Origin of the sequence: Cellulosimicrobium sp. ES-005, from assembly GCF_040448685.1 — a bacterium.
GTDB lineage: Bacteria > Actinomycetota > Actinomycetes > Actinomycetales > Cellulomonadaceae > Cellulosimicrobium > Cellulosimicrobium cellulans_G.
The window spans coordinates 400,857-862,229 of the sequence record NZ_CP159290.1 but is presented as its reverse complement, the minus strand read 5'-3'; the positions used below and the strand labels follow the sequence as shown (position 1 = coordinate 862,229).

Annotated in this window: 387 protein-coding genes, 6 tRNA genes, 3 rRNA genes, 4 pseudogenes and 2 riboswitches (2 of these 402 running past the window's edge); of the genes and pseudogenes, 163 read left to right on the top strand and 237 right to left on the bottom strand. The window is 74.3% G+C overall.

Translation table 11 applies throughout. The features are described 5' to 3' along the window. Window positions 1–851: the 5' portion of a DUF2252 domain-containing protein gene (locus ABRQ22_RS03745; RefSeq protein ID WP_253053023.1), read on the bottom strand. It extends 544 nt beyond the left edge of the window; only the first 851 of its 1,395 coding nucleotides appear in the window; its start codon is at window positions 849–851; the stop codon falls past the left edge of the window. Between the two features lie 156 nt (window positions 852–1,007). Here ABRQ22_RS03745 and ABRQ22_RS03740 point away from each other — a divergent pair, with 156 nt between their 5' ends. Next, window positions 1,008–2,222: a class I SAM-dependent methyltransferase gene (locus ABRQ22_RS03740; protein WP_353708633.1), complete on the top strand. Its 1,215-nt coding sequence runs from the start codon at window positions 1,008–1,010 to the stop codon at window positions 2,220–2,222. A 65-nt stretch (window positions 2,223–2,287) separates the two neighbouring features. Here the strand turns inward: ABRQ22_RS03740 and ABRQ22_RS03735 are convergent, their stop codons facing one another. Next, on the bottom strand, window positions 2,288–2,698 hold the full coding sequence (locus tag ABRQ22_RS03735; RefSeq protein ID WP_047232052.1) for an FKBP-type peptidyl-prolyl cis-trans isomerase: 411 nt from the start codon (window positions 2,696–2,698) through the stop codon (window positions 2,288–2,290). Between the two features lie 138 nt (window positions 2,699–2,836). On the opposite strand from ABRQ22_RS03735, the gene ABRQ22_RS03730 reads away from it, so the two are divergent. The 3 genes from ABRQ22_RS03730 (at window position 2,837) to ABRQ22_RS03720 (ending at window position 5,081) form a co-directional block, all read left to right on the top strand. Then, window positions 2,837–3,730: an alpha/beta hydrolase gene (locus tag ABRQ22_RS03730; RefSeq protein WP_353708632.1), complete on the top strand. Its 894-nt coding sequence runs from the start codon at window positions 2,837–2,839 to the stop codon at window positions 3,728–3,730. Further along, on the top strand, window positions 3,723–4,313 hold the full coding sequence (locus ABRQ22_RS03725) for a TetR-like C-terminal domain-containing protein (RefSeq protein WP_353708631.1): 591 nt from the start codon (window positions 3,723–3,725) through the stop codon (window positions 4,311–4,313). Before ABRQ22_RS03730 ends, ABRQ22_RS03725 begins: the two co-directional genes overlap by 8 nt. 69 nt (window positions 4,314–4,382) lie before the next feature. Beyond that, window positions 4,383–5,081, top strand: coding sequence for a hypothetical protein (locus ABRQ22_RS03720; RefSeq protein WP_353708630.1), 699 nt, complete (start codon window positions 4,383–4,385; stop codon window positions 5,079–5,081). Between the two features lie 101 nt (window positions 5,082–5,182). On the opposite strand, the gene ABRQ22_RS03715 is transcribed toward ABRQ22_RS03720, so the two are convergent. Beyond that, window positions 5,183–6,592 (bottom strand): cystathionine beta-synthase, encoded by a 1,410-nt coding sequence (locus ABRQ22_RS03715; protein ID WP_353708629.1) that lies wholly within the window; start codon window positions 6,590–6,592, stop codon window positions 5,183–5,185. 125 nt (window positions 6,593–6,717) lie between these two features. On the opposite strand from ABRQ22_RS03715, the gene ABRQ22_RS03710 reads away from it, so the two are divergent. Further along, window positions 6,718–7,419, top strand: a complete 702-nt coding sequence (locus ABRQ22_RS03710; RefSeq protein WP_353708628.1) for a DUF5701 family protein — start codon at window positions 6,718–6,720, stop codon at window positions 7,417–7,419. Between the two features lie 21 nt (window positions 7,420–7,440). Here the strand turns inward: ABRQ22_RS03710 and ABRQ22_RS03705 are convergent, their stop codons facing one another. Together ABRQ22_RS03705 and ABRQ22_RS03700 are read right to left on the bottom strand one after the other, a co-directional pair. Further along, the gene (locus tag ABRQ22_RS03705; protein ID WP_253053009.1) at window positions 7,441–7,959 is read right to left on the bottom strand and encodes a hypothetical protein; all 519 of its coding nucleotides are present in this window, start codon (window positions 7,957–7,959) and stop codon (window positions 7,441–7,443) included. Window positions 7,960–7,961: 2 nt separating this feature from the next. Beyond that, window positions 7,962–8,855, bottom strand: coding sequence for a Bax inhibitor-1/YccA family protein (locus ABRQ22_RS03700; protein WP_253053007.1), 894 nt, complete (start codon window positions 8,853–8,855; stop codon window positions 7,962–7,964). A 388-nt stretch (window positions 8,856–9,243) separates the two neighbouring features. On the opposite strand from ABRQ22_RS03700, the gene ABRQ22_RS03695 reads away from it, so the two are divergent. Genes ABRQ22_RS03695 through ABRQ22_RS03680 form a run of 4 tightly spaced genes read left to right on the top strand, consistent with a single transcriptional unit; the run spans window position 9,244 to window position 13,296 of the window. After that, on the top strand, window positions 9,244–10,233 hold the full coding sequence (locus ABRQ22_RS03695) for an ABC transporter ATP-binding protein (protein WP_253053005.1): 990 nt from the start codon (window positions 9,244–9,246) through the stop codon (window positions 10,231–10,233). Further along, window positions 10,230–11,102, top strand: coding sequence for an ABC transporter permease subunit (locus tag ABRQ22_RS03690; RefSeq protein WP_253053003.1), 873 nt, complete (start codon window positions 10,230–10,232; stop codon window positions 11,100–11,102). The genes ABRQ22_RS03695 and ABRQ22_RS03690 overlap by 4 nt, the downstream gene beginning before the upstream one ends. Continuing rightward, a complete protein-coding gene (locus tag ABRQ22_RS03685; protein WP_353708627.1) occupies window positions 11,099–12,598 on the top strand; it encodes a histidine kinase in 1,500 nt (499 codons plus the stop codon). The genes ABRQ22_RS03690 and ABRQ22_RS03685 overlap by 4 nt, the downstream gene beginning before the upstream one ends. Continuing rightward, window positions 12,595–13,296 (top strand): response regulator transcription factor, encoded by a 702-nt coding sequence (locus ABRQ22_RS03680; protein WP_353708626.1) that lies wholly within the window; start codon window positions 12,595–12,597, stop codon window positions 13,294–13,296. Before ABRQ22_RS03685 ends, ABRQ22_RS03680 begins: the two co-directional genes overlap by 4 nt. 697 nt (window positions 13,297–13,993) lie before the next feature. On the opposite strand, the gene ABRQ22_RS03675 is transcribed toward ABRQ22_RS03680, so the two are convergent. Continuing rightward, a complete protein-coding gene (locus ABRQ22_RS03675) occupies window positions 13,994–17,188 on the bottom strand; it encodes an efflux RND transporter permease subunit (RefSeq protein WP_353708625.1) in 3,195 nt (1,064 codons plus the stop codon). Between the two features lie 113 nt (window positions 17,189–17,301). Here ABRQ22_RS03675 and ABRQ22_RS03670 point away from each other — a divergent pair, with 113 nt between their 5' ends. After that, the gene (locus ABRQ22_RS03670) at window positions 17,302–17,796 is read left to right on the top strand and encodes a MarR family transcriptional regulator (RefSeq protein WP_353708624.1); all 495 of its coding nucleotides are present in this window, start codon (window positions 17,302–17,304) and stop codon (window positions 17,794–17,796) included. Between the two features lie 48 nt (window positions 17,797–17,844). On the opposite strand, the gene ABRQ22_RS03665 is transcribed toward ABRQ22_RS03670, so the two are convergent. After that, window positions 17,845–19,077: an MFS transporter gene (locus ABRQ22_RS03665; RefSeq protein WP_353708623.1), complete on the bottom strand. Its 1,233-nt coding sequence runs from the start codon at window positions 19,075–19,077 to the stop codon at window positions 17,845–17,847. Window positions 19,078–19,181: 104 nt separating this feature from the next. Here ABRQ22_RS03665 and ABRQ22_RS03660 point away from each other — a divergent pair, with 104 nt between their 5' ends. Further along, window positions 19,182–19,721, top strand: coding sequence for a MarR family transcriptional regulator (locus tag ABRQ22_RS03660; protein ID WP_253052991.1), 540 nt, complete (start codon window positions 19,182–19,184; stop codon window positions 19,719–19,721). Between the two features lie 49 nt (window positions 19,722–19,770). Here ABRQ22_RS03660 and ABRQ22_RS03655 read toward each other — a convergent pair whose 3' ends face one another. Then, on the bottom strand, window positions 19,771–20,616 hold the full coding sequence (locus ABRQ22_RS03655; protein ID WP_353708622.1) for an oxygenase MpaB family protein: 846 nt from the start codon (window positions 20,614–20,616) through the stop codon (window positions 19,771–19,773). A gap of 122 nt (window positions 20,617–20,738) precedes the next feature. On the opposite strand from ABRQ22_RS03655, the gene ABRQ22_RS03650 reads away from it, so the two are divergent. The 5 genes from ABRQ22_RS03650 (at window position 20,739) to ABRQ22_RS03630 (ending at window position 29,213) form a co-directional block, all read left to right on the top strand. Then, on the top strand, window positions 20,739–21,353 hold the full coding sequence (locus ABRQ22_RS03650) for a helix-turn-helix domain-containing protein (protein ID WP_353708621.1): 615 nt from the start codon (window positions 20,739–20,741) through the stop codon (window positions 21,351–21,353). After that, a complete protein-coding gene (locus ABRQ22_RS03645) occupies window positions 21,350–21,598 on the top strand; it encodes a hypothetical protein (protein WP_353708620.1) in 249 nt (82 codons plus the stop codon). Before ABRQ22_RS03650 ends, ABRQ22_RS03645 begins: the two co-directional genes overlap by 4 nt. Before the next feature lie 224 nt (window positions 21,599–21,822). Beyond that, window positions 21,823–27,843, top strand: a complete 6,021-nt coding sequence (locus ABRQ22_RS03640) for an Ig-like domain-containing protein (protein WP_353708619.1) — start codon at window positions 21,823–21,825, stop codon at window positions 27,841–27,843. 93 nt (window positions 27,844–27,936) lie between these two features. Then, the gene (locus ABRQ22_RS03635; RefSeq protein ID WP_353708618.1) at window positions 27,937–28,608 is read left to right on the top strand and encodes an ATP-dependent Clp protease proteolytic subunit; all 672 of its coding nucleotides are present in this window, start codon (window positions 27,937–27,939) and stop codon (window positions 28,606–28,608) included. Further along, the gene (locus ABRQ22_RS03630) at window positions 28,608–29,213 is read left to right on the top strand and encodes an ATP-dependent Clp protease proteolytic subunit (RefSeq protein ID WP_087469679.1); all 606 of its coding nucleotides are present in this window, start codon (window positions 28,608–28,610) and stop codon (window positions 29,211–29,213) included. The genes ABRQ22_RS03635 and ABRQ22_RS03630 overlap by 1 nt, the downstream gene beginning before the upstream one ends. A 97-nt stretch (window positions 29,214–29,310) precedes the next feature. Here the strand turns inward: ABRQ22_RS03630 and ABRQ22_RS03625 are convergent, their stop codons facing one another. The 3 genes from ABRQ22_RS03625 to ABRQ22_RS03615 all read right to left on the bottom strand — a co-directional run bounded on the left by ABRQ22_RS03625 (window position 29,311) and on the right by ABRQ22_RS03615 (window position 31,758). Then, window positions 29,311–30,288 carry a DUF6882 domain-containing protein gene (locus ABRQ22_RS03625; protein ID WP_353708617.1) on the bottom strand — a complete coding sequence of 326 codons (978 nt, stop codon included), beginning with the start codon at window positions 30,286–30,288 and terminating at the stop codon, window positions 29,311–29,313. Window positions 30,289–30,412: 124 nt separating this feature from the next. Further along, on the bottom strand, window positions 30,413–30,901 hold the full coding sequence (locus tag ABRQ22_RS03620; protein ID WP_353708616.1) for a helix-turn-helix domain-containing protein: 489 nt from the start codon (window positions 30,899–30,901) through the stop codon (window positions 30,413–30,415). Between the two features lie 104 nt (window positions 30,902–31,005). After that, complete coding sequence (locus ABRQ22_RS03615; protein WP_253052976.1) at window positions 31,006–31,758, bottom strand: TenA family protein; 753 nt, start codon at window positions 31,756–31,758, stop codon at window positions 31,006–31,008. Further along, a riboswitch (TPP riboswitch) is annotated at window positions 31,749–31,873 on the bottom strand. It overlaps the preceding gene by 10 nt. Window positions 31,874–31,961: 88 nt before the next feature. Here ABRQ22_RS03615 and ABRQ22_RS03610 point away from each other — a divergent pair. The 3 genes from ABRQ22_RS03610 (at window position 31,962) to ABRQ22_RS03600 (ending at window position 34,052) form a co-directional block, all read left to right on the top strand. Continuing rightward, a complete protein-coding gene (locus ABRQ22_RS03610) occupies window positions 31,962–32,888 on the top strand; it encodes a VOC family protein (RefSeq protein WP_353708615.1) in 927 nt (308 codons plus the stop codon). Then, entirely contained in the window at window positions 32,885–33,529 is a 645-nt protein-coding gene (locus ABRQ22_RS03605) for an esterase (RefSeq protein ID WP_353708614.1), read from the top strand. Before ABRQ22_RS03610 ends, ABRQ22_RS03605 begins: the two co-directional genes overlap by 4 nt. 121 nt (window positions 33,530–33,650) lie before the next feature. Continuing rightward, window positions 33,651–34,052: a glyoxalase superfamily protein gene (locus tag ABRQ22_RS03600; RefSeq protein ID WP_353708613.1), complete on the top strand. Its 402-nt coding sequence runs from the start codon at window positions 33,651–33,653 to the stop codon at window positions 34,050–34,052. 6 nt (window positions 34,053–34,058) lie between these two features. On the opposite strand, the gene ABRQ22_RS03595 is transcribed toward ABRQ22_RS03600, so the two are convergent. The 11 genes from ABRQ22_RS03595 to ABRQ22_RS03545 all read right to left on the bottom strand — a co-directional run bounded on the left by ABRQ22_RS03595 (window position 34,059) and on the right by ABRQ22_RS03545 (window position 49,414). Continuing rightward, window positions 34,059–34,132: transfer RNA gene (locus ABRQ22_RS03595), tRNA-Leu, on the bottom strand. Between the two features lie 154 nt (window positions 34,133–34,286). Then, complete coding sequence (locus tag ABRQ22_RS03590; protein ID WP_253052968.1) at window positions 34,287–35,771, bottom strand: NAD(P)/FAD-dependent oxidoreductase; 1,485 nt, start codon at window positions 35,769–35,771, stop codon at window positions 34,287–34,289. Window positions 35,772–35,959: 188 nt separating this feature from the next. Then, a complete protein-coding gene (locus ABRQ22_RS03585) occupies window positions 35,960–37,363 on the bottom strand; it encodes a hypothetical protein (protein ID WP_353708612.1) in 1,404 nt (467 codons plus the stop codon). Continuing rightward, on the bottom strand, window positions 37,363–37,695 hold the full coding sequence (locus ABRQ22_RS03580; protein WP_047234130.1) for a PadR family transcriptional regulator: 333 nt from the start codon (window positions 37,693–37,695) through the stop codon (window positions 37,363–37,365). Before ABRQ22_RS03580 ends, ABRQ22_RS03585 begins: the two co-directional genes overlap by 1 nt. Before the next feature lie 201 nt (window positions 37,696–37,896). Further along, entirely contained in the window at window positions 37,897–38,931 is a 1,035-nt protein-coding gene (locus ABRQ22_RS03575; protein WP_353708611.1) for a Ppx/GppA phosphatase family protein, read from the bottom strand. 21 nt (window positions 38,932–38,952) lie between these two features. After that, window positions 38,953–39,480 (bottom strand): DUF501 domain-containing protein, encoded by a 528-nt coding sequence (locus tag ABRQ22_RS03570; protein ID WP_353708610.1) that lies wholly within the window; start codon window positions 39,478–39,480, stop codon window positions 38,953–38,955. A 41-nt stretch (window positions 39,481–39,521) separates the two neighbouring features. After that, a complete protein-coding gene (locus tag ABRQ22_RS03565) occupies window positions 39,522–40,382 on the bottom strand; it encodes a septum formation initiator family protein (protein WP_353708609.1) in 861 nt (286 codons plus the stop codon). Window positions 40,383–40,601: 219 nt separating this feature from the next. Then, window positions 40,602–41,888: a phosphopyruvate hydratase gene (gene eno, locus ABRQ22_RS03560; RefSeq protein ID WP_353708608.1), complete on the bottom strand. Its 1,287-nt coding sequence runs from the start codon at window positions 41,886–41,888 to the stop codon at window positions 40,602–40,604. Between the two features lie 206 nt (window positions 41,889–42,094). Beyond that, window positions 42,095–42,817, bottom strand: a complete 723-nt coding sequence (locus tag ABRQ22_RS03555) for a MazG family protein (RefSeq protein WP_353708607.1) — start codon at window positions 42,815–42,817, stop codon at window positions 42,095–42,097. Window positions 42,818–42,948: 131 nt separating this feature from the next. After that, the gene (locus ABRQ22_RS03550; RefSeq protein ID WP_353709496.1) at window positions 42,949–46,941 is read right to left on the bottom strand and encodes an endo-1,4-beta-xylanase; all 3,993 of its coding nucleotides are present in this window, start codon (window positions 46,939–46,941) and stop codon (window positions 42,949–42,951) included. Between the two features lie 265 nt (window positions 46,942–47,206). Continuing rightward, window positions 47,207–49,414 (bottom strand): carbohydrate-binding module family 20 domain-containing protein, encoded by a 2,208-nt coding sequence (locus tag ABRQ22_RS03545; protein WP_353708606.1) that lies wholly within the window; start codon window positions 49,412–49,414, stop codon window positions 47,207–47,209. Window positions 49,415–49,778: 364 nt separating this feature from the next. Between ABRQ22_RS03545 and ABRQ22_RS03540 the strand changes: the two genes are divergently transcribed. Next, a complete protein-coding gene (locus ABRQ22_RS03540) occupies window positions 49,779–49,997 on the top strand; it encodes a PLD nuclease N-terminal domain-containing protein (RefSeq protein ID WP_141390373.1) in 219 nt (72 codons plus the stop codon). Between the two features lie 7 nt (window positions 49,998–50,004). Here ABRQ22_RS03540 and mfd read toward each other — a convergent pair whose 3' ends face one another. Next, on the bottom strand, window positions 50,005–53,751 hold the full coding sequence (mfd, locus tag ABRQ22_RS03535; protein WP_353708605.1) for a transcription-repair coupling factor: 3,747 nt from the start codon (window positions 53,749–53,751) through the stop codon (window positions 50,005–50,007). A gap of 334 nt (window positions 53,752–54,085) precedes the next feature. On the opposite strand from mfd, the gene ABRQ22_RS03530 reads away from it, so the two are divergent. Next, window positions 54,086–54,802: a phosphatase PAP2 family protein gene (locus ABRQ22_RS03530; RefSeq protein WP_353708604.1), complete on the top strand. Its 717-nt coding sequence runs from the start codon at window positions 54,086–54,088 to the stop codon at window positions 54,800–54,802. Here the strand turns inward: ABRQ22_RS03530 and ABRQ22_RS03525 are convergent. After that, window positions 54,783–55,976: a glycosyltransferase family 4 protein gene (locus tag ABRQ22_RS03525; protein WP_353708603.1), complete on the bottom strand. Its 1,194-nt coding sequence runs from the start codon at window positions 55,974–55,976 to the stop codon at window positions 54,783–54,785. The two genes, ABRQ22_RS03530 and ABRQ22_RS03525, sit on opposite strands and share 20 nt — an antisense overlap. A gap of 179 nt (window positions 55,977–56,155) precedes the next feature. Here ABRQ22_RS03525 and ABRQ22_RS03520 point away from each other — a divergent pair, with 179 nt between their 5' ends. Then, complete coding sequence (locus ABRQ22_RS03520; RefSeq protein ID WP_253052942.1) at window positions 56,156–57,229, top strand: glycosyltransferase family 1 protein; 1,074 nt, start codon at window positions 56,156–56,158, stop codon at window positions 57,227–57,229. A 26-nt stretch (window positions 57,230–57,255) separates the two neighbouring features. On the opposite strand, the gene ABRQ22_RS03515 is transcribed toward ABRQ22_RS03520, so the two are convergent. Then, complete coding sequence (locus ABRQ22_RS03515; protein ID WP_353708602.1) at window positions 57,256–60,633, bottom strand: hypothetical protein; 3,378 nt, start codon at window positions 60,631–60,633, stop codon at window positions 57,256–57,258. Between the two features lie 175 nt (window positions 60,634–60,808). Here ABRQ22_RS03515 and ABRQ22_RS03510 point away from each other — a divergent pair, with 175 nt between their 5' ends. Genes ABRQ22_RS03510 through ABRQ22_RS03480 form a run of 7 tightly spaced genes read left to right on the top strand, consistent with a single transcriptional unit; the run spans window position 60,809 to window position 67,962 of the window. Next, window positions 60,809–62,023 (top strand): ABC transporter ATP-binding protein, encoded by a 1,215-nt coding sequence (locus tag ABRQ22_RS03510; RefSeq protein ID WP_353708601.1) that lies wholly within the window; start codon window positions 60,809–60,811, stop codon window positions 62,021–62,023. A gap of 1 nt (window position 62,024) precedes the next feature. Further along, window positions 62,025–62,855 carry an ABC transporter permease gene (locus ABRQ22_RS03505; protein WP_353708600.1) on the top strand — a complete coding sequence of 277 codons (831 nt, stop codon included), beginning with the start codon at window positions 62,025–62,027 and terminating at the stop codon, window positions 62,853–62,855. Beyond that, window positions 62,855–63,697 carry a hypothetical protein gene (locus ABRQ22_RS03500; RefSeq protein ID WP_353708599.1) on the top strand — a complete coding sequence of 281 codons (843 nt, stop codon included), beginning with the start codon at window positions 62,855–62,857 and terminating at the stop codon, window positions 63,695–63,697. The genes ABRQ22_RS03505 and ABRQ22_RS03500 overlap by 1 nt, the downstream gene beginning before the upstream one ends. Next, window positions 63,694–64,680 carry a glycosyltransferase family 2 protein gene (locus ABRQ22_RS03495; RefSeq protein ID WP_353708598.1) on the top strand — a complete coding sequence of 329 codons (987 nt, stop codon included), beginning with the start codon at window positions 63,694–63,696 and terminating at the stop codon, window positions 64,678–64,680. The genes ABRQ22_RS03500 and ABRQ22_RS03495 overlap by 4 nt, the downstream gene beginning before the upstream one ends. Then, a complete protein-coding gene (locus tag ABRQ22_RS03490) occupies window positions 64,677–65,822 on the top strand; it encodes a glycosyltransferase family 4 protein (RefSeq protein WP_353708597.1) in 1,146 nt (381 codons plus the stop codon). Before ABRQ22_RS03495 ends, ABRQ22_RS03490 begins: the two co-directional genes overlap by 4 nt. Beyond that, window positions 65,819–66,976 (top strand): GNAT family N-acetyltransferase, encoded by a 1,158-nt coding sequence (locus ABRQ22_RS03485; protein WP_353708596.1) that lies wholly within the window; start codon window positions 65,819–65,821, stop codon window positions 66,974–66,976. The genes ABRQ22_RS03490 and ABRQ22_RS03485 overlap by 4 nt, the downstream gene beginning before the upstream one ends. Before the next feature lie 14 nt (window positions 66,977–66,990). After that, a complete protein-coding gene (locus ABRQ22_RS03480; protein ID WP_353708595.1) occupies window positions 66,991–67,962 on the top strand; it encodes a glycosyltransferase in 972 nt (323 codons plus the stop codon). 64 nt (window positions 67,963–68,026) lie between these two features. Here the strand turns inward: ABRQ22_RS03480 and ABRQ22_RS03475 are convergent, their stop codons facing one another. Together ABRQ22_RS03475 and ABRQ22_RS03470 are read right to left on the bottom strand one after the other, a co-directional pair. Then, the gene (locus tag ABRQ22_RS03475; protein WP_353708594.1) at window positions 68,027–68,974 is read right to left on the bottom strand and encodes a glycosyltransferase; all 948 of its coding nucleotides are present in this window, start codon (window positions 68,972–68,974) and stop codon (window positions 68,027–68,029) included. Between the two features lie 37 nt (window positions 68,975–69,011). Beyond that, entirely contained in the window at window positions 69,012–69,818 is an 807-nt protein-coding gene (locus ABRQ22_RS03470) for a polysaccharide deacetylase family protein (RefSeq protein WP_353708593.1), read from the bottom strand. A gap of 180 nt (window positions 69,819–69,998) precedes the next feature. On the opposite strand from ABRQ22_RS03470, the gene ABRQ22_RS03465 reads away from it, so the two are divergent. From ABRQ22_RS03465 to ABRQ22_RS03455, 3 genes are read left to right on the top strand one after another with little or no spacing between them, the layout of a single operon-like run. Further along, the gene (locus ABRQ22_RS03465) at window positions 69,999–72,293 is read left to right on the top strand and encodes a hypothetical protein (protein WP_353708592.1); all 2,295 of its coding nucleotides are present in this window, start codon (window positions 69,999–70,001) and stop codon (window positions 72,291–72,293) included. Then, entirely contained in the window at window positions 72,290–73,240 is a 951-nt protein-coding gene (locus tag ABRQ22_RS03460) for a glycosyltransferase family 2 protein (RefSeq protein WP_353708591.1), read from the top strand. The genes ABRQ22_RS03465 and ABRQ22_RS03460 overlap by 4 nt, the downstream gene beginning before the upstream one ends. Further along, window positions 73,237–74,916: a hypothetical protein gene (locus tag ABRQ22_RS03455; RefSeq protein ID WP_353708590.1), complete on the top strand. Its 1,680-nt coding sequence runs from the start codon at window positions 73,237–73,239 to the stop codon at window positions 74,914–74,916. Before ABRQ22_RS03460 ends, ABRQ22_RS03455 begins: the two co-directional genes overlap by 4 nt. A gap of 12 nt (window positions 74,917–74,928) precedes the next feature. On the opposite strand, the gene ABRQ22_RS03450 is transcribed toward ABRQ22_RS03455, so the two are convergent. After that, window positions 74,929–75,882 (bottom strand): glycosyltransferase family A protein, encoded by a 954-nt coding sequence (locus tag ABRQ22_RS03450; RefSeq protein WP_353708589.1) that lies wholly within the window; start codon window positions 75,880–75,882, stop codon window positions 74,929–74,931. A 135-nt stretch (window positions 75,883–76,017) separates the two neighbouring features. Between ABRQ22_RS03450 and ABRQ22_RS03445 the strand changes: the two genes are divergently transcribed. From ABRQ22_RS03445 to ABRQ22_RS03425, 5 genes are read left to right on the top strand one after another with little or no spacing between them, the layout of a single operon-like run. Then, on the top strand, window positions 76,018–78,021 hold the full coding sequence (locus tag ABRQ22_RS03445) for a glycosyltransferase (RefSeq protein ID WP_353708588.1): 2,004 nt from the start codon (window positions 76,018–76,020) through the stop codon (window positions 78,019–78,021). Then, a complete protein-coding gene (locus ABRQ22_RS03440; RefSeq protein ID WP_353708587.1) occupies window positions 78,018–79,427 on the top strand; it encodes an O-antigen ligase family protein in 1,410 nt (469 codons plus the stop codon). Before ABRQ22_RS03445 ends, ABRQ22_RS03440 begins: the two co-directional genes overlap by 4 nt. Continuing rightward, window positions 79,424–80,596, top strand: a complete 1,173-nt coding sequence (locus ABRQ22_RS03435) for a glycosyltransferase family 4 protein (protein WP_353708586.1) — start codon at window positions 79,424–79,426, stop codon at window positions 80,594–80,596. Before ABRQ22_RS03440 ends, ABRQ22_RS03435 begins: the two co-directional genes overlap by 4 nt. Then, on the top strand, window positions 80,593–81,624 hold the full coding sequence (locus ABRQ22_RS03430; protein WP_353708585.1) for a glycosyltransferase family 4 protein: 1,032 nt from the start codon (window positions 80,593–80,595) through the stop codon (window positions 81,622–81,624). Before ABRQ22_RS03435 ends, ABRQ22_RS03430 begins: the two co-directional genes overlap by 4 nt. After that, on the top strand, window positions 81,621–82,814 hold the full coding sequence (locus ABRQ22_RS03425) for a glycosyltransferase (RefSeq protein ID WP_353708584.1): 1,194 nt from the start codon (window positions 81,621–81,623) through the stop codon (window positions 82,812–82,814). The genes ABRQ22_RS03430 and ABRQ22_RS03425 overlap by 4 nt, the downstream gene beginning before the upstream one ends. Here ABRQ22_RS03425 and ABRQ22_RS03420 read toward each other — a convergent pair. The 6 genes from ABRQ22_RS03420 to ABRQ22_RS03395 all read right to left on the bottom strand — a co-directional run bounded on the left by ABRQ22_RS03420 (window position 82,768) and on the right by ABRQ22_RS03395 (window position 93,138). Further along, entirely contained in the window at window positions 82,768–83,970 is a 1,203-nt protein-coding gene (locus ABRQ22_RS03420; RefSeq protein ID WP_353708583.1) for a glycosyltransferase, read from the bottom strand. The genes ABRQ22_RS03425 and ABRQ22_RS03420 overlap by 47 nt on opposite strands. Beyond that, complete coding sequence (locus tag ABRQ22_RS03415; RefSeq protein WP_353708582.1) at window positions 83,967–85,868, bottom strand: hypothetical protein; 1,902 nt, start codon at window positions 85,866–85,868, stop codon at window positions 83,967–83,969. Before ABRQ22_RS03415 ends, ABRQ22_RS03420 begins: the two co-directional genes overlap by 4 nt. Beyond that, complete coding sequence (locus ABRQ22_RS03410) at window positions 85,865–87,031, bottom strand: glycosyltransferase (protein WP_253052895.1); 1,167 nt, start codon at window positions 87,029–87,031, stop codon at window positions 85,865–85,867. Before ABRQ22_RS03410 ends, ABRQ22_RS03415 begins: the two co-directional genes overlap by 4 nt. A 114-nt stretch (window positions 87,032–87,145) precedes the next feature. Beyond that, window positions 87,146–87,748, bottom strand: coding sequence for an aminoacyl-tRNA hydrolase (gene pth / locus ABRQ22_RS03405; RefSeq protein WP_253052893.1), 603 nt, complete (start codon window positions 87,746–87,748; stop codon window positions 87,146–87,148). A gap of 152 nt (window positions 87,749–87,900) precedes the next feature. Beyond that, on the bottom strand, window positions 87,901–88,497 hold the full coding sequence (locus ABRQ22_RS03400) for a 50S ribosomal protein L25/general stress protein Ctc (protein ID WP_253052891.1): 597 nt from the start codon (window positions 88,495–88,497) through the stop codon (window positions 87,901–87,903). A gap of 339 nt (window positions 88,498–88,836) precedes the next feature. Further along, window positions 88,837–93,138, bottom strand: coding sequence for a LamG-like jellyroll fold domain-containing protein (locus ABRQ22_RS03395; protein WP_353708581.1), 4,302 nt, complete (start codon window positions 93,136–93,138; stop codon window positions 88,837–88,839). Between the two features lie 265 nt (window positions 93,139–93,403). On the opposite strand from ABRQ22_RS03395, the gene ABRQ22_RS03390 reads away from it, so the two are divergent. Continuing rightward, window positions 93,404–94,714, top strand: a complete 1,311-nt coding sequence (locus ABRQ22_RS03390; protein ID WP_353708580.1) for a UDP-glucose/GDP-mannose dehydrogenase family protein — start codon at window positions 93,404–93,406, stop codon at window positions 94,712–94,714. Window positions 94,715–94,753: 39 nt separating this feature from the next. Here the strand turns inward: ABRQ22_RS03390 and ABRQ22_RS03385 are convergent, their stop codons facing one another. Together ABRQ22_RS03385 and ABRQ22_RS03380 are read right to left on the bottom strand one after the other, a co-directional pair. Continuing rightward, window positions 94,754–95,482, bottom strand: a complete 729-nt coding sequence (locus ABRQ22_RS03385) for a GPP34 family phosphoprotein (protein ID WP_353708579.1) — start codon at window positions 95,480–95,482, stop codon at window positions 94,754–94,756. Between the two features lie 91 nt (window positions 95,483–95,573). Beyond that, window positions 95,574–96,170 carry an SIMPL domain-containing protein gene (locus ABRQ22_RS03380; RefSeq protein ID WP_308202310.1) on the bottom strand — a complete coding sequence of 199 codons (597 nt, stop codon included), beginning with the start codon at window positions 96,168–96,170 and terminating at the stop codon, window positions 95,574–95,576. A 188-nt stretch (window positions 96,171–96,358) separates the two neighbouring features. On the opposite strand from ABRQ22_RS03380, the gene ABRQ22_RS03375 reads away from it, so the two are divergent. Beyond that, window positions 96,359–98,398: a hypothetical protein gene (locus ABRQ22_RS03375; protein ID WP_353708578.1), complete on the top strand. Its 2,040-nt coding sequence runs from the start codon at window positions 96,359–96,361 to the stop codon at window positions 98,396–98,398. A gap of 15 nt (window positions 98,399–98,413) precedes the next feature. On the opposite strand, the gene ABRQ22_RS03370 is transcribed toward ABRQ22_RS03375, so the two are convergent. From ABRQ22_RS03370 to ABRQ22_RS03360, 3 genes are all read right to left on the bottom strand, one after another. After that, a complete protein-coding gene (locus ABRQ22_RS03370) occupies window positions 98,414–99,397 on the bottom strand; it encodes a ribose-phosphate diphosphokinase (RefSeq protein WP_253052885.1) in 984 nt (327 codons plus the stop codon). Between the two features lie 68 nt (window positions 99,398–99,465). Further along, the gene (gene glmU / locus ABRQ22_RS03365; RefSeq protein ID WP_353708577.1) at window positions 99,466–101,142 is read right to left on the bottom strand and encodes a bifunctional UDP-N-acetylglucosamine diphosphorylase/glucosamine-1-phosphate N-acetyltransferase GlmU; all 1,677 of its coding nucleotides are present in this window, start codon (window positions 101,140–101,142) and stop codon (window positions 99,466–99,468) included. A 30-nt stretch (window positions 101,143–101,172) separates the two neighbouring features. Further along, window positions 101,173–101,244: transfer RNA gene (locus ABRQ22_RS03360), tRNA-Gln, on the bottom strand. Between the two features lie 240 nt (window positions 101,245–101,484). Here ABRQ22_RS03360 and ABRQ22_RS03355 point away from each other — a divergent pair. The 4 genes from ABRQ22_RS03355 (at window position 101,485) to ABRQ22_RS03340 (ending at window position 105,175) form a co-directional block, all read left to right on the top strand. Beyond that, window positions 101,485–102,087, top strand: a complete 603-nt coding sequence (locus ABRQ22_RS03355) for a TetR/AcrR family transcriptional regulator (protein ID WP_253052881.1) — start codon at window positions 101,485–101,487, stop codon at window positions 102,085–102,087. 110 nt (window positions 102,088–102,197) lie between these two features. Continuing rightward, window positions 102,198–102,884, top strand: a complete 687-nt coding sequence (locus ABRQ22_RS03350) for a hypothetical protein (RefSeq protein WP_253052879.1) — start codon at window positions 102,198–102,200, stop codon at window positions 102,882–102,884. 105 nt (window positions 102,885–102,989) lie between these two features. Next, complete coding sequence (locus ABRQ22_RS03345; RefSeq protein ID WP_353708576.1) at window positions 102,990–103,970, top strand: ATP-binding cassette domain-containing protein; 981 nt, start codon at window positions 102,990–102,992, stop codon at window positions 103,968–103,970. Beyond that, a complete protein-coding gene (locus tag ABRQ22_RS03340; protein ID WP_353708575.1) occupies window positions 103,967–105,175 on the top strand; it encodes an ABC transporter permease in 1,209 nt (402 codons plus the stop codon). Before ABRQ22_RS03345 ends, ABRQ22_RS03340 begins: the two co-directional genes overlap by 4 nt. A gap of 370 nt (window positions 105,176–105,545) precedes the next feature. Here the strand turns inward: ABRQ22_RS03340 and ABRQ22_RS03335 are convergent, their stop codons facing one another. Continuing rightward, window positions 105,546–106,613 carry an IS110 family transposase gene (locus tag ABRQ22_RS03335; protein ID WP_353708308.1) on the bottom strand — a complete coding sequence of 356 codons (1,068 nt, stop codon included), beginning with the start codon at window positions 106,611–106,613 and terminating at the stop codon, window positions 105,546–105,548. Window positions 106,614–107,027: 414 nt separating this feature from the next. On the opposite strand from ABRQ22_RS03335, the gene ABRQ22_RS03330 reads away from it, so the two are divergent. The 5 genes from ABRQ22_RS03330 to ABRQ22_RS03310 all read left to right on the top strand — a co-directional run bounded on the left by ABRQ22_RS03330 (window position 107,028) and on the right by ABRQ22_RS03310 (window position 112,119). Next, window positions 107,028–107,528: a MarR family transcriptional regulator gene (locus ABRQ22_RS03330; protein ID WP_353708574.1), complete on the top strand. Its 501-nt coding sequence runs from the start codon at window positions 107,028–107,030 to the stop codon at window positions 107,526–107,528. A 62-nt stretch (window positions 107,529–107,590) separates the two neighbouring features. Further along, window positions 107,591–108,973, top strand: coding sequence for an MFS transporter (locus tag ABRQ22_RS03325; RefSeq protein WP_353708573.1), 1,383 nt, complete (start codon window positions 107,591–107,593; stop codon window positions 108,971–108,973). Between the two features lie 218 nt (window positions 108,974–109,191). Then, window positions 109,192–110,139 carry an ATP-binding cassette domain-containing protein gene (locus tag ABRQ22_RS03320; protein ID WP_353708572.1) on the top strand — a complete coding sequence of 316 codons (948 nt, stop codon included), beginning with the start codon at window positions 109,192–109,194 and terminating at the stop codon, window positions 110,137–110,139. Continuing rightward, on the top strand, window positions 110,136–110,963 hold the full coding sequence (locus tag ABRQ22_RS03315; RefSeq protein WP_353708571.1) for an ABC transporter permease: 828 nt from the start codon (window positions 110,136–110,138) through the stop codon (window positions 110,961–110,963). Before ABRQ22_RS03320 ends, ABRQ22_RS03315 begins: the two co-directional genes overlap by 4 nt. Before the next feature lie 136 nt (window positions 110,964–111,099). Further along, window positions 111,100–112,119, top strand: a complete 1,020-nt coding sequence (locus ABRQ22_RS03310) for a TetR/AcrR family transcriptional regulator (protein WP_353708570.1) — start codon at window positions 111,100–111,102, stop codon at window positions 112,117–112,119. Between the two features lie 111 nt (window positions 112,120–112,230). Here the strand turns inward: ABRQ22_RS03310 and ABRQ22_RS03305 are convergent, their stop codons facing one another. Further along, a complete protein-coding gene (locus ABRQ22_RS03305) occupies window positions 112,231–112,833 on the bottom strand; it encodes an NAD(P)-binding domain-containing protein (protein ID WP_353708569.1) in 603 nt (200 codons plus the stop codon). A 118-nt stretch (window positions 112,834–112,951) separates the two neighbouring features. Here ABRQ22_RS03305 and ABRQ22_RS03300 point away from each other — a divergent pair, with 118 nt between their 5' ends. Then, entirely contained in the window at window positions 112,952–113,437 is a 486-nt protein-coding gene (locus ABRQ22_RS03300) for a MarR family transcriptional regulator (RefSeq protein ID WP_253052863.1), read from the top strand. 19 nt (window positions 113,438–113,456) lie between these two features. Here the strand turns inward: ABRQ22_RS03300 and ABRQ22_RS03295 are convergent, their stop codons facing one another. Then, the gene (locus tag ABRQ22_RS03295; RefSeq protein WP_353708568.1) at window positions 113,457–115,331 is read right to left on the bottom strand and encodes an ABC-F family ATP-binding cassette domain-containing protein; all 1,875 of its coding nucleotides are present in this window, start codon (window positions 115,329–115,331) and stop codon (window positions 113,457–113,459) included. A 130-nt stretch (window positions 115,332–115,461) separates the two neighbouring features. Between ABRQ22_RS03295 and ABRQ22_RS03290 the strand changes: the two genes are divergently transcribed. Beyond that, entirely contained in the window at window positions 115,462–116,634 is a 1,173-nt protein-coding gene (locus tag ABRQ22_RS03290; RefSeq protein WP_353708567.1) for a hypothetical protein, read from the top strand. Window positions 116,635–116,644: 10 nt separating this feature from the next. Here the strand turns inward: ABRQ22_RS03290 and ABRQ22_RS03285 are convergent, their stop codons facing one another. From ABRQ22_RS03285 to ABRQ22_RS03260, 6 genes are all read right to left on the bottom strand, one after another. Continuing rightward, window positions 116,645–117,616, bottom strand: a complete 972-nt coding sequence (locus tag ABRQ22_RS03285; protein WP_253052857.1) for a carbohydrate ABC transporter permease — start codon at window positions 117,614–117,616, stop codon at window positions 116,645–116,647. After that, window positions 117,606–118,493, bottom strand: a complete 888-nt coding sequence (locus ABRQ22_RS03280; protein WP_253052855.1) for a sugar ABC transporter permease — start codon at window positions 118,491–118,493, stop codon at window positions 117,606–117,608. The genes ABRQ22_RS03285 and ABRQ22_RS03280 overlap by 11 nt, the downstream gene beginning before the upstream one ends. A 2-nt stretch (window positions 118,494–118,495) precedes the next feature. Next, entirely contained in the window at window positions 118,496–119,842 is a 1,347-nt protein-coding gene (locus tag ABRQ22_RS03275; RefSeq protein ID WP_353708566.1) for a sugar ABC transporter substrate-binding protein, read from the bottom strand. Window positions 119,843–119,894: 52 nt separating this feature from the next. Next, a complete protein-coding gene (locus tag ABRQ22_RS03270; RefSeq protein ID WP_353708565.1) occupies window positions 119,895–121,526 on the bottom strand; it encodes an FAD-dependent oxidoreductase in 1,632 nt (543 codons plus the stop codon). After that, window positions 121,523–122,665 (bottom strand): LacI family DNA-binding transcriptional regulator, encoded by a 1,143-nt coding sequence (locus ABRQ22_RS03265; RefSeq protein ID WP_253052849.1) that lies wholly within the window; start codon window positions 122,663–122,665, stop codon window positions 121,523–121,525. Before ABRQ22_RS03265 ends, ABRQ22_RS03270 begins: the two co-directional genes overlap by 4 nt. A 259-nt stretch (window positions 122,666–122,924) precedes the next feature. After that, on the bottom strand, window positions 122,925–124,922 hold the full coding sequence (locus ABRQ22_RS03260; protein ID WP_353708564.1) for a DUF1349 domain-containing protein: 1,998 nt from the start codon (window positions 124,920–124,922) through the stop codon (window positions 122,925–122,927). Between the two features lie 258 nt (window positions 124,923–125,180). Here ABRQ22_RS03260 and ABRQ22_RS03255 point away from each other — a divergent pair, with 258 nt between their 5' ends. After that, entirely contained in the window at window positions 125,181–126,203 is a 1,023-nt protein-coding gene (locus ABRQ22_RS03255) for an acetylxylan esterase (protein WP_353708563.1), read from the top strand. Here the strand turns inward: ABRQ22_RS03255 and ABRQ22_RS03250 are convergent. The 5 genes from ABRQ22_RS03250 to ABRQ22_RS03230 all read right to left on the bottom strand — a co-directional run bounded on the left by ABRQ22_RS03250 (window position 126,200) and on the right by ABRQ22_RS03230 (window position 131,427). After that, window positions 126,200–126,613, bottom strand: a complete 414-nt coding sequence (locus ABRQ22_RS03250) for a hypothetical protein (protein ID WP_353708562.1) — start codon at window positions 126,611–126,613, stop codon at window positions 126,200–126,202. The two genes, ABRQ22_RS03255 and ABRQ22_RS03250, sit on opposite strands and share 4 nt — an antisense overlap. A 60-nt stretch (window positions 126,614–126,673) precedes the next feature. Continuing rightward, window positions 126,674–127,624 (bottom strand): 4-(cytidine 5'-diphospho)-2-C-methyl-D-erythritol kinase, encoded by a 951-nt coding sequence (locus ABRQ22_RS03245; protein WP_353708561.1) that lies wholly within the window; start codon window positions 127,622–127,624, stop codon window positions 126,674–126,676. Further along, a complete protein-coding gene (gene rsmA / locus ABRQ22_RS03240) occupies window positions 127,621–128,559 on the bottom strand; it encodes a 16S rRNA (adenine(1518)-N(6)/adenine(1519)-N(6))-dimethyltransferase RsmA (protein WP_253052839.1) in 939 nt (312 codons plus the stop codon). The genes ABRQ22_RS03245 and rsmA overlap by 4 nt, the downstream gene beginning before the upstream one ends. A 115-nt stretch (window positions 128,560–128,674) precedes the next feature. Continuing rightward, window positions 128,675–130,084 carry a transglycosylase family protein gene (locus ABRQ22_RS03235; RefSeq protein ID WP_353708560.1) on the bottom strand — a complete coding sequence of 470 codons (1,410 nt, stop codon included), beginning with the start codon at window positions 130,082–130,084 and terminating at the stop codon, window positions 128,675–128,677. 332 nt (window positions 130,085–130,416) lie between these two features. Further along, window positions 130,417–131,427 carry a WYL domain-containing protein gene (locus ABRQ22_RS03230; RefSeq protein ID WP_353708559.1) on the bottom strand — a complete coding sequence of 337 codons (1,011 nt, stop codon included), beginning with the start codon at window positions 131,425–131,427 and terminating at the stop codon, window positions 130,417–130,419. A 143-nt stretch (window positions 131,428–131,570) separates the two neighbouring features. Between ABRQ22_RS03230 and ABRQ22_RS03225 the strand changes: the two genes are divergently transcribed. Further along, complete coding sequence (locus ABRQ22_RS03225; protein ID WP_253052835.1) at window positions 131,571–131,957, top strand: VOC family protein; 387 nt, start codon at window positions 131,571–131,573, stop codon at window positions 131,955–131,957. 64 nt (window positions 131,958–132,021) lie between these two features. Here ABRQ22_RS03225 and ABRQ22_RS03220 read toward each other — a convergent pair whose 3' ends face one another. The 6 genes from ABRQ22_RS03220 to ABRQ22_RS03195 all read right to left on the bottom strand — a co-directional run bounded on the left by ABRQ22_RS03220 (window position 132,022) and on the right by ABRQ22_RS03195 (window position 139,839). After that, window positions 132,022–133,188 carry a ubiquitin-like domain-containing protein gene (locus ABRQ22_RS03220; RefSeq protein ID WP_353708558.1) on the bottom strand — a complete coding sequence of 389 codons (1,167 nt, stop codon included), beginning with the start codon at window positions 133,186–133,188 and terminating at the stop codon, window positions 132,022–132,024. A gap of 186 nt (window positions 133,189–133,374) precedes the next feature. Further along, window positions 133,375–134,379, bottom strand: a complete 1,005-nt coding sequence (locus tag ABRQ22_RS03215; RefSeq protein WP_353708557.1) for a TatD family hydrolase — start codon at window positions 134,377–134,379, stop codon at window positions 133,375–133,377. 2 nt (window positions 134,380–134,381) lie between these two features. Beyond that, on the bottom strand, window positions 134,382–136,175 hold the full coding sequence (metG, locus tag ABRQ22_RS03210; RefSeq protein WP_353708556.1) for a methionine--tRNA ligase: 1,794 nt from the start codon (window positions 136,173–136,175) through the stop codon (window positions 134,382–134,384). Window positions 136,176–136,270: 95 nt separating this feature from the next. Beyond that, entirely contained in the window at window positions 136,271–136,807 is a 537-nt protein-coding gene (locus ABRQ22_RS03205; RefSeq protein WP_353708555.1) for a hypothetical protein, read from the bottom strand. 136 nt (window positions 136,808–136,943) lie between these two features. After that, window positions 136,944–138,227, bottom strand: coding sequence for a G5 domain-containing protein (locus ABRQ22_RS03200; protein ID WP_353708554.1), 1,284 nt, complete (start codon window positions 138,225–138,227; stop codon window positions 136,944–136,946). Between the two features lie 373 nt (window positions 138,228–138,600). Then, window positions 138,601–139,839: a PQQ-dependent sugar dehydrogenase gene (locus ABRQ22_RS03195; RefSeq protein WP_353708553.1), complete on the bottom strand. Its 1,239-nt coding sequence runs from the start codon at window positions 139,837–139,839 to the stop codon at window positions 138,601–138,603. Window positions 139,840–140,115: 276 nt separating this feature from the next. Between ABRQ22_RS03195 and ABRQ22_RS03190 the strand changes: the two genes are divergently transcribed. Next, a complete protein-coding gene (locus tag ABRQ22_RS03190) occupies window positions 140,116–140,925 on the top strand; it encodes an SDR family oxidoreductase (RefSeq protein WP_253052821.1) in 810 nt (269 codons plus the stop codon). Here ABRQ22_RS03190 and ABRQ22_RS03185 read toward each other — a convergent pair. The 6 genes from ABRQ22_RS03185 to ABRQ22_RS03160 all read right to left on the bottom strand — a co-directional run bounded on the left by ABRQ22_RS03185 (window position 140,909) and on the right by ABRQ22_RS03160 (window position 146,683). Next, window positions 140,909–142,093, bottom strand: a complete 1,185-nt coding sequence (locus tag ABRQ22_RS03185) for an aminotransferase class I/II-fold pyridoxal phosphate-dependent enzyme (RefSeq protein WP_047232459.1) — start codon at window positions 142,091–142,093, stop codon at window positions 140,909–140,911. The genes ABRQ22_RS03190 and ABRQ22_RS03185 overlap by 17 nt on opposite strands. A gap of 138 nt (window positions 142,094–142,231) precedes the next feature. Then, on the bottom strand, window positions 142,232–142,696 hold the full coding sequence (locus ABRQ22_RS03180) for a MarR family winged helix-turn-helix transcriptional regulator (RefSeq protein WP_353708552.1): 465 nt from the start codon (window positions 142,694–142,696) through the stop codon (window positions 142,232–142,234). Window positions 142,697–142,774: 78 nt separating this feature from the next. Beyond that, window positions 142,775–143,401 (bottom strand): ScbR family autoregulator-binding transcription factor, encoded by a 627-nt coding sequence (locus ABRQ22_RS03175; protein WP_353708551.1) that lies wholly within the window; start codon window positions 143,399–143,401, stop codon window positions 142,775–142,777. Between the two features lie 68 nt (window positions 143,402–143,469). Beyond that, on the bottom strand, window positions 143,470–144,147 hold the full coding sequence (locus tag ABRQ22_RS03170) for an ATP-binding cassette domain-containing protein (RefSeq protein ID WP_353708550.1): 678 nt from the start codon (window positions 144,145–144,147) through the stop codon (window positions 143,470–143,472). A 2-nt stretch (window positions 144,148–144,149) separates the two neighbouring features. Next, a complete protein-coding gene (locus tag ABRQ22_RS03165; protein ID WP_353708549.1) occupies window positions 144,150–146,207 on the bottom strand; it encodes a hypothetical protein in 2,058 nt (685 codons plus the stop codon). Window positions 146,208–146,302: 95 nt separating this feature from the next. Then, window positions 146,303–146,683 carry a lactococcin 972 family bacteriocin gene (locus ABRQ22_RS03160; protein WP_253052811.1) on the bottom strand — a complete coding sequence of 127 codons (381 nt, stop codon included), beginning with the start codon at window positions 146,681–146,683 and terminating at the stop codon, window positions 146,303–146,305. A gap of 131 nt (window positions 146,684–146,814) precedes the next feature. Between ABRQ22_RS03160 and ABRQ22_RS03155 the strand changes: the two genes are divergently transcribed. Next, a complete protein-coding gene (locus ABRQ22_RS03155; RefSeq protein ID WP_253052809.1) occupies window positions 146,815–147,414 on the top strand; it encodes an isochorismatase family protein in 600 nt (199 codons plus the stop codon). Between the two features lie 19 nt (window positions 147,415–147,433). Here the strand turns inward: ABRQ22_RS03155 and rsmI are convergent, their stop codons facing one another. Next, window positions 147,434–148,324: a 16S rRNA (cytidine(1402)-2'-O)-methyltransferase gene (gene rsmI / locus ABRQ22_RS03150; protein WP_353708548.1), complete on the bottom strand. Its 891-nt coding sequence runs from the start codon at window positions 148,322–148,324 to the stop codon at window positions 147,434–147,436. Between the two features lie 34 nt (window positions 148,325–148,358). On the opposite strand from rsmI, the gene ABRQ22_RS03145 reads away from it, so the two are divergent. Then, a complete protein-coding gene (locus ABRQ22_RS03145; protein ID WP_353708547.1) occupies window positions 148,359–150,137 on the top strand; it encodes a phospholipid carrier-dependent glycosyltransferase in 1,779 nt (592 codons plus the stop codon). A 4-nt stretch (window positions 150,138–150,141) separates the two neighbouring features. Here ABRQ22_RS03145 and ABRQ22_RS03140 read toward each other — a convergent pair whose 3' ends face one another. Beyond that, complete coding sequence (locus ABRQ22_RS03140; protein WP_353708546.1) at window positions 150,142–151,662, bottom strand: family 20 glycosylhydrolase; 1,521 nt, start codon at window positions 151,660–151,662, stop codon at window positions 150,142–150,144. Between the two features lie 109 nt (window positions 151,663–151,771). After that, the gene (locus ABRQ22_RS03135) at window positions 151,772–153,400 is read right to left on the bottom strand and encodes a hypothetical protein (RefSeq protein WP_353708545.1); all 1,629 of its coding nucleotides are present in this window, start codon (window positions 153,398–153,400) and stop codon (window positions 151,772–151,774) included. A 189-nt stretch (window positions 153,401–153,589) separates the two neighbouring features. Here ABRQ22_RS03135 and ABRQ22_RS03130 point away from each other — a divergent pair, with 189 nt between their 5' ends. Continuing rightward, window positions 153,590–154,087 carry a DUF4190 domain-containing protein gene (locus ABRQ22_RS03130; RefSeq protein WP_353708544.1) on the top strand — a complete coding sequence of 166 codons (498 nt, stop codon included), beginning with the start codon at window positions 153,590–153,592 and terminating at the stop codon, window positions 154,085–154,087. Between the two features lie 82 nt (window positions 154,088–154,169). Here the strand turns inward: ABRQ22_RS03130 and ABRQ22_RS03125 are convergent, their stop codons facing one another. The 4 genes from ABRQ22_RS03125 to ABRQ22_RS03110 form a co-directional block, all read right to left on the bottom strand. Next, a complete protein-coding gene (locus ABRQ22_RS03125) occupies window positions 154,170–155,066 on the bottom strand; it encodes a formylglycine-generating enzyme family protein (RefSeq protein WP_353708543.1) in 897 nt (298 codons plus the stop codon). Window positions 155,067–155,273: 207 nt separating this feature from the next. Continuing rightward, a complete protein-coding gene (locus tag ABRQ22_RS03120) occupies window positions 155,274–155,621 on the bottom strand; it encodes a hypothetical protein (RefSeq protein WP_353708542.1) in 348 nt (115 codons plus the stop codon). A gap of 106 nt (window positions 155,622–155,727) precedes the next feature. Continuing rightward, window positions 155,728–156,117 (bottom strand): hypothetical protein, encoded by a 390-nt coding sequence (locus ABRQ22_RS03115; protein WP_353708541.1) that lies wholly within the window; start codon window positions 156,115–156,117, stop codon window positions 155,728–155,730. A gap of 418 nt (window positions 156,118–156,535) precedes the next feature. Beyond that, complete coding sequence (locus ABRQ22_RS03110) at window positions 156,536–157,369, bottom strand: helix-turn-helix domain-containing protein (protein WP_353708540.1); 834 nt, start codon at window positions 157,367–157,369, stop codon at window positions 156,536–156,538. A 188-nt stretch (window positions 157,370–157,557) separates the two neighbouring features. On the opposite strand from ABRQ22_RS03110, the gene ABRQ22_RS03105 reads away from it, so the two are divergent. Further along, window positions 157,558–158,049, top strand: coding sequence for a hypothetical protein (locus ABRQ22_RS03105; protein ID WP_353708539.1), 492 nt, complete (start codon window positions 157,558–157,560; stop codon window positions 158,047–158,049). On the opposite strand, the gene ABRQ22_RS03100 is transcribed toward ABRQ22_RS03105, so the two are convergent. The 5 genes from ABRQ22_RS03100 to ABRQ22_RS03080 form a co-directional block, all read right to left on the bottom strand. Continuing rightward, window positions 157,941–159,299: a hypothetical protein gene (locus ABRQ22_RS03100; protein ID WP_353708538.1), complete on the bottom strand. Its 1,359-nt coding sequence runs from the start codon at window positions 159,297–159,299 to the stop codon at window positions 157,941–157,943. The genes ABRQ22_RS03105 and ABRQ22_RS03100 overlap by 109 nt on opposite strands. A gap of 346 nt (window positions 159,300–159,645) precedes the next feature. Continuing rightward, window positions 159,646–160,905, bottom strand: a complete 1,260-nt coding sequence (locus ABRQ22_RS03095; RefSeq protein ID WP_353708537.1) for a VWA-like domain-containing protein — start codon at window positions 160,903–160,905, stop codon at window positions 159,646–159,648. Window position 160,906: 1 nt separating this feature from the next. Further along, window positions 160,907–162,028 (bottom strand): AAA family ATPase, encoded by a 1,122-nt coding sequence (locus ABRQ22_RS03090; RefSeq protein ID WP_353708536.1) that lies wholly within the window; start codon window positions 162,026–162,028, stop codon window positions 160,907–160,909. Continuing rightward, window positions 162,028–163,152 carry a hypothetical protein gene (locus ABRQ22_RS03085; RefSeq protein WP_353708535.1) on the bottom strand — a complete coding sequence of 375 codons (1,125 nt, stop codon included), beginning with the start codon at window positions 163,150–163,152 and terminating at the stop codon, window positions 162,028–162,030. The genes ABRQ22_RS03090 and ABRQ22_RS03085 overlap by 1 nt, the downstream gene beginning before the upstream one ends. Continuing rightward, window positions 163,149–164,339: an OmpA family protein gene (locus ABRQ22_RS03080; protein WP_353708534.1), complete on the bottom strand. Its 1,191-nt coding sequence runs from the start codon at window positions 164,337–164,339 to the stop codon at window positions 163,149–163,151. Before ABRQ22_RS03080 ends, ABRQ22_RS03085 begins: the two co-directional genes overlap by 4 nt. A gap of 211 nt (window positions 164,340–164,550) precedes the next feature. Between ABRQ22_RS03080 and ABRQ22_RS03075 the strand changes: the two genes are divergently transcribed. The 9 genes from ABRQ22_RS03075 (at window position 164,551) to ABRQ22_RS03035 (ending at window position 172,491) form a co-directional block, all read left to right on the top strand. Beyond that, window positions 164,551–165,324: a hypothetical protein gene (locus ABRQ22_RS03075; protein WP_353708533.1), complete on the top strand. Its 774-nt coding sequence runs from the start codon at window positions 164,551–164,553 to the stop codon at window positions 165,322–165,324. After that, window positions 165,314–165,991 carry a hypothetical protein gene (locus ABRQ22_RS03070; RefSeq protein ID WP_353708532.1) on the top strand — a complete coding sequence of 226 codons (678 nt, stop codon included), beginning with the start codon at window positions 165,314–165,316 and terminating at the stop codon, window positions 165,989–165,991. The genes ABRQ22_RS03075 and ABRQ22_RS03070 overlap by 11 nt, the downstream gene beginning before the upstream one ends. Next, window positions 165,988–166,824: a hypothetical protein gene (locus ABRQ22_RS03065; RefSeq protein ID WP_353708531.1), complete on the top strand. Its 837-nt coding sequence runs from the start codon at window positions 165,988–165,990 to the stop codon at window positions 166,822–166,824. The genes ABRQ22_RS03070 and ABRQ22_RS03065 overlap by 4 nt, the downstream gene beginning before the upstream one ends. Further along, window positions 166,821–168,275, top strand: coding sequence for a hypothetical protein (locus tag ABRQ22_RS03060; protein ID WP_253052779.1), 1,455 nt, complete (start codon window positions 166,821–166,823; stop codon window positions 168,273–168,275). The genes ABRQ22_RS03065 and ABRQ22_RS03060 overlap by 4 nt, the downstream gene beginning before the upstream one ends. Then, a complete protein-coding gene (locus ABRQ22_RS03055) occupies window positions 168,272–169,333 on the top strand; it encodes a hypothetical protein (RefSeq protein WP_353708530.1) in 1,062 nt (353 codons plus the stop codon). Before ABRQ22_RS03060 ends, ABRQ22_RS03055 begins: the two co-directional genes overlap by 4 nt. A 1-nt stretch (window position 169,334) precedes the next feature. Beyond that, window positions 169,335–170,222 (top strand): hypothetical protein, encoded by an 888-nt coding sequence (locus tag ABRQ22_RS03050; RefSeq protein WP_253052775.1) that lies wholly within the window; start codon window positions 169,335–169,337, stop codon window positions 170,220–170,222. 68 nt (window positions 170,223–170,290) lie between these two features. Next, entirely contained in the window at window positions 170,291–170,893 is a 603-nt protein-coding gene (locus ABRQ22_RS03045; RefSeq protein WP_353708529.1) for a Pr6Pr family membrane protein, read from the top strand. A 101-nt stretch (window positions 170,894–170,994) separates the two neighbouring features. Then, entirely contained in the window at window positions 170,995–171,123 is a 129-nt protein-coding gene (locus ABRQ22_RS03040) for a hypothetical protein (RefSeq protein ID WP_353708528.1), read from the top strand. Window positions 171,124–171,129: 6 nt separating this feature from the next. Further along, window positions 171,130–172,491: a hypothetical protein gene (locus ABRQ22_RS03035; RefSeq protein ID WP_353708527.1), complete on the top strand. Its 1,362-nt coding sequence runs from the start codon at window positions 171,130–171,132 to the stop codon at window positions 172,489–172,491. Window positions 172,492–173,010: 519 nt separating this feature from the next. Here ABRQ22_RS03035 and ABRQ22_RS03030 read toward each other — a convergent pair. The 3 genes from ABRQ22_RS03030 to ABRQ22_RS03020 are packed head-to-tail and all read right to left on the bottom strand — an operon-like array spanning window position 173,011 to window position 176,440. Next, on the bottom strand, window positions 173,011–174,882 hold the full coding sequence (locus ABRQ22_RS03030) for an AAA family ATPase (RefSeq protein ID WP_353708526.1): 1,872 nt from the start codon (window positions 174,880–174,882) through the stop codon (window positions 173,011–173,013). Further along, the gene (locus ABRQ22_RS03025; protein ID WP_353708525.1) at window positions 174,879–175,355 is read right to left on the bottom strand and encodes an ABC-three component system middle component 2; all 477 of its coding nucleotides are present in this window, start codon (window positions 175,353–175,355) and stop codon (window positions 174,879–174,881) included. Before ABRQ22_RS03025 ends, ABRQ22_RS03030 begins: the two co-directional genes overlap by 4 nt. After that, window positions 175,352–176,440 (bottom strand): ABC-three component system protein, encoded by a 1,089-nt coding sequence (locus ABRQ22_RS03020; RefSeq protein ID WP_353708524.1) that lies wholly within the window; start codon window positions 176,438–176,440, stop codon window positions 175,352–175,354. Before ABRQ22_RS03020 ends, ABRQ22_RS03025 begins: the two co-directional genes overlap by 4 nt. Window positions 176,441–176,658: 218 nt before the next feature. Between ABRQ22_RS03020 and ABRQ22_RS03015 the strand changes: the two are divergent. Beyond that, window positions 176,659–176,846: pseudogene (locus ABRQ22_RS03015) on the top strand (IS3 family transposase); the annotation flags it as partial. A gap of 107 nt (window positions 176,847–176,953) precedes the next feature. Beyond that, a complete protein-coding gene (locus ABRQ22_RS03010; protein ID WP_353708523.1) occupies window positions 176,954–178,582 on the top strand; it encodes a DUF6119 family protein in 1,629 nt (542 codons plus the stop codon). A 210-nt stretch (window positions 178,583–178,792) separates the two neighbouring features. Here the strand turns inward: ABRQ22_RS03010 and ABRQ22_RS03005 are convergent, their stop codons facing one another. The 9 genes from ABRQ22_RS03005 to ABRQ22_RS02965 form a co-directional block, all read right to left on the bottom strand. Next, window positions 178,793–179,083: a helix-turn-helix transcriptional regulator gene (locus ABRQ22_RS03005; protein ID WP_353709495.1), complete on the bottom strand. Its 291-nt coding sequence runs from the start codon at window positions 179,081–179,083 to the stop codon at window positions 178,793–178,795. A gap of 60 nt (window positions 179,084–179,143) precedes the next feature. Beyond that, on the bottom strand, window positions 179,144–179,467 hold the full coding sequence (locus ABRQ22_RS03000) for a hypothetical protein (RefSeq protein WP_353708522.1): 324 nt from the start codon (window positions 179,465–179,467) through the stop codon (window positions 179,144–179,146). Between the two features lie 220 nt (window positions 179,468–179,687). Next, window positions 179,688–180,323 carry a hypothetical protein gene (locus tag ABRQ22_RS02995; RefSeq protein WP_353708521.1) on the bottom strand — a complete coding sequence of 212 codons (636 nt, stop codon included), beginning with the start codon at window positions 180,321–180,323 and terminating at the stop codon, window positions 179,688–179,690. Continuing rightward, window positions 180,320–180,523, bottom strand: a complete 204-nt coding sequence (locus ABRQ22_RS02990; protein ID WP_353708520.1) for a helix-turn-helix domain-containing protein — start codon at window positions 180,521–180,523, stop codon at window positions 180,320–180,322. The genes ABRQ22_RS02995 and ABRQ22_RS02990 overlap by 4 nt, the downstream gene beginning before the upstream one ends. 223 nt (window positions 180,524–180,746) lie before the next feature. Beyond that, window positions 180,747–180,819: transfer RNA gene (locus ABRQ22_RS02985), tRNA-Ala, on the bottom strand. Between the two features lie 64 nt (window positions 180,820–180,883). Continuing rightward, window positions 180,884–182,134 carry a hypothetical protein gene (locus tag ABRQ22_RS02980; RefSeq protein WP_353708519.1) on the bottom strand — a complete coding sequence of 417 codons (1,251 nt, stop codon included), beginning with the start codon at window positions 182,132–182,134 and terminating at the stop codon, window positions 180,884–180,886. 61 nt (window positions 182,135–182,195) lie between these two features. Continuing rightward, the gene (locus ABRQ22_RS02975; protein WP_253052767.1) at window positions 182,196–182,846 is read right to left on the bottom strand and encodes a GNAT family protein; all 651 of its coding nucleotides are present in this window, start codon (window positions 182,844–182,846) and stop codon (window positions 182,196–182,198) included. A gap of 132 nt (window positions 182,847–182,978) precedes the next feature. Continuing rightward, entirely contained in the window at window positions 182,979–185,435 is a 2,457-nt protein-coding gene (locus ABRQ22_RS02970) for a N,N'-diacetylchitobiose phosphorylase (protein WP_353708518.1), read from the bottom strand. A gap of 73 nt (window positions 185,436–185,508) precedes the next feature. Beyond that, window positions 185,509–187,755 (bottom strand): NTP transferase domain-containing protein, encoded by a 2,247-nt coding sequence (locus tag ABRQ22_RS02965; protein ID WP_353708517.1) that lies wholly within the window; start codon window positions 187,753–187,755, stop codon window positions 185,509–185,511. Between the two features lie 179 nt (window positions 187,756–187,934). Here ABRQ22_RS02965 and ABRQ22_RS02960 point away from each other — a divergent pair, with 179 nt between their 5' ends. Next, on the top strand, window positions 187,935–188,567 hold the full coding sequence (locus ABRQ22_RS02960; RefSeq protein WP_253052761.1) for a 5-formyltetrahydrofolate cyclo-ligase: 633 nt from the start codon (window positions 187,935–187,937) through the stop codon (window positions 188,565–188,567). 494 nt (window positions 188,568–189,061) lie between these two features. Here ABRQ22_RS02960 and ABRQ22_RS02955 read toward each other — a convergent pair whose 3' ends face one another. After that, entirely contained in the window at window positions 189,062–191,596 is a 2,535-nt protein-coding gene (locus tag ABRQ22_RS02955; RefSeq protein ID WP_353709494.1) for a penicillin acylase family protein, read from the bottom strand. 295 nt (window positions 191,597–191,891) lie between these two features. Here ABRQ22_RS02955 and ABRQ22_RS02950 point away from each other — a divergent pair, with 295 nt between their 5' ends. From ABRQ22_RS02950 to mscL, 3 genes are all read left to right on the top strand, one after another. Further along, window positions 191,892–192,197, top strand: coding sequence for an FmdB family zinc ribbon protein (locus ABRQ22_RS02950; protein WP_353708516.1), 306 nt, complete (start codon window positions 191,892–191,894; stop codon window positions 192,195–192,197). A gap of 158 nt (window positions 192,198–192,355) precedes the next feature. Then, window positions 192,356–193,084 (top strand): SAF domain-containing protein, encoded by a 729-nt coding sequence (locus ABRQ22_RS02945; RefSeq protein ID WP_353708515.1) that lies wholly within the window; start codon window positions 192,356–192,358, stop codon window positions 193,082–193,084. A 157-nt stretch (window positions 193,085–193,241) separates the two neighbouring features. Beyond that, window positions 193,242–193,709: a large conductance mechanosensitive channel protein MscL gene (gene mscL, locus ABRQ22_RS02940; protein WP_353708514.1), complete on the top strand. Its 468-nt coding sequence runs from the start codon at window positions 193,242–193,244 to the stop codon at window positions 193,707–193,709. Between the two features lie 134 nt (window positions 193,710–193,843). Here the strand turns inward: mscL and ABRQ22_RS02935 are convergent, their stop codons facing one another. Then, on the bottom strand, window positions 193,844–194,083 hold the full coding sequence (locus ABRQ22_RS02935) for a hypothetical protein (RefSeq protein WP_353708513.1): 240 nt from the start codon (window positions 194,081–194,083) through the stop codon (window positions 193,844–193,846). A 434-nt stretch (window positions 194,084–194,517) separates the two neighbouring features. Continuing rightward, a complete protein-coding gene (locus tag ABRQ22_RS02930; protein ID WP_353709493.1) occupies window positions 194,518–198,531 on the bottom strand; it encodes a hypothetical protein in 4,014 nt (1,337 codons plus the stop codon). Window positions 198,532–199,402: 871 nt separating this feature from the next. Here ABRQ22_RS02930 and ABRQ22_RS02925 point away from each other — a divergent pair. Together ABRQ22_RS02925 and ABRQ22_RS02920 are read left to right on the top strand one after the other, a co-directional pair. Next, window positions 199,403–200,455, top strand: a complete 1,053-nt coding sequence (locus ABRQ22_RS02925) for a hypothetical protein (RefSeq protein WP_353708512.1) — start codon at window positions 199,403–199,405, stop codon at window positions 200,453–200,455. A gap of 40 nt (window positions 200,456–200,495) precedes the next feature. Beyond that, window positions 200,496–200,870 (top strand): hypothetical protein, encoded by a 375-nt coding sequence (locus tag ABRQ22_RS02920; RefSeq protein ID WP_353708511.1) that lies wholly within the window; start codon window positions 200,496–200,498, stop codon window positions 200,868–200,870. 33 nt (window positions 200,871–200,903) lie between these two features. Here ABRQ22_RS02920 and ABRQ22_RS02915 read toward each other — a convergent pair. Then, window positions 200,904–200,976: transfer RNA gene (locus ABRQ22_RS02915), tRNA-Arg, on the bottom strand. A gap of 119 nt (window positions 200,977–201,095) precedes the next feature. Here ABRQ22_RS02915 and ABRQ22_RS02910 point away from each other — a divergent pair. After that, complete coding sequence (locus ABRQ22_RS02910; protein ID WP_353708510.1) at window positions 201,096–202,046, top strand: nucleoside hydrolase; 951 nt, start codon at window positions 201,096–201,098, stop codon at window positions 202,044–202,046. 14 nt (window positions 202,047–202,060) lie between these two features. On the opposite strand, the gene ABRQ22_RS02905 is transcribed toward ABRQ22_RS02910, so the two are convergent. Beyond that, window positions 202,061–202,660, bottom strand: a complete 600-nt coding sequence (locus ABRQ22_RS02905) for a dihydrofolate reductase (protein WP_353708509.1) — start codon at window positions 202,658–202,660, stop codon at window positions 202,061–202,063. A 5-nt stretch (window positions 202,661–202,665) separates the two neighbouring features. After that, window positions 202,666–203,505, bottom strand: coding sequence for a thymidylate synthase (locus tag ABRQ22_RS02900; protein WP_353709492.1), 840 nt, complete (start codon window positions 203,503–203,505; stop codon window positions 202,666–202,668). 222 nt (window positions 203,506–203,727) lie between these two features. Between ABRQ22_RS02900 and ABRQ22_RS02895 the strand changes: the two genes are divergently transcribed. From ABRQ22_RS02895 to ABRQ22_RS02880, 4 genes are all read left to right on the top strand, one after another. Beyond that, window positions 203,728–205,134: an FAD-dependent oxidoreductase gene (locus tag ABRQ22_RS02895; protein WP_353708508.1), complete on the top strand. Its 1,407-nt coding sequence runs from the start codon at window positions 203,728–203,730 to the stop codon at window positions 205,132–205,134. A 107-nt stretch (window positions 205,135–205,241) separates the two neighbouring features. Continuing rightward, window positions 205,242–205,736, top strand: a complete 495-nt coding sequence (locus ABRQ22_RS02890; RefSeq protein ID WP_253052741.1) for an OsmC family protein — start codon at window positions 205,242–205,244, stop codon at window positions 205,734–205,736. A 39-nt stretch (window positions 205,737–205,775) separates the two neighbouring features. Next, the gene (locus ABRQ22_RS02885) at window positions 205,776–206,717 is read left to right on the top strand and encodes a hypothetical protein (RefSeq protein WP_353708507.1); all 942 of its coding nucleotides are present in this window, start codon (window positions 205,776–205,778) and stop codon (window positions 206,715–206,717) included. Continuing rightward, window positions 206,714–207,262, top strand: a complete 549-nt coding sequence (locus ABRQ22_RS02880) for an SRPBCC family protein (RefSeq protein WP_353708506.1) — start codon at window positions 206,714–206,716, stop codon at window positions 207,260–207,262. The genes ABRQ22_RS02885 and ABRQ22_RS02880 overlap by 4 nt, the downstream gene beginning before the upstream one ends. 142 nt (window positions 207,263–207,404) lie before the next feature. Here the strand turns inward: ABRQ22_RS02880 and ABRQ22_RS02875 are convergent, their stop codons facing one another. Further along, a complete protein-coding gene (locus ABRQ22_RS02875; protein ID WP_353708505.1) occupies window positions 207,405–208,307 on the bottom strand; it encodes a PadR family transcriptional regulator in 903 nt (300 codons plus the stop codon). 306 nt (window positions 208,308–208,613) lie between these two features. Between ABRQ22_RS02875 and ddaH the strand changes: the two genes are divergently transcribed. The 5 genes from ddaH (at window position 208,614) to ABRQ22_RS02850 (ending at window position 214,152) form a co-directional block, all read left to right on the top strand. Next, window positions 208,614–209,528, top strand: a complete 915-nt coding sequence (gene ddaH / locus ABRQ22_RS02870; protein ID WP_353708504.1) for a dimethylargininase — start codon at window positions 208,614–208,616, stop codon at window positions 209,526–209,528. Further along, entirely contained in the window at window positions 209,525–210,784 is a 1,260-nt protein-coding gene (gene rocD / locus ABRQ22_RS02865) for an ornithine--oxo-acid transaminase (protein ID WP_353708503.1), read from the top strand. The genes ddaH and rocD overlap by 4 nt, the downstream gene beginning before the upstream one ends. A gap of 10 nt (window positions 210,785–210,794) precedes the next feature. Continuing rightward, window positions 210,795–212,078 carry an aminotransferase class I/II-fold pyridoxal phosphate-dependent enzyme gene (locus tag ABRQ22_RS02860; RefSeq protein WP_353708502.1) on the top strand — a complete coding sequence of 428 codons (1,284 nt, stop codon included), beginning with the start codon at window positions 210,795–210,797 and terminating at the stop codon, window positions 212,076–212,078. A 221-nt stretch (window positions 212,079–212,299) separates the two neighbouring features. Further along, window positions 212,300–213,301, top strand: a complete 1,002-nt coding sequence (locus ABRQ22_RS02855; protein WP_353708501.1) for an ATP-binding cassette domain-containing protein — start codon at window positions 212,300–212,302, stop codon at window positions 213,299–213,301. Then, a complete protein-coding gene (locus ABRQ22_RS02850; RefSeq protein WP_353708500.1) occupies window positions 213,301–214,152 on the top strand; it encodes an ABC transporter permease in 852 nt (283 codons plus the stop codon). Before ABRQ22_RS02855 ends, ABRQ22_RS02850 begins: the two co-directional genes overlap by 1 nt. 84 nt (window positions 214,153–214,236) lie before the next feature. Here ABRQ22_RS02850 and ABRQ22_RS02845 read toward each other — a convergent pair whose 3' ends face one another. From ABRQ22_RS02845 to ABRQ22_RS02835, 3 genes are all read right to left on the bottom strand, one after another. Beyond that, complete coding sequence (locus ABRQ22_RS02845; RefSeq protein WP_353708499.1) at window positions 214,237–215,184, bottom strand: universal stress protein; 948 nt, start codon at window positions 215,182–215,184, stop codon at window positions 214,237–214,239. Between the two features lie 186 nt (window positions 215,185–215,370). Then, complete coding sequence (locus tag ABRQ22_RS02840) at window positions 215,371–216,168, bottom strand: C40 family peptidase (RefSeq protein WP_353708498.1); 798 nt, start codon at window positions 216,166–216,168, stop codon at window positions 215,371–215,373. 2 nt (window positions 216,169–216,170) lie between these two features. Continuing rightward, window positions 216,171–216,331: riboswitch (cyclic di-AMP (ydaO/yuaA leader) on the bottom strand. A gap of 167 nt (window positions 216,332–216,498) precedes the next feature. Continuing rightward, on the bottom strand, window positions 216,499–217,209 hold the full coding sequence (locus ABRQ22_RS02835) for a metal-dependent transcriptional regulator (RefSeq protein ID WP_253052721.1): 711 nt from the start codon (window positions 217,207–217,209) through the stop codon (window positions 216,499–216,501). Between the two features lie 252 nt (window positions 217,210–217,461). Here ABRQ22_RS02835 and serC point away from each other — a divergent pair, with 252 nt between their 5' ends. Then, a complete protein-coding gene (gene serC / locus ABRQ22_RS02830) occupies window positions 217,462–218,604 on the top strand; it encodes a phosphoserine transaminase (RefSeq protein ID WP_353708497.1) in 1,143 nt (380 codons plus the stop codon). 94 nt (window positions 218,605–218,698) lie between these two features. Here the strand turns inward: serC and ABRQ22_RS02825 are convergent, their stop codons facing one another. The 6 genes from ABRQ22_RS02825 to ABRQ22_RS02800 all read right to left on the bottom strand — a co-directional run bounded on the left by ABRQ22_RS02825 (window position 218,699) and on the right by ABRQ22_RS02800 (window position 225,815). Beyond that, window positions 218,699–220,045: an MFS transporter gene (locus tag ABRQ22_RS02825; protein ID WP_253052717.1), complete on the bottom strand. Its 1,347-nt coding sequence runs from the start codon at window positions 220,043–220,045 to the stop codon at window positions 218,699–218,701. Next, window positions 220,042–220,500: a MarR family transcriptional regulator gene (locus tag ABRQ22_RS02820; RefSeq protein ID WP_253052715.1), complete on the bottom strand. Its 459-nt coding sequence runs from the start codon at window positions 220,498–220,500 to the stop codon at window positions 220,042–220,044. Before ABRQ22_RS02820 ends, ABRQ22_RS02825 begins: the two co-directional genes overlap by 4 nt. A gap of 87 nt (window positions 220,501–220,587) precedes the next feature. Then, window positions 220,588–221,943, bottom strand: a complete 1,356-nt coding sequence (manA, locus tag ABRQ22_RS02815; protein WP_353708496.1) for a mannose-6-phosphate isomerase, class I — start codon at window positions 221,941–221,943, stop codon at window positions 220,588–220,590. A 9-nt stretch (window positions 221,944–221,952) separates the two neighbouring features. Beyond that, on the bottom strand, window positions 221,953–223,428 hold the full coding sequence (locus tag ABRQ22_RS02810) for an NCS2 family permease (RefSeq protein ID WP_253052708.1): 1,476 nt from the start codon (window positions 223,426–223,428) through the stop codon (window positions 221,953–221,955). 85 nt (window positions 223,429–223,513) lie between these two features. Continuing rightward, on the bottom strand, window positions 223,514–224,260 hold the full coding sequence (locus ABRQ22_RS02805) for a hypothetical protein (protein ID WP_353708495.1): 747 nt from the start codon (window positions 224,258–224,260) through the stop codon (window positions 223,514–223,516). A 40-nt stretch (window positions 224,261–224,300) separates the two neighbouring features. Continuing rightward, a complete protein-coding gene (locus tag ABRQ22_RS02800) occupies window positions 224,301–225,815 on the bottom strand; it encodes a sugar transferase (protein ID WP_253052704.1) in 1,515 nt (504 codons plus the stop codon). A gap of 447 nt (window positions 225,816–226,262) precedes the next feature. Between ABRQ22_RS02800 and ABRQ22_RS02795 the strand changes: the two genes are divergently transcribed. Then, window positions 226,263–226,526 carry a DUF2530 domain-containing protein gene (locus tag ABRQ22_RS02795; protein ID WP_253052702.1) on the top strand — a complete coding sequence of 88 codons (264 nt, stop codon included), beginning with the start codon at window positions 226,263–226,265 and terminating at the stop codon, window positions 226,524–226,526. On the opposite strand, the gene ABRQ22_RS02790 is transcribed toward ABRQ22_RS02795, so the two are convergent. The 4 genes from ABRQ22_RS02790 to ABRQ22_RS02775 form a co-directional block, all read right to left on the bottom strand. Beyond that, window positions 226,502–229,648 (bottom strand): ATP-binding protein, encoded by a 3,147-nt coding sequence (locus tag ABRQ22_RS02790; protein WP_353708494.1) that lies wholly within the window; start codon window positions 229,646–229,648, stop codon window positions 226,502–226,504. The two genes, ABRQ22_RS02795 and ABRQ22_RS02790, sit on opposite strands and share 25 nt — an antisense overlap. Further along, a complete protein-coding gene (locus ABRQ22_RS02785; RefSeq protein ID WP_253052696.1) occupies window positions 229,645–230,673 on the bottom strand; it encodes a DUF3027 domain-containing protein in 1,029 nt (342 codons plus the stop codon). Before ABRQ22_RS02785 ends, ABRQ22_RS02790 begins: the two co-directional genes overlap by 4 nt. A gap of 1 nt (window position 230,674) precedes the next feature. Continuing rightward, entirely contained in the window at window positions 230,675–231,058 is a 384-nt protein-coding gene (locus ABRQ22_RS02780; protein WP_253052694.1) for a cold shock domain-containing protein, read from the bottom strand. Window positions 231,059–231,178: 120 nt separating this feature from the next. Next, window positions 231,179–231,907, bottom strand: a complete 729-nt coding sequence (locus tag ABRQ22_RS02775) for a TetR/AcrR family transcriptional regulator (protein WP_253052692.1) — start codon at window positions 231,905–231,907, stop codon at window positions 231,179–231,181. Between the two features lie 120 nt (window positions 231,908–232,027). Here ABRQ22_RS02775 and ABRQ22_RS02770 point away from each other — a divergent pair, with 120 nt between their 5' ends. The 7 genes from ABRQ22_RS02770 (at window position 232,028) to ABRQ22_RS02740 (ending at window position 244,053) form a co-directional block, all read left to right on the top strand. Then, on the top strand, window positions 232,028–232,966 hold the full coding sequence (locus ABRQ22_RS02770; protein ID WP_353708493.1) for an NAD-dependent epimerase/dehydratase family protein: 939 nt from the start codon (window positions 232,028–232,030) through the stop codon (window positions 232,964–232,966). 229 nt (window positions 232,967–233,195) lie between these two features. Then, window positions 233,196–234,149, top strand: coding sequence for a hypothetical protein (locus tag ABRQ22_RS02765; RefSeq protein ID WP_253052688.1), 954 nt, complete (start codon window positions 233,196–233,198; stop codon window positions 234,147–234,149). Between the two features lie 116 nt (window positions 234,150–234,265). Beyond that, window positions 234,266–236,749 (top strand): helicase-associated domain-containing protein, encoded by a 2,484-nt coding sequence (locus ABRQ22_RS02760; RefSeq protein WP_353708492.1) that lies wholly within the window; start codon window positions 234,266–234,268, stop codon window positions 236,747–236,749. Window positions 236,750–236,854: 105 nt separating this feature from the next. Continuing rightward, window positions 236,855–238,534 (top strand): DNA repair helicase XPB, encoded by a 1,680-nt coding sequence (locus tag ABRQ22_RS02755; protein WP_353708491.1) that lies wholly within the window; start codon window positions 236,855–236,857, stop codon window positions 238,532–238,534. A gap of 215 nt (window positions 238,535–238,749) precedes the next feature. Next, window positions 238,750–240,948, top strand: a complete 2,199-nt coding sequence (locus tag ABRQ22_RS02750) for an adenylyl cyclase (protein WP_353708490.1) — start codon at window positions 238,750–238,752, stop codon at window positions 240,946–240,948. 142 nt (window positions 240,949–241,090) lie between these two features. Continuing rightward, entirely contained in the window at window positions 241,091–243,151 is a 2,061-nt protein-coding gene (locus ABRQ22_RS02745) for a TPM domain-containing protein (RefSeq protein ID WP_353708489.1), read from the top strand. A 98-nt stretch (window positions 243,152–243,249) separates the two neighbouring features. Further along, window positions 243,250–244,053, top strand: a complete 804-nt coding sequence (locus ABRQ22_RS02740) for a PspA/IM30 family protein (protein ID WP_353708488.1) — start codon at window positions 243,250–243,252, stop codon at window positions 244,051–244,053. A 79-nt stretch (window positions 244,054–244,132) separates the two neighbouring features. Here the strand turns inward: ABRQ22_RS02740 and ABRQ22_RS02735 are convergent, their stop codons facing one another. Continuing rightward, a complete protein-coding gene (locus ABRQ22_RS02735) occupies window positions 244,133–244,891 on the bottom strand; it encodes a type 1 glutamine amidotransferase (protein WP_353708487.1) in 759 nt (252 codons plus the stop codon). 92 nt (window positions 244,892–244,983) lie between these two features. On the opposite strand from ABRQ22_RS02735, the gene ABRQ22_RS02730 reads away from it, so the two are divergent. After that, complete coding sequence (locus ABRQ22_RS02730; protein ID WP_353708486.1) at window positions 244,984–245,583, top strand: NYN domain-containing protein; 600 nt, start codon at window positions 244,984–244,986, stop codon at window positions 245,581–245,583. 81 nt (window positions 245,584–245,664) lie between these two features. Here ABRQ22_RS02730 and ABRQ22_RS02725 read toward each other — a convergent pair whose 3' ends face one another. Next, complete coding sequence (locus tag ABRQ22_RS02725) at window positions 245,665–246,894, bottom strand: winged helix DNA-binding domain-containing protein (protein WP_353708485.1); 1,230 nt, start codon at window positions 246,892–246,894, stop codon at window positions 245,665–245,667. A gap of 117 nt (window positions 246,895–247,011) precedes the next feature. On the opposite strand from ABRQ22_RS02725, the gene ABRQ22_RS02720 reads away from it, so the two are divergent. The 4 genes from ABRQ22_RS02720 to ABRQ22_RS02705 all read left to right on the top strand — a co-directional run bounded on the left by ABRQ22_RS02720 (window position 247,012) and on the right by ABRQ22_RS02705 (window position 250,836). Beyond that, on the top strand, window positions 247,012–247,749 hold the full coding sequence (locus tag ABRQ22_RS02720; RefSeq protein ID WP_253052672.1) for a response regulator transcription factor: 738 nt from the start codon (window positions 247,012–247,014) through the stop codon (window positions 247,747–247,749). Further along, on the top strand, window positions 247,746–249,440 hold the full coding sequence (locus tag ABRQ22_RS02715) for a HAMP domain-containing sensor histidine kinase (RefSeq protein WP_353708484.1): 1,695 nt from the start codon (window positions 247,746–247,748) through the stop codon (window positions 249,438–249,440). Before ABRQ22_RS02720 ends, ABRQ22_RS02715 begins: the two co-directional genes overlap by 4 nt. Window positions 249,441–249,687: 247 nt before the next feature. Beyond that, a complete protein-coding gene (locus ABRQ22_RS02710) occupies window positions 249,688–250,419 on the top strand; it encodes a hypothetical protein (RefSeq protein ID WP_353708483.1) in 732 nt (243 codons plus the stop codon). A gap of 123 nt (window positions 250,420–250,542) precedes the next feature. Beyond that, window positions 250,543–250,836 (top strand): WXG100 family type VII secretion target, encoded by a 294-nt coding sequence (locus ABRQ22_RS02705; RefSeq protein WP_353708482.1) that lies wholly within the window; start codon window positions 250,543–250,545, stop codon window positions 250,834–250,836. A gap of 22 nt (window positions 250,837–250,858) precedes the next feature. Here ABRQ22_RS02705 and uca read toward each other — a convergent pair whose 3' ends face one another. The 7 genes from uca to urtA all read right to left on the bottom strand — a co-directional run bounded on the left by uca (window position 250,859) and on the right by urtA (window position 260,876). Further along, complete coding sequence (gene uca, locus ABRQ22_RS02700) at window positions 250,859–254,644, bottom strand: urea carboxylase (protein ID WP_353708481.1); 3,786 nt, start codon at window positions 254,642–254,644, stop codon at window positions 250,859–250,861. A 207-nt stretch (window positions 254,645–254,851) separates the two neighbouring features. Next, a complete protein-coding gene (locus ABRQ22_RS02695) occupies window positions 254,852–255,550 on the bottom strand; it encodes a GntR family transcriptional regulator (RefSeq protein ID WP_155097874.1) in 699 nt (232 codons plus the stop codon). 120 nt (window positions 255,551–255,670) lie between these two features. After that, window positions 255,671–256,363 carry an urea ABC transporter ATP-binding subunit UrtE gene (gene urtE, locus ABRQ22_RS02690; RefSeq protein ID WP_253052664.1) on the bottom strand — a complete coding sequence of 231 codons (693 nt, stop codon included), beginning with the start codon at window positions 256,361–256,363 and terminating at the stop codon, window positions 255,671–255,673. Then, window positions 256,363–257,307 (bottom strand): urea ABC transporter ATP-binding protein UrtD, encoded by a 945-nt coding sequence (urtD, locus tag ABRQ22_RS02685; RefSeq protein WP_353708480.1) that lies wholly within the window; start codon window positions 257,305–257,307, stop codon window positions 256,363–256,365. The genes urtE and urtD overlap by 1 nt, the downstream gene beginning before the upstream one ends. Further along, on the bottom strand, window positions 257,304–258,539 hold the full coding sequence (urtC, locus tag ABRQ22_RS02680; RefSeq protein ID WP_253052660.1) for an urea ABC transporter permease subunit UrtC: 1,236 nt from the start codon (window positions 258,537–258,539) through the stop codon (window positions 257,304–257,306). Before urtC ends, urtD begins: the two co-directional genes overlap by 4 nt. Continuing rightward, entirely contained in the window at window positions 258,536–259,420 is an 885-nt protein-coding gene (gene urtB, locus ABRQ22_RS02675; protein ID WP_353708479.1) for an urea ABC transporter permease subunit UrtB, read from the bottom strand. Before urtB ends, urtC begins: the two co-directional genes overlap by 4 nt. Window positions 259,421–259,610: 190 nt before the next feature. Continuing rightward, a complete protein-coding gene (gene urtA / locus ABRQ22_RS02670) occupies window positions 259,611–260,876 on the bottom strand; it encodes an urea ABC transporter substrate-binding protein (RefSeq protein WP_353708478.1) in 1,266 nt (421 codons plus the stop codon). A 396-nt stretch (window positions 260,877–261,272) separates the two neighbouring features. Between urtA and ABRQ22_RS02665 the strand changes: the two genes are divergently transcribed. Then, on the top strand, window positions 261,273–261,566 hold the full coding sequence (locus ABRQ22_RS02665) for a hypothetical protein (protein ID WP_353708477.1): 294 nt from the start codon (window positions 261,273–261,275) through the stop codon (window positions 261,564–261,566). Then, window positions 261,567–261,767: a GNAT family N-acetyltransferase gene (locus ABRQ22_RS02660; RefSeq protein WP_353708476.1), complete on the top strand. Its 201-nt coding sequence runs from the start codon at window positions 261,567–261,569 to the stop codon at window positions 261,765–261,767. It abuts the gene before it with no gap. 148 nt (window positions 261,768–261,915) lie between these two features. Here the strand turns inward: ABRQ22_RS02660 and ABRQ22_RS02655 are convergent, their stop codons facing one another. From ABRQ22_RS02655 to groL, 8 genes are all read right to left on the bottom strand, one after another. Then, window positions 261,916–262,962 (bottom strand): energy-coupling factor ABC transporter permease, encoded by a 1,047-nt coding sequence (locus ABRQ22_RS02655; protein ID WP_353708475.1) that lies wholly within the window; start codon window positions 262,960–262,962, stop codon window positions 261,916–261,918. A 1-nt stretch (window position 262,963) separates the two neighbouring features. After that, the gene (locus tag ABRQ22_RS02650) at window positions 262,964–263,965 is read right to left on the bottom strand and encodes an urease accessory protein UreD (RefSeq protein ID WP_353708474.1); all 1,002 of its coding nucleotides are present in this window, start codon (window positions 263,963–263,965) and stop codon (window positions 262,964–262,966) included. A 20-nt stretch (window positions 263,966–263,985) separates the two neighbouring features. Further along, the gene (ureG, locus tag ABRQ22_RS02645) at window positions 263,986–264,792 is read right to left on the bottom strand and encodes an urease accessory protein UreG (protein WP_253053650.1); all 807 of its coding nucleotides are present in this window, start codon (window positions 264,790–264,792) and stop codon (window positions 263,986–263,988) included. Window positions 264,793–264,796: 4 nt separating this feature from the next. Beyond that, window positions 264,797–265,705: an urease accessory UreF family protein gene (locus tag ABRQ22_RS02640; RefSeq protein WP_353708473.1), complete on the bottom strand. Its 909-nt coding sequence runs from the start codon at window positions 265,703–265,705 to the stop codon at window positions 264,797–264,799. Window positions 265,706–265,707: 2 nt separating this feature from the next. Then, the gene (locus tag ABRQ22_RS02635; RefSeq protein WP_353708472.1) at window positions 265,708–267,426 is read right to left on the bottom strand and encodes an urease subunit alpha; all 1,719 of its coding nucleotides are present in this window, start codon (window positions 267,424–267,426) and stop codon (window positions 265,708–265,710) included. A 3-nt stretch (window positions 267,427–267,429) separates the two neighbouring features. Then, a complete protein-coding gene (gene ureB / locus ABRQ22_RS02630) occupies window positions 267,430–267,882 on the bottom strand; it encodes an urease subunit beta (RefSeq protein WP_353708471.1) in 453 nt (150 codons plus the stop codon). A gap of 50 nt (window positions 267,883–267,932) precedes the next feature. Then, a complete protein-coding gene (locus ABRQ22_RS02625; protein ID WP_253052644.1) occupies window positions 267,933–268,235 on the bottom strand; it encodes an urease subunit gamma in 303 nt (100 codons plus the stop codon). Between the two features lie 200 nt (window positions 268,236–268,435). Then, window positions 268,436–270,061, bottom strand: a complete 1,626-nt coding sequence (gene groL, locus ABRQ22_RS02620) for a chaperonin GroEL (protein WP_253052642.1) — start codon at window positions 270,059–270,061, stop codon at window positions 268,436–268,438. Between the two features lie 299 nt (window positions 270,062–270,360). On the opposite strand from groL, the gene ABRQ22_RS02615 reads away from it, so the two are divergent. Next, a complete protein-coding gene (locus ABRQ22_RS02615; protein ID WP_353708470.1) occupies window positions 270,361–271,818 on the top strand; it encodes a glycoside hydrolase family 15 in 1,458 nt (485 codons plus the stop codon). Window positions 271,819–271,904: 86 nt separating this feature from the next. On the opposite strand, the gene ABRQ22_RS02610 is transcribed toward ABRQ22_RS02615, so the two are convergent. The 4 genes from ABRQ22_RS02610 to ABRQ22_RS02595 all read right to left on the bottom strand — a co-directional run bounded on the left by ABRQ22_RS02610 (window position 271,905) and on the right by ABRQ22_RS02595 (window position 274,859). Next, window positions 271,905–273,404 carry an NAD(P)/FAD-dependent oxidoreductase gene (locus tag ABRQ22_RS02610; RefSeq protein ID WP_353708469.1) on the bottom strand — a complete coding sequence of 500 codons (1,500 nt, stop codon included), beginning with the start codon at window positions 273,402–273,404 and terminating at the stop codon, window positions 271,905–271,907. 19 nt (window positions 273,405–273,423) lie between these two features. Beyond that, entirely contained in the window at window positions 273,424–273,627 is a 204-nt protein-coding gene (locus ABRQ22_RS02605) for a cold-shock protein (RefSeq protein ID WP_205206970.1), read from the bottom strand. A 181-nt stretch (window positions 273,628–273,808) separates the two neighbouring features. After that, window positions 273,809–274,459 carry a LytR C-terminal domain-containing protein gene (locus tag ABRQ22_RS02600; RefSeq protein WP_353708468.1) on the bottom strand — a complete coding sequence of 217 codons (651 nt, stop codon included), beginning with the start codon at window positions 274,457–274,459 and terminating at the stop codon, window positions 273,809–273,811. Window positions 274,460–274,538: 79 nt separating this feature from the next. Further along, entirely contained in the window at window positions 274,539–274,859 is a 321-nt protein-coding gene (locus ABRQ22_RS02595) for a DUF3263 domain-containing protein (RefSeq protein ID WP_353708467.1), read from the bottom strand. A 243-nt stretch (window positions 274,860–275,102) separates the two neighbouring features. Between ABRQ22_RS02595 and ABRQ22_RS02590 the strand changes: the two genes are divergently transcribed. Together ABRQ22_RS02590 and ABRQ22_RS02585 are read left to right on the top strand one after the other, a co-directional pair. Further along, a complete protein-coding gene (locus ABRQ22_RS02590; protein ID WP_353709491.1) occupies window positions 275,103–275,762 on the top strand; it encodes a uracil-DNA glycosylase in 660 nt (219 codons plus the stop codon). Window positions 275,763–275,914: 152 nt separating this feature from the next. Beyond that, the gene (locus ABRQ22_RS02585) at window positions 275,915–276,751 is read left to right on the top strand and encodes an SGNH/GDSL hydrolase family protein (RefSeq protein ID WP_253053647.1); all 837 of its coding nucleotides are present in this window, start codon (window positions 275,915–275,917) and stop codon (window positions 276,749–276,751) included. A 149-nt stretch (window positions 276,752–276,900) separates the two neighbouring features. Here ABRQ22_RS02585 and ABRQ22_RS02580 read toward each other — a convergent pair. From ABRQ22_RS02580 to ABRQ22_RS02565, 4 genes are all read right to left on the bottom strand, one after another. Further along, window positions 276,901–276,976: transfer RNA gene (locus ABRQ22_RS02580), tRNA-Thr, on the bottom strand. 93 nt (window positions 276,977–277,069) lie between these two features. Then, window positions 277,070–277,924: a thioredoxin domain-containing protein gene (locus ABRQ22_RS02575; RefSeq protein ID WP_353708466.1), complete on the bottom strand. Its 855-nt coding sequence runs from the start codon at window positions 277,922–277,924 to the stop codon at window positions 277,070–277,072. 103 nt (window positions 277,925–278,027) lie between these two features. Beyond that, window positions 278,028–278,600 (bottom strand): hypothetical protein, encoded by a 573-nt coding sequence (locus ABRQ22_RS02570; protein ID WP_353708465.1) that lies wholly within the window; start codon window positions 278,598–278,600, stop codon window positions 278,028–278,030. Window positions 278,601–278,675: 75 nt separating this feature from the next. Then, on the bottom strand, window positions 278,676–280,397 hold the full coding sequence (locus ABRQ22_RS02565) for a serine/threonine-protein kinase (protein ID WP_353708464.1): 1,722 nt from the start codon (window positions 280,395–280,397) through the stop codon (window positions 278,676–278,678). Window positions 280,398–280,588: 191 nt separating this feature from the next. On the opposite strand from ABRQ22_RS02565, the gene ABRQ22_RS02560 reads away from it, so the two are divergent. The 5 genes from ABRQ22_RS02560 (at window position 280,589) to ABRQ22_RS02540 (ending at window position 287,596) form a co-directional block, all read left to right on the top strand. Beyond that, entirely contained in the window at window positions 280,589–282,052 is a 1,464-nt protein-coding gene (locus tag ABRQ22_RS02560; protein WP_353708463.1) for a trehalose-6-phosphate synthase, read from the top strand. Next, on the top strand, window positions 282,049–282,915 hold the full coding sequence (gene otsB / locus ABRQ22_RS02555) for a trehalose-phosphatase (RefSeq protein WP_353708462.1): 867 nt from the start codon (window positions 282,049–282,051) through the stop codon (window positions 282,913–282,915). The genes ABRQ22_RS02560 and otsB overlap by 4 nt, the downstream gene beginning before the upstream one ends. Window positions 282,916–283,165: 250 nt before the next feature. Further along, window positions 283,166–284,290: a sn-glycerol-3-phosphate ABC transporter ATP-binding protein UgpC gene (gene ugpC / locus ABRQ22_RS02550; protein ID WP_253052622.1), complete on the top strand. Its 1,125-nt coding sequence runs from the start codon at window positions 283,166–283,168 to the stop codon at window positions 284,288–284,290. A gap of 220 nt (window positions 284,291–284,510) precedes the next feature. After that, window positions 284,511–286,181, top strand: a complete 1,671-nt coding sequence (locus tag ABRQ22_RS02545) for a discoidin domain-containing protein (protein ID WP_353708461.1) — start codon at window positions 284,511–284,513, stop codon at window positions 286,179–286,181. 170 nt (window positions 286,182–286,351) lie between these two features. Next, window positions 286,352–287,596 carry a DUF4032 domain-containing protein gene (locus ABRQ22_RS02540; RefSeq protein WP_253053645.1) on the top strand — a complete coding sequence of 415 codons (1,245 nt, stop codon included), beginning with the start codon at window positions 286,352–286,354 and terminating at the stop codon, window positions 287,594–287,596. A 58-nt stretch (window positions 287,597–287,654) separates the two neighbouring features. Here ABRQ22_RS02540 and rlmB read toward each other — a convergent pair whose 3' ends face one another. From rlmB to ABRQ22_RS02525, 3 genes are all read right to left on the bottom strand, one after another. Further along, entirely contained in the window at window positions 287,655–288,662 is a 1,008-nt protein-coding gene (rlmB, locus tag ABRQ22_RS02535) for a 23S rRNA (guanosine(2251)-2'-O)-methyltransferase RlmB (protein WP_353708460.1), read from the bottom strand. A gap of 229 nt (window positions 288,663–288,891) precedes the next feature. Further along, entirely contained in the window at window positions 288,892–290,322 is a 1,431-nt protein-coding gene (gene cysS, locus ABRQ22_RS02530; RefSeq protein WP_353708459.1) for a cysteine--tRNA ligase, read from the bottom strand. Between the two features lie 91 nt (window positions 290,323–290,413). Beyond that, window positions 290,414–291,694 carry an alanine racemase gene (locus ABRQ22_RS02525; RefSeq protein WP_353708458.1) on the bottom strand — a complete coding sequence of 427 codons (1,281 nt, stop codon included), beginning with the start codon at window positions 291,692–291,694 and terminating at the stop codon, window positions 290,414–290,416. A gap of 44 nt (window positions 291,695–291,738) precedes the next feature. Between ABRQ22_RS02525 and ABRQ22_RS02520 the strand changes: the two genes are divergently transcribed. Beyond that, window positions 291,739–293,160 (top strand): D-arabinono-1,4-lactone oxidase, encoded by a 1,422-nt coding sequence (locus ABRQ22_RS02520; protein ID WP_353708457.1) that lies wholly within the window; start codon window positions 291,739–291,741, stop codon window positions 293,158–293,160. 28 nt (window positions 293,161–293,188) lie between these two features. Here ABRQ22_RS02520 and ABRQ22_RS02515 read toward each other — a convergent pair whose 3' ends face one another. Continuing rightward, on the bottom strand, window positions 293,189–293,827 hold the full coding sequence (locus tag ABRQ22_RS02515; protein WP_253052610.1) for a TetR family transcriptional regulator: 639 nt from the start codon (window positions 293,825–293,827) through the stop codon (window positions 293,189–293,191). A gap of 164 nt (window positions 293,828–293,991) precedes the next feature. Between ABRQ22_RS02515 and ABRQ22_RS02510 the strand changes: the two genes are divergently transcribed. Continuing rightward, a complete protein-coding gene (locus tag ABRQ22_RS02510) occupies window positions 293,992–294,570 on the top strand; it encodes an LpqN/LpqT family lipoprotein (protein ID WP_353708456.1) in 579 nt (192 codons plus the stop codon). Window positions 294,571–294,572: 2 nt separating this feature from the next. Here ABRQ22_RS02510 and ispF read toward each other — a convergent pair whose 3' ends face one another. From ispF to ABRQ22_RS02495, 3 genes are all read right to left on the bottom strand, one after another. Next, a complete protein-coding gene (ispF, locus tag ABRQ22_RS02505; protein WP_353708455.1) occupies window positions 294,573–295,118 on the bottom strand; it encodes a 2-C-methyl-D-erythritol 2,4-cyclodiphosphate synthase in 546 nt (181 codons plus the stop codon). After that, a complete protein-coding gene (locus tag ABRQ22_RS02500; protein ID WP_353708454.1) occupies window positions 295,115–295,894 on the bottom strand; it encodes an IspD/TarI family cytidylyltransferase in 780 nt (259 codons plus the stop codon). Before ABRQ22_RS02500 ends, ispF begins: the two co-directional genes overlap by 4 nt. Window positions 295,895–295,990: 96 nt before the next feature. Further along, complete coding sequence (locus ABRQ22_RS02495; protein WP_024841917.1) at window positions 295,991–296,473, bottom strand: CarD family transcriptional regulator; 483 nt, start codon at window positions 296,471–296,473, stop codon at window positions 295,991–295,993. Between the two features lie 313 nt (window positions 296,474–296,786). Between ABRQ22_RS02495 and ABRQ22_RS02490 the strand changes: the two genes are divergently transcribed. Further along, the gene (locus tag ABRQ22_RS02490) at window positions 296,787–297,293 is read left to right on the top strand and encodes a hypothetical protein (protein WP_353708453.1); all 507 of its coding nucleotides are present in this window, start codon (window positions 296,787–296,789) and stop codon (window positions 297,291–297,293) included. Window positions 297,294–297,401: 108 nt separating this feature from the next. Next, window positions 297,402–297,929: a septum formation family protein gene (locus ABRQ22_RS02485; RefSeq protein WP_253052600.1), complete on the top strand. Its 528-nt coding sequence runs from the start codon at window positions 297,402–297,404 to the stop codon at window positions 297,927–297,929. Between the two features lie 111 nt (window positions 297,930–298,040). Here ABRQ22_RS02485 and pstB read toward each other — a convergent pair whose 3' ends face one another. The 6 genes from pstB to ABRQ22_RS02455 all read right to left on the bottom strand — a co-directional run bounded on the left by pstB (window position 298,041) and on the right by ABRQ22_RS02455 (window position 304,384). Beyond that, window positions 298,041–298,820: a phosphate ABC transporter ATP-binding protein PstB gene (gene pstB, locus ABRQ22_RS02480; RefSeq protein WP_047233890.1), complete on the bottom strand. Its 780-nt coding sequence runs from the start codon at window positions 298,818–298,820 to the stop codon at window positions 298,041–298,043. A gap of 15 nt (window positions 298,821–298,835) precedes the next feature. After that, window positions 298,836–299,819 carry a phosphate ABC transporter permease PstA gene (gene pstA, locus ABRQ22_RS02475; protein WP_353708452.1) on the bottom strand — a complete coding sequence of 328 codons (984 nt, stop codon included), beginning with the start codon at window positions 299,817–299,819 and terminating at the stop codon, window positions 298,836–298,838. Beyond that, window positions 299,819–300,832: a phosphate ABC transporter permease subunit PstC gene (gene pstC / locus ABRQ22_RS02470; protein WP_253052596.1), complete on the bottom strand. Its 1,014-nt coding sequence runs from the start codon at window positions 300,830–300,832 to the stop codon at window positions 299,819–299,821. Before pstC ends, pstA begins: the two co-directional genes overlap by 1 nt. Before the next feature lie 113 nt (window positions 300,833–300,945). Next, window positions 300,946–302,085 (bottom strand): phosphate ABC transporter substrate-binding protein PstS, encoded by a 1,140-nt coding sequence (gene pstS, locus ABRQ22_RS02465; protein WP_253052594.1) that lies wholly within the window; start codon window positions 302,083–302,085, stop codon window positions 300,946–300,948. A gap of 299 nt (window positions 302,086–302,384) precedes the next feature. Further along, a complete protein-coding gene (locus ABRQ22_RS02460) occupies window positions 302,385–303,089 on the bottom strand; it encodes a response regulator transcription factor (RefSeq protein ID WP_253052592.1) in 705 nt (234 codons plus the stop codon). After that, entirely contained in the window at window positions 303,086–304,384 is a 1,299-nt protein-coding gene (locus tag ABRQ22_RS02455; RefSeq protein WP_353708451.1) for an ATP-binding protein, read from the bottom strand. The genes ABRQ22_RS02460 and ABRQ22_RS02455 overlap by 4 nt, the downstream gene beginning before the upstream one ends. A 218-nt stretch (window positions 304,385–304,602) precedes the next feature. Here ABRQ22_RS02455 and phoU point away from each other — a divergent pair, with 218 nt between their 5' ends. Next, on the top strand, window positions 304,603–305,286 hold the full coding sequence (gene phoU, locus ABRQ22_RS02450) for a phosphate signaling complex protein PhoU (RefSeq protein WP_053370239.1): 684 nt from the start codon (window positions 304,603–304,605) through the stop codon (window positions 305,284–305,286). Between the two features lie 171 nt (window positions 305,287–305,457). On the opposite strand, the gene ABRQ22_RS02445 is transcribed toward phoU, so the two are convergent. Continuing rightward, window positions 305,458–306,195, bottom strand: a complete 738-nt coding sequence (locus ABRQ22_RS02445) for a phosphoglyceromutase (RefSeq protein ID WP_253052588.1) — start codon at window positions 306,193–306,195, stop codon at window positions 305,458–305,460. Window positions 306,196–306,319: 124 nt separating this feature from the next. Between ABRQ22_RS02445 and ABRQ22_RS02440 the strand changes: the two genes are divergently transcribed. After that, window positions 306,320–306,766: a nitroreductase family deazaflavin-dependent oxidoreductase gene (locus tag ABRQ22_RS02440; RefSeq protein ID WP_353708450.1), complete on the top strand. Its 447-nt coding sequence runs from the start codon at window positions 306,320–306,322 to the stop codon at window positions 306,764–306,766. 25 nt (window positions 306,767–306,791) lie between these two features. Here ABRQ22_RS02440 and mshA read toward each other — a convergent pair whose 3' ends face one another. The 20 genes from mshA to ABRQ22_RS02340 form a co-directional block, all read right to left on the bottom strand. Then, a complete protein-coding gene (mshA, locus tag ABRQ22_RS02435) occupies window positions 306,792–308,048 on the bottom strand; it encodes a D-inositol-3-phosphate glycosyltransferase (protein WP_353709490.1) in 1,257 nt (418 codons plus the stop codon). 69 nt (window positions 308,049–308,117) lie between these two features. After that, window positions 308,118–309,314 (bottom strand): beta-propeller fold lactonase family protein, encoded by a 1,197-nt coding sequence (locus tag ABRQ22_RS02430; RefSeq protein ID WP_353708449.1) that lies wholly within the window; start codon window positions 309,312–309,314, stop codon window positions 308,118–308,120. A gap of 137 nt (window positions 309,315–309,451) precedes the next feature. Then, window positions 309,452–309,787, bottom strand: a complete 336-nt coding sequence (locus ABRQ22_RS02425) for an Lsr2 family protein (protein ID WP_253052582.1) — start codon at window positions 309,785–309,787, stop codon at window positions 309,452–309,454. Between the two features lie 175 nt (window positions 309,788–309,962). Continuing rightward, complete coding sequence (locus tag ABRQ22_RS02420) at window positions 309,963–310,142, bottom strand: hypothetical protein (protein WP_253052580.1); 180 nt, start codon at window positions 310,140–310,142, stop codon at window positions 309,963–309,965. Window positions 310,143–310,168: 26 nt separating this feature from the next. Further along, window positions 310,169–311,629: a lysine--tRNA ligase gene (gene lysS / locus ABRQ22_RS02415; RefSeq protein WP_353709489.1), complete on the bottom strand. Its 1,461-nt coding sequence runs from the start codon at window positions 311,627–311,629 to the stop codon at window positions 310,169–310,171. A gap of 198 nt (window positions 311,630–311,827) precedes the next feature. Beyond that, on the bottom strand, window positions 311,828–312,784 hold the full coding sequence (gene nadC / locus ABRQ22_RS02410; RefSeq protein ID WP_353709488.1) for a carboxylating nicotinate-nucleotide diphosphorylase: 957 nt from the start codon (window positions 312,782–312,784) through the stop codon (window positions 311,828–311,830). Between the two features lie 140 nt (window positions 312,785–312,924). Next, the gene (locus ABRQ22_RS02405) at window positions 312,925–314,625 is read right to left on the bottom strand and encodes an L-aspartate oxidase (protein WP_353708448.1); all 1,701 of its coding nucleotides are present in this window, start codon (window positions 314,623–314,625) and stop codon (window positions 312,925–312,927) included. Continuing rightward, window positions 314,622–315,089: an aspartate 1-decarboxylase gene (gene panD / locus ABRQ22_RS02400; RefSeq protein WP_253053637.1), complete on the bottom strand. Its 468-nt coding sequence runs from the start codon at window positions 315,087–315,089 to the stop codon at window positions 314,622–314,624. Before panD ends, ABRQ22_RS02405 begins: the two co-directional genes overlap by 4 nt. A 53-nt stretch (window positions 315,090–315,142) precedes the next feature. Next, window positions 315,143–316,159 carry a pantoate--beta-alanine ligase gene (gene panC, locus ABRQ22_RS02395; protein ID WP_353708447.1) on the bottom strand — a complete coding sequence of 339 codons (1,017 nt, stop codon included), beginning with the start codon at window positions 316,157–316,159 and terminating at the stop codon, window positions 315,143–315,145. Next, a complete protein-coding gene (locus tag ABRQ22_RS02390; protein ID WP_353708446.1) occupies window positions 316,156–317,163 on the bottom strand; it encodes a DUF2520 domain-containing protein in 1,008 nt (335 codons plus the stop codon). The genes panC and ABRQ22_RS02390 overlap by 4 nt, the downstream gene beginning before the upstream one ends. Beyond that, entirely contained in the window at window positions 317,160–318,776 is a 1,617-nt protein-coding gene (locus tag ABRQ22_RS02385; RefSeq protein WP_353708445.1) for a PH domain-containing protein, read from the bottom strand. The genes ABRQ22_RS02390 and ABRQ22_RS02385 overlap by 4 nt, the downstream gene beginning before the upstream one ends. After that, entirely contained in the window at window positions 318,773–319,291 is a 519-nt protein-coding gene (locus ABRQ22_RS02380) for a PH domain-containing protein (protein WP_353708444.1), read from the bottom strand. The genes ABRQ22_RS02385 and ABRQ22_RS02380 overlap by 4 nt, the downstream gene beginning before the upstream one ends. 72 nt (window positions 319,292–319,363) lie before the next feature. Beyond that, entirely contained in the window at window positions 319,364–319,873 is a 510-nt protein-coding gene (locus ABRQ22_RS02375; RefSeq protein WP_253052568.1) for a DUF3180 domain-containing protein, read from the bottom strand. Continuing rightward, the gene (gene folK, locus ABRQ22_RS02370; RefSeq protein ID WP_353708443.1) at window positions 319,873–322,596 is read right to left on the bottom strand and encodes a 2-amino-4-hydroxy-6-hydroxymethyldihydropteridine diphosphokinase; all 2,724 of its coding nucleotides are present in this window, start codon (window positions 322,594–322,596) and stop codon (window positions 319,873–319,875) included. Before folK ends, ABRQ22_RS02375 begins: the two co-directional genes overlap by 1 nt. A gap of 128 nt (window positions 322,597–322,724) precedes the next feature. After that, a complete protein-coding gene (folP, locus tag ABRQ22_RS02365) occupies window positions 322,725–323,609 on the bottom strand; it encodes a dihydropteroate synthase (RefSeq protein ID WP_253053625.1) in 885 nt (294 codons plus the stop codon). A 64-nt stretch (window positions 323,610–323,673) separates the two neighbouring features. Beyond that, a complete protein-coding gene (gene folE, locus ABRQ22_RS02360) occupies window positions 323,674–324,333 on the bottom strand; it encodes a GTP cyclohydrolase I FolE (protein ID WP_253052564.1) in 660 nt (219 codons plus the stop codon). After that, window positions 324,333–326,435 (bottom strand): ATP-dependent zinc metalloprotease FtsH, encoded by a 2,103-nt coding sequence (gene ftsH, locus ABRQ22_RS02355; RefSeq protein WP_253052562.1) that lies wholly within the window; start codon window positions 326,433–326,435, stop codon window positions 324,333–324,335. The genes folE and ftsH overlap by 1 nt, the downstream gene beginning before the upstream one ends. A 201-nt stretch (window positions 326,436–326,636) precedes the next feature. Continuing rightward, the gene (gene hpt, locus ABRQ22_RS02350; RefSeq protein WP_047233909.1) at window positions 326,637–327,191 is read right to left on the bottom strand and encodes a hypoxanthine phosphoribosyltransferase; all 555 of its coding nucleotides are present in this window, start codon (window positions 327,189–327,191) and stop codon (window positions 326,637–326,639) included. Window positions 327,192–327,196: 5 nt separating this feature from the next. Continuing rightward, window positions 327,197–328,339, bottom strand: a complete 1,143-nt coding sequence (tilS, locus tag ABRQ22_RS02345) for a tRNA lysidine(34) synthetase TilS (protein ID WP_353708442.1) — start codon at window positions 328,337–328,339, stop codon at window positions 327,197–327,199. A gap of 4 nt (window positions 328,340–328,343) precedes the next feature. After that, the gene (locus ABRQ22_RS02340; RefSeq protein WP_353708441.1) at window positions 328,344–329,537 is read right to left on the bottom strand and encodes a zinc-dependent metalloprotease; all 1,194 of its coding nucleotides are present in this window, start codon (window positions 329,535–329,537) and stop codon (window positions 328,344–328,346) included. A gap of 81 nt (window positions 329,538–329,618) precedes the next feature. Here ABRQ22_RS02340 and vapB point away from each other — a divergent pair, with 81 nt between their 5' ends. Beyond that, window positions 329,619–329,852, top strand: a complete 234-nt coding sequence (gene vapB / locus ABRQ22_RS02335; protein ID WP_253052556.1) for a type II toxin-antitoxin system VapB family antitoxin — start codon at window positions 329,619–329,621, stop codon at window positions 329,850–329,852. Further along, a complete protein-coding gene (locus ABRQ22_RS02330; protein ID WP_353708440.1) occupies window positions 329,849–330,271 on the top strand; it encodes a type II toxin-antitoxin system VapC family toxin in 423 nt (140 codons plus the stop codon). The genes vapB and ABRQ22_RS02330 overlap by 4 nt, the downstream gene beginning before the upstream one ends. A gap of 10 nt (window positions 330,272–330,281) precedes the next feature. Here the strand turns inward: ABRQ22_RS02330 and dacB are convergent, their stop codons facing one another. After that, a complete protein-coding gene (gene dacB / locus ABRQ22_RS02325) occupies window positions 330,282–331,781 on the bottom strand; it encodes a D-alanyl-D-alanine carboxypeptidase/D-alanyl-D-alanine-endopeptidase (RefSeq protein WP_353708439.1) in 1,500 nt (499 codons plus the stop codon). 159 nt (window positions 331,782–331,940) lie between these two features. Between dacB and ABRQ22_RS02320 the strand changes: the two genes are divergently transcribed. Continuing rightward, window positions 331,941–332,444, top strand: coding sequence for an inorganic diphosphatase (locus ABRQ22_RS02320; RefSeq protein ID WP_034655165.1), 504 nt, complete (start codon window positions 331,941–331,943; stop codon window positions 332,442–332,444). 114 nt (window positions 332,445–332,558) lie between these two features. Here ABRQ22_RS02320 and ABRQ22_RS02315 read toward each other — a convergent pair whose 3' ends face one another. Further along, window positions 332,559–335,801, bottom strand: coding sequence for a cell wall-binding repeat-containing protein (locus ABRQ22_RS02315; RefSeq protein ID WP_253052552.1), 3,243 nt, complete (start codon window positions 335,799–335,801; stop codon window positions 332,559–332,561). Window positions 335,802–335,887: 86 nt separating this feature from the next. Continuing rightward, window positions 335,888–337,309 (bottom strand): C40 family peptidase, encoded by a 1,422-nt coding sequence (locus ABRQ22_RS02310; RefSeq protein ID WP_353708438.1) that lies wholly within the window; start codon window positions 337,307–337,309, stop codon window positions 335,888–335,890. 375 nt (window positions 337,310–337,684) lie between these two features. Here ABRQ22_RS02310 and ABRQ22_RS02305 point away from each other — a divergent pair, with 375 nt between their 5' ends. From ABRQ22_RS02305 to ABRQ22_RS02285, 5 genes are all read left to right on the top strand, one after another. Continuing rightward, a complete protein-coding gene (locus tag ABRQ22_RS02305; RefSeq protein WP_353708437.1) occupies window positions 337,685–339,022 on the top strand; it encodes a bifunctional o-acetylhomoserine/o-acetylserine sulfhydrylase in 1,338 nt (445 codons plus the stop codon). Window positions 339,023–339,228: 206 nt separating this feature from the next. After that, window positions 339,229–340,383, top strand: a complete 1,155-nt coding sequence (locus ABRQ22_RS02300) for a homoserine O-acetyltransferase (protein ID WP_353709487.1) — start codon at window positions 339,229–339,231, stop codon at window positions 340,381–340,383. A gap of 61 nt (window positions 340,384–340,444) precedes the next feature. After that, window positions 340,445–341,155 (top strand): maleylpyruvate isomerase N-terminal domain-containing protein, encoded by a 711-nt coding sequence (locus tag ABRQ22_RS02295; RefSeq protein WP_353708436.1) that lies wholly within the window; start codon window positions 340,445–340,447, stop codon window positions 341,153–341,155. Window positions 341,156–341,229: 74 nt separating this feature from the next. Beyond that, entirely contained in the window at window positions 341,230–342,189 is a 960-nt protein-coding gene (locus tag ABRQ22_RS02290) for a zinc-binding dehydrogenase (RefSeq protein WP_353708435.1), read from the top strand. Continuing rightward, on the top strand, window positions 342,186–343,157 hold the full coding sequence (locus ABRQ22_RS02285; protein ID WP_353708434.1) for an alpha/beta hydrolase: 972 nt from the start codon (window positions 342,186–342,188) through the stop codon (window positions 343,155–343,157). Before ABRQ22_RS02290 ends, ABRQ22_RS02285 begins: the two co-directional genes overlap by 4 nt. 224 nt (window positions 343,158–343,381) lie before the next feature. Here the strand turns inward: ABRQ22_RS02285 and rrf are convergent. The 4 genes from rrf to ABRQ22_RS02265 all read right to left on the bottom strand — a co-directional run bounded on the left by rrf (window position 343,382) and on the right by ABRQ22_RS02265 (window position 350,337). Next, window positions 343,382–343,498, bottom strand: a 5S ribosomal RNA gene (gene rrf, locus ABRQ22_RS02280). Between the two features lie 95 nt (window positions 343,499–343,593). Continuing rightward, window positions 343,594–346,701, bottom strand: a 23S ribosomal RNA gene (locus ABRQ22_RS02275). A 485-nt stretch (window positions 346,702–347,186) separates the two neighbouring features. Then, a 16S ribosomal RNA gene (locus ABRQ22_RS02270) occupies window positions 347,187–348,708 on the bottom strand. Together the 16S, 23S and 5S rRNA genes form the textbook arrangement of a ribosomal RNA operon. Before the next feature lie 600 nt (window positions 348,709–349,308). After that, window positions 349,309–350,337: a WYL domain-containing protein gene (locus tag ABRQ22_RS02265; protein ID WP_353708433.1), complete on the bottom strand. Its 1,029-nt coding sequence runs from the start codon at window positions 350,335–350,337 to the stop codon at window positions 349,309–349,311. 93 nt (window positions 350,338–350,430) lie between these two features. Between ABRQ22_RS02265 and ABRQ22_RS02260 the strand changes: the two genes are divergently transcribed. Together ABRQ22_RS02260 and ABRQ22_RS02255 are read left to right on the top strand one after the other, a co-directional pair. After that, window positions 350,431–351,519 carry an ATP-binding cassette domain-containing protein gene (locus tag ABRQ22_RS02260; protein ID WP_353708432.1) on the top strand — a complete coding sequence of 363 codons (1,089 nt, stop codon included), beginning with the start codon at window positions 350,431–350,433 and terminating at the stop codon, window positions 351,517–351,519. Continuing rightward, window positions 351,516–352,370 carry an ABC transporter permease gene (locus ABRQ22_RS02255; RefSeq protein WP_353708431.1) on the top strand — a complete coding sequence of 285 codons (855 nt, stop codon included), beginning with the start codon at window positions 351,516–351,518 and terminating at the stop codon, window positions 352,368–352,370. Before ABRQ22_RS02260 ends, ABRQ22_RS02255 begins: the two co-directional genes overlap by 4 nt. A gap of 83 nt (window positions 352,371–352,453) precedes the next feature. On the opposite strand, the gene ABRQ22_RS02250 is transcribed toward ABRQ22_RS02255, so the two are convergent. Together ABRQ22_RS02250 and ABRQ22_RS02245 are read right to left on the bottom strand one after the other, a co-directional pair. Further along, complete coding sequence (locus tag ABRQ22_RS02250) at window positions 352,454–353,908, bottom strand: hypothetical protein (RefSeq protein ID WP_353708430.1); 1,455 nt, start codon at window positions 353,906–353,908, stop codon at window positions 352,454–352,456. 115 nt (window positions 353,909–354,023) lie between these two features. After that, on the bottom strand, window positions 354,024–354,344 hold the full coding sequence (locus ABRQ22_RS02245) for an MTH1187 family thiamine-binding protein (RefSeq protein ID WP_353708429.1): 321 nt from the start codon (window positions 354,342–354,344) through the stop codon (window positions 354,024–354,026). Window positions 354,345–354,414: 70 nt separating this feature from the next. Between ABRQ22_RS02245 and cofD the strand changes: the two genes are divergently transcribed. Next, window positions 354,415–355,368 carry a 2-phospho-L-lactate transferase gene (gene cofD, locus ABRQ22_RS02240; RefSeq protein ID WP_353708428.1) on the top strand — a complete coding sequence of 318 codons (954 nt, stop codon included), beginning with the start codon at window positions 354,415–354,417 and terminating at the stop codon, window positions 355,366–355,368. Beyond that, the gene (locus ABRQ22_RS02235; RefSeq protein WP_353708427.1) at window positions 355,361–356,233 is read left to right on the top strand and encodes a 2-phospho-L-lactate guanylyltransferase; all 873 of its coding nucleotides are present in this window, start codon (window positions 355,361–355,363) and stop codon (window positions 356,231–356,233) included. The genes cofD and ABRQ22_RS02235 overlap by 8 nt, the downstream gene beginning before the upstream one ends. Window positions 356,234–356,293: 60 nt before the next feature. Here the strand turns inward: ABRQ22_RS02235 and ABRQ22_RS02230 are convergent, their stop codons facing one another. From ABRQ22_RS02230 to ABRQ22_RS02210, 5 genes are read right to left on the bottom strand one after another with little or no spacing between them, the layout of a single operon-like run. Beyond that, window positions 356,294–356,695: a hypothetical protein gene (locus ABRQ22_RS02230; RefSeq protein WP_353708426.1), complete on the bottom strand. Its 402-nt coding sequence runs from the start codon at window positions 356,693–356,695 to the stop codon at window positions 356,294–356,296. Next, window positions 356,664–357,044, bottom strand: coding sequence for a hypothetical protein (locus ABRQ22_RS02225; RefSeq protein ID WP_353708425.1), 381 nt, complete (start codon window positions 357,042–357,044; stop codon window positions 356,664–356,666). The genes ABRQ22_RS02230 and ABRQ22_RS02225 overlap by 32 nt, the downstream gene beginning before the upstream one ends. After that, the gene (locus tag ABRQ22_RS02220) at window positions 357,041–357,658 is read right to left on the bottom strand and encodes a nitroreductase family protein (protein WP_353708424.1); all 618 of its coding nucleotides are present in this window, start codon (window positions 357,656–357,658) and stop codon (window positions 357,041–357,043) included. The genes ABRQ22_RS02225 and ABRQ22_RS02220 overlap by 4 nt, the downstream gene beginning before the upstream one ends. A gap of 40 nt (window positions 357,659–357,698) precedes the next feature. Next, a complete protein-coding gene (locus ABRQ22_RS02215) occupies window positions 357,699–357,887 on the bottom strand; it encodes a hypothetical protein (RefSeq protein WP_353708423.1) in 189 nt (62 codons plus the stop codon). 59 nt (window positions 357,888–357,946) lie between these two features. Further along, window positions 357,947–358,930 carry an aldo/keto reductase gene (locus ABRQ22_RS02210; RefSeq protein ID WP_253053784.1) on the bottom strand — a complete coding sequence of 328 codons (984 nt, stop codon included), beginning with the start codon at window positions 358,928–358,930 and terminating at the stop codon, window positions 357,947–357,949. A gap of 110 nt (window positions 358,931–359,040) precedes the next feature. Here ABRQ22_RS02210 and ABRQ22_RS02205 point away from each other — a divergent pair, with 110 nt between their 5' ends. Then, entirely contained in the window at window positions 359,041–360,684 is a 1,644-nt protein-coding gene (locus ABRQ22_RS02205) for a PLP-dependent aminotransferase family protein (protein WP_353708422.1), read from the top strand. Here the strand turns inward: ABRQ22_RS02205 and ABRQ22_RS02200 are convergent. Beyond that, entirely contained in the window at window positions 360,659–362,458 is a 1,800-nt protein-coding gene (locus ABRQ22_RS02200; RefSeq protein ID WP_353708421.1) for an oleate hydratase, read from the bottom strand. The two genes, ABRQ22_RS02205 and ABRQ22_RS02200, sit on opposite strands and share 26 nt — an antisense overlap. A gap of 151 nt (window positions 362,459–362,609) precedes the next feature. Between ABRQ22_RS02200 and ABRQ22_RS02195 the strand changes: the two genes are divergently transcribed. Continuing rightward, a complete protein-coding gene (locus tag ABRQ22_RS02195) occupies window positions 362,610–363,104 on the top strand; it encodes a DUF6174 domain-containing protein (protein ID WP_353708420.1) in 495 nt (164 codons plus the stop codon). A gap of 58 nt (window positions 363,105–363,162) precedes the next feature. Here the strand turns inward: ABRQ22_RS02195 and ABRQ22_RS02190 are convergent, their stop codons facing one another. The 3 genes from ABRQ22_RS02190 to ABRQ22_RS02180 form a co-directional block, all read right to left on the bottom strand. Then, window positions 363,163–366,081, bottom strand: coding sequence for an FAD-linked oxidase C-terminal domain-containing protein (locus ABRQ22_RS02190; RefSeq protein WP_353709486.1), 2,919 nt, complete (start codon window positions 366,079–366,081; stop codon window positions 363,163–363,165). Between the two features lie 847 nt (window positions 366,082–366,928). Continuing rightward, window positions 366,929–369,031 carry a YhgE/Pip domain-containing protein gene (locus ABRQ22_RS02185; protein WP_353708419.1) on the bottom strand — a complete coding sequence of 701 codons (2,103 nt, stop codon included), beginning with the start codon at window positions 369,029–369,031 and terminating at the stop codon, window positions 366,929–366,931. Next, complete coding sequence (locus ABRQ22_RS02180; RefSeq protein ID WP_353708418.1) at window positions 369,028–369,867, bottom strand: hypothetical protein; 840 nt, start codon at window positions 369,865–369,867, stop codon at window positions 369,028–369,030. The genes ABRQ22_RS02185 and ABRQ22_RS02180 overlap by 4 nt, the downstream gene beginning before the upstream one ends. Before the next feature lie 115 nt (window positions 369,868–369,982). On the opposite strand from ABRQ22_RS02180, the gene ABRQ22_RS02175 reads away from it, so the two are divergent. Together ABRQ22_RS02175 and ABRQ22_RS02170 are read left to right on the top strand one after the other, a co-directional pair. Continuing rightward, window positions 369,983–370,684 carry a TetR/AcrR family transcriptional regulator gene (locus ABRQ22_RS02175; protein ID WP_253053804.1) on the top strand — a complete coding sequence of 234 codons (702 nt, stop codon included), beginning with the start codon at window positions 369,983–369,985 and terminating at the stop codon, window positions 370,682–370,684. A 60-nt stretch (window positions 370,685–370,744) separates the two neighbouring features. Further along, window positions 370,745–371,788: an NAD-dependent epimerase/dehydratase family protein gene (locus tag ABRQ22_RS02170; RefSeq protein ID WP_353708417.1), complete on the top strand. Its 1,044-nt coding sequence runs from the start codon at window positions 370,745–370,747 to the stop codon at window positions 371,786–371,788. Between the two features lie 103 nt (window positions 371,789–371,891). Here the strand turns inward: ABRQ22_RS02170 and ABRQ22_RS02165 are convergent, their stop codons facing one another. Further along, window positions 371,892–372,335, bottom strand: coding sequence for an OsmC family peroxiredoxin (locus tag ABRQ22_RS02165; RefSeq protein WP_253053816.1), 444 nt, complete (start codon window positions 372,333–372,335; stop codon window positions 371,892–371,894). A 255-nt stretch (window positions 372,336–372,590) separates the two neighbouring features. Between ABRQ22_RS02165 and pnuC the strand changes: the two genes are divergently transcribed. The 7 genes from pnuC (at window position 372,591) to ABRQ22_RS02130 (ending at window position 381,455) form a co-directional block, all read left to right on the top strand. Beyond that, entirely contained in the window at window positions 372,591–373,232 is a 642-nt protein-coding gene (gene pnuC / locus ABRQ22_RS02160) for a nicotinamide riboside transporter PnuC (RefSeq protein WP_353708416.1), read from the top strand. Next, complete coding sequence (locus ABRQ22_RS02155; protein ID WP_353708415.1) at window positions 373,229–374,356, top strand: AAA family ATPase; 1,128 nt, start codon at window positions 373,229–373,231, stop codon at window positions 374,354–374,356. Before pnuC ends, ABRQ22_RS02155 begins: the two co-directional genes overlap by 4 nt. 82 nt (window positions 374,357–374,438) lie before the next feature. Then, complete coding sequence (locus ABRQ22_RS02150; RefSeq protein ID WP_353708414.1) at window positions 374,439–376,046, top strand: ATPase; 1,608 nt, start codon at window positions 374,439–374,441, stop codon at window positions 376,044–376,046. Beyond that, the gene (locus tag ABRQ22_RS02145) at window positions 376,043–377,326 is read left to right on the top strand and encodes a hypothetical protein (RefSeq protein ID WP_353708413.1); all 1,284 of its coding nucleotides are present in this window, start codon (window positions 376,043–376,045) and stop codon (window positions 377,324–377,326) included. The genes ABRQ22_RS02150 and ABRQ22_RS02145 overlap by 4 nt, the downstream gene beginning before the upstream one ends. Beyond that, window positions 377,323–379,311 carry a hypothetical protein gene (locus ABRQ22_RS02140; protein WP_353708412.1) on the top strand — a complete coding sequence of 663 codons (1,989 nt, stop codon included), beginning with the start codon at window positions 377,323–377,325 and terminating at the stop codon, window positions 379,309–379,311. Before ABRQ22_RS02145 ends, ABRQ22_RS02140 begins: the two co-directional genes overlap by 4 nt. After that, the gene (locus ABRQ22_RS02135) at window positions 379,301–379,912 is read left to right on the top strand and encodes a hypothetical protein (RefSeq protein ID WP_353708411.1); all 612 of its coding nucleotides are present in this window, start codon (window positions 379,301–379,303) and stop codon (window positions 379,910–379,912) included. Before ABRQ22_RS02140 ends, ABRQ22_RS02135 begins: the two co-directional genes overlap by 11 nt. Window positions 379,913–379,934: 22 nt before the next feature. Continuing rightward, the gene (locus ABRQ22_RS02130) at window positions 379,935–381,455 is read left to right on the top strand and encodes an AMP-dependent synthetase (RefSeq protein WP_353708410.1); all 1,521 of its coding nucleotides are present in this window, start codon (window positions 379,935–379,937) and stop codon (window positions 381,453–381,455) included. A gap of 4 nt (window positions 381,456–381,459) precedes the next feature. Here ABRQ22_RS02130 and ABRQ22_RS02125 read toward each other — a convergent pair whose 3' ends face one another. Continuing rightward, window positions 381,460–382,194, bottom strand: a complete 735-nt coding sequence (locus tag ABRQ22_RS02125; RefSeq protein ID WP_253053831.1) for a hypothetical protein — start codon at window positions 382,192–382,194, stop codon at window positions 381,460–381,462. A 313-nt stretch (window positions 382,195–382,507) separates the two neighbouring features. Here ABRQ22_RS02125 and ABRQ22_RS02120 point away from each other — a divergent pair, with 313 nt between their 5' ends. Next, on the top strand, window positions 382,508–386,110 hold the full coding sequence (locus tag ABRQ22_RS02120) for a S8 family serine peptidase (protein ID WP_353708409.1): 3,603 nt from the start codon (window positions 382,508–382,510) through the stop codon (window positions 386,108–386,110). Window positions 386,111–386,212: 102 nt separating this feature from the next. After that, complete coding sequence (locus ABRQ22_RS02115; protein WP_353708408.1) at window positions 386,213–386,902, top strand: DUF4241 domain-containing protein; 690 nt, start codon at window positions 386,213–386,215, stop codon at window positions 386,900–386,902. A 104-nt stretch (window positions 386,903–387,006) separates the two neighbouring features. On the opposite strand, the gene ABRQ22_RS02110 is transcribed toward ABRQ22_RS02115, so the two are convergent. From ABRQ22_RS02110 to ABRQ22_RS02070, 9 genes are all read right to left on the bottom strand, one after another. After that, window positions 387,007–388,425, bottom strand: a complete 1,419-nt coding sequence (locus ABRQ22_RS02110) for a nucleotide pyrophosphatase/phosphodiesterase family protein (protein WP_353708407.1) — start codon at window positions 388,423–388,425, stop codon at window positions 387,007–387,009. Continuing rightward, window positions 388,422–389,729 carry a metabolite traffic protein EboE gene (gene eboE / locus ABRQ22_RS02105; RefSeq protein WP_353708406.1) on the bottom strand — a complete coding sequence of 436 codons (1,308 nt, stop codon included), beginning with the start codon at window positions 389,727–389,729 and terminating at the stop codon, window positions 388,422–388,424. The genes ABRQ22_RS02110 and eboE overlap by 4 nt, the downstream gene beginning before the upstream one ends. 28 nt (window positions 389,730–389,757) lie before the next feature. Beyond that, window positions 389,758–390,636: a TatD family hydrolase gene (locus tag ABRQ22_RS02100; RefSeq protein ID WP_353708405.1), complete on the bottom strand. Its 879-nt coding sequence runs from the start codon at window positions 390,634–390,636 to the stop codon at window positions 389,758–389,760. Then, complete coding sequence (locus ABRQ22_RS02095) at window positions 390,636–391,337, bottom strand: EboA domain-containing protein (RefSeq protein WP_253053843.1); 702 nt, start codon at window positions 391,335–391,337, stop codon at window positions 390,636–390,638. Before ABRQ22_RS02095 ends, ABRQ22_RS02100 begins: the two co-directional genes overlap by 1 nt. Beyond that, window positions 391,334–392,284 carry a sugar phosphate isomerase/epimerase family protein gene (locus tag ABRQ22_RS02090; RefSeq protein WP_353708404.1) on the bottom strand — a complete coding sequence of 317 codons (951 nt, stop codon included), beginning with the start codon at window positions 392,282–392,284 and terminating at the stop codon, window positions 391,334–391,336. The genes ABRQ22_RS02095 and ABRQ22_RS02090 overlap by 4 nt, the downstream gene beginning before the upstream one ends. Then, on the bottom strand, window positions 392,281–393,198 hold the full coding sequence (locus tag ABRQ22_RS02085; protein WP_353708403.1) for an SCO3242 family prenyltransferase: 918 nt from the start codon (window positions 393,196–393,198) through the stop codon (window positions 392,281–392,283). The genes ABRQ22_RS02090 and ABRQ22_RS02085 overlap by 4 nt, the downstream gene beginning before the upstream one ends. After that, window positions 393,195–394,433 (bottom strand): inositol-3-phosphate synthase, encoded by a 1,239-nt coding sequence (locus ABRQ22_RS02080; RefSeq protein ID WP_353708402.1) that lies wholly within the window; start codon window positions 394,431–394,433, stop codon window positions 393,195–393,197. The genes ABRQ22_RS02085 and ABRQ22_RS02080 overlap by 4 nt, the downstream gene beginning before the upstream one ends. 290 nt (window positions 394,434–394,723) lie before the next feature. Beyond that, a complete protein-coding gene (locus ABRQ22_RS02075; protein WP_353708401.1) occupies window positions 394,724–396,184 on the bottom strand; it encodes a hypothetical protein in 1,461 nt (486 codons plus the stop codon). 69 nt (window positions 396,185–396,253) lie between these two features. Continuing rightward, window positions 396,254–396,805 carry a sigma-70 family RNA polymerase sigma factor gene (locus ABRQ22_RS02070; RefSeq protein WP_205206527.1) on the bottom strand — a complete coding sequence of 184 codons (552 nt, stop codon included), beginning with the start codon at window positions 396,803–396,805 and terminating at the stop codon, window positions 396,254–396,256. A 140-nt stretch (window positions 396,806–396,945) separates the two neighbouring features. Here ABRQ22_RS02070 and ABRQ22_RS02065 point away from each other — a divergent pair, with 140 nt between their 5' ends. Then, entirely contained in the window at window positions 396,946–398,787 is a 1,842-nt protein-coding gene (locus ABRQ22_RS02065) for a DUF4012 domain-containing protein (protein WP_353708400.1), read from the top strand. Window positions 398,788–399,078: 291 nt separating this feature from the next. Beyond that, complete coding sequence (locus ABRQ22_RS02060) at window positions 399,079–400,119, top strand: hypothetical protein (RefSeq protein WP_353708399.1); 1,041 nt, start codon at window positions 399,079–399,081, stop codon at window positions 400,117–400,119. A gap of 98 nt (window positions 400,120–400,217) precedes the next feature. On the opposite strand, the gene ABRQ22_RS02055 is transcribed toward ABRQ22_RS02060, so the two are convergent. The 4 genes from ABRQ22_RS02055 to ABRQ22_RS02040 all read right to left on the bottom strand — a co-directional run bounded on the left by ABRQ22_RS02055 (window position 400,218) and on the right by ABRQ22_RS02040 (window position 409,228). Further along, window positions 400,218–400,838: a hypothetical protein gene (locus ABRQ22_RS02055; RefSeq protein ID WP_353708398.1), complete on the bottom strand. Its 621-nt coding sequence runs from the start codon at window positions 400,836–400,838 to the stop codon at window positions 400,218–400,220. 203 nt (window positions 400,839–401,041) lie between these two features. Next, entirely contained in the window at window positions 401,042–403,714 is a 2,673-nt protein-coding gene (locus ABRQ22_RS02050; RefSeq protein ID WP_353708397.1) for a glycosyl hydrolase family 18 protein, read from the bottom strand. Between the two features lie 287 nt (window positions 403,715–404,001). Continuing rightward, window positions 404,002–405,933, bottom strand: a complete 1,932-nt coding sequence (locus tag ABRQ22_RS02045) for a glycosyl hydrolase family 18 protein (protein WP_353708396.1) — start codon at window positions 405,931–405,933, stop codon at window positions 404,002–404,004. A 226-nt stretch (window positions 405,934–406,159) separates the two neighbouring features. Then, the gene (locus ABRQ22_RS02040; protein WP_353708395.1) at window positions 406,160–409,228 is read right to left on the bottom strand and encodes a LuxR family transcriptional regulator; all 3,069 of its coding nucleotides are present in this window, start codon (window positions 409,226–409,228) and stop codon (window positions 406,160–406,162) included. Window positions 409,229–409,737: 509 nt separating this feature from the next. Between ABRQ22_RS02040 and ABRQ22_RS02035 the strand changes: the two genes are divergently transcribed. Both ABRQ22_RS02035 and ABRQ22_RS02030 read left to right on the top strand, forming a co-directional pair. Next, the gene (locus ABRQ22_RS02035; protein ID WP_253053861.1) at window positions 409,738–409,929 is read left to right on the top strand and encodes a hypothetical protein; all 192 of its coding nucleotides are present in this window, start codon (window positions 409,738–409,740) and stop codon (window positions 409,927–409,929) included. Beyond that, the gene (locus ABRQ22_RS02030; protein WP_353708394.1) at window positions 409,929–410,960 is read left to right on the top strand and encodes a CorA family divalent cation transporter; all 1,032 of its coding nucleotides are present in this window, start codon (window positions 409,929–409,931) and stop codon (window positions 410,958–410,960) included. The genes ABRQ22_RS02035 and ABRQ22_RS02030 overlap by 1 nt, the downstream gene beginning before the upstream one ends. An 830-nt stretch (window positions 410,961–411,790) precedes the next feature. On the opposite strand, the gene dtd is transcribed toward ABRQ22_RS02030, so the two are convergent. The 8 genes from dtd to ABRQ22_RS01990 form a co-directional block, all read right to left on the bottom strand. Continuing rightward, window positions 411,791–412,231, bottom strand: a complete 441-nt coding sequence (gene dtd / locus ABRQ22_RS02025; protein ID WP_253053866.1) for a D-aminoacyl-tRNA deacylase — start codon at window positions 412,229–412,231, stop codon at window positions 411,791–411,793. Then, window positions 412,228–413,271, bottom strand: coding sequence for an asparaginase (locus ABRQ22_RS02020; RefSeq protein WP_353708393.1), 1,044 nt, complete (start codon window positions 413,269–413,271; stop codon window positions 412,228–412,230). Before ABRQ22_RS02020 ends, dtd begins: the two co-directional genes overlap by 4 nt. Window positions 413,272–413,278: 7 nt before the next feature. Then, a complete protein-coding gene (locus ABRQ22_RS02015; RefSeq protein WP_308202327.1) occupies window positions 413,279–413,617 on the bottom strand; it encodes a DUF2516 family protein in 339 nt (112 codons plus the stop codon). Window positions 413,618–413,627: 10 nt separating this feature from the next. Beyond that, the gene (locus ABRQ22_RS02010) at window positions 413,628–414,065 is read right to left on the bottom strand and encodes a type II toxin-antitoxin system VapC family toxin (RefSeq protein ID WP_353708392.1); all 438 of its coding nucleotides are present in this window, start codon (window positions 414,063–414,065) and stop codon (window positions 413,628–413,630) included. A 7-nt stretch (window positions 414,066–414,072) separates the two neighbouring features. Continuing rightward, entirely contained in the window at window positions 414,073–414,393 is a 321-nt protein-coding gene (locus ABRQ22_RS02005) for a type II toxin-antitoxin system prevent-host-death family antitoxin (RefSeq protein ID WP_353708391.1), read from the bottom strand. Between the two features lie 80 nt (window positions 414,394–414,473). Continuing rightward, window positions 414,474–415,634 carry an FUSC family protein gene (locus ABRQ22_RS02000; RefSeq protein ID WP_353708390.1) on the bottom strand — a complete coding sequence of 387 codons (1,161 nt, stop codon included), beginning with the start codon at window positions 415,632–415,634 and terminating at the stop codon, window positions 414,474–414,476. Continuing rightward, complete coding sequence (locus ABRQ22_RS01995) at window positions 415,631–416,773, bottom strand: glycine cleavage T C-terminal barrel domain-containing protein (protein WP_353708389.1); 1,143 nt, start codon at window positions 416,771–416,773, stop codon at window positions 415,631–415,633. The genes ABRQ22_RS02000 and ABRQ22_RS01995 overlap by 4 nt, the downstream gene beginning before the upstream one ends. A gap of 62 nt (window positions 416,774–416,835) precedes the next feature. After that, complete coding sequence (locus tag ABRQ22_RS01990) at window positions 416,836–417,432, bottom strand: FABP family protein (protein WP_353708388.1); 597 nt, start codon at window positions 417,430–417,432, stop codon at window positions 416,836–416,838. A gap of 261 nt (window positions 417,433–417,693) precedes the next feature. On the opposite strand from ABRQ22_RS01990, the gene ABRQ22_RS01985 reads away from it, so the two are divergent. Further along, complete coding sequence (locus ABRQ22_RS01985; protein WP_353708387.1) at window positions 417,694–418,089, top strand: DsrE family protein; 396 nt, start codon at window positions 417,694–417,696, stop codon at window positions 418,087–418,089. 62 nt (window positions 418,090–418,151) lie between these two features. On the opposite strand, the gene ABRQ22_RS01980 is transcribed toward ABRQ22_RS01985, so the two are convergent. From ABRQ22_RS01980 to ABRQ22_RS01970, 3 genes are read right to left on the bottom strand one after another with little or no spacing between them, the layout of a single operon-like run. Next, window positions 418,152–418,631 carry a DUF4395 domain-containing protein gene (locus ABRQ22_RS01980; RefSeq protein WP_253053882.1) on the bottom strand — a complete coding sequence of 160 codons (480 nt, stop codon included), beginning with the start codon at window positions 418,629–418,631 and terminating at the stop codon, window positions 418,152–418,154. Between the two features lie 38 nt (window positions 418,632–418,669). After that, window positions 418,670–419,152: a thioredoxin family protein gene (locus ABRQ22_RS01975; protein ID WP_353708386.1), complete on the bottom strand. Its 483-nt coding sequence runs from the start codon at window positions 419,150–419,152 to the stop codon at window positions 418,670–418,672. Continuing rightward, window positions 419,149–419,883 (bottom strand): hypothetical protein, encoded by a 735-nt coding sequence (locus ABRQ22_RS01970; RefSeq protein WP_353708385.1) that lies wholly within the window; start codon window positions 419,881–419,883, stop codon window positions 419,149–419,151. Before ABRQ22_RS01970 ends, ABRQ22_RS01975 begins: the two co-directional genes overlap by 4 nt. Before the next feature lie 280 nt (window positions 419,884–420,163). Here ABRQ22_RS01970 and ABRQ22_RS01965 point away from each other — a divergent pair, with 280 nt between their 5' ends. Both ABRQ22_RS01965 and ABRQ22_RS01960 read left to right on the top strand, forming a co-directional pair. Next, complete coding sequence (locus ABRQ22_RS01965) at window positions 420,164–420,934, top strand: response regulator transcription factor (protein WP_353708384.1); 771 nt, start codon at window positions 420,164–420,166, stop codon at window positions 420,932–420,934. Beyond that, entirely contained in the window at window positions 420,931–421,863 is a 933-nt protein-coding gene (locus tag ABRQ22_RS01960) for an alpha/beta hydrolase (RefSeq protein ID WP_353708383.1), read from the top strand. Before ABRQ22_RS01965 ends, ABRQ22_RS01960 begins: the two co-directional genes overlap by 4 nt. Window positions 421,864–421,872: 9 nt before the next feature. On the opposite strand, the gene nth is transcribed toward ABRQ22_RS01960, so the two are convergent. Beyond that, a complete protein-coding gene (gene nth / locus ABRQ22_RS01955; RefSeq protein WP_253053893.1) occupies window positions 421,873–422,598 on the bottom strand; it encodes an endonuclease III in 726 nt (241 codons plus the stop codon). Between the two features lie 97 nt (window positions 422,599–422,695). Between nth and ABRQ22_RS01950 the strand changes: the two genes are divergently transcribed. Then, window positions 422,696–423,373 (top strand): Crp/Fnr family transcriptional regulator, encoded by a 678-nt coding sequence (locus tag ABRQ22_RS01950; RefSeq protein WP_021481784.1) that lies wholly within the window; start codon window positions 422,696–422,698, stop codon window positions 423,371–423,373. 83 nt (window positions 423,374–423,456) lie between these two features. On the opposite strand, the gene ABRQ22_RS01945 is transcribed toward ABRQ22_RS01950, so the two are convergent. Together ABRQ22_RS01945 and ABRQ22_RS01940 are read right to left on the bottom strand one after the other, a co-directional pair. Then, window positions 423,457–423,945 carry a RidA family protein gene (locus ABRQ22_RS01945; protein WP_353708382.1) on the bottom strand — a complete coding sequence of 163 codons (489 nt, stop codon included), beginning with the start codon at window positions 423,943–423,945 and terminating at the stop codon, window positions 423,457–423,459. Continuing rightward, complete coding sequence (locus ABRQ22_RS01940; RefSeq protein WP_021481786.1) at window positions 423,945–424,109, bottom strand: hypothetical protein; 165 nt, start codon at window positions 424,107–424,109, stop codon at window positions 423,945–423,947. The genes ABRQ22_RS01945 and ABRQ22_RS01940 overlap by 1 nt, the downstream gene beginning before the upstream one ends. 129 nt (window positions 424,110–424,238) lie before the next feature. Between ABRQ22_RS01940 and ABRQ22_RS01935 the strand changes: the two genes are divergently transcribed. From ABRQ22_RS01935 to ABRQ22_RS01925, 3 genes are all read left to right on the top strand, one after another. After that, window positions 424,239–426,587 carry a transglycosylase domain-containing protein gene (locus tag ABRQ22_RS01935; protein ID WP_253053900.1) on the top strand — a complete coding sequence of 783 codons (2,349 nt, stop codon included), beginning with the start codon at window positions 424,239–424,241 and terminating at the stop codon, window positions 426,585–426,587. A 23-nt stretch (window positions 426,588–426,610) separates the two neighbouring features. Beyond that, window positions 426,611–427,549, top strand: a complete 939-nt coding sequence (locus tag ABRQ22_RS01930) for a metallophosphoesterase (protein WP_253054902.1) — start codon at window positions 426,611–426,613, stop codon at window positions 427,547–427,549. A 155-nt stretch (window positions 427,550–427,704) separates the two neighbouring features. Continuing rightward, a tRNA-Pro gene (locus ABRQ22_RS01925) sits at window positions 427,705–427,781 on the top strand. Window positions 427,782–427,819: 38 nt separating this feature from the next. Here ABRQ22_RS01925 and ABRQ22_RS01920 read toward each other — a convergent pair. Then, window positions 427,820–428,065, bottom strand: a pseudogene (locus ABRQ22_RS01920) (tyrosine-type recombinase/integrase); the annotation flags it as partial. Between the two features lie 148 nt (window positions 428,066–428,213). After that, window positions 428,214–428,375: pseudogene (locus tag ABRQ22_RS01915) on the bottom strand (helix-turn-helix domain-containing protein); the annotation flags it as partial. A gap of 148 nt (window positions 428,376–428,523) precedes the next feature. Between ABRQ22_RS01915 and ABRQ22_RS01910 the strand changes: the two are divergent. After that, the gene (locus tag ABRQ22_RS01910; protein ID WP_353708381.1) at window positions 428,524–428,733 is read left to right on the top strand and encodes a hypothetical protein; all 210 of its coding nucleotides are present in this window, start codon (window positions 428,524–428,526) and stop codon (window positions 428,731–428,733) included. 406 nt (window positions 428,734–429,139) lie between these two features. Then, complete coding sequence (locus tag ABRQ22_RS01905; protein WP_353708380.1) at window positions 429,140–430,159, top strand: ParA family protein; 1,020 nt, start codon at window positions 429,140–429,142, stop codon at window positions 430,157–430,159. Between the two features lie 189 nt (window positions 430,160–430,348). Here ABRQ22_RS01905 and ABRQ22_RS01900 read toward each other — a convergent pair whose 3' ends face one another. Next, window positions 430,349–431,194, bottom strand: coding sequence for a hypothetical protein (locus tag ABRQ22_RS01900; RefSeq protein ID WP_353708379.1), 846 nt, complete (start codon window positions 431,192–431,194; stop codon window positions 430,349–430,351). A 257-nt stretch (window positions 431,195–431,451) separates the two neighbouring features. On the opposite strand from ABRQ22_RS01900, the gene ABRQ22_RS01895 reads away from it, so the two are divergent. After that, complete coding sequence (locus tag ABRQ22_RS01895; protein ID WP_353708378.1) at window positions 431,452–432,687, top strand: FAD-dependent oxidoreductase; 1,236 nt, start codon at window positions 431,452–431,454, stop codon at window positions 432,685–432,687. 121 nt (window positions 432,688–432,808) lie between these two features. On the opposite strand, the gene ABRQ22_RS01890 is transcribed toward ABRQ22_RS01895, so the two are convergent. From ABRQ22_RS01890 to ABRQ22_RS01875, 4 genes and pseudogenes are all read right to left on the bottom strand, one after another. Beyond that, complete coding sequence (locus ABRQ22_RS01890; RefSeq protein ID WP_353708377.1) at window positions 432,809–433,942, bottom strand: bifunctional 2-methylcitrate synthase/citrate synthase; 1,134 nt, start codon at window positions 433,940–433,942, stop codon at window positions 432,809–432,811. Between the two features lie 79 nt (window positions 433,943–434,021). Then, window positions 434,022–434,939: a methylisocitrate lyase gene (gene prpB / locus ABRQ22_RS01885; protein ID WP_085387314.1), complete on the bottom strand. Its 918-nt coding sequence runs from the start codon at window positions 434,937–434,939 to the stop codon at window positions 434,022–434,024. 152 nt (window positions 434,940–435,091) lie between these two features. Next, window positions 435,092–436,606 (bottom strand): annotated as a pseudogene (locus tag ABRQ22_RS01880) (MmgE/PrpD family protein); the annotation flags it as partial. A gap of 29 nt (window positions 436,607–436,635) precedes the next feature. Next, window positions 436,636–437,367, bottom strand: coding sequence for a GntR family transcriptional regulator (locus ABRQ22_RS01875; protein ID WP_253053912.1), 732 nt, complete (start codon window positions 437,365–437,367; stop codon window positions 436,636–436,638). Window positions 437,368–437,483: 116 nt separating this feature from the next. Between ABRQ22_RS01875 and ABRQ22_RS01870 the strand changes: the two genes are divergently transcribed. Next, complete coding sequence (locus ABRQ22_RS01870) at window positions 437,484–438,239, top strand: NAD(P)H-binding protein (protein WP_353708376.1); 756 nt, start codon at window positions 437,484–437,486, stop codon at window positions 438,237–438,239. Beyond that, the gene (gene sigJ, locus ABRQ22_RS01865; protein WP_353708375.1) at window positions 438,236–439,180 is read left to right on the top strand and encodes an RNA polymerase sigma factor SigJ; all 945 of its coding nucleotides are present in this window, start codon (window positions 438,236–438,238) and stop codon (window positions 439,178–439,180) included. The genes ABRQ22_RS01870 and sigJ overlap by 4 nt, the downstream gene beginning before the upstream one ends. Window positions 439,181–439,184: 4 nt before the next feature. Here the strand turns inward: sigJ and ABRQ22_RS01860 are convergent, their stop codons facing one another. Beyond that, on the bottom strand, window positions 439,185–439,925 hold the full coding sequence (locus tag ABRQ22_RS01860) for a DUF2625 family protein (protein ID WP_353708374.1): 741 nt from the start codon (window positions 439,923–439,925) through the stop codon (window positions 439,185–439,187). 224 nt (window positions 439,926–440,149) lie between these two features. Between ABRQ22_RS01860 and ABRQ22_RS01855 the strand changes: the two genes are divergently transcribed. Continuing rightward, complete coding sequence (locus tag ABRQ22_RS01855) at window positions 440,150–441,628, top strand: DUF4232 domain-containing protein (protein ID WP_353708373.1); 1,479 nt, start codon at window positions 440,150–440,152, stop codon at window positions 441,626–441,628. Between the two features lie 43 nt (window positions 441,629–441,671). On the opposite strand, the gene ABRQ22_RS01850 is transcribed toward ABRQ22_RS01855, so the two are convergent. Further along, entirely contained in the window at window positions 441,672–442,754 is a 1,083-nt protein-coding gene (locus ABRQ22_RS01850; protein ID WP_353709485.1) for a 3-deoxy-7-phosphoheptulonate synthase, read from the bottom strand. A gap of 432 nt (window positions 442,755–443,186) precedes the next feature. Between ABRQ22_RS01850 and ABRQ22_RS01845 the strand changes: the two genes are divergently transcribed. Continuing rightward, entirely contained in the window at window positions 443,187–443,684 is a 498-nt protein-coding gene (locus tag ABRQ22_RS01845) for an NUDIX domain-containing protein (RefSeq protein WP_253053928.1), read from the top strand. Here ABRQ22_RS01845 and ABRQ22_RS01840 read toward each other — a convergent pair. Next, the gene (locus ABRQ22_RS01840) at window positions 443,658–445,226 is read right to left on the bottom strand and encodes a SpoIIE family protein phosphatase (RefSeq protein WP_353708372.1); all 1,569 of its coding nucleotides are present in this window, start codon (window positions 445,224–445,226) and stop codon (window positions 443,658–443,660) included. The two genes, ABRQ22_RS01845 and ABRQ22_RS01840, sit on opposite strands and share 27 nt — an antisense overlap. Continuing rightward, window positions 445,226–446,026: an alpha/beta hydrolase gene (locus tag ABRQ22_RS01835; protein WP_308202330.1), complete on the bottom strand. Its 801-nt coding sequence runs from the start codon at window positions 446,024–446,026 to the stop codon at window positions 445,226–445,228. Before ABRQ22_RS01835 ends, ABRQ22_RS01840 begins: the two co-directional genes overlap by 1 nt. Before the next feature lie 113 nt (window positions 446,027–446,139). Between ABRQ22_RS01835 and ABRQ22_RS01830 the strand changes: the two genes are divergently transcribed. Then, complete coding sequence (locus ABRQ22_RS01830) at window positions 446,140–446,598, top strand: Rrf2 family transcriptional regulator (protein WP_047232267.1); 459 nt, start codon at window positions 446,140–446,142, stop codon at window positions 446,596–446,598. Window positions 446,599–446,927: 329 nt separating this feature from the next. Then, window positions 446,928–447,887, top strand: a complete 960-nt coding sequence (locus ABRQ22_RS01825) for a sulfite exporter TauE/SafE family protein (RefSeq protein WP_353708371.1) — start codon at window positions 446,928–446,930, stop codon at window positions 447,885–447,887. Between the two features lie 11 nt (window positions 447,888–447,898). On the opposite strand, the gene ABRQ22_RS01820 is transcribed toward ABRQ22_RS01825, so the two are convergent. After that, the gene (locus tag ABRQ22_RS01820) at window positions 447,899–448,633 is read right to left on the bottom strand and encodes a glutamine amidotransferase (protein WP_253053936.1); all 735 of its coding nucleotides are present in this window, start codon (window positions 448,631–448,633) and stop codon (window positions 447,899–447,901) included. 245 nt (window positions 448,634–448,878) lie between these two features. Next, complete coding sequence (locus tag ABRQ22_RS01815) at window positions 448,879–449,454, bottom strand: dihydrofolate reductase family protein (RefSeq protein WP_253053938.1); 576 nt, start codon at window positions 449,452–449,454, stop codon at window positions 448,879–448,881. Window positions 449,455–449,563: 109 nt separating this feature from the next. Between ABRQ22_RS01815 and ABRQ22_RS01810 the strand changes: the two genes are divergently transcribed. Next, window positions 449,564–450,454 (top strand): LysR family transcriptional regulator, encoded by an 891-nt coding sequence (locus ABRQ22_RS01810; RefSeq protein WP_353708370.1) that lies wholly within the window; start codon window positions 449,564–449,566, stop codon window positions 450,452–450,454. Between the two features lie 3 nt (window positions 450,455–450,457). Here the strand turns inward: ABRQ22_RS01810 and ABRQ22_RS01805 are convergent, their stop codons facing one another. The 5 genes from ABRQ22_RS01805 to ABRQ22_RS01785 form a co-directional block, all read right to left on the bottom strand. Continuing rightward, complete coding sequence (locus tag ABRQ22_RS01805) at window positions 450,458–451,264, bottom strand: ABC transporter permease (RefSeq protein WP_353708369.1); 807 nt, start codon at window positions 451,262–451,264, stop codon at window positions 450,458–450,460. Further along, window positions 451,261–452,325: an ABC transporter ATP-binding protein gene (locus ABRQ22_RS01800; RefSeq protein WP_353708368.1), complete on the bottom strand. Its 1,065-nt coding sequence runs from the start codon at window positions 452,323–452,325 to the stop codon at window positions 451,261–451,263. The genes ABRQ22_RS01805 and ABRQ22_RS01800 overlap by 4 nt, the downstream gene beginning before the upstream one ends. 97 nt (window positions 452,326–452,422) lie before the next feature. Further along, on the bottom strand, window positions 452,423–453,214 hold the full coding sequence (locus ABRQ22_RS01795) for a hypothetical protein (protein WP_353708367.1): 792 nt from the start codon (window positions 453,212–453,214) through the stop codon (window positions 452,423–452,425). Then, entirely contained in the window at window positions 453,211–454,215 is a 1,005-nt protein-coding gene (locus ABRQ22_RS01790; RefSeq protein ID WP_353708366.1) for an ABC transporter ATP-binding protein, read from the bottom strand. Before ABRQ22_RS01790 ends, ABRQ22_RS01795 begins: the two co-directional genes overlap by 4 nt. Before the next feature lie 5 nt (window positions 454,216–454,220). Next, the gene (locus ABRQ22_RS01785) at window positions 454,221–454,640 is read right to left on the bottom strand and encodes a GntR family transcriptional regulator (RefSeq protein ID WP_253053950.1); all 420 of its coding nucleotides are present in this window, start codon (window positions 454,638–454,640) and stop codon (window positions 454,221–454,223) included. Between the two features lie 244 nt (window positions 454,641–454,884). On the opposite strand from ABRQ22_RS01785, the gene ABRQ22_RS01780 reads away from it, so the two are divergent. Further along, a complete protein-coding gene (locus ABRQ22_RS01780) occupies window positions 454,885–455,562 on the top strand; it encodes a hypothetical protein (RefSeq protein WP_353708365.1) in 678 nt (225 codons plus the stop codon). 124 nt (window positions 455,563–455,686) lie between these two features. After that, entirely contained in the window at window positions 455,687–456,094 is a 408-nt protein-coding gene (locus ABRQ22_RS01775) for a VOC family protein (protein WP_253053954.1), read from the top strand. Between the two features lie 92 nt (window positions 456,095–456,186). On the opposite strand, the gene ABRQ22_RS01770 is transcribed toward ABRQ22_RS01775, so the two are convergent. From ABRQ22_RS01770 to ABRQ22_RS01755, 4 genes are all read right to left on the bottom strand, one after another. Further along, window positions 456,187–457,305: an aspartate-semialdehyde dehydrogenase gene (locus tag ABRQ22_RS01770; protein ID WP_353708364.1), complete on the bottom strand. Its 1,119-nt coding sequence runs from the start codon at window positions 457,303–457,305 to the stop codon at window positions 456,187–456,189. A 14-nt stretch (window positions 457,306–457,319) separates the two neighbouring features. Continuing rightward, window positions 457,320–458,642 carry an aspartate kinase gene (locus ABRQ22_RS01765; protein ID WP_253053958.1) on the bottom strand — a complete coding sequence of 441 codons (1,323 nt, stop codon included), beginning with the start codon at window positions 458,640–458,642 and terminating at the stop codon, window positions 457,320–457,322. A gap of 133 nt (window positions 458,643–458,775) precedes the next feature. After that, on the bottom strand, window positions 458,776–459,663 hold the full coding sequence (locus tag ABRQ22_RS01760) for a formate/nitrite transporter family protein (RefSeq protein WP_353708363.1): 888 nt from the start codon (window positions 459,661–459,663) through the stop codon (window positions 458,776–458,778). Window positions 459,664–459,775: 112 nt separating this feature from the next. Continuing rightward, a complete protein-coding gene (locus tag ABRQ22_RS01755; protein WP_353708362.1) occupies window positions 459,776–460,486 on the bottom strand; it encodes a TetR/AcrR family transcriptional regulator in 711 nt (236 codons plus the stop codon). Window positions 460,487–460,743: 257 nt separating this feature from the next. Here ABRQ22_RS01755 and ABRQ22_RS01750 point away from each other — a divergent pair, with 257 nt between their 5' ends. Continuing rightward, on the top strand, window positions 460,744–461,373 hold the beginning of the coding sequence (locus ABRQ22_RS01750; RefSeq protein ID WP_353708361.1) for a glycoside hydrolase family 3 N-terminal domain-containing protein. Its footprint extends 1,896 nt past the window's final position; the window shows 630 of its 2,526 coding nt (coding positions 1–630); its start codon is at window positions 460,744–460,746; its stop codon lies off the right edge, out of view.

Genomic DNA, 461,373 nt, shown 5'->3' with positions numbered 1-461,373 from the left:
GTCCCCACGCTGCCCACGCCGACGACCCGCAGCACGTAGTCGACGACCGTGAACTGGCTCAGCAGCAGGCGGACGTCGGCGCGCAGCGGCTCGCGGTACGCCTCGAACAGCGCGGTCAGCTCGTCGAGGGTCGCCGTCGTGACGTGCTGGGTGACGGGCGGCTGGTCGACGATTCGCGTCCGCCCGTCCTCGGTCTGCCCGGTGATCTTCTGGACCACCTGCTCCGACGTGCGTCGACGCGCCTTCTTCAGGGTGCGCTGCAGCTCCTGCCGCCCCTCCTTGAGCAGCAGCGGCTCGATGAGGTCGGTGTCGATCTGGAACGAGAAGCGGTCGAGGGCGCTGCGCGCGAACGCCTCGGCGAGCGTCTCGCGGTAGCCCCGCACCGCGCTGCGCGCCGCGTCGGCGCAGTCCGCCTCGGACAGCCCCTTGTCGCGCCCGCCGACGTACATGCTCGCGGCGAGCCGCTTGACGTCCCACTCCCACGGCGCGTCCGACGCCTCGTCGAAGTCGTTGAGGTCGAACAGGACCCGGCGCTCGGGCGACGCGAACAGGCCGAAGTTGGAGACGTGCGCGTCGCCGCACGCCACGACGTGCACACCGGTACGCGGGCCGTCGCGCAGGTCATGGGCCATCGTGGCCGCCGTGCCGCGGTAGAACGCGAACGGCGACTCCAGCATCCGCCCGATCCGGAGCGGGACGAGGTCCTGCAGCCGGTCGCGGTTCTGCTCCTCGATGACGGCGACCGGGTCGCGCTCGGGGAGCAGGAGCGCCCCCTGCGTGCGGCGCGGCACCCGGTCGCGCAGGGCGCGGCCCGCGGCGCGGGACTCGGCCAGGGTTCGCGGGACGTCCACGGGTGCCTCCTCGCTGTCCGGGAACCGCACAGTAGCGCGCGCCGCACGGCACGGCGACAGGACGACGACCCCGAGCCGCAGCGCGACGGCGCGACCGCGGCGGCGCGGCGGCGCGGGCCGGGGCGGGATGCTCGCACCGTCGGGGAGACTGGTCCGGTGACGACCTCGCCGCCCGACCTCGCCGCGCTGCTCGCGCGCCTGCGCACCGACGACACCGGCCCGGCCCGCGAGGACGCGCCGGTCGCCGTCGACCCCGTGGACCGCCTGCTGCTCGACCTCCTGGTCGAGGACGCGCCGTGGCTGACGAGCGCCGGCCGGGAGTCGGTGGCGGTCGTCGACGACCGGTACGGGGCCCTCACGCTGGGGGCCGCGCTGCTCGCCGCGCCGTCGACCGCCACGGGGCCGACGCCGGGCCGCGGGCGGGTGCGCGTCCACCAGGACGCGTGCACCGCGGAGGCGGCCCTCGACGCGAACGCGACCGCGGTGGGCATGGAGGGGGCGGTCGTGCACCGCGCCCTGGGCCCCGACCTGCTGTCCGGGGCGCGCGTCGTGCTGCTGCGCCTCCCCCGCAGCCTCGCGGCGCTCCGCGACGTCGCGGAGCACGTCGCGCGCGAGGCCCGCCCGGACGTGGTGCTGCTGGCGGGCGGACGCGTCAAGCACATGACCCGCGCGATGAACGACGTCCTCGCCGAGTCGTTCGTCGACGTGCGGGCGAGCCTCGCGCGCGGGAAGTCGCGCGCGCTCGTCGCGTCGTCCCCGCGCCCCGCGCGCGGCGGGTTCACCTCTCCCGTGACGGCCGAGCTGCCCGACCTCGGGCTGCGGGTCGTCGCGTTCGGGGCGGCCTTCGCGGGGGCCGGCCTCGACCTCGGGACGCGGTTCCTGCTCGAGCAGCTCGACGCCGCGGGCCCGGACGGACGGGCGCCCGGCGGGACGGGTCCGCGCGACGTCGTCGACCTCGGCTGCGGGACGGGCGTGCTCGCCACGTGGGCGGCGCGGCGCTGGCCGGGGGCGCACGTCGTCGCGGCGGACCGCTCCGACGCGGCGGTGCGGTCGGCGGCGCTCACGGCGCGCGAGAACGGGGTCGGCGACCGCGTGCGCACGGTGCGCGACGACGCCGGCGCGACGCTCGCCGAGGCGAGCGCCGACGTCGTGCTGCTCAACCCGCCGTTCCACGACGGCGCCGCCCTGCGCACCGACGCGGCGCACCGCATGTTCGCGACGGCGGGGCGGGTCCTGCGGCCGGGCGGGGAGCTGTGGTGCGTGTGGAACTCGCACCTGCGCTACCGGCCGGCGCTGGAGCGCACGGTCGGGCCGACCACCCAGGTCGCGCGCGGCCCGCGCTTCACCGTGACCTGCTCGACGCGCCGCTGAGTGCGGGGTGTTCGTCGTCGGGACGGCTCCGCGGCGACGAACACCCCGCACTCAGCAGGGAGGTGTCACTGGACGTCGACGACGTCCACGACGAAGACGAGCGTGTCCGTGCCCGCGATGCCGGCCTGCGGCACGCCGCGCTGGCCGTAGCCGTGCTCCGGCGGGATCGAGAGCAGCACGCGCGAGCCGACGTTCTGGCCGACGAGGCCCTTGTCCCAGCCGCCGATCACGGCGCCGACGCCGATCGGGAACGCGATCGTGTCGCCGCGGTCGTAGGAGTTGTCGAACACGTGCCCGCCCCACGTCTGGCCGAGGTAGTGCACGACGATGTTGCGCCCCGACGTGACGGCCGGGCCGTCGCCCTCGCTGAGCACGACGACCTGCAGACCGCTGGGCGCGTCCGTCTCCGGGAAGGTCAGCGTCGGCTTGTCGCCGAACGATCCGGAGGCGGTGGGAAGGGTGGGCTGGTCGGTCACGAGGGTGCCTCTCGTCGGGTGCAGGAAGCCCGCGCGGACGCGGGTCTCCCCACCCTACGCGGGGTCGCCCCGGCGCGACGGGGACGACCACGGCCCGCGCCCTTGCCATCGCTGGCTAATGGCATTAGCCTCAGGGCTATGAATACGAGCCAGCGACCAGCCGTGCACCACCTCGCCCGGGCCGAGGGGCGTCTCGCCTACACCGACGAGGGCACCGGCCCCCTCGTCGTCGCGTCGCCCGGCATGGGCGACCTGCGCGCCACCTACGACGACGTCGCCCCGCACCTCGTGGCTGCGGGCTACCGCGTGGTCGTCGTGGACCTGCGCGGCCACGGCGACAGCGACACGACGTTCTCGACCCACGGCGACGAGGCGACCGCGTCCGACTACGTCGCGCTCGTCGAGCACCTGGACGCCGGGCCTGCGGTGCTGCTCGGGAGCTCGATGGCGGCATCCGCGGCGGTGATCGCCGCGGCCGAGCGCCCCGACCTCGTGCGCGGGCTCGTCCTGCTCGACGGGTTCCTGCACGAGCCGTCCTCGCCCGCGAAGCTCCGTGCGATGCGCGTCCTCTACCGCCTCGCGCTCGCCCGCCCGTGGGGGGCCGCGTTCTGGGCGTCGTTCTACGGGTCGCTGAACAAGGGCCGCACGCCCGCGCGCCTCGCGGCGCACCAGGCCGCGATCCGCGCCAACCTCGCCGAGCCCGGACGCCTGCGCTCCTTCCGCGACCTGGCCCTCCAGCTCGACCACCGTGTCGTCGAGCCGCGCGTCGCGCAGGTCTGGGCGTCCGCGCTCGCGATCTTCGGCGCGCTCGACCCCGACTACGCCGACCCGGCGGCCGAGGCCGCATGGGCGCAGGAGTCGCTCGGCGCGACCACCCTCGTCCTCCCCGAGGTGGGCCACTACCCCCAGCTCCAGGCGCCCGAGGAGGTCGTCGCCGCGACGCTCGCGTTCCTCGCGGACCTGCCGGACGACGCCGCGCGCCCGGGCGCGCGCCGCGGAGGGTCGCAGGGGCCGGAGGGCACCCGTGGCTAGGGCGGGGCTCTCCCACGCGGCGGTCGTGCGGATCGCCGTCGACCTCGTCGACGCGGGCGGCCCGACCGGGTTCGCCGACCTCACGCTCGCGAAGGTCGCCGCCCAGGCGGGCGTCGCGACGCCGAGCCTCTACAAGCACGTCGGGTCGCTCGCGGCCCTGCGGCGCGAGGTCGCCGTGGTGTCCGTCGAGGACTACACGCGCGCCCTCACCGACGCCACCGTCGGCCTCGCCGGGCCCGACGCCGTCGCGGCCCTCGCGCACGCGACCCGCCGCTACGCGCGCGCCCACCCGGGCCGGTACGCCGCGGTCCAGGTCGCGCCCGACCCGGACGACCCCGCCGACGCCACGCTCTCCGCGGCGGCCGGCCGCAGCGTCCAGGTCGTCGCCGCCGTGCTGCGCGGCTTCGACCTCCCCGAGGAGCGCACGGTCGACGCGATCCGGTCCGTGCGCGCGAGCCTGCACGGGTTCGTCGCGCTCGAGCTCGGCGGCGGCTACCGGCTGCCCGACGACCTCGACCGCAGCTTCGACCTCCACGTCCGCTCGGTGCTCGCCGGCCTCGAGTCGCTCTCCCGAGGCTCCTGACGCCCCGCGCCGCAGACCGGCCCCGGCGAAGACCCCCATCCGTCCCGCGCAACCACCCCGGAGGCTCCCGTGAGCTCGACCACCACCACCGCGCCCGGCACGACCACGCCGTCGGCCTCGACCCGCACCCGACGCCTGACCGCCGCCGCGCTCGTCGCGGCGGGCGCCGGGTTCGTCCTGTTCCCCGTGCTGCGGCCGTGGCCGGACGAGGCGCGCCCGACGGCCGGGCTCGCCGCTGCGTTCGCGTCCGACCGGTGGGTCGTCGCGCACCTGTGCGGCATCCTCGCGATCGGGCTGCTCGCGCCCGCTCTCCTGGGGCTGCGCTCGGCCCTCGCCCCGGGCGCTCCGCGCCGCACGACCGCCCTGCTCGCGTCCGCGACCGGGCTGGCGTGGGCGGGAGGATTCCTCGCCGCGCTCTTCTTCGGCGCGGAGATGTTCGGCATCCAGGCGGTCGCCCGCGCCGCGACCGCCACGAGCGACCCCGCCGCGTCCGGGTTCCTCGCCGTCGTGACGGACCTGCGCACGGGACCGCTCGCGGTCACGCTCTTCGGTGCGGGGCTGCTCCTCCTGGCGGCGGGCGGCGCGCTGACCGCCGTCGCGCTCCGGCGCGTCGCGCGCTGGTGGCTCACCCTGCCGTTCGCCCTCGGCCTCGTCCTGCTGCTGCCGCAGTTCTGGGGCGGGCCGGGGCTGCGGGTCGCGCACGGCGTCCTGCTCGGCGCCGGGTGCGCTCTCCTCGCCATCGTGGCGCTCCGCGAACCACGCCCCTGACCGCTCCCGAGAACGACCCCGATCGCTGCCGAGCACGACATGGGCGTCGTTCTCCCACGGATAACGACACCCATGTCGTGTTCGGCCGGCGCCGGGGAGCGTCAGCGGGCGGCGACGAAGCCCAGGAGGTCGTGCCGGGTGAGGACGCCTACCGGGTCGCCGTCCTCCACCACGAGGAGCGCGTCGGCGTCGTGCAGCGCGGCGCGCACCGCCTCGACGCCCTCCCCCGCGCCGATGAGCGGGAAGCGGGGCTCCATGTGCTGGTCGACGCGGTCGGCGAGCGACGCGCGGCCGGAGAACACGGCGTCGAGCAGCTCCCGCTCGCTCACCGACCCCGCGACCTCGCCGCTCTTCACCGGCGGCTCGGCGCCCACGACGGGCATCTGCGACACCCCGTACTCGCGCAGGATCTCGATGGCGTCGCGGACCGTCTCGCTCGGGTGCGTGTGCACGAGGTCGGGCAGGCGGCCGTCCTTGGCGCGCAGCACGTCGCCTGCGGTCACACCCTCCTCGTCGGGCAGGAACCCGTAGGACCGCATCCACGCGTCGTTGAAGATCTTCGAGAGGTAGCCGCGCCCGCTGTCCGGCAGCAGGACGACGATGACGGCCCGCGCCGCCGCCTCCGGGTCCTCCTCCTCGAGCCGGCGCGCGAGCCGCAGCGTCGCCTCGACCGCCATGCCGCACGACCCGCCCACGAGCAGGCCCTCCTCGCGCGCGAGGCGCCGCGTCATCGCGAACGAGTCGGCGTCCGACACGGCGATGACCTCGTCGGGGACCGACGGGTCGTACGCGGCCGGCCAGAAGTCCTCGCCCACGCCCTCGACGAGGTACGGCCGCCCGTCGCCCCCGGAGTACACCGAGCCCGCCGGGTCGGCGCCCACGACGCGCACGCGACCGCCGTCGGCCTCCGCGCGGTCCGCCGAGACGTCCTTGAGGTAGCGCCCGGTGCCCGTGATGGTGCCGCCCGTGCCGACGCCCGCGACGAAGTGGGTCACGCGGCCGTCGGTGTCCGCCCAGACCTCGGGGCCGGTGGACTCGTAGTGCGACGCCGGGCCGTTCGGGTTCGCGTACTGGTTCGGCTTCCACGCGCCCGGGATCTCGCGGACCAGCCGGTCGGAGACCGAGTAGTAGGAGTCCGGGTGGTCGGGCGCGACGGCGGTCGGCGTCACGACGACGCGCGCGCCGTACGCGCGCAGCACGTCGCGCTTGTCCTGGCTCACCTTGTCGGGGCACACGAACACGCAGTCGTACCCCTTGCGCTGCGCGACGAGCGCGAGGCCGACGCCCGTGTTGCCGGACGTGGGCTCGACGATCGTGCCGCCCGGGGCCAGCTCGCCCGACGCCTCCGCGGCCTCGACCATCTTCAGCGCGATGCGGTCCTTCACCGAGCCGCCGGGGTTCACGTACTCGACCTTGGCGAGGATCGTCGCGCTGAGGCCTTCGGTGACACGGGACAGCCGGACGAGCGGGGTACCGCCGACGAGCTCGGACACGTGCTCTGCGTATCTCATGCCCCGATCATCCCCGATCCGCGCGGTACGCGTACGTCGTGCGGCCCTCCGGCAGCACGACGGCGGGAATTTCCGTACGGTGTACAGCGTTGAGCCCTCCGACCGCCCCGACCGAGAGGTGACCTGTGCCCGAGACGACCACCGCCGCCCCGCAGCCGACCGCCCCCGCGACGACGCTCCCCGACCTGCCCGACATCGTCGCCCAGGCCGAGCGCCTCGTCGCGCTCGGCGTCCATGAGATCGCCGGCCTGACGCCCGACGCGTTCCGCACCGCCGCGGCCGGTCTCGCTGCCACCGCACCCGCCGGGGCGCTGCTCGTCGTCGACCGGAGGCTCGCGCCGCCGTCGGCCCTCGCACCCCTGCTGCGGCTCCCGGCGCGCGACGGCGAGAAGGAGGGCTTCGTCGTCGTCGACATGACGGACGTCGACCGGTTCGCGCCGATCGACGGCGTCGAGGTCCCCGACGGCCCGCTCTACCTCGTGGCCGGTCCGGACCGCGGCGACGACCTGGCGAACTGGTCGCCGGACGAGGCGCTGCCCGAGCTCACGGCCCGCGGGCGCACGCCCATGCTGCTGCACGAGGGCATCCACTGGGCGCTCCAGGCCCCGAGCGTCCTCACGCGCAACCTCTGCTACATGACCATCGGGTCGCGCCTGCGCAAGCCCGACGGCCGCCTCGACGCCCGCACCCCGGCGCTGTGGATCTCGAACGGCACGGGCCGCGACGGTCGCGAGCGCCGCGGCGCCCCGAAGGTCGGCTGGTGCTGGGCGGGCAACCGCCACACCTGGCTCGGCTTCGCCTCGACGACGGGCCGCCTCCCCGCCTGACGCAGCCTGCGCGTGTGGGGCTCAGCCGAAGAAGCCCAGGAGGGCGACGAGGACCACGACGACGCCGAGCACGACGACGAGGAGCGGCCGGTCGGACGCCTCGCGCGCGGTGAGGCGGCCCAGCCCGGCCCCGATCGCGGCCGTGACACCGACGACGGCCGCCGCGCCCGCGACCAGCGCTCCCCCGCCGCTCGCGCCGGCGTCGGCGAGCTGCCGCGCGAGGCCGCCGGCGAGCAGCGACCCCCACAGCGCGCCCGCGACGAGGCCGAGCGCGGCGAACACCAGCGCGGCCCGGCGCTCGGACGCGTCGCGCGTGATCCGGGTGCCGAGCCAGGCCACCGCGGCGCCCGCGGTCGGGACGCTGAGCAGGATGAGGAGCGCCGCGAACGCGAGCCACGCGGGCGGGGCGCCGGAGACGACCATGTAGAGGACCTGGACGCCGAGCATCGCCGCCGCGGCGACGACGAGGCCGGCGAGAAAGACCGGCACCCGCGGCGGGAGGTCCGCCGCGGGTGCCGGTTCACGGGTGCTGCGCGCCACCGTCAGTCGCTGCTCTGCAGGATCGCGAAGAGGCGCAGGAACTCGAGGTAGAGCCAGATCAGCGTGACGAGCAGGCCGAACGCCGCCGACCACGCGAACTTGGCGGGCACGCCGCCCTCGACGCCGCGCTTGATCGAGTCGAAGTCGACGATGAGCGACGCGGCGGCCAGGCCGACGCCAAGGAGGCTGGCGATGATGCCCCAGCCGCTGTACAGGCCCCAGCCGCCCAGGACGCCCGTCATGATGAGGACGACGTTCACCAGCGAGAAGACCAGGTAGCCGACCATCGCGATGAGCAGCCAGCGCATGAACTTCGGCGTGACGCGCACGCGGCCGGACTTGAACAGGAACAGGGCGGCGGCGAACGTCGCGACCGTGGCCACGACGGCCGACGGCACGACGCCGTTCCACGCCGTCTCGTAGAAGCGGCTGATGCCGCCGAGGAACAGGCCCTGCGCGACCGTGTACAGCACGATGAGCGCGGGGCTCGGGTTCCGCTTGAACGAGTTCACCAGGCCGAGCACGAGGCCGACGACCGCACCGACGATCCACAGCGCCGGCATCTGCGGCGTGACCATCCACGAGCCCGCACCGACCACGACGAGGAGGGCGAGCAGACCGCCCGTCTTCATGATGACGTCGTCGTAGGTCAGGCGCTTGGTGTCCGCGGTCGTCGCCGACGGCGCGTTGTACATCGCGTCGAGCGACGCGGCGTCGGCGGTCTGGGCGCCGTACGCGCCCCACTGCGCACCCTGCTGCGGCGGCGTGCCGTAGGCGGGGCCCTGGCCCTGCGGGGGCGGGCTCCCGTAGGCGGGTCCGGCCTGCGTGGCCGCCCCACCGCGCTGGTTCTTCGGATCCCCGAAGACCGCGCTGTTGTTGAAGACGGGGTTGCTCATGAGCTCCTCCTGGTCGCGGCGTCCACTACCTCTCAGCGGGCCTCGTCATCGGCGTCTCGCCTCGAGTCGGGTGTCGCTGGCCTGTGTTCATCCTAGGGAACGTGCGAGCCGTGGCCACTGTTCCCGCCGGTTTCTCACCGGCTTTCGCCCCTGCGAGCGCGAAGTCCCGACCAGCGGACCATCCCGCGCGGCGTGACGTACGCCGCGCGGCGTACGTCGCCCGGCCCACGCCCCGGGCAAGATACGTCGCACGGGGGCTGTCCGACGTCGTCCACGTCCCTAGGCTCGTGACGTACCTCGCGGTGAGGCCCCCGGTCGGACCCGGTGCGACCCCCGCCCGCGAGCACCAGAACCATCCCGGACGAACGACCCTCGGAGGGGCGAAGTCATGATCGAAGCACGCGGCCTGACCAAGCGGTACGGGCCCAAGACCGCGGTGGACGGCATCTCGTTCACCGTGCGTCCCGGGACCGTCACCGGCTTCCTCGGCCCCAACGGCGCCGGCAAGTCCACGACCATGCGCATGATCATGGGTCTGGACCGCCCGACCGCGGGGCACGTCACCGTCAACGGGCGCCCGTACGCGCAGCACCGCTCCCCCCTCACCGAGGTGGGCGCGCTGCTCGACGCCAAGGCCGTCCACACCGGGCGCACCGCCTACAACCACCTCCTCGCGATGGCCGCGACGCACGGCATCCCCACCAAGCGCGTGGACGAGGTCATCGACATGACCGGCCTGCAGTCGGTCGCGAAGAAGCGCGTCGGCGGCTTCTCGCTCGGCATGGGCCAGCGCCTGGGCATCGCGTCCGCGCTGCTCGGCGACCCCAAGACGCTCATCCTCGACGAGCCGGTCAACGGGCTCGACCCCGAGGGCGTCCTGTGGGTGCGCAACCTCGCCCGGTACCTCGCGTCGGAGGGCCGCACGGTCTTCCTGTCGAGCCACCTCATGAGCGAGGTCGCCCTCACGGCGGACCACATCATCGTCATCGGCAAGGGCCGCATCATCGCGGACGCCCCGGTGAGCGACATCGTCAACGGCACCCAGCAGCGCACGGTCCGCGTCCGCACGCCGCACGCCACGCAGCTCGCCGAGATCCTCACGAGCGACGGCGCGACCGTCACGAGCGACGAGCCGAGCCTGCTCGTGGTCACCGGCGCGGACGCGCCCGGGATCGGCGAGCTCGCCGCCGCGAAGGGCTTCGTCCTGCACGAGCTCACGCCCGTCACGTCGACGCTCGAGGACGCCTACATGGCCCTCACGGCCGACTCCGTCGAGTACCAGACCGAGTCCGCGCAGATCCACATCGGCCACGGCGCGGCGGGTGCGCCCGCGGACGCACCGGCCCCCACCGACTCCCTCGAAGGAGCGCAGCGATGAGCGCCACGACCCTCGCCCCGGGCGCCACCAGCCCGACGGCGTCCCGCACGTCCCCCTACCGCCTCACCTTCGGCCACGTGCTGCGCTCGGAGTGGATTAAGTTCCGCTCGCTGCGCTCCACGTGGTGGACGCTCGGCATCACCGTCGCGGTCATGGTGGGCTTCTCCCTCATGTTCGCGGCCGTCATGACCTCGATGGACTCCGCGGGCGTCTCGCCCGAGGAGGCGGGGATGGGCTCGACCGACGGCGTCGGCGTCATGGTGATCACGGTCGGCTACTCGTTCGCCCAGCTCGCCGTCGCGGTGCTCGGCGCGCTCACCGTCACGGGTGAGTACTCCACGGGCATGATCCGCTCCACGCTCTCCGCCGTCCCGCGCCGCACCCCCGCGCTCGCGGCGAAGATGATCGTCGTGGGCATCGTCACGGCCGTCTCGACCGTCGTCGCCGTCGGGCTGTCCTACCTCGTGACCTACCCGATCCTGTCGGGCAAGGACATGACGGTCGACTTCTCGTCCGCCGACGACCAGCGCGCCCTGATCGGCGTCGTGCTGTACCTCACGGCCGTCGCGCTGTTCTCCGTCGCGGTCGGCGTCCTGCTCCGCAGCTCCGCGGGCGCGATCTTCACGCTCGTCGCCGTGTTCTTCGTCCTCTCGATGGTGCTCAACATCGTCATGGGCGTCACGGGGGCCGACTGGGTCCAGACCCTCATGAACTCGCTGCCCGCGTCCGCGGGCGAGCAGGTCGTGCTCGGCGGCGGGATGTCGTCCCCCGACGCGATCGGCCCGTGGCCCGGCTTCGCGGTCCTCGCCGGCTGGACCGCGGCGCTCACCGTCGCCGCGGCGGTCGTGCTCAAGCGCCGGGACGCGTGACCTCCCGGCCCACCACCCCGCCGACGCCGGACGAGCAGCCCGCTCGTCCGGCGTCGGCCGTGGCGCGCCCGGACGCCGTCTCGGCGAGCGCGCCGGGGACGGCGCCCCTGCCGATGCGGCCCGCGCCCGAGCCCTTCACCGAGCTCGACGCGCGGCGCCTCGGCCCGGTGCGCCGCTACTTCGCCCGCCGCCCGGTCGTCATGGACTGGGTCATCGTCGCGGTGTTCGTCGTGCCGGGCGTGCTCTACGCGCTCTTCGCGGAGCAGCCCCGCGGCTCGACCCCGCTGTCGCTCGTCTTCTTCCTCCTCGGCGGGGCGCTCCTGTACTGGCGCCGCCGCCGACCCGTCACCGTCGCGCTCGGCCTCACCGTCCTCGGCGTCCTCGCCATCGCGGTCACCGGCGACACCGCCGGCTTCGAGGTCGCGGCCATGTTCGCGGTCTACGCCGTCGCCGCCTCGCGGCCGTCGCGCATCGCGTGGCCGGTCCTCGCCATCGTCGTCCTGGCCCTGTCCGGCGCGACGCTCCTCTGGTACGACATCGTCACGACCGCCGACGGGGAGATCCTGCGCCAGAGCGTCGAGCCCGGCCGCGCGACCGTCGACCGCGTCGTCGGCATCCTCGTCACGACCATCCTCTGCCTGGTCGCCCTCGCGATCGGCACCAACGTGCGCGCCCGTCGGCAGCACGTGTCCGACCTCGTCGAGCGCGCCAACTCCATCGCGCGCGACCGCGACCAGCAGGCCCAGCTCGCCGCGGCCGCCGAGCGCACGCGCATCGCGCGCGAGATGCACGACGTCGTCGCGCACTCCCTCACGGTGATGGTCGCCCTCGCGGACGGCGCCAAGGCGTCGGGCGCGAAGAACCCCGAGCTCGCGGGCCACGCGCTCGACGAGCTCACCGCGACCGGCCGCGCCGCGCTCGCCGACATGCGGCGCGTGCTCGGCGTCCTGCGCGAGCCCGGCGGCGAGCAGACCGTGCCCCTCGCCCCGGCGCACGAGACGCCCGAGCTCGAGGAGATCGTCGAGCGCTTCCGGACCGCCGGTCTGCCCGTCCGGCTCGTGCGCTCCGGCCCGCAGCCGACGCCCGGGCCGGCGCTGCGCCAGACCGCGCACCGCATCGTCCAGGAGTCCCTGACGAACGTGCTGCGCTACGCGCCGCTGTCCCCCATGGTCCTCGTCGAGGTCTCCCGCCGCGCCGAGCCCGGCGCGGACTGGCTCGAGCTGCGGGTCGTCAACCAGGCGGGGCGCCGGCCCGGCGAGGGCGCGAGCGTCGACGAGCGCGGCCTCCCGCCGTCCGTCGCGGAGCAGCACCCGCCCGGCGTCCCGGTCGGGACGGGCCGCGGCGTCATCGGGATGCGGGAGAGGGCGGCCGTGTACGGCGGTACGGTGTCGGCGGGGCCGAGCGGCACCGGCTGGGAGGTGCGGGCGAGCCTGCGCCTCGACCTCGACCCCGGCCGGGAGATCGGCGCACGCGACGACGGACGGGAACGCACATGACGGACAGCGGCGCACCGACCCGGGTGCTGCTCGTCGACGACCAGGCCCTGCTGCGCATGGGCTTCCGCATGATCCTCGCCGCCGAGGACGACATCGAGGTCGTCGGCGAGGCCGGCGACGGCGTGACCGGGATCGCGCAGGCCGCCGCCCTGCGCCCCGACGTCGTGCTCATGGACGTCCGCATGCCCGGCACCAACGGCATCGAGGCGACCGAGCGCATCGTCGCGGCCCAGCCGGAGTCGCGGGTCATCATCCTCACGACGTTCGACCTCGACGAGTACGCGTTCGCCGCCCTGCGCGCCGGCGCGAGCGGGTTCCTGCTCAAGGACGCCAAGCCGGGCGAGCTCGTCGGGGCGATCCGCGCCGTCGCGAGCGGCGACGCCGCGGTGTCACCGCGCATCACGCGCCGCATGCTCGAGATGTTCTCCGGGCAGCTCCCCCAGGACGGGACGGTCGCTCCCGCGCCGAGCCAGACCGGCCTGCACGACCCCCGCCTCGCCGAGCTCACGGCGCGCGAGCTCGAGGTCTTCGAGGCGCTCGGCGAGGGCCTGACGAACGCCGAGATCGCCGAGCGCTTCGTCCTGTCCGAGGCGACCGTCAAGACCCACGTCGGCCGCGTCCTCGGCAAGCTCGGCCTCCGCGACCGCGTCCAGGCCGTCGTCCTCGCCTACGAGACGGGCGTGGCCCGCCCCTCCTGAGGTCGTCCGCCCGCCGAGGTAGAGGCGTGGTCCGCCCAGGTAGAGCCCTGGTTTCGTGCCCGACGGCGGTCTGGTCACCTTGGGTGGCGGGGTGGGTGGTGGTGCCGCGTCTACCATCCGCCGCTCGTTCCTCGCGGCTCCCGCCAGGCCCGACCACGACGCGGCACCACCACCCACCCCGCCCGGCGTCGTCTCGCCCTGGTCTTGGGCCACCTCGGGCGACCGCCCGCGGTGTCGGTTCGACCGAGGGCCGCCAACCGGCGTCTCCCAGGCGATCTGGCCGTCGGCCGTCGGCCGACGGCCGACGGCGACGCTGCAACGCAGTGCGAGCGGACGTCGTCGAACCAGGCCTCTACCTCGGCGGACCACGGGCCCACCTCGGCGGACCACGGGCCCACCTCGGCGGACCACGGGCCCACCTCGGCGGACCACGGGCCTACCTCGGCGGACCACGGGTCTACGTCGGCGAGCTGGCTCGGGCGAGCTCGGGCCAGGGTGCGGCGACGGCCGAGCGGTGGGGGTGGGCTCGGATGCGAAGGGGCGTCAGAGCGGCGCTCCAAAGACCCACGCCCGACAGTCCAGGGTGACGGCGCCGCAGCCCTGAGCACCGAGCCCACCCCCACCGCGGACCCGACCCCGCGCGCCTGAAACCCGACCTAACCTCTACCTCGGTAGACCAGGGCTCTACCTCGGCGGGCTACGCCTCCGCAACGGGCTGGGCGGCGGCCTTCTCGGACTGCTCGGCCTTGTCGGCCTCGGCCTGGGCAGCGGCCTCCTGCTTGGCGGCCTTCTTCGCCGCGCGCTTCTCGCCGCGGCGCTCGGCGAGCGTGTAGAGCACCGGGACGACGACCAGGGTCAGCAGCGTCGAGCTCAGCAGGCCGCCGATGACGACGAGCGCGAGGGGCTGGGAGATGAACGCCCCGCCGCCGGTGATGCCGATCGCCATCGGGGTGAGCGCGAAGATCGTCGCCGCAGCCGTCATGACGATCGGACGCAGGCGCTTGCGCGCCCCCTCCATGACGGCGTCGTCGAGCGACCGGCCGCGCTCGCGGTACTGGTTGATGAGGTCGATGAGCACGATCGCGTTGGACACCACGATGCCGACGAGCATGAGCAGGCCGATGAGGGCCGGCACGCCGAGCGGCGTCGCGGTGGCGAGCAGCAGGAGCAGCGCGCCCGTCGCGGCGAACGGGATCGACACGAGCAGGATGAACGGCTGCAGGAGGCTGCGGAACGTCGCGACCATGACGAGGTAGACGATGAGGATCGCGACGAGCAGCGCGAGCCCGAGGTCGGCGAACGCGTCGGCCTGGTCGGACGCGACGCCACCGATCTCGACGGTCGCCCCGCCCTCCAGGTCGAGGCTGTCGATCGCGGTCGTGAGCTCGGCGGTGAGCGCGCCGAGGTCCTGGCCGGCGGGCGTGACGGAGATCGTCGCGCTGCGCTCGCCGTCGACCCGGGTGATCGAGGTGGGGACCTCGACCTCCGCGACCTCGGCGACCTGCGTGAGCGGGACGGGTCCTGCCGCGGTGGGCAGCACGACCTGCTCCAGCTCCGCGACCGTCGCCGGGGCCTCGCCCGCGAGGACGCGGACCTGGACCGGACCGTCGCCGAGGTTCACGGTGCCGATCGGCGCGGGAGACATCGTCCCCGCGACCGTCCCGGCGACCTGGGTCTCGGTGAGCCCGACGGCGGCCGCGGCGTCGCGGTCGACGGTCACCTGGACCGTGGACTGCGCGGAGGCGAGGTTGTTGGTCACCTGCGCGGCGCCGTCGGCGTCCTCGGCGAGCTGCTGAACGTCGGCTGCGGCAGCCGTGAGGGTCTCGGTGTCGGGGGCGCGCACGACGAGGTCGACCGTCGAGCTGCCGAACGCGGCGTCCGCACCGGCGACCTCGATGCCCTCGCTCGCGTCTCCGCCCAGACCGGCGACGGCGTCGCGCACGTCCTCCTGGGCGGCGACGGCGTCGGCGTCCGGGTCGAGCGTGACGGCGAACGTCGCCGTCGGGGAGCCCCCGCCGCCGAAGAACGCGGCCTCGGGGCCGCCCGCTGTGCCGACCGTCGTCTGCACGGTCGCGACGCCGTCGACGCCCATGAGCGCCTGCTCCACGTCGCGCGCGGCGGCGTCCTGCGCCTCGAGCGACGTGCCGGGCGCGAACGACTCGGTGACGGTGAGCGTGTCCTGGCCGGTGTCGCCGAGGAAGTTGGTCTCCAGGCGCGGCACGAGCGCGAGCGTCCCGGCGAGGATCGCGACGGACACGCCGAGCGTGATCGCCGGGTGGCGCAGCGCCGCCCGCAGCGTCGGGACGTACCCGCGCTGCCACAGACCGCGGCGCTCCTTGGCCTCCGCCGCGGCGCGCGCCCGCTCGCCCGCGAGGCGCGCGGCCTCCGGGTCCGCCGGGACGGGCGGGGACGTGATGAACCAGTACGCGAGGACCGGGACGATCGTCAGCGCCACGAAGAGCGACGCGAGCATCGCGATGGCGACGGTGAGCGCGAAGGGCCGGAAGAGCTCGCCGACCATGCCGCCCACGAGCGCGATGGGCAGGAAGACGGCGACGGTCGCCACGGTCGAGGCGGTGATCGCGCCCGCGACCTCCTTGACGGCGCCGATGATGGCGCCCACCTTCTCCTCGCCGTACGACAGGTGCCGCTTGATGTTCTCGATGACGACGATCGAGTCGTCGACCACGCGGCCGATCGCGACCGTCATGGCGCCGAGCGTGAGGATGTTCAGCGTGTAGCCCGTGGCGTTCATGACGATGAACGTCACGAACAGCGACAGCGGGATCGACACCGCCGAGACGAGCGTCGAGCGCAGCGAGGCGAGGAACAGCAGGATCACGACGACGGCGAACAGGAGGCCGAGCAGGCCCTCCGTCGCGAGGCCCTCGATGGACTCCTCGATGAACGGCGCCTGGTCGAACACGACGTCGACCCGCACGTCCTGCGCGTCGAGCACGCCGGAGAGGTCGTCGATCGCCTCCTGGACGGCGTGCGACACCTCGACCGTGTTGCCCGCGGGCGTCTTGGTGATCGCGACCGCGAGCGCGTTCTCGCCGTCGAGGCGCGAGTACGACGTCGCGGGCTCGGGGCCCGCGGTCACGGTCGCGACGTCGCCGAGCGCGACGGGCGCGGTGCCGGGCGCCGCGGTCGGGGACACGAGCGGCAGCGCGGCGAGCTCGTCGACGGTCGTGACGGCGGTGCCGACCTGCACGCTGAGGGTCCGGTCGCCCTCGGCGACGGTCCCGGCGGGGATCACGACCCCGTTGTCCTGGAGGATCGTGGAGACCTGCGCCGGGCTGAGCCCGGCGGCGGCGAGCGCGGCCGGGTCGAGGTCGACCGTCACCTGCTGGTCGGCGATGCCGCTCACCGCGACGCTGCGCACGCCCTCGACGTCCTCGAGCGCCGGGACGACGCTCGACGAGACGGTGTCGGCCAGCGCCGCGTCGTCGGCTCCGCCGGACACGGCGAGCTGGATCACGGGCAGGTCGTCCACCGACCCCGTGACGACCTGGGGCTCGACGTCCTCGGGGAGCTGGGACTGCAGGCGCGTGATCGCCGTCTGGAGCTGGGAGGCCGCGGCGTCCATGTCCGTGCCGTAGGCGAACTGCACCGTCGTCACGGACATGCCGGTCGACGACGTCGATGTGACGTCCTCCACGCCCTTGACGGCGCGCGCCGCCGTCTCGACGGGGACGGTCACCTGCTGCTCGACGATCGCCGGGGCCGAGCCCGGGTAGACGCCGACGACGGCGGCGGTCGGGATCTGCAGGCTCGGGATGAGCTCCTGCTTGAGCGACCCCATGCTGATGACGCCGAAGATCGCGATCGCGACCGTGGCGAGCGCGACGAGCGCGCGGTTGGCCAGCGCCAGCCGGGCGAGACGGGACACGGAGCCTCCAAGGGTTCCAGGTCGGGTGGGAGACGACGTCGGCGTCGCGATTTCGTTAGCGTAACGCGAAGCATCTCGGGATGGTTCCCGCTCCCACCGATAGAGTCTGCGCCGTGACCCACCCCGCCGACGACGAGCGCGCGGCGCTGGCGCGGCGCCTCGAGGACGCGCAGCGCCGCCTCGCCGAGCTGCTCCTCGCCCAACGGCTCGAGCCCTTGCTGCGCACGACCCTCACGGTCCCCCAGCTGCGCGCGCTCGCGGTCCTCCAGCTCGACGGCGAGACGAGCTCGCACCGGCTCGCGGAGGTGCTCGGCATCTCCCCGGCGACGCTCTCGGGGATCGTGGACCGGCTGGAGGCGGCGGGGATGGCCGCGCGCCGTCCCGACCCGCAGGACGGTCGGGTGCGGCTGGTCGCCGCGACGCCGCGCGGCGCCGCGGCCGTGCGGCGCATCGCCGCGCAGGAGGACGAGCCGCTCACGGACCTGCTCGCCCGGCTCGACGTCGCGGACCTGCGCGCGCTCACGGTCGGGATCGAGGCCCTCACCCAGGTCGCGGAGACGTCGGCCGCGGACACCCCGACCGACACCTCGACCGCCCCGGAGGACTGAGGGACCCGAGCCGCAGGCCCGGGACTCCCGCCTCGTCGTCGTCGGTGCTCAGACCTCGCCGAGCGCCTCCTCGGGCGTCCCCTCGACGGCACGCGCGCGGCGGTTCCAGCGCGACCACAGCACGCGCTCGCCGAGCTCCCCCGCCATCCGGTGGCCGAACGCCACGAACACGACGACGCCGAGCACCAGGATCCCCGCGCCCAGCCAGAACGGGGCCGTCGCGGAGACCGGGTGCAGCAGGCCCGCGATGACCGGCGCGGGCGCGGCGAAGCCCCAGCGCACGAGGTTGAACGCGCCCGTCGTCACGCGCCGGTCCGGGTCGCCGAGCGCGAGCGACAGGTCGGTCAGGTTCGCGTTCGCGATGCCCATGAAGACGCCCGCCCCCACGAGCACGACGACGGACCACGCCGTCCCGAGGTCGAGCGCCAGCAGGACCAGCGCGACCAGCACGCCCACGATCGCGACGCCGAGCGTCTGGACCGCGCCCACGCGGTGGGCGAGGCGGTGCCCGACGACGAGGATCCCGACCGCGAGCCCCACGCCCCACGCGGTGAAGACGAGGCCCAGCGGCACGACGTCGAGCCCGAGGAAGACGGGCGTGTACCCGAGCACGATGAAGAAGCAGAAGTTGTACGCGGCGGTGACCGCGGCGAGCGCGAGGAAGCCGGGCTTGCGGAAGAGGCGGAACACCTGGCCGAGCCGCAGGGGCGCGGGCTTCTCGGCCGGGTCCTGGAGGCGCGTCACGGACACGAGCAGCGCGACGAGCATGAAGACGCCGCAGACGAAGAACGGGACCCGCCACGAGATGCCGCCCAGCAGGCCGCCGAGCAGCGGGCCGACGGCGAAGCCGAGCCCGACGCACGTCTCGAAGAGCTCGACGACCCACTCGCGGTCGTTGGCGAGCGAGACGAGCAGGACCATCGCGGTCGCGAAGAACATCGCGTTGCCGAGGCCCCACAGCCCGCGCAGCGCGGCGAGCTGGCCGATGCTCGTGCTCAGGGCCGCGAGCACCGCGGCCACGGCGACGAGGCTCACGCCGGTCGCGAGGATCTTCTTGTAGCCGAACCGACCCGTGGCCATGACGGCAGGGATCATGCCGAGCGCCATCACGGCGATGTAGGCCGTGAAGAGGAGCTCGATCTGCCAGGTCGACGCCCCGATCTCCTCCCCGATGACGGGCAGGATCGGGTCGACGACCGCGATGCCGGCGATCGCGAAGAACGCCGTGAGAGCGGTCGCGTAGATGGCGGTGCGGTTCGGTTCGTTGCGCGTGGAGGCCACTGCGTTCGTACTTCCTGGTCGGCGGGAGAGTGCCGCTCGGCCCGAGGGGACTCGGCGGCAGCCTTTATCTGTATCTGACAGGTAAGTATCTGTAGAATACACCTATGACGGTTGCCGAGGGAAACGATCACGGAGCCGGTGCGTCGTCCGGCGGGGCGTCGGCGCGCGACGACGCGACCGCGCACGACGTGCTCGGCGCGATCGAGCTCGAGGTCGCGCAGCTCCTGCGGCGCGCCGAGCGCACCCGCGCGTCGGGGACGCCGGGCACCTCGCGCCGCGGCGGGACGCTCGACCGCTCCGGCTACCTCCTCCTCCACACGCTCGGGACGCACGGCCCCCTGCACGTGAACGCGCTCGCGGAGCGCCTCGGCCTCGACGCGTCGACAGTCACCCGCCAGGTCGTCGCGCTCGAACGGGCCGGTCACGTCCGCCGCGCGCGCGACCCCCGTGACGGCCGCGCGGTCGTCGTCGAGCCGACGAGCGAGGGCCTCGACGAGCTCGCCGCGCACCGGGTCGCGCGGACGGAGCTGTACGCCGACGTGCTGGGCGACTGGTCCCGCCTGGACCGCGCGCTGCTCGCCGAGCTGCTGGGCCGCCTCAACGGCGACCTCGACGCCTACCGCCGGCGGCGCGACACGCCGTGACCACCGCCGTGAGCCCGCACGGAGGGCGCGACCTCACGGCGCCGCGACCTCACGACGCAGGGAGCGCCCAGCGGATCAGCCGCGTGACCGTGGCGCCGGCGGGCCGCGCCCACCACGCCGGCAGGCCGCGCACCCGCGGCATCCCGGCGCGGGCCCACGCGGGCAGCGACTCGCGCGCGGCGACGGCCAGCCCGGCGTAGGCCGGTCGCACCGGCCACGGGAGCGGGGGCTCGACGAGCAGGAACCGCGCGGCGTCGAGCGCGGACGGCGTGAACGAGAGCGCCGGCCGGTACTCCTCGACCGCCGCGTCCAGCTCCCGACGGGTCAGGGGCGCGTCCACGACCCCCAGCGCGCGCCCGACGACGGCGGCCTGGGCGACGTACTCGTCGCACCCCTGCGCGTCGAGCGGGCGTCGACCGAACGACTGGTGCGCGACGAGGAAGCTCTGGGTCTCCGCGACGTGGACCCACCGCAGCAGGTCGGGGTCGCTCGCCCGGTAGCGGCGGCCGTCGGGCGCCCGGCCCCGGACGCGCTCGTGGACCGCGCGGACCGCTGCGACCGCGCGCTCGGCGTCGTCGGCGGTGCCGAACGTCGTCACGGCGATGAAGGTCGACGTGCGCTGGAGGCGCCCCCAGGGGTCGCCCCGGTAACCCGAGTGCGCGGCGACGCCCGCCATGGCCAGCGGGTGCAGGCTCTGGAGGAGCAGGGCGCGCAGCCCTCCGACGAACATCGACGCGTCGCCGTGCACGCGCTGGACCGGCGAGCCCCGGTCGAACCAGCGCGGACCCGGCGTCTCGTGGATGCGCGCCCTCGTGGCGGTCGCGTCCGGGCCCGCGACCCGGAGGAAGATCGCGCGCTCCGTCGCCCCGCGCACCCGCTCCACCACGTGGGCCATGCGACCGATGCTCGCACCTCGCGCCGCCCCTCGCCCCCTCGCGCCTCGCCTCGCAACGCGTCCCAAGAACTCGTTGCAAAGAACCTCTTGCAAAGGTGTCTTTGCGTGGCTACTCTCGTGCCATGAGCACCGACGGCGACACCACACCCCCGAGCGCCGAGCGCCACCCGGCGCTCGGTCCGGCGCAGCTCAAGGCGCTCGCGCATCCGCTGCGGGTGCAGATCCTCGACCTGCTCTCCACCCATGGCGCGCTCACCGCGAGCCGCCTCGCCGACCTCGTCGGCGAGTCCAGCGGCTCGACGAGCTACCACCTGCGCCAGCTCGCCCGGCACGGCTTCGTCCGCGAGGTGGCCGGCCGCGGCACGGCGCGGGAGCGGTGGTGGGAACGGCCGCCGGGCGGCTTCACCGTGAGCACGCCCGACGAGACCGAGGACACGGCGACCACGCTCGCCACCGCGATGGTGAGCCGGGAGTTCGAGAACGCGCGCGCCCGCAAGATCCAGGCGTTCCTGGAACGCTCCTCCGAGCTCCCGACCCGCTGGCTCGACGGGACGCGCCTCACGACCGCCAGCATGTGGCTCACCGCTGACCAGATGAACGAGGTCGCGGACGCCTGGGACGCGCTCGACGCGACACTCCACCGGTTCGAGGGCCAGGAGCAGGCGCCGGGCGCGCGCCCCGTGCAGATCCACTTCAACGTCTTCCCCACGATCGACGGCAAGGAGAACCCCTCATGAGCGCGTACTCCCCCACCCTGCCCCGCACCGCCGAGCCGCGCGGCGCCGACCGTCTGCTCGTCGTCGTCGGCTCGGCGCTGAGCGACCTCGGGCGCCGCCGCGCCGCGGCGCGCGCACAGGCGCGACGCGACCGGCTCGCCGTCGCCCCGGGGACCACGTCGACCCGCTCGTCCGACCCGCTCCACGCCGCCGCGGAGCACACGCTCGACCGTGCGGCGCTGTCGCGAGCGTCCCTTCTGCCCTGAACACCCGGAGATTCCACCCGCATGGGGAGTGGTCACCATGTCGGCGACCCCGACCGCTCGGTTACCCTCGACGGGGCGTTCTGTGGGCACAGACGCGCGTCTCCCCCTCTCTCGCCACCCGGCTCGACAGGACGACGCGGTCTCGTGCGCCCCGACCACGTACTTAGGGAGCATTGGTGGGCCTTCTCTCGAGCATCCGCGAGCATCGTCGGACCGTCGCGTCGGTGAGCACCGTGTCGGTGTTCTCGACGGCGCTGGTCGGGATGGCGCTGTTCTACGAGGGCGAGGCCACGGCGGACGTGGACCTGAACGACTCGGGCGTGTGGGTGACGAAGTCGTCGGCCGGGCTGCTGGGTCGGTTCAACTACGAGTCGCAGGCGATGGACGGGACGCTGAACGCGGGCAGCGCGTCGTTCGACGTGCAGCAGGACGCGGGCCGGGTGCTGCTGGACGACTCCGGGACGAGCTCCGCGTCCCCCGTGAACGTCGCGCACCTCAAGCTGGACGGACAGGTTCGTCTGCCGGCGGGGGCGCAGGTGGTCTCCGGTGGCGCGACGACGGCGATCCTCGACGGCGAGGAGGGTCTGCTGTGGGTGCTGCCGTTCGACGGGGCGACGTCGTTCGACGCGGAGAAGCTGGACCCCGTGGCCGAGGTCGGCGGTGACGGCGCGCTGACCGTGTCGCAGGACGGGACGGTGTTCGCGGCGATCCCGTCGACGGGGACGCTGTGGACGGTGGCGACGACGTCCAAGGGCACGGTGGACGGTGAGGCCTCCTCCGCGCCCCTGCCGGTGAGCAAGGGCGCGGAGGTCGAGGTGACCGCGGTCGGTGACAAGCCCGTGGTGCTCGACCGGTCCGCGTCCCACCTGATCCTGCCCGGCGGGAAGAGCGTGGCGATCGAGGGGGGCGGGGACGCGCGCCTGCAGCAGCCGTCGCAGTCCTCGGACGTGGTCGTGGTCGCCACGACGGACGCCCTCGTCTCCCAGCCGCTGAAGGGCGGGGACGCGCAGCGGCGTGCCGCGCAGGGCGTGCCGGCGGCACCCGTCCAGCTCGGTGCCTGCACGTACGGGGCGTGGGCCTCGACGGGTCAGGTCATCCGCGACTGCGACGGCACGGGTCGGGACGTCGACGAGCGCCTCGAGGGCCTGGACCCCCAGACCCGCCTCGAGTACCGGGTGAACCGGCGCGTGATCGTGCTGAACGACCTGTCGGCGGGGACGTTGTGGATGGCGGCGGACGAGTACCAGAAGGTCGACGACTGGGACGTGCAGATGCCGGAGGAGGCCGAGGGTGAGGAGTCCGACGCGGAGCTGACGAACCCGGAGCAGGTGGACCAGTTCATCGCGGACCGGTCGCAGCCGAACAAGCCGCCGCAGCCGCAGGACGACAGCTTCGGGGTGCGTCCGGGTCGCACGACGATCCTGCCGGTGCTGGGCAACGACGTGGACCCGGACGGGGACGTGATGACGGCGTCGCTGGCGGGGGACTCCCCGGCCAACGCGACGGTGCAGGCGATCATGGGCGGTGCGGCGCTGCAGGCGGTCGTGCCCGAGGACGCGCAGGGGACGGGCACGTTCCGGTACTCGGTCGCGGACGGTCGCGGGGGCGTGGCCGAGGCCGGCGTCACGCTCAAGGTCTCCCCGTGGGGGGAGAACGCGCCGCCGGAGCAGACGGGCGACCCGGTGCTGCGGGTGGCCCAGGGTGGTCGGGCCACGATCAAGGTCCTGCCGTACTTCAAGGACCCGGACGGGGACGACCTGTACCTGGCGTCGGCCGCGGCGACCGTGGCCGGGGACGACGTGCGCTCGCGCCCGGACGGCACGGTCGAGTTCCGCGACGGCGGCGGCTCGACGGGCCGCAAGATCGTGACCCTGCTCGTCTCCGACGGTGAGATGTCCTTCGAGGGCAAGCTGCTGGTGGACGTGGTGCCGGGCCCGCAGCCGCCGGTGGCGGTGAACGATCACGTGGTGGTGCCGGCGGGTCAGCCGGTGACGGTGGAGCCGTTGCGCAACGACACCGATCCGAACGGTGACGAGTTGCGCCTGGCGTCGGTGTCGGAGTCCGCGCCCGCGGAGATCACGCCGAACTATGACGCGGGCACGTTCACGTTCGTGTCGATGGAGCCGCGGTCGTACGACCTGACGTACCAGGTCACCGATGGTCCGAACGCGACGACGGGTCTGGTGCGGGTGGACGTGCTGCCGCCGTCGGAGGCCGAGGGCGCCCCGATCGTGGTGACCGACACCGCCCTGCTCCCGGCGGGCGGCAGCACCCTCGTGGACGTGCTGGCCAACGACACCGACCCCGCCGGCGGCGTCCTCGTCGTGCAGTCCGTGCGCGTCCCGGCCGACGCCGGGGTGTCGGTCGCGATCCTGGCGCACCAGATGCTCCGGGTGACCGAGATCCGGCGCCTGGACACGCCCGTGACCGTGGAGTACACGGCCTCCAACGGGACCGAGACGGCGACCGGCCAGGTACGCGTGATCCCCGTGCCGGCGCCGACGCGGTTGCAGCCGCCGCAGGCGGCGGCGGACGAGGTCACGGTGCACGCCGGGGACGTGGTGACGATCCCGGTGCTGAAGAACGACACCCACCCCGACGGGCTGGAGCTGTTCCTGCAGCCCGAGCTCGAGCAGGACGTGGACCCCGCCCTGGGCGAGGCGTTCGTCTCGGAGGACACGCTACGGTTCAAGGCCGGCCCCGAGGCCGGGACCGCGTACGCGATCTACCGGGTGCGCGACGTCAACGGGCAGGAGGACTCCGCCCAGGTCACGATCCGCATCCGCGACGGCGAGGACAACGCACCCCCGCAGCCCCGCGAGATCGACGCCCGCGTGCTGTCCGGGTCCAGCGTGCGCATCGCGGTCCCCCTGGACGGGATCGACCCCGACGGCGACTCCGTCCAGGTCACCGGCATCGCGACCCCCGCCGCCAAGGGCACCGCCCGGGTCGTGGACGGACTGATCGAGTACGCGGCGTCGAAGAACGCCACCGGGCACGACACGTTCACCTACTCCGTGCTCGACGCCCGCGGGGCCACCGCCGTCGGGACGGTCCAGGTCGGCATCGCCCGGCCCGCCGAGACCAACCAGCCTCCCGTGGCGGTGGACGACGAGATCACGGTGCGCCCGGGGCGCACGGTCTCGGTCGCGGCCCTGGCCAACGACACCGACCCCGACGGCGACCAGGTCGGCCTGGTCCCCGGCGCCATCGAGGACACCCACGACCTGGACGCCGAGGTCGTGACCGACCGCATCGTCCTGACCTCCCCCGACGCCGACGGCGCCTACACGTTCTACTACCAGGTCCAGGACACCTACGGCGCCCGCGCCACCGGCGCCGTCACCGTCAACGTCGCCGCCGACGCGCCCCTGCTGCCCCCCGTCGCCCGCGACGACACCGTGCCCGTCGAGGACATCCTCGGCAAGACCGAGGTCACCGTCCCCGTCCTGGACAACGACGCCGACCCCGACGGCGCCGCGACCGAGCTCACCGTCACCACCGACGCGACCACCGCCACCGTCACCGACACCGGCGAGCTCGTCGTCACCCTCACCGAGAACCGCCAGGTCATCACCTACACCGCCACCGACATCGACGGCCTCACCGCCAAGGCCTTCGTCAAGGTGCCGGGGATGACGGACCAGGCACCGACCCTGCGTCCGGGCATCACGCCTCTGGAGGTCGTCAGCGGCGAGCCGCTGCCGATCGACATCACGGACTACGTGCTCGTCGTCGAGGGCAAGACCCCGCGCCTGACGACCGAGGAGAAGGTCACCGCGCTCGAGGGGACCCGCGAGGTGCCCTCGACCACCGAGATCGTCTACACGTCGAATGCCGAGTACGTCGGGCCGGCCGCCGTCACCTTCGAGGTGACCGACGGCTCCGGCCCCGACGACCCCGAGGGCCACACCGCGCTGCTCACGCTGCCGATCAGCGTGGTCCCGCCGGAGAACCTGCCGCCCGAGCTCTCCACCCCGACGCTCGACGTCGCGGCGGGCGAGGAGGCCTCGATCGACCTCGCACGCTTCGCGACCGACCCCGACGGCGACTCCTTGACCTTCAAGGCCACCGGCCAGGCCCAGGGCGTCACCGTGACGGTCGAGGGCAGCACGCTGCACGCCCAGGCGTCCCCGGACGTGCCCAAGGGTTCGGTCGTGCAGGTCCCGATCACCGTCACCGACGGCGAGCACCCCCCGGTCGAGGGCACCGCGACCCTCACCGTCGTGGCCTCCACCCGACCCCTCGCCCGGGCCAACCAGGACACCGTCGACGACGCCCACCAGGGCAAGGCCACCACGGTGAACGTCCTCGCCAACGACGCCAACCCCTTCCCCGACACGCCCCTGGAGATCGTGGGTGCCGGTGTCGAGACGGGCCAGGGCGACGTCTCCTACGCCGGGAACGACGTCACGATCACCCCGGCCGAGAACTACGTCGGCATCATGGTCGTCACGTACCGCGTCCAGGACGCGACCAAGGACGCCGACCGCCTGGTCGAGGGCCGCGTCCAGGTCAAGGTGCTCGGCAAGCCCGAAGCTCCTGCGACCCCGCAGGTCGAGGAGGTGCGGTCCAAGACGGTCGTGCTGTCCTGGGACCCGCCGAACAACAACGGCGCCGAGATCACCGGCTACACCGTGCGCTCCCAGAACGGCTACGAGAAGGCCTGCGGCACCACGACCTGCACCCTCGACGGCCTCACCAACAACGTCAAGTACACCTTCACCGTGTACGCGACCAACGCCGTCGGCGACGGACCCGCGTCCCCGCCCTCGGCCGAGGCCCGCCCCGACGAGAAGCCCGACCCGCCCGCCGCGCCCACCCTCGAGTTCGGCGACCAGTCCCTGACCGTCACCTGGACCAACAAGACCTACACCGACCGCTCGCCCATCGAGACCGTCAACCTGGAGATCTCCCCGGCACCGCCGAGCGGCGCCATCCAGATGCAGTCCCTCACCGGGAACCAGACCGTCTGGACCGGGCTGAAGAACGGCGTCGCGTACCGGGTGCGCGTGCAGGCCGTGAACCTCGCCCCCGACCCCTCGGAGTGGGGCGACTACTCCGCCGAGGAGATCCCGGCGGGTCTGCCCGACGTCCCGAAGACGCCCAGCGCGACGCGCGCCTCCGACTCCCCGCTCAACGGCGGGTCCATCGACGTGTCGTGGGAGCCGCCGTTCGAGAACGGCGACGCGATCAAGGCGTACAGCCTGCAGCGCTACAAGAACGGCGCGCGCGACGGCGCGCCGACCTCTCTCACGGGGACGAGCCACAAGGCGACCGGGCTCGACAACGAGTCGTCCTACACGTTCACCGTGACGGCCGAGAACAAGGCGGGCGTGACGGCGGAGAGCCCGCAGTCCGCCGCGGTCGTGCCGTACGGCCGTCCCGAGGCGCCGCCGAAGCCCACCGTGCAGAACGTCGGGTCGTCCTCGCAGGACAGCGGCATCCCGCGCGTCTCGTGGGGAGCCGCCGACGCCAACGGCAGCCCGATCACGTCGTACACGGTCAAGGCCACTCCTGGTGGGACGACCAAGCAGGTCAGCGGGACCTCGGTCGACTTCACCGACCTCGCACCCGGGTCGTACACGTTCACGGTCGTCGCGACGAACAACGGCGGCACCTCGACGTCCAGCCCCGCGTCGGCATCCATCAACGCCTACCAGAAGCCTGGCGTGCCAGGCGTCACCGCGACGAAGTCGAGCGGCACCGCGGGAACGTTCACCATCACCGCCCCGTCCTCCAACGGCGGCAACACCATCTCGCGGTACGAGTGGCGGCTCACCGGGACCCAGAACAAGACCGGCACCACGACGAGCGTCGCGATCAGCGGATACTCGCAGGACGTCTACCTCGACGCGCGGGCGTGCAACGCCGCGGGGTGCGGCGACTGGAGCGCGAAGAAGCGGATCCAGACCGACGCCCCGCCGCCGCCCCCGGACCCGCGGGCGTGGGTGGTCCGCGGGCCACGTTCCGACGTGTCGGGCTGCGTCGGGTCCATGTGCACCCAGTTCCGCGTGCAGGCCAACGCGGACTTCCCGTCGGGCTCCTACACGTTCGAGTGCTTCTGGGACGGCAACAGCGTCTCCGGCAACAGCTACACGCGCCAGCTCAATGCCGGCAGCTACGTCGACCTGCCCTGTGTCCTCGGCAACCCGTACGGCACGCAGCGCACCGCGCAGGTCTGGGTGAGCATCTCGCCCGCCAACGGGATCACCGTCGAACGCCGGTCGTGGCCGATCTGGTGATTCACGGTCGAGGACGCGACGATCTGCCGTCGGCAGATGAGCCCACGGCAGATCGTCGCTCCTCCGATCCGCGCCGGGGCGCACGCTGGTCGCATGACCACGCACCCGACCCACCACCAGACCGGTAACCCGCTGGGCGAAGCCCGGAGACCGCACGCGGAGGCCGCCGCCCCGGCGTCGTCGTCCTTCGACGACCAGCTCACGACGCGCCTGCTGCACCAGCGCATCGTCGTCCTCGGCTCGGCCGTGGACGACGCCGTCGCGAACCGTCTGTGCGCGCAGCTCCTCCTGCTCTCGGCGGAGGACCCGCGCGCGGACGTCGCGCTGTACATCAACTCCCCCGGCGGCTCGGTGAGCGCCGGGCTGGCGATCTACGACACGATGCGGCTCATCCCCAACGACGTCTCGACCGTCGCGATGGGCTTCGCCGCGAGCATGGGGCAGTTCCTGCTGTGCGCGGGGACGCCGGGCAAGCGGTTCGCGCTGCCGCACGCGCGCATCATGATGCACCAGCCGTCGGCGGGCATCGGCGGCACCGCCGTCGACATCGCGATCCAGGCCGAGAACCTCGTGTACACCAAGGGGCTCATGCACCGGCTGACCGCGGAGAGCACCGGCCAGAGCGTCGAGACCATCGCGGACGACTCCGACCGCGACCGCTGGTTCACGGCGCAGCAGGCGCTCGACTACGGCATGGTCGACCGGATCGTCGAGTCCGTCGACGACGTCCGTCCCGCCCGCGCGGCCCGGAAGGTGGGACTGTGATGGCGAGCTACACGATCCCGACCGTCGTCGAGAAGACCCCGCTCGGGGAGCGCGCGTTCGACGTCTTCTCCCGCCTCCTGTCGGAGCGCATCGTCTTCCTCGGCACGGAGATCGACGACGGCGTCGCGAACGTCGTCATGGCGCAGCTCCTGCACCTGGAGTCGGACGCCCCGGACCAGGAGATCGGCCTGTACATCAACTCCCCCGGCGGCTCCGCGACCGCGCTCATGGCGATCTACGACACGATGCAGTTCGTCCGCTGCGACGTGTCGACCATCTGCATGGGCCAGGCGGCCTCGGCCGCGGCCGTGCTGCTGGCGGCGGGGACGCCGGGCAAGCGGTTCGTGCTCGAGCACTCGCGCGTGCTGCTGCACCAGCCCTCGGGCGGCGGCGAGGGCACGATCTCCGACCTGTCGATCCAGGCCGAGGAGATCCTGCGGATCCGGTCCGAGACGGAGGAGGTCCTGTCGCGTCACACGGGGCAGACCGTCGAGCGCCTGCGCGCGGACACCGACCGTGACCTCGTGCTCACGGCGCGCCAGGCCGTCGAGTACGGCGTCGCGGACGCCGTCGTCACGTCGCGCAAGCTCGCCGCGGCGGCCTGAACCCGGGTCGAGCGCTGCGTCCGCGGTCGACGGACGCGTCCCGGGACGCATCTCTCGGCCGCAGACGCAGCACTCGCGGTGCGCTGCCGCACGGGGCCTACCCGCGTCGCCGGAACCAGGAGCGTCGACGCGGCTCCTGCGCGGGCTCGGCCGCCAGGCCCGGTTCCTCCGTCGACGCGGGCTCTCCGGGTTCCGGCACCTCGGCAGCGTCCGGGTCGGGGACATCGGCGGTGTCCGCGTCGGGCACGTCGGCGGTGTCCGCGTCGGGCACGTCCGCGGAGTCCACGTCAGGGTCGACGGCGGTGTCCGCGCCGGGCGCGTGGGCGTCCGGATCCGCTGCTCCCGGCTCGGGATCGTGCGCCGGCGCGGACACCGCGCGCCCCGTCGCCGCGATGCCGGCGATGCGGCCGCGCTCGTCGAACCGGACGGTCACGCTCCCGTCGGGCAGGGCGAGCTCGACCGCGCCGTCGCCCTGCGCCGTCCGGAGCCCGCGAGCGACGGCGTAGGACGCGACGGCGCGCCGGTGGTCGACGACCGTCACGGACAGCAGGCCTTCGCTCAGCACCCGCACGACGCGCGGCACGCTCGGCGCGGGCAGCGCGAGATCGTCGGCGTCGAGGAGGAACCAGGCGCGCGTCCCGCCGCCGACGGGTGCGCTGTAGTGGGTCCAGGTCCCGGTGACGGCCTTCGCCGCGAGCGCGAGGCGGTACGGGAGGTCGTCGGTGAGCGGCAGCTCCGCCTCGGTCGCCTCGCGCAGGCCGGTCTCGCGGGTCTTCTCGGCGGCGCGCAGCACGTCGTCCGGGAAGTCGTTGACGTTGTTCCACGCCCACATCCAGCTCCCGGGGCCGGGCGCGGCCGTGCCGAGGAACTGGAGCCGGCACGTCGTCGTCCCGCCGTCCGGTGCGGTGAAGGTGAACGTCCCCGTGGCCATCTCGGCGCCCCACGCGTCGTCGCCGTGGCGGTCGACGAGGTGGAGCTGGTGCTCGTGCGAGAGGAACGCGGCGTCGTCGACGAGCTCCTGGAGGGCCGGGGCGGTCTGCTCTGCCGTGCCGTGCGCGGTCTGCGGCTCCGTCATCCCTCGACGGTAGCGGCGCCCGCCGCGCCGCGCCGGGGCGCGACACGCGGTGCCGACCAGGAGCCGGCCAGGTGCGGGCCCCGTGCCGGCCGCGCGTCAGCCGGTGCGGCCGGCCCCGCGGGAGTCAGGCCGCGAGGAGCAGCACGTCGGCGGTGCGCACGGTCGCCCGCGCCGCGAGCGTCGTGCGCGCGACCGGGAGGTCGCGCACGGGTTCGCCGGCGGGTGCGGGGTCCCGCGGCGCGGAGAGCGCACCGCGCTCCCGGACGGAGGAGAGCACGCGCACGGGGGCGAGCGGGCGCAGCTCCTCCCCCGTGCGAGCCACGAGGTCCACGAGGCGCAGGCCGAGGGCGCCGCAGACGGCGGCCAGGACCTCGGACGACGCCTCCTTGCGGCCGCGCTCCACCTCGGAAAGGTAAGCGGTCGAGACCCGTGCGGCAGCCGCGACGTCGACGAGCGTCCGACCCTGCGCGAGCCGGGCCCGTCGGAGGATGCCGCCGATCACGTGGCGCAGGAGCGGCTCCGGCCGACCGCCCTCCCGGGGCCGGGGGCTCGCCGGCACTCCGCTCGGCACTCCGCTCGGCCCTGCGTTCGGCACCGCGCTCGTCGCGTCCATGCGGTCACGCTACCCGCGCCCCGCCCGGGTGCCGAGGCACCCGGGCGAGGATCTGCTCCTGGCGTAAGGCCCGACGTCGGGCGCTCACCGGTCCGGGAGGGACGTCACCACCGCTCGAGCGACCGCGCCATCTGCCAGAACCGGATCTCGTGGCGGCAGCTCAGCTCGAACGCGCGCTCCATGCGGGCGCGCTCCGCCTCGCCCGCGTCGGCGGCGAGCGCGTCGAGCCGCTCGCGCAGGTCGGCCAGGACCCCCTCGGTGCGCTCGGCAGCGTAGAACTCCCACCAGCCCGCGAGCGGGTGGTCGTCCCCGATCGCGCCGGGCGTCGTCTCGCGCTCGGCGAGCCAGAACCGCCGCGCCGACCAGATGTAGGTCCACGGGCACGGCAGGAGGGCGGCGAGCAGCACGCCGAGCGAGTCGCGGCCCGCGGCGAGCATGTGGTCGACGTACGCCTGCGCGCTCGGGGCGAGGCGGTTCGTCTGCGCGTCCTCGTAGGCCACGCCGAGGAAGTCGCACATCGCGTGGTGGGCGTGCGACTCGTCGTCGAGCAGGAACCCGGCCTTCTCGTGGAAGTACGCGGCCCACTCGCGGTCCGGCGCGAGCGCCATGCCGAGCCCGTAGCAGCGCAGGTACGCCGTGAGGTACTGGTGGTCCTGGCCGACGTAGTGCCGCACCGCGTCCGGCTCGACCGACCCGTCGCGCAGCCCGGCGAGGAACGGGTGGTCGTAGAACTCGTCGAAGAGGTGCGCGTACCGGCGCGCGAGGTCGACCGTGAAGCCGGTCTCCCCCGGCCGGACGAGCGCGGTCGGGTCGTCCGCGAGGACAGGGTTCAGGGTGATGGCAGCAGGCGTCGTCATGCCCACGTTCCTCCGCTCGTGCTAGCGAGATCAGGTTCGACGGGTCCGGGCGGCCGTACCGCTCGTCTCAGTCCCTCGGCCCGGTCACCCGGGCGGGACGCCCCGCGTGGTTCGCGGCGACCCTAGCAAGGAAGCGCCCCGCGTGTCGGGATCGTCCGGCGGCGTGGTGGAATATAGTTGTAGCGACAACAGTTGGAGCAGACATGACCACGAGCACCCCGGGCGCGCCGACCGACCGCCTCCTGTCCCCGTCCACGAGCATGGACGCCGTCACGCTGCGCGTCGGCGACCTCGAGCAGATGACGTCCTACTACACGGGCGCGTTCGCGCTGGCCCCGCTCGAGGAGCGCTCGCGCGGCACCGAGGTGCACCGCGTCCTCGGCCGCGGCACGACGCCCATGCTGCGCCTCGTGCACACGCCCGGCCTGCCCGCCGTCGACCGGCGTCAGGCCGGCCTGTTCCACACCGCGTTCCTGTTCGACGACGCCGCGAGCCTCGCCGCGACCGTCTACCGGGCCGCGCAGGACCGTCGGGGGGCGTTCGTCGGGTCGAGCGACCACCTCGTCAGCGAGGCGTTCTACTTCACCGACCCCGAGGGGAACGGGGTCGAGCTGTACACCGACCGCCCCCGCGAGACGTGGGTGCGCGAGCGCGGCCAGATCGTCATGGCGACCGAGTACCTGGACCCGAACGCGTACCTGCGCACGCACCTCGACCAGGAGACGTTCGACGCCGGGCCCGCGCTCGCCGGGCGGGTGGGGCACGTCCATCTCCAGGTCGGCGACATCGCGACCGCGCGCGACTTCTACGTCGACGCCGTCGGGTTCGAGGCCACGGTCACCGAGTACAGCGGCGCCCTGTTCGCGTCCGCCGGCGGGTACCACCACCACGTCGCGATGAACGTCTGGAACAGCGCCGGCGCCGGCCCGCGCGCCGCGAGCCTGGGGCTCGGGGACGTCGCGGTCACCGTCCCCGGTCGCGACGACCTCGACGCGCTCGTCGCCCGCCTGCGGGCCCGCGGCCTGCAGCACGCCGACGACGGCCGCTCCGTCGTCGTGCACGACCCGTGGGGCACGCGGGTCACGCTGGCCGTGCCCGGCACGACGACCGACGAGCTCCTGGCGCGATGAGCGCGCCCACCGCGCTCGTCGCCGTCCGCCCCGACCCGGGCCTGGCAGGACAGCCCGCCGCGGGGCCCGTCGTCGTGCTGCTGCACGGGTACGGCTCGCACGAGCACGACCTTGCGGGCCTCGGCCCGCACCTGGGCGCGCCGTGGGTCTCGCTGCGCGCCCCGCTCCCTCTCCCCCACGGCGGCTTCGCGTGGTTCCCGATCGTCACGCCGGGCGACCCCGACCCGGCGCCCGTGGCGCGCGCGACCGAGGCCGTCTGGGCGTGGGTCGACGCCGAGCTCGGCCCTGACCGGCCGGTCGTCCCCGTCGGGTTCTCCCAGGGCGGGCTCATGGCGTCCCAGCTCCTGCGCACGCGCCCCGAGCGCGTGGCGGCGACCGTCGTCCTCGGCGGGTTCGTCCAGGCCGCGGAGCAGCCCGCGGACGCCGCGCTCGCCGCGTCCCGGCCGCCCGTGTTCTGGGGCCGCGGGGCCGAGGACCGCGTCATCGCGCCGCACGCGATCGAGCGGACGGCCGCGTGGCTGCCGGGCCGCTCGACGCTCGTCGAGCGCGTCTACCCCGGCCTCGCGCACGGCATCGACGCGCGCGAGCTCGCCGACGTCCGCGCGTTCCTCGACGACGCCCTGGGGCGGACCGCCGCCTGACCGCAGGCGCGGGCGGCCGACCCGACGGCGGCGGCCCGGCCCGGCCCGGCCCGGGGAGCGCACCCGACGCCGGGCGCGCACGATGGGAGCACCCACCCGTGCGCACCGAGGAGCCAGGCCGATGTTCCGCAGCCTCTTCCCGATCCTCTCCGTGGCCGACGTGGAGCGGTCGCTCGTCTTCTACCGCGACCTGCTGCGCGGGACCGTCGAGTACGCCTTCCCCGACGAGGGCGCGCCCGTGTACGTGAGCGTGCACGTCGGCGGCTCGCCGCTCGGGATCGGGCTCGACGACGGCACGATGCCCGCCGGCGTCGCGCGCACCGCGCTGTGGGTGTACGTCGACGACTGCGACCGGGCCGTCGAGCACCTCGCCGCGGCCGGAGTGCCGGTGCTCCAGCCGCCCACGGACCAGCCGTGGGGCGAGCGCGTCGCGCGCGTGCAGGACCCGGACGGCACCGTCGTGATCCTCGGCCAGGAGGCCGCGCCGCCGCCCGAGCCCGAGGGCCCGACCGGGCTCTCGTGACGTCGGTGCCCCCACCGGGACTCGAACCCGGAACACGCCGGGTTTAAGCCGGCCGCCTCTGCCAGTTGGGCCATGGGGGCGCGGCCCGAATCTACCGCGACCGCGGACCGAGCCGGGACGGTCGACGCCTGCCGAGGAGGCGCCGGACACGTCGGGACGCGACGAGGGGCGAGCCGCACCGGCGGCTCGCCCCTCGTCGTCGGGCACGGCTCCGGGGTCGCCCCCGGACGGCGGTCAGGACGCCTTGGCCGGGACCTTCTCGTCCGCGTCGGCGGAGACGCCCGCCTCGGCCGCGGCGGCCGAGCCCTGCGCGGTCTGCTTGACCGGCTCGCCGTCCTTCTTGGGCGGCACCGACGCGGCGCGGAACTCCGCGCGCGGGTCGTGCAGGGAGCCGAGCGACACGAGCTCGCGACCCAGGAGGAACTGCCCGATCCAGCCGATGAAGATGCGGATCTTGCGGTTGCCCGTCGGCATCGCCATGACGTGGTAGCTGCGGTGCATGAGCCACGCGAGCACGCCGCGCAGCTTGAACACGCCGAACAGCTCCGCGACGCCCTTGTACAGGCCGAGGGACGCGACCGTGCCGACGCTCTTGTGGCGGTACTCGACCGGCTTCTCGCTGTGCAGCTCGAGCGCGAGGTTGTCGGCCAGGCGCGTGGCCTCGCGGATCGCGTGCTGCGCGTTCGGGGGGCAGAACTTGCCCGGGTTGAGCACGTCCGGGACGGCGGCGCAGTCGCCCGCGGCCCACGCGTTCGGCACGACGTTGCCGTCGGCGTCGGCGACCTGGAGCGTCGGGAGCACCGTGACGCGGCCCATCTTGTCCACGGGGAGGTCGGACGCCTCCTTGATGACCGGGTTCGCCTTGACGCCCGCGGTCCACACGATCGTGTCGGAGTCGAACTCGACGCCCGTCGACGTGACGACGTGGCCGTCGACGCACGACGACAGGAACGTGTTGAGGTGGAACTCGATCCCGCGCTTCTTCAGCTCCTCGAGCGCATAGCCCGCCATGGGCTCGCTGAGCTCGGGCAGGATGCGCCCGGCGCCCTCGATCATGACGAAGCGGAGGTCCTTCTCCTCGATCGTCGCGTAGTTGCGGGTCGCGTAGCGCGCCATGTCCTCGATCTCGGCGATCGCCTCGACGCCCGCGAACCCGCCGCCCACGAACGTGAACGTCAGCATGCGGCGACGCAGCCCCTCGTCCCACGTGGACGACGCGACGTCCATGCGGTTGAGCACGTGGTTGCGGACCGCGATGGCCTCCTCCACGTTCTTGAAGCCGATCGCGTTCTCCGCGAGCCCGGGGATGGGGAGCGTGCGCGACACCGAGCCGAGGCCGACGATCAGGTGGTCGTACGTGACCGAGTAGTCGTCGCCCTCCTCCGGGTGGATCGTCACGCGGCGCGCGGCGTGGTCGATCGAGACGACCTTGCCCTGGAGCACGTCGACGCCCTTGAGGGCGCGGCGGTGCGGCGCGACGACGTCGCGGCCGTCGATCGAGCCCGCGGCCGCCTCGGGGAGGAAGGGCGCGTACGTCATGTACGGGCGCGGGTCGACGACGACGATCGCCGCCTCGCGGCGACCGAGCTTCTTGCGCAGTCGGCGCGCGGCGTACAGACCCACGGAGCCGCCGCCGAGGACGACGACGCGGGGCACCTTGCGGGGCCGCGGCGAAGCGGTCTGGGCACGGCTGACCGAGGTCAGGTCATTCTGAGGCATGGTTCCAGAGTATTACCGGTTGCGGCACAGGCGAGCCGGAGCGTCCGTCAGACGGGCGTGACGCGCCCCACGCCCGCCCTGCGCACCGGGCAGACCCGACATTCCGCGCGGCCCGACGGGCCGAACCCGGGGTCGCTCCCGACGGCGACCCCCGGCTGGGGAGCGATCCCGGGCTCGGCGCCTTTCCGTCAGCCGATCGCGCCGACGACGGGGGTCGGGCCCGTCGGTTGCGGCTGCGTGCCGCCCGCGGGCGGGGTCGGCGCGGGCTCGGGTGCCGTGCCCTCGGCCGGGTCCGTCGCGTCGCCCGACGGCGCGGGGTCGTCCGTGTCACCCGGCTCGCCCGTGCCCGACGTCGCGTCGTCCGAGCCGACGCTGGAGGGCACGGCGGTGGGCGCCTTGAGGAAGGGCCACGGCATCTCGCGCGTGCGCGTGCCCGTCGCCGGGACGGGGCGCCCGTCGCCGTCCGCGTACTCGACGTCCTCCTCCGCGACCGCGCGCAGCGGGTAGACGTTCCAGCGCTCGCGACCGTCCGTCGAGAGCGTCGGCTGGAAGTACCACGCGCCCTCGACGTCGGGCACCGACCACGGTCCGTAGGCGCCCTCCTCGGTCACGGTGCGCACCTGGCGGCCGCGGTCGTCGAAGATCTGGACGTCGCGCACGGGGTCTCCCGCGGCGTCGTAGACGAACAGGTTGGAGACCTGCATCCCGTCGACCCACACGCCGTCGCCGCCCGGCCCCGAGGGGCCGCCGTAGGAGACGGGCTGCGTCCCGCCGCTCGCGTCGGCCCACCCCTGCTGGTAGCCGCTGTCCCACCCGGACACGGAGACCGAGGCGCTCGCCGCGGTGACGTAGAGCACGGTCGGGACCGCCGCGACGGCCGCCGCGACGGACAGCGGGCGCACGACCTTGGGCAGCCAGGTCGTGGGCAGCCAACGACCCCGACCCCACTGGACGCTCACCACCACGGCGGCGAGCACCACGACCCGTGCGGAGAGGTCCCGCGGCAGGACCGCGACCTGGTAGCCGCCGAGCAGCGCGAGCAGGAGCGTCGCCACGACCCAGCCGCGCAGGATCCACCACGCGGGCGTCAGGGTCCGCAGGAACTCCATGACGGAGGCCCACTGGGACGTCGAGGTGACGGGCCGCCACAGGGAGCGCCACCCGGACGACAGGATCCCGCCGAGCACGAGCAGCCGCCCGCGCAGCCCGATGCGGGGGCGGCGCGCGCCGCCCGGCGCGGCGACGGACGGGAGCCCCGCGGCGCCCCGCAGCTCGGCGGCGTACTCCGCCGGCGGGCCGAAGAACGCGACGAGGTCGAGGCCCGTGTCGTCGGCGACGGCTCCGCCCGGGTCGGCGGGGCCGCCGTCGGGCAGCGGACGAGCGGGACCACTGCGGCGCGGCAGCGCGCCCGGCGCGTCGACGACCGCCTCGGCGAGGTCGGCCTCGAGCCCGTCGGTGAGCTCCTCGACCTGCTCCGGCCGCAGGTCGGCGAGGTGCGCGCGCACCTGCTGCGCGTACGCGTGGACGTGCTCGTAGAAGGCCAAGCCCACGGGCGCCCCGGCGGGCTGCTGCGCGGGCGTCGTCGTGCTCATCAGGCGGCCACCTCTCCGGTCCGCAGCAGCGCGGACACGGTGCCCGCGAACGTCTGCCACTCCTTGCGGTGCAGGTCGAGCATCGCCCGCCCCTGCGCGTTGATCCCGTAGTACTTGCGGTGCGGGCCGGCGTCGGACGGCACGACGTACGTCGTCAGCGCCCCGCTCGCGTACAGGCGCCGGAGCGTCCCGTACACCGACGCGTCGCCGACGTCGTCCAGCCCCGCCGCGCGCAGGCGTCGCACGACGTCGTACCCGTACCCGTCCTCGGCCTCGACCGCCGCGAGGACCGCGGCGTCGAGCACCCCCTTGAGCAGCTGCGTGGTGTCCATCCGACCCTCCGTCGGGCGTGGCCCTGGTCCGTCCCGGCACTCGGCCCGCCGACCACGACGGGCTCACGCGATGCACACTACCGCGCGATGCACAGTACCACGCACACCGACACTCCGATGCTGGTCGGGGAGACGGCGAACCCGGGGTCGCTCCCCGGGCCTCGGCGTGGGTAGGGAGCGACCCCGGGTTCGGCGGGCGGGTCAGGCGAGGGACCAGGCGATCCCGTCGAGGATGTCGTGCTCGCTCGTCACGACCTCGGTGAGCGAACCGCCCGCGGCGGCGACGTCGTCGCGCACGCGGCGCACGACCTCCGACCACACGAGCGCGCCCGCGCCGATGACGTCCACGCGGCCCGGGTGCATGAAGCCGAGCGCGGCGCGCTCGGCGCGCGAGCGGTGGAGCAGGTCGTCGCACGCCGCGAGGACCGCGTCGACCGGGAGCACGGCGCCGTCGATCCGCTCCCGCTCGTACCGTGCGAGGCCCAGCGCGTGGGCCGTCACCGTCGTGACGGACCCGGCAAGGCCCACGAGCGTCGCCGCCTCCCCCAGCGGGACGACGGCCGCCGCCTCGTCGAGCGCGGCCCGCACGTCGGCTCGGGCCGCGGCCTCCTCGTCCGCGGTCGGCGGGTCGGAGCGCAGGTGCCGCTCCGTCATGCGCACGCACCCGACGTCCATGGAGAACGCGGCGTCGGGCGTGGTCGTGCCGAGCACGAGCTCGGTCGAGCCGCCCCCGAGGTCGACGACCGCGTAGGGGCCCGGACGCAGCGCCGCGACCGTCGACGTCGCGCCGCGGAACGACAGCGCGGCCTCCTCCTCGCCCGAGACGACCTCGGGCTCCACGCCCAGCGCGGCCAGGACGCCCGCGACGAACTCGTCGCGGTTCTCGGCGTCCCGCGTCGCCGACGTCGCGACGAACCGCGTGCGCGTCGCGCCGAGCTCCGCGATCACGTCGGCGTAGCGGCGCGCGGCGTCGAGCGTGCGCGCGAGCGCCTCCGGCGCGAGGCGGCCCGTGCGGTCGACCCCCTGGCCGAGCCGGACGACCTCCATGCGTCGGTCGAGGTCGACGAGCGTGCCCGCCGCCGGGTCGACGTCCGCGACGAGCAGGCGGATCGAGTTGGTGCCGCAGTCGATCGCGGCCACGCGCGAGGCGCCGGCCCCTGCAGGGGCCGGCGAGGGTGCCGTCGCGGCGAGCGCGCCCGGGTCACGGGTGAGGGGAGAGGTGGAGCCAGAGGTCATGCGACCAAGCGTGCCACGGCGTCAGCAGGTGCAGCGGTCGGGGCGCCAGACGTCGCGCACGCGCTCGAGCGCCTCGTCGCCCAGCGGGTTCACCCCGGGGCCGGCGGCCAGGGCGTGCCCCACGAGCACGTGCAGGCACTTGACGCGCGTGGGCATGCCCCCGGCCGAGATCCCGTCGATCTCCTCGACGTGGCCGAGCGCCTCGCGCTGCGCGAGGTAGTGCTCGTGCGCACGCCGGTACGCGGCGGCGAGCTCCTCGTCCTCCGTGAGGCGCTGCGACATCTCCTTCATGACGCCGTTCGCCTCGAGCGTCGACGCGGCCGCCACGGCACCGGGGTGCGTGAGGTAGAAGGTCGTGGGGAACGGCGTGCCGTTCTCGAGCCGCGGCGCGGTGCGGACCACGAGCGGGCGCCCGCACGCGCACCGCGCGGCGATGCCGACGACCCCGCGCGGGGTGCGCCCGAGCTGCTCCGCGAGGGTCTCGAGGTCGCGCTCGGTGACGACGGCGTCCGGGTCGTCGGCGGGGATGGCCAGGCGGGCGTCGGGCACGGGTGTTCCTTCGGGTCGGTCGGGCGCGTCGGGTCGACGCGTCACCCATTCTCCCCGCTCGACGGCGCCGCGCCGTCGCCGGCCGGGTCCTCGTCCGCGGGCGGGGACTCCTCGCCAGCCCCGTCGTCGGCCGTCCCGGCCCCCTCGCCCGTTCCCGACGACACCGGCTGCTCGCCCGCGACCTGCACCGACGCCCAGATCGCCTCGTACCAGGGCGTGCCGTCCTCATAGCCCTGGACGGGGCCGTCGGTGATCGTCTGCCCGGTCTGCGGGTCGATGTCGTCGACGACGGTCTCCGGGTCGAGCACGCGCCACGGCCGCTCGCCCGGCATGACGAAGTTCAGGCGGTCCCGGGCCTCGCGCTCGACGTACGCCTGGTCGTCCCAGCGGTCCAGCTCGGACTGGAGGTCGTCGTGCTGGGCCTGCGCCTGGGCGAGGTCGTTGCGCAGCTCGCGCAGCTCCCCCGTCTGGTTGACGTACGCCCGCAGGGTGGGCAGCAGCAGCACCACGGCGAGCAGCACGACGACGGACAGCACGAGGGTCCGGACCGTCACGACCTCGGGAAGCAGGAAGCCGTACCGGCTGCGGCGCCGGTCCTCCGGCGCGGGACCCGCGGCGCGACGCGACGGTGCCGGTCGCTGCGTGCGCGCGGCAGGGCGGCGCGCGCCCGCCGACGAGGAGGGCTTCGCCCCGGTCGTGCGGCCCGTCGCAGAGCCCTTCCCGGTCGTCGGCCGCGTGCCCGACGCGCCCTTCGGCGCCGCGGGCTTGGACGCCGACGGGCGGGACGCACCGGCCGACGTCGACCCGGACCGGGGCGCCGGCTTCGACCCGGACCCGCGCGCGGGCCCGGTCCCCGGACGCGCGGGGGCACCGGGGCGCGGGGGGCGGCGCGAGGACGGCATGCCCCGATTGTGCTGCCGCGACGGCCCCGGCCCCGGGAGCACGCGCGGTGCGCCCGCGAACGTGAGCCGATCGACACGACATCTTCACCCGCGGCCGTGACCTGCGGCGGGGTGCGGGTGCCCGCCCGGGCCCCGGACGCGCCGGAGCCCGGCGGGCCGACGAGCGGCCCTCCGGGCTCCGGGTGCCGGGTCGCCCCGGCGGCGTGCGTGACCCGAGGGTCAGCCCTGCACCGTCCAGCGCGGGAACGCGCCGCGACCGGCGTAGCGCGCGGCGTCGTCCAGCGCCTCCTCGATGCGCAGGAGCTGGTTGTACTTGTTGATGCGCTCGCCACGGGCGGGGGCACCGGTCTTGATCTGGCCGGCGTTCGTCGCGACGGACAGGTCGGCGATCGTCGTGTCCTCGGTCTCGCCCGAGCGGTGCGACACCATCGCGGTGAAGCCGTTGCGCTGCGCGAGCTCGACGGCGTCGAGCGTCTCCGTGAGCGTGCCGATCTGGTTGAGCTTGACCAGGAGCGAGTTCGCCGCCTTGAGCTCGATGCCCTTGGCGAGGCGCTCCGGGTTGGTGACGAACAGGTCGTCGCCGACGATCTGGACCTTGTCGCCGACCTCGGCCACGAGCTGCGACCAGGCGCCCCACTCGTCCTCGGACAGCGGGTCCTCGATGGAGACCAGCGGGTAGTCGCGCACGAGCTGCTCGTAGTACGCGATGATGTCGTCCGAGCTCGTGGCCTTGCCCTCGAACTGGTAGGCGCCGTCCTGGAAGAACTCGGTCGCGGCGACGTCGAGCGCCAGGGCCACGTCCTTGCCGGGGACGAACCCGGCCTGCTCGATCGCGACGAGGATCAGGTCGAGCGCGTCGCGGTTGCTCGGCAGGTTCGGCGCGAAGCCGCCCTCGTCGCCGAGGCCCGTCGCGAGGCCCTTGCCCTTGAGCACGGACTTCAGCGAGTGGTAGACCTCCGCGCCCGTGCGCAGCGCCTCGCGGAACGAGGACGCGCCGATCGGGGCGACCATGAACTCCTGGATGTCGACGTTCGAGTCGGCGTGCGACCCGCCGTTGAGGATGTTCATCATCGGCACGGGCAGGACGTGCGCGTTCGGGCCGCCGACGTAGCGGTACAGGTCCAGGCCGGCGCTCTTCGCGGCGGCCTTCGCGACGGCGAGCGAGACGCCGAGGATCGCGTTCGCGCCGAGCTTGCCCTTGTTCGGGGTGCCGTCGAGGTCGATGAGGGCGGCGTCGATGAGGCGCTGGTCCTCGGCCTCGAAGCCGATGAGCTCCGGGGCGATGTCGTCGATCACGGCGTTCACCGCGCCCTCGACGCCCTTGCCCAGGTAGCGGGACTTGTCGCCGTCACGACGCTCGACGGCCTCGAACGCACCGGTCGACGCGCCCGACGGCACTCCGGCGCGGGCGAACGTCCCGTCGTCCAGGACGACCTCGACCTCGACGGTCGGGTTTCCGCGGGAGTCGAGGATCTCGCGCGCTCCAACGGCTTCGATGCTGGCCACAGGTGCTCCTTCGGGGCAGGGCTGCGGGCGCTTCGAACGGTGGTGGCGGACCCGGGCAGGGAAACCCGGGACGCCGCGTGCGCGCCCGCGACGATGGTGGGTTTACGACCACAGCCTAGTGCCCGGATGTGACCTGCGCCGCTGCGTCCGGTCCGTGGGCCCCGGGTCGGGGACCTGCGCGACGACGATCGGGACGAACGTCCCGGTCAGGCCGTCCCCTCCGCGCGCCGCGTCTCGGCCGCGACGATCTCGCCCTCGACGCGCCGCAGCTCCCCGCGCAGCGCCGCCTCGGCGTCGAGCCCGTCCTCCTCGGCGCGCGCGACGAGGGCGAGCAGCTCGCGCCCCAGCCGCTCGTCCGCCGTCGTGCCCTCGTCGCCGACCGCGGCGGGCGCACCGCCCGACGGCGCCGCGAGCGCCGTGCCGACCACGTCGCCGAGGCCGCCGCGACCGGCGCGGGAGAGGACCTTCTGCGCGCGGGCGAGCGCGCCCTGGGTGTGCGAGATCCCCTCGAGCACGGACGTGCGCTGCTTCTCGGCCTTCTTGATCGCGTCCCACTGCTCGTGCAGGTCGGTCGCGTCGGCGTCGGCGAACACGTGGGGATGGCGTCGCACGAGCTTCGCCGCGAGGTCGGCGGCGACGTCGTCGACCGTGAACGGGTCCGGCTCCTCGCTCGCGATGCGCGCGTGGAAGAGCACCTGGAGCAGCAGGTCGCCGAGCTCCTCGCGCATCCCCGCGCGGTCGCCGGTCTCGATGGCGTCGGCGAGCTCGTGCGCCTCCTCCAGCAGGTACCGCACGAGCGACTCGTGCGTCTGCTCGCGGTCCCAAGGACACCCGCCCGGCGAGTACAGCCGGTCCATGACGGCGACGACGTCGCGCAGCGGGTCGGTCGCGGACACGGGCTGAGGAGCCGGGGGCACGGGTGCGGTCACCACGTCATCGTAGGTTCGCCGACCAGGCGATCCGTGCCCGCCGAGCAGGCGGTCGTGGCTCGTCCGGATCTCCGGACGGGCCACGACCACCTGCTCGCCGTCCGCGGGCGACGGGTTGGCGGGTCAGCGGGTCAGCAGGTGCGTGCCTCCACCGCGATGTCGCGCGTCGACGCGGGGCCGCCGGGCTCGAGCGTTGCCGTGATCGTGGCCGTGGTGGCCGGGACCGACGTCGCGCGCACCGCGAAGGACTGGTACGCGTTCGCGCCCGGCGCCACCGCCGGGAACGTCCGCGTCCCGTACGGGGTCGTGAGCGTCACGTCGACCGGCACGTCCTCGCGGTTCGTGGCCCGGACCGCGACGTACGCCTTGCCCGCGAGGCAGCGCGCCGACGCCTCGACGTCGAGCGCGACCTCGGGCGCCGTGCCCGCGCCGACGAGCCGTGCGACGCCCCAGCGCGCCGTCGACTGGTAGCCCGCCCCGGACGGGTCCGCCCAGTTGCGGATCGCGGTGCGCGTGCCCTCGGACGCGTCGTTGACCTGGAGGTCGAGCCCGTGGAACGTGCCCTCACCGCCCTGGTCGGCGAGGTCGACCGCGAGCTCGACGACGTACCCGTCGGCCGTGCGCGTCGTCGCGCTCGTGACGCGCGCCCGCTGCGCCGCCTCGTCGCCCGTGCCGAACGACACCGCGTTCTCGGCGCTCACGCGGATCTGGGTGTCCAGGTCACGGTAGGCGCCGTTCTTGGCGTTGCCCGCGTCGACGTAGACCTCGACCGAGTCCTGCACCCACGGGTCGGAGCCGCTCACGTCCACCACCGGGTCGGCGACCTCGGCGAGCACGTAGAGCGTCCGGTCGCGCCACAGGGTGCGGACGGTCGCGACCGCGCCGCCGCTCCCCTGGACCTCCTTCGCGGTCGTCACGGGCGCGTTCGCCTCCGCCCACACGACGTCGATGTCGCCGTCGACCGCGGGCGCGGCCGACGCGTGCGCGACCTCGAGGTAGGACAGCTCCTCGAGCAGGCGCAGCGTGCCCGTCGCGCCGGGCGTGTTCCAGGCGGACGTCGCGCCGCCGTCGGTCGCGCGCACGTCGAGCGCGAGCGTGTCGCCCACGGCGGCGGCGTCGAGCGGGAGGTGCGCGACGACGTCGTACCCGCCCGCGCGCTCGGTCACCTCCGCGGCGGCCCCCGCGCTCGTCGTCCCGTCGCGCCCGACGACGTGCTCCGCGCCGGCGAGCGCGAACGTCACGGCGTCGGCCGCGTCGGCGGTCGCGTCGTCGACGCTCGCGAACGCGGTGAGGTGGTCCGGGGCCCAGCGGAGCTGGAACCCGACCTCTCCCCCGGCGGCCCCGCCCGGCGCGGCGAAGGTGTGCAGCGGGAGCCGCTGCCAGTCCGGGGCCGCGGCGGCGTCGCCGTCGAGCGGGACGTCCCCGGCGAACACGTCGGCCGTGCGCAGCAGGGCGGGCAGCTCGCCGTCGACCACGCCGTGGTACGCGGGCTTGGCCTTCAGGGCGTCGTCGAAGACGAGCGGCGCACCGCTGTCGACGCGCCAGCTCCGGCCGTCGGTGAGGCCCCACACGGTGACGGAGTAGAGGTCGTCCGCGTGCGCGCGGAACGCCCGGAACGCGTCGCGGTAGTAGTAGCCCTGCTCGACGAGGCTCGCCTGCGTGACCGGGGTCCCGGTCGTCACGTCGAGCTCGGTGACGGCCTGCGTCACGGGCAGGTCGGCGAACCGCTCGATCGCGCCCTCGAGCGCGGAGACCGGCATCGCGAGGCTCACGTGGAACTGGTGGCCCACGCCGTCGACGGGCACGCCGCGCGCCAGGAGGCGCTCGACGAGCGCGTGGTAGCGGTCCTGCTTGCCGCCCTGCTCGGTGTTGTAGTCGTTGATGAACAGCGCGACCGGACGCTCCCCGCGCTCCTTCGCCGCCGGGTCGGCGTAGACGTCGTTGAACGCCTCGTCGGCGTACGCGAACGCGAGGTCGAGGTACTCCTCGCCGAGGATCCGGAACCACTCCGAGCGGCGCAGGCCGTCGGGGTTCTCCGCGCCGTCCGACACGACCTCGTTCACCACGTCGAACGCCGTGAGCGGGTTGTCGCCGCCGAACGGGCCGTAGGCGTCGGCGAGCGCCCCCGCGACGGAGAAGACGTGGGTCCGCAGGCGGTCACGCAGGACCTGACGGTCCGCCTCGGACGTCGTCAGGGGCGCGCCGTCGGCGCCCTCGAAGAACCAGTCCGGCGTCTGCGAGTGCCACACGAGCACGTGCCCGTAGACGCGCAGGTCGTGGGCGGCCGCGTAGTCCATGAGCGCGGTCGCCTCGGGGTGCGTCCGGAAGGTCCGGTCCTCGTCGTACCAGGCCTCGGGCTTCATGTGGTTCTCGGCGGTGATCTGGTCGAAGTGCCGCAGGAGCAGCTCGGACGACGCGCCCGAGGTCTCCCGGCTGTCGATCGCGACCCCGACCGGCACGTCGACGGTCTCCTTGATGCCCGTGAGGTCCTCGACCGCGGGCGGCGGCGGCACGCGCAGCACGACGTCGTCGACGAGCAGGTCGCTCGTGTTGTCGCCGTTGTAGTCCGTCTCCAGGTAGAGCAGCGCCTCGTCCGCGGCGGCACCCGGGAACGTCGCGGTGATCTGCGTCCAGCCGGTGCTCGTGATCCCCGAGAACTGTGCGAGGGTCGAGTACGACGTCGTCCCGTCGACCGTGCGCGCGATGCTGAGCCACACGTCGTCCGCGGGCTGGCCCTCGGCGAAGCGGACCCACGCGCTGAGCTCGTACGTCGTGCCGGCGGCGAGCAGCCCGGTCACGTCGTGCCCGATGCCGTCGCCCTGGCCGTCGCGACCGGAGACGACCGCGGCCTGCGCGCCGCCGTGGGCCACGTCCGTGAGGTCGAGCGACGGCGTCGTCGCGTCGCCCGCGCGCGGCACCCAGCCGCCGAGGCCGTCCTCGAAGCCGGTCTCCAGCAGGACCTCGCCGCCGCGCGGCGGCGTGCCGACGGGGAACGTGAAGTCCCAGCCGGCCGCGAGCCGCTCCGCGACGACCGTCTCGACCGCCGCGAGCGTGCCCGCGCGGTCGCCGCCGCCGTCGTGCGCGAGCACGACCTCGCCGGGCCTCATCGCGGCGCGCAGGTTCGCGGTGAGGGTCTCGACGTCCTGGGTCTCCCAGTCGGAGATCGTGTTGACGACCGCGAGCGGCTGCATGCCGAGCGCGACCGCGACCTCGGGGGTCGCGCCCCACGAGCCGTTCGGCGCGCGGAAGAACGGGACCGGGTACGCCGGGTCGCCGAGCGCGTCGCGCAGGATGCCGAGGTTCTCGACGAGGTCGGCGCGCACCTGGTCGGGGGACCACGCGCCCATGTCGGCGTAGCCCGTCGAGTGGTTGCACAGCACGTGGCCCTCGTCGACGATGCGGCGCAGGAGCTCGGCGCCGCCCGGCGCCTGGACGTTCTGGCCGATGACGCAGAACACCGCGTGCAGGTCGTGCTCGGCGAGGAAGTCCAGGAGCGCGGGCGTCGTGCCGGGGTTCGGACCGTCGTCGAACGTCAGGGCCGCGACGTCGCCGGACCCCTCGGCGAGGCGCACCGGCGTCGGGACGGGGTTCACCGCTCCCCCGGGCACGACGTCGCCCGGGTCGGTCGCGACGGTCGTCACGCGGACGTCGTCCAGCAGGAACGACGGGTGCGCACCCGCGACCGGCGCGGCCTCGACGTAGAGCGTCGCCGCGGTGAGGCCCGCGGGCAGGGTGTACGTCCCCCCGATCTCCACCCACCCGTCGGCCGTCGTCGCGACGGCCCCGCCGACCCACGTGTACGCGTCTCCCGCCGCGCCGGTCTCCTGCACGGTGAAGTGGACGCCGGACGACCCGGTGGCGCCCGCCGGCAGCTTGACCCACGCCTCGACGTCGTACGCGACGCCCGGCTCGAGCAGCGCGAGCGCGTCCGTCGCGACGCCGTGCCAGTCCGCGGTCCGGCCCGTCACCGCGAGGCTCGACGACCCGCCGTGCGCCTCCGCGTCGGTCATGGCGACGGTGACCGGCCCGCGCGCGGTCCACGGCGCCGTCGTCGCCGACTCGAAATCGTTCTCTAGAACGATATCGATATCGTTATCGACCTGGGCAGACGTCGACACGCCCATCGCATCCATCCCCATCGCCGCGCTCGCTCCCCCGCTCGCCACGAGGGTGGCGAGCACCCCCGCCACGGCGGTCCTCCACGTGCGTCTCATCGTCGTCGCTCCCTTGCGATCGGCTGCACGGGGCACGTCGCCCCCGGGCGCACCGGCGCGCCCGGGCCACACCCTAGGGGCACACACCAGGTTCAGACAATGGTTGAACTATTTCCCGCCACGGTAGCGGCAGACCCCGCCCCGGTCTGGGTGAGACCGGGGCGGGGCCGCGAGGTCACGACCTCCAGGTGTCCGACAGCGTCACGGAGCCGTCCTGTCCGACCGTCGCGGTGCGGTTGCCGCCGCTCTCCCAGACGACGTTCCCGCCGCCGTCGCGCTTGACGTACTTGTACTCGAACGTCGTCCCGGCCGGGAGGTCGAGGGTCGCGGTCCAGACGGGGTAGCCCGCCGCCGAGAGCGCGACGCCGTTCGCGGGCGCCCATGACCCGAGCGCCGGGATGCTCCCGACGACGAGCACGTTCTGCCCCCAGGTCGTCGTCGCCGTGACGGAGAACGACGCGTCGCCCTGGCCCTCGACGGGGCCGGGCCCCTCGCCGTCGTCCTCGCACGGGTCGCCCGCCGTGACCGTCCCGCCCGAGACCGCGACGGCGGCGCCCGACAGGGAGTAGTCCTTGCCGCCGTTGTTGTCCCACGCGCCCGAGCCGTTCGTGAACGCCGCCGTGACGGTCGCGGCGGCACCGGTCGCGCCGTCCGGCAGGACGATCTCCTTCGCGACCCAGCCGGTGCAGGCCGCGGTCATCGCGACCCCGGGCACGGCGGTCCAGGCGCCCGTGCCGACGCGGTAGTGGACGTTGTACGCGTTCCAGCCCCTGTCGGTCGCGTAGTAGACGGTCGTCGTGCCGCTCGGGTCGACGGGACCCGGGCCGCCGGTGCCGCCGTCGTCCACGGCGCCGACGTGCAGCGCGAGCGCCCCGTACGCCGGGACCGTCGCGGTGAAGGTGCCGGAGCCGGAGACCGTGACCGTCTTGGCGCAGTCCTTCGACGCGACGACGTCGCAGTACGTACCCGCCGGGAGCGACGTCTGGTAGGTGCGCGTGACCGCGTTCGCGGAGTTGTTGATCGTCACGTACCCCTTGCTGCCGCGACCGTACGCGACGTGGTTGTTCCCGTCGTCCCACCAGTTCGTCACCGCGGTCCCGGCGACGGCGTTGTGGAAGCCGACCATGCCCGCGATCTCGGTCCAGCGCTGCGTGCAGACCCAGGCGCTGTTCGAGCAGCTCGCGTCCGGCACGGACGTCGCGGACGCGCCCGGGGCACCGGCGTCCTTGTCGTTCCACGTGTAGCCCGAGTAGACGCTCGGCGCGCCGTACGGCCACGAGAGCATGAACGTGTTCGCGAGCTTGTACTTGGCGCCCCACCTGTAGTTCATGGTCTCGCCGTTGCGCTCGGTGTCGTGGTTGTCGACGAACACGCCGGCGCGGTCCGAGGGCAGCTTGTTGTCGCCGATGGTGCGCAGGTCCTTGATCTGGCCGTCGAACCGGGACTTGAGCTCGCGCGCGTAGTCGAACTCGTGCGAGTCGCCGGAGTCGAGGTACTCCGAGGGCTGGATGGGCTCGCCGCCCGCGCCGATGACCTCGTGCACCCAGAAGACGTCCGGGTTCGTGAGCCGCGCCTTGATCGCCGCGAGGTCCGCGGCCGGGATGTGCTTCGCGGCGTCGATCCGGAACCCGGCGACCCCGAGGGAGAGCAGGTCGTTGAGGTAGCCCGCGATCCGGCCGCGCACGTAGTCGGAGCCCGTCCGCAGGTCCTGGAGCGAGACGAGGCGGCAGTTCTGCACCACGTACCGGTCTCCGTACCGGTTGCCGATGTTCTCCTTGCAGTCGTTGAAGTCGTTCGGCCCGTAGAGCCCGGGGTAGTTCTCGACGCCGTACGACGAGCCCGCGACACCCGTCCCGCCGCCCTGGTCCGCACCCGCCATGTGGTTGAGGACGGCGTCGGCGATGACGCCGACGCCCGCGGCACGGCAGGTGTCGACCATGTTCTCGAACTCCGCCCGGGTCCCGAGCTTCGAGTCGATCCGGTAGCTCACGGGCTGGTAGGAGGTCCACCACGCGGTGCCCTGGATCGTCTCCTGCGGCGGGGAGACCTGGACGTAGCCGAACCCGGCCGGGCCGATCGTGCTGGTGCACTCGGCGGCCACCGAGTCCCAGGTCCACTGGAAGAGGTTGAGGATCACGTCGCCCCGGCCGTTCGGGGAGTCGACGACGGGCGTGGGCACGGGCGGCGCGGCCGCGGCGGGCGCGGCGACCGGGACCGTGGCGGCGAGCGCCGTCCCGAGCGCGAGGGCCGCCGAGGCGACGGTGGCGACGAGGCGCCGCAGCCGACCGTCGCGTCGGTCGGCTCGCGCTCGGCCGCGGTCCGCGGCGGGGGGTGCGGCGGGAGTGGGTGCCGGCGGACCGGCGGGATCGGTGGTGCGCGTCATTGCTGCTCCTTCGAGGTGCTGCGACCGACGGCGCGCTCGGCCTCGAGCGCGGGAGGGCCACGCGGTGCTGACTGCGCCCCGGGGTGTCGGGCGCGTCCGGGACTCGGCGGCGTTGCAGAGAGTTTCCGGATGTTGCTGCAACCTTACAGAGCGCTCGGTGCTCTGTCACGACCTCGTACGCGGCGCCCGGTCGACACGCCCACGTCGAGCGAGGGCGCTCTCGGCCGGGTGACGCACCTCGGGGTGCATCCCTCGGCCGGGAGGGCAGCGCGCACCGGCGGGACCTCGGGCCGCCCACGAGCCATGCACCGTGCGTCCGGACGGCATAGCGTCGAGCCGTACGCACACGGGAGGAGACGACGCCATGGGGACCAAGCGCCGCTGGAAGGACCTGACCACGGGTCAGAAGATCGCCGTCGGAGTCGTGGGCGCGGCACAGGTCACGCTCACCGCCGCGGCGTACCGCGACCTGCTGCGCCGCCCGGCAGAGCAGGTCAACGGCACCAAGCTCGCGTGGGGGCTCGCGCTGCTCGTCAACTGGGTCGGCCCCATCGCCTACTTCCTCGACGGCCGGAAGAGCTGACCCCCGCTCAGCGGGCGGCCGACGACGTCCCGACCGTCGCCGCCGCGCTCACCTCGCCGACGATCACGGCGTCGATGAGCTGGCGCGCCCACTCGAGCACCTCGGCGCCGCGCAGCGGGCGGCCGCCGATGCGCGCCGTCGTCGGGTACGGGACGAGGAACGCGCGGATCGCGGGCTTGAGGAGCGTGCCCGGGTAGAGGCGCTTGAGCCGGAGCTGCGCGGACTCCGCGAGGTCCACGGGCGCGAACCGGATGAACTTGCCCTGCGCGGTGACGTCCGTGAGCCCCGCGCGGCGCGCGTGGTTGCGGAAGTCCGCGACGTCGAACAGCGCGGACGCGACGTCCGGCAGGGCGCCGTACCGGTCGACGAGCTCGGCCCGGACCTCGGCGAGCTCGGGCGCGTCGGTCGCCGCGGCGATCTTCTTGTACGCCTCGAGCCGCAGGCGCTCGGTCGCGATGTACGACTCGGGCAGGTGCGCGTCGACGGGGAGCTCGATGGAGATCTCGGGCTGCTCCTCCGGACCGTCGCCGCGGTAGTTCGCCACGGCCTCCCCCACCATCCGCACGTACAGGTCGAACCCGACGCCCGCGATGTGCCCGGACTGCTCGCCCCCGAGCAGGTTGCCCGCGCCGCGGATCTCGAGGTCCTTCATCGCGACCTGCATGCCCGCGCCGAGGTCGGTGTGGGCCGCGATCGTGGCGAGGCGGTCGTGCGCGGTCTCGGTGAGGGGCCGCTCGGGCGGGTACAGGAAGTACGCGTACGCGCGCTCGCGACCGCGGCCCACGCGTCCGCGGAGCTGGTGGAGCTGGGAGAGCCCGAGCATGTCCGCGCGCTCGAGGATGAGCGTGTTCGCGTTGGAGATGTCGAGGCCCGTCTCGATGATCGTCGTGCAGACGAGGACGTCGAGCTCCTTCTCCCAGAACGCGCGGATCACCTGGTCGAGCTGGTGCTCGTTCATCTTGCCGTGCGCGACGCCCACGCGGGCCTCGGGGACGAGCTCGCGCAGCCGCGCCGCGGTGCGCTCGATCGTCTCGACCTTGTTGTGCACGTAGAACACCTGGCCCTCGCGCAGGAGCTCGCGGCGCAGCGCCGCGGCGATCTGCTTCTCCTCGTACGCCCCGACGTACGTGAGGACGGGGTGGCGCTCCTCCGGCGGGGTCGCGAGCGTCGACATCTCGCGGATGCCGGTGACGGCCATCTCGAGCGTGCGCGGGATCGGGGTCGCGGACATGGCGAGCACGTCGACGTTGGTCCGCAGCTGCTTGAGCGTCTCCTTGTGCTCGACGCCGAACCGCTGCTCCTCGTCGATGATGACCAGACCCAGGTCCTTGAACCGCACGCTGCCCGTGATGAGGCGGTGGGTGCCGATGACGACGTCCACCGTCCCCTTGGCCAGCCCGTCCACGACCTCCTCGGACTCCTTGGGGGTCTGGAAGCGCGACAGCGCCTTGACCGTCACCGGGAAGCCCGCGTACCGCTCGGAGAACGTCTCGAGGTGCTGCTGCACGAGCAGCGTCGTGGGCACGAGCACCGCGACCTGCTTGCCGTCCTGGACCGCCTTGAACGCCGCGCGGATCGCGATCTCCGTCTTGCCGTAGCCGACGTCGCCGCACACGAGCCGGTCCATGGGGACCGTCTTCTCCATGTCCGCCTTGACCTCGTCGATCGTCGCGAGCTGGTCCGGCGTCTCGACGTACGCGAACGCGTCCTCCAGCTCGCGCTGCCACGGCGTGTCCGGGCCGAACGCGTGGCCCTGCGTCGCCATGCGCGCCGAGTACAGGCGGATGAGCTCGCCCGCGATCTCCTTGACGTGCTTGCGCGCGCGGGTCTTCGTCTTGGCCCAGTCGGCCCCGCCCATCTTGTTGAGGCTCGGCGACTCGCCGCCCGTGTACTTGGTGACCTGGTCGAGCTGGTCCATGGGCACGAACAGCCGGTCGCCCGGCTGGCCGCGCTTGCTGCTGGCGTACTCGATGACGAGGTACTCGCGCGTCGCCGCGTTGCCGCCCGTGCCGAGCGTGCGCTGGACGAGCTCGACGAACCGCCCCACGCCGTGCTGCTCGTGCACGACGAAGTCGCCCGCCTTGAGCTGGAGCGGGTCGACGACGTTGCGGCGCCGGCTCGGCATCTTGCGCATGTCGCGCGTGCTCGTGCCGGCCCGGCCCGTGAGGTCGGCCTCGGAGAAGACGGCGAGCCGCAGCTCGGGCGCGACGAAGCCCTTGCCGACCATCGCCGGGGTGACGAGGACGATGCCGCCCTCGGGCTCGTCGTCGAGCCGCGGCACGAGGCGCGCCGGGGTGTCCGCCGCGCCGAGCTGCTCGACCATGCGCTTGGCCGGCCCGTGACCCTCCGTCGTGAGCACGAGCCGCCAGCCGGCGTGCTGCAGACCGCGCACGTCGTCGAGCGCGCGCGCCACGTCGCCGCGGTAGGACTCGACGTCGCGCGCGCCCAGCGTGAAGGTGGGCACGCCGTCGGCGCTCTCGCCCACGTGCGCGGCGGTCGTGCCCGACGCCGCGCCCGCTCCGGCCGCGTCCGGCCGACCGGCGTCGGGCGCCACGTCCAGGTCCGGGTTGTCGAGCGCGAACGACGACAGCGTCCACCAGCCCAGGCCGCGACGCTGCGCGACCGCACGGACCTCGGCGAACGTCTCGAACGACGCCCCGGACAGGTCGACCGGCGCCTTGCCGCCCGCGACGGCGCCGGTCCAGGCGGCGGCGAGGAACTCCTCCGTCGTCGCGACGAGGTCGTGGGCGCGGCGGCGCACGCGCTCGGCGTCGTCGACGACGAGCAGCGCGTCGTCGGGCACGAGCTCCAGCACCGGGACCATGCGGTCCACGAGCACCGGCGCGAGCGACTCCATGCCCTCGACCGCGACGCCCGCGGCCAGCTTGTCGAGCATCTCCGTGGCGCCCGGCAGGTCCTCGACGAGCGCCGCGGCCCGCGACCGCACCGACTCGGTGAGCAGGATCTCGCGGCACGGCGGCGCCCACAGCCCGTGCTCGGCGATCTCGAGGCTGCGCTGGTCCGCGACGGCGAACCAGCGGATCTCCGAGACCTCGTCGCCCCAGAACTCGACGCGCAGCGGGTGGTCCTCGGTGGGCGGGAACACGTCGAGGATGCCGCCGCGCACCGCGAACTCGCCGCGGCGCTCGACCATGTCGACGCGCGTGTACGCGGCCGCGACGAGCCGCTCCGCGACGTCGGTCAGGTCGGCCGTCGACCCGGCGTGCAGCTCGACCGGCTCGAGCTCGCCCAGCCCGTCCACGACCGGCTGGAGGAGCGCGCGCACCGGCATGACGAGCACGCGGACCGGGCCCGACGGCCCGACCTCCGGGTCCGGGTGCGCGAGGCGGCGGAACACGGCGATGCGCTTGGCGACGGTGTCCGCGCGCGGGCTCAGGCGCTCGTGCGGCAGCGTCTCCCAGCTCGGCAGGACCGCGACCACGTCCGCCAGCTCGTCGGGCAGGTAGGCGCGCACGCTCGCCGCGAGCTCGTCCGCGTCGCGCCCGGTCGCCGTCACGACCACGAGGGGACGCGAGCCCGTCGCCCACGCGTCGCCCGAGGCCGCGCGCTCGTCGCCGCCGGGCACCCCGTCGGCCGGCCCGGTCGCCCGCGCCCCCGCCATCGCGGCGAGCAGCGGCGGGCGCGCGCCGGCCGGGCCGACCACGTCCGCCTCGCCACGGGCGCGCACGTGCTCGACCGCCGCCGTCGCGGCGGGGTCGGCGAGCAGCGCGGGCAGGATGCCGGTGAGGTTCATGCGGTGGGGTCCCTCCGAGGACGGTGGTCGGTGGCGTCGGCGGCCGCACGAGGCGGGCCCGGGTCGAGGACGGTGCCGGGGCTGGTTGAGGACACGACGGGGCAGCACGAACGGCCCGGACCGAGGCTCACCGGGTGGCGAGCGGGTCCGGGCTGGAGCCGTGCGAGACGACGGCTCCCAGCGTACGCCCCGGCGCCCACACGTCGACCGAGGGCAGCCGACCGGCAGCCGACCCTCGGACGTCCGGCAGGCGACCGGGGACGCGACGTTTTCACCCGGCGCGATCCGCCCACGACCGGTGACAGGGTCCCCGCCGCTCCGTCATGCTCGGGGCGTGTCCACCTCGGGGGCGCCGGACCCCGTGCCGCCCCGGCCTCGCTCGTCCGCGCTCCTCGTGCTGCTCGCGCTGGTCGTCGCGGTCTTCGTCGCGCTCTGGGCCGCCTCGCACCTCACCGTGGCCGGGCAGCAGGCCGACGCCGGGGCGTTCCGGACCCTCGCGCCCCTGCACGACGCCGGGCGCGACCTCGCCGGGGCGCTGCGCCGAGGCCTCCCGGTGGCGTGCGCGGCCGTCGTCGCCGTCCTGGGCGTGGTCGCGCTCGTGCGCCGCGCGTGGCGCGACCTCCTCGCCGCGGTCCTGGTCGTGCTGGGGACGGTCGGGATCGCGCTCGGGCTCCGCGAGGTCCTCGTGCGGCCCGACCTCGGGGAGCACGGCTACGCCTACCAGACCTTCCCGAGCGGTCACGTCGCCGTGGTCGGCGGCCTGTGCGTCGCGATCTGGCTCCTGTGGCCGTGGCCGACGTCCCGCGCCGTCGCGGGCTGGGCCGGGCTCGTGGTCACCGCGGTCGCCGCCCTCGCGTCCGTCGTGACGTACGCGCACCGGCCGAGCGACGTCGTCGGCTCGCTGCTCGTCGCCGCCGCCGTCACCGTCGCCGTCGTGTGGCTGCTCGACGTCCCGCGAGGAGCGGGCACGGCGAGCGCGCGCCCCGGAGGCCCTCCCGTCCTGCCCGACGGGACGACCGGCTCGCCCCGCGTCAGCGACCCCTCGGCGTGACGTCGGCGAGCCCCGCGTAGAGGTCCTCGTACCGGTCCACGACCCGCTCCCAGGTGAAGTCCTCGACCCGTCGGCGCCCGGCAGCCCCGATCCGCCCCGCGCGCTCCGGGTCGTCGAGCAGGCCGAGCACGGCCGCCGCGAGCGCCTGCGTGTCCTGGGGGTCCACGAGCACGCCGTCGACGCCGTCGGTGACGATCTCCGGGGGCCCGCCCCGCACGGTCGCCACGAGCGGCCGGCCCGAGCGCCACGCCTCCAGGACCACGAGCGGGGCGGCGTCCGCGCGGCTCGGCACGACGACCACGTCCGCCTCCGCGAGCCGGGCCGCCACCTCGGCGGGGTCGAGCCGCCCGGGGAGCTCGACGCGGTCCGCGAGCCCCGCCGTCGCGACCCGGCGGCGCAGCGCGCCCGCCTCGCTCCCGTCGCCCACGACGACGAGCCGCGCGCGGTCGCGCAGCGCGGAGGACGCGAAGGCGTCCACGAGCAGGTCGAACCCCTTGACGTGCTCGATCCGCCCCACCGCGACGACCACGGGCTCGCGCACCGCGTCCGACCGAGCGGGCTCCCCCGCGGCGACGTCCCGCGGACCGTGATCGACCAGGTCGTACCCGGCCAGGTCGACGCCGTTCGGGACGACCACGGCGTCGGGCGCCCCGAAGCGGACCAGGTCGTCCGCGACGACGCGCGAGCACCCCGTCACCGCGCCCGCGACGTCGATCGAGCGCTCCAACGCCGCCCGCAGCAGCCGCGAGTGCTCGAACACGGCGTGGTCGTCCGCGAACGTCTCCCCGTGGGAGCTGACGACGAGCGGGGTGCGCGTGAGCGTGCGCAGGCCGAGGGCGTACGCGCCGTTGGGGCCGAAGCACTGCACGTGCAGCACGTCGGGCCGGAACGCGCGGAAGGCCCGGCCCCACGCGAGCGCCGCCCGCGGCGCGGCGAGGGCGAACCGGGCGACGTCGCCCGGCCGGCTCGAGGGCTGCGGGGTCGGCAGGTAGCGCACGAGGACGCCGTCGACGCGGCGCGTGCCGAGGCGCTCGCCCCGGTCGACGGTCCAGACCTCCACCGCGGTCCCCCGCGCCGCGAGCACGCGGGCGACGTGACGCACGTGCGACTCGACGCCCCCGGTGTGCGGGTCGAACGAGCTCGCGACCAGCGCCACCCGACGACGCCCTGCCATGCGTCCCTCACCCTCTCGCGGGACGGCCCGCGCCCGGTCCACGATCACCCGCTCATCACCCGCTCCCGCAGGTCCGGCGGGGCGTCCGCGCCACTAGAGTGGGCCACTCTACCGACCGCTCCGGTCGTCCCGACCGTGCCGCACCCGCCGCTCACCACGCCCCGAGGGGGACCCGCCCGATGCCGCAGCTCGTCGTCGCGACCGTCGCGGTCGAGGTGCCCATGGGCGCCCAGGTGTACCAGGAGGAGGTCGCGGCGCGCGCGGCGGGGGCGCTCGCGGAGGGGGGCGCCGGAGCCAGCGCCTGGTCCGTCGACCGCGCCGTCTTCCGCTCGCTCCGCTCCCCGCTGCCCGGCACCCACCGGCTCCCCCTCGGTCGCCTCGGCTCCGCGGCTCCGGCCGTGCGCCGGGCCGTCGGCCGTGCGGTCTACCCGCGGGGCGCCGTCGTGCACCGCGTGGGGCTCGACCTGCCGCCGCACCCGACGCGGGACGTCGTCGCCGTGCAGGACGTCGTGTCGTGGCGCTACGACGACGAGTCCGCACCGGTCCGCGCCGCGGCCGAGGAGGTCCGCCGCGCGGCGGCCGTCGTGTGCGTGTCGGAGTTCAGCGCGGACGAGGCCGCGGAGGTCCTCGGGCTCGCCGAGCGCCCCGCGGTCGCGTACAACGGGGTCGACCCGGTGTACTTCTCGGCCGAGCCGCTGCCCCGCGCGCGCCTCGCGGAGCTGGGGGTGGACGGCCCGTACGTCCTGCACGCGGGCGGCGCGTCGCGCCGCAAGAACCTGGAGGAGCTCGCGGTCGCGTGGGGACGGGTCCGCTCCGCGCGACCGGACCTCACGCTCGTCATGAGCGGTCCGCCGCACCCGCGCCGCACCGGGCTGTTCGCGGAGCTGCCCGGCACCCGGCTCGTCGGGCGCCTGCCGGGCGGGCTCATGCCGGGCCTCGTCGCGGGGGCCGCGGCCGTCGTCGTGCCGTCGCGCTACGAGGGCTTCGGGCTCCCCGCCCTGGAGGCCATGGCCGCGGGCGTGCCGGTGGTCGCGGCGCGCACCAGCTCGCTGCCCGAGGTCGTGGGCGACGGCGGCGTGCTCGCCGAGCCGGACGGCGCGAGCCTCGCGGAGGCGCTGCTGTGGGTGACGACGCGTGACGCCGAGGTCGAGGCGCTCGTCGGGCGCGGGCGCGAGCGCGCCGCCACGTTCACGTGGGAGCGCAGCGCCGCGCAGCACGCCGCGATCTGGCGCGCGGTCGCCGCGCGCGGCTGACCGGGCCCGCCCCCCGGTGACGACGGTCACCCGGCCGGCTCCCACGCCTGGACCGCGCTGATCGCCGCGATCCACTCGCTCTCCGTCGCGAGCGGGACGAAGTCGGGGTGCAGCCCGCCGACGATCCCCGTGTAGTTCGCGGCCAGGACGGGCACGTCGCGCTCGGTCGTCATCGGGAGCGTCACGCGCACGGCCGTGACCTCGACGGGCTCGAACGAGAAGAGCGCGACGCGGTCGAGGAACTGGTCGGTCTGCCGCGCCACGTCCTGCCAGCCGCCGTCGGGCGTCCGCACGGAGACCGTGTAGTCGCGCAGCCCCGACGTGCAGCAGCGGATGCCGGCCGTCGCGACGGCGACGCGGTCGATCGTGCGGGGCCCGTCCGTCGTGACCTCGACGCCGGGCGCCTCGTCGACGGAGCCGTCGGCCAGTCGGCCCGACCGCCACGGCTCGCGCACGGCGAACGTGCCGGACGTGACGACGTCGGGGTCGCTCGCGTCCTCGTGCGTCGACGTCGCGGTCACCGGCCGGCCCTCGAGCACGTCGTCGCCGAACGCCTCGACGGGGGCCACCTCCAGCGCCGTCCCCGCGGGGGCGACGAGCAGGACGGGTGCGCCGTTCACGGGGACCTCGACGCCGCCCGGCGGGACCTCCAGGCCGCGCTGGGCGCCGTACCCGTCCCGCGCGGTCACGGTGACCGCACCGCCCGGCGCGGTGAGCCGCACGGTGGTCGACAGGTCCTCGCTCCACAGCGCGAGCAGCTCCGCACCCGCGACCTCCCCGGCCCCGGGCGCGCGCACGGCGTGGACGCCGGGCGTCCCCGTCTCGACCGCCTCGGGCGGCCCGAACCCGTCGAGGAACGCCGCGCTCGCCGCGAAGGCGGCGCCGGCCGGCTTCACGTACTGCCCGTACTGGAGGAGCGACCACGAGTTCCCGGCCTCGCCGAACCCGCCCTCGGAGAAGAAGTACGTCCACTCGTCGACGCCCTCCACCCCGTACCAGAGGAGCTTGCGCACGACGTCGGACCCGCCCGCCCAGAAGTTCGCGACGCCGTCCGACCACCAGCCGCTCTCGGTATCCCACACGGGGACGTCGCCGCACGGCCCGATCGCCTCGCGCAGCCGGTCCAGCTCGGCACCGTCCGCGGAGAACCCCTCCTCCTCCCACGACCGGTTGAACCCGGTGTAGGGGTGGATCCCCACGACGTCGAGCGAGTCGCAGCCGCCCGCCGCGACCAGGTCGGCCCACCACGCGGGCTCGATCCCGAGCGTGTTGCCGCCCACCACGACGACGTCGGCCGACGCGTCGCGAGCGCCCGCCGCGAACGGCGCGCCGACCTCCTCCTCGTACGCGGCCGCGTCCTCGTAGCCCGTGTTGTTCGGCTCGTTCCACGGCTGCCAGTAGCGGTTCTGCGGTGCGTGCTCGTGGACCGCGGCGACGATCTCGCGCGTCCATCCCTCCCACGTCCCGGCCTCGACCGCGGCCTGCTCCGCCTCGCCGCCCGAGCCGAGCTGGAGCGTGAGGATCACGCCCGTCTCCTCGGCGAGCTCGGCGGCGGCCGCGAGCTCGGTGAACGGGTCGACGTCGGCGGGCTCCTCGCCCTCCTCCTCGTCGGGCTCGAAGGCCGCGTTCGGCAGCGAGTCCCAGACGAGCGCGGCGGCGTCCGGCTCGGCGGTCGGGTCGGGCACGATCGCCCCGAAGTCGAGCTGCGTGCGGTGGCTGCCCACCCCGAGCTGGTCCGCGAGCTGCACGCCCCGCAGCGGTCCGGCGCCGCCCCAGTCCGCGCCGTCCGCGAGCGCCGCCGGGTCCAGGCCGCTGCCCGCCGCGGCCACGGTGTAGCGCAGGCACGTCCCCGAGACCGCCTCGCCCGTCGCGGCGTCGACGAGCGCGGCGTCGACCTCGTACACGCCCGGGCGGGTCGGCGGCAGGTCGAGCGGGAGCTCGCCGCCCTCCGCGGGGAGGTCCACCACGGTCTCCTCGCCGACCACCGGGTCCCACACGCGCGGGTCCCCGCGCACCTGGTAGCGCAGGCGGTACGTCCCGGCGGAGGCGGCCCAGGCGTCGTCGAACGCGGCGACCACGCGCGGCGCGGTCCCGTCGGGGAAGACGCCGTACGGCACGTCCACGAGCAGCCCGGCGCCGAGCCCGAGGCCGCCGAACAGCTCCTCGTTCGCCGCGTTGTACTTCACCGGGGCGCCGAGCTGGTACGCCATCCGGTCGGCCGAGATCTCGGTGAGCGCGAACCCGCCGTCGTCGCCGTGCGTGAGGACGTAGTACGGCGCGTCGCCCGCGGTGCCGTCGCGCAGCACCGGCGTGCTCTCCCACAGCGCGAACGGCTGCTCGAGGTCCTTGTGCGTGTCCGGCCACACGCCGCGGAACACGCCGTCGCTCCCCCACCACCGGAACCCGAGGTTCTCGTCGGCGACGACGAGGCCGTCGCCCTCGGGTCCGGACGAGGGGCCGGTGGTCGCGCCCGTCGTGTCGTCGAGCCAGGGCACGCGCGGGACGCCGAACGGCCGCCCGCGCTCCCACGAGGCACCGAGGTGGAGGGACCCCTCGTCGCCCTCCGGCCCCACGGCGCGCAGGTCGAGCGTGCGGCGCTCGTCGTCGCGCACGTCGGTCTGCACCAGGGCCGCGCCGTCCGGGAGCTGGGCGAGGACGGCGCCCTCGAACGGGATCTCCGCGAGGAGGTCGCCGTCGCCCGACACCTCGTGCAGGACCTCGCCCGCCTCCTGCACCCCGACGACGGTCCGGCCGCCGTCCGTCCAGCGCACGGTCCCGTACAGGTCGAGGAGGTCGCCTGCCGTGTGCTCGCCCTCGGGGATCGTCGTCGACCAGGTCGTGGTCCCGTCGGGCGCGACCTTGAGCAGGTCGCGGCGGTGCATGAGCGTGTCGAGGAGGTAGACGCTCCCGTCGGCGTCGACCTCGAAGGAGTCCGTGCGGAACGTCTCGCTCGCGCCGTCCCAGTCGAGCTCCACCGGCGTCGTCGCCTCCGCGTCCCCCGTCGCGAGGTCGTAGCGCGTCACCGTGTACGTCGCCTCGCGGTCCCACTCGAGCACGTACGCCGCGCCGTCGAGCACGCGGAACGTGACGAGCTCGCCGTCGTCGAGCGTGACGACGTCGTCGACGACCGTGCGGATCCCGTCCAGCTCGTCGGTGTCGACGCCGTCGTCGGTCACCTGCTCGAGGCGGGGGAACCCGCACAGGGGCAGCGCGCCCGTCTGCGTCACGGGTGCCGTCCCGGGGACCGGGGACGCGGTGAACGGCTGCGCGCCCGACGTGCTCCCCGTCCCGGTGCCGCCGATCAGGACGGCGGCGACCACGCCCAGGACCGCGGCGACGACCCCGCCGACGACCGTGGGGTCCGCGCCGCCCCGAGCCCCCGTGCCGTCCTCGTCCGAAGCCATCTCGCCGCCCTTGCCGTCGTCGGGCCCGGCACAGGTGCCGCTCCCGCGATCGTAGGTCGGCCCGGCCCCAGCACCGAGGGCCTGGCGGTACTTTCACCCGCGTTCGTCCGGTTCTGGGCTCGATTCACCCGATCGACCCGGCCTCGGGCCCCGGCGGGACGACTATCTTTCAGGTGTGCAGGCGACCACGGAACCCGCGATCCGCGTCGCCGGGCTGGGCAAGACCTACCGGCTCGGCGCGTTCGGCGAGCGACCGTCCACCGCCGCGGCCGCCGCCATCCAGTGGGTGCGGTCCACCGGCAAGCAGAAGTACACGTTGTTCGACGCGCTCGACGACGTCTCCTTCGAGGTCCCGCAGGGCGAGGCGCTCGGGATCGTCGGGCGCAACGGCGCCGGCAAGTCGACGCTGCTCAAGATCCTCACGCGCGTCACGGCGCCCACGCGCGGGCGCATCGAGCTCACCGGGCGCGTCGGGTCGCTCCTCGAGGTCGGCACGGGGTTCCACCCCGAGCTCACCGGCAAGGAGAACATCTTCCTCAACGGCGCGATCCTCGGCATGACGCGCAAGGAGATCACCCGGCGCTACGACGAGATCGTCGCGTTCTCCGGCATCGAGAAGTTCCTCGCGACCCCGGTCAAGCGCTACTCGTCCGGCATGTACGTGCGGCTCGCGTTCTCCGTCGCGGCCCACCTCGACACCGAGATCCTCGCGATCGACGAGGTGCTCGCCGTCGGCGACGCCGAGTTCCAGCGCCGCTCGATCCAGAAGATGCGCGAGGCCGCCCAGGGCGGTCGCACCGTGCTCTACGTGAGCCACCAGCTCCAGACGGTCCAGGCCCTGTGCACGTCCGCGGTCCTCCTCGACCGCGGGACCCTGACGTACTCCGGGACGGTCGAGGGCACGCTCCAGGCGTACCGCGACAGCTTCGAGAGCTTCGCGGCGGCGCAGTCCGACCCCAAGAAGCGCCCCGGGAACGGCAAGGTTCGGCTCTCCTCGGTCCGCATGGAGGACGAGTTCGTCAAGTCGTCCCAGGACATCGTCGTCGACTTCGAGGCGCCCGCGAGCAAGAAGCTCGTCGGCACCTACTTCGTCTCGATGCACATCAACAACGACCAGGGGACCGTCATCGCGCAGTGCGACTCGCGCCTCGTCGGGAAGTGGTTCGACCCGGAGCAGCCTCAGAAGGGCCGCCTCGTGGTCCGCGACCTGTGGCTCAAGCCGGGCCAGTACACGGTCGACGTCTACGCGTGCCAGGCCGGTGTGCTCGACGCCTGGGAGGGCGCGTGGCGCTTCGAGGTGCTGCCCGACCTTCCGTACCCGGAGTTCACGGAGGCGTCCAGCACCGAGAAGGGCATGGTCTTCGTGAACTTCGAGTACGAGGGGGCCTGACGTGGAGCAGACCGTGCAGCGCACCGTCATCACGCCGCCAGGGCGCCTCAACCTGCCGTCCTGGCGCGAGCTGTGGAACGCGCGCGAGGTCGCCGTCCGGCTCGCGCTGCGCGACGTCATCGTGCGGTACCGCCAGACGATCTTCGGCATCACGTGGGTCATCGCCCAACCCCTGGTCAGCGCCGGCATCTTCACCATCGTCTTCGGGGAGATCGCGGGGCTGTCGACCGGCAACGTCCCGACCTTCCTCTTCACGCTCGCGGGCATGCTCGCGTGGAACCTGTTCAACGGCGCCCTCGGTCGCGCGTCCGGCTCGATGGTCGGCAACCAGTCCCTCGTGCAGAAGGTCTTCTTCCCGCGGCTCCTGGTCCCGATCTCGAGCCTCGCCTCCGTCGTGCTCGACTTCCTCGTCGCGCTCGCGCTCGCGGTCGTCCTGCTCTTCGTCTACGGGATCAACCCCGGCTGGGCGGTCCTTCTCCTACCCGTGTGGGTGCTGCTCATCCTGCTGATCGGGACGGGGCTCGGCCTCGCTGCGGCGGCGTACATGGTCAAGTACCGCGACGTCGGGTACGTGCTGCCCTGGCTCGTCCAGATCCTCCTCTACGCGAGCCCGGTCGCCTACGCGCTGTCCTCCGTCCCGGAGAACCTGCGCTGGCTCTTCGACCTCAACCCGGTGACGTGGTTCCTCGAGGGCTTCCGCTGGTCCCTGCTGGGCACCGACTTCCCGCCCACGTGGCAGGTCGTGGCGCTGGTGGTCGCCGCCCCCCTGATCTTCCTCGCCGGGACGCTCGTGTTCCAGAAGAACGAGCGCGAGTTCGCGGACTTCATCTGATGCGCGTCTCCGCGTACGTCCTCCTCGCCGACCCGAGCTTCCTGCGCGCGAGCCTGCTCGCGTACTACCACCTCGTCGACCGGGTCGTGCTGTCCTACGACGAGACGAGCACGTCGTGGACGGGCACGCCGCTGCCGGTCGACGAGTGCCTCGCGATCGTCGAGGAGATCGACACGGACGGGAAGTGCGTGCACGCCCCCGGGAGCTTCGCCCGGCTCGACGAGCACCCCCTCGACAACGACACGTACCAGCGTCAGGCGGCCCTCGACGCGGCGTCGGAGGGTGCCGACTGGGTGCTCCAGCTCGACACGGACGAGGTCATGCTGGACCCGGCCACGTTCCGCGCGTCCCTCGACGCCGCCGAGCGGGCAGGGGCGGGCGGGCTCCACTACCCCGCACGCTGGCTCTACTCGCGCGTCGCGCCGGGTCGATACCTGGAGTCGAGCACGCGTCTCGGCCGGCCCGCGGCGTCGTACCCCGGGCCGCTGGCGGTGCGTGCCGGCACGACCCTCGCGCACGCCCGCCAGGCCGACGTGCCGCTCTACCGCGTCGACCTGCGACCCTGGAACACGGACCCGAGCCACCCGCACGACACTGTCGTCCACGAGGTCGTCCGCCCCGACCAAGCCGTGCTCCACTTCTCCTGGGTCCGCCGCCCGGAGGCCATGCGGCAGAAGTTCGGGTGGTCGGGCCACACGGCCCACTACTCGCGCCCGGGTGTCTACGAGTCGTGGGTCGCGCGGTCGCGGCGCCCACGCCGCACCGTGCTGACGTCGCCCCTGCGCCGCGAGGACTGGTTCCGCCTCGTGACCGTCCCCGAGCCGCCGGGAGGCGCGCCGTGAGCCCGACCGTGAGCGTCGTCGTCGTGACGTACGGCCGCCCCGAGAGCGTGCGCGAGTGCCTCGAGCACCTGAAGCGGCTCGACACCCCGCCGCTCGAGGTGGTGGTCGTCGACTCGACCCCCGCGGACACGACGCGACGGCTCGTCCGCGAGCAGTTCCCCGACGTGCGGCTCCTGCACAGCACGCTCGGGCGCGGCACGACGCCCGAGTCGCGGCAGATGGGCTTCGCCGTCGCCCGCGGCGACGTCGTGGCCTTCGTCGACGACGACGCCTACGCGGCGCCCGACTGGCTCGACGAGCTCGTCGCACCCTACGCAGACCCCGACGTCGTCGCCGTCGGAGGGCGCGCGGACAACGGCATCCCCGGCGAGGAGCACGAAGGGCTCGACCGTATCGGCCGGCTGCTCCCCGACGGCCGCCTCACCGGGAGCTTCGCCGCCGACCCCGGTCGCGTCGTCGAGGTCGACCACCTGCTCGGGGCGAACATGTCGTTCCGCCGCAGCGCCCTGGCGGCCATCGGCGGCATCCGCGGCAACTACCCGGGCACGTGCCTGTGCGAGGAGTCGGACATCTCGCTGCGGCTGCGTGCGACCGGCGGCCGGCTGCTCTACACGCCGCGGGCCGTCGTGCGGCACATGGCCGCGCCGTACGGGATCGGCGGCAAGCGCTTCGACCGGCGCTACCTGTACTACGCCCGCCGCAACCACCTCGTCATGCTCGTGCGGAACTTCGGGTGGCGGGACCCGATCGTGCGCCGGTACGCCCGCACGACCCTCCGCGACCAGCGCGACTACCTGCGCACGACGGCGCGGCGCCTCGGGCCGACCAAGTCGGACGGGACGCGCCGGTCCCTGCGCAAGCGGGTCACGGCACCGGTCGTCCTCACGCGGGCGGTGGCCGAGCTGGTCGGCCTGGTCGCCGGCGTCCCCGCGGCGGTGCGCGCGACGCGGCAGGACCGCGCGGACGGGCTCGCGACGCCATGACGCCGGGGGCGGGCAGGCCGCTCGTCCACGCGATCACGCCGGGCGACCACTTCTCCCCGCGGACGGGCAGCGCCGTCCCGACCGTGGTCGACGGGCTCTCCCGGCACCGCCCCGAGGGCAGCCCGCGGCCGACGGTCCTCGTCGCGCGCGGGACCTACCCGGACCGCTACACGAGCGCCCACGTCGTCGAGTACGCGCCGAGGCGATCCCGTCGGACCGACCGCTACCTCGACTCGGCGCTCGCGCGCGTCGGCGCACCCCGGGTCGCCGCACGCCGCGCGTTCGCCACCGTCGTCGGCGGCCAGGACGAGTGGCCGCCGTCGTTCGTGCTCGCCCACAACGCCCCGGCCCTGGTGCCGCTGGTCGACGCGCGGCACGTTCCCGTGCTCTACGCGCACAACCAGGTGCTGCGCACGTACACCGCCCGCGACGCGGGCCGGACGCTCGCGAACGCCCCGGTGGTGTGCGTGAGCGACTTCCTCGCGGAGCAGGTCCGGGCGCGGCTCCCCCGGGAGCTCGGCGACCGGGTCCGCACGGTCCGCAACGGGGTGGACCCGACGCTCCTCGACGTCGTGCGCGCGGACGCCGCCGAGGACGGCCTGCACGTCGTGTACGTCGGTCGGGTCATCCCGGACAAGGGCGTGCACGTGCTCCTGGAGGCGGTGGGCGCGCTCGACCGCGACGACGTCCGCGTGACCGTCGTCGGACGTCCGGGCTTCGACGCCCGGGACCCGTTGACGCCTTACGAGCAGGAGCTCCGCCGGACCGCGGCCGACCTGCGGTCCCCGGTCCGGTTCGCGTCGTTCCTCGCACGCGACGCGCTGCCCGCCGTCCTCGCGACCGCCTCGGTCGTCGTGGTCCCCTCCATCTGGCCCGAGCCGTTCGGGCTCACCGCGCTGGAGGGCATGGCGGCCGGCGCCGCCGTCATCGCGTCCGACGTCGGGGGGCTGCCGGAGGCCGTCGGGGACGGCGGCCTCCTGGTCCCACCGGGCGACGTCGACCGGCTCGCCGAGGCTCTGGACGGCCTGCGCGACGCGCGGACGCTCGAGCAGGCTCAGACGAGGGCGCGGGCGACTGCGCGGACACGAACCTGGGCGGCGGCAGCGGCCCGTCTCGACGAGGTGCTGGAGGCGTACCGATGACGGTCACCGTGCGGATCGTCGCGCTCGACGACCTCTCACCCACGGACGTCGAGGGCTGGTCCGACCTCGCGTCCCGCGCGGCCGAGCCCAACGCGTTCCTCGACCCGGGCTGGCTCCTGCCCGCGACGCGCTGGTTCCCTGCGGCGCGCGACCTGCGCGTGCTCCTCGCCGAGGACGCCGACCGGGTCCGCATGGTCCTGCCGCTCGGCCTGGAGCGGGGGTTCCACCGGCTCCCGGTGTCGTACGCCACGACGGCGACGCCGTACCTGGCCCGGAACGCCTCCGTCTGCGCCCCGCTCGTGGAGCGCGACGACACCCGCGGGACGTTCGAGGCGGTGCTCGACGCCGTCGGCCGCCGCCGCAGCGGTCTCCCCGGGCTGCTCGAGCTGACGCTGTTCCCGGACGGCCCCCTCCTGGCCGCGCTCCTCGACGTCGCTGCGGACCGTCGGCTCCCGGTCCTCGAGCGCTACCGGCTGGAGCGCGCGTGCCTCCGGGTCCCCGGCGAGGACCCCGTCGCGCACCTCAGCAAGCGCCGGCGTCGGCACGTCCGGCAGGACGCGGCCGCGCTGGCAGAGCGCCTCGGCGGTGAGCTCACGGTCGTGGACAACGGGGGTGACCCGGCCGCGACCGAACGCCTGCTGGACCTCGAGGCGTCCGGGTGGAAGGGCGACCGGTCGCGCAAGGGCGCCGCGCAGCGCAACAAGCCGGACCAGCTCGGCTGGTTCCAGGAGGCGACCGACGAGATGCGACGGCGCGGGCGGCTGCACGTCTTCGAGCTCGTGGGCGGCGGGACCACGGTCTACGCGAGCGCGGTGATCCGTTCCGGCACCGGGCTCTTCGGCTACCTCGACGCCTACGACGAGACCCACGCGGACCTGGGGCCGGGCGTGATCGGCCGGGTCATGACGCAGGAGCTCGTCGCCGCGCGCGGCGACGTCTCCCTCTTCGACCCGTGCATCCACCCCAAGTTCACCGTCCCGTCGACCCTGTATCCCGGACGCCGGGACCTCGTCGGGCTCATGGTCGCCGCCCGCGGACCCGTCGCACGCGCCTGCGTCGGGACGGCGCCCACGGTCTCGTCCGCACTGCGGCGCCTGCGGCGTCCTCGTCCCGCGGCGTACGACGTTGCGGGCTCGCCGCCGGGGGGTGGGTGATGGTCGGGGCGGGTGTGCCGGACCTGAGCGTGGTGATCGCGGCGTTCGACGCGCAGGACACGCTGGACGAGCAGCTGGACGCGCTCGCGGAGCAGGATGTGGGGTTCGCGTTCGAGGTCCTGGTGTGCGACAACGGGTCGCGCGACGCCACGCCCGCGCTGGTGCGCCGCCGTCAGGAGCGCGAGCCGTGGCTGCGGCTCGTGGACGCCTCGGCGCGGCGCGGTCCGTCCGCGGCGCGCAACATCGGTGCCGGGCACGCGCGGGGCAGGTTCCTCGCGTTCTGCGACGCGGACGACGTGGTGGGCCAGGGCTGGCTGACCGGGATGCACGACGCACTCCAGGACGACGAGTTCGTCACCGGCAGCTGGGAGGGAGACCGCCTCAACCGCGGCGACGGCACGGCGGTGTCGTGGATGGTGGAGAGCGTCTACCGCATGGACTTCCTGCCGTGGCTGCCCGCCACGGGTGCGGGGACCATGGGCATCCGTCGTGCCGTCTTCGAGGAGGCGGGCGGCTTCGACGAGCGGCTGGCCACGAACGAGGACACGGACCTGTCGTGGCGGGTCCAGCTCGCCGGGCACCGCCTGGTCCACCACCCCGAGATCGTGCTGCACGTGCGCAAGCGCGACGGGCTGCGCGCCATCTTCCGCCAGGCCTACGCCTACGGCGCGGGCGACCGGCTCCTGCGCCACCGGTACGCTGACGTCGCCGCCGCGTACCAGCGCCGGGAGGACCAGTCGTCCGGGGCGGCGGCACCGGTGCCGGAGCTGCGGCCCGCCGCCCGTGCGGAGGCCACGGCCGGGCGCGCCGCGCGGGCGATCGGCTCGGTGCGGCGCGTGCTCGGCAAGGTCGTGCGGGTCCGGAGCCGGAGGGACCTCGCCGACCGGGTGCAGCGCGTCGGGCACGACCTGGGCTTCCGGTTCGCGCGGACCGACCCGACCGTCGCGCGCGTCCCCGTGCCCCCGGTCCTGCCCGACCCGTCGTAGCCCGGGCCGAGGTGCGCTCGGGCCGGTACGGCGGGCTTCGCTCAGGACGGTTCGGTGGCGCCGCTCAGACCGGTGGTGGGAGCACGGCGGGGACCGGGACCCGCGGCGCGGCGGGGTCGACACGGCCCCACCGGTAACCGACCTGCTCGCCCACGCGCCAGACCGTCTCGGCGAGACCGACCCGGCCGCGCGACAGCTTGTTGCGGACCGTGCGCGCCATGCGACGGACGACCGAGAGAGCACCGGCCCGGGCGACCGGCGGTCCCGGGTCCGCGGGGCCAGGCCCCGGTGTCGCGGCACCGGTGGTGAAGGCGGCGGCGACGTCGGCGTAGCGGTGCTGCAGGAGCCGGTCGCCCGCGCCGTAGGCGTAGGCCTGGCGGAAGATGGCGCGCAGCCCGTCGCGCTTGCGCACGTGCAGCACGATCTCGGGGTGGTGGACCAGGCGGTGCCCGGCGAGCTGGACCCGCCACGACAGGTCGACGTCCTCACCGGTCACGAGCGACTCGTCGAACCCGCCGACCTCCTCGAAGACGGCACGGCGGACGCCCATGGTCCCCGCGCCGGTGCCGGGAAGCCACGGGAAGAAGGGCTTCGTAACGATCGGGTCGGTCGTCCAGGAGACGGAGGCGCGGTTGCCGCGGTTGAGGCGGTCTCCCTCCCAGCTGCCGGTGACGAACTCGTCGTCCTGGAGTGCGTCGTGCATCCCGGTCAGCCAGCCCTGGCCCACCACGTCGTCCGCGTCGCAGAACGCGAGGAACCTGCCCCGCGCGTGCCCGGCACCGATGTTGCGCGCCGCGGACGGACCGCGCCGCGCCGAGGCGTCCACGAGCCGCAGCCACGGCTCGCGCTCCTGACGGCGGCGCACCAGCGCGGGCGTGGCGTCGCGCGACCCGTTGTCGCACACCAGGACCTCGAACGCGAACCCCACATCCTGCTCCGCGAGCGCGTCCAGCTGCTCGTCCAGCGTGTCCTGCGCGTCGAACGCCGCGATCACCACGCTCAGGTCCGGCACACCCGCCCCGACCATCACCCACCCCCCGGCGTGACCGTCACGACGCCGGCCGCTCGGAGCGCGACCGGCTGCGCACCGGACGGTGCTCGTGGAGGAGGCCGCCGACCGTCGACGTGCGGTAGCCCTGTGCCGCCAACCCGTCGAGCAGGGTGACGAGCACCCGCGCGCGGTCGAAGCGGGGCAGCTCCTGGCCCGGCTCGAGCGTCTCGGGGTCGGCCCGGTCGTCGTGGAGCAGCACGATCCCGCCGGGGAACACGTCGTGGAGGGCGCGTCCGGCGATGCGGTCCTCGTCGTCGTGCAGCCAGTCGTGCGCGTCCCCCGACCAGATGACCAGCTCGAGCCCCAGCGCGCGGATCCCGCGCGCCTGCGCCACGGTGTGCCGCCCGTAGGGCGGGCGGTAGAGCCGCAGCGGCACGCCGGTCACGTCCTCGACGCGCCGCTTGGCGTCGCCGATCCGGCGGACCGCCTCCTCGTCGCCGAGCGTGAGGAGGGATCGATGGTCCTCACCGTGCAGCGCGACCTCGTGGCCCTCCGCGACGACCCGTCGCGCCACCTCCGGGTACCGGGCGACGTGCTGCCCGAGCACGAAGAAGGTGGCCGTGGCGCCCCTCCGCGCCAGGACGTCGAGGAGGCGAGGGGTGTGCTCGGGGTGCGGGCCGTCGTCGTACGTCAGGGCGACGACCCGCTCGGTGGTGTCGACGCAGAACACGCCGAACTCGCGCGCGAGCACGGGCGGCACGGGGAAGGGCGGGACGGCCTGGGACCGGAACGTCCCCCCGGCGGGCCGCGGGGCACGGTCGAGGGCTCCCCGGCGGACGAGCACGGGCCACCGGGCGCGGCTCACGGCGCACCCCCGGCGTCGCGGCGACCGTTCACGCCACCACCCCTCTCAGCCGGACACCGAGGCGAGCATATCGACGCCGACGGCGCCCGGGCCGTGGCAGCGGGACCGCGTGGTCGCCCGGCCCGGGTGAATTCCCCGCGAACCCGCGGTGACGGCTCGTCGCTGACCTAGGGTTTGGCTGTGGAGCCGACGCCTGCGCTGCCCCCCGGGACGCGCGTCCTCGATCTCGGCGCGCGCGACGGCGCCGTCGCCGCCGACCTTCGCGCCGTCGGCCTCGACCGCTACCTCGGCCTCGTCGAGCCCGGACGTCTCGCGGCGGCCCGCCGTGCGGCCGGCGACCTGGCCGACCGGCTCCACCCCGTGCCGACGCCCGACGTGGCGGCGCGGTGCTCGACGGACCTGCTGATCCTGCGCGCCGACCGCGCGCGGGTCCTGTGGACGGTGCGCGACCTCGGCCACCTGCGGTACCTCGCGGTCGAGCACGGGGCCGGGATCTCGGGGCTGGAGGCGCGCCTGGCCGTCCTCGTCGGCCGGGCGGGCGGTCGCCTCGCCCCGCTCGGCCGGTTCGTCTGGGGTGGGCGTGCCTTCGACCTGTACCGCCTGCCGCCGCCGCACGGCCCGGCCCCGCGCACCTACTTCTCGCCCGTCTGGGGTGCGACCGGCCTCGCGACCCGGCTCAAGGAGGCGGGCCTGCGGTACGCGGTCCTGCGCTGGTTCGAGTCGCTCCCGGTGATCGAGCCGGGCGAGGACCTCGACCTCCTCGTGGCGGACGACGACGTCGACGCGCTGCGCGGGATCCTCGAGTCGGAGCCGGGGACGATGCCCGTGGACCTCTACAGCGTGTCCGGGCTCGCGGCGTCGGACTACCAGGGGGCGGCCTACTATCCCCCGGCCCTCGCCGAGCAGGTCCTCGACCGGGCCGTGGTGCACGAGAGCGGGTTCCTCGTGCCCTCGCCGCAGGACCACCTGCACTCTCTCGCGTACCACGCGGTCTATCACAAGGGACGCCGCTCGGGGCTTCCCTCGCGCGGGCTGGGACCGGCCGAGCCGGCGCCCGAGCACGACTATCCCGCGGAGCTCCGGCGGCTCGCGCGAGGGCAGGGGGTGGCGCTCGACCCCTGGTACGAGGACGTGGACGCCTACCTCGGGTCCGTCGGGTGGCGACCGCCGACCGATGCGCTGCGACGGCTCTCGTCCGGGAACGCGTGGGCGCGGGGTCTGCTCGCCTCCGACCACGACGCCCGGCTCGGCGACGCGGAGCTCGCTGTGTTCCTCGTGCGCGAGGCGACCCTCGCCGTCGTCCCGGCGGAGCAGGTCGAGGCGGTGCTCGACCGCTTCGGCTTCGACGTGCTGCTGGCAACGGACCTCGGCCCCACGGCCCGGGAGCGCGCGGCCACGGCGCTGCGCGGCGGCAACTGGGGCCGCGGGCCCTTCCCCCGCAGCGGGGGCGATCCCGTGCGCATGGTCGTCGCGCTCCACTACGCGCCGGAGGAGCCCTACGACTGGCTGCGCGAGCGCTACCCGCACCTGACCAACGCCGAGACGTTCGAGGCGAAGTCGGAGGTCCGCCGGCTCGTCGAGCAGCGCGTGCCGGAGCCCGAGCGGTTCAACCCCCTGCACTCCTCGGACAGCACCGCCGAGGCGTGGGAGTACCTCGACGTGATCGCGCCCGACGCCGTCGGGGCCGTCCGGGCCGAGGCCGAGCGGCGCGCCGCGCAGCACGTGGCACCGCCCGGCACGGTCCGCACGCTCAGCGTCGGCCGGCGCGCGCGCGTCGACGTGGTCGCCGGCACGGACGGCCTCGTCGTCCGGAAGACGTTCGCCCCGCCGTTCACCCGGTTCCTCGACCGCGAGCTCACCGCGCTCCGTGAGCTCGGTGGCCGCGTCGCCGCGGTCCCCCCGCTCGTCGCCGCCGGCACCGACTGGTTCGCGTGCCCCTGCTACGAGGACACTCTCGGCGCGGCCCGGTCGAGGACGGGCCTGCTCCCTCTCGCGGTCGTGCGCAGCATGGTCGACGTCCTGCGCGAGCTCCACGGCCTCGGGTACGACCTGGTGGACGCGAAGCCCGGCAACTTCGTCCTCGACCCCACGCACGGGCTCAAGGTCGTCGACTTCGAGTTCCTCCACCGGTACGACGACGAGCCGCCTCCCTTCGCGCGGGCCGTCGGGCTGGTGGGCCCCGGCCCCGAGTTCCCCGGGGACGTCCCGGTGGGCGAGATGGGCTACGACGCGCGCTGGCTCGCCGCGACCGGTCTGCCGCTCGACGTGCTCGTCGACGGGTCGGTCGTCACCCAGCACCTGGCTCGGGCGCGGTACCGCCTACGGCTGCTGACCGTCCTGCCCGGTTCACCGCCGCGGCGCGTCGCACGCCGGGCGCGCGCGAGCGTCCGGCACGCCCGGTGGCTCGCCACCTCCCGGTACACCGAGTGGGCCCGACGTCGTGCCGCGTCCGGGCGTGAGACAGGAGCACGATGACCCTCCCCGACCCCGTGGCCCCGTCGCCCGGCGCGCCGCACCCCACCGTCACCGTGGTGGTGCCGGTCTACAACGACGTCGCGCGCCTGCGGACGTGCCTCGCGGCCCTCGCCGCCCAGGACTATCCGGCGGACCGGTTCGACGTCGTCGTGGCGGACAACGCCTCGACCGAGGACCTGCGGCCCGCGCTCCCCGCCGGGGACGGGCGCTTCACGGTCGTCCTCGAGCCCCGGCGCGGGTCGTACGTCGCGCGCAACACGGCCGCGCGACGCGCGACGGGCGAGGTGCTCGCGTTCACCGACGGGGACTGCATCCCGCGCCCGGACTGGCTCTCGCGCGCCGTCGCGGCGCTCACCGCCGAGGACCCGCCCGACGCCGTCGGCGGTGACATCAACATCCTCTTCCGCGACGGGTCGCGCCCGACGACCGGCCCCGAGCTGTACGAGACGGTCGAGGGCTTCGACCAGGAGCGCTTCGTGACCGTGACGCACTTCGCGGCGACCGCGAACCTCGTCGTGCCCCGGGCGACGTTCGAGCGCGTCGGCGACTTCAACGCGGCGCTGAAGTCGGGCGGCGACCTCGAGTGGGGCCGCCGGCTCCAGGAGATCGGGGGACGGCTCGACTTCGCTGCCGACGCGGTCGTCGACCATCCGTCGCGACCCTCGTGGCGCGACCTCACGCACAAGACGGTCCGGATCACGCACGGCCTCGTCGACCTGACCGAGAACCCGGAGACCGCGGGCTTCGCGCGCGACAGCTGGCACAACACGAAGCAGACCTTCACGGTGTGGATCCGCATCTGGCAGGCGCCCTGGCCGGAGGAGCGGGGCGCGAAGCTGCGGTTCGCCGCGGCGCGCAGCTATGCGGGCCTGCTGGAGCTGGGCGTCCGGGCACGGCGGCGCCTCACCGACCGGGGGCGGGCCCGGCGCTCCGGGGTGAGCGGGTGACGGACGACGTCGGCGTCACCCGACGCGCGGCGGCGGACCGCCCCTGGCACGAGGTGCCGGAGCACGTGCGACGCACGGTGCGCTCCGCGACGAGCGTCGACCTCGTGATCGACGCGATGACCGACGCGGAGTCGCCCTGGCCGGTCGAGCTCCAGCGCCGGCTCCTCCACCCCGCGTCGGGCGGCCCCGCCGTCCTCGTCCCGCGCGCGGGCGGGCGCGGCCTCGTCCTGGGCGGCGAGCGGCACGCCCTGGCACCCGCGCTGCACTTCCTGGGCCTCGACGTCGCACGGGCCGACTGGGTCGGCGACCGGCTGCGCTTCCAGCAGCTCGCGCACCCGGTGCCCGGCGCGTCCGCCGTGCACCTGGACCTCCCGGCCCGCCTCCCGTTCCCCGACGCGTCCGTCGACCTCGTCTGGGTCGACGTGGACGAGGTGCTCGCTCTCGTCGGGGTCCGCGGGGCCGTGGGCTTCCTGGTCGAGGTCGAGCGGGTCCTGGCGCCCGGCGGGACGGTCGTCGCCGACGTCCGGCACCGCGGACGGCGTACCGTCGACGCGGTCCGACGGCGCGCGGCCGCGGGCGCGGACGTCGTGCCGGTGCGGTATCTCCTCGCTCGCGCCGGGCTCGTCCCGGTCGGACGGCACGCCCTGCTGCCCCGTCGCGACGACTGGGCCCGCCTCGTCCCGGCTCCGCGGCTGCGGGAGGAGCTCGCCGCCACCGACCTCAGGACGGGGGCGCGGCGGGCGGCGGCGCGTACGCTCCGAGCCCTGGGCGCGTCCGGCGTCCTGGCGCCGGACGCCGTCGTGCTCGCCCGGCGCCGTCGCGACGCCTCACGGGACGTGACGACGCTGGCCGAGCGGGTGGCGAGGTCGCGCCACCCGGTCGTCGCCGCCCTGTCGGACGCCCGGGTCGCCGTGCGCGGCGAGCGGTTCGTCAAGGTCCCGCTGTCAGCCGACCAGCAGCAGGCTCTGGGGCGGGAGGTCGCGGCGACGCACGAGGCCGCCGCGTCGGGGTTCGGCGCCTTCGTGCTCGACGAGGTCATGGCGCCGTCGTACGACGGCGTCCGTGTCGCCGACGCGCCGCTGCTCCGCGCCCGGCCCGTCTCCCTCGACGAGGCCGAGGACGTCCTGGCACGGGCGCTGCCGGCGCCGACGTCGCCGGACGCGCACCGCCCGCTCCGGACGACGGCCGCCTGGCGGCGTCTCGAGTCCGCGCGGGGCGAGCGGGACTGCGCCGAGATCGGCGCCGCGAGCCTGCGGGACCGTGTTCTGCGGGCCCACGGCCACCTGCTCGTCCCCGTCGGCCCGACCCACGGCGACCTCCACCCGGACAACGTCCTCGTGACCGCCGAGGGCTCGGCGCACCTCGTCGACTGGAACCGCTTCGAGCCCGACAACCCGCTCGTGCTCGACGCGGCGTACGCGGCGTGCCAGGTCGACCTGGCACGGACGGGATCGGGGCTGGCCGAGGCGGTCCGCCGGCTCGCGGCCGACGAGCTCACCGGCCCGCTCGCCACGAGCGTGGCCTCCCGGCGCGGCGAGCTCACCGTCGCCCAGGTCGCCACGCTCGTCGTCCTGGACCGGGTCGTCTCGTACAGCCTGCCGCGGCGGCGGTACAAGCCGTGGACGTTGTCCACGATGCGCGCGTCGGTCGTCACGGTCGACGCTCTCCCGGGCTGAGTCCCGGAGGTCTCACGCGCGCGACGTGCGCCGCACCCCGGCCCAGGCCCGGCGGACCGGAGCGCCGGGCGCGAACCGGACCGCCCAGGCCACCTCACCGACCGCGGCAGCGGGCCGGCGCAGGCGGACCGCGGAGCGCGCGGCTCGACCGGCGCTCCACCACGCGAACCGCTCGTTGGCGGCGAGCCGGTCGTCGTAGGCGAGCACGAGGTCGCGGCGGCCCGCCGCGCGCGCGTCGTCCCGGTGCCGGCGCAGGATGACGCGCAGGCTCGTCGCGAGGTCGCGGTGGGAGCGCGTGGTGTTCGACGTGTGGTGGCGGTAGTCCACGAGGACGTCGTCCACGAAGGCGAACGGCCCCCGCGCGGCGGCCTTCAGGACGAGGTCCATGTCCTCGCCCTGCCGATACTCCGGGTCGAAGCCGCCGACGGCGTCGAACGTCTCCCGACGGATCACGAGGTTCGGGAGCATGACGCCCGGTCCGCGGATCACGGCGCGCTGGTCGTCGGCGGCCCGCTGGTCCGCGGCGACGAGCTCGGCACCGCCGGCGTCGATCGTCCGCATCCCGCAGTAGCTCACCACGACGTCCGGCCGCGCGGCCATGACCTCGGCGTGGCGCCGCAGCCGGTCCGGGTGCCAGCGGTCGTCGTCGTCGAGGAACGCGACCAGCTCGCCGGAGGTCTCGGCGACCCCGGCGTTGCGCGCCGCGGACACGCCCGCGGCTGCCCGTCGCACCACGCGCGGCCGAGGAGACGCGACGTCCCGCGCCGCGTCCTCGACGATCCGGAGCAAGTCCGCCGGCTCGGGCGAGCCGTCGTCGACGACGACGAGCTCGGCGGCGGGGTACGACTGCGCGAGGACGGACGCGAGCGCCTCCGCGAGGAACGGCCCGCCGCGGTTCGTCGCCACGACGACGCTCACGCTCGGGAGGGCGGTGCCGTCCTCGTCCGTCTGCCGGACCTCGCCCACGTGCTCCTCCGTGTCTTCGCCGCGTCCCTGCCGTGTCGCCGTCCTGCGCGGCCACCGCACCCGGGCCGCGGACGGATGGGGTGAAATCGGCGGATTCCCGCGGGATCCGTGGCCTGCTGGGGGACAATCTCCCACATGAGGGTCCTTCGCGTCTCGCACAGCGCCGTGGTCGACGCCTGGCGCGAGCGCGAGCGCGAGCTGCGTGCGCGGGGGGTCGACGTCCGGCTGCTGTCGGCGCGCGCGTGGGACGAGGGCGGCACGACCGTCCGCCTCGTGCCCCGTCCGGGCGAGCCGGTGCGGGGCGTGCGGACGATCGGGTCGCACCCCGCCCTCTTCGTGTACGACCCGCTCCCCCTGTGGCGCGCGCTCGGGCAGGAGTGGGACGTGCTCGACGTGCACGAGGAGCCCTTCGCGCTCGCGACGGCGGAGGTCCTCCTGCTGCGCCGGCTGCGCGCGGTCCTGTCGCGTCGCCCCGCGCCGCCGTACCTCCTCTACTCGGCGCAGAACCTCGACAAGCGCTACCCGTGGCCGTTCCGGTGGTTCGAGGCGCGCGCGCTGCGCGGCGCCGCGGGCGTGTCGGTCTGCAACGACGAGGCCGGCAGGATCGTGCGCGCCAAGGGCGCCCGAGGGCGCGTCGAGACGGTCCCGCTGGGCGTCGACCCTGCGGTCTTCGCGCCCGACGCCGGTCGGGACGACCGCGCCCCGGATCGCCTCCGCGTGGGGTACGCGGGACGGCTCGCGCACCACAAGGGCGTCGACGTGCTCCTCGCAGCGGTCGCGGGCGACGACCGGCTCGACCTCGTCGTCGCGGGTGACGGCCCGGACCGCGTGGCGCTCGAGGAGGCGGCGCGACCGCTCGGCGACCGGGTCCGGTTCGTCGGCGCGCTCGCGGACGCCGACCTCGTCGCGTTCTACCGCTCGCTCGACGCGCTCGCCGTCCCGTCGCGCGAGACGCCCGGCTGGGTCGAGCAGTTCGGGCGGGTCGCCGTCGAGGCGATGGCGTGCGGCGTGCCGGTCGTGGCGACCCGCACGGGAGCGCTGCCCGACGTCGTGGGCGGCGCGGGCCTGCTCGTCGCCCCCGAGGACCCGGCCGCCCTGCGCGCCACGCTCGTGCGCGTCCGGGACGAGGACGGCCTGGCCGACCGCCTGCGTGCGGCGGGGGCGGAGCGCGCGGCGGCGTGCTCGTGGGCCGAGGTCGCCCGCCGCTACGCCGGGCTCTACCGGACGGCGGTCGACGGCGGGCCCGGCTCCGCGCGTGCGCGGCCGACCGACGAGCGCGACCCGTCCGCGGCCGTGCCGCCCGAGGTCGTCGTCGTCGCCTACGGCTCCCCCGCGATGGTGCGCGACGCGCTCGCCCCGCTCGCCGGGAAGTACCGGATCACGGTCGTCGACAACTCGTCCCTGCCCGAGATCCGGGAGATCACCGAGCTCGCGGGCGGGCGCTACCTCGACCCCGGCCGCAACGGCGGGTTCGCCGCGGGGGTGAACCACGCGCTCGCCCACCGCCAGGCGCCCGGCGCCGACGTCCTCCTCCTCAACCCGGACGCCGTCGTGACCCCCGAGGACGTCCAGGCCCTCCACCGCGCGCTCCACGCCGACCCGGGGATCGCGAGCGTGGGGCCGGAGCAGGTGGACGACGACGGCACCCGGGCGCGCGTGGTCTGGCCGTTCCCGTCCCCGGCGGCCACGTGGACGGAGGCCGTCGGGCTCGCGCGGCTGCGCCGGACCCCGGCGGAGCGCTCGTTCGTCATCGGCTCGGTGCTGCTGCTCCGCGCGGCGGCGCTCGACGACGTGGGCGGCTTCGACGAGCGGTTCTTCCTCTACGCGGAGGAGACCGACTGGGCGTACCGCGCGGTGCGGGCCGGGTGGCGGCACGCCGTCGTGCCCGAGGCGCACGCGCTGCACCTCGGCGGCGCGACGAGCAGCGACCCGAGCCGCCGCGAGACGCACTTCCACGCGTCGCAGGAGCGCTACCTGCGCAAGCACCACGGTCGCGCGGGCTGGGCGCTCGCGCGTGCCGGGGCCGTCGTCGGGGCGGCGGCCCGCTCCGTCGCGCTGCGCGGGGACGGTCGCGAGTCCGCGCGGCGGCGGTTGCGGCTCTACCTCGCGGGGCCCGTCCGCGCGGAGTCGGCGCTGTGACGCAGCGCGCCCCGCTCCTCCGGCGTCGGCCCGTCCTCTACCGTGCGCCGCGCATCCCCGGCGCGCTCGCCGCGCGCAGCCGGACCGTCGCCGGCTGGCTCCTCGGCGGAGCCGTCGTCGTCGCGCTCCTCGCGCTCCTCGGCTTCGTCGTCCCCGAGCTCCAGACGGCCGCGGTCGGGGGTGCGGTGATCGTCCTGATCGTGGGGCTCACCGCGTACGAGCCCGTGGCCCTGCCGATCCTCGCCATGCCCGCGCTCGTGGTCGTCCAGCGCGTCGGCGGCGGCGGGGTCGACCTCTCGCTCAGCGACTTCGCGCTGTTCGGCGCGTTCTGGTTCGCGCTCTTCTTCTCGCCCCGGCCGTTCTCGCGGCCCATGCGGGCGATGCTCTGGCTGTCGTTCGTCTACCAGGTCGCGACGCTCTTCACGGTGATCGTCAACCCCTTCAGCGCGAACGTCGTCGAGTGGTTCCACGCCTGGGTCTCGGTCGCGGGCGCCCTCGTCCTGGGCTGGGCCGTCGGCCGCTCGGGGCGTGCCCGGCTCGGCCTGACCCTCTTCCTCCTGCCCTGTCTCGCGATCGCGGCCCAGACGTGCCTCGTCGCGCTCCAGCAGCTCGCCGTGGGGAACACCGGCCCGGTGTACGTCGACTGGCCGATCGCGATGCACAAGAACTTCATCGGGTGCGTGCTCGCGTTCGCCGCCCTCACGGCCTACGCACGACCGTGGTGGGTCGGCTGGCCGCGCTGGTTCTCGCTCGGGGCGTTCTGGCTCTGCTCCCTCGGCGTGCTCGCCGCCCAGGCGCGGCAGGCGCTCATCGGGCTCGCGATCGGCATCATGCTCATCACGCTGCGGGGCGACCCCGACCGCAAGCGCTCGAAGCTCATCCTGCTCGCCGCGGTCCCGGCCATCTACTTCGTCGTGCTCGCCGTGCAGGAGCAGCTCGAGTCGGGGAACGAGTTCAACTCCGCGAACCAGCGGCTCACCTGGTACGCCGACTCGATCGACGTGTGGCAGCGCAGTCCCTGGGTCGGCATGGGGCTGCGGTGGTGGACCGCGGGCGTCACCGAGTTCGTCTTCCAGCCGCCCAACGTCGAGCTCGAGGTGCTGACGTCCGCCGGGATCGTCGGGCTCGTCGGGTTCCTCGTGCTGTTCCTCGGCGGGATGGTCGTGCTGTGGCGCATCAACCCGCGCTTCGGGACCCTCGCGTTCTCGATGCTCATGATGCGCTTCGTCCAGGGCCAGTTCGACCTCTTCTGGGTGTCCGTCCAGGTGACGGTGCCCTTCGTCATCGTGGGTGTGTGCCTGGGCGCCGAGGCGTACGCCGAGTCGCGGCAGCGCGCCCGCGACGTGACCGGTCGAGAGCTCCCTCTCGACGAGCTGCGATCCGTGCGGGAGATGGCCGAACGATGACCGACCTGCGGATCCTGCAGATCGCCCCGGAGATCGCCCCGGGCAGCGGCGTCGGCGGCGTCGCGCACCACCTGGAGGAGGCGTTCGAGCGCGCCGGGGTACCGACCGCGCGCTTCACGCTCGCCGACGCGCGCGGCACGTGGCTCCCCGAGCCCGGACCGGGCGTCCGGGGCCGGCTCGTGCTCCTCGCGCGGGTCGTGTGGTTCTCCACGGTCGGGACGGCCCTCGCCCGTCGCCGGGTCGCCCGCGAGCGCCGCGCGAGCCGGGGCGCCGGGGACGCGGTGGTCTCGATCTGCCACAACGACGTCCTCGCCGGCGACGTCTACGTCAACCACGGCATCCTCCGGGTCGCCATGCGGGCGCGCGGCGGGTACGCGTGGCGCATGGCGCGCAACCCGCTGCACCTCTTCACGGCCGCCCGTGACGCGGTCCGGTACCGGGGCCGCGCCCACCGCGTCGTCGTCAACCTCACGCGGTCCGAGCGCGACGCGCTGCGCAGCACGTACCCGCGGCTGCGCGCCCGGGCGGTCGTCATCGGCAACGGGGTGGACGTCGCGCGCTTCGCGCCGCCCACGCCAACCGAGCGTGCCGCCGCCCGGACCGCGGCGGGCGTGCCCGCAGGCGCCGTCCACGTGGTGTTCGTCGGGCACGAGTTCGACCGCAAGGGCCTCGACCTCGTGCTCGCCGCGGCCGCGGACCTGCCGGACGTCCACGTGAGCGTCGTCGGGGGGACGCCGGACATGCTCGCCGACGTCCGGGCGCGGGTCGCCCGCCTCGGGACGGCCGGCCGCGTGCACCTCGCGGGCCGCGTGCCCGACCCCCGGCCCTGGCTGCACGCCGCCGACGCCCTCGCCCTGCCCAGCGCGTACGAGGCGAACGCGCTCGTCGTCCTCGAGGCGCTCGCGTGCGGGGTCCCGGTCGTCGCGACCCCCGTGGGCTATGCGCCCGACGTGGTCGAGGACGGGGTCACCGGGTGGCTGGTGGACCGGACGGTCGAGGGCGTCCGGACCGGTCTCGCGGCCGTCGCCACCCTGGACGACGACGAGCGTGCCGAGGTCGCGGCGCGCGCGCGTGCCGCCGCCGTGCGGCACGACTGGGACGCCGTCGCACGTCGCTACCTCGAGCTCGCGGCGGCGCTCGCCGCCGCACGATCGGAGCCCCGCCCGTGAGGATCCTCCACGCCGTCCGGTCCGACGGCTTCGCCGGCGTCGAGCGGCACGTGGCGCGGCTCGCGCGCGCGCAGTCGGCCGCTGGCCACGACGTCGCGGTCGTCGGCGGAGCGCCCGACGGCATGCGCGCGACGGTGGACGACCCCACCGTCCCCCTCCTCCCGGCGGCCTCGACCGGCGACGTCGTGCGGGCGCTGCGCCGGCACGCGGCGACGGCGGACGTCGTCCACGTGCACATGACGGCGGCCGAGGTCGCCGCGGCCGTCGCGGCCCGCACGACGCGCGGGTTCCCGCCGGTCGTGTCGACGCGCCACTTCGCCCGGCGGCGCGGCACCGGGGCGCGGGGACGGCTCGTCGCGGTCGTCGCCGCGTCGTCGGTACGGGCCCAGATCGCCATCAGCCGGTACGTCGCGGACCACGTGGAGGGGGACAGCGTGGTGGTGCACCCCGGCGTGGCGGACCGTCCCGACGGGCGCGACGCCGCCGCGCGCGACGACGTCGTGCTGGTCGTGCAGCGGCTCGAGGCCGAGAAGCGCACCGACCTCGCGCTCGAGGCGTTCGCGGCCTCCGGGCTCGCGGGCCGCGGCTGGCGGCTCGAGGTCGCGGGCGACGGCGCGCAGCGGACGGCGCTCGAAGGCCTCTCCCGGTCGCTCGGCATCGAGGGCGCCACGTCGTTCCTCGGGGCGCGCGACGACGTCGACGCCCTCCTGGGCCGCGCGGGCCTGCTCGTCGCGCCGTGCCCCGTGGAGGGACTGGGGCTGAGCGTGCTCGAGGCGATGGCGAGCGGCCTGCCGGTCGTCGCGTCCGCGGCGGGCGGGCACCGCGAGACGCTCGGCGGGATCGACCCGCTCACGCTCTACCCCGCGCTCGACCCGGTCGCCGCGGGCCGCTCCCTGGCCGCGCTCGCAGCCGACCCCGAACGCCGCGACGCGTGCGCCGCCGCCGGCCGCGCCGCGCAGCGCGCGCGCTTCACGCCCGCGGCGCAGGTCGCCGGGACGGACGCGGTCTACCGCGCGGTGCTCGCGTGACGGCCGCCGCGGGCGCTGCGGGCGATGTGGGCGATGTGGGCGCGGGCGACGTCGTCGTCCTGTCGCTCGAGCGCTGGGACGACGTGTGGCGCCGCAACCAGTACCTCGTCGCGGAGCTGTGCCGCGCCGACCCGACGGCCCGCGTGCTGTTCGTCGAGCCGGCGGCCGATCCGCTCCACCGGCTCAGCCGGCGCGGCGTCCCCCGCCCCGGCCGCGGTCTGCGCGCCGCGCCCGCCGTGGACGGGATCGCCCCGGGGCGCGTGCTCCTCCACGAGCCGACCAAGTGGCTCCCTCGCAGGGTCGACCCGCGCGCGGACGCACGGCTCGCACGGTCGGTCGAGCGCGCCGTGGCCCGCGTCGGCCTGCGCCGCCCGGTGCTCTGGGTCAACGACCCCTCCGGCGCCGCGGTCGTGCGGCGCACGGGCTGGCCCGCGCTCTACGACGTCACCGACGACTGGCTCGCCGCCGACCGCTCCCCCGCCGAGCATGCTCGGCTGGTCGAGGACGAGGCGACGCTGCTGGAGCGGTGCGCCGAGGTCACGGTGTGCTCCTCGGGCCTGGTCGCGCGCAAGGGGGCGATCCGCGACGTGAAGCTCCTGACGAACGGCGTCGACCTCGACCGCTACCGCGGCGCGTACGACCGTCCGTCCGACCTCCCCGCCGGCCCGGTCGCGCTCTACGTCGGGACCGTGCACCCCGACCGGTTCGACGTCCCGCTGCTGCTCGCCACGGCCCGCGCGCTCGACGGGCGCGCCCGCGTGGTGCTCGTCGGCCCGGTGGTGGACCTCTCCGCCGCCGAGCACGCCGACCTCGCGCGCGCCGAGGTCGTGCTCCTCGGTCCCCGTCCCTGGACCGACGTTCCCGCCTACCTGCGCCACGCCGACGTCCTGCTCGTCCCACACGTCGTCGACGCGTTCACGGACAGCCTGGACCCCATCAAGCTCTACGAGTACCGGGCCGTCGAGCGGCCCGTGGTGTCGACGCCCGTGGCCGGGTTCCGGGACGATCCCGGGGTGCGGGTCGCCGTCGGCGAGGACTTCCCGACGGCGGTGCTCGCCGCGCTCGGCGACGCGGCGCCCCCGCGCGCCGACCGGCTCGCCACCGACCCGCCCGACGTCCCGACCTGGCGCGGCCAGGCCGCGCTCATGCGCGCGGCGCTGGCCCGGACACGGACGTCCAGACGTCCGTGAGCACCCGCGCCGTGCGCCCCACGGGGAACCTGCGGAGCGCCGACGCGCGCGCCCGGAGCGCGCGATCGCGGGCCGCGGCCGGGTCGTGCAGCACGTCGAGCAGCGCCGCCGCGATCGCCTCGGCGTCGCCGGGCGGGACGAGGAGCCCGAGCGGGTCACGTCCTTCCTCGGGGTCGTCGAGGATCTCCTCGACGCCGCCCGCCCGCGTCGCGACGAGCGGGACGCCCCGGACCATCGCCTCGACGACGACCTGGCCGAACGGCTCGGGCACGGGCGACGCGTGCACGCACACCGCCGCCCGGTCGAGCTCCGCCCGCGGGTCCGGCACGAAGCCGACGAGGTCGACGTGGTCGTCGAGCCCGAGCCGGGTCACCTCGGCCCGGACCAGCGCCGCGTAGTCCTCGGCCCCGAACGCCGGCTCTCCGACGACCCGCAGCCGCGCCGTCGGCACCGCGTCCACGACCGTGCGCAGCGCGCGCACGACCTCGAGCTGGCCCTTGGTCGGGCTGAGCCGTCCGACCATGACGACCACGGGCTCCGGGGCCCCGGAGCGGGCCGCGAGCGCGCGCTCGGCGCCCACCACCTGCTCCGGCGCGAACCCCGGGTACGCGACGGCCGTCACCACGGGCAGCGTCTCTGCCGTCGCGCGCGAGTTCGCGACCACCGCCGCGGGGATCCGGCGCGCCAGCCCGCGCACGACCCGGACGAGCGGTCCGGGCAGGTAGTCGGGGGCGATGCGGTCGTGGACGTGCCACACCAGCGGCCGCCGCGCGAGCGCCGCGGGCACGATCCCCAGGAGGTCGGCCTTGAGCGACGTCGTGTGCACGACGTCGGGCCGCAGGGCGCGCACCCGACGCACGAGCCGCCAGAGGAACGGGAGCGTCCGCAGGGCGCCCGTGAGCGTCGACGGCGACAACCGCCCGGCGCGCTCCCGGTCGGCGGTCACCACCGACGGCGCGAGCGCGACGACGTCGACCCGCACGCCGATCTCCTCGAGGCGCGCGCGCAGGGGGCCGTCGGCGAAGAGCAGGACCCGCACGTCCACCTCGGGCCCGAGCGCCGCGCACGTGCGCACGAGCGCGAGCTCCGCCCCGCCGAGCTCCGCGGTGTGGTCGAGGACGAGGACCCGGAGCGGCGGACCGCCCGGGGCGGTCACCACCGGAACGGGCGCTTGCGCTCGTCGGGCGCGGGCTCGTCACCGGTGTCGTCCGGTGTGGCCGGCTCGACCTTGCTCCACGCCGGCGAGAGCACGGCGTTCCGCTTGCCCGGACCCTGCGAGGCGCCGGGCGCGACAGGACCGTCGGGCGCCGTGGATGCGCTGCCGACGGCCCCGGCGGGCGGCGCGGCGCGCCCCGCGGCCTCGTCGACCGCGACCGCCGCCGCGGCGACCGACGCGCGTCGCGTGCCGACCGTGCGCGCGGCCTCGTCCCGAGCGGGCTCCTCCTCCGGCCGGCCGGACCGCGCCGGCCCGGAGGGCTCGGCGGGGGCGGGCGCCTGCGCCGCGGGGCGCCCGGTCGCCCGGGACGGGTCGGACGGCGCCGGCGCTGCGGCCCGTGCCTCGCCGGCGCCTGTCTCCTGCTCCGTGTCGTCGCCGTACGTGGACGCGTAGAGCATCCGCCGGTCGCCCGTGACCCCGGTGAGCGCGATGCCGAGCAGCGGGACGTTGCTGACGCGCAGCCGCTCCGTCGCCTCGGCGAGCACCGCACGGTCGGTACGTCCGGCCGACGCGATGAGCACGACCCCGTTCGCGTAGCCGCCGAGGATCGTCGCGTCGGCCGCGGCCAGGACCGGGGGCGCGTCCACCACGACGACCTCCGCGTGGTCGCGCAGGCTCCGGACGAGCGCCCGCGCGCGCTCCGTGGCGAGGAAGTCCGCCGGGTCCATCTCCTCCTCCGGCACCGGCATGACCCGCAGGTTCGGCACCGCCGTCGGGCGCAGCTCCTGATCCTGACCCTTCCCGTCCCAGTCGTCGGGGGCCGGGAGCATGCGGTCGAGCTGCGGGCGCCGCAGATCGCCGGACAGCGCCACCGTGCGGCGCCCGCTCAGCGCGAACGAGGCCGCGAGGTTCGCCGTGATGAACGAGCGCGGTGCCGACGGGTCGGCCGCCGTGACGACGACGACCGTGTGCTTCATCCCGGCCGTGGACACCTGCACCGCGGTGCGGAGCTCGCGGATCGACTCCGTGAACGGCGTCGCGACCTTGCTCGCGACGGGCAGGGCCTGGGTGTGCGTGAACTCCTTCTCCGCAGGCCGCGTGCCGTAGAGCTCCGCGAGGACCGGCGTGTCCGTGAGCCGTGTGGACTCGGCCGCGCTCCGGACCCGGACGTCGAGCCCCCGCCGGGCGAACGCCAGCCCGATGCCCGCCACGAGGCCCACGAGCAGGGCCAGCGCCAGCACCGTGAGCCGCGAGAGCCCGAGGGGCTCGGCCCCCGTCGCCGGTGCCGCGACCTCGCCCGGCACGGCGATGCCGCGCAGCGAGTTGATCTGCACGGTGAGCGCGGAGTAGTCGCCGACGATGATGTCCTGCTCGGCGAGCGCCAGCGGGTCCTCCGGGTCTGCCCCCAGCCGCTGGCGGACGCCCGCGAGCTGGTCGGCGAGCGCCTGGCGACGGGCCTCGAGCTCGGCGACCTGGTCGGCCTGGATCGTGACGAGCTGCGCCGCGTAGGCGTCCGCGAACGCGTTCGCCACCTCGACGGACCGCGCCTCCTCGGTCGTCGTGGCGTGGATCGCCACCGTCTTGGTCTCGCCGTCGACGTCGGCCGACACCTGGTCCGCCAGCTCGTCCGCCGCCTCGGGCTCGCCGAGCGCGGCAGCCGCGGCGGCCGCGACCTCGGGCGACGTCACGTCCTCGGCGTCGGTCACGACCGTGACCTCGACGAGCGACTCCCCGCCCTGCGCGCTCTGCACGCCGTAGAGCTGGACCGTCGCGGTCGCGCGGTACATCGTCTCCTGCCGGTCGACGTAGAACAGCGCGGCGCCGACCACGACGAGGATCGCGGCGAGCACGTAGTACTTGCCCGCCCAGACGGTGCGGAGGAACTCCCTGATGGTCATCGCTGCGCTCTCCCCCCACCGGGCCGACCCGTACCGACGGTGTGGCCCTGCTGCTGGGCCACCACGCCACGCAGCCGCGCGACGAACCGTTCACGGCCGAACGTCGCGACGTGCGCCGTGACCGCGTCATCATCCCACGTGCGCCCCGCCGCCACCTCGACGGCCTCGGCGACGAGGTCGGGCCGCGGCGCGTCGAAGAAGACCCCGTTGACGCCGTCCACGACCGTGTCGAGGTAGCCCCCGTCGCGCAGCACCACGCTCGGCCGACCGAACGCCCCGGCCTCCAGCGGCGAGAGCCCGTAGTCCTCGTACGACGCCGCGACGAGCGCCGACGCGTTCCGGTAGACCCAGCGCAGCGTCGCGTCGTCGACACGGCCGAGCAGGTGCACCCGGCCGCCCCCGCGCGCGGCCTGCGCCTCCAGCCGGGCGCGGTCGGGGCCGTCCCCGACGACGACGAGCTCACGCCCCGTCGAGAGCGCCGCCTCGACGACGACGTCGACGTTCTTGTACGGCAGCAGGCGTGCCACGCACAGGAGGAAGCCGGGCTCCACGCCGGGGACGGCACGCTCCTCGCCGTCGGGCAGCATCGCCGGCGGCGGCGCGAGCACCTCCGCCTCGATCCCGTAGGCGTCACGGATCGCGCGCTGCGTGACGGTCGAGTTGGCGAGGTAGACGTCCGCGCGCCGCGCGGCGGCACCGTCCCACCGGCGCAGCCCCGGGGAGAGGAGACCGAGCGCGGTCGCCGCGGCGCGCCGTCGGGCCCGGTGCGTCGCGGAGCCCTCGGACGGTCCGAGGTACCGGTCGCGCTGGTACAGCCACCGCGCCGGGGCGTGGCAGTAGACGACCGTGCGCCGCGCCCCGCGATAGCCGTGCGCCCACCCGGTGGAGGACGCGAGCAGGACGTCGGCCTCGACGCGCTGGCGGTCGACCGCGGGCGCGAGGAACGGGAGCGCGACCCGGTGGTGCCGCCGCAGCAGCGCGGCCCGGTCGAGGGCGGACGTGCGCAGGTCGAGCGAGCCGAACTCGGGGAACGTCCCGGCCGGGTCGTACAGCGTCGTGTACATCGGCGCGCCGGGGAACGCGTCGGCGAGCAGCAGCGCGACCCGCTCCGCGCCGCCACGCTGGGTCGCGTAGTCGTGCGCGAGCGCGACACCGTGGGTCATCGGTCCTCCCTCGCGAACGCAGGCAACCAGCCTAGGTCGGAGAGGCGGGCCGGAGAGGGGGACGAAGGGACCTCACCCGGGTGAAAAGGGGCGTCACGACGCGCTCGACGCGGCCTACGCCCTGGTGTGGAACTTCCCCTGGGCGGCGAGCAGGCCCTCGGTGAGCAGCATCTCGACGGCGTCCGCGGCGTCGTCGAGCAGGAACGGGAGCTCCTTGGCCTCGGGTCCCTTGAAGTCCTTGAGCACGAAGTCCGCGGTGTCCTGACGGCCCGGGGGGCGCCCGACGCCCCCGCGCACGCGCACGTAGTCCTTGGTGCCCAGGGCCTTGCTGATGTCGCGCAGGCCGTTGTGCCCACCCTCGCCGCCGCCGATCTTCAGCTTCACGGCGCCGAACGGGATGTCGACCTCGTCGTGGACCACGACGACGTGGTCCGGGTCGATCCCGTAGTACTTCGCGAGCCCGGACACGGGGCCCCCGGAGACGTTCATGTACGTCGTGGGCTTCGCGAGGACGACGCGCGGCCCGGGCCGTCCGCCCGGCAGCATGCCGATGCGGGCCTCGGCGACGGCGGCCTGCGCCCGCGGGTGGCGCGCGAACCGCGCGGCGGCGCGCCCCGCGAGGACGTCGAGGACCATGTGGCCCAGGTTGTGGCGGTTGCCCGCGTACGTCGGCCCGGGGTTGCCGAGCCCGACGACGAGCCACGGCTGGTCGGTCATGTCGTCCCTCGTCCTTCGTCCGGGTCCCGCCCCGGGCGGCACGCCGGCGGGAGGTGGTGCAGGTGGCGGTGCGGGCGCACGGACGCCCGGCACCGTCACGGTACCGGGCGTCCGACGCGGGTCGTCGTGGCGTCAGCCGACGACGGGGAGGGTCACTCCGCGGCGGCCTCGGCCGGGGCGGCGTCCTCGGCGGCCTCGTCCTCGGCAGCCTCGACCTTGGGCTCGCTGACGATGAGGACGTCGGCCGAGGCGTCCGTCACGAGCGTGACGCCCTCCGGCAGCGTGACGTCGCCCGCGTACACGACCGAGCCGGCTTCGAGGCCGTCGACGGAGACCTCGATCGCGTCGGGCAGGCGCGTCGCGTCCGCCTCGACCACGAGGGTGAGCTGCTCGAGCAGGTGGATCGTGCCGGGGACGGGCTCGCCGACGACGTGCACCGGCACCTCGACCTCGACCTTCTCGCCCTTCTTCACGATGAGGAGGTCGACGTGCTCGATGACGTTGCGGACCGGCTCGCGCTGGACGTCCTTGGCGATCGCGAGCTGGGCCTTGCCGTCGAGCTCGATCGAGAACAGCGCGTTCGAGTGCTTGAGCGCCATCATCGTCTCGTGACCCGGCAGGGTCACGTGCAGCGGGTCGGTGCCGTGGCCGTAGAGGACCGCGGGGATCTTGCCGGCGCGGCGGACGCGGCGGGCGGCACCCTTGCCGAACTCGGTGCGGGCCTCGGCGGCGAGCTTGATCTCAGACACGTGGATCACTCCTGGAAGAACGTTGCGGGCCGGCCGCCAGTGGGGAGCGGTCGGCTGTCCGGACGGTTGAGAGGGCCACCCGGACGGGCGGCTGCGTCGGCGCGGGACGAATGACGGGCGCGCAGGAGGACGACCGCCCAGTCGATAACGGAGATCCAACAGGTCTGGCTGACACTCGCGGTCCCGCGCCGCCGGTGTGCTCACCGGTCCAGCGCTGCCGGCCGTCAGACGTCCCTCGCCGAGGCAACCTGACTACTGTACCCGGGCTCGGCTCCCCGGCGAAACCCGCGAGGGAGCCTCGGAGAGGCCGATGTAGGAGCCGAAGACCCAGGGCCTCCGCTACTTCCCGGGCGCGGCGTAGAGCTGCGCCACCTCCGCGCCGCTCAGAGCACGGTCGTAGAGCCGCACGCCGTCGATGCGGCCCTTCATGGGACGAGTCCCGTCGGACTCGGCGCCGATGCCCAGTCGGAGTGCGTTGGTGCCGACGGCGGTCGGCCCGGCCTTCGACGCCTGCTCGACGCCGTTCACGTAGATCCGCATCCACGTGCCGTCGTAGGTGCCCACGAGGTGCACCCAGGTGCCGTCGGTCGGGTACGGCGTCGTGGTGTCGACGCGGTAGGTGTCCCCGGACGACGCGTGGTTGAACCGCAGGAACGCCGTCCCACCGTTCGCCAGACCCAGCTCGTACCCGTCCGTCACCCCCTGGGCGGCCTTCTTGAGCACGTACTGGGTCGCCTTCTGCTCGGGGCGCACCCAGGCCGAGACCGTCATCGGGCCGGCGAGGTCGAGGGCGTCCCGGTCGTCGACGCGCGCGAAGTCGTCGACGCCGTCCAGCCCCAGCGCCGTGCCGCTGAGGCCCGCCGCCCACGTCGCTCCGGAGCGCAGCGACGCCGTCGCGCCGGTGGTCGAACCGTCCGCCGCCGTGCTGCCCTGCCCTTCGTCGAAGCCCCACGCCCCGACCGCCCCCGCCGGGATCGCAGCTCCCGGGTCGGGCGTCGGGTCCGGCGCGGGCGTCGGGTCCGGCGTCGGAGTGGGGTCCGGGGTCGGCGTCGGGTCCGGGGTCGGCGTCGGGTCCGGGGTCGGCGTCGGGTCCGGGGTCGGCGTCGGGTCCGGGGTCGGCGTCGGGTCCGGGGTCGGAGTCGGAGTGGGGTCCGGGGTCGGCGTCGGGTCCGGGGCGGGCACGGAGCCGCTCGCCCCGGAGTAGAGCGTCGCGACCTCGGCGCCGGTGAGTGCGCGGTCGTACAGCCGCACGGAGTCCACGGCGCCCTTGGTGGCCCGCGTGCCGTTGGACTCGGCCCCGATGCCCAGCGGGAGCGAGCTCGTCCCGATGCTCGCCGGTCCGGCCTTCGAGGCCTGCTCGACCCCGTTCACGTAGATCCGCATGCGGGTGCCGTCGTACGTCCCGACCAGGTGCACCCACGTGCCGTCCGTCGGGTACGTCGAGGTGGCGTCGACCCGGTACGTGTCCCCCGACGACGCGTGGTTGAGCCGCAGGAACGGCTTGCCCCCGCTCGCGAGCCCGAGCTCGTAGCCGTCGGTCGTCCCCTGCGCGGCCTTCTTCACCACGTACTGCGTCGCGAGCTGCTCCGGCCGCACCCACGCGGCCACCGTCATCCGCGTCGTGAGGTCGAGGGTCGACGCGTCGGGCACGCGGACGTAGCCGGTCACGCCGTCGGACCGTACCGCGGTCCCGCTCCGGCCCGGGACCCAGGTGGCCGCACCGACCAGGGAACCGGTGTTCGCCCAGCCCGAGGCGTCCGCCGTCGAGAGCCCCTGGCCCTCGTCGAGGTCCCACGCTCCCACGAGCCCGTCCGGGGAGGTCACCGCCACCCGGACCGTCGCCGGGGCCGACCACTGCCCGCCGGCACCGACCCGGAACGTGAAGGAGTCCGCGCCCGCCGAGGCCCCCGGCGTGTAGGTGAACGCGCCGGTGGACGTGCTCGTCAGCGCGACCGTCCCGCGCGTGGGCGGCGTGACGACCTGGAACTGCGGGGTCGCGCCCTGGGGCACCGTGGCCGCGAGCGTGCCGGAGACCGGCTGGCCCAGCGCCGTCGTGACCGCGACGTCCTGCGCGACGGGGGCCGGCGTGGGCTGTGTCGTCCCGCCCTGGAACAGGGTCGTCACCTCGGCCGCCGACAGCGCCCGGTCGTACAGGCGGACCCCGTCGACCGCACCCTTGACGGGTCGGTAGCCGTTGCCCTCGGCGCCGATGCCCAGGGGCGACGTGTTCGTGCCGATGCTCGCGGGCCCCGGCTTCGACGCCTGCTCGACGCCGTTCACGTAGATCCGCATGCGCGTCCCGTCGTACGTCCCGACGAGGTGCACCCAGGTGCCGTTCGTGGGGTAGGACGACGTCGCGTTCACCCGGTAGGTGTCGCCCGAGCTGTCCTCGTTGAGGCGCAGGAAGGGCTTTCCGTTGCTCGCGAGCGCCAGCTCGAACCCGTCCGCGGCGTCGTTCGTGGCCTTCTTCACCACGTACTGGGTCGCGGCCTGCTCCGGGCGCACCCATGCAGCGACCGTGAGCCCCGTGCTGACGTCGAGAGCCGCCGAGTCCGGGACTCGGACGAGACCTGTCGCGCCGTCCGAACGCACGGCGGACCCGGAGACCCCGGGGACCCACGACGACCCGCCGACGAGCGTCCCGCCGTTGCCCCACCCGGAGGAGTCGGTGGTCACGAGCCCCTGACCCTCGTCGAGGTTCCAGGCGCCGACCAGACCGTCCGCGGACGACACGCGCACACCCACGGTGGCAGGAGCCGACCACAGTCCTCCGTTGCCCACACGGAACGTGAACGAGTCGAGCCCGCTCGCGGCCCCGGCGCGGTAGGTGAACGCGCCCGTGGTGGTGTCGAACGCCGTCAGGGTGCCCGCCGTCGGCTGCGTGACGACCTGGAACGTGAGGGGGTCGTCGGTCGTCGCCTGCGCGCCGAGCTTCCCGCTGACCGTGCCGCCGACCGTCGTCGCGACCGTCGAGTCCTGCGCCGTCGGTGCACCAGCCGGCGTCCAGGCGAGGCGCGCCGCACGCGCCGTCGTGGCCGAGGCCGCCATCACCAGCACCTCGCCGGGGACGTTCGACTTCGTCGCGGTGGCGTTGTTCCACGAGCCCTCGAGCACCGTCTCGGCCGCTCCGGAGAAGTCGGGAGAGAGCCGGGAGGTCTCCTTCACGAGGATGTCGTCGAGGTTGGTGCTGCGCGTGTACACGACGCGGAGACGGTCGGTGACGTCGTCGACGACGACGATGCCGCGCGTGCCGATCCGGTCGACCTCGTACAACGGGTCCCATGCGCCGTCGGGATGACGGACCAGGAGGCCGATGACAGTCTTGTCGGCCGAGTTGTACGACGTCTTCACGGCCGCGTAGAACGTCCCGTCGTCGGCCACGGCGACGTTGAGGTGGTCGTCCGCCATGCCACCGCCGACCGGGAGCGCGGACCCCGCCGCGGGGACCTCGTCGGCCGTCCACGTCGAGGGGGACGCGCCGTCGACGTGCGTCCGGAACCCGAACCGCTGGGTGTTCTGGTTGGACCACAGCACCCCGACCTTCTTGCCCGGCATCGCGGTGACGACGGCGATGTCGTCGTCCGTGATCCCCGACGCGACCGTGACCGGTGCCGAGAACGAGGCGTAGGGCGCGTCGCTCCAGCGCACCTGCACCTGGCTCGCCGTGTCCCAGGCGACCCACATGCGGCCGGTCGAGTCGATGTCGATGGTCGCGGTCTCACTGCCGGGTAGCGAGACGGCCGTCGCGCCGGCGCGCGCGGCCCACGGGACGTAGGTGTTCGACTGCGGGTCCCGCTGGATCGAGACGAGGGTCGTGGTCGGCCCGTGGAGCAGCACGTGCGCGACGTCGCCGACGGCCTTGACGTCCGCGCGCACGTCGGTGCGCTCGGAGATGCGCGTGACGTTCGTCCAGGTCTTGGCCACCGCGTCGTACCGCCAGACCCACGTGCCCGCGGGCGACGTGCTGGCCGACGCGAGCACGGCCCACCACGTGCCGCCCGCGGACCAGAGCTTGGACTGGGGCTTCTCGCCCGTGTTCCCCGTGAGGGGGATGCCGGTGGAGGTGACCGCCGCCGCGGCGGGCTCCTCCGGGAGCGCCGTCGCGGCCGGCGCGGGCGGCTGCCAGGACAGCGTCAGCAGCCCCGGGTCGGGCGACTTGGCGGTGACCTCGACGAGGTACTCCTCGCCCGCGGTCGCGTCGAAGGTCACCGACGAGGTGCGGACGTCGCCCTCGTCGTCGTTGGTCGCGACGGGGGTGCTCTTCGCCGAGCGCGGGTAGACCGTGAGCACGGTGTCGAGCTCGCTGCCGTGCGTCGAGAAGGTGATGGGACCGCTCGTCGGGGCCGTCCACCGCCACCACATCGACGAGGCGGACGCGTCCGGACCCTCGGGACCGGACTGGTCGGGGGCGAAGTTCGCCGCGACCTCCTGGCCGACGGCGCCGCCGATCGCGACGCTCTCGTCCGCCGCGTCGCCGACGACGTCGGTGAGCTGCGAGGTGCCGGCACCGCCGGGGACCCCCGGGAGCGCCGCCCCGATGCCCACGAGCGCGAGCGCGCCCGCGACCGCACCGGCGGTCGCGACGAACCATCGCCGACGCGTGACCCCGGACGGTCGAGGATCCTGTGTGGTGTGCGGCATGTGGTGCGTCCTGCTTCTCGCGTGTGTCCGTCGAGACTGCGGCGACACCGCGTGACCGCCGCCCCCTGCACGCACCCTCAGGCGAATCGAACCACTCGCGGAGCCCGCAGGGCGACCTCCTGACCGGAAGTTCACCCGCCACGGGCGTCTCGCACGACCGGTTGGTGCCCCCTGTCCGTCATTTCACCCCCACGGCCCGGCCGTCCGGCACGCCCGGCGGAGTAGCGTGGGCCGACACCCAGACCGTCTCCTACGGAGGACCTCGATGCGCATCTCGGTGGTCGGTTGCGGGTACCTCGGCGCCGTGCACGCGGCCAGCATGGCGTCCCTCGGGCACGACGTCGTGGGCGTGGACGTCGACGCCGACAAGGTCACGGCGCTCACCGCGGGCCAGGCCCCGTTCTTCGAGCCCGGGCTGCCCCGCCTCCTCGAGCAGGAGGTCGGGGGCGGCCGGCTGTCCTTCACGACGGACGTGTCCCGGGCGGCCGGGGCGCGGGTCCACTTCGTCTGCGTCGGCACGCCGCAGCGACAGGGCGAGTACGCGGCGGACCTGCGCTACGTGGACGCCGCGGTCGAGTCCCTCCTGCCGCACCTGTCCCCCGGCGACGTCGTGGTCGGCAAGTCCACCGTGCCCGTGGGGACCGCCGCGCGCCTCGCCGCGCGCGTCCGTGAGGCGCAGCCCGCCGCGCGCCTCGTGTGGAACCCGGAGTTCCTCCGCGAGGGTCACGCCGTCCAGGACACGCTCCACCCGGACCGCCTCGTGTACGGCGTCGAGCCGGGCGACGACGGCACCTCGGAGCGCGTCCTCGACGAGGTGTACGCGAGCGTGCTCGCTGACGGCACGCCGAAGGTCGTCACCGACTTCGCGACGGCCGAGCTCGTCAAGGTCGCGGCGAACTCGTTCCTCGCGACGAAGATCTCCTTCATCAACGCCATGGCCGAGCTGTGCGAGGCGACCGGGGGCGACGTCACGGTCCTCGCGGACGCGATCGGGCACGACGCCCGCATCGGGCGCAGCTTCCTCAACGCCGGCCTCGGGTTCGGCGGCGGGTGCCTGCCCAAGGACATCCGCGCGTTCATGGCCCGGGCGGGCGAGCTGGGCGTCGACCAGGCGCTGTCGTTCCTGCGGGAGGTCGACTCCATCAACATGCGCCGACGCGTGCGCATGGTGGACCTCGCGCGCGAGGTGTGCGGCGGGTCGATCGTCGGTCGCAACGTCGCCGTCCTCGGCGCCGCGTTCAAGCCCGACAGCGACGACACGCGGGACTCCCCCGCGCTCAACGTCGCGATGCAGATGCACCTGCAGGGCGCGCACGTCGTCGTCACGGACCCCCGCGCGGTGGAGAACGCGCGGCGTACCGCGCCGGAGCTCAAGTTCGCGGCGACCGTCGAGGAGGCGGCGCAGGAGGCCGACGTCGTCGTCCTGCTCACGGAGTGGCGCGAGTACCGCGACCTCGATCCTCGCGCGCTGGGCGAGCACGTCGCGCACCGGCGCGTCCTGGACGGCCGCAACGCGCTCGACCCCGCCGTCTGGCGCGACGCGGGCTGGACGTACCGCGCGCTCGGGCGCCCCTGACTGCGCGGCCACGACGGCGACGTCTGCCGGCCACGCGCCTCAGCTCGTTGCCGCCGCCGTCGCCGCGACCGTGGCGCCCACGAGGATCGCCGCGGTGACCTCCTCGACGTAGGCGCGCACCGCCTCGCTCGCCCAGCTCTGCCGCGCGATCTCCCGCGCACGGGCGTCGACGGCGCGGCGCCGCGGCCCCGTCGCCTCGTGCCCGGCGTCGGCCACGGCCGGTGCGCCGGGCGCCCCGCCCGCCGCGAGCACCCGGCCCGCCTGCCCGGTCGCCGCGAGGATCGCGACCAGGGCGGCCGTCCGCAGGTCCGGCGCACCACCGTCGACCAGGACGCGCCACAGGTCGGCCCGCACGCCCTCCTCGTGGCGCGTGTCCGCCGCGGGCCAGCGCGTGGTCGGGAAGATCCCGAGCACGCGGCCCTCCTCACGTCGCAGGACGCCGCGCTCGGCGAGCGAGGCGATCGCGCGGGACGCCGGCCTGAGCTTCGCGAGGGGCGCCACGAGCGCCTTGGGCTTCGACCCCTCGCGCGACCGCACGACGGTCAGCGCCTCGTCGAGCAGCGCGTTGCCGGTCGGGGACGCGTCCCGCACGACGATGCGGCCGATCCGCCCGCCGTCGCCGTTGCCCGCGAGGTCCGCGCGCCCCAGGAGCGCCAGCTCGACGAGGAGCGCCCCCGCGGCGACCTGCTCGCGGTACGAGGCGTCGACGACGGCCTTCCCGGTCACGTCGTCGAGCGTGAGCAGCAGGTAGTCCTCGAGGATGAGCATGGTCCTCACGCTACGGCGCGCACCGGCCGGGGACACCTGCCTTTTGTCATGGCCGAGGCGTGCGAGGCGCACGGTCGCCCGCCGCGCGACGTCAGTCCGCGAGCTCCCAGCGGACGGTGACGCTCGCACGGACCTCCTGCGTGCCCGGCTCGACGACGAGCGCGTCGCTCGCGGCCTTGGCAGCCATCAGGCGCGGCACCGGGCCGGGCCCGCCGACGTCCTCGCGGACCTCCACGACCGGGCCGAGCGAGCGGCCCGCGAGCCGGGCGTACTGCTCGGCGCGCGCACGGGCGTCGGCGAACGCGGCGTCGCGCGCCGCGACGGCGAGCGGGCCGGGGTCGCCGACGGCGAGGCTCGTCGAGTCGAGTCGCGCGACGGGCCCCGCCGCGTCGAGGGCGGCGCGGACGATCTCGCCGCACGCCGCGACGTCGCGCACGGTCGCGCGCAGGGTGAGCCGTGCCGTCGTGCGCGGGCCGTCGTCGCGCTGCTCCGTCCACGTCGACGTCTGGGACGTGCGCACGTCCGCGGCGTCGACGCCCGCCGCGACGAGCGCGTCACGCGCCGCGGCGAGCCCCGCGTTCGCCCGGTCGAGGGCCTCCTGGACGCCGGGCGCGCTCGACTCCGCGCCCAGCTCGACGACCGCGACGTCCGGCGCCGCGGTCACCGCCCCCTGACCGGTGGTCGTCACTCCTGAGCCACCCACACCGACCACCTCTCCTGACCTTCCCCCGTCGCGTTCTCGACCGGCGCCCACCGTACGGTCTCCCGTCCCCACGCGCGCGGGGACGTCACAGGCTCGAGTCCTCGGCGCTCCCTCCTCGACAAGGGGCACCGCGCCCTCGCCGGTGCCCAGGCCCGGTATGGAGGAGTGCCGTCATGATCACGACACCTGCGTCCCTGACGACCGGCGCGGGCACGCCGTCGCCCGGCGAGCTCGAGGACGGGTGGGACGCGTTCTTCGCGGACGTCGTGCGCCCGTTCGCGGAGCTGGTGCTCCCGTTCCTCGCGGTCCTGGCAGCACTCCTGATCAGCGCACGCTTGCTGACCCTGCTTCCTCTGCCCTGGCGCACGGCGAGCGCTCCCGACCGGCAAGGGCACGGCCGCCTGGGAGTCGCCCTGTGCGTCGTGGCTGCCGCGCTCATGACCGTCGTCCCCGCGTGGGGCCGAGCGGTCCTCGGGGCCACCGACGAGGCGGCGGAGGCGGCCGCGCGACCGCGCACGACCGCGATCGTTCTCACGACCGCGGCCGTCCTCGCCGTCGCGGGGGTCCTGATCCTCGCCAACTGGGTCGCGACACGCCTCCGCCTCACCGTGGTCGCGACCGGGAGCGACGGTTCGGCGGCACCCGCCCGAGCAGCGCACATCGCCGCGCTCGTCGGAGACCTGGGCGCGCGCCCGTCACGAGGCGTCGAGATCCCGAGAGGTTCCGACGTCTCTGGCCTCGGGGACGCCGTCGCGGCGGTGCCGGGCGGCTCGTGGGCCGCAGCGGTCGTCACCCTGGTCGAGTCGCTCCTGGGCTCGGCCCCGTGGCGCGTGCTCGTCGACGAGAAGTCGGACGGCGTGGTCGCGGTGGTCGTGACCCGGAACGGTGTCCAGGTCGCGTCGGCCCCGGTCGACCGGAGCACGTTCGGCCTCGGCGAAGGCGTGGACGCGCACCGCTTCTCGGCCGCGGTGGTCCTCACCTCGCTCGCTCGCGCGTACCCGACCGAGTTCGACGGGCTCGCCGGCGCGACCGACTGGCGCAGCCTCGGGCTGCACTACGTCGCCACGACGGACCTCCGGCGCGACGAGGCCGCACAGCGCGAGGCGCTGGCCCAGGCCGTCGACCTGGACCCGGGGAACTGGCTGGCGCAGCTCGCCTACCGCAACGTCCTGCACCGCCACGAGACGAGACCGGACGTGATCCGCGCCTACCGCACCTGGCTCACGCACCACCTGTCCGGTCCGGCCGCGAGCGGGTACGCGACGACACCGGGCGAGACGACCCCTGCACTCGGTCCGGACACCCGCTACACGTCCCTGCGGCTCCGCGCGCTCTACACCCGCGCGGCGCTCGCGGTGAACGAGCACTTCGCCCGGACCCTCGTGACGCGGCCCGCAGGCTCGCCGCAACCCTGCTTCGCGACGAGCGTCCAGGCCGACCTCGACGAGCTGGCCGGGGAGCTGAACACGTTCGCGGTACCCGCGGAGCGTCAGGTGGACGACGACCTGGCACGCCTCGTCGCGTCGCTGCGGTCGCTCGCGACCCCGCTGTTCGAGCTCGGTCGCGCGCACGGGGTCGCGGTGAGGCAGCTGGTCGTCCCGCCGGCGGACGCACGCGTCACCGTCGCGCTGAGCCCGCGGGTGCACTACAACCGCGCGTGCACCCGCGCCACCCTGCCCGCGCCGGACTTCGACGACGCGACGGCGGCGCTGCGGCTCGCCGTCCCCGAGCCGGACCTCCGGTCGTGGCTCTACGACGACCCCCAGCTCGCCGACTACCGAAAGAGCGAGCAGTTCCGCCAGGAGTTCGGACGCCGACCCGCGACCGACCTGCTGTGCCTCGACCTGTTCGAGCGGTATGGGGCGGCGCTCCGCACCGCCGGCCTGGGCACGCCGCAGGCGCTCGCCGCGGCCAGGCCGCGGGTGCTCGAGGTCATCACCGGGTCGCCACGGCACGAGGCCACGGCGATGCACGCGCTCGCCGTCATGCACAACACCTTGGCGGCGTCGTGCGACGGGATCGCCGTCGAGGTGCTGCGCTACCTCCTGGAGCGCGGCGCGGCGAACCCCGCCGCGCTCCAGGAGCTCGACGACCCGTCGCGCGCCGCGCTGGCCGCCACGATCCTCCAGGTGGTCGGCAGCACGGTCGACGTCGACCTCGACGCGTCCACCACCGCCGCGGTGACCGCCTGGCTCGCTGCGCCCTTCGGCTGAGCCGACAGTCGCCCGTCAGCTGTTGCCGTCGAAGAGCGAGGTGACCGACCCGTCGTCGAACACCTCGCGGATGGCGCGCGCGACGAGCGGCGCGATGGAGAGCACGGTGAGCTGCGGGAACTGCTTGTCCGCGGCGATGGGCAGCGTGTCCGTGATGACGACCTCGCTCGCCCCGCACTCGGAGAGGCGCTGCGCCGCCGGGTCGGACAGCACGCCGTGCGTCGCCGCCACGATGACCGACCGCGCCCCCGCGGCGAGGATGACGCGCACCGCCTCGGCGATGGTGCCGCCGGTGTCGATGAGGTCGTCGACCAGCACGCAGTCGCGGCCCTCGACGTCGCCGACGACGCGGTTGGCGACCGCCTGGTTCGGGCGCGTCACGTCGCGTGTCTTGTGCACGAACGCGAGCGGCCCGCCGCCGAGCTTCGCGGCCCACTGCTCGGCGACGCGGATGCGGCCGGCGTCGGGCGAGACGACCGTGACGTTCGACGTGTCGACGCGCGTGCGCACGTAGTCGGTGAGGATCGGCATCGCCCACAGGTGGTCGACCGGGCCGTCGAAGAAGCCCTGGGTCTGCGCGGCGTGCAGGTCGACGCTCATGAGGCGGTCCGCGCCCGCGGCGGTGAACAGGTCGGACATGAGGCGGGCCGAGATCGGCTCGCGGCCGCGGTGCTTCTTGTCCTGGCGGGCGTAGCCGTAGAACGGCTGGACGACCGTGATGGTCCGGGCCGAGGCGCGCTTGGCCGCGTCGACCATGAGCAGCTGCTCCATGATCCACTGGTTGATCGGCGCGGTGTGGCTCTGGAGGATGAAGACGTCGGCGCCGCGCACCGACTCGCCGAACCGGACGTAGATCTCGCCGTTCGCGAAGTCGTACGCGGTCGTGGGCAGCAGGTCGATGCCCAGCTCCCGCGCGACGTCGTTGGCCAGCTCGGGGTGCGCGCGCCCCGAGGCGAGGACGAGGGACTTCTCCCCGTTGCCGGCGATCGTGCTGCTCATACCAGTGGGTTCCTTCGGTGGTGTTTCCGGGTGCGGGGTAGGTCTGAGGAGGTCTCGGCCGGTCGCGGTCAGTCTGCCGTGGTCGCGGGGCGACCGCCACGCAGCGCCTCGAGCGTGTGCTCCAGCTCGGGCCCGGGCGGCGGCGGGGTCGGGCGCTCGGCGGTCGCGGCGGCGCTCTGGTCCGCGAGCTGCGCCTGGGCCTGCGCACCGAGCGGCGGCGCCTCGGGGTCGCTCGCGCGCGCGGCGGCCGCGGCGTCGGCCGCCGGGGTGCCGGGGCGGCGGCGCTCGACCCAGCCCTCGATGTTGCGCTGCTGCCCGCCGCTCACCCCGAGCGCACCCGCGGGCACGTCGCGGCGGATGACCGAGCCGGCGGCGGTGTAGGCGCCGTCGCCCACGGACACCGGGGCGACGAACATGTTGTCCGCGCCCGTGCGCGCGTGCGAGCCGATCACCGTGCGGTGCTTGTGGACGCCGTCGTAGTTGACGGTGACCGACGCGGCGCCGATGTTCGTGTGCTCGCCGATCGTCGCGTCCCCCACGTAGGACAGGTGCGGGATCTTGGAACCCTCGCCGATCTCCGCGTTCTTCGTCTCGACGAACGTGCCGATCTTGCCCTGGGCGCCGAGCACGGTGCCGGGCCGCAGGTAGGCGAACGGGCCGACGGACGTGCCCGCCCCCAGGACCGCGAGGCTGCCGTGCGTCCGGGTCACCGTCGCGCCCGCGCCGACCTCGGTGTCGGTGAGCGTCGTGTCCGGGCCGATCGTCGCGCCCTCGGCGACGACCGTCGCCCCGTGGAGCTGCGTGCCGGGGAGCAGGGTCACGTCGCGCGCGAGCTCGACGTCGACGTCGACCCACGTCGTCGCCGGGTCGACGACGGTCACGCCCTCGCGCATCCAGTCCTCGAGGATCCGGCGGTTGAGCTCCGCGCGCAGCGTCGCGAGCTGCACGCGGTCGTTGACGCCCTCGACGATCGTCGGGTCCGCCGAGACGAGCGCCCGGACCGTGCCGCCCTCGGCGCGCGCCGCCGCGACGACGTCCGTCAGGTAGACCTCGCCCTGCGCGTTGTCGCGGCCGAGCGTGCCCAGGCCGCGCCGCAGGACCGCGGCGTCGAACACGTAGATCGACGCGTTGACCTCGCGGATCGCGCGCTCGTCGGCCGACGCGTCCTTGTGCTCGACGATCCGCTGCACGTCGCCCGACCCGTCGCGCACGACGCGCCCGTAGCCGGTCGCGTCCTCGAGCTCGGTCGTCAGCATCGTCACCGCGTTGCCGTCCACGACGTGCGCGGCGAGGAGCTGGGCGAGCGTGCCGCCGTCGAGCAGGGGGGTGTCGCCCGCGGTCACGACCACGGGGCCCTCGAGCCCGTCGCCGAGGCCGCGCCCCTCCTCGCCGTCGGGCACGCCGTGCAGCAGCGCCTGCGCGTGGGCCTTGGCGTCGAGCGCGGCGAGCGCGCACTGCACCGCGCGCCCGGTGCCGGGGATCTCGTCCTGGTCCACGACCACCGCGTCCGGGTCGACCGAGACGGCGTGCTCGGCGACGCGGTCGCGCTCGTGCCGCACGACGACGGCGAGCAGCGCCGGGTCGAGCGAGCGCGCCGCGACGAGCACGTGCCCGAGCAGGCTGCGACCCGCGAGCGTGTGGAGCATCTTCGGGGTGGACGACTTCATCCGCGTGCCCTCGCCGGCGGCGAGGACGATCACGGCAGCGGGGGCGACGGCGGGGTCGGTTCCCTGCTGAGCTTCCATGGGTGTTCCCCTCGGGATCGGTGGCACGAGCTCCGCCCCCAGGACTCGAACCTGGACCAAGGGCACCAAAAACCCTTGTGCTGCCGATTACACCAAGGCGGATCGGACCCGGCGACGCTCGCGCCCGGTGCGTTCCCGGGCCACGACGGGCGGGGTGGGTCCGGGAACAGTCTGCCAGGTCGCTCCCCGTGCCCGACGCCGGTCGTGCCCGTCTCGTCCGGTCCGCACCCTGGCCCTCGCTCACCGCGACAGTTGCCTGCGCCACACCGGTGCGGGGCACGCGAGCGGGTGCACGGCATGATGGACCCCGTGGCCGAGTCCAGACGCACCCCCCGATCCCGCATGACCGCGAGCCAGCGGCGCGAGCAGCTGCTCGCCGTGAGCCGCGGGCTCTTCGCCGAGAAGGGGTTCGAGGGGACGAGCGTCGAGGAGATCGCTGCGCGCGCCGAGGTGTCCAAGCCGGTCGTGTACGAGCACTTCGGCGGCAAGGAGGGCATCTACGCCGTCGTCGTGGACCGCGAGGTCCAGGCGCTCACGGCGGCGCTCTCCGGCGCGCTCGACGAGGGCGGCCACCCCAAGGTCCTGCTCGAGCGCACCGCGCTCGCGCTCCTGTCCTACATCGAGGCGTCCGAGGACGGGTTCCGCATCCTCGTGCGAGACTCCCCCGTCGCCCAGGCCACGGGGACGTTCTCCAGCCTCATCGGCGACGTCGCGACCCAGGTCGAGCACCTGCTCGCCCACCAGTTCCGCACGCGCGGGCTCGACCCGAAGGTCGCGCCCATCTACGCGCAGATGCTCGTCGGCATGGTCGCGCTCACCGGGCAGTACTGGCTCGACGTGCGCTCGCCCAAGAAGACCGAGGTCGCGGCGCACCTCGTCAACCTCGCGTGGAACGGCCTCGCGGACATGGAGAAGCGCCCGCACCTCATCACGACCAAGTCCTGACGCGTCCGTCCACGGGGCGCCCGGGGAAACTTCCCCGAACCCGCGTCATGGCGCCCGGGCGCACCCGTCTCTCCTTGCGGAAGCACGAGACCGACGAAGCGGGGCACTTCATGCACGGGCACGACCGGTCCACCGACCGCACGCACGAGGACCGTCGGGACGAGATCCGTCCCACGGTCTGGGGGTACTCGACCTGGACGACGGCGCGCTGCCTCCACGGGGCCGTCGCCGGGGCGCCGGACCGCATCGTCCAGCGCACCGACGTGCTGGTCCCCGGCCTGACCCCCCGCGAGCTCGACCGGGTGCGGCGGCACGCCGAGTGGCACGCGTCGGTCGACGGCGTGCGCCTGGGGCTCGTCGCGGGCGCGGCGACCGCGATCGCCGCCGTCCTCGTCGGGCACGCCCTGGAGCCCGTCGCCCTCGTCCTCGTCGCCGCGGTCCTCGGCGTCTCGGCCGCGCTCCTCACGCGCGTCCTCCTGCACGTCGCCGGCCCTCGGCTCTCGCGCGTCGAGCGCCGGGCCCTGCGCGACGCCGTCGAGATCCGACGCGTGCGCATCGCGCCCCCGACGTCCGCGGGCATGCGCGTCCTCGTCGCGATGAGCGCCGTCGAGTCGGTCTCCGCGCGTCTCGACGAGCGGGAGGCCGCGATCGCGCGCGAGCTCCTCTGGGCCGCGCTCGACGCCGTCCGGCGCGACGACGTCGCCGACGTCGACCACGCGACCGGCGCGATGCTCCGCCTCACCGTGCGGGCCGCGCGCTCCCCCCTGCCGCCCGTGCGCGACGAGCACCGGGGCTGAGCGCCCGCCCCGGTCCCGGGGACGGCCCGCCCGGGCCGTCGGGTGGGTGCAGGACGTGACATCTGTCCCGTGCCGGACGCGCGACCCCGTGGTTGTCTGGGGCGCATGGCGACACTCGAGATCGACTCGCTGACCAAGACCTACGGCGACGTGCGCGCCCTGCGCGGGACGTCGTTCGACGTGCGCGCCGGGGAGATCTTCGGCTTCGTCGGCTCCAACGGCGCCGGCAAGACCACGACCATGCGCATCGTCCTCGGCGTGCTCGCCGCCGACGGCGGCGAGGTGCGCTGGGACGGGCGGCCGATCGACCTCGCCGCGCGGCGGCGCATCGGCTACATGCCCGAGGAACGCGGGCTCTACCCGCGCATGAAGGTCGGCGAGCAGCTCGTCTACCTCGCGCGGCTGCACGGGCTGTCCGCCGCCGAGGCGAAGGACGCGATGGAACGCTGGACCACGACCCTCGGCGTCGAGGCCCGCCGCGGCGACGAGGTGCAGAAGCTCTCGCTCGGCAACCAGCAGCGCGTCCAGCTCGCCGCCGCGCTCACCCACGATCCCGAGCTGCTCGTGCTCGACGAGCCGTTCAGCGGGCTCGACCCCGTCGCCGTCGACGTCATGAGCAACGTGCTCCGCGACCGCGCCGAGGCGGGCGTCCCCGTCGTCTTCTCCTCGCACCAGCTCGACCTCGTGGAGCGCCTGTGCGACCGGGTCGGGATCATCAAGGACGGCGCGATGGTCGAGGTCGGCACGATCGACGAGCTCCGCCGGACCGAGACCGAGAGGTGGGTCGTGGATGGGCCGCCCGGGGCGACGTGGATCGGCGCCGTGCCCGACGCACGGGCCGTCAGCCTGGAGGGGTCCCGCACCGTCGTCGAGCTCGCGCAGGGCGACCGGACCGCGGGCGACGGCGCCGCCGTCGACGGGGCGAGCGGGCGCGAGCAGGCCGTGCTGCGCGCGGCGCTCGCCGCCGGACCGGTGCACGAGTTCTCGCTCGTCCGGCCGTCGCTCACCGAGCTGTACCGCGACGTCGTGAGCGCCGAGGAGAAGCCGGCCGCCGCGGCCGCCGAGACCGTGGAGGTGGGGGCATGAGCACGGGGACCTCGTTGACGTCCTGGGGCGCGATCCGCCTCGTCGCGAGCCGCGAGATCATGACGCGGCTCCGCTCGAAGTCGTTCGTCTGGCTCACCGTGATCCTCGTCGGCGCGGTCGTGCTCGGCGGGCTCGTGCTCAACGCCGCGAGCTCGTCCGGCCCGACCGCCGAGCGCGTCGGCGTCACGCCGCAGACCGCCGCGCTCGCGGAGTCGATCGAGGCCACGGGCGGCACGCTCGGCACCGAGGTCGAGACCGTCGACGTCGCCGACGACGCCGCGGGCGAGACCCAGGTGCGCGACGGCGACCTCGACGCCCTCGTCACCGGCTCCGCCGACGCGCCCACCGTCGTCGTGGACACCGAGCTCTCCCCCGGCCTCACGGCCGTCTTCACGACCCTCGCCCAGCAGACCGCGCTGTCCGACGCCGTCGCGAGCCTCGGCGGCGACCCCGCCCAGGTCGCGGGCGACATCGCGACCGCCGAGCCGACCGTCCGCACGATCGGCGAACCCAGCGAGTTCGACCCGACCCGCTACGTCACCGGCCTCGTCACCGGGATCCTGCTCTTCATGGCCATCATGATCAGCGGCCAGCTCATCGCGCAGGGCGTCGTCGAGGAGAAGACGAGCCGCGTCGTCGAGCTCCTGCTCTCGACCGTCCGGCCCTGGCAGCTCATGGCGGGCAAGGTGCTCGGGATCGGCCTGGTGGGGCTGGGGCAGGTCGCGCTCGTCGTGCTCGCGGGCGTCGGGACCGCGCTCGGCCTCGGCCTCGTCGACACGTCGACGATCGACCTCGGCACCGCGGCCGTCTGGGCGCTCGTGTGGTTCGTCGTCGGGTTCGTGAGCTACGCGCTCCTCATGGCCGGCCTCGGCGCGCTCGTCTCGCGCCAGGAGGACGTCGGCGCCGTCACGACCCCCGTCACGTTCCTCATGATCGTGCCGTACGTCGTGGGCATCTCCGTCGCGCCCTGGGCCCCGGACAACCCGCTCGTCGTGTGGCTGTCGTTCGTCCCGCTGTGCTCGCCGCTCCTCATGCCCGTGCGCATCGCGCTCGGCAGCGCCGAGACCTGGGAGGCGCTCCTCGCGCTCGGCCTCTCGCTCGCCGTCATCCCGGTGCTCGTGTGGCTCGCCGCGAAGATCTACTCCAACGCGGTCCTGCGCACCGGCGCGCGCGTCAGGCTCAAGGACGCCCTCCGCACCGCCTGACCCGGGGCCACGCGAGGTAGAACCGTGGTCGGCCGAGGTAGAGCCCTGGTCGGCCGAGGTAGAGCCGTGGTCGCGCGGGGTAGAGCCGTGGTCGTGCCCGACGGCGTGTGGTCGCGTTGGGCGGTCGGGGTGGGTGGTGGTGCCGCGTCTACCATCCGCCGCTCGTTCCTCGCGGCTCCCGCCAGGCCCGCCACGACGCGGCACCACCACCCACCCCGCCCGACGTCGTCTCACCCTGGTCGTCGCTCACCCGGGCAGCTGCCCGCGGTGACAGGTTCGCGACGACGGTCCGCGACGTGGCCGGCAACCGCGGTTCTACCCCGGTCGACCAGGGCTCTACCTCGTGCGACCACGGATCCTTCTATGTTCGTCAAGCTGGGGTGGTGGCGGGTTCGGTGGTGTTGAGGGTCCTGTAGATCTGGCGGGCGAGATAGCGCTTGAGGCAGCGTCGGATCTCTCGGGTGGTGCGTCCTTGGGCTCGTCGTCGTTCGATGTAGGCGCGGGTTTCGGGGTCGTGGGTCATGCGGGTCAGGACGGCGATGTGCAGGGCTTTGTTCAGGCGGCGGTCGCCGCCGCGGTTGAGTCGGTGACGGATGGTGTTGCCCGAGGACGCGGGGATGGGGTTCACCCCGGCCAGGGCGGCGAAGGCTGCTTCGGAGCGGACCCGGCCGGGGTGGGACCAGGCGGTCAGGGCGATCGCGGCGGTGACGGGGCCGATGCCGATCTTGGTCAGCAGCGGTGCGGCCTGGCTGGCTTGGACGAGCTCGGTCAAGCGGGCCTGGTTGGCGGCGATCTGTTCGTCGAGCTCGTTCACGCGCTTGGCCAGGCGGACGGCTTCGGTGCGTGCGGTCGCGGTGGCGAGGTCTTCCTCGCGCGGGCGCCAGCGCGCGACTGCGGCGATCTGGGTGCGGGTCAGTGGCTTGCGGGCGTCGGGGCCGAGGTCGACCACGCGGGCCAGGGCGGTCAGTGCGTTGATGGTGGCGGTGCGTTCGCCTGTCATGTGGTCGCGGGCGGTGACCAGGACGCGTAGGGCGGCTCGGATGCCGTCGCCCCGGCGAGGACGGCGCAGCTGGTCGGTATCCAGCGCCAGGACGGCGGCACCGATGCGGGCAGCGTCCAACGGGTCGGACTTGCCGATCCCGTGGTGGGCGCGCGCGTCCATCCGCGCGGCCTCGACGACCTCGTAGCCCGCCCGTTCGACGGCGCCGGTCAGGCCCGCACCATAGGACGCGACGCCCTCGATCACCCACAACACGGCGAGATCACCACCGGTGCGGCGCGCGACCCACGCGATCGCCCGGGCCAGGCCCGCGCTCGTGGTCGGGAACTCTCGGGTATCGATGACCTCACCAGTGCCGGTCAGGATCGCTAGGACGTGGTTGCGGGCATGGGTGTCCACACCCACGACGAACGGGTGCGCATGCGCGACGATGGTCATGGTGGCTCGGGTCCTTCCTACTCCAGGGACGACGGTCCGGCCGCTGGCGGCCGGCGCCGGCCTGGGTAGGAGTCACTTCGGGACAACACTGTGACGAGTCACGCCCCACCGGGGCGGACACCCTTCTGATCAGGACACCGAGGTGGGCCAGAACAGCGCCGGCCGCCCACCCCAGCCGGACAGATCCGTAGCAGGGCACCCCCAACAGGGCCGGCTCTACCTCGAGTCACGACCACGGCGAGCAGCCGACGCCATCCTCACCAGCCGATCCCAGACCAGCCACCGCAAGACTCACAGCTCTACCTCGCGCGACCAGGGCTCTACCTCGCGACGCCGGTTCTCCGACGGCGTGCGGTAACGACAGGCGAGCCGTCAAGAGTCTTGATGTCGAGACACGTCGAGTACCCTCGCGTCATGGAGCAGCAGCACGAGGACGAGGTCGACCGCATCGTCGCGGCGTGGCAGCGCGAGCGCCCCGACCTCGACGTCGAGCCGCTCACGGTGTTCTCGCGCGTCGACCGGCTCGCCCGGCACCTCGACCGCGCGCGGCGCACGGCGTTCGCGCGCGGGCACCTCGAGACGTGGGAGTTCGACGTGCTGTCGGCGCTGCGGCGGGCCGGCGAGCCGTACCGCCTGTCGCCCGGGGCGCTGGTCACGCAGACCCTCGTGACCAGCGGGACCATGACGAACCGCATCGACCGGCTCGAGGAGCGCGGGCTCGTGCTGCGCCGTCGGTCCCCCGACGACCGGCGCGGCGTGCTCGTGGAGCTCACGCCCGAGGGCCTGGAGCGCGTCGACACGGCGATGACCGACCTGCTCGCGGTGGAGGCCCGCATCCTCGACGCGCTGGAGCCCGGCGGCCGCCCTGCGCTCGCGGCGCTCCTGCGTACAGTCGTAGGACAGTTCGACGACTGACCGACGGCCCGGCTGATCGGGCGGGCGGCGTCGACGCGCCCGCACCCGGAGGTCACCGCCCGATGCCGCCGTCCCGGCCGCCCCGCCCGATCACGTTCCGCGGCGGGATCGACGGCGTGCTGCTCGTCGCGGTGCTGCTGGTCGCGGTCAACCTGCGCGCGCCGCTCACGGCGCTGCCGCCGGTCGTCGCGGACGTCGCGGCGGACCTGCACCTCACGGCGGCGGCCGCGGGCCTGCTCACGGGCATCCCCGTGCTCTGCTTCGCCGTGGCGACGCCGGCGGTCGCGGGGCTGCTGGGGCGGTCGTCGCTGCGCACCGCGATCGCGGTCGCGCTCGGGCTGATCCTCGTCGGGACGCTCCTGCGCTCGGCGGACCTCTCCGTCCTCGGCACGGCTGGCCTCGGCACCGCCGGGACGTTCGCGGGGACGGTGCTCCTGGGGCTCGGCATCACGACGGCGAACCTCGCCGTCCCGATGATCGCGCAGCGCGACTTCCCCGGGCACGTCGCGACGGTGACGGGCCTGTACACGGCGGCGATCAACGTGGGGACCGTCGCGACGACCGCGCTCACCGCGCCCCTGGCCGACGCCGTCGGGTGGCGCTGGGCGCTCGCGTCCTGGTCCGTCCTCGCGGTCGTCGCGCTCGTGTGGTGGCTGCGCGCGGTCCCGCGCGAACCGAGCAGGCCCGGGCGGGCGACGACCACCCCGGCGAGCCGGCCGGGGTCGGGCACGACGGCACCCGACCCCGGAGAGCGGCCCGCACCGCACGACGCGGGTGGTGGGGACGACGGCGCCTCCCCCGACCCGGGCAGGCTCGCCTCCGCGGCCGCGGAGGGCGTCACGGGCACCGACCCCGCCGCCGCCCGCGAGCGCCACGTCCTCGCGACGCCGTTCACGTGGTGGCTGTGCGCGATGTTCGCGCTCCAGTCGTCGAGCTTCTACGCGCTCACGGCGTGGCTGCCGCTCATCCTGGAGGACCTGGCGGGGATCCCCCGCGCGGCGTCGGGCGGGGCGGCGTCGCTGTTCCAGGGGTTCGCGATCGTCGGCGGGCTCGCCGTGCCGCTCGCGGTGCGGCGATGGTCGCTGCGTCAGAGCTTCGCCGCGATCGCGGTGCTGTGGCTGACGCTGCCGGTCGGTCTGCTCGTCGCGCCGGACCTGTGGGCGGTGTGGGCGTCGATGGCCGGGATCGCACAGGCGGCGAACTTCGTGGTCATCTTCACGCTCGTCGCGCAACGCTTCCCGACCGTCCGCCGGGGACGTCAGGCCTCGGCGACGGTGCAGTCGGTGGGCTACTGCCTCGCGGCGGTCGCCCCGACCCTGGCCGGGGCCCTGCACACGGCGACCGGGACGTGGACGACGCCGGTCGCCGTCGTGCTTGGCGCGCTCGTGCTCATGACGGGGATCGGACTCGCCCTCACGGGATCCCCCCGCTCTCACGCGAGGTAGCCACCACCGCTCTACCTCGGGAGACCAGGGCTCTACCTCGGGAGACCACGGCTCTACCTCGCGCGACCACGGGTCTACCTCGTGCCTCGCCCCCTCGGCGGGCACCCCGCCCTTGACCCGCGCGTCGAGGCGTGTTTATGGTGTACACATCGTTTATGGCATACACGCCTGTGTGCGCCGCACACCGGCCAGCACGTCCGACCGAGAAGGAGAAGGCGATGACCGAACCGATGATCGCCGTGCAGGGGCTCGAGAAGTCCTACGGCGACCACGCCGTGCTGCGCGGCGTCGACCTGACCGTGCGCCGCGGCGAGATCTTCGCGCTGCTCGGGCCCAACGGCGCCGGCAAGACCACGACCGTCAACATCCTCACGACCCTCGTCCGCCCCGACGGCGGCACGGCCCGCGTCGCGGGGGCCGACGTCGTGCACGACGCGGCGCGCGTGCGCGAGACCATCGCGCTCACGGGCCAGTACGCGTCGGTGGACGAGTTCCAGACGGGCCGCGAGAACCTCGTCATGATGGGCGAGCTCGCCCACCTGCCCCGGCGCTCGGTGCGTCGACGCGCGGACGAGCTCCTCGCCCGCTTCGACCTCGCCGACGCCGCCGACCGCCGCGTCGGGACGTACTCGGGCGGCATGCGCCGCCGCCTCGACCTCGCGATCAGCCTCGTCGCCGACCCGGCCGTCCTCGTCCTGGACGAGCCGACGACGGGGCTCGACCCCGCCTCGCGCGCCCAGCTCTGGGACGTGGTGCGCGGCCTGGCGGCCGACGGCACGACGGTCCTGCTCACGACCCAGTACCTGGAGGAGGCCGACCGCCTCGCCGACACGATCGCCGTCCTGCACGACGGCCGCGTCGCCGCGCGCGGCACGGCCGCCGAGCTCAAGGCCCTCGTCGCCGGCGACCACGTCCGGGTCGCGTTCGACGACCCCGCGAGCCTCGCGGCCGCCGTCGGGCTCGCGCCGGCGCTGGGGCTCGCCCGCACGACCACGGACGACAAGGACCTGTCGCTCACCGCGCCGAGCGACGACCCCGTCCGCACGATCCGCGACGTCCTCGCCGCGGCCGACTCCCACGACCTCGCCGTCGTCGGGGTCAGCGTCGTCAAGCCCACGCTCGACGACGTCTTCCTCGCTCTGACCCGGAAGGAGGGCGCCCGATGAGCGCCACCACGCCCACGCTCGCGACGTCGCCCGCGCGCCCGCCGCGCACCGCCGCACGCGCCCGGCAGACACCCGCGACCGCCGCGCGCGACGTGCGGACGATGGTCGCGCGCGAGACGCGCCGCCAGCTCCGCAGCGTCGACGGCCTCATCACCGCGTTCGTGCTGCCCGTGATGATCATGCTGGTCTTCGTCGTCATCTTCGGTGGCGCGATCGGTGGGGACGACTACATCGACTACGTCGTCCCGGGCGTGCTCGTCATGTGCCTCGGGTTCGGCTCGGCGACGGCCGCCGTGGGGGTCGCGCAGGACATGACCTCGGGCACGATCGACCGGTTCAAGACGCTGCCGATCTTCGGGCCGTCCGCGCTGTGGGGGCACGTCGTGGCGAGCGTGGCGCGCAACCTCGCGTCCGCGGTCGTCGTCGTGGCCGTCGCGCTCGCGCTGGGCTTCCGGCCCGACGCCGGGCTCGGCGACTGGCTGGGCCTCGTCGCGTTCGCCGTGCTCGCGGTGCTCACGTTCACGTGGCTGAGCGTCGCGCTCGGTCTGGTGCTGAGCGTCGAGGCGTCGCAGTCGGTGAACTTCCTGTTCCTGTTCGTGCCCTACCTCAGCTCGGGCTTCGTCGAGATCGACACGATGCCCTCGTGGCTGCACGGCTTCGCCGAGAACCAGCCGTTCACGCCGGTCATCGAGACCTTCCGCGGCCTCCTCGCGGGGTCGCCCGACGCGACGACGGTCCTCACGGCCGTAGCGTGGCTCGTGGGCTTCCTGGTCGTGAGCTGCGCCGCCGGCTCCGTCCTCTACCGCCGCCGAACGGCCCGCTGACCCCCTCCGCCGAGCAGGTGGTCCTGGCACGTCCAGCCGACCCGGACGAGCCAGGACCACCTGCTCGCGGCACCGGGACGGCCTGGTCGGCCACCGGTACGCACTGGTTCGGCACCGGTCGGGGGAGGATGAACCCATGACGGACGCACCCGACCTCCCGCCCCGGCTCGCGCTCGCGTGGGGCGTCGCCGAACGGCCCGAGCGCACGCCCAAGCGCGAGCTGAGCATCGAGCGGATCGTCGACACCGCCATCGAGATCGCGGACGCCGACGGGCTCGGCGCGGTCTCCATGGCGAAGGTCGCGCAGAGCCTCGGCTTCACGACGATGTCGCTCTACCGGTACGTGACGAGCAAGGACGACCTGCTGCTGCTCATGCAGGAGGCGGCACTCGACGTCGAGTACCCGCCCGCGCACGAGCCCGCGGACTGGCGCGCGGAGCTGCGCGAGTGGGCGCAGTTCACCATGGCGGTGTTCGCGTCCCACCCGTGGTTCCTCGACATCCCGGTGACCGGCGCGCCGCTCACGCCGAACAACCTGCGCGGGGCCGACAGCGCCCTGCGCGCCCTGCGCTCCACGCCGCTCGACGACGAGGAGAAGATGTCGGTCATCCTGCTCGTGAGCGGCTACGCGCGGAACGCCGCCCGACTGCAGTCGGACCTGGCCCGCGCGGTCACCGAGGCCGGGGCCGACGAGACCGTCCTGGGCGGCGGCTGGGGCGGCGCGTTGCGCGACCTCGTCGACGAGGTGCGCTTCCCCTACCTGCGCCCGCTCGTGGAGGCGGGGACGTACGCCGAGGAGGGCGCGATCGACGACACCGCGTGGGGCCTCGAGCGCGTGCTCGACGGGATCGCGGTCTACGTGGACGCCCGCGCGGCCGGAGCCCCGGGCGCGGGGCGCCGCGCCCCGGCGTCCGTCGACCCGCCGGCCCCGGCGGAGGCCGCGGGGACCGACCCGCGCGACGCCGTCGCCCCGGTCGAGATGGCCGTGCACGTCAAGGACCCGAAGGTGAAGAAGGCGACGCTCAAGCGGCGCGACGCCGAGCGCCGCGTCCGCGAGGCGCAGAAGAAGGTGCGCGAGCTCGAGAAGGCGCTGCGCGAGGCGGAGAAGGCCGAGCGCGAGACGGCGCGGGCTGCGGTGGAGAAGGCACGCGGCTGACCCAGGGGCGACACCGCCGCCTCCGCGAGAGAGCGACGCACCGCCGCGATCGCGCCCCCTGGGAACCAGAGGGCGTTCTCGCGGCGGTGCGTCGCTCTCTCGGCGACGAGCTCACTCGGCGAGCGCGAAGCCCGTCGTCCAGGACGTCTTCTCCGCCGCGGCGAGCGTGAGCTGCAGGAAGCCGAGGGCCTCGAGCTCGTGAGCGCGCTTCAGCGACCCCGCGTCGACCACCCGGACGCCGGAGACGGCGCCGGCGAGCGCCGCCTTGGCCTCCGCGTCGTCGCCCGCGACGAGGACCGTCGTCGGGAGCGGGCCGACCTGCCCGGAGGCGAGGGTCGCGGCGAAGTTCATGTTGAACGCCTTGAGCACGCGCGCGCCGGGAACGCGCTGCTGGAGCTGCGCCGCGGCCGACGAGCCGTCGGGCACGACGAGGGAGTCGAAGGTGGCGAAGTCGAGCGGGTTGGTGATGTCGACGACGACCTTGCCGTCGAGGCGGTCGGCGTAGAGGTCGACGACCTCCGCCACGGCCCCGTACGGGAGGGCGAGGACGACGACGTCGCCGGTGAGCTCGTCGCCGATCGTGCCGGCCGCGACCCGGGGGTCGAGGTCGGTCGCCTCGCGCGTGAGGACCTGCACCGCGCTGCCCGCGGCGAGCGCGAGACCGGCGATCGCCGAGCCCATGGTGCCGACTCCGATGATGGTGATGCTGCTCATGGTGGCTTCCTTCCTCTGCCGGCCGCCCGGTCGGCTCTTAGTTGTTGCTACAACCATCACCGTACGGGGCTAAACTTGTAGCGTCAACTATTACGATGGTCACACCGGAGGAGGCACCATGACGACAGAACCCCGCTGGCTCGACGACCGGCAGCTCGACGCGTGGAAGCGGCTCGTGGCCGTGGTCGAGCTGCTCCCGGGCGTCCTGGACTCCCAGCTCCGGCGCGACGCCGACCTGAGCCACTTCGAGTACTACGTGCTCGCCATGCTCTCCGAGGCACGCGACCGCACCCTGCGCATGACCGACCTCGCGGGGGCCACCAACGCGACCCTCCCCCGGCTCTCCCACGTCGTGGCCCGGCTCGAGAAGCGCGGGCTCGTCGAGCGCGTCCCGTGCCCCGAGGACCGGCGCGCCACCAACGCGCACCTCACCGACGCCGGGTGGACCAAGCTCGTCGCGACGGCGCCGGGCCACGTCGCGACCGTCCGCGACCACGTGATCGACGCGCTCACGCCCGACCAGGTCGAGCAGCTCGACGCCATCGCGGGCGCGATCCTCCAGCGCGTGGACCCCGACGACCGCATGGGCTTCCTGCGCCGCTGACCGCGGGCGCCCGGACTCGTCAGCCCGCGACCTCCGCCGCCTCGAGCCAGGCCGCCTCCAGCTCGTCCTTCTCGGCCGCGAGCGCGCGCAGCTCGGCGTCGAGCTCCGCGACCGCGGTGAAGTCCGTCGCGTTCGCGGCGATCTTCTCGTGCAGGCGGCCCTCGGCCTCGGCGATCTTCGACAGCCTCCGCTCGATGCGGTTGATCTCCTTCTTCGCGGCCCGGACCTCGGCGGCGCTCGGACCGGCCAGGTCGGGCGCGTCCTGCGCGCCGTCCGCGCCGCCGTCGGCCCCGGCGGCCGCCGCGGACGCGAAGCCGCTCGACGACGCTCCCGCCCCCGCGAGCGCCGCGCGCCGCAGCTCGAGGTACTGCTCGACGCCGCCCGGCAGGTCCCGCACCTTGCCGTCCCCGAGCAGCGCGACCTGGCGGTCCGCGACGCGCTCCAGCAGGTAGCGGTCGTGCGAGACGACGATCAGCGTGCCGGGCCAGCCGTCGAGCAGGTCCTCGAGCGCGGCGAGCGTGTCGGTGTCGAGGTCGTTCGTCGGCTCGTCGAGCAGGAGCACGTTGGGCTCGGCGACGAGCAGTCGCAGGAGCTGGAGGCGGCGGCGCTCGCCGCCCGAGAGGTCGCGCACGAGGGTCTGCGACCGCTCGCGCGTGAACCCGAGCCGCTCGACGAGCTGGGACGCCGTGAGCTCCTTGCCGTCCACGACGACCGACCGCTTCTCGTCCTCGATCACCTGGATCACGCGGGACCCGGCGATGTCGTCGAGCTCGCCGACGTCCTGGGACAGCTCGGCGACGTGGACCGTCTTGCCGCGCTTGACGCGTCCCGCGTCGGGCTGGCGCCGTCCGGCGAGCAGGGCGAGGAGCGTCGTCTTGCCCGCGCCGTTGACGCCGACGACGCCGTACCGGTCTCCGGGCCCGAGGCGCCACGTGACGTCGTCGAGCAGCACGCGCTCGCCCGCGTCCTCTCCGGGCGCACCGCGCCGCGGGACCGCGACGGTGACGTCCTCCAGGTCGAGCACGTCCTTGCCGAGCCGCTTGGTCGCGGTGCGCGTGAGCTCGAGCGTGTCGCGCGGGGGCGGCACGTCGGCGATGAGCGCCGCGGCCGCGTCGAGGCGGAACTTGGGCTTCGACGTGCGCGCGGGCGCCCCGCGGCGCAGCCACGCGAGCTCCTTGCGCAGCAGGTTGTCGCGCTTCTCCGCCGCGACGGCGGCGGTCCGCTGGCGCTCGGCGCGCGCGAGCACGTAGGCGGCGTACCCGCCCTCGTAGCCCTCCACCGCGCCGGAGCCGTCGCCACGCACCTCCCACATGCGCGAGCAGACGGCGTCGAGGAACCAGCGGTCGTGGGTCACCACGACGAGCGCGCCCTTCGCGCCCGGGCGCGCGAACCGGTCGCCCAGGTGCGCGGCGAGCCACGCGACGCCCTCGACGTCGAGGTGGTTCGTGGGCTCGTCGAGGAACAGCACGTCGTGGTCGGCGACGAGGAGGGCCGCGAGCGCGACGCGGCGCCGCTGCCCGCCCGACAGCGTGTCCGCGGGAGCGTCGAGGTCGAGGTCGGCCAGCAGCCCCGCGTGGACGGTGCGGACGCTCGCGTCCGACGCCCAGGCGTGCGTCGCGGCGTCGCCGTGCACGAGGTCGCGGATCGTCGCGCCGGTGCCGACGTCGTCGCGCTGGTCGAGCAGGCCCACCCGCAGCCCGCCCACCCGGGTGACCCGGCCGCCGTCGGGCTGCTGCGTGCCCGCGAGCAGGCGCAGGAGCGTGGACTTGCCGGCGCCGTTGGGGCCGACGATGCCGACGCGGTCGCCGTCGTCGAGGCCGAGCGAGACGTCGTCGAGCAGGGTGCGGGTGCCGACGGTCAGCGAGATGCCGTCGGCGCCGAGAAGGTGAGCCACGCCGTCGAGGGTAGTCGGACGGGCGACCGCGTCGTGCCCGCGCCGGCGATGGGGACCCCTCCCCCTTGCCGCGGCGGTCGAGGTGTCCGAGGGTGGCTGGAGCATCCGTCTCGTCCGACCAAGGGATCCCATGTCGTTCTACGGCGCCGACGTCGCCGCGCTCCGCGGTCTCGCGAACACCTTCCAGGACCGCGCGGCGGCGCTGGACGCCCTGACGGCGTCGCTGCGTGCCGCCGTGACCGCGACCCCGTGGGCCGGTCCGGACGCGGACGCCCTGCGCGCACGCTGGCACGGCGAGATGGAGGCGGCCCTGCGCTCGGCGTCCGGCCTGCTCGACGACGGCGCGCAGCGGCTGCGCACCCAGGCCGAGCAGCAGGAGGGCGCGAGCGCCGCGGACAGCGGGTTCTCCGGCGGTGGCGGCTCCGGGGGCGCCGGCGGCGGCCGCACCGACCCGCCGTGGATCCCCAGCCTTCCCGGCATCCCTCGACCGCCGACGCTGCAGGAGCCGCCGCCCACGATCGTGGCGACGGAGCACGTCGTGTACGAGCAGGGCGGGGGCGTCGGTCCGTTCGAGGGGACCGCGGGCGTCGAGTACCGCATCGACGAGCTCTCCGACGGGACGTTCCGGGTCACGCAGCTCGCCGGCATGACCGGCGGCATCGGCGCGGGCACACCGACCCCGTACGTCGAGGCCCACGCGAACGAGCACGACGTGAACCTGGGCGGCCAGGCGAGCGCGTCCGGGGGCGCCGTGCTCAACGTGGGGACCGAGTACACCTTCCAGTCCCAGGACGAGGTCGACGAGTTCCTCGCCTACCAGCGGCGTCAGACGATGCACTACATGGGCCCGCAGCTCGGGTCGTACGAGCCCCCCGCCCCCGACGCCACGATCGTCGAGGGCGGCGCCTACGCGACCGGCTCGGGCGGGGCGGCGATCGTGCCCATGGCCGGTGGCAGCGCCGAGGTACCCGTCGAGGGCCTCGTCGGGACGCGCGTCGAGCACGGCACGGGTCTCACGACCGTCTACGTCCGCGGCGAGGCGGGCGCGAGCATCGAGGGGACCGGGATGATCCCGGGCAGCCAGGACGTCGGAGGGCCCGGGGTCTACGCGGTCACGTACGACGCGCAGGGGAACGTCGTGCCCAACCCGCCGAGCTCCCTCGTCACGACGCCCCCCGGCGGGACGGTCGTGAAGGAGGAGCGCCTCGGGTTCTCCGCCGGCACGCCCCTGCCCGTCGTCGGCGGCGGGAGCGTCACGGCGGGCGGGACGCGCACCCGCACCGAGTACCCCGGCCAGGGCTGATCGGCGGCCCCTACTTCAGTCCCGTGTGTGCCAGGCCCTGGACGAACTGCTTCTGGGCGACGAGGAACACCGCGAGGACCGGCAGGACCGTGAGCGTCGTCGCGGCGAGCTGGACGTTCCACATCGGGCCGCCGTAGGCGTCGACGTACTGCGTGAGCGCCTGCGGGAGCGTGAACCGGTCCTTGCTGGACAGGTACACGATCGGCTCGAGGTACAGGTTCCACGACTTGAGGAACGTGAAGATCGCGACGGCCGAGATCGCCGAGCGCGACAGCGGGAACGCGATGCGCCAGAAGATCCCCCACCGCCCGAGGCCGTCCATGCGCCCCGCCTCCTCGAGCTCGCCGGGGAGCCCGAGGAAGAACTGGCGCATGATGAACGTCGCGAGGACGCTGGGTGCCCCGAGGATCGGGATGACCACGAGCGGCCAGTGCGTGTCGATGAGCCCGAGCGAGTTGACCATCCTGAACAGCGGGACGATCGTCACCTCGGAGGGCACGAGCAGCCCGACGAGCACGAGCAGGAACAGCGCGTTCGCCCCGGGGAACCGGATCCGCGCGAACGCGTACCCGGCCATCGAGGACACGAGGATGGTCCCGACCGTGACGAGCGCCGCGATGTAGAGGCTGTTCCAGTACTGCTGCGCGAACGGCTGCAGGCGGAACACGTCCCCGTACGCCGCGAACGACGGGTCCTGCGGCCACAGCGTCGGCACGGCCCGCAGGATCTCGCTCATCGGCTTGAGGCTCGACGTCGCCATCCACCACGTGGGGAACACGAAGGGGATGCTCAGCACGACGAGCAGCGCCACGAGCGCCCAGCGTCCCCACCGGCGCCGCGAGCGCGCGGCGCGGTCGCGGCGCGCGGGGGCGTGCCGCCCCCCGTCCGGGCCCTCGCCGCCCCGGCCCGACGCCGCGGGCCGTGCAGCGTCGGCGTCCGCGCCCGGGAGCGTGGCCGGGCCGGGCATCACGTCAGACTTCATGGAAGACCCACCTCTTGCGCGTCTGCCACTGCACGAGTGTCAGGACGAGGACGATGACGAACAGCAGGACCGAGATCGCGCTCGCGTAGCCGAAGTCGTTGAAGCGGAACGCCTGCTGGTACAGGTAGTAGACGAGCACCGTGGTCGAGTTGCCTGGCCCCCCGCCCGTGAGCACGGCGATCTGGGCGAACACCTCGAGCGAGCCGACGATCGTGAGGATCGAGACGAGCAGCACGGTCGGGCTGATGAGCGGGAGCGTGATCGACCGGAAGCGCCGCCACGCGCCCGCGCCGTCGAGGCGCGCGGCCTCCTGGACCTCCTCCGGCACCCCCTGCAGCGCCGCGAGGAACAGGATCATGTTGAGGCCGACGTTCTTGAACACCTGGACGACGATCACCGAGATCATGGCCGTCGTCTCGCCGCGCAGCCAGTTCGGTCCCTCGATGCCGAGCAGCGACAGGAACCCGTTGATCCCGCCGTCCGCCTGGAGCAGGAAGCTCCACACGATCGTCCACGCGACGAGCGACACGACCACGGGCGAGAAGAAGAAGGTGCGGAACGTCGTCGTGCCCGGGAGCTTCTGGTTGAGCAGCACCGCGAGGAGCAGCGCGAGCGAGATGTTGAGGACCACGAGCCCGACCGAGAACCACAGGCTCGCGAGGAGCGAGTCGCGCAGGCCGGGGTCGGAGAGCATGCGCTCGTAGTTGTCGGCGCCCGCGAACGTGAAGGTGTTCGCGAGGACGTTCCACTCGTGCAGCGAGTACCAGACGACGGCGACCAGCGGCGCGACGACGAACGCGAGCGCGCCGAGCACGGCGGGCGCGACCATGGTGTACCCCACGGCCGCGTCCCGTCGTGCGAGTGCGGAGGACGCCACGCTCAGTCCTCGAGCAGGGGCTGGATCGCCGCGCACGTGTCGGCGAGCACGCCCTCGACGTCGGCGTCCGCGGTCCACAGCGCGTCGAGCTGGGCCCGCACCGTGTCCTGCAGCTTGGCGAAGTTCTGGTGCGACGGCTTGGTCACGGCGCCCTGGATGCCGTCGACGACGACCGCCTGGAGCTGGGTCTCGCTGAGCTTCGGGTTCGCCGCGCCGAGCGTCTCCGCGTTCAGGAGCGACTCACGCGGGGGCGGGAAGTACGCGGCGAGCGTCTCGGCGTTCTCGGGGTTGGTGAACCACGCCAGGAAGTCGGCGGCGACGTCCGGGTGCTCGCCCGCCGCGAAGACGCCGATGCCCGCCTGGCCGATGACGTTCTGCTGACCCGCGGGACCGGCCGGGAGCGGCACGACGTCCCACGCGAACGAGTCGTCGAGCGCGGACGCGCGGCTGATCTGCGTGATCGTCATCGCGGAGTCGCCCGCGAAGAAGTCGGCCGTCGTGCCCGGACCGGGCATCGCCTTGTCGACGAACGTCGCGTCGTGGATCCACGTGAGCGCGTCGACCATCTCGGGGTCGGTGAATGTGCACTGCGTGCCGTCCTCGCTCCACGGCGCCGCGTCCCAGCCGTCCCAGATCGTCGACAGGTTCTCCCACACCTTGAAGTCGAAGTCGCGCACGACGAGCCCCTGCTTGCCCGACGTCGCGGCGGCGGCCGCGGAGATGTCGCGGGCCTGGTCGTAGGTCCACTCGCCCGACGCGACGAGGTCGGCCGGGTTCGGCTGGCCTGCGGCGGCGACCCGGTCGGTGTTGACGAACATCGCGAACGGCGAGTTGGAGAACGGATAGGCGTAGAGGCCGCCGTCCTTCTCCCACAGCGCGAGCGAGGAGTCCAGGAGGTCGTCGAACTCGTACCCCTCGGTCTCCTGGAGCTTCGGGGCGACGTCCACGAGGGCGCCGCTCGCGACGAACTCGGGCGCGTAGCTCTCGAGGATCCATGCGAGGTCGGGGGCGTTGCCGCCCGCGAGCTGCGTCGTGAGGGACGTCGTGTAGTCCTCGAACGGGATCGTCTCGAACGTCACGCCCGAGACGAGGTCGGGGTTCTCGGCGACGTACGCGTCGGCGATCTCCTGGAACTGCGCGAGCTGTGTCTCGTCGGCCGTCCAGACCGTCATGCGCAGCTCGACGGGCTCGCTCGGCGTGCTCGGCTCGCCCGCGACGTCGTCGCCGCCGCCGGAGCACGCGGTGAGGACGAGGGCGAGCGCGACGCCGCCTGCGGCCAGGGGTGCGCTCACGAGGCGGTGTCGGGGGCGGGCCGGGCGGGGTGCACGGCGCGGGGTCAGGGGGGTCATCAGTTCTCCTTCGGACTGAGGGTGGGCGTGTCGGTGCGGGCGGGGGTCCGCGTCAGTAGGGGTGCGCCTCGGCGGGCCAGCGCAGCTCGACGCCGGCCCGGACGAGCTCGTCCTGGTAGTCGGCGAGCAGGTCGGCCTTGGACTGGACGGCGTGCGGCGTGCGCCCGGTCGCGAGGCAGTGGGCCGCGAGGTGGCCGGCGGCCTCGCCGATGTTCCACTCGACCGGGTGCAGGCGGTAGCAGCCGTTGGTGATGTGCGTCGTGCCGATGTTCTTGTTGGCCGCGAGCAGGTTGGTCACGCGCTGCGGGAGCAGCGCGCCGAGCGGGATCTCGAACGGCGTCGACGCGACGTCGATGTACGTGTCGCCGCCCGTGGAGGGGTGCAGGTCGATCCGGTACATGCCGACGCCGACCGAGTCGTCGTAGCGCGTCGCGCCCCGGTCGCCGCGCACGGCGTACGAGACGTCGTTCTCCGTCACCGTCGTCACCGCGCGCAGGCGGCGCGACTCGCGGTGGTAGGCCGCCTGGGCCAGGCCGTCGGCCGAGCCCATGACGTCGGGCCGCAGGCGCAGCCCCGGGAAGCCGGTCCCGCCGTCGGGGCGGGGAGCCTCGGTCTGCATCCAGTAGAGCATCGACAGGCTGAGCTGCCGGGCGTCCGCGAGCCGCGCCTCCTCGACGTCGCGCGGCACGTCGAGCACCGGCGCGAGGAAGTAGTCGATGCTCGGCCAGTTCACGAGGCACAGGTCGCTCGCGTAGTGGCCGGGCGCGAACAGGTCGCGCGCCGCGATGCGCCGGAAGGTCCACAGGTTGCCGTCGCCCGGGTTCTTCGACTGGTCGGCGTCGACGGCCCGTGCGTCGTCGCCCGGGTTCGGCGTGAAGGACCGCACGTCCATCGCGAGCGTGCGCGGGTTCGGCGCCTCCCACGACAGCATGCGCCGCCCGTTCCACGGGCCCGGGGTGTACGTGCTCCAGAAGTCGTAGCGCTCGGGGCGGTCGATCGTGTGGTCGCCGTCCACGTGCTCGACGGCGAAGCACACGCTCAGCGCCTGCACGTTGTCGGGCTGCGCCTCGTCCGGCGCGCTCGGCTCCCCGGTCTCGCGGTTCGACTCGAACCCCGTGACGTACTCCGTGCCCGTGAGCGGCAGGAGCTCGCCCGTCTCAGTCGCGTCGACGACGAACGCCGCGTGCACCGTCACGGCTGCGCCCGCGGCGTCGGCGGTGACCGGGGCGAGCGTCACGGAGGTGACGCGGTCGCCGTCGGTGGTCGCCGCCGTCGGGCGCACGCGCTCCAGGAGACGGATACGGCCCGCGGACCGCCACGGGGCGAGCATCTCCTCGAGCACCCCGACCGCGACGCGCGGCTCGTGGCACAGCTTGGAGACCCAGCCCGCGCCGGGGTTGAGGGCGTCCCACGAGCGCGCGGCGTCCGTGAGCGGGTACGAGCGGCGGTACACGTCGCGGATGCCGTCGCGCAGCGCGCGGTAGCGCGCGGTCACGCCGAAGCGCTCGACCCACGCGCTCTCGTCCGGCGGCACCGCCTGGGACGTGAGCTGCCCGCCGATCCACGGGTGCTCCTCGGTGAGGACGACGCGGGCGCCCCGCTCCGCGGCCGCGAGCGCGGCGGCGACGCCGCCGAGCCCGCCGCCGACGACGAGGACGTCTGCCTGGAGGTCTGGATGGGTCACGCTGGTTCCGTTTCTCTGGTGCTCGGGTGCTCTGAGGTCGGCAAGGACGATCTGGCCCCGGGGGGCGGCGCGGGCGGTGGCGCGGCGACGGTCTCGCCGTCGACGTCGACGCACTCGAGGAGCTGGTGCAGCTCGTCCTCGGGGACCCGGGCGGCGCGCGCGGACCTGCGGTCGGAACGGCCCGAGCCGGACTCGGCGACGAGACGCGAGAGCAGGACGAGGGCGCGTGCCCCCATCTCCTCGCGCGGGATCGAGAACCCGGACCACCGGCGACCGCCCGGACGCCCGTGGTGGGGCTGGCCCAGGAGGAGGAAGGAGACGTCGTCGGGCACGCGGACCCCGCGCCCCTCGAGCTCGTCGACGAGCTCCTCGGGGTAGTTCTCGGGGGCGACGACGACGGCCGTGAGGCGCTGGTCGACGATCTCCGCGGCCGTGGCCGGGACGTCGTCGAGCTCGACGAAGCGCACGGTGAGCCCGTGCGCCTTCATCGTGGCGCGGTAGGCGTCGACGCGGTCGAGCGTCGGCTGGTCGGTGCCGCGCGGCCCGACGTAGCCGATGCGCTCGTGGCCGAGCGTGACGAGGCGCTCGACCTGGCGCGCCGTCGCCGCGACGTAGTCGGCGCCGACGTAGGGCAGGCGCCCGCCGTCGCTCCCGCGCTTGCCGATGAAGACGAACGGGTAGTTCGTGTCGAGCAGGTGCTGGAGCTCGCCCCGGTCCTCGTGCTGGCCGAGCAGCAGACAGCCGTCGGCGATCCCGAGGCGCTGCCAGCCGTCGCGCGTGAGCCGGCGCCGGCCGTCGACGACGCGCGCGCTCGTGAACAGCAGGATGTCGATGCCCAGCTTCTCGGCCGCGTGCTCGATGCCGACCAGGAACGGGCCGTAGAAGTCACGGCCGGCGCGCGGGAACGTCGCCTCGTAGGTGAAGACGCCCAGGATCTGGTTGTGCCCGCCCGCGAGGCGCTGGGCCACGGGGTTCGCCGAGTAGCCGGTGATGCGGATCGCGTCGAGCACGCGCTGACGGGTCTCCTCGCTGATCCGCACCCCGGCGGGCGTGCTGTCGTTCAGCACGAACGAGACCGTCGCCTGGCTGACGCCGGCCATGGCGGCGACGTCGGCCTGGGTGATGCGGTGCCTCGGCATGGATCCTCCTCGATCACGTCGTCGATGACGTGCGAGGAGTCTCGCCAGAGCGGCGCGTGCGGGTCAACGCGGTAATACGCATTATTACGTCGCGAACGCTGGCACTCCGGGCCTCGGTCCGTCGCCGGTGATTCGCATAATCGGCGGCGCGACGGTCGCCGCCGCCCCGGTGGGCGTCCGCCGGAGGATGCACGACGGGCCCAGGGACGCACCTCCGAGGTGCATCCCTGGGCCCGCTGTGCGGTGCTCGTCGGCCGCGCTACCCGCAGGTCAGCGCGTCGTAGGTCGCCGAGGTCGAGCCACGCCCGACGCCGTCCGGCCCGGCGACGTCGACCCTCGCCTCCCCGGCCGCGACCGACGTCGAGCGCGTCGCGAAGGACTGGTAGGCGCTGCGCCCGGGCGCGACGTCGGCCACGGTGCGCTCGCCGAACGGCGTCACGAGCCGGACCGTCGCCGCGGCGTCCCCCTCGTTGCGCGCGGTCACCGCGACGTACGCGCGGCCCGCGAGGCAGCGCGTCACGGCCTGCACTTCGACGGCGGGCGCGTCGTCGTCGCACGCGGCCGCCTCCTCGGCGGTCGGGGTCCACCGGAACCAGTCGAACGACGCGACGATCTCCGGCGGCGTCGCGGAGCCGCGCATCGCGAACGGCCCGACGCCCGTCGCGCCGAGCGCCGCGACGTCCACGGTGCGGCCCCAGGGCGCGAACTCGACGCCGTCGACCGACACCGACGCCTGCACGGCGCTCCCGTCGCTCGTGAGGCGCAACCAGAACGTCTCGCCGAGCCCTGCCGGCGGGACGACCGAGTCGAACCCCGTGTTGCGGTCGGTGCCGTTCTGGCGCCAGATGAACTCGAGGCGCGGGCCGAGCGAGCCGTGCACGAGGTCGAGCTTCGCGTAGTTCGCGTCGTCGCGGTACAGGAGCAGCCCGCCCTGCTGGAAGCGCTCGGTCGGGGAGACGGAGACGGCCGCCGTGACCTCCCACGGCCCGTCCGGGACCGCCTGGAGCGGCAGCGCGGCGCCAGCCACGCCGGTCGGGTAGGTCGGGACGCGCAGCGCGCCGTCCACGAGCTCGTGCCGGGCGCTGCCCGCGCGGACGACCGACCAGAGCGCCGGGTCGAGGGACTCGCCGTCGAACTCGTCGGACGCGGCGCCGCTGCACTGCTCGCGCAGCGGGTCGGGGTCCTGGCCTGGCTCGGGCGGGCGGACGGCGTCGGGGTCGCGCTGCGCCCACGCGATCGTCGCGCCCAGCCGGTCGCCGGACTCGTAGAAGAGGTAGGTCTCGTCGCCGTCGGTCACGATCTCGGGCGCAGCCACCCGCCCGGTGTCGTCACCGACGCCGCTGGCCCGGTGCAGCTCCCAGCGCGGCCCGACCTCGGTCATCGTCGGGTCGAGCGTGCGGGCGAACGTGATGCCCGTGGACCCGTGGTAGACCACGTAGAGCTGGCCCTCCCACTCCCACAGGTTGCCGCCGGACACGTTCGTGCCGGTCGCGGCGTCGGGCACGACGAGCGGGTCGGGCCGCACGTCCCAGGTCTTGCCGTCGACCGACTCGGCCACCTTGATGCGCCGGATGTTGTCGGTCCGGTTCTGCATGTACGTCATGGCGAACCGGTAGCCGGACGACGGGTCCGGGTGCTCGACGACGCGCGCGTACGACGTCTCGGTGGTCCCGGCACCGCCGTCGGCGTTGGTGACCGCGACCCCGGAGTCGTGGAACGTCACGCCGTCGGGCGACGTCGCCCAGCGCGTCGTGGAGTTCTCGCCGTGGAAGTACAGGAGCACCTGGTCCGTCGCGTCGTCCCACAGGACGTCGGGCGACGAGACGTGCGAGACGCGCTCGTAGAACGGCAGCCACTCGTTCGCGACGATCGGGTTGTGCGCGTACTCCGTCCACGGGCCCTCGAGCGAGTCGGCGTACATGAGCGAGATCCCGCCCGGGGAGTCGTGCGGGGCGTAGTAGAGGTACCACTCCCCCAGCGGGTCGTCGAGGTACGCGCCCGCGTGGAAGACGCTCGGGAAGATGAACTCGTCCGTCGGGTTGTAGATCATCGACTCCTTGTCGGTGACCACGCCGCGGTACTCGAACACGGGCAGGTCGGACGCGGACGGGCCGTCGGCCGTCACCGTCACCCCGGTCGTCGCCCCGGTCGTGGTGACGGCCGTGACCGCGGGCGGCGGTCCCGCGGCGAGGGCCGCCGCGGGGACGACCGCCCCGGCGGCGAGGACCGCCGTCAGGGTGGCGACCGCCGTCGCCACGGCGCGCGGTCTGCGGCGTGGTGCTGCTGCTCGGGTTCTCACAGGGGACCTCCGTCGGTTCCTCGCCGGCGGCGTCGTCGCCGCCGGGCGCCACGTGGAGACGTGGGCTGCTGGCAGTGTCGCCGGACGGGCACGGCGCAGGTCAAAGGGATGATGCGCATTATTAGCGTCCTCACGGTGCGCCGGGCCGCGACGCTAGAGTCGTCCCGACCGCACCTGAATGTCGGACATCAGACGTATTGACCGGAGGATCGCCCCGTGCCGCTCTTCGACCTGCCCCTCGCCGAGCTCGAGACCTACGCCCCCGTGCTCGACGAGCCCGCCGACCTCGACGCCTTCTGGGCGCGGACCCTCGCGGAGTCCCGCGAGGCGGGCGGGGACCTGGCTCGGTCGGTGCGGCTGGAGCGCGTGGAGACCGGCCTCGACCTCGTCGTCGTCGACGACGTGACGTTCCCCGGGTTCGCCGGCCAGCCCGTCAAGGCGTGGCTCGTGCGGCCCGCCGAGGCCGCCCGCGCCGCCGCGGCCGGCGACGGCGCCCCGCTGCCCGCGGTCGTCGAGTTCCTCGGGTACGGCGGCGGTCGCGGGCTGCCCCACGAGCACCTCGCGTGGGCGAACGCCGGGTACGCGCACCTCGTCGTCGACACGCGCGGGCAGGGCAGCCAGTGGGGCAGCGGCGGCGGCACGCCCGACCCGGCCGGGTCGGGGCCCGCCGTCCCGGGCGTCCTCACGCGCGGCATCGAGGACCCGCACGACCACTACTACCGCCGCGTCTTCACCGACGGCGTGCGGGCGGTCGACGCCGTGCGCTCGGTGCCCGGCGTCGACCCCGAGCGCGTCGCCGTGCACGGCGTGAGCCAGGGCGGCGGCATCGCCATCGCCGTCGCGGGCCTCGCCGACGGGCTCGTCGCGGCCCTCCCGGACGTCCCGTTCCTGTGCCACTACCGCCGCGCCGTCGAGATCACCGACCGCGACCCGTACCGCGAGCTGACGCGCTACCTCGCCGTCCACCGCGACGCGGAGGAGACCGTGTTCCGCACGCTGTCCTACCTCGACGGGGCGGTGCTCGGCCGCCGCGCCACCGCACCGGCGCTGTTCTCCGTCGCGCTCATGGACCAGGTCTGCCCGCCGTCCACCGTCTACGCGGCGTACAACGGCTGGGGCGCGGCCGCCGGGGCGGCGCCCGAGGCCGAGCGCGCGATCGACGTCTACCGCTACAACGAGCACGAGGGCGGCCAGGGCTACCGCTTCGCCCGTCAGCTCGCCTGGCTGCGCGACCGCTAGACCGCCGGGCCGGGCGACTGCGCGGACGCGCCGCCCGGGGCGGCGCCCAACCGGCGCAGCGCGACGGCCTGGGAGCCCGCGAACAGCCCGACGTCCGCCGCGACCGCGAGGACCGCGAGCAGCACGAGGACGCCCGCCGTCGTCGCCGAGAACGCGGCGACGGCAGCGGCGGCGACGACGTTCGCGACCATGACCGTGCGGAGGGCGACGCGCAGCCGCAGCCGCGCAGCCATCCAGGCGACGGCGGCCGCCCAGACCACCACCGCGACCCCGATCCCCGCGACGACCGGCACCGGCACTCCCAGCGCCGGCGCCCACGACGGAGCGAGTGCGGCGACCGCGCCACCGAGCACGAGGCAGTACGCGGCGTCGAGCCGCAGGCTGAGCAGTCCGAGCCTGTCCCCTGACATGACGGCGACACTACGCGAGCGCCCCGTCCGGCGCGTGGCGGGCCTCGCGTCGGCGGGCGGTCAGTGGGCGACGACGCGGGCGCCGGCGGCGGGCGCGGTGGTGCACCAGACGGTGTCGCACGCGTCGTTCGCGGTCCACGACGCGGCGATCGCGAGCGCGTGCTGGCGGCTGCGCGCGAGGGCGGCGACCGTCGGGCCGGAGCCGGAGACGATCGCGCCGAGCGCGCCGGCCTCGGTCGCGACGTCGAGGGTCCGCTGCAGCTCGGGGCGCAGGGCGAGCGCGGGGCCCTGGAGGTCGTTGCGCAGCACCTGCCCGAGCCCGACCGCGTCCCCGGCACGCAGGGCCTGCATGAGCGCGGTGTCCTCGGCGAGGTCGAGCTCGGCCGGGCCGCCGACGGTCTCGTCGAACGTGCGGTACACCTCCGGCGTGGAGAGTCCGTCGGCCTGGACGGCGAAGACCCAGTGGAACTCGCCGCGCGTCATCGCGGGCGTGAGCACGTCGCCGCGCCCCGTCCCGACGGCGGTGTGCCCGACCAGACCGAACGCGACGTCCGCACCGAGCCCCGCGGCGAGGCGGACGAGGTCGGCGCGGGGCACGCCCGTCTCCCAGAGCGCGTCGCACGCGACGAGCGCGGCCGCCGCGTCGGCGGAGCCGCCCGCCATGCCGCCCGCGACGGGGACCTCCTTGTGGATCTCGAGCCGAACGTCGGGGTCGACGCCCACGTGCTCGGCGAGCGCGACGGCGGCCCGCCACGCGAGGTTCGTCTCGTCGGTCGGCACCACGTCGGCCTGGAGCCCGGTCACGCCGAGCGAGACGCCCGAGCCCGGCGGCACGTGGTGGGCGACGACGTCCTCGCTCAGCCCGACGGCCTGGAAGATCGTCACGAGCGGGTGGTAGCCGTCGTCCTGCAGCGCCCCGACCCGGAGCGAGAGGTTGACCTTGCCGGGTGCGCGCACGCGGACGGACGGGGGTGGCGCGAGGGCGATGCGCGGCGGTCGCGGGGGTGTCACGCGTCCACTGTGCCAGGTCGTCCGGTGCGACGCTCCGCGGGTGCGGCGCCACGGGCGGGGCGCTCGCCGAGGCCGCCGCGCAGGACGAGCTGCTCGGCGACGCGCGCGAAGGCCGCGACGTCCAGCACCTCGCCGCGCGCCTGCGGGTCGACGTCGGCGGCCTCGAGCACCTCGGCGGCCACGCTCGCCGAGCCCGCGAGGCCGGACAGCGCGGAGCGCAGCATCTTGCGCCGCTGCGCGAAGGCCGCGTCGACGACGGCGAACACCTGCTCCCGGGTCGCGGTCGTGGTCGGCGGCTCGCGGCGGTCGAGGGCGACGAGCGCGGAGTCGACGTTCGGCACCGGCCAGAACACGCTGCGGCCGATCGTCCCGGCGCGGCGGGCGTCGGCGTACCAGGCGGCCTTGACCGAGGGGACGCCGTACGTGCGCGACCCGGGCGGGGCGGCGAGCCGGTCCGCGACCTCGGCCTGCACCATGACGAGCACGCGCTCGAGCGAGTCGAACCGTTCGAGGAACGTGAGCAGCACGGGCACCGCCACGTTGTACGGCAGGTTGGCGACCAGCGCCGTCGGGGGCTCCCCGGGCAGCGTCGTCACCTCCAGGGCGTCCGCGCCGACCACCTCGAGGCGGTCGCCGAGGTCGGGCACGTGCGCGGCGACCGTCGTCGGGAGCTGCTGCGCGAGGACCGGGTCGATCTCGACCGCGACGACGCTCGCGCCCGCCTCGAGCAGCCCCAGGGTCAGCGAGCCCAGCCCGGGCCCGACCTCGACGACGCGCTCCCCCGGGCGCACGTCCGCGGCCCGCACGATCTTGCGGACGGTGCCGCCGTCGTGCACGAAGTTCTGGCCGAGGGTCTTGGTGGGGCGGACGCCGAGGCGACCCGCCAGGTCACGGATCTCGGCCGGACCCAGCAGGGCACCGCGGGTGTCGCTCATGACAGGCAAGCCTACCGACCGGGGCGGGGACGGTCCGGACGTCGCGGGGACGACGAGAGGGCGGGGCGCCGTGCGCCCCGCCCTCCCTGGTGCGGCCGTGTGTCGTGCTACCGGGTCAGAGAAGACCCAGCTTGCGGGCGCACGCGGGCCACTGGCCCCAGCCCGAGCGGGCCTGGAGCGCCTGGGCGCGCTGCGTCTGCTCGGCGGCCGAGGCCTCCGACGGGAGGCCGGAGCCGCCCATCGCCTGCCACGTCGAGAGCGAGAACTGGTAGAGGCCGTAGTAGCCGTTGCCCGTGTTCGTGGCGGGGTTGCCGCCGGACTCGCACTGCGCGAGCGCACCCCAGACGCCGCCGGGGGCGGAGCCGAGGTCGGCGGCCGGCGCGGACGAGCCGCCCGACGACGGGGTCGACGAGCGCTGCTGCGTCGTGGCCTTCGGCTCGGGCTTGGGGCGCTCCTTGGTGCCCTGCACGAGGATCTTGTTCACCGGCGGCGTAGTGACGCCCTCGGAGACGAGCTCGCGCGACTCCTCGACGCCGTCGACCGTGGTGACACGGTGCACGGTCGTGTGGACGCCCTCGACGCCCTCCTGCTTGACGACCGGGTCGAGGTCCTTGAAGCGGTTCGCGTCCTCCTCGGTGACCGTCTCGAACGGGACGGCCGCCGTGGTGGGCACCTCCTCGACCTTCACGCGCTGCACGACGAGCGAGACCGGCGCGGCGTCGGCCGCCGCCTCGGCGTCCTCGGTCGCGGCGGCGGTGGCCTCGGCGGGTGCCGCCTCGGCAGCGGCGTCGGCCTGAGCCGCGGCGATCTGCTCGGACTTCTCCACGTGGACGCGGTCGAGCTCGCCGAGCTGGATGCCCTGCTGGTCGAGGATCGCGTCGATGCCGATGCTGCCGTCGGGCGCGACCTTGGTCTCGCCGTCCGCGACGACGTTCACGGGGCCGTCCGCGTCGAGGCGGATCGGGAGCGACACGCGCTCGCCGGAGCGGGAGGCCACGAGGCGCACGTCGCTGCCGCGCGAGGCGAGGGTCGTCAGGGCCTCGTCCGCGTCGAGCGCGGTCAGCCAGACGGAGGACTGGGAGCCGTCGACCTGGACGGGCACCTCGCGCCCGTAGCGCACGACGACGTCGCCGCCGCCGCGCAGGGCGGAGTCGACGTCGGGCACGACGAGGTCGCGGTCGCCCACGGCGACGTCCTGCTCGGCGAGCAGGCCCTCGACGGACCCGGCGAAGGTCGTGACGGTGGTGATCTGGCCGTCGACGTCGAGCTGGACGGTCTTGCGCGCGTTGCCGTAGGCGACGGCGCCGGTCGCGAGCAGGACGACGGCGGTGGCGCCGGCCACGAGGGGCCAGCGGCGGCGACGGCGGGCGGTGGTCGCGGGGCTCTGGGGGCTCTCCGCGGGGCCGTCGGTGAGGGTCGGGGGGTTCTGGAGGGTCGTGTCGGCGCTCTCGGGGGCGCCGGCCGCGTCAGCGGTCCGGTGGAAGGGGTTCTTCACTCGGGTCCAGTCGTCGGGGGTCCCGGGCACGGCGGCTCGACGGCGCGTGCGCGCCACCCGCGGCCCGCGGCGGACGTACGTCCTCCGCGGCGGGCGCACACGTGCGTCCGCGGGTCTCGAGCGGCCGATCCGGCTGCCGGCGCCAACCCCGGCGCCCCTTCCCCAGGGCCCGACGACGGCGCACCGCCCGCGAGGTCCGGGCACGTCTCCCGCGGTCCGGACGGACCGTGGGGCATGCCGTTCGCACGCGAGCGACGTTCGACCGTAACCGATCCGTTATCCAAGTCCAACCCCTGCGCCGCTAGACTGGGAGGTTCTGTCCGGTTTTCATCATGTATGTCATGGCCACCTCCACGCGCTTCTCACCCGGCGTCACCGACGCCGCCACGCGCGAGGACGGCGTCCACCGCGCCCGACGTCGCACGCCCTGATCGCGCGGCCCGCTCCCCGACCCGAGCCAGCGTCGCCGCCAGCTCGGGCGGGTCGAGCACCGTCAGGTCGACGTCGAGGCCCAGCAGGAACCCGGCGAGCCGGGCGAGCGACGTGCCCCCGGTCTCGAGCACGCACGCGTCCGGCCCGTCGTCGACGAGCACGCCGGCGCCCGGCTCCATCCGGTCGGCCACCGTGCTCGCCGGCGCGTGCAGGCGCACGCGCGCGGGGTGCGCCCACGCCACCGAGCCGACGCCGCGGACGACGTGGGCGACCGCGTCGCCGCCCGGCACGGGGCGGGACGTGAAGCGAGGCCCGCCGGGCGAGCGCAGGCGCAGCCGGTCGACGCGGAAGGTGCGCCAGTCGTCGCGGCCCTGGTCGAACGCCAGGAGGTACCACCGTCGCCCGACGTGCACGAGCCGGTACGGCTCGACCGCCCGGGACGTCGTCGTCCCGTCGTGGGCCCGGTACTCGATCCGGAGGCCCGTGCGGGCGGCGACGGCCGCCGCGATGTCGGCGAGCACGCGGGCGTCGACCGCCGGCCCGCCCACCGGCGCGCTCGCGACCGCGGCGCGCAGCGCGTCGGCCCGGGCGCGCAGCCGCGCGGGCAGCACCGTGTCGAGCTTGACGAGCGCGCGCCGCGCGGCGTCCTCGACCCCCGTGATCGACCCCGTGGCAGCGGCTCGCAGCGACACCGCCACGACCGCGGCCTCCTCGTCGTCGAGCAGGAGCGGGGGCAGCGCGGTCCCGGACCCGAGCCGGTAGCCGCCCGCCGTCCCCGGCGCCGACCGCACCTCGTACCCGAGGAGCCGCAGCCGCTCCACGTCGTTGCGGACCGTGCGGGTCGTGACGCCGAGCCGCTCCGCCAGCTCGGGCCCCGACCACGTCGGGCGCGTCGGGAGGAGCGCGAGCAGGCGCAGGAGTCGTACCGAGGTGTCGAGCACGGATCCATCCTCTCGCACCATGCGGAACCGCACGTTCCGCATGGGGTCCTACTGTCGTGGTGTCGGTCCCGCCGGGTCGACGACCGCGGTCCCCGGGACGGATCCCGGGGACGACGACGAGGGAGACGAGCATGCTGCGTGGGATGGCGACGCTGAACCTGTGGGCCGACGACCTGGAGGCCGCGTCCGCGTGGTACTCGGAGGTCCTGGGGACGGACCCGTACTACGTCGTGCCCGGCGGGTACGTGGAGTTCCGCATCGGCGACCGCCAGGACGAGCTCGGCATCATCGCCCGGTCCTGGTCCCCGCGGCCCCAGCCGGAGACCCCCGGGGGCGCGATCGTGAACTGGCACGTCGACGACGTGCGCGACGCGTTCGCCCGGCTCCTCGCGCTCGGCGCGACCGAGTACGAGGGGGTCGTCGAGCGCGGCGAGGGCACCGGCTTCGTGACGGCGTCGGTGGTCGACCCGTTCGGCAACGTGCTGGGGATCATGCAGAACCCGCACTACCTCGAGATGCTCGAGCGCTAGCCCGGGCGCCGCGGACCGCGGGCGCCTTACCGGCGCCGACACCGCACCGGCGCCGCGACGGGCCTCAGTACCAGCCCTTGGCCACCGAGTGCGACCAGGCCGCGCACGGCGTGCCGTAGCGGCCCTCGATGTAGCCGAGGCCCCACGTGATCTGCGTCGCCGGGTTGGTCCGCCAGTCGGCGCCCGCGCTCGACATCTTGGACCCGGGCAGCGCCTGCGGGATCCCGTACGCGCTCGAGCTCGGGTTGTCGGCGTCGACCCGCCAGTTGCTCTCCTTGGTCCACAGCTTGTCGAGGCACGTGAACTCGTCGTCGCCCCACCCGCGCTGGGCCGCGAGCGAGCGGCCGATCGCCCGCGCCGAGCCGGGGTCCACCGAGACCGAGACGTCCATCGTCCCGACCTTGATGATCTCGTTGCGCGGCTCCGTCGTGACCGTGCGCGTGAGGACCGTGCGCGACACCTCGGCACCGCCGAGGGTCTGGACGGCGTACGTCGTGGTCGCCTCGCCCACGCGGCCGGACTGGACGACGACCCGGTGCCCCTTCGGCAGGTTCGGGTCCTCGACCTCCTCCGTGGTGAAGGGCAGCACCTCGGTGACGGTCGTGGCCGACGCTGCGGCGCGGCTCACGAGGACGAGCATGCCGTCGACCGCGGCCGCGTCGAGCGGCGCGGACGTGCTGTCGCCCTCGGCCAGCACGATGCCCGCCGTCGCGAGGACGCCGCGCACCGTGGGCTCCGCCGTCGTGATGGGCATGACCGCGCCGTCGACGGCGACGTGGACGGTCTTGAGCGTGGAGACCCGGATCGGGTCGCGACCGAGCGCCTGGGTGCGCGAGACCTCGGTGACGGCGCCCTCGGCGCGCGGCCCGAGGTAGGTGAGGAGCTCCCCGACGGTGCGCGCCGTCGTGGAGATCGTCTGGACCTGGCCGTCGATCTCGATCGTCACGTCGTGGCTCGTCCGGACGACGATCGTGCCGCCGTCGTGCGCGGAGTCCGTCAGGCCCGGCTCGACGAGGTCCTCGGCGCCGACCGTGACGTCCTGGTAGTCGAGCACCTCGGCGACCGTCCGCCCGTACGCGGAGACGTCGTACAGCTCGCCGTCCACGTCGAGCGTGACGCTCTTCTGGAGCGAGGCGAACGCACCGGTGACGACCACGAGGCTCGCGACGACGACGCCCTGGGCCGCCAGCCGTTGCAGGCGTCGGCGACCGGTTCCGTCAGGTGCGAGCACGCGCACGGTCCCTTCTGGGGAGCGGCCCTCGGCGAGCGCCGAGAGCGAGGTGGGGCACGTCGTCGGCGCACGGCGCGCGACGCACGGACCTGACCGTAGCCGAAACGTGACCCTGGACGAAACCTCCGGTTCGCCCCGGAACGGGCGGTGCCGCGAGGTGCCGGCTCCCCCTCCGTCGTGCCCGCCTCACCAGGGCCCGTAGACCGCGACCGACGTCGCGGCGAGCCGCGCGCAGACGTCCGCGAGCGGCAGGCCCGCCACCTCGGCGACGGTACGGACCGTCGTCGGCAGCACGTACGGGGCGTTGGGACGGCCCCGGTACGGGTGCGGCGTGAGGTACGGCGCGTCCGTCTCGACGAGGACCTGCTCGAGCGGCACCTCCCGCAGGGCGGCCCGCAGCTCGTCGTTCGCGCGGAACGTCACCGGGCCCGCGAAGGACAGGTACCAGCCCTGCTCCGCGCAGAACCGGGCCATCGCGGCGTCACCCGAGTAGCAGTGGAAGACCGTCCGCTCCGGGGCGCCGTCGCGCGCGAGGACGTCGAGCACCTGCGCGTGGGCGTCGCGGTCGTGGATCTGGAGCGCGAGGCCGAGCTCCTTCGCGAGTGCGACGTGCGCCCGGAACGCCTCCCGCTGTACAGCCTCGCCCTGCGGTCCGGTACGGAACAGGTCCATCCCCGTCTCGCCGATCGCCCGCACGCGGTCGTTCGCGCGCGCGATCGCCGCGATCTCGGCGACGGCGTCGTCGAGCGGGACGTCGTGGTGCGGCCGCGGGTCGGGCGCGAGCCCGTCCGGCCCGACCTCCCGCACCCCACCGTGCAGCACGGCCTCGTTCGGATGGATGGCCACGGCCCCGAGCACCCGCCCCACCCCCGTCCCCCCACGGCCGACCAGGTGATCGTGGCTCGTCCCGGCGCCGGGACGCGCCGGATCCGCCTGCTCGACCCCCCAGACCGCCTGGTCGCCGCGCAGCAGGGCGTCGGTCCAGCGGGCCGACGGCAGGTCGCAGCCGACCTGCACCACGCGGTCCACCCCCGCGGCCGCCGCCCGGGCCAGGTGGTCCGTGACGGTCGGGGCGGGGACGTCGTCGGGGAGGACGTGAGGGATCGAGTCGAGGTGGGTGTGGTTGTCCACCACCGGGACCGGAAGCGGCTCCGGTGGTGGCGGCCACCCGCGCTCGCGCTGCTTGGCCACCGTCAGGCGGTCTCGCGCAGGCGGTCGAGCTCCTCCTCGACGATCGAGTCGTCGAGCTTGGTGAACACCGGCGTCGGCTTGCCGACCGGCGTGCCCGGCACGACGGCCTTCGGCTCCCACGTCGCCAGGCCCTCGGCGCGGTAGTCGCCCGTGATGACCGGGTAGTGGCGCGAGTCGTCGTCGAGGTCGGTCACCTCGTCGATGCGCGGCTGGGCGGCGAACGTGCCCGTGCCGCCGAACGCCTCGTGCACCTGCTGCGCCGAGTGGGGCAGGAACGGCGACAGGATCGTGTTGAGGTCGCTCACGGCCTGGGTCACGGTGTGCAGCACGGTCGCGAGCCGGTCCGGGTCGGTCTTGAGCTTCCACGGCTCGGTGTCCGACACGTACTTGTTCACCTCGCCGACCGTCTTCATGGCCTCGGCGACGGCGGCGCGCTGGCGGTGCGTCGCGATGAGCTCGCCCACGCGGCCGAACGCGGTCGTCGTCGTCGCGAGGACGCCCTCGTCGATCGGCTGGCGCTGCCCCGGCTCCGGGATCGCGCCGAAGTTCTTGTGCACGAGGTTCGCCGTGCGGTTGACGAGGTTGCCCCAGCCGGCCACGAGCTCGTCGTTCGTGCGGCGCTGGAAGTCCGCCCACGTGAAGTCGACGTCCTGCGTCTCCGGACCGGCCGACGCCACGTAGTACCGGAACGCGTCCGGCTGGTAGCGGGCCAGCATGTCGCGTACGTAGATGACGACGCCGCGCGAGGAGGAGAACTTCTGGCCCTCGACGTTGAGGAACTCGCTCGACACGACCTCCGTCGGGAGCTGGAGGTTCCCGTACGGGCCCGGCGCCCCGCCCTTGCTCCCGCGGCCGTCGTAGCCGAGCAGCTCGGCCGGCCAGATCTGGGAGTGGAACGTGATGTTGTCCTTGCCCATGAAGTAGTACGACCGCGCCTCGGGGTCGTTCCAGAACGCGCGCCACGCGTCCGGGTCGCCGCTGCGCCGCGCCCACTCGATCGATGCCGAGAGGTACCCGATCACCGCGTCGAACCACACGTACAGGCGCTTGCTCGAGTTCTCCTCCCACCCGGGCAGCGGGACCGGGATGCCCCAGTCGATGTCGCGCGTCATGGCGCGCGGGCGCACGTCGTCGAGCAGGTTGAGCGAGAACTTCAGGACGTTCGGGCGCCACGCGGTGCGCGTGCGCAGCCAGTCCCCCAGCGCGTCGACGAACGCGGGCAGGTCCAGGAAGAAGTGGTTCGACTCGACGAACTTCGGCGTCTCGCCGTTGATGCGGCTGTGCGGGTTGATGAGGTCGATCGCGTCGAGCTGGTTGCCGCAGTTGTCGCACTGGTCGCCGCGCGCGCCGTCGTAGCCGCAGATGGGGCACGTGCCCTCGATGTAGCGGTCGGGCAGCGTACGGCCCGTGGACGGCGAGATCGCGCCCATGGTCGTCTGCTCGACCATGTACCCGTTCTTGTGGACCGTGCGGAACATCTCCTGCACGACGGCGTAGTGGTTGCGCGTCGTGGTGCGCGTGAAGAGGTCGTACGACAGCCCGAGCTGGTGCAGGTCCTCGACGATGACGCGGTTGTACCGGTCCGCGAGCTCCTGCGGGCTCACGCCCTCCTTGTCCGCCTGCACGAGGATCGGCGTGCCGTGCTCGTCGGTGCCCGAGACCATGAGGACGTCGTGACCCGCCATGCGCATGTGCCGGCTGAAGACGTCCGACGGGACACCGAAACCTGCGACGTGGCCGATGTGGCGCGGCCCGTTGGCATACGGCCACGCCACGGCCGAGAGGATGTGGGTCATGGTGCCCGATCTTAGTCGGGCCGCAGCGCGCTCTGCGGGGGCGTCTCGGGACCCTGGACTCCCGCCGTGCTGCCACCGGGCCGGGCCGTCCGTCGTCAGCCGTCGCTGGCACCACCACGGGGGTCGACGAAGGTCTCCTTCAGCGCTGCCGTCGTCTCGGCAGCCTGGGCGACCTCTCGACAGCCGACGCCCACCGCGACGTCGGCGCGCTCCAGACGGAACGAGACGTCGAAGCCGTGGACGCTCGCGGCGTTCGTCGCGCCGCAGATCCGCTCGCCCAGAGAGTCGGCGTCCGGGTCGGTCAGCGTCTCCGCGACGGTGACCACCACGGGGACACGTACGACCCGGTCGAGGAGCCCACGGCGGATCGGTGGGGGCTCCGCCACGTCGTCCACACCAGGCCAGGACTCGACGTCGGCGACCAGGTCGGCGACGTACCGCTCGTCGTCCTCGTCCACCCCGCGCCACGCGCGCCACCCGTCCTCGACAGCCGGCACGGAGCGGTCGAGCACGCGTCCCAGCAGCACGCCGCCGATCGCCGCCACCGACACGACGAGAAGGAGGAGCGCCGTCGCGGGCACGAGCACCGCGCGCGCCCGCCGGTCGCTCGCGCGCCGTCCTCGTCGCCCCACGCCCGGACGGTATCGGGCCAGGCGCTCGCCCCGGTGGCGGCGACGTGCAGAACCTGCCGAGGAACCGGGGACGACGACGGGCCCGCGACCTGGGGGTCGCGGGCCCGTGCGGAGCCGGGTCGGCTCGGTACGTCCGTCAGTACCAGTTGACCGCCTGCGAGTGGGACCACGCGCCGCACGGCGAGCCGTAGGAGCCCGCGATGTAGTCCAGGCCCCACGCGATCTGCGTCGCGGGGTTGGTCGCCCAGTCGGCGCCCTTGCTCGCCATCTTCGAGCCGGGCAGGGACTGCGGGATGCCGTAGGCGCTCGACGTCGGGTTGTCCGCCGTCGGGTTCCAGTTGGACTCCTTGGTCCAGAGCTTCTCCAGGCACGTCCACTGCGCACCGGTCCAGCCGCGCGCGGCGGCCATCGCCTGCCCGATCGCGCGCGGGTCCTTCGGGCGCTCCTGCGTGCCGGTGACGACGACCTCGTCCACGGGCGCGGTCGTGACCTCCTGCGAGAGCTGCTCGCGCGACTCCTCGACGCCGTCCACGAGCGTGACCTCGAACGTCGTCGTGGTCACGCCGTCGGCCCCGGCCTGGGCGACGGCGGACTCGTCGGTGTACTTCGAGTCGTCGGGCTGCTGGACGGTCCCGTGCGGGACGGGCGTCGTCGTCTGCTGCTGCTCGACGACGACGCGCTGGATGACGAGCGAGACCGTGGGCGCGCCGGGCTCGGGCGCGTCGACGCGCTGCACGCTCACGCGGTCGAGCTCACCGAGCTCGATGCCCTGCTGGTCGAGGATGGCGGGGATGCCGATGCTGCCGTCCGGGGCGACCGTCGTCGTGCCGTCGGCGACGACGTTCACCGGGCCGTCGGTGTCGAGGCGCAGGTCGAGCGACGCGCGCTCGCCGGACCGGGACGCGACGAGGCGCACGTCGCCGCCGCGCTCGGCGAGGGTCTGCAGCGCCTCGTCCGCGTCGAGCGCGGTGAGCCAGACGTCGGACTGCTCGCCGTCGGTCTGGACGGTGACCTTCTTGCCGAGGCGCACCACGACCTCGTCGCCGTCGTCGAGGGCCGACCCGGGGTCGGGCGCGACCTGGTCGCGCGCGCCGACCTCGACGCCGGCGGCGTCGAGCGCGCCCGAGACCGAGCCGGCGAGCGTGCTCACTGTCGTCAGCTCGCCGTCGACGTCGATCGTCACGGTCTTGCTGGCCTCGCCGTAGGCGACGGCGCCCGAGCCGACGAGCACGACGGCGGTCGCCGCGCCGACGACGGACCAGCGGCGCCGACGTGTCGCGCGCAGGGTCCGCGCGGAGCGGGCGGCGCGACGGCTGGGCGTCTCGGAGGTCTCGTGGGCGGTCTCGGTGGGGGCGACGTCCGGTGCGTCGGTCTCGACGTCACGGTGGCGGGGCGCGCGGAAGCGGAAGGGGTTGTGCACTCTGGTCCAAGTCGTCGGGGGTCCCGGGCACGGGGGTCGACGGCGCACGCGCGCCCCGGGGCCGCTCCGCACCGCGGTACGGGCAACACCCGGTTCGACCAGCCGATCCGGCCGTCCTGCGGACCCCCGGCACCCTGGGTGCTCGACGGAGGCCGCGTCCCACGGCCGGCCCGTACACCTGTCCCCGGTGAGCGGCAACGCGAGACACTCGACCGTAACCGATTCGTTATCACGCTCCAAACCACCTGCTCAGCCCGCACGTCCGCCGAGATCGACCCCGCCGTCGCGAGGTCGGCCTCCCGAGGGTCGATCTCGGACGCTCGGGCCGATCTCGCGACGGCGGTCCCCGACAACCCGCGGACGCGCGGCCGCCTCACCCGGCGGGCGCCACCGTGACCCGCAGCAGCCGGTCGTCGCCGTCGCGCGGGTCCCCTCGTCCGTCGGTGTTGTTGGTCAGCACGTACAGCACGGCGCTCCCGTCGTCGCCGAGCGGCGTCGCGGGGTCCACCAGGACGGCGCGCAGCCGACCCCGGTCCGTGAGCACGGCCTGGGGCGGGCCGAACGCGTCGGCCGACCCTCCGCCGTCGGGCGTCGCGAACGGCACGCGCCACAACGTCTGCCCCCGCAGCCCCGCCAGGTACGCGCCCTCACGGGTCACGGCCAGCCCGCTCGGCGAGGCCTCCGCCGTCGACCACGTCGCCACCGGGTCCACGAACCCCGACGCCGCGCCGCCCACTCCCTCGACCTCCGGCCAGCCGTAGTTCCCGCCCGGCACGACGACGTTGAGCTCGTCGAACGTGTCCTGGCCGAACTCCGACGCGAGCATGCGGCCCGTCACGTCCCACGCGATCCCCTGGACGTTGCGGTGCCCCAGGCTCCACACCGGCGAGGCCGGGTCCGGGTTCCCCGGCGCGGGCGCGCCGTCCACCGTCAGGCGCAGGATCTTGCCGTTGAGCGCACCCGCGACCTGCGCCGCGCCGCGCTGCTGCGCGTCCCCCGTCGTCACGTACAGGAAGCCGTCCGGCCCGAACGCGAGCCGGCCGCCGTCGTGCGTCGACGCCGCCGGGACACCCTGCAGGACCGGGGTGAGGCTCGACAGCTCGCGGCCGGCGAGCGTCCCCCGCAGCACCTCGTTGCCGCCGTCGGCGGTCCGGTAGACGAACACCTCCCCCGGGGCCGCACCGCCCTCGGGCCCGACCGCGACCCCGAGCACGCCCGCCTCGCCCGTCGCGACCGTGCCGTCGCGCAGGTCGTCCGCCCCCGGGCCCGTGACGGGCTCGACGGCGCCCGTCGCCGGGTCGACGACGACCAGGCCGCGCTCGTCGCGCAGGGAGACGAGCAGCGTCCCGTCCGCGAGCGCCGCGAGCCCCCACGGCGCGGAGAGCCCGGCCGCCACCTCGGTCACGTCCACGCGCACCTCGGGCACGACGACGAGGGCGGGCGCGGGCACCGGCGCGGTCGTCTCGACGCCGCCGGCCTCGGGGGCGGTCGTGACCGACGGACCCGGTGCGGGTTCCGGACCGTCGGGCGTGCACGCCGCCAGCAGCACGACGGCGGCCCCCACCACGACCGCGGGCCACGCCCGGGGCGCGGACGACCGGTCGGCAGGCATGCGCCCATCGTCGCGCGCCGCGGGCGCCGCCGCACGAGCCGGGCACGGCGCGGTCGCGCTCCGCACCGTGCCGACCACCCTCCTGCGCCCGCTCGTGGCGCGGCTGCTCGGCACGCACCTCCGCGCCTGGACGGGCCTCGTCACCGTGCTCGGCTGCTCGGGACCTCCGGCCCGCCTGCGCGGCCCTTCGGCGGCCGCACGCCCACCCGCGGCGAGGCACGCTGGTACCAGGAGCTCCCCCGAGGCCCGGAGGAGCCGGCGAGGAGGTCGGTACGCATGTCGCGGACGTACGTGGTCACGGGTTCGGCGTCGGGGGTCGGGGCGTCCACCGCCGCGCTGCTGCGCGACCGGGGAGACCGGGTGATCGGTGTCGACCTGCGCGACGCCGAGGTCGAGGCCGACCTGAGCGTCCCCGACGGCCGGGCGCAGGCCGCCGACCGCGTCATGACGCTCGCCGACGGGCGCGTCGACGCCGTGATCGCGTGCGCGGGCATCGCCGCCCCGGTGCCGAAGACCGTCGCGGTGAACTTCTTCGGCGTCGCACGGCTCCTCACCGCGCTGCTCCCGGCGCTCGAACGGTCGGACGCGCCGCGCGCCGCCGTCGTGTCGTCGATGGCGACCCTGCAGCCGGTGTCCGACGAGCTCGTCGCGGCGTGCCTCGCGGACGACGAGGACACGGCGCTGCGCGTCGCCGCGGCGCTCGCGGACGAGGGGCCCGAGGTCGGCTACCTCAGCTATCCGTCGTCCAAGCGGGCGCTCTCGCGGTGGGTGCGGCGCGAGAGCGTCACCCCCGCGTGGGCGGGCCGCGGGATCCCGCTCAACGCCGTCGCCCCGGGGACGGTGCTCACGCCCATGACGACCGCGCTGCTCGCGACCCCGGAGTCCGCCGCGATGGTCGACGCCGCCGTCCCGATGCCCCTGCACGGGCACCAGTCCCCCGAGTCGGTCGCGAGCCTGCTGCTGTGGCTCACCGACCCGGTGAACACCCACGTCACCGGGCAGACGATCTACGACGACGGCGGCGCCGACGCCGTGCTGCGCGGGGACGACGTGTGGACGGGGACGACGCCTACGCCAGCCGGGTGAGCCCGCGCTTGAGTCCCCGGATCGCCTGACCGATGCGGTGCTCGTTCTCGATGAGCGCGAACCGCACGAACTCGTCGCCGCCGGGGCCGAACCCGACGCCCGGGGACACCGCGACGTCGCACTCCTCGACGAGGTGCGTCGCGAACTCGATCGAGCCCATGTCGCGGTACGGCTCGGGGATGCGGGCCCACGCGAACATCGTCCCGCCGGGCTTGTGGATGTCCCAGCCGATGCGCTGCAGGCCGTCGTAGAGGGCGTCGCGGCGCGACGCGTAGACGGACGAGATCTCCTGCGGGAACTCCGTCGCCTCGTTGAGCGTGACGGTCGCGGCGATCTGGATGGGCTGGAACGTGCCGTAGTCGAGGTAGCTCTTGAGCTTCGCGAGCGCCCCGACGACGTCGCGGCGGCCCACGAGGAACGCGACGCGCCAGCCCGCCATGGAGAACGACTTCGTCATGGAGTACAGCTCGACCGCGACCTCGCGCGCGCCCTCGCACTCCATGATCGACGGCGGCTCGAACCCGTCGAACGTCATGTCGGCGTACGCGAGGTCGTGCACGAGCACGACGTCCTTGTCCCGCGCCCAGTCGACGAGGCGCTGGAGGTCCTCCTTGGTCGCCACCGTCGTCGTCGGGTTGTGCGGGAACGACAGCACGACGACGCGCGGCTTGGGCCAGCCGAGCTCCCACGCCTCGATGATGCGGTCGATGTAGCCCGCGGCGTCGGTCCCGTCGCCGATGGGGACCTGGCGCGCGTCGGCGCCCGCGAAGTAGGGGCCCCAGATGTGGATGGGATAGCTCGGGGTGGGGACGAGCGCGACGTCGCCCGGCTGCAGCAGCACCCACATGAGGTGGCTGAAGCCCTCCTTGGCACCGATGGTCGAGATGATCTCGGTGTCCGGGTCGAGGCTCACGCCGAACCGGCGCTGGTACAGGCCCGCGACGGCCTCGCGGAGCTTGGGGATGCCGCGCGACGCGGAGTAGCGGTGGTTGCGCGAGTTCTGCGCGGCCTCGGCGAGCTTGTCGACGGCGACCTGCGGGCTGGGCAGGTCCGGGTTGCCGAAGCCGAGGTCGACGACGTCGCGGCCCGCTCGGCGTGCCTCGATCTTGAGCCCGTCGATGATGGTGAAGACGTAGGGCGGCAGACCGGGGATCCGGCGGAACTCCATCGCAGTGCTCCAGCTCTGTGCGGCGCTCCCGGGCGCGGGGTGCGCGCGGGTCGCGGGTCTCGCAGGGTACGCCTGCTGCCGGACGCCGCGCGTCCCGTCTCGTCGCGACGGCGCGCGCCGGCTCCTCGGGGGAGCGGCTCAGCCGTCCCAGCCGAGGTTGCGCGCCATGCGCTCGAGCGTCGCGACCGTCTGCGCGTACTCCGCGCGGCTGATGCCGTCAGCGACCCGCTCGCGCGAGACCGACACCGCGTCGAGCAGGTCGTGGTAGGCGTGGTTGCCCGCGACGGTCACGGACAGGCTGCCCGAGCCGTCGCGCGCGACCCAGCCGCGGCGGACGAGGTCGTCGATCTCCGCCGTCACGGCGCTCGCCCCGTGCCCCGGCCCGGGCGCCGCCCCCGTGAAGGGCGAGAGGACGCCGTCGACGCTCGTCTCCTCGCTCACGCCGTCCCGGATGGTGTTGAGCACCTGCCAGTGCCGGCGCGTGAGCCCGGAGTGCTGGAACACGCCGTCGAAGCTCTCGTCGATGAGCCGGTCGACGAGCTTGAGCCAGTACCCGATCGGGCGCTCCGGCGGACCGGACGGTGTCGACTCCTGGTCGCTCACGGGAGACCTCCGTGCTCGTCGTCGGCGGGTCCGTCCACTGTCGCACCGCGACCTCCCACCCGCCACGTCACGCGACGCTCAGTCCTCCCGCGCGCCGAGCACACCCTCCGGGTCGCGTGCGACGGCGCGCAGGAGGATCCGCCACATGCCGTCGACCCGGTCCGTGAGGTCGTCCAGGTGCGTGAGGTGGGTCGACACCGTCTGCACCCCGTCGAACCAGGCGACGACGTGCCACGCCGTCTCGTCGACGTCGACACCCTCGGCGAGCTCGCCGTCGGCGGCCGCCTGGGCGAGGTACGTCCGCGCCAGGTCGATCCAGCCGACGAACGGGACGGGGAGGTCCGCGTCGATGTTCTCGGCCTCGAGCCGCAGCCGGGAGGCCGCGCGGAACACGGCGCTCTCCCGGTAGACGGTCGCCACCTGGCGCGACGCGTCGACGAGCGCGGCCAGGCCCCGGGTCCCTCGCTCCTCGTGCGCCGCGCGCAGCGGGACCCACTGCTCGGCGACGTCCTCGGAGATCGCGCGGGCGAGCTCCGCCTTGGAGCTGAAGTGGAAGAAGATCGTGCCCTTGGTGAGGCCGAGCGCCGCGGAGAGGTCGTTCAACGACGTCGCGGCGTAGCCCTTCGCGGCGAAGTGCGCCGCGGCGACCTCGAGGATCCTCCGGCGGGTCGCCGCCTTCTGCTCGCTGCGGGTCGTCGGGGGCACGGCACCTCTTCACGTCGTCCTGGATCGCTCCCCCTGCGCCAGGGTACGAGATGACGTGGCCGCGCGCGTCACGCGCCGATCGAGGTCGTCAAGCCGCCCGCGCGGATCCCGTCGAGGTCGACGCGACGGTCGCACGCCGAGGCCACCTGCTCGGAGTGGGTCGCGATGACGACGGTCGCGCCGCCCTCGGCGAACGACCGGAGCGACGACACGACCATCTCGGCGTTGTCGTGGTCGAGGGCGCCGGTGGGCTCGTCGGCGAGCACGACGGACGGGTCCTTGACGACCAGCCGTGCGAGCGCGACCCGCTGCTGCTCCCCGCCGCTGAGCTGGTACACCGGCTCCCCGCCGCGACCGGCGAGCCCGACCTGCTCGAGCGCAGCCTCGAACGTCGTCCGCCGGCTCGCCCTGCGCCCGCGGGCGGCGATGGCGAGGTTCGCGTCGACGGACGCGTTGTCGACCAGGGCGTAGTTCTGGAAGAGGTACCCCAGCGCGTCCCGGCGGAACTGCCGGGTACGACGGCGCCCGAGCCTGGTCAGGTCGGTGCCGTCCACGACGATCCGTCCCGCGGTCACGGGCTCGAGCAGACCGATGCAGTTGAGGAGCGTCGACTTGCCCGACCCGCTGCGGCCCGTGAGCGCCACCATGCTCCCGGGCTCCACGGTGAACGACAGGCCCTCCCACAGCGTGCGGCGGCCGAACGCCTTGCTGAGCTCGTCGACCACGAGGGTCGTCGGTCCGGTCATGGTCAGGCCTCCGAGGATCGGGTACGGACGAGACGGCGGCCGAGGACCGCGAGCGCGCCGACGAGCGCGGCCAGGCTCACCGCGACGACGGCGGCGAGGAGCACCGGCTGCCAGTGGCCGAGGACGACGAGCGCCTGCGAGGTCGTCGGGTCCGCCCCGGGGCGGACGGTCGCGGTGAGCCCCGACACCGTGGTCCACACCGACCACGCCACGACGGCCAGCGCCAGCGCGAGCTCGGCCCCCAGCAGGCCGCGGTGCGTGCGGACGAAGCCCCACCCGCTGATGTGCCGGGCGAAGATCGACTGGGCGTTCTTGCGCGTCGAGACCTGCGCGACCGCGACGGAGGTGCCGAGCAGCACCGCGAGCGCGGCGACGGCGTTGAACACCTGGAGGCGGGTGTCGTTCACGAGCGCCGCGTGCTCCTGCGCCGCGGCGAGCGCGACCGGCTGGTACGCCATCGCGATCTCCTGCGCACCCACCGAGGCCAGCCCGTCACGCGCCGTCGCGGCGTCGGTGAGGACGAGCCCCTTTCTCGTCCCCAGCGAGGTGAGGTCGTCGGGCACGAAGACCCCGGACCCCCCGTTCACGACGACCCCGAGGGCGTCGCGCAGCAGGGCCGGCTCGTTCGGACGGGTGGCGGCCCCGTACGTGAACAGCTCCTGCCCCGGCGCGAGCACGCGGGTGCGGACCTCCACGTCCTGGGCGCCCCGCGAGAAGCCGTCGAGCCAGATCTGCACGTCGTCGACGATCGAGGCGGTCGCGTCCTCGTAGCGGCTCGGGACCAGGACCGTCACCACGTCCTCGGGAAGCTCGACGACCCGTTCGCCGTCGGCGTCACGCACGTCCTGCTGCGCGAGGTAGGCGTTGTTGACCAGGAGGGAGTCGTGCCGCCCCGGCAGCCCCCGCCCCCAGGAGACCTCGCCCTGACCCGCGAGGACGACGTCCCCGTCGCCCTCCGCCGCCAGCAACCACTCGCCCGCGGGGACGGCGAGCGCGTCGAACTCCTCCTGGGAGAGGTTCGGCGAGAAGAGGACGTGGACCCCTTCCCCCGCGGTCGCCCAGCGTTCGCTCGCCTCGACCTGCCCGGCGAGCTGGACCGCGGCGACGCTCGACGCGACGACGGCCGCGATCGTGACGACGAGGGCGGGGACGCGCACGAGGTATACCGCGACGCCTGTCGCGAGCGCCGGCAGCCTGCCCTTGAGCGCCTCGAGGACCGGCCGCTCGCCCGCGAGCGCGAGCGCGAGCACGTGCGTGACGAGCGCGAGGAGCACGAACGCGGCGGTGAGGACTCCCGCCGCGGCGGCAAACGTACGCCACTGCGCCCCGCCGTTGTACAGGGTGAGCAGCCCGGCGTCCACGAGCGCGACGGTGCCGAGCGTGACGGCCAGCGCCGGGAGCGACCGGCTCAGGTCGCGGCCGAGGATCAGGGCCGGCGGCACGCCGTGCAGCCGCTGGACGGCGTATCCGCGGACGTTCGTCAGCACGCTCGTGGCGACGACCACGACCACGAGCAGCGCGGCGACGAGCGCGCTGAGCGCGAGCGGCTGCGTCACGAGCCACCCGAGGATCTGCGGGGGCGCGTAGTAGGTCCGGGTCTCGACGACGTACCCCTGCTCGCGCAGAGCCTCCGCGAGGAACGGCGTCGCGGCGTGGTCGCCGAACGTGAAGTAGTGCCCGCGCGGGTCCACGTCCGCGCGCTCCGCCAGCGGGTGCACGGCCGTGCGCACGTCCTGGCTGAACGCCGGGTACCCGTCCTCGAGCCACGAGCCCGAGGCGAGCCCGGGGTTGCCGACCGTGAGATACAGGTGCCGGGACCGGGCCGGGTCGTGCAGGTCCTCGACGAAGCGCACGACGTTCACGCGGTGCTGCGCGGCGACCTGCTCGATCGTCTCGACCACGTGGGCGCTCGACGACGTCGGCGCCTCCCCGCTCACGACGAGGATGTCGGTGGCACCGAGCGGCCCCAGGTCGTCGATCGCGCGCAGGAACAGGAACGCCGCGAGCGACGCGTACACCGCCAGGATCGCGTACGCGAGCCGGATCCCTCGACTCCTCACCCCATGCGCTCCTCAGCTCGTACCGTGCTCGGTCAGCCGTCCGGCCCCGGCCCCGACGCGTGCGCGACCGGGACCGGGGCCGTTCGCCGCAGCGCTCAGCAGTGGCGCCAGTACGCCTTGTCGATGCGGAACGGGTTGCTGTCCCACGCGCTGGCGGTCGACCAGCTCCCGCCGCCACGGCACAGCGAGCGCACGAGGCCCGAGTCACCCGTCACGCTCGATCCGTGCACGCGCGACGAGTGGTAGTAGTCCGACCAGTTGTAGCTCGCGGCGAGGCTCGTGACGCCGTAGTCCCAGGTCCCGCCGCCGGCCGAGACCCGCGTCGCGTACGCGGCGGTCGCACCGGCCGCGACGAGCCCGAGGCTCAGCGTCGCGCCGATGAGCGCCCTGCGGACGCGGCCCTGCCTCGGGCGACGCGCCCTCGTGTGCTCGATCTCGTGCGCGCCGCGCCGGACGTCGCTCGTCATGACTGACATGTCTCTCCTCTCGTCATCGTGAGGTGAGGCTGCTGCCCCCCGCGGAGACCTTATTGATCGGTCGGTCGGTCAGTCAACTCTCCCGGCCGCCACCCCGCCGTCTCTCGTCTCCGCCGTGGCAGAGTGGGCGTATGAGCGAGAGCACCTCCGCGCCGCGCCGCGCGCTGATCGTCGTCGACGTCCAGCCCACGTTCTGCGAGGGCGGCGAGCTGGGGGTCGAGGGCGGGAACGCCGTCGCGCAGCGCATCGCCGACCACGCGCGCGACCACCGCGACGCCTACGACCTCGTCGTCACGACCCAGGACTGGCACGTGGACCCGGGCGAGCACTGGAGCCCCGAGCCGGACTTCGTCGACACGTGGCCCCCGCACGGGATCGCGGGCACGCCGAACGCCGAGCTCCACCCCGCGCTGGCCGACCTCGCGCCCGACGCCGGGGTCAAGAAGGGCGAGTACCAGGCCGCCTACTCCGGGTTCGAGGGGGTCGACGTCGGCGGCCGGCCGCTCGCGGACGTCCTGCGCGACGCGGGGATCGAGGCCGTCGACGTCGTCGGCATCGCCGAGTCGCACTGCGTGCGCGCGACGGCGCTCGACGCCCACGCGCTCGGCCTCGCCACCCGGGTCCTCACCGACCTCACCGTGCCGGTCACGCCCGAGCTGGGCGCCGCGGCGCGCGAGGAGCTCGCGGCGGCAGGGGTCGCGCTCGAGCCGAGCACCGCCGTCGGGCGCTGACGACCCGGCCCGCGCGGTCTCAGCGGCGGCGCGCCTCCAGCGCGGCCGCGTAGAGGTCGCGCTTCGCGACCCCCGCGTCCTGGGCGACGTCCGCGACGACCTCCTTGAGCCGCTCGCCGCCGTCCACGCGCGCCAGCACGCCCGGGACGAGCTCGGCGAGCGGGACCGGCCCGCGCGGCGGCGCGCCCCCCACCACGACGCAGATCTCCCCCCGGAGCTGCTCCTCGGCGGCGCGCTCCGCGAGCTCGGCGAGGGGCCCGCGCAGCACCTCCTCGTAGGTCTTGGTGAGCTCGCGCGCGACGGCGGCCGGCCGGTCCGCGCCGAACGCCTCGGCCATCGCGGCGAGCGTCTCCGCCACGCGGTGCGGCGCCTCGAAGAACACGAGCGTGCGCGGCTCGTCGACGAGCGCCGCGAGCGTGCGCGACCGGTCGCCCGCCTTGCGCGGCAGGAACCCCTCGAAGCAGAAGCGGTCCGTCGGGAGCCCGGAGAGCGCGAGCGCCGTGAGCACCGCGCTCGGCCCGGGCGCCGTGGTCACGGGGACCCCGCGCTCGACCGCGCGCGCGACGACGCGGAAGCCGGGGTCGGACACGCTCGGCATCCCCGCGTCCGAGACGACGAGGACCGTCCCGCCGCCGTCGACGACGTCGAGCAGGTCGTCCGCGCGGTCGGTCTCGTTGTGCTCGTGGAAGCTGAGGACACGACCGCCGACCTGCACGCCCAGCCGGCCCGCGAGCGCGTGCAGGCGGCGTGTGTCCTCGGCCGCGACGACGTCGGCCTCCGCGAGCAGGCGCCGCAGGCGCGGGCTCGCGTCCTCCGCGTTGCCGATGGGGGTGCCGCCGAGCACCAGGTGCCCGGCCTCCCGCGGGGTCGTGGGCCGGTCGGCGTCGGGCACGTCGGTCGAGGAGGACATGGCTCCCAGGGTTCCACACCCGTGTGCCCCTACGATGGCCAGCGTGTCCCAGCCGCCCGCCGACGCGCACCCCGGGCCCCGTCCCGCGTCCGACGCTCCCGACGACCGCTCGGACGACACCGGGACCCGGCCGCCGCCCGACGCCGAGGCGTCCGACCCGTCGGACGACCCGGCCGCCGAGTCGCCGGGTGAGCGTGCCGACGAGGCCGCGGGTATCGAGCACGACGCCGCGTCCGACCTGACGCACCGCGAGCGGCTCCTGCTCGCGCTGCTCGGGCCGCGCCGTCTGGCCCTCGGAGCGACCGCGCACGACCGGCTGTGGGGGTGGCTCGGGGTCGCGATCGTCGCCGCCGTCGCCGCGGTGCTGCGGCTGTGGAACCTCGGCCGCCCCGGCACGCTCGTGTTCGACGAGACGTACTACGTCAAGCAGGCGTGGACGCTGCTCCAGGTCGGGTACGAGGCCGACTGGCCCGAGGAGCCCAACCCGGCGTTCGAGGCCGGGGACGTGAACTCGTTCCTCCCGACCGCCGACTACGTGGTCCACCCCCCGCTCGGCAAGTGGATGATCGCGCTCGGGATGAGGTTCTTCGGCGGGGCGGAGAACCCGTGGTCGTGGCGGATCGCGTCGGCGGTCGTCGGGGTGGTCGCCGTCGTGCTCGTGGCGCGGATCGCGCGGCGGCTGTTCGCCTCGACGGCGATGGGGATCGTCGCAGGCGCGCTCATGGCGGTGGACGGCGAGGCGATCGTGCACTCCCGCACGGGTCTGCTCGACAACATGCTCATGATCTGGGTGCTCGTCGCCTTCGGGTGCCTGCTGCTCGACCGCGAGCAGGCGCGCCGGCGGCTCGCCGACCGCTGCGGCGCGATCCTCGACGCCGGCGGACGGATCGGACGCTACGGGCCCGGCCTCGGGTGGCGGTGGTGGCGCTTCGCGGCGGCCGTCGCGCTGGGTCTCGCGTGCGGGGTCAAGTGGTCGGGGCTGTACTTCCTCGCGGTCTTCGCCGTCGTGTCGGTGCTGTGGGACGCGATGGCGCGGCGCGCGGCGGGCATCGGGCGCTGGTGGGAGGACGCGCTCGTGCGCGACGCGATCCCCGCCGCGCTGGTCATGCTCCCGACCGCGGCGCTCGCCTACCTCGGCGCGTGGACGTCGTGGTTCCGCACCCCCGGGGCGTACATGCGCCAGTGGGCGCTCGAGCACCCCGGCGAGGGTGTCCCGTGGCTCCCGCCCGCGCTGCGGTCGCTGTGGGAGTACCACCTCAAGATGTGGGACTTCCACAACGGGCTCACGTCCGAGCACACGTACGAGGCCCACCCGCTCGGGTGGATCGTCCAGTGGCGCCCCACGTCGTTCTACTGGCGCTCCTACGACCCCGGCGAGGCGGGGTGCGAGGTCGAGCGGTGCGCCCGGGCGATCACGTCGCTCGGCAACCCCGTGCTGTGGTGGACGGCGGCGCTCGCGATCCTCGTCGCGCTCTGGGCGCTCGTCCGCCTCAAGGACTGGCGGGCGCTCGCCGTCCTCAGCGGGATCGTCGCCGGGTGGGCTCCGTGGTTCCTCTACGCCGAGCGGACCATCTTCACGTTCTACTCGATCGTGTTCACCCCGTGGGTCGTGCTCACGCTCGTGTACGCGATGACGCTCGCGCTCGAACGCACCGAGCACCGCCCGGTCGCGCGGGCGCGCGTGCGGGTGGGGCTCACGGTCCTGCTCACGACGATCGGCGCCGTCAGCGTGTTCTTCTACCCGATCTGGACGGCGTGGCAGGTGCCGTACTGGTTCTGGCGCCTGCACATGTGGCTGCCCACCTGGATCTGATGCGTCACCAGTCGACCTGCGCCGACTCGTGGAAGGCGATCCCCGCGCGGCGCCAGGCGTGCGCCTCGCGGGCGACGCGGCGACGGAAGCCGTCCCAGTCCTTGCGTTCCGGCGCGGTCCAGCCCACCTCCGCGACGGCGCTCAGGCGCGGCAGGAGCATGGTGAACAGCGCGTCGAGCGTCGGGATGCGCTCGGTCCACACCGCCGCCTCGACGCCCTCGATCGTGTCGGCCGGCAGACCGGGCACGACCTCCTCGGGCTCCCAGTCGTAGGAGTCGCGCACCTCGACGAGGCCGGCCCAGTCCTGACCCAGCGCGGGATCGAAGTCCGCCGTGTACCGCATGTCGAGATAGACGCGGTTCGCCGGCGACAGGAGGATGCGCGCCCCGGCCTTCGCGGCGTCGACCAGGTACGTGAGATCCATGGGGTGCGTGTCCCAGTACTGCACGAGCGTGCCCGGGCGCAGCGGCGCCTTGGCCGCCTCCTGCCACGCGACCGGCTTCTTGCCGGCGTCGAGGATCAGGCGCTCGCACAGCTCGACGAACCGCGCGTACTCCGCGGGCTCCATCTTCAGCACCTCGTCGCCGCCGAGGTGCACGTGCTCGCCGTCGGTCGCGTGCGCCAGGTCGGTGAACACGTCGCGCAGGAACGGCTCGGTCGCGGGCAGGTCGAACGTGAGGCGCGAGAAGCCGACCTCGATGCCGGCGTACGCCTCCGTCGCGACGCCGTCGGGCATGAGGTCGCCGTACACGTGCGTCGCCGCGTTGATGTGGCCGGGGACGTCGATCTCCGGCACGACGCGCACGAAGCGCTCCGCCGCGTGGTCCTGCAGCGCCCGGAAGTCTGCGAGGGACAGGTGCCCGCCCTTCCCGCCGGACGTGTCGCTCCCCGAGGAGAGCTTGGCGAGCTCGGGCCGGGACGGCGACTCGATGCGCCAGCCCTGGTCGTCCGTGAGGTGCAGGTGGAGCACGTTGAGCTTGTACGCCGCGGCGACGTCGATCACGGCGCGCAGCGCGTCGAGGCCGAAGAACGTCCGCGCGACGTCGACGGACAGGCCGCGCCAGGGGTAGCGCGGCGCGTCGTGCACGACGACGTGCGGCACCCGCGCAGGCACGTCGCCCGGGCCGGGAGTCTCGACGAGCTGCCGGAGCGTCTGCACCGCGTGGAACAGGCCGGCCGGCTCGGCCGCGGTCGCGGTCACGCCGCCGTCGTCGACGACGAGGCTGTACCGCTCCGGGCTCGTCGAGCCCGCGGGACCCGCCTCCGCGTCGATCCGGAGCACGACGGCGGTGGGGGCCGCGGGGCCCGTCACCGCACCCGCCGCGGCCGACGGGCCGGTGCCGCCGGACGCCGGGTCCTCGTGCGTCGCGACGACGCCGTCGAGTCCGCTCAGGAGCGTGGCGGTCAGGTCCCCGAGCCAGGGCGCGGTCCGCTCGACACCGAGCGTGTGGACCTCCAGCGCGGAGACGGGGACGTGGCCCGCGCCGGGCTCGACCTGCAGGGGCTGGGGGATGATCGAGACCATCGGGTACCTCGTCGTCTGGGGCTGGGATCGAATCGATTCGGCTTTTGCGAGCACCACACCCTAACCCGGGCCTCCTGCCCCGACCAACCGCCTCGGGGCGCACCTCGGGTCAGCGCGAGGGAGCGACGTAGCGCGGGCTCGGGTCGAGCGAGAGCACGCCCTCGACGTCGCGCGCCGGGTCGGAGGACCCGGTGGTCCACCCGCCGACCAGCCCCTGCGGCAGGCCGTCGAGCAGCACGCCCCAGTCGCGGACGCGCGCGCCGTAGCCGTCGCCGGAGGTGGACTGCAGCACGACCGCCGTCTCGCCGGACCCGAGGTCGAGGCCGGCCGCGTCGCGGATGGCGTCCGCGTCCGAGCGCTGCAGCACGACGAGCTTCTGCGGGAGCCCCGCCGTGCGCACGACCTCCCCCACCGCGTCGATCGCCGCGCCCAGCTCGGTCGCGTCGACCGTGCCGGTCGGCACGCCCCCGCCGGCGCGACGGGCGTCGACGTCGAGGGCGACCCCCACGGTCGGGCGTGCGAGGACGTCCGCGTACTCGGCCACCTGCTCGTCGAAGGTCGCGCGCCCCGGCTCGAACCGCAGGACGACGAGCACCCCCGCCGTCGCGGCGGCGTCCACGAGCGGCAGCAGCTCGTCCGCCGGGAGCTCCGTCGAGTAGTCCCGGTCCGTCCCCGCGCTCGACGACGCCCGGGTCGCGGGGACCTCGAGCACCGGGACCACGACGTCGCCCGGGGCCGCCTCGGCGTACGAGGCCGCCGCGTCCTGTGCGCGCGAGACGGCGTCGGACACCGCCCGGTCCCCCACCGCCACGAGCCCCGAGGTCACCGCGTCCGCCTCGACCGCCACGTACCGCACCCCGTCGGCGAGCACGAGCTGCGACCCGCTCGGGAGCAGGATGCCCGCCTCGGCCGTGCGAAGCCGCCACGCCAGGTCGTCCGCGGACCCGAAGCTCGCCCCGATGCCCACGACGGCGAGCGCCTTCGCCGCCGCGAGCGCATCGACGACCTCCGCCGAGGACCGCGGGTCACCCTGCGGCACCTCGAGCGGCACCGCCCCGGCCGCGCGCGCCGTCGCGATCGCCGCGGACTGCGGGCCGCCCGCGGCGTCGAGGCTCCCCGGCTCGGTGAGCGCGAGGACCTCCGTGAGCGTCTCCGGCTCGCCGCGCTCGGGGAGCGCGTCGCGGACGTCGTCGAGGTCGTGCTGGTCGAGCGACCCGTCCGCACCGAGCGCGCCCACGTCGAGCAGGACGCGCTCGACGCCCTCGACGTCGCCCAGCGTCGCGCGCTCGGGGACCTCGCCCGCGTCGTCCTGCCCCGGGGGCGCGTCCGCCTCGCCGACCTCGACGACGGCGACCGTGCCGAGCCGGGCGAGCTCCGTGCGCAGCCCGCCGTCGGAGATGGCACCACCGACCAGGAGCACGGGCGCCGCGAGCTCGACCGCGGCGGCGGCCGCCGTGGCCCGCGCGGCCTCGTCGTCGGCGACGGCGAGGACGACCACGGGGGCGGACGTGAAGAAAGCCTGGCTGCTCGTCAGCGCGAGCTCCGCCGGGTCGACCGAGTCGAGCACGAGCACGCCGTCGCTCGGCTCCGCCGCGCGTGCAACGAGCCCGGTCTCGGCCGCGGACGGCCCGTCGGCCTTCGCGCTCTCCGCGGCACAGCCGCCGAGCGCCGTGACGGCACCGAGGCTGAGGACGACGGGGAGGGCGACAGGGACGAATCGGACCTTCCGAGAGTTCACGCCCCCATCATCGCGCATGCCCCACGCCCCGCCGACACACGGATGTGTGGGACTCGTGACGGTCGGCCCGTCGGGTGGACGGCGGACGAACCGGCGACCCGTGTTCGGGACGCGCCGCGGGTGCGCGGGACGCCGAGCGGCCTCGACCGGCATACTGGCCGGGCCCGAACCCATCGCCGAGGAGATCGCATGTCGACCCCCGACCAGCCCGACCAGAACCCGCAGCCCGGCGGGACGCCGTCCGGACCGCCCGCGTACGGCGCGCCGCAGCCCGGCCAGCCCCAGCAGCCGCCGCAGGCCCCGCAGTACGGCGCCCCGCAGGCACCCCAGTACGGCGCGCCGCAGGCGCCGCAGTACAACGCTCCGCAGGGCGGCACCCCCGGGTACTCCGCCCCGGCCCAGGACCCCGGCAAGACGATGGGCATCGTCGGCCTCGTGCTGTCGTTCCTCGGCTGCCTCTCGATCGTGGGCCTGATCCTCAGCATCGTCGCCTTCAACAAGTCGAAGAAGGCCGGCTACAAGAACGGCGTCGCCCTCGCGGGCATCATCGTCGGCGCCATCATGCTGGTGATCTCGATCGTCGTCGGCATCATCATCGGCGTCACCACCTCCGCGGTCCTCGAGAAGTGCGCCGAGCTCGGTCCGGGCACGCACTTCGAGGACGGCGTCACGTACACCTGCGGCTGACGTTCATGCTGTTCGGAGGGCTCTGTCTGCTCTCCATGCACGACGAAGGCCCCCGCCGTCCGGCGGGGGCCTTCGTCGTCCGTCAGGCGACGTCGGCGGCGCAGCGGAACCCGAGGTGCGTCGTCGCGCTGTCGTCCGACTGCGGCGACCGGGCCGCCGGCCGGTACCGGCGGCAGTACTCGGGCGCGCACAGGTGGGATCCGCCCTTGGTGACGCGCATGACCTGCGGCGACGTCGTCGGCGCCAGGAGGTTCGGCCGTGCCCCGGCGTCCGGCCCGCGCGTGCCGGGGACGACGTGGCGCGGCGCGAACGTGTCGACCGTCCACTCCCACGTGTTGCCGATCAGGTCGAGCAGCCCGTACGCGTTCGGCTCGTACGACCCGACCGGTGACGTCCCGCCCCAGCCCTCGTTGAGATAGGGGAAACGGCCGAGCCACGTGTTCGCCATCGGCCGCCCTCCCGGCGCGAGCTCGTCGCCCCACGCGTACTCGGCCCCCTCCATCCCGCCGCGAGCGGCCCGCTCCCACTCGGCCTCCGTCGGCAGACGGCGCCCCGCCCACGCCGCGTAGGCCGACGCGTCCTCGAACGCGACGAGCACGACCGGGTGGTCCGGACGGTCGGCGACGTCGGACCCCGGCCCCTGCGGCGAGCGCCACGACGCCCCGGGCTGCCACCGCCACCACTGCCGCCAGTCGCGCAGGTCCACCGGGCCCGCCGTCGGGGTGAACACGAGACCCCCGGGCACGAGGTCCGCCGGGTCCGCTCCCGGGAAGTCGGCCGGGTCGAGCGGGCGCTCCGCGACCGTGACGTACCCCGTGTCCGCGACGAACGCCGCGTACTGCGCGTTCGTCACCGCGTGCCGCTCCAGCAGGAACGGCTCGACCGCGCGGTCGTGCGCCGGCCCCTCCTCGGGGTAGTGCCGGTCGGAACCCATGCGGAACGTCCCACCAGGGACGGGGACGAGCTCGGTAAGGGTCACGCGGCCAGCATAGGGTCGCGCCGAGGGCGGCGGGCGGTCCCGCTCCCCCCCTCGGCGGACGTGTCCGGCAGACGCACGCTGCCCGGGCGACAGCCGCGCGTCGGCCACGACGCCGTCCCGGCAAGGTGCCGCGAACCGAACCTCCCTTGAGCAAGCAGTGCGGTACACGGGCGGCCCGCGCGACGTGCACGGGCTGCCCCGCTCGCGTCAGCCGACCTGCTGGAACGACGGGTCGGCGGAGCGGATCGCTTCCGCGACGGTCGCCGCGAACTTCTTGGATCCCCCGAAGCTGAGAGAGTTCCTGGCTCCCTGCATCGCACGTGCGAACCCGGAGTCCCCGAGGGCGACGAGCAGGACCAGCCGGTGATCACCGTTGTCGTTGATGTGCACCTGGATCGCCGAGTCTCCCCTAATCAGGCCTCGCTTCTCGGCCAGGATCGAGAAGTCGGGCGGGTCGTCGAGCGCGTCGAACTGGACCGGGCTGATCTCCGCCTTCCCGCACGCGCCACGCAGGACCTGCCGGAGCGACCCCACGTCGAGGCGCGAGCGGTACACGCTCTCTTCTTGCTTCATTCCCACGGGACTGCTCTCCCTCTCTTCTGTCGGGCACCCACGTCGTCGTGGGCACCTCTCGGCCGTCCCCGCCCGGGGACACGTCCGATCAGACCGTGTCCTTGCCGAGAAGCTCGGCCTCGATGCTGTCGGCGATGGTCGTCACCCTGACCAGGGGCTCGGTGATCTCGTTCGCGTCGAGGTTCCGCAGGGGCATCGCGTTGGTCACGTAGACGTACTCGCCGTCGCTCATGATCCCGCCGACGAGCATCCCGCCGACGATCTCGATGGCACGACGGACGTCGACCTCGACGATCGTGCCGATGGGCGAGTTGACCTTCACCCAGTCCGCCCCCGTGTCGTTCCAGGTGTGCTCGACGAAGACGAGCTGCGAGCGCAGGTTCCCGGTGTCGAAGACCAGCTTGATGGTGGCGTCGTTGATGCTCTCCGCCGTGTAGTTGGTGTGCACGAACCGTGTGACGTCGGACCAGGTGGTCACGTGGGGTCCTCTCTCGGAGCTGTCGCGGGGGTCCAGGGGCGAGGGGACGACGTCACTTCCAGTGACCGCCGTGCTCCCGGCACAGCGCGCCGGTATCGCGGCAGGTCGAGCACGTGAGCCTGCCGAGCAGACCGCTGGCACGCCCGCCGTTGCAGTCCGGGCAGTCGTAGAGAGGCCTGCCGCACTTGGTACACGTCATCGTCTTGCTCCCGTCTCGTGGGACCTACCGACCGCCTGGAGGGCGAGCCGGCGGGTCCTAGATCTCGACCTGGACCTCGGGTCGCTCACATCTTCACGAATCGGCTCGAGACCCAGAAGACCTCAATCGTCCGAGCGTTCCGTCCGGCACCCGGAAACGTCCGGAAGTCCGAGATCTCAACGGTCTCGAGGGCGCCGCCAGCCGCGTTCTCACCCTTCCCTAGAGGCAGATCGGCTCGCCCAAGGAGATGTGCTCACCGGCGAGAGTGATCTCTCCGACGGCGCACACGCGGGTGTCGGGAGTGGGGCGGACGAGCAGCGTCGTGTACGCCCCCTGGACGCCGGGCTCGGTGGTGTCCTGCCGGTCGGCGCCCGCCGGGGCGACCTCTCGGAAGATGCTCGCAGAGACGACGTTGCCGGCCGCCTTGCCGTCGTACCGCGTGATCCGTGCCCAGCCGGCCTGGCACGCGTCCGACCAGACGATCTCCAGCAACGTGTCGTTCGTGCGGTCCTCGGCGGCCACCACCGCTGCGTCCTCGACGCACTCGGTCGCCGCCGGGTCCTCGCCGGTCGCCACGGTGATCCGTGCTGAGCTGCTCTCGGCGACGGCGGGTGGCGACGCCGTCTCGGCAACTCCCGCCGGCTCCGTCACCAGGCCGACCACTGCGGCACCGACCGCACCGACCACGACGCCCACGAGGCCTGCCGCCACCGCGAGCCAGGTCGACGTGGTCCGCCGCACCATGCGCACCGGCACCGACGGTGACGCCGTCGGGTGGTTCGTCGGGGCACCCGCGCTCGAACGGCTCGTCGTATCCAGGTCGGAGCGTCGGGCCACGAACACCCCGACGTCCCCTCCGAGCTCTCGAACCAGTGCCTCGACCGTACGGGCGGTCGGCAGGCGCTTGCCGGCGAGCGCGTCGGAAAGGACGCTCTTGGAGACGCCGGTGCGGCGGGCCAAGGCTTCCAGGGTGGGGTCTCCCGCCCGGGCGCGCAGCGCGCGGAGGTCCCTGACGAACTCGTCGAGCGTGTCGAACTCTGGCGCAGCGGACATGCGACCTCCTCGGGTTCCGGCGCACCGCCTGGGGCGAACCGATCGTTCGTTCCGGCCGCGACGGTCGCGACCTCACGGAGCGGGGGGAACGTACCGTCGTCCTCGTTCGGCGGGCACCGCTTCGTCGGGTGAATTCCACGGGTGGAGCTCGGCCACGACGACGGAGGTCGTGCGTCCCGGCACACTGGGTGTGTGCCGCCGACCCGCCGCTGAGCCTCGCGGACCTCGAGATCCCCCGGACACCGCGCCAGGCCAGGGCGCTGAGCGAGAAGATCGTCGCCTGGCTCCCCGACCCGCTCGTGGTCGAGACCTCGCAGGGGCCGGTGACGTTCGTCGTCGAGCACGGGCCTCGGCCCGCCTACTCTGCGCTGGACCCGCTCGGCTGCACCGGCACGATGCTCTTCCCCGGCGACTTCCGGCCGTACCCGCGCGGTCTCGAGTACCCCGACGGGTGGAGTCTCGACGACCAGAGGCGTGCGATGGCGGCTCTGAGCGATGCCTGGCGGGACCACCCGGCACAGGCCGGGCTGCTCGCCGCCGGCCGGCTCCTCGCGTCCTACGAGCGCTGCGTCTACGGCGGGTTCGACGAGGACACGCCCTTCGCCGAGATCGGAGCACCTGTCGAGGACGCGGTGCGGCGCCCGTTGCTCGTCGTCGCTGCCGAGCTCGGACGCGAGTAGAGGACGACGCCCTCGACCAGGCGCGGGAACCCGTCGTCCGGCGTCGGCGGACACGCGTCGACGGCGACGCGCGTCGCGAAGAGCTCGTCCGGGGTGACCGCGACGCGGTCGACGAGACGCACGTCGAACTCGAGGTCGGCGGCTTGGAGGTGCAGGTCGTACTCGCGGTAGCCGTGGTAGCGCAAGACGGCGACGCCGGACAGCCTCGCCTGCTCCACGTCACCGACCTCCGCGCACGCGTCCCGGCGCATGAGGGCGAGCCTGCCGACCAGCGCCCCGACGCTCGCTATCCCGGTCCGGTACTCCTGTGCACCACGGGTCGACGCGACGACCTGGGGCGGTACGACCCCTGAGCTCATCCGGAGGTAGTCGGCGAGGCTGTGCCGTGCGACGCACGCCCACCCCCCGCTGCACGCGTGCGCGTCGAACTCCTCGAGCACCCGGCCTGCGGCGTCGCGCCTGCCACCCACCCACAGGACGAAGGCGAGCACGGACGCGTCCTCGCGCCACGCCGCGGGGTCGGTGCGCGTGACGCGGTGGACGACCTCGACGGCGGCCGCGTCGTCGAGGTCGATCGACAGCCGGGTGGCCAGCGGCACGGCACCGGGTTCGTCCCCCTCGACGGACGCCAGGAGGTAGGCCCGCAGCGCCCGGCGCGCCCGCGGGGCCCGGTGCGCCTTCAGTCCTAGGTGCTCGTGCGCGCTCAGCGCTAGGTCGACGCCATGACGCGTCGCCGTGTCGAGGAACGGCTCGACCAGGTGCCGGAACGCGTACTCGGTACCGCGGTGGTCGACCACGGTCCTGAGCAGCGCCGCGTTGGCGGTCGCTCGTGCCTCCGGCCCGAGATCGGACTCCATCGCACGGTCGATCCAGACGGGCGGGCACCAGACGGACGGGAACCCGCCGACGAGTGTCGCCGCGGTCACGGGGTCGGCGTCGGCGACGTCGTCCTCGACCCGCGCGAGGAGCGCGCGTCTCGCAGCGTCGAGCACCTCCTCGCCGATCTCGGCACGCCCCCAGTCGAGCCGGGTCCACAGGAAGGTGGACCGTGCGAGCGGGACGACGTGCTCCGCCGGGAGATCGGGACTGAGCGCGAGGCGTGCGACGGCCTCGCCGAGCCGGCTGTCCCGCACGTCTGCGGCCCGGGCGAGGGCGTCCCCGGCCTCCTGGAAGAGCTCGTCTGGCGCGAGCATGCCGCGGTCGGTCTTGACCATCAGCGCCTCGACGTGCCCGACGACGTCCGTTCTCATGTCCCACCTCGTGATCGCCGTCCACCGTGGCGGCCGCGCGCACCCGCCACCGCCACGGACCCGGCCGCGCGCGACCGGGTCCGGACGGGTCGGCCGGTGACTCTAGTCGCACGTGCCGTAGTACGAGCACGTGTGGGTCGAGAACCCGTTCTTCTCGGCCTCCTTGCACCACGCGCACCTCTGCGCGCCCGACTTCTCGCAAGCGTGTGCCATCCTCACCACCTCCTCCCGGGTGACTGGTCTCATCCTGTCGTGCCGTGCCCGGCGACGGGCGGTCCCTCGTTCAGCGGCGCTGAAGCACCGGGCACGCGCGACCGGCGACAGCGGCCCGGGGTCGCCGACGCCGTCACCCGGGGAGCAGGCACTCGACCCGCAGCGCCCAGCCGGGCGACGGCGGGGTCGGCCGGCCGGGGCGACCGAGCATCGCCGCGACGACCGCGACCCCGGGCGGAGGTGCGCCCGGCCAGGGGGTCAGGCCGTCGGTGAAGACGCAGACCACGTCGGGGCGCGGCCGCGCCTCCGCGGCCGCCCGGATCCCGACGCGCAGGTCCGTCCCGCCGCCGCCGACCAGGGTGGCGTCGGCAGCCCTGCGGACCCGCGCGACCGCGTTCACCGCGCTGTCGCACGCGTAGACGGTCACGGCGGCCCCAGGCACGCCGATCCCGGCCAGGGCAGCGTCAACCTCGCCCATCGCCCGGCCGAGCAGGCGGTCGTCGACGCTCGCGGACGTGTCGACGACGATCGCGACGCGGGGCACGGGCCGGCGCCAGCCCGGTCGGAGGATGCCGGGCGTGCTCGACGCACGCCGGGAGGGTCGCGACCAGGTGGGTTCACGACGGCCGGCCGTCCATCCCACGGCACGGCGCACGGCACGCGCGAGGAGCGGTTCCCACGCGACCGTGGGTTCGAGGATCTCCCGGGCCCAGCGACCCGCCGCCCCGGGCCGGCGCCCCTGCTCGGCCGCCCATGCCTGGTGGTCGATCGCGACCAGTCGGCGGACGAGGCCGGCGCTCGCGGCGTCGACCCTGCCGACGTCGGCGTCCGCAGGCAGGTCCCCGGGCCGGGCGACTCCGTCGCAGCAGGACCCGCACCCGCAGGGCGGGTCGACGCCGCCCCCGTCGTGGGCGAGGCGCACCGCCGGCAGGCGGGACACGACCGCGTAGTACTCCTCGACCGAGCGACCGGCCCGCACGCCACGCAGCCGCCCGGCACGTGCCGACGCCGCCTCCCGGGCGGTGGTGCCGGGCGTCAGGTCCGGACCGAGCGTCTCCGTGACGACCACCTCGGCCGACGTGTGCCAGTGCCGCGCGTGGTCGGCACCCACCCCCGTCCCGGACGCACGGGACGCGTGGTCCATGAGCAGGTGCCACGTCAGGTGGACCAGCTCGCGGCCGATCTCGCCGACCTCGACCGTCGCCACCCACATCGGGTCGACGTAGAGACGCCACGACGCGTCGGCACTGATCCGTCCCGTGGCGTCCGACTCGACGAGCACCAGGGCGTACAGGGCGTGCGCGAGGTAGGGCAGCCCTGCCGTCCCCGTCCCGTTGCTGATCACCCACAGCTTGGCGGCGGCGACCCGGTCGGCGGTCGACAGCACCGCCATCTCAGGCGCCCGGCAGCAGGCCGGCCAGGGCCAGCACGGGAGCGAAGACCCGGAGCCCCGGGGGGAGCGCCGCGGTCGCGGGTCGGGCGCCCGGCCTCAGGAGCGCGCGTACCACGGGCACCGCGGGGTCGACGCCGACCTCGGCCGCAGCCCGACCGCACGCCTCCACGGCCGCCGTCCAGCGCGCGGCGCTCGGCCGCTGCCGCACGGCCGCGAGCACCGACTGCAGGACGACGTACGTCCGGTCGGGGCGCGACCCGGTGAACGAGAAGGCGCCGGCGAGGACGTCCTCGGGGTCGGGCAGGTCCTGCTTCCTGACGAACTCGAGGAACTCGTGGGCCACGACCGCACCCACGCACCCGGCGACGAGCAGCCGTACGACCCGCTCGGACGACCCGCGCGCCCCGGCGAACGCGGCGAGCCGTGCGGCGTAGTCCCACGTGCGCGGGGTCGGGAACGCGCGACCACGCCCCGCGGCGTCCGCAGGGACCACGGAGAGCTGCGACCCCCGCGCCCGCAGGTAGCCGGCGACCAGCACGCGCTGCCGGTCGACCTCCGCGTCGTAACCCACGGGCAGTGCGCCGACGGGTAGGGTCGGCCACCGACCGGAGACCAGGCACTCGGTGAAGACCTCCAGCGGCAGCCCCCACTCCAGGTGGACGAACCGGGACGCCGTCGGAGCCGCCAGCTCCCAGCCCGCCACGGCGACGTCGGCCGGGTTCGCCGCCGCGACGAACGACACGGTCTCGGGGAGCAAGAGGTCCCCCACCTGGTAGTGGGTGAGCGGGCGCAGCGCCGCCGCCTGGAGCGCGGGCGTCGCCGTCGAGAACTCGTCGAAGAATGCGATCGCCGGGCCGTCGTGCTCCGCGAGACGCACGGCCCAGGCCGGCGGGGCCAGGACGACGCGATCGCCCGTCAGCAGCGGCAGGCCGGCGAGGTCGGACGGTTCGTAGTGGCTGATGATCATCGTCTCCACGTGCCAGCCGAGGTCGGCCACGGACTCGACGACCGCCGTCTTCCCCGATCCGGGCTCGCCCCAGAGCAGCACCGGGACCCGCGTGCTGACGCACGCGCCGAGCGCCTCGAGCACGTCCTCGTAGTCCTCCCGCGTCCGTAGCCCCATTAGTCTCCTCCTCGGTCCGTCGTCAGGGTGAGGTACTCGTCCAGCGTGCTGACACCACGACGGACCACGGCGAGCGTCGCCGGGCGCGACTGGAGCGCGACCAGCAGCAGGCCGACCTGCGTGCGGTCCGGACGGGCCGCGGACGCAGCCGTGAGGACCGAGTCGATCGCCGCGGAGGGCGGCACCGGACGAGCCGCTCCCCCGGCCCGCGCGGCCCGGGCGATCGCCGCAGGGGACGGCGCGCACCCGGCGTCGACCCAGCCCGCCAGCGTCGTCGCGGCGTGGGTGATCGAGACGTCGAGGAGCGCTGCGAGCACCCGCGCGTGGGGGACGCCGTACGGGCCGCCGAGCAGGGCCAGGACCGCCTCCCGGCTCGCGCCTGCGTCCAGCCATGCGCGACGGGACCCGTCGTCCTCGTCCGGCGCAGAGGTCGTCGCGGCCCAGGCGAGCGTCTCCGGCCCCAGGTCCGCGAACTGGTGGAGCCAGGCCGACGTGACCTGCCCCGTGGCCACGGCCAGGTATACCGACTCCGGCAGACGCCCGTCGATGCCGAGCTCGGCGTGGATCGCGGCCACCCGGGCCGGGTGGACGCCCGCGTCCCACAGCCGCTCCAGGCCCGGTCGCCCGACCGCGCCCACCGCCTCGGCCGACCGTCCGACCGGCCGGGCCGCCGCGTCGAACGCCGTCAGCAGCGCCGCGAGCCGTCTCTCGGGGAGGTCGTCCCGGCGCGCCCAGTGGCCGGCCTCCCGCAGGTGCTGCGCCGCGAGGCCCGCGGTGGCGTACGTGCGACCGGCGCAGGCACAGCCGCGGACGGCGTCACGCACGGCCCACGTGCCCCGACCCGCGGGCCGGACCTCCGGCGCGACGACCCGGCGGCGGCGCAACCATGCCTCGCGCAGTGCAGGGACGAGGTGGTCCGCCAGCTCGACGCACGACACGTAGCCGCCCATCGCCACGGCGATCCGCTCCAGGTCCAGGTCGTGCGGTGTGCGGACGGACCAGTCCGGGAGGATCAGCACCGGGTGCCGGCGACCCCCGCCGCGGCGCGTCGTGCGGCACGTGACCGTGAGACGCACCGGCGTACCGCCAGGGAAGGCGTCGGCGACGTCGCGGCCCTCGGTCATGCACCCACCCGGATGACGACCTTGCGGTTCTGGGCGGCCAGGACCGGGTCGAGCACGCCGTCAGGGCGGTCCTCGACGCACTCGTCGCGGTCGAACCCGAGCCCGCGCGCGACGACGTCGGACTCGGGCACCCCGAGCCGGTCCGCGAGGATCGCGCGGACCGCCTCGGCCCGCTGCATCGACAGGCGCTCGCGCCCGTCCGCCGTGCCCGCCGAGCTCGTGGTCCCGACGACCTCGATCGTGCCCGGGCACGCCGCTACCCGATCCGCGGCGTCCGCGATCACCTCGGCCGAGCGCGCCGGGTCGAGGAAGGTCGCCTCGTCCGCGACGAACCCGACGAGGGCGTCGGGCAGCACCGCCTCGCACGCCGCCGCTCCGGCGGCAGGCGTCGGCATCGCGGGATCCTCCTCGGGCGTGACCGCCCGCGCCGTGCGCGCCGTCGTCGGCCCGTCACCGGTCCGCGGCAGCGCGACCACGGCGACCTCGGCGCCGCACGCCTCCAGCGTGGCCCGCCAGACCTGCTCGAGCCGGTCGTGCTGGCGCGGCGACAGCGGCTCGGCCGGGGCAACCTGGTACCCGAGCCCGTACAGCTCGACGCGCGCCCCCTCGACCGACGGGCACGAGGAGGAGTCGACGACCAGCGCGGCGACGTCGGCCGGGTCGACGACCGTGGTCATCCCGTCCTCGACGGTCCGGACGACCCCGGAGTCCGTCGCGCCGTTGTCCAGCGACATGACCTGGCCACCGGGCGCCAGGTCAGCCGCCAGCGCGAGCGCGGCGAGCAGGTCGACGCCGTCAGAGGTCGCGGTCGCGCCCGAGACGGCGCCGACGACCACGTTCTTCGCGGCCGTGACGTCGTCGGCCGCGACGAGCTCGTTGGACGTGTTCACGTCGGCCCGGAAGCCCGAGACGACCACCTGAGGGTTCCCCTCCACGGTCACCACGCTGATCGGCGCCGATCGCCGGATCGCCGCGTCGAGCGCGCAGTCCCACTCGGGCGGGACGCCCGGCGCCTGGGCACCGGCGTGGACCGGGACGACCAGGGCGAGCGAGCCGCCGTGGAGGCAGTCGACGTCGGGGGCGCCGGACGAGGCCGCACCGGTGGCGCACCCCGTGAGGGCCACGGCGGTGACCACGCTCAGACCGAGCACGGTCGCCGCGATACGAGGGCGAGAGACGAGTGACATGAGGTCGCCTTTCGAGCGGTGGGACCAGGCGGCGGCGCCGCCCCGACCCGGTGCGGGCCGGGGCACCGAGGCAACCACGGGACGCGGGACCGGATCGACGCCCGAGGTTCAGCACCGCTGAAGCAGGGGTGTGGTCGGGGGCCGTGCGCTCCCGGCACAGTTCATCTCGTCACGAGTCCCGAGCACGACGTCCGAGCACGAGGAGCCCACCATGACGAGCAGGACGCCTCCCCCGGCACCCCGGGCCCGTCGGTCGGTCGAGCACGCGCGGTCCTACGGGCCCCTGCTGCGGCTGGCCGACCGGATGGCCGGCCGCACCGACCGCCGCCGTGCGGCACCGCTCGGCATCGAGGCACGGCGCCTCCCGTGGCCCGCGCGCCTGGACGCGACCTGGCGGGAGAACGACCTCCGGCAGCTGTCGGCCACCACCGACCGGTTGGCCCCGGCGATCGACGGGCTCCACCGCGCCTTCGGCCAGGTCGAGCGTCTGGACCGGGAGCTGGCCGAGCTGGAGGCGCGTGCCGCCGTCCTCCCGGCGCCACGCTCCGGGTCCGGCGGCGGCGAGGTGCACCTGTCCGCCGAGCAGGTCGCCTCTCGTCGGGCACGCGAGCACGCCGCGGCTCGTGCCGCCGCGAGCGCCCGCGCGGACCAGGTCCGGGCCCGCCGCGCGGACGCGCTCGACGAGTGCGTGCGGCTGCGGTCGCTGCTGCTCGAGGAGATCGAGCTCGCCCGCGAGGTGTCCGACCGGCTGCGCTGGTACTACACCCGCAGGCTGCAGACGTACGCCCGCGCGCTGCGCGTCGCCCCCGCCGACGGGACGACGCCGCGGCCTTCCCCCTGGGAGGCGTCGGAAGCCACGTGGACCGGACGGCCCTGCCCCTGGTTGCCGGACGGCCTGGGCGCACGCCTGCGCGACGCAGACGCCCCACCGAGCCTGACGGCCACCCCCGGTCCGGAGCAGAAGGAGCACACCGATGTTCGGTAGGAAGCGACGACCGCAGCACTCCCCGACCGCGCAGACCCTCACCCGTCGGGTCGACCTCGGCGCGCTCGCCGACCGGCGCCGCGGCACGACGACCTACGTCGAGCGCCCGGACCAGTTCTCCGCCCTGGACCACGCCGCGGCGACCGCGCCCGTGGACCGGCTCGCGGTCGTCGAGCAGGTCCGGGGGTGGGTCCACGAGGCGCTCGCGACCCGCGCGCTCGACGAGCTGACCGCCGACTTCCTCGACGCCCGCATCGACACGCTGCGGCAGGGGTGGGACCAGGCGGTGCGCCGAGAGCACGCGTCCCGGGTCGTGACGTCGGCCCTGCTGCGCGCGATGGAGCTCGAGGATCTGACGCGCGCCCAGGCCTCGGTCGCGCGGCTGCGCACCCGCGACGCCGAGCTCACCGCCTCCGTCACGGCATGGCGCGCGGTGCTGACCGGCAGCGACGCCTACGACCCGGCACGCCACGCTCGGCCCCACCGCGCGCCCACGGCACCCGCCGCCGTCGACCTGCGCGAGGCGATCGACGCGGCGACGGCTCCGTCCGTGGCGCCCCGCGCCGTGCCCGAGCCCGGCTTCGCGCCTGATCCGTTCGCCGGTCCGGAGCCGTTCCTGAGCCCCGACGACCTGTTCCACGAGCTGGAGAAGGAGAACCGCCCATGAGCACGACACCGACGGAGTCCGGGCGCGTCCACCGCCTGCGCTGGTCCGACCCGGCCCTCGCCGGGCTGGGATCCCGGTCACGGCTCGCCCCGGTCGGGCTCGTCGTCCTCGCGGTCGCGATCACGCTCGTCGACGTCCTGGTCATGTACCCGGCCGTCGCCCGGTCGATGGGCCACGACCCGGTCATGACCTGGCTCACGGCGCTGGGCCTGGGGCTGGTCGCGCTGCTCACGGCCGGCGTCTCGGGCTGGACCTGGCGCGGCGCGACCGGCAACCATCCCGGGTCCTGGGCGCCGCTCCTGCTCCCGGTCCTGCTGCTCGCCGCGTGGGCGGCGCTCGCCCTCCTGCTCATGCGTCTGCGCCTGCAGGTGTCGGACGTCGCGACGACCGTCGCCTACGAGGGCGCCGTCCCGCAACCGGCGGAGAGCGGCTTCGACGCCCTGGCGGCCGGGGTCTTCCTGGCCGTGTACGTGCTGTGCGGCCTGCTCACGTTCGGCGACCTCTACCACTGGCGCAACGACGCCTACACCGCCGGCCGGCGCGCGGTCGCCGAGCTGACGGCGTGCCAGGACGAGCTCACCGAGCACGAGGCGTCCTACCAGCACCTGCTCGCCAACCACCACAAGCGCACCGCGGAGATCGACCGCCTCGCCGCGGATGCCATCATTGCCACCACGAGCAACGCCGCCTTCGCGGCGGAGCTCGAGCAGCTCGTCCGACAGGAGATCGCCGTGGGTCTCGGGGACCCGGCGACGACCGGTATCACCAGTCCCCGGCACCCCAGCAATCCCTTCGGGCAGCGCGCCCGCGGGCGCCGTGAGGAGCAGGCGTGATCACTCTCGACGTCGTCGGACCCCGGCGCAGCCGCTGGGTCCAGCCGTTCGCGGACCTCGTCGCGCCCGCGCCGTCGTCGGACTGGTTCCGGCAGGTCGCGCACCGCCGCGTGTTCGTCTACGACCGGATCCGCCCCTACCTGACCCGGCTGACGCTGACGGCGGTCGTGGCGACGGGATACCTCGCGCTGCCGTCGGTCGCGTGGTGGGCGTGGGCGCTGCTCGCCCTCCCGGTCGTACAGGGGGTGCTCGAGGTCAGGCTCGAGCCGCTCGTGCGCGCGTCGAGCGCGCGGGACGCCGCGCGGGCGCCGGTCGCCGGGCTGGACGCCGCGCTGAGCGGCGTCGCGCGCGGCGCCTACGAACGGCGCTGGCTCAACGTGACCGGGATCCTCGGCGGGGTCGCTGCCGCGGCCACCGTGCTCGGCGTCGCGTTCGGCACCACGGCGGGTGCCCCAACGGGATGGCTGAAGGTCGCCACCTTCCTGGTCGGGATCCTGTACGCGACGTCCGCCTGCGCGGGCCCGCTGCTCGAGTCGACGACGTACTCCGCGCTCTCCCGCGGGGGCACGGTGATGCGCAGTCTTCGGTGGGCAGCCTGGCCGGCGCTCGTCGTCCTCGCCGCGGTCGTCGTGGCGCTCTCCACCGCGATCGGCGCCTGGCCGGCCTCGGCCGTGCCCTACGCCTACCTCTCCTGCGGCGCCGCGGCCTACTTGGGCCTGCGCACCCGCGAGCACGACCGCGCGGTCGGCGCGGGCGGGCTCGTGGCGAAGCACGCGCAGGACGAGGCCGCGTCCCGGCTCGCCCGCGGGCTGCACGACGTGGTCAGCCCACGGGTGCGGCTCCTCGAACGGCTGATGGCCGTCGAGGAGGTCGACCCGGCCGACGCCGTCCGGCTCGCCGCCTTCGTCGAGGACTTCAAGTACCTGCACGCCAAGGCCCGCGACGGTCTGAGCATCGACGAGTCCCTGCTCCCGGACCTGCGCACGACCGTCCGCCAGGCATGCGGACCCCGCGGCGTGCAGGTGGACCTCGACCTGGACCTGCTGGTCGACGGTCCGGAAGGAGACGCGGGCACCGGCCCGCGGCGCACCACCGGCGGCGTGCCGCACAAGGTCAACAAGGACTTCGCCCGGGACGTCGTGTCCACCCTGACCCTCAACGCGGTCGACGCGTACGACGACGCCGGCACGCCACGGAGGTCGCGAACGCTCCGGATCGCGGTCCGCATGGTCGACGGCGCCGTGGTCGTCGCCGTCACGGACGCGCTCGACCTCGTGCCCGACGCCGTGTGGGAGAACCCCCGAGGGAACCTCCGGAACGTGCGCTCGACCGTGACGGACCGTGGCGGCACGCTGCGCCAGGTCCCTCGCCCGGCCGGAGGCAAGACCATCGAGGCCCGCTGGCCTGACACGTACCGCTCGCTGCTCGACATGGAGGAGGACGACCGATGACCCGGACCCGACGTGTGCTGCTCGTCGACGACCTGGAGGCCAAGGCCGACATCGTGGCGGCGGTCGTCAAGGACACCGAGGACCGGGACGCGAGCACCCGGTACGACGTCGTCCACCACAGCAGCGCGCAGCGGCTGGTACGGGCGCTCGAGGAGGGAGGGGTGGCGAGCCTGGCCGAGCTCGACGTGATCCTCGTCGACTTCAGCCTGAACACCCACCGGTACGGCGGGCTGGGTCCCGTCGTGGCGGTCGAGCACCCCGCGCCAGCCGACGGTGCGGCCGTACGGGTCGAGGAGGTCGAGCTCTCCACAGGGATCGGGGTGCTGCTCCACCTCACCCGGCTCCTCGCCACAGAGGAGTACGTCGCGGCGCGCGGCGCCCGACCCGTCACCGCGCTCTACACCTTCGTCGACCTCGACGAACCGACGTCCCGCTATTTCGCCGCCGCGGCGTGGTCGTGGTTCGGCGTCCCGGTCTTCTCCATCCGCCCCAAGGGGATGCCGGAGCAGCTGCGCAGGCTCGGGCACGCCGGCGTCGACCAGGAGAGGGTGACAGACGGTGCGCACGCTCTCGACGAGCTTCTCGAGTACTTCCGGCACGCCCGGCGCCAACTGGGCTGGGTGACCGAGGGGCGCGGGAGCGACGCCTACCAGTGGTTGCGGGTCCTCCAGGAGAACAAGCTCTCCGAGGACGTGGAGGCCTACCGACGCGTCGGGCTCATCTCGCGGGCGCTGCGGCCGAACCGACGGACCCGCGCGGTCGAGCCCGTCACCGTCGACAAGGTCCGCCAGCTCCATGACCGGCTCGTCGGTCGGCTCTACCAGCGCGTCAAGAACTTCGTGGCCTGCTACGACCAGTACCTCGTCGACGACTGGCCCCTGGGCCTCGACGGCGACCGCGCCGGGAACGAGGCCGGGTACGACCGCGACGCGGTGCGAGGGGCCCTGCGCGACGAGCTCGACCAGACCCAGGAGTTCTGGCGCGCCGAGGACGTCTCGGTGGCGCTCGACCTCTTCCGGGCCGGTCCCGGTGCTCCCGCCGGAACAGCGAGGCGATGAGGTGCTGACCGTGCTCCCCGAGGACGTCACGTTCTCCCTCCGCACCGTCCCGACCTGCGGCGGCCCGCTCCCCGTCGCCGTGGTCAGCCCCGTGAACGCGGATCGCACGTTCGTCGTCGCCTTGGGGTACGCCGCCCGGCTCGACGAGTTCGAGCTCCAGCGGTTTCGCCTGCTCGCCCCGCTGCTGCGCGCCCGCCTCGTCGTCGTCCAGACGCCCGGGCACGGAGCGGACGCCTCCCGGCTGACCCCGCGCGAGCGCTGGGCGCTCCTCGCGCGGTCGGACTTCCGTCCGGTCGCGCGGCGCATGCTCCAGGCCGCCACGACGGCGGAGCCGTCGGTCTGCTCCGCGCGCGCCGCGGTCCTGGGCTACTCCCTCGGTGCCTCGATCGGCACCGCGATCGCTTCCGTGCTGCGGGAGGGCACGGGCACGCCGGTCCCTCTGCTGGTCCTGGTCGAGCCCGTCGCCGGACGTCCGTGGCGACCGCTGGACCTCGCCGGGGCCACCCGCGCGGAGGACGGCCTGGTCGACGACGCGCTCGCCCAGAACGACGACGTCGCGGGCGCCGTCGGTCCGCCCGACCGACGACCCGAACCGAGCACGCCGGACCACCACCGGGTCGACCTGCTGCTGCTCGCCAACGCGCTGCGAGCGGGCCGGCTCGGGGCGCAGGTCGTCGCGAGCGGCGCCACCCACGTCGTCGTCGTGCGCGGCAAGGACAGCCGTCTGTCGTTGCCCGGCGCGGTCGCGGACGTCGTGGACGCGGCACGGTCCGCCGGGCGGCGCGTCGACGAGCTCACGATGCACGGGACGCACGCGCTGTGGCACTCCCTGCCGAGCGTGCGGCGTCTGGGCCGGTTCGTCGCCGACGTCGCGGAGGACCACGGGTGACCGCGTCCGACGTCGGCACAACGGCGCGCGCCCGGACGCCCGACCGGGGTCGGGCGTGGTTGCGCGGCGTGACGGTCGCCGTGCTCGTCGTCGGCGTCGTGTGCCAGCTGGTCCAGGGCACCGACCCCGCCCCCGCTCTGACCTACTACACCGTCGACTCCGCGATCCTGCTCGCCGCGACGCTGATCGTGGCGTCCGCCCGTCCGGGCTGGGCGTGGGTCGACGGCGCCCGTGGGGCCGCGACCTCGGGCGTCGTGCTCTCCGGCCTGGTGTTCGCGACCGTCATCGCGCCGGCGACGCCGACGGGGACGTGGATCCAGCCCCATGACGACGCCTGGGTCCGGGTCGCGAACGTGCTGCTGCACGGCGTCGGGCCCGTCCTCGCGACCGCCGACTACCTCGTGCGCCCACAGCGAGGGCGTCGCGGGACGTTCGGCACAGCCCTGCGCTGGTGTCTGTGGCCGCTCGTGTACTTCGCGGTCGTGCTCCCCCTCGACCTCGCGGGCCAGGCGCACGTCCCCTATCCCTTCCTCGACGTGCACGAGGCCGGGTGGACTGCCGTGCTGGGCGCCGTGGCCGGGCTCTTCGTCGTCGTGCTCGGGCTCGGCGCCGCGCTCGTCGCGCTGCACCGTCGGCTGGGACGCGGAAGCCCTGGCCACCCCGCGCGATAGCCGGCTTTCAGCACCGCTGAACACGCCGCCTCGACCGGTAACCGCGCATGGACGAGCATGTTCCCGACAGCGAGCCGAAAAGCCACGAGAGGACCGACGACATGATCATGTTCGAGCACTTTGCCCTGGTGAGTTCCCCCGCCGCCTACGTGTGCCGCGGCTGCGGCACGGAGATCGCGAACAAAGGGGCGTTCGTCCGGTGCCCCGTGTGCGGGATCGTGTGGGGCTAGCCACCCGTGTACCTCGTCGACTTCACCCTCCCGCCGCGATCGCGCGACGCGGCGCTGGCCGAGCTGAGGAGCGAGTTCGGCGTCGACCCGTCGGGGACGCCACGCTTCACGAGGGAGAAGAGAGCGTCCGCGTTCGTGCGCGCCGTCGAGCGCCACGGGGGGACAGCGTCGATCCGCACGGAGATGTCGGTCGAGCCCGCCGGAACCTCGGCCGGGGCAGCGGCGCGTCGTGACGCCGCGTCCCGCTTCACCGCCCCGTGCGGTGCGTGCGGCGGGAGCGGCACGCAGACGATCCCGACGAGCACGACGTCGTTCCGGCCCGACGACCCGGCCCCCGCCCCGCGGGCCTCGCGCTGCACCGCGTGCGGCGGGACCGGCACCCGGCGCGGCGTCGCGGCCACCCCGCAGGACGTCGAGCAGTACTGGTCCGAACCGCGGGACGACCAGCCCGGCGAGATCCAGGCACTCATCGACCGACTGGTGGAGACCGTCCCCGAGCGTGCGCGGGCCACCGCGTTCTGGGAGCTCACGACGGCCCTCAGCAGGTTCGACACCAAGGACTCGTCCGTCCGCGAGGAGACCGTCACCACGTACCGCTGGGTGCTCCGGGCGACCGGGGACCTCGTGCTGGAGGAGCGCAAGGAGGAGCTCGTCTTCGCCGAGCAGGGGAACGGGGTGTTTCCGGCCGGGAAGCTGATCCACCGCGACGACGGACGCTGGGAGCCCGTCCCCCTGACGAGCTTCGACCAGTTCCTCGTCCGGCTGGACTTCGGCGCCTACGCCGAGCACTCGACGGCGACGACCGTGACGGTGATCACCGAGCCGCGCCGTGCAGCCGACTTCAGCGCGTACGGCCGCGTCTCGCTCACGAGGTACTACCCCAAGGGGCGCGGGCTGGCCGAGAAGCTGAGAAGCCTCGTCGAGAAGGGCACCGAGGCCACCGTCGAGCGCTCGCCTGACGAGAAGGACGCTGCTGTCCCCCGTACCCGACCGGAGCGGGCACGACGATGGAACACAGGTGGTGTCCTCCTCGGTCTCGTCGGCGGATACTGGGTCAGCGCCCTCCTCACCATCCCCTTCCTCAGCGGATGGCTCTCCGAACGAGGCATCGCACTGGACGGCCCGCACGCGCTGCTTCTTCCCCTACCTGGCGCCCTGCTCGGCGTTCTGGTGACCGGGCGCCGACGGTGGCGCCTTCGTGGCGTGGTCGTCGGGGCCGTGCTCGGCGCGCTCGTCGGCTATGTCGGCTGTCGGCTGCTCCTGCCCCAGCTGCCACTCACCTCGACAAGCGATGGAGCGATGGAAGCGCTGGGCGCGACCCTCGTTTCGATCCTCGGCGTCGCTCTGGTCGGCCGCGCGCGCACGTGATTCCCGCACGGACACCGGCGGGTGTCCGTGGCTCTCACCCCCTGAGAACCGTTGCGAACGCTGAAGGCCGTTGACCAGGGTCCTGGTCAACGGCCTTCGAAGGGTGGAGCTAGGGGGATTCGAACCTCCGACCTTCTCCTGCCGGGTCACAAGCCCGGCGCTCCCGAAGTCCGTGGCTACATCCGCGCACCAATGCCATTTCGACCACCAGAAACGCGGAACCGCAACGATCGTTGGATGCGTGAACCAGGTTCGCACCGACCGACGACCAGGGTCAAGTACCGGCATCTGTCGTGCGCCCACACGTGAAACTTCCGTGGAGCCAAGCGCCTCGCGTGGAACTCGCGTGGAACGACGATCCCGATCCGCGAGCACCTTTGTTCACTTTGAGCGTGACGGAGCTGAAGCCAACACTTGCGAGGAACTCGAGATGGAGGGGCTTGCCCGGGAAGATGTGCCGTGTTCGTTCGAGGGTAGGCGCCACGACCGGCCTGCGCCTGGTCAGCGCCACCGACGGAGCTACTTCTCGATCTGAACTGCCCCCGCTGAGCCCTTGGGAGGAAGGAAGCCGTAGCGGCCGGCTCCGATCTCCTTGGTGAAGACAACGTCGACTGCATCTGGGCCGAGCGGCTCGGTCGGGTCCAGGTTCTCCATCACGATCACCTGCCCATCGAAGCGCGCCTGGATGTCGCGATAGAAGTCAGCGACGATCCCTGCAGGAAGCGACTGATCGAGCTGCACCGGCGAGTTGCGTCCAGGCGGGCGGTAGGTGACTAGCGGCGAGTCCAGCACGATGAAACCGGGGTGGGCGATGTCGCGATCCAAGCAGTATTGCGCGAGCCCCACGGTGAACGCAGCGTGGAGGACTGCTCGGACCCCCTTGCCATGTGCGGACCGGTACTGATCGTCCGCCAGGATGTCCTGCTCGGCGCGGTCGTACTGCACGGAGGCTGCATCCGGGTACCCCCATGCCCCTAGCCGCTTCGCCAGCTCAGCGGAGAACTCTCGGAGCGCTGTGAGGTTCAGGCCTGCGGAGACGACGGTCGCATCCGTCTGCGTACTATCGATGAGGCCAGCCTTCAGTTGGGTCAGTTCGGCAACCTGCGAATATAGAGCGAGCGACCTCTCGAGATCGCTCTTGACCCCGATCAGTTCGCGCAACTGGGAGTTTCCAGGGCTCAGCTCATCGTCGAGCACCCGGAGTCTGACGCTCAGTGCTTCGACTTGGGCAGCCGCCTCGCGTCCGGACGACCGGGCGTCTTCGCCGCGTCGAACCAGTTCCTCCATGGTGAGCGCAAGGTCTGCGCGAAGCGCCCTGGTCTTGGCGATCTCTGCATCGACTGACTCCTCGAAAGCGGTGCCGTCGACACCGTGAGCATGGTTGTAGTGCTGATCAGCGAGCTCCGCACCGCAGAACTGACACTTCCCGGGTGTGAAGAAGCCAAGGAGTACACCGGCTTCCCGGATCGTCGCCAAGCGGTCAAGATCCGAGTCGTACTGCTCGTTGAGAAGACTGAACCTGCTCTTGAGCGCTCCGACTTCTGACAGCTCGGTCCTCGCCTCTTGGACAGCCCCCTGTAAGCGACGGAGTTGCTCTGCGAGTCCAGATCGTTCCGTGAGGAGCCCCTCCACCGTCGACGTGTGATCGGCGATGGATGCATTGAGCCGCGCCAGCTGATCGCGCAGCTCACCCTCGTCGGGAGTGTCGATGAGCTTCGCCTCGACGTCGCTCAGCAACTGATCGATCACCTCGATCTTCGCGCCAGTCGTCCGCACACCCTCCCGCGCTCCTTGGGTAGCGACCACCGAGGAGTCGTCCTCCGCCTCCAGAAGCAGCTTGAACGCCGAGATCTCCTTCGTTTTCGTCGTGTATTGCCCTGTAATCGCCGGCGGAACTTCGGATTGCATCTTTGTCTCACCGATGATGCAGAGATGCACGAGATCCCGGAAGCTGAGCGAAACGGTTGCTCCCTGCGCATTCTTCCGAATCAGTGAGTTCTCGAGATCAAGTTGCTTCAACAAGAACATCGAGAGGTTCGCGTCGCTATTCGAGTTGTGCTTCGCCGAAAGATTCTCATCCGCGACTGAGAGTGGTCCGCTGCGGACGTCCGAGCGGTAGAGCGAGAAAGCGCCCCCTGCAACGCTGCGCGTAAGCGTCACGGTCTCACCAGCGGGTAGCTCAACGCCGAGCAGCACGGTGGAGTAGCCGTTTCGCTCGGGGATCTCCTTAAGCGACTTTCCGCCGAGCATGAAGTCGAGCGCTTCCACCATGAAGGACTTGCCGGTGTCTGACGGGCCGCGCACGAGCGTGAGCCCGGGGCCGAACTCGACCGTCGACAGCGGTACGTTCGGTCCCCAAAGAGTGATGTGCAACAACCTCAATCGGCTCACGTTGCCTGCTCCCCACCGTGGAAGTTCTCGAACTCTTCTGCCCATCGTCCAGACACTTCACGGATCGCATCTCGGAGGCCAGCGTCCGAAAGGTCTCCGTAGCGGTCGACCACCCAGCTCGCTCGCTCCGCCAAGGCGCGAGCATGGGCCGTCTCCAGCAAGCTGAGGAAGGGATGCGCACCTTCAGCGGCCGTGAAGTGGATACCGCCGACGGAGGCACTCATGTCAGCGAGCCCAACTCTTGTGAGCACCTCAAGCCCGAGCGTGAGCTGGTGACGCTTCACTCCAAGCTCGCTGGAGCGGATCGGAACAGGTGGGTGCAGGCTCGGGGGGCCTCCGAGATCCTCGCTGTGCAGCAGACCGTGGTCAAGGAGAACAAGTTGGTTCAGATCCAGGCTTCTCGGGTACGCCTCGGCGAGGAGCGTCAAGGCACGGATGGCCGTCTCCAAGGGGCCGTTGAGGGGGCTGCTCATGAGCCTGCCCTCATCCAAGTGAGGCGGTCCTCGTTAGCGAGCTGGTGACAGATGCCCTTACGGTCATCGGTCTGCGAGATCGTTGTAAGCGCGTGCGCGCTCAAGTCGATTTGGGTAGACGCCTGCAGCACCTGTGTCAGCCGTGCCATCGAAGTGGCGTGATCCGCCTCCGCGATCTCGATCACGCCGGAGTGCACGTCGTTTTGCAGCGCCTCGAAGGTGCCCGGAGGAACGGCGTCCCGGGCGTGAAGACGTAGAGACTCGGCGGAGTAGAACGACTCACGCTGCCGCTGAAAATGCGCGGCAAGACGAGGTTCCGTATGCAGCGTGTTGGGCGCCAGATCGCCAGTGGGCCATGCCTCGCGGTACACGTCCATCAGCTGAGCGACATAGCGCGCCTCGGCTTCGCCGATCTCAGTAGGTGCACCGGTAGCCGGCGGCCGAGGCGGCAACGGGCCTCCGAATCGAGCCACGTGGTAAGCCGTCGTCCGGTGAGCGGCGATCGCATCCACCAGTTCCACCGATCTGAACATCGCGAAGTCCGTTGTTTCGGCAAGTGTTCGCACGTGGTCGCGCAGCGACGCATCGAGGCTCGCGGCGATCCCCTTGTTGCTACTGAGTTCCTCCAGGAACTTCTGCCGCAGATCTGTCGGCTTGCTCAAGAGGCGGTTGAGGCCGGTGCCGCAGCCGTTCGGGGCGAGGAAGGCGTAAACACTCGGCAGGACGTAGTGGCCGTTCACAGTCCCGGCAAAGATCTTCAGCATCTCTGGGAAGGCGTCTGACCACCCAAGCGGCTTCGCGTAGTGTTTCCCCTGGAAGCAATCCCAGTCACCCTCGAAGCCTCGGTCCGTCTTGAACGCCGCCACGTCGGCGCCCTTGTCGTTCGAACCGCCCAGTCGCTTGATCTGGCTGTATGCCTCGCCGATGGCGATCGCCCACTCGCGGATGAAGTCCTCCCACTCGTCCGGCGAGTAGAAGGCGATGCGTTGCGCCGGAGTCACTGGCGGCCCAGCGAGAGAGACTGGGGCGCTCGGTATGGGAGGCGCTTCGAGTTCGCTGACCACAGGAGCCTGGCCGTGCTGCACCGTTGGCCTTGTGTCCACTACGTCAACCGCCTCCTCCCTACACACGCGGGACCAGGCGCCCGACAATATTGTTCGGCAGCAACGCCGCCGCCGAAGTCGCCCCAGCCTACTAGGACACACACACACGCCCTCGGCGGCTCGCGGACACCGAGTGTGTCGTAGCCGCCGGAGACTCCCCCCACCCGCGGCGGCTCTCCACTGCCGGTGTGACGAAGCAGGAGTCGGCCGAGCTGCGTAAGCTCAAGCGGCGCAACCGTCAGCTCGAGCAGGGGGTCGAGATCCTGCGCCGGGCGGCGGCGTACCTCGCCAAGGAGATCTCCCCAAAATGACCTTCCCGCTGGTCAGTGACCTGGCCGCGGACGGTATCCCCGTCGCGGTGAGTCAACCGATTCTGGGGCAGTCCCGACCAGCCAGGGGGTGAACTGACCGGCACCGCCTCATCGCCTCACGGCCTACTCGAAGGAGGCCCGATAGCCTCATGGAGAGGAAGTTGCGACTAGAAGGGGGAATCTAATGCGTGTGACGCTATATCTACTGCGGGACGAGACACCGCTCGCACGTTCAGTTCTGCGCCGCTCCGACGAGTACGAGGAAGTGCCGCTCAGCGAGCCGACGGATCCTGACACGCATTGGGAGCTCTACACGCGCCAAGCGTCAAGCGATCCAGTCTCATGGCTTGCCCCACTTCACGGGATTCTCGCCCGTGGAGCCACGATCGATCTCCGCGGCACAAGCGCCGGAGCGGTGCTCCTGGTCGGAACCGTAGGGCGGGTCTTTGCCGTGACCTTCGGGACCGGGTTTCACGCCATCGACCCTCGACTCGTTGAGCCGGACTTCGGTCTTCGCGTGGCAGCCAACAGCGTTAACCCCAAGAAGGTGACACAGGCTGAGGCGCGGGGGCTCGGCAGGGATTCTCGAAACGCGGTGAGTTCCGTACCTGTTCCCAATGAGATGTTTGCTCTCCGCCTTGTGACCGACGAGGAGTGGATTCGTAGGTTTGCAGGCCAGTGTTTCGATCCGAGCTTTGCACTTTCTCTCAACGGCGCCGACTCGCTTCGCATGACCATCGAGAGCGAGAACCTCCAGACACTGCCTTCCACTCTTGTTCGAGCACTCGAGCGCTTCGAATCGACAGACTATCGGGACCACTATCCGTACTTCGACAATTTTCGCCGTCTCGCCCCAACAGACCCCAGAATATCTACACTCGAAACAAGACTTGCCGACGAATTGCGAACACGACCCACCGATCTGGGATTCGCCGCGCCCGACGAGTTGAACTTCTACACCATCGACGGCTTCCAAATTGCACGTGGACGAAGGAGCGTAACGCTCGATGATCTCGCTCCAGAATCCGTATTCGACGCCCTGGATACTATTGAGGGCTGGGATGACCCGCTGTCGAAGGTATGGGTGAGCGCACTCCTGGAGACGGGTGAGTGGAGCGCGAGACGACCGCTCAAGTCCTACGTGGTGGGCGATGTCCTGCTGGACAACGATGGCTCGCGCGAGCGATTCGTCACGACTGCAGGCAACTGGTTCCACGTAGCCGAAGATTTTGCCCAGCAAATTGACTCGCTGATCGCGGCAATCCCGGATTGCACCGCGAGCCTCGGACTACCGGAATGGAACGCAACCTGGCTCAAGGCAAACATCGAAGGTAATTACGGGGAAGAACGCTACAACCGTCACGCGGCGGCAACGTGTGGCTACGTACTACTCGACCGCCAGCTCTACCACGGGAGCGCAGGCGAACGTGTCGAGATTTCCGACCTCCTTACAGCCCGCAGAGAACTGGTATGTGTCAAGCGGCTAGACGGTTCGGCAACGATGGTTCATCTCTTCGAGCAAGGCGCCGTTTCGGCCGCCTTGCTCCAGCGGACCGAACTGTATCGCGCGCGCGTTCTAGACGAGCTCGCAAAGGTCAGCCCCACAAGTGATTTTGGAAGCACAACCGACTGGACCGTTATATTTGCCGTTGCCACCAAGAAGGCGGGGCCCCTGTCAGAGACACTACCGTTCTTCGCACGTGCGTCACTCATCGCCAACGCACAGGACATTCGAGACCGCGGCTACAAGGTTTCTCTTGCGAGGATAGACATGGTCGAAGAGGAAGAAGACACTGGAGACACCTCCGAATAGGTAGAGGAGATTGCGGATTCGGCCGAGAAGGTGAGGGTGAACCGCCCTGGGTCTAGAGCGCCAATCGCCGACCTTCTCACCGCCGGATCGCAAAGACCTGGAACTCCCCGAAGTTTGCTCGAAACGCGCTGCCGGAATCGACGCACGCAAGACGTAGACAGCGAGCCTGGTAGCCCGCGTGACACGATCGGCGTCAAGCAACGCCGCGGATCAGCCGCAGCGTGGGGCGACGATCGGCCTTGCCAGCGCCTTCTGCCGGTCGCTGACGCGAGCCGAGCTCAGACTGCGGAAGTGCGCGTTGACGGTGTCGATGCGAGCCAGCGGGCGTCCGATGCTGAAGAACCCGGGGCGGACCTTCAGGGTGCGGGCCAGCTCCTCGAGCACCTCCGGTCGCGGAGAATCGACGCCGGCCTCGTACTGACCGATCGCGGCCGCCGATACGCCGACTTTGCCGGCGAGCTCGGTCTTGCTCGTGCCGACACGGACGCGAGTTTGGGTCAGGCGGGCGGGCTCAAACCTGCCGCTGGTCGTACTAGGCAGATCGAACAGGCTGAGGTGTCGTCATGCATCCGACGGCCTGTCCTGTGTCTGCAGTGCGACGACAGGCACAACGGGCACGCCGCTGTCGAACGACTCCACGTCCGAGGTCGCATCGTCTGCAACGATCTCCGGCTCCCAAAGGGCCTCCTGCCCATTAGGCTGGACCCTGCCATACCCATCGAGCTCCGCGACCGCCCATTCGATCGACTGCAGCTGCCGCGGCGTCGACCAGACCATCACGAGGACCAGCGGCATCTTCTCGCGAACTGCCTCCAGCACGATCGTGGTCTCGGGAGAGTCGGAACCAATCGCGACCTTCTCAGGGAAGTCACCCTCCCAGAGCATCGCCCGGGGGGCGGCGCCGCGACGAAGCCGCTCAAGCGGGTCGGGCTCGAGGCAAAGTTCCTCACGGCCCCCGGGGCCTCAGGGACACGCCACACGTATACGAGACAGTCGTTGACTACGGCGAGCTTATAGCCGCCAGGGCCAGAGTGTGCGACCGGCCAGCAGGTTCTGGGTCTGAGGAGGGTGGGGGTCAAAGGGTCGGCACAGGCAAGGTGCACCTTCAGCGGACGGCTGCTCGGAGGCGGAAGACGTCGGTCACCGTCAGCGCGGCGGGGTTCGGCTGCTTGCGGCGCGGCGTGGTGGTCTTGTCCATCGGGTTGGAACGCAGCGCATCATGAACGATCGCGCGGTCCAGCACCGCCTTGAACGCCATCCGCACCTGTGCGGCCGTGACAACCATGTCGTGCGGCCCCTTCCTGCCGGCCTCGATGATCCCGTCGATCCATGCCTGGCACCTCGCTGTGGTCAGCTCGTGAAGCCGGAGCCTGCCCAGCTTCGGCACCATCAGCGTCCCGAGGAGCCGCTCGTACTCGTCGACGGTCTGCGGTCGACGCCGCGCATTCGGCCACGCCGACTGCACGCGCAGCTCGTCGATCCACTGCCGGGCAGCCAGTCCGACCGTGCTGTCGTGCTTGAGATCGGCCGATCCCTTCGGCCGCTTGAGCCGATCGTCGATCTCGACCTGCACGGCGAGTCGTGCGGCGGCTCGAGTCTTGCGGCTCCGCGAGATCTGCGTCTCCGTGCCGTCGAGCAGTCGCACGCGAACGCGCGCTTGGAACGACCCGCTCGAGGTCTGCTTGATGAAGATCTCGCCGTGCTCGCCAGCCTTCAGCCTCTCGTGAGCCATCCCGCTCACCAGCCCGATCCGGAGCTGGCGCCAGGCTCGTCGTCGACGGGGACGGTCCGGGCGTCGAGCCACGCACGGACGTCCGACTCCTCGAACATCAGGTGCCTGCCGATGACGTACGCCTTGGGCGCCGTCCCTCTCTTGCGCCAGCTGTGCACCGTCTCGCGGCTCACGTGGACCTTCTCGCAGAGCTCGTCGAGCGTCCACATCGGGGTGTGTGACAGGGGTTCGCTTCTCGTGACCATGGACCTCAGGTGCGTCACCGACGCCGGCGTCCAAGGTCGATCGGGGTCGTTCGCACGCATGCTCGGTGAGCACTCGCGTGGAATCTCGCGTGGAATCACGGTCGTTCTGGTCCTCTCTTCGAGGACTTCGGGGAACGACGAAGGCCGTTGACCAGGACCTTCATCCTGACCAACGGCCTTCAAGGAGTGGAGCTAGGGGGATTCGAACCCCCGACCTTCTCATTGCGAACGAGACGCGCTACCAACTGCGCCATAGCCCCTCAAGCGAGGAACAGACTAGCACCCCGGGGGCGGGGTCTACCAAACCGGCCGTCCCCGGGGGAGCTACTGCCCCGCCGCCCGACGCCGCGCGAGGATCTCGTTGAGGTCGAGACCCAGCGTCTCGGTCGACGGCTTGCGCTCGTCGCCCGCGGCGGGCTCGGGCGCGCCGGACGGCACGTCGACGACCACGTCCGCCGCGGCGACCGGAGCGGGAGCGGCGCCTGCCCGGGCCGGCGAGACGACGTCGTCGTCCGTGAGCGGCGCGGGCTCGCGACGCGGGGCCGTGGGCTTCATCGTGTACGTCGGCGGGGGCACGGGAACCGGGTCCCACGCACGGCCCGAGGGCACGCGGTCCTCGTCGACGTGCTCGACCTCGTCCGCGACGTCGGTCGCGACGGCCGGAGCCTCGGACGACCCGACGCGCGCAGACGCAGGCTCCTCGGAGCCGGAGTCCTCGGCCGCGGTCGTGCTCGGAGCCGTCACGCGCTCGCGCGGCGACGCCCCGAAGGGGCCCTCTGCGGAGAGCGCGGCGGCCGTGGCGTTCGCCCGCGCGAGGTCCTGGGGCGTGACGCGCGGGATCATCTGCGTGCTCACCTGGGAGCCGTGCACGGCGCGGCCGGTGACGCGGGGACGCGCGCCCCGGGGCGCGGGCGGCGCCCCCAGGACGGTCCCGCGCGCGGCACGGGCGGCGGCGCGACGCTCAGCCAGCCACGCGGCGTCGGACCGCTGCGCGGCGAGCACCGCCCGACGGCCCAGCACGAGCACGAGCCCGAGGAACGCCGTCGGGACCACGCCGGCCCACCACGGGAGGTACCCGAGCGCGACGACGGCCCACACCGCGACGCTCGCGAGCAGCAGCACGACCGTGAGCGCGAGACGGCGGCGCGCCGCGGCGGCGCGCCGCTCGAGGAGGGCGAGGCGGGACTGCTCGGACGCCGGCTGACGGCGCGGCGGTGCCCCGCGCGAGGGTGACGCGCTGTCGGTGCTCCCCATGGCGTGCGATCCCTCCTCCTCGTGCGTCCGGCCGGCCGGCCGGTCCTGCGCCCCCGCACCCCCGAGGAGGGTACGACCACCGTCCGCGGACGGCCCCGGGCCGATCGACGCGACGGCCGCGACGCCGTCGAGCCGTGCGTCCCACCCGCCCGAGCCCCCGCCGCCCGGGCCGGCGACGGCCAGGACGCGCAGGGAACCGGAGAAGCGATCGTCCGTGCGCGCCTCCAGCAGCTGCTGCCGGTGACGCACCCGGTGCGGGACGTAGAACCCGACCCACAGCAGGAACACCGCGAGCGCGACGATCCCCGAGGCCGATTCCACATCACGACCGTAGGCGAGGCGTGCGGCCACGGTCCGCACGCGCTCCGGCGTGTCGGTCGGCTCAGATGCTCTCGCGGCGCGTCGCCTGCCACCGCGCGAGGAGCCCGTCCGGGACCTCCTCGCTGGTGATCGCGAACGTGCGGTGGTCGCGCCAGGCCCCCTGGATGTGCAGGTACCGCTCGCGCACGCCCTCGTCGCGCAGGCCCAGCTTCTCCACGACGCGCAGGCTCGGGCCGTTCTCCGGCCGGATGTTGATCTCGATGCGGTGCAGGCCGAGGACCGCGAAGCAGTAGTCCGTCGCCATGGCCACGGACGTCGGGATGACGCCCCGGCCCGCGACGTGCTCGCTCACCCAGTAGCCGATGCTCGCGCCGCACAGCGACCCGTACGTGATCGAGGAGACCGTGAGCTGCCCGACGAGCTCGCCGTCCAGCTCCACGGCGAACGGCAGCGACGAGCCGGCCCGCGCCTGGGCGGACAGCACGCGGACGTACTCGGCGAACGTCGGCGGCCCTCCCCCGGTGCCCGGGCGCGGCGACGTGCCCTCCCAGCGCTCGAGCCAGTCCGCGTTGTGCGCGCGCAGGCGCATCCACGCGTTCGCGTCCCGACGGCGCAGCGGCCGCAGGACGATCGACCCACCCAGCGTGTCGTCCCGCAGGGTCACGGGCCACGGCTTGGTGACGGTCCAGCCGCGCGTGATCTTGTGCGTCATGCGGCGGTGACCGTCCTCGGAGCTGTCGGCGGGCCCGGGCGGGTGCCCGGTCCTCGGTGCACAGGGTGACACCACCGGGCGCCCGCGCGCCACCGACCGGTGACGGGGGCACCCGGTGGTGCGACCAGGGGATCAGCCGAGCGTGACGACGACCTTCGCCTCGGCGCCCTCCGGCAGCGCGGGGATCGGGCTCGCCGGGTCGTGCTCGACGCCGTCGACCGTCACCGAGCGCACGCCCTTCGACACGTGGTCGGGGTTGCGGACCTCGATGTCGTAGACGGCACCACGCCACTCGCGACGCACCTCGAACCCGTCCCAGTCCTTCGGGATCGACGGGTCGACCACCAGGCCCTCGAGCGCGAGGCGGACGCCGAGGACGTACTTGGTCACGGCGGTGTACATCCAGCCGGCCGTGCCCGTGAGCCACGGGTTCTGCGCCTTGCCGAACCACTCGTGGTCGCGGCCGTAGAGGAACTGGACGTACGCGTACGGCTCGGCACCGCGCACCTCGATGTTGTCGTTCTGGTGGTACGGCAGGATCGCGTCGTAGAACTGCACCGCCTCGTCCCCGCGGCCCAGCATCGCCTCCGCGATGATCGGCCACGCGTTGGGGTGGGAGAAGATCGCGGCGTTCTCCTTGATGCCCGGGTACACGCGCGTCACGAAGCCGACCGTGTCGTCGACCTTCGTGAACGCCGGCCAGTTGAGGTGGTTGCCGTACTCGGAGCCGAGCAGCTCGCGCACCGCGTCCATCGACGCCTCGCCGCGCTCCTGGCTCGTGATCCCGGCGATGACGGGCCACGCCTGGTGCTCGAGGAAGATCTTGCCCTCCTCGTTCTCGGCCGAGCCGATCTTCACGCCGTCGCGCGTGTACCCGCGGATCCACCACCGGCCGTCCCAGAGCTGGGCGTCCGCGACCTTGGCGATGCGCTCGCGCTCCGCCGTGAAGCGCGCGACGTCGGCCTCGGCCCGCTCGTCGCCCGCCGCGGCGAGCGGCTCCGCGATCTCGAGGAACGCGCCGATCGCCCACGCGTGCAGGAACGTCACGAGCGACGTCTCGCCGCCGCCGAGGTTGAGGCAGTCGTTCCAGTCCGCGCGCAGACCGAGCGCCACGCCGTTCTGGCCCACCTGCCGCGCGGAGAACTCGAGCGCCCGGACCAGGTGGTCGTACACCGTGGCGGGCGTGCCCTCGGCGAACGGGATCTCCAGGTCGAGGAACGAGCGGTCGCCCGTCTCCTTGACGTACTCGACGACCGACGGCACGAGCCACAGGTGGTCGTCCGAGCACGTGTCCTCGAGCCCGTGGATGAGGTCCTTCGGGTCGACCGTGGGCACGATCGTCGGGGACGGGACGTCGGGCAGCTTCTCGGCGTCGGGGTCGAACGCCTTCGGGTCGAACAGGTGCAGGCCGTAGCCGGCCTCCGTCTGGGCCCGCAGGAGCTCGACGATGCGCTGGCGCGTCTTCGTCGGGTTCGAGTGGATGACGCTCATGACGTCCTGCGCGGTGTCGCGGTACCCGAGACCCGCGCGACCGCCGACCTCGACGAACGACGCGAAGCGCGACCACACGACGCACGTCTCGGCCTGGAGCAGCGTCCAGGCGTTGATCATCGTGTTCATGCCCTCGTGGGGGGTGCGGATGCGGAGCTTGTCCTGCTTGGCGCGCCAGTAGTCGCGCAGCCGCTCGCGCTCACGGTCCACGGCGGCGACGTCGGAGTACTTCGCCTGGATCGCGCGGCCGGCCTCGTCGCGCGAGCCGTACCCGAGCATGAAGACGAGGCGCTTGGTCTCGCCCGGCGCGAGCGTCACCTTGTGCAGCAGCGCGCCGCAGTGGTTCTGCGTCGTCGCGCTCTGGTTCGAGCCCTCGCCGCGCTCGATCGCGACCGGGTTGGTCTCGGTCCGGTACGGCCCGATGAAGCTGTCGCGCAGCGAGTCGTACGACGACGGCGTCTCGCTCGACGCGAAGTAGTGGTACGTCCAGGGCTCGTAGTAGAAGTCGTACTCGATGATCCCGTCCTCGTACGAGGAGCCGGACGCGTAGAGCGACATCTGCAGGTTCTGGTTGTCGATCGTGATCGTGTGGAAGCTGAACTCCACGTACGACCCCACGGTGAGCTCACGCACCTCGTCGGTGGTGTTGGTGACCCGCACGTCCCACAGCTCCACGTCGTCGTCGAGCGGGATGAAGACCGTCTGCTCGGCGTCGATGCCCTTGTACTCGGAGCGGAACGTCGTGTAGCTCAGACCGTGCCGCGTGGTCCAGCGGCCCGCGCCCCCCGCGGGGTCGAGCTCCTCGTCGGGACCGACGAACGGCTTGCCGACCGGCTGCCACGACACCGACCAGTAGTCGCCGTCCGCGTCGTCGCGCAGGTACACGTAGTGCCCGGGGCGGTCGAGGGGGACGCCGTTCTGGCGGAAGCGCGAGATGCGCCCGTACTGCGAGCTCTTGAAGTACGAGTACCCGCCGCCGTTGTGCGACAGGACCGTGCACATGTCCCGGGTGCCGAGGTAGTTCGTCCACGAGACGGGGACGTCGGGGCGCTCGACGACGTACTCGTCGTGCGCGGTGTCGAAGTGGCCGTAGCGCATCGTTGCTCTGGTTCCTGTCGTGGGGGTGGGGCTGGGGGCGGGGGGTCGGGCAGGGTGGGGAGGTCCGGCGCCGTCACACGCCGGCGGTGACGAACCCCTGGAGCCACTCGAGGAGCTCGGCGGCCTTCTCGGGAGAGTCCGCCTCGACGAACATGCGCAGGACGGGCTCGGTGCCGGAGAACCGCAGGAGCGCCCAGTTGTCGTTCTCGAGGAGGATCTTGGTGCCGTCGAGGTGGGAGACCGAGACGACCGGGTACGGGCCGACGTGCGTGAGCGGCTCCGCCTCGAGGCGCCGCGGCACCTCGACGCGCATCTCCGGCGTCGCCGGCACGCCCGCCTCGAGCGTGTAGAGGCGACCCGTGATCTCGTAGATCATCGCGCGCAGCTCGGAGATCCGCTTGCCCGTGCGGGCCAGCATCTCGGCCACCAGGGCGCACGCGAAGATGCCGTCCTTGCCGAGGATCCAGCCGCGGATCGTCAGACCGCCCGACGACTCGCCGCCGAGCACGGCGCCGATCTCCTCCATGCCCGCCGTGACGTGCTTGAAGCCGACCTTGACCTCGCGCGACTCCTCGCCGAAGTGGGCCGCGAGGCGGTCGAGCAGGTGCGTCGTCGCGAGGTTGCGCACGACGCCGCCCTTCTCGCCGCGGACCTCGTGCAGGTACCAGTAGAGGAGGAGGAGGAGGTCGTTCGTCGAGATGTACTCGCCGGTCTCGTCGACGATCCCGATGCGGTCGGAGTCGCCGTCCGTGGCCATGCCGAGGTCGTAGCGACCCCCGCCCTGCTGGATCATCGTCACGAGCGTGCTCAGGCGCTGCAGGTCCGGCGCCGGCGCGACGCCGCCGAACAGCGGGTTGTGCGCCGCGTGGATGAACTCCGAGCGCACGCGCATGTCGGACAAGATCGTGCCGAGCGTGAGCTGGCTCGTGCCGTACATCGGGTCGACGACGACCTGCAGGTCGGAGCCGCGCACCGCCTCCACGTCGATGATCTTCTCGATCGCGTCGACGTAGGGGTCGGTGAGCGACCGGTCGACCACGACGCCCGTGCGGCGCGCCACGTCGATGTCGAGCGTGATGACGTCGTCGACGGACAGCGCGTTGGCCTCGTCCTGGTAGCGGTCCGTCTCGTCGTCGAGCGGCAGCGAACCGTCCTGGCGGAACACCTTCATGCCGTTCCACTCGGGCGGGTTGTGGCTCGACGTGACGATGATCCCGTACGCCGCCCCGAGGTAGGGCGCGGCGAACGTCACGAGCGGCGTCGGGACGTCGTCGGGCAGGAGCGTGACCGCGATGTTGTTGCCCGCGAAGACCTCGGCCGCGGCGATGGCCGACTCGCGCGAGAGGAAGCGCCGGTCGCCGCCGATCACGACGCCCTTGCCGTCGAGGCCGCGGCGGATCGTCTCGTTCGCGATCGCCTGGCACAGCCGGCGCACGTTCGCGAGCGTGTACCCCTCGCCGATGACCGCGCGCCAGCCGCCCGTGCCGAACACGATCTTGGTGTCCGTGTTCTTCTTCGGGACGAACAGGCGCTTGAGGACGATGTCCGCCGCCTGCGCGAGCTCGTCCGGCGTGTTGATGCCGCGGACCTCGTCGACGTCGACGATCCGGTACGACGAGATCCGCTTCCCCGCGCCGATGACGCGGCGAGCGAGCTCCGTGAGCCGGTGCTCGCCGTCGGACGCCATGCGCTCGAGCTCGCCGAACAGCAGCCTCGGCGCCGCCACGTAGGCGCCCACGTTGATCTCCGTGCGCGGCTCCGCCACGTCGCCCGCCTCGGACGACTCGAGGATCGCGGTGATCTCGCCCTCGGCGCGCACCACGCGCCCGTAGCCGTCCGGGTCGTCCACGACGGCCGAGAGGAGCGTCAGGTCGGCGCCCGTGAGCGTGTGGCGGGTGAGCAGGCCCAGGAGCGACTCCGAGCGCAGCAGGGGCGTGTCCGCGTACGCGACGAGCACCGGCTCGTCGACGCCGAGCCCCAGCACCGACGCGACCGCCCCGCGCGCCGCGAGGACCGCGTCACCCGTGCCGAGCGGCGCCTCCTGCTCCACGTAGACGACGTCCTCGCCGAGCAGCTCGCGCACGGTCGGGTCGTCCGGCGCCACGACGACGACGATGCGGCTCGCGTCCACCACCCGACGGACGTTCGCCACGGCCAGCTCGACGACGGTCGCGCTGCCCAGCGGCTGGGACAGGAGGTCGCGCGACGCGGCGTCGTGCCCCGCGGCGAGCACGACGGCGGCCCTCGCGGTCCGGCTGTGCGCGCCCCCTCGCGGTCGCGGGGTCGTGGCGCTGGGCTTCGCGGGCGTCGTCGCGGTCATGGCGTCCTCACTGGTCGACCTCTGTCGGACAACGACTCATTTGTCAGGAGTCCGAACTACTGGCTCTCCCCGATCATAGGCACCCGAGACCCGTCGAAGGAACCCGATCCGGACCACCAGGGCCGAAGGTCACCCGCGCTGCGTCCGCGAGGAACCCCGAGCCGGGTGACAATAGGGACATGAGTGGCCCGGTCCAGCCGTACCCCCTGCACGGAAGCATCGAAGCCGAGGACGCGAAGGAGATCCTCCGCAAGGCCATCCGCACCAACCGCCAGGCGCGGTCCGAGCGGCTCCGCAAGGAAGCGGCCGCCGCGATCGCCGACGTCGTGGAGACCATCCCCGAGGTCGCCGCCGCCACGTGCGTCGCGACCTACGCCGCCCGGCCCGCCGAGCCCGGCACCACGGAGATGCTCGAACGCCTCTCCGCGCGCGGCGTGCGCGTCCTGCTGCCTGTGCTCGGCGCCGGCCTGCAGCGCGACTGGGCCCTGTACGACGGCCCGGCCGACCTCCAGGTCCGCGCCCCCGGCCGACCCCCCGAACCCGGCACCCCGTCGCTCGGCGCCGAGGCCATCGCCCAGGCCGACGTCGTCGTCGCCCCCGCGCTCGCCGTCGACTCGCGCGGCGTCCGGCTCGGCCAGGGCGGCGGCTGGTACGACCGCGCGCTCGAGCACCTGCGCCCCGGGACCAAGGTCGTCGCCGTCGTCTTCCCCGAGGAGGTCTACGACGCCTCCGACCGCCCGCTCCCGGTCGAGCCCCACGACAAGACCGTCGACGCCGTCGCGACCCCCCTCGGCTGGCGCTGGCTCCCGTAGCCCCGCCGCCCGGGCCGGCTCCACGACCCCGCGGTCGGGCTGGTTCGGTCGGTACAGACCCGCCGCCCGCGCGGTCGGGCTGACGTGGGTGACCGCTCGGGCTGCCGCTCCGTCGCCACGGGGCGCGCGTGGTGACGAGATGCGAGAAGTGGCCCCTGGTACGGGGCCCGGAGGGGCAACTTCTCGCATCTCGGCCGGGGCCGTCCCGCCATCGGTGGCACGGCAGCGCGCCCGGGCCGAGCGTGACCGCCGGACCCGGGCCGCGGGTCGTGCGGTGACGGACAGGACGAGCGGTGGGGTCGGACCGTGTGCGCAGGACGTCAGAGGCGCACTCCTAGAACCCCCCGCCCGAATGACCAGGGTGACGGTGCGCCAGTCCCAGCACACGGTCCGACCCCACCGCGGACCCGACCCAGCGGGGAGTAGACCCCACCCCGCGGGGACCAGACCCGACCAGCGGACCCGACCCCGCGGGCCGTGAACCGAACCCGGGACTAGGGAACGAGGGTCAGCTCGTCCTTGCTCGCGTCGGCGACGGCCTGGGTGGAGAACGGCCAGTCGTAGGTCTCGCCCCGGGCCCAGGTCTTGAGCTGGTCCGCGTAGTGCTGGGACGCGGGGTGGCCGGACGTGCCCGTGACGGTGACCCAGGTGGAGCGGTCGAGGTCGTCGAGGTCGACGACCATCCGCATCGACGGGCCGGCCGTCACGTCGAACGACCCGGAGGCCGCGTCCCACGCGGTGGCGTTGACGATCGAGGAGCCGCCGGGCATGCCGACGGGGTCGGGGTTGACCCAGTTGCGGACGGGGCCGGGGATGGACTCGCCGCCGAGGATCGGGTGCTCCAGCGCGAGCACGTGGAGCTTGCCCCAGGCCCAGTCGGAGGGCTGCTTGCTCTGCTCGACGGTCAGGTCGAGGCGCGCGGACACGAGCGCCTGCGTGAGGACCTCGTCGCGCGTCTCCACGACGCTCACGGTCTGACGGTCGTCCCAGAACGGGTCTGTCGGGTTCTCGAGGAGGTTCTGCACGACCGCGAGCCAGCGGCTCCCGCCGTTCGGGCGCGCCGACTCGGGCAGGTCGTCCCAGAAGGTGAGCTGGAGCAGGTTGCGCCAGACGGCGGCGAAGTAGGCGGCCGCGGCGGAGTCGGTGTCGGTCCGGTAGTCCCAGTCCGCGAGGAGCGCCTGGCCCTCGGCGGCGAAGCCGTCGTCGATCTCCTGGTCGAGCAGGAGCGGCACGAGCACCTCGGCGTAGGGGCTGCGGTCGTCGGTCTGGATCTCGTTCATCGTGTCGACGTCGACGGGTCGTCCGGCGGAGATCTCGGCCTCGAGGAGTTGGCGGATGCGCTGCGAGCGGTAGCCGTAGTCCCAGTCGGTGGTGAGGAACGGCGCGACGCCGGCGGGCAGCACCGCCTGGTTGGCGGCGACGACGAACCCCTCGGTCGGGTCGACGACGCGCGGCATCTGCTCGCTCGGGACGTAGCCCTGCCAGTCGTAGCGCTCGTCGGAGCCGTCGCGCGGCCACGTGCCGTCGGAGGGCACCTCGGCGTCGGGCACCGCCTGGCGGACGGGGATCTTCCCGGGTGCCTGGTAGCCGATGTGGCCGTCCGCCGTCGCGAAGACGATGTTCTGCGCGGGCACCTCGAAGAGCGCCGCGGCGGCCTGCATGTCGTCGGCGTCCTGGGCGAGGTTGAACGCGAAGACGGCGTCGGCGGTGCGGCCCGGCTCGAGCGCGGTCCACTGGAGCGAGACGGCGTACTCGCCCAGGCGGGTGTCCAGGGCGGGGGTGTCGACGGCGGACTCGGTCGCGGGGATCGCCTCGGAGACGATCGGCCCGTGGAGCGTCGAGCGGATCTCGAGCTCGACGTCCTCGCCGCCGGCGACGTGCAGCGTCTCGGTCCGGGTCTCGAGCGGCACCCAGTCGTCACCGCGCAGGTAGGTGTCGTCCCGCACGCGCTCGACGAAGAAGTCGGTGACGTCGGCGCCCATGTTCGTCAGGCCCCACGCGAGCTGCGCGTTGTGCCCGATGATGACGCCGGGGAAGCCGGCGAACGAGAAGCCCGCGACGTCGAACCCGCACTGCGGCCCGACCTCGTTGCAGTGCAGCCCGACCTGGGCCCAGATCCCGGGGGCGCCGAGGGCGAGGTGCGGGTCGTTCGCGAGGATCGGCTTTCCGCTGACGGTGTGCTCGCCGGAGACGACCCACGAGTTGGAGCCCGTGCCCTCGCCGCGCCCGACGAGCACGGGGACGGCGTCGAGCGCGCGGTCGGCGGCCTCGAGCGCGCCCCGGAGGTGGTCCGAGCCGTACGCGGCGCGCGCCTCGGGGCCGAGCTCGAGCGCGACCTGCTGGGGGTTGTCGAGCTCGCCGGGGTCGAGGATCGGCGCGTTGACCTCGGACGGGTAGGCGGGGAAGAGCGCGGCGACGCGGGCCGTGTCCTGGAGGGTGCTGAACGAGAGCGCGCGCTCCAGCTCGTCGTCGTAGTTGCCGCGCAGGTCCCACGCCATCGCCTTGAGCCAGGCGAGCGAGTCGACGGGGTCCCAGGGCTCGGGCTGGGCGACGTCGACCTGGAGGCCGAGCACGGTGTACTCGATCGCGATCTCGGACGGGCTGCGGTTCTCGAGGTACGCGTTGACGCCCTCGGCGTAGGCCTGGAGGTACGCCTTCGTCTCGGGCGAGACGACGTCCCACTCCTCCTCGGCGACCTGCCGCCAGCCGAAGGTCCGCGTCACGGTGTCGGCGGCGATCGCGTCGGGGTTGTCGCCCACGAGCTCCGCGAGCCGGCCCGCGGTGACGTGCCGGCGGTAGTCCATCTCGAAGAAGCGGTCCTGCGCCTGGACGTAGCCCTGGGCGCGGAAGAGGTCCTCGGGGGTGTCGGCGTAGATCTGCGGCACGCCCTGGGCGTCGCGCAGCACCGTGACCTGGGCGTCGAGCCCGGGGAGCTCGACCTGGCCGGAGGTCTGCGGCAGCGGCCGGCGCACGGTGACGACGACGAGCGCGGCCCCCGCGACGAGCGCGAGGACGAGCAGCACGGCCACGCCGATCAGGACGCGCCGACGGCCGGACCGACGACGCCGGGGCGGGGCCGCGGTCTCGACGGGGTTCGCGGGGTCGGTACCGGGGACGGCGTCACCGGCGGGGGCCTCGGCGGGTTCGTGCGCAGACACGGATGCGAGACTACCCCGGCCCTGGGCGAGCGCCGCTCCGCGTATGATTAGCACTCGGAAGTTTCGAGTGCCAGGCGGTGTTGACACCGACGACCCGGCCGAGACCGACCCGATCCCGACCTGCCGGTGGCCGCCCCGACGGCCGTCTCGTGAACGAGGAGAACCCGTGCCCACCTACGCGTACACGTGCACCGCCTGCGGTCACGCCTTCGACATCCACCAGTCGTTCAGCGACGACGCCCTGACGGTGTGCCCCGAGTGCTCGGGGCGCCTGCGCAAGGTGTTCTCCTCCGTCGGTGTGACGTTCAAGGGCTCGGGCTTCTACCGCACGGACTCGCGCTCGGGCGGGAAGTCGTCGACGGCACCGGCCGCCGCGAAGCCCGCCGCTTCCTCCGCGGCGTCCGGCACGAGCAGCGCGTCCGGCGGCACGAGCAGCACCTCGTCGTCGAGCGGCTCGACCGCGTCCTCCTGACCTGACGTCCGGGGCGTCAGACCGAGGCGCCCCGGACGACGGCGGTCGACCACAACCCCGCACCGGGCGGCGTCGGCGGGCTTCGACCACGCGCCCCGTCCACAGGGCCGGACCGGCCCGCGTCTGCCCCGGGCGCGCGCGCCGCTACGGTCGCGCCCATGCTGCGCTCCCCCCGCCCGCCGGATCCCCGCCCGCGACCCGACCGCTCGCCCGCGCGGCGTCGGCTGCTGCGCGGGGTGTGGTGGCGCTCCCGCTTCGTCGTGGCCGCGCTGTGCTGCGGGGTCGCGGCGTCCGTGGCCGTCGGGGCGCTCCGCCCTCCCCCACCACCGACCGCGCCGGCGGTCGTCACGACGCGCGAGGTGCCCGCGGGCGCCGTGCTGACGGACGCGGACCTCCGCGTGGACCCCGTGGCGGCGGAGCTCGTCCCGGCGGGCTCCGCGGCCCGACCCGACGACGTGGTCGGACGCCGCGCGACCGTCGCCCTGCCCGCGGGCACCCTGCTGCAGGACGCGCTCGTGGCCGGCGGCGAGCTCGCCGCCGCGGCCCCCGCGGGCACGGTCGTCGCACCCGTCCGGCTCGACCCCGGTGTCGCCGCCCTCCTCGGCCCGGGAGACCGCGTCGACCTCCTCGCCGCCGGCGACCAGGCGCTGACGACGGCGCTCGCCGAAGCGCCGACCGACGGACAGCAGCCGCCGGCCGCGGATCCCTACCTCGCCCGCGCGGCCGTCGTCGTGCCCGCACCGGAGCCCGACGACGGGGGCGGGCTGCTCGGCACGGGCGGGTCGGGCACGGACGTCGTGACGCTCGTCGCCGTGCGTCCCGAGGAGGCCGTCCGCCTCGCCGCCGTGAGCGGACAGGCGAGCGTCACGGCCGTCCTCGTCCCCTGACCGACGGCCCCGGTCGCACCGACGGGTGAACCGACGACCGGTGCCCGACCCGCCGGGCGAGGCCGTTGCCGGGCGGCGCCCGCGTTGGGAGGATCGCGCGTGCACCTGCCGTGGCGCCGCCGCCACGCGGACCACCGACCGGAGAGGGAAGCAGCACATGAAGGGCGTGTTCCAGGGATTCAAGGAGTTCGTGCTCCGAGGCAACGCGATCGACCTGGCGGTCGGCGTCGTCATCGGCGCGGCGTTCTCCTCGGTCGTCGACGCGATCGTCACCTACCTGATCAACCCGATCATCGGCGCCATCTTCGGCAAGCCGGACATCTCCAACCTGTGGGACATCACGCTGCGGCCAGCCCACGGCGACGTCGAGGCCTCCGTCCTCTCCGTCGGCGGCATCCTCAACGCGATCCTGCAGTTCCTCATCATCGCGATCGCGCTCTACTTCGTCATCGTCCTCCCGATGAACAAGCTCGCCGAGCGTCGCAAGCAGGACGTCGAGCCCGAGCCCGAGGCACCGGCGGAGGACGTGCGCGTCCTCCAGGAGATCCGCGACCTCCTCGCCGCCCAGGCCGGCAGCGGCCCGGGCCGAGCACCCGGCGGCCCGACGCCGCCGCGCGACCTCTGAGCACGCCCCCACCGCCACCTGACCCCACGCGCCGCGGCGCCCCTCGGACCACCCCGGGGTCGCTCCTCACCTCACGCCGAGAGTGGGGAACGACCCCGGGTTCGGCGCATCAGCGCGCGGTCGGTAGCGCGCGGTCAGTGCCGCCCGTAGTGCGGCGGGACGTCCCCGAGCAGCCGGTCGTCGTTCTCGCCCCGGCCCCCACGTCCGGGCGCCGCCTCGTCGCCCCAGCCCTCGGACCGCTCGTCGGCGCTCACCCCGGACACGACCTCGCTCTCCGTCCCCCGTCGCACGGCCCGCCGCGGCCGCCGACGCCGCACCGCGCCGTCGGGCACGTCGTGCGGGCGGTCAGGACTCGGGTCGGACGTGGTGCTCACGCCTCCATCGTCGCACCGCCGGAGCGCCCGACGTCAGCCACCACCTGCTCAGGCCACTGAGACACGCGAGGACAGCCCACGCGGGAGCCGCGACAGGGTGACCTGCACGACGCCAGGACGTGACCCAGGCGACGCGGCCGTGGTCGCACGCGTGCTCGACAGCGCGGACTACGCCGGGCCCGCGCACCAGGGCCACGGTGCGACGGACGGCGGCGGCTCAGCGACGAGATCGCAAGCAACCGGCCCACGGTGAGACGACGTGGCGGGGTGGGAGGCGGCGCCGGGTCGTGGCGGGCCTGGCGGGAGCCGCGAGGAACGAGCGGCGGATGGTAGACCCGGCGCCGCCTCCCACCCCGCACCCAACCCGACCAGGCGGGCAGTCGCTCCCCCGTCCCCGCGCCCACGGTGACGACCCCGAACGGGTCGGCCGAAAGTCAGAGGTCGTCGTCGCCGTGCTGCTCGTCGTCGTCGATCACCGGCACGACCACGATCCGGTCGCCGCCGCCGGTCTGCGCGACACCACCCGTCTCGGGCAGCCGCGCGTCGCGCACCGCCTGCACGACCCGCCGGATGCGCTCGGCCTCCTTGGCGGGGTCGAGGAACGCGGCGGCGGACCACACCTGGGCGACGGTCCACCCGATGCGCTCGAGGCGTTCGGCCACCTGCCGGTCCCGCACGCGCACGCTGCGCTCGGCGACGTAGGCGGCGTCGTCGGTGAGGACGGCGACGAGGAGCTCGCCGGGCAGGTCGGGGTGGCCGACGACGAGCGGGATGCGGTCGCCGTCGCCGATGCCGTAGTCGGTCTCGACGACGAGGCCGGCTCGCCAGAGGCGCTCGGCAAGGTCGAGCACGAGCCGGTCGGGGCTGCCGCCGAGGTCGACGCCGTTGCCGAGGGTCACCTGGTCGGCCGCGCCGCTGCGCTGCTCGGCGAGGTCGAGGACCTCGGCGAGCAGCCGGGCACCGGCGCCGCGCAGCCGCTCGGGGTCGAGGTCGCCCGCGGTGAAGCACGACACGACGTGGAGCCGGCGGCGGGTCGCGCCGACCGAGTCGAGCAGCATGGCCTCGGCGCCGGGGGTGTTGAGGATGCCGAACCGGTGGAGCACGCGCCCGTGCGGGGTGCGGCCGAACCCGACGGACAGGACGATCGTGTCGCGCACGAGCCCGGCGACGCTGGAGACGTCGGCGACGACCACCGGTTCTTCCCGCGCCCCGGAGAAGAAGCCGGCGAGCGCGGGGTTCTGGCGCACCTCGACGAGGAGGGCGTCGCGGATGCGGTCGGCGTGCAAGGGCGTGACGGTGACGATCGCGAGGGACTCGTCGGGCCGCGTGAGCGCATGCTCGATGGCGACCTCCACGACCCGGTCGACCTCGGCCTGGGTGCTCTCGACCGCGCCGGACGCCGGGTCGGGCATGCCGGCGCCGTCGACGACGTCGAGCTGGACGAGGACCTCGGCGCGCGGCAGGGGCGCGGGGCGCAGGACGCCGTCGTAGCCGTGCTCGGCGAGGAAGGTCGTGACGAAGGGGTCGCGCCGCGAGCCGTCGGCGAGCAGCTCGACCGTCGGGAGCAGCTCGGCGAGCTCGCGCACGGTGTCGGTCGAGGCGGCGCGCGGGTCCCCCACCGCGACGACCTGTCGGCCACGGGCGAGCGCGGAGAGCACGAGCTCGACGGGTGCGTGCTCGATCGCGTCGAGGACGACGAGGTCGACGGTGCGCGTCGCGGGGACGAGGTGCGGCACGAGGGTCGGCGTGGCGACGAGCACGGGTCGCAGGCGCCGCAGCACGGCGGGGTGCTTCTCGGCCGTCTCCCGCAGGCTCACGAGGCGACCCTCGAGCAGCTCGGTGAACAGGTCCTCGGCCTCGTCGCGGTGCTCGCGCATCGCGGTCCCGAGGTGCTCGCGGACCGCCGCACGGACGGGTGCCGCGAGCGACGCGACGTGCGTGCGGTCGAGGTCGCGGAACCGGCGCGCGAGCGCGTCGAGGCCGGCGCCGTCCTGCCCGGCCAGGGCCTGGTCCTGGGCGAGCACCTGCTCGAAGACCGAGCTCCACCACGCGAGCTCGAGCTCGGGGCCCACGAAGTCGGGCTCGACGCGGCGGGCCGCGAGGTCGGCGAGGAGCTCGCCGAGGCCGAGGTCGGTGAGCCGGCGCAGGATCGCGGTGCGCGCCGGGAGGGAGTCGAGTGACTCGGCGTCCTCGGCGAGCGCGTCGAGGCGCGCCGCGAGGGCGTCGAGCGGCGTGTCGAGGAGGTCCCGGCCACCGGGGGTCCCGTCGAGCGCGGGCTCGAGCTCCTCCACGTCGATGCGCACGGCCTCGTGCGTGTCCTCGATCGCGGACAGCCCCTCGGGCAGCACGGGCCAGCCGCCGCGCGGGCACTGCTCCTGCCAGACCGCGCGCTGCGCCTGCACCTCGACGAGCGCGGCGTGCAGGTCGGGCACGCGGACGCCGGGACGGACCATGTCGCGCGCCTGGCGGTGCAGCCGCCTGCGGGCGAACCAGCCCATCTCGATGCCGCGCTCCGCACGCCACTGCTTCGTCGCCGTCGCCTCGACCATGTCCTGCGCGGTGCGCTCGAAGATGAGGGGCTGGAACACGTCGAGCGTGCCCCGCATGCCGCCGAGCATGGTGAGCTGGTCGCCCCACTGCCGCAGCGTCGTCGCGGGCGTCAGCCCGGTGCGCTGGGCGACCTGCTCGACCTGCGCGCGCAGCTGCGGGAGCGTGTGCGTGCGGAGGCGCTCGACGCGCACGAGCGCGTCGTGGGCCTCCTGGGGCGTCGTGAGGGCGGCGCCGTACCACGGGGTCGAGGTCGCGCGCGTGGTGAAGGCACCGAGCAGGGCGGCCTCGCGCAGCTCCGCCGCGACACGCTCGCGCTGCGGCCCGACGCCGAGCACGACCTCCGTCGTCAGGCGTACCCGGGTGTCGGGCGCCGGTCGCTCGGCGGTGAGGCGGGCGAGCGCCTGGAGCGCGTCGTAGGCGGACACTCCCCACGGGTCGCGCACGAGGTGCAGCGCCTCGATGTACCCGGCGAGCCGGGCGCGCGCGCCGAGCAGCGCGTCGCGCGTGCGCGCGAGGTCCTCGTCCTCGCCCGGCTCGGGCTCGGTCGCCATCGCGGACAGGAGGCGGTGGGACGCGGTCTCGCGCCAGGTCGGCTCGGGGACGATGTCGAGCACGAGGCCGCCCAGGCCGAGCTCGTCGAGCCGCGCGAGGAGCGCGTCCGCGGCCCGGCGGTGGCCCGGGACGTACAGCACGTGGCGCCCCGACGCCGCGGCCTCGGCGACGACGGCCGCGAGCGTGCCCGCGACGTCGGACCCGGCGGGCGCGTCGACGAAGAGGTGCGACCCGCTCGCGAGCACGTCGACGACGTGGCGCTGGGACGGGTCGAGGTCGCCGGCGCCGCGCTCGTGCACGGGGTCCGCGTCGCCGACGCGCGGCGCGGGCAGCTCGGTGCGCAGCGCGGTCGCGGAGCGCTCGTCCCCGGCGAGGGCGGCGACGACCTCGTGCCGCTCGAGGGCGGGCGCGAGCTCGTCGAGGTCGTCGACGAGGACCTGCCCCGGGTGCACGAACGTGCCGACGAGGACGCGGTGGGTCAGGTCGAAGTCGTCGAGGACGGCCTCGCCGAGCGCGGCGATGCGGCGGGTCGCGTCGCCGGGGTCGAAGCCCGCGCCGGTGAACGTGGAGCGCGCGAGCGTCACGGGGTCGAGGAGCGCGCCGTGCGCGCGCAGCGTGCGCGCGAGGAGCGGGTTGATCTCTGCCGTCGGCTCGAGAGTCAGCTCGTAGTCGGTCTCGCCGTCCCCGCGCGGGGTGACGGTCAGGGGACGCAGGAGCACCGGGGCGCGCACGGTGCGGGACGTCGGCTCCTGCTCGGTCTCCTCGACCGCGCCCGGGGGCCGGTGACCCGCGTCGGGGACGTGCGCGCCGTCGGGCCCGTCCCGCTCGTCGGAGACCGCACGACCGTCCTCGCCCGTGGCGTCGCCGGGGCCGGGTCCTGCCGCTGCGGGGCCGACGACGTCGTCGTCCCCGCTCGGGACGACCGTCGCGGGGGCGCGGCCGGCGACCCGGGCCAGCGCCGCGACGTCGTCCTCGGCCAGCGGCGCCGAGAGGCTCTGGGTCCAGGTCGCCACGCCGATCGCCAGGTACGTGGGCGCGACGCCGTAGCGCTGGGCGTGCTCGGCGGCGCGGACCACGACGGCCCGTGCACGGCGCCGCGCGGCGGGCAGCGACCCGCCCTCGCGGAACAGGTTCGAGAGCCGGGTCGGCCGCCCGGCGAAGAGCTGGGCGACGCCGGAGGGGTGGGCCGCCGTCAGGTCGACGACGGCGTCGCCGAGCAGCGAGACGTCGGCGAGCGACGACCCGCCGGCGAGCTCGACGAGCCCGGCGCGCCACCGCGCCACGGCCTCGTCGACGAGGTCGGCCGTCGTGGGCTCCGGGACGAGCACGGGGCGGGGCGGCGTCACGTCGGCCGCCTCGGCGGAGGGCTGGTCGGTCTCGCCAGGAGCGGTCGCGGGCAGCCGAGCAGGATCGGCCACGCTCCGGGCGGCTGAGCTGGTGCGGGCTGCGGCATTCACCCTCCGACGCTAACCGGCCGCCTCGCGAGGCCCGGCGCGGCGCGCCGGAGGGTCGACGACCCGGACCGTCGGGCGGCGGCGTGCCGGGGCCGCCCGACCGCCGGTCGTGCGCGAGGCCACGAGGAAGCAGGACGACGAACGGCCCCGGATCACGAGAATTCGTGTTCCGAGGCCGTCGTTCCGAACTATTCCGGGGCGTTCTCCCGGAGAAGTGTGAAACAGCGCGCACCGCGCAGGGGGCAGGCGATGCGCGCTGTCGAGGACAATCTTGCACGGCGAGATGCCAGGCGTCAACACGGCCCACGGCACTGGACGGGTGAATCACCCGCGCGACCCAGAAGCGCCTGAGAACCACCTGGACGAGCGTCCACAACATGCGCGGGATTCCGCGAATTCGACGGCCGCGACGGCCGCGGCGACCTGTGGCGCACACCACACCCCGAGGTCCTCGCGCACCCCCGTGACGCGCCGACGCGACCCTCGGCAGGATACGTCGCCGCCCGCGGCACCGGGCCTCGTCCCGCCCGGGGACGCGACGAGCGACGCCGGCGCGCACCGCCGCGGCGCTCCGACCGGCGGCGTCACAGGATCTCTCCCGTTCCTCTGAGCCCCCGGCACGACGCCCCTGAGCGAGGTCCACACGGGCGGCCTACCGTGGGAGGACGCCCGTGGCCCGACGCCGGTCCCTGGCGCGCGGCCGTCGTCCACGGCCGGTGGCGGCGGGCGGTCCTGCCCGCCGACGACCGGAGACCCGCACCACGTGACGACACCCCCCGCACCCCGCCCCGACAGCGACGACTCCGCCCCGCGCCCCGCGACCCACGACGCCGGCCGCGAGGCAGGACGTGCCGCCGCGGAGACCGCGCCCGCGAAGGAGCGCGAGGCCCCGGCCCGGCTCTCCCTCACGCAGGTCGTCGCGAGCGCGCTCGCCGCCGTGAGCACCACGGTGCTGCTGTCGTACTTCGGGACCGCAGGGACGATCATCGGCGCCGGCATCGCGAGCGCCCTCACCGTCGTCGCGAACTACGTCTACACGCGCTCGATCCAGAAGACGCGCGAGCAGCTCGTGCCCGTCGTCGGCAAGGTCGTGCAGGTGACCACCGGCGGGAGCACCCCCCGCGACCGCGCCACGACCACCACCGTCACGACCGCCGTCGCGAGCGTGCCGCGCGGGACGGTCGTCGTGGACGGCTCGGCGCCGGACGCGGGGTCGGGCACGGGGGCGACGGGCGCCCTCGCTCCGGGCGGCGACGCCACCGAAGAGGCCGACGGCGACCCCGTGGCCCCGGAGCAGCCGCAGAACGCCTGGCTGCGGCTCGTCGACCGCTACGGCCGCGGGCGGGTCCTGACCGTGTCGGCGCTCGCGTTGTTCGTCGTGGTGATGGGTGTCGTCCTCGTGGTCGAGCTCGCGATCGGCAAGCCGATCTCGGACGCCGTGCGAGGCGTGGAGGGCTCAGGGACGACGATCAGCCGCGAGCGCTCGACCGGGACCGACGCTCCCGCGACGCCCCCGCCGTCGGGCCCGGCCGTGGACCCGTCGACCGTGCCGACCCAGGACCCTGCCCCGACCCCGTCGACGACGCCGACGGACGAGCCGTCGACGACCCCGACCCCGGACCCCACCGAGAGCCCCACCCAGGAGCCCTCGCCGGACCCGACGACGCCGGACCCCGGTCCCTCGTCCACGCCCGACCCCGGCACGGGCGAGGGGACCGGCGCGGGAACGGGTGAGGGCGCCGAGGCAGAGACGGGCGGGAGCACCGGCACGGCGCCGACCCCCGCGCCGTCCACGCCCGCGTCCGCGTCCGCGTAGGACCGTTCCGGCCGCACGACGGCGGTGGGAGGATCCGAGGATGCGCCGGTCTCCCCACGCCACCACCCGTCGCGCGACCGCCCTCGCGCTCCCCCTCGTGACCGCGCTCGCCCTGGCGCTGGCCGGGTGCACGGCCGACCGCCCCGACGGGCCCGCCGTGCCGCCGGACCGGTCCGCGGACGTCGCCGGGGCCGTCGACCGCGACGACGGCGGTCCGCGGCTCGTCGACGCCTCCGACCCCTACTACGAGGGCATGGCACTCCTGTCCGCGAGCACCGTCGTCCTGGACGCGGACGGCGGGCGGGTCGACGGCGACGCCCTGGACGACGGTGACGTCGTCGAGGTGTGGGCCGACGTCTGCGCGGAGTCGTCCCCGGTGCAGTGCCAGGTGCTCGCCGTCCGCGTCGTCGGCTGAGCAGGCTCGCCCGGCGAGCACGGTGTCGTTCGGTGCGCCTGGCCAGATTCGAACTGGCGACACCCGCTTTAGGAGAGCGGTGCTCTATCCCCTGAGCTACAGGCGCGCGGCCCCGGGGAACGGGCCGGAGGACAGCCTAGCCGTCGGCGACCGTCGGAGGCGAAGCGCGCCCGCGCCGGCGGTGGCCACCGGGCCGGAGCGGGGCCGGCGGGCGAGGATGGGCCCATGCCCACCGGACGTGCCGACGCGCCACGCCGCGTCCTCCTCGACTGCGACCCTGGCCACGACGACGCGATCGCGATGCTGCTCGCGCACGGCAGCCCCGCCGTCGACCTCGTGGCCGTGACGACGGTCGCCGGGAACCAGACGCTGGAGAAGGTCGCGCGCAACGCGCTCGCCGTCGCCGAGCTCGCGGGGATCGACGTCCCGGTCGCGGCCGGGTGCGACCGGCCGCTCGTCCGGCCGCGGATCGTCGCACCGGACATCCACGGCGAGTCCGGGATGGACGGGCCGGTCCTGCCCGCCCCGCGCCGCGCCGTCGACCGCCGCCACGCGGTCGACCTCATCGTGGAGACGGTCATGGGCGCCGAGCCCGGCGAGATCACCCTCGTGCCGACGGGGCCGCTGACGAACGTCGCGATGGCGGCGCGCCGGGAGCCGCGCATCGTGCCGCGCGTGCGGGAGGTCGTGATGATGGGCGGGGGCTACCACGGGGGCAACCGCACGCCGGTCGCGGAGTTCAACGTGCTCGCCGACCCGGAGGCGGCTCACGTCGTGCTGCACGAGCCGTGGCCGGTGACGATGGTCGGCCTGGACCTCACCCACCAGGCCGTCGCGACGCCGGACGTGCGCGACCGGCTCTCCGCGCTCGACACCACGGCCGCCCGGTTCGTCGGCGAGCTGCTCGACTTCTACGGCGCGACGTACCGCTCGGCGCAGGGCTTCCTCTACCCGCCCGTCCACGACCCGTGCGCCGTCGCGTGCGTGATCGACCCGGAGGTCATGACGACGCGCCGTGCCCCGCTGGACGTCGAGCTCCATGGCGCGCTGACCACCGGCATGACGGTCGCGGACCTGCGCGGCGACGAGCCCGGGCCCGACGAGTGCCGTACGCAGGTCGCGGTCACCCTCGACCACACCCGCTTCTGGGACCTCGTCCTCGACGCCCTCGCCTGACGGGTTGTGGGCGGTCAGGGGCGCATCGCCGTGACGAAGCGGTAGCGCAGGCCGGTCGACGACGTCGCCCAGTCGCCCTCGTGCGCAGCCCAGCCGTCGGGGATCTCGGGCGCGTAGGTGTCGCCCTCGACGACGGTGTCGATCTCCGTGACGACGCAGCGGTCCGCGAGCGCGATCGTCGCGGCGTAGAGCTGCGCGCCGCCCATGACCCACACCTCGCCCGACCCGGTCTCGCTCGCCGCCGCGCGGGCCACCGCGAGCGCCGCCGCGACCGACCCGGCCACGCGCACGGGCGCGCCGGCCTGCTCGGCCGGGCGACCGCCGTCGGGCACCGCACCGCCGGACGCACCGACGCGCGGCGACGGGTCGCCCGGTGACCACCCGGGCTGCCGCGTCACGACGACGTTCACGCGCCCGGGCAGGGGCCGGAACCGGGGCGGGAGCGAGTCCCACGTGCGGCGGCCCATGACGACGGGGTGGCCGGACGTCACGCGCCGGAAGTGCGCGAGGTCCTCGGGCAGGTGCCAGGGCATGGTGCCGCCCGCACCGATGACGGGCCGCCCCGCGGCGTCGCGCGCCTGCGCCCAGACCAGCCCGAGCGTCTCCTCCCCCACCGCCGTCAGACCGCGATCGGGGCCTTGATCGTCGGGTGGTGCTGGTACCCGACGACCTCGATGTCCTCGTACTCGTACGCGTCGATCGAGTCGCGCGGCGCGAGGCGCAGGGTCGGGTACGGGTACGGGTCGCGCGTGAGCTGCTCGCGCACCTGCTCGACGTGGTTGTCGTAGATGTGCACGTCGCCGCCGGTCCACACGAAGTCGCCGACCTCGAGCCCGGTCTGCGCGGCGACCATGTGGACGAGCAGCGCGTACGACGCGATGTTGAACGGCACGCCGAGGAAGAGGTCGGCCGAGCGCTGGTAGAGCTGGCAGGACAACCTGCCGTCGGCCACGTAGAACTGGAAGAACGCGTGGCAGGGCGGCAGAGCCATGTTCTCGATCTCCGCGACGTTCCACGCCGAGACGATGTGCCGGCGCGAGTCGGGGTTCGCCTTGATCTGCTCGATCACCTGCGCGACCTGGTCCACGTGCCGCCCGTCCGGCGTCGGCCACGAGCGCCACTGGACGCCGTAGACCGGGCCGAGCTCGCCGTCGGCGTCCGCCCACTCGTCCCAGATGCTCACGCCGCGCTCCTGGAGCCAGCGCACGTTCGAGTCGCCGCGCAGGAACCACAGCAGCTCGTACGCGATCGACTTGAGGTGGACGCGCTTGGTCGTGACGAGCGGGAAGCCCTGCGACAGGTCGAAGCGGAGCTGGCGCCCGAACACGCTGCGCGTGCCCGTCCCGGTGCGGTCGCCCTTGGGGGTGCCGTGGGCGAGGACGTCGCGCAGCAGGTCCTCGTACGGGGTCGGGACCGGCCGGGCGGGGCTGCCCGACGGCGCACGCTCGCCCTCGGTCACGACGGCGAGGGTCGGGGAGGTCGAGTCGGGGGCCACGGTCGTCAGTGTGGGTCGTCGCCGCGGGGCGGGTCAACCACTGCCGTCGGCCTGTCCCGACCTCGACCGCGCACGACTGCGGGCGCTCGTCGACGAGGGTGACGCACGTCATGTCACGCCGCGCGCTCCCAGACGGTCAGAGGGGTAGAGCGCCGGACCGGACGCTCGTGGGCACAGGAGGCAGTGATGGAACGCATCGTGGTCGTCGGTGGGGGCTACGCCGGGTTCACGGCGGCCCGGGAGCTCGAGAAGCGCCTGCGGCGCGAGCTGCGCCGCGGCGAGGTCGAGGTGGTCCTGGTCGACCCGCGCCCGTACATGACCTACCAGCCGTTCCTGCCGGAGGTCGTCGCGGGCTCGGTCGAGGCGCGCCACGCCGCCGTCGCGCACCGGGGCCACCTGCGCCGCACGCGCCTGGTCGACGGGACGGTCGAGCGCGTGGACCACGCGCGCCGCACGGTCGTCGTGCGGCCGCGCTCGGGCGAGCAGTACGACCTGACGTACGACACGGTCGTCGTGACCGCGGGCGCGGTGACGCGCGTCTTCGCCGTGCCGGGCGTCGCCGAGCACGCGATCGGCATGAAGCACGTCGAGGAGGCCGTCGCGATCCGCGACCGGATGCTCACGTCGTTCGACCGCGCGGCGAGCCTGCCCCCGGGCCCGGAGCGCGAGCGGCTGCTCACGGTGACGTTCGTCGGCGGCGGGTTCTCCGGCGTGGAGGGGTTCGCCGAGCTCCTGTCGCTCGCGCACGACCTCACGCGCGTCTACCCCGAGATCGACCCGGCGGAGCTGCTGTTCCACCTCGTCGAGCGCACCCCGCGCCTCCTGCCGGAGGTGACGGAGCGTCCGGGGCGGTGGGTCGTGCGCGAGCTCGAGCGCCGGGGTGCGCACGTGCACCTCGAGACGGGCATCGTGTCCGCCGAGGGTGGGGTCGTGACGCTCTCGACGGGCGAGTCGTTCGCCACGGGGCTGCTCGTGTGGACGGCGGGCAACGCGGCGAACCCCGTCGTCGCGACGCACACCGACCTGCCGGTGGACGCGCGCGGCTACCTCGTCACCCGACCGGACCTGCGCGTCGGGACGGTGGACGACACCGTCCCCGACGCCTGGGCCGCGGGCGACGGCGCCGCCGTGCCCGACCTCGCGGTCCCCCGGCCGGGCGCGCTCACCGTCCCCAACGCGCAGCACGCCGTGCGGCAGGGTCGGCGCCTGGCGCGCAACCTCGTCGCGGCCCGGCGCGGTCGGGCCACGCGACCGTACGTGCACGGCAGCCTCGGCGTCGTCGCGACGCTCGGTCTCGGCTCGGGGGTGTTCGAGTACCGCCGGCTCGTCGTGCGCGGGCGCCTCGCGTGGCTCATGCACCGCGGCTACCACGTGCTCGCCATCCCGACCGGGGAGCGCACGGCCCGCGTGCTCGCCGTGTGGGCGACGGGCGCGCTGTTCGGGCGCGACGTCGTCTCGCTCGCCGCGGTGCAGCGCCCTCGCGCGGCGTTCGTCGCCGGGGCGACGGCGAGCGCCGCCCCCACGAGCGCCACGACGGCGCCGGCGCGGCCGGCACCGGAACCCACGGTGCCCGGACCTCTCCGCGCGGCCTGAGACCGCCGTCCGGGACGGGGAATCACGCGACCGCCGTCCGCGTTCTCCGGGCGACCGACCGGTGGGCGACGAGCGCACCGGCACCGCACGAGTGCGAGGATCGACGCATGACGACCGAGCCAGCCACCACGACCCCGCAGACGGGCACCGACGAGATCGCCCCGTCGTCGCCGTCTCCCACGGACGCCCTGTGGGTCGAGCGCACGGGCGTGCGCACGTACACCGGCTACTCCGCGCGCGGTGCCCAGGTGCTCATCGGCCCCGCGAGCGCGGGTGCGGTGTTCACGCCGGGCGAGCTGCTGAAGATCGCGCTGGCCGCGTGCGCCGGCATGAGCTCGGACCGCACGTTCGCGCGCCGCCTGGGCGACGACTACGCGGTGACGATCCACGCCGAGGGCGTCAAGGACCTGCCCGAGGACCGCTACCCCGAGATCACGGAGCGGTTCGAGATCGACCTCTCCTCGCTCGACGACGAGGCGCGCGAGCGCCTGCTCACGGTCGCCGAGCGGGCGATCGAGAAGACCTGCACAGTGGGACGGACGATCAAGGCCGGCGCGACCGTGCACACGGTGTTCCAGCAGCCGGGCGGCAGCGTCGAGTGACGACCGGGCCGTGAGGCCCGACCGACGACGGGAGGCGTGATGGCGCACGAGCAGCCGTCCGGTACGCCGGACTACGGGACGTGGGACCCCCGGGGGACCCCCACGTCGGACGCCGTCGCGCGGCGGGGTCGTCGCGCCGTCCGGGCGCCCCAGGACGCGGCCGTCGACGCGACGGACTGGGCCGCCTACCGGCCCACGCCGCTGCTCGACGCGGCGCTCGACAAGGCCGTGACCATCCCCTCCCACGTCATCCGGTCGCACGTGGACGGCGTACGACGCCGGAACCCGGAGGCGAGCCCCGCCCAGATCGTGCGGATCCTCGAGCGCGAGTACCTGCTCGTCATCCAGGCCGCGGGCGGCGCCGTCGGTGCGGCGGCGGCCTTCCCGGCGGTCGGGACGGGTGTCGGGATCGCGTTGACGTCGAGCGACATCGCGACGTTCTTCGCGTCGTCGGCGGCGTTCGCGCTCGCCGTCGCGGACGTGCACGGGATCGCCGTGGACGACGTCGCACGCCGCCGCGCCCTGCTCCTCGCCACGGTGCTCGGCGAGAAGGGCGCGCGCGACGTCGAGCGCGCGACCCAGGGCTCGGGCCTCGCGTGGGGCAAGGTCCTGCTCACGAGCATGCCCGCCGGGACGCTCGTCAAGGTGAACAAGGCGCTCGGCAACCGCTTCCTGCGCACCCAGCTCGCCAAGCAGTCCGGCCTCGCGATCGGGCGCCTCGTCCCGTTCGGGGTCGGGGCGGTCGTCGGCGTCGCCGGGGCGCGCGCGCTCGGGCACGGCGTGATCGGCCAGTCCCGGCGCGCGTTCGGGCCGCCGCCGTCGGTGTTCGGGCGGCTCCTGGAGGTCGTCGAGTCTCCGGTCGAGGACGCGCCGCCGCGGCTCGTCCCGGTGCCCGACGACGCCGCGAGCCCTCGGCGCCGTCATCGCCTCCTGCCGGGGCGCGGCCGGCGGGACCACTCCCCCGCGCGCGACGCCGAGTGACGCCCGCAGCGCCTGACGACCCGACGGACGACCATGCCGGCATCGCCCGGCGGGCGGGAGACGGCGCGGCTCGGCGCGTCTCCGTCGCGCGCGACCTGGCCGTCGACGCGACCGTCGCGTTCGCGTGGGTCGCGGACCCGCGCACGCACCCGCGCTGGATCCCTCTGACGGCCATGGCGACCCCGGCCGTCCGCGGTCCCGAGGTCGGCGACCGCTTCACGATGGTGAGCGGACCGTCCGCCCGTCGTACGGGGCGGGCGTTCACCGACCGCATGGTCGTCGAGTCGCTCGACCGCCCGTCCGTCGCGGCGGGCCGGACCGGGAGCACGCGGGTGCACAAGCTCGGACCCGTCCTGCTCGGCGACGCCGGGTTCGACGTCGTGCCGCTCGGCCGCGGACGCTGCCGCGTCGTCTGGTGGGAGGAGGCGTACCTCGCCGGCCCGCTCCCCCGCGCCGCCACGGCGCCGTTCGTCGGGCTCGCGCTGCGCTGGATGATGCGGACGTCACTGCGCCGCCTCGAGGCCCGCCTGCTCACCCACCGCTGACGCGGGTCGACCGGTGCCAGGGGCCCGGGTCGACGCCTCGCGGCCGCGCGCCCCAGACGCGCCGAACCCGGGGTCGCTCCCGACCCACGGCTGCGGGTGAGGAGCGACCCCGGGTTCGGCAGGGTCGGCGAGATCGGCGAGGTCAGGCCGTCGGCGCATCCTCGACCGGGGCGTCCTCCACCGGCGTGCCCGACGACGCGGGGGCGCCCGCGTCCGGCGCGGGAGTCGTGGCTGCCGGGCCGGCGAGGATCAGGTAGAGCTCGCGGCGCGTGCGCTCGAGGAGCTCTGCTGCGGCCTGCGCCTGCTCGTCGGTGCCCGTGCGGGCGACCTGGTGGACCGCCGCGGCGACGGCCTCGACGCCCGCGCGCAGCTCGCGCCTCGAGCGGCCGCCGCGACCGGCGGCCTCGGCGAACGGGTCGCCCAGCTCGGCGGCGTGCTCCGCGACGTACGCGGTGCCCGCCTCGGTGAGCGTCGCGAGGCGACGCCCGCCGTCGGCCGAGAGCTCGACGAGCCCCTCGTCCTGGAGCAGGTTCAGCGCGGGGTAGACCGCGCCGGGGCTCGGGCGCCACTGGCCCTCGCTCCGCTCGGCGATCTCCTGGATGACCTGGTAGCCGTGCATGGGCTGCTCGGCGAGGAGCAGCAGGACGGCGGCGCGGACGTCGCCGCGGCCGGCGCGCCCCGGGCCGCGACCGCGGCCCCCGTGACGACGCCCGCCGTGTCCCGGGCCGAACCCGGGACCGCCGGGGCCGAAGCCCGGCCCGCCCGGCCCGAAGCCGGGGCCGAACCCACGCTCGCCGGAGCCGGAGCCGGGGTCGAAGCCGCGTCCGCCGTCGGCCGGGCCGCCGAACCCGCGGCCACCGCCGCGGCGCGCGCCGCCCCGACCACGGGGACCGTCGCCGCGGAACCAGGCCGCGTCGTCGGGCACGGGCGGGAAGCCGTCGCGACGACGGCGGTCCGGGCGCGGCCCGGGTCGCTCGCCGAACGGCTGGGACATGTTCTGGACGTTCTCCGGGGTCCTGCCCCGGTGCTGGTGTGCGTAGCTCATGGGATGTGTCTCCTGTGTTCGTGGGCTCCGGGTGTTCCGCGGAGCGGTGGCGGGCCGTGGCGGCCTCGCGAGGGTCGCGAGTCGTCGGTTCGACTCTCAGCGATACGCTAACGATATATCGATAGAGTATCGCTGTCAACGCCCTGCCATGGAGCGCCTCGTCCCAGGACGCGGGCAGGCCGCGGACGTACGCTGGCATCCAGCAGCCAACCGGCAGCCCACCAGCACCATCGGACGCCACCCCCCGTCCGACCACCACCCGGGCCGCACCACCCCGGCAGGCCCGGCTCCCGCGAGGAGGCGGCGATGCGCCCAGGCCAGCCCCGGCACTACCTCATGTGCCGGCCCACGTACTTCACCGTGAGCTACGAGATCAACCCGTGGATGGACCGGCGCACCCCGGTCGACACCCCGCTCGCGGTCGCCCAGTGGGAGCGCCTGCGCGACACCTTCCGCGACCTGGGCCACACCGTGGAGACGATCGACCCCGTCCCGGGCCTGCCGGACATGGTCTACGCCGCGAACGGCGCGACCGTCGTCGACGGCCTCGTCTACTCCGCGCGCTTCGCCCACCCCGAGCGCGGCCCCGAGGGCCCCGCCTACCTCAAGTGGTTCGCCGACAAGGGGTACGTCACCCACCTCGCCGAGCACGTCAACGAAGGCGAGGGCGACCTCCTCGTGGCCGGCGACGCCGTGCTCGCCGGCACGGGCTTCCGCACCGAGCGCGCCGCGCACGCCGAGGCCGCCGCGCTGTGGGGACGCGAGGTCGTGACGCTCGAGCTCGTCGACCCGCGCTTCTACCACCTCGACACCGCGCTCACCGTGCTGCGCGGAGGCTCCGGCACGGCCCCGGGGGGCACGCAGCCCGACGGCGGCGCGCACCCCGGCCTCACCGGCCCGCCGCCCGTCGACCTCGCCTACTACCCGCCCGCGTTCTCGCCCGCGGCGCAGGAGGTCCTGCGCGAGCGCTACCCCGACGCGCTCCTCGCGACCGAGGAGGACGCCGTCGTGCTCGGCCTCAACGCGGTGAGCGACGGCGCGCACGTCGTGCACGCCCCGCGCGCCGAGCGGCTCGCCGCGGCGCTGCGCGAGCGCGGCTACGAGACGCTCGCCGTCGACACGTCCGAGCTGCTGCGCGGGGGCGGTGGCGCCAAGTGCTGCACCCTCGAGATCCGCGAGATGGCCGCCGGGCCGGTCGCGACGTCGGGGAGCGCGTCGTGACCGCGCAGGACGTCCGCCCGGTCGCCGGGCCGGCGGTCGAGACGCCGCGCGACGCCCTCGCGCACAACTACCACCCGCTGCCCGTGACGGTCGCGACGGCCGAGGGGGCGTGGGTCACCGACGTGGACGGGCGTCGCTACCTCGACTTCCTCGCGGGCTACTCGGCCCTCAACTTCGGGCATCGCCACCCCGCGCTCGTCGCGGCCGCGACCGCGCAGCTCGGGCGTGTCACGCTCACGTCGCGCGCGTTCGACCACGACCTCCTGCACCCGTTCGCCGCCGCGCTCGCCGGGCTCGTCGGGCCGCTCACCACGGGAGGACCCGACTCGCTCGTGCTGCCGATGAACACCGGCGCCGAGGCCGTCGAGACCGCGATCAAGACCGCGCGCAAGTGGGGGTACGACGTCAAGGGCGTCCGCCCCGGGGAGGCGACGATCGTCGTCGGCTCCGGGAACTTCCACGGCCGCACGACGACGATCGTGTCGTTCTCCGACGACGAGGACGCGCGCCGCGGGTTCGACCCCTACACGCCCGGCTTCCGGGTCGTGCCCTACGGCGACGCCGACGCCGTCGCCGCCGCGATCGACGACACCACCGTCGCGGTGCTGCTCGAACCCGTCCAGGGCGAGTCCGGCGTCGTCGTGCCGCCCGCCGACTACTGGCCGCGGCTGCGCGCCCTCACCGCCGAGCGCGACGTGCTGCTGGTCGCGGACGAGATCCAGTCCGGCCTCGGCCGCGCGGGCACGACGCTCGCGGTCGAGACCTGGAGCGTGCGGCCCGACCTCGTGACGCTCGGCAAGGCGCTCGGCGGTGGGATCCTGCCCGTGTCCGCCGTCGTGGGACGCCGTGACGTGCTGGAGGCCCTCACGCCCGGGACGCACGGCAGCACGTTCGGCGGCAACCCGCTCGCGTGCGCGGTCGGCCTCGCCGTCGTCGACCTCCTGGCCACCGGCGAGCCGCAACGCCGGGCGCGCGAGCTCGGCGCGCGGTTCCAGGACCGGCTCGCCGGGTTCGTGGGCGCCGGGCTGCTCGACGGCGTCCGCGGCCTCGGGCTGTGGGCGGGACTCGACCTCGATCCCGCGCGCGGGACCGGTCGCGACCTGTGCGAGGCGCTGCTCGCGCGCGGCGTCCTCGCCAAGGACACGCACGGCTCGACCATCCGCCTCGCTCCCCCGCTGACCATCTCGGCCACCGACCTCGAGACCGGGCTGTCCGCCCTGGAGGACGCGCTCACGGACCTTGCGCGGGGTCGGTAGAGTCCGGAGGGTGACCACGCCCGAGCACACCGCACCCGGTACCACCACCCTCGCGTCGTCCCTGGACGACCTGCGTCGCGCGTACGCCGACCTGCAGGCCCTGGGGCTGAAGCTGGACCTCACGCGCGGCAAGCCCTCGGCCGAGCAGCTCGACCTCTCCGAGGCCCTGCTCGCGCTCCCGGGCGAGGGCGTCCACACCGACGCCGACGGCACCGACGTCCGGAACTACGGCGGCCTCGACGGCCTCCGGCAGCTCCGGGAGATCTTCGCCGAGCTGCTCGGCGTGCCCGTGGAGCAGCTCCTCGCGGGTGGCAACGCGAGCCTCACGCTCATGTACGACACGCTCGCCTACGCGACGCTCTTCGGCCTCCCCGGCTCCGAGCGCCCGTGGGGCCGTGAGGAGAAGGTCCGCTGGATCTGCCCCGTGCCCGGCTACGACCGGCACTTCTCCGTGTGCGAGGCCCTCGGCATCGAGATGATCACCGTGCCCATGACCGCGGACGGGCCCGACGCCGCGGCCGTCGCCGCGCTCGTCGCCGACGACCCCACGATCAAGGGCATGTGGGTCGTGCCGACGTACGCCAACCCCGACGGCTCGGTCGTCACGGAGGAGGTCGCGCGGGCGCTCGTGTCCGTGCCCGCCGCCGCCCCCGACTTCCGCATCCTCTGGGACAACGCGTACGCCCTGCACCACCTCACCGACGACGAGGTCCGCAGCGCCGACGCGCTCTCGCTCGCCGCCGAGGCCGGCCACCCGGACCGCGTGATCCTCTACGCCTCGACGTCGAAGATCACGTTCGCCGGCGCGGGCGTCGCGTTCCTCGCGTCGTCCCCCGCGAACGTCGCCTGGTACAAGAAGCACCTGTCCGCCCAGTCCATCGGCCCGGACAAGGTCAACCAGCTCCGGCACGCGCTGTTCTTCGGCGACGCCGACGGCGTGCGCGCCCACATGCGCAAGCACCGCGACATCATCGCGCCCAAGTTCGAGGCGGTCACGGGCATCCTCGCCGAGCGCCTCGGCGGAACGGGCGTCGCGTCGTGGACCGAGCCGAAGGGCGGCTACTTCGTCAGCCTCGAGGTCGTCCCCGGCACCGCGTCGCGCGTCGTCGAGCTCGCCAAGGCCGCCGGCATCGCCCTCACGCCCGCCGGCGCGCCGTTCCCGTACGGCAAGGACCCCGAGGACAAGGTCCTGCGCCTCGCCCCGACCCTCCCCCCGATCGAGGAGGTCCGCGTCGCGATGGACGGCGTCGCGACGTGCGTCCTCCTCGCCGCCGCAGAGGCCGCAGCGCAGTAGAAGGTTCCGACCCCGCGAGATAGAGCCTCCGGTCGCGAGGTAGAGCCCCACGGGTTCTACCTCGCGACCGGAGGCTCTACTTCGCGCGGCCACACTCCGCTCGGCGCAGGATGGAAGACGCGCGACCGATGAGTTCTGCCGGCCCCGACGGTCGGTGGGTGGGTGGCCCGGGGAGCCGGGCGGCTCGTCGGTTCCGGCGAACGACCACCCGCGGAGGGGACATGACCGACACTGCACGTGGCGACCTCGCCGTCGAGGCGCGCGGCCTCGTCAAGCACTTCACGACCGGGAAGTCCGTGACCAAGGCGGTCGACGGCATCGACCTGCTCATCCCCGAGGGCACCGTGTTCGGCGTGCTCGGGCCGAACGGCGCGGGCAAGACGACCGCGGTCCGCATGCTCGCGACGCTCCTGCGCCCCGACGCGGGCACGGCGCGCGTGCTGGGCCACGACGTGGTGCACGACGCCGACAAGGTGCGCTCCGTCGTCGGGCTCACGGGGCAGTACGCGTCGGTGGACGAGGACCTCACGGGGACGGAGAACCTCGTGATGCTCGCACGGCTCTACGGGTTCCTCGGGGGCACGGCACGCGGGCGCTCGGCCGAGCTCCTGGAGGCGTTCGGCCTGGGCGACGCGGGCGACCGCCAGGTGAAGACGTACTCGGGCGGCATGCGGCGACGCATCGACCTCGCGGCGAGTCTCGTGATGAGCCCGCGCGTCATCTTCCTCGACGAGCCGACGACGGGCCTCGACCCGCGCAGCCGCAACCAGGTGTGGGACATCGTCCGCGTGCTGGTGGCGGACGGCGCGACGGTCCTGCTGACGACGCAGTACCTGGAGGAGGCGGACCAGCTCGCCGACCGGATCGCCGTGATCGACCACGGCAAGGTCATCGCAGAGGGCACCGCGACGGAGCTCAAGCGCTCGGTGGGCGAGGGCGCGGTCCACGTGCGGCTCGCGGACGCGACCCAGCGGGGTCGCGCGGCGGAGGTCGTGGGCGCACTGCTCGGCACGGAGATCACGCTCGCGAACGACCCGTACGCGTTCACGGCGCGCGTTCCCGACGACGGCGCCGCGGACGTCGCGCGCATCCTGCCCGCGCTCGGGGACGAGGGCATCGTGGTCCCCGAGTTCACGCTCGGCCAGCCGAGCCTCGACGAGGTGTTCCTCGCCCTGACGGGCCAGCCCCTGGACGACGACGAGACGACCGAGGAGGTGGCCTGATGGCCGCGGACCCCACCATCACCGCCGCGGAGCTGCGCGCGCCGGAGGCGAACGCGCTACGGGCCGCGGTCGCGCTCGAACGGCGACCCTCGCGCCCGTCCGCGGTGTCGGCGACCTTCACCTACACGTGGCGTGCGCTGCTCAAGATCAAGCACGTGCCAGAACAGCTCTTCGACGTCACGGTCTCGCCGATCATCTTCACGCTCATGTTCACGTACCTCTTCGGCGGCGCGCTCGCCGGGGACGTGCAGAGCTACCTCCAGTTCCTCCTGCCGGGCATCCTCGTGCAGGCGGTGCTCTTCACGACGATCTACACCGGCTACACGATGAACACGGACATCAGCAAGGGCGTGTTCGACCGGTTCCGGTCGCTGCCCGTGTGGCGGCCCGCGCCGATCGTCGGTGCGCTGCTCGGCGACACGGTGCGCTACACGATCGCGTCGGCCGTGACCCTCGCGCTCGGCCTCGTCCTGGGTTTCCGCCCGCCGGGCGGGGTGGTCGGCGTGGTCCTCGGGGTCGTGCTGCTGCTCGTCTTCGCGTTCGCGCTGAGCTGGGTGTTCACGGCCCTCGGGCTCGTGCTGCGCTCCCCCAACGCCGTCATGGGCACGTCGATGCTCGTGCTCATGCCGTTGACGTTCGCGTCCAACATCTTCGTCGACCCGTCGACGATGCCGGTCGTGCTGCAGCGCTTCGTCGACGTCAACCCGGTGACCCACCTCGTGACCGCGGTCCGCGGCCTCATGGCGGGAGAGCCCGCGGCGGAGGGGATCGTGTGGGTCCTCGTCGCGTCGGTCGTCCTGACCGCGTTCCTCGCCCCGATCACGATGCGCCTCTACCGCAACCGCAGCTGACCGGCCGCTGGGCACCCGCCGCGGGGCCGGACCCGCGATGCGCACCGCCTCACGCGTCCGGCCCTCCTGGTGGTTCTCGGGCGCTCAGCCGTCCTCGGCCGCCGGCGCGTCGTCGTCGCACTTCTTGGTCACGACCATGACCGGGCACGCCGAGTGGTGCAGGACGGCCTGGCTCGTGGAGCCGAGCAGCAGCCCGCGGAAGCCGCCGCGCCCGCGGGAACCGACCACGACCAGGTCGGAGGCCGTCGAGAACTCCGTGAGGAGCTCGGCGCCCGTGCCGTCGAGGACGATCCGCTTGATCGTGAGCCCGGGGTGCTCCGCCTCGTGGCGGTCGATGATGACGTTGAGGCCTTCGGTGATGTCCGCGAGCACCTGCTCGTGGTCGATCGACGCGGGCAGCCACGCCAGGAGGCCGGCGCCGGCACCGACCGGGACACCGGCGACCGCGACGAGCTCCGCGTCCCAGGCCTGGGCCTGACGGATCGCGTGGCGCAGGGCGATCTCCGCCGACGGCGACCCGTCGACGCCGACGACGATGCGTCGCAGGGGCTTCACGGTGAGGGGCTCCTGCGGCGCACCCTCCTCGCTCTTCGCCTCGGAGCGGTAGGGCACCACGACGGTCGGGCAGTGGGCGTGCGCGGGCAGCGCCGAGGAGACGGTGCCGAGCAGCCGCTCGGTGAAGCCGCCCCGCCCCCTCGTGCCGACGACGACGAGCGAGTGCTCGCGCGACATCTCGACGAGCACGCCCGCGGCGTCGCCCGTCGTCACCGTCGCGGTCGTGCGGACCCCGGCCGCCTCGGACCGAGCACGCGCCTCCTCGAGGACCGCCCGGGCGCCCTCCTGGATGGCCGAGTCGTCGAGCGCCGCGTAGCCGCCGTCCAGCGACGCAGCGGTGAACGACGGCAACGAGTAGGTACAGACGATGTGGAGCGGCCAGCCCACCCGCAGCGCGTACGCGGCGGCCCAGTCCAGGGCGTGCAGGCTCGGTGCCGAGCCGTCGACGCCGACGAGGACGGATTCCGTGCGGGTCATGAGCGACTCTCCTCTCGACGGCCCGGTGCCATCGGACGACCAACCTAGCCGAGACCAGCGCGCCCGTCCGTCTGCCACGAGTCACGAACACGTCAAGAATGCCACGAACCCCGCCTCCTCGCGACGATGCGCGAGGTGACGGGGTTCGTCAGGCCAGTGACCGCCAGGGCCCTGGGGCGTGGACGATCAGGCCACGCGGATGAACGTGGGGTTCGACTGCCAGATCTGACGGAACTGGACGGTCTTCCCGGGACGCGGGGCGTCGATCATCATGTTGTCGCCCGCGTAGATCGCGATGTGGCCCGGCGTCCAGATGAGGTCGCCCGGCTGCGCCTGGTCGCGCGACACCTTGGTGCCGACGGAGCCCTGGGCGCTCGACGTGCGCGGCAGGCTGATGCCGACCTGCGCGTAGACGTAGCTGGTGAAGCCCGAGCAGTCGAAGCCGTCGGGGGTGGTGCCGCCGTAGACGTAGGGGACGCCCACGTAGCGTGCGGCGATCGAGACGATGGTCGAGCCGTAGGCCGAGGCGGGAACCTCGACGGCCGCCTCCTGCTGGGCAGGAGCCTCGGACTGGGACTGACGCTCCTGCGTCCGGCTCGTCTGCGTGGTGCGGACGGGCTCGGGCTCGGGCTCCGGCTCGGGGGCCGGGGTCACGGTGACGGGGGCCGCCGCCTGCTCGATCGTGAACGCCGCGTCGGCCGCGACGGTCACCGCGGGAGCGGCCTCGAGCGCCTGGCGCGCCTGCGCGGTGAGAGCGCTGAGGTCGACGGCGTTGAGCTTGCCGGACTCGTTGTCGACGGGGGCCGCGGTCGCGGGGGCGGCGGCACCGATCATCGAGACGATGAGGCCCGAGGACGCGGCGACGACGGCGGTGCGGCGACCGACGGTCGACATCTGGTCCGATGCGGCCTGGGCGATGGAGCTGAGTGGCGTCACGGGACGCCGCGCCGCGCGGTGGCGGGCGCGAGTCGTGCTCACGGTCACTTTGTGCCTCTCCAAGACGCCTGCGAGGTCAGCTGTCGGGTTCGGGTGGAAGAGTCACCCGGCCGTCAGGACCGAGGTCCGTCGGGCTTCACCCCAAGGGCGCTGTCTCCAGCACCCGGAAGTGGGTCCCCCGTCCCTGTCATCGGGTCGTCGTTGGCCTCTTGCGGTGACAGGGTTAGGCGTTCCGCGCGAGGACTCCGTCGAATGGGTATTCCGATGGAGCAGCACCGACCGTACAGGACGCCCCGGCAAAAGTCACGTTCCCATTACGAATCGATGCGGACGATCATATCGTCCCAGGTCAGCGCCCATTTGCCGGTGAACGGACGGCTAGCCCCGGGCGACGAAGAGGTGACGCGCGACGTCGTCGGGCAGGTCCAGCACGACCGCCGCACCCTCCCCCTGGACGGTCGCGCCGCCGTCGCCCGTCGACCGCACGACGAGGGTGCGACGGGGCAGCACCTCGGCCTCCGCGAGCCGCGCGAGCAGCTCGACGTCGACCTGGATCGGCTCGGCGATCCGCTGCAGCACGACGCGCGTCTCCGCGCCGTCACGGCCGTGCTCCGCGAGGAACACCGGGAGCGAGACGACGCCGTCGAGGAAGTCGACCTCCTCGAACTGCTCCCCCAGCTCCGGCAGGCCCGGGATCGGGTTCCCGTACGGGTCGAAGTGGGGGTGGTCGAGCAGCCCGATGAGGCGCTCCTCGACGAGCTCGCTCATCACGTGCTCCCACCGGCACGCCTCGGTGTGCACGTACTCCCAGTCGAGCTTGATCACGTCGGTGAGCAGGCGCTCGGCGAGCCGGTGCTTGCGCATGACGCGCGTCGCCTTGTCGTGGCCGACGGACGTGAGCTCCAGGTGGCGGTCGCCCGTGACGACGACGAGGCCGTCGCGCTCCATGCGCGCGACCGTCTGCGACACCGTGGGTCCCGAGTGGCCGAGGCGCTCCGCGATGCGCGCGCGCAGCGGGACGATGCCCTCTTCCACGAGCTCGTAGATCGTCTTCAGATACATCTCGGTGGTATCGATCAGATCGGTCACGTCACGCTCCCAGTCGCTCGTCGGCTCGGGGCGCCCGGTCGTCGTCGCCGCGGGGCGCCTGCCCGCACCGGCGGGCCGCTGTGGGACAGTCTATGGCGAGCCCGTGACCCGGCCTGGGGACGGGGCGGGAGAACCCGTGGCGCCGGTCCCGGCCCACGGCTCCGGCGCCCCCTCCGCGACCCGGCGACCGCCGTCGTCGCCCGTCCGCGGACACCGCTCCCGACCCGGGCGCCACGCGCGTAGGGTGACGGCGTGCCCGATCCCGCGAACGCCACCATCACGATCCCCTCGGACCTGCTGCCGGCCGACGGCCGGTTCGGCTCCGGGCCCAGCAAGGTCCGCGCCGCCCAGGTCCGCGCCCTGTCCGACGCCGGTGCGTCCCTGCTCGGGACGTCCCACCGTCAGGCGCCGGTCCGCTCGGTCGTGCGCCGGACGCGCGACGGGCTCGCCGAGCTCTTCGCGCTGCCCGAGGGGTACGAGGTCGTGCTTGGGAACGGCGGCTCCACGACGTTCTGGGACGTGGCCACGGCGAGCCTCGTGCGCACCAAGGCGCAGCACGCCGCGTTCGGCGAGTTCGGCGCCAAGTTCGCCGCCGCGACGACGTCGGCGCCGTTCCTCGAGCCGTCGCAGGTGATCTCGGCCCCCGCCGGGTCCGTCGCGCTGCCCGAGCCGGCCGACGACGTCGACGTGCACGCGTGGCCGCACAACGAGACCTCGACGGGCGCCATGGCTCCGGTCCGACGCGTGGAGGGGTCGCGCGAGCGCGGCGCGCTCACGCTCGTCGACGCCACCTCGGGCGCGGGGGCGCTCCCCGTGGACGTCGCCGAGACCGACGTCTACTACTTCGCGCCGCAGAAGGTCTTCGGGTCCGACGGCGGTCTGTGGCTCGCGCTGTGCTCGCCCGACGCGCTCGCGCGCGCGGAGGAGGTCGAGTCGAGCGGCACGCGCTGGGTGCCGGAGTCCCTCTCGCTGCGCACGGCGGCGGCCAACTCCCGGCTGGACCAGACGCTGAACACTCCCGCGATCGCCACGCTCGTCATGCTCGCGGAGCAGGTCGAGTGGATCCTCGGCAACGGCGGGCTGCCGTGGGCCGCGGCCCGGTCGGCCGAGTCGGCAGCCCACCTCTACGGCTGGGCCGAGGCGCGCGAGTGGGCGACGCCGTTCGTCGCCGACCCGGCGCAGCGCTCCACCGTCGTCGGCACGATCGACCTCGACGACGCGGTCGACGCGACCGCCGTCGTGGCCGCGCTCCGCGCGAACGGGATCCTCGACGTCTTCCCCTACCGCAAGCTCGGGCGCAACCAGCTCCGCGTGGCGATGTTCCCGGCGATCGAGCCCGACGACGTCCGCGCCCTCACGGCGTGCGTCGACCACGTCGTCGCGCACCTCGCCTGACGACCACGACCCTCCCCCGCGTCGAACACGACCTTGGTGTCGCTATGGAGGCCATTGCGACACCAAGGTCGTGTTCGGCGGAGGGACCGGGGGGTCAGGCGGCGCGGGCCGCTTCCTCCGCGTCCTCGATCCCGAGGCGACGGCTCGTCTCGGCGCGGGCCGAGCGGTCCGCCGGGGTGCCCGCGTCGAGGTAGCGGACCACGAGGTGCGGGCGCTGGAGGACGCGGTAGCGGACCTCGAGGTGCCAGTTGCGCACGGCCCAGACGGCGGCGCCCACGGCGACGAGGCCGGCGGTGATCGAGCCGACGCCGATGGCCCAGCGCGGGCCCCAGGCCTCGGCGATCCAGCCGACGAGCGGCGACCCGACCGGCGTCGCGCCGAGGAACACGATCATGTAGAGCGACATGACGCGCCCGCGCATGACGGGGTCGACGGACATCTGGATCGTGGAGTTGGCCGCGGTCATCATCGTCAGCGACGCGAGGCCGACGGGGATGCAGGCGATCGCGTAGCTCGGGTAGGTCGGCATGAGCGCCATGACGCCCGTCGCGACGGCGAACCCGAACGCGGACCCGATGACGAGCCGGACGCGCGGGCGCTCGCGCCGCGCGGCGAGCAGAGCACCGGTCAGCGACCCGATGGCGAGGATCGACCCGAGGATCCCGTACTCCCCCGGGCCCTTGCCGAACTCGACCTTGGCCATCATCGCGGACGTGAGCTGGAAGTTGAGCCCGAACGTCGACACGACGCCGACGACGACCATGATGACGATGATGTCGGTGCGCTTGCGGACGTACCTGATGCCCTCGCGGATCTGCCCCTTCTCGCGCGGGGCGCTGGGCAGGACGTGGAGCTCGCGCGTGCGCATGTACACGAGCGCGAGGATCGTCGCCCCGAACGTCACGCCGTTGAGGATGAAGAGCCAGCCCGAGCCGACGGCCGCGATGAGCAGACCCGCGACGCCCGGTCCTACGAGGCGCGCGGCGTTGAACGACGCGCTGTTGAGCCCGACGGCGTTGGACAGCTTGTCCGCCGGGACCATCTCGGCGACGAAGGTCTGGCGCACCGGGTTGTCGAACGCGGTGACGACGCCGAGCAGCCCCGCGAACACGTAGACGTGCCAGAGCTCGACGCGCCCGGACAGGACGAGGGCACCGAGACCGAGCGCGAGCAGGCCCATCGCACCCTGCGTGGCCATGAGGAGCCGACGGCGCGGGAGCCGGTCGGCGAGCAGGCCCGCCCACGCGGACAGGGCGAGCACGGGCGCGAACTGCAGCGCTGTCACGACGCCGACGGCGATGCCGGAGTTGTCGGTGAGGTCGGTGAGGACGAGCCAGTCCTGCGCGACGCGCTGCATCCAGGTGCCGACGTTCGCGACGAGCGCGGCGCCGAACCAGACGCGGTAGTTGTAGTACTTCAGGGAGGAGAACGTCGCGCTCATCGGGCGGCGATCCGGGTCAACAGCTCACTGGCGCGGGCCAAGGTCTCTCTTTCGTCGGGGGTGAGGGAGGACAGCTGCTGCGTGAGCCACGCGTCCCGGCGGCGGCGGGTCTCCTTGACCTCGCGCACGCCGGCGTCCGTGAGCCGCACGACGACCTGACGCCGGTCACTCGGGTGCTCGGTCTTCTCCACGAGCCCCATCTCGACGAGGGCGTTGACGGCCCGGGTCATCGACGGCGGCCTGACGCGCTCGTGCTCGGCGAGCTCGCTCGGCGACATGGCGCCGTGCTTGTGCAGGACCGTGAGCACGCCGAACCGCCCCTCGGGGAGGTCGGCCTCGCCGCGCTGGGCACGCAGGCGGCGCGAGATGCGGGTGAGCGCGACGCGGAGCTCGCCGCCGAGCGTCGCGGGCCGGCACTGGCTCCGGGAGGGGGCAGTGGGGTCCGCAGCAGGCATGATAGTTACCTTAACTCATTACCTTGAGTAAAGAAAGGGGCGCACGTCACCCCCGCGGGGCAGAACGGTGAGCGGTGCGGCCCCGGGTCAGGGCACGTAGGCGACGACGGTGCGGCCGTCACCGCGCGCGACCACCGGCCCCGTCCCGTGCGGGACGAAGACCGACTCGCCGCGCGCCAGGCGCACCTCGACGGAGCGCGCACCCGAGCCTCCGGCGAGCGTCACCGCACCGTCCAGGCACAGCACGACGCGCGGACCGGCGTCGGGCAGGGCCACCGGGCCCGTGACCCGGCCCGCCCGGAGCGCGAACTCCGCCACGGGCGGGCGGTAGGTGACGAGGCCGGAACCGTCCTCGACCAGCCGCGGCCGTGCGGCGGGTCCGGGCGTGCACGTGGCGCACTCGAGCAGCGCGTCGACGTCGACGAGCTTGGTCGTGAGCCCGGCACGCAGGACGTTGTCCGAGCTCGCCATGATCTCGACCGCGCACCCGGACAGGTAGGCGTGCACGTGCCCCGAGGGCACGAACATCGACTCCCCGGGGGCGAGCGTGACCCGGTTGAGCATGAGGGAGACGACGGCGCCCGGGTCGCCCGGGTGCTGGTCCGCCAGCGAGAGCACCGTGGCGTCGGCACGCTGCGACGTCCGACGAGGAACCCCGGACGCCGGAGCGGCACCGGTACCGGACGCTGCCTCGGCCCGGGCCCGCACCGACGCGACGGTCCGCGCGAGGTCCGCCGCGACGTCGGGCTCGGAACGCGCGTGCAGGGCGAGCGTGAACGCCGCGCGGACGCCCGCCTCCGTGGGGCTGGCGAGGAGCGCCGCCCGCATGCGCCCGACGAGGTCTCCGTCGAGGCCGTCGAGGAGCTCGAGGATGCGCGTCGGACGGCGGAAGCCCGACAGCCCCTCGAAGCGCGTCACCGCCACGACCATCTCGGGCTTGTGCTGGTCGTCGTGGAAGCTGCGCAGCGGCGAGTCGCGCGCCACGCCCTCCCGGTTCTCGCGGTTGAACCCGGCGCGCGCGAGGTGCGGCCGCGGGTGGACCTGCAGCGAGAGCGCGCGCTCGGCGGCGAGCACCTTGAGCAGGAACGGCAGGCGGGGCCCGTGCTGGTCGAGCACGCGCTGGCCCAGGGCCCCCACCGGGTCCGCGCGCACCAGGTCCGCGAGCGTCGTGCCCGATGCCGCCGGCACGCCCGGTCGCGCCTCGGCCGGGCGCCGTTCGCCGTCGGGCACGACGCGCGACGGCGCGAGCGGGTGCGCGCCCATCCACAGCTCGGCCGCCGGACGACCGTCCGGTGCCACCCCCAGGAGGTCCTGGATCGCCGACGTCGAGCCCCAGTCATACGGCTGGACGGTGTTCTCCAGCCGGTAGAACGCGGGCGGACGAGCGGCGGGGAGGGCGTCGACCGACGCCTTCCCCGACCGCTCGTCCGCCGCGCTCGTCATGGGCCGAGCCTAGAGGCCCAGCGCCTCCCGGATCGGGCCGAGGAGGAAGTACACGAGGAACATCGCCGACGCGACCCACATGAGCGGGTGGATCGCGCGGACCTTGCCGAGCGCGAGCTTGATGACGACGAACGCGAGGAAGCCCGCGCCGATGCCGTCCGCGATCGAGTAGGTGAACGGCATGACGATGATCGTGAGGAACGCCGGGATCGCGATCTCGACGTTCTTCCACGAGATGCCGGCGATCTGGGTCATCATGAGGAACCCGACGAAGACCAGCGCCGGTGCGGCGGCCTCGTAGGGCACGAGCGCGACGAGCGGCGACAGGAACGTCGCGAGCAGGAACGCGACGCCCGTGACGACCGAGGCGAGACCGGTGCGCGCACCCTCGCCCGCGCCGGTCGTGGACTCGACGAAGCTCGTGTTCGACGACACCGAGCCCGCGCCGCCCGCGGCCGCGGCGAGCGAGTCGACGACGAGGATCGCGCGCGAGCGCGGCGGGACGCCGTCGGCGTCGTTGAGGCGCGCCTCGGCGCCGACGGCGACCATGGTGCCCATCGTGTCGAAGAAGTCCGCGAGCAGGAGCGAGAACACCAGCAGGATCACGGTGACGGTCGCGATGTTCTGGAACGAGCCCAGGAGCGAGAACTGGCCGAGGAGGCCGAAGTCCGGGACCTGCACGACGCCGTCGAACGTGGGCGCGTTGAGGTTGAAGCCGTTCGGGTTGGAGCCGTCGGGCGCCTTGGCGCCGATGTGCAGCGTGTTCTCCAGCACGACGGCGAGCGCGGTCGCGGTGAGGATCGCGACGAGCAGCGCGCCCTTGACCTTGCGGACCCACAGCACGATCGTCAGCACGAGGCCCACGACGAACACGAGGATCGGCCACGTGCCGAGGTTGCCGAGCGCGAGGAGCGTGCCGCTGCCCGCGGTGACGAAGCCCGCGTTGACGAGGCCGATGAGCGCGATGAAGAGGCCGATGCCCACGCTGATGGCCGTCTTCAGCTCGACCGGGACCGCGCGGAAGACCGCCTCGCGGAACCCGGTGAGCACGAGGAGCAGGATGATGAGGCCCTCGATGACGACGAGGCCCATCGCGTCCGCCCAGGTCACCCCCGGCAGCGAGGCGATGGAGTACGCCACGACCGCGTTGAGGCCCAGCCCGGCCGCGAGGCCGAGGGGGAAGTTCGCGAAGACGCCCATGGCGATCGTCATGACGCCCGCGACGAGCGCGGTCGCCGCGGCGATCTTGCCGAAGTCGGGCGCGTCGCCGCCGCCGAGGAACTGGCCCGTGCCGTCCTGGACCGTCCCGATGATCAGCGGGTTCAGCACGATGATGTAGGCCATCGCGAAGAACGTGACGAGACCACCACGGATCTCGGTGCCGACCGTCGAGCCGCGCTCGGTGATCTTGAAGAAGCGGTCGATCGCGCCGGACGCGGGGGCAGGCGCGTGCTCGTCCTCGTGGACGGGGGTGGGTGTGGACATGGTGAGAATGCTGCCAGAACCCTGTGACCGCGCGGTAACACGCGGGACACGGTCCGGCATCGTCCCCGGTGGGCGTCCGCCCACGTCAGGCGGCCCCGACGGCGGCCAGCGTCGCCCCGGGTGTGCTCGACGCCACGTCCGCGCCGTCGTGGCCGGTCCTGCCGCGACCGCCGAGCGCCGTGGGGCGCGGCGTGCCGGCCCCGTGCCCGAGCCGCTCCGCGGTCGCGAGGTCGGTGACGGTCCGGGGAGCGCCGGTCGCGAGCTGCACGGCGTGGAGCGCGTCGAGGATCGCGGCCGCCCGCTCGCCGGCCGGGCCGGCAGGGACCCCGTGGACGAGCCGGGCCGGGTGGAGGACGTCGACGACCGCGTGCCCGGTCCGGTGCTCGTCGGGGACCCACGCGACGGTCGCGCGGACGCCGTCGGCGACGAGGCCCGCCGCGAGCCACTCCGCCGTCCCGGCGGGGACGCGGGCGCGCCCGACGACCAGGTCCCCGGGGCCGAGGTGCGGGGCGAGGTCGTCGAGCGCGTCGCGGAGCGTCACCACGCGCGAGACGCCGTCCGGGTCGGGGTCGGGTCCCGCGCCGACGCACAGGACGTGCACCCGCGCACCGGCGACCGCCGTGCGGTCCGTCGTCGGGCGCAGCCGCCCGCTCACGAGGCCGAGCGCGAGGAGCCGGTGCAGCCGCGGCTCAGCCGCGTGGCCCAGGCCCGTGCGGAGCGCGTCGAGGGCAGCGGGGTCCGTGTCGTGGAGCACGACCTCGTGGCCGGCGGCCGCGAGGGAGGCCGCGTGCAGGACGCCGCGGCGACCGCATCCCGAGACCGAGACCCGCACGACGCACCTCCCCGCGCCCGACCCTGCATCCCGGCGGGCCTCAGTAGGCCCCGGAGCCGGAGAACACCGCGCGCGCCGTGCGCGCGAGGATGAGGAAGTCGCCGAACATCGTCCAGTTCTCGACGTAGTAGACGTCGAGCCGGACGCTCTCCTCCCACGACAGGTCCGACCGGCCCCCGACCTGCCACAGCCCCGTGAGACCCGGCTTGACCAGGAGGCGACGACGCACCTTCTTCTCGTACTGCTGCACCTCGCGCGGCAGCGGCGGCCGCGGCCCGACGAGGCTCATGTCGCCGCGCAGCACGTTGAAGAGCTGCGGGAGCTCGTCGAGCGAGTAGCGGCGCAGCACGCGGCCGACGGGCGTGACGCGCGGGTCGTCGCGCATCTTGAACAGCGGGCCGGCCCCGTCGTTCTGCTCCTCGAGGTGCTGGACCTCGCGGTCGGCCCCGGCGCGCATCGACCGGAACTTGAACATGGGGAACGTCCGTCCGTTGCGGCCGACGCGCTCCTGACGGAAGAGCACCGGGCCGCGGCTGGTGAGGCGGACGGCGAGCGCGACGATCACGAGCACCGGGAGCGCGGCGAGCGTGATGAGCGCCGCTCCCGTCCAGTCGATGACGGACTTCACGGCGAACTTGGGGCCGGTGAAGCGCGGCGCGTCCACGTGCAGGAGCGAGACGCTCTCCGCCGGCGTGATGGTGATGCGGGGGCCGGCGACGTCCGCGAGCTCGGCCGTGAGCATGAGGTCGACGCCGTACGGCTCGAGCTCCCAGCCGAGCCGGCGGACGACCTCGGCCGTGATGGCGTCCGAGCCCGAGACGGCGACGACGTCCGCGCCGACCCGCGTGGCGACCTCGCCCGCGTGCCGCAGCTCCCCGAGGACGGGGACGCCGCGGATCTCCTCGCCCGCCCCGAACCCGCCCGACGGGACGCACACGCCCACGACGCGGTACCCCGACTCGTCGCGGCCGTTGAGGTCGCGGATGAGCCGCTCGGCCTGGTCGCGGTGACCGATCGCGAGCACAGCCGACCGCATGCGACCGTGGGCCCGCTGACCGTGCAGCCACTGCCGCCACGCGTACCGGCCGAGGAGCAGGCCGCCGAGGCCGATCGGGAACGCGAACGCGAGGTACCCCCGCGCCTCCGGGAAGCGGAGCAGGAACGCGAGGACCGCGAGGACGGCGAAGAGGCGCCACGACGCGTCGAAGATCCGGTGGTACTCGGTGGGGCCGCTCCCCATCACCCGCGGGTCGCGCGTCCGGCTCGCGACGAGCGAGACGGACCAGGCGACCCCGACCAGCAGGCTGAGCACGACGTACGGAACGCGTGCCTCACGGACGGGCTCGTCGATGAACTGGTCCCAGCGCAGGAAGTAGGCGACGAGGACGGCGACGACGATCACGGCGGTGTCGGTGAGCAGGAGCCGGCGCCGGTAGGCGACCTCCCAGCCCTGGGCCGCGAACGCGGCGCGCGCGGCGCGGATCCGCGCCGCGGGAGTCGTGGCGAGAAGGGTGCGCAGGCTCCGCCTGGCGTCCTCGGTGACGCTGTGGGACATGCGTCCACCTCCGGTCGGTTCCACACCCTGCATGGCGACTCATCCTAGGGTTCAGAAACTGCGGGAACGAGGGTTGCCAGGGGGTTTCACCCGGGTGAGAAGACGTTCCGCACCGTCACGGTCGGAGTCGTCCTGAGGGGCAGGATCCTGCGGATCTCGTGCCGCGCTAGCCGCTCGGAGAAATAGATTGGACGGGTGTCCAGGTTCCACGTTCTGCCGAAGGTCCGGATACATCGGACGAAGGTCCCGAAGCGATGTGCGGCCCGGCGCCGACCAGATCCACCTGGACGAGTGACCATGTGTGGAGGCCGTAGCGCGGCGCCTGCATCCTAGCGTGCCGTTGCGAGCGGTCCCGACGTGTGTTCACACCAGAAGGAGATGTGGTGCAGGTCACGGGTGTGACAGCCAGGAGCGGGTGAAAAACCGCGCGGTGGCTACGATGCCCCTGTGCCCTCGTTCGTCACGCTGCTGCTCCACCCCGACCGCCGCCGCCCCGACCCCGGGCCCTGGCGGGTCGACCTGCGCGTCGTGATCCTCGTCGGCATGGGCCTCTGGACCGTCGCGCTCGTCGTGTGCACGGCCCTCCTCGCGACCGGCGCGATCACGCCGCGCGCCGTCGCGACGTGCGGCGTCGGCCTCGTCCTCGGCCTGCTCGGCCTCGTGTGGGAGCGCCGGAACCGCACCCGCTACCGCGCGTCCTCGGACGACTGAGGGTCGTCCCAGGCGGTCCGCGCGAGCGCGTCCTGCGCCGCGTCGGGGTCGCGGAGCGCCTGCTCGAGCACGAACCGCGCGCCGTGGCGTCCCGTCGCGACCGCGAGCCCCGCCGCGAGCCCGGCCGGGCCGGTCGCGTGGACCACGGCGTCCGCTCCCCCGCCGTGCTCCACCCACCACGGCACCGCGACCCCGCCCACGCGCAGGTCGTCGTGACGTTCCCAGGTGCGGGGCGCCGCGCCGTCGAGGACCGCGCGCACCGCCTCGGGGACGTCGCCACGACGGCCCGGGTCGTCGGGGGCGGGAGCGGTGCGCGGGACGGTCCGGACGTCCAGGAGGTCGGCGACCTCGGCCAGCAGACCCGGCGGCGCCGGGAGGACCGCGCGGACGGGTGACCACATCGGGTCGGGGGCGACGGCGACGTCGTCCGCGCCGACCACCAGCACCGCCCCGGCACGCAGCGCGGGCAGGCGCTCGGGCGGCGGATCCAGCCGCTCGCCACGGGCCGCGAGGGCGCCGAGCGCGCGCCAGAGCGTCAGCGCGGCCCGTGCGTCGACCGCCTCTCCGACGTCGGGCAGGTCGTCCAGCAGCTCGACCCACTCGTCCGGCGCGAGCTCCGCGAGGTCCCGCACGCCGCCCAGCGCGGCCAGCACCTCGTCGTCGAGCCCCGCCACGTCCGGCGGGGCCGGGCGCAGGAACGGGACGTGCCGGAGGCCCGACCCGAGCGCGAACGCGCCGCCGAGCTCCTCGCGCAGCCACCACGCGGTGTAGGAGCGCGCCGTGGTGGTCCGACCTCCCTCGGCCCGCACCGGGGCGAGCAGCGCCTCCCGGGTCCCGGGCTCCGTGGCGAGGCGCGCGAGCGCGTCCGGCCACGCCGCGTCGGCGACCGCGTCGAGGTCCGCGACCGCGAGGACGTCGCCCGCGTACGCCTCGGGACCGAGCGTCGCCGCGAGGTACGCGAGGTACCCGCCCCAGTCGGACAGCCAGCCCTCCGGGGCGTGCGGGTCCAGGTCCGGCTCGTCGTCCGACGCCGGCGTGAGCACGTCGCGCACGCGCAGCACCCCGAGCCCGTCGGCCGCGCCCACCGCGCGCAGCACCGGCTCGCCCCAGCGGTCGACGACCGCGGGATCGACCAGGTCGAGCGTGTCGAGCGCGTCCGCGGCCCACGTCCCGGGCAGCGCGCAGCCGCGCACGGGCGACCAGCCACCGTCCGCCGTCGGCACGGGCAGCTCGCCCCACCAGAAGGGCAGGCCCGCCCGCGCCGGGTCCGGTGCCGCGCGCACCGCGGCAGCGACCAGCGCGAGCAGCCGGCCCACGTCCGCCGTCGGGTCGTCGCCCGCGTCCGCCGCGTCCGAGGCCGCCAGGACGCGCTCGCGCACCGCCCCCTCGGAGAGCACCGCCCGGAGGTGGGTCGCCCGTGCCCCGAGCCGTTCGAGCAGCGGGTGCGCGGCCCGCGGGTCGACCACGCGCAGCCCGAGCTCGGCCGCGTCGCGCGCGTCGAGCGCACCGCCGTCCGACGGCTCGCCCGGCCCGGCGTCCAGGAGCAGGAGCCCGCGCGCGCCGCGCACGACCTGCCCGCCGAGCAGCGGCACGGGGAGCGCCCCCAGGGCCTCGAGCACCGACCTGTCGCCGGCGTGCGGTGCCAGCGCGTCGTACAGCGACCGCCAGCGCGCCGGGTCGGCGACGAGCGGGAGGTCGTCCACGACGTCCGCGAGGTCCACGACCCGTGTGCCGAGCGACCGCGCGACCGCACGGAGCGGCCCCGGGACGTCCACCAGGTGGGCGACCCCCAGCTCGGACCGCACGCGCGCGTCGCCCACGTCCCCCGCGAGGACGCACGCCTCGGCGGGCGTGACCAGGGCCTGCCGCACGGTCGCCGCCGCGCCCCCGTCCTCGAGCACGTCGTCGTCGGCACGGAGAACCCCCGCGGCGGGGCGCGCGACCGGCGCGTCGAGCGGCAGGAGCGGGGTCCGGGCGAGCGCCGCCTCGGCCGACGCGCGGACCTCCGCGTCGACGGCGCTCGCCGGCAGCCCGGTCGGGACGAGGGCGAGCACGTCGGCACCGCGCTCGGGCGCGAGCTCGCCGAGCAGCTCCGCGTACGCACGCCCCGCCGCACGCGCCACGTGCGCGGTGACCGGCCCGGGCGGGACGTGCCGGCGCGCCGGGTCCAGCGGGAAGGTCGCCAGGAGCAGCGCGGGGAAGGTGAGGCGCTCGTCGGTGGGGGTCGGGGCGTGCAGCACGTCGGTGCGCGCCCCGTCGTCCGGGAGCGCCCACGTGACCGACCACCGCGTCGACGCACGCTCCTCGACCGGGCGGTCCGCGAGCAGCGCCGCGTCGATCGTCCCCTCGCGCCGCAGGACGGTCCACCGGTCGGCGACGTCCGCGACCCGTCGCTCCTCGACGCCGTCCCCGGCCACGACGACCTCGGCGAGCGCCGGGAGCGCGAGCAGGAGCGGGTCCCCCACGTCGGCGAGCTCCGCGCGGACGGCGGCGAGGGCGTCCGCGTCGCGCAGCTCGATCTCGACGACCGTGTCGTACCCCGGCGGCACCTCGACACGGGCCGGGAACGGGAGTCGCAGCGCCGGGAGCCGGTCGCCGCGGCGCGCCACCTCGGCGGCGAGGTCCGGACGGTCGGCGACCACGTCGTCGAGCGCGGCGCGCGTGCGCGCGACCGAGAGCTCGACGGCGCGCTCGCCCGTCCCGACCCGGACCCGGTCGGAGACCGCGCGGACCGCGGCGAAGCCGACCCCGAACCGTCCCACCGTGGGCGTCCGACCGTCGGCGTCGCGCGGGCTGCGTCCGGTCGCGGAGGCACGGAGCGCGACGAGCGACGCGACGCCCGAGGCGTCCAGCGGCTCGCCCGTGTTCGCCGCGCGCAGCACCCAGGGCTCGTCCGGTCCCGACGGCGCGTGCAGGCTCAGGCGCAGCCGCCCCGGGACCCCGGCGCGGGCCGCGGCGTCCGCGGCGTTCTGCGCGAGCTCGACGACGACGCGCCCCCGGTACGACCCGTGGGCGTGGTCCTCCTCGGTGTTCGCGTCCTCGCGCAGCCGCGTCGGCGACGACCGCCACGCCTCCAGGACCGCACGGCGCAGCGCGGCCGTCCCGAAGACGTCGTCCGTCACTCCTGCGGCTCGTCTGCCGCCCGCTCGGGGGCCGGCTGCGCGTCGGCCGCCGGGGCCTCCGGGGTGGTCCCCGGGTCGGGGGCGTCGGCCGGTGGGGCCTCCGGAGCGGTCTCCGGGTCGGCAACCTCCGCCGGCGCCCCGGAGGCTGCGACCGCGGCCTCCGGCTCGGCCGTCGCCGCCTCGTCGGCCGTCGCCCCGTCCTCGGCGGGCACCGCCGGCGGGGCGACGGACTCGAGCAGGGAGACGATCTCGACGTGCAGCTCGTCGACCAGGGGGTCGGCGTCGGGCCAGTCGCTCCGCTGCGGCTCGACGTCGGTCTCCGAGTGCGCACCGCACCCGTGGTCGAGGCTCACGACCTTGCCGTCGTCGGGCGACCACTCGTTCGCGCACACGCCGAACACCTGGCCGAGGCTGCCCTGGAGGGTGACGAGGAAGCCGCACGACCCGCACTCCGCGGCCGAGGCGACCGCACCGCGGGCCGTCGGGCCGCGCGAGCCGCGGTACCAGCGCTCGGCGGCCTCGTCCCGACCCTGCGGGGACAGCACGCGGGCGCGCGCGAGGGCGAGCTCGTCGATCGCGACGGCGTCCTGCTCCTCGTCGCCCGTCGGGACGTAGCCGGGCTCGAGGCGCGGGTCGTCGGCGCGGAACGGGAGCACGTCGCCCGGCCCCACGTCGCCGGGCTGCAGGCGCTCGGACCACGGGAGCCACGACGGCGCGAGCAGCGCGCCGTCGCCCGGCAGCAGCTCGACCTCGCACACCGTGGCCGTCCGCCCGCGCGGCACGCGCGCGAGGGTGACGGTCCAGTGCCAGCCGCGGTAGCCGCGCATCGTGCACGCGAACCGGTGGGAGATGAGGCGGTCCGCCTCGGCGAAGGTGCCGAGGTGCTCCCCGACGTCCTCGGGTCGCTCGGCGACCTCCTGGGCCGCGGCGCGCGCGAGCTCGACCGCGCCCGTGAGCACGGCGTCGCGCGCGGCACGCGCGGACACTCCCCGGGAACGCTCCTCGGCAGCGGCCACGGCGACCATGTCAGCCCTCGATCTCGTCGGCGACCACGCGCAGGACCTTGGCGACCATCGTGGCCTTGCCCTTCTCCGGGTAGCGGCCCTTGCCGAGCCCGTCGCGGATCCGGTCGAGCTCCTTGATGAGGTCCTCCACGATGACCGCCATCTCGTCCGCCGAGCGGCGCTTCGCCTTGACCACGGACGGCGCCGGGTCGAGGAACGTGACCGCGAGCGCCTGCGGGCCCCGCCGTCCGTCGGCGACGCCGAAGTCCACCCGGGCGCCCGGCTTGGGCGCGGGGGCGTCGGCGGGCAGCGCGGAGGCGTGCAGGAAGACCTCGCCGCCGTCGTCGTTGGCGATGAAGCCGAACCCGCGTTCGGTGTCGAACCACTTGACCTTGCCGGTGGGCACGTGAACCTCGTTCGTGCTCGTAGGAACCAGAACCCCCAGGCTACCGGCCACGCGGCGGCAAAGCCGCATCCATACCGCGGGCGCGCTCCCGGAGCCCGCCGTGCCGCGCCGTCGGTCCGGTCAGCGCGCCGCCGACCGGGCGACCACGCCCGCGTCCGCTCCCGCCCGCAGGGCGACGGCGTCGAACCAGTCGGCGTAGTCGGCCACCGTGCGGTGGAGGTGGCCGAACAGCTCGAAGGACACGGTGCCGAACAGGGTGGTCCAGGCCATGAGCGTGCGCACGACGGCCTCCGCCGGGGCGTCGGCCGCGACGAGCCCGCGGGACGCGACGTACGCGACGGCGGGGGCGACGAGCGCGTCCGCGTCCCCGGCCGACGGCGGGGCGGGCGCGGGGCCCTCGCCGCCCGCCCAGGAGTCGGCGACGACGCGGACGAGGGTCCGCACGACGCGCGTCGCGGGCTCGACGGTGTCCTGCGGCGCCGCGTACCCGGGGACGGGCGTGCCGTAGAGCAGGGCGAAGTCGCCGGGACGCTCGACGCACCAGGCCCGCAGCGCGCGGCACGCGGCGAGCCACCGGCCGGTCAGGTCGTCGCGCGCGACCGCGGCCTCCGCCGCCTCGACCGCGGCGCCGAGCTCGTCGTAGCACTCGACGAGGAGCGCCGTGAGGAGCGCGTCGCGGCTCGGGAAGTAGCGGTAGACGGCCGACGACACCATGCCGACGTCGCGCGCGACGGCCCGGAGCGAGAGCCCGGCGGGGCCGTCGGCGACGAGGCGCGCGCGGGCGGCGTCGAGGATGTCGCGCGTCAGGGTCTCGCGCGCCAGGGCGCGTGCCGTGCGAGGAGCCGTCATTCCGACAGGGTGACAGACGAGAGCGGCGCCCACAAACGAGAGCGGTGCTCTTGCAATGGATGCCGACCCGTGCCATGCTCCTCGACGAAGCGAGAGCACTGCTCTCGGAAAGGAGACCTCATGACCAACGCACCGTCCTCGTCCGACCGGCACGTCGTCGTCGGCGCCGGGCCCGTCGGCCGGCACGTCGCCGCCGAGCTCGCGGCCCGCGGGTCGCACGTCACCGTCGTCACCCGCAGCGGCCGGGACACCGGCGTCGCGGGCGCCACCCACCGCGCCCTCGACGCCTCCGACGCCGACGCCCTGACCCGCGTCGCCGACGGCGCCGACGTGCTCTACAACTGCGCCAACCCCGGCGACTACACGCAGTGGGAGCGCGTCTGGCCGCCCCTCGCGACCGCGCTGCTCACCGCCGCCGAGCGCACCGGCGCCGTCTACGCGATCACCGGCAACCTCTACCCCTACGGCCCCGTCGACGGGCCGATGACCGAGGACCTGCCCGACGTCGCGACCGACCACAAGGGGGTCCTGCGCGCCCGGCTGTGGGCCGACGCGCTGGCCGCGCACCGTGCCGGTCGCGCGCGCGTCGTCGAGGTGCGCAGCTCCGACTTCGTCGGGCCCGGCGTCGGGGGCAACGGGCACGTCTCGCGCGTCGTGCCGGCAGCCCTGCGCGGGCGCGCCGTGACGATGATCGGGCGCACCGACCTGCCGCACTCGTTCACCGACGTCCAGGACGCCGCCCGCACCCTGGTCGCCGCGGCGGCCGACCCCGACGCGCACGGCCGCACGTGGCACACCCCGAGCAACCCGCCCCGCACCCAGCGCGAGGCGCTGACCGACGTCCTCGCGAGCGTCGGGCACCCGCCCGTCCGGGTCCGCTCCCTGCGCGGCGCCGGCCTCGCCGCCGCCGGCCTGTTCTCGCCGCTGCTGCGCGAGCTGCGCGACCTCGCCTACCAGTGGGAGCGGCCCTACGTCCTCGACGACACCGCGGCACGCGCCCGCTTCGGGATCGAGCCGACGCCCTGGGACGAGGTCTGCCGCCGCACCGCCCGCGGCTGATCACCGGACCCGTCGACATCGGCGAACACAGTCGAGCTCGGCGGTCCGAGTCGAGGTCGGCGGTCGTACGTGCCGACGTCGGCAGAACCTGCCGAACGCGTGCTGCGGCCCTGAACGGCACAGGGACGCTCCGGGGCGCCGTCCACAACCTCCGCACCGCGCGGTCGTCGTCCACAGCTCCGGTACCGCCCGGCCCGCGGTGGTCTCAGGAACGGCACGATCTCTCCCCATGCCGAGTCGAGAGCCCCCGACCCCCCTCCACCTCGCGCACGAGCACCTCCCGGAAGAGGTCCGGCGCCGGCTCGCCACCGGCGAGTGGGAACGGGTGCGGCGCGGTGCGTACCGCGACACACCCGCGCCCGACGTCCCGCCCCTCGCGGCGGCGCGGACCCTCGCGGTCGCCCGAGCCCGTGCCGTCGCCCGAGCCCTGCGCGCCGACCCCGTCGTGAGCCACGCGTCCGCAGCGCTCCTGCACGGCCTGCCCGTGTGGGAACTCCCCACGACGACCCACGTGGTCCAGCCGTACCGCAGGTCGGGATCCGCGGCGCGCGACGTGACGCGGCACGTCGGCGAGGTGGGCGCCGAGGACCGGGCGACGATCCGCGGCGTCACCGCGACCTCGCTCGCGCGCACCGTCGCCGACTGCCTGCGCACGATGCCCGCGCTCGACGGACTCGTCGTGGCGGACGCGGCGCTCGCGCGGGGCGTCCGGCGGTCCGACGTCGCGACCGTCCTCGACCGGTCACCGCGAGGTCGCGGATCCCGTCGGGCCCGGCACGTGCTCGAGCTCGCGGACCCGGGCGCGGAGTCGGCCCGCGAGACCTGGCTGCGGTACGTCCTCCTGCGGACCGGGTTGCCGCGCCCGGAGACCCAGGTGCCGCTCCGCACCGAGGTCGGTCCGGTGCGGGTCGACCTGGGCTGGACGCGGTGGCGGCTGCTGCTGGAGTTCGACGGCCTGGTGAAGTACCGCACCGGCCCGTCCGGGCTGGCGCCGCGCGAGGACCCGGGCCGCGTGCTCGTCCAGGAGAAGCTGCGGCAGGAGGCGATCGAGCGCACGGGGAACCGCCTGCTGCGCGTCACCTCCCGGGACCGGCCGTCCCACGTCGTCGCGCGGGTGCTGCGGCACGTCCCGCCCGACGTCGTCCGCGGCCTCCGCCCCGACCCGTTCCTCCCGCCTCTGTGAGCTCGGCGGTCCGGCACGAGGTCGGCACGTTCCGTCGAGATCGGCGGTCCTGACTGCCGATCTCGACCGCGATCACCGATCTCGTGGGACCGGGCCCGGCGCGTAACATCGAACGGATGGCCACCTCCCGGCCCGAGCGGGCTCCGACGTACAGCGAGTCGCTGCGCCAGCGCGACGACGCCGCCCTGGTCGCGCTGCTCCGGCGGCGGCCCGACCTCGCGACGCCGTCGCCCTCGACCCTGCTCTCGCTCGCCGCGCGCGCGATGAACCGGACGAGCCTGGAGCGTGCGCTCGCCGGGCTGGACGAGCTGACGCTCCACGTCCTGGAGGCGGTGCTGGTGCTCGACTCCGTGGGGTCGCCCGCGACGGCGGCGGCGGTCGCGCGGGCGACGGGCGTCGACCGCGCGCGTGTCACCTCCGCGCTCGCCCTCCTCGACGAGCTCGCGCTCGTCTGGACCCCCGGCGCACGGTCGGCCGGGTTCCGCCCGGCGCCGGGCGTCGCGGAGGTCCTCGGCTCTCACCCCGCCGGCCTCGGCCCCGTCGCGGCCCTCGCCGCGGGCGACGCGGGCGCGGCGGGGAGGGGCGACCTGCCCGACGACGCCCCGCCCGGCACCCGGGCGATCCTCGACGCGCTGACGTGGGGACCGCCCGTCGGCGTCGCCCCCCGCGCGGACGCGTCCGCGCGGCGCGCGACGGACTGGCTCGTCGAGCACGGCTACCTGCGTGCGACGGACGAGCGGCACGTCGTGCTGCCGCGCGAGGTCGGGCTCGCCCTGCGCGGTGGCCGCACCCATCGCGACGTCCGGACGGCTCCTCCGGTCCCGGACGTCCGCGACCTCCCGCCCGCGACGGTCGACGCGGAGTCCGCGAGCGCCGGGCTCGAGGCCGTGCGGCTCGTCGCGCGGCTCGTGACGCACTGGACCGAGCACCCGCCGGGCGTCCTGCGCGCCGGCGGGCTCGGGGTGCGCGACCTGCGGCGGGCCGCCGTCGCGCTCGAGGTCGACGACCCGACGGCGGCCGCGGTCGTCGAGCTGGCCGCGGCGGCGGGGCTCGTGGCCGACGACGGCGACGACCCGCCCACGTTCGCCCCGACGCTCGCCGCGGAGGACTGGCTCGACGACGACCTGGGCGACCGCTGGGCGACGCTCGCCCGCGGCTGGTGGCGCTCGCGCCGCACCCCCTGGCTCGTGGGCAGCCGCGACGAGAAGGGCGCCCTGCGCGCCGCGCTCGACCCGGAGCTGTGGCGCCCCTGGGTGCCCCGGCTGCGGCGGTCCGTCCTGGACGTCCTCGACCTCGCCCCCGGGCGCCCGCTCGCCGCGGCCGACGTCGTCGCGGTGCTGCGGTGGCGCACGCCGCGGGCGGTGCCACCGGAGCAGGCCGTCGCGGGGCTGCTGCGCGAGGCCGCGTTGCTCGGGGTCACCGGTGCGGGCGCGCTCGCTCCCCCGGGACGTGTCCTCCTCGGTGCCGACGACGTGCAGGCGTCGTCCGGGACCGGCCCGACGGACCTCGGCGCCGCCTTCGAGGCGGTGCTCCCGGCCGAGGTCGACGACCTGCTGCTCCAGGGCGACCTCACGGGCATCGTACCGGGGCGGCCGTCGCGCACGCTCGAGCGGCTCGTCGAGGTCGCGGCGGACGTCGAGTCGCGCGGCGCCGCGACGACGGTCCGGTTCACACCCGACTCCGTCCTGCGCGCGCTCGACCGCGGCGCGACGGCCGACGAGCTCCTCGCCGAGCTCGCCGCGCACTCGCGCACCCCCGTGCCGCAGCCGCTCGAGTACCTGGTGCGCGACACGGCGCGCCGCCACGGCCGGGTCCGCGTGGGGACGGCGTCGTCGTACGTGCGCGCGGAGGACCCGGTGCTGCTCGCGGGGATCGCGGAGGACCCGGCGCTGCGCGGGCTGGGCCTCGTGCTCCTCGCGCCGACCGTGCTCGCGTCGGCCGCGCCCGCCGGGGAGCTCCAGGAGGCGCTGCGCGCCCGCGGCGTGCCGGCGGTCGTCGAGGGCCCGGACGGGCGTGTGCTCGTCGCGGACCGGGCCGGCCGGCGGGGCGCTCCCGACGGCGTCGCACCGTCCCGACGCGGCCGGGTCGCCACCGCGGGGCGGCGCGCGGGCGGGCGCGTGCGGACCGGCGTCGTCCCCGGTTCCGGGGCGCGCGTCGACGAGCCGGGCGGCGCCGCCGAGCGCACGCAGCGGTTCGCGGACCTCGTCGCCCGCCTGCGCGCGGAGGACGCGCGCTCCGCCGAGCGCGCGGGGGACGGCGCGGGCGGGCGGCCCGGACGGACGGCCCTCGCGGAGGGCGACGGGACGCGCGCGGGCGAGCGGACGCCGTCGGGCACGAACGGACGCGCCGACGGGTACGGCCCTGCGGAGGGAACATCCGACCCGGTGGCCGCGTTGGGTCTGCTGCGCGAGGCGATCGCCGACGGGGCGCTGGTCTGGCTCGAGGTCGTCGGACCGACGGGCTCGCAGGACCGCCGCCGCGTCCGACCGCTCACCCTCGACGCGGGACGGCTGCGCGCGCAGGATCCCGCGCGCGACGCGGAGCTGACGGTCGCGGTCCACCGCATCGCGTCCGTCACCCCCGACACCCCGCCGAGGTAGAGCCCTGGTAGCGCGAGGGAGAACCGTGGTCACGACCACGCCTCGACCTCGCGGCACCACGGCTCCACCTCGCGCGACCACGGCTCTACCTCGGCAAGGAGACACATGACCGACGGACCTCTCATCGTCCAGAGCGACAAGTCGCTCCTGCTCGAGGTCGACCACCCGCGCGCCGACGACGCGCGCCGGGCGATCGCGCCGTTCGCCGAGCTGGAGCGCGCCCCCGAGCACGTCCACACCTACCGGCTCACGCCGCTCGGGCTGTGGAACGCGCGCGCGGCCGGGCACGACGTCGAGCAGGTCGTCAACACGCTCATCGAGTACTCGCGCTACCCCGTGCCCCACGCGCTGCTCATCGACGTCGCGGAGACGATGTCGCGGTACGGGCGGCTCACGCTCGCGCAGCACCCGACGCACGGGCTCGTGCTCGAGGCGACGGACCGCGCCGTCCTCGCCGAGGTGCTCAAGTCCAAGCGCACCGCCGGCCTGGTGGGCGAGCGGATCGACGACACGACCGTCGTCGTGCACCCGTCCGAGCGCGGCCACCTCAAGCAGGTCCTCGTGAAGCTCGGCTGGCCCGCCGAGGACCTCGCGGGGTACGTCGACGGCGAGAAGCACGCCATCGCGCTCAGCCCGACGACGCCGCCCCGCGCCGAGGGCGAGGAGCCGAAGCCCTGGGAGATGCGCCCGTACCAGGCGCAGGCGGTGGACGGGTTCTGGCACGGCGGGAGCGGCGTCGTCGTGCTGCCGTGCGGCGCGGGCAAGACGATCGTCGGCGCGGGCGCGATGGCGAAGTCCGGGACGACGACGCTCATCCTGGTGACGAACACGGTGAGCGCGCGCCAGTGGCGCGACGAGCTCGTGCGGCGCACGACGCTCACCGAGGACGAGATCGGCGAGTACTCCGGCGCGCGCAAGGAGATCAAGCCCGTCACGATCGCGACCTACCAGGTGCTGACGACCAAGCGGAAGGGCGTGTACACGCACCTCGAGCTGCTCGACGCGCGCGACTGGGGGCTCGTCGTGTACGACGAGGTGCACCTGCTGCCCGCGCCGATCTTCCGCATGACGGCGGACCTGCAGGCGCGCCGCCGCCTCGGGCTCACCGCGACGCTCGTGCGCGAGGACGGCCGGGAGGACGAGGTGTTCTCGCTCATCGGGCCCAAGCGGTACGACGCCCCGTGGAAGGACATCGAGGCGCAGGGCTACATCGCGCCCGCCGACTGCGTCGAGGTGCGCCTCACGCTGCCCGAGTCCGACCGCATGACGTACGCCGTCGCCGAGCCCGAGGACAAGTACCGGCTCGCCGCGACCGCCGCGGGCAAGAACCGGGTCGTGGAGCAGATCGTCGCGCAGCACCCGGACGACCAGGTGCTCGTGATCGGCCAGTACCTCGACCAGCTCGAGGAGCTGTCGCAGCACCTCGACGCGCCGCTCATCACGGGCGCGACGACGGTCCGCGAGCGCCAGCGCCTGTTCGACGCGTTCCGCTCGGGCGAGATCTCGCGGCTCGTCGTGTCGAAGGTCGCGAACTTCTCCATCGACCTGCCGGAGGCCTCGGTCGCGATCCAGGTGTCCGGGTCGTTCGGGTCGCGCCAGGAGGAGGCCCAGCGCCTCGGCCGCGTCATGCGGCCCAAGTCCGACGGCCGCACCGCGCACTTCTACGCCGTCGTCGCGCGCGACACGGTCGACCAGGACTTCGCGGCCCACCGCCAGCGGTTCCTGGCGGAGCAGGGGTACGCCTATCGCATCGTCGACGCGGAGGACCTGGGCGTCGTGCAGTGACGAGGCCCCCGCTCCGTTGAGTGCTGGGGATGTGTCGTCCGGGGCGGTTCTGCCGACAGATCCCCAGCACTCGGCGCACGTCCCACGATGTGAGAGCGCTCCCAGGAAGTTACTGACAAGACAGTCAGTTGTGCCCTAGGCTCCCCGCATCGGCGCGACGTCGCGCCGGCGTCGGCGCGCTGTGCCGGCCCCCTGTTCGAAGGAGAACACCCACCGTGACCCTCTCGACGACCATCCCCGGCGCGGGCAGGACAGCCCGTCGAGCCCGCGCCGCCGGTGCGGGCGTGGCGGCGCTCGCCGTGGCCGCGACGGGCGTGGCGCTTGGCGCCCCCGCGACGGCCGCCCCGGCCACCGACCCCGACCTCGGACCGAACGTCGTCTTCATCGACGACTCGTGGTCGGTGGACCAGATCAACACCTACCTCGCGTCGATCAACGACGAGGCGGAGTTCAGCCAGGACCGGCACGCCGTGTTCTTCGAGCCCGGCGTCTACGGCGACGCGTCCGGCCAAGACGACCCCGCGACGGCGACGGGGATCGTCAACGCGGAGGTCGGCTACTACACCGCGATCGCCGGCCTCGGCGCGCAGCCGGACGACGTGCTCATCAACGGCGCGCTGAGCGTGCAGCCGGTCGTGAGCTGCCCGAACAACCCGTGGAGCTGCCAGGACCCGGGCTCGCTGACGCGCTTCTGGCGCTCGCTGAGCAACGTGGCGATCAACCCGATCCAGCGCCCGGTCGACGAGGACGTGAACCGCCCGTTCCCGGCGGGGATCACCGACCCGCACCAGCTCCGGTTCGCGGTGTCGCAGGCCGCGCCGCTGCGCCGGGTCGACATCCAGGGCGACCTCACGGTCTTCGGCCGCTTCGGCGAGTACGCGAGCGGCGGCTACCTCGCCAACTCGCGCGTCTCGGGCCGCCTCGTGACTGGCTCGCAGCAGCAGTGGTACACGCGCAACTCCGAGGTCGGCACCTGGGACGGCGGCGTGTGGAACATGGTGTTCTCCGGCGTCGAGGGCGCCCCGGCCACGGACTTCGGCCCCCGGCCCGACGGCACCACCGGCAACAAGACGACGCTCGACACGACCCCGCTGAGCCGGGAGGCGCCGTTCCTGTTCCGTGACGGCGAGGACCTCGCCGTGTTCGTGCCGCACGCGCGGACCGAGACGCGCGGCGTCGACTGGTCGACCGACGCCGACGCGGGCCAGAAGCTCTCCCTCGACGCCTTCTTCGTCGCCCACGAGGGCGACTCGGCGGCGGAGATCAACGCGGCCCTCGCGACCGGCAAGAACCTCCTGCTCACGCCCGGCGTCTACCACCTCGACGAGGCGATCCGCGTCGAGAACCCCGACACGGTCGTGCTCGGCCTCGGCTACGCGTCCCTCGCCCCGACGTCGGGCACCGCGGCGCTGGAGATCGGCGACGTCGCGGGCGTGAAGGTGGCGGGCATCACGGTCGACGCCGGACCCGTCGAGTCGGACGTCCTCGTGCGCGTCGGTCCGGCGGACGCGCACGTGGCGGACGCCGCCGACCCGACGACGCTCACCGACGTGTTCGTCCGCGTCGGCGGGCCGTGGGTCGGCAAGGCGACGACGAGCATCGAGGTCAACAGCGACCACGTGCTGCTCGACCACATCTGGGCCTGGCGCGGGGACCACGGCAGCGGCATCGGGTGGGACCAGAACACGGGCGACCACGGCGTCGTCGTGAACGGCGACGACGTGACCGCCACGGGCCTGTTCGTCGAGCACTACCAGAAGAACCAGACGATCTGGAACGGCGAGCGCGGCCGCACGGTCTTCTACCAGAGCGAGATCCCCTACGACGTGCCGAGCCAGGCCGCGTTCATGGACGGCGACCGCACGGGGTACGCGTCGTACCGGGTGGGCGACCACGTCCGGCGGCACGACGCCGTCGGGCTGGGCGTGTACTCGTTCTTCAACCAGGGCGTCGACGTGCGCGTCGCGAGCGGCATCCAGGCGCCCGTCCGCGCAGGCGTGACGTTCCGGTCGATGACGAGCGTCTTCCTCAACGGGTCGGGCGGCATCGAGCACGTCGTCAACGACACGGGCGCTCCCGCCGTCGGCTCGTTCGCGTCCCCGCAGGTCGTGGCGTACCCGACCGACCTCCCCGCGGAGGCCGACGTCACGGTCGAGGCCACGACGCGCTGCCTCGCGGGCACGGCGTACGTCGCGGTCCGGGCGACCAACGGCGGCGACGCGCCGCTCGCGGTGACGCTCTCGACGCCGTTCGGGTCGCGCACCGTCGCGAGCGTCGCCCCGGGCGCGAACGCGTACCAGTCGTTCGCGGTGCGCGCCGCCTCGGTGGCGGCGGGCGACGCTGTCGTCAGCGCGGTCGCCGGAGGCGTCACGAGCGAGGTCAGCGCGCCCTACGCGGCGCTGACCTGCGGGTGACCGACCGCACCGGTCGAGCGTCACGAGGCCCGTCTCCCCGAGAGGGAGGCGGGCCTCCGCCGTCGTGCCGGCCGACGGCGGTGCGCCCCACGGCGCCCCGGCCCCGATTGCGGGACCCCAGGGGCTGGGAAAGGATCGGCGCGTGAGCACGGCCCACCGTCCCTCGCTCCCCCGCGCCGCCGCGGACCGTGGCGCGCGCGCGTCGCTCGCCCTCGTCGCGGCGGCGCTCGTCGCCCTCGTGACCGGCCTCGCCCTGCTCCTCCCCGCCGCGACCGCCCACGCTGTGGCCCCGATGGACGTCGCCGACGAGATCACCGACCCCGACGGCGTGCTCGGCGACCGGACCGACGCGGTCCAGGACGCGCTCGACCGCCTCGCGCAGGACACCGACCTCCAGCTCTTCGTCGTGTACGTCGCGAGCTTCGACGGCATGGACGGCGTCGACTGGGCGAACGCCACGGCGAACGCGTCCGGGCTCGGCGTGGACGACCTGCTGCTCGCCGTCGCGACCGAGGACCGCCGCTACGGGCTCTCCTACGACAACAACGTGTCCCTCACCGACGCCGAGCTGGACCGGATCTCCGCCGCGGTGGAGGACGAGCTGCGGGACGACGACTGGGCGGGCGCCGCGATCGCCGCGACCGAGGTCGCGCGCGGCGCGAGCCAGGGCTCCGGGGGCGTGTCCTGGTTCTGGGTCCTGCTCGGCCTCGGCGTGCTCGTCCTCGTGGTCGTGCTGGTCGTCCGGTCGGTCGCGAAGCGCCGCCGCACCACCCCGGGCGGGGTCCCTGCGGAGGGTGGTCTCGCGGCCCTGCCCACCGACGAGCTCAACCGGCGCGCGAGCGCCGCGCTCGTCGCGATCGACGACGCCGTGAAGACCTCGGAGCAGGAGCTCGGCTTCGCGCAGGCCCAGTTCGGCCTCGAGGCGACGCGACAGTTCTCCGCCGCGCTCGCCGAGGGCAAGCAGAAGGTCTCCGAGGCGTTCATGCTGCGCCAGCAGCTCGACGACGACCGCCCCGAGACCGAGCCGCAGGCCCGGGACGCGATGGCCCGCATCGTCGCGCTGTGCGACGAGGTCGCGGCGTCCCTCGACGCCCAGTCGCGCACCTTCGACGAGCTGCGCGACCTCCAGGCGCGCGCCCCGCAGGTGCTCGACGAGACCGACCAGCGCGCGAGCGAGGTCCTCGCCCGCGTCGAGCCGGCGCGCGCGACGCTCGACGCGCTCGCTCGCACGTACCCGCCGACGTCGCTCGCGTCCGTCGCGCAGAACCCCGACCAGGCACAGGCGCTCGTCGCGAACGCCCGCGAGTCCGTCGCCCGGGGCCGCGAGGCGCTGGCCGGCAAGGACCGGGCCGCGGCCGTGGCCCTCGCCCGGGCGGCGCAGAACGCCGTGGGGCAGGCGGTCACGCTGCTCGACGCCGTCGACCGGGCCGGCGCGGACCTCGCCGAGTCGGGCCCGCGCCTCGACCGTGGCCTCGCCTCGATCACGTCCGACATCGCCGACGCCGGCCGGCTCGCCCCCGCGGACCCCGCCGTCGCCCCGGCCCTCGCGGAGGCGCAGGCCGCCGCGGCCGCGGCGGGGACCGCGCGCGACGGCGGAGACCCCCTCACGGCGCTGCGGCGCCTCACCGAGGCCGAGGCCGCGCTCGACGCCGCGCTCGCCCCGTTCCGTGAGCGTGCCGAGCAGGCAGCGCGCGCGAACGCGCTCCTGCGCGACACGCTGGCACGCGTCGACTCGCAGGTCCGCGCGACGAACGACTTCATCGAGACCCGGCGCGGCGCCGTCGGGCCCGAGGCACGCACCCGGCTCTCGGAGGCGATCCGGCTGCTCGGCGAGGCCCGCGCACTCCAGCCGACCGACCCCGTCGCCGCGCTCGAGCGCGCGCAGCAGGCCGACGCGCAGGCGCAGTCCGCCGCGCAGCGCGCCCAGCAGGACGCGTCGAGCTGGCAGTCGTCGCAGGGCGGCGGGATGTTCGGCGGTGGCGGCGGGAGCAACGTCGGGGGGATGGTGCTCGGCGGGATCCTGCTCGACTCGATCCTGCGCGGCGGGGGCGGCGGCCGGTCCGGCGGGTTCGGGGGCGGGAGCTTCGGGGGCGGGAGCTTCGGGGGCGGCTCCGGCGGCGGCGGCTTCGGCGGCGGCCGGTCGGGCGGGCGCTCGGGCGGACGCTCGTCGGGCGGGCGTTCAGGCCGCGGCGGGCGCTTCTGACCAGACTGCGAGCCCCCCGGACCAGACCGGACCACGGACGAGACGGACCAGCACACAGCACCGACCAGCACGAGACGGCTCATCAGAGAGGGACGACCATGGCGGAGAAGCAGAGCATCTTCGGACGGATCGCGCAGCTCGCCCGCGCGAACATCAACGCGCTCCTGGACAACGCGGAGGACCCGCAGAAGATGCTGGACCAGCTCGTGCGCGACTACACGAACAACATCGCCGACGCCGAGCAGGCCGTCGCGCAGACCATCGGCAACCTGCGCCTCGCCGAGCAGGACTACAACGAGGACGTCGCCGCCGTGCAGGAGTGGGGCCAGAAGGCCGCCGCCGCGTCCACGCAGGCCGACCGCTACCGGCAGCAGGGCGACACCGCCAACGCCGACAAGTTCGACAACCTCGCCAAGATCGCGCTCGGCAAGCAGATCTCCGCCGAGGGCGAGGTCCGCCAGGCCGAGCCGCTCATCGCCTCTCAGCGCGAGTCCGTCGAGAAGCTCAAGTCCGGCCTCGCGATGATGAAGGACAAGCTGGGCGAGCTGAAGTCCAAGCGCGACTCCCTCGTCGCGCGCCAGAAGAGCGCGCAGGCCCAGCAGACCGTCCAGGGCGCCATCAGCTCGATCAACGTGCTGGACCCCACGAGCGAGATCTCGCGCTACGAGGAGATCGTCCGCCGCGAGGAGGCGCAGGCGATCGGCCAGGCCGAGGTCGCGGCGTCGAGCATCGACTCCCAGTTCGCCGAGCTCGAGACGTCCGGCGAGGCCGTCGAGATCGAGGCTCGCCTCGCCGCGCTCAAGCAGGGGTCGTCCCCCGCGCCGCAGGTGTCGCCCACCCAGGTCACGCCCGCGATCGAATCCGGCACCACGACCCAGGACGCCCCGACCTCCGACTGGTGACGGCCCGCGAGACCCCCGGTCCGCCGAAGGAGAAACCCAGGTCGCGCGGGCTCCCCCGCGGAAGGGCCGCGGCGTGAGGTCAGGCCGGGACGCTCCGTCCGACGGTCGTGCGGACCTCGGCGACGAAGGCCTCGGCGAGGCGTCGGCCGCCGTCGAGGATCTCCGGCGCGTGCTCGTCGAACCCGGACAGTGCGGCGGCGGTGTCGACGTCGTCGTACGCGTCGCACCACGCCTCGAAGCCCGCGCGCGCCGTCTCGGGGTGGAACTGCACGCCGAGCGCGGAGCCGAGGCGGAACGCCTGGTAGGGGTACATGTTGGACGACCCGAGCCAGACGGCGCCGCGCGGGAGGTCGACGATCGCGTCGGCGTGCATGCTCGTCACGTACCGCACCGGTGCGTCGCCCGCGGCGAGCGCGGAGAGCACGGGGTCGGCCTCGGCGTCGGCCCGCCAGAACACGCGGGTCGCGCCGGCCTCGCGCCCCGGGGGCGCGGCGACCTGGACCTGGCCGCCGCCGGCGACGGCGAGGAGCTGGGCGCCGAGGCAGATGCCGAGCGTCGGGACGCCGGTCGTCGCGGTCGCGAGCAGGGTCTCGCGCAGCGCGGGGAGCCAGGGCGCGCGCTCGTCGTCGTGCGCGGACATGTGCCCGCCGAGGACGACCAGGCCGTCCCCGACCTCGTCCGCCGACGGGATCGCGTCGCCGTCGTCCGCGCGCACGACCCGCAGGTCGGCGGCGAGCAGCTCGGCGAAGCCGTCGAGCGTGACGTCCGGGGAGTTCTGGACGACCGTGATCCGGACGGTTCCGGTTGCGGCCGTGGCGTCGGTGTCGTACGTGGTCACGAGGTCCGACGGTACCCACTCCGGGGTACCCCGACGCAAACACCCACGTCGTGGACATGGCAGGCGACCGCCGCGCGGATAGGCTGACCAGCATGTCCGACCTCCAGACCCCCGACGGCCGAACGCTGACGACGCCGCGCCGCACCTATCTCGTCGTCGACGGCGAGAACATCGACGCGACGCTCGGCATGAACGTCCTGGGGCACCGGCCCGCGCCGGAGGAGCGGCCACGGTGGGACCGCATCGTGGAGTTCGCCCGTCAGGCCTGGGGCCAGGACGTCACGCCGCTGTTCTTCCTCAACGCGTCGTCGGGCCAGATGCCGATGTCGTTCGTGCAGGCGCTGCTCGCGATGGGCTACCGGCCGATCCCGCTCGCCGGGTCGAGCAGCGAGAAGGTCGTCGACATCGGTATCCAGCGCATGCTGGACGCGATCGTCGACCAGCCGGGCGACGTGCTCCTCGCGAGCCACGACGGCGACTTCCTGCCGCAGGTCGAGACGCTGCTCGAGGACCCCGACCGCCGCGTGGGCGTCCTCGCCTTCCGCGAGTTCGTCAACGTGCGGCTCACCGAGCTCACGGGGCGCGGGCTGCAGGTGTTCGACCTCGAGGACCACGCCGGGGCGTTCACGACCGTCCTGCCGCGCGTGCGCATCATCCCGCTCGAGGAGTTCGACCCGCTGCGCTACCTCTGACCGCCCTGCCGAGTGCCGGGTAGTCGTCGTCGCAGCACGTCCGGGACGACGACTACCCCGCACTCACGGTGGCCGTGGCGCTCAAGCGTGGAGCTCGCGGTACAGGGGCGTCGGGAACGACGCCGTCACGCCGTCGCCGCCGAGGAGCGCCGCGATGCGCTCGGCCTCCGCGGCGACGGCGCGCTCGGCGTCCGACCCCACGTCCTCGAGCAGCCGGAACGCGGGCTCCCCGCCGGGGCGCACGACCCACGCCCCGACGATCCGGCCCTCCCACCAGACCGTCGCGCCGGCGTTGCCGATGGTGTCGAAGACCGCGGCCTTGTGCGGGCCGAGGTACCAGTCGCGCGCGGCCCAGCCCATCGTCGTCGGGTCGAGGGCGGGCAGGAGCGCGACGCTCCCCTCCAGCGGGGCCTCCTCGGGGCCGGGCAGGTCGGTCCCGCGCAGCATCACGCCGGCCTGCGGGGCCGGGTCGTCGGGCGTGCCCGTCTCGACCTCGACGGCGACGACGTCGAGCCCCGCGAGCGCGGCGCGCGTGTCCCGCAGGTTCCAGCCGGTCCACCATGACAGGTCCTTGACCGTCGCGGGGCCGAACACCTCGAGCCAGGACCGGGCCAGCGCCGTGCGCGCGACCGCCTCGTCCATCGCGGGGATGCCGCCCGGGAACCAGTCCTCGACCGGCGACCAGACGTGCCGGTTGGACGACCACGACCCGCGCGGCTCGCCCCGCACGACCGCGCCCTCGGCCGAGAGCAGCGCCGTGAGCGGGGACGTCATGGTGCGGCGCACGTCCCAGGTCTTGGCGGTGGTGGGCAGGAACGCGGTGCGCAGGAGCGGCGCGGCCTTCGACAGGCTCGCGCCGTCCATCGGACCGTGCTCCGCGAGCGCGCCGTGCACCTGGGCCTCGACGGCGGCGAGGAAGGTCGCCGCGTCGTCGACGGGCGGGTCCGTGGGCAGCGTCGCGAGCTGCTTGAGCAGGTGGGCGCGCAGCCATCGGGCCACCGCGAGCGCCGCGGCCGCGTGCACGACGGGCACCGTCTCGCGCCGCACGACGAACATCGTGCGCCGCATGGCGAGCACCTTGACCAGGGTGCGCCGTCGGAACACGGCGTCGCGGACGTCGTCGAGCACGAGGTCGGGGACGCGCGCGAGGACGGAGAGGTACACGCTCGGGGCGTCGGTGGCGTGCAGGGCGAGCAGCCGGTCGACGACGTCCTCGGGGGTGCGCGCCGCCGGCCGTCCGGGCAGGTCCGTCGCGAGCGCGAGCTGTTGCGCGACGAGTCGCCGCCGCCTCTGGTCCACCGTGATCCGCACGTCCGCCATCCTGCCCGACGCCGCCCACGCGCACCGCGCGGACGGCGTCTCCGGAACGCACCACGGGTGGAGCCCTTTCCCAGGCGACTCCCAGACCGCGGGAGGACACTGGAGGACATGAGCACCACGCCTGAGGCACGCCTCGTCGTCGTCGACGACGAGCCGAACATCCGCGAGCTGCTGGCCACGTCCCTGCGCTTCGCCGGGTTCGAGGTGCACGCCGCCGCGGACGGGCAGAGCGCCCTGCGGCTCGTGCGGGACGTCGACCCCGACCTCGTCGTGCTCGACGTCATGCTCCCGGACATGGACGGGTTCACCGTCACGCGGCGCCTGCGCGAGAAGGGGCAGCACACGCCCGTCGTCTTCCTCACCGCGAAGGACGACACGCGGGACAAGATCACCGGCCTCACCGTCGGCGGCGACGACTACGTGACGAAGCCCTTCAGCCTGGAGGAGGTCGTGGCGCGCATCCGCGCGGTGCTGCGCCGCACGCACGCCGAGCCCGTCGAGGACGCGGTGCTGCGGTTCGCCGACCTGGAGATGGACGAGGACTCGCACGAGGTCCGCCGCGCGGGCATCGACGTCGACCTGTCCCCCACGGAGTTCAAGCTCCTGCGCTACCTCATGCTCAACGCGGGCCGCGTGCTCTCGAAGGCGCAGATCCTCGACCACGTGTGGCAGTACGACTGGGGCGGCGACGCGAACATCGTCGAGTCGTACATCTCGTACCTGCGCCGCAAGATCGACAACCTCACCGTCCCCGGTCCGGACGGCGAGCCCGTCGCCCTCCCGCCGCTCATCCACACCAAGCGCGGCGTGGGCTACCTGCTGCGCCAGCCGCCGACGACGTCATGACGTCCGGCCCCGACCGCACGACGACGGGGTCCCGACCGGTCCCACCGCCCCCTCCCCCGCCCCCCGGGTCGCGCACGGCCCCAGCCGGCCCCGCGCCGTCGGGCACGGGCGACACCTCCGCGGCGGAGGCTCCCTCCTCTCCGGGCGACGGCGGCCCGACGGCGGAGCGCCCCTTCGGCCGACCCGTCCCCACCGAGGGGTGGGGCTGGTTCGCGCGCGTGCCGCTGCGCGCCCGGCTCGTCGCGATCACGGTGCTCCTGCTGGCCGCCGGGCTCGGGCTGGCGTCGGTGGTGACGACGACGGTCGTGTCGAGCTATCTGGTCGAGCAGGTCGACGACCAGCTCAACCGGACGGCGCAGGACCTCGCGAACGAGCCGTTCCAGAGCCTGCCCGGGACAGCCTCGACCATGCCCTCCGACTACTACGTGCTGTATCGGTTCGCGGACGGCTCCGAGGTCGAGCGCAAGACCGACGTCACCCTGCTCCGGTACGGGGTCCCCGACATCCCCGCGCTGTCGGAACCGGAGCTGCGAGCCCTCGACGGCGAACCGTTCACCGTGGATGCCACGACCTCGACTCTCGGGGTGGCCGTCCAGCCGACGCAGTGGCGGGTCATCGCCCTCACACGGCCAACCGAGGACGGCGCGGTGGAGAGCGCGTTCGTGGCGCTGCCGCTGACAGGCATCCACGAGACGGTGAAGATCCTGGGGCGCACGCTCGCCCTGTCCGCCCTGGGCATCGCGCTCGTCGGCGGCGCGATCGCCTTCCTGGCGGTGCACCGCTCGCTGCGCCCGCTGCGCGAGATCGAGGAGACGGCGGCGGACATCGCGGCGGGCGACCTGTCGCGGCGCGTGCGCCCCGCCCCGCCGACGACCGAGGTGGGCTCGCTGGCCGCGTCGCTCAACGCGATGCTCTCGCAGATCGAGGAGGCGTTCGCGGTCCAGGAGGCGTCCGAGGAGCGGATGCGGCGGTTCGTGTCCGACGCGAGCCACGAGCTGCGCACGCCGCTCGCGACGATCCGCGGCTACGGCGAGCTGTACCGGATGGGGGCGCTCGACACGCCCGACAAGGTCGACGACACGATGGGGCGCATCGAGGACTCGGCGACCCGCATGGGCACGCTCGTCAACGACCTGCTCGCGCTCGCGCGGCTCGACGAGGGTCGACCGCTGCGGCACGAGCCGGTGGACCTCGTGTCGCTCGCACGCGACTCCGCGCAGGACCTGCACGCGCTCGACCCGACCCGGGACGTCCGCCTGGTCGGCCTGTCGGCCGGTGCGCAGGCTCCGGACGCGCTGCGCGTGGTCGGCGACGAGGACCGCCTGCGCCAGGTGCTCGCGAACCTCGTCGGGAACGTCGCGCGCCACACGCCCGCGGGGACGCCGGTCGAGATCGCGCTGGGCACCGTCCGCCCCGCGACGCCCCCCGACGACGTGCCGGACGGCGCCCGCGACACGGTCGCCGTGCTCGAGGTGCGCGACCACGGCCCGGGCGTCCCCGACGAGCAGCGCGGCCGGGTGTTCGAGCGGTTCTACCGCGCGGACTCCTCGCGCAACCGCGCCTCGGGCGGCTCGGGCCTGGGCCTGGCCATCGTCGCCGCGATCGTGGGCGCGCACCGGGGGCGCGTGTCGGTGCGTGAGACGACGGGCGGCGGCCTCACCGTCCGCGTGGACCTCCCGCTCGCCTCCTGACGGACGCGCACCCCGTCCCACCTGCGGGTCTGCCCCGGTCCGCACGACGTGACGCGCGGAGGTCGTCGCCGCGGTCCCGAGCCGGCGCCGAGTGCGGCTACGATGGCGGGTCGTCCCGCGAGACCTAGGCTGGTCGTGAGGCCGCGCGGCGACGCGGGGGCCTCCGCGCCAGGTGCCCACCTGGTGACGACGACCTCCGTCATCTCCTCGTGTCCGTCGAAGTGTCCGTCGAAGAAGGCGAAAGTTCATGGGCGTCTACAGCGCCGACGCACCGCAGTGGTTCCTCTCCTCGTTCGTCCGCAGCGCCCGCGGCGCAGGGGCGACCGCCCCGGACGACGAGGTCCGCGCCGTCGGGCAGGGGCTGCTCGACCGCTGGGACCAGCCGGACCGCCACTTCCACAACCGGCGGCACCTCGCCGACGTGCTCGGCCGGGTCGACGAGCTCTCCGAGGAGACCCACGACCCCGACCTGGTGCGGCTCGCCGCCTGGTACCACGGCGCGATCTTCGACGCGAAGGGCCGTGCGACGTACGCGAACAAGGGCGGCGAGGACGAGTCCGCGAGCGCCACGCTCGCGACCGCCGAGCTCACGAGCCTGGGGGTCCCCGAGCCGGCGGTCCGCCGCGTCGCGTACCTCGTGAACGCCCTTGTGCGGCACGCGCCGGACGCGTCGGACTTCGACTGCGCGGTGCTGTGCGACGCCGACCTCGCGATGCTCGCCGCCGAGCCGCAGCGCTACAAGGAGTACCTCAAGGACGTGCGCGACGAGTACGCGCACATCCCGAAGCCCGACTACGTGCGGGCCCGGATCGCGATCCTCACGAAGCTGCTCGACCGCCGCTCGCTCTTCTCGAGCCCGCTCGGCGCGGCGTGGGAGGAGCCCGCGCGGCAGAACCTCGACGCGGAGCTGCAGCGGCTGCGCAAGGAGCAGCGCAAGCTGGCAGAGGCGTCGACGCCGTCCACAGGCCCCGCCTCCTGACCCGTCGTCCACAGGGACGCCGTCGCTGCCCGCAGCGCCCGGCGTCTCCTGGTTAGCGTCGTCGTCGCCCGGCGCGTGTCGGGCACAGGACGGTCCGCGGGCCGACGAGACGACGGAGACGACATGAGCAGGTACGAGGTCGACAGCGCACGGGTGGCCCAGGCGAGCGCGGCGGTGAACGGGTCGGTGACCGCGATCCGGGCCGAGGTCGGCGCCATGATGCGCCACCTCACCGACCTGCAGGCGTCGTGGCGCGGCGGGGCGGCGACGTCGTTCACGGGCGTGATGACGCAGTGGCAGACCACGCAGAACCACGTCGAGCTCGCGCTCGACGACATCACGGCGGCGCTCGGCGCGGCCGCCCAGACGTACGCGGACGCCGAGTCGCGGGCCGCGCGGCTCTTCACGACGCGTTAGGCGCCGGCGCGCCGGCGGCGTGTCAGGTGTCGAGGTCGACGACGGCGAGAGGGTCGCCGGCGCGCACGTGGTCGCCGGGGCGCACCACGACGTCGAGGACGTGGCCGTCGGACGGGGACAGCACGGGCAGCTCGAGCTTCATCGCCTCGAGGACGACCACGGGCGTGCCCTCGGTGACGCGTCGCCCCGGCGGCGTCTCCACGCGCCACACCACCCCGCCCAGCGGTGCGCGCAGGACGGTGCGCGACGGGTCGTCGAGGTCGGCGGAGGCACCAGCGGCGTCGCGCGCGCCGGCGGACGCGCGTCCGCCGCGCGCGGTCGCGCGGGCGGCCGACCCGACGAGCTCCCCCGCCTCGGCCCAGGCCGCGGCCTCGCGCCCGAACGCGGCGCGCCGCGCCGCCACGACCGCCGCGATGTCGTCCGCCTCCCGGGCGAGGAGCGCGGCGTGCTCGCGACCGGAGAAGACGCCGTCCTCCACCGGGACCTCGAGGACCCCCGCGCGGGCCGCCGCGCGTCGTTCGGCGAGCTCGGCCGGGTCGACCGGCTCCCACACGATCCGGTCGAAGTACCGGAAGAGCCACGGGACGCCCGGGCGGAACGGCGGCCGCTGGGTGTGCGCCGACCAGACGGGGATCGTCCGGCCGACGAGCTGGTAGCCCCCGGGACTCGCCATGCCGTACACGCACAGGAACGCGCCCCCGAGCCCGACGGCGTCGGACGGGGTCCACGTGCGAGCGGGGGTGTACTTGGACGTGAGCAGGCGGTGCCGGGGGTCGACCGGCACGGCGAGCGGGGCGCCGAGGTACACGTCGCCGAGGCCGAGCACGAGGTACTCGGCGTCGAGGACGGTGCGCCGCACGTCGTCGACGGTCGCGAGCCCGTTGGCCCGCCGGACGAAGTCGACGTTGGACGGCAGCCACGGCGCGTCGGACCGGACCCCGGCCGCGTACCGCTCGACGGCGTCGCGGATCGCGGGGTCCTCCCAGCTCAGCGGAAGCCGGAGCACGCGGCTCGGGACCTCGATCGCGTCGCTGCGGGGCAGGCCCTGCTCCAGCTCGCGCAGCAGCCCCACCAGGGTCGGTACGGGCAGGGTGTCCGGGTCGACGTGCACGTGGAGCGTGCGGACCCCCGGCGTCACGTCGAGCAGCCCCCGGGGGGCCTCTGCCTCGAGCCCCTGCGCGAGCGCGTGGACGCGCAGCCGGTCGTGCAGGTCGAGCCCGGAGCCGCCGTCGTACTCGACGAGCACCGCGTCGTCGGCGCCACGCAGGTAGCGGACGGCCGGCCGGCCGCCGACGCGTGGCGCCGGGTCCGGTGCCGCCGGGACGTCGTCCCCGCGGAACGCGTCGGCGTCACGCCCCCGCACGGCACGCACGTCGGTCGGGACGCGCGCCGCCGCGCGGGCGGCGTCGTCTCGACGCAGCCGGTCGGCGCCGTCGTCGTGGACGGTCACGAACCGCACGACGTCTCCCGGGCGCATCTGCCCGAGCTTCCACCGGGAGCCCGCGACGACGGTGAGCGCGCACACGAAGCCGCCGAGGCTCGGCCCGTCCGGTCCGAGCAGGATCGGCGTGTCCCCGCTGATGTTCAGCGCACCCACCGAGTACGGGTTGTCGAGCACGGTGGACGGGTGGAGCCCCGCGTCCCCGCCGTCGGGCCGCACCCACGTCAGCGGCGGACCCGCGAGCCGGACGCCGGTCCGGTCCGCGTGCGGCAGGACGCGCCACCACGACGTCCGCAGCCGGCCCAGCGCCGCCGCCGTGAGCGCCGCGGACTGCGGTCCCGTCGTCACGGCGAGCTCCCACGAGTGGCCCATCCGAGGGCGGTCGCCGGTCGGCACGGGGCCCGGCCCGTGCGTCGTCCCCGGACGACGGCCACCGGTCGCCGCGGGCAGCGCACCGGTGGCCCCGGCGTGGCGCCCCGCAGCGGGTCCTGTATGCCTCGCGAGCGCGGCGCCGTCCGCCGGGGTCAGCACGTCCCCCGCCCCGAGCGCGCGCCCGGCCTGGCCGCCGACGGCGCCGAGGACGAACGTCGCCGCCGACCCGAGATACGCCGGGACGTCCAGCCCGCCCCTGACGAGCACGTAGGTCCGCAGCCCGACGCCGTGCGGCGCGCCGACGGCGAGCACGCCGCTCGCCGGGATCACGACCGGCTCCCACTGCCGGACGCGCGCACCGTCGACCGTGACGGGCGCCGGCGCGCCGGTGACGCACACCGTGGCCTCGTGGGAGAACCGGAGGGTCGGGCCGGCCAGGGTGCACTCGAGCCCGGCCGCGCCCTCGGGGTTGCCGAGCGCGCGGTTCCCGGCGCGGAAGGACAGGTCGTCCATCGGTCCCGACGGCGGGATCCCCACGCCCCAGTAGCCCGTGCGTCCCGGCCAGTCCTGGACCGTCGTGAGGACTCCCGGGTCGAGCACGTCGATCCAGGGTGCGGGGTCCCGCACCGTGGCGAGGGTCGCCGTGGTCGCCGTGCCCGCGACCACGGCAGGGTCCGCGAGCGCCGCGCGCAGCAGCGACACGTTCGTCGGGACGCCGTCGACGCGCACGTCGCCCAGCGCGTCGCTCAGCCCCGCGACCGCGGCCTCGTGCGACACGGCGCGCACGACCACCTTCGCGACCAACGGGTCGGCGTGCGGACCGAGCTCGTCGCCCACGCTCGCGCCGGTCTCGACCCGGACCGCGCGCCGCCGGTCCGCGGTGGTGCCGCCGTCGTCCGTCGCCGCGCGCCCGGCCGGGAGGTCGAGCCGCGCGAGCGTGCCCGCGACGGGTCGGCCGTGCCGCACGTCCTCGGCGTAGACGCGCGCCTGCGCCGCCGCCCCCCGGACCGCGGGTCCCGACGGCGGCACGTCGTCGAGCACGGTCGTGTCGCCGAGGGCGAGGCGCAGCATCCAGCCCATCAGGTCGACACCGGTGACCTCCTCGGTCACGGTGTGCTCGACCTGGATCCGCGGGTTCACCTCGAGGAACGTGACCTCGCCGGAACCGACGTCGAGCAGCGCCTCCAGCGTCGCGGCGGAGCGCAGCCCGACGCGCGCCGCGAGGCGACGTGCGCCGTCGTGCAGGGCCCTGCGGACGCCGGGGTCGAGTCCGGGCGCGGGCGCGACCTCGACGACCTTCTGGTGGCGGCGCTGGAGCGAGCAGTCCCGGTCTCCGAGCGAGACCACACGACCCGCGCCGTCGCCGAAGAGCTGCACCTCGAGATGCCGCGCCCGGTCGACGTGGCGCTCGACGAACAACCGCCCGGACGACCCCGGGCGCGACGACTCCCGCCGCCACGCCGCGGCGAGCGCCTCCGCGTCGCGGCACACGTGCACGCCCGTCCCGCCCCCGCCGCCCGCGTCCTTGAGCACGAGCGGGAAGCCGATCTCCTGCGCCCAGCCGAGCGCGTCCTCCAGCCCGCCCAGCACCGGCGACCCGGGCAGCACCCGGAGGCCGCACTCCTGCGCGAGCACCCGGGCGCGCGCCTTGTCGCCGAGGACGCGGAGCTGCTCGGGCGTCGGCCCCGCGAACGCCACGCCCGCCGCCTCGACCGCTGCGGCGAAGTCGGCGTCCTCCGCGCGGAACCCGTAGCCCGGGTGCAGGAGGTCCGCGCCCGCGGCGAGCGCCGCGTCGAGCAGCCGGCGACCGTCGTCGTAGGACTCGGCGACCGGAGCGGGACCGATCCGCACCGCCTGGTCCGCGAGCCGGACGTGGCGGGCGCCGCGGTCCGCGTCGGAGTGCACGGCGACGGTGCGCAGCCCGAGCCCCCGCGCGCTGCGCAGCACGCGGCAGGCGATCTCGCCGCGGTTCGCGACGAGCAGCGTGGCGGCCATCGCCCTCCCCGGGCCGGTGCGCGGACGAGGCCGCGCCTCGCCGTCGGACAGAACGGCCCCAGCCTAGAACCCGTCCGTGCCGCCCGGGCGTCGTCCGCACGACGTCAGGTCACCACGCCCGAACAGGCGACCCGGCAGGCCGAACAGGCGATCCCGGCGCGTCGGCCGCGCAGGAGGAGCCCGGACCACCTGTTCGGCGCAGGGCCCTCAGACCGCGAGGGCCATGCGGGAGAGGGCTCGGGCCGCTCGTTCCATGACGACGGCGAGCGACTCGCCCACGTGCAGGTGGAGCGCGGTGCGGGCCTCGGGGAGGCGGTCGGCGAGCGCGAGCTCGAGGATCTCGATGTGCTCGTCGATGGTGATCCGGATGCGCTCGGACTCGACGAAGTCGTACATGCGCACCGCGCGCACCTTCTCGTTGACCTCGACGAGCGCCTCGGTCAGCCGCTCGTTCCCCGCGGCCCGGGACAGCACGGTGTGGAAGCGCTCGTCGAGGAGCACGAAGCTCGGGTCGGGCTCGGGCGGCGCGGCGCGCAGCTCGACCCACCGGGCGAGCTCGTCGCGCAGCGCGTCGGCGTCGTAGCGCAGCTCGGTGTTCTCGATGATGCGCTCGACCCCGCGCAGCTCGAGCGTCACGCGCAGCTCGTAGAGGTCGCGCAGCTCGGCGAGGCTGGGCACGACGACGGCGTACCCGAAGTCGGTGCGCTGGATGAGCCCGTCGGACAGGAGCCGGGACAACGCCTCGCGCACCGGGGTGCGCGACACCTCGAACCGCCGGCTCAGCTTGGGCTCGGTGAGCCGCTCGCGCGGGTCGACCCGGCCGTTGAGGATCTCCGCGCGGAGCCGTGTGTAGACGGCGTCGCGCAGCGAGGTCGCTGCCGGTTCCGGCGCGGTCACGATGTCCATGCGGCGTCTCCTGGTCGTCCGGCCCGTGCGTCGTGCTCCTGCCCTGCCTCCATCCTCTCGCACCGCGCCGCCCCGTCCGGCCGTCGCGCGGCACGCGACCGGTCGACGCCGCCCGGACCGTCACACCGCCATCGCGGCACGGACGCTCTCCTCGGCGGCCTCGCCGCCGGACCCCCGGCTCGTCACGCGCCCGGACTGCAGGACGACGTAGTCGCGCGCGGCGCCGAGCGCGAACCCGACGTGCTGCTCGACCAGCAGCACCGACAGGCCGCCCGCGTCGGTGAGCGTGAGGATCGCGTCCTCGATCTCGGTGACGACGGACGGCTGGATGCCCTCGGTCGGCTCGTCGAGCACGAGCACGCGCGGGCCGGTGACGAGGGCGCGCGCTATCGCGAGCTGCTGCCGCTGCCCGCCGGACAGGAGCCCGGCCCGTCGGCCGAGGAGCCCGCGCAGCGCCGGGAACAGGTCGAGCGCCTCGTCGAGGCGTCGCGGCCCCTCGCGCGACGTGTCGGCGACGAGCTGGAGGTTCTCGCGCGCCGTGAGGTCGCCGAACGACTGCTGCCCCTGCGGCACGTACGCGAGACCGCGCCGCACCCGCTGGTAGGTGGGCAGCCGGGTGACGTCCTCGCCGTCGAGCACGACGCGCCCCGACCGGGCCTTGAGCAGCCCGAGCGCGGTCCGCAGCAGCGTCGTCTTGCCGGCGCCGTTGTGCCCCAGCACGGCGGCGACACCGCCCGTCGGCACCGCGAGGTCGACGCCGTGCAGCACCATCGTCCGGCCGTAGCCCGCGTGCAGGCCCGTGAGCTCGAGCATCACGCCTCCTTCTCGTCGGTCGTCGGGGCCGCCGACGTGGGCGCCGCGCCCCGCCGTCGGGCACCGCGGGTCGCGCCCGCGCTGCCGAGGTAGACCTCCTGCACGCGTGGGTCGGCCTGCACCTCGGCGTACGTGCCCTCGGCGAGCACCTGCCCGAGGTGCAGCACCGTCACCGAGGACGCGAACGCCCGGAGGAACTCCATGTCGTGCTCGACGACGACGACCGTCCGCTGGGCGCCGATCCGTTGCAGCAGCTCCCCGGTCTGCTCGCGCTCGGCCTGGCTCATGCCCGCGACGGGCTCGTCGAGCAGCAGCAGGCGAGCGTCCTGGACGAGCAGCATCCCGATCTCGAGCCACTGCTTCTGCCCGTGCGCGAGGATCCCGGCCTGGACGTCGCGCAGATGCGCGAGGCCCACGGTCTCGAGCGCCTGCTCGACGGCCTCGGGCGTCGACGTCCGACGCCGCAGGAGCGCGAGCGGCCCGCGGCCCGCCCCCGCGGCGATGTCGAGGTTCTGGAGCACGCTGAGCTCCTCGAACACGCTCGCCGTCTGGAACGTCCGCCCGACGCCGGCCCGCGCGATGCGGTGCGTCTTCTTGCCGAGCAGGTCGACCCCGCCGAACTGCACCGACCCCGACGCCGCGGCGAGGCCCGTGATCGCGTCGACGATCGTCGTCTTGCCCGCGCCGTTGGGCCCGATGAGGAACCGGAGGTCCCCCGCGGTGACGGTGAGGTCGACGCCCTGGACGGCGACGAACCCGTCGAACTCGACGCGCAGGTCGCGCACCTCGAGGTAGTCGTGCCGGAAGCGCGAGTCGTCGACGCCGAGGACGGACTGCGCCGCCTCGAGGTCGAGCCCGTCGCCCGCGACGCCGGTCTCGAGGACGGCGCCCGCCTCGGGCGCCGGCGCCGTGCCCGACGCCGGTCCGGTGGGTTGCGTGGTCATGCGGTCCTCCCGGAGGTGGCGGGGTCATGGTCGACGGCGGTCGGCGCCTCGGCCGTCGGGTCACCAGGGTCCGGCTCGCCCGGGCGGCCCCCGGCCGGGGTGCCGCCGTCTGCCGGGGCGGGTGCGCCGCCGTCGGGCACGGTGCCGCGGCGCGAGCGGCGCCACCGCGTGACCAGCTCGGCGAGCCCGCCGGGCAGGAACGCGACGACGACGATGAAGAGCGCGCCCTGCGCGTAGATCCAGCCGGACGGGAACGCCTCGGAGAGGCTCGTCTGCGCCCAGCTCACGGCGATCGACCCGAGCACCGGGCCGAGCAGGGTGGCCCGGCCGCCGATCGCGACGCCGACGAGGAACCCGATCGACGGGACGACGCCCACGTCGGCGGGCGAGATGATGCCGACGATCGGGACGAACAGGGCGCCGCCCACGGCGGCCATGAACGCGGCGACGGCGTACGCGACGACCTTGACCTTCGCGGGGTCGTAGCCGAGGAACCGGACGCGGTTCTCCTGGTCGCGCACGGCGACGAGCAGCTCGCCGTACCGCGACACCATGAGCTGGCGCGCGATCGCGACCATGACGAGCAGGGCGCCCGCGGCGAGGAAGAAGAGCATGCGCTTGTTCACCGGGTCCGCGAGGTCGTACCCGAAGAACGACCGGAACCCGTTGAGGCCGTTGGTGCCACCCGTCGTCGCCTGCTGGCCGATGAGCAGGATCGCGAACGCCGCCGCGAGCGCCTGGGAGAGGATCGCGAAGTACGCGCCGCGCACGCGCCGCGTGAAGACGGCGAACCCGAGCAGCGCCGCGAGACCGGCAGGCACGATCGCGATGGCGAGGATCGTCACGACCGGCGACCGGAACGGCTCCCACCAGCCCGGCACCTCGCCCGAGCCGTACAGCATCATGAAGTCCGGCACGCCACCGGATCCCTCGACCGGCCCGGCGTCGGCGAGCTTGAGGTGCATCGCCATGAGGTAGGCGCCGAGGCCGAAGAACACGCCCTGCCCGAGCGTGAGCATTCCCCCGCGGCCCCACGCGAGGCCGATGCCGACGGCAACCATCGCGAGGCACAGGAACTTGCCGAGCAGGCCGAGCCGGAACGTGGAGAGCGTCGCGGGCGCGACGGCGAACAGCAGGACCGCGGCGACGGCGAACCCGACGATCACGCGGGCGCGTGACGAGCGGTACAGGGCGGAGAGCCGCGACGGGCTCTCGGTGGTGACGGCGCTCATGCGAGGCTCCTCGTCCGGACCGACACGAGGCCCTGGGGTCGCACCTGGAGGAAGACGACGATGACGACGAACACGAGCACCTTGGCGATGCTCGCCGTCGTCGAGTACTCGAAGGTCGCCTGGAGCAGCCCGAGCGCGAACGCCGCGATGACCGTGCCCTTGATCTGCCCGATGCCGCCCGCGACGACGACGAGGAACGCGTCGACGATGTAGCTCGTGCCGAGCGTGGGGCCGATGGACCCGAGGAGCGTGAGCGCGACCCCCGCGATGCCGGCGAGACCGGACCCGATGAAGAACGTCAGGCGGTCCGTCGTCCGTGTGGAGACGCCGCTCGCCTCGGCGAGGTCGCGGTTCTGCACGACGGCGCGGATCCGCCGCCCGAGCGGCGTCACCTTGAGCACGACGGCGAGAGCGACGACCGCGACGACCGCGAGCGCGAGGATGAAGAGGCGCGTCTTGGGCACGGCCAGGCCGAACAGGTCGACGGCGCCGCTCAGCCAGGCCGGGGCGCGCACGTCGACGTTCGGAGCGCCGAACACGTCGCGCGCGACCTGCTGCAGCACGAGCGCGACGCCCCACGTGACGAGGAGCGTGTCGAGCGGCCGCTTGTACATGCGGTGGATGAGCGTCGCCTCGAGCAGGAGGCCGAGCAGACCGCCGACGAGGAACCCGAGCGGCAGCGACACGAGCAGCGAGACGCCGGCGTTGCCGACGACCCCCTGCACGACGAACGCCGTGTAGGCGCCCGCCATCATGAACTCGCCGTGCGCCATGTTGATCACGCCCATCTGGCCGAACGTGAGCGCCAGCCCGAGGGCGGCGAGGAGCAGGACCGAGCCGAGGCTCAGCCCCGCGAAGAGCTGCGAGAACAGCACATCCATGGGCGTCGTGCCTTCCGGTGGGTGCGTAGCAGGACGGGTGACGTGACCGCCGAGGTGGGGGCCGGGGGTGTGCGTGCCGGGTCGTGGCGGGACTGGCGGGAGCCCGCGAGGAACGAGCGGGCGGATGGTAGACCCGGCACGCACACCCCCGGTCCCCGCCGGACTCAGCGGGTCGGGAGCGACGAAGTCGTCAGGAGAGGCCCTCGGCCCAGTCGTAGCCCTCGAGGTACGGGTCGGGCTCGATCGGCTCGCCCGAGCTCCACTCGGTGTAGATGAGGCCGTCGGGGCCGATCTTGCCGATGAGGGCGGTCTTGGCGATGTGGTGGTTGTCGCCGTTCACGGTGACGGAGCCCTCCGGCGCGTCGAACGTGACGCCGTCCGCGGCCTCCTGGACGTCGGCGACGTCGAACGACTCCGCCTTCTCGACCATGCCCTTCCACAGGTAGAGCGACGTGTACGCCGCCTCCATCGGGTCGGACGTCACGCGGTCGGCGCCGTACTCGGCCTGGAACGCCTCGACGAACGTCGCGTTCTCCGGGCTGTCGATGGTCTGGTAGTAGTTCCAGGCCGTGAGCTGGCCCTCGACGTTCTCGACGCCGACGCCGCCCACCTCCTCCTCCGCGATCGACACCGACACGACGGGCATGGTGTCCGGGCCCAGGCCCGCGTTCTTGTACTCCTTGAAGAACGCGACGTTGGAGTCGCCGTTGAGCGTGTTGAACACGGCGTCCGCCCTGGCGGACTTCACCTTGTTGACGATCGTGGAGAAGTCGGTGTGGCCGAGCGGCGCGTACTCCTCGCCGAGGACCTCGATGCCGTTCGCCTCCGCGTAGGCGTTGATGATCTTGTTCGCCGTGCGCGGGAAGACGTAGTCGGAGCCGACGAGGAAGATCGAGGTGACCCCCTGCTCCTTGAGGTAGTCGAGCGCGGGGACGATCTGCTGGTTGGTCGTGGCGCCGGTGTAGAAGATGTTCGGCGACGACTCGAGGCCCTCGTACTGGACCGGGTAGAAGAGCAGCGAGTCCTGCGCCTCGAAGACGGGGAGCATCGCCTTGCGCGACGCGGACGTCCAGCCGCCGAACACCGCGGCGACGCAGTCGCTCGTGATGAGCTTCTCCGCCTTCTCGGCGAAGACCGTGGGCTCGGACTGGCCGTCCTCCTGGACGATCTCGAGCTGCTTGCCGAGCACGCCGCCGTCGGCGTTGATCTCCTCCGCCGCGAGGGCGAGGGAGTCGGCGACGGTCTGCTCGGAGATCGCCATGGTGCCGGACAGCGAGTTGAGGAAGCCGATCTTGACGGTGTCGCCGGAGGTGTCGACGCAGCTCTCGGCGGCGCTGGTCGCGGCGCCCGCTCCGTCGCCGGTCTCCGTCCTCGCGCCGCACGCGGTGAGCGTGAGCGCGAGGGCGACGAGAGCGGCAGCCGGGGCGAGACGGGTCGTGGCGCGTGAAGGTGTCACGAGAGTCCTTTCAGCGAGGGTCGCACAGCGGAGTTCTCCGCAGGTTTCTCAGCAGGGGGCCGGCGGCCGCCGGGCAGGCGGTCGCTCGCCGCGAGCACCGGGTACAGGCATGTATACGCTGCTGTGCCCGTAGCGGTGCCCACTGATGTCGACGCTAGTGACGCCGTGTTTCGGCCGATCTGCCCGTCCTGTTAACGGCACGTGTCACACGGTCACGATCCGGTCACGCGCCCGGGAACGTCTCTCGAGGCAGACTCCCCGGTCGGCCGAGGTAGAGCCCCGGTCAGCCGAGGTAGAACCTGGGTCTGCCGAGGTAGAGCCGTGGTCGTGGAGCGTTCTCGAACCTCGTCTCTACCTCGCGGGACCGGAGCTCTACCTCGCGACTACGCTCGCCCCGTGCTGCTCCGATCCGCCGAGCCCGACGACGCCACGCGTCTCGCGTTCGTGCACCACACCGTGTGGCGCGCGACCTACGCCGACCTCGTGCCCGACTCGTTCTGGCAGACCGCCACCCTCGAGGAACGCACCTCGTCGTGGAAGCGCCGGCTCGGGCCGGAGGCTCCGCCTGGCCGAAGCCGGATCATCGTCGCGGAGGTGGACGACGCGGTGGTCGGGTTCGGCATCGGCGGCCCGTCGCGGGAAGTCGGCGGCCACGCGCCTGTGCGGGACGTCGAGCTGTACGCGCTGTAGGTGCTGCCCGAGCACCACGGGACGGGGACGGGACAGGCCCTGCTCGACGTCGTCGTGCCGCCCGGGCCGGCACAGGTCTGGGTGGCCGAGGAGAACCCGCGCGCGCGGCGCTTCTACGCGCGCAACGGGTTCGAGCCCGACGGGCCTCGGCACGCCGACACCCGCTTCGGCGGGATCGTCGAGATCCGGTTGGTCCGGTAGGGCGAGGCCGAGGAGCGGCAGCGCGGGGGCGTCAGGTGCAGCCTGCTCATCAACCGACGCCGACCAGGGCTCTCCCTCGGCCGACCAGGGCTCTACCTCGGCCGACCAGGGCTCTCCCTCGGTGGTCTTCCGCGGGTGCGCACGCTCGTCAGGCGGCCGGTCCGGTCGCCGCGCGGCGGGTGGTCGCGTGCAGGGCGGTGGCGAGGAGCCCGGCCGTGAGCGCGACGACGAGGGCCACGCCGACGAGGCCCGCGACGCCGACGAAGATCCCGCCGGCCTCGCCGTAGTCGGCGAGCGGCATCCCCGCGAACGCGTGGTCGCGCGCCGCGTCGGCGAAGCCGACCGACGCGGCCGTCGCCTCGAGGCCGTCCGGCGTGGCCGCCGCGAACGACGACACGACGACCGCGGCGAGCAGCGCGCCCGAGCCGAGCGCGAGGACGGCGCGGCGCAGCGCGCCGGCGGGTGCCGCCGCGAGCGACCCGACAGGACGAGGCGAGACCGCTGCACCCGGCGAGGCCGCGGCGTCGGGCACGACGGCGCGGCTCGCCGCGGAGCGCGCCACGCCCTCGACCGCCGCGGCTCCCGGGGCGACGGCGAGCACGAGCCCGACGACGCCCGCCGTGATGAGCGCCTCGCCGAGCCCGATCACCGCGTGCACGGAGAGCATCTGGCCGACGAGCTCGCCCACCGGGACCGGCACCGTCCCGCCGACGGCGAACAGCCCGGCGAACACCGCCGCGGACACGGGGACGCTCACGAGCGCCCCGACGCCCGCGGCACCGGCCGCGCCCCGGCCGCGCGTCAGCCGCAGCACCCCGCGGGTCATCGCCCAGCCGACGAGGGTCCCGACCACCGCCATGAGCAGCACGTTCGTCCCCAGCGCGGTGAGACCGCCGTCCGCGAAGACGAGGGACTGGACGAGCAGCACGAGCGTCACGGACAGCACGCCGAGCCACGGCCCGACGAGCGCGGCGGCGAGCGCCCCGCCCATGAGGTGCCCGCTCGTGCCCGCCGCGACGGGGTAGTTGAGCATCTGGACGGCGAAGACGAACCCGGTCGTCGCCGCCGTGAGGGCGATGCGGCGCGGGGTGAGGTCCTCGCGCGCCCGGTACGCGGCGTAGCCGACGGCGGCGAGGGAGACGACGGCGGTCGTCGCCGACGTGGGGTCGTTCAGGAAGTGGTCGGGGACGTGCATGTCAGGCTCCTGTCGTCAGCAGTGTCGTGCGGGGGTCGGTGTGGTCGGTGTCCACGGGTGCGGCGACGCTCGGGGACGGCGTCGCGTCGCGTGGCGGGCCGGCGAGGTCGGCCCGGGCCGCCCGGGCCGCCGTCGTCCAGGCCGCCACGACGACGTCGATGCCGGCGTCGTGGGTGCTCGCGCCGAGGTGGCGGGCGACCGCGCCGGGTCCGTCGAGGTCGAGCCGCAGAGGCCCGAAGGGTGCGGACGTCCGCGGCGGTGGACGGCGAGGCGTGGTCTCCTCGGGGACCGAGGCGGGCGCGGGCGGCCGGGTGCCGAGGCACAGCACCGAGTCGACGACGCGAGCGTCGCCGAGGATCCCGGGCAGTGCGCGGTCGTCGCCGAGGTCGAGGTCCTCGACGAAGAGCTCGCGCACGTGCTCCGGCCCTGCCGGGTCGTTCTGCCATGGGGGTCCCGACCCCTCCGGCGCCGCCGACTCACCGGTCCCGCCGACACCACCGGATGTCCGGGTGGCACCCGGCGCCGACACGTCGACGCGCGTGCGCGAGCGCAGCCGCCCTCCTGCTTCTCCGGAGCGGCCCAGGACGAGCGTCTCGCGCAGCAGCGCGGCGCCCCCTGCACCGTGCGCGTCGCCCGCGGCGAGCGTCACGCGCGTGGAGCGCGCGACGTCGGCCCCGTCCGCGACGACGAACGGCAGCGCGTCCCACACGAGGAGGCCGCGGGCGTCGACCCGCACGTCGACCTCCCACGACGCCGACCGGCCGCGCCCGGCGTACGCGACGGTGCCCGACACCTCGACGAGCTCGAGCTCGACGCCCTCCCCCACGTGCACCTCGACCCGCACGTGGTCGCCCCCGAGGAGCAGCGCGCGCGTCGCGACGAGCGCGACCCGGGCCACGCCGCGCCCCGCGGACAGGACGCGCGGGCTCAGCGCGCCGGGACGCAGGTCGCACCGCACGCGACCCGCCTCCCGGTACGCGCCGACGCGCGTCACGTCGTCCATCGGCGCCTCGCCGCCGCGCCTCAGTCGCGCCCGGCGGCGGCCACCGGCTCGGCCGCGGCGCCGTCGTGCTCGTCGGCGTGGGAGTGGTCGTGCGCGTGCGCCGCGTCGCCCTCCTCGTGCGTGTGGAGGAACCCGTTGCCGTCCTCGTCCGCGTGGAAGTGGGGCGCCATCGGCCCCGGGTCCTGCGGCACGTGCGCGCCCGCGCGGTGCGCGGCGAGCAGCGTCTGCACCCACGTGGTGAGCGCGTCGATCGACTCGCGGTCGAGGCGCGAGAGGGCGAGCACCGGGGCGCCGTCGCGCGCGGCCGTCGCGTCGAGGACCATCCGCGGCACGTCGACGCCCACGTAGGGCGCGAGGTCCGTCTTGTTGACGACGAGCAGGTCGGCCCGCGCGATGCCGGGGCCGCCCTTGCGGGCGACGTCCCCGCCGCCCGCCACGTCGAGCACGAAGATCTGCGCGTCGACGAGCGCGGGCGAGAACGTGGCGGTGAGGTTGTCGCCGCCCGACTCGACGAGCACGACGTCGAGCGGCGCGAAGTCCTCCTCGAGGTCCTCGACCGCGAGCAGGTTGGCGGTCACGTCGTCGCGGATCGCGGTGTGCGGGCACGCTCCGGTCTCGACGGCGCGGATGCGCTCCGGGTCGAGCACGCCCGCCGAGCGCAGGAAGCGCGCGTCCTCGTCGGTGTAGATGTCGTTGGTGATGACGCCGAGCTGCAGCACGCCGGACAGCTCGCGGCACAGGAGCGCGATGAGCGAGCTCTTTCCCGTGCCGACGGGTCCGGCGACGCCGAGGCGCAGCGAGCGGGTGTCGGGAGTGGTCTCAGGCAGGATGTCAGGCACTGAACAGCCTCTCGGTGGTGCGGGAGTGGAGCTCGGCCCACTGCTCGACGAGCGGTGCGCCGTGCGCGGGGATCGCGCGGGGGTCGGTCAGGTCGGCCACGGCGCGGGCGAGCGCGTCGATCACGGGCTGGGCGGCGACGACCCAGCCGGTCGCGACGACCGGGTCGACGGGCTCGAGCTTGAGCGTCGCCGCGGCGACGGTCTGCACGTCCTCGTACCCGACGAGGCGCGCGACCTGCCGCGCGGACAGCCCCGCGCACGCGGCCGTCACGCCGAGCACCACGGGTCGTGGGGGTTGCGGCGCCCTGCGGCCCGTCGTCGCCCGGCCGCCCGGGTCTGCTCCGCCGCCCGGCACCGCTCGCGTGGCCGACGTGGCGCCCGCGCCCGGGTCCGACACCCCGTCGGCACGTCGCGCGTCGGCGACCAGCACCGCCGCCTCGTCCAGCGCGACGACGGCCGGATGCCCCTCCCACAGCCGGCGCAGGAGCCGGAGGTAGCCGCGGCCGAGCCGTCGCGACGTCTCACGGAGCGCGGACGACGGCGTCCGGGCCGTCCAGGCGAGCCACGTGTCGGCGAGACCGCGCGACGCCGACGCGACGCCGTCGGGCACCCCGGCGGACGACGCGCCGCCCGCGGGGGGCGACCCCGCGCCGTCGGGCACAGGACCGGCCGCGAGCGCGACGTGCCGCGCGACGACCGCCGTGGCCGCCTCGACGCGCGTGACCGTGGCGAGGCGCGCGCGCACGTAGTCGGGAACCTGCGCCGCGGGCATGCCCGCCCGCAGCGCGGGCTCGAGGCCCGCGGACTGCGTGTGCCCGCCGGTCGGCAGGCGCGCGTCCGCGAGCAGCGCGAGCATGAGCTCCGCGCGCCCCTCCCCGTCGACCTCCGGCATCGCGCTCATGGCTAGAACAGCGAGTAGAGCTGCGCGAGGGGCAGCCGGTCGGCGGGGGCGGGGACGACGAGCTCGCCGTCGACCTCGATCGCGAAGGACTCGGGGTCGATCTCGATCTGCGGCAGGTAGTCGTTGTTCTTCATCTGCGCCTTGCCGACGTCGCGCGTGTCCGCGACCGGGAGGAGCTGCCGGGCGAGCCCGAGCCGCTCCTCCAGGCCGTCGTCGAGCGCGGCGGGCGAGACGAACGACATCGACACGTCGGCGCCGATCGCGTCGGCGAGCGCCGGACGCATGAGCACGGGCTGCGGCGACGGGATGGACGCGTTGGGGTCGCCGAGCGCGCCCCACACGAGCGCGCCGCCCTTCATGACGACGCTCGGGCGGACACCGAAGAGCTTGGGCTCCCACAGCACGAGGTCCGCGACCTTGCCCGGCTCGACCGATCCCACGTACGCGTCGATCCCGTGCGCGACCGCGGGGTTGATCGTGTACTTCGCGACGTAGCGCCGGGCGCGCAGGTTGTCGGCCGGGAGCTCGGGCCCGCGCGCGCCGCCGGGGTGCGCGCCGCGCCGGGCCTTCATGACGTGCGCGACCTGCCACGTGCGCGTGACCACCTCGCCGATGCGGCCCATGGCCTGCGCGTCGGACGACGTGATGGACATGGCGCCGAGGTCGTGGAGCACGTCCTCGGCCGCGATGGTGGTGCCGCGGATGCGCGACTCGGCGAACGCGAGGTCCTCCGCGACGTGCGGGTTGAGGTGGTGGCAGACCATGAGCATGTCGAGGTGCTCGGCGACCGTGTTGACCGTGTGCGGGAGGGTCGGGTTCGTCGAGCCGGGGATGACGTTCGGGTGGCTCGCGACGGTGAGGATGTCGGGCGCGTGGCCACCGCCCGCGCCCTCGGCGTGGAACGCGTGGATCGAGCGTCCGCCGATCGCGCGCAGCGTCGACTCGACGAACCCGGCCTCGTTGAGCGAGTCGGAGTGCAGCGCGACCTGGAGCCCCCAGTCCTCGGCGGCGCGCAGAGCGGCGTCGATCGCGGCCGGGGTCGAGCCCCAGTCCTCGTGCACCTTGTAGCCGCCCGCGCCGGCCATGGCCTGCTCGCGCAGGCTCTCGGCGCTCACCGTGTTGCCCTTGCCGAGCAGCAGGACGTTCACGGGGAGCCGGTCCAGCGCGCGGTGGATCGCCTCGAGGTGCCAGGCGCCGGGCGTGACCGTCGTGGCCTTCGTGCCCTCGCTCGGCCCGGTCCCGCCGCCCGCGACGGTCGTGATGCCCGTCGCGAGCGCCTCGACCACCTGGGACGGCGAGATGAGGTGCACGTGCGAGTCGATGCCGCCCGCGGTGAGGATCTTGCCCTCGCCGCTCACGACGTCGGTCGACGGGCCGATGTGCAGGTCCGGGTGGACGCCGTCCGCGACGTCGGGGTTGCCCGCGCGGCCGAGCGCGACGATCCGCCCGTCCCGGATCCCGACGTCGGCCTTGACGATCCCCCACCAGTCCAGCACGACGGCGTTCGTCACCACCGTGTCGAGCGCGCCCTCGGCGCGGGTCGTGGTTCCCTGCGCCATCGACTCGCGGATCGACTTGCCACCGCCGAAGACGGCCTCCTCGCCCCCGAACGTGCGGTCCTCCTCGACCTCGATCCACAGGTCGGTGTCGCCGAGGCGCACCTGGTCCCCCGTCGTCGGCCCGTACAGCGCGACATAACGCTCGCGCGAGATCGCGACCATGAATCAGTCCTCCTCGGAAGTGCCCCGCCCGCCGAACCCTGGATCTCTCCCCACGTCTGCGGGGTCCTGGGGAGCGACCCCGGGTTCGGCAGGTTTGGTCGGGTGGTCCAGGGCGCCGCCGTCGGGCTTGCCGCGCTGGAGGCCGGGCACGCGTCGTCGGCCCCGGAGGGCGACGGCCTCGACCTCCGCGGACGCGCCGGGCTCGAAGCGGCGTGACGTGCCGGACGGGACGTCGAGCCGGAACCCGTGCGCGGCGGCACGGTCGAAGGAGAGCGCGGCGTTGGCGTCGGGGAGGTGCAGGTGGGAGCCGATCTGGACCGGGCGGTCTCCGGTGTTCGTCACGACCAGCGTCACCCGCTCGTCGTCGGTGCGGTCGGCGTTGAGCACCACCGGCACGCCCTCGGTGCCGCGCTTGAGCCGGACCGCGCCCGGGCCGCTCGTACGGATGCCTGCCATGTGTCGCCTCGCTCTCGCTGAGCCTCGTGCGTGCGCCGGACCGGTCCGGCTCAGGCGATCGGCTGGTGGATGGTGACGAGCTTGCGCCCGTCGGGGAAGGTCGCCTCGACCTGGACGTCGGGCAGCATCTCCGCGACGCCCTCCATCACCTCGTCGCGCCCGAGCACCTCGCGCCCGGCGACCATGAGCTCCTCGACGCCCGCCCCCTCGCGTGCGCGCTCGATCACCCACGTGGTGAGCAGGGCGACGGTCTCGGGGTAGTTGAGCAGCACGCCGCGGTCGCGGCGGTCGCGCGCGACCATGCCCGCGACGGCGAGCAGCAGCTTCTCGGTGTCCGCGGGCGTCAGGTGCATGGCGGCGATCCTGCCGGGCGTTCGTTTCCGGCGTGTATACACGGCGTTATACGTGCGTGTACCGCGACTCCCCCGGGCCTGGCGGCGACGGGAGGAGGACTCCCGCGGGCACGACGAAGGCCGCCAACCGGGCGAACCCGGCCGACGGCCTTCGATGTCCTGCGGCCTCCCGGACCAGCCGGGAGAGGGTCAGGCGTGGATCAGAAGTCCATGCCGCCCATGCCACCGTCGCCACCGGGGGCGGCCGGAGCCTTCTCCGGCTTGTCGGCGACGACGGCCTCGGTCGTGAGGAAGAGCGCCGCGATGGAGGCGGCGTTCTGCAGCGCGGAGCGCGTGACCTTGACCGGGTCGTTCACGCCGGCGGCGAGGAGGTCCTCGTACTCACCGGTCGCGGCGTTGAGGCCCTGGCCGGCGGGGAGGTTGCGCACCTTCTCCGCGACGACGCCGCCCTCGAGGCCCGCGTTGACGGCGATCTGCTTGAGCGGGGCGTCGATCGCGGCGCGCACGATCTGCGCACCGGTCGCCTCGTCGCCCTCGAGCTCGAGCTTCTCGAACGCCACGGCACCGGCCTGGATGAGCGCGACACCACCACCGGCGACGATGCCCTCCTCGACGGCCGCCTTCGCGTTGCGCACGGCGTCCTCGATGCGGTGCTTGCGCTCCTTGAGCTCGACCTCCGTCGCGGCACCCGCCTTGATGACGGCCACGCCGCCGGCGAGCTTCGCGAGGCGCTCCTGGAGCTTCTCGCGGTCGTAGTCGGAGTCCGACTTCTCGATCTCGCCACGGATCTGGTTGACGCGACCCTGGATCAGGTCGGCGTCGCCCGCACCCTCGACGATCGTGGTCTCGTCCTTGGTGACGACGACCTTGCGCGCCTGGCCGAGCAGGTCCAGCGTCGCGTTCTCGAGCTTGAGGCCCACCGTCTCGGTGATGACCTGGCCGCCGGTGAGGATCGCGATGTCCTGGAGCATGGCCTTGCGGCGGTCGCCGAAGCCCGGGGCCTTGACGGCGACGGACTTGAACGTGCCACGGATCTTGTTGAGCACCAGCGTCGCGAGCGCCTCGCCCTCGACGTCCTCGGCGATGATGAGGAGCGAGCGGCCGGCCTTCATGACCTGGTCGAGGACCGGGAGCAGGTCCTTCACGTTCGAGATCTTGGACTCGACGATGAGGACGTACGGGTCCTCGAGCACGGCCTCCTGGCGCTCGGGGTCCGTCTCGAAGTAGCGCGCGAGGAAGCCCTTGTCGAAGCGCATGCCCTCGGTGAGCTCGAGCTCGAGGCCGAACGTGTTCGACTCCTCGACCGTGATGACGCCCTCCTTGCCCACCTTGTCGAGGGCCTCGGCGATGAGCTCGCCGATCGCGGGGTCGCCGGCGGAGATGGCGGCCGTGGCGGCGATCTCCTCCTTGGTCTCGATGTCCTTCGCGGCGTTGAGCAGCTGCTCCGTCACCGCGTCGACGGCCTTCTCGATGCCGCGCTTGACGGCGATCGGGTTGGCGCCGGCCGCGACGACGCGCAGGCCCTCGCGCACGAGCGCCTGGGCGAGCACGGTCGCGGTGGTGGTGCCGTCACCCGCGACGTCGTCGGTCTTCTTGGCGACCTCCTTGACGAGCTCCGCACCGATCTTCTCGTACGGGTCCTCGAGCTCGATCTCCTTGGCGATGGAGACGCCGTCGTTCGTGATGGTCGGCGCGCCCCACTTCTTGTCGAGCACGACGTTGCGGCCCTTGGGGCCGAGGGTGACCTTGACGGTGTCGGCGAGGGCGTTGAGCCCGCGCTCCATGCTCCGACGAGCCTCCTCGTCGAAGGCGATGATCTTGGCCATGGGGAATGATCCTCCGCTGGTGGCGTATGGCGGTCGGCCGGCGCCCGCGACGGACGGCCCGCGACGGGCGGCGTTCATGTCACGCCGCCGGGGCGGGCCTCACCTGTCGACCTGGTGGGTTGCGCCGCAGCCGCGTGAGCGGCTGCCTGCGCTGGTCACTTCTGTCACTCTCATGACGAGAGTGCTAACGCCATTATTGGCACTCGCACCGTGCGAGTGCAAGACAGCCCGTCCGCGCCCGCCCCCGTATCGCGACGGGCGAAACCCACCGTGCCGCGCCGCCCCTTAGGATGCGCGGTGTGATCCGCGCAACACCGTCGTGGCGCCTCGCAGCAGCCCTGGCCGGCTTCGTGCTGGTCCCTGCCCTCGGCCTCACCGCCGCGACCGCCGTCGCGGCTCCGACGGGCGAGCACATCGACCTGTACCAGGACGGCGTCGCCGTCGCGGCCACCCCCGACGGCGGCACCGCGCTCCTGCGCCTCGCCCCCGGGGCCGCGGTGACGTACCTCCCCGGCAGCCGTGTGCTCGATCCCGCGGCGCTCGACCCTGTCGCGCTCGCCGACGGCATCGACCCCGCGGACGGCGAGGCGGACCGGCTCGCGCAGGTCGCCGGACCGCGGCTCGACGCGTCGGCGCTCCTGGACCCCGACCGGGCGCAGGACGCCGCCGCCGCGTCACGCGCCTGGCTCGCGTCCGGCGTCGTCCCCGGCGGGGACGGGCCGTTCGCCGCGCTCGGCGAGGCCGCGCTCCTGGACCTGCGCGCCCTCACCCTCGACGACGGCGCCGCGCTCGCCGCCGCCTCGCCCAAGTGGCGCTACGTGTGGCCGCGCGACGCGTCGTTCACGGCGGCGGCGTTCGCGCGCACCGGGCACGTCGACGACGCGCGGCGCGTCCTCGGCTTCCTCGCCCGCGTCCAGGAGGACGACGGGTCGTTCCACGCGCGCTACCTGCCCGACGGCTCGGGCGTGCCCGACGACCGCGGCCTCCAGTCCGACGGCGTCGGCTGGGTCCTGTGGGCGGCCGACGTCGTGCTCGAGGAGACGCCCGCCGCCGAGCGGCGCGAGGTCGCCGCGGAGCTGCGGCCCCTCGTCGACGCCGCGACCGACCACGCGCTCTCGCTCGTCGACGGCGAGGACCCGCTGCCCCCGCCGTCGAGCGACTACTGGGAGGTCGAGCCGACGGCGCTCACCCTCGGCACCGCCGGCCCCCTGCTCGCCGGGCTCGAGGCCGCGGCCGACGTCTACGCCGCGGCGGGCGAGACGGGCCGGGCGACCGACGCGACGCTGGCCGCCGCGCGCCTGCGCATGGCCGTCGAGCGGTCGTTCGGGTCGCAGGGCTACCCGCGCCACGTGACGGGCGGCGCGCGGGACGCGTCGACCGCGTTCGTGCTGCCGCCGTTCCAGCCCGAGCCGCTCGCGGGCGCGGACGTCGCGTGGCGCGCGTCGGTCACCGAGATGCTGCGACCCGCGGGCGGCCTCGCGCCCGGGGCGGGCTGGCGCGAGGACGGCATCTCCTGGACGCCGCAGACGACGCTCTACGCGCTCGCCGCCGCGTCGTCGTCGGACCCGGAGGACCGGGCCGACGCCCGGGAGTGGCTCCGCTGGGTGGACGACCACCGCACCGCGTCCGGCGCGATCCCGGAGAAGGTCCTGGCGGACGGCTCCCCGGCCGCCGTCGCGCCGCTCTCCTGGAGCTCCGCGCTCGTCGTGCTCGCGCTCGTGGAGCTCGACACGACCACCGCCGACCCGGCGAGGTAGAGCCGAGGCCACCTGAGGTAGAGGCGTGGTCACCTGAGGTAGAGGCGTGGTCACCTGAGGGAGCGACGTGGCGTCGACCGCGAGCGCTACCTGGCGCCCACGTCCGCCGTCGGAGCCAGATCGGGCTCCGCGCGGACGTCGAACTCCCGGCGCAGCACGCGCCGCGCGGCGTACCAGCCGCCGAGCCCGTGCACGCCCGGCCCGGGGGGCGTCGACGCCGAGCACAGGTAGACGCCCTCCAGCCCGACGGCGTACGGGTCGAGCCGGGGGGTGGGGCGCGCGACCATCTGCCACATGCTCACCGCGCCACCCGCGATGTCGCCACCCACGTAGCTCTCGTCGTGCGCGGCCATCTCCGCCGCCGGCACGCACCGCGACGTGACGACGAGGTCCCGGACCCCCGGGGCGAACCGTTCGAGCTGACCGAGGACGTCCTCCGTCACGTCACGCGTCGATCCGGCGGGCACGTGCGCGTACGTCCACAACGGCCGCGCCCCGTCGACCTCGCGCGCGGGGTCGACGACGGTCGGGTCGCTCACGAGCACGACCGGCCGGGCCGCGTGCCGACCGGCCGCGACGTCCGCCTCGGCACGCGCCATCTCGGCAGGCGTCCCGCCGACGTGCACGGTCCCGGCACGCCCCACCTCGGGATCGGCCCACGGGACCGGACCGGAGAGCACGAGGTCGACCTTCGCGGCCGCGTCGCCGTGCCGGAACCGCCGCAGGGCCCACTCCGCCCGGGGAGACAGACGGTCGCCGAACACCTCCGCGACGACGCCGGGCGTGGTGTCGAACACGTACGCCCGGGCCCGCGGCAGGTCCTGGATCGCACCGACGCGGTGGCCGGTCACGACCTCGCCGCCGTGCGCGCGCAGGTCGTCCAGGAGTGCCGCGACGATCGCGCCCGACCCGCCCCGCGGCAGCGGCCAGCCGCCCGGCGCGTGGCCGAGCGAGGCGAGCAGCAGCGCCGTGCCCGCGGCGGCCAGGGAGGGCAGCCGCGAGATGGCGTGCGCCGCGACCCCCGTGAGCAGCGCTCCCGCTTCCTCGGTGCGGAAGCGGCGCCCCCAGGCCGCGCTCCCCTGCTCGAGGACGGCGGCGCCGAACCGCGCGGCGACCGCGGCCCCGCCCGGCGTCAGCGCCCGCCCGGGGACGGAGCGCTTGTCGCCCAGGGCGAGCGCGACGACGTCGCGCCAGCCCTCCGCCAGCGGGCCGAGCAGCGCGCGCCAGGCGGCGCCGTCGACGCCGAGACGATCCACCGTGCGGTCGAGGTCGTGGTAGGCGATGCCCGCGCGGCCACCGTCGAGCGGCTGCGCGTACGACACCTCCGGCACGAGCAGCTCCACGCCGCGCGCGCCCAGGTCGAACGCCTCGAAGAACGGCGACGCCCACGCCATCGGGTGCACGGCCGAGCACACGTCGTGCACGACTCCGCCCGCGAGGCCGAGGTCGAGCGTGCGCGCGCCGCCACCGATCGTCGGCTGCGCCTCGAGGACGCGCACGGCGAGACCGGCGCGTGCGAGGGTCACGGCGGCGGCCAGCCCGTTGGGGCCCGAACCGACGACGACGGCGTCGAGGTTCTCCGTCACGCGACCCTCGTGAGCGGCGTCAGAGCGGCCGCACCTGCTCGGCCTGCGGGCCCTTGGTGCCCTGGCCGAGCTCGAACTCGACCTCCTGGCCCTCGTCGAGCGTGCGGTAGCCGTCGGTCTGGATCGCGCTGAAGTGCACGAAGAGGTCCTGTCCGCCGGCCGCAGGCGTGATGAACCCGTAGCCCTTCTCGGCGTTGAACCACTTCACGGTGCCCTGAGCCATTGACGTTCTCCTCGTGCATCGTCGCCCGCGAGGCGACCCCCGCCTCGTGGTAGCCCGAGCCTAGCCCGACCGTGGCGCGCGCGGTAGGTCGAACGCGTGGCCGCGACAGGCAGACGGCGAGGTGAACGAGCAGGTCACACCGGTGCCACCACGACAGCAGGGAGAGCAGACCGCGCCGTCGTCAGCCGACGGGCGTGAGCTCCGACTTGACGATGACCACCACGTCACCGGCCCGGAGAGTCTGCTGGCTCACCTGCTCGGCCGGGATCCCGAGGATCGCCGCCACGGCGGCGGCGCTGTCGCTGCGGTCCTCGCCGTACCAGACCGTGGTTGCTGCGATCTCGTCCGGGTCGCCCTCGTAGTCCGCAGCCTCGACGTTCGTGAACCCCTGGCTCGTGAGCGCGTCGCGGCCCTTCCCTGCCTCACCGCCGATGCCGCTGGCGTTGAGCACCCGGACGCTGGCCGACGGGTCGGCGGCCGCCATGAGCGTCGCGAGGTCGGGAGCCGCGGGAGTCTCGTCGGCGGGGGGCTCCTCCGCCGCGGGGGGCTCCTCCGTCGCGGGAGGCTCCTCGGTCTCGTCGGCGGGGGGCGCCTCGGTCTCCTCCGCGGCAGGGTCGGTCGACTGCGCCTGCGGCGGGTTCTCGGTCGCCCCGTTGTCCGACAGCAGCGCGACGCCCCCGTAGGCGAGACCGGCGAAGACGACGGCGACCAGCAGGAACGGCCACGTCTTGCTCCACCCGCTGCGCGGCGTGCGGTGCACCCCCACGGGCGCACCCTGCTGCGCGGGCGCGTCGAACTCGTCGGGCGCGTAGGGGTAGCGGCTCTTCGTCACGGCGACAGGGTAGCCCGGTCAGGCCCGTTGGCTAAACGCCCAGTTCGCCCGGACTTCACGGGCGACGGCGGTCCGCACGTCAGAGGCCTTCGAGCCGACGGGCCGTGCGAGCCCGCTGCCTGGTGGAACGCATCCGGCGCAGGCGCTTGACGAGCATCGGGTCGTGCGCGAGCGCCGCCGGGGAGTCGATGAGCGCGTTGAGCACCTGGTAGTAGCGCGTCGCCGTCATGTCGAACAGCTCGCGCACCGCCTGCTCCTTGGCGCCCGAGTACTTCCACCACTGCCGCTCGAACGCCAGGATCTCCTGGTCGCGCTCGCTCAGGCCCGACGACGGGGCCTCCTGGACGTTCGGGTCGCCGACCGCGTCGGGTCCGTCGAGCACGTACGCCGCCTCGCTCATCGTTCCCTCCCTGCACTCTCTCGTCACGGGACCTGCGCACCTCGGTGCGCGCGGCCGCCTCTCAGCGTACGCACGAACCACACGAGTGTCATTCGCCCTCGCCGGAGGCGTGACGGGGCGCTCCGGGCGGCCGATAGGCTCGGTGCCGTGGAGAGCGCACCCGCCCAGCCCGTCGACGTCGCCCCGGGCAGCACCCCGGCCGGCACCGGTCCGACGCCGAGCCCCCGCCCCCCGCTCGCGAGCATCATGGCGCCCGACTGGGCCGAGGCCCTCGCGCCCGTCGAGCCGCAGCTCCACGCGCTCGGGGACTTCCTGCGCGCGGAGGTCGCGGCCGGGCGCGAGTACCTGCCCGCGCCGTCGGCGATCCTCAACGCGTTCTCGCGGCCCCTCGCGGACGTGCGCGTCCTCGTCGTCGGGCAGGACCCCTACCCCACCCCGGGGCACCCCATGGGACTGTCGTTCTCCGTGCAGCCGCACGTGCGCCCGGTGCCGCGATCGCTCCAGAACATCTTCGCCGAGCTCGCCGACGACGTCGGGGCCCCCACGCCCGCGAACGGCGACCTCACCGCGTGGAGCGACCAGGGCGTCATGCTCCTCAACAGGGTGCTCACCGTCCGTCCGGGCGAGCCCGGATCGCATCGCGGCCAGGGCTGGGAGACCGTGACGGAGGCCGCGATCCGTGCGCTCGTCGCCCGCGACGCCCCGCTCGTCGCGATCCTGTGGGGTCGCGACGCCGCCACGCTGCGCCCGATGCTCGGCGACACCCCCGTCGTCGCGAGCGCCCACCCCAGCCCGCTCTCGGCCCGCCGGGGCTTCTTCGGCTCCCGCCCGTTCTCCCGCGTCAACGAGCTCCTCGTCGCCCAGGGCGCCGCCCCGGTCGTCTGGACCCTCCCCACAGCCTGACCCCACCCCGCCGAGCAGGTGGTCCTGGCCCGTCCTGGTCGCGTGACGCGCCGACATCGCCTGCTCGACCCGCCGGGGTGCCTGGTCGACGGGGCATGGTGCGGCGGGAGCAGAATGGGCGGGTGACGACGCAGAACCCGACGACCACTCCCCTGGCCGGTGACGCCTCCGACGTCCCTCGACCCGACGCACCGCCCCGCTGGTCGAGCTACCTCGCGATCGGCGACTCGTTCACCGAAGGGCTGTGGGACCCGTACCCCGGCGAGGAGGACCACCAGCGCGGCTGGGCCGACCTCCTCGCGCAGCACCTCGCCTCGCGGCGCGTCGCGGCAGGCGAGGAGCCGCTGCGGTACGCCAACCTCGCGATCCGCGGGCGCAAGCTGCGCTCGATCCTCACCGAGCAGGTCCCCGCGGCGCTCGAGCTCAAGCCGGACCTCGTGAGCCTCGTGGGCGGCGGGAACGACATCCTGCGGCCGAACGCCGACGTGGACCGCCTCGCGCGCAACCTCGAGCACGCGGTGGCACGCCTGCGCGGGGCGGGGATCGAGGTGCTCATGGCGACCGGTTTCGACGCGTCGCAGTCGCCGCTCGTGAGCCTCACGCGCCCGCGCGTCGGGGTGTACAACGCGCACGTCTGGTCGATCGCGCGCCGGCAGGGCGCGTACGTGCTCGACCTCTGGGGCATGCGCGCGCTCCAGGACTGGCGGGTGTGGTCGGAGGACCGCATCCACCTGACGCCCGAGGGGCACCGGCGGGTCGCGCAGGCGGCGCTCGTCGGGCTGGGCCAGGCGCCCGACGACGCGGCGTGGGACGACCCGCTCGCACCCCTGCCGCCGGTCCCGGCGCTGGACCGGGCCCGCCAGAACGCGCAGTGGGTGCGCACCCACGTCGTGCCGTGGGCCCAGCGCCGCCTCCGCGGGACGTCGTCGGGCGACGGGCGGCTCCCCAAGGCGCCCGAGCTCCTCCCGGTCCCGCTCGCCGACCGCTGAGCGGTGCCGACCGCCGAGCGCGCACGAGATCGGCGGTGTCTGCCGAGATCGGCGGTCGCGACTGCCGATCCGGGCAGAAGCTGCCGATCTCACGGAGCGCGCCGACACGACGACGCCCCCGGTTCCGCACGGAACCGGGGGCGTCGTGGTGGAGCCGCCTGTCGGGTTCGAACCGACGACCTTTCGCTTACAAGGCGAGTGCTCTACCAGCTGAGCTAAGGCGGCGTGCCCGGGCTGCCGGGCGAGCGAACAGACTACCTGCTCGCCCGACGGCCAGGGACCGGGGGCCGACGCCGCTCGCGGCGCCGGCCCGCGAGGTCAGCCCTGCGCGGCCGTGACGGCGTCGGAGAGCGCGCTCGGGTCGCTCCAGTTGCCGTCCCAGCGCTTGCCGTCGATCGTGATCGTCGGCGTGCCGAAGCCGCCCGACTGCGGGTTCGCGAGCGCCTCGTCCTGGGTGACGAGGCTCGTCGCGGTGGCGGCCCAGTCGCCGAACGTCTCGACCGCGGTCCCGTCGGCGATGCCCGCGGCGACGTCGGCCGGGACGCCGGCCTGCTCGGCGAGGTCCGCGATCTGCTCGTCGGTGAGCGTCTCCTTGTTCTCCTCCGGCTGGTTCTGGAACATGATCGCGTTGAACGCGTTCATCTGCTCCGGCGCGCGGTCCGCGATCCACGCGGCGGCCGCCGCGGAGCGGGTCGAGAACTGCTGCGCGTTCGCCATGCGGTCGAGGATCGCGACGGGGTGCAGCACGACGGTCACGTCGCCCGACTCGCGGAGCTGGTCGAGCGTCGGGCCGTTCGTCTCCTCGAACTGGCCGCAGATGGGGCACATGTAGTCGAGGTACACGCCGACCTCGACCGCTCCGTCGTTCTCCGTCCCGGCGGCGCCGTCGGCGCCGAGGGGGATGCCGCCGTCGTCGCGCGCGGTGGACGGGCTGGTCACGTCGGCGAGGTTGCCGGCCGCGACGGCGTCGATCGTCTTGTTCTGGTCCTTCATGGCCGGGATCCACACGGCGAGGAACACGCCGACGAGGACGAGGACGCCCGCGACGAGCGCTCCGATCGTGATGAGGCGGTTCCGCTTGTCGCGCTTGGCCTGCGCCTCGCGCAGCGCGAGGGCCTCCGCGCGCGCGGCCTCGCGGCGCTGGGCCTTGGTCTGGGCTTCGTTGCTGGGCATGGTCGTCCTCCGAGGGAGTTCCGAGAGCTGGGGATGTGTCGGGGTGCGCGCCGACGGGGGTCGCGCTGGGCCGTGCGTCCGACGGCGTCGTCAGACGGCGGCGTCAGACCAGGGCGAGCCGCGGCGGCCCGCGCCGCGTGCGCACCACCGCGTCCGCGAGGTGGTGGAGCGCGGCGGGGACGGCGTCGGGCACCGGGCGGACGACCCGCCGGGCACCCACCAGCGCGCCCACCGGGCGCGCCGCACCGCGCACGACCGTCCGCAGCGCGCGGGCCGCGCCGCTCACGACGGCCCGCGAGCGCTCGTGGGCGCGCCGCGCCCACGCCGAGACGCCCCACGCGACGGCCGCGGCCACCGCGTGGGCGGCCACGACGGGGAGCGCGAGCACGCCCACCACGGTGACCATGGCGGCGGGGTCGCCGCCGAGCGCGGTACCGGACGGGCAGTCGGGGGTCTCGTGGACGAGCGCGAGGTGCATCCCGGCGACGCCCCACGCCCCCGGCACCGTGACGCACTGGTGCACGACGGCGTACCCGCGGTCGGCGAGCTGCGTCACCAGGGCGGCGAGGAGCGTGAGGAGCAGGAGGGCGGGGCCGAGGAACCGGCCGGTCACGGGCACGACGGACGTGCGCGTCACGCCGCGCGACCACGCGCGCGGCACCGTCGTCCGGAGCACGGCGCCCATCCTACGCATGCGTGCTGGTAGCGGGCTGGGAACGTCCAGGACGGGTCGGTCGACCTGGCCGGGCGCTCAGCGCAGCGACGGGGGCCCGGGGAACGGCCACCACGTCACCTCGGGGTCGCCGGCGAGGAGGACGACGCACAGGATCGTGAGGGCGAGCCCGAGTCCCGCGAGGACCAGGGTCCCGGTGCGGCCCGGGGCGAGCCGCGCGAGTGCGGTCCGCGTCCCGTAGCGCGTGAGGTGGGTCAGCGGCCCGGACCACGCGAGCACGACGGCCGCGAACGACGCGAGTCCCAGGACCACGGTCGTGACGACCGGCGAGTTGCCGCCGTCCGCGCCCTCGACGACGACCCAGCGGTCGGACTCCAGCAGCCACCACCCGGCCACGACGACGAGCACCCCCGCGCAGGCCGCGACGAGCAGCGACGGGAGCGCCCCGACCGTGGCGCGCACGACGTACCAGGGCGAGGCCGCGACGGCCCGCACCGTGTCCCGGGGCGAGACGCCGCGCCGCTCGCGCCGTGCGTGCAGCGACTCCGTCGTCACCCCGACGACGCGCGCGAGGACGACCAGCACGGAGAGCACGACGAACGCGACGCCCGGGTGCAGCATCCCGAGCAGGACGAGCGGGGCCGCGAGGAGGAGCAGCGCGGTGCGGCGCGCGGCGGGCACGGGCCGCACGTAGAGCGGCTCGCCGTCGTCCCCGACGGGCGGGGCCCCGAGGTCGTCCAGGAGGTCGTGGCCCGTCGGCACGGCCATGGTGCGGCCGTCGTTGACCTGGGACTGCGACGTGGGCAGGGGCGGTGGCACGACCTGCGCCCGGCCGGTCCACGCCTGGGCGCCGGTGCCGCCCGGGACGACGGCGACCGGCGGCACGACCTGCGTGGGACCGGTGGGCGGCCCGACGACCTGGGTCGCGGGGGCCGCGTCGCCCGTGTCGGCGGCGTGCCGCAGGGCGGCGACGACCTCCGTCGGGCCGAGCCGCTGCGCGGGGTCCGCGTGCAGGGCCCCGGCGAGCACGCGGGCCGTGACCGGCCCGAGGCCGGCGAGGTCGGGCCGCCCGCTGCGGGCACGGGCCAGGACGACGTCGGTCGGTCGCACTCCGAACGGGGCCCGGCCCGTCGCGGCGTAGGCGAGGAGCGCGGCCCAGCCCCACCAGTCGCTCCCGACGCTCGGGGCGGCGCCCTCGAGCAGCTCGGGCGCGAGGTAGCCCGGCGTCCCCATGACGAGGCCGGTCGACGTGACGCGCGCGTCCTCCAGGCCCTGCGCGATGCCGAAGTCGATGAGCACCGGGCCGCGCGAGGAGACCATGACGTTGCTCGGCTTGAGGTCGCGGTGCACGACGCCGGCCGCGTGCACCGACTCGAGCGCGGCGGCGAGCTGGTCGGCGAGCTCGTAGAGGTCCCACGGGTCGAGCGGGCCGCCCTCGGCGACCTCGTCCTCGAGGGTCGGGCCGTCGACGAGCTCGGTGACGATGAACGCGTCGGGTCCGTCGAGCTCGACGTCGAGGATCTGCGCGACGGCGGGGTGGCGCAGGCGCTGCAGGGCGAGCGCCTCGCGCCGCAGCCGCTCGCGTCCCTGGGCCGCGGCGTCGAGGTCGACGTGCGCGTGCAGGAGCTTGATCGCGACGAGGTTCCCGCCGCCGTCGTGCGCGCTGTGGACGGTGCCCATGGCGCCCGACCCGAGCCGCGAGCCGATGAGGTAGCCCCCGACCTCGCTCCCCGGTGCGGGCCCGCGCGCCGGGCCGCCCGGGGCGGTCCGCGCGTCGACGCGCTGCGTGGGCTCCTCCATGGTGACAAGGTAGCGGCAGCGGGCCGGTCGTCGCCTTCCGGACGGGCCCGGCCGACCTGGTGGGCGGGTCGGCCCGGGACGGACGTCCCGTCCGCGCGCCGGGCGGCACGACTACCCTGGGTCGCCCAGGCGCGATCCATCGAAGCTCAAGGAGAAGTCCATTGACAGGCAAAGACGGATTCGATCTCGTCGTGGTGGCCAACCGGCTGCCCGTGGACTTCACGGTCGGACCCGGCGGCCACGTCGAGTGGAACCGCTCGCCCGGCGGTCTCGTCACGGCGCTCGAGCCGGTCATGCAGGCGTCCGACGGCGCCTGGGTCGGCTGGTCCGGCGCGCCCGACCTCGCGAGCGACCCGTTCGACGCCGACGACATGCGGCTCGTGCCCGTCACCCTCTCCGCGGACGAGATCGAGCGCTACTACGAGGGCTTCTCCAACGACACGCTCTGGCCGCTGTACCACGACGTCATCTCGCCGCCCACGTACCACCGCACGTGGTGGGAGGCGTACCGCCGCGTCAACCAGCGCTTCGCCGACGCCGCGGTCGCGCAGGTCTCCCCGGGCGGCGTCGTGTGGGTGCACGACTACCAGCTCCAGCTCGTGCCGCAGATGATCCGCGCCCAGCGCCCCGACGTGCGGATCGGGTTCTTCAACCACATCCCCTTCCCGCCGCTCGAGCTGTTCCAGCAGCTCCCGTGGCGCCGGCAGGTGCTCGACGGCCTCCTCGGCGCGGACCTCGTGGGCTTCCAGCGCGCGGGCGACGCCGCGAACTTCATCCGTGCGGTGCGGCGGCTGCGCGCCCACACGACGCGCGGGCCGATCATCACGGTCCCGGGCGAGGACGGGCGCGACCGCCACGTCCGCGCTGCCGCGTTCCCCATCTCGATCGACTCGCGCCGGTTCGACGAGCTCGCCCGCACGCCCGAGGTCCAGCAGCGCTCGCGCGAGATCCGCGCGGACCTCGGCGACCCGGACGTCATGATGCTCGGCGTCGACCGCCTCGACTACACCAAGGGCATCCGGCACCGCATCAAGGCGTACGGCGAGCTGCTGCAGGACGGCCGCCTCGACGTCGAGCACGCCACGCTCGTCCAGGTCGCGAGCCCGAGCCGCGAGAACGTCGACGCCTACCAGGAGCTGCGCGAGCACGTCGAGGGCGCGGTCGGGCGGATCAACGGCGAGTACGCGGAGATCGGGCACGCCGCGATCCACTACCTGCACCACTCCTACCCGCCCGAGGAGATGGCCGCGCTGTACCTCGCGGCGGACGTCATGCTCGTCACCTCGCTGCGCGACGGCATGAACCTCGTCGCCAAGGAGTACGTCGCCGCCCGCTCGGACGACCGCGGCGTGCTGGTCCTCTCGGAGTTCACGGGCGCCGCGGACGAGCTCTCCTCCGGCGCGCTCCTCGTCAACCCCCACGACATCGACGGGATGAAGGACATCATCGTGGCGGCCGCGCACATGGACCACCGCGAGCAGCGCAAGCGCATGCGCCGCCTGCGGCGCAAGGTCCTCAACGACGACGTCGCGAAGTGGTCGGAGTCGTTCCTGGGGGTCCTCACGGCCATGCCCTCGCGCGTGCCGCACCGGCGGCCCGACGACGCGGGCCAGGACGGCGCGCAGGCCGACCTCGCCGCGGGGGCCGGCGCGTGACCCGGCCCGACGACGTCGCCTCGCAGCCGGTGACGCCGCCCCGTCCCGTCGCCGAGGCCGCGCGCGCGTTCGCGGCGGACGGCGGCGACGCCCCGCACCCCCGGCTCGTCGCGCTCGACTTCGACGGGACCCTCGCGCCGCTCGTCGACGACCCGCACGCGGCACGCATGGCGCCCGCCGCACGGGCCGCCGTCGACCGCCTCGGGGCGGTCCTCGCCGGGACGACGACGCGCCTCGCCCTGGTCTCCGGGCGCCACCTCGCGGACCTCGCCGAGCGCAGCCGGCCACCCGTCGGGACCTTCCTCGTGGGCAGCCACGGCGCCGAGACGGGCGTCGTCACGCCCGCGGGGGTCGAGGCCGTCCCCGTGGAGCTCACCCGGGACCAGGCGGACCTCCTCGACGCGCTGCGCGCGGGGTTCGCCGACGCGGTCGCGGGGCGCGAGGGGGCCTGGGTGCAGGACAAGCCGAGCGCCGCCGTCCTGCACACGCGGCTCGCGTCCGCGGCGGACACGCGCGCCGCCGAGGACGCCGCGGACGCGGTGGCCGAGCGCCTCGGGCTGCACGCGATGCACGGCAAGGACGTGGTCGAGGTCGCCGTCGTCGAGACGTCGAAGGGCGAGGCGGTGGACCGGCTGCGGGACGTCGTCGGGCACGACGCCGGGCTCCCTGACGCGCGGACGCGCGTGCTGTACGCCGGGGACGACACGACGGACGAGACCGCGTTCGCCGTGCTCGGCCCGGGCGACCTCGGGGTCAAGGTGGGCGACGGCACGACGCTCGCGGCGCAGCGGGTGCCGGACGCGGACGCGCTGGCCGCGGTGCTCGACCTGCTCGCCGACCTGCTGGGGCGCCCGGGGACCTGAGCGCCCCGGCCCGGGGCACCACGAAACCGCTGCCCGATCGTGACCGGCCCTGTGACGAAGCACTCAGAACCGGGAGTAGTATCGGGTCCACGATGACGTCGGGTCCCCTGCTCGGGTAAGAGGGGGTCCGACTTCTTCTGTGTCGTCGAAGACACGCTCGTCCGCCATCGCGAACAGCTACGTCGACGTGGCACGTCACTGCACAACGGATCGTCCGGCACGTACCTGCCGGTGGAGGGATGTACCAGTCATGGCTACGGTCACCTACGACCACGCAACCCGGCTCTACCCCGGGACCGAGCGTCCCGCCGTGGACCAGCTCAACCTGCACATCGAGGATGGCGAGTTCCTCGTCCTCGTCGGCCCCTCGGGCTGCGGCAAGTCGACCTCGCTCCGCATGCTCGCGGGCCTCGAGGACGTCAACGGCGGTCACATCTACATCGGCGACCGCGACGTCACGGACGTCCAGCCGAAGGACCGCGACATCGCGATGGTGTTCCAGAACTACGCGCTGTACCCGCACATGTCCGTCGCGGACAACATGGGCTTCGCGCTGAAGATCGCCGGCACGCCGAAGGCGGAGATCCGCCAGCGCGTCGAGGAGGCCGCGAAGATCCTCGACCTCACCGAGTACCTCGACCGCAAGCCGAAGGCGCTCTCCGGTGGTCAGCGCCAGCGCGTCGCCATGGGCCGTGCGATCGTCCGCCAGCCGCAGGTGTTCCTCATGGACGAGCCGCTGTCGAACCTCGACGCCAAGCTCCGCGTCCAGACCCGTACGCAGATCGCGTCGCTCCAGCGTCGTCTCGGCGTCACGACCGTCTACGTCACGCACGACCAGACCGAGGCCCTCACCATGGGCGACCGCATCGCGGTCCTCAAGGACGGTCTGCTCCAGCAGGTCGGCACGCCGCGCGAGATGTACGACACGCCGGCCAACGTCTTCGTCGCGGGCTTCATCGGCTCGCCGGCGATGAACATCGGCACGTTCGTGGTCAAGAACGGCGTCGCCGAGGTCGGCCCGGCCCGCATCGCGCTCGAGCGCGAGACGGCCGCGAAGATCACCGAGGCGGACAACGGCAAGGTCACCATCGGCTTCCGCCCCGAGTCGCTCGACGTCGTGTCGCAGGCGAACGAGGCCGCGTTCCCGGTCGAGGTGAACATCGTCGAGGAGCTCGGCTCCGACGCGTTCGTCTACGGCACGCTCAAGGGCGACCTGGCCGCGCAGGCCGACGTCCACTCGGGCGCCGGCGACAACCAGGTCATCGTCCGCGTCGACCCGCGCAACGTCCCGGCCAAGGGCGAGCGCATCTACGTGACGATCCGCCCGGGTCACTCGCACGTCTTCGGCGCGGCGTCGGGCCAGCGCATCAGCTGACACCCGTCACGCCGCACCGCCACAGGGCGGGTCCTCCCCGACGGGAGGACCCGCCCTGTGTCGTCTCGCGGCGGTGCGCTGCGCGAGGCACGGCGCCGCCCGTGGCGGCGCGGCTCGCCCTTGACACGGTCATGGCCGACCACAAGACTACTTTTGCACACGTGACATCAGAAGTCGCATGTTCGTCAGCCAAATCGACAACGCTGTCAATTGGAGCCTCATGCAGATCTCCCACCCTTCGTCCCGCGCCCGGCGCCTCGGCGCCGCGCTCACGGGCGGCGCGCTCGTCGCGGGCACGTTCGCCGCGGCCCCCGCCGTCGCGACCCCGTCAGCCGAGACCAGCCCACCGACCACCCTCGCCGCGGCCGAGACGTGCGGCCCGGACGACGGGCTTCCCGACTCCAAGATCTCCATCCAGCTCTACACCCACGTCGGTGAGCTCGGGGGCTCGGGGACGCCGTCCGCCGAGACGATCGACCGCGTGCTCGGGGAGGTGGCCGACGCGGGCTTCACCAACGTCGAGCCGTACAACCAGCCCTACTCGATGCCCGTCGAGGAGTACCGGGCGATCCTCGACAAGTACGGTCTCGAGGTGTCGTCCAGCCACGGCAGCACGGACTGGGGCTCGTGGCCCCAGACCGTCGCGTACGCCGTCGCGCTCGGTCAGGACTACATCGGGACCGGCGGGATGGCCGGCGGCTACGGCACCTACGACGAGGCGGTCGCGACCGCGGCCTACGTCAACCAGCTCGGCCAGTACGCACACGAGAACGGCGCGAACAAGATCGTGCTGCACAACCACCAGAGCGAGTTCACCACGCGGTACCCCGACCCGGTCACCGGCGAGATGGTCAGCGCGTGGGAGGTCATCGAGGAGAACACCGACCCGCGCTACGTCACGTTCGAGCTCGACGTCGGCTGGGCGGCCGACGCCGGCCTCGACGTCCCCGCGTGGATCGAGGAGCACGGGGACCGCATCGAGCTGCTGCACATCAAGGACGCCGTGAACGTGAACGCGCCGGGCGACATGCGGCAGGTCGCCCTCGGGCGGGGCGACCTGGACCTCCCGGCCATCATCGCCGCGGCCGAGCCGTACGTGCAGTACTACACCTACGAGTGGGACTGGGCGCCGTCGTTCGAGACGTCCGCGGAGTCCTACCGCTACCTCCGCTGCTTCGAGTCCGAGGGCGGGGGCGGGAACGAGGGCGACGAGTCGCTCGCCCTGGGCCGCCCCGTGACGGCCTCCAGCATCGACGAGGCCGGCCACGAGGCCGAGAAGGCGGTCGACGGCAACGCCGGCACCCGCTGGAGCAGCGCGTGGAGCGACCCGGAGTGGATCGCGGTGGACCTCGGCGCGAGCTACGACCTCAGCCAGGTCGTCATCGACTGGGAGACCGCGTACGGGTCGGGGTACGAGGTCCAGACCTCGCCGGACGGCGAGACCTGGACCACGGTGCACACCGTCGCCGACGGTGACGGCGGGTACGACGAGCTGGACGTCTCCGGCACCGGCCGGTACGTGCGCCTCTACCTCACCGAGCGCGCGACGCAGTGGGGCTTCTCGCTCTACGAGCTCGAGGTCTACGGCACCCCGAGCGGGCAGCTCGACCTCGACGTCACGGTGCAGCCCCGGTGCCTCGCCGGCCAGGCGTACCTCGCGGTCCGCGCGGCGAACGGCGAGGACTCGCCGGTCGACGTGACCCTCGCGACCGCCTACGGCACCCGCGAGTTCGCCGACGTCGCCCCGGGCAAGAACGCGTACCAGTCGTTCGCGGTGCGCTCGGCCTCGGTCGAGAGCGGCTCGGTGACCGTCACGGGCACCGCGACGATCGACGGCGAGGACATCACCTCGACGGTCGACGTCGAGCACGACGCGCTCGACTGCTCCTGACGGCTCCCCGGGTGCGTGGCCCTCGCGCCCGCACCCGGGGCCGCCCGAGCCCCGACCCGGCGCCCGTCGGCCTTGACCCGAGGCCGGCGGGCGCCGCCGTCATGCGGAGGGCCGACGACGCACCCCCGTCGGGCGCGGGACGCAGACCGTGGACAATGGACCCCGTGACGGTGCACAACCTGCAGATCACCGCGTCGGCCCCCGACCCGGCTCTCCTCGACCTGCCCTGGGACATCCCGCTCGAGGAGTGGCCGGCCGAGACCCTCGCGGCGCTGCCGCGCGGTATCTCCCGGCACATCGTGCGGTTCGTCCGCCTCTCGGGGCGCGTCATCGCCATCAAGGAGATCGGCGAGACGGTCGCGTACCGCGAGTACGAGCTGCTGCGCCAGCTCCGGCGGCTCGAGGTGCCGAGCGTCGTGCCGGTGGGTGTCATCACGGGGCGCCAGGACGCGAACGGCGAGCGGCTCGAGGCCGTCCTCATCACGGAGCACCTGCAGTTCTCGCTCCCGTACCGCGCGCTGTTCAGCCAGTCGCTGCGCCCCGACACGGCGACGCGCCTCATCGATGCGCTCGCCGTGCTGCTCGTGCGCCTGCACCTCGTGGGCTTCTACTGGGGCGACGTGTCGCTCTCCAACACGCTCTTCCGGCGCGACGCCGAGACGTTCGCGGCGTTCCTCGTCGACGCGGAGACGGGCGACCTGCACCGCGAGCTCTCCCCCGGCCAGCGCTCGTACGACGTCGACCTCGCCCGCACGAACATCATCGGCGAGCTCATGGACCTCTCGGCCGGCGAGCTGCTCGACGAGGACGTGGACGAGGTCGCGATCGGCGACGCGCTCGTCGCGCGCTACGAGGAGCTGTGGGCGGCCCTGACGACGTCCGAGTCGTTCGACGCGAACGAGCGGTGGCGCGTCGCGGCCCGCATCGAGCACCTCAACAACCTCGGCTTCGACGTCGACGAGCTCGCGATCACGACCGACATCGACGGCACGACCGTCCAGATCCAGCCCAAGGTCGTCGACGCGGGGCACCACTCGCGGCGCCTGCTGCGCCTCACGGGCCTCGACGTGCAGGAGAACCAGGCGCGCCGCCTGCTCAACGACCTCGACTCGTTCCGCGCGGCGGCGGAGCGGCAGAACGACGACGAGGAGTTCGTCGCCCACGACTGGCTCAGCGGGGTGTTCGAGCCCACGATCCAGGCCGTGCCCCGCAACCTGCGCCGCAAGCTCGAGCCGGCGCAGCTCTTCCACGAGATCCTCGACCACCGCTGGTTCATCTCCGAGCGCGCGGGCCGCGACGTCCCGATGGCGGAGGCGACGCAGTCGTACGTCGAGAACGTGCTGCGCCACCGCCCGGACGAGAAGGCGATCCTCGGCCTCGCGCCGGGCGAGAAGGACCCCGAGTACTACGGCTGAGACCAGTCAGCGCCCCACGGGTCCTGGACCGGTGGGGCGCTGACAGGTCGAGCGGCCGTCAGGCCTCGCGGCGCAGGCGCGCGACCTCGTAGAGCGAGATGCCCGTCGCGACGGCGGCGTTGAGCGACTCGGTGTCCGACCCGATGGGGATGGACGCGACGACGTCGCACGCCTCGCGCACGAGGCGCGAGAGCCCCTTGCCCTCGGACCCGGCGACGACGACGAGCGGCTCGGTCGCGAGCTGGAGGTCGCCGATCGCCGTCTCCCCGCCGGCGTCGAGACCGACGACGAAGCAGCCCGCCTTCTTGAGCTCACCGAGGGCGCGGACCAGATTGGTCGCGCGCGCGACGGGCACCCGGGCGGCCGCGCCGGCCGAGACCTTCCACGCGGACGCCGTGACGCCCGCGGCGCGACGCTCGGGGACGAGCACGCCGTGCGCCCCGAACGCCCCCGCGGAGCGCAGCACGGCGCCGAGGTTGCGGGGGTCCGTCACGCCGTCGAGCGCGACGACCAGCGGCGGACGACCCGTCGCCTCGGCCGCGTCGAGCAGGTCGTCGACGTCGGCGTACTCGTACGGCGGCACCTTGATCGCGACGCCCTGGTGGACGGCGCCGTCGGTGAGGCGGTCGAGCTCCGGCTTGCCGACCTCGAGGAGGTCGTAGCCGCGGCCCGCGACGATGTCGACGATCTCGCGGGTCCGGTCGTCGGCGTCGAGGCGCGACGCGAGGTAGACGACCTCGACGGGGATGCGCGCGCGCAGCGCCTCGAGCACGGAGTTGCGCCCCGCGACGACCTCCTGCACCGAGCCGCGCCCCTTCGGCCCGCCGCCCCGGGAGGCTCCGCCCTTGGCGCCGCCACCCCGCGAGGCGCCCCCGCGCCCGGTCGCCGCGCGCTTCTCCTCGGCGACCTTGCGCTTGTGCGCCGCGTGGTAGACGCGGTCCTCGGCCTTCGGCGTCGGCCCGCGGCCCTCGAGGCCCTTGCGCCGCTGCCCGCCGGAGCCGACGGTCGCGCCCTTCTTGCTGCCGGGCTTGCGGGTCGCGCCGCGTCGTTGTGAGTTGCCAGCCATGGGAGTACCCGTCGTGTCGTGGTCAGGTCGGTCGGTGTCGGTCAGGTGGATCGACACCGGTCCGGTCGGTCAGGTCGGTCGGTTCGTGCGAGCGGGCGCCGGTGCGCCACCGGGTCCAGTGTCCCTCAGACACCCGCCGAGGGAGAGCCGTGGTCCGCCGAGGGAGAGGCCTGGTCACGACCACGCCTCTCCCTCGTGGTACCCAGCCTCCACCTCGCGGGGACGGTCGTCAGGTGAGGGTCCAGCGCGCGCCGTCGGCCGAGTCCTCGACCGCGACGCCCGCCGCGGCGAGGCGGTCGCGGATCGCGTCGGCGGTCGCGAAGTCGCGCGCCGCGCGGGCCTCGGCGCGGGCCGCGAGCTCCGCGCCGACGACGGCGTCGAGCACCGCCGCGTAGCGCGAGTCCCCGCGGTCGGCCCACTGGGCGTCGGCCGGGTCGAGGCCCAGGACGTCGAGCATCGCCCGCACCGCGACGAGGTGGTGCCGCGCGACGGCGTCCGCGGCCGTCGTGCGGTCGGCGAGCGCCGCGTTCCCCGCCCGCAGGTGCTCGTGCACGACGGCGAGCGCCGCCGGGACGTTGAGGTCGTCGTCCATGGCCGCGGTGAACGCGGTCGGCAGCTCGGCCTCGGTCACGTCGCCGACGTCGCCCACGCGCTCGGTCGCGCGCTCGACGAACCCGGCGAGCCGCTCCCACGTGGCCTCGGCCTCGACGACCGTCGCGGGCGTCCACTCGAGCATCGAGCGGTACTGCACGGAGGCGAGGGCGTAGCGCAGCACGGCCGGGCTCGTGGTCGCGAGGACCTCGCGCACGAGCAGCCCGTTGCCGAGCGACTTGCTCATCTTGGCGCCGCCCTGCGTGACCCACGCGCTGTGCAGCCAGTGCCGCGCGAACCCGTAGCCCGCGGCGCGCGACTGCGCCTGCTCGTTCTCGTGGTGCGGGAAGCGCAGGTCGAGCCCGCCGCCGTGGATGTCGAACGTGTCGCCGAGGTACCGGCGCGCCATCGCGGAGCACTCGAGGTGCCAGCCGGGGCGCCCGCGACCGAACGGCGTCGGCCACGACGCCGTCTCGGGCTCGCCCTCCTTGGGCGCCTTCCACAGCGCGAAGTCGCGCGGGTCGCGCTTGGCGGCGGCCTCCTCCGCGTCCGCGGGGACGTCGTCGGGCACGGGGTTGAGGTCCTCGAGGCGCTGGTTGGTGAGCGAGCCGTACTCGGACCACGACCGCACGTCGAACCACACGTCGCCGGCGCCGGTGGTGTACGCGTGCCCGCGCTCCACGAGGCGCTCCATGAGCTCGACCATGTCCGGCACGTGCCCGGTCGCGCGCGGCTCGTACGTGGGCGGCAGGACGCCCAGCGCGTCGTACGCGGCGGTGAACGCGCGCTCGTACGTCGCGGCCCAGGCCCACCACGGCTCGCCCGCGTCGGCGGACTTCACGAGGATCTTGTCGTCGATGTCGGTGACGTTGCGGATGAGCGTCACGCGCGACCCGCCGCGCCGCAGCCAGCGCACGAGCACGTCGAACGCGACGGCCGAGCGCATGTGGCCGATGTGAGGGGCCGCCTGGACGGTCGCGCCACACAGGTAGATGCCGACCTCGCCCGGAGTCAGGGGCACGAAGTCGCGCACGTCCCGCGTGGCGGTGTCGAACAGGCGAAGAGTCACGTCCGCAAGGGTACCGGGGACGCACCACCACGGCCGAAGCGGCACGGGCAGGTCTCGCGGCCGAACCCGGTGCAGCCCCGACCGGCGCCGGTCAGCCGAAGTTCTTGCCCTCGCCGCGGTACGTGGGCACGACGTCGACCACCTCGTCCCCGCGCACGAGGTGCACGCGGTCGAACCGCTCCATCGCCTCCCCCGCCTTGCCGTGCCGGAACCAGACGCGGTCGCCCACGCCCAGCTCCGGGGCACCCGCGACGCCCCGGGTCCGGTGCAGCGGCGTCTGGACCTCGCCCGCGCCCTCGCGCCCCGTGAGCGACCAGCCGGGCGTCGCGACGCGCGGCAGGCGGCTGCGCGACGCGGGGCCGGACGCGACGTACCCGCCGCCGAACGCGGTCGCCCACCCGGGCGCGGGGACGCGCACCACGTCGAGGCCGAAGAACGCCGAGGGGCGCGGACGGAAGGAGCGGTACTCGTCGAACAGCCCGGGCACGTAGAGCCCCGACCCCGCGGTGACCTCCGTGACGACGCCGTCCGCGGACGATGTCTCGAGCGACCCGGTGCCGCCGGAGTTCACGAGCTCGAGGTCGTGCCCGACGACGTCGCGCACCGCGGCGACGACCTCGCCCCGGCGCTCGCCCAGCTCGAGCACCGAGAGCCGCTTGACCGCACGGACGGCGAGGCTCGAGTCGGGCATGCCCGCGACCTGCGCCTCGTAGAACATCAGGCCGCGCAGCGAGAGCCCGGGCGTCGAGACGACCCGGGCGGCGAGCGACGCGACGTCCGGGGGGTCGTGCAGCGGCGAGCGCCGCGTGCCGAGGTGGACCGTGACGAGCCCGAGCCCGACCCGCAGCGAGGCGTCCACGTCGAGGCACACGCGCACGGGCGGCGCGTCGCCCGTGCCCGCCTCCGCGAGCGCGTGCCGCACGAGCTCGAGGTGCGCCGCGTCGTCGACCATGAGCGTGATCTCGCGCCGCCCGGCCTCGTGCCGCGCCAGCGCCGCGAGCGCGCCGCGGTCCACGGACGGGTATCCCACGAGGACGTCGCGGACGCCCGCGTCGACGAGCCACAGCGCCTCGCGGACCGAGAACGCCATGACGCCCCGGAAGCCGCGCTCGCCGGCGCGCGTCACGAGCGAGCGGACGCGGACCGACTTCGACGCGACGCGCACGGGCACGCCTCCGGCGCGGGCCAGGAGCTCGTCGGCGTTGGCGTCGAACCGGTCGAGGTCGACGACGGCGAGCGGACCGTCGAGGTCCGCGGTGGCGCGCGTCAACCGGGCGAGCAGCGACGGCGTCGCCCCGCGCTCGCCCCCGGCAGGGCCGGCCGTCCCCGTCCTCGTCCCCGAGCCCGGTCCGGGCGCCGCGTCGGTCGTCATGGGGAGAACGTACGCCACGCGGGGAGCGTGAGACAGTACGACCTGTGAGCAGCGACGACGCCCTCTCCTGGACCAACTGGGCCCGCACGGCCTCCGCGACCCCGCGCCGCCGGGCCTCCCCGCGCGACGAGGCGGAGCTGGGCGAGCTCGTCGCCCGTGCCGCCGCGGACGGGATGCCGGTGCGCGCCGTCGGCGCGGGCCACTCGTTCACCCCCGCGGCCGTCACCGACGGGCTCCTGCTCGACCTGGACCGCATCGGGCTCGTCGAGCGCATCACCCGCGGCACGGGCGCGCCCGGTGGGGCCGACGCCGACGCGATCCTCGTGACCGTGGGGGCGGGCATCCGCCTGCACCGGCTCAACGAGGCCCTCGCGGCCGCGGGCCTCGCCATGCGCAACCTCGGCGACATCGACCGGCAGTCGATCGCCGGCGCGATCTCGACGGGCACGCACGGGACCGGCGCCGGGCTCGGCGGGCTCGCCACCCAGGTGCGCGGCGTCCGCGTCGTCGGGGCCGACGGCGAGGTCCGCGAGGCGTCCGCGACGCAGGACCCCGACCTCTTCGAGGTGAGCCGCCTGGGGCTCGGCGTCACCGGCGTCCTGTCCGCGGTGACGCTCGAGGTCGTGCCGGCGTTCCTGCTCCGCGCGCAGGAGGAGCCGTGGCCGCTGGACCGCGTGCTGGAGGGCCTCGGCACGCCGGACGACCCCGACGGGCTCGTCGGGGGCAACGACCACTTCGAGTTCTACTGGTTCCCCCACACGCGTCGGGCGCTGACCAAGCGCAACAACCGGCTCGCGCCCGACGACGAGGCGGCGGAGCTCGAGCGGCTGCGGACGTCCGGCCCCGGGCCCGTCGCGCGGGCGCGCACGTGGGTCGACGAGGAGCTGTTGTCGAACGGCGCGTTCGAGCTCGTCAACCGGCTCGCCACCGCGGTGCCGCGCGTGACCCCGCGGCTCAACGCCGTCTCGGCCCGTGCGCTCGCGCCGCGGACCTACGTCGCGCCGTCGCACCAGGTCTTCGTCACCTCGCGCCGCGTCCGGTTCCGCGAGATGGAGTACGCGGTGCCGCGCGAGCGCCTGGTCGACGTCCTGGCGAGCATCGACGGCTGGCTGAACCGGTCCGGCGAGCACGTGCCGTTCCCCGTCGAGGTCCGGTTCGCGGCGCCCGACGACGTCTGGCTGTCCACCGCGCACGGTCGCGAGACCGCGTACGTGGCGGTGCACCAGTACGCCCGGCTGCCGCACGCGCGGTACTTCGACGCCGTCGAGCGCATCGTCGCCGAGGTCGGGGGACGTCCCCACTGGGGCAAGCTGCACGGGCTCGACGCCGAACGGTTCCGCGAGCTCTACCCCCGGTTCGACGACGCCGTGGCGGTCCGCGACGCGGCGGACCCCGACGGGGTCTTCGCGAACGCGTACACGGACCGGGTGCTCGGGCGTGCGCCGGGAGCGGCCGCGCGCGGCTGACCGCTCGCGCGGCCGACGGGCGCGGCGGTCAGGCGACGGGCTCCGGGCCGTGCTCGCGCACGGGCGACCCGTCCGGTCGGACCATGAGCGACAGCACGTACTCGGCGAGCGCGTGGAAGCTGCGGACCGCGGTCTCGTCGTCCTGCTCGACGAGCCAGGCGATCTCGATGCCGTCGATGTACCCGGCGACGATGCGCGAGAGGAAGCCCATGTCCATCGAGTAGGTGACGTTCCCGCGCTCGGCGACGTTCTCGAGGAATCCGCGGGTCATCGCCCACGTCTGCTCCAGGTGCGTGTGCGCCACGGAGCGCAGCGCGCGGCTGCGCACGCCCGCCGTCGCGAACTCGAACGTGAGGAGGCGCATGTGCCGGCGCGGCGTGAGCCCGCTCCACAGGCCGTCGGCAGCGGCGTGCGCGAGCTCCACGACGTCGCCGTCGACGTCGAGGGCGGCGCGCACCGGCTCGGACGCGACGAGCGCGAGGCTGTTGCCCATCGCCTGGAGGAGCTCGTCCTTGTCCTCGAAGCAGTAGTGCACGACGCCGAGAGAGACGCCGGCCTCGGCCGCGACGCCACGGATCGTGACGGCCTCGACGCCCTCGCGGACGGCGATGGTCATCGCCGCGTCGACGAGCTGGGCCCGGCGTTCTTCGACGGACATTCGGTTCATGTGCGATTCATCCCATGTGTCGTTCTTGGGAAAGTCAAACACATCGATGCGCTCTCAGCGATCGTAGTGTCTGCTCGTGGGCCTGGCACCCGGGACGCCGGAAGGCGAGAATGGCGAGCCGGGCCCACCCAGCCCGTCATGCCCGCTCCCGACGAAGGACGACCGTGCCCCGACCGCGCCACCCCCGCACCTCCTGGACCGCCGCGCCCCTCGTGGTCCCGGTGACCGCGGTGCTCGTCCTCACGGGCTGCGGCGGTCCCGCGGACACCGGGGGCGACGACGCGCCGGTCACCTACGACGTCCCCGAGGTCCCGGTCCAGGTCACCGCTCCCCCGGGCTGGGAGCGCGTCACCCGCGACGGGGCGTTCGTGCTGCGCGCGCCGAGCGGGACGGGCCCGGAGGAGTTCCGGGCGAACGTCGTCGTGACGGGCGAGCAGTCCGCGTCGACGCTGGAGGAGGCCGGCGCCGCGACCGCGGCGGCCGTCAGCGCGATCCCCGGCTGGGCCCCGGGGGTCGACGGCCAGGGCCCGACGACCCTCGGCGAGCTCCCCGCCTTCCGGGTCGCGGGCACGTACGAGACGGGCGGGGCCGTCGTCGCGCAGGAGATCCTGGCGGTCCGGACGGGCGACGGGCCCGACGCGTGGGTCGTCGACCTCACCGCCTCGTACGCCGAGGCCGACGCCGACGGCGCCGCGCAGGCGCGCGCCGTCCTCGAGAGCGTGCGGCTCGCCCCCACGGGCTGAGGTCACGCGGGCGTCCCGACGGCGACGACGAGGGCCGTCGCGACGGCCGCGACGCCCTCCCCGCGGCCCGTGAGTCCCAGACCGTCGGTCGTCGTGGCCGTGAGCGTCACCGGGGCTCCCGCGGCCGCCCCGAGGGCCGCCTCCGCCTCGGCGCGGCGGGGCCCGAGGCGCGGTCGGTTGCCGATGACCTGGACGGCCACGTTCCCGATCTCGAACCCCGCGGCCCGGACCCGGCGGGCCGCCTCGGCGAGGAGGCGCGACCCGCTCGCCCCGGCCCACTCGGGCGCGCTCGTGCCGAAGTTCGACCCCAGGTCGCCGAGCCCCGTCGCCGAGAACAGCGCGTCCGCGGCGGCGTGCGCGGCGACGTCCGCGTCCGAGTGCCCGGCGAGGCCGCGCTCGCCCGGCCAGAGCAGCCCGCCGAGCCACAGCTCGCGCTCCTCGCCCTCGGGGGCGAACGCGTGCACGTCGACGCCGACCCCCGTGCGCGGCAGCGGGGCCACGGGGGCGCGGTGCGGCGCGACCTCGGCGTGCTCGGCGGGGGTCGTCATCGGTCCTCCCGGAGGGTCAGCGCGGCGACGCGCAGGTCGTGGGCGGTGGTGATCTTGGCGGCGGCGGCGTCTCCGGGCACGACGTGGACGGGGAGCCCGAGCGCCTCGACGAGTCCGGCGTCGTCGGTCGCGGCGGACCGCTCGTCGTCCGCCCGGTGGGTCGCGGCCTCGTGCGCCCGGACCAGGAGCGCCCGGTCGAACCCCTGCGGGGTCTGCACCGCGCGCAGGGCCGCCCGGTCCACGGTCTCGGCGACGGGTTCCGCGCGGGACGGGTCGCCCGCCCGTGCGGCCGTCACGCGCTTGATCGTGTCCGTGACCGGCAGCCCCGGGACGACGGCGCCGTGGCCCGCCCGCACGGCCTCGACGACGCGGCGGACGAGGGCGGGCGGCGCGAGCGGTCGCGCCGCGTCGTGGACGAGCACGACGTCGACCGCGGGCTGCGCGGGGGCCGAGCGCCCCCCGGTCCCGGCGTCGGGCGCGTCGGCGTCCAGGCCCGCGCGCAGGCCCGCGGCGACGGAGGCCTGGCGGGTGCCCGCGCCGTCGACGACCCGCACGGGCCGGTCGACCGCCGGGTCGTCGCGGAGCAGCGCCGCGACGTGCTCCCGCAGGCCGGGTGGTGCCGTGACCACGATCGTGTCGACCGCCCCGGACGCGCACAGCCGGCGCGCCGCCTGGACGACCAGGGGCAGGCCGTCGAGCTCGACGAGGGCCTTGGGCAGGTCGAGCCCGAGACGGGTCCCGGAGCCCGCGGCGGTGAGGACGGCAAGAGTCGGCACGGGCACACGCTACCCGGGCACGACGACGGGGAGGGCGCCGTCCGCACGGACGGCGCCCTCCCCGGTGGTCTGTCGCTCGGGCCGAGGCCCGGGACGTCAGGAGGCCAGCACCTCGTCGAGGATGGCCTCGGCCTTCTCCTCCTCGGTGTGCTCGGCCAGCGCGAGCTCCGAGACGAGGATCTGCCGGGCCTTCGAGAGCATGCGCTTCTCGCCGGCCGAGAGGCCGCGGTCGGCGTCCCGGCGCGACAGGTCGCGCACGACCTCCGCCACCTTGATCACGTCGCCCGACGCCAGCTTCTCGAGGTTCGCCTTGTACCGACGCGACCAGTTGGTCGGCTCCTCGGTGTAGGGTGCACGCAGCACCTCGAAAACGCGGTCGAGACCCTCCTGGCCGACGACGTCACGCACGCCGACGAGGTCGACGTTCTCGGCTGGGACTTCGATGGTCAGGTCGCCCTGCGCGACCTTGAGCTTGAGGTAGATCTTGTCCTCTCCGCGGATGGTGCGCGTCTTGATCTCCTCGATCAGTGCGGCTCCGTGGTGCGGGTAGACAACGGTCTCGCCTACTGTGAACGTCATCTGCAGATGTCCCCTTTCGCGGTGGTCCACCTTACCACGCGGAAGGCCGGAAATCCGAGCCCCTGAGCCCCTTGACAAGCGCCCCGGAGCAGCGTCTTCGCAGGTCAGCGCCGTGTCAGCGCGCCTCACGAACCTCGCCGAGCGGGCCACAGGGCCCCGCCGACCGCCGTCACGCGCGCCACGCGGGCGCGCGACCCCGCGTGACGCCGCTCACGCCACGCTCCCGGAGAGCCGGTTCCGGCCGCCCCGCCTCGCCCGACGCACTAGGCTGGGCGCGGAATCCAGTCCCCCCTCTCGCAGCCCTGGAGTGCACGTGACCCGCATCCCGACCCCCCGAGCAGCGACCCGTGCGGCGTCCCGAGCGACCGGCCGCGCGCGCTACTGGGCCGTCCCCCTCGTGGTCGCGAGCGTGGCCGTCGCCTCCGCGTGCTCCCCCATCGAGACGAACCGCCCCTACTCGCCGTCGGACGGCCTGCGCGTCGACCTCACCGACGACCTGCGCGGCCTCAACCTCCTCGTCGTGAGCGCCGCCGACGGCGAGGCCGGCGCGCTCGTCGGGGCGTTCGCCAACGACTCGACCGAGGACGTGGAGTTCGACGTGACGCCGGAGGGCGGCGACCCGGTGACCATCCCCGTCGCCGCCGGGGAGACCGTCTACCTCGGGACCGAGGACGGGTTCGACGCGCAGATCGGCCGCGTCGACGCGGCCCCGGGCGGCGTGCTGCCCGTGACGGTCAGCGTGACCTCGGGCGAGGAGCAGGGCATGTCGCTGCCCGTCCTCGACGGCACCCTCGAGGAGTACGCGCACCTGCTGCCGTGACGTGCCGGCCCGGGCCGGAAATGGGCTCGGGCCGTGTCACCGGTGGGCGCTAGCCTTCGCGTGCCGCCCTGACCGTCGTGGTCGGGGCACGTCCACGAAGGAATCCAGGTGACCCTGTCCCGCACCACCCGTCGGCCGCTCCTCCTCGTCGTGAGCGCCGTCGCGCTCGCCCTGACCGCCTCGGGCTGCGGCGCGATCCTCGACGAGCTCACCGGGCCGTCCGAGGCCCAGCGCGACGAGCCCGGCGGCGAGGTGACCGAGGCGTCGGACGCCGACGTCTTCTCGATCCAGGTCGGCGACTGCATCGTGACGTCGAAGCTGCCCGACGGCGAGAACGTCGAGTCCGTGCCCGTCGTCCCGTGCTCCGAGCCGCACGACGCCGAGGTCTACGCCGAGACCGAGCTCCCCGAGGGGGACTACCCCGGCGACGAGGCCGTCCAGGCGAGCGCCGAGGACTTCTGCCTCGGCGAGTTCGAGGCGTTCGTCGGCCTGTCCTACGACGAGTCCGCCTACTACTTCTGGCCCTTCACGCCGCGCGAGGAGGGCTGGAACACGGTCGACGACCGCGTGGTCCAGTGCGTCATCGACACCGACGGCACCGACGTCACGGGGTCGCTCCAGGGCTCGGCGTCCTGACCCCCGCCCACGCACGACGGCGCCCCTCCCGGTCCGGGAGGGGCGCCGTCGTGCGTGGTCCGGCCGGGCAGTCCGCGCAGACCGCGTCTGCTGGGCCCGGTGCGGCTCAGGTCACCCGAAGCGGCCGGAGATGTAGTCCTCGGTGGCCTGCTGGGTGGGCGAGGAGAACATCGTCGCGGTGTCGTCCATCTCGATGAGGCGCCCCGGCTTGCCGGTGCCCGCGATGTTGAAGAACGCCGTGCGGTCGCTCACGCGCGCCGCCTGCTGCATGTTGTGCGTGACGATGACGATCGTGTACTCGTCCTTGAGCTCGGCGATGAGGTCCTCGATCGCGAGCGTGGAGATCGGGTCGAGCGCCGAGCACGGCTCGTCCATGAGGAGCACCTGGGGCTTGACGGCGATGGCGCGCGCGATGCACAGGCGCTGCTGCTGGCCGCCGGACAGGCCCGAGCCCGGACGGTCGAGGCGGTCCTTCACCTCGTTCCACAGGTTCGCGCCACGCAGCGACGACTCGACGAGGTCCTCGGCGTCGGACTTCGAGATGCGCTTGTTGTTGAGCTTCACCCCCGCGAGCACGTTCTCCTTGATGGACATCGTGGGGAACGGGTTCGGCCGCTGGAAGACCATGCCGACCTGGCGACGCACGGCGACCGGGTCGACGTCGTCCCCGTAGAGGTCCACGCCCTCCATGGCGACCGTGCCCTCGACGCGCGCACCGGGGATGACCTCGTGCATGCGGTTGAGGGTCCGCAGGAACGTCGACTTGCCGCACCCGGACGGGCCGATGAAGGCGGTCACGGACTTGGGGTCGATCGTCATGCCGACGTCCTGCACGGCGAGGAAGTCGCCGTAGTAGATGTTGAGGTCCTTGACGTCGATGCGCTGTGCCATCGGAGCTGTCCTGTTCTAGCGGAGGGTCTTGGGGGCGAACCAGCGGGTGACGAGTCGCCCGACGAGGTTGAGCAGCATGACGATGAGGATCAGCGTCAGGGCGGCCGCCCAGGCCCGGTCGTAGTTGATGTCGGGGATGCACACGACGTCGGTGACGTTGCTGCAGGGCACCAGGCCCTGGCTGTACTGCCGGTACACGTACACGGGCAGCGTCATCATGCGGCCCTCGAAGAGGTTGCCGTTGATGGAGTCGACGACGCCGACGGTGATGAGCAGCGGCGCGGTCTCGCCGATGACGCGCGCGACGGCGAGCATGACGCCGGTCGTGATGCCCGCGATCGACGTGCGCAGCACGACCCGCACGACGGTGAGCCACTTGGGCACGCCGAGCGCGTAGGCTGCCTCGCGCAGCTCGTTGGGCACGAGCCGGAGCATCTCCTCGCACGAGCGCACGACGACGGGGATCATGAGCACGGACAGCGCGACGGAGCCGACGATGCCCATGCGCACCCCCGGACCGAAGACCACGGCGAAGAGCGCGTAGGCGAAGAGACCGGCGACGATCGACGGGATGCCCGTCATGACGTCGACGAAGAACGTCACCGCACGGGCCAGCGGGCCGCGGCCGTACTCGACGAGGTAGATCGCCGCGAGCAGGCCGATGGGGACCGAGATCACCGCGGCGCCGAGCGTGATGAGCAGCGTGCCGAGGACCGCGTGGTAGATGCCGCCCGCGTCCATGCCCCCGAACACCCCGCGCATGGAGTGCGTGAGGAAGTAGGCGTCGAACCGCTCCATGCCGTGCACGACGACGGTCCACGCGACGGACACGAGCGGCACCATCGCGAGGGCGAACGCGCTCCACATGAGGACCGTCATCGTGCGGTCCTTGCGACGGCGGCCGGCGTCCGCGCCGCGCAGGAGCGCGCGGACGGACGCGGTGCGCTCCGGGTCGGGGGCGGAGGCCCCGCGCGCGGGGCTGGTGCTGAGGGCGCTCATCAGTTGGCTCCCGAGAAGTCCTTGCGCCGCGCGACGATCGCGCGGGCGCCCATGTTGACGAGCAGGGTGATGAGGAACAGCGCGAGGCCCGTCGCGATGAGGGTGCTCACCCCGAGGGGGTTGGCCTCGGGGAAGTCGGCCGCGATGTTCGCAGCGATCGTCTGCTGCTGCCCGGCCTGCAGGATCTTGAACGAGTAGAGGAGCCCGGGCGAGAGGATCATCAGCACCGCCATCGTCTCGCCGAGCGCGCGGCCGAGGCCGAGCATCGCGGCGGAGATGACGCCCGACCGCCCGAACGGGATGACCGCCGTGCGGATCATCTCCCAGCGCGTCGCGCCGAGCGCGAGCGCCGCCTCCTCGTGGAGCTTCGGCGTCTGGAGGAACACCTCGCGGCTCACCGCGGTGATGATCGGCAGGATCATCACCGCGAGCACGAGCGCGACGGTGAGCAGGACGCGGCCGGTCGGCGAGGCCGGGCCGGCGAAGAGCGGGAACCACCCGAACGTGTCGGCGAGCCACGACCACACCGGGACGACGATCGGCGGGAGCACGAGCGAGCCCCACAGGCCGTAGACGACGCTGGGGATCGCCGCGAGGAGGTCGACGACGTACCCGAGGGTCGACGCGAGCCGGCGCGGCGCGTAGTGCGAGATGAAGAGCGCGATGCCCATCGCGACCGGCGTCGCGAGGAGGAGCGACAGCGCGGCCGCGAGGAGCGTGCCGAAGATCAGCGGACCGACGAACGACAGCAGCGAGGCACCCTCCGGGAACCAGGACACCTCCTCGCCGAGGACGTCCCCGCCCGCGGTGAGCGCGGGCCACGCGCGGAGCACGAGGAAGATCGCGACCGCGGCGAGGACGGCGAGGATGAGCCCTCCGGCGCCCGTCGCGGTCCAGCGGAACGCGCGGTTGACGCCGCGGTCGGTGTTCCGGGCCCGGCGGCGCGGGGCTCCCGCGCGAGGCGTCGGGCCCGGCGTGGCGCCCGGCGTCGTGGGTGGGGCTGTGGTGGTCACTCGTGCTCCCGGTGCATGCGGTCCTGCTGCGTGAGGTCTGGGTCGCGGGCGATCTCGCGGGTCAGGGGCGGCGGGGCTCGTAGGCCCCGCCGCCCCCTGGTTCCCGGCGGTCGTCAGCCGGCGGCGCCGACCGTGATGGCCTCGATCGCCGCGTGGACGTCCGTGCGCAGGTCCTCCGAGATCGGCGCGTTGCCCGCGGCCGACGCGGAGGCCGACTGGCCCTCCTCGCTCGAGATGTAGGTGAGGAACGCCTTGACGAGGTTGCCCGTCGCCTCGTCCTCGTAGTTCAGGCACGCGACCGCGTACGAGACGAGCACGAGCGGGTACGCACCGGCCTCGGTCGTCGTGCGGTCCAGCTCGACGGCGATGTCGTGGTCGTGGCGGCCCTCGACGCGCGGCGACGCGTCGACGACCTTGGCCGCGGCCTCGGGCGAGTACGCGACCCACTCCTCGCCGACCTTGATCTTCGCGGTCCCGAGGTCGCCGGCCTTCGACGCGTCGGCGTAGCCGATCGTGCCCTCGCCGCCCTGGACGGTCTGCACGACGCCCGAGGTGCCCTGCGCGGACTCGCCACCCTGCGTCGGCCAGTCGCCGCTCGGCTCGTGGCCCCACGCGTCGCCTGCCGTCGCGGCGAGGTACTCGGTGAAGTTCTCGGTCGTGCCCGACTCGTCGGAGCGGTGGACCGGGGTGATCGCGAGGTCCGGGAGCGTCGCGTCGGGGTTGTCGGCGGCGATCTCCGGCGCGTTCCACTGCGTGATGGTGCCGTTGAAGATGCCCGCGATCGTGGCCGGCGCGAGGTTGAGCTCCGCGACGTCCGGCAGGTTGTAGATGATGGCGATCGGGCTGACGTAGACCGGGAGGTCGATCGCGCCGTCGGGGCCGCACACGGCCTGCGACTGCGTGATCTCCTCCTCCTTGAGCACCGCGTCCGAGCCGGCGAACGCGACGCCGCCCTCGAGGAACTGGGTGCGGCCGCCGCCGGACCCGACCGGGTCGTAGTTCACGGTGACGTCGGGGTTCGCGCTCTGGAACCCGGCGCGCCACGCCTCCATGGCGGACTCCTGCGAGCTGGCGCCCGCACCGTTGAGCTCACCGCTGAGGTCGCTCGCGGTCTCGGACGAGCCCTCGGAGGAACCGTCGGTGGCGCCGTCGGCGCTGCCGACGGGGTCGTCCGACCCGCAGGCGGCGAGGGTCAGCGCGAGCGCACCGATCGCGACGGCGGATCCAGCACGGGAGAATCGGCTGAGCTTCACTCTTCGTTCCATCCTGTTCAAGCGTCTCGTGGCACCAGCGAGCGCCGGTGACGAGCCCGACGCTAGGAGCGCCGGGTGACGCGTTCCCCGAGAGCGGGTGAACGAGGGATGAACAGTGCACAGACCTTCCGTGCCACCCGCCGGGCGGGGTGGGCCGACGTCGCACGGGCACGGGCACGGCACGGGGACGGGCGCCGGACGGGCGCTGGGGCGGACACGGAGACGGCCCCGGCACGGTCCTGGAGAGGACGTGCCGGGGCCGTCGGTCCGGCCGTGCGCCCGTGCCGGGCGGTCGTTCCTCAGGACTGGCCGACGCCGTCCGCGATCTTGTAGCCGAGCCCGCGGACCGTGAGGAGGTAGCGCGGGCTCGCCGGCTCGGGCTCGATCTTCGACCGGATGCGCTTCACGTGGACGTCGAGCGTCTTGGTGTCGCCCACGTAGTCCGTGCCCCAGACCCGGTCGATGAGCTGCCCGCGCGTGAGCACGCGCCCCGCGTTGCGCAGCAGCAGCTCCAGGAGCTCGAACTCCTTGAGCGGGAACGGCACGACCTGGCCGTCGACGCTCACCGTGTGCCGCTCGACGTCCATGCGCACCGGACCCACCTCCAGCGCGCTCTCCGCGACGACCTCGCCCCCGTTCTCCCCGCCCTTGCGGCGCAGCACGGCGCGCACGCGCGCGAGCAGCTCGCGGAACGAGTACGGCTTCGTCACGTAGTCGTCCGCACCCAGCTCGAGGCCCACGACCTTGTCGATCTCCGAGTCCTTCGCCGTGAGCATGATGACGGGCACGTCGCCGCGCTGCCGCAGCTCGCGGCACACCTCGGTGCCACTGAGCCCGGGGAGCATGAGGTCGAGCAGGACCAGGTCCGCCCCGTCCGCGTCGAACCGCTCCAGCGCCTCGGTGCCCGTCGCCGCCTCGACGACGTCGAAGCCCTCGCGCCGCAGCTGGTACGTCAACGGGTCGCGGTACGACTCCTCGTCCTCCACCACCAGGATGCGCGTCACGCGCCTACCTCCTTGTTCTGTACGTCGTCGGGTGCGGGGGCCTGCGCGGCCCACCGCACGTCGTGCTGCACGGTCCCGGGGTCCGCCCCGGCCGTGCCCTCGTCCCCCGGAGCGTCGTGGGTCGTGCCCGACGCCGCGGCGTCCGCCCGGTCGACCGGCACGTCCGCCGCGGGGATCCGGAGCGTGAAGGTGGAGCCGCGTCCCGGCTCGGACCACATGGTGACCTCGCCGCCGTGGTCGGCGGCGACGTGCTTGACGATGCTCAGGCCGAGGCCCGTCCCGCCGGTGTCGCGCGAGCGCGCGGGGTCCACGCGGTAGAACCGCTCGAACACGCGGGCCTGCTCGTCGGCAGAGATGCCGATGCCCTGGTCCACGACCGCGATCTCGACCAGGTCGCCCGCGAGCGAGACGCCGACCCCCACGCGCGTGTTCTCGCCCGAGTAGGCGACCGCGTTGTCGAGGAGGTTGCGCACCGCGGTGACGAGCAGGTTGTGGTCGCCGTACACCGCGGCGTCGAGCTCTCCCCCGGTCGTGAGCGTGATGCCCTTGCCCTGCGCCGTCGTGCGCGCGCGGTCCACCGCCTCCTCGACGACGCCCCGCACCGGCACGACCGTGACCTCCTGGAGCGCGCCCGCGACCTGGAGCCGCGAGAGCTCGATGATCTCCTGCACGAGCGCGGACAGACGCGTCGCCTCCGACTGCATGCGCGCGGAGAACCGCCGCACCGCCACCGGGTCGTCGGCCGCGTCCTGCACCGTCTCGGCGAGCAGCGCCAGCGCCCCGACCGGCGTCTTCAGCTCGTGGGACACGTTCACGACGAAGTCGCGCCGGATCGCCTCGACGCGCCGCGCCTCGGTCCGGTCCTCCGCGAGCACGAGCATGTGCTGGGGGCCCACCTGGGCGACGCGGACCTGGAGCATGACCGTGCCCCGGCCGACCGGCCCGCGCGGGAGCTCGAGCTCCTCGTCGCGGATCACGCCGTCCCGGCGCACGTCGTCGATCATGTCCCGGATCGCCGCGTGCGCGACCGCGTCGCCGCGCACCACGCCCAGCGCGTACGCCGGCGGGCTGGCCCGCACGACCTCGCCCTCCTCGTCCAGCACGACGGCGGCGGACCGCAGGACGGCGAGCACGCGGACGAGACCCTCGTCGAGCTCGGGCGTCGGCTCCACCCGGGCGGCGCGCTGCTGGCGCTCGCTCACACGGAACGCGATGGCCGCGATCACGCCGACGACGACGCCCACGACGCCGGCGGCCAGCACGGTCGCGCCCTCGATGAGACTCTCGGCTTGCACACGTCCAGCGTACGGTCGCGCGCGCGCCCGACCCGTCGATCCGGCGCTCCACGGGCGTGAGCCGCCAAGAGTTCACCTGGCGGCGCCCTGGAGTTCACCGCCCGGTCGACCGCACCTGCGAGCGTGACGGGAGCCGACGGCGTGCCCGGGCGCCGCCCGGCGCGCAGGGGCGCACGCCGTCACGGACCGGACGGACCGGTCACGACGAGAGGGAAGCGATGCGGGAGATCTTCGAGGCCGAGCTGAAGCAGGTCGGCGACGACCTGGCCGAGATGAGCCGGCTGGTGGAGTCGGCCGTCAACCGCGCGGGGCAGGCGCTCCTCACGGCGGACCTGCAGCTCGCGCAGTCGGTCATCGGCGACGATCACACGATCGACGCCCTCGAGCGCGAGCTCGACGAGCGCTGCGTGCTCCTCCTCGCGCAGCAGCAGCCCGTGGCCACCGACCTGCGGGTCGTGGTCAGCGCGCTGCGCATGAGCGCCACCCTGGAGCGCATGGGCGACCTCGCCCGGCACATCGCGCAGGTCGCGCGCGGCCGCTACCCGGCCCGGGCGATCGAGCCGTCCCTGCACCGGACCTTCGAGCAGATGCACGACGCCGCCGTGCGCGTCGCCCGCCGGACGACGACGCTCCTCACGACGCGCGACCTGACCGTCGCCGCGAACATCGAGCGCGACGACGACCTGCTCGACAAGCTCCACCAGGACACCTTCACCGCGCTGCTCGACGGCACGTGGACGGGGACCCCGCAGGAGACCGTCGACGTCACGCTCGTAGGCCGCTACTACGAGCGCTTCGGGGACCACGGCGTCTCCATCGCCAAGCGCGTGACGTACCTCGTCACCGGCGACTTCGCCGACGACCGCGGCACCCCCGCCGGCTCCGCCCGCGCGTCTGCCTGACGACAACGCCACGGCCCTGCCGCGAGGTAGAGCCTCAGGTCCCGAGGGACGACCCGCGGAGCTCTACCTCGGTGCCGGTCATCTACCTCGCCGTCTCGGTTCCTGCGCACAGACGACCGTGGCCCGTCCGGGAGATCCGGACGGGCCACGGTCGTCTGTGCGTGCGGGCGGTCAGCGGCCCTGGTTGGCGACCGCGGCGGCGGCCTCGGCGGCGGCCTCGGGGTCGAGGTAGCGGCCGCCCTTCGTCACCGGCTTGAGGTCCTCGTCGAGCTCGTAGAGCAGCGGGATGCCGGTCGGGATGTTGAGCGCGGCGATGTCCTCGTCGGAGATGCCGTCGAGGTGCTTGACGATCGCGCGCAGCGAGTTGCCGTGCGCCGCGACGAGGACGGTCTTGCCCGCCTTCAGGTCCGGCACGACCTCGCCGTCCCAGTACGGCAGGGCGCGCTCGAGCACGTCCTTGAGGCACTCGGTGCGCACGACGGGCGCGTCGGCGTAGCGCGGGTCCGTGTCCTGCGAGAACTCGGAGCCCAGCTCGATCGCGGGCGGCGGGACGTCGTACGAGCGGCGCCAGAGCATGAACTGCTCCTCGCCGAACTCGTCGAGCGTCTGCTTCTTGTTCTTGCCCTGCAGCGCACCGTAGTGGCGCTCGTTGAGGCGCCACGACCGCTTCACCGGGATCCAGTGGCGGTCCGCGGCGTCGAGCGCGAGGTTCGCCGTCGTGATGGCGCGGCGCAGGAGCGAGGTGTGCACGACGTCGGGCAGGACGCCGGCCTCCGTGAGGAGCTGACCGCCGCGCTTCGCCTCCTCGGTCCCCTTCTCCGACAGGGCGACGTCCACCCAGCCGGTGAACAGGTTCTTGGCGTTCCATTCGCTCTCGCCGTGGCGGAGCAGCACGAGGGTGTAGGTCATGGGTTCCATCCTGCCGCACGGCCCGGCGCGCGGGCACCCGCGTCCCACGTGGTGGTGACCGTCGCCGTCGGGCGTGGGACGAAGGTCCGGGAATCGGGCGGGCGTCGCGCACGTTGCCCCGGACATGCCGATCGACGGAGAGTACGCCCCCAGCCCGAGCGCCTGGTCCCGCAAGCAGGCCGAGTCCTACGAGTCGTCCGGCGGGACGCGCAGCACGACCCTGAAAGGGATGCCGGTGGTCGTGCTCACGACCCTGGGGCGCCGGACCGGCAAGGTCCGCAAGACGCCGCTCATGCGGGTCGAGCACAACGGCGTGTACGCGGTCGTCGCGTCGCTGGGCGGCGCCCCGAAGCACCCCGTCTGGTACTACAACGTCCTCGCGCACCCGCAGGTCGAGCTCCAGGACGAGGCCGAGCGCCACGACTACGTCGCGCGCGAGGTCCACGGCGAGGAGAAGGCGCTCTGGTGGGAGCGCGCGGTCGCCGCCTACCCGCCGTACGCGGACTACCAGGAGAAGACGTCGCGCGAGATCCCCGTCCTGGTCCTGGAGCGCGCCGCGCCGGACGCCTGACCCGCAGCGAGGGGTGCGCGCGGCATCAGCGCGCCGCGCGCACCTTGCGCGCCTGCGCGTAGACGTCGAGCATGCGCAGCGCGGCGGTGTCCCAGCCGAACCGCGCGCCGGCGCGCCGGGCGCCGTCGCCGAGCGCGGCGAGGCGCTGGTCGTCGGCGAGCAGGTCGCCGAGCACGCGCGCCCACGTCACGGGGTCGTGGTCGGCGACGAGGACGCCGGACACCTGGTCCTCGACCACGGTCTTCAGCCCGCCGACGGCGGCCGCGACGACGGGCGTGCCGCTCGCCTCGGCCTCGGCCGCCACGAGCCCGAACGACTCGTTGTGCGACGGCACGGCGACGACGTCGGCAGCGCGGTACCACCGCGCGAGCTCGTCGCGCGGGACCGGCGGGCGGACGACGAGCCGGTCGCTCACCCCGACCTGGTAGGCGAGCGCCTCGAGCTCGCGCACGGCCGTCGGGCGCCCGCTCGGGCCGCCCAGCACGACGAGCGTCGGCACGGGATCCCCGCGCTCGGCGAGGACGCCGAGCGCCCGGACGAGCACGTCCGGCCCCTTGAGCGGCTGCACGCGGCCCGCGAAGAGCACGAGGCCGCCGTCGGTGGGCAGCCCCAGCCCGGCGCGCAGCACCCGGCGCCGCTCCCGCCGCGCGGTGCCGTCGCCCGCCGACGCGCCGGGGTCCGGGGAGAACAGGTCGAGGTCGACGCCCGGCGGCACGACGTGCACGCGCGCGGGGTCGGCCGCGTAGTCGCGCACGAGGTCGTCCGCCTCGGCGTCGGTGCTCGCGACGAGCGCGTCCGCCTCGGCGACGACCTGCTCCTCCCCGATGATCCGGCCGAGCGGCTCGGGCGCGTCGCCCGGCGCGAGCGCGGCGTTCTTCACGCGCGCCAGCGTGTGCATGGTGTGCACGAGCGGGACGTCCCAGCGGTCGGCCGCGAGCCAGCCCACCTGGCCGGAGAGCCAGTAGTGGGTGTGGACGACGTCGTACCAGCCCTCGTGGTGCCGCGCCTCCGCGCGCAGCACCCCCGCCGTGAAGGCGCAGAGCTGGCCGGGCAGGTCGTTCTTGTCGAGCCCCTCGAAGGGCCCGGCGACGACGTGGCGCACCGTCACGCCGTCGGACACCTCGACCTTGCGGGGCTGGCTCGACGCCGTGGCGCGCGTGAAGATCTCGACCTGCGTGCCGCGGCGCGCGAGCGCGTGCGCGAGCTCGGTGACGTACACGTTCATGCCGCCCGCGTCGCCGGTCCCCGGCTGGTCGAGGGGCGACGTGTGCACGGAGAGCATCGCGACCCGCAGCGGGGTCGCCGGGTCCGGGGAGACGCCCTCCGGCAGCTCGAGCGCGGTCACGGCGGGTCAGGCCTCCACGACGCACGCCGGGGCCGGCAGCGCGAGCACGTCGAGCACGTGGGCGGCGCCGTCCGAACGACGCACGCGCAGGAGCGCGAGGTTCGACGTCGGCTCCTCCGCCGTGGAGTCGGCTTCCGGACGCTCGATGAGCGGGTCGTCGTTCTGGTTCGCGACGACGACGAGGTCGTGCAGCGGTTCCTCGGGCGCCGCGGGGCCGGCGAGCACGGCGAAGTGTCGAGGCCAGGCGCCACCTACCGGAGAGTCGGCGAGGTGGCGCAGCGAGGGGACCCCGCCGTCGTGCCCCGGCTCGACGGCGTGCACGGCGAGCACGTCGGCACCGCGCACCGCGACGAGGACGCGCGACCCGTCCGCCGAGACCGCGACGTGGGAGGGGTAGTTCCCGCCGCCGGCGGGCGGCGCGGCGTGCGTGACGTCGTAGCGGGCGACGACGTCGTACGTGCGCACGCCGTCCGGGCCGTCGACCGGCGCGAGGACGAACAGGGCCGGGTCGAGCTCGCCGACCACGACGAGGTGACCCGACCGGAGCGCGGCGAGGTGGCGCGGTCCGGTCCCCGGCGGGAAGGTCGCGACGACGCGGGGGGCCGCGCCGTCCGGGGCAGCGGGGTCGTGGCGCCGCAGCTCGTCGGTGCCCAGGTCGACGACGAGCACGTCGCCGCTGCCGTCGTCGGCCGCGCCGAGGTGCGCGAGCGGGGCGACGAAGTGGGCGTGCGGCCCCTCCTGGCGGTCGGCGACCGGTCCCGCGCCCGCGTGCCCCTGCCGGCGCACGAGGACGGCCGCGCCGTCGTCCGGCGCCGTGGCGAGCGCGCCGTCCGCCGCCCGCGCGACGGTCGTGAGGACGCCGTCCCCGTAGTTCGCGACGAGCACGTCGCCGCTCACGGCCACGTGGCACGGGTACGTCCCGCCCGTGGCGACGGGCCCGCCCCGGGGTGCGAGGCCGCCGTCCGGCCCGACGGCGAACGCCGACACCGAGCCCGACTGCGTCTCCCCCACCGCGTACAGGGTGTCGCCGTCCAGCGCGAGGAACGACGGCGACGGCGTCTCGGCCGCCAGCACCCCGCCCACGAACGACCCCGTCCCGGCCGCGGCGTCGACGTCGAGCCCGACGCGCCACACGCCCTCCGCACCGCCGTTCGCCGGGTGCGGGTAGGTGCCGATCCAGAGAGCGCGGGTCGCGGAGGTCATGACCCGAGCCTAGTTCTCCGGGCGGGTGCCTCCGGCACCGGCCGACCACCGGGCCGGCGGGACGACGCCCGTGGACGCGAGAGCGCCCCGCCGACGGGCTCGTCGGCGGGGCGCTCCGGTGCTCGTGCGGTGTCGCGTCAGTGCGCGGCGTCGTAGGCCGTCTGGATCTCCTGGGAGATGCGGCCACGGTCGTTGACCGTGTAGCCGTTGGCGCGGGCCCACTCGCGGACCTCGGTCGCGCGGGCGGAACCGGCGGAGCGGCTGCTGCGGCGCGCGGGGCGGGCCGTGCTCGTGCGGGACGAGACCTTGCGCGCGTTGCCGACCCACGACGCGAAGGCGTCGCGCAGCTCCTGTGCATTCTTGGTGCTGAGGTCGATCTCGTAGGAGACGCCGTCGAGTGCGAACGTGACGGTCTCGTCGGCCGCGCCCCCGTCGAGGTCGTCGACGAGAATTACCTGGACTTTCTGGGCCACTGTGGTTACCTCACGCTTCACAGGAATGATTGTCCTCGTCAGGATGCCATCGAAAAGTCGGGACCGTCAATTGGCCACGCCGTTGTCCGGCGCGTGTCGCCCCGGCACGGCGCCCACCATTCCTGGACGCGGGTACGTCATTTTCTCGCTCTTTGCGCGCGGCACCGTGCGGGAATCAGGAGTCGCGCGAGGCCGTGACATTCCCGTCGACGGCCGATTCCTGTTCCGCGTCGAGGCGCGCGAGCGCGGCGCGCTCGTTGCGGTCGGCGCGCACGATCGCGCGCATCGCGACGTAGAAGAGCACGCCGACGCCGATCGAGGGGATCAGCGCCGCGACGGTGGGCCAGATGTCCATGCTGTCGATCCTAGGTCTCGGCCGCGCTACTGCGCGGGCTTCACGAGCGGGAAGAGGATGGTCTCGCGGATGCCGAGGCCGGTCAGCGCCATGAGCAGACGGTCGATGCCCAGGCCCATGCCGCCCGACGGCGGCATCGCGTACTCCATCGCGGTCAGGAAGTCCTCGTCGATGCGCATGGCCTCCTCGTCGCCGGCGGCCGCGAGCAGCGCCTGCGCCTCGAAGCGCTGGCGCTGGACCACCGGGTCCACGAGCTCGGAGTACGCGGTCGCGAGCTCGACGCCGCGCACGTACAGGTCCCACTTCTCGACCTGGCCGCGCACCGCCCGGTGGTCACGCGTGAGCGGGGAGGTCTCGACGGGGAAGTCGCGCACGAACGTCGGCGCGACGAGGTGGTCGCCCACCAGGTGCTCCCACAGGCCCTCGACGAGCTTGCCGTGGTTGACGTTCTTCGGGTCGAAGGTGAGCTCGAACGTGTCGGCGTACTTCCGCAGCGACTCGACCGACGTCTCGGGCGTGATCGCCTCGCCCAGCGCGTCCGAGAGCGAGTCGTACATCTTCAGCTGCGTCCATTCGCCGCCGAGGTCGTATTCCGTGCCGTCGGCGAGCGTGACGAGAGTCGTGCCGAGCGCGTCCTGCGCGGCGCGCTGCACGAGGTTCTGCGTGAGCACGGCCATCGTGTCGTAGTCGCCGTAGGCCTCGTACGCCTCGAGCATCGCGAATTCCGGCGAGTGCGTGGAGTCGACGCCCTCGTTACGGAAGTTGCGGTTGATCTCGAACACCTTCTCGACACCGCCGACCGCCGCGCGCTTGAGGAACAGCTCCGGGGCGATGCGCAGGAACAGGTCGATGTCGAATGCATTCATGTGCGTCTCGAACTGGCGTGCCGCCGCGCCCTCCGGGCGCGTCTGCAGCATCGGCGTCTCGACCTCGACGAAACCGCGCTCCCAGAAGTTCTCGCGGATCGAGCGCACGACGGCGGCGCGCAGACGCACCGTGTCCCGGGCGGCCGGGCGCGCGATGAGGTCGACGTAGCGCTGGCGCACGCGCGCCTCCTCCGAGAGCTCCTTGTGGAGCACCGGGAGCGGCCGCAGCGCCTTCGCGGCGATCTGCCACGCGTCGGCGAACACGCTCAGCTCGCCGCGGCGCGAGCTGATGACGCGGCCGTGCGCGAAGAGGTGGTCGCCCAGGTCGACGTCCGCCTTGAACGCCGCGAGCGACTCCTCGCCCACGACGGCCTGGCTGAGCATGACCTGCAGGCGGTTCCCCTCGCCGTCCTGCAGCGTGGCGAAGCACAGCTTGCCGGTGTTGCGCAGGAACACGACCCGGCCGGCGACGCCGACCTCGTCCTGCGTCTCCTCGCCGGTCCCCAGGTGCGCGTACGCGGCCCGGACGTCGGCGATCGTCGTCGTGCGCGGGACGGAGACGGGGTACGGCTCGTCGCCCCGTGCGAGGATCCGCTCGCGCTTCTCGCGGCGGACCTGCATCTGCTCCGGCACGTCGTCGACGTGCTCCTCGGGCTGGCGCGCGTCAGGAGAGGGGGTTCCGTCGGGGGAGGTCACCCGAGGATTCTACCGACGCTCCCGCGTCGCCGAGGTAGAGCCCCGGTCTGGCGAGGTAGAGCCGTGGTCGCGCGAGGTAGAGCCGTGGTCATGACCAGGGCTCTACCTCGCGGGACCAGGGCTCTACCTCGGCGGGAGGGTGGGGAGGAGGTCGAGCGCGAGGTCCAGGATCGGGGCCGAGTGGGTGAGCGCGCCGACCGAGAGGTAGTCGACGCCGGTGCCCGCGACCTCGCGCGCGCGGTCCAGCGTGAGGTTGCCCGTCGCCTCGAGCTCGACCTTCGCCGGGACGCCGTCCGTCCCCTCGCGCGCCCGGACGGCCGCGACCGTCTCGGCGAGGACCGGGGTCGGCATGTTGTCGAGCAGCAGGAAGTCCGCGCCCGCCGCGACGGCCTCGAGCGCCTGTGCCGTCGTGTCGGCCTCGACCTGGACGAGCACGTCCGGGAACGTGCGGCGGATCGCGTCGATCGCGGCGCTCACCGACCCGGCGGCCACGACGTGGTTGTCCTTGACCATCGCGACGTCGTAGAGCCCCATGCGCTTGTTCGTCCCGCCCCCGGCGCGCACGGCGTACTTCTCCAGCGCGCGCAGGCCGGGCGTCGTCTTGCGCGTGTCCAGCACCTGCGTGCCCGTCCCGGCGAGCTCGCGCGCCCACGCACGCGTCGCCGTCGCGACGCCCGACGCGCGGCTCGCGAGGTTGAGCAGCGTGCGCTCGGCGGTGAGCAGCACCTGGACGGGGCCGGTCAGCGCGGCGAGCACGCGGCCGCGTCCGACGGCCTCGCCGTCGGACGCGACGAACGTCACCTCGACGGGCGGGAGGCCGAACCGCTCCGCGACCTGCCGCGTCACCTCCTCGACGACGACGAGCCCCGCCACGACCCCGTCCGCGCGCGCCACGAGGTGCGCGGTCCCCGTGGCCGACGGCGGCACGGTCGCCTGCGTCGTGACGTCGCGGCCCGGCGCGACGCCCAGGTCCTCGTCGAGCGCCCGCGCGACGGTCTCGGCGATCCACGCCGGCTCGAGCCCCGGCTCGACGCGTGACGGGACGGGCGGCGCTCCGCCGTCGGACGGAAGGGCGGGCACGGGCTCGGCAGGGCTGCTCACGCCCCCACGGTAGTCGGCCCCACGTGGCGCCGAGCACGACCCTGCGCTCCGTCGAGCACGACGTTGCGGTCGTTATCCGGCGGATGACGACCGCAACGTCGTGCTCGGCGCGGGGTCCGTCAGCCGACGCGGAGCGTTCCGTCGGCGTCGAGCGACACCAGCACGCGGCGCTCCCAGGCCGGGTCCGTGTCCGGGAAGTCGGTGCGGAAGTGGCCGCCGCGGCTCTCCGTGCGCAGCGCCGCCGCCGCGGTGAGGGCGGTCGCGACCTGGTGGACGTTCGTCGTCTCCCACTCCGCGGCCTGCGGCTGTGCGACGACGTCGCTCGCCTCGTGCGCGTCGGTCCGGACCGCGGCGAGCCGGGCCGCGGCGACGGCGAGGCCGTCGCCGTCGCGGATCACACCGGGGCCCGCCGAGGCGATCGACTGGATGCGTGAGCGCGCCGCGGCCGCGACGAGCGCGGACGGCCCCGGCCGGCCGGACGGCTCGACCTGCTCGAGCTCGCCCGCCGCGACCCGGTCGGTGATCTGGCGCGCCGCGCGGTGCGCGAACACCAGGCCCTCGAGCAGCGAGTTGGAGGCGAGCCGGTTGGCGCCGTGGACGCCCGTGCACGCGACCTCGCCGATGGCGTAGAGGCCGTCGACGGTGGACCTCCCGTGCAGGTCGGTCACGACACCGCCCGAGTGGTAGTGCTGCGCGGGCGCCACGGGGACGGGCTCCTCGGTCCAGTCGAGGCCGTTCTCCGCGAGCCGCTCCGTGATCGTGGGGAAGCGCGAGCGCAGGAAGTCGGCGCCGAGGTGGCGCGCGTCGAGCAGCACGTGGTCCGAGCCCGTCGCGGCCATCTGCCGCACGATCGCGTGCGCGACGACGTCGCGCGGCGCGAGCTCGGCCATGGGGTGCTGCGCGGGCATGAACCGGTGGCCGTCGGTGTCGAGGAGGATCGCGCCCTCGCCCCGCACGGCCTCGGAGATGAGCGGGAGCTGCCCCTTGGCGCCGAGGCCGAGCCACAGCACCGTGGGGTGGAACTGCACGAACTCGAGGTCGCCGAGCGTCGCGCCCGCACGCAGCGCCGCGGCGATGCCGTCGCCCGTGGCCTGCGGCGGGTTGGTCGACGAGCGGAACACCTGCCCCACTCCCCCGGTCGCGAGCACGACCGCGCGCGCGAGCACCGCCCCGACGCCGTCGCGCGTGCCCTCGCCCCGCACGTGGAGCGTGACACCGCAGGCACGCGGGGAGCCGTCCGGTCCCGCACCGGTGAGGACGTCGAGCACGAGCGCGTTCTCGATGACCTCGATGCCCGGGTCGGCGCGGACCGCCTCGAGCTGCGCGACGAGAGCGCGCGAGATCTCGGCCCCGGTCGCGTCGCCGCCCGCGTGCGCGATGCGGTCGGCGTGGTGACCGCCCTCGCGCGTCAGGGCGATGTCGCCGTTCTCGGCCCGGTCGAAGTTCGCGCCGCGCGCGACGAGCTCGCGCACGCGCGCCGGACCCTCGGTGACGAGCACCTCGACGGCGGCCGGGTCGCACACGCCGCCGCCCGCGACGAGCGTGTCCGCGAGGTGCGCCTCGGGCGAGTCCTCGGGGTCGAGCGCCGCGGCGATGCCGCCCTGCGCCCACACCGTGGAGCCCGACGACAGCTCGCCCTTCGTCACGAGCAGGACGCGCGGCACTCTCGTGCGCAGCTCGAGCGCGGCGGTGAGGCCCGCGATGCCCGAGCCGACGACGACGACGTCCGTCGTCGTCGTCCAGCCCGGCGCCGGGGCGGCGAGGGTCCGGGCGAGCGTCCGAACGTGCGCAGGCGTCGAGGACCCGCCGCGTCCGCTCACGCGGGGCGCACCACGGACGCGTCGCCGCCGGCCGCCCCCGCGCCGCCCCCGGCGCGGAACGGGCCGAACGGCAGCCCGCTCGCCTCGAGGCCGTGACCCGCGGGCACGAGGCCGGGCTCGTCCGAGAGCTCGACGATCCGGTTCTGCGCGTCCACGAAGACGACGTTCGGCAGGTAGGTGCGCGCGTCGGCGTCGTCGAGCATGCCGTACGCGATGAGGATGACCACGTCGCCCGGCTTCACGAGGTGCGCGGCGGCGCCGTTGATGCACACCTGCCCGGCGCCGCGCTCGCCCGGGATGACGTACGTCGTCAGGCGGGCTCCGTTGGTGACGTCCACGACGTCGACCTGCTGGCCCGGGTAGAGGTCCGCGGCGTCGAGCAGGTCGGCGTCCACGGTGATCGAGCCGACGTAGTGCAGGTCGGCCTGCGTCACCGTCGCGCGGTGGATCTTGCCGATCATCATGGGGCGCTGCAGGGACGCCGGACGACGGTGCGGGCTCGGCGGGGTCGGCGCGGTCACGCGGTACCTCCAGGTGCGGGGGCACGGCCGGCGGGGTCGGCGGCCCGGGTCGCGGGCGGCGCGATCTCGACGGCCGCGTTGTCGATGAGACGGGTGGTGCCCACGCGTGCCGCGACCAGGAGGAGCCCGGGGCCGACGGCGCCGGGCGCCAGGTCCTCCACGGTAGCGGGATCGACGAGCACCACGTAATCCAGGTCAACGCCGTCGGCGGCGTCCAGGATTCCCCGCGCCGCGGCGAGGACGCTCCCGGCGTCGGCGCCCGCCGCCGCGGCGCCCTGCCCGGCCTGCAGCGCGCGGCTCAGCGCGAGCGCCCGGTCCCGCTCGGCGGGCGACAGGTAGGCGTTGCGCGACGAGCGCGCGAGGCCGTCCGCCTCGCGCACGGTGGGCACCGCGAGGATCTCCACGTCGAGGTCGAGGTCGGCGACCAGGCGCCGCACCGCGAGGAGCTGCTGCGCGTCCTTGGCCCCGAACACCGCGACGTCCGGGCGCACGAGGTGGAGCAGCTTGAGGACGACCGTGAGCACGCCGTCGAAGTGGCCGGGTCGCGACGCGCCCTCCAGCACGGTGCCGATCCGGCCCGAGGTGACCCGGACGATCGGGCCGGTGCCGCCCGTCGACCCGAGGTCCGGGTACAGCTCCTCGACGGTCGGGGCGAAGACGACGTCCACCGCGACGTCGGCTCCGGCGGCCGCGAGGAGCGCGACGTCCGCCGCGACGTCGCGCGGGTAGCGCTCGAAGTCCTCGCCCGGCCCGAACTGGAGCGGGTTGACGAAGTCGGTGACCACGACCTGGCCGTGCGGCCCGACCTCGGCCCGCGCCCGCCGCACGAGCTCGAGGTGCCCGGCGTGCAGCGCGCCCATCGTCATGACGACGGCGCGGCGCGCGCCCGGGTGCTCGGCGGACCAGGCGTCGAGCGTCGCGCGGAGGTCGGCACGGGTCGCGACGACGCGCGGGGTCGCGGTCGAGACGTCGGCCGAGGCGGCCGAGGCGTCCGGGCGGGGGGTGGTGGTCATGCCGTTCCTTCGTCGTCGTGCCGCGCACCCTCGGGGTCGGAGGGGGCGGCGGGCTCGTCGGGGTCCGCGCCGAGCGCGTCGAGCAGCGCGCGGGCCGTCCGCTCGTCGAGGCGACCGCCCGCGAGCGCGCGGTGGGTCGCGGCGCGGCTCAGCGCCCGGTACGACGGCGGCACGTCGGCCGCGTCGCTCGTCGCCGCGAGCGCGTCGAGGGCGGCCAGGTGCTCGCGGACGGTGCCGACGTCGCCGCGCACCACGGGACCGGTGAGGCCGAGGAGAGCGCCGGCGCCCGACCCGGTCCCCGACTCGGCGCCCGCGTCGGCGCCGCGGGTCGCGCCGTCGAGCGCGGCGGCGAGCAGCGGGGCGAGCGCGCGCCCCGGCCGGTCGACGCCCGCGGCCTCCAGCGCCTGCGCCGCCTGGGCGACGAGGACGACGAGGTGGTTCGCCCCGTGCGCGAGGGCCGCGTGGTAGAGGCCGCGGGACTCCTCCGCCACGACGACGGGCTCCCCGCCGAGCTCGACGACGAGCGCCTGCCCGATCGGCAGGACCGGCCCCGGCGCGGTGACGGCGAACGTCGTGCCCTCGAGCCGCGCGAGGTCGAGCGACGTGCCGGTGAAGGTCATGGCCGGGTGCAGGGCGAGCGGGATCGCCCCTGCGGCGCGGGCCGGGTCGAGCACCGAGGTCCCGTAGCGACCGGACGTGTGCACCACGATCTGCCCCGGCTGCCAGGCCCCCACGTCGGCGAGGCCGCGGACCATGTCGCCCAGCGCGTCGTCGGGCACGGCGAGGAGCACGAGCTCCGCGCGCTCCACGACCTGCGGGACCTCCAGCACCGGCACGCCGGGCAGGAGGGTCTCGATCCGCTCGCGCGAGGCGTCGGACACGCCGCTCGCGCCGACGACCGCGTGGCCGGTGGCGCGCAGCGCGCTCCCGAGCACCGCCCCGACCCGGCCCGCCCCCACGACGCCCACGCCGAGGCGTCCGGGCCGTGACGCCGCCGCGCTCACGGCTGCTCCCCGTCGGCGGCCGGACGGTCGTCGGGTGCCGCACCGGGGGCGGGAGGCGACTCGGCGGCCGGTGCGGACGCGGGTACCAGCGGGACGTCGTCGCGACGCATCCACAGCTCCGGGCCGGCGTGCGCGCGGGCCTCGCGGGCGCGCTCGGCCTGGGTGTCGAGGAGGCGCGCGGCGTCGCCCGCGTCGAGATGCCAGACCTTCGGCGAGACCGGGCCGGGCGTGGAGTGCACCGCGAACGTCGCGACGTCGAAGCGGCGCTGCAGCGGGCCCTGCTCGAGCCCGAGCGACTGCGTGCGCTCGTGCGGTACGACGACGAGGCTGCGGAACACCCGCCCGCCGCGCAGCACGAGCGCGCGGTCGGTCACGGCGAAGCCGTTGCGCCGCCACGACACGAGGTCGAGCAGGCGCGCGCGCCGCGGGGTCACCGTGAAGTGCTCGCCCGCGTCGAGGCCGGACAGGCCCTCGTCGAGGAGCGCGCGCGGGTCGGACGTGCCGAGGTCGGGCAGCACGAGCCACAGCGCGGCGAGCGCCTCGTCGCGCGTCCCGACGGGCAGCAGCACGCTCGTCGTGTCCGAGCCGTCGGAGCTCACGCCGTAGCCCGCGACGTTGACGTCGACCCGCCACCAGTCCGGCCCGCGCCAGAACGGGCCCTGCCGCAGCCGCACGGCCTGGACGCGCCCGGGCGGGATCGTCTGGGACCGGGTCTCCAGGAGGCCGTGCCGCAGCCGGATGCCGTCGGGCGAGATCGCCGAGCGGAAGCCGAACTCGCCCGAGAACCGGGAGAACAGGAAGCCGCCGAACCCGAGGACCGCGGGCAGGGCGCTGAACAGGATCCCGATCTCGCGCGTGCCGACGACGACCCCGGCGATCCCCAGGACACCGAGGACGAGGCCGACCGTCGCGCCCGACCGCACGAGCGAGGCGACGAGCCGCCCCGGCCCGACCGCGGTGACCGGCTGCTCGGGCGCCTCGGGGGCGACCAGGAGCCCGTCGGCCACCGGCCCGGGTGCGTCCGCCCCGGCGTCGGGCGTCGCGCCGGGCGGGCCAGCGACGGTCCCCTCCGTCCCGGTGGCATCCGCCGTCGGGACGCCGACCGGGCGCTCGCGCGCGACCCGCAGTCCGGCGGCGCGCGCGAGCAGGTCGTTGCGCAGCCGGTTGGCCTCCACCTCCTTGAGGAAGCCGAGCTTCACGCCCGAGTCCGCGCCCCCGGCGACCTCGAGCTTGAGCTCCGCGAGGCCGAAGAAGCGCGCGAGGAGCGGCTGCACGACGTCGACCGCCTGGAGCCGGTCCAGCCGCGCCTTGCGCTGCTGCCGGAACAGCACGCCCGTGCGCAGGTGCACGGACTCGTCGTCGACCGCGTAGCTCGTCATGCGCCACGCGAGCGCCGAGTACCCCAGTCCCACGAGCCCGACCACGAGGATGCCGAGGAGGATCATCCACCAGCGGTTCCCCTCGAGGAGGTTCTCGCCCTCCGGCAGGCCGTTGAGCGTCTGCTGCCCGACGACGACGAGCAGCACCGCGATGACCGTCCAGCCGCGCACGAGCGGGGTGACCGGGTGCACCCGGTGCCACACGAGGTCGTCGGTGGCCGGTGCTTCGCTCACAGGCCCGCCAGCCTCGCCTCGCCGCGCGACGCGAGACGGTCGCGCAGGCGCTCCGCCTCGGCGGGCTCGAGACCGTCGATCGTCGCGTCGGTCGACGCCGACGCCGTGTGGAGCTGCACCTGCGCGATGCCGAGCTTGCGCGCGAGCGGCCCGGCCTGCACGTCGACGTACTGCATGCGGCCGTACGGCACGACCACGAGCTGGCGGAACATGATGCCGTGGCGGATCAGCAGGTCGTCGTCGCGCTCGGCGTACCCGATCGCGCGCACCTGGCGCGGGACGAGCACGAGCGCCCACAGCCCGAGGAGCACGAGCACCCCGAGCACGAGCCACTGCCACCAGTGCGGGAAGAGGATCGCCAGCACGACCGCCGCGACGGCCGGCACCGCGAGCGTGATGCCGACCGACAGCAGGCGCGCGGTGATCAGCCGGGGCGACACGCGCGTCCACTCGACGCCGGGCGGGTCGAAGGGGCCGGTGCCGCGGGGATCGGTGCCCCGTGCAGGGTCGGTCATGCGTCGATTCTCCCATCCCGTCCCGGTGCGCCCCGGGTCACGTGTCGTGCGTCACGCCCACGCGCCGCGGCGTCAGGCGGGCGTGCTCGCGCCCGGCGTCTCCGGGTCCTCGCGCGTCGTCGAGCCCTCGCGGCCCTCGCCGCGGTCGTCGGGCGGGAGCTGGCAGAACCGCTCCGCCACGAGCCCCACCACGGCGAGCAGCACCGCGCACGCGACCGCGACGCCCGCCGCCACCGCGCGGTCGCGCTGCGCCTCGATCGAGAGGTCGGGCAGGGTCACGAGCACCTGCGCGCCGTACCAGCCCGCGAGCAGCGCGCCCGTGAGCGCGGCGGCCTTGGCCAGCACGAACGTGCGAGCCGCGCGGATCGCGTCGAGCGAGGGCCGCTTGCCCCGCTGGTAGGCGCGGACGGTCCACCCGGCCCAGAACACCGCCCCCGCGAGCGCGACGACCGCGACGTCCACGATCCACGGCACCGCCGGCAGGTGCGTGCCGCGGCCCTGGAGGAGCCGTACGACGAACCAGCCCACGACCGCCGTGGCGACCGCCACGAGCAGGAGGGTGCGGACCGAGGTGCGCCGCATCAGCGCTGGGCGTCGTGCGCGGCGCCCGAGACCGGACCGAACGGCGGCCACGGGTCGGTCGCCGGGGGCAGCGACGCGTCGGCGAGCGGCCCGGGGGCCGACGCCTGGTTCGGCGAGTGGACGGGCGGCTGGACCGGGGCGAACGGCACCGACCGGATCATGCCGTCGTCGACGGCGTCCGCCGGGCCCGCGGGGGCCGGCGCGTGCGGTGCCGCGACCGGCGGCGCCGCCGGGTGGACCGGCGCGAAGGAGGTGAACGCCGAGGCGCCGTGCTCCGCGGGCCGGACCGCGTCCTGCGCCGGGGGCTCCGGGTCGGGCAGCGTCGCCGGACGGTGCGACGGCCCGGGGAACGGCGCGACGCCCGCCCCGTCCTGCTGCGTCCCGAACGACCCGTCCGGGACGACCGTCGTGGACGGCCCCTCGGCGGGGGGCACCACGCCCTCGGAGACCGGGGCGAAGACGGGCCGGACCACGGGCGCCTCCGACGGGGCGGTCGCCTGCAGCGGGACCGCGGCCTGCGGCGGGGCGACGGGGAGCGCCGCGCCCGGGGCGAGGGGCTCCTGCGGCGGCACCGGCTGAGCGGGCAGCTGCTGCTGCGGGGTCGGGGGCCGCTGGGGCAGCGGCTGCTGCGGGGCCGCAGGACGCTCGGGCACCGCCGGGTGCGGCGCCTGCGGCTGCTGCGGGGTCTGCGGCGGGACGGGCGGGTGCGGGAGCCCGGTCGGCGCGGGGCCGTCCGCCGGTGCCGCCTGCGCGCCGACGGGCGTCGGCCCCGAGGTCGAGGGCGCGTGCTGGTGTCCGGTCGCGGCGTCGTCCGACGGCTGCCGGTACGGGTCGTCGACGACCCCGTGCTCTGCCGGCGCGGGGGCCGACGGGGCGGGGGCGTCGGAGCCCCCGGTGGCGACCGGGACCGCCCCGGTGGGCTCGGGCGCGGCGTCGGTCAGCCAGTCGAGCGCGAGCCACCGGATCCCGCCCCGGTCGGGCGCGGTCGCCGCGAGCGCGGCGACCGGTCCCCCGCCGAGACCGGGCAGCACGGCGTCGGGGTCGATCTGCGACCAGGGCTCGAGCACGAACGCCCGCTCGTGGGCGCGCGGGTGCGGCAGCTCCAGGTCGTCGGCGACGGCCGTCAGCGTGCCGTACACGACGAGGTCGACGTCGAGGGTGCGCGGCCCCCAGCGCTCGTCGCGTACCCGGCCGTGGGCGTGCTCGACGGCCTGGCACGCGTGCAGCAGGTCACGGGCCGAGAGTCGCGTGCGCGCGAGCAGGACGATGTTGAGGAAGTCGGGCTGGTCGGGGCCGCCCACCGCGGCCGTCCGCGCGAGCGGCGAGACCTCCGTGATCTCGAGCCCGGAGATCCGGTCGAGGTCGGTGATCGCGTCGCGCAGGGTCTGCTGCGCGTCGCCGAGGTTCGCTCCGAGGGCGAGCACCACCTCGACGAACCCGGCGGGGACGTCGTCCATGCGGTCGTGCTCGGCGGGCGGCGCCTCGTCCGCCGGACCCGGCGCAGCCGGTTCCTCGGGTGCCGCGACCGGAGCGCCCGCGTCGGGCGACGCCGCGAGCGGCGCGGCGGCCGCGGCGAGCGGTGCGGCGGCCGCGGCGAGCGGCGCGGACGTCGGCGCAGCGGGCTCGGGCTGACCGGCGTGCTGCGCGGGCTCGTCGAACGGAGCGGGAGCAGCCTCGGGCGCGGGTTCCGTGCCCCGCTCCGGCAGGGGCACGGAACCCGCGTCGGCGGCCGGGTTCGCCGGGGCGACGGGCTCGGCGGCGGCCGGGGTCGGCTCCGGTGCGGCGGACGCGCCCGGCATCGGCTCCGGGGCGGGCGCGACCGCGGCCGGCGGTGCGACGGCCTCGAGCAGCGCGTCGTACGACGCCGGGCTCTGCTCCTCGGCGGGCCGGGCGGCGTAGGTCGGCTCCTCCGGTGCGGCCGCGGCGGGCGCCGCGGCCGTCGAGTCGTCGCCGGTCGGCGCCGTCGGCGCGTCCACGATCGGCGCCTCCCGCGTCGCGTCGGACGCGTCGTCGAGGAGCGGTCCGCCCGCTCCCGGCTCGTGCGCCGCCTCGTGCGCGGTCCCGTACGGCGGCTCGGGCAGGTCCTCGGCCGTGGGGGACGGGACGTCGGGGACCGGCGTCGTACCCGGGGGGATGCTCGGGGGCATGACGTCGGGCGCGGGGGCCAGCTCGGCGCGGTCCTCGGAGACCGGGGCGTCCCCGACGCCGTGGATGAGCGCCGGGGCGACCGAGCCCACGGGGATCGGCGCGACGGGCTGCGCGTCGCGCAGGCCGTGCTGCTCGGACCGGCGGGCGAGCGGCCCGACGACCGGCACGACGACGCGGTCACGGCGGATGACGACCTCGACGTCCTCGAACGGGACCGTGATCGGCGCCTGGGGCTTGTGCACGGCGACGTCGACCGCCACGACCTCGTCGTGGGTGAGGATCGTCGCGGCGATGCGCTCGGCCACCGTCTCCACGAGGTCGGCGGGCGAGCCCGCGAGCACGGCCACGACGTCCTCGGCGACGCCCGCGTAGCTCACGGTCTGGGCGAGGTCGTCCCCGCTCGCCGCGGCGCGCGTGTCGAGGTGGAGCACGACGTCGGCGCGGAAGAGCTGGCCCTCGGCCTTCTCGTGCTCGAAGACACCGTGGTGCCCCGTGGCGCTCAGGCCCGTGAGCCGGATCCGGTCGAACGGCCGTCCGTCCGCGTCGAGGACCGCTCCTGCGAACGCTGTGGTCACGTCGTGCTCCCGTCCGGTGCTCCGTCGCCACCCGCCGGTCGGGCGGACGGACCTCTCGGCACCGTGTCTCGTTGCGTGTGTCGTGCTGCGCCGGGCCGGCCGCGCCGCGGGGCCCGTCGCCCATCCTGCTAGGTCGTGGGCCGCGCCGTCGAGTCGCTCCCGGTCCTCGGTCGGTCGGTCGCGCCCGTGCTCCCGTCCTGGGGGCCCCACCCCGCCCCGCCTGCGCGGGACCATGCCGCCGCGACGCGCACGGCGTCGGCCGAGGCCCGGACGGCGTGGACCCGCACGCACCACGCGCCCGCGGCGGCGGCGAGCGTCGTGATCGCGGCGGTCGCGTCGTCGCGCAGCAGGGGCGGCACGGGCTGCCCGTCGGACCGTGCGAGGAGGTGGCCCAGGAACCGCTTGCGGGACGCGCCGACCAGCACCGGCAGGCCGAGCTCCTCGAGCTCGCCGAGGCGGGCCAGCAGGGGCCAGTTGGACGACCCGGCCTTCGAGAACCCCAGGCCCGGGTCGAGGACGACCTGGTCGCGCCGCACGCCCGCCGCGAGGAGCCCGTCCACGCGCGCGGCGAGCTCGTCGCGCACGTCCGTGACGACGTCGTCGTAGTCCTCGAGGTCGTCCATGACGTCCGCGTGCCCGCGCCAGTGCATGCAGACGTAGGCGACGCCCGTGCGCGCGACGACGTCGGCCATCGCCGGGTCCGCGAGCCCGCCCGAGACGTCGTTGATGATCCGCGCGCCCGCCGCGACCGCGCGCTCGGCGACCACGGCGCGCGTCGTGTCCACGCTGACGACCGCGCCCTCCGCCGCGAGCGCGGAGATCACGGGCAGCACGCGCGCGAGCTCCGCCTCGACGGGGACGCGGCCGGCGCCGGGCCGGGTCGACTCGCCGCCCACGTCAAGGACGTCGGCGCCCTCGCCCAGCAGCTCGCGCCCGTGCGCGACCGCGGCGTCGGGCTCGTACCACTCCCCGCCGTCGGAGAACGAGTCCGGCGTGACGTTGACGACGCCCATGACGAGCGTGCGGCCCACGTCGGCCAGCTCCTCGAGCCCGGCGACCACGAAGCGGTCCACGGGACTAGCGCCCCAGGATGAGGCTCATCGCCTCGGCCCGCGTCGCGCCGTCGCGCATCTGGCCGCGCACCGCGGACGTCACCGTGCGCGACCCCGGCTTGCGCACGCCGCGCATCGACATGCACAGGTGCTCGCACTCGACGACGACGATCGCGCCGCGCGGCTGCAGGTGCTCCACGAGCGCGTCCGCGATCTGCGACGTGAGGCGCTCCTGGACCTGCGGGCGGCGCGCGAATACCTCGACGAGACGCGCGAGCTTCGACAGGCCGGTGATGCGCCCGTCGACGTTGGGGATGTAGCCGATGTGCGCGACGCCGTGGAACGGCACGAGGTGGTGCTCGCACGTCGAGTACACCTCGATGTCCTTGACGAGCACCATCTCCTCGTGGCCGAGGTCGAAGGTCGTCGTGAGGACGTCCGCCGCCTCCTGGCGCAGGCCCGCGAAGATCTCGCGGTACGCGCGCGCCACCCGGGCGGGGGTGTCCCGCAGGCCCTCGCGGTCCGGGTCCTCCCCCACCGCGAGCAGCAGCTCGCGCACGGCGGCCTCGGCCCGCTCCTGGTCGTACGGCGGCACGTCGGCGGGGGCACGCAGGTCCTCGGCCGAGCGGGCCCGGTTGATCGCGCCCGTGGTGGTGCCCGCGGGAGCGCCCGTGGGGGTCCCCATCAGTCCTGCCCCGGCTCGCGCACGTCGGTGACGTCGGTGGTGCCGTCGCGGCCGAGCGCCCGGTCGAGAGGGCTGTCCGCCGGGACCTCGCCGATGCGCTCGGGCGGCAGCTCGTCGTTCGCGGCCGCGGCCTCGTCCTGCGGGATCACCGGGGCGCCGTTCTGCGCCGCCTTCTCGGCGTCCGTGAGGACCGGCCCGCGCTGCGAGACGGCGCGCTGCTCGCTCGAGAGCCACACGTCGCGCGGCGCGCGCTTCTCGACCGGCGAGAACACCCGCGCGAGCTCGGCCTGGTTGAGCGTCTCCTTCTCGAGGAGCTCGAGCACGAGCGCGTCGAGCACGTCGCGGTACTGCGTGAGCACCTCCCACGCCTCGTCGTGCGCGGCCTCGACGAGCTTGCGCACCTCGTGGTCGACCGTGCCCGCGACCGACTCGGAGTAGTCGCGCTGGTGGCCCATGTCACGGCCGAGGAACGGCTCTCCCGAGCCCGTGCCGAGCTTGATCGCGCCGACGCGCTCGCTCATGCCGTACTCGGTGACCATCTTGCGCGCGATCGCCGTGGCCTTCTCGATGTCGTTCGAGGCGCCCGTCGTCGGGTCGTGGAAGACGAGCTCCTCGGCGACGCGCCCGCCCATGGCGTACGCGAGCTGGTCGAGCAGCTCGTTGCGCGTCGTGGAGTACTTGTCCTCGGTCGGCATGACCATGGTGTACCCGAGCGCACGGCCGCGCGGCAGGATCGTCACCTTGGTGACGGGGTCCGTGTAGCGCATCGCCGCGGCGACGAGGGCGTGGCCGCCCTCGTGGTACGCCGTGATCTTCTGCTCCTTGACGTTCATGACGCGCGTGCGCTTCTGCGGGCCGGCCACGACGCGGTCGATCGCCTCGTCGAGCGCGCGGTCGTCGATGAGCTGGGCGCCGCTGCGCGCGGTGAGGAGCGCGGCCTCGTTGAGCACGTTCGCGAGGTCGGCGCCGGTGAAGCCCGGCGTGCGGCGCGCGACGGCGGCGAGGTCGATCTCGGGGACGATCGGCTTGCCCTGCGCGTGGACGCGGAGGATCGCCTCGCGGCCCTTGAGGTCGGGCGCCTCGACGGCGACCTGGCGGTCGAACCGGCCCGGGCGCAGGAGCGCCGGGTCGAGGATGTCGGGGCGGTTGGTCGCCGCGATGAGGATGACGTTCGTCTTGACGTCGAAGCCGTCCATCTCGACGAGGAGCTGGTTGAGCGTCTGCTCGCGCTCGTCGTGACCGCCGCCCATGCCGGCGCCGCGGTGGCGGCCGACGGCGTCGATCTCGTCGACGAAGATGATCGCGGGCGAGTTCTCCTTGGCCTGGGTGAACAGGTCGCGGACGCGGCTCGCACCGACGCCCACGAACATCTCCACGAAGTCCGAGCCGGAGATCGAGTAGAACGGCACGCCGGCCTCGCCGGCGACGGCGCGCGCGAGCAGCGTCTTGCCCGTCCCGGGCGGGCCGTAGAGCAGCACGCCCTTGGGGATCTTGGCCCCGACCGCCTGGAACTTGTCGGGCTCCGCGAGGAACTCCTTGATCTCGTGGAGCTCCTCGACGGCCTCGTCGGCGCCTGCGACGTCCGCGAACGTCACCTGTGGGGTGTCCTTGGAGACGAGCTTGGCGCGCGACTTGCCGAAGCCCATGACGCGCGAGCCGCCGCCCTGCATGCGCGAGAGCAGGAACCAGAAGAGCACGCCGATGATGAGGAACGGGATGAGCAGGCCGAGCAGCGAGGACCAGAACGACGGCTGCGCGACCTCGGAGTTGTACCCGTCCTTCGGCTCCGCCGCGACGACCGCGTCGACCACGGCCTCGCCCTGCGGCTGGACGTAGTAGAACTCGACGTTCTTGCCCTTGTTCTCCTCGGTGTCCGTGCCCTCGTCGACGACGTAGTCCTTGGACAGCGTGAGCCGGACGCGCTGGTCGCCGTCCACGATGAGGGCCTGCTCGACCGTGTCGCCCGAGAGCAGCTCGAGGCCCTGGGACGTGTCGATGCGCTGGACGGTCGGGCGCGACAGCGTCGCGAACGCGATCCACAGGATCACGAGGCCCAGGACGATCCAGACGATCGGCCCACTGAGAATCTTCTTGATGTTCATCGGCGACGGGGCGTGCGCCCCGGATCCCTCCGCTCGCGCAAGTGTTCGGGCTCGAAACTACACTCTGGACCTTGACGCCTGCTGGGGATCACGCCTCTGTTCGCCCAGGGCGTGGCCCACGTCGCCTGGGCGCGGGCGGCACGCCGCCCGGACGCGGGCGGTCGTCGCGCCCCCGTGGCCGGGGGTGCGGCCGCCTCTCGTTCAGCTCGAGTACACGTGCGGCGCGAGCGTCCCGACGAACGGCAGGTTGCGGTACTTCTCCGCGTAGTCGAGGCCGTAGCCGACGACGAACTCGTTCGGGATGTCGAACCCGACGTACCGGACGTCGACGTCGGTCTTCGCGGCGTCGGGCTTGCGCAGCATGGCCGCGATCTCGACCGACGCCGGCCCGCGCGAGCGCAGGTTCGACAGGAGCCACGAGAGCGTGAGGCCCGAGTCGATGATGTCCTCGACGATGAGCACGTTGCGGCCCGTGAGGTCCGCGTCGAGGTCCTTGAGGATGCGCACGACGCCCGAGGACTTGGTCCCCGACCCGTACGACGAGACCGCCATCCAGTCCATCTCGACGTGGCTGTGCAGGCGCCGCGCGAGGTCCGCCATGACCATGACGGCGCCCTTGAGGACGCCGACGAGCAGGAGGTCCTTGCCCGCGTAGTCGCGGTCGATCTGCGCCGCGATCTCGTCGAGCCGCGCTCCGAGCTGCTCCTCGGTGAGCAGGATGTTCTCGAGGTCGCCTGCGACGTCCGATGCTTCCACGGGGGTCACTCCTGAGGTGTGGGGGTGGTGGGGGTGCTGAGGATCGTGGGGGTTCGCGGGGGGATGCTGCGCCGGGGCGTCGCGTCCGGGCCCAGGGAAAGCCTGCCACACGCGCGCGCGGCCCTCAGGTCGCCCGGCAGGTGCACGGGGCCCTGACCCCGCCACACCGTGACGAGCGCGTCGAGCGCGTCGACGTGCACGGCGAAGAGGTCGCCCGCGGGGCAGCCCGCGCGCAGCGCCGCCGTCCGCAGCGCGCGACGCCGGAGGGCCGGGTGCGCGGTGGCGAGCACCCCGGCGTCCAGCACCACGTTCTCGGCGCCCGACGCCGCGGGCTCGCCGACCGGGCCGCCCTCGCCGTCGTCCGGGGTCGCCACGAGGGCGGTCACGAGGAGGTCCGCGGCGAGCGCGTCGAGCAGGTCGGCGTCGTCGCGCAGCAGGTCCGCGGTGCGCGCGAGCGCCGGCACGGCACCGGGCCCGAGCACGTCGACGAGCGCGGGCACGACGCGCGCGCGCACCTGCGAGCGCAGGGGCGGCGCCGTCGCGCCCGGCCGCGTCGCGTCGTCGCCCGGCAGGCCGTTCGTGGGGTCGTCCCACCACGCGAGCCCGAGCGTGCGGCACACGGCCTCGGTGTCCCCGCGCCGCAGCGCGAGGAACGGGCGCCGGTGGACGCCGCGTCGGGGCGCCATCCCGGCGAGCGAGCGAGCACCGGCCCCGCGGGCGAGCCCGAGCAGCACCGTCTCCGCCTGATCGTCGCACGTGTGGCCCAGGAGCACCGCGGCGGCGCCGTGCTCGCTCGCCGCGGCGTCGAGCGCCGCGTAGCGGGCCGCGCGCGCGGCGGCCTCCGGGCCGTCGCCCGACTCCGGGACGACGACGCGGCGCACCTCGACCGGGTCGAGCCCGAGGCCCCGGCAGCGCTCCGCGGCGTCCGCCGCGACGCCCGCGCTGCCGGCCTGGAGCCCGTGGTCCACGACGACGGCGCCCGCGCGCAGCCCGAGCCGGGGCGCGACGAACGCCGTGGCGGCCGCGAGCGCCGTCGAGTCGGCGCCTCCCGAGCACGCGACGAGCACGAGGTCCCCGCGGTCCAGGTCCCCGAGCGCGCCGCGCACGGCCCGCCGGGCGGTGGCGACGACGGGTGCCGGCCCGCCCACCGGCTCAGCCGTGGACGCGGCGCACCCAGGCGCGCGCGTCGGCGATCTCGCGGGCGGTCGGCAGGTTCTCGGGCGCCGCCCACACGGCGTTGAACCCGTCGCGCCCGACCTCCCTCTCGACCGCGCGCACGAACGCGGCGCCGTCGCGGTACTGCGCGATCTTGGCGTCCATGCCGAGCACCCGCCGGAGCACGACGTCGAACCCGGAGCGCCCCTCGCCGTCGCGCCGGGCCTCGAACTTGCGGCGGATGCTGCGCACCGTGCGCACGGTGCGGGGCCCCACCGCGTCCATCGCCACGTCGGCGTGGCCCTCCAGCAGGGCCATGACGGCCGTCACGTCGGCGAGGCGGTCCTGCTCCTCGGGCGTGAGCAGACCGTCCACGAAGGTCCCGTCCTCGCCGCGCACGGCGTGGAGGACGGCGCGCCCCACGGTGGCGAGCTTCTCGCGCAGCCGCGCCTCGGCGAGCCGGCGCGACGACGCGGAGAGCTCGGTGAGCAGCGCGCTCGCGCGCGTGCGCAGGTGGTCGGCGAGCCACGGCGCGGCGGCGAACTGCAGCGCGTGCGTCTGCTCGTGCAGGCACACCCAGAGGCGGAAGTCGGCGGGCTTGAGATCCAGCGCGCGCTCCACCTGGAGGACGTTCGGCGCCACGAGCACGAGCCGCCCGGGCGAGCCGGTGGCCGCGGACGACGGGCCGCCGTCGGGCACGACACCGGTCGCGGGCGCGGTGCCCCCCAGCCCGCTGTAGGGGTCGAACTGACCGAGGACCCGGCTGGACAGGACGGCGAGCACCGAGCCGACCTGGGCGGCCCCGACGAGCGCCGTCGCCTGCGGGACGCGTCCTCGCTCGCCGACGAGCGCGTCCGTCACGCCGTCGGTGAGCGACGCCATGATCTCGGTGTTGGCGCGCGCCCAGCGCGCACGGTCCACCACGTACACGGTGCCGAGTGCGGTCGTGGGCCCAGCCGTCGACCCGCCCGCGGCGGGACTCATGCGCGTCACGTCCAGCACGTGGGGCACGGCGGCCTGCGCCGCGCTGCGCAGCCCCTCGACCAGGTCGGCGAGCTCGTCGCGCGACGCCTGGGGTCCCGGGCGCGCGAGCCGGCCCGCGATCTGGGCGGCGGCCGACCAGTCGACGATCGAGGTGTCACCACGTGACGGGTCGCTGCCCGAACGGCCGTCCTGTTCGACGAGTGTCACCGTCTCACCGTATCCCGGGACCAGGGGTCGTGTGAGGAGCGAGGATATACTCCCGGGATATACGACCGAGGAGGCTTCCCGATGGTCCGCACGACGGTGTTCCGCAGCAACCGGACGCAGGCGGTCCGCCTGCCCAAGGCGGTCGCGCTGCCCGACGACGTCCGCGAGGTCGAGGTCCGGGCCGTCGGCAGGTCCCGCGTGATCACGCCGGCCGGCTCCGGGTGGGACGAGTGGTTCGACCACGGGCTCCGCGTCGCCGACGACTTCCTCCCCGACCGCGACCAGGGGACCGCAGAGGAGCGCGGCGCCCTGTGAGCACGCTCTACCTGCTGGACACGAACGTCCTGATCGCGCTCTTGCGGAGGAACGGCGCAGCCGCGCGACCGAGGCTTCGGGAGGCAGAGGGACGCGTCGCGGTCTCGACGGTGAGCGAGATGGAGCTCGAGTACGGCATCGAGCGGTCGGACGACCCGCATCGCGACCGTCAGGCCGTGGACGAGCTGCTGTCGCTCGTGGACGTGCTCCCCTTCGACGGTCTCGCAGCGATGCACGCCGGCCGCGTCCGCGCCCTCCTCGCCGCCCGCGGCACGCCCATCAGGCCCTACGACGCCCTCCTCGCCGGGCACGCCCGGTCGCTCGGGCTCGTCATGGTGACGAACAACGTCCGCGAGTTCTCTCGCGTCCCCGGTCTCGAGGTCGAGGACTGGCTCACGGAAACGTCGGACGAACCGTGAGCAACACCGTTCAGTCGGTGCAGCCGCACTCCGCGAGCGACGCGACGAAGTCGTCGAAGATGAGGCGCGCGCCGTACGTGCCGCCGTCGGGGACGGCGTCGGCCATGAGGGAGAACACGAGGAGGCGGTCGTCGGCCGTGACGACCGTGCCCGCGAGCGACGTGACGTTCGGCAGGCTGCCCGTCTTGGCCCGCACGACGCCGCGGCCCGCGTTCTCGAGGTAGCGCTCGCCGAGCGTCCCGGACAGTCCCGCGACCGGCAGCCCGACCGCGCCGGGCCGCAGCGACGGGTGCGCCGGGTCCGCGAGCAGGCCGACGACCTCGTCGAGCTGCGCGGGCGTGACGATCGAGCCGTCGCCGAGGCCCGAGAGGTCGGCGAGCGCCGCGCCCGTGAGGTCGACCCCGAGCCCCTCGACGGCCGTGCGGACGGCCTGCGTCGCGCCCGCCGCCGAGCCGGGCAGCCCCGCGTCGATCGCGACGATCCGCCCCACGACCTCGGTGATGGTGTTGTCGGAGTGCTGCAGCAGGTACGCGACGACCTCGCTCAGCGGCGCGGACTCCACCTCACCGACCGTGCGGCCGTCGTCGGGCGCCGGGGCGCGCACGACGTCGCCCGCCACGGTGACCCCCTGCTCGGCGAGCGCGGCGACGAACGCCTCCGCGGCGGACATCGCCGGGTCCTCGGCCCGCGGCGCGTACTCCTCGTCCTCGAGCCGCGCGATGTCGACCGCGAGCGCGGCGACGGGCGCGACGTAGCCGTTCCGGACGCTCGCCGGGTCGACCGTCGGCGCGACCGCGGCGCCCGTGAAGAGCGTGTCGTCGAGACGCACAGAGATCGTCGTGCGACCCGTGAGCCGGAGCTCGCCCGCGACCTGGGCCGCGAGGTCGCCGAGGCCGGCCCGGCCGTTGACCGCCGTCGGGTCGCCCGCGCCGGCGGCGAGCATCATGTCGCCGCCCCCCACGAGGTAGACGGTCTCCTGCCCCTCGAGGACGGCGCGCGTCGGGAGGGTCGCGTGCGCGCCGGGAGACGTGAGGGCGGCCGCCGCGGTGAAGGTCTTGAGCGTCGACGCCGGGACGTGACCGACCGTGTCTCCGCTCGCGCCGAGCACGTCGCCCGTCGCCGCGTCGGTGACCAGGACGCCGACCCGGGGCCCGAGCCGGGTGTCCGCCGCGAGCGCGTCCGCGAGGTCCTGCACGCTCGCCGTGGCCGGGACCGGGGCCGCGGCGTCGAGGGGCGGCAGCCCAACCTCGAGCGGGGGCGCCGCGACGGCGCCCGGAGCCTCGGGGAACGGGTTCGGCTCCGGGTAGGGCGCTGCGGTCGTGAGCACGCCGGGGACGACGTCGTACGCGTCCGCCACAGCGTAGCCGCCCGCGAGGGCGAGCACGACGCCGACGGCGACGCCCGTGCGCGCTCCCCAGCCCATGCGCCTCTCTCGTCCCGTCCCGTCCGGGCGCGCCTGCTCGGCACCGGTGGGCACCGGTGCCTGGACCGGGACGTCGGGTGCGGGCACGTGCGCATTATCACTCAGCCCGCCCGCCCGCGGGGCCCGTGGGAACCCTCTCGCGCGGACGGCACGTGTCACACTAGTTCCCGCACGACGGCGTGGTCCGTCGTCCACAGACCCAGCCACCGCCCGAGCGTCGCGGTGCCGGTACGACTGGAGGAAGCAGTGGAGTTCGACGTCACGATCGAGATCCCCAAGGGGCAGCGCAACAAGTACGAGGTGGACCACGCGACCGGTCGCATCCGCCTCGACCGCATGCTCTTCACCTCGACGCGGTATCCCGACGACTACGGGTTCATCGAGGGGACGCTCGGCGAGGACGGCGACCCGCTGGACGCGCTTGTCCTGCTCGAGGAGCCGACGTTCCCCGGCTGCCTGATCCGCTGCCGCGCGCTCGGCATGTTCCGCATGCGCGACGAGGCCGGCGGCGACGACAAGGTCCTCTGCGTCCCGACGGGCGACCAGCGCGCCGCGTGGCGCCAGGACATCGACGACGTCTCCGACTTCCACCGCCTGGAGATCCAGCACTTCTTCGAGGTCTACAAGGACCTCGAGCCCGGCAAGTCCGTCGAGGGCGCCCACTGGGTCGGCCGCGCGGACGCCGAGGCCGAGATCGAGCGCTCCCTGCAGCGCGCCATCGACTCCGGGTACCACACGCCGGGCCACTGACGCCCGGCCCCCGGCAGCACGCACGACGGCGGCCGCTCACCTCGGGGAGGTGAGCGGCCGCCGTCGTGCGTCACCGGGCGCGGGACGGGCCGCGCCCGGGAAGGCACGCTCGCCTCAGCACTGCTCCAGACGCTCGACCGCCGGCGACAGCGACCCCGTGCCGCCGTAGAGGCGCACGTGCGCGACCTCGGTGGCGCGCAGAGCCGTCCGGACTGCGGGCGGCAGGCACCTCGACGGGACGACGAAGAGCGGCTCGCGCCGGAGGCCCGCCGCAGCGGCTCCCGCGAGCGCGTCGGGAAAGTCGGACCCTGCGGCGAGGTTGGCGGCCGCTGGCGACCAGATTCCCTGATCGTGCCACGTGCCGAAGACGACGTCGTTGACCGCCATCGCCGTCGCGTACCGGTCGGCCCCGCCCAGGCGCTCCGTCCCGACGACACCGGGCACTCGTCCGGCAGCGTGCTCGAGCGCCGGGCTCACCGCGCCCGAGCCGCCGACGACGGTCACGCCCCGGACGCCGAGCGTCTGGAACATCTGAACGACCCGGGGGTCGAGAGTCGTCGCGTTCCCGGGGACGAGGAGCACCGGGACGCCGGACGCCCCGGACGCAGCCCCGGCGGCGAGCGCGTCGGGGAACGACCTTCCGTCGGCGAGAACCACTCCCCCGACCTGAGTCCCGAACGCGTGCTCGACGACTCGTCGGGACGTCTGGTACCGGTCCTGCCCTGCGTACCGCCAGACCACCGGGGCGAGCGTCCCCGCACGCGACTCGACCGCGTAGGAGACTGCCCCCGGTCCCCCGACGACGACGATCCTCCGCGGCGCGAGCCGCCGGATCTCCTGCTCGACCACGGACGGGATCGCGTCACGACGCGTGAGGAGCAGCGCTCCGCCCTCGTACGCGGCCGCGGGGGCGGCGGAGAGCGCGTCGGCGAACGCCTCGCCCGACGCGAGGTACAGCACGGGGATGTCCGGGCCGAGCTCGCTCGTCGCGGCGACCGCCGTCGCGTAGCGGTCCTTGCCCTGCAGCCGATCGACCGTCGGGGTCGCAGAGGTTGCCGAGGGCTGCGGAGCAGAGCGGGCACCGACGCCGACGGCGGCCGTCGCCGAGAACGGCGCGACACCCGGCGCCCCGAGATAGACGGCCTGCACGGAGCGTTCCGGCGCCTCGGTCGCCCCCGGCCAGGCCCGCACGACGGCGGTCCCGTCACGCAGCGGCACGACCGCGACGGTCCGGCCGTCGACCACGAAAGCCACGTCGCCCTCCGCAGGACCGCCGTCCGCCCGCACGGTCGCGGCCAGCGGGAGCGCGTCGTCCGCCGGCCAGTGCGAGGGAGCCGACAGCTCGACCGCCGCCTGCTCCCCGACGATGGCAGCCGTCGTGTCCCCGCCCGCGGACACCGCGGAGAATCGCGTGCCCGCCGGCACACCCTCGACGGAGGCCTGCCCCGCGTCGTCACGGCCCCAGGCGACCACGGAGCCGTCGGAGACGAGGGCGACGGCGTGGTCGCGCCCGGCGTCGACGGCGACGAACCGCTCTCCGCGCGGCGGCGCCGGCGGGCTCGCCTGGCCGAACGTGTCACGCCCCCACCCCCGCAGCGTCCCGTCCGACAGGAGCCCGAGAGAGAACCCCTCGCCGGCGGCCACCTGGACGAACTTGAGCCCTGCGGGCGGCTGCTGCCCGGCGGTCGCGCCCTCCGCCGGGTCTCCCCAGCCCGCCACGGTCCCGTCGGCTCGCGCCAGGAGCGCGTGCCGGGTGCCGAGCGACACGTCGACCGTCGGGACCTGGACCGGCTGCTCCGGGAGCGGGAGCCAGGAGGACGTGGACGGGCCGTGGACGGACACGGCCCCCTTGTCCGTCGCCCCCTCGCTCGACAGCAGCAGCGAGACGCCGTCCCCCGCCTCGACCGCGACGTCGTCGTCCATCACATGGTCGCTTCCGCGCCCGCTGAAGGAGAGGTAGGTCTCCGGGGGCCCACCCGGACGCGCCGTGATGAACGCGGCGTGCGTCGTCCCGGCGGAGACGTCCACGACGCGGCTCCCCGTCGGCACCCTGATGCTGCTCCCTCCCGCCGCGTCGTCGCCGTATCCCACCGCCCCGCCGTCGGAGCGGACCAGGACGACCTGCTCCGGTCCGACGCTCACGCCGGTGTAGCGGACCCCGGTCGGCAGCGGCGGCGGGAGCTCGTCCTCGGGCCGCGCTCCCCACACGACGACGCCCGCGGCACCGGGGTGCAGCTCGTCGCGCACCGGGGCGTCCGGCACGGTCGCGGACTCGGGAGCGGTCAGCGTCAGGACGAGGCTCTCGGCAGCCCCCAGGCCCCAGGCCTGCGCCGCGACGTCGACCACGGGCGACTCGCCCGCCGGACGCTCGGGGACGGAGTACCCGTAGAGCGGCGCGCCCCACGAGACCAGCCTGCCCTGGTCCGTGACGACGAAGCCGTGGCGGTACGTGGCCGTGACGGCGACGGCGCGCTCACCCGGGTCGAGCACCGGGCCGTCCTGGACGACGGAAGCACCGCATCCGCGCCGCACGAGCGAACCGTCGGAACGGAGCGCGAAGGACGTGTCCATCCCTGCCGAGAGAGCCACGTACGGGCTCGACGCCGACACCGGCAGGTCGCCCTCGCCGCAGGAGCGGGTCGCCCAGGAGACGACGCGCCCGTCGGAGCGCAGCGCGAGGAAGTGGTACTCGCCCGCCACGAGGTCGACGTAGCGCAGCCCGTCCGGCAGCGCCGGGACCTCCGTCGAGTCGTCTCCCCATGCTGCGATCGTCCCGTCGCTGCGCAGGGCGGCGAACTTCCGGTAGGCGGCGGCGACCTCCGTGTACCAGACGCCGCTCGGCAGGGACGGGACGGCGTCCTCTCCCGCCCCGTCCGGCCGCGCGCCGACCACGACGACGTCACCAGCGGTCGTCAGGAAGTACGCGATGCCGTGCTCCCCCGCTCCCACCGCCGCGTACCGGACACCGTCCGGCAGCGCCGGGACCGTGACGGGCGAACCCCTGTAGGCGCCGAACGACACCGCCTGGCCGTCGCTGCGCAGCGCGAGGCCGAACCCGTGCCCGGCGGCCGCGTCCACGTAGTCCAGCCCCTCGGGGAGCGGCGGGACGTCGAGCTCGCCCGCCGTCCGGCGCTGCGGGTCGCCCCACGCCTGGAGTCGCCCTCCCGGAAGCTTCGGGACGGGCACCACCTCCGTGTGCTCGGTCGCCGCCGCCGTCGTCACCGCCGGTCCCGGCACGATCCCGACCGCGACGAGGGCAGCCGTGGCGAGGGCCGTCAGTCGCGCGCGTCGTCGGATGCGGGCCCGTGCTCCCTGTGCGCTCGATCGGTCGGTGTGCTCGTGCGCAGCAGTGCTCACGGATCCCCCTCCTGGTCAGGATGACGGAAACGTAGAGCACCGGTCCCGCGTCGAGCAAGACGCGGCCCCGCGGGACGCCGATGCGGTCAGGGACGGCCCGCGTAGGGCATCGCGTCGGCCCAACGCATCGCGACCTCGTGCACGGGGCTGCCGGGCTGGCGGGCCTCGATCATCATGCCGTTCCCGGTGTACAGGGCGACGTGGCGGATGGTCGACGGGTTCGAGGTGTCGTTGGCGTAGAAGATCAGGTCGCCGGGCCGGAGCTGGTCGTAGGAGATCTTCTGCACGCGCTGGTACTGCGACCGCGACGTGCGCGTGATGTCGACGCCCGCCGCGGCCCAGGCGCGCGACGTGAGTCCCGAGCAGTCGTAGCCCGGCCCGGTGCCGCCGAACACGTACGGGGCGCCGATCTTGGTACGCGCCCACGCGACCGCGGCCTGACCCTGCGCGGCGCTGCCGACGCCGGTCCCCGGGGGCGGCGTGACGACCGGCGGCGGGTCCGGCGTCGGCGCGGGGGCCGGGTTCGGCGCCGGGGCCGGGTTCGGCGCCGGGTCAGGTGCGGGCGGGGCCGGGTTCGCCGGCGCGGGCGCGGGGTTCGCCGGGGCGGGGCTGCTCGCCGGCGGTGCCGCGGGCGCGGCCGACGACGTTCCCGTCGCCGGGGCCTCCGCACGGGCCCGGGCGGCGGCCTCGCGCTCGCTCGCGGCCTGGGCGTCGAGGGCGTCCTGGCGCTGGCGCTCGACGTCGACGCTCGTGGCCCGCGCGCGGGCGAGCTCGGCGAGGAGCGCCTCACGACGGGCCGCGGACTCCTGCACCGCGTCGGCAAGCGCGTCGGACGAGACCTGGGCGGCGGCGAGCGCGTCGCGGGCGCGGTCCTCGACCTCGCTCTGGTGCGCGAGCGCCGCGTCGGACCGGGCGCGGGCGGTGTCGGCGAGGGCGCGCGCGGTCGCGTGGGCGTCGACCGCCCGACCCGCGGTGCGCCCGGCGACGCGCTCGGCGTTCTCCCGTTCGACGACCTGGTCCACGCCGTCCGCGTGCAGGACGGCGCGCAGCGCGTCGAGGTCGGTGGAGCCCTGCCGGGACGCGCGGAAGAGCGCACCCACGGCTGCGCGGGCATCCGTCTCGCCCGCCCGGGCCGTCGTGAGCGCCTCCTGCGCGTCGCGGACCTCGGCGTCGGCCGCGGCGAGCGCGTCCTGCGCCGCCGCGTACTCCTCCGCCGCGGTCTCGACCGCTGCCTCGGCGGTGGACTGCCGGTCCCGCAGCGACGCGAGCTCGCCCTCGACCGTCGCGACGTCACGGGCCGCGCCGTCGGCGGCCTCGTGCGCGGCGCGGACGTCGTCGTCGGACGGCGGGTCGGAGGACGCGGAGGGCGCGAGCCCGACGGCGAGCCCGAGCGCGAGCAGGCCCGCCGAGGTCGCGGAGGCGAGGCGGCGGGGCCCGGCCGACGGGCGTCGCCGCGCCCCGTCGGCGATCTCCGGCCGCGCGTCGCGCGCCGACGTCACGTCGCCCATCGCACCTCCTCGACCGCTCGCTCGGCGTGTCCCGTTGACAGCACCCGCACGAGTCTGCCCAGAACGTCCGCGATGCGCCATCGGAGAGCGGTCGAGCTTCTCAGGATGTGGTCTCGCATCGCGAGACGCCTCTGTCGGGCAGTGCGGATCCGGCCTAGCCTCACGAGCATGTCCCGTCGAATGTGTCGCTGACCACCGCACACGTTCGCCTGCCCGCGAGCCGTCGTCGACGACGATCTCGCCGTGGCGATCCCGTCCCGTGTGCGCCCCTCGCCGCGGTCGACGGCCGGCCTCCCGCCTCTCGCCCGCGCCGCACCAGCCCGTCCGGCGCGCCGTGCGCCGTCGTCCCACCCCACCACCCCGCAGGAGAGCACCATGAGCACCGAGAACGCCCCCGCCTGGTCCTTCGAGACGCGCCAGGTCCATGCCGGCCAGACCGCCGACCCGACGACCGGGGCCCGCGCGCTCCCGATCTACCAGACCACGTCGTTCGTCTTCCCCGACGCGTCCGTGGCCGCCGACCGCTTCGCGCTCAAGGATCTCGGCCCCATCTACACGCGCATCGGCAACCCGACCCAGGAGGTCGTGGAGAACCGCATCGCGTCGCTCGAGGGCGGCGTCGGCGCGCTCCTCCTCGCGTCCGGGCAGGCCGCGACGACGTTCGCGATCCTCAACGTCGCCGAGGCGGGCGACCACGTCGTCGCCTCCCCGAGCCTGTACGGCGGCACCTACAACCTCCTGCAGTACTCGCTCGCCAAGCTCGGGGTCGAGACGACGTTCGTCGCCGACCCGCACGACCCGCAGGCCTGGCGCGACGCCGTCCGCCCGAACACGAAGCTGTTCTTCGGCGAGACGATCCCGAACCCGCAGGCCGACGTCCTCGACATCGAAGCCGTCGCGGCGGTCGCGCACGAGGTCGGCGTCCCGCTGATCGTCGACAACACGGTCGCCACGCCCTACCTGCTGCGCCCGCTCGAGCACGGGGCGGACGTCGTCGTGCACTCCGCGACGAAGTACCTGGGCGGCCACGGCTCCGCGATCGGCGGCGTGATCGTCGACGGCGGCACGTTCGACTACGCGGCGCACCCCGAGCGGTTCCCGAACTACAACACGCCCGACCCGTCGTACAACGGTCTCGTCTACGCGCGCGACCTCGGCGTGGACGGCATCCTCGGCGCGAACCTCGCGTACGTGCTCAAGGCCCGGGTCCAGCTCCTGCGCGACCTGGGCTCCGCGATCTCCCCGTTCAACGCGTTCCTCATCGCGCAGGGCATCGAGACGCTGTCGCTGCGCGTCGAGCGCCACGTCGCGAACGCGCAGAAGGTCGCGGAGTGGCTCGAGGCGCGCGACGACGTCCGCACCGTGCACTACGCCGGGCTCGCCTCGAGCCCCTGGCACGCCAACGCGCAGAAGTACCTGCCGCGCGGCGCCGGCGCGGTGCTCGCGTTCGAGCTCGACGGGGGCAGCGAGGCGGGGCAGGCCTTCGTCTCGGCGCTGCAGCTCCACTCCAACGTCGCCAACATCGGCGACGTGCGCTCGCTCGTCATCCACCCCGCGTCGACGACGCACAGCCAGCTCACGCCCGAGGAGCAGGCGCAGTCCGGCGTGACGCCGGGCCTCGTCCGCCTCGCCGTCGGCATCGAGCACGTCGACGACATCCTGGCCGACCTCGAGCTCGGGTTCACGGCCGCCAAGTCGTCGCTGGGCGCCTGAGCGACGACGCCCGCACGCGCGGCAGAGCCACGACGAGGACTGCGATGACGGATCTGGACAGCCGGGGCGCCCTGCGCGCCCCGGCCGTACAGTGGCCGACGGTGAGCCCTGTGAACGACGACCTCCTCTCCCCCGCCCCCGACGGTCCGCGCGGTCCCCGCGCGGACGCCGCGGCGGGTCACGGGGTCGCGCCGTCCCGCGCCCGGGTGAAGGCTCCGGTCCCGGCGACGGGAGCGTGGCGCGAGGGCGACCCGGCCGGACGACGGCGCTTCGCCGACGTCGGCACGTTCGACCTCGAGTCCGGCGCCCGCCTGCCCGACGTCCGCGTCGCGTACGAGACGTGGGGCACGCCCGCACCGGACGGGTCGAACGCCGTCCTCGTCCTGCACGCCCTCACCGGCGACTCCCACGTCAGCGGCCCCGCGGGCGAGGGTCACGCCACCGCGGGCTGGTGGGAGTCGCTCGTCGGACCCGGCGCGCCGATCGACACCGACCGCTGGTTCGTCGTCGCGCCCAACGTGCTCGGCGGGTGCCAGGGCACCACGGGCCCGGCGTCCACCGCGCCCGACGGGCTCCCCTGGGGCAGCCGCTTCCCGCGCGTCACGACCCGCGACCAGGTCGCCGTCGAGATCGAGCTCGCGCGGTCGCTCGGCATCTCGTCCTGGGCGTTCGTCGTCGGCGCGTCGATGGGCGGGCACCGCGTCCTCGAGTGGGCGCTCCTCGGCCCCGAGGCCGGCATCGACGTCGTCTCGCTCGCCGCGATCGCCACGACCGCGCAGACTACCGGCGACCAGATCGCGTGGGCGCACCCCCAGCTCGGCGCCATCCGTGCCGACCCCGGCTTCCGCGGCGGCGACTACTACGACGCCGCGGACGGCGAGGGCCCGCACGTCGGCCTCGGCATCGCCCGGCAGATCGCGCACGCCACCTACCGGTCCGCGCGCGAGCTCGACGACCGGTTCGGCCGCCTCCCGCAGGGCGGCGAGGACCCGTTCACCGACGGGCGCTACGCGGTGCAGTCGTACCTCGACCACCACGGCGACAAGCTCGCGCGGCGCTTCGACGCCAACTCGTACGTCGTGCTCACGGAGTCGATGCTCACGCACGACCTGGGGCGCGACCGCGGCGGCGTCGAGGCGGCGCTCGCCCAGGTCACAGCGCACGCGCTCGTCGTCGCGGTCGACACCGACCGGCTCTTCCTCCCCGCCGACTGCGCGCGCATCGCGGCCGGCATCCCCGGAGCCGAGCCGATGCGGACGCTCACGAGCGACTTCGGGCACGACGGGTTCCTCATCGAGTTCGACCAGCTCGGCCCGATCGTCGCCGACTTCCTCGGGGAACGGGCCGGCGTCCGCGACTGAGGACCGTCCACGGGATGGCGCCGTGGCGGGCGTGCCCGCGCCGTCCTGGCACGATGAGGAGATGGACAGCGACGTGACCGAGGCGGCCCAGCACCTGCGCGCCCAGTGGGACCGGCTCGACCGGTGGCTGCGAGACCTCGGGGACGAGCTGGACCGCGACGCCGGTCGGGCGAGCGTGCTCGACGGCTGGACCGTGGGCGAGCTCGTCACCCATCTCGGCCGCGTCATGGAGACCCTCGCGCTGTGCGGGCCGGTACCCGCCGGGACCGTCCCCCTCACGCTCGCCGAGTACCTCGGCACCTACCCGGAGCGCGCGGAGGAGATCGAGCACGCGACGCGCGCCCTCGACGAGCAGATCGCCGACGACCGCCTCGGGCACGTCGAGGCCTTCGCCGCCGCCGGCTTCGCGCGTCTCGACGACCTCGCCGACGAGCGCGTCGTGCAGGCGCGACGGGGGCCCATCACGCTCCTCGACATGGTGCGCTCGCGCGTCCTCGAGCTCGTCGTGCACGCCGACGACCTCGCCCGCACGTTCCCCGGCGTCCCGGCCGACCCCGTGGACCGTGCCGCGCTCGACGCCGTCGCGGCCGAGCTGCTGCGCGTCGTCGTCACGCGCGGCGGCTGGGCGCTCGAGGTCCACGACGCCCGCCTCTGGCTGCGGGTTGCGTGCGGCCGCGTCCCCTACGACGTCGACGAGCTCGCGCGCGCCCTGGAGCCGGTGCACACCTCCGAGGCGGTGCCCGACCTCGGCCGGATGCTCCCGCTGCTCTGACCGCTACCGGACGGGTGACGCGCGGCACGCGGCCTCCCGTGGTTACGGCGCTGGCCGGACCGTAGGTTGGGGGCATGCTCGCCGCCTACGCCGACCACCTCGACCCCGACGACCCCCTGGCCGGGCTGGTCGTCGGGGAGCGCCCCGAACCCGACGCCCGCGAGCACTGGACGACCGTCGACGTGCGTGCGGCGTCGCTCAACCACCACGACCTCTGGTCGCTGCGCGGCGTCGGGCTGCCCGCCGACCGGCTCCCCATGATCCTCGGGACGGACGCGGCGGGCGTCGCGCCCGACGGCAGCGAGGTCGTCGTGCACGCGGTGGTGGGCGCGGACGGGCACGGCGTCGGACCGACCGAGCGCCGGTCGCTCCTGTCCGAGCGCTATCCGGGCACGCTCGCCGAGCGCGTCGCCGTCCCGACCCACAACCTCGTCCCCAAGCCGTCGGAGCTGACCTTCGTCGAGGCCGCGTGCGTACCGACGGCCTGGCTCACCGCGTACCGCATGCTGTTCACCGCCGGCGGTGCCGCACCCGGGGACCGCGTCCTCGTCCAGGGTGCGGGTGGCGGGGTCGCGACGGCGGCCGTCGCCCTGGGTGCCGCCGCGGGACTCGAGATGTGGGTGACCTCCCGTTCGGCGGCCAGGCGCGCCGGTGCTGCCCGGCTCGGGGCCGCGGCGACGTTCGAGCCCGGCGCCCGGCTTCCCGCGCCGGTGGACGTCGTCGTCGAGACCGTGGGCCAGGCGACCTGGCGCCACTCGCTGCGCTCGGTGCGCCCGGGCGGGACCGTCGTCGTCGCCGGGGCGACCAGCGGCGACGCGTCACCGGCCGAGCTGACCCGCGTGTTCTTCCACGAGATCCGCATCCAGGGCGTGACGATGGGCACGCGCGACGACCTCGCGGCGCTGCTCCGGTTCCTCGCCCGGGGCGAGGTGCGGCCCGTCGTCGACCAGGTGCTGCCCCTGACCCGGGCTCGCGACGGCCTCGCCCGACTCGCCGCCGGGGAGCAGTTCGGCAAGGTGGTGCTCACGCCGTGACGTCGTCGGACTGGGGCCCGGACGTCCTCGGCGCCGGGTACGAGCAGCGCACGGTCCAGCTCGAACCCGACGACGAGGGCGAGGTCGTCGTGACCGTCGTCCGCCACGCTCCGGCGACCGACGAGCCGATCCGACCGGCGCGCGCCGTGCTGTACGTCCACGGCTGGAGCGACTACTTCTTCCAGACCGAGCTCGCCGAGACGTGGCGCGCGCTCGGCGCCGCGTTCTACGCCGTGGATCTCCGCAAGTACGGGCGCAGCCTGCGCCCCCACCAGACGCCCGGGTACGCCGACCACCTCACCGAGTACGACGCCGACATCGCGGCCGCGCTCGACGTCGTCCGGGCGGACCTCGGCGCGCACGCCGCGATCATGCTCATGGGTCACTCCACCGGAGGGCTCGTCGCGGCGCTCTGGGCGCACCGGCACCCGGGCGCCGTCCGGGGGCTCGTGCTCAACAGCCCGTGGCTCGAGCTCCAGGGATCGTCGGTCGCCCGGACCGTCTCGGGCCCTGCGATCCGCCAGCTCGCACGCTTCCAGCCCCGCACGCCGCTGCCGAACGTCGACCCCGGCTACTACGCCCGGACGCTGCGCGACCGCGACGACGGCACCTGGATGATCGACGACGCCTGGCGCCCCGTCCCGTCGTTCCCCGTCCGCGCCGGCTGGCTCCGTGCCGTCATCTCCGGCCACGCTCGTGTCGCAGCCGGGCTCGCCATCGACTGCCCCGTGCTCGTGCTTCTCGCCGCGAAGTCGCTGTTCAGCACCCGCTGGTCCGAGGACATGCGGTCCGCCGACATCGTGCTCGACGTCGAGCCGCTGGCGCGCCGCGCTGCGCACCTGGGCCAAGTCGTCACGATCGTCCGCATCCCCGGAGGGATGCACGACCTCTCGCTCTCCGCCCCCGAGCCGCGGGCACGGTTCTTCACGGAGATCGTGCGCTGGTCGGCAGCCTATGGATGGGCCTGACGTCGACGACCACACGGCGTCCAGCCCACGAACCAGGGCTCTACCTCGCGCTACCAGGGCTCTACCTGGAGCGACCAGGGCTCTACCTCGCGTGACCGTGGCTCTACCTGGCGTGGCCGGGTTCTGTCTTGCGGGAGGGGGTTCTGTCTCGGCCCGGGTTTGGGTCTGGATCTGGGTATGCCGAAGGCCCACCCCGGTGTGGGGTGGGCCTTCGGTGAAGGGTTGTCCGGCGGCGTCCTACTCTCCCACCCCGTCTCCAGGGCAGTACCATCGGCGCTGAAGGGCTTAGCTTCCGGGTTCGGTATGGGACCGGGCGTTTCCCCTTCGCTGTGACCGCCGTAACTCTGTGAACCTGTCAACACGCTGGGGCACCCCTTGGGGGGTGTGGTGTTGGTGGTTCGGGAACCGCACAGTGGACGCGTAGCAAAGTGTGTTGGTGTTGAAGTTGTCGGCTGATTAGTACCGGTCAGCTGCACGGGTCTTTCGTCCCCGCTTCCACGTCCGGCCTATCGACCCAGTGTTCTGCTGGGTGCCTCTCACCCCGTAGGGTATGGAAACCTCATCTTGAAGCAGGCTTCCCGCTTAGATGCTTTCAGCGGTTATCCCTTCCGAACGTAGCCAACCAGCGGTGCTCCTGGCGGAACAACTGGCACACCAGAGGTTCGTCCGTCCCGGTCCTCTCGTACTAGGGACAGCCCTTCTCAAGTTTCCTGCGCGCGCAGCGGATAGGGACCGAACTGTCTCACGACGTTCTAAACCCAGCTCGCGTACCGCTTTAATGGGCGAACAGCCCAACCCTTGGGACCTACTCCAGCCCCAGGATGCGACGAGCCGACATCGAGGTGCCAAACCATGCCGTCGATATGGACTCTTGGGCAAGATCAGCCTGTTATCCCCGGGGTACCTTTTATCCGTTGAGCGACGGCGCTTCCACAAGCCACCGCCGGATCACTAGTTCCGACTTTCGTCCCTGCTCGACCTGTCAGTCTCACAGTCAAGCTCCCTTGTGCACTTGCACTCGACACCTGATTGCCAACCAGGCTGAGGGAACCTTTGAGCGCCTCCGTTACATTTTAGGAGGCAACCGCCCCAGTTAAACTACCCACCAGGCACTGTCCCTGGTCCGGATCACGGACCGAGGTTAGACATCCGAAGCGGCCAGAGTGGTATTTCAACGTTGACTCCACCCGCACTGGCGTACGGGCTTCACAGTCTCCCACCTATCCTACACAAGCCGCACCGAACACCAATACCAAGCTATAGTAAAGGTCCCGGGGTCTTTCCGTCCTGCTGCGCGTAACGAGCATCTTTACTCGTAGTGCAATTTCGCCGAGTTCGCGGTTGAGACAGCGGAGAAGTCGTTACGCCATTCGTGCAGGTCGGAACTTACCCGACAAGGAATTTCGCTACCTTAGGATGGTTATAGTTACCACCGCCGTTTACTGGGGCTTAAATTCTGAGCTTCACCCCGAAGGGTTGACCCGTCCTCTTAACCTTCCAGCACCGGGCAGGCGTCAGTCCGTATACATCGTCTTGCGACTTCGCACGGACCTGTGTTTTTAGTAAACAGTCGCTTCTCCCTGGTCTCTGCGGCCGTCCACGCTCCCACCGCGAGGGTGTTCACGCTTCGGGCCCCCCTTCTCCCGAAGTTACGGGGGCATTTTGCCGAGTTCCTTAACCACGATTCTCTCGATCGCCTTAGTATTCTCTACCTGACCACCTGAGTCGGTTTGGGGTACGGGCGGCTAGAACCTCGCGCCGAGGCTTTTCTTGGCAGCATAGGATCACCCAGTTCGCGCTTGTGCGCTCACCGTCAGCTCTCAGCCTGTGTGTCTGGCGGATTTGCCTACCAGACGGCCTACGGCCTTGGACGTGGTCTACCATCGCCACGCCGGGCTACCTTCCTGCGTCACCCCTGTTAATACGCTTACCTACTACCGGTTCGGGTCCCGCGCGCCCCTGCCCGGTGGCCCCGAAGGGCCGGTGGACAGGTTTGGGCGGTTAGCATCACCGGGCTCGGTATGGGCGGTTCTTCGCCGGTAGGAGAATATCAACTCCTTGTCCATCGACTACGCCTGTCGGCCTCGCCTTAGGTCCCGACTTACCCAGGGCGGATTAACCTGGCCCTGGAACCCTTGGTCATTCGGCGGACGGGTTTCTCACCCGTCTTTCGCTACTCATGCCTGCATTCTCACTCGTGTGGGCTCCACCACTGGGTTCCCCCGCGGCTTCACTGCCCACACGACGCTCCCCTACCCACCTGCGCCTCTGGACCACGAAGGCCTGAGTTGAGCGCAGATGCCACGGCTTCGGCGGTGTACTTGAGCCCCGCTACATTGTCGGCGCGGAATCACTTGACCAGTGAGCTATTACGCACTCTTTCAAGGGTGGCTGCTTCTAAGCCAACCTCCTGGTTGTCTGTGCAACTCCACATCCTTTCCCACTTAGCACACGCTTAGGGGCCTTAGCCGGTGGTCTGGGCTGTTTCCCTCTCGACTACGGAGCTTATCCCCCGCAGTCTCACTGCCACGCTTCCACTTACCGGCATTCGGAGTTTGGCTGACGTCAGTAACCTTGTAGGGCCCATCGGCCATCCAGTAGCTCTACCTCCGGCAAGAAACACGTGACGCTGCACCTAAATGCATTTCGGGGAGAACCAGCTATCACGAAGTTTGATTGGCCTTTCACCCCTAACCACAGGTCATCCCCCAGGTTTTCAACCCTGGTGGGTTCGGTCCTCCACGCGGTCTTACCCGCGCTTCAACCTGCCCATGGCTAGATCACTTCGCTTCGGGTCTAGACCCAGCGACTATGGGCGCCCTGTTCGGACTCGCTTTCGCTACGGCTTCCCCACACGGGTTAACCTCGCCACTGAGCACTAACTCGCAGGCTCATTCTTCAAAAGGCACGCTGTCACCCCAACCAAGGAGGCTCCAACGGATTGTAGGCACACGGTTTCAGGTACTATTTCACTCCCCTCCCGGGGTACTTTTCACCTTTCCCTCACGGTACTGGTCCGCTATCGGTCACTAGGTAGTATTTAGGCTTAGCAAGTGGTCTTGCCAGATTCACACGAGATTTCTCGGGCCCCGTGCTACTTGGGATCCCCTTCGGGAGGCCACGCCATTTCGTCTACCGGACTCGCACCGTCTATGGTCCGCCTTTCAATGCGGTTCGACTATGACACGACTTTCTCACTCCCCGGCGGACTGTCAGATCCACCAGAAGGGTCCCACAACCCCGAACACGCAACGCCTGACAGCTTTACCACGCGCCCGGTTTGGCCTCATCCGCTTTCGCTCGCCACTACTCACGGAATATCTCTTCCTGTCGGTACTGAGATGTTTCACTTCCCGACGTTCCCTCCACACACCCTATATATTCAGGTGCAGGTCACACGACATGACTCGTGCGGGGTTCCCCCATTCGGAAACCCTCGGATCACAGCTCGTTTGCCAGCTCCCCGAGGCTTATCGCAGGCTACCACGTCCTTCTTCGGCTCCTAGTGCCAAGGCATCCACCCTGTGCCCTTAAAAACTTCAACAAAAACAACAAAACTGCAGAGAACCAAGAACCACACCCGAAGGCGTGTCTTGATCTTTACAAAGATGCTCGCGTCCACTGTGCAGTTCTCAAACAACCAACGACCCCGACCCCCACCAGACCCGCCTACCACCCCCACCCCTCCACGAAGGAGGACCAAGGACAGCGGTTCGTGGCCCGAGGACCGGCCCGTACCAGGCACCCCACCAACCGGTGGCCGGTGACCTGAGGACCCAACAGTGTGCTCGACAAGCCCCCACCCCCCACCAGCGATGTTCCACCACCACCACACCCGACCCCGACACCCCCGAAGGGACGACCAGAGCCTGGCGGGCCGGCAGGTACTGACACCAGCGAAGACCAGGACGCTCTTTCGTCAATGTTCCACCCATGAGCAACCACCCACCACACGTGCGGCGATGGCGTGGCACCTGTTCAACCCACCCACCAGCGAAGCCGGCCGGGCGAGCGTTGGTAGCTCCTTAGAAAGGAGGTGATCCAGCCGCACCTTCCGGTACGGCTACCTTGTTACGACTTAGTCCCAATCGCCAGTCCCACCTTCGACCACTCCCCCCGCGAACGGTTGGGCCATGGGCTTCGGGTGTTACCGACTTTCGTGACTTGACGGGCGGTGTGTACAAGGCCCGGGAACGTATTCACCGCAGCGTTGCTGATCTGCGATTACTAGCGACTCCGACTTCATGGGGTCGAGTTGCAGACCCCAATCCGAACTGAGACCGGCTTTTTGGGATTCGCTCCACCTTACGGTATCGCAGCCCTTTGTACCGGCCATTGTAGCATGCGTGAAGCCCAAGACATAAGGGGCATGATGATTTGACGTCATCCCCACCTTCCTCCGAGTTGACCCCGGCAGTCTCCCATGAGTCCCCGGCATAACCCGCTGGCAACATGGGACGAGGGTTGCGCTCGTTGCGGGACTTAACCCAACATCTCACGACACGAGCTGACGACAACCATGCACCACCTGTGCACGAGTGTCCAAAGAGACCACCATCTCTGGTGGCTTCCCGTGCATGTCAAGCCTTGGTAAGGTTCTTCGCGTTGCATCGAATTAATCCGCATGCTCCGCCGCTTGTGCGGGCCCCCGTCAATTCCTTTGAGTTTTAGCCTTGCGGCCGTACTCCCCAGGCGGGGCACTTAATGCGTTTGCTGCGGCACGGAACTCGTGGAATGAGCCCCACACCTAGTGCCCAACGTTTACGGCATGGACTACCAGGGTATCTAATCCTGTTCGCTCCCCATGCTTTCGCTCCTCAGCGTCAGTTGCGGCCCAGAGACCTGCCTTCGCCATCGGTGTTCCTCCTGATATCTGCGCATTCCACCGCTACACCAGGAATTCCAGTCTCCCCTACCGCACTCTAGTCTGCCCGTACCCGATGCAAGCTCGAGGTTGAGCCTCGAGTTTTCACACCAGACGCGACAGACCGCCTACGAGCTCTTTACGCCCAATAATTCCGGACAACGCTTGCGCCCTACGTATTACCGCGGCTGCTGGCACGTAGTTAGCCGGCGCTTCTTCTGCAGGTACCGTCACTTGCGCTTCTTCCCTGCTGAAAGAGGTTTACAACCCGAAGGCCTTCATCCCTCACGCGGCGTCGCTGCATCAGGCTTGCGCCCATTGTGCAATATTCCCCACTGCTGCCTCCCGTAGGAGTCTGGGCCGTGTCTCAGTCCCAGTGTGGCCGGTCGCCCTCTCAGGCCGGCTACCCGTCGTCGCCTTGGTAGGCCATCACCCCACCAACAAGCTGATAGGCCGCGAGCCCATCCCTGACCGAAAAACTTTCCAACCACCCCCATGCGAGGACGGCTCATATCCGGTATTAGCCCCGGTTTCCCGGAGTTATCCCGAAGTCAAGGGCAGGTTACTCACGTGTTACTCACCCGTTCGCCACTAATCCACCCAGCAAGCTGGGCATCATCGTTCGACTTGCATGTGTTAAGCACGCCGCCAGCGTTCGTCCTGAGCCAGGATCAAACTCTCCGTAAATGAACAACGCCCACCACCAGGACAAACCCAGCAGTGAACAATCCATACGAAGCGAACCCACCAGGGTTCACAAAACTGGCATCAACACGAAAGATGACATCATCTTCCGAAATCAACCAAAGGAATCCCAGACACAACCAACCACCCCACCCGACGGGCGAAGACGATCAGCCATGCCACAGGGACAAAAAATTGGCATTGACTAACAAGCACACTGTTGAGTTCTCAAACAACCGACACACACCGCCTCCGACCTCGTTCCCGAGGCCCTCGCGCGGGGCGCTTCCTTCGTTCTGAATCCTACCAGACCCGGCCGTTCGTCCCGGACCGGTGAAAACCGGATTTCCGTTCAGAAATGTACCTGATCCAGACACCCTCACCGTACTCACGGCGCAGCACTGTGCTCCGAGAATCTGGTGGGAGTTTCACCCGGGGGACCAGCCACTTCGCATCTGCTCCGAGGAGCTGTGCCGTGGTGTCTGTTCCTCCCTGCCGGGCGACCTCGAGAACATTACGGGGTCCGGAGGCAGGAGGTCAACTCGCGCCGTGGTGACCCGGACCACTCTCCTCCGGGGCGCCACGCCCGGCGAGCACCGCCCCTCACGCAGGACGTTGCCGTGGGCCCGCTGCGTCCGTCCCCGCGGGATCGGCCGCGGCCGTCGCCCGCGCCGCGAGGCGGGTCATCGCCGTGCGCAGCTCGTCCGGCCCGACCACGGTGAAGGGGGCGTCGAAGATCCCGAACCAGGCGGCGAGCCCGCCCCACGACCAGGATCCCGCCGTCAGCCGGCACCGCCCCTCGCCCACGGCCTCGACGAGTGCGCCCGTTCCGGCCCATGCCGCCACGACGGCGGCGTCCAGCTCGATCTCGACCGTCCCCCGCACGGGCGTCACGGGCTGCGTGAACCTCTCGGCGATGAACGTCGCCACGTCCGGGGCGGGCAGCGCCCGCCGCTCGAAGCGCGCTCCGGCGCCCTCGCGCGGCGCCATCCGGTCGATCCGGAAGGTTCGCCAGTCGTCCCGGTCGAGGTCCCACGCGACGAGGTACCACCGCCCGCCCCACGTGACGACGTGGTGCGGCTCCACCCGGCGCGGCGCACGGAACCCCTCCCCCTCCTCCTGGCCCGGAGCGCGGAGCACCTCGCCCGTCCCGCCGTCGTAGTCGAACCGCAGCACGCGGCGTTCGGCGGCCGCCGAGCCGACGGCCACGAGCACGTCGGCGCTGACCGCGGGCAGGGCCCGCTCCCTCCGGCCGGGCACCGCCGTCACCTCCAACGCGTCGATGCGCGTGCGCAGGCGCGCGGGCATGACCTGACGGATCGTCGCGAGCGCGCGTGCTGCGGCGTCCTCGACTCCGGGGAGCGTCCCGGTACGCAGTGCGATCGCGACGGCGACCGCCTGCTCGTCGTCGAACAGGAGGGGCGGCACGTCCGCCCCGGCATCGAGCCGGTACCCGCCGTCGGGCCCCTTCGTCGCGCGGACCGGGTAGCCGAGCTCGCGCAGCCGGTCGACGTCGCGCCGCACGGTGCGCGGGCTTACCTCCAGCCGCTCGGCGAGCGCGGACCCGGGCCAGTCCCGGCGCGCCTGGAGCAGCGAGAGCAGTCGGAGCAGTCGTCCAGAGGTCTCGAGCATGACCCCAGGGTGCCAGGAGTAGAGGACCGAATCTGGCCTCTACTCCTGGCACCGTCGGTCTCGACGCACGAAGCACACCCAGGAGGAGCCACCGTGATCCGCACCAGAGCACTGACCAAGGACTTCGCCGTCGGGCGCGACGCGAGCGCCACGGTGCACGCCGTCCGCGGCATCGACCTCGACGTCGCACCCGGCGAGCTCGTCGCCGTCCTCGGCCCCAACGGCGCCGGCAAGACGACCACGCTCCGCATGCTCACCACGCTCATCCGTCCCACGTCGGGCACCGCGACCGTCGCGGGCCACGACGTCGTCGCCGAGCCCGACGCCGTCCGCCACCGCATCGGCTACGTCGGGCAGGGCAACGGCGCCGGTCACGCGCAGCGCGCCGTCGACGAGCTCACCAGCCAGGGCCGCATCCACGGCCTCGACCGACGTACCGCCCGACGCCGCGCCGACGAGCTCCTCGACTCGCTCGAGCTCGGGTCCTACGGCGCGCGCAAGGTCTCCGACCTCTCCGGCGGGCAGCGTCGCCGGCTCGACGTCGCCATGGGCCTCGTGCACGCGCCGTCGCTGCTGTTCCTCGACGAGCCGTCGACCGGCCTCGACCCGCACAACCGCGCGAACCTGTGGGAGCACGTGCTGCGCATGCGCGACGACGCCCTCGCGTCGACGGGCGAGCCCATGACGATCGTCCTCACCACGCACTACCTCGACGAGGCCGACACCATGGCCGAGCGCGTCGTCGTCGTCGACCACGGTCAGGTCATCGCCGACGACACCGCCGAGAACCTCAAGGCCGACCTCGCCGGGGACCGCGTCGTCGTGACGCTCGCGCCCACGCAGGGCCCGCTGCACGACGACGCGGCGCGCCTCCTCGCGCTCGCCCGCCGCGTCGAGGGCTTCCGCGAGGCGACCCGCACGCCCGACGGCACCCCCGCCGTCGGGCACGACGCCGCACCCTCGCTCGAGGTGCGGGCCGAACGCGGCGACGCGTACCTCCCCCGGCTGCTGCGCGCCGCCGACGCGGACGGCATCGCCGTCGAGACCGCGCTGGTGCACCGCCCCACGCTCGACGACGTCTTCCTCGCCCTGACGGGCCGCAGCCTGCGCGAGGCCGGCGCCGCGACCCCGACCGACACCCCCGCCGAGGGCACCCGCCCCACCGAGAGGACCGCAGCATGAGCACCGTCGACATCGCCCCCACCAGCATCGCCCCGCACCCGGCCCCGGCACGTCCGCGCGCACGTCGCGGGCTCGCCGCGTTCGCGCGCGACACCCGGATCGTGCTCGTCCGCGAGCTGCGGCCCGTGCTGCACGACCCGTTCTCCGTGCTGTTCGGGCTCGTCCAGCCGATCGTCTTCCTCGCGCTGTTCGGCCCCCTGCTCGTCGGGTCGCTCGGCGGCACGACGACCGGGCAGGAGGTCCTGGGCGGCAACGTCTGGCAGTGGTTCGTCCCGTCCATCCTCGTGATGACCACGCTCTTCGGGACCACCACGACCGGCGCGAACCTGCTCGTCGAGCTCCAGACCGGCGCGCACGAGCGCATGCTCGTCGCCCCGCTCTCGCGCGCCTCGCTGCTCGTGGGCCGCGCGCTCAAGGAGATGGTCCCGATCGTCGCGCAGTCGGTCGTCGTCGTGCTCGTCATGCTCCCGTTCGGGTTCGAGCTCCACCCCGCCGGGGCCGTCGTCGGGCTCGCGCTCCTCGCCGTCTTCGGCGTCGGGATCGGGTCCCTCAGCTATGCGCTCGCGCTCGCGGTGCGCAAGCAGGACTGGATGTTCTGGGTCGTGCAGCAGACGCTGATCTTCCCGCTCATGATCCTGTCCGGCATGCTCCTGCCGCTCGAGACCGGGCCGCGGTGGATGCAGGTGGCGTCCGACGTCAACCCGCTCCGGTACGTCGTCGACGCCGAGCGCGCGCTGTTCGCCGGCGACCTCACGGCCTCGGCCGTCGCGTGGGGCTGGGTCGCCGCCGTCGTGACGGCCGCCGTCGGGCTCGCGGTCGGGATCCGCACCATGGTGCGCTCGACCGACTGAGCGCGGCCTCCTCGCGTCGGGCCCGGGCCGGCTCCACGGCCCGGGCCGCCGTCCTGCCCGGGCTCGTCAGCCCGAACGGTGGGTCAGGCGTGGTGCTGGCGGAAGGCGTCGGTGAGGGTGGGGCCGTCGTCGCCGCCGAGGCGCCAGACGCTCCAGCCGTCGGCGGTGTGGGTGCCCGACACGGCGACGGCGGCGAGGTCGGGGTGGCGGTAGCGCGCGCCGTCGGAGAGCTCGATGAAGCCGTCGGGCTGGAGGACCGCCTCGAAGCGCTGGCCGCGCCGCGGCCGGGACCACACGAGCTCGCGGGGCGTGCCGAACGCGCGGGCGAGCGCGACGAGGTCGGGGTCGTCGTCGGGGCCGAGCGGCACGTCCGCGGGGGGCGGGGGCGGCACGGGGACGACGTCCCGGCTCGCGGACGCGTGCGGGGGTGCCGGGTCGAGGTCGACCGGCGGGTGGTACGACAGCGGGTCGTACGGCTGCTCGCGCGACGGGCTCCGCTGCTCGCCGTACTCGTGGGTGAGGTACGACTCGCGCGTCCGGATGGACTCGCGGGTCCGGATGGACTCGCGCGTGAGGATCGAGGTGCGCGGGGTGGGCGTCTCGTCGCCGGCCTCGACGGGCCGGCGGTCGGCCCAGCCGGTGGACGCGGGCTCGGGCACGGCCCGCGCGGTGAGCGGGTCGTCGAGGGGCACGAAGTCCAGGACCGGGGGCTCGGCGTGCGACGGCGCCGAGGGCGCGGCGACCGGGGCCAGCGGGCCGGTCTCGTCGGCCGCGGTGGGTGCGATCCCGGGGAGGGCGCGCGGCTCGAGCTCGGCGGCACGACGGCGCTCGGCCCGGGACTGCGCGGCCTGCCGCGTCACCACGGGAAACTTGCCGGTCAGGGCTCGGCCCACGGCGACGCCGTCCGCGAAGTCGGATCCGGGGGCCACGGCGCGGCCCCGGCGGGGCTCGGGTGCCGCGGGTGGTGCGGGGTTGTCGCGCGTCATCGCGAGCGGGGACACGTCGACGAAGCGGCGGCCGTCGGCGCCCTGCACGACGCCGAGGCGCAGGACCGCGACCGGGGAGCCGGGCTGGCGGAGGAAGTCGAGCGCGTCCTGGATGCCCGGTGCGGCGCTCGAGCAGATGACGATGAGCCGGGCACCGGTCGCGCGGGCGGTCGCCTGCGAGCGCGTGAGGGGGACGTTGTCGTAGAACGCCGCGACGTCCTGCTGGAACCGCGACGCGCCGCCGCTGTAGCGGGCGGCGAGCTCGGCGCGCGTGAGACGCCCGGCCCGGCCGGCGTGGTTGAGCGCCGCGGTGAGGGCCTCCTCCGTGAGCTCCGCGGTGACCTCGATGACGACCGGGAGCCCTGCGGCGTCGAGCGCGAGCAGGTGGGGCTCGTCGTCGGACGTGCCCTGCGCGACGGGGAAGATCTGCTCGCCCAGCAGCCCCTCGATGTTGCCGTCCACGACACGCTGCGCGTCCGTCCCGAAGGCACCTGCCGGCTGGGGCGGCTGGACCAGTACGGGACGCTCGGCGTCCACCTCGAAGAGGGGCATCGGGGGATCTCCTGCTGCAGCGGGACGCGACCTGGGCGGGGGCGTTTGCGCCATAGCCTACGTCGCCGGTCAAGTCCCTCGAACCGGTCGAACCGCCCCCGCGCGACCGTGCAGGTCAGGCGTGCCCGGTCTCCTCGGACTCCACGGCGAGGCGCTCCTCGACCCGTTCGACCTTCCCCGTGAGCTCCCCGGTACGACCGGACCGGATGTCCGCCTTGATGACGAGCGAGACGCGGTGCCCGCCCGCGCCCACGGCCTCCGTGGCGCGCTGGATCACGGGCATGACGGCGTCCCAGTCGCCCTCGATCTCGGTGAACATCGCGGTGGTGCGGTTGGGCAGGCCCGACTCGCGGACGATGCGGACGGCCTCGGCGACGGAGTCCGCGACGGACTCGCCGGCACCGAGCGGGGCGACGGAGAAGGCGAAGACGGCCATGAGCCCATCGTGGCACGGGTCCGGCGCACGAACCGCCGGGACCCCGACGCCCCGACGTAGGCTCGTCGTCGTGACAGCAGAACACCGCACCGACCGCGTGACCGTGCTCGCGGGCGGGGTCGGCGGGGCACGCCTCGCGCACGGCCTGGACCTCGCCGGGGCCGACCTCACGGTCGTCGTCAACGTGGCGGACGACGTCGAGCTGCACGGGCTGTGGATCTCGCCCGACCTCGACACCGTGACGTACACGCTCGCCGGGCTCGCGGACGAGGAGCGCGGCTGGGGCGTCGTCGGCGAGACGTACGCGGCGCTGGAGGCGATGGGCCGGCTCGGCGAGGACACGTGGTTCACGCTCGGGGACCGCGACCTCGCGACGCACGTGGTCCGGACGGCCGGGCTGCGCGCGGGGTCGACCCTGACCGAGGTGACCGCGCGGCTCACGACGGCGCTCGGCGTCCGGGCGAGCGTCCTGCCCGTGAGCGACGACCGCGTCGCGACGCTCGTCGACACGCCCGCGGGCCGGCTCGGGTTCCAGGAGTACTTCGTGGGGCGCCGGCACGCGGACGACGTCCTGGGCCTCGTCTACGACGGGATCGACGCCGCGCGCCCCGCGCCCGGCGTGCTCGACGCGGTGACCGACGCCGACGTGGTCGTGGTCGCGCCGTCGAACCCGTTCCTGTCGGTCGAGCCGGTGCTCGCGGTCGCGGGTGTGCGGGAGGCGCTGGCCGGGACGTCCGCGCGCCGCGTCGCGGTGAGCCCGATCGTCGGCGGCCGCGCGATCAAGGGGCCCGCGGCGCAGATCCTCACGACGCTCGGGCACGAGGTCTCCGCGCTCGGCGTCGCGCGCCTGTATGCCGGGCTCGTCGACGTCATGGTGATCGACGACCACGACGCCCACCTCGCGGACGCCGTGCGGGGCCTCGAGATGGACGTCGTGGTCACGGACACCGTCATGGGCGGCGCCGCGGGCCGCGAGCGCCTCGCGCGCACGCTCCTCGCGTCGGCGGGTGCCGCGCGTGGGTGACCTCGTGGTGCCCGACGGCGCTGCTCGTCCCGGTGGGCCCGACCGCCCGGGGCGCGTGGTCGCCGTCGTGCCGCTGCGCGACGGGTCGTCGGGGAAGTCGCGGCTCGCGCACGTCCTCGACCCCGCGGCGCGCAGCCGGCTGATCGCCGTGCTCGCGCGGCACGTCGTGGGGACGCTGCTCGCGAGCGACGGCGTCGAGCGCGTGGTCGTGGTGACGTCGGACCCGCGGTTCACGTGGCGGGCGCTGCGCGACGTCGTGGTGGACGAGTCCGCCGGCGCTGCGGACGCGGCCGCGTCGGACGGTCTCCTGCTGACCGACGACGCCGACCGGCTGCGCATCGTGCTGCAGCCCGCGGACCGGCCGGGGCTGGACGCGGCGGTCGACCTCGGCCGGGAGATCGCGGCGCGTGACGAGTCCCCGGAGGGTCCGGTGCGGCTCCTCGTCGCGCACGCCGACCTCCCCGCGCTCACGCCCGCCGACGTGGCGGCGCTGCTCGCCGAGGACGCGCCCGTCGTCGTCGCGACGGACCGCGGGGGCACGGGCACGAACCTCCTCGTCCTCGACCCCCCGGCTTCCGCGCCGACGACCACGGGGTCGCTGTCGGAAACCGGCTCAGAACGACGGGAACCTCGTGCTCGGCGAGGCAGCGGTCCCGTCGGCGACGGGTTTCGGTTTCGGTTCGGGGCGGGCAGCCGTGCGGCCCACGTCGCGGAGGCCGCGCGGCTCGGGCTGCGGGCCGTCGTCGTGCAGCGGCCCGGGACCGCGGTCGACCTCGACACCGTCGAGGACTGGGACGAGCTGCCCGCGGACGCGCGCGCCGTCGTCGGGCTGCACGTCCCGGCGCTGCGCGACCGCGACGCCTGACGTCGCCGCGCCACGGCTCCGCGCCCACGGGCCGGGCCGTGCGCCGGCTCCAGGATCCGGCTACGAGAGCCAGACGCCGGGCTCCTCGACGGGTGCGACGAGACCGACGCGCACGTCGGCGAGCAGCCGCTGCCACGCGCCCTCGTCGAGCGGCCCGGCGCAGTCGAGCGCGAGCACGACGGACTGGGTCGACGCGCCGCCGTCGAACGTCGGCACGCTCACGACGCGCGCCGCACCGCGGACCGGGACCTCGCCGCGCGGCGTGCCCACGGCCCAGTCCTGGGCGACCGCGTTCACGCCCTGCACCGCCACGCCGTCGGACGTGAGCGGGAGCAGGACCTCACGCGTCGCACCCGGGTCGCCCCGGTCCGCGACGACGGTCTCGGTGAGCAGGGCGTCGGACGCCTCCCGGGCGCCTGCTCCCGGCGCCTCAGGGTCGCTCGCGCCGCGCCACGACAGCACGCACGCGCCGCTCGACCCGACGACCTGCCACCCGGCGCGCGCGACGAGCGGCGGTGCGGACGCGGCCCCGCCCAGGATCGTGACCTCGGGGGCCCGGCGCGTCCGCGGGGTCGGGCAGCAGGTCGGACGGGCCGCCGGTCGTCGCGTCCGGATCCCCCGGTGCGGTCTCGGTCGTCGGCGCCGGGGACGTGGGGTCGCCGGCGTCCGGACCGGGCGCGTCCGCGGTGCCCGACGTCGTCGGGCCGCCGGTCGGGCCGGGCGACGGTCCGCCGGTGCAGGCGGTCGTCCCGAGGACGGCGAGCACGGCCGACGTCGCGAGCACCGCCGCGCGGGCGGGCGGGCGCCTCACGATCGGCCTCCCCAGCGGCCGCGGTGCACGACGTCGTCGAGCGGCTTGCGCTCGCGACGTCGCGGCGAGCCCGTGGTCGCCCGGTCGGCGGGGTGCCCGACGGCGACGACCCCGGTCGGGGCGTACGCGTCGGGGATGTCGAAGGCCGCGCGCAGCCGCCCGACCTCGCCCGGCGCGACGCCGAAGAAGCACGCGCCGAGCCCCTCGTCGACGGCGGTCTGGAGCATGAGCAGCGCCGCCATCCCGGCGTCGACGTGCCAGTAGGGGACGGCCCAGCGGTTCTCGTCGCGGTCCGCCCAGCCCTTGTCGTCCTCGGCGTACCGGTCGAGGTAGACGTCCTTCGACGTGAGGACCACGACGAGCACGGGCGCGGTGCGCATCCCGGCGAGCCACGCGCTCATGCTCCGCTCGGGCCGCTCGGGTGAGGTCGCGGCCCAGAAGCGCGCGACGTCGTCGGGCTCGGTGAGCACGAGGAACGACCACCCCTGCGCGAACCCCGCGCTCGGCGCGCGGACGGCGTTGTGCACGAGGCGGTCGACGGCGTCCGGCGCGACGGGCTCGTCGGTGAACCGGCGCACCATGCGTCGGCGTCGCACGACGTCCTGGAACTCCACGTGGCCCCCTCGGCACGGTCCGGGAACAGGTCCCCGCACCCTATCCGGCGACGCCCCACGACGTCCGCAGCCCGGCCGCGCGCTCGCGCCACACGTCGTCGGGGAAGGCCGCCTCGCGCGCGACGGTCGAGCCGAACGCGGTCGGCGCGTCCGCGAGCGCGCGCAGGCGGACGTCCCGGAGGTCGCGCCAGTCGTCCGCCCGGACGCGCGCGACGGTGGTGGTGAGCACCCGCCCACGGTGGCAGCCCGGCCCGACGCCGTGGCGCCGGGCCGGGCGAGCACGCGGGCTCAGGCGGCGTCGAGCCGCGCGCGCAGCTCCGGGTCGAGCTCGAGGTCGGCCGCGCCGAGGAGCTCGTCGAGCTGCTCGATCGTGCTGGGCCCGACGAGCGGGATCACCGGGTGCTCGCCCCCGAGGAGCCACGCGAGCGCGACCTGGTTGGGCGTCGCGCCGAGCTCGCCCGCGACCTCGTGCAGGAGGCGGATGCGCTCGCGCGTGGTCGGGTGGTCGAACCCGTCCCACAGCGGCTTGTCCCGGCGCACGTACGCGCCCTGGAGGATCGGCGAGTAGGCGGTGACGGCGAGCGGCGGGCGCCCGTCGACCCCCGTGGACGCCGCGTAGTCGAGCAGCTCGTACGAGGCCCAGTTGTGCCGGCCGACCTCCGGCGTCGGGTAGGCGTACGTGTAGTTCTGCTGGACGAGCCCGTAGGGCGCGACGCCCTGGCGCAGCGCCTCCTCCCGCGCCTCGACGACGCGCCACAGCGCGACGTTCGAGATGCCGGTGATGCCCACGACGCCCTCGGCCTGGAGCTTGCCGAAGGCACCGACGGTCTCGGCGAGCGGCGTCTCGTGGTCGTCGACGTGCCCGTACAGCACGTCCAGGTGGTCGACGCCGAGGTGCCGCAGGCTCTCGTGCGCCTCGTAGCCGACGACGTCGGCGCCGAGGCCCTGGAAGTTCGTCGGCGGCGTGTTCGACAGCGGGAGGGACCTGTCCTTCTGCGCCGCGCCGAGCTTCGTCGCGATGCGGACCTGGTCGCGCACGCCGCGGCTCGCGAGCCAGCGGCCGAGGAGGTCCTCGCTGTCGCGGCCGTGCCCCCCGGCCCAGAGGCTGTAGTTGTTCGCCGTGTCGAGGAACGTGCCGCCCGCCTCGACGAAGCGGTCGAGGATCGCGAACGACGTGTCCTCGTCGACGAGCGTGCCCATGTTCATCGTGCCGAGGCACAGGGTCGACACGTCGAAGGAGGTGCGCCCGTCGCCGATGGTGCGGTACCGCATGGTGGTCTCCCGAGGTTCGTGGTGGACCCGCGTGGTCCGTGGTGGACCCGTGGTCCTGATGACGTGCTCCACGCTACGGAGCGATCGGCGCGGGTGTACGGTCCGATTCCATGGGTGTCGACCAGACCAATCCTGCTCCACCGCCGGGCACGACGGCGGCGCTCGCCTGGGAGGCGCTGCTCGACCTGGGGACGGGGCCGGGGTCGCGCGTCGAGCGGCTTGAGCGCGCGGTCCGCGACGCCGTGCACACCGGCCGTGTCCCGGTCGGGGCGGCGCTGCCGCCGAGCCGCCAGCTCGCCGAGTCGCTCGGGGTGTCGCGGTGGGTCGTCACGGAGGCGTACGGCCAGCTCGTCGCCGAGGGCTTCCTCGAGGCGCGCACCGGCTCCGCGACCCGCGTCTCCGCCGCAGCCGGCGCCCGATCGACGAGCCCGAGGGGAACGAGTGCGCTGGGCGAGCGGCCCACGAGCCCGGCGGGAACGACGGCGCGCGCGGGTCGTGGCGGGCCTGGCGGGAGCCGCGAGGAACGAGCGGCGGATGGTAGACCCGCGCGCGCCGTCGTGGACGCCGGGCGGTCCGACACCGGCAGGACCCACGCCGCGCGCGCCCGGTTCGACCTCGCGCCCGGCGTACCCGACCTGCGCCACGTCCCGCGCGACGCGTGGCTGCGGGCGGCGCGCGACGCGCTCGGTTCCTCGACCGGTACCGCGTCGAACGACGACCTCGGCCAGCCCGCCCCTGCCGGGCACCCGCACGCGCGCGCCGTCGTCGCCGGCCACCTGCGCCGGGCGCGCGTCGTCTCCGGGCCGGACGACGCCGTCGTGCTCACGCGCGGCGCGACCGACGGGATGGCGCGCGTCGCCGCCGCGCTCGTCGAGGCGGGCCACACCCACGTCCTGGTGGAGGACCCGAGCTGGTCGGTCCTGCGCGACGTCGCGACGCGGGCCGGCCTCACCCCCGTCCCGGTCCCCGTGGACGACGCGGGCGCGGACGTCGACGCGCTCGTCGCGGCGTCGCGACGGACCGGGGCGCGCGCGGCGCTGCTCACGCCCGCGCACCAGTTCCCCACCGGCGCCGCGCTGGCGCCCGAGCGGCGCGAGGCGGTGCTCACGTGGGCCCGCACCGCCGACGCCCTCGTGATCGAGGACGACTACGACGCCGAGTTCCGCTACGACCGCCGACCCGTCGCCGCGCTCCAGCAGCTCGACCCCGACCGGGTCGTGCTGCTCGGCTCGGTGAGCAAGACGATGAGCCCCGCGTTCGGCGTCGGGTGGATGGTCGTGCCCGCCCGCTGGCGCGAGTCCGTCGCGCGCGCGGCCGCCCCGCACGGCCCGACGGCGGCCCCGTCCACGGTCGACCAGCTCACGTTCGCGCGCCTCGTCGCGTCCGGCGGCTACGACCGGCACCTGCGCGCCGCGCGCGGGCGCTACCGTCGCCGTCGTGACGCCGTGCTCGACGCCCTCGCCCGGGAGCTGCCCGGCGCCGCGGTGAGCGGCATCGCGGCGGGGATGCACGCGCTGCTCTCCCTGCCGGGCTCGCCGGACGACCCCGCGCCCGACGCCGCTCACGTCGTGCGCGAGGCCGCGCGGCGCGAGGTGACCGTCGTCGACCTGCGCCGCTACCAGGTGCGCCCCGCCGAGCGGTCGACGACCCTCGTGCTCGGGTACGGCAACCTCGCCGACGCCCGCGTCGACGAAGCCGTCTCCCGGCTCGCCGACGCGGTGCGTGCCGCTACTCGTCGTGGGACAAGAGGCTGAACTCGGCGAGCAGCTCGCCGATCTCGGTGGCGTCGACCTTCTTCTGGAGGCGGTCGCGCAGGATCCGCGGCCCGGGGAGGTCGAGCTCCTCGCCGTCGCGCAGGGCGCTCACCGCGGCGAGCAGCTTGCGGACGTCGTACGTGCTGTTGAAGACCTCAGGGACGCCGCGCTCCAGGTCGAGGAGCTGGTAGGCCGCCTCCATGCCGGTGCGCACGGAGTACTCGGTGGTGAAGATCGTGTCCCGCGTCGTCTCGGCGAACTGGCCGATGAACGCGAAGTTGCGTGCGCCGTCGGGCACGACCTGAGGCCGGTCGCCCGCGTGACGGGGCATGAAGAACGCCGTGACGTACGGCATCATCACGGGCACGCAGCTCGCGGCCTCGGCGGCGAGGGTCGGGATGTCGGCCTCGGGGACGCCGAGGTGGTACAGCCACTCCTGCGTGATCTCCTCGCCCGTGCACTCCTGGAGCGACTTCTTCACGTAGTCGCCCGGGGTGTCCACGAACAGGCCGTAGACCCACACGACGATCTCGTCCGGCGACTGCGCCTTGAAGTGCGGCTGCCGATTGACGGTCCAGCTCATGAGCCAGGCCGAGTCGCGCGCGGTGACGATGCCGCCCGTGACGACCTTCCCGCTGAACGGGTCGCGCCGGCAGATGCGCTCGATGTACTCGGGGATGCGCCGGTCGAGGGTCGTGACCGTGGCGGACTGCCACTTGGTGCGCGGGATGTCGGTGCTGAACACGTCGGGCCGGCCGAACGACGGGTCCTTGGCCGCGATGCGCCGCCACAGGTCCCACGCGGGCGCGGGCCCCGTGTCGAGGCGCGCGGGCGTGTGCTGGTCGCCGTTGTCGGAGTTCTCCGTGAGCGAGCCGATGGTCGCGATGACGAGGTCGTCCTCGTCGAGATCGATCGTCCGCTCGACGGCGGCCCCGCCGGACTCGTGGGCCGCCGCGTGGTCCAGCAGGTGCAGCCGCGTGGCGACCTTGCGGTCCGGGGCGAGCTCGAAGTCGACGTCGGTGACCTCGACGTGGAACCGGAAGGTGACACCCTGGTCCATGAGCCAGCGCGTGAGCGGCAGCACCATCGACTCGTACTGGTTGTACTTGGTGAACTTGAGCGCCGAGAGGTCGGGCAGGCCGCCGACGTGGTGGATGAACCGGTGCAGGTACAGCTTGAACTCGAGCGCGCTGTGCCATTCCTGGAACGCGAACATCGTGCGCCAGTAGAGCCAGAACTGGCTGTCGAGGAAGTGCCGCGACATGACGTCCTCGATCGACTTGCCCTCCATGTCCTCGCGGCGCGCGAGGAAGATCTTCGTGATCTCCTTCTGCGCCTTCTCGTCGAGGCGGAACAGGTTGTCGAAGCGCGCGTCCTTCCCACGGTCCTCGGTGACGCGCTGGAGCGAGAAGTTCGGGTCGTCCTTGTTGAGCCAGTAGAACTCGTCGAGGACCGACACTCCCTCGGTCTCGATCGACGGCACGGAGCGGAACAGGTCCCACAGACACTCCATGTGGTCCTCGAGCTCGCGCCCGCCGCGGATCACGAACCCGCGCCGCGGCTCCTTGATGCCGTCGAGCGCACCACCGGGGAGCCTGAGCCGCTCGTAGACGGTGATCTTCTCCCCCGGGACCTGGCCGTCGCGGACGAGGAAGCCCGCCGCGGAGAGCGACGCGAGGCCCGCTCCCACCAGGTGCACGGACCCGAGCCGGTCCGTCCGCTCCGGCTTGCGCGGCCGCGCGAACGCCTCGTAGTTGCCGCTCGAGTAGTACATGCCACTCCCTCTCACCGCTGACGACAGGAAAGGAGCGCCGCCCGCGGTGGCGCTCCCCTGCCATGCTCACGCCAGGCCCCACGGACCGCACCTCGGTGCACGAACGTGCAGCGCAGGGCAAGACCGGGCCAGGTCGGCACACGAGCAGGGCATGGAGAAGACCTCGCGCCGCCGTGCTCGGCCGTCCTGGACGACGGCGGTGCTCGCCCTGGGCGCGCTCGTCGTCGCGCCGCTCGTGACCGCGTGCGCGCCCGCGAGCGCCGAGGGGCCCGTCGCCGGGCTCGCGGAGGCACGGGACCGGTGGGCTGCGGCGGGGTACGACGACTACGCGTTCACCCTGACGTCGTCGTGCGGCGAGCGGAACCTCGTCGGGGACTTCGACGTCGAGGTCGCGGCCGGCGAGGTGGTCGCGGTCTCCGCGAGCCTCGCGCACCTGGAGATGACCCCCGAGTCCTACGTCGAGAGCGGCGGCCGCACGATCGACGGGTTCCTCGACCTCGTCGACGAGCGCCACGAGGACGTCACCGACGTCGCGTTCGACGACGAGCTGGGCTACCCGACGTCGCTCACGCTCGACCCGATGCCGCGCGCGATCGACGACGAGGAGTGCTACGCGATCACGGACGTGCACCCCGCGCGCGGCTGACGGCCGCCCGGGCGGGCGGCCGAGCGCCGTCGGGCGACCTGGCCGCGCAGCGCGACGCTCAGAGCCGCTCGGCGAGCAGCTCGACGAGGGCCTTGCCCTGGACGCCGGCGAGGTCGTCGGCCTGGGTGCGGCACGAGAAGCCGTCCGCGAGGTACACGTCACCCGGGGCGGCGTCGCGCAGCGCGGGGAGCAGCGCGTTCTCCGCGACGGCGACCGACGTCTCGTAGTGGCCCTTCTGCATGCCGAAGTTGCCCGCGAGGCCGCAGCACCCGGCGAGGACCTTGATCGTCGCGCCCGCGTCGCGCAGCAGGCGCTCGTCGGCGGCGAAGCCCATCACCGAGTGCTGGTGGCAGTGCGGCTGCACGACGGCCGTCACGTCCGACAGGTCGGGCACGCGCCACCCGGACTCGCGCCCGGGCGCGGTGTCCACGGACGTGAGGAGTTCGGCGAGCGTGCGCGTCGCGGCGGAGACCGCCCGGGCGCGCGGGTCGTCGGGGAACAGGTCGACGAGGTCGGAGCGCAGCACGGCCGTGCACGACGGCTCGAGCCCCAGGATCGGGATGCCGTTCACGGCGTACGGGCCGAGCACGGACAGCAGGTTCTCCAGGCGCTTGCGCGCGCCGTCGAGCTGGCCCGTGCTGATCCACGTGAGGCCGCAGCACGCCTGCTCGTCGGGCACGACGACGTCGTACCCGGCCGCGGTGAGCACCTTCACGGCCGCCTGCGGCACCCCGGGCGACATGTTGTCGCTGAACGAGTCGGTCCACAGCACGACCTGGGGGCGCTCGTCGCGCACGGGGTGGCCGGGCCGCTCGCCGATGCGCAGGCCGGGGACGCCCTGGGTCGCGCCGCCGCGCTTCCACCACGTGCGGAACGGCACCTCGGCGAACTCCGTCATCGAGCGACGCGTGTCCATGCCGCCCGCCCACAGGACCGCCTTCGCGAGCGGCCGGAACCCGAGCAGCTTGTTCGCCAGGCGCGGCATGCCCGTGGCGAGGCGCGCCCAGATCGGCAGCCAGCCGAGCGAGTAGTGGTCGACGGGGCGCAGCTTGCCGCGGTACGTGCGGTACAGCACCTCGGACTTGTACTGCGCCATGTCGACGCCCGCAGGGCAGTCGCTCGAGCACGCCTTGCAGGACAGGCACAGGTCGAGCGACTCGCGCACCTCGGGTGCCGCGAGGCCGCCGACGAGCGTGCCGTTGACCGCCTCCTGGAGCACGCGGGCGCGGGCGCGCGTGACGTCCTTCTCGTCCTTCGTCGCCTGGTACGACGGACACATGAACCCGCCCGCGGCGCTGGTGTCGGCGCGGCACTTGCCGACGCCGACGCACCGGTGCACGGCCTGCGTCATGTCGCCGTGGTCGTGCGCGAACGAGAAGCCCTGGTAACCGGCGCGGCGCGAGATCTTCGTGACCTTCGCGGGCGCGGCCGTGCTCGTGCCGGGTGTGCCCGGCGCGCCGACCGTCGACAGCAGCGGGTGCGCGTGCGGGCGGCGCAGGTCGTCGTCGATCGCGCTCGGGCGCACGACGACGCCCGGGTTCATGACGTCCTGCGGGTCGAACAGGGCCTTGAACCGCTCCATGAGGGCGATCGCCTCGGGGCTGTACATGACCGGCAGCAGCTCCGAGCGCGCGCGGCCGTCGCCGTGCTCGCCCGAGAGCGAGCCGCCGTACTTCGCGACGAGCTCCGCCGCCTCGAGCATGAACGTGCGCAGCACCGACCCCGACGCCTCGAGCGGGATGTCGATGCGCAGGTGCACGCAACCGTCGCCGAAGTGCCCGTACGGCAGGCCGTCGACGCCGTAGCGCGCCATGAGCGCGTCGAGGTCGCGCAGGTAGTCGCCCAGCTTCTCCGGCGGGACGGCGGAGTCCTCCCAGCCCGGCCACGCCTGCTCGCCCGCGGGCGTGCGCCCGGCGAGCCCCGCGCCGTCGGCCCGGATCTGCCACATCTTGGTCGCCTCGGGGCCTGCGGGCAGGATCATCGTGGCCTCGCTGCCCGACGCCGCGACGATCGCCTCCGCGTTCGCCATCGCCTCCTCGGGCGTCGCGCCGCCGACCTCGACCATGAGCCAGCCGGCGCCCGGCGGCAGCGGCGGCACGGACGCGTCGCCCTTGGCGCGGCGCACGACGTCGACGAGCCGCGCGTCGAGACCCTCGACCGCGAGCGGGTTGAGGTTCAGGAAGGTCGGGACGTCGTCGGCCGCGGACGGCATGTCCGGGTAGCCGAGCACGACGAGCGTCGGCTTGGACGGCACCGGCACCAGCCGGACCGTGGCCTCGAGGATCGTCACGAGCGTGCCCTCGGTGCCGACGAGCGCCTTCGCGAGGTCCGACCCGTTCTCCGGCAGCAGGTGCTCCAGCGAGTAGCCCGACACCTGGCGCCCGAACCGCCCGAACTCCGTGCGGATCAGCGCGAGGTTCTCGCGGACGAGCTCCGCCAGGCCGGGGACCGCCGCGAACGTCGGGTCGCCCTTGCCCGCGGTGAAGCGGCGGCCCCGGCCGTCGACGACGTCGAGCGCGACGACGTTGTCGACCGTGCGCCCGTACGCGACGGCGTGCGGCCCGCACGCGTTGTTGCCGATCATGCCGCCGAGCGTCGCGCGGTTCTGCGTCGACGGGTCCGGGCCGAACCGCAGCCCGTGCGGCGCGGCCTCCTGCTGGAGAGCCGACATGACCACGCCCGGCTCGATGCGCGCCGTGCGCGCCTCCGGGTCCACGTCGAGCACGCGGTTCACGTGCCGCGTGAAGTCGAGGACCACGCCCGGGCCGATCGAGTTCCCCGCGACGGACGTGCCCGCGCCGCGCGCCGTGACCGGAACCTCGAGCTCGCGCAGCACGTCGAGCGCCGCGACGACGTCGTCCGCGTCCTGCGGGTACACCACGGCCTCGGGCACGACGCGGTAGTTCGACGCGTCCGTCGAGTACTCGGCCCGGCGGCGCGTGGAGGAGTCGACCCCGCCGCGCACGACCGTCCGCAGCGCCTCGGCGAGCGCCGTGCGGGCCGCGTCGGCCGCCCGTTCGGCCTCGCGGAGAGCGGCCGCGCGCTCCGCCTCCGGCGACGGCGTCGCGCGGGAGCCGGACCGCCGCGAGCCGTTCCCGGGGTGCTGCGGGGCGGGGGTCGGGTTGGCGTCGATCTCAGCGGACACGTCGCGATTGTCGCACCCTCGCGCCCGAACCCCCGGAACCGTCCGCCCCCTGGCAGCCGCCCTGCCGAGGTAGAGCCCTGGTCGGTCGAGGTAGAGGCGTGGTCCGCCGACCTCGGGCCCTGGCCCGCCGAGGTAGAGGCGTGGTCCGCCGACGAAGAGGCGTGGTATGCCGACGTAAGTGTCCGGTCCGCCGACAGAGATGCCTGGTCGGGCGCGACGGCGCGTGGTCACCCGTCACGTCCGGGCTACCGGCCGGCATGGGCACCTGAAGCCCGACGGCGGCCGGTCGCCCGCCACGGCGGGTCGCCGCCCGAGGTGGGCGAACGACGCCGCGGGCAGTTCGCCCAGGTGAGCGAAGACCACGGCGAGACGAAGCCGGGTCGGGGTGGGTGGTGGTGCCGCGTCGTGGCGGGCCTGGCGGGAGCGACGCGAGGAACGAGCGGCGCGGATGGTAGACGCGGCACCACCACCCACCCCGACCACCCAGGGCGACCACACGCCGTCGGACACGACCACGGCTCTACCTCGCGCAACTACGGCTCTACCTCGCCCAACCAGGGCTCTACCTCGGCCAACCAGGGCTCTACCTCGGCCAACCAGGGCTCTACCTCGGCCAACCAGGGCTCTACCTCGGCCAACCAGGGCTCTACCTCGGCGGACCGGGGCGCGGTCTCGTGGGTCAGAGGACGAGCTCTGGTTGGAGCTTCTTGATCGTCCAGACGCGCTGCTTGCGGGCGGCGATCGTGGTCAGGGCGAGGGCGGCGACCAGCACGACGACGAGGACCGTGACGTCGCGCGTCACCGTCGCCATGTTGCCGCCGTAGAGGAGCTGGCGCAGGCCCTCGACGGCGTACGTCATGGGCAGGAACTGGTGCATCGAGCGCAGCGGCTGCGGGATGGTCTGCCACGGGAACGTGCCGCCGGCGGTGACGAGCTGGACGAGCATGAGGACGAGCCCGAGGAACTGCCCGGCGGCGCCGAGCCAGACGTTGAGCGCCTGGAGGATCGCGACGAACGTCGCGGAGACGAGCACGAGGAACAGCGCGGTCCCGACGCCGTGCACGGGGTCGATGTCGAGCGCGAACTTGGTCACGGTGAACATGGCCGCGACCTGCACGACGCCGATCGCGGCCGGGGTGAGCCAGCCGCCCAGGGCGGTGGCGAGGCCGGACCGCCCGGCGGCGAGGGCCCGCGACGACAGCGGCCGCACGAGGAGGAAGAGCACGTAGGCGCCGATCCAGGTCGCGAGCGACAGGAAGAACGGCGCGAGGCCGCCGCCGTACGTGCCGGCGGAGGAGAGCGCCTCGTTCTTCACGGAGACCGGGTTGCCGATGGTCTCGGCGGTGTCCTGGCGGGTCTGCTCGTCGAGGTCCGGCACCTGGCCGAGGCCCTCGGCGAGCCCGTCGCGGAGCTGCGTGACGCCGTCGACGAGCTCGCCCGAGCCGTCGCGGAGCTGCGACGTCCCGTCCGCGAGCGAGGTCGCGCCGTCGGACACCTGGCGCGTGCCGTCGGCGAGCTGCGAGACGCCGTCCACGAGCTGCGGGGTCGCTGCGGCGAGCTGTCCCGTGCCGTCGGCGAGGCGGTCCGCGCCGTCCGCCGCGCTCGCGATGCCCGCCGTGAGCTGAGGCGTCGCGGCCGCGAGCCGGGCCGCGCCCTCGGACACCTGGCGCGAGCCGTCGGCGAGCTGGTCGAGCTTGCCGGACGCGGCGGTCACCTGGTCGACGGCACCCTGGACCTGCTCGCGCTGCTGGTCGAGCACGGGCGCGACCTGCGACCGCACCTGGGCGGCCGTCGCCTGGTCGAGGACGCCGTCGGCGACGAGCTGGTCGAGCTGCGCGTCGACGTCGCCGCGGATCGTGTCGAGCGTCGGGAGCACCTCGCCCGCGGCCGCGGCCGCCTGCTGCCCGTACTGCGCGACCTGCGCGTTCCCGTCCGCGACCTGCGCGGCGCCGTCGGCGAGCTGCTGGGTCTGGGCGGGCAGCGACGACGTCGCGCCCCGGAGCGTGCCGAGCCCGGACGCGAGCGCCTCCGCGCCGTCGTCGAGCTGCCCGACGGCGTCCGCGAGCGTCCCGGTGCTCGCGTCGAGACGCTCGGCGCCGTCGGCGGCCTGGCCCGCGCCGTCGGCGAGGGTGTGCGCGCCGTCGTCCGCCGTGACGAGGCCGTCGCGGAGCTGCGTCGCGCCGTCGAGGAGCTGGTCCGCACCGTCCACGGCGTCGGCGAGGTTCGTGTGGATGGACGCGAAGCCGCGCAGGAACGTGTCGGCCGCCTCCGTGCCCACCTGTTCCGCGATCGAGTCGCGCACCTTGCCGACGATCTGGTCCGCGATCGTGCGGGCGAGGTAGTTGTTCGCGTCGTTGGTGATGAGCGTGAGGCTCGCCTGCTGGGGCTCGAACTCTCCCGCGGACGCGAGGTCGGCGGAGAACGTGGGGCCGATGACGAGCGCGGCGTCGTACCGCCCCGACCGCACGCCGTACTCGGCGTCGACCTGGCTCGTCTCGACCCAGCCGAAGCCGCCGTCGTCGAGGAGCTGGTCGGCGACGTCGCGGCCGAAGTGGCGCTCCGTCGTCGCCCCGGTCTGGGCGTCGGTGGTCGTCGTGCCCTCGTCGAGCACGACGAGGGCGGCGGGGATCTGGTCGAGCTTGTCGTACGGGTCGTGGTTCGCGAACAGGTACAGCCCGGCGTAGAGCGTCGGGATGAGCGCCATCGCGAGGATGGCGAGGCGCGGCAGCGTACCGGCGGCGAGGCGCCGGAGCTCGGACAGCCCGAGCCGGATCGCGGTCATCGGCCCTCCTCGGGGTCGTTCTCGGCGGCGGCCCGCTCGTCGAGCCCGGGATCGCTCCTCAGGTCGTCGCCAGCCTGGGGAGCGATCCCGGGTTCGGCGGCGTCCGGGGGGTCGACCGGGGCCGGGTCAGGGGCGGGGGGCGGGGTCGGGCGCGTGCGCAGGACGACGACGGGCGGCTCGTGGATCGACGCGCCGCGGGCCGGGGGCAGGTCGACGCCGAGGTCGCGGGCCGAGGCGCGCGTGCACTGCACGAGCACGCCGTAGCCCGCGGCGGCGAGGGACTGCGCGACCTCCCACCAGCCCGACGGCTCGCCGCCGTGGCGGTCCGGGAGGGTGAGCACGAGGAAGCGGACGTCGGGGTCCTCGGCCGCGAGCGCCGCGAGGAGCGCGGTGCGCACGACGCCGGGGACCTGGTCGAGGCGCCGGGAGCGGTCGGCGGTGAGCGAGTGGTCGGCGAGCCAGCGCGTCACGTCGGAGGGCAGCGAGCGGCGGCCGGCGAGCGCGAGGCCCTCGGCGACGACGTCGGCCACGGTGAGCGCGTCGTCGGGCTCGCTGATGCCGGGGACGTCGACGACGGCGGTCACGTCGCGCAGGGTGGCGGCGGCGCCGCGGGACGAGCGCCCGCTGCGACGCGACGGCGTGCTCGCGGGCTGGAGCCGGACCTCGCCCGCGGACGGGTCGAACCGTCCCGTGGCGACGAGGGCGAGGGCGGTGTGCCCGTGCCCGGGCTCGCCCGCGACGAGCACGCTCTCGCCCGTGGACCAGGCGAGGTCCATGGGCTCGAGCATCGGCTCGCGCCGCCCGTCGACGCGGACGTCCGTCAGCGTGATCTGCATCCCGGCTCTTCCTTCTCGTGGGTCCCCGGTCCTCACCGAGGACGCCGTTGACTCGCGGTCAACAACGCTACGCCTCTTGTTGACTCGCGGTCAACAACGGCGTACAACGGAGGTCATGCCCCGCACGCCCGCCCCCTCTCCCGCTGCCCCGGCCGACGCGGCGAGCCCGCCACCCGGTGCGCGCCGCCGCCGCGAGCCCGCCGACCGTCGCCGCGAGCTGCTCGACGCCGCCGCGCGGCAGGCCGACGAGCACGGCCTGGAGTCCCTCACCCCCGCGGTCGTGGCCGCGCGGTCGGGAGCGTCCAAGGCGCTCGTCTTCCACTACTTCGGGTCCACCGCCGGACTGCGCCGGGCCGTCGCGCTCGAGGCCGTGGCGGGGCTCGAGGCGGCGACCGTCGCACCGGACGATCGTCCCCTCGCCGAGCGTCCGGCGCTCGCCGTCGGGTCGTTCCTCGACGCGGTCGAGGCCCGGCGCCTCGTCTGGCAGGACCTGTGGCGCGGCGCGCTCGCCGAGGACGACGCGACGCAGGAGGCGCTCGCGCGCGTCCGCGAGGGACTCGTCGCCCGGCTGACCACCACGGTCTCCGCGACGTCCGGCGCGCCGCTCACGTCACCACGCCTCCGGCTGATCGCCGCGGGCTGGGTCGCGCTCGTCGAGAACGTCACCGCGGCGTGGCTCGGCGGGAGCGACCTGTCCCGCGCGGAGATCGAGCGGCTCGTCCTGGCGAGCGCGGTCGTCCTCGTGCCCGAGCTCCCCGAGCCCGCGCGCGGAGCCGTCCTCGCCATCGCCCGGGCGAACTCGGGCGCGGCGGGCTAGCGTCGGGAGAGCGCCCGCCACACGGACACAGGGCGGGCGGACGAGGTCGGGAGGCAGCGCATGCGCGTGGTGGTCGTCGGGGCGAGCGGGAACGTCGGCACGGCGGTGCTGCGTCGGCTCGCGGCCGAACCCGTCGTGACGTCCCTCGTCGCGGTCGCGCGGCGCGTGCCGCGCGCCGACGGGTCGAGCACCGTGCGCGCCCCGCACGACGCGGCGACGTGGCGGTACGCGGACGTCGCCGCCGCCGACGCGGACGAGCGGCTCGACGCCGCGCTGGCGGGAGCGGACGTCGTCGTGCACCTCGCGTGGGCGGTCCAGCCGAGCCACGACCGCAAGCGCCTGCGCCGCGTCAACGTCGAGGGCACGCGCCGCGTCGTCGAGGCGGCGCAGCGGGCCGGCGTCGCGCACCTCGTCGTCGCGTCGTCCGTCGGCGCCTACTCGCCCGCCCCGTACGCGGGCGATGCGCGCGACACGCCGGTCAACGAGGGCTGGCCCGTCGAGGGGATCCCCGGCTCGTCGTACTCCGAGGACAAGGCGGCCGTCGAGACGCTGCTCGACGACCTCGACCGCCGGAGCGGGATCGTCGTCTCGCGCGTGCGCTCGGCGCTGGTGTTCCAGCGCGACGCCGCCTCCGAGATCGCGCGGTACTTCCTCGGCCCGCTCGGCACGCGCGCGCTCCGCCGCTCCCCCCTGCCCGCCGTCCCCCTACCCGAGGGGCTGCGCCTCCAGGTGGTGCACGCCGAGGACGCGGCCGAGGCGTACGCGCGCATCGTGGTCGGCCGGCACCCCGGGCCGTTCAACGTCGCCCACCCCACGGTGCTGACGCCGCAGGACGTGGCGGACGTCGTCGCCGACGGCTCGCTGCGCACCGTCCCCTACGGGACGGCCCGGACCGCCGTCGCGGCCGCGTGGCGGGCGCGCCTGGCCCCGGTGGGCGAGGGCTGGCTCGACATGGCGATGCGCGTCCCCGTGCTGGACACGAGCCTCGCCGGGGAGCTCCTGCGGTGGCACCCGGCCCACGGCGCGAAGGACACGCTCGCCGAGCTCGTCGACGGGATCCGCGCCGGCGCCGGGACCTCGACCCCGCCGCTCCTCCCCCGCTGACGTCACCCGGGCTGCGCCCCGGGCGTCGCCGAGCACGACATGAGGGTCGCTATCCCACGGATAACGACCCTCATGTCGTGCTCGGCGCGCGGGCGCGCAGGCGTCAGCTCTCGAGAGCGGCGTCCAGCGTGATCGTGGGGACGCCCGCGAGCGCCTTCGACACGGGGCAGGTCGCCTTGGCCGCCTCGGCCGCCTGCTGGAACCCGGCCTCGTCGATGCCCTCGACCTCGCCGCGGACCGTGAGCGCGATCGTCGGGATCTGGAAGCCGCCCGCGGGGTCCGGCGCGAGCGTGACCTCGGCGGTCACCTCGAGCGAGACGGGCGTCGCGCCTGCCTCGCCGAGCAGCGCCGAGAACTGCATGGCGTAGCAGGACGAGTGCGCGGCGGCGATGAGCTCCTCGGGGCTCGTGACGCCGCCCGCGTCGTCCGCGGCGCGGCGCGGGAACGAGACGTCGTACGTGCCGACCTTCGAGCTCGACAGCTCGACCTGGCCCTGACCGTCCTGCAGGCCACCGTTCCAGGCGGTACGAGCGATACGCGTGGGCATACGAGATCTCCTTCGACGTCCGGGTACCCGGGAGGGACCCGGGCTCGTCCCGACCGTAACGCCCCGCGGGCCCACCTGCCCCCGAGCGCGGCACACGTCACAGTGCCGCGAGATCGGCGGTCCCGGTCGAGATCGGCGATCGCGGTCGAGATCGGCGGTCGCAGTCGCCGATCTCGACCGCAGGTGCCGAGGTCGCGGTGCCGCCGCACGAGCACCGCCCCGGCTCTCGGCGACGCGCCCGTAGAGTGTGCGCCCGTGAGCGTCGAGGAGATCCTGGGGTTCGTCACGGGCGCCGCGTGCGTGTGGCTCGCGGTGCGGCAGAACGTGTGGACGTTCCCCGTCGGGCTGGCCAACAACGTGGTGTTCCTCGTGCTGTTCACCGGCGCGGGCCTGTACGCGAACGCGGGGCTGCAGGTCGTGTACCTCGTGCTCGGCGCGCTCGGCTGGTACTGGTGGCTGCGTGGCGGCACCGACCGGGGACGCCTCGTGGTGCACCGGACGCCGCGCGCGGCGTGGGTGGTCGGGCTGGTCGCCGCCGCGGCGACCACGGCCGCGCTCGTCGCCGTCCTCACGACCTGGACCGACTCCGCGGTGCCGTTCTGGGACGCGCTGACGACGTCGTCGAGCCTGCTCGCGCAGACGATGCTCGGGCGCAAGTGGATCGGGAACTGGTGGGTCTGGATCGCGACGGACGTCGTGCTCGTCGGGCTCTACGCGAGCCAGGGCCTGTGGCTCACCGCCGCGCTCTACGTCGGGTTCGTGGCGCTGTGCGTGCAGGGCCTGCGGGAGTGGTCCGCGGCCCGGCGCGACCCCGGCGCCGAGGCGGCCGCGGGCGTCGTCGAGCCCGGAGCCGTCGGTCCGGCCCCCGTGCCCGACGACGCGGAGCCGGCCCGGTGACGCGGCTCGCCCACGGCCTCGTCATCGGCAAGTTCTACCCGCCGCACGCCGGGCACGTGCACCTCGTCCGCACCGCGCTCGCGCGCTGCGAGCGCGTCACCGTGCAGGTGCTCGCCTCGACGAGCGAGTCGATCCCCGCCGAGACCCGGGCGGCGTGGCTGCGCGCCGAGGTCCCGGGCGCCCGCGTCGTCCACGGGCTCGACGACGCCCCCGTCGACTACGCCGACCCCCACGCGTGGGACGAGCACGTGAAGGTCATGCGGTCGCTGCTCGACCCCGACGACCCGCCCGTCGACGCGGTGCTCACCTCCGACCGGTACGGCGTCGAGCTCGCGCGACGCTTCGACGCCACGTGGGTCCAGGTGGACCCCGACCGCCGGCACCTGCCCGTGTCCGGGTCCGCGGTCCGCGCCGACCCCGCGGCGCACTGGTGGGCGCTGCCCGCGCCGGTCCGGTCCTGGTACGTGCGGCGCGTCGTCGTGCTCGGCGCCGAGTCCACCGGCTCGACGACGCTCGCCGCCGACCTCGCCGCCCACCTCGGGCTCGACCCCGTGCTGGAGTTCGGGCGCGAGTGGTCCGAGGTCCGGCCCGGCGGCCTCGCCGCGCCGTGGCACACCGCCGAGTTCGACCTCGTCGCGCGCGAGCAGGCCCGGCGCGAGGACGACGCCGCCGCCGTGTCGCCCGTCCCGCTCCTCGTGTGCGACACCGACGTGCTCGCCACGACCCTGTGGCACGAGCGCTACGTGGGGCACCGCTCCCCCACCGTCGAGGCGCTCGCCGCCGCCCGCCGCCCCGACCTCTACGTCCTCACGGGCGACGAGATCCCGTTCGTCCAGGACGGCCTGCGCGACGGCGAGCACGTGCGGCACGCGATGCAGGACCGGTTCCGCGAGGTCCTCGCCGCGACCGGCCCGCGCCTGGCGGACCCGGCCGACGTGGTGCGCCACCTCGGCCCCGCCGAGCTGCCGACGCCGGACGGTGCCCGCCCCGGCGTCCCGTGGTTCGAGGTGAGCGGCGACCGGGCGAGCCGGCTCGCCCAGGCGCTGGCCGCCGTCGGGCCGCTGCTCGCCACCCCGCGCCACGTCGCCGACCCGCTCCCCCAGGCCGGCACCGACGCTTTCTGATCCCCGGCCCCGCCCCGGCGAGCCCCACGGACCCGGCACGGACGTCCCCACGACCCGCGGACGACGGTGGCAGGATCGGCCCGTGACCGATCTCGAGCACGTGTCCTCCGCGCCGACCCGGCCGCAGCCCGGGGGGCAGGCCGACGGGCGCGACCCGTTCGCCCTGGGCGTCGACGACCTGTTCGGCACGCCCGTCGTCGGGGCCGGCCCCGACGACGGCGCGGCCCGGGGCGGGCTGCCGCTCGACGAGAAGCTGCGCCAGGCGTACTTCTGGGTCGTCAACCACGCGATCATCAGCCCGCACTACGACGTCGAGTTCGCGGCGCCCGGCGCGCGGGAGACGAGCTTCCGCCTCGGCGACTCGAAGGCGCTCCTCACGCTGCCGAGCGACCAGTCGTACTCGAGCTTCGTGCTGCTGCCGCTCCTGACGTTCGCCGTGCGCGGGCGGTGCCTCATGATCGGCGGGCCGGGCCGCGGGAAGACCGCGAGCGCCGTGCTCATGGGCGTCCTCGCCGGCTACCCGGTGCGCGACGTGCGCCGCGCGATGCAGCACGGGCACCCGCAGCTCACGGTGTCGGACCTGTTCGGCACGCCGCTCCCCAAGGATCTGGTGCAGGCGGACAGCCTCGCGGACGTGGACGTCGCGTGGCGGTCGTGGCTGGGCATGCGCGTGAAGATCGTCGACGAGTACAACCGCATCCCGACGCGCACGCAGTCGGCGCTGCTCACGGTGCTCGCGGACGGGTACGTCGAGGTGTACGACCAGGTCTACGAGACGGGCGACGCCGCCTGGTACCTCACGGCGAACGACGACGCGGGCGGCGGCACGTACCAGGTGGTCGACGCGCTGCGGGACCGCATCGACGTCGTCGTGCACGCGCTGCCGTTCAACAACCGCTTCCTCGGCGACCTCGTGGCCCGGGCGGAGCGGCGCGTGCGCCCGGAGGAGAACGTGCCGCCGGAGATCGTGTTCGACGCCGCCGAGCACGACGCGCTGCACGCCGCGATCCTCGCCGTCCCGTTCCCGGAGCCGGTGCGCCGTCGCCTCGAGTTCTTCGCGAGCCAGCTCGAGGTGCTGGAGCGCGCGGGGTGGCAGTTCGAGTACCGGACGAAGGACACGGCGCGCGTCGCGGGCGTGGACCCGCACCTCGTCGCGACGGCGGACACGGGCCGCGACCGCCTGGGCGACGTGGGGGCGCAGACCCTCAACGGCCTGTCGGTGCGCGCGCTGCAGTCGCTCGTCGCGTACGCGAAGGCGATGGCGTACTTCCGCGGGGACGCCGAGGTGGAGCTCGCCGACCTGCGGGCGGTGCTCCCGTTCGTGCTGCACGACAAGCTGCTCCCCGACCTGCAGTCGGCCCCGTTCGACGACCGCGAGCGCGAGCCGCTGCGCTCGGACCGCGTGTCGTGGATCCGCGACCTCTTCGACACGGCGTGCCGCCAGTACGACGCCGCCGGCCTCGACGACCAGGACGACGTCGGGGCGGTCCTCGCGGACGTCGCGGCCGGGTTCGAGGGGCTGCCCGAGGCGGAGGTGCTGCGCCGGCTCGCCCGGATCGAGCACGTGCTCGCGTCGTGGGAGAAGCACGTCAAGCTGCACGGCCACGTGTACGAGGACGCGCTCGCGCTCAAGTACGCCCACCAGCGGTACACGAACTACCTCACCTGGCTGCGCTGGAGCGGCGCGTGACGCTGCCCGACGGCGGACACCCGCCGTCGGCCGGGGACGCGGGTCCCGGGGTCCGCCCGACGTTCGCCGCCCGCGCCCTCGCGGAGCGCGCGCGGTACGACGCCGTCCTCGCGCGGGCGCTCGCGCACGGCGCGGACCGCGACGGCCTGGCCGACGCGGTGCGGGAGGTGGCCGCGGCCGCGGACCCGCTCGCCCGGCAGCTCGGTGCGGACGCGTTCGCGGCGACGTGCGACGCGCTCGTCGACGCGCTCGCGCGGCTCGCCGCCGCGCGTCGCTGGCGTCCTGGCGCACCGGAGCGGCGCGCGCTCCTCGACGTCGTCCCGCGGCTCGCGCCGTGGCTCGCCCTCGCCCCCGCGGCCACGGTCGCAGCGGTCGTCGACGCCGCACGGGCCGTCGGCGGCCGTCCCGGCGCGCGCGGGGACGTGACGGCGTGGGCGGCGCGCGTGGTCGACGCCGCCACCGTGGGGGTCGGTAGCCCGGCGGACGTCGGTCCGGGACCCTCCGCGGCGGACCTGGTCCGGGGCGCGGTGCTCGTCGCGGCGTGGCGCAGCGGGCTCGTGCGCTACCGGGGCGCGGCGCTCGACGCCGCGCGGTCGCTCCCGGAGCCGGTCGCGCGGGCCGCGCTGTCGCTCCCTGCGTCCGGGGCGGGCGGGGCCTCCGGGACGGTCGGGACGGTCGACGCCGCGGACCTGCGGGCCGTGCTCGACCGCCACGCCGCGGACCCGTGGTGGTGGCCCGCCGTCGGGCCGGGCGACGAGCCCGCCGGGGCACGGTGGGTCCTGCTCCCGGGCGCTCCCGGGCCCGCCCAGGTCCTGGGTCGCTTCGGCGGCTTCCGCGGGTTCGGCGGGCCGTGGCTGTCGCCCGCGCTGGTGGTCGGCACCGACGCGCGCCATCCCGGCCTGCGCTGGGTGCTGCTCTCGACCGGCGACGGCGTGCCGGCCGCCGTGGGCGCCGCGGCGGACGCCGCGACCGTCGGCGCCGAGACGGTCGAGTGGACGCTCGTCGCCGACGTCCACGGCGCGTTCGTCGCGCGCGCCCCGGGCGCCGGCGACCACGCCACGGGCGCGGTCACGCCGCCCCGCGCCGACATCGACGTCGACGACCAGGGCCTGCACGGGTCGGACCACGGTCCCGCCGGACGACCCACGCCCGACCCGGCGCCCGACGCGGCCCTGACCGACGTCAGCGGCGCCGCGGTGGTCGAGACGCCGTCGGGCCGGCTCGCGCTGCTGAGCCGGACCGGCTCGTACGACGTCCTCCTCGTGCGGTGGCCCCGGTGAGCGCGCCCGCGCAGGGACCGGTCGGGGCGCTGCCCGACGAGCGACCTCGCGCCGACCTCGGGGCGCTGCGTCAGCGGTGGCAGGCCGCGTGGCCCGAGGCGCTCGCGGCCTGGGGCCGGTTCACGCGCCTCGGCGCCCCGACGCTGCACGGACCCGGCACCGTTCCGGAGGGGGTCGGGTCGTTCGCGTGGTTCTCGACGACCCGCGTGAGCGTGCACGTGGACCTCGCCGAGGTCGTGGCGCTGGGGATCGAGGACCACGCGGTCGCGGTCCTCGCGCACGAGGTGGGTCACCACGTGCTCTCCCCCGGCGACCTCACGACGAGCGCGCTCCTCGTCGCGCGCACGCGCGCCGGGCTCGTGGACCAGGACCAGCTCGCGCCGCTCACCGCCAACCTGTGGAGCGACCTGCTCATCAACGACCGCCTGCAGCGCCGCGCCGGGATCGACCTCGCCGGGCTGTGGCGCGCGCTGGGGCCGGGGACGAGCACGGTCATGCAGACCGTGCTCCGCGCGGACGAGATCCTCTGGGGTCTGCCGCGCGGCAACCTCACCGCGTCCGACGTCCCGGTGGCCGAGCGCGAGGCGACGCTCGTCGCGCGCCTCGTGCGCGCCTACGCGGACGACCCCGTGGGCGGCGCCGCGGGGTTCGCCGCGCTGCTGCGCACGCTGCTCGCGGCGGAGGCGGGGTCGCCGGCCACCGCGCAGGACCCGCGCCGCCAGGCCCGGCCCGAGCGCGGGGACCGCGAGGCCCGACGGCGGCACCTCCAGCGGCGGCGGTCCACGCTGCCCCAGGTCGTCTGCGGGCAGGACGAGGTGGCCGGGGCGGTGCCCGGCGGGCTCGCGACGGACCCGCGCGCCGTCGAGCCGGTGCGGCACCCCGCGCTCGACCCGCGCGTCGTCGGGGACCTCGGGCTGGGCGCGGAGGAAGACCCCGTGACGGACGCCGCGCACCACGCGCCCGGGACGGACGGCGAGGGCGCGCACGACGCGACCGGCCAGGCCCTCGCGCCGGCGGACTACGACGCGACGCTCCGGCTGCTCGGGCTCACGACGGACGCCGCGGCGTCCGCCCGGCGCTGGTACCGCGAGCGCGCCGCGCCCCTGCTCGTCCCGTTCCCCGTGCGCGAGCACGTGCGCGCCACCGAGCCGCTGCTCGGCGCGCACGAGCAGTGGGACGTGGGCGACGAGCTGGGCGACGTGGACTGGACCGGGACGCTGCTGCGCTCGCCCGTCGTCGTGCCGGGGTTCACGACCGTGCGCCGGTCGGTCGACGAGGACGCGGGCGACGAGCCCGACCGCGTCCCCGTCGACCTCGACCTCTACCTCGACTCGTCCGGCTCGATGCCGGACCCGACGCGACGCGTCGCGCCGATCGCGCTCGCCGGGGCCGTCCTCGCGCTCTCGGCCCTGCGTGCGGGTGCCCGCGTGCAGGCCACGACGTGGAGCGGGCCGCAGCAGGTCGCCGGGACGGACGGGTTCGTGCGCGACGAGGACCGCGTGCTCGACGCGGTCGTCGCGCACTTCGGCGGCTCGACGTCGTTCCCGGTCCCGCTCCTGGAGCGCACGCACCTCGGCGACCCGGTCACCGGCGCCCCGCCGACGCGCACCCGCCCGTGCCACGTCGCCGTCATCTCCGACGACGGCGTCGTGTCGATGTTCGACGACGTCGTCCGGCTCCGCTGGGGTGCGCGCCCCGACACGGAGCTCGTGGCGCCCCACGAGGGCACCGCGGCGCGCGCCGTCGCGGCCGCCGGGGGCGGGGGCACGCTCGTGCTGGACGTCTCGGCGAAGGGTGCCGAGACGGTGCGGGACTACGCGGTGGGCTACCGGGTCCACGCCGTGCAGACCCAGGACGACCTCGTCGCGTTCGCCCGCGCCTTCGCGCGCGAGCTGTGGGGCTCCTCGACCGGCGCCCCGGCGAGCGCACCGTCGAGGAGCACGACAGCGAGCAGCCGACCGGAAGGAGCCCGCCGTGACCGATGACCTCGCCCGCCCGACGGTCGAGGGCCCCGCGCTCGCCGACGTCGTGCACCGTCTGGCCGACACGCCCCCGGACGTGCTGGACCACCGGGTGGTCGCGGCCGCCGCGCTCGTCGGCGACACCGCCGACCTCCTCGCCGGGTCCGGCGCGGTCGGCGTGCTGCGCGGCCCGCAGCGCGCCGCCGTCGAGGCGCTGTGCACGCACGCCCCGTACGCGGCGCTCGCCGGGACGGTCTGCTGGCTGCTGCGCGACGAGCGCCTGCTCGCCGCGCCCGCGTCCCGGGCCGCCGCGACGCCGGGCGCGCTCGTCCGGGTCGTCGAGCAGACCGTGCCCGCCCTCGCCCTGCTCCGGACGCCGGACGAGTGGCTGCACGCGCCGACGGCGCGCGAGGAGCTGGCGCGCGCCGTGCTGCGCGAGCTCGGGCTGCGGCCCGCGGGCGAGAGCCCCGAGGTGGCCGCGGACCGGTGGGTGGCCGTGAGCACGGCCGAGCAGCGCCGGATCGCCCGCGAGATGGCGCAGGAGGCGCGCCGCGCCGAGCAGCTCGCCCGCGAGCTCGCGGAGAAGCGCGCCAAGGAGGCCGCCGCGCAGTACGCGAACTACTAGCGAAGCTCCTGACGAGGACTCCATGACGACACCCGACGACGCCCCCGACCTCACGCTCGACGAGTACGCCCCGGGCTCCGCGGTCGCGCTCACCGACGCCGAGCGCTGGCCCACGCTCGACGACGCGGGCCGGGCCGCGCTCGACGCGGTGCGGGACCACCCCGCCGCGCCCGCCTGGGTCCACGTCACGGGCGACCGGCTGCGCCCCGACGACCTGCCCGTGCTCGACGAGGTCGCGGCCCGCCTCGCCGCGGGCCGTACCGACACCCGTACCGGCACCCGCGCCGAGCGCCCCGCTGCGTCGCCCGACACCGGCCCTCCGCCCGTCGACCCGCCCGCGTGGGTGGACGCCCTGGTCGACCGGGCGCACGCCGTCGTGCCGCGGTACCGCCGGGCGCGCGACCGCGGGGAGAGCCGGGCCGGGTCGCCGCTCACCGCGGTCCGACCCGTCACGCGCGACGACCTGCGGCACGACGTGGCGTCGTTCGTGCCCGTGGACGTGCCGCTCGGCCGCGTGCTCGAGGGCACGAGCTCCGGCAGCACGGGCGCGGCGGTCCGCGTCCCGCTGCACCCCGTGGCCGTCGCGGCGGACCTCGTGCTCCTGCAGCACCTCGTCGCGAGCACGGGCGCGGACTGGGAGCCCGCGCCCGGCCGCCTGGGCCTGATGAACCTCGTGGACCAGCGCGAGGCGTTCACGTACGCGTCGGCGATGACCGGGTTCCGGCGCGGCCCCGGCGTCGCCGCACCGACCATGGCGCGCGTCAACCTCGACCCCGGCGCGTGGACGCGCCCGGGCGACCGTGCGGCGTTCCTCGCGGCGCAGGACCCGCAGGTGGTGTCGAGCTCGCCGCTGCCGCTGCTCGCGCTCGCCCGGCTCGCGCACGAGGGTCTCACCCTGCACCCGGTCGCGCTCGTCAGCGGGGCCGCGCACCTGTCGGGCGTCGCCCGCGCACGCCTGCACGCCACGTGGGACGTGCCCGTCGTCGACCTCTACGGGCTGCGCGAGACGGGCGCGGTCGCGGCCCGCACGGACGGGGGGCCGTTCGTCGTCGTCGGGGGCCGACGCGTCTGGGTCGAGATCCTCGACGACGACGGCGTGCCCGTCCCCGACGGCGGCCTCGGCGAGGTCGTCGTCACGGTCGACGAGAACCCGTACCTGCCGCTGCTGCGCTACCGCACCGGCGACCGCGCGCGGATCGTGCGGCGCGGTGACCAGGTCGAGCTGCACGACCTGGAGGGCCGGTCGCCCGTGCGCTACCTGCGGCCCGACGGCGCCTGGGTGCCGTCGGTCGACGCCGCCCAGCACCTCCAGGCCCACGGCATGGCCGCGTGGCAGCTCCACCAGGCGGCTGACGGGAGCGTGGTGCTCGACGTCGTCCCCGACGCGCCCGGTGACGCCGGGGCCAGGGCCGTGCGCGCCGCGGGGGACGCCGTCGGGCACCTGCTGGGACGCCGCGTCGCCGTGCGCGAGGTGAGCCCCGCCCGGCTCGGGGCGGGCCGGGCGCGTCGCTGGTCGAGCGACGTGCCCGGCGGGGCCGCGTGACGCCTCAGCCGAGCTGGCCGACCGGGCGGTAGACGACCGAGGACGCCTTGTTGTCGAACGTGCCCAGCGTCGCGCAGTGCGGCGTGCAGTTCTTCTTCGCGCCCGCGTAGCTGTACGAGTCGTACAGGGTCACCCAGCAGCCCGCGTAGGTCGTGGCGGAGCTGACGACGTTGTTCATGAGCAGGTTCGCGAGGTTCGGGAACCCGTAGGTGGACCCGCCGTAGCAGCCGTTGGTGCCGGAGCCGTAGAGCACCTTCGACGCGCCCTTGTAGTTGGCGTCCCGCCACAGCACGCCCAGGACGAGCGAGCTCGCCGCCGCGGTGGTCGCGCGCGCCGTCGTGCCGAGACCCGACCCGGCCACCGCCGACGCGTTGAGCTCGGCGACGAGCCCCTCGACCTCGGCGGGGGTCGCGTCGGCGAGGCGCGCCGCGGCGACGTCGCCGCCCGAGGCGAACTCCAGCGCCTCCTCGAGCGAGTCGAAGCACACCTCGGGCGCCGGCGGGAGCGTGGCGGGGTCCTGGCCGGGCAGGAGGGGCTGGGCCTGCACCGCGCAGCTCTCCCCGCTGGAGACCTGCGCGTCGGAGGCGGCGTCGGCGGTCGGGTCGGTCGTGGCCGTCCGGTCCCACGTCACGACGCGCAGGTCGGGCTCGGACGCCAGGGCAGGAGAGGCGACCGCGGCGGTCGCGACGACGCCGGCGACGAGCGCGGCGGACAGGACCCGGAGCGAGGATCTGGTCATGGTTCTCCTTCTGCGTGGGCCACGCCCCCGGGTTTCGCACCCCCGTGGACCTGACGCGGGAAGGGGACTCCCACAGGACGGCCACGTCCTGTGACCCCGCCCGCATCGTAGAGCGTGCCGGCCACGTTGTCTCCGGGCGCCGTGCCCGAGTGCGGGCGCCCGTCGCTGGGCAGTTCGGGCGGTCGTTGGTTACCGTGCTCGGGTGGTCTGTGTCCCACCCGGGCGAGACCGCAGGGAAGGACCCATCCACGAACCCTTCGCCGAACCGGCTCTGCCGGGGAGATGAGTGTCGATGAAGCACCGTTCTCTACCCGTGTCACTGACCGCTGCCGCCGCGAGCCTCGCCGTCGTCGCCGCGGCCGCCGCGCCTGCTGTCGCGGACCCGCCGCCCGACCCCGGGGACTCCCTCGGCGTGCAGTCGGGCGCGTCCCTCGCCCCGACCGACAAGGTCGCCCCGTCCCTCGCGAAGGCGACCGGCACCGTCACCGCGTTCGTCGAGCTCGACGCGCCGTCGGCGGTCGACCTCGCCGCGCAGGGCGCGAGCCCCCAGGAGGTCGAGGCCAACGCGCAGGAGGTCGCACAGCTCGCGGACGACGTCGTCCCGCAGCAGGCGACCGCCCGCAGCGCCGGCGCGCGGAACCCGCAGCAGGTGTCGGTGACGAGCACGCTCGTCGCGGGCGTCGTCGTGACGGGCGACGCGGCCCGGGTGCGCGACCTCGCGCGCGACGCCTCGGTGGTCACGGTCTACCGGATCATCCCCAAGAAGCCCGCGAATAAGGGCACGGACGTGTTCACGCGGGCGCTCGAGACGTGGCAGAGCACGGGCCTCACCGGCGAGGGCGTGCGCATCGGCATCATCGACACCGGCATCGACTACACGCACAAGGCGTTCGGCGGCCCCGGCACGCAGGAGGCGTTCGACGAGGCCTACGGCGACCGCGGCACCGGCCCGGTCCCCGAGGGGACCTACGACGAGCTGAAGTTCCTCGGCGGCCACGACTTCGCGGGGTACGACTACGACGCGAGCGGCACCGTCCCCGGCACGACGCTCGTGCCGACGCCCGACGAGAACCCCATCGACTCGCTCGACTCGGTCGGCTCGGGCCACGGCTCGCACGTGGCCGGCACGACCGCGGCCTACGGCGTCACCGCCGACGGCGAGACGTTCGACGGCGACTACTCGACGCTCACGGACATCTCCGACTGGCAGGTCGGCCCGGGCTCCGCGCCCGAGGCGGGCCTGTACGCGCTCAAGGTGTTCGGCGACCTCGGCGGCTCGACCGGCGTCGTCGTCGACGCGCTCGAGTGGGCGGCCGACCCGAACGGCGACGGCGACCTCTCCGACCGCCTCGACATCGTCAACCTCTCCCTCGGCTCCGACGGCTCCCCCGCGGACGACCCGGAGAACCTCTTCATCGACCAGCTCTCCCGCCTCGGGACGCTGTCCGTCATCGCGTCGGGCAACGCCGGCGACGTGACGGACGTCGGCGGCTCCCCCGGCAACGCGCGCACCGCCCTCACGGTCGCCAACTCGGTCGGCGACACCCAGACGTTCGACGCCGTGCGCGTCGACGCCCCCGAGGCGCTCGCGGGCGAGTACCCCGCCCAGAACTCGGTGGACTACGCGGGCGGGGCGGACGTGACCGCGCCGGTCGCGTTCCTCGGGGGCGACGTCGACGGCTGCCAGGCGTTCACGCCCGAGCAGGCCGCGGCCGTCGCGGGCAAGATCGCGTTCCTCTCCTGGGACGACAACGACGCGACGCGCGCGTGCGGCAGCGCCGCACGGTTCAACAACGCGCAGGCCGCGGGCGCCGTCGGCGTGCTGCTCTCCTCCGAGCTCTCGTCGTTCGTCGCGGGCATCGCGGGCAACGCCGGCATCCCCGGCGCCCAGCTCACCGGCCCGAGCCACGACGCGCTGCGCCCCGCGATCGAGGCCGGCCAGGTCACGATGACCATCGGCCCGTCGCTCGCGCTGTCGTCGTTCGTCTCGATCCCGGAGATCGGCGACACGCTCAACAGCGGGTCGTCGCGCGGGGTGCACGGCTCGCTGGGCGTCGCCAAGCCCGACGTCGCGGCCCCCGGCACGGGGATCGCCTCCGTCGCGTCCGGTCACCTGGACGGCGCGAGCATCAAGTCCGGCACGTCCATGGCCACCCCGCACGTCGCCGGCATCGCGGCGCTCGTCAAGGAGGCCCACCCGGGCTGGGCGCCGGCCGAGGTCAAGGCGTCGGTCATGAACACCGCGACGCACGACGTCTTCACCGGGCCGTCGGGCACGGGCACCGCCTACGGACCCGAGCGCGTGGGCTCCGGCCGCGTCGACGCCGTCGACGCGGTCGCGAACACGACCCTCGCCTACGCGTCGCAGGACTCCGACCAGGTGTCCGTGGCGTTCGGCGTCGTGCCGGTCGGCCAGGACACCGTGACCGTGCGCAAGACCGTGACCGTGCAGAACACGGGCGACGCCCCGAAGACGTACGCGACGAGCTTCGCCCAGTCCAGCACGGCGGGCGGGGCGACCGTGTCGGTCGCCCCGGCGTCCGTCACCGTCCCCGCGGGGCAGCGCACGGTCGTCACCGTGACGCTGACCGCGGACCCGGCGACGCTCGCCAAGGAGCTCGACCCGACGTCGTCGGCCGACTCCGGCGTCGGCGTGCCGCGCGACTTCGTGTCGTCCGTCAGCGGCCGCGTCGTCCTCACCCCTACCGACGGCGGCGCCGCGCTGCGCGTCCCCGTCCAGGCGTCGCCGAAGCTCGTGAGCGACCTCTCCGGCACGGCCGTCGCCTTCCCGGGCTCGGCCACCACCGCCGACCTCGACCTCGACGGCCGCGGCGTGGCCTCGGGCGGCTGGTTCTCGCTCGTCGCTCCGTTCGAGCTCAAGACGACGAGCCCGCGCCTCGAGGCGGACGCGGCGGTCGGCGCCTCGGCGTCGGCCATCGCGGCGGCCGACGTGCGCGCGGTCGGCTTCACGTCGACGGCGCCGCAGGTCGCGGCGGACGGCGGCGACCCCGCGGACGGCGTCATCGGCATCGGCGTCGCGGTCGACGGGGAGTGGGCGAGCCTCGGCTCGGTCTCGATCCCGGCGGTCGAGGTCGACGTCGACTCCGACGGCACGGCCGACTTCGAGGTCGCGGCGATCAAGTACAACAGCGAGACGGACCTCACCCTCGCGGCGACGTTCACGCTCAAGGACTGGACCGCGCCGGACGGCACGGAGTACGAGGCCGGGGACAACGTCGACCTCCAGCCGATCAACTCGGTGTGGGGGAACGTCGACACCTCGGTGTTCGACAACAACGTCGTCGTCATCCCGGTCGGCATCGGGTCGCTCGGGATCGAGGAGGGCGACGTGCCGACCTTCCAGGTCCTCACGTACTCGCCCTACTCGCAGGCCGCCGACCAGCTCGTCGACGCGACCGAGACGTTCACGGGCGACCCGTACGACCCCGCCTACTGGTTCGACGGCGGCGACCAGCTCCTGTACGTCGGGGCCGACGACACGTCGATCCCGGTGCACCGCTCCCAGGCCGCGGTCGAGGCGGGCAGCGGCAAGCTCCTGCTGCTGCACCTGCACAACGCGACGGCGACCAAGCGCTGGCAGACCGTGGACGTCACGACGTCCGCCGTCGTCGACGCGACGGTCACGGCCGAGGCGCGCTGCCTCGGCGGCAAGGCGCACGTCGCGGTCCGCGTGCTCAACGAGTCGGGTGCGACGGCCGACGTCGTGGTGACGACCCCGTACGGCGAGAAGACGTTCCCGAACGTCAAGAACGGCAAGAACGCCTACCAGTCGTTCTCGTCGCGCTCCGCGTCGTTCGACGCCGGCTCGGTGACCGCGACCCTCACCACCGACGTCGACGGCGAGGAGGTCACGACGACCTACGACGCCGACTACGAGGCGCTGAGCTGCTCGTAGCCGCGCGCCGCACCGCGAGGGCCGTCACCCGTCCGGGTGGCGGCCCTCGCCGCGTCAGGGGCCGAGCGGGCCCGAGCCGGCGGCGGCGGCTACGCTCGCGGCGTGAGCGACTTCCCCACCCCTGACACGTTCTTCGCCCTGCGCCCCGGCCCCGCCGCGGGGACGGGGCCCGCCGGGAGCCCCGGTCTGCGCCTCACCGTGCACGACCTGGGCGAGCTCGTCCTGCCGAGCGGCCGGCTCGAGGCGTCCGACCCGTTCACGCTGCTCGGCGAGGGTCTCGTCGTGCAGGTGGAGCCGGGCCGCTACCCCGTGCGCGTCACGGTGGCGGACGTCTCCGACGAGCAGGACGGGTCCCACCTGCGCGAGGCGTACCTGAGCGTCGTCCTCGCCGACGGCGAGGTGGCGGCCGTCGAGCCGGTCGTCCCGGAGGGTGCCGACGGGCCGCCCGAGGCCGGCGCGGCGTACGGCGTGCCGGTCGACGCCGGGACGGTCGCGTTCGCCGACGCGGACGCCGTCGCCCGGCTCATGCCCGACGGCGACTGGTACGACGAGGTGTTCGACGACGGCACGGACACGAGCTGGTTCGCGCTCACGGACTCGCCGGACCACCTGCGCGAGGGGTCGGCGAACATCCTGCTCCCGGGCGCGCAGGACGGCGAGAACGTCGTGCTCTCCCACTCGGGCTGGGGCGACGGCTTCTACCCGCTCGTGCGCACCGTCGCCGCCGACGGCACGGTCCTCGGCCTGCACCTGGACCTCCTCGTCGCCCTCCCGGACGACGACGAGGACTGACGGTTGCGCCGAGCCCGGGACCGCTCCTCAGCGGCGACCGTCGCTGAGGAGGGATCCCGGGTTCGGCGTCGTGGCGCGGGGACGGCCGGCCCGAGGGCTGCGGGTCAGACGCGGGCTCCGAGCCCCTGCAGCTCCAGGACCAGGCCCTTGATCGCGGCTGCCGGGATCTGTCCGCTCCCGCTCTCCACGACGCCCGCGACGGACGCCGGCACCACGGCGTCGGAGCACAGCACGAGCGGGGTGTCGGCCGACGAGTCGGGCAGCCGGCCGTGCGAGCCCTTCACGTACGACGCGTCGAGCGGGACGGTGCTCATGGCGTACCGCAGCCCGACCTTCTTCTTCACGAGGTTGAGCCCCGCCTTCGCCTTCGCGAGCTTGTCCGCGGGGTCGAAGAACAGCTCGGCGGGGTCGTAGCCGGGCTTGCGGTGGATGTCGACGCCGCGCGCGTACTCGGGCGCGCGCGCGTCGTCGAGCCAGAAGTAGTACGTGAACCAGGCCCCGGGCTCCGCGACGACGACGAGGTCGCCGGAGCGCTCGTGGTCGAGCCCGTACCGGGCCTGTGCGTCGCGGTCGAGAACCTCGTCGACCCCGGGGATCCCCCGCAGCAGGTCGGTGACGCGTCGCTGGAGCGCGGGGTCGTGCTGGTCGCCGAGGTAGACGTGCGCGACCTGGTGGTCCGCGACCGCGAACGCGCGCGACGTCCACGGGTCGAGCTGCTCCTTGCCGTCCTGCACGTAGACCTCGAGCAGGCCCTCGCGGCGCAGGATGCGGTTGAGGTGCACGGGCCGGTCGGCGTCCGCGATGCCGTACTCCGAGACCACGAGGACGGTCACGCCCTGGTTCGCGGCGTCGTCGAGCAGGGGCGCGAGCGTCGCGTCGAGCTCCGCCGCGGCGGCGTCGGCCTGCGGGGACGTCGGCCCGAACCGCTGCAGGTCGTAGTCGAGGTGCGGGACGTACGCCATCGTGAGGTCCGGCGCGTGCGTGCGCAGCACGTGCCGCGTCGCGTCGACGATCCACCGGGACGAGGAGATGTCCGCAGTCGGGCCCCAGTACGTGAACAGGGGGAACTCGCCGAACCGGCCGACGAGGTCGTCGTGCAGCGCCGGGGGGCGCACGTACGCGTCCGGGGACTTGCGGCCGTCGGCGTGGTAGATCGGGCGCGGCGTGACGGTGACGTCCGTCGTCATGCCCATGGCGTACCACCAGCAAACGTTCGCCGACGAATACTCGCGGCTGGCCCGGCGCGCGGCCTCCCACAGCTTCTCGCCCTCGACGAGCCGGGAGTGCTGGCGCCACAGGTACACGTCGCCGAGCTCGCGGAAGTACCACCCGTTCCCGACGATCCCGTGCTCCGCCGGGCTGAGCCCGGTCGTCATCGTGGCCTGGACGCTGCACGTCACGGCGGGCAGCACGGTCGCGAGCTCGGACTGCCAGCCGCTCGCGGCGAGCTGGCGCAGGCGCGGCATGTGCGCGAGCGCGGTCGAGGTGAGCCCGACGACGTCGAGCAGCAGCACGGGCTTCATGCGGTCCTCCTGGTGAAGTGAGTCTCGTGGCCGAGCCCGAGGTTGCTCGCGGTCGAGTCCGGGGTTGCTCTCGTTGTCGGCGTCTTTCCGGGAGCAACCTCGTGCTCGGCGGTGAGGTGGGTGGTGGCCCAGCGGAGCTCGGCCGCGATGCCGGCGACGAGCGAGGCCGTGGCCGCTCCCTCCGGGAGCACCGACCACGTGTAGGTCTCGACGTCGAGGTGGGCCTCGTCGCCGTGCGGGGCCGCCCGCACCGCGTCGACCGCGTCGCGCAGGACGTCGGTCGTCGCGGCGAGCGGCGCCGCGGGCTCGTGGTGCAGCGGCACGTGGAAGTGCACGCGCCACGGCCCCTCCCCCGGCAGCGGGTGCCCGACGGCGTCCCCCGCCCCGGTCCCGGGCCCGTCACCGAGGGCGTCGGGCAGGTCGTCGACCGCGAGCACGTCGCCCGCCGCCGTGAGCTCGCGCACCTGGTGGATGTAGCGCTTCTCGGCGAACGCGCCGACGGCGGCGCGCGCGGCCGGGTCGGACGGGTCGTCCACGTGCAGCGCCGCCGACGCCTGCACCTTGACGACGCGCAGCCCGGCGTCCGTGATGCGTCGCACCGTGGCCGCCGTCCCCGCGCGCCGGTCGGCGAACGACACCGCGAGGTGGCACGTGTCAAGGCACACCCCGACGTGCTCGGAGTCGATCCGGCTCTCGTCCGGCACGCCTCCAGCACCCAGCGGCCCCGTGCGCGCCGCGAGCCAGGCCACGACGTCGTCCACCGTGTCGAGCACGCACCCCGGCTCCGGCTCGACCGCGACGCGCACGGTCTTGCCCGTCCGTTCCCGCAGGTCGCGCAGGCCGGCACCGAGGGCGACGAACGCGCGCGTCGCGGCGTCGTCGTCGGCCGCGGACCACGGTTCGCGCCACGCGAGCGGGAGCGTCGAGATCGAGCCCGCGGCACCGTCGGGCAGCAGGTCGGCCAGCACCTCGGCGCACTCGAGCGTGTACGCGAGCCGCTCGGGCTGCGCCCACGTCGGCGTGTACACGTCGAGCTTGACGACGTCCGCGTGGAACCCGCCGTACGGGAACGCGTTGAGCGTGTGGACCTGGAGGCCCTGCTCGTCGAGGACGGCGCGCAGCCAGGCGCGGTCGGCCGGCGAGCCGGCGAGCCGGTGCGCGAGCGTCGCGGGCATCCAGAGGCCGACCCCGAGGACGTCGAGGCCCGCGGCCGCGCGGACGGGGCCCGCGTAGGTCACGAGCTGCTCGACGACCCCGTCGAGGTCCTCGGCCGGGTGGACGTTGGTGCAGTACGACAACAGCATGGTGGTGGTGCCCTTCCGAGACGGCCCGCTACGCCCGCGCGCCGCGCAGCACGGACGAGCCCTCGAACTCGACGCCCGGCGTCGGCAGGTCGCCCTCGACGAAGCCCGGCACCGGGTCGAGCACGAGGTTGCCGGACTGGCCGTAGAACTCGACGGGGTTGCGCCACAGCACCTTGTCGACGTCGTCCTCGGTGAACCCCGCCGCGAGCATCGCCCGCCCGGTCTTGAGCGTCTTGAGCGGGTCGGACCGGCCCCAGTCCGCCGCGGAGTTGACGATCATCCGGTCCGTGCCGTGCTCCTGGAGGATCGCGACCATGCGGTCCTCGTCCATCTTGGTGTCCGGGTAGATGGAGAACCCGGCCCACGCCCCCGCGTCGAGCACGAGCGCCACGTTCGTCTCGTTGAGGTGGTCGACGAGCACGTGCTCCGACGGCACGCCGGACTCGCGCACGACGTCGAGCGTGCGACGCGTGCCCGAGAGCTTGTCGCGGTGCGGCGTGTGCACGAGGACGGGCAGGTCCACGTCGCGCGCCATCTGGAGCTGGCGGGAGAACACCTCGTCCTCCTCGGGCGTCATCGAGTCGTACCCGACCTCGCCGACCGCCACGACGCCGTCCTTGAGCAGGTAGCGCGGGATCTCGTGGAGCACCTCGCGGCACCGCGGGTCGTTCGCCTCCTTGGGGTTGAGCGCGATCGTCGCGTGGTGGCGGATGCCGAACTGCGCCGCCCGGAACCGCTCCCAGCCCAGCAGGGCGTCGAAGTAGTCGAGGAACGACCCCACGTTCGTGCGCGGCTGCCCGAGCCAGAACGCCGGCTCCACGAGCGCGCGCACGCCCGCGGCGTACAGGGCCTCGTAGTCGTCCGTCGTGCGGCTGGTCATGTGGATGTGGGGGTCGAAGATGCGCATCAGGCGGTCCTCCCGGTGGTGACGTCAGGGGCGAGGCGGGCGACGTCGTCGGGCACGACGCGTCCCGCGGCGCGGCGCTCGGCGGCGAAGTCGCGCGCCATGCGGGCGAGCTCGTCGTCCGCGCGGTCGTCGAGACCGGCGACGGCGTCGAGGCTCACGCCCATGAACACGAGCTTGAGGACGGCGTGGCGCCACGCGTGCTGGTCGAGGTGCGCGGCCGCGAACGGCCCGACCGCCGCGGCGACGAGGCTCTGGTCGTTGGTGCGCAGCGCGTCGGCGGCGAGGTCGCGCCCGACGGCGACGACCGACGGCGCCGCGTCGCCCGCGAGCGCCCCTCGCGCGGTGAGCGCGTCGAGCCCGCGCAGCACCCCGCGCCGCTCGGCGGTGTCGCCGTGCTGGTAGAGGTCGGCGAGGCGGGCCGCGAGGGACGCGTCGCCGTCGGCGCCGCGCCCGAGCGCCTCGGCGAGCGCGACGACGATCGCGGCGCGCGCCTCGTCGTCGACCGTCCCGTGGACGACGCCGGCGGGGTCGGCGTCCGGGCGCACCGGCGCCCGGCCGACCTTGCGGCCGGCGAGCGCGAACGCGCGCGACACGGTCGCGGGGTCCTGCGCGACGTCGGCGCGCGCCTCGGCGAGCCAGCGCTCGCCCTCGGTGGTCGCGCCGTCCTGGGCCGCGGGGGCCGCGGGGGCTGGCTCGGTCATGGCACCTCCTGGGGGTGGTCGGAGACGGGTGGTTCCTGGTCGGGCGCGTGCACCGCGGGGCGTCGGTCCCACGCCTCTTTCAGCGCTGTCATGCTGCGGCGCGCGAGGCCGGGAGCGTCGTACGAGTGGCGAGGCAGCTCGACCGCGGCGACGCCGGTGTAGCCGACCTCGGCGAGGGTCGCGAGCACGAGCGGCAGGTCGATCTCGCCCTCGCCGAAGGGGCGGTGCTCGTGGTGCGTGCGCGGCATGTCGTCGAGCTGCACGTTCGCGAGGTAGGGCGCGGCGGCGCGCAGCGCACCCACCACGCCGTCGGGCTCGACGACGAGGCAGTGCCCGACGTCCACCGTCACGCCGAGGTCCGCGAGGTCCCCGGTGTCGCCCCCGAGGTCGTCGCGCAGCCGCAGCGCGTCGCGCACGGTCTCGACGAGCATCCCGGGCTCGGGCTCGAGCGAGAGCCGCACGCCGTGCTCGCGAGCGTGCTCGACCAGGCCGGGCAGGCGGTCGCGCAGGAGCGACCAGCCCGCGGCCGGGGACGCGCCGTCGGGCAGGACGCCGGAGAAGAAGGACACGCACTCGGCGTCGAGCACGGCCGCGATCTCGACCGCGCGACGCAGGAAGCGCAGCCGGGCGTCGGCCTCGGCGTCGACGAGCGTGGGCCGGTGCTTGCGGTACGGGTCGAGAAGGAACCGCGTGCCCGTCTCGACGACGACCCGCATCCCCGCGCCGCCGTGCATCGCGGCGAGGCGGTCGCGCAGCGCCTCGACCTCCGCGCGCCACCCGTCCGCGAAGGGGTCCAGGTGCGGGAACCCGAGGGTGAGCGCGACCGCGCCGTAGCCCTCGTGCTCCAGCACGTCGAGCGTGACGTCGAGCGGGTGGTCCGTGAAGCCGTTGGTGCCGTAGCCGAGCGTGAACGGCGCGCCCCGCCCGGAGTCCTCGCGCCCGCTCACGTCTCGCTCATCTCGGCGCGTCCGCGCCCGGCCCGGCGCAGCAGGCGACCCGCGACCTCGACGCCCGCGAGCACGCCCACCGACGCGAGGCTGCCGCCGCGCGCCGCCCAGGCCGCCTGGAGCGGGAGCATCGCCCGGATCCCGGCCTTCGTCGCCGCGAACGCGTTGCTCGCCGACGGCGTGATCGCGGCGTCGACCTGACGCGGCAGCGCGGTCGCGAGGTACGCGCCCGCCGCCACGGCGCCCGCGACGGCCGTCGCCGCACGCGTCGCACGGCCGGGGCCGGTCCCGCGACCGCGGCGCAGCGCCCCCACGCCGACGACCGCGCCGCCCACCGCGGTGGCCGCCGCCACCCCGGTGGCGAGGGACGACGTCGTGCCGTGCACCTCGCCGCGGGACACGAACGTCACGCCCGCGGTGTGCACCGCCATCCCCGCCGCGGCGGGCAGCGCGGCACGCAGGTGCCCGACGCCCGCACCCAGCAGGACGTCGAGACCACGGCACGCGGCCATGACGACGGGACCCACCGCGTGCTCCTTGGCGACCGTGTCGTAGGTCCAGACGCTCGCGGCGAGCGGGACGGCGACCGCGAGCGCCCGCGGTCCCCCGCCCGCGGCGGCGAGCCCCACGCCCGCGGCCGTGAGACCCACCGCGACCCGGAGCGCGCGGCCCTCGGAGATGCGCCCGGACGGGATCGGCCGCTCGGGCCGCTCCACCGCGTCCAGCTCGCGGTCCGCGTAGTCGTTGAGCGCCATGCCTCCGGCGTAGAGGCACGCGGACGCGAGCGGGAGCAGCGCACGGCGCGGCGTGAGCGGGTGACCGGCGGCGGCGGCGCCCGCGAGGGTGTCACCGACCACCGAGAGGACCGCGGGGGCGCGGACGAGGTCCAGGTGGTCGTGGAGGGAGCCGGTCACGGCCGGTCGGCCGGTGCGGCGCCGACGCGAGCAGCCGCCTCGCGGACCCAGTCCGCGAGCGCGACGGTCTGCGCCGCGAAGTCGTGCACGTCGCTCGCCCACGGGTCCTTGAAGAAGAACCCGAGCTCCGCGACCGGTCCCGCGTACCCCGCGGCGTCGGCGAGCGCGAGCAGGCGCGCGAGGTCGAGCACGAGCGGCGCGGCGAGCATCGAGTCGTAGGCGGACCACGTGGTCTGCAGCGTGAGGCGCGAGCCGAGGAAGCCCTCGACGTGCACGTGGTCCCACGCGACCTTGATGTCGCCGAGGTCCGGCACGTTGTCGATGTGCAGCGGCGTGACCTGGCTGCCCGTGAGGTCCTGCAGTCCGCGCGACTTGGAGACGAGCTTGCTCTGCACGGCCTCGGGGTCGGCCAGGGTGGCGCCGTCGCCGCCGCCGAGCAGGTTGGCGCCGGCCCAGGACAGGACACGCAGGCCGCGCGCCGCGAAGGCGGGCGCCAGGATCGTGCGCAGCCACGTCTGGCCGGTCTTGCCGTCCTGGCCCGCGACCGGGACGCCGCGCTCGGCGGCGAGCTCGAGGAGCACCGGCAGGTGCATGCTCGCCGACGGCGTGAACTCCGCGAACGGGGCGCCCGCGAGCAGGGCCGCGTACGCGGTCACGGAGCTCGGCGGGAGCACGGCGCGCTCCGGGTCCGCGAGCGCGACGCGCAGGAGCTCCCGGTCGGAGAGCTCGGGGGCCGGCTCGGGCAGCGGCTCGGTCGACACGAGGTCGACCACGACGACGCGGGCGAGGCCGTGGCGCTCGCGGAAGTCGACGATGTCCGCGGCCAGGCGCTCCGCGGCGGCCTGCTGGGACTCGCGCGGGACCCCCTCGGCGGGGTGGGCGGAGTAGCCGGGCCGGACCTCGGCGTCGGCCCGCTCCAGCGCGGCGTGCGCCGCGGTGAGCAGGCGCGGCGCGATCATCCCGGCCTCGACGAGCAGCTCGGCGCGCTTGACCATCGAGACGTCGGAGATGTCGTGGCCGCCGACGACGAGGTCGCCGAACGACGGGAGCGGCGCCGACGCGAAGGGCTCGGAGACCGTGACGCACCCCGTGGGCGCGGCACGCCCGTCCGCGATGGCGGCGAGGCCGAGGGCCGCGGTGGTCGCGACGGAGCCGCGGGCGCCGACGAGCCAGAGCCCCGTGCGCGCGTCCGGAGCAGGGCGGTCTGACGAGCCGTCAGAAGCGAAGTGGTGCATCGTTGCTCCCGTTCCCGTCGGCGGACGCCGGAGCGCCGCCGAGCACGACGACGATGGCCTCCCTGCCATCGTCGGACCGCACGCCCGGGTGAGGGCGTGTGACCGCTCTCCGACCCGGTGGGCGCCTGGTCTGCTGCGACCCTAGCCACACTTTTGTCGAGGGTCAATCAAAAGCGTGCCTACTTTCGCGGAGCACGACGCTTGCACGATGCAAAAGCGCACGCCGGGGACGACCCGACGGTCGGCATCGCGCGGACACCGGCCGCCGGGTCGTCCCCGGCGAGGTGGGCTCAGCCCGCGGGAGAGAAGTCGAGCCGGTCGTCCACGACGGCCACGACGGACCACACGTTGCCGTCGGCGTCGGAGAGCTCGTAGGCGGGCAGGAGCACCGCCGCGCCGTCGGGCTGGTACTGCACCGCGTGCCCCAGGCGCGCGTCCGTGATCGTCACGTCCGTGACGGGCCACGCGAACCGGGCGCCCTCGCCGACCGTGGGCGGCACGGTCGGCGCCTCCGGCTCGGCGGGCGCGATCTCGGGCACGGCCTGCGCGGTGCCGTCCTCCCGCGCGAAGGCGATCATGCCTCCCCCGCCGAACCGCGGGTCGCCCAGGCGGTCCACGGCCTCCGCCGGGCTCACCACGTCGTACGCGCCGATCGCGACGCGCGGCGCCAGGCTCCCGTAGAGGGACGCGAGGCCGTCCCCGGAGTACGTCGCGCTCCACTGCGTCCCCGTGCGCCGCCCCTCGACGACCTCGTACGCGGTCGCGGTGGTCGCCCGCGGCGCGCCCTGGTCGGCGGGCTGCTCCTCCGCGACGACCTCGTACCCCGCCGGGTCCAGGCCGAGCGTCCCGAGCAGGTCGCGCAACCGCTCGACCGCGTCCGCACCGCTCGGCGGCGCACCGTGGTCCCGCTCCTCGCACGCGCCCGGCTCGGCGGACGGGCCGTCCGGCTCGTCCGCACCGTCGGCCGGCAGCGGCGTGACGGCCACGCAGCCCCACGGGTCCTTCGTCGGGTCGTTGTAGCTCACGCTCGCGAGGCCGTCGGGCTGCAGCGAGACGGTCGGCCCCGTCCAGTCCGCCGACCCCACGACGTAGGAGCCGTACTCCTCGCGCACCTCGCCCGAGACGCCGAGGACGTCCGCGACGCGCCGTGCGGTCTCCTGCGAGAACACGCCCGCGGCGTCGTACGCCCATGCGTCCGCGCTCGTCCCCTGCGTCGAGAGGCCGTCCTGGTGGAACACCGTGCGCCCGCCCCAGGCGCCGGGGTAGGCCATGTCCGCCGAGGCCCGTGCGTCGGACGAGAACGCCTGCCCCGACGCGGCGGCGTCGGGAACGAGGCCCGACTCCTCCTGGGCCGCGCCCGCGCCCCCCAGCCGGAGCGGCGCGAGCGCCGTCGACTCCACGGCCGAGTCCCCCGCGGGCGACGCTCCCACCGCTCCGGCACCGAGCGCGTAGCCGCCCGCCCCGATGACGAGCGCCCCCGCCACCACCGCGGCGACCTGGAGCGGGGCCCGCCGACGCAGGCGTCGCGCACGGCGCTCGGCGAGCTCGTCGACGAGCGTCGCCGTCGGGCCGTTCGGCCCGGACAGCGGCTCGCCGGTCACCGCCGAGCGGTCGCCGAACGCCTCGGGGACGCGGTCGCGGACCGCGGCCTCCAGGGCGCCGGTGTCCGGTGCGGCGCTCGCCGCCGGGTCGGCGGCGCGCAGGCGCTCCAGGTCGACGTCGTCGGGCTGGTCGGGGGTGTGGCTGGTCATGTCGCCCTCCAGGTACTGCGGGTCCGCGCCGCGGGGGCGCGGCCGGTCGGGTCTACCCGTGATGTGTGCTCAGGCGCCCGACTCTTGCGCGAGGGCCGACTGCTCCGCCCACGCGGTGCGCAGCCGCGCCCGCGCCCGCGAGAGCGCCGCGTCGGCTCCCCCGCGCGACGTGCCGAGGACCGCCGCCAGGCCGTCGCCGCCCAGGCCCTCCCAGGCGTGCAGGAGGAGGATGCGCCGGTCGCGGACCGACAGCGCGCCCAGGGCGCGCCGCACCTCGTCGTCCTGCACGACGACGTGCTCGACGTCCGCGCCCTCGTCGCCCCGGTCGGGCACCTCGGCCACCGGCACCGCCCGCGCCTTGCGCCGGTGGTTGGCCAGGACGAAGCCCGCGGTGCGGTAGAGCCACGGGAGCTCGGCGCCGTCGGGCACGTCCTCGCGGCGCCGCCAGGCCGTCGCGAGGACCTCGGCCGTGAGGTCGTCGGCGTCCGGCCCGACGGAGCCGGCCGCGCTCGGCAGCCGGCGGCGGAAGTAGCGGTAGAGCGGCGTCGCGTGCGCGGCGAAGAGCGCGGCGAACCAGGCCTCGTCGTGGACGGCGGCGTCGGCTGCCTCGTCGGTCGTCACGGCGGCTCCTCGTCGGCGGGTCGGGGCTGTCAACCGCTCTGTGTCCCGGGGAGCCGGTTCCTTGCACGGCACGTCCTTCACCCGAACCTCACCCGCGACGGCACCGATCCTGCCACCGCGCAGCACCTACGCTGTGGGGCATGACGAGGACGGAGCCGGTCGACCTGCCGCCCCGCCACACGGGCGGCCGACGACGGCGGCACTGGGCGTCGTGGCTGGGCTGGGCGCTGATCCTCCTCGCCGTGCTCCTGGTGGTCTGCGTCGCGCTGCTCGCCCGCGACGCCCTCGCCGCGCGCGACGCGCTGACCCGCGCGCTCGACGAGGTCCCCGCGGCCGAGGAGGCGCTGCGCGCGGGCGACGTCGAGACCGCGGAGGCGGCCCTGGAGCGGGTCCAGCCCTTCACCGCGACCGCGCGCGCGAGCACCGACGGCCCGCTGTGGTCCCTGGCCGCGCACCTCCCCGTGTACGGGCAGGACGTCCGCGCGTTCTCCGCCGCGGCGGCGACCGTGGACGACCTGGCCGCGACCGTGCTGCCGGCGCTCACGCAGGCTCTCGGGGCCGTCGAGGGCGACAGCCTGACCGTCGCGGACGGGCGCGTCGACCTGGCCCCGCTCGCCGCTGCCGCTCCCGCCGTCGCCCGCGCCGCGGACGCGTTCGACGACATCGACGCGCGCCTCGCGGCCGTCGAGCCCGACGCCCTGCACCAGGAGATCGCGGAGCCGTACGCGACGCTCGTCGCCCGGACCGACGACCTGCGCCCCGTCGTGCGCACCGCCGACCGCGTCACCGCGCTCGGCCCGGCCATGCTCGGCGCCGACGGCCCGCGCCGGTACCTCGTGGTCGCGCTCAACAACGCGGAGCTGCGCGCGGGCGGCGGCATCCCCGGGGCGCTCGCGGTCCTCACGGTCGACGGCGGCGCGGTCTCCCTGGAGCGCCAGGCCTCGACGGCCGACGTCCCGCCGTTCGCCGAGCCCGTCCTCCCGCTGGACGCCGGGGTCGAGCAGCTCTTCACGGACCGCGTGGGCCGGTACGTGCAGGACACCCCGCTCACGCCCGACTTCCCCACGACCGCGGAGCTCACGGCAGCCATGTGGGAGCAGGCCCAGGGCGAGACGGTGGACGGCGTGGCCGCGATCGACCCCGTCGCGCTGTCGTACCTGCTGGAGGCCACCGGGGCGGTCCAGGTGCCGTTCGGGGACGAGACCGTCGCGCTCGACGCGGGCAACGTCGTCCAGGTCCTCCTCTCGGACGCCTACGTCGAGCTGGAGCCCGGGGAGCAGACGGACGCGTTCTTCGCCTCCGTCGCGTCGACCGTCCTCGGGACGTTCCTCGCCGGGGGCGCGGACCCCGCGCTCGCCCGCGACGCGCTCGCACGCGGCGCGGACGAGCACCGCGTGCTCCTCTGGTCCGCGCACCCCGACGAGCAGGACCGCCTGGCGGGCACGGTCGTCGCGGGCGACATCGACACCGCGGACCGCGCGGAGGGCTCCGTCGGCGTGTTCCTCAACGACGCCACGGGCGGCAAGATGAGCTACTACCTCGGCACGGACGTCCGGCTCACCGGCAGCGTGTGCACCGACGGCGGACGGGTCGACACGTTCAGCGCCGCGCTCACGTCCACCGCGCCGGCCGACGCCGGGACGAGCCTGCCGTGGTACGTGACCGGCGGCGGCATCTCGGGCGTCACCCCGGGGAACGTCCGCACGGTGGTCGTCCTCTACCCGCCGCGGGGCGGAGAGGTCGGCACCGTCCGGGTGGGCGGGGCACCGACGGGGGCGCTCGTCGCGGAGGTGGGGGGACGGCGCGCGGCCTCGCTCCCCGTCGAGCTCGCGCCGGGTCAGAGCACGGCGGTCTCCTTCACCGTGACGACGCCGGGCGACGCCCCTGACCACCCCGGCGCCGACGGCACGATCGACGTGTGGACGACCCCGACGGTGTCGGCGCCCGGCCTCGAGGTGGTGCCGGTCGCCGCGTGCGGGTGAACCCTCGCGACGCCCTCCCGAACCTGCCGGCCCCGCCCCCGGGACGGGCGGACGGACGCGCGGTCTCCCGCCGAGGATGACGCCGAGGATCACGGCACGATAACGATGGTCCTGACGGGCACATTTCACCCGGACGACCGTCCAGTTCAGGGTCCGATCCTCGCTATCCTGGGCGCCTGTCGCTCGACCCGTGCCATCGGTCCGTGGCGCACGATGCATCACGGACCGCACTCCGGGGCTCTCTGTGTACCGGAACACCACAATCCCTGAACCGAGACGGGTGAAGAAGCCATGCGTACCTCGAAGGGTCTGCGCAGCACGGGACGGGCGGTGCTCGTCGGAGCGCTCTCCGCGGTCGCCGCGCTCCTGACCGTCCCCGTCGTCGCGACGACCGCGAGCGCTGCTACCACCGACCCCGAGACGTACGTCCCGGAGATCACCGTGGCCTCGCCGGTGTGCGACGGCGACGTGCCCTACCTCGACTACGTCTTCGAGCTCCCCGAGAACTACGAGAACGACGAGACGAACCCGCTCACGATCACCTGGGTCAACCCGGACGGCGAGGACGTCGTCCAGTCCGGCCTGGCGCTCTCGGGCCGCGTCCTGTGGCCGGGCGCCGAGGTCGACGGCGCGGGCAACCCCGTCGACTGGCCCGGCTGGAGCCTCGTGGACGGCGAGTGGGTCGTCGGCGACGAGTTCGACTGGGTCCGCGCGGGCGTGACGGTGGTCTTCGAGGTCAACCCGACGGCCGAGACCGTCGTGGCCTACCCGCCGTCGACGCCGGAGTGCGCGACGAACCCGCCCGGCACCCCGGAGCCGACGATCAAGGTCGACGTGCTCACGCCCGTGTGCGTCGAGGGCGTGTCCTACCTCGACTACGGGGTCTCGGTCACCGGCACGCCGAACACGACGGCGACCCTCACGTGGCACAACCCCGACGGCGAGGACGAGGTCATGGCCGACCTCCCCCTCAGCGGACGGGTGCTGTGGCCCGGCGCGTATCCCGAGCGCTTCGTCGACCTGCCGGCCGACGAGGGCTGGGAGCTCGTGAACAACATGTGGATCAACACCGCGACCCACGGCTGGGCCACGGGCACCGTGGACGTGACGTTCGCCGTGAACCCCGAGGTGACCGTCCCGGTGACCTACCCGCAGGACACGAGCAACTGCTTCCCGGGCGTGACGCCGGTCGACAACCCCGTCGCCGGGAGCCAGAACCCGACGCTCGCGGAGACCGGCGCGACGGTCGGCCTGTACGCGGCGATCGCGGCCGGGCTCGCCGTGGTCGGCGCGGCGATCGTCCTGCTGACGCGCCGGACCCGCAAGGGCTGACGGGCACCGCACGCACGACGAAGGCCTCGCACCCGGAAGGGTGCGAGGCCTTCGTGCATCGCCGGTCGCGACGAGACGACCCGTCGGGGGCGGGTCCGTCAGGCGGCCGCCCAGGCACCGGCCGCCAGGCGCGACTCCAGGCCCTCGAAGGCCCAGCGGTCGACGACGAGCACCGCGCCGCCCGGAGCGTCGGGGACGTACCACTGGAGCTGCTCGACGGTGCGCACCTCGGCCCCGGAGGGGTCGACGCACGAGAGCGTCCAGCGCGCGAGCGTGGCGGCCGTCCCCGCGACCTCGACGTCCGACTCGACCGCCTCCCCCACCGCGCGGGCCGCGAGCTGGTCGGTGCCCGGGCAGGTCGCGCCGTCGGGCACGTGGGCGGCGGCGGGGTCGACGCCGTCGAGGCCCGCGCCGGTGAGGATCTCGAAGGCGGGGCAGACCGCGTCGTCGGGGCACCCGCCCGAGCGGACCTGCGTGACGCCGTCGGCGGGCTGGAGCACGGACCAGTACTCGGCGGCCGGGAGCTGGAGGGGGCCGACCGGGACCTTGCTCTCGTCGGCGTGGGCGCCGTGCGCGCCGTGGTCCTCGGCCGTCGCCGGGCCCGAGCCTCCGTCGGCGGTCGCGTCGGGCTCGGAGCCCCCCGAGCAGCCGGCGAGGAGCAGGCCGCCGAACGCGACGGCCGCGAGGGAGAGGGAGAGACGGGTCGTTCGATGCTGCACGTGCACGTTGGTCGCCTTTCACGGTCGGAGGTCCCCGCAGCCCACTGGGGGGAGCTGCGGAGACCTCGTCGGTCTTGTCACGCTAGCGAGCGCGACCACGGGTCGAGATGCGTGAGACCCACACGATGGCGGCTCGCGGGTACGGGATTCCCCGTACCCGCGAGCCGTCGCGGCGGGACCTCGTCAGGGACGCCGGCAGTGCGTCAGCACGCGCCGCCGTCGGCCCACGGACCCCACGCCGAGGCGCCGGGGGTGTCGTTCTGGGTCCAGTAGCGCGCCGTCCACACGTGACCGCCGTGGCTCACGACCGCGCCGACGGTGTAGACCGTGCCCGCGACCCAGGCCGCGGCGGTGCACTCGCCCGTGCCGGTGCCGGGGCCGCCCGGCCCCCCGCCGCTCCCGGAGCCCGGGAGGTCGACGACGGTGACGCCGCGCGGGTGGTCGTACGTCGTGGCGTAGTCCACGCCGTCGACCGTGACGATCACGTTGGAGAACTGGGCGGCCGGCATCGACCACTTGAGCTGGTTCGTGATCGAGCCGCCCGCCGGGATGCCCCCCGTCGGGACCGTGAACTGCACGGTGTGGAAGTCGCCGTCGAGGCCGCCGACGTTGTCCCCCGTGTGGCCCTTCGCGGTGACCGTGGTCTTGAAGCCGCTCCAGTCGCTCATCTCGCCCGGGTCGGTCGTGCCGTACTGGAACGAGATCGTCGCGCCCGCCGGGATGTCCTTCGCGCCGTTGTTGGCGAAGACGACCTTGGGCGAGATCGGGTAGTTGTTGTCGCCGAGCGCGAACTCCGTGTACCGGATGTCGACGTCGAGCGCCTGCGTCGGCATCGTCCGGTCGGCGTTCGCCTTCGACGCGCCGTACGGCGTCGTGGCCGAGAGCTTGCTGTGCATGAGGTCGACGAGCGTGCTGCCGATCTCGTACTGGCCCTTCGCCTGGTCGTAGCCGAAGTCGCCCGCGAGCTCCCAGATCATCAGGCCGCCGAGGCCGGTGTTCGCGACGTAGTCCGCCTTGGCCGCGATCGCCTCGGTCGAGTCACCGGAGAGGAACGTCTTCGTCTGCGCGTTCCACCACCACTCGTTCTTCGTGACCGGGTCGAAGTGGCGCTCGTACGTGCCCTGGATCGTGTCCGTGACGCCGTACGAGGAGACGTAGTCGCCCGTCACGCCCTTCTCGAGGTTGAGCACGTGCCACATCGGGTTGACGCCGGCCGGGACCGCGTTGCCCTGCGGGTCGCTGTCGTACCAGAGGTTGTCGATGCCCTCCGCGCCGTAGCCGCACTTGTTGTTCGTGCCCGCCGGGCAGAGGAACCCGGCCGGCGCCTTCGCGGTGCCGCCCATGCCGTACGTGCCGCCCTGGACGCCCTGGAAGCCGCGCGTGTAGAACGGCACGCCCAGGTTGATGCGGCCGGCCTGCATGGCGCCGCGGAAGTAGTGCGAGGCCCAGTCGCCGTTGAGGTAGCCGATGCCCTTGTACGCGCTGTACACGCCGCCGGCCGCGAGCTCGGGGTCCTTGCCGTCGTCGAACAGGGCGCCGTTGCCGCCCACGTACTCGTTCCAGGCGCCGTGCAGGTCGTACGTCATCATGTTCACGTAGTCCGTGTACTGCGTGACCTGGTAGACCTCCATGCCGCGCAGCAGCCAGCCCGACGACGGCGTCGCGGTCGTCAGCATGTAGTACTCGCCGTCCTGCGCGCCCGCCGCGTCGAGCTTCTCGCGCAGGGTCTTCATGAGGTTCACGTAGCCCTGGAAGAGCTGCCCGCGGCGCTTGTCGGAGATCTGGAAGTCGTCCGGGTTGCCGGCCTGGTTGTTGGACGTCGGGTACTCGTAGTCGATGTCGATGCCGTCGAACCCGTACTGGCGGACGAAGTCGACGACCGAGTCCGCGAAGGTGTCGATGCGCGCCTGCGACTCCGTCATCGTGTAGAAGCCGCCGGACGCGACGCGCTTCCCGCTCGCGTCGAAGTAGCCGCCCGTCTCGGCCCAGCCGCCCACGGCCGGGATGACCTTGACGCCCGGGTGGGCCTTCTTGTACTTCGCCAGCAGGTTGAAGTGGCCCGTGTAGTCGAGCGCCGGGTCCATCTCCGCACCCGCGACGCCCGGCCACGTCATGTCCGTCGCCGCGTTGCCGGCCGCGCCCGCGTTCACGGAGACCTTGTCGTTGCCGTCGATGTGCGCGAACGCGTAGTTGATGTGGGAGAGCTTGTCCCAGGGGATGTCGCTCGCGAGGTAGCGCGGCTGGCCGTTCGTGCCGGTCCGCCAGCTCGAGAAGTAACCGATGACGCGGCGGTCGAGCCCGTTCGGCAGCTTCTCCCGACCGCTCTCGTCGTACACGTCGCAGTAGGGCGTCTTGACGCCCGGCGTCTGCGCCATGCCGTCAGGACGGCACTTCTCGTCCGGGTTCGCGGCGGGGTCGGTCGTCGGCTCCGTCGTGGGGTCGGTGGTCGGGTCCGTCGTGGGGTCGGTGGTCGGGTCCGTCGTGGGGTCGGTGGTCGGGTCCGTCGTCGGGTCGGTCGTCGGGTCCGTGGTCGGGTCCGACGTCGGCTCCTCGGTCGGGGTGTCGCCGCACGCGCCGAGCGACTCCCAGGGGCCGTACGCCTCCGCGCCCGGGACGTTGTTCTGCGTCCACCACTTCGCCCGGTAGTTCTGGCCGCCGTACGAGACGGTCGCGCCGCCCACGTAGGCGGGGGTCGCGGACCAGGGGTCCGCGCACGCCGTGGCCGTGGCGGCGGCGAGGGGGGTCGTGGCCTGCGCGGCCGCGGCACCGGCGAGGCCGGTGGCCAGCACGGCGAGCGTCGTGACGGCCGCGACGACCTGTGGCCGGCGTCCGGGAGCGCGGGGGGCGCGCGCCCGAGGGGTCAGGGACAACCGCATGGGGTACCTCGATCTGCTGGGTCGGTGCGCACGACGCCGGACGGCGTCGCGTCGGGCACGGTCGCCGGGGGGAGGGCGACCGACGGGTGAAGGGTTGCTGAGGGGTGCCGAGCGGGACCCGTCACGACGGCGGTCGACGACGGAGGCGTTCGGTGACGCGGCGAGGGGAGGGTGCACGGGCGGGTGCACGGGACTCGTCACCGCACCCGCCGTCGACCACGTCGTGGACGGGGCCCCGCTCGGCGGCGCCGGTCGCTCGTGGCGACCGGCGCCGTCAGGGGTGGGCGTCAGCAGGCGCCCAGCGACTCCCAGGGGCCGTACTGCTCCGCGCCCGGGACGTTGTTCTGCGTCCACCACTTCGCGCGGTAGCTCTGGCCCTGGTAGGAGACCGTCGCGCCACCGGTGTAGACCGCGCTCGACGACCAGGCGGGCGCCGTGCACGTGCCCGGGTCGGTCGGGTCCGTGGGGTCGGTCGGGTCCGTAGGGTCGGTCGGGTCGGTCGGGTCCGTCGCGCCGCACGTGCCGGTCGCCTCCCACGGGCCGCCCGCGCTCGGGCGGTCACCCTGGGTCCACCACTTCGCGCGGTAGTTCTTCCCCTCGAACGACACCGTCGCGCCGCCCGTGTACACCGCGGTCGACGACCACGCGGCCAGGCAGTCCGTCGGGTCCGTCGGGTCCGTGGGGTCGGTCGGGTCGGTCGGGTCCGTGGGGTCGGTCGGGTCGGTCGGGTCCGCCACGCCGTCGACCGGACCGGCCGGGAGCGCACGGATCTTGTCCGTGAACCCGCCGAGCAGCGTGCCGTCGTGGTTGCCGGAGAGGTCCCACCACATGCCGCCACCGAGGTTCAGGCGGTCGATGTACTCCGCCTTGGCGGCGACGGACCGCGCGTTGTCGTAGCCCCACCACTGGTCGCCGTCGTAGCGCCAGGCCGAGACCGTCGCCGGGTCGTAGTAGTCCTGGCCCCGAGTGCGGAGCTTGTCGTAGTCCTCGTTGCCCGCCTCCCAGGTGCCCGGTGCGGCCCCGTTCGCCGCCGACCACGGGGCCGAGGACGTGACGCCCTTCCAGCCGCGACCGTACATGGCCATGCCGAGGCCGAGCTGGCTCGGGTCGACGCCGCCGCGCAGGTACTCCTGCACCGCCTTGTCGGCGCTGAACTGGCGGTTGGCCGCCCGCGGGTCGGCGGGGTCGTCGTACAGGTTGGCCTGGGGGCCGGCGAGCGCGGGGTCCCACGCGCCGTGCAGGTCGTAGCCCTGGACGTTGCCGTAGTCGAGGTACTCGAAGATCGCCGGGTCGTTCCAGCCGCCCGCCGCGATGTCGTCCGGGTTGGCCGGGAGGAACGCCGAGAGCAGGTAGTGCTTGCCCGTCTGCGCGCCGTACGCGTCGAGCTGCTTGCGGAACTCGGCGAGCAGCAGCTTGAAGTTCGCGCGGTCGTTGACGGTGTCGACGTAGTTGCCGACCTCGCCGTTGTTCGAGCCGGGCCACTCCCAGTCGATGTCGATGCCGTCGAACACACCGGCGGCGGCGCCGGCCCCGCCGCGGCCGTCGATCACCGGGAGGTTGCCCTTGATGTAGATGTCGATGCACGACGACACGAACTTCTCGCGCGACGCCTGCGTCGCGGCAGCCCGCGAGAAGTTCTTGGACCAGGTCCAGCCACCGATGGAGATGAGGGCGCGGAGCTGCGGGTTCTTCGCCTTGAGCTGCTTGAGCTGGTTGAACGAGCCGGCGAGCGGCTGGTCCCACGTGTCGGCGACGCCGGCCACGGAGTTCGCGGCGGTGTAGCCCATGCCGAAGTCCGCCCACGCGTCACCGGCGCCGTCGGAGCCGTTGGGCCCCGTGCCCTGCGCCTTGTTCGCGATGAAGCACGTGAGGTTCTGGTAGTGGATGTTGCCGAACGAGTAGTTGATGTGCGTGAGGTCCTGGGCAGCGCCGGAGTCCTGGACCTTCTTGAGCTGGAAGTTGCGGCCGTACACGCCCCACTGCGTGAAGTAGCCGACGTTCCGGTAGCCGTTCACGTCGCTGTCGCCCGGGTGGGAGACGGCGGCGGGTGCGACCTCGGCGGCCTGGGCCGGTGCGACTCCCGCGAGGAGTCCGCCGACGAGCGCCGCAGCGGTCGCGAGCGCCGCGACGCGTGCGCCGCGACGGCGCCCGGGTCGGGGTGGTCGGGTGAAGAGGGACACGTCCATGGGTCCTGCCTCGCTGCTGGTGCGGTGGGCCACGCTGCCGTCCTCCGGAGTCGTCGTCGCCCTCGGGTCCTCTCGAACGTAATGACGCGGGCACCGCGGCGTTATCCGCGCTTCCCACATTGTTCATGGTGCGAACTTACCCGCCACGTAAGGGTTCACCCGTAGGACAGAGGCCCTCAGAAGCGGACGAATCACACCGAATCGAACGCGGCTCGCGCCCCTCGCTACGTAGCGTCCCGACGGGGGTGGCGGGTTCCCCTCAACGCCCCACGCGGTGCGCGAGCACGGTGAGCTCGACGCGCGAGCGCACCCCGAGCTTGCGGAACACGCGACCGAGGTGCACCTCCACCGTGCGCACCGAGAGGTACAGCTGGTCCGCGGCCTCCCGGTTGGACGCGCCCTGGACGACGAGCAGCGCGACGTCGAGCTCGCGCTCGGTGAGCTCGTCGGACCACCGGCCCCGGAGCTCGGCGAGCGCCTCGTCCGACACGTCGCTCTCGCGCACCGCGAGCCGGCACGCGTCCGGCGGCACGGGACGGGTCACGGGCTCGGCTCCCGGCCGCTGCCCGCCGAGCACCCCGGGCAACGGCGCGTGCAGGCCCGCGGCGCGCGCCGCGGCCGCCCACGAGCCGGCGGGCGCGCCGCCCACCACGGCCCCGGTCGCCGCTGTGACCGGCCCTGCGGGCACCGGCGTCCCGGGCGCGTCGTCCGTCACCGGTCCGCCGAGGAGCCGGACGACGTCCGCGTGCTCCTCGCGCGCGATCGTCGTCCAGGCGTCCGCCCCCGCGTCGTCGAACAGCTCGATCGCGGACAGGAAGAGGCCGTGCGCACGCTGCAGCTCTCCGGCCCGCACGAGAGCCCGCGCGGCGCAGAGGTCCGTCCGCGCGTGCTCGTAGGGCGAGGCCGTGGTCCGGTTCACGCGCGTCGCCCGCTCGAGCGGCACGGTGAGGTCCTCGGGTGCGGCGAGGGACACGTCGGCCCGGACGAGCGTCGCCGACCGCAGCGACGGCGGCAGCTCCTTCGCGTCCACCTTCCGCCGGGCCAGCGCGCGCTGCGCCGCGTCGTGGCGCCCGGCGACGACCCAGGCCTCGACGTCGTCCAGCCCGGGCAGCGGGAGCATGCGTGCGCTGTCGGGGCGCTCGCGCTCGGCCGCGAGCTCCAGGAGCGTGGCCGCCTGGGTCACGTGGTGCGCGAACGCCGCGCCCATCGCCCGGTCCACCAGGAGCCCGAGCCGGACCGGGCGGGACGTCGGGCTCGCGCACGTCTCCTCGAGCGCCGTCGCCACCGGTCCCACGACGCCGCGGGTCATCATGTCGAGACGGCGCGCCGCCGCCACGCCGAGCCCGGCGAACGGCAGCCCGAGCGGGAGCCGGAACGCCGCCTCGGCGAGCTCGTCCGCGGCCCGGGTCAGCGTGCCGCGCCACAGGTGCACGAGCGACTGGGCCAGCCGGACGTGCGCCTCCGCGAGCGGCGTGAGGGCGGCGTCCGGCCCGTCGAACCACCGGCCGCCGTCGCGGACCGGCGCGAGGGACGCGACGACGCTCGCGAGCGTCTGTGCCGCGTCGTCCAGCCGGTCGTCGGCCGCGAGGGCGAGCGCACGGCTCACCTGCAGCGACGCCTCGTGGTCGGGACCGAGGTCGACGTCGGGGACCACCCCGCGCTCGCCCACCCCGAACACGGCCGCCCAGGACCGTGCGAGGGCGAGCCCCGCGGCCGTCTCGTCGTCGTCGCACCACGACGCGAGGAAGGTCGCCGTGTCGAGGAGCTGGGACGTGCTCACGCCGTCGCCCCGCTCGGCGTGCAGCCGTGCCGCGTTGAGCACGCCCGACACGACCCCCGCCACGGCGTCCGGCGCGAGGTCGTCGGGCTGTCCGCCGCGCAGGTAGGGCGAGAGGACGTCGTCCGGGACCTGACCCTCCGCGAGCGTCAGCGCGGCGACGAGCGGCCCGAGCGTCCGCGCGCGCAGCGCGTCGTCGCCGCTGCGAGACGCCTTGCGCAACCAGTCCGCCGCGTCCTGCACGTGGCCCGACCGCAGCGCGGCGACGCCCGCGATCGCGAACGCCTCGGCGCGGTGCTCGGTCGCGGCCTGGCTCGCGGCCTCGCGGGCCACCTCGTGCGCCCAGACGACGTCCCCGCGGTCCAGGTGCCGACGCGCGATCCGCAGCAGTCCCGGGACGAGCGCCGGGTCGCCGACGAGCGTCGCGAGCGCCGAGTGCCACACCGCGACGTCCTCCTCGCCCGCCCGGCGGTGCGCCTCGGCGAGCGCGACGTGCGCCGAGGTGCGCTCCGCGAGCCGCGCGTCCGCGTGGACCAGGGACCGCATGCGCGGGTCGACGAACGCGAAGCGGCCACCCACGAGCGCGAGGTGCTCGGCGAGCGGGCCGTCGAGGACCTCGTCCATCGCGAGGCCGGTCGCCGACAGCAGCAGCTCCGTCCGGTCCACGACGGCCACGGCCGCGACCAGGAGCGCGTGCCGCTCCCCCTCGCTGAGGGCGGCGAGACGGTCGGCGAAGAGCGAGCGCACGGCGGGCACCGCCGGCAGCGGGTCCGGGAGGATCGACCCCCCGGAGAGCTGCTCCGGCGTGAGCAGCGCCGCCGTCTGGGTGAGCGCGGCGGCGTTGCCGCCGAGGAGCGACGCGAGGCGCGCCGCGACGTGCGGCGCGACGGCGAGCCGGCGCTCGACGAGCAGCAGGTGCAGGGCGTCGGCGGGCGCGAGCGGCGGGACCGCGCGGAGCTCGAACGGCCCGGAGGACGGGTCGAGCGCGCCCGCCGTCGCCGTACCGAGGAGCACGACCGGCGCGTGGCGCTGCGCGACGAGGCTCGCGAGGACGGACCTGCTGAGCTCGTCCTGGAGGTGCAGGTCGTCGGCCACGAGCACGACCGTCGCGCCGTCGAACGACTCCACGAGGAGCTCGGCGAGCGCGACCGCCGCGACCTCCGGGAGGTGGCCGAAGCCGGGGTCGACGGGCTCGAGGACGCGCGTGAGGCGCTCCGGCACGACGCCGCCTGCGAGCTGCGACACCTGCGACACGAGCGACACGACCGCGGAGCCCGGCGCGGGAGCACCCGCGGGCGGGCGACACCGCAGGGTGAGCGTCGGGCGCGCGAAGGTGGACGTCGCGACGGCCTCGCACACGAGCTCGAGCGTCGCGCTCGCTCCCATGCCGCGCTCGGCCGTCCACACGAGGCCGCCCTTGCCCTCGCTCACGGCAGCGAGCGCGCGGTCGACCTCCTGCGCGCGGGAGGAGAGTCGCTCGAGCCGTCGCGCGGACCGCGTGTCCGCGCGACGGTGCGGCTCGGGAACCAGGTAGTCGTGCTGTTCTGACATGTCGGGACCCTCCGTCCGGGGGCTTCGTCGCCCGTCGACCGGATGAAATGTTAACAACCCTCCGTAAACAAGGGATCACCACATCGTTTCCCGGTCGTCACACGACCGCCACCTGGGCCGACGGCGCTTGCCCCGTCTGGGACGGAGGGCTAGCCTGGCCTCGATCCCCGTCGCGGCCACGGTTCTCGTGCGCCCCGACCCGGGTGCGGCGCCCACGGCGCCGCCGCCACGAGAGCGAGGTGAGCCCCATGCCGGACGGCAGCAGTCATAGAACCGTGCACTGCGCGCTCACCCTCCGTGGCCCGCAGCCCGTCGCCTGAGTCGGCGAAGCCCGAGGACTCGCGCGGCCGGCCGTCGCCCCGCGCGGGGAGGTCGCCAGTGCGCACCGCGCGCGCCGTCGTGCGCGCCGCAGGAACACCCGCCGACGCACCTCGCCGACCCACCCGCGCCCGCCGCCCACCCCGTGGCGCTCGCCCGTGGTCGTCGGCCCGCCGAGAAGGACGACCACCATGACCCAGCGCTCGCCTGCCACCGAGACCCGGACGCGCCCCGCACGCCTTCCCCTGCGCGACGCGCGCGAGGACCGACGTCGCGCCCGCCGACCGAACCTGGAACGCCAGTCGATCTCCTTCACCGTCGGCCTGTACGTGTTCATCTGCGTCGCCCTGCTGCTCGCGCACGTCACCGCCGGAGGTGTCTGATGACGACGACGCTGCCCGAGCCCACGGGCCTCGCCCTCACGGCCGGTGCCGACCGTGCCCTCCCCGCCCCCGCACGCGGCGGGCTGGACCTGCACGCCCGCGCGCAGGGCGCCGGCGCACCCCGGTTCGACCCCCGCGTCCTGCGCTCCCGCTGGGTCCAGGTCGGCGTGGGCGACCCCGACGCGACGGCCCGCGCCGCCGAGCACGGCGTCGACTTCGCCGCCGCCGGCGACCGGGTCTGGGAGACCGACGCGCACGTCTACCTCCCGGTGACCGCCACGCGGCGCGACGGCGACCGGGTCGTCTACGAGCGGATCGTGCTCGCCCTCTCCCCCGACGTCGTCGTGACCGCCCAGCCGCAGCGCCACTACGGCGTCTTCGACAAGGCGATCGCGCGCATGCGGCGCACCCCGTGGCTCACCGGATCCTCCTACGGGGTGGCGTACGCGCTGCTCTACGCGCTCAACGAGGCGGCGGACCGCGTCGTGTCGTACGCGAGCGACCTGCTCGAGGACATGTCCGACGAGATCGACGAGGCGACGCGCGGCGTCGACTCCCGCGGTCGGGAGATCGGGGTGAGCGACATGCAGGACACCATCACCCGCATGAACCGCGCGGAGGAGATCGTGTCTCGGGCCCAGGAGTCCCAGCTCTCGCTCGCGCGCGCCGCACGGCACCTGCGCAGCGAGATCGCCGACTCCGACCCCGTTCTCGCCGGGCTCGTGGAGACCCTGGTGGCCGACATCGACGGGGTGAAGCAGCACGCGAGCTTCGAGCACGACAAGGTGCGGTACCTCCAGCAGGCGATCATGACCTCGCTCGACGTCAAGCAGGCCCAGATCGTCAAGGTCTTCACGATCATCACGGCCGTGTTCCTGCCGCCGACGCTCATCGCGTCGTTCTACGGCATGAACTTCACGCACATGCCCGAGCTCGACCGCCCCTACGGCTTCACGCTCACCGTCCTGCTCACCCTCGTGGCAGCCGTCATCCCGCTCGCCTACATCAAGCGCCGCGGCTGGCTCCGCTGACCCCGACGGCGCGCGCTCGCGTCTCGCCGGCGAGCCCGGCCCGCGGCGCGTGCTCGGGTCTCCAGCCCGCGGGCTCGGGCCTCAAGCCCGCGGGCTCGGGCCTCAAGCCCGCGGGGTTGGGCCTCAATCCCGCGGGGTCGGGTCCGCGGCGCGGGTGGCCTCGGTGCTCGGGGCTGCGGCGCCGTCACCCTGGCCTGTCGGGCGTGGGTTCTCGGAGCGCCGCTCTGACGCCCCTTCGCATCCGAGCCCACCCCCACCGCTCTTCCATCAGCCCACCCACAGCCCGCCGCCCGGCCGACCAGGCCGTCCTCGCAAGCCGAACAGGCGACCACGGCTCGTCAGGCACCCCCCGACGATCCACAACCACCTGCTCGACGTGACGTCGCCACGACTCGACGCGACATCGCGACGACCAGCACCGTCCGACGGTGACGCAACCCACGGCCAGGGCGCAGCGGCACCGGGAGCCGGAAGCCGGAAGCCGGAAGCCGGAAGCCGGAAGCCGGAAGCCGGAAGCCGGGAGCCGGGAGCCGGGAGCCGGGAGCCGGGAGCGACCGTGCCACGCGGCGACCGAAGGCGACAGCGGGAGCATGCTCGGTGAACCGACACCGCGGGCAGTCGCCCGAGGTGGGCGGAGACCAGGGCGAGACGACGCCGGGCGGGGTGGGTGGTGGTGCCGCGTCGTGGTCGGGCCTGGCGGGAGCCGCGAGGAACGAGCGGCGGATGGTAGACGCGGCACCACCACCCACCCCGCCCACCCAACCCGACCACACGTCGTCGAACACCAAGAACCACGGCTCTACCTCACGCGATGCGCTCCGGGACGTGCGTCAGGCCTCGAGGATCAGGGTGACCGGGCCGTCGTTGACGAGCTCGACGGCCATGTGCGCGCCGAACCGTCCGGTCGCGACCTCGATCCCGCGCTCGCGCAGCCGTGCCACGACCGCCTCGACCAGGGGCTCGGCGACGGGCCCGGGGGCTGCTCCGTTCCACGACGGCCGGCGGCCCTTCTTCGTGTCGGCGTAGAGCGTGAACTGGCTGACGACCAGCACGGGTGCGCCCTCGTCCTGCACCGACCGCTCCCCCGCGAGGATCCGGAGCTCCGCGATCTTGCGCGCGATGGTCTCGACCTGCGCGTCGCCGTCGTCGTGCGTCACACCGACGAGCGCGAGCAGCCCGGGACGGTCGATCGCCCCGACGACCTCCGTCGTGCCGTCGTCGGCCACGACGCTCACGCTCGCGCGCGAGACGCGCTGCACGACGGCCCTCACGAGCGACGCTCCGCGTCATCCGTCGGCGCGGCGGACGCGCCGTCGAGGACCGGCCGCACGACGCCCACGGGCCGGCCCGCGCCGAGCACGGGCACGTCGCCGAGCGCGGTCAGCGCCGCGTCGTCGACCCCCGCCACGCCGAGCGCGCCGAGGCGTCGGAGCGCGGCGGCGAGCACCGCGGGCCGCGGGCGGGAGCCGCCGTCGAGCACCTTGAAGGCGAGGGCGCTGCCGTCGGGCAGGCCGGCGCCGTAGACGCCGTCCGCACCGTCCTTGGCGACCAGGCCGGGTACCGCGCGCATCGCGAGCGTCGCGTCCCGGCCCGTCCCGCCGACCATCTCCGGGAACGCCGCCATCGCGCGCGCGACGTGCGCCTCCGGCGAGCGCGGGTCGCGCTCCGGGGCTGCGGCGAGCCGCCCGAACGCCCGCGCGAGGCCGCGCACTGTCGTCGAGAAGAGTGGCGCGCCGCAGCCGTCGACGGTCACGTGCTCGACCGGCACGCCGGTCGCCTCGGCGACGGTCTCGCGGACCGCGACCTGCAGCGGGTGGTCGACGTCCAGGTAGGTGGCGGTGTCCCAGCCGGCGGCGACGCACGTCGCGAGCATCGCCGCGTGCTTGCCGGAGCAGTTCTGCGTGATCGACGACGGCCCGTGGCCCTCGAGCTGCCACGTGAACGCGGCGGGCGGGTGGAGCGGCATGTCGGGCGTGTTCCGCAGCGCCGACTCGTCGAGCCCGGCGCCGTCGAGGATCTCCCGGACGCCGGCGAGGTGCACCGGCTCCCCGTTGTGGCTCGCGGCGGCGAGCGCCAGGAGGCGGGGTGGCAGGACGAGCCCGTGCCGCAGCATCGCGACGGCCTGGAACGGCTTGACGCTCGACCGCGGCCAGATCACGGCGTCGGCGTCGCCACGCTCCAGGACCGGCTCGCCGTCGCCGCTCAGCAGGACGAGGTGCCCGGCGTGGACCGACTCGACGAGGTCGCCCCGGACGACCTCCGCGAGCGGGACGGCGGCGCGCTCGACCCCGCCGTGGACGTGCGCGGTCACCGGCGCGTCACCAGCCGCCGGGGCGGCCGGACGACCCGTTGCCGCGGCCGTTGCCGTACGGCTGGAGCCGCGGGCGCACGTCGACGAGGTAGACGATCGCCGCGACGACCGCGATGAGCCCGATGAAGCCGAGGTTCACACCGCCGCCGAGGGGCAGCGAGAGGAATCCGAGGGCCGCGGCGACCGCGAGGATCGCGAGCCAGATCGGCTTGGTCAGCTTCCCCTCGGCCGTGAACGCTCCGGCCGGACGCCGGATCGCGTCGACGAGCGCGAAGAGCTGCGTCCCGAACACGACGAGCGAGAGCGCGAGGTAGACGATCCACTGCAGCGACCCGATGATTCCCACGGGCACGAGCCTACGGTCTGGCGAGGGGCCACGGCACCACCCGCAGCCCGACCGACCGCGCGGCGGTCACCACGTGCGGGTCCCAGGCCGCGACGATCGTGTCGTCGTGCGCGACAACGAGGGCGCTCGCCACGTGCACCGCGTCGTTGCTGCGCAGCGCACCGGCCGCGACGAGCGCCGACGCGCGGTCGGCGACCTCGCCCGAGACCTCGACGACGTGGAGCGCGGGGTACAGCTCGTCCAACGCGCCGAGGGCGCTCGCGTGGCCCGGGCCGTCGAGCACGCCGGCGCGGGCGCCCACGGCGAGCGCCGCCCGCACCTCGACGTCGGCGAGGCGGCTCGTCACGACGACGTCCGCCCGGTTCCACAGGCGGCTGGCCAGCGCGGAGCCGGCCTCGGGGACGCAGAGCTTCACGAGGGCGCTCGCGTCGAAGTAGACCAGGGCCATCGGGGCCTCAGCGCCGGATCCGACGGACGAGCGCGGCGACGCCGCCCCCACGACCACCACGGACGCCGTCGGACGACCGCGCCCCGTCCGTCGTCGCGGGTCGCGCGCCGGCGTCGCCGCCCGCGGGGACCACGTGGACCGGGCGCTCGCCCGCCGGCGGGACCAGCACGCCGTCGCGCACGAGCTCGGTGACCAGGTCTGCCGTCGCGACGCCCGTCAGCCGGGCGACGGGGACGCCGCGCTCGGTGATGACGACCTCCTCGCCCTCCCTGGCCCGCTCGATCCACGACTTGAGCTCGGCGCGCAGGGCGCTGACGGGGACCTCCATGCCCCGACGGTACCGGCCCGGGGCTCCGCTGTGCAGGGTGAAGAACGTCCGGTTCGCCCCGACGGGCCGGGATGGTCCGCTCAGAGCTCGGGAAGGGCGTCGCGCGCCTGCTGCGGCGACGCCCCGGCCGCCTCCAGGAGGTCGACGATGGGCGACCGCACGAGCATGACGAGCGACTGCACCTGCCAGTCGCCGTCGCCGAGCGCGTGCGGGTCCGCGCTGTGCGCGACCTCGAGGAGGACCTCGCGCGCGACGGCCGGGTCGCGGCCGGCGCCGACCGCTTCCGCGAGCACGTGCACCCCGGCGCCGAACCGGGCGACGAGGTCCGCGACCGCGTCGAGCTCCCGCTCGTCCGGCCCACCCGCGACCGGCATCGCACGCCGCGCCAGGACGCGCACGCTGCGCATGGCGCGGTCCACGAGGACGGCCTGTCGCTCGAGGCCGCCGAGCTCGTCGCGGTGCCGCAGCCCGGCCGCGGTGACGCGTGCGAGCTCCCGCGCCGACGACGCCGCCGACTGCCAGTCCTCGAGCGCTCCCTCGGAGGCGCGGCCCTTGACGAGCGCCGCCTCGAGGTCGGCGCGGTCGCGTCTGCGCAGCCCTCGCGCGAGGACGTCGAGGACGGCGGCGAGCTCCGTCGTCGCCTCGGCACCCAGCAGCCGGGGACGACGGCGGGGGTCGCCGGGCGTGAGCGCCGCGACCGCGAGCGCGACGGCCCCGCCCACCAGCGCGTCCGTCCACCGCCCGAGCGGGCCGCCGGCCTGCGCCGCCGGGAGCCCGACGATGACGATCGCCTGCACGCCGGCCTGCGTCGTGAGCATCGCGCCGCGGTCGATGAAGCGGGCCGCGAGCGCGGAGACGGCGAGCACGACGGCGACCTGCCACCACCCGGAGCCGATCGCGTGGACGACGAGGTCCCCGAGCCCGACGCCGATCGCGACCCCGACCGCGAGCTCGAGGACGCGGCGGAGCTGCCGGTCCTGGCTGAACCCGAGGCACACCCACGCGGAGACGGGGGCGAAGAAGGGAGCGGTGTGGCCGAGACCGTACCGGGCGATGCCGAACGCGAGGCCCGCGGCGGCCGACGCCTGGAGGATGGGCCACAGCGCCACGCGGACGCGTGAGACGCCCTGCCGGATCCGGGCGCGCAGGAGGAGCCGGCGCCACGCGGTGCGGGCGACGTCGACCGCGCCGGGTCCGGAGGCCGGGCCCGGCGGGCGCCCGGACGCCGGCCCCGCGGTCACAGCATGCTCGTCGGCGCGCCCTCGCCGCGGGGCGTGATCCCCCGGCCGACGGGGCCGCGCGGGGCGGGACGGTCGACCGAGACGCCCTCGCCGGGCACCACGACCTCCTGCGCCGCGGAGATCGCGCCACCGTCGCAGTCGACCAGGAGCTCGGCGTCCTCGGGGACGCTGCGCTTGAGGACGGCGAGCGCGATCGGGCCGAGCTCGTGGTGGCGCGCGACCGACGTCACGGCGCCGACGGGCCGCCCGTCGAGCGTGACCTCGGCGCCGGGCGCGGGCAGCAGGTGCCCCGAGCCGTCGAGGTGCAGCATCACGACCCGGCGCGGCGGGCGCCCGAGGTTGTGCACGCGCGCGATCGTCTCCTGGCCTCGGTAGCAGCCCTTGTGGAGGTGGACGGAGGTGCGCAGCCAGTCGGTCTCGTGCGGGATCGACCGGTGGTCGATCTCGGTCGCGAGCCGCGGCCGCCACGCCTCGACGCGGGCGGCCTCGCTCGCCCACGTGCCGACGAGCCGCCACCCGGCCGCCTCGCGCGCGGCGACGGCGTCGGCCAGCTCGGCCCGCGGCACCAGCACGAGCCGCCACGGCCGCTCCCGGCCCGGGTGCTCGTCCTCGGGCGGGCCGTACCGCGTGCCGCCGCCGGTGACGCGCGGCCACGGGTCGCGCCACGTGACCGGCTCGTCCTCCGCGCCCTCGGCGTCGACGGGCTCGCCGAGCGCCGCCCACGCGTCGGTGGCGTCGGAGATCTCGACCCGGAGCATGAACTTCATCCGGTCGAGCCAGGCGGCGAGGTCGGCGGCGTGCGAGCGCTCGGTGACGAGCCAGGTCGTCTCGCCGTCGTCGACGACGGACGCCGCGTGCTCGACGTGCCCCTGCGGGGAGAGGACGAGCAGCTCCGTCGACGTGCGCGGGGAGATGTTCGTCAGGTCCTGCGACGTGATGGAGTGCAGCCAGCTCAGCCGGTCGGGACCCGTGACCGTGACGACGCCGAGGTGCGACTGGTCGACGACGGCACCGCCCGTGCGCAGCGCGCGCTGCTCCCCCGTCGGGTCGCCGTAGTGCCAGGCGACGCCCTCGTCGGGGCCGGTCGCGGGCACCGCGCCGTGGCGGGACAGGAGCGGGCTGGTGTAGCCGGTGGTCACGGGTGGTCCTCCTTCGTCGGCGCGTCCGGGCGTGCGGGCGCGCTCGTCCGTCGGCCCGCGGGTCAGGTCGTCGGGCGCCGGGTCAGCTTCGCGGACGCGTACGACTGCAACGGCTCACCGAAGGCCGCCAATTCCCACACCCACAGGAGCTGGCCCTCGACGAACCCGTACAGCCGCTTCGAGGCCGTGACCTCCGACGCGGTGGACGTGCGGGCGATCAGGTCGCTCGCCAGGTCCACGCGGCCGTTGCCGACCGCTCCGAGGTACACGGACACGCGGCCCGCGGGGTCGGCGATCAGCACCTCGAGCGGGTGCCGGTCGTCCTCGAGCCCGTCGGGCCGGTCGGTGGACACGCGCCAGTAGCCCGTCTCGGTGGACCACACGGGGGCGTCCGACGCCGCGGCGTCCAGCGTCGCGGCGTCGCGCTCGGGCCACGCGCCCTCGTCGGGGACGGTCTCCGGCACCTCGGTCTCGAGGAGTCGCAGGGTCGACTCGTAGCGTAGGTACGGGCCGCCGTCGTGGTCGAACACGACGTCGTGGACGAACGGCGTCTCCTCGATGCCCGGGTACTTGACGACCCCCTCGCCGCGCCAGCTCCCGACGAGCCAGGCGAGCGGGTAGACCTCGGGCGCGAGCCCCTCGGGGAACTCGAACGGCATCAGCGACCACCTCTCGGAGTCGGGCGGGGCGACGTGCGGGGGGCGGGGCTCGCCCCGCGCGGCAGCGTCAGCGCTGGCCCTTGTAGAGCTTGTAGACGACGTACCCCGCGAACCACGTGATGGTGACCGTCGCCGCGAGGAGCAGGCCGAGGAAGATCAGCTCGAGAGTGTGCGGACTCATGCGCCCGATCCTACCGGCCGGGCGGGACGACCACGCCGCGGGCGGGGAAGACGCCGGCGGGGAGGGCTACGCTCGGCCGCGTGACCGACATCGTGCCGCCGCCCGCGGCTCCCCGTCAGCGCTCGCTCGTCGTCAAGGCCACCTCGGGGCTCGACCGCCCCGAGGCCGCCAACCAGGCGTTCACCGTCGCCGCCGCGGCGGTCGCGGCAGGCGTCGAGGTGAGCGTGTGGCTCACGGGCGAGGCCGCGTGGTTCGGGCTGCCCGGGCGTGCGGCGGAGCTCGAGCTGGAGCACGCCGCCCCGCTGCCCGACCTGCTCGACGCCGTGCTCGCCGCCGGCACCCTCACCGTGTGCACGCAGTGCGCGGCGCGCCGCGGGATCACGGCCGACGACGTGCTGCCCGGCGTGCGGATCGCCGGCGCGGCGGTGTTCGTCGAGGAGGCGCTGCGCGAGGGCGCACAGGCCCTCGTCTACTGACCCGCGGCCGACCGCACCGGTTCACCGGCGCGTCAGCCCGCGAGCGCGTCAGCCCGGGAGCGTCAGCGCGCGGGGGCGACCCGACGCAGCAGCAGGTACAGCTCGCACCCCAGGCACAGGCCGAACGCGGCGTTGAGGACGGCGGCCACGAGCGCGAGCGCCGCCGCGGCGGGCACGGCCGCCTCGACGCCGAGCAGCCCCAGCACGACCCCTGCGCCGGTGATGACGAGGCCGACCGCCTGCGCGAACCGCGGCGGCCTCGGGTCCTCGCGCTCCGCCGTCGGGCCGATGCGCGGGAGCACGACCACGCGGTAGACCCACGCCTGCCACGTGCCCTGCGCGCCCCGGATCGCGCCGAGCAGGAAGCTCGCCGCGACGAGCGCGAGCAGCACGAGCGCGGCGGGCGACGTCCACAGGAGGATGACGACCGCGAGCAGCAGCGCCGTGATGCCCGCCCCCGCACGCGGCCCCCGCGGGTCGATGCCGGCGGGCGCAGTCCCGCGCTCCGTCGTGGCGTCGCCTCGCCCAGCCTGGTCGCTCATGCGGTCTCCTCCGGTGCGGCCGTCGGGGACGGCGTGGGTCAGGCGTCGTGCGCGGTCGCGGAGGCCGCTCCCGCGTCCGCGACGGCGAGCGCCGCGAGCGCCTGGGCGCGGTTCATCCCCCCGCTCGCGCGGGCGACCTCCCGACCCTCCGCGTCGAGCACGAGGACGGTCGGCGTGCGCAGTATGCCGAATGCTCGCACCAGGTCGAGGTGGTCGTCGACGTCCATCTCACGATGCGTCACGTCGTCGTGCGCTGCGCTCACCTCGCCGAGGACGCGCGCCGTCGCCCGGCACGGCGCGCACAGCTCCGCCGAGAACTGCACGAACGTGCCGCGCGCACCCAGCACGACGCCGTGGGCGGGCCAGTCGAAGGACGCCGCGCCGTCGTCGGTCGCGGACCCGGACGTCGTCGTGCGCGGCGCGCGCACGACCCCCTGGCGCCGCTGCCACCACACGCCGAGGGCGAGCGTCGCGAGCAGGGTCGCGCCGAGGAGCACGACGGGGAGCACCGACGGCGTCATCCCACGATCACCCGGCCCACCACGAAGATCAGCGTCCCGCCGACCGCGACCGGCAGCGCCGTCGCGGAGAACGCGCCGAGGCGCCCCCGCAGCTCCGGGAGCTGGTCGAAGAGCGCGTGGAGCGACGCGACGAGCAGGCCCGCGACGACGCCGGACCAGACGCCGCTCAGCAGGTCGAGGTCGGGCATGACGTACCCGACGGCACCGCCCGCGGCGACCGCGAGCCCCAGGGTGAGCGCGGCGTTGGTCCAGCCGCCCAGCGGCAGCGCCGAGACCGCGGAGGCGACGGCCAGCGCGACCGCGCACGTCACGACCAGGGACTCGCCCGCGTCGGTGCGTCCCGTCGCGATCCAGCCCGCGCACGACGTCGCGACGACGATCCCGCTCACGGTCCCGACGAGCGACTCGACCAGCCGCGGGCGCCCGTCGCGGCGCAGGAGCTCGGCGACGAACGCGAGCACCACGGCGAGCGCGAGCACCACGGGCAGGTGCCGCAGCGCGGGCTCGCCGTGCGTCGCGGCCGTGGCACCCACGGCGCCGAGCCCGGCGATCGCGATGACGACGCGCGTCCCGCCGTGCACGGGGATGTCGAGCAGGCGCGGCCACCCGATCGCGACGATCAGGGCCAGCGCCCCCGACGCCGCGGCGAGCGGGAGCGGGCCGAAGAACGCGGCGACGGCGATGCCTGCGGCGAGGCACGCCGTGACGACGGCCCGGGTCGAGAGGTCCACGCGGTCAGCGCCCCGTTCGGGGGTCGCGGGAGGGCGTCGGGTCGTGCAGCACGCCTCAGAGTGTCGCAGAGTCTCCCGCCGGACCGCCTACCGGCCCCGGCACGCGCGCCCGTGAGACGTTCGCCGTCTCCGCGCCCGGCACGCGATACGGTAACCATCCACGGACCGAGAACGTGGCCGATGACGTGGCGAGCCCCGCAGAGGTACGTCCCGGCCCGGTCGCCACGCGTCGACGCCCGGGGGCGCCGCCCGCGCCCCGCGACCCGGAAGGAGGTGTCGGATGGCGGACCTGCTCATCCTCACCCCCGCGACAGGCGGTTCCGTCGAGGTCCTGCCCGCGCTCGGCCTGCTCTCGCACCGCATCCGGGTCCTGCCCATGGAGCCGTCGGCGCTGGTCGACGCCCCGGACTCCGACGTCGTGCTGCTCGACGCGCGCCGCGACCTCGTCGCGGCCCGCACCACGTGCCGCCTCCTGCACGCCACCGGGCTCACCGTCCCGCTCGTGCTCGTCCTCACCGAGGGCGGGCTGACCGTCGTCACGGCGGAGTGGGGCGCGGACGACCTCCTCCTCGAGGCGGCCGGGCCGGCGGAGGTGGAGGCACGCCTGCGCCTCGTCATCGAACGGTCCGCACGCGGCCCGGCCGAGGACGGTCCGCAGGAGATCGCGGCGGGCGAGCTCGCGATCGACGCGAGCGGCTACACCGCACGGCTGCGCGGCCGGCCCATCGACCTCACCTACAAGGAGTTCGAGCTCCTCAAGTACCTCGTGCAGCACCCCGGCCGCGTGTTCACCCGCGCCCAGCTGCTCCAGGAGGTGTGGGGGTACGACTACTACGGCGGCACGCGGACCGTCGACGTCCACGTCCGGCGCCTGCGCGCCAAGCTCGGCCCCGAGCACGAGCAGCTCATCGGGACGGTGCGCAACGTCGGGTACCGGTTCGACCCGCCGAAGGACCGCCGCCCCGCCGAGGGGGCGGACGACGCCGGGGCGGGGACCGCCGGGTCGTCGGCCGACAGCGGGCCCGGGACCCCGGTAGGTTCGTCCGGGTGACGCCCGACCCCTCCGACTTCACGTCCGCGCTGCCCGACGGCCCCTGGCGCCATGAGCTCGTCCCGGCCAACGGCGCGCGCTTCCACGTCGCGCTCGCCGGTCCCGAGGACCGCGGGGTGCGGGACCCCGGGCCGCCGCTCGTCGTCCTGCTCCACTCCTTCCCGCAGTTCTGGTGGGCGTGGCGCCACCAGATCGAGCCGCTCGCCGCGGCGGGCTACCGCGTCGCCGCGATGGACGTGCGGGGCGTCGGCGCCTCAGACAAGCCGCCGATCGGCTACGACGCCCCGACCCGCACGCGCGACATCGCGGGGGTCGTGCGCTCGCTCGGGTCCGGACGCGCCGTCGTCGTGGGCCATGGCACGGGCGGAAGCCTCGCCTGGGCGATGGCTGCGCTCCAGCCCGCCGTCACGGCCGGCGTCGCCGCGTTCTCCGCGCCGCACCCCGCGCGGCTGCACACCTCCGCCCGCCGCCTGCTCACGCCCGCCGCGCTGCGTCAGCTCGCGTTCTACCAGGTGCCCACGCTGCCCGAGCGCGCGCTCGTCCGCGGCGACCTCGTGGCCGAGGTGCTCGCGACCGGGGCGGCCACGCCCTTCGCGCCCGACGTCGTCGACACGTACCGCACGGTCATGCGCATCCCGTTCGCGGCGCACACCGCCATGGAGTCGCTGCGCTGGGCGGTGCGCTCGACCCCTCGCCCGGACGGCCGTCGCTTCCTCGCCGCGCTCCGCCGCCCGATCGACGTCCCCGCGCTGCAGGTCCACGCCGAGGAGGACGGCCTCGTGCGACGCGACCTCGCCGACGCCGACGGCGCCGCGCTCGCCCGCGACTTCCGCTTCGAGGTCGTGGACGGTGCCGGCCACTACCTCCCCGAAGAGGCGCCCGACGCCGTGACGAACCTGCTGCTCGACTGGCTCCCGCGCGCGGTCTAGCCGGTGGCCTCAGCTCGTCTTGACGAGCTTCGCCGCCTTGACCGGGTCGACCTCGCCGACACCGAAGGACGGGCACCAGCGGGCGATCGTGCACGCGCCGCACGCGGGCTTGCGCGCGAAGCACACCCGCCGGCCGTGGAAGATCAGCCGGTGCGAGAGCATCGTCCACTCCGACTTCTCGATGAGACCGCCGACGACCTGCTCGACCTTGACCGGGTCCTCCTCGGTGGTCCAGCCGAGACGGCGCACGAGCCGGCCGAAGTGGGTGTCGACCGTCAGCCCCGGCACGCCGAACGCGTTGCCCAGCACGACGTTCGCCGTCTTGCGACCCACGCCCGGCAGGGTCACGAGGTCCTCCAGGCGTCCCGGCACCTCGCCGTCGTAGCGCTCGACGAGCGCCTGGCCGATGCCGATGACCGACTGCGCCTTGGCCCGGAAGAACCCGGTGGGGCGCAGCATCTCCTCGAGCTCCTCCCGGTCCGCGCCCGCGTACGCCGCGGCGTCCGGGTACCGCGCGAACAGCGCCGGGGTCGTGAGGTTGACGCGCTTGTCCGTGGTCTGCGCGGACAGGACGGTCGCGACGAGCAGCTCGAGCGGCGTCGTGAAGTCCAGCTCGCAGTGCGCGTCCGGATAGGTGACCGCGAGCTCGCGGTTGGTGCGGCGCGCCCGCCGGACGAGGGCGAGGTGCGACTCGGGCTTCGGCGCCCCCGTGCGGGCCGGCTCGGTGGTGGTCACGGACCCACCGTAGCCGCCGCCCCCGACACCCGAGTTGCAGCCGTAGGGCAGACTTGTCCTGGAACATTTCCGAGGACGAGACGATAGGACACCCCGCGTGGACGACGACGTTGTGCTCTCCGCCCCCCTGTTCGCGACGATGGACGCGGACGAGACGCGCACCCTCTTCGAGTCGATGCAGCAGATCGAGCTCTCCCGCGGCGACGTGCTGTTCCGCGAGGGCGAGCCGGGCGACCGCCTCTACGTGATCGCGAGCGGCAAGATCAAGCTGGGGCGCCGCTCCAACGACGGCCGCGAGAACCTCCTGTCGATCCTCGGCCCCGGCGAGATGTTCGGCGAGCTCTCCCTGTTCGACCCGGGCCCCCGCACCGCCACCGCGAGCTCCGTCGCCGACTCCGTCATCTACGAGCTCGGGCACGACCAGCTCGTCGAGTGGATCGAGAAGCACCCGAGCGTCGCCAAGCACCTGCTCAACGCCCTCGCGCGCCGGCTGCGCCGCACGAACGAGACGCTGGCCGACCTCGTGTTCTCCGACGTGCCGGGCCGCGTCGCCAAGGCGCTCCTGGACCTGTCGACGCGCTTCGGCGAGGAGACGGACGAGGGCATCCGCGTCGCGCACGACCTCACGCAGGAGGAGCTCGCGCAGCTCGTCGGCGCGTCGCGCGAGACCGTGAACAAGGCGCTCGCCGACTTCGCGACGCGCGGCTGGGTGCGCCGCGAGGGCCGGGCCGTCGTCCTGCTCGACATGGACCGCCTGGAGCGCCGCGCGCGCTGACCGCCGCACCGACGAGGACGGGGTCGGCGACCGGGTCCGCGAGGACCTGGCCGCCGACCCCGTTCGCGTGCCGGCAGAGGGTGCTACTCCGCGAGCTCCACGACGATCTCGACCTCGACCGGGGCGTCGAGCGGCAGGACCGCGACGCCGACGGCGCTGCGGGCATGGACGCCCGCCTCGCCGAAGACCTCTCCGAGGAGGGTGCTCGCTCCGTTGACCACCCCGGGCTGACCCGTGAACGACGGGTCGCTCGCGACGAACCCGACGACCTTCACGACGCGGGCGACCTGGTCGAGGTTCCCGACGACGTCGTGCACGGCGGCGAGCGCGTTGAGCGCGCACTGCCGCGCCAGGGCTGCGGCCTCGGTGGGCGGGACGAGCCCCTCGCCGTCGCCGACCTTGCCCGTCGCGGGCAGGGCGCCGTCCACGAACGGGAGCTGGCCCGACGTGTGGACGTACCGGCCCGAACGCACGGCGGGCACGTAGGCCGCGACGGGCGCCGCCACCGGCGGGAGGGCGAGGCCGAGCTCCGTCAGGCGCGCGGCGATCGTCCCGGCGTGGAACCCCGCCACTACTTCTCCCCGGTCGGGCGCTTGAGGTAGGCGACGAGGCCGTTGCCGTCGGGGCCCGTGACGACCTGGACGAGCTCCCAGCCGTCGGAGCCCCACTGGTCGAGGACGGCCTTGGTGTTGTGGATGATGAGGGGGATGGTCGCGTACTCCCACGTGGTTGCCATGGGGCGAGCGTAGTCGGCCGCCGCGGGCATCACCCGCGAGCACCGCCGCGGGATGCTTACACAACCCGCACACCCGCGAGCCCCGGGATCCCGGGGCCCTCCCAGGGCCGCTCCCGTAGGGTTGGCACCATGGCTTCCCCTGTGCGTCCTCGCGGCCGGCAGATCAACGCGTACCAGCTCGTCGCCCTCTTCCTGGCGTTCGTGCTGGTCTCCGGCGTGGGCGGCGTCCTCGCGGCCGGACTGCTCGTCCCGCTCGCCGCCGGGGCGAACACGGCGACCGACACCGCCGTCGAGGTGTTCGACGAGCTGCCGGCGGACCTCGAGCCGGGCCCGCTGTCCGAGCAGTCGCGCATCTACGCCAACGACGGCACGACGCGCCTCGCGACGTTCTACACCGAGAACCGGATCGTGGTCCCGCTGGACCAGGTCTCGGACGCGATGAAGAACGCGGTCATCGCGATCGAGGACAAGCGCTTCTGGGACCACGGCGGCGTCGACGTCGAGGGTCTCCCCCGCGCGGTCGTCAACAACATCACGGGCGGCGACACCCAGGGCGCCTCGACGCTCACGCAGCAGTACGTGAAGAACGTGCTCATCGAGCAGGCGGTCCGCGAGAACGACACCATGGCGCTCTACGAGGCCAACGAGAAGTCGCTCGGGCGCAAGGCGCGCGAGGCCAAGCTGGCCATCGCGCTCGAGAAGAAGATGACCAAGGAGGAGATCCTCCAGGGGTACCTCAACATCGCGCAGTTCGGCCGCTCGGTCTACGGCGTGGAGACGGCGGCGCGGCACTACTTCAACAAGAGCGCGATCGATCTCGACTACGTCGAGGCCGCGACGATCGCGGGGATCACCAAGGCGCCGTCGACGTACGACCCGACCACGGAGCCGGAGAACGCCCAGAAGCGTCGCGACATCGTGCTCAACCAGATGTACCAGCAGGGGTACATCACCCGGGAGGAGTACGACACGGGCCGCGCCCGTCCGATCGCCGACACGCTCTCCGTCCAGCCGCTCGAGGCGGGCTGCCAGGCATCCGGCGGATCGGCGTTCTTCTGCGACTACGTCACGAAGATCATCATGTCCGACCCGGTGTTCGGCGAGACCAAGGAGGAGCGCCAGACGCTGCTCTACCGCGGCGGCCTCGACATCTACACGACGCTCGACCCCGCCATGCAGGCAGCGGCAGAGCAGCACGCCTCGGCGGCGGTCCCGGCGGACGACCCGAGCCAGATCGAGGACGCGATCGTCACCGTCGAGCCGGGGACCGGCAAGATCCTCGCGATGGCGCAGAACCGCGCGTTCGACAACACCCAGGAGCCCGCGCCGAACACGACGGCGGTCAACTACAGCGTCGACCAGGCCCACGGGTCGTCCAACGGGTTCTCCCCCGGCTCGACGTGGAAGCCGTTCGTGCTCGCCGAGTGGCTCAACCAGGGGCACTCGCTCTACGAGACCGTGAGCGCCAACAAGCGCACCTGGACGATCAACCGCGACTTCCACGCGAGCTGCACGCGGCTCGGGAACGAGAAGTGGACCCCCGCGAACTCCGACGGGCCCGGCAGCGGGTCGATGTCGGTCCTCAAGGCGACGTACAACTCCGTCAACACCGCGTACACCACGATGGCGAGCCAGCTCGACCTGTGCGGCATCGCGACCACCGCGAAGGCCGCCGGGTTCCAGCCGTCGATGCTCCGGGACGAGGGCAACATCGACATCAACGCGTCGATGATCCTCGGCACCCAGAACTCCTCCCCGCTGCAGATGGCCGCGGCGTACGCGACGTTCGCGAGCGGCGGCACGTACTGCTCGCCCGTCGCGATCACCAAGGTCCTCGACTCCGACGGCCAGGAGCTCCCGGTGCCGTCCGCGAACTGCCAGCCCAACGCCATCGACCCGACGGTCGCGAACACGGTCACCTACGCGCTGCAGCAGGTGCTCACGCAGGGCTCCGGGCGCGGCAACGGTCTCGCCGACGGGCGTCCTGCCGCCGGCAAGACCGGCACGGCGAACAACAACACGCACACGTGGTTCATCGGGTACACCCCGCAGGTCGTCACCGCCGTGTGGATCGGCAACGCCGAGAGCGACGTCCCGATGAACGGGCGCTTCACGATCAACGGGAAGACCCGCCCCTACTGGTACGGCTCGAGCCTGGCCGCGCCGACCTGGCGCGACTACATGAACCAGATCCTCGCCGGCCAGCCCGCCCCGGGCTTCGCCGACCCGGACTGGAAGCGGATCAACGCCCCCGCCCCGCCCCCCACGGCGCCGACGACCCCCGAGGGTGGCGGCGGCGACCAGGGCGGCGGCCAGGGTGGTGACCAGGGCGGCGGCGACCAGGGCGGCGGCGACGCCCCCGACGCCGACGCCGGCGGAGGTCGTGGCGACCGCGGTGACCGCGGGAACGGGGCCGGCCGCGACGACGTCGACCTCGGCGAGTGGTTCGGCAACCTCGGCGGCGGGGGGAACGGCTGAGCGCCGTCGGCCCGCGCCGGGCCCTGCGCGGGCTCGGTGCGCTCGCCGCAGTCGGTCTGGCGGGCGTCGCGTACGCGCACGTCGAGACCAAGCTCTTCACGCTCCGCCGGGTGACCGTGCCCGTGCTGCCCGCCGGCACGCCCGACCTGCGGGTGCTCCACGTCTCGGACCTCCACCTGGTCCCCAGCCAGCGGCGCAAGATCGAGTGGGTGCGCTCGCTCGCCGAGCTCGAGCCGGACCTCGTCGTCGACACGGGAGACAACCTCGCGCACGTCGACTCGCTCGAACCCCTGCTGCACGCGCTCGAGCCGCTGCTGTCGGCTCCCGGAGCCTTCGTCATGGGGTCGAACGACTACTACGCGCCCGTCCCCAAGAACCCGGCGCGGTACCTCCTGCCGGACGCGCGCGTGCCGTTCGCGTCCCAGGCACGCCTGCTGCCCGCGAGCGAGCTCGCCGCGGCGATGCGTGACGCGGGCTGGGTCGACCTCACGAACCGTCGCGACGTCCTCGAGGTCGGCGGCGTCCGCCTCGACCTCGTCGGCGTGGACGACCCCCACCTCGACCGGGACGTCTTCCCGGCGCCCACCGCGCCGGACGGCCGCCACGACGGCCCCGAGGCGCCGTCGAGCGACGGACCGGTGCTCCGCGTCGGGGTCACGCACGCCCCGTACCGGCGCGTCCTGGACGCCATGCACGACGACGCCGCGGAGCTGATCCTCGCGGGCCACACCCACGGCGGGCAGCTCTGCGTGCCCGGGTTCGGCGCGCTCGTCACGAACTGCGACATCGACCGACGGCGGGCCAAGGGCCTGCACGGCTGGCCCGGGGCGCGGCCCGACGCACCGGGCGGCGAGGACTCGACGTGGCTCCACGTCTCCGCCGGAGCGGGCACCTCGCCGTACGCGCAGGTGCGATTCGCGTGCCGACCCGAGGCGACGCTGCTCACCCTGACGGCACGCTGACCGCGGTGCGCCGCCCTCACCGCGAGGGCGCGCACCGGGTGTCGCCGGGGTCACGGGAATCGAGTTTCGTCGCACGGCACTTCGTCGGCTATTCTGAGCAGGCTTCCCGCGCGGAAGACGAGGACTCCTCGTCGATCGTCGTGCGGACGAGCAACCGGGGTGTGGCGCAGCTTGGTAGCGCGCTTCGTTCGGGACGAAGAGGTCGCAGGTTCAAATCCTGTCACCCCGACCAGGCAGAAGGCCCGGAATCGCCACGATTCCGGGCCTTCGTCATGTCACGACAGCGAGCGTCGGCGCGGCCGGTGGGCAAGCTTTGGGCACAACCGCGGACGACGCAGCCACATCGAGCGCTACCGCGACGGCGTCGAGGTCGTCGTCGAACAGGTCGGCGTACCGGTCGAGCGTCATGGCCGCGGACGCGTGCCCGAGCATCCGCTGCACGGCCTTCACGTTCGCGCCCGCGGACACCGCGAGCGACGCCGCGGTGTGCCGCAGGTCGTGCGGGGTCAGGCGCGGGAAGTCCCGGTCCCCCGACCCGACGTCGACGACCGCGAAGTGCTCGAGCGCCGGGGCGTCCCACGCGGCCGCCGCTACGTCTGGGCCGTAACGGGACGACCTTCCGCGCATCGAGCTCGTGCGGGCACGGGTCTCCGTTCATCCACGCCTCGAGGCAGCCCTCACGCACGCACCACCGGCCCCGCTTCACTCGCTGCGCGCCGTGCAGCTCGCCGCCACGCATGGCGTCCCGCACCGTCTCCTCATGGCACCGCGCCGCCACGGCCGCCTCCGCGGCCGTCAACCAGGCCCCGAACCCGTCGTCTCTCACGTCGCGACGGTAGCGCGCGCGAAGGGGCACTCTGACCGCTCGACGATCCCCGAGACGCGCAGACGACGACGCAAGCGGCGCTGCTCGGGTAGACCCTCCTCACGAGCGTCGGCCGACCGGGCCGACCCCAACCCGAGAGGACGCGATCATGCCCGTCACCATCCACAAGACCTCGACCTACCTCTACACCATCGCCCGCGACAGGACGGGGGTTCTGGTAGGTCTCTCACGCGGCAAGGCGCGCGAACTCACCACCGAGCGCGATCACGACCGAGCACGGCACGAGGCGAGCAACCCCCGGCGCCACGGCGGGCAGGTGCTCGTCATCGCCGACGACGGCACCGCGACGATCGAGTAGCCCGCCGCTCGCGGCGTGGACACCCATTGGACACAACTGCGGTCCACCGTGCCAGCCGTGAGTTCACCCCTAGAGCCCATCGAGTCGCAGGTTCCCGCCGATCCTCGCCCGTGCCTGCGGTGCGGCGAGAAACTCGGGACGAAGCTGTCGCAGGTTCAAGTCCTGTCACCCCGACCAGCCGAGAGGCCCTCCGACCAGCGGAAACGCTGAGTCGGGGGGCCTCATTTTTTGGCGCCTTGCGCCCCGCGCGCGATAGCGATCCGTTGGCCCTCGGGTCGGGATCTCGCCTCTCGCCGACCTACCCCGTGCGCACAGGCGGCCCTCTCGCACTAGACACACGTCCTCACGGGACGGTACGGTGTCCAAATCGGACACCATGGCGTCCGAGCAGACCGGAGGGTATGACGTGACAACCTACGCCTACTGGAACAACAAGGGCGGCACGGGCAAGACCAGCCTGTGCTTCCAGTCCATCTGCTTCTATGCCCATAGCCATCCCGGGGAACGTGTCCTCGCGATTGACGTCTGCCCGCAAGCGAATCTCTCCGAGTTGTTCTTGGGCGGCCTGGCGAACGAGGGAAGTACCCGCCTGCTCGCCCGCCAAGGCGAGACCGTCCGCGCGACCATCGGCGGCTACTTCCAGCTTCGGCTGCCGGCTCCGTACTCGCCGCCCTCGATCAACGCGCACGACTTCATCACCACGCCAGCTGATTTCAATCCGGACATCCCGACCAATGTCGACCTGATCTGTGGCGATCCTCTGCTCGAACTCCAGTCCAACGCGATCTCGACTCTCGCGAACAACCAGATCCCGGGTACGAATGCCTGGGTCGCCGTTGTCGACTGGCTCCGCGATCTGCTCGCAGACATCCAGGACGACTACGACACCATCTTCATCGACTGCAACCCGAGCTTCTCGATCTACACACAGATCGCTCTGTCCGCCGTGGACCGACTCGTGCTGCCGGTCATGGCCGACGATTCCTCGCGCCGCGCTATCCAGAACGCCTTCTCGCTCGTCTACGGTCTGAAGCTTCCGTCTGACATCTATCAGTCCTACGCCTTCGCCACCCGTCTCATTGAAGAAGGTCGCGAGCTGCCCAAGGTCCACCTCATCGCGAAGAACCGGATCACTCAGTACATGGGCTCTGCGTCGGCCTACGCGGCCGTGCTTCGATCGATCGACGACGATGTCGCGAAGTTGATCAGTAGCAACCCCAGCATCTTCACCTTCAGCGACGTCGCCAGCGGGGTCGTCAACATTCGGGACTTCCAGACCACAGGAGTTGTCGCGTTCGCGCAGGGCACTCCGCTCTACGCTCTCAAGTCAGGCAAGCGGACGGTGCTAGGACACCGCGTGACTGTCCATGAGGACTACCGATTGAACATGGTGGACGCTATGAACAGCCTCACCGCGAAGCTCTGAGGCTCGTCCGGCGACACGTCGGCTCCATCGGGCTGACGTGTCGCCGTCTAGAGCAAGGCAAGCGGTTCTTGGTTGGAATGTCGAAGCCATCGCAGCAGGTCTGTGCCTCGCTCTCATCGCACGAGATGGTCTTTGCTCCATCAAGGCAGCCTCGGACTTACGTGGAATCGAGGTGTATCCTGCCGCAGCCTAGGATTGGTGAGCCGCGAGGCCGATCGCTGTCCCAGCGGCGTCGCACGGTGGGTCGATCGTCACCCCCGCCGCCTCCGCCTCCCCCACCAGGAGGACGAGGGCGCGCTCCATCGCCGTCGGCTGCAGCTTGCCGACCTGGTGCCCGTGCGGATGGTCGAAGAACGCGAGCAGGCACAGCAGGAGCGTGATGACGAGCGTGACGCTGCCCATGAGCAGGCCCTGCGTCGCGGCACGCTCCGCGGAGTCGGCGAAGAAGAGCAGGAAGACGAAGACGGTCGCGGAGACGACGAAGAGGACGAGCCACAGCGGCAGCGGGATCAGGCCCTCCGCGCCGTGCACGCGGGACTGGCGGGCGTCCTCGCGGTCCGCGGTCTGGTCCATCCACCGGTCGTAGGCGGACTGCTGCGTGTCCGACGCGGGGACGACGTCGCGCACGGTCCGGTAGAGCGCGACCCCCCACGGGTTGACGGCCTCGCCGAGCTCGCCGTCCGCCATCTGCTCCCACTCGTTCGCGACGACGTACCGGGCGTAGCAGACGAGCTCACCGGAGAGCCGCGCCGCGTCGTCGGGGGCGAAGAACTGTGCGGTCTCCAGCTGCTGCACGACGATCCGCGCCTCGGCCTCAGCGCCGCTCCTCGCCTCGTCGTAGGACTCGAAGGCGAGGAAGACGATGAAACCGAGGAGCACCGAGAAGCCGGTGGCGACCACCCCGAAGACCCCGGACGCCCGGTCGCCGTCGCTGAACCGGCTGCCGGCCGGTGCACGCCGCCGGACGAGCAGCATCGTCGCGACCGCCACGGCGACGACGACGGCGGTCACGATCGCGCCGACGACGATGCTCACGGCACCTCCTCCGCGCGGGGACCGCCGCGCGGTGCACGACGGTGCTGTCGTGGACAGCCTGCCCGTGCGCACCGCACGGGGCGTCACGCGAAACGCATGAACGCTGCCACGGCGCGGCGGCGCGAACCGGCGTGCGCCACGCCCAGGGCCGTGCCCACACCTGCCATCGCACCTTGCACCTCGCACCTCGCACACGATCGCGCGAGACTGGGGCCGTCCGCCCGAGTCCGGGGCACCGAGTCACCGCGGAGGTTCTGATGAGCGCTGGACGTCACGTCGTCGTCGGAGGAGGGCTCGCCGCCGCGAAGGCCGTCGAGACGCTGCGCGACGAGGGCTACGACGGCGGGCTGACCGTCGTCGCGCGCGAGCGGCACCGGCCGTACGAGCGGCCGCCGCTGTCGAAGGACTACCTGCGCGGCGAGGCGGAGCGCGAGTCGGTGTTCCCCCTCTCCGCGGACTGGTACGCCGAGCACGACGTCGAGCTCCTCACCGGGACCGACGCGACCGCCGTCGACCTCGCGGGCCGGAGCGTGTCCCTCGCCGACGGCCGGACCCTGCCGTACGAGAAATTGCTGCTCGCCACGGGATCGGCCCCGCGCCGAATCCCGCTGCCCGGCCTCGACCTGGACGGCGTCCACGAGCTGCGCACGCTCGACGAAAGCGACGCGCTCGCCGCCGCGCTGCGCGCCGCCCACGACGGCGGCACGGGGCGGCTCGTCATCGTCGGCGACGGGTGGATCGGGCTCGAGGTCGCGGCGTCGGCCCGCACGCTCGGTCTGGACGTCACGGTGATCGGGCTCGGCACGCACCCGCTCGAGCGCGTCCTCGGCCCGGAGATGGGCGAGCTGTACGGGCAGGTCCACGCCGACCACGGCGTCCACCTCCACCGCCGCGCCCAGGTCACGGGCATCTCGGGCTCAGGCGGCCGCGCGACGGGCGTCGACCTCGCCGACGGGACCCACGTCGACGCCGACCTCGTGCTCGTCGCCGTCGGCGCGGTCCCGAACATCGGGCTCGCCCGGGACGCGGGCCTCGCGCTCGACTCCTCGACGGGCGGCGTCGTCGCCTCGGCGACGCTCCAGACCACCGACCCCGACGTCTTCGTCGCCGGCGACATCGCGAGCGTCCCGTCCGCGCGCTACGGAAGGTCGGTGCGCGTCGAGCACTGGGCGACGGCCCTCAACCAGGGTCCGCACGCCGCGCGCGCGATGCTCGGCGCGACCGACCCCTACCCCGAGCTGCCGTACTTCTTCTCCGACCAGTACGACGTCGGCATGGAGTACCTCGGCTTCGTCGCCGGCCCCGAGGCCTACGACGAGGTCGTGGTCTCCGGCTCGGTCCCCGACCGCGAGCTCGTCGCGTTCTGGCTCAAGGACGGCCGCGTCGAGGCCGGCATGGCCGTCAACGTCTGGGACCGCATGGAGGACGTCAAGGCCCTCATCCACCGCGACGCTCCGGTCGACCGCACCGACCTGGAGTCCTTCGTCTCCTGAGCCCCTGAGCCCCTGAGCCCCTGAGCAGGCGATCCCAGCCGTTCGAGCAGGTGGTCCTGGCTCGTCCGGGGGGAAGGGACGCGCCAGGACCACCTGTTCGGCGCAGGGCGGGGGGTCAGGGTCAGGGGAGGTCGCGCTGCTCCGGGCCGACGTAGTCGCTGAGCGGGCGGATGAGGGCGTTGGCGGCGCGCTGCTCCATGACGTGCGCGGTCCAGCCCACCACGCGCGAGGCGACGAACAGCGGGGTGAACATCGGGGTGTCGAAGCCCATGAGGTGGTAGGCGGGGCCGGCCGGGTAGTCGAGGTTGGGGAGGATGTTCTTGCGCTCGGTCATCGCGGTCTCGAGCGCGGTGTAGAGGTCGAGGAGGTCCTGGCGGCCGTAGTGCGCGACGAGGTCGTCGAGCGTCGCGCGCATGGTGGGGACGCGCGAGTCCCCGTGCTTGTAGACACGGTGCCCGAAGCCCATGATCTTGCGCTTGTGGGCGAGCGCGTCGTCGAGCCAGGCCTCGGCGCGGTCGGCGGTGCCGATCTCGGCGAAGGTCGCCATGACGGCCTCGTTCGCGCCGCCGTGGAGCGGGCCCTTGAGCGCCCCGACGGCGCCGGTCACCGCCGAGTGCAGGTCGGACAGCGTCGACGTGATGACGCGCGCCGTGAACGTGGACGCGTTGAACGAGTGCTCGGCGTAGAGCACCATCGACACCTCGAACGCGCGCACGACGGCGGGCTCGGGCTCCTCGCCGAACGTCATCCACAGGAAGTTCTCGGCGTAGGAGAGGTCGTCGCGCGGCTCGACGATCTGCTGCCCGCGACGGCGGCGCTGGTCGAGCGCGACGGCGGCGGGCAGCACGGCCCACAGGCGGACCGCCTTGGCCTGCTCGGCCTCGGGAGACGAGTCCTCGGCGTCGGGGTCGTGCGCGCCGAGCTGGGAGATCGCGGTGCGGACGACGTCCATGGGATGGCACGTCGTCGGGAGCTCGAGGATCGCGTTGCGCACGTTGCCGGGCAGCGCGCGGTGCGCACGCTCGACGGCGGTCTGCTCGGCGAGCTGCTCGGGCGTCGGGAGCTCGCCGTGCCACAGGAGGTACGCGACCTCCTCGAAGCTGCGCCGGGCGGCGAGGTCCTGCACCGGGTAGCCGCGGTAGAGGAGCGAGTTCGTGTCGGGGTTGACCTTCGAGATCGCGGTGACGTCGACGACGACGCCCGCGAGCCCCTTGCGGATCTCGGGCCCCTCGGTGGTGGTCGGGGAGGTAGTCATGCGGTCACTCCTTCGTGCAGCACGGGTCGCGGGGAGATGCCGGTGCCGCGGCCGACGGGCTCGCGGCACCGGCCGGTCGTCAGGGCCGGTAGGTGAAGATGCCCTCGTCGAAGGTGTTGTAGGCGGCGTAGTCGAGCAGCTCGTAGAGGCGCGCGCGCGTCTGCATGCCCTCGACCTGCCCCGCCTGGGTGCCGGTCGCGGCGATCTCGTCGAGCGCGCGCTCGGCCGCGCCCATCGCGACCCGCAGGAGCGTGACGGGGTAGATGATCAGCCGCACGCCGGCGTCGCCGAGCTGGCGGCGCGTGAAGAGCTCGGACTTGCCGAACTCGGTCATGTTGGCGAGCACGGGCACGTCCACGGCTGACGCGACGGCCTCGAACTCCGACAGGTCCTTCATGGCCTCGGGGAAGATCGCATCGGCGCCCGCGTCGACGAGCGCCTTGGCGCGGTCGATCGCGGCGCGCAGCCCGGCGTCGCCGGGGATCGTGCCGCGGACGTCGGTGCGCGCCATGATCAGGAAGCCGGGGTCGCGGCGCGCGTCGGCGGCCGCCCGCACGCGCTTCGCCGCCTCGTCGAGCCCGACGACCTCCTTGCCGTCGAGGTGGCCGCACCGCTTGGGGTTGACCTGGTCCTCGACGTGCGCGCCTGCCACGCCCGCGTCCTCGAGCGCCTGGACGGTGCGCGCGACGTTCATCGGCTCGCCGAAGCCGGTGTCGGCGTCGACGAGCGCGGGCAGGTCGGTGACGCGCGCGATCTGCTGCGAGCGCCCCGCGACCTCGGTGAGGGTCGTGAGGCCGATGTCGGGCAGGCCGAGGTCGGCCGACAGCACGGCCCCCGACACGTACACGCCCTCGAAGCCCTTGTCCTGGATCAGGCGCGCGGACAGCGGGTTGAACGCGCCCGGGAGCCGCAGCGGCTCCCCCGTGGTCGCCGCGGCGTCGAGCGCCGCGCGGAACGCGCGCCGCTTGTCCGACGGCGTCACCTGGCTGTACAGCATCAGCGCGCCTCTCCCTCGGTGGTCGTGGTGCCCGACGCCGCAGGGTCACCCGGTCCGCCCGGCTGCGCCGCGGCGTCGGGCGCCTCGTGCATGGTGAAGCCCTCCCCCTCGAACTCGGCGCGCGCCCCGCCGACCTCGTCGCGTCCGAGCTCGAACAACCCGGTCGGGGTGGGGACGGAGTCGAGCAGCCCCGGGCGGCCGACGATCGTCAGCTCGCGCACCTCGTCCGCCGTGAGCGACGGGAGCCGCTGCGCGAGGTCGAGGAAGCGCTCGATCTCGGCGTCCTCGAGGACGTCGGCCGCGAGCGTGCGGAACTTCTTGACGTACTGCTCGCGCCCGAACGGCCGCGCCCCGAGCGGGTGCGCGTCGGCGACGGCGATCTCGCGGACGAGGCGGCCACCGTCGGCCAGCTCGATCTCCACGCGCCCGCCGAACGCCTTCTCGGCCGGGTCGGTCGAGTGGTAGCGACGCGTCCACTCGGGGTCCTCGGCCGTCGTGACCTTGGCCCACAGCGCGACGGTGTCGGGGCGGCCCGCGCGCTCGGGGGCGTACGAGTCGACGTGGTGCCAGCCGCCGTCCTGCAGCGCGACCGCGAAGATGTACGGGATCGAGTGGTCGAGCGTCTCGCGCGACGCCGTCGGGTCGTACTTCTGCGGGTCGTTCGCGCCGGAGCCGATCACGTAGTGGGTGTGGTGGCTCGTGTGGATGACGATCGACGCGACGTTCTCGGGGTCGGCGAGCCACGGGTGCTCGTCGTGCAGCGCGCGGGCGAGGTCGATGAGCGCCTGCGACTGGTACTCCGCGGAGTGCTCCTTGGTGTAGGTGTCGAGGATCGCGGTCTTCGGCTCGCCGGGGGCCGGGAGCACGACGTCGTACGCCGCGTCCGGGCCGTCGAGCAGCCACGCGACGACGCCGTCCTCGCCCTCGTAGATCGGCTCGGGCGACGTCTGGCCGCGCATCGCCCGGTCGACGGCCTCGACCGCGACCTTGCCCGCGAACGCCGGGGCATGCGCCTTCCACGTGGAGATCTGTCCCTTGCGGGACTGGCGCGTGGCCGTCGTCGTGTGCAGGGCCTGGCCGATCGCCTGGAACACCGTCTCGGTGTCGAGGCCGAGCAGCGTCCCGATGCCCGCCGCGGCCGACGGCCCGAGGTGCGCGACGTGGTCGATCTTGTGCCGGTGCAGGCTGATCGCGCGGACGAGGTCGACCTGGATCTCGTAGCCGGTCGCGATCGCGCGGACGACCGCGGCGCCGTCGGACCCGGCGTGCTGCGCGACGGCGAGGATGGGCGGGATGTTGTCGCCCGGGTGGGAGTACTCGGCGGCGAGGAACGTGTCGTGGAAGTCGAGCTCGCGGACCGCGACGCCGTTCGCCCACGCCGCCCACTCGGGGCTCGTGCGGGTGTCGAGGCCGCAGCCGAACACCGTCGCGCCCGGGGTGTAGGGGTGCGCGAGCGCCTGGCCGCGCGCCGCGACCGCGGGGCCGCGCGTGAGGCTGGCCGCGGCGACGGCCGCGTTGTCGATGACCCGGTTGACCACCATGTCGACGACCTCGGGCGTGACCTCGACGGGATCGGTCGCGAGCTCGGCGAGCTTCCACGCGAGCTGGTCGGTGCGGTCGAGCGGCTCCGCGCTGGGGTAGACGCGCAGGTGGTGGGTGTACGGCATCGGTGTCTCCGTCGTGCGGTGGGCGGTGGTCAGGGGAGGTCGTCGGGCGCCGACCCCGCGCCGCGCAGCGACTGCTCGGCGAGGGCGGCGCTGCGCTCGATGTGGGCCCGCATCGCGGCCTCGGCCGCGGCCGGGTCCCGGCTCGCGATCGCGTCGGCGACGGCGCGGTGCTCGTCGACGTGGTCGGTGGTGCCGACGCGGCGGCGCGCGGCGAGCGCGCGGTACCGGTCGACGTGGCCGCGGATCTGGCGCAGGAGCGCTGACCCCCAGCGGTTGTCGGCGAGCGCCTCGATCTCGCCGTGGAACTGGGCGCCGACGCGCAGCACCTCGTCCTCGTGGTCGCGCACCGCGTCCATGAGGGTCACGAGCCGGACGAGGCGGGCGACGTCGTCGGGCGTGGCGCGCTCGCACGCGTCCCGGGCGAGGAGGCCCTCGAGGCGCGCGCGCACGTCGTAGACGCGGCGCGCGTCCGCCACGTCCAGCGGCGCGACGCGCACTCCCCCGGTCGGCAGCTCGACGACGAGCGCCTCCGCCTGGAGCAGGCGCAGCGCCTCGCGCACCGGGGTCCGGGAGACGCCGAGCTCGGCGGACAGCACGGGCTCGGTGAGGCGTGCGTCGGGCGCGAGGGACCCGTCGATGATGCGGCCGCGCAGGAGGTCGTAGACCGCGCGGGCGCCGGACTGGCGGCGCGCGAGGCCCGCGTCGCCGGGGGCCGTCGCGGCCTGCCCGACGGCGGCGCGCAGGTCGGGCGTCGTCGTCACCCGGCCATCGTGCCACACGCCCTGCGCACTTGTATACAACTAGCGGATCGGTACTCCCGTCCGGCCAGATGTCACAACCGGGGGCGCTGCGGCGTCGTACGGGGATGAGGATCGCAGTGACAGGTGGGACAGGGACGATCGGCCGGCACGTCGTCGCGGCGCTGACCGCGCGCGGGCACGAGGTGCGCGCGCTGAGCCGGCACGCGGAGCGGTACGCCGTCGACCTCCGGACGGGCGCCGGGCTCCCGGCCGCGCTCGCCGGGGTGGACGTGGTCGTGGACGCGAGCAACGCGTCGTCGTCCACGACGGACGCGCGGGCGACGCTCGTCGACGGGACGCGCCGGCTGCTCGCGGCCGAGCACGACGCCGGGGTGCGGCACCACGTGCTCGTCTCGATCGTCGGGTGCCACGATGTGCCGATGGCCTACTACGGCGTGAAGGTCGAGCAGGAGCGGGCGGTCGCCGCCGGCGCCGTCCCGTGGACCGTCGTCGCGGTGACGCAGTTCCACGAGTTCGTCGCCGGGACGCTCGCCGGCGCCGCACGACGTGGCGTCGTGCCGCTGCTGCGTGCCCCGGTCCAGCCGGTGGCGGCGCGGGACGCGGCCTCGGCCGTCGCCGACGCCGCGGAGCGCGAGCCGCTGCGCGGCACCACGACCGTCGCCGGGCCCGAGGTGCTCGATCTGCGGGACGCGGCGCGCGCCTGGCGCGCGGCGACCGGCTCGCGGGCGCTCCCGGTCCGCGTCCCGCTGCCCGGGAAGCTCGGGCGGGCGCTGCGCGCGGGCGGCCTCACCGACCCGCACCCCGACGCGCGCGGCACGACGACCTTCCGCGACTGGCTCGCCGCCCAGCCCGCCGCGACGGCCGCGCGATGAGCACCGACGACTTCGCGCACGCCTTCGAGGCCGAGCGTCCGCGCCTCCTGCGCCTCGCCTACGCGACCACCGGGTCGTGGTCGGACGCCGAGGACTGCGTCCAGGACGCGTGGCTGCGCCTGCGCACCCAGGACCCGGCGTCGATCCGCAACCTCGCGGCGTGGCTCACGACGACCGTCGGGCGCCTCGCGCTCGACGTGCTCGGCAGCGCGCGCGTGCGGCGCGAGCGCTACGTCGGGACGTGGCTGCCCGAGCCCGTCGTCACCGCGCCCGGCGCGCGCTCCCCCGTCGCGTCCTCCGTGGAGGCGACGGCCGGTGCCACCGACCCGGCCGAGCGGGTCACGCTCGACGAGGAGGTGAGCATGGCGCTGCTCGTCGTGCTCGAACGCCTCTCCCCCGCGCAGCGCGTCGCGTTCGTGCTGCACGACGTGTTCGGGCTGCCGTTCGAGGAGGTGGGCGACGTCGTCGGGCGCTCGCCCGCGGCGGTGCGCCAGCTCGCGTCGCGCGCCCGCAAGGACGTCGAGGCGGGGCGCCCGCGCGGCCGGACGTCGCGCGCCGAGCAGGAGCGCGTCGTCGAGGCGTTCGTCGCGGCGTGCGCGGGCGACGACCTGCCGGGACTGCTCGGCCTGCTCGACCCCGACGTGACCCTCCGGGGCGACGGCGGCGGCAAGGTCCGCGCGCTGCGCCACCCGGTCCAGGGGGCTTCGACGGTCGGGGAGGTCCTGCTCTCCTACCTGCGCAACCGGCCGCGGGGCGCGGGCGCCGTCGATGTCAACGGCCGCCCCGGGCTCGCGCTCGTCGACGGCTCGGGGGTGCTCACCGTCCTGGCGTTCACGCTCGTGGACGGGCGCATCGCGGCCCTCGACATCGTCCGCAACCCGGACAAGCTCGGCACGGTGCCGTCGGGGTTGCTCGACGACGCCCGACCCTGGTGGCCCTGACCGGCTACGGCCGGTAGTCCCCGGCCGGCCAGCCCCCGTAGCCGTCGAGGTGCTCGTCGGCGTCGCGCACGTAGTCGTCGACCGGCGTCATGCGCTCGGCCATCTCGAAGTGCCAGTCGACCAGCTCGCCGAGCGGGACGGGGGTGCGCGACGACCGCGCGACGTCGCGCCCCTCCTCGGACCAGAGCGGCGGGTAGAGGCTCAGCCCCTCGTCGAGCCGGACCGTCCCGACCTCGTCGTACCAGCCGGGCCAGCGGACCGTGGCGTAGAACTCCGTCGTCCCACCGCTCACCGCCCACTCGAGGAACGCAGCCTGGCCGAACCCGAGGTCGACCCACGAGAGCGAGTCGGGCGCGAAGTAGTTGACGTTGCCGAGCTGCCCCGGGAGCCCGCCGCCGTTGATCGCGAAGGTGCCGCCCAGCACGTCGTACGCGACGACGAGGACCGACGGCGCGACGCTGTGCTCCCCCGGCTCGCCGAGCCCGTTGACGGTGGCGAGGTCGGGCAGCCCCGCGCCACCCCCGCCGATGATCCGCAGCCACCCGCCGTCGACGACGACCCCGCCCGTGTGGAGCGCGAGCGCGCCCAGCGTCGAGCGGACGGTGACCTGGAGCCGGTAGAGGACCTCGAGCGACCACGCGGGTGCCGGCACGACCTCCACGCCGCCGCGCCCGAGCATGCGGGAGAGCGTCGGCCACGCAGGGTCGTCGACCGCCGCGAGCTCGGCGGCCGTCCTCACTGTCATGGCCGGATCATGCCAGATGTTGCCGGCATCCAGGAGTCCTGCTATGGAGCGGCGCCCGGCAGGTCCCCCGATGGGCTGAAAGACCGATTCGGAAGGGACCCTGCACCCGTCCCGCCGCCGCTCGTCCCTCCGGCGCGGGACGCATGTGAAGACCCCGCGGCGAGCCCGCGCAGACCGCGTCGGTGCGGCCACGTCGCGGCGTCCGCGTGGGTAGCGTCTCGGCCGTGGACGACGAGCGCACCGCACCGACGACGGACGGTACCGACGTAGCTCCGCCGGAGAACGCGACCCGGGTCCCGCGGAGCACGATCGCCGTCGTCGCGTCGGTCGCCGGCGTGGGCCTCGCAGTCGTCGCCGCGCTCCTCGCCCCCGCGGTCCTCGACGCGGCCGTGGCGGACGGACCGGCCGCGCTCCGGTCGTCACCACCGGACGGGTCGACGGCGACGTCGCCCGCACCCGGCGACCCGGAGCACGAGGTCGAGGACATGACCGCGCTCCTGCTCGCCCTGCCGGGCGTCGAGGACGTGCAGACGAACGGGCGGGTGGGCACGTCGGCCGAGATCACGCTCGTGACCCCGCTCCCCTCCCCCGAGGTCGCGCAGCGCACCGCCAGGGACGCGAGCGCGATCGTCGCCGCGGTGCCCGGCGGCGGCGCGTGGTCGCTCCGGGTCGAGGGCACGGACACGGGCGGCGGGACGCTCGCCGTCGAGCACGGCCCGGGGGCGGCCTCCGTCCCCGGCGTCGACCCGGCCACCGGGGAGCCGCGCCCCGACCTCCTCGGTGCCGACGCCGTCGCCGACGCGGTCCGCCTCGTCGCCCACGACTCCGTGCGGCGCGTGTACCTCGCCCCGGGCGCCGCCTCGGTCGACGTCCGCTCGGCCGACGACCTCGTCCCCGTCGCCGCGCTCGTGCGGGCCGAAGGTCGAGGGCTGACGAGCCTCGGCGTCCAGGGCTCCGGTGTCGGCACCTACGACGGCGACGGGCTGACCGTCCCCGACGACGACCTGCTCACGCTCCTGGCCGACGTCGCCGCGGAGCCCGGCGTGACGCAGGTCGTGCACGACGCCGTCCGTGACACGTTCCCGCAGGACCCCCTGCTCACGGTGATCACCTCGGGCGACGCGGCCGTCGTCGCGCGCACGCTCGACGGCGCGGCCTACTCCGGACCCGTGCTCGCGTACCAGGTCCACGGCGCGACCGACGGCGGCGCGTCCGCGACGCGCTCCGGGTTCGTCGCGGGGGTGGCGCCGGCCGCCGGGGCGCGCCCCGCGGGCGCGTGCGCGCCCGGCGACCTCGCGCTCGGGGCCCTGGGGTTCGACGCCGCGGCGGGGCGCCGGTTCCTCACCGTCACGGCCCGCAACGACGGCGCCGCGGAGTGCGTCCTCGCGGGACCGCCCGCGCTCCGCTTCGTCGCCGACGACGGCTCGGAGACGGACGTGCTCCTCGAGCCGGACGACGACGGCCTCGCCCCGCTCACGCTCGCACCCGGCGCCACGGCCTGGGCCGCGCTCTCGTGGCGCGGCGGGTCGACGGCCGACGACCCGCCGCTCGTCACGACGCTGCTCGTGGCCCCGCAGCCTGGCGACCCCGAGTCCGTCGTGGGGCTCACGGGGATCCCCGGCGTCGGGGACGGGCTCGACCTGCTCGGCGGCGGGACCGCGACGATCGGGTCGTGGACGCCCGCGCGGGAGCTCGCGAGCTGACGCGTCACCCGAACGTCGCGGTCGGGCGAGCCCCCGGACCGCCTCAGAGCGCGCGGCGGGTGCGCACCGCGGCGGCGAGCTCGCGCAGAAGGTCGGCCGTGGTGTCCCAGTCGATGCACGCGTCGGTGACGGACTGCCCGTAGACGAGGCCGCTCGGCGCGGGCTTCTGCGCGCCCGCCACGAGGAAGCTCTCCATCATGAGGCCCGTGATGCCCTGCTCGCCCTCGGCCAGCCGCGCGGAGACCTCGCGCACGACCTCCGCCTGGCGCACGTGGCTCTTGCCGGAGTTGCCGTGCGACGCGTCGACCACGAGCCCGTGCTCCGTGACCCCGCCACGGCCCGAGGCGCGCGCGACCGCGAGCGCCGCCGCGACGTCGTCGGCCCCGTAGTTGGGGCCCGAGCGCCCGCCGCGCAGGATGACGTGGCAGTCGGGGTTGCCCGCGGTCTCCACGGCGGCGGCCCGGCCGAGCGAGTCCATGCCGAAGAACGTGTGCTCGCTCGCCGCGGTGATGCAGCCGTCGACCGCGATCTGCACGTCGCCGTCGGTCGCGTTCTTGAACCCGACGGGCATGGACAGGCCCGAGGCGAGCTGGCGGTGCACCTGCGACTCCGCGTTGCGCGCGCCGATCGCACCCCACGACACGGCGTCGGCGATGTACTGCGGGCTCGTCGGCTCGAGGAACTCGCACGCGGCCGGGACGCCGGCGTCGAGCACGCCGAGCAGCACCTCGCGCGCGAGGCGCAGGCCGTGGTGCACGTCGTGCGAGCCGTCGAGGTGCGGGTCGTTGATGAGGCCCTTCCAGCCCACGGTCGTGCGCGGCTTCTCGAAGTAGACGCGCATGACGACCATGAGGTCGTCCGCGAGCTCGTGCGCGACGGCGGCCAGGCGGCCCGCGTACTCCAGCGCGGCCTCGGGATCGTGCACCGAGCACGGGCCGACGATGACGAGGAGGCGGTCGTCGTCGCCCGCGAGGACGTCGCGGACCTCGCGGCGCGACGTCGTCACGAGGTCGCTGCGCGTCGCGCCGAGCGGCAGGTCGGCGAGCATCGTGCGCGGTGCGGGGAGCGCGTCGAGCGCGCGGACCCGCAGGTCGCTCGTGCGGGCCTGGAGCTCGGGGCTGTCCACGGGGTCGACGGTACTCGTCACGCGGTCGGTCGACGCGGTGGACGTCGGGCTGGACGACGCGGTCTCGGGCTGGGTGGTCGTGCTGGTCACGGGAGGCTCCTGGTCTGTGCGGCGGTGGTCGGGGACCGCCGTGAGATCGGAGTGCTCAGCGGTGCCCAGCGGCGCTTCACCGGCCTGCTGCCGCCCGTGGTCCCGGAGCGGCCCGTCTCACGACGAAGGGCCCGGACGCGGTCCGCGTCCAAGGCCCTGTGCTGGCTCCGGGTGGTGATCTGTGGTCAGGCGAACGCCCGCACGGCCCCACCGGGAGCCTGCGTAAAGCGCCAATACCACTGAGAAGTCACGGAGCGACCGTAGCACAGGGCCTCTGCGGTCCGGTCGGCGCGTCTCACGAGCCGGTCGGCCCGGACCGGCGCGCCCGCCTAGGCTCGGGGCATGCCGATCCCCGAGTTCGTCGCCGCCCTGCGGTCCCGCGTCGGGACCGACCTCCTGTGGATGCCGGGGGTGTCGGCTGTCGTGGTGGACGACGACGGCCGCCTGCTGCTCGGACAGCGCGCCGACACCGGGCAGTGGGCCGTCATCAGCGGGATCCTCGAGCCCGGCGAGGACCCCGCGGTGGGGCTCGCGCGCGAGGTGCGCGAGGAGACGGGCGTCGAGGTCGTCGTGGACGCGCTCGTCGCGGTGACCGTCACCGAGCCGGTCGAGTACCCCAACGGCGACCGCTCGCAGTACCTCGACCTCGCGTTCCTGTGCCGGCCCGTGTCCCCTGCCGCCGCCGCGGCGGCGCACGTCGCGGACGACGAGTCGCTCGCGGTCGCGTGGTTCGCCCCGGACGACCTGCCCGACGACCTCGCCCGCTCCACGGTCGAGCGCCTCGGCCACGCGCTCGGCCGGCTCGCGGACCCCTCAGCCGGCCCCTTCTTCGTCCGCTGACGCGACGCGCGACGGCTCCGTCGCGGGCTGCTCGTCCGACGCCTCCGGGCCGAGCCAGCGCACCGCGAGCAGGCACGCGTCGTCGTCCTCCGGCGCGCGCGCGACGACCGCCTCCAGCAGCTCCGTCCCGCTCAGCCCGGCCCCGAGCGCGTTCGTGACGATCTCCGCGAGCTCGTCGAGCGCGAGCGCGAGCGGCCGGTCGCGGCGCTCGACGACGCCGTCGGTGAAGAGGAGCAGCAGGTCGCCCGGGGCGAGCGCGACCGTGTCGGCGACGCGCGGCGTCGTGCCCCGGACGCCCAACGGGGTGGACCGCGCCTCCCACAGGTAGCCCGCGGACCCGTCCGCGCGCACGAGCAGCGGCGGCAGGTGCCCGGCGCACGCGTAGCGCAGCACCCCCTCCACCAGCTCGAGCTCCCCGTACACGAGGCTCGCCATGAACCCCGTCCCGGTCCGGTCCACGAAGCGGTCGAGCCGCTCGACCACCTCCTCCGGCGGCAGCCCGGTGTCCGACGCCGCGCGGACCGCCGTCCGCAGCTGCCCCATCGCGGTCGCGGCCTTGAGCCCGCGCCCCACCACGTCCCCGACCGAGAGCGCGACGACGTCCGGGGCCACGCGGAACGTGTCGTACCAGTCGCCGCCGACCTGCAGGTCGTGCACACCGGGTCGGTAGCAGGCCGCGATCTCCACGTGCGGGTCGGCGACGATCCCGTCCGACAGCATCGCGCCCTGCAGCTCGCTCGCGACCGACACGCTCTGCTCGTGGGTCGTGGCCCGTGCCAGCGCGAGCGCCGCGAGCTGCCCGGCCGCGGCGGCCGTGCCGAGGTCGACCGGTTCCGAGCCCGCCGCCCGGCGCGGCTCCAGCGCGAGGACGCCGAGCAGCGCCCCCGCCGTGCGCAGCGGGACGACGACGGTCCCGTCCGCGCGCACGCCCGCCTCGGCCAGCTCCTCGATCGTCGGGGCGGTCACGCCCGCCGCGCCGCCCCAGCGGCGCAGCGGGCCGCCTTCCTGCGGCGTCCACAGGGCGGCGTCGCCCGCCCCGAGCATCGTCACCGCGGCCCGGAGCAGGACCCACGCGACGCCGTCGAGACCGGCGACGCTCGCCAGGTCGGCGGCGATCCCGTGCAGCAGCCGCACGCGCCGCTCCGCCTCCTCCGCGGCGCGTCGGGCACCCACCAGCTCGTGCTCGAACCGGGACCGCTCGCGCGCCCCCAGCATCGCGACCTCGACGAGCCGCTCGCCGCGGACCTCGCGCCCGATCGCCGTGAGGAGCACCGGCTCGCGCCCGCGCGGCGTCCGCAGCTCCACCGCGACCTCGTCGACCCGCCCCTCGATGTGCAGGCGCGGACCGAGGTGGGTCTCCCAGTAGATGCGGCCGCCCACCGTCAGCAGGTCCGCGAGCCGGCGCCCGGCGACCGCCTCCACGTCGGGCACGTCCAGCAGGCGCAGGAACTCGTCGTTCCCGTCGAGCACCCGCCCCTCCGCGTCGAGGAGCAGGAGCGCGACGGGCGCGAGCACCCAGCGCTCGCCGCGCGACATCACCATCAGGAGTCCCCGAGCCAGTGGCGCATCGCCTCGACGAGGAGCGCCGGGTGCGACAGGTTCGGGCAGTGCCCGACCGAGTCGATGACGACCAGCTCGCTCCCCGCCAGGTGCTCGTGCACGTACCGCCCCACCGTCTGCGGGGCGATGACGTCCTCCCGGCTCTGCACGACGAGGGCCGGGGTCCGCACGCGCGCCAGGTCCGCCCTGTTGTCTCCGAGGAACGTCACGCGCGCGAACTGCCGGGCGATCGCCGGGTCGTTGCGCCGGAAGACCTCCGCGAGCTCGTCCCCCAGCGCCGGGCGGTCGGGATTCCCGACGATCACCGGCGCCATCGCCTGCGTCCAGCCCAGGTAGTTCGCGTCCATCGTCTCGAGCAGCTCGTCGATCTCCTCCGCCGAGAACCCGCCGCGGTACCCCTCGTCGTCGACGTACCGGGGGCTCGGCCCGACAAGCACCAGGCGGTCGACGAGGTCGGGCCGGTCCGCCGCCGCGAGGAGCGCGATCACCGCGCTCACCGAATGACCCACGAGGATCACCGGCTCGTCCGCGACGTCCTCCACGACCTCGATCATGTCCGCGACGTAGCCCCCCAGCTCCGCGTGCCGCGCGGGGTCGTACGCGGCCGGGTGGGACGCGCCGCAACCCGAGTGGTCGAACAGCACCACCCGGTGGTCCGCCGCGAAGACGGGCGCGACGAAGCGCCACATCGACTGGTCGCAACCGAAGCCGTGCGCGAAGACCATCGTCGGGCCATCCCGCGGTCCCATGACCCGCACGTTGTTGCGTTCGCGCACGTCCACGGGTCACAGCGTAGGGGGAACCCGATCCGGTGAGCAGGGCCCACGCGGGTGAGATCGCGCCCGGAGGCGCCCCGCACGGCGGTCCGCGACCGTGCGCACGGCACAATGGCCCCATGCGTGTCTCGGCGAAGGCTGACTATGCGGTGCGGGCGTGCGCCGAGCTCGCGGCGTCCCCCCACGGCGACCCCGTGCGGGCGGAGGACCTCGCGGCCGGCCAGGGCCTGCCGGTCTCCTTCCTCGAACGGATCCTCGGCGACCTGCGCCGCGCCGGCATCGTCGCGAGCGTCCGCGGCCGCTCCGGCGGCCACCGCCTCGCGCGCCCCGCGTCCGAGGTGACCCTCGCCGACGTCTTCCGCGCCGTCGACGGACCGCTCGTCACCGTGCGCGACGAGCGCCCCCCGAGCCTCGAGTACGAGGGCTCCGCGGCCGCTCTCCTCGAGGTCTGGGTCGCCCTCCGCGCGAGCGTCCGCGACGTGCTCGACCGCGTGACGATCGACGACGTCGTCCGCCGTGACCTCCCCGACGACGTCCACGCCCTCGCCGCCCGCGCCGACGCCTGGGAGAACCCCTGACCCGCTGAGCCCGCGGTCGGGCGCTCCGCTGGGTCGGGTCCGCGGTGGGGTCGGACCGTGCGCCGTCGTGCCGCCCGGTGCTGGGTGGGGCCCGGCCGAGATGCGAGAAGTGGCCGCTCCGGGCCTCGTTCTCGGGGCCATTTCTCGCTTCTCGTCACCACGCGGCGCGTGGTGGCGCGTGGCGACATCGGCTGTGGGGCGGTAGATCGAGACGCGCCCGTTAACACTGGCCCACGATGTGGTCGGCGCTTCACATACTGGACTCGTTCGGTCAACCTTGTCGGGACACGTCGGGGCTGCCCCGGCCCACCCCGAGCACGGAGGACGCGGTGCGGACCCTCATCCTGCTGGCCCTCGTGGGCCTCGGTGCGCAGCTCGTCGACGGCAGCCTCGGCATGGCGTACGGCGTGACCTCGACGACGCTCCTGCTCGCGATCGGGACGAACCCCGCGGCGGCGTCGGCGACGATCCACCTCGCGGAGATCGGGACGACCCTCGCGTCGGGTGCGGCGCACTGGCGGTTCGGGAACGTGGACTGGAAGGTCGTCGTGCGGATCGGCGTCCCGGGCGCGATCGGCGCGTTCGCAGGCGCGACGTTCCTGTCGAACCTGTCGACCGAGCTCGCCGCGCCGGTCATGTCGCTGCTCCTCCTGGCGCTCGGCGTGTACGTGCTGTCGCGGTTCACGTTCGTGGGGCTGCCGAAGGGCCGGCAGGGCCTCCCGCTGCGCAAGCGGTTCCTCGCGCCGCTCGGCCTGGTCGCCGGCTTCGTCGACGCGACGGGCGGCGGTGGCTGGGGACCCGTGGGGACGCCGGCGCTGCTCGCGTCGGGCCGGATCGAGCCGCGCAAGGTCATCGGGTCGATCGACACGAGCGAGTTCCTCGTCGCGGTCGCCGCGTCCCTCGGCTTCCTGTTCTCGCTCGGCAGGCAGGGGATCGACCTGCTGTGGGTCGGCGCGCTGCTGCTCGGCGGCCTGGTCGCGGCGCCGATCGCGGCCTGGCTGGTGCGGCTGCTGCCGCCCCGGATCCTGGGCTCCGCGGTGGGCGGCGTCATCGTCCTCACCAACGTCCGCACGCTGCTGCGCTCGGACTGGGTCGACGCGAGCGGTGCGGTCCAGGGCGTCGTGCTCGGCGTCGTCGCCGTCGTGTGGGCCGCAGCCGTCGCGTGGTCGGTCCGGGCGCACCGCCGCGCCGTCGCCCTCGAGGCCGCCGAGCCGCTCGAGGTCGGCGAGCCGCCCGCGAACGCGGCGGCCGCCGCTCCCGAGCTGCAGTCGGCGCCCGCTTCCCGCTGACCGCGTGCTCGTCAGTCGCGCGCGTAGCGGCGGACGAACGCGGCGAGGATGCGGTGCGGCGCCCAGACGTCGCCGCGGCGGACGGTCGCCTCGACGTCGCCCGCCGCCTCGGGCGCGAAGTACCCGTAGTCGCGGTAGACGCCGATGCGCGTGAGGATGCCGTCCAGGTCGAGCTCGGGGTGGAACTGCGTCGCGTAGAGGTTCTCCTTGACCCGGAACATCTGGACCGGGCAGGCGTCCGACGTCGCGAGCAGCACCGCGTGCGACGGCAGCCGGGTCACGGCCTCCTTGTGCCCGACGTACGCCTCGAACGCGTCGGGCAGGTCGGCGAGGAGCGGGTCGGCCCGGCCCTCCGGCGTGAGTCGGATCGTCACGGGCGAGATGGGCTCGGCGAACGTGTCGTCGAGGACGGCGCCCTCGTGCAGCCCGAGCGTCCCGACGCCGTAGCACGCGCCGAGGAACGGGACGTCGCGCTCGACGATCTCGTCCAGGAGCGGCGCGAGGTCGCGCTCGACGCGACGCTGGGTCGGCGACTTGTCCTTCTCGGGCAGGGACGAGTCGAACGGGCTGCCGCCGACGATCACCCCCGAGTAGTCGCCGAGGTCGATCGCCGGCAGCGGTCCGGCCTCCATGCGCACGCGGTGCAGCGCACCGGCGTCCAGCCCGGAGTACCGGAGCACCGCCGCGTGCTCCCCGTCGGCGGCGGGGTCCTCCGCGCGCGACGCGAGCAGCAGGAACGGCCTCATGCCGGCCACGCTAGGTGCGTCCTCGCAGCCTCGCCCGGGGTGGGCACGCGGGTCGCGGTCGGACCGGGCCGTGCCGGACCGGGGCGCGGTCGGGATCGTCGAGCGCGCCGTCGAGGGCCGCGGCGGCGTCCCCGCCCCGACGGCGCGCACGACGGCGGCAGCGCGGCCGCAGCAGGCGGACGGTCACGACGGCGCGGGCCGTGAGGATCGACGCACGGTGCCGGAGCACGCGTGCGGGGGCGCGCTCAGGCACGGTCGTACGTGAGGACGGCGTTGCCGCCGTCGAACGTGGCGACGTCGGTCAGGTCGTAGGTCGTGGGCCGGAACGCGGTACCACCGAACGCGCTCCGACCGGCACCGGCCACGACGGGGTAGAGCTTGACGACGAGCCGGTCGATCTCGCCGCGGAGCGCGCCCGCGAGGACGCCGCCGCCCGCGAGGTAGATGTCGAACGGGGAGTCCTCGGCCTTGAGCGCTCGCACGAGCCCGACCGGGTCGTCGCGCACGATCGTCACCGCCGGGTCGAGCTCGGGCTGCGACGTCGAGACGACGTACTGGCGCAGGTGCGCGTACGGGCTCGTGATCCCCAGCCGGAGCGCGGGCTCGTACGTCCGCCTGCCCATGACGATCGTGTCGAACGTGCGGTGGGGGGCGTCGTCGACCCCGAGCTGGCGGCGCCCGTGCGTGGGCAGGACGTCGGGGAACGTGTCGATCATGCGCGCGCTGTACGCGTCGGAGGAGGGATAGAAGTCGACCTCGTCGTCCGGGCCCGAGAGGAAGCCGTCGATCGACAGGGCGACGAAGTAGGTGAGTCGTCTCATGGTTCCAACCTCGGATTCCACCGATTCGTCATCAATGACGCATGCTGGGTGGATCGTTCACCCCGTGTGAACGGTGCACGGCGACGGAGACGGAGGCAGAGGTGGCCGCGTGGAGCTGAGGGACATCGAGATCTTCCTGACGCTCGCCGACGAGCTCCACTTCGGGCGCACCGCCGAGCGGCTCCACGTCTCCCCCGCGCGCGTGAGCCAGGCGATCAGCCGCCAGGAGCGCCGCATGGGCACGACCTTGTTCGAGCGCACGAGCCGACGCGTCGAGCTCACTCCGGTCGGCGCCCGCCTGCGCGACGACCTGCGCCAGGGCTACGAGCTCATCCAGTCCGGGATCGCGGCGGCCAGCCGCACGGGAGAGCGGCCGGCCGGCGTGCTGCGCGTCGCCGCGATGGGCATCGTCGGCCACGAGCTGCAGCCGGTGGTCGACGCGTTCGGGGAGCGACACCCGGGGTGCTCGGTGGAGCGCCGCGAGTTCCACTTCTCGGACCCCTTCGGGGCGCTGCGCGAAGGCGAGGCGGACCTGCAGGTGACGTGGTCCCCGGTCCGCGAGCCCGACGTCGTCGTGGGGCCGCGCGTGCTCACGGAGGGACGCGTCCTCGCCGTCGCGGCGGGGCACCCGCTCGCGGGCGAGGACGCGGTGTCCCTCGAGGTCCTCGGCGACCACGCGGTGCTCGACCTCGGGACCGGCGTCCCCACGTACTGGGAGGAGGCCATGGTGCCCCGCCGGACGCCGTCGGGCCGCCCGGTGCTGCGCGGGCCGGTCGCGCGCACGTTCCACGAGGTGCTGACCGTGGTCGCCTCGGGCGAGGCGGTCACCCCGCTCAACGCGCACGTCCGGCGGTACTACACGCACCCGGGGGTCGTGTACGTGCCGATCGTCGACGTCCCCGACACCGAGTGGGTGCTCGTCTGGCTGCGCGACCGGGAGACCACCGAGGTCCGCGCCTTCGCCGAGACCGCCCGCGAGCTGGGCTCGCGGGCGATCTGAGGCTCAGCTCCAGCGGAAGAGCTTCACCGCGAGCGGGAGGAGCACGGCGGTCCACGCGACCATCACGACGAGCTGGAGCGTGGGGACCTCCGTCTCGAACCATCCCGCCGACATGGCCTGGGCGGCGGCCCCGAGCGGGGAGAACTGCCCGATGTCCCGCACGACCTCGGGCATGATCGGCCCCGGCGTCCACATGCCCGACAGGAAGAGCATCGGGAAGTAGACGAGGTTCCCGATCGCCGACGCGGTGCTCCCCTTGGCGGCGACCGCCGCGACGACCATGCCGAGCGAGAGCATGGACAGGACGGTGAGCACGAAGGCCAGCACGACCGTGAGCGGGCTGACGGGCGCGGCGAGGCCGAACACGACCTGGCCGACGACGAGCGCGAGCGCGGACGACACGGCGATCGCGCCGAGGTTGATGACGAGGTGGGCGACGACCACGCCCTGCGGGCGCATGGGGGTCGTCGACAGCCGGCGGAGCAGCCCCTTCTCGCGGGCGGTCGCGAAGGTCACGGGCATCGTCGTCAGCGCGGGCGTCGCCACCGCGGCGGCGAGGACGACCGGCAGGTAGGTCGCGATCGCCGTCAGTCCGTCCCAGGGCGCGCCCGCCCCCGTGATCGGCTCCCGCATGCCCGGGATGGCGAACCCGACGCCGACGAGCAGGACCGTGGGGAACGCGAGCGCGAAGAACACGGCCGCGCCGTCGCGCAGGAACAGTCGGGCCTCGGTCAGCAGGAGCGTCCTGAACCCTCGCCAGCCCGAGCGGGCGGCGGGGGCGTGGGGCAGGGTCGTCGTCGCGGCGGTCATCGTGCGGCTCCCTCGTGCAGGGCCGCGGTGTCCGCGGCGTGGTCGTAGGTCCGGCCGGTCACGGCGACGAAGACGTCCTCGATCGTCCGGGAGACGGTCCGGACGTCGTCGGGCACGACCTCCTGCTCGGCGAGCGCGAGCACGACGGCGAGCAGCACGCGGCGCGACCCGGTCACCACGATCTCGCGCGCGTCGACCTCGACGCGCTCGACGTCGGCGAGGCCGGCGAGCGTGTGGAGCGCCAGGTCGTGGTCGGCAGGCGGTACGCGCAGCCGGACCGTGCGCGACGTGTCGACGGAGTCGACGAGCTCCGCGGGCGTGCCCTGCGCGACCACGCGACCGCCGTCGATGATGACGAGCCGGTCGCACAGGCGCTCCGCCTCCTCCATGAAGTGCGTGACGAGCAGGATCGTCACGCCCCGGTCCCGCACGCGTTTCACGAGCTCCCACGTGGCGCGGCGCGCGGCCGGGTCGAGGCCCGTGGTCAGCTCGTCGAGGATCGCGACGCGCGGGTTGCCGACGAGCGCGAGCGCGATCGAGAGACGCTGCTTCTGCCCGCCCGAGAGCTTGCCGAACGCGACGCGCCGGTGCGCGGCGAGGTCGAGGAGGTCGAGCAGCTCCTCCACGTCCGACGGCGACGCGTAGAAGGACGCGAAGAGGCGCATCGCCTCCTCGACCGTGATCTTCTCGTGGAGCGCCGCCTCCTGGAGCTGGACCCCGACCGCGTCGCGCACGGCGGCCGGGTCCGTCTGCGGGTCGACGCCGAGCACGCGGACCGTCCCGCCGTCGGCCTCGCGCAGACCGGCGAGGCACTCGACGGTCGTCGTCTTCCCGGCGCCGTTGGGGCCGAGGATGCCGAAGATCTCGCCCGCCCGGACGGTGAGGCTCACGTCCTCGACGGCGACCGTGCGGGCGGCTGCGTCCCCGCGACCCCCCGGCCCGGGGTAGGTCTTGCGCAGGTTGCGGACCTCGACGACGGGCGACGCGCCCGCCGACGGTGCAGGGGTCGGGGCGGGCGACGCGACGGTCGCGCCGTCGGCGGGCGGTGGTGCGGGGCTCATGCTGACCTCCACGAGGGTGTGCGAGACCCACGCGCGGCGCAGGGCCGCTCGGTGGGCTCTCGGGGAACGGTGGGTGCGGTGGGTGCGGTGCGTCCGGTCAGCCGCTCGCGCTCGCGGCGAACTCGACCGGTCGGATCGCGACGCCCCGCAGGACGACGCGCAGGAGCAGTGCGGCGAGCGCCACTCCGACGGCCCCGCCGAGGACGGCGAGCCCGACGGGGGTGCCGTCGAGACCGACGACGCGCGCGAGCGCGTCACCGAAGAAGCCGGAGCGGAGGAAGACCTCGGCGACCACCACGGGGACGAGCGACGCCAGGACGAGGAGCACCCCGCGCAGGAACCCGAACCCGTAGAAGCCGGCCGCGACGACCATCCCGGCCAGGTAGTACACGACGCAGAAGATGCCCTCGACGAGGATCACGAGGCCCACCTGGGAGCCGTCGCCGTAGAGCTGCCCGAGCTCGGGCTCGGTCGCCCACCCCGCGTCCCGGAACAGCGACCACGCCCCCCACTTCACGAGCGCGCTCGCGACGCCGAACGTCAGGCCCGACACGACGGCGCCGATCCACAGCCCGTGCGTGTACGAGCGGCGCGTGCCGCCCGACGCGACGTGCACGGCGATCGTCATGAGGGGCAGGATGATGCCCATCACGAAGAGGAAGAACTTCGCCGAGCCGGCGACTCCCCCGACCGCCTCGATGCTGACGTCGTCGTTGCGGTGCATGATCCAGAGGATGAGCGCCCCGACCGCGAGCGCGATCGCCCAGAACCAGACCCCGACGTACCAGGTGCCGCCGATGAAGTACCGGGCGACCGCCTTGACGCCGCGCCGGTGGGCGGCGGACTCGACGGCCCGGCGCTCGGCGCTGCGGTGGGTCGTGGCGGTCATCGTGCCTCCTCCGTCGTGTCGGGCCGCGCCCCCACCTCGTCGCGCCCGGCACGGGTGAGGTGGACGAACAGGTCCTGGACCGGGACCGCGCCGACCTCCAGCCCGGCCTCCGCGGCGGCCGCCCGCTCGTCGTCGGCGAACGTGCCGAAGAGCGTCACCTGGGCCGTGCCGCCGAGCCGCTGGCGCGCGAGCACCTCGCGGCCCGCGGCGTGCCGCTCGACCACCTCCGCGGGGCCGGTGAGGCTCACGCCCCGGGCCCGGACGTCGTCGGCGTTCTCGGCGAGCAGGACACGCCCGCGGTCGATGATGACGACGTCCTCGAAGAGCCGCTCCACCTCGGAGATGAGGTGGCTCGACAGCAGGATCGTGCGCGGGTGCTCGGCGTAGTCCGCGACGAGCGCGTCGTAGAACGCGTACCGGCTCGGGGCGTCCATGCCGAGATAGACCTCGTCGAAGATCGTGAGCGGCGCGCGCGCCGCGAGGCCGATGACGGCGCCGAGCGCCGAGCGCTTGCCGCGCGACATCTCGCTCGGCTTCTTGCGGACGTCCACCTCGAGCTCGTCGAGCAGGCGCGCGGCGAGGTCGGCGTCCCAGTGCGGGCGCAGGTCCGCGTAGTACTCGAGCGTGTCGCGGGCCTTGTCGGTCTCCCACACGTCGCCGCTCTCCCGGACGAGCTGGGTGTGCACGGTCGCCCACACGTTCTCGAACGGGTCCTCGAGGTCGCCCGCCGGCCCGACCCGCACGGTCCCGGCCGTGGGCCGGCGGAAGGCTGCCAGCAGGGCCGCGAGCGTCGTCTTGCCCGCGCCGTTGCGGCCGAGCAGGCCCGTGATGACGCCCGGGCGGACCGTGAGCGTCGCGCGGTCCAGCGCGGGGACGCCGTCGCTGCGCGGGTAGCGCACGACGACGTCGCGCACCTCGGCCGCGAACGGCGCCGGGGCCGAGGTCGTGGTCCCGGCGGTCGGGTCCTGGTCGGTGGGGCGGCTGGTGGGCCGGGCGGTCACGGGTCTCACCTCGGGGCGGGGTCGGTGGTCGGGCCGGTGCTGGGGGCGCCGCCGGTGCCGGGTCCGGCGGGGCGCGGCCGGCCGAGGACGTAGTCCACGATCTCGGCCGTCGGGACGTCGAGGAGGTCGGCCTGGGCGAGCGCCGGCGCGAGGACCTCGTCGAAGAACCGGGCGCGGTGGTCGGCGAGCAGCCGCTCCCGCGCCCCGGGGGCGACGAACATGCCGAGACCGCGCCGCTTGTACAGGACGCCCTCGTCGACGAGCCCGGCGAACGCCTTCGCGGCCGTCGCCGGGTTGATGCGGAACGTCGTCGCGAACTGCGTGGTCGACATGACCTGCTCCTCCTCCGCGAGCTCGCCCGCGAGCACCTGCGCCCGGATCATCTGCGCGATCTGGAGGTAGATGGGTTCCGGTCCGTCGAACATGGGCCCCATCCTCTCCCGCCTCGCGCCTTCTGCGGTTCATTACTCAACTAATGAACCACAGATGTCGACGGTCCCGCAACCCCGTTTGCGCGAGGTAGAGCCCTGGTACGCCCAGGTAGAGACCTGGTCCCGCGAGATAGAGCCCTGGTCCCGCGAGGTAGAGGCCTGGTCTCGCGAGGTAGAGGGCTGGTCGTGCGAGGCGGCACCCTGGGAGTGACGACGGCTCTACCTCGCGGGAGGCGGTGTGGACGCAGCGTGCGAGCTCGCGGGCGGGACGCCCTGGGCCGAGCCGCTGAGCACGTGGACGAGCCTCGCGTTCGTCGTCGCGGGCGCGGCCGTCGTGGTGGCGGCGCTGCGCCCCCGCCCGGGTCCGTCGTCGGGCACGCCTCGGCCAGACGCCGCCGCGACCACGCGCCCGCGCGTCGCCTTCGGGATCCTGGTCGCTCTCATCGGGGCGGGGTCCGTGGTCCAGCACGGGCCGTCGCCCGCGTGGGACCCCGTCGCGCACGACCCGCCCCTGCTCGGCGCGCTCGCGCTCGTCGCGGCCGACGCCGTCGCGGACCTCGCGGGCCGCCGGCTGCGGACCTGGTGGTGGGTCGCCCCGACGCTGCTCGGGGTGGTGCTCGCCGCCGTGGCGCCCCCGTGGTCGACCACGGCCCAGGTGGTCGCGGCCGGCGTCGCCGTGGGCGCGAGCGTCCTGCGGGCGTGGCGTCGCCCCGCCGTCCGACGCCGCACCGTCACCGCGCTCGTGCTGCTCGCCGTGGGCGGCGGGGTCGGGACGCTCACTCGCCCCGGGTGGCCGCTGTGCGACGCGAGCGGACCCCTCGGCGTCACGCTCCAGGGTCACGCCGCCTGGCACGTGCTCGCCGCGGCTGCCCTCTGGGTGCTCGCGCCGACGCTGGGCACCCGCCGCACGCCCTGAGCGCGACGATCACCCGCTCCGGGCGGTACCCACGGCGGCCCGGCGGTGGGACCCTGGGAGGATCCGGCGTCCGCGGCGGGTCACGCCCTCCGGCCGCCGGCGGTCACGAAGGAGTGAGACGACGATGGTCACCATTCGGCGCGGGTTCTCCAGCTTCTCGGCGGACGACCTCGACGCGGCGCGCGATTTCTACGGAGGAACCCTCGGGCTCCCCGTCACGGCACTCGACGACGGGGGTGGTCTGGTGCTGCACCTCGGCGGCGGTTCGGACGTGTTCGTGTACCCGAAGGAGGACCATCGGCCGGCCGCCTTCACGGTCATGCACCTCACCGTCGACGACGTGGACCAGGTCGTCGACGAGCTCACCGCGAAGGGCGTGACGTTCGAGCGCTACGAAGGGTTCGACCAGGACGACAAGGGCATCGTGCGCGGCTTCATGGAGGGCGGCGACGGGGCCTGGTTCACCGACCCGGCCGGCAACATCGTCGGCCTCGCCGACGGCGAGAACATGGCACGCCTGGTCGGGGGCTGAGGCCCTGGACCTCCCACCACGACGTAGAGCCCTGGTCGATGACCAGGGCTCTACCTCGCGGTACCGGGGCTCTACCTCGCGGTACCGGGGCTCTACTTCGCGAGGGCGGGGGTGAACGCCGCGCGGACGGCGTCGAGGTCCTGGGCGACGAGTTCCGCGAGCTGCACCGCGTTGAGCGCGGCGCCCTTGCGGAGGTTGTCGTTCGACACGAAGAGCACGAGGCCGCGGCCGTCGGGGACGGACTGGTCGGTGCGGATGCGGCCGACGAACGACGGGTCCTTCCCGGCCGCCGCGAGCGGGTTCGGGACGTCGGCGAGCACGACGCCCGGCGCGGCGGCGAGGATCTCGCGCGCCCGGTCGGGCGTGATCGCGTTCCCGAACTCCGCGTGGATCGCGAGCGAGTGGCCGGTGAACACCGGGACGCGCACGCACGTGCCCGCGACGGCGAGCCCCGGCAGGCCGAGGATCTTGCGCGACTCGTTGCGGAGCTTCTTCTCCTCGTCCGTCTCCTCCTGCCCGTCGTCGACGATCGACCCGGCGATCGGGACGACGTTGAACGCGACGTTGCGCGGGAAGACCGCGGGCTCCGGGAAGGCGACCGCGCCGCCGTCGTGCACGAGCCCGACCAGGCCCGCGCCCGTGCCCTCCGCCGCGGCGCCCGCGACCGCCTGCGCGCGCAGCTCCTCCGCACCGGCGAGACCGGCGCCGGACACGGCCTGGTACGTCGCGACGATCAGGCGCTCCAGCCCGGCCTCGTCCGCGAGCGGCTTGAGCACCGGCATCGCGGCCATGGTCGTGCAGTTCGGGTTGGCGATGATCCCCTTGCGCGCCTCGCGCAGCGCGCCCGGGTTCACCTCGGACACGACGAGCGGGACGTCCGGGTCCATGCGCCACGCGGACGAGTTGTCGATCACGACGGCGCCCGCCTCGGCGAAGCGCTCGGCCTGCGCCTTCGAGGTCGCGCCGCCCGCGGAGAACAGGGCGACGTCGATCCCGCGCAGGTCGTCGGTCGACGTCGCGGCGACGTCCTCCACGACGACGTCGGTCCCGCGCCACGGGAGCGTCGACCCGGCGGAGCGTGCCGACGCGAAGTAGCGGATGCTCGCGACGGGCAGGTCGCGCTCGTCGAGGAGGCGGCGCATGACGGCGCCCACCTGGCCGGTCGCGCCGACGACGGCGACGTGCAGGCCCTGACGGTTCTCGGTGCTCATGGTTCCTCGTCCTCTCAGCGGCCGGTGCCGGCGTAGACGACGGCCTCGCCGTCGGCGGCGTCGAGCTCGAACGCGGTGTGCACGGCGCGCACCGCGTCGTCGAGCGAGTCCTCGCGGGTGACGACCGAGATGCGGATCTCCGAGGTCGAGATCATCTCGATGTTGATGCCCGCGTCGCGCAGCGCCCCGAAGAGCTTCGCGGAGACGCCCGGGTGCGACTTCATGCCCGCACCGACGAGCGAGAGCTTGCCGATCTGGTCGTCGAACTGCAGCGAGTCGAACCCGATCTCGCCCTGCAGCGCGGACAGCGCCGACATCGCGGCCGGCCCGTCGCCCTCCGGCAGCGAGAACGAGATGTCGGTCAGGCCCGTGCGGGCGGCCGACACGTTCTGCACGATCATGTCGATGTTCACGCCCGAGCCGGCGACGACCTCGAAGATGCGCGCGGCCGTCCCGGGGACGTCGGGCACCCCGACGACGGTGATCTTGGCCTCGCTGCGGTCGTGCGCGACGCCGGAGATGATCGGGTCTTCCATGACGGTCTCCTCGGGAAGGTCTGCAGAGCTGGGGGCGGCACCGACGGCGGGCTGCGGCGCGGAGTAGGCGTCCGCGCTGACGAACGTGCCGTCCTTGCCGCTGAACGACGAGCGCACGTGGATGGGCACGCCGTACCGGCGGCCGTACTCGACGCAGCGCAGCGCGAGGACCTTGGCCCCGCTCGCCGCCATCTCGAGCATCTCCTCGTACGTGATGCGGTCGATCTTGCGCGCGCTCGGGACGATGCGCGGGTCGGCCGTGAAGATGCCGTCCACGTCCGTGTAGATCTCGCACACGTCGGCGTCGAGGCCGGCGGCGAGCGCGACGGCGGTCGTGTCCGACCCGCCGCGGCCGAGCGTCGTCACGTCGTTCGTCGACTGCGTGACGCCCTGGAAGCCCGCGACGATCGCGACCTGGCCGCGCTCGATCGTCTCGCGGATGCGGTGCGGGACGACGTCGACGATGCGCGCCTTGCCGTGCACGGCGTCGGTGATGACGCCCGCCTGCTGTCCCGTGAAGGACTTCGCCTTGACGCCCAGGCTGTTGATCGCCATCGCGAGCAGCGACATCGAGATGCGCTCGCCCGCGGTGAGGAGGATGTCCATCTCGCGCTGCGGCGGGAGGGGGGTGACCTGCTGCGCGAGGTCGATGAGCTCGTCCGTCGTGTCGCCCATCGCCGAGACCACGACGACGACGTCGTGCCCGGCCCTCTTGGTCTGCGCGATGCGCTTGGCCACGCGCTTGATGCTCTCGGCGTCGGATACCGACGAACCGCCGTACTTCTGCACGACAAGTGCCACGTGCTGCTCCATCTGTCGCCGGCCTCCGTCTCTCTCAACGGCCCGCCGGGTGCTTGTGGGTCGATCGATGATACGCACGCGTCCCGCCGTCCGGCCAAGCCCGTCCCGCCATGCGGGCCCGGGCGGCGCGGCGTCAGCCCGCGCGGTGGCTCCGGTCGAGGGGCGCGGTCGCGCGCCGGATCGCCGGCATCGGGAGCACGACCGGTCCCGAGGTCGCGACCGTCGAGGGCGCACCCCGCCCGGCCTCTCGGGCCGGGCCGGCGACGACGACGTAGGCGAGGCCGACGACGAGGGCGCCGCCGACGAGGTTGCCGAGACCGACCCAGGCGATGTTGCGGGCGAAGTCGGCCCACGTCGTCGGGCCCAGGCCGCCGAGGAGGCCGAGCGAGAAGGTCGTCATGTTGGCGACCACGTGCTCGAAGCCGGAGGCGATGAACGCGAGGATCGCCCAGAACAGGACGATCGCCTGGCCCGCCTCGGAGCGCAGGCGACCGCAGGCCCAGATCGCGGCGCACACGAGGAGGTTGCACAGGACGCCGCGGAAGAAGAGCTCGCCGCCGGTCTCGTGGGCCTTCGCCCGCAGCATCGACGCGACCATCTCGCCCGCGGGCGCGTTGGAGTGCAGCACCCCGGCCTGCGTGACCGCGAACGCGAACAGCATCGAGCCGGCGAGGTTGCCGACGAGGCACAGCCCGAGCGTGAGGACGGCGTCACGCACCCGGACGGCGCGCGTCGCGACGCCCTGGGCGAGGATCATCATCGCTGAGGTCGCGAGCTCGGCCCCGGCGAACACGACGAGGGTCAGGGCCGCCGCGAACACGCCCCCGGCGACGAGCCGCTCCCCCGGAGACCCGGCCGCGAGGAAGGGCCCGGCGGTCGCGACCATGAGGACCACCCCGACGCCGATGTACGCGCCCGCGAGCATCGCGGCGACGAGGTAGCGCGCCGGGCGTCTCGCCGAGCCGACCTTCTTCCGGGCCGCCTCCGACTGGGTGGTCAACGCCTGGGCGAGGGTCTGCACGACCTCGATCCTCGCCGTCGCCCGCCGCGCCGACCAGGGCCTGTGGTCCGCGACCCCCCGGGACCGAAGGACCGCGGCCGCGGGACCGCCCGGAGCGCGACGCCGGCCGCCGTCAGGCGGTCGCCGCCTCCACGGGGAGGTCGACGTCCACGGCGTCCGCGGCGCCGCTCTCCGTCGTCGGCACCGGGACGGCCCCGAGCGGGGACGGGCGCGGGTCGAGCACCGCGGAGACGATCGCCTCGATGGCGAACTCGCTCGCCTCGCCGAGGTCGACCTGCGTGGGGTCGAGGAGCCACTGGACCTGGAGGCCGTCCATGACGGCGAGGATCGACGCCGACGCGTGCCGGACGCTCGCGGGGACCGCGACGCCCCGCTCCGCGCACAGCGCCTCGAACGCCTCCACGGCCTCGCTGCGCAGCGTGCGGTACCGGCCCTCGAAGAAGGCGCGCGCGGGGTGGTCGTCGGTCACGGACTCCGCGGAGAGCACGGCGTACGTCTGCACGATCCCGGCGCGCTGCGCGTTGAGGAACGCCGTGCGGACCAGGTGGCGGAACATGTCGATGCCGCCCGGGATGTGCTGCCCGTCGAGCCCGGCGACGTCGCTCTCGTCGCGGTAGCGCAGCACCTCGAGGAGGAGATGGTCCTTGGACCCGAAGTGGTGGAGGATCCCGGCGTGGGTCATGTCGACCTGCTCGGCGATCTCCGCCAGGGGGCCGTTGTGGTAGCCCTTGCTCCCGAAGGTCGCCATGGCGGCCTTGAGGATCTCCTCGCGGCGCCGGAGGGTCTCCTCCCGCACGCGGGGGCGCCGCCTGCTCGTGGTCATCGCCTCGTCACTTCCTCGTCGTGGTGCCCGGTGCGCCACGGTCGGCGCCGACGTCGGCGCCCCGGCACCGAGCACGCCCTCGGTCCGTCGCCGTCCGGGGTGATCCTACGCACGCGGCAGCGCCTCCGAGCCCCGTTCTCGGCAAAGGTCACGGTGAGATATCGATCTGACCTGGGGAAACGCAGATTCTTGCCAACTTACTGACTGCACGGTAAGTTCTCCGCTCGACAGACGACTCGACGACGAGGAGCACGTACGTGACATCGCAGTCCCTCGCGGGAGAGCGCGACCCCGCGGAGCTCGTCACCCTGCGCACCCGTGCGCAAGGGCTGCCCCTCCGCGAGAAGGTCCGCCTCCTCACCGGCCGGTCCATGTGGCGCCTGCACGCCCAGGACGAGCTCGGGCTGCGCCCCGTCGTCATGTCCGACGGCCCCGTCGGGGTCCGCGGCACGAGCGAGGTCGAGGGCGAGACCTCGATCCTCTTCCCGTCCCCCAGCGCGATCGGCGCGACGTGGGACCGGGCGGTCGCGCACGAGACCGGGCAGGCATTCGCCCGTGAGGCACGCACGCACGGCGTCGACGTCGTCCTCGCGCCCCAGGTCAACATCCAGCGCACGCCCGTCGGCGGCCGGCACTTCGAGTGCTACTCCGAGGACCCGTACCTGACCGCGCAGATCGGCACCGGCGTCGTGCGCGGCCTCCAGGACCAGGGCGTCGCCGCGTGCGTCAAGCACTACGTCGCCAACGACTCCGAGACCGCGCGCACGTCGTACGTGTCGCACGTCGACCCCCGCGTCCTGCGCGAGGTCTACCTCGCGCCGTTCGAGGACGCGGTCGCGGCGGGCGCGTGGTCCGTCATGGCGGCGTACAACCAGGTGGACGACGGC

Bases quoted from the DNA above. Each gene is read 5' to 3' on its own strand.
- ABRQ22_RS03730 (WP_353708632.1), top strand. From the start codon at position 2,837: ATGAATACGAGCCAGCGACCAGCCGTGCACCACCTCGCCCGGGCCGAG.
- ABRQ22_RS03715 (WP_353708629.1), bottom strand. From the start codon at position 6,592: ATGAGATACGCAGAGCACGTGTCCGAGCTCGTCGGCGGTACCCCGCTC.
- ABRQ22_RS03700 (WP_253053007.1), bottom strand. From the start codon at position 8,855: ATGAGCAACCCCGTCTTCAACAACAGCGCGGTCTTCGGGGATCCGAAG.
- ABRQ22_RS03695 (WP_253053005.1), top strand. From the start codon at position 9,244: ATGATCGAAGCACGCGGCCTGACCAAGCGGTACGGGCCCAAGACCGCG.
- ABRQ22_RS03690 (WP_253053003.1), top strand. From the start codon at position 10,230: ATGAGCGCCACGACCCTCGCCCCGGGCGCCACCAGCCCGACGGCGTCC.
- ABRQ22_RS03680 (WP_353708626.1), top strand. From the start codon at position 12,595: ATGACGGACAGCGGCGCACCGACCCGGGTGCTGCTCGTCGACGACCAG.
- ABRQ22_RS03660 (WP_253052991.1), top strand. From the start codon at position 19,182: ATGACGGTTGCCGAGGGAAACGATCACGGAGCCGGTGCGTCGTCCGGC.
- ABRQ22_RS03655 (WP_353708622.1), bottom strand. From the start codon at position 20,616: ATGGCCCACGTGGTGGAGCGGGTGCGCGGGGCGACGGAGCGCGCGATC.
- ABRQ22_RS03650 (WP_353708621.1), top strand. From the start codon at position 20,739: ATGAGCACCGACGGCGACACCACACCCCCGAGCGCCGAGCGCCACCCG.
- ABRQ22_RS03645 (WP_353708620.1), top strand. From the start codon at position 21,350: ATGAGCGCGTACTCCCCCACCCTGCCCCGCACCGCCGAGCCGCGCGGC.
- ABRQ22_RS03635 (WP_353708618.1), top strand. From the start codon at position 27,937: ATGACCACGCACCCGACCCACCACCAGACCGGTAACCCGCTGGGCGAA.
- ABRQ22_RS03630 (WP_087469679.1), top strand. From the start codon at position 28,608: ATGGCGAGCTACACGATCCCGACCGTCGTCGAGAAGACCCCGCTCGGG.
- ABRQ22_RS03625 (WP_353708617.1), bottom strand. From the start codon at position 30,288: ATGACGGAGCCGCAGACCGCGCACGGCACGGCAGAGCAGACCGCCCCG.
- ABRQ22_RS03620 (WP_353708616.1), bottom strand. From the start codon at position 30,901: ATGGACGCGACGAGCGCGGTGCCGAACGCAGGGCCGAGCGGAGTGCCG.
- ABRQ22_RS03615 (WP_253052976.1), bottom strand. From the start codon at position 31,758: ATGACGACGCCTGCTGCCATCACCCTGAACCCTGTCCTCGCGGACGAC.
- ABRQ22_RS03610 (WP_353708615.1), top strand. From the start codon at position 31,962: ATGACCACGAGCACCCCGGGCGCGCCGACCGACCGCCTCCTGTCCCCG.
- ABRQ22_RS03605 (WP_353708614.1), top strand. From the start codon at position 32,885: ATGAGCGCGCCCACCGCGCTCGTCGCCGTCCGCCCCGACCCGGGCCTG.
- ABRQ22_RS03600 (WP_353708613.1), top strand. From the start codon at position 33,651: ATGTTCCGCAGCCTCTTCCCGATCCTCTCCGTGGCCGACGTGGAGCGG.
- ABRQ22_RS03590 (WP_253052968.1), bottom strand. From the start codon at position 35,771: ATGCCTCAGAATGACCTGACCTCGGTCAGCCGTGCCCAGACCGCTTCG.
- ABRQ22_RS03585 (WP_353708612.1), bottom strand. From the start codon at position 37,363: ATGAGCACGACGACGCCCGCGCAGCAGCCCGCCGGGGCGCCCGTGGGC.
- ABRQ22_RS03580 (WP_047234130.1), bottom strand. From the start codon at position 37,695: ATGGACACCACGCAGCTGCTCAAGGGGGTGCTCGACGCCGCGGTCCTC.
- ABRQ22_RS03575 (WP_353708611.1), bottom strand. From the start codon at position 38,931: ATGACCTCTGGCTCCACCTCTCCCCTCACCCGTGACCCGGGCGCGCTC.
- ABRQ22_RS03565 (WP_353708609.1), bottom strand. From the start codon at position 40,382: ATGCCGTCCTCGCGCCGCCCCCCGCGCCCCGGTGCCCCCGCGCGTCCG.
- ABRQ22_RS03550 (WP_353709496.1), bottom strand. From the start codon at position 46,941: ATGGGCGTGTCGACGTCTGCCCAGGTCGATAACGATATCGATATCGTT.
- ABRQ22_RS03545 (WP_353708606.1), bottom strand. From the start codon at position 49,414: ATGACGCGCACCACCGATCCCGCCGGTCCGCCGGCACCCACTCCCGCC.
- ABRQ22_RS03540 (WP_141390373.1), top strand. From the start codon at position 49,779: ATGGGGACCAAGCGCCGCTGGAAGGACCTGACCACGGGTCAGAAGATC.
- mfd (WP_353708605.1), bottom strand. From the start codon at position 53,751: ATGAACCTCACCGGCATCCTGCCCGCGCTGCTCGCCGACCCCGCCGCG.
- ABRQ22_RS03525 (WP_353708603.1), bottom strand. From the start codon at position 55,976: ATGGCAGGGCGTCGTCGGGTGGCGCTGGTCGCGAGCTCGTTCGACCCG.
- ABRQ22_RS03520 (WP_253052942.1), top strand. From the start codon at position 56,156: ATGCCGCAGCTCGTCGTCGCGACCGTCGCGGTCGAGGTGCCCATGGGC.
- ABRQ22_RS03515 (WP_353708602.1), bottom strand. From the start codon at position 60,633: ATGGCTTCGGACGAGGACGGCACGGGGGCTCGGGGCGGCGCGGACCCC.
- ABRQ22_RS03500 (WP_353708599.1), top strand. From the start codon at position 62,855: ATGCGCGTCTCCGCGTACGTCCTCCTCGCCGACCCGAGCTTCCTGCGC.
- ABRQ22_RS03490 (WP_353708597.1), top strand. From the start codon at position 64,677: ATGACGCCGGGGGCGGGCAGGCCGCTCGTCCACGCGATCACGCCGGGC.
- ABRQ22_RS03485 (WP_353708596.1), top strand. From the start codon at position 65,819: ATGACGGTCACCGTGCGGATCGTCGCGCTCGACGACCTCTCACCCACG.
- ABRQ22_RS03460 (WP_353708591.1), top strand. From the start codon at position 72,290: ATGACCCTCCCCGACCCCGTGGCCCCGTCGCCCGGCGCGCCGCACCCC.
- ABRQ22_RS03445 (WP_353708588.1), top strand. From the start codon at position 76,018: ATGAGGGTCCTTCGCGTCTCGCACAGCGCCGTGGTCGACGCCTGGCGC.
- ABRQ22_RS03435 (WP_353708586.1), top strand. From the start codon at position 79,424: ATGACCGACCTGCGGATCCTGCAGATCGCCCCGGAGATCGCCCCGGGC.
- ABRQ22_RS03415 (WP_353708582.1), bottom strand. From the start codon at position 85,868: ATGACCATCAGGGAGTTCCTCCGCACCGTCTGGGCGGGCAAGTACTAC.
- ABRQ22_RS03410 (WP_253052895.1), bottom strand. From the start codon at position 87,031: ATGACCCACGGTGTCGCGCTCGCGCACGACTACGCGACCCAGCGTGGC.
- pth (WP_253052893.1), bottom strand. From the start codon at position 87,748: ATGACCGACCAGCCGTGGCTCGTCGTCGGGCTCGGCAACCCCGGGCCG.
- ABRQ22_RS03395 (WP_353708581.1), bottom strand. From the start codon at position 93,138: ATGCCGCACACCACACAGGATCCTCGACCGTCCGGGGTCACGCGTCGG.
- ABRQ22_RS03390 (WP_353708580.1), top strand. From the start codon at position 93,404: ATGCGCATCTCGGTGGTCGGTTGCGGGTACCTCGGCGCCGTGCACGCG.
- ABRQ22_RS03385 (WP_353708579.1), bottom strand. From the start codon at position 95,482: ATGCTCATCCTCGAGGACTACCTGCTGCTCACGCTCGACGACGTGACC.
- ABRQ22_RS03375 (WP_353708578.1), top strand. From the start codon at position 96,359: ATGATCACGACACCTGCGTCCCTGACGACCGGCGCGGGCACGCCGTCG.
- ABRQ22_RS03370 (WP_253052885.1), bottom strand. From the start codon at position 99,397: ATGAGCAGCACGATCGCCGGCAACGGGGAGAAGTCCCTCGTCCTCGCC.
- glmU (WP_353708577.1), bottom strand. From the start codon at position 101,142: ATGGAAGCTCAGCAGGGAACCGACCCCGCCGTCGCCCCCGCTGCCGTG.
- ABRQ22_RS03355 (WP_253052881.1), top strand. From the start codon at position 101,485: ATGACCGCGAGCCAGCGGCGCGAGCAGCTGCTCGCCGTGAGCCGCGGG.
- ABRQ22_RS03350 (WP_253052879.1), top strand. From the start codon at position 102,198: ATGCACGGGCACGACCGGTCCACCGACCGCACGCACGAGGACCGTCGG.
- ABRQ22_RS03345 (WP_353708576.1), top strand. From the start codon at position 102,990: ATGGCGACACTCGAGATCGACTCGCTGACCAAGACCTACGGCGACGTG.
- ABRQ22_RS03340 (WP_353708575.1), top strand. From the start codon at position 103,967: ATGAGCACGGGGACCTCGTTGACGTCCTGGGGCGCGATCCGCCTCGTC.
- ABRQ22_RS03335 (WP_353708308.1), bottom strand. From the start codon at position 106,613: ATGACCATCGTCGCGCATGCGCACCCGTTCGTCGTGGGTGTGGACACC.
- ABRQ22_RS03330 (WP_353708574.1), top strand. From the start codon at position 107,028: ATGGAGCAGCAGCACGAGGACGAGGTCGACCGCATCGTCGCGGCGTGG.
- ABRQ22_RS03325 (WP_353708573.1), top strand. From the start codon at position 107,591: ATGCCGCCGTCCCGGCCGCCCCGCCCGATCACGTTCCGCGGCGGGATC.
- ABRQ22_RS03320 (WP_353708572.1), top strand. From the start codon at position 109,192: ATGACCGAACCGATGATCGCCGTGCAGGGGCTCGAGAAGTCCTACGGC.
- ABRQ22_RS03315 (WP_353708571.1), top strand. From the start codon at position 110,136: ATGAGCGCCACCACGCCCACGCTCGCGACGTCGCCCGCGCGCCCGCCG.
- ABRQ22_RS03310 (WP_353708570.1), top strand. From the start codon at position 111,100: ATGACGGACGCACCCGACCTCCCGCCCCGGCTCGCGCTCGCGTGGGGC.
- ABRQ22_RS03305 (WP_353708569.1), bottom strand. From the start codon at position 112,833: ATGAGCAGCATCACCATCATCGGAGTCGGCACCATGGGCTCGGCGATC.
- ABRQ22_RS03300 (WP_253052863.1), top strand. From the start codon at position 112,952: ATGACGACAGAACCCCGCTGGCTCGACGACCGGCAGCTCGACGCGTGG.
- ABRQ22_RS03290 (WP_353708567.1), top strand. From the start codon at position 115,462: ATGTCGTTCTACGGCGCCGACGTCGCCGCGCTCCGCGGTCTCGCGAAC.
- ABRQ22_RS03285 (WP_253052857.1), bottom strand. From the start codon at position 117,616: ATGAAGTCTGACGTGATGCCCGGCCCGGCCACGCTCCCGGGCGCGGAC.
- ABRQ22_RS03275 (WP_353708566.1), bottom strand. From the start codon at position 119,842: ATGACCCCCCTGACCCCGCGCCGTGCACCCCGCCCGGCCCGCCCCCGA.
- ABRQ22_RS03265 (WP_253052849.1), bottom strand. From the start codon at position 122,665: ATGCCGAGGCACCGCATCACCCAGGCCGACGTCGCCGCCATGGCCGGC.
- ABRQ22_RS03250 (WP_353708562.1), bottom strand. From the start codon at position 126,613: ATGTCAGGGGACAGGCTCGGACTGCTCAGCCTGCGGCTCGACGCCGCG.
- rsmA (WP_253052839.1), bottom strand. From the start codon at position 128,559: ATGAGCGACACCCGCGGTGCCCTGCTGGGTCCGGCCGAGATCCGTGAC.
- ABRQ22_RS03225 (WP_253052835.1), top strand. From the start codon at position 131,571: ATGGCGACGCTGAACCTGTGGGCCGACGACCTGGAGGCCGCGTCCGCG.
- metG (WP_353708556.1), bottom strand. From the start codon at position 136,175: ATGACCCACATCCTCTCGGCCGTGGCGTGGCCGTATGCCAACGGGCCG.
- ABRQ22_RS03195 (WP_353708553.1), bottom strand. From the start codon at position 139,839: ATGCCTGCCGACCGGTCGTCCGCGCCCCGGGCGTGGCCCGCGGTCGTG.
- ABRQ22_RS03190 (WP_253052821.1), top strand. From the start codon at position 140,116: ATGTCGCGGACGTACGTGGTCACGGGTTCGGCGTCGGGGGTCGGGGCG.
- ABRQ22_RS03185 (WP_047232459.1), bottom strand. From the start codon at position 142,093: ATGGAGTTCCGCCGGATCCCCGGTCTGCCGCCCTACGTCTTCACCATC.
- ABRQ22_RS03170 (WP_353708550.1), bottom strand. From the start codon at position 144,147: ATGACCGGACCGACGACCCTCGTGGTCGACGAGCTCAGCAAGGCGTTC.
- ABRQ22_RS03160 (WP_253052811.1), bottom strand. From the start codon at position 146,683: ATGTCAGTCATGACGAGCGACGTCCGGCGCGGCGCGCACGAGATCGAG.
- ABRQ22_RS03155 (WP_253052809.1), top strand. From the start codon at position 146,815: ATGAGCGAGAGCACCTCCGCGCCGCGCCGCGCGCTGATCGTCGTCGAC.
- rsmI (WP_353708548.1), bottom strand. From the start codon at position 148,324: ATGTCCTCCTCGACCGACGTGCCCGACGCCGACCGGCCCACGACCCCG.
- ABRQ22_RS03145 (WP_353708547.1), top strand. From the start codon at position 148,359: ATGGCCAGCGTGTCCCAGCCGCCCGCCGACGCGCACCCCGGGCCCCGT.
- ABRQ22_RS03140 (WP_353708546.1), bottom strand. From the start codon at position 151,662: ATGGTCTCGATCATCCCCCAGCCCCTGCAGGTCGAGCCCGGCGCGGGC.
- ABRQ22_RS03130 (WP_353708544.1), top strand. From the start codon at position 153,590: ATGTCGACCCCCGACCAGCCCGACCAGAACCCGCAGCCCGGCGGGACG.
- ABRQ22_RS03110 (WP_353708540.1), bottom strand. From the start codon at position 157,369: ATGTCCGCTGCGCCAGAGTTCGACACGCTCGACGAGTTCGTCAGGGAC.
- ABRQ22_RS03100 (WP_353708538.1), bottom strand. From the start codon at position 159,299: ATGAGAACGGACGTCGTCGGGCACGTCGAGGCGCTGATGGTCAAGACC.
- ABRQ22_RS03095 (WP_353708537.1), bottom strand. From the start codon at position 160,905: ATGGCGGTGCTGTCGACCGCCGACCGGGTCGCCGCCGCCAAGCTGTGG.
- ABRQ22_RS03090 (WP_353708536.1), bottom strand. From the start codon at position 162,028: ATGGGGCTACGGACGCGGGAGGACTACGAGGACGTGCTCGAGGCGCTC.
- ABRQ22_RS03085 (WP_353708535.1), bottom strand. From the start codon at position 163,152: ATGACCGAGGGCCGCGACGTCGCCGACGCCTTCCCTGGCGGTACGCCG.
- ABRQ22_RS03080 (WP_353708534.1), bottom strand. From the start codon at position 164,339: ATGTCACTCGTCTCTCGCCCTCGTATCGCGGCGACCGTGCTCGGTCTG.
- ABRQ22_RS03075 (WP_353708533.1), top strand. From the start codon at position 164,551: ATGACGAGCAGGACGCCTCCCCCGGCACCCCGGGCCCGTCGGTCGGTC.
- ABRQ22_RS03070 (WP_353708532.1), top strand. From the start codon at position 165,314: ATGTTCGGTAGGAAGCGACGACCGCAGCACTCCCCGACCGCGCAGACC.
- ABRQ22_RS03065 (WP_353708531.1), top strand. From the start codon at position 165,988: ATGAGCACGACACCGACGGAGTCCGGGCGCGTCCACCGCCTGCGCTGG.
- ABRQ22_RS03055 (WP_353708530.1), top strand. From the start codon at position 168,272: ATGACCCGGACCCGACGTGTGCTGCTCGTCGACGACCTGGAGGCCAAG.
- ABRQ22_RS03040 (WP_353708528.1), top strand. From the start codon at position 170,995: ATGATCATGTTCGAGCACTTTGCCCTGGTGAGTTCCCCCGCCGCCTAC.
- ABRQ22_RS03025 (WP_353708525.1), bottom strand. From the start codon at position 175,355: ATGAGCAGCCCCCTCAACGGCCCCTTGGAGACGGCCATCCGTGCCTTG.
- ABRQ22_RS03010 (WP_353708523.1), top strand. From the start codon at position 176,954: ATGCGTGTGACGCTATATCTACTGCGGGACGAGACACCGCTCGCACGT.
- ABRQ22_RS03000 (WP_353708522.1), bottom strand. From the start codon at position 179,467: ATGCTCTGGGAGGGTGACTTCCCTGAGAAGGTCGCGATTGGTTCCGAC.
- ABRQ22_RS02990 (WP_353708520.1), bottom strand. From the start codon at position 180,523: ATGTGGACGCTCGACGAGCTCTGCGAGAAGGTCCACGTGAGCCGCGAG.
- ABRQ22_RS02975 (WP_253052767.1), bottom strand. From the start codon at position 182,846: ATGACGCACAAGATCACGCGCGGCTGGACCGTCACCAAGCCGTGGCCC.
- ABRQ22_RS02970 (WP_353708518.1), bottom strand. From the start codon at position 185,435: ATGCGCTACGGCCACTTCGACACCGCGCACGACGAGTACGTCGTCGAG.
- ABRQ22_RS02965 (WP_353708517.1), bottom strand. From the start codon at position 187,755: ATGACCGCGACGACGCCCGCGAAGCCCAGCGCCACGACCCCGCGACCG.
- ABRQ22_RS02960 (WP_253052761.1), top strand. From the start codon at position 187,935: ATGAGTGGCCCGGTCCAGCCGTACCCCCTGCACGGAAGCATCGAAGCC.
- ABRQ22_RS02945 (WP_353708515.1), top strand. From the start codon at position 192,356: ATGCTGCGCTCCCCCCGCCCGCCGGATCCCCGCCCGCGACCCGACCGC.
- mscL (WP_353708514.1), top strand. From the start codon at position 193,242: ATGAAGGGCGTGTTCCAGGGATTCAAGGAGTTCGTGCTCCGAGGCAAC.
- ABRQ22_RS02920 (WP_353708511.1), top strand. From the start codon at position 200,496: ATGCGCCGGTCTCCCCACGCCACCACCCGTCGCGCGACCGCCCTCGCG.
- ABRQ22_RS02910 (WP_353708510.1), top strand. From the start codon at position 201,096: ATGCCCACCGGACGTGCCGACGCGCCACGCCGCGTCCTCCTCGACTGC.
- ABRQ22_RS02895 (WP_353708508.1), top strand. From the start codon at position 203,728: ATGGAACGCATCGTGGTCGTCGGTGGGGGCTACGCCGGGTTCACGGCG.
- ABRQ22_RS02890 (WP_253052741.1), top strand. From the start codon at position 205,242: ATGACGACCGAGCCAGCCACCACGACCCCGCAGACGGGCACCGACGAG.
- ABRQ22_RS02885 (WP_353708507.1), top strand. From the start codon at position 205,776: ATGGCGCACGAGCAGCCGTCCGGTACGCCGGACTACGGGACGTGGGAC.
- ABRQ22_RS02875 (WP_353708505.1), bottom strand. From the start codon at position 208,307: ATGAGCTACGCACACCAGCACCGGGGCAGGACCCCGGAGAACGTCCAG.
- ddaH (WP_353708504.1), top strand. From the start codon at position 208,614: ATGCGCCCAGGCCAGCCCCGGCACTACCTCATGTGCCGGCCCACGTAC.
- ABRQ22_RS02855 (WP_353708501.1), top strand. From the start codon at position 212,300: ATGACCGACACTGCACGTGGCGACCTCGCCGTCGAGGCGCGCGGCCTC.
- ABRQ22_RS02850 (WP_353708500.1), top strand. From the start codon at position 213,301: ATGGCCGCGGACCCCACCATCACCGCCGCGGAGCTGCGCGCGCCGGAG.
- ABRQ22_RS02845 (WP_353708499.1), bottom strand. From the start codon at position 215,184: ATGACCCGCACGGAATCCGTCCTCGTCGGCGTCGACGGCTCGGCACCG.
- ABRQ22_RS02825 (WP_253052717.1), bottom strand. From the start codon at position 220,045: ATGAGCGCGACGTTCTCCTCCCTGAAGTACTACAACTACCGCGTCTGG.
- ABRQ22_RS02820 (WP_253052715.1), bottom strand. From the start codon at position 220,500: ATGCCTGCTGCGGACCCCACTGCCCCCTCCCGGAGCCAGTGCCGGCCC.
- manA (WP_353708496.1), bottom strand. From the start codon at position 221,943: ATGACGAGCGCGGCGGACGAGCGGTCGGGGAAGGCGTCGGTCGACGCC.
- ABRQ22_RS02810 (WP_253052708.1), bottom strand. From the start codon at position 223,428: ATGTCCACACCCACCCCCGTCCACGAGGACGAGCACGCGCCTGCCCCC.
- ABRQ22_RS02800 (WP_253052704.1), bottom strand. From the start codon at position 225,815: ATGTCCCACAGCGTCACCGAGGACGCCAGGCGGAGCCTGCGCACCCTT.
- ABRQ22_RS02785 (WP_253052696.1), bottom strand. From the start codon at position 230,673: ATGGTCGCCGTGGCCGCTGCCGAGGAGCGTTCCCGGGGAGTGTCCGCG.
- ABRQ22_RS02775 (WP_253052692.1), bottom strand. From the start codon at position 231,907: ATGACGGCTCCTCGCACGGCACGCGCCCTGGCGCGCGAGACCCTGACG.
- ABRQ22_RS02770 (WP_353708493.1), top strand. From the start codon at position 232,028: ATGACCAACGCACCGTCCTCGTCCGACCGGCACGTCGTCGTCGGCGCC.
- ABRQ22_RS02765 (WP_253052688.1), top strand. From the start codon at position 233,196: ATGCCGAGTCGAGAGCCCCCGACCCCCCTCCACCTCGCGCACGAGCAC.
- ABRQ22_RS02760 (WP_353708492.1), top strand. From the start codon at position 234,266: ATGGCCACCTCCCGGCCCGAGCGGGCTCCGACGTACAGCGAGTCGCTG.
- ABRQ22_RS02755 (WP_353708491.1), top strand. From the start codon at position 236,855: ATGACCGACGGACCTCTCATCGTCCAGAGCGACAAGTCGCTCCTGCTC.
- ABRQ22_RS02740 (WP_353708488.1), top strand. From the start codon at position 243,250: ATGGCGGAGAAGCAGAGCATCTTCGGACGGATCGCGCAGCTCGCCCGC.
- ABRQ22_RS02730 (WP_353708486.1), top strand. From the start codon at position 244,984: ATGTCCGACCTCCAGACCCCCGACGGCCGAACGCTGACGACGCCGCGC.
- ABRQ22_RS02720 (WP_253052672.1), top strand. From the start codon at position 247,012: ATGAGCACCACGCCTGAGGCACGCCTCGTCGTCGTCGACGACGAGCCG.
- ABRQ22_RS02715 (WP_353708484.1), top strand. From the start codon at position 247,746: ATGACGTCCGGCCCCGACCGCACGACGACGGGGTCCCGACCGGTCCCA.
- ABRQ22_RS02710 (WP_353708483.1), top strand. From the start codon at position 249,688: ATGGGCGTCTACAGCGCCGACGCACCGCAGTGGTTCCTCTCCTCGTTC.
- ABRQ22_RS02705 (WP_353708482.1), top strand. From the start codon at position 250,543: ATGAGCAGGTACGAGGTCGACAGCGCACGGGTGGCCCAGGCGAGCGCG.
- uca (WP_353708481.1), bottom strand. From the start codon at position 254,644: ATGGCCGCCACGCTGCTCGTCGCGAACCGCGGCGAGATCGCCTGCCGC.
- ABRQ22_RS02695 (WP_155097874.1), bottom strand. From the start codon at position 255,550: ATGGACATCGTGACCGCGCCGGAACCGGCAGCGACCTCGCTGCGCGAC.
- urtE (WP_253052664.1), bottom strand. From the start codon at position 256,363: ATGCTCGAGCTCACGGGCCTGCACGCGGGCTACGGCCGGACGATGGTG.
- urtD (WP_353708480.1), bottom strand. From the start codon at position 257,307: ATGACCACGCAACCCACCGGACCGGCGTCGGGCACGGCGCCGGCGCCC.
- urtC (WP_253052660.1), bottom strand. From the start codon at position 258,539: ATGAGCGCCGTCACCACCGAGAGCCCGTCGCGGCTCTCCGCCCTGTAC.
- urtB (WP_353708479.1), bottom strand. From the start codon at position 259,420: ATGGATGTGCTGTTCTCGCAGCTCTTCGCGGGGCTGAGCCTCGGCTCG.
- ABRQ22_RS02655 (WP_353708475.1), bottom strand. From the start codon at position 262,962: ATGCACGTCCCCGACCACTTCCTGAACGACCCCACGTCGGCGACGACC.
- ABRQ22_RS02650 (WP_353708474.1), bottom strand. From the start codon at position 263,965: ATGGACGACGTGACGCGCGTCGGCGCGTACCGGGAGGCGGGTCGCGTG.
- ABRQ22_RS02640 (WP_353708473.1), bottom strand. From the start codon at position 265,705: ATGAGCGCGATGCCGGAGGTCGACGGGGAGGGGCGCGCGGAGCTCATG.
- ABRQ22_RS02635 (WP_353708472.1), bottom strand. From the start codon at position 267,426: ATGGTCGCGATCTCGCGCGAGCGTTATGTCGCGCTGTACGGGCCGACG.
- ureB (WP_353708471.1), bottom strand. From the start codon at position 267,882: ATGGCAGGCATCCGTACGAGCGGCCCGGGCGCGGTCCGGCTCAAGCGC.
- ABRQ22_RS02625 (WP_253052644.1), bottom strand. From the start codon at position 268,235: ATGCACCTGACGCCCGCGGACACCGAGAAGCTGCTGCTCGCCGTCGCG.
- groL (WP_253052642.1), bottom strand. From the start codon at position 270,061: ATGGCCAAGATCATCGCCTTCGACGAGGAGGCTCGTCGGAGCATGGAG.
- ABRQ22_RS02605 (WP_205206970.1), bottom strand. From the start codon at position 273,627: ATGGCTCAGGGCACCGTGAAGTGGTTCAACGCCGAGAAGGGCTACGGG.
- ABRQ22_RS02595 (WP_353708467.1), bottom strand. From the start codon at position 274,859: ATGAGCGAGGCGGCGTACGTGCTCGACGGACCCGACGCGGTCGGCGAC.
- ABRQ22_RS02575 (WP_353708466.1), bottom strand. From the start codon at position 277,924: ATGCCCAGCAACGAAGCCCAGACCAAGGCCCAGCGCCGCGAGGCCGCG.
- ABRQ22_RS02565 (WP_353708464.1), bottom strand. From the start codon at position 280,397: ATGGAGGAGCCCACGCAGCGCGTCGACGCGCGGACCGCCCCGGGCGGC.
- ugpC (WP_253052622.1), top strand. From the start codon at position 283,166: ATGGCTACGGTCACCTACGACCACGCAACCCGGCTCTACCCCGGGACC.
- ABRQ22_RS02545 (WP_353708461.1), top strand. From the start codon at position 284,511: ATGCAGATCTCCCACCCTTCGTCCCGCGCCCGGCGCCTCGGCGCCGCG.
- rlmB (WP_353708460.1), bottom strand. From the start codon at position 288,662: ATGGCTGGCAACTCACAACGACGCGGCGCGACCCGCAAGCCCGGCAGC.
- ABRQ22_RS02525 (WP_353708458.1), bottom strand. From the start codon at position 291,694: ATGACGACCGACGCGGCGCCCGGACCGGGCTCGGGGACGAGGACGGGG.
- ABRQ22_RS02515 (WP_253052610.1), bottom strand. From the start codon at position 293,827: ATGAACCGAATGTCCGTCGAAGAACGCCGGGCCCAGCTCGTCGACGCG.
- ispF (WP_353708455.1), bottom strand. From the start codon at position 295,118: ATGACGACCCCCGCCGAGCACGCCGAGGTCGCGCCGCACCGCGCCCCC.
- ABRQ22_RS02495 (WP_024841917.1), bottom strand. From the start codon at position 296,473: ATGACGTTCACAGTAGGCGAGACCGTTGTCTACCCGCACCACGGAGCC.
- pstB (WP_047233890.1), bottom strand. From the start codon at position 298,820: ATGGCACAGCGCATCGACGTCAAGGACCTCAACATCTACTACGGCGAC.
- pstA (WP_353708452.1), bottom strand. From the start codon at position 299,819: ATGAGCGCCCTCAGCACCAGCCCCGCGCGCGGGGCCTCCGCCCCCGAC.
- phoU (WP_053370239.1), top strand. From the start codon at position 304,603: ATGCGGGAGATCTTCGAGGCCGAGCTGAAGCAGGTCGGCGACGACCTG.
- ABRQ22_RS02445 (WP_253052588.1), bottom strand. From the start codon at position 306,195: ATGACCTACACCCTCGTGCTGCTCCGCCACGGCGAGAGCGAATGGAAC.
- ABRQ22_RS02440 (WP_353708450.1), top strand. From the start codon at position 306,320: ATGCCGATCGACGGAGAGTACGCCCCCAGCCCGAGCGCCTGGTCCCGC.
- mshA (WP_353709490.1), bottom strand. From the start codon at position 308,048: ATGCTCTCCGTGCACACGTCGCCCCTCGACCAGCCGGGGACCGGCGAC.
- ABRQ22_RS02430 (WP_353708449.1), bottom strand. From the start codon at position 309,314: ATGACCTCCGCGACCCGCGCTCTCTGGATCGGCACCTACCCGCACCCG.
- ABRQ22_RS02420 (WP_253052580.1), bottom strand. From the start codon at position 310,142: ATGGACATCTGGCCCACCGTCGCGGCGCTGATCCCCTCGATCGGCGTC.
- lysS (WP_353709489.1), bottom strand. From the start codon at position 311,629: ATGCAGGTCCGCCGCGAGAAGCGCGAGCGGATCCTCGCACGGGGCGAC.
- panD (WP_253053637.1), bottom strand. From the start codon at position 315,089: ATGATGATCGGCAAGATCCACCGCGCGACGGTGACGCAGGCCGACCTG.
- panC (WP_353708447.1), bottom strand. From the start codon at position 316,159: ATGACCACCACCCCCCGCCCGGACGCCTCGGCCGCCTCGGCCGACGTC.
- ABRQ22_RS02380 (WP_353708444.1), bottom strand. From the start codon at position 319,291: ATGACCGACCCTGCACGGGGCACCGATCCCCGCGGCACCGGCCCCTTC.
- ABRQ22_RS02375 (WP_253052568.1), bottom strand. From the start codon at position 319,873: ATGCGGCGCACCTCGGTCCGCACCCTCCTGCTCGTGGCGGTCGCCACG.
- folP (WP_253053625.1), bottom strand. From the start codon at position 323,609: ATGGGCGTCGTCAACGTCACGCCGGACTCGTTCTCCGACGGCGGGGAG.
- folE (WP_253052564.1), bottom strand. From the start codon at position 324,333: ATGGGGACCCCCACGGGCGCTCCCGCGGGCACCACCACGGGCGCGATC.
- ftsH (WP_253052562.1), bottom strand. From the start codon at position 326,435: ATGAACATCAAGAAGATTCTCAGTGGGCCGATCGTCTGGATCGTCCTG.
- vapB (WP_253052556.1), top strand. From the start codon at position 329,619: ATGGTCCGCACGACGGTGTTCCGCAGCAACCGGACGCAGGCGGTCCGC.
- ABRQ22_RS02310 (WP_353708438.1), bottom strand. From the start codon at position 337,309: ATGGGCGACGTGACGTCGGCGCGCGACGCGCGGCCGGAGATCGCCGAC.
- ABRQ22_RS02305 (WP_353708437.1), top strand. From the start codon at position 337,685: ATGAGCACCGAGAACGCCCCCGCCTGGTCCTTCGAGACGCGCCAGGTC.
- ABRQ22_RS02295 (WP_353708436.1), top strand. From the start codon at position 340,445: ATGGACAGCGACGTGACCGAGGCGGCCCAGCACCTGCGCGCCCAGTGG.
- ABRQ22_RS02290 (WP_353708435.1), top strand. From the start codon at position 341,230: ATGCTCGCCGCCTACGCCGACCACCTCGACCCCGACGACCCCCTGGCC.
- ABRQ22_RS02265 (WP_353708433.1), bottom strand. From the start codon at position 350,337: ATGCTCGAGACCTCTGGACGACTGCTCCGACTGCTCTCGCTGCTCCAG.
- ABRQ22_RS02255 (WP_353708431.1), top strand. From the start codon at position 351,516: ATGAGCACCGTCGACATCGCCCCCACCAGCATCGCCCCGCACCCGGCC.
- ABRQ22_RS02250 (WP_353708430.1), bottom strand. From the start codon at position 353,908: ATGCCCCTCTTCGAGGTGGACGCCGAGCGTCCCGTACTGGTCCAGCCG.
- ABRQ22_RS02245 (WP_353708429.1), bottom strand. From the start codon at position 354,344: ATGGCCGTCTTCGCCTTCTCCGTCGCCCCGCTCGGTGCCGGCGAGTCC.
- ABRQ22_RS02210 (WP_253053784.1), bottom strand. From the start codon at position 358,930: ATGCGGTACCGCACCATCGGCGACGGGCGCACCTCCTTCGACGTGTCG.
- ABRQ22_RS02205 (WP_353708422.1), top strand. From the start codon at position 359,041: ATGGGTGTCGACCAGACCAATCCTGCTCCACCGCCGGGCACGACGGCG.
- ABRQ22_RS02200 (WP_353708421.1), bottom strand. From the start codon at position 362,458: ATGTACTACTCGAGCGGCAACTACGAGGCGTTCGCGCGGCCGCGCAAG.
- ABRQ22_RS02195 (WP_353708420.1), top strand. From the start codon at position 362,610: ATGGAGAAGACCTCGCGCCGCCGTGCTCGGCCGTCCTGGACGACGGCG.
- ABRQ22_RS02185 (WP_353708419.1), bottom strand. From the start codon at position 369,031: ATGACCGCGATCCGGCTCGGGCTGTCCGAGCTCCGGCGCCTCGCCGCC.
- ABRQ22_RS02180 (WP_353708418.1), bottom strand. From the start codon at position 369,867: ATGCAGATCACGCTGACGGACGTCCGCGTCGACGGGCGGCGCGAGCCG.
- ABRQ22_RS02175 (WP_253053804.1), top strand. From the start codon at position 369,983: ATGCCCCGCACGCCCGCCCCCTCTCCCGCTGCCCCGGCCGACGCGGCG.
- ABRQ22_RS02170 (WP_353708417.1), top strand. From the start codon at position 370,745: ATGCGCGTGGTGGTCGTCGGGGCGAGCGGGAACGTCGGCACGGCGGTG.
- ABRQ22_RS02165 (WP_253053816.1), bottom strand. From the start codon at position 372,335: ATGCCCACGCGTATCGCTCGTACCGCCTGGAACGGTGGCCTGCAGGAC.
- ABRQ22_RS02130 (WP_353708410.1), top strand. From the start codon at position 379,935: ATGACGACACCCGACGACGCCCCCGACCTCACGCTCGACGAGTACGCC.
- ABRQ22_RS02125 (WP_253053831.1), bottom strand. From the start codon at position 382,194: ATGACCAGATCCTCGCTCCGGGTCCTGTCCGCCGCGCTCGTCGCCGGC.
- ABRQ22_RS02110 (WP_353708407.1), bottom strand. From the start codon at position 388,425: ATGAAGCCCGTGCTGCTGCTCGACGTCGTCGGGCTCACCTCGACCGCG.
- eboE (WP_353708406.1), bottom strand. From the start codon at position 389,729: ATGCTGTTGTCGTACTGCACCAACGTCCACCCGGCCGAGGACCTCGAC.
- ABRQ22_RS02100 (WP_353708405.1), bottom strand. From the start codon at position 390,636: ATGCGCATCTTCGACCCCCACATCCACATGACCAGCCGCACGACGGAC.
- ABRQ22_RS02095 (WP_253053843.1), bottom strand. From the start codon at position 391,337: ATGACCGAGCCAGCCCCCGCGGCCCCCGCGGCCCAGGACGGCGCGACC.
- ABRQ22_RS02080 (WP_353708402.1), bottom strand. From the start codon at position 394,433: ATGCACCACTTCGCTTCTGACGGCTCGTCAGACCGCCCTGCTCCGGAC.
- ABRQ22_RS02075 (WP_353708401.1), bottom strand. From the start codon at position 396,184: ATGACCAGCCACACCCCCGACCAGCCCGACGACGTCGACCTGGAGCGC.
- ABRQ22_RS02065 (WP_353708400.1), top strand. From the start codon at position 396,946: ATGACGAGGACGGAGCCGGTCGACCTGCCGCCCCGCCACACGGGCGGC.
- ABRQ22_RS02060 (WP_353708399.1), top strand. From the start codon at position 399,079: ATGCGTACCTCGAAGGGTCTGCGCAGCACGGGACGGGCGGTGCTCGTC.
- ABRQ22_RS02050 (WP_353708397.1), bottom strand. From the start codon at position 403,714: ATGCGGTTGTCCCTGACCCCTCGGGCGCGCGCCCCCCGCGCTCCCGGA.
- ABRQ22_RS02040 (WP_353708395.1), bottom strand. From the start codon at position 409,228: ATGTCAGAACAGCACGACTACCTGGTTCCCGAGCCGCACCGTCGCGCG.
- ABRQ22_RS02035 (WP_253053861.1), top strand. From the start codon at position 409,738: ATGACCCAGCGCTCGCCTGCCACCGAGACCCGGACGCGCCCCGCACGC.
- ABRQ22_RS02030 (WP_353708394.1), top strand. From the start codon at position 409,929: ATGACGACGACGCTGCCCGAGCCCACGGGCCTCGCCCTCACGGCCGGT.
- ABRQ22_RS02010 (WP_353708392.1), bottom strand. From the start codon at position 414,065: ATGGCCCTGGTCTACTTCGACGCGAGCGCCCTCGTGAAGCTCTGCGTC.
- ABRQ22_RS02005 (WP_353708391.1), bottom strand. From the start codon at position 414,393: ATGGAGGTCCCCGTCAGCGCCCTGCGCGCCGAGCTCAAGTCGTGGATC.
- ABRQ22_RS01990 (WP_353708388.1), bottom strand. From the start codon at position 417,432: ATGCCGTTCGAGTTCCCCGAGGGGCTCGCGCCCGAGGTCTACCCGCTC.
- ABRQ22_RS01980 (WP_253053882.1), bottom strand. From the start codon at position 418,631: ATGAGCGACCAGGCTGGGCGAGGCGACGCCACGACGGAGCGCGGGACT.
- ABRQ22_RS01975 (WP_353708386.1), bottom strand. From the start codon at position 419,152: ATGACGCCGTCGGTGCTCCCCGTCGTGCTCCTCGGCGCGACCCTGCTC.
- ABRQ22_RS01965 (WP_353708384.1), top strand. From the start codon at position 420,164: ATGGCGGACCTGCTCATCCTCACCCCCGCGACAGGCGGTTCCGTCGAG.
- ABRQ22_RS01940 (WP_021481786.1), bottom strand. From the start codon at position 424,109: ATGGCAACCACGTGGGAGTACGCGACCATCCCCCTCATCATCCACAAC.
- ABRQ22_RS01935 (WP_253053900.1), top strand. From the start codon at position 424,239: ATGGCTTCCCCTGTGCGTCCTCGCGGCCGGCAGATCAACGCGTACCAG.
- ABRQ22_RS01910 (WP_353708381.1), top strand. From the start codon at position 428,524: ATGCCCGTCACCATCCACAAGACCTCGACCTACCTCTACACCATCGCC.
- ABRQ22_RS01895 (WP_353708378.1), top strand. From the start codon at position 431,452: ATGAGCGCTGGACGTCACGTCGTCGTCGGAGGAGGGCTCGCCGCCGCG.
- ABRQ22_RS01890 (WP_353708377.1), bottom strand. From the start codon at position 433,942: ATGACTACCTCCCCGACCACCACCGAGGGGCCCGAGATCCGCAAGGGG.
- prpB (WP_085387314.1), bottom strand. From the start codon at position 434,939: ATGCTGTACAGCCAGGTGACGCCGTCGGACAAGCGGCGCGCGTTCCGC.
- sigJ (WP_353708375.1), top strand. From the start codon at position 438,236: ATGAGCACCGACGACTTCGCGCACGCCTTCGAGGCCGAGCGTCCGCGC.
- ABRQ22_RS01860 (WP_353708374.1), bottom strand. From the start codon at position 439,925: ATGACAGTGAGGACGGCCGCCGAGCTCGCGGCGGTCGACGACCCTGCG.
- ABRQ22_RS01845 (WP_253053928.1), top strand. From the start codon at position 443,187: ATGCCGATCCCCGAGTTCGTCGCCGCCCTGCGGTCCCGCGTCGGGACC.
- ABRQ22_RS01840 (WP_353708372.1), bottom strand. From the start codon at position 445,226: ATGGTGATGTCGCGCGGCGAGCGCTGGGTGCTCGCGCCCGTCGCGCTC.
- ABRQ22_RS01830 (WP_047232267.1), top strand. From the start codon at position 446,140: ATGCGTGTCTCGGCGAAGGCTGACTATGCGGTGCGGGCGTGCGCCGAG.
- ABRQ22_RS01820 (WP_253053936.1), bottom strand. From the start codon at position 448,633: ATGAGGCCGTTCCTGCTGCTCGCGTCGCGCGCGGAGGACCCCGCCGCC.
- ABRQ22_RS01815 (WP_253053938.1), bottom strand. From the start codon at position 449,454: ATGAGACGACTCACCTACTTCGTCGCCCTGTCGATCGACGGCTTCCTC.
- ABRQ22_RS01805 (WP_353708369.1), bottom strand. From the start codon at position 451,264: ATGACCGCCGCGACGACGACCCTGCCCCACGCCCCCGCCGCCCGCTCG.
- ABRQ22_RS01800 (WP_353708368.1), bottom strand. From the start codon at position 452,325: ATGAGCCCCGCACCACCGCCCGCCGACGGCGCGACCGTCGCGTCGCCC.
- ABRQ22_RS01795 (WP_353708367.1), bottom strand. From the start codon at position 453,214: ATGACCGCCACGACCCACCGCAGCGCCGAGCGCCGGGCCGTCGAGTCC.
- ABRQ22_RS01785 (WP_253053950.1), bottom strand. From the start codon at position 454,640: ATGTTCGACGGACCGGAACCCATCTACCTCCAGATCGCGCAGATGATC.
- ABRQ22_RS01775 (WP_253053954.1), top strand. From the start codon at position 455,687: ATGGTCACCATTCGGCGCGGGTTCTCCAGCTTCTCGGCGGACGACCTC.
- ABRQ22_RS01770 (WP_353708364.1), bottom strand. From the start codon at position 457,305: ATGAGCACCGAGAACCGTCAGGGCCTGCACGTCGCCGTCGTCGGCGCG.
- ABRQ22_RS01755 (WP_353708362.1), bottom strand. From the start codon at position 460,486: ATGACCACGAGCAGGCGGCGCCCCCGCGTGCGGGAGGAGACCCTCCGG.